The organism is Brucella sp. H1_1004, from assembly GCF_047308065.1.
Lineage (GTDB): Bacteria > Pseudomonadota > Alphaproteobacteria > Rhizobiales > Rhizobiaceae > Brucella > Brucella pseudogrignonensis_B.
In genome coordinates, this window is sequence record NZ_JAYKZA010000004.1 from 115,343 (window position 1) to 519,726 (window position 404,384).

Here is a 404,384-nt window from a genome sequence, read left to right on the forward strand (position 1 = left end):
TAATTTTTTGCGTAACGCCATTACGTGCCCGATCTTCGACAACACCAACAACGGAATAATTTGTTGGGAGAACGAACGCATCCTCCGGTGTAACCACCCGTTTGCCGTTACTGATGCTAGCAGTTCCCGTTGAAGTGCACGAAATTAGCAGCGGAGCCATTAAAAGCAGAAGGCTGATATGCCAATTATTCAAAACAACGAGCCCCATTTCTCATTCAGTACGGTGATATAATCGGCATTTCTTTATTTATTATTTAGTAATTTTTAATCTTTAAGTACAGAGGAAAAAATAGTACGTGGTGCAAATCTGGTGGGAAGTTTCTGATTCAGATTTTGAACCAAGAACCACAATTACGATTTCAGTGTTGAGATAAGGCTTCCTGCCAATTTTGGCCGCCATAAAATAAGCCAAGAACAATAACTTCTTGCGCAGTGACATTGAACGCGATCGTTATCCTGCGTTCAAAGCCAACGGTTCTCAGCCCTTCTCGTATATCGTTGTGCAAAGCGCCTCGTTCAGAAGCATATTCCAAGTCACGAATATAGTTCTCGAGCCTATCAATATATCCAAGTGCGGTATCAGGCGATGCTCTTTCGGCTATCCAATCATAAAGAGCCACCAGATCTGTTTCCGCCTCCGGAGATAAGACGACGGATCTGCGGATCACTTGCGACCTTTCACGCGTTCAGCATGCCGATTACGAACTGACGCAAAGGCAGAATCGACGGTTATCGCACGGGCTGGATCTGATTTCATCGCATCGTAAGATCCAGCAACTTCATTATGTAGCCAGCGTTCAATCACTTCATCACGCTCTCTTAATGCTCGGATGCCAGCACGAACAACCTCACTGACTGAGGCGTAATCCCCATTCCTGACTTTAGACTCGATGAAAGCTGCCTGCTCACTAGGCAGGCTAATCGTGCGTTTTTCGATGTTGGCCATTCTACTTTTCTTTATGATCACATCAAGCATGGTATGAATAATTCATACCATAACCTGAACCAGATGCAAAGAGCCTATCTAATAGATGCGAAAATCAAATAACTGTGATCCCGACCTTATGCCGACACAAGTATCTGCTATGAGCTCAGAATCTCCACACGGCACTCATTTTCAGAGTGCCAGTCAAGATTCTCCGTTCGGATCCAAAACTGTTGAACCCCAGTGCGAAATAGGTAGAAAATTCGCTTCGAAGTGACACTGCCGACGGCAAGATGCAATTAAGTAGCGCCTCCGACCGCAAAACTGAATCAAACTTAGGCTGAATTCAACACTCATTTATCGGATCGTGATCGCCGCCGCATATTAAAATCTGGTAGCCGTCTAAGGTATTAGTTGCTGGTAAAGCGTTAGCATCGAGAATTGGAAAGTATCGTCAAATTTGCACGACTTCGGACGAACCACCTTTTGCAGCACGGTCGTGAAACAGAAGTGGCTCGGGAAATCTGCACAGCTAGGATAAGTGGAAATTCTGCCTGACTTCGGCTTAGATGCCGGGAACAGGAGATACCATGACGAGACGACCACGCCGAAACCATAGCCCAGCTTTTAAGGCAAAAGTTGCGCTGGCTGCGATTAGAGGCGAGCAGACGCTAGTGGAATTATCCCAGCATTTTGACGTGCACGCGAACCAGATAAAGCAATGGCAAGATCAGCTTCTTGAGGGGGCCATTGGTGTTTTCGGCGACGAGACCAAGGCGGAATCAGCAGAGCCAACCGTCGACGTTAAAACGCTGCATGCCAAGATCGGTGAGCTAACTCTGGAGAACGATTTTTTAGCCGGAGCGCTCAGCAAGGCGGGATTGCTGGGCGGAAGGAAATGATCGACCGCGCTCACAAGCTTTCGGTCGCACGACAGGCAAAGCTCCTCGGGTTCAGCCGTAGCAGTGTCTACTATTCACCGCGCCCTGTATCGGATGGCGATCTGGCACTGATGCGCCGGATCGATGAATTGCATCTGGAATACCCATTCGCGGGAAGTCGGATGTTGCAGGGGCTTTTGAAAGGAGAAGGGCTTGAAGTTGGGCGGCTGCATGTCGCTACGCTGATGAAGAAGATGAGCATCGAGGCGATTTACCGTCGCCCAAACACCTCGAAGCCAGCGCCAGGGCATAAAATCTATCCCTATCTCCTGCGCAAGCTGGCGGTCACCAGACCCAATCAGGTGTGGGCAATGGACATAACGTATATTCCGATGGCACGTGGCTCTGTCTATCTGTGCGCTGTCGTCGACTGGTTCAGCCGCCGGGTTCTATCATGGCGACTGTCGATCACAATGGAGGCGGACTTCTGCATCGAAGCGGTTGAGGAAGCTCTGGTCAGCTATGGAAAGCCTGAAATATTCAACACGGATCAAGGATCACAGTTCACGTCCATCGACTTCACTAACTTGCTGAAAAAGGCAGAGATCGCCATCTCGATGGATGGCAAGGGTTCGTGGCGAGACAATGTCTTTGTCGAGCGGCTCTGGCGATCAATCAAATACGAAGAGGTTTATCTTCACGCCTACAAAACCGTGTCCGAGGCCCGAACTGGCATCGGCAGATATCTAAATTTCTACAACAGCCGACGGCTGGACTTGCCCTTATTTAGTGGAGGGGTTCTGTCACTAATTTACGGTTTATCATCTCGAACTGCATCGGTGATTTGTATCCGAGTGCAGAATGTCTGCGCACAGGATTATAGAAGCCGTCAATGTATTCGCCAATGGCTTTGATTGCATCCTTACGTGTGTAGAACACAGTGCGCCAGATCAGTTCCGACTTGATCGTTTTGAAGACGGTTTCCACCATTGCATTGTCATAGCAATTTCCTTTGCCGCTCATGGATGGAAGCATTTTGTGAGCTGTGAGGATTTTGCGATACTCATAACTGGCATACTGGCTTCCTCTGTCCGAGTGCTGGATCAGCCCCGGCTTTGGTTGACGGATTGCAATGGCTTTCTTCAAAGCACTGATCGCCAGATCCTTCTTCATCCTATCGCGTGCTTCCCAGCCGATGATGCGACGCGAATAAAGATCGACAACGATTGCCAGATATAGCCAGCCTTCTGCCGTCCATATGTAACTGATATCGACACCCCATTTTTGATTAGGCCCATCACAAGTGAAGTCCTGATCCAGAAGATTGGGAGCGACGGGCTCACCATGATTGCTGTCGGTCGTGCGTTTGAAGCGAGTTTTCTGCCGGGCTTTAAGGCCGTTTTCACGCATCAGTCGCGCCGTGCGGTGACGTCCTGCTCGAATACCTTCTTCGTTCAGTTCGACATGCATTCGAGGGCTGCCATAAGTTTCACGTGACAGCTCAAACTGATTACGAATATGCGCCAGGATGATCATATCGTCGAGCTGACGACGACTGGGCAAACGATGCTTCCATGCATAATAACCGCTGATACTGACGCCTGCGAAAGCGCACAGCCGTGACAGAGACATATGAGCCTTCTCCGTGTCGATGAACGCAAACTTCATCGACTTGTCTCCCGAGCGAAGAAGGCCGTCGCTTTTTTTAGTAGGTCACGTTCCTGTCGCAGGAGTTCATTTTCCTTACGAAGCCGGGCAAGTTCCTCGCTCATGTCCTCATGCGGACCAGAAAGCAGATCCTTCTCAGCAAAATTGCGACGCCAGCGGTCAAGTGTTGATTTGCCAATGCCAAGGTCGTCCGCAACCGATGAAATGCTTCGACCACTCGTCGTTAAAATACGAACGGCTTCCCGTTTGAAATCTTCTGTAAATTCGCGCTGCTTCAATTCTAAGTCTCCTGTCAGTTTTATCTAACAGAAGCCCTCCACTTTTGAAGGGGAAGTCCATGTCACGCTTACCCTGATCCGTTGAGAGAAACTCCATTCGAGGCTCCATGGAGAAACTCCGTTCTGTCCATTCGCTAACTCTCAATGACAGAACACAAAATCAAATAGAACGTGGGGTCAGAACACCGGTTACCGAAAACTTGCAAATAAGAATGAATTCGTAAGAGACATCGTGTAAAAAAAATCTGCGGTGGCAGGTTGGTATCTACTTTTTAATTCGATGCACACCGCTCTCCGGTCGTATTCTTAATTTCTATTTGAATGCTAGATAAGTTCTGAATCCGAACGGTTTCTTCGAGCGTTACTCAAATCAAGACGTACGCTTGACAATTAGTTGAGGAACAGATAGAGAACAAACGTATGAAGAAATCTCTAGTTCAACGCTTAGCTATTCTGTCAGACGCTGCAAAATATGATGCTTCTTGCGCGTCGAGCGGCACTGTAAAGCGGAACTCGGCTACGTCTGGTGGTCTCGGTTCGACGGAAGGTTCGGGCATTTGCCATGCTTATGCGCCAGATGGTCGTTGCATCTCGCTCCTCAAAATTTTAATGACAAATTTTTGCATTTACGACTGCGCTTATTGTATCAACAGGTCGTCTAGCAATGTCGAGCGTGCAAGGTTTACTGCCGAAGAAGTCGTCTGGTTGACGTTAGAATTTTATCGACGCAATTACATTGAAGGTTTGTTTCTTTCGTCAGGCATTATTCGTTCTTCTGATTACACCATGGAAGAAATGGTACGCATCGCGCGCGAGCTTCGCACGACGCATAATTTTCGAGGATATATCCATCTTAAATCCATTCCGGAGGCCTCACCACAACTCATTGATGAGGCTGGGCTATATGCGGACCGCTTGTCGATCAATATCGAATTGCCAACTGATGATGGTATAAGCAAATATGCGCCTGAAAAGCGGCCAGAAAACATTCGCAGATCAATGGGAAATCTGCGCATGAAAATTGAGGAAATGGCTGAACCGAGCCTACAAACTAAGCGGCAGCGTAGATTTGCGCCAGCAGGTCAAAGCACTCAAATGATTATTGGGGCTGATGCTGCTAACGATGCAACAATTCTTGGCACAAGCGCACGTCTCTATGGCAGTTATGGATTAAAGCGCGTGTACTATTCGGCATTCAGTCCAATTCCGGATTCATCAAAAAACTTGCCGCTTATTAAACCACCACTTATGCGAGAGCACCGTCTGTACCAAGCCGATTGGCTTTACCGGTTTTATGGATTTAACATCAGCGAGATTACTTCAGTATCATCCGATGGTATGCTTGATTTAGATATTGACCCTAAACTGGCTTGGGCGCTTGCCCACCGTCAAAGTTTTCCAGTCGATGTGAATCGTGCCGATCGGGAAGTGCTACTTCGTGTTCCAGGTTTCGGAACGAAAACGGTAAACTCTATCCTCTCATCACGCCGTTTCAAGCTCTTGCGACTTGAGGATATAGGTCGGTTCGGAATATCTCTGAAAAAAGTACAGGCTTTTATCTTGACCGAAGGTTGGTCTCCACATCGCCTGATCGATCGTGCAGATTTAAGATCGATGTTCATGCCGAAGCCGCAGCAGTTGTCAATGCTATGACAGAAACCTGTTTCCTTGAGGGGCGCGGAGATTTTTTCGAGTGGCGCAGTGCCGCGAGACAGTTTCTTCTAGCGAATGTTGAACCGAGAGATATCGACTGGCGACTTCAAGGGAAACGGGGAGACTTATTTGATCAGGATAACAAACCTCAAATTGAGGAAACGGATCAGCAGAGTGGCGCTGTTGTGATCAATGTTCCTGTGGCATTTTTCAGGTTAGCGGAAGCCGTGATTTGTCACTCACACCCTTCACGTTTCGGATTGTTGTACACAATTCTCTACCGCTTAAGGTCAGAGCAGCATTTATTGGATTTAAAATCAGATCCAGATGTTGCTGCTGCACATCGTATGCTAAAATCTGTTAGCCGTGACTATCACAAAATGACAGCTTTCGTTCGGTTTAAGGAGATGCCGCTTCCGACAGGGGTGGCAGCTCGGCGACGATTTGTGGCATGGTTCGAACCAGATCATTTCATTGTTAAGAAGGTTGCTCCGTTTTTCCAGCGTCGTTTCAATGATATGGATTGGATAATCACCACTCCGCAGGGATCGGCCTGTTGGGATGGTAGAGACCTTTGCTGTTCAACTGATCCAGCTAATAAGCCCGATATTCATGATGACACGGAGCAACTTTGGCGCACCTACTACTCATCCATTTTCAATCCTGCCCGGCTGAAGGTGAAGATGATGATGACGGAAATGCCGAAAAAATATTGGAAAAACCTTCCTGAGGCAGATCTCATTCCCGAGCTAATTGCAGGGGCGGAAGCTAGAGTGCTTGAGATGGGGCAAAAGCAGGCCACGCACCCTCTGCCGTTCCATGACCGCCTACAAAAAGCAGCTGCCGCCATTGCGACCGCGCCTACCGATCAGATCGATAGTATTGATACTCTTAGCAAGAGTGCGCGATATTGTGATCGGTGCGATCTTCATTGCCGTGCTACGCAAACGGTTTTTGGTGAAGGTCCAGCCACCGCTCGTGTCATGATTGTCGGAGAACAACCAAGTGATCAGGAAGATCTCGCAGGGCGACCGTTTATCGGACCTGCCGGACGTGTCTTGGATGAAGCCCTTACGAGAGCAGGGTTTAATCGGCGTGAACTATATCTCACCAATGCAGTTAAACATTTTAAGTATGAACCTCGTGGAAAGCGACGCATTCATCAAAGGCCAAATACTGGTGAAATTGAACAGTGCCGGTGGTGGCTGACACAGGAAATAAATATTGTGCAACCAAAAATAATCGTATCGATGGGGGCAACCGCTTTATTTTCTCTCACCGGCCAGAAAGGTCGGTTGGAGGATATACGAGGTCAGGCAATCATCATGGACGATACACGCACACTTTTTGTTACCGTGCATCCCTCGTATATTTTACGAATACCAGATGAAAAAAAGCGAAGAAACGAGCTAACACGTTTCTGCAAAGATATAAGTGACGTGAGCCTTCTACCGAGTTAACGGAGCGGTTATGAGACCTAACAATTAATTTACGGCTCATTGAATAAATTTCAATTTTATTGCTACAACTTGCCGTTGTATTTAATTATTGAGTGATGCTTTTTATATAAAATATTTCATCTTATGTGAATTCGTAATTTTGATACATTAATTATTCTAATATAGCAGTTATCACAAAATATTTTTGAATAACATCAAAGAATTTTAAAAATTTACTCATATATTTTCTCAAACTAGATATTGACTTGATATAATATGTTGATTGAGATTAATTCATTTTTCTAGTTCACGCTATAATATTATTTGTCATACAACATTATCAAACTTCGAAGAATAACGAAAAATACCATGCCTCAAACGCCAAAAAATTTATTTTGAATGTTAAAGTTGTTCATTCGTTCTATTGAATTTCTAACCTCCAGCATTTTTATGAGGACCACAATATCAAAAATGCCGCATATCAAGCAGCAAGCAATCACCTCAATAGAAATTATAGGTTTCCGCAATCTCGTTGCCGAGCCGGTTGTTACGCGCGATGAACTCCGTCAGAAATTCATGCAGACCAATATCGAAAATAGCACTGATGTCCTGATTTTGCAGTGTTGCGTAAATCTTGTCCGCTGTCTGATGACAGACATCGCTATCGCCATAATCCTTGGCCAGAAAATTCAGATGTCCATTGATGCTCTGATAGCAATGATTGAGCGAACGCGGCATACGTCCATTCAAAATAAGATAATCCGCAACATGCGCCGGGCGATAATCACCGTCATAAACCCAGCGATAGGATCTATGGGCAGAGACCGAGCGCAAAATCGACTCCCACTGATAATTATCGAGCGTGGTACCGACGTAGGAAACCGCAGGGAGAAGCACATAATATTTTACGTCGAGAATGCGGGCTGTATTGTCTGCACGTTCTATGAATGTGCCAAGCCCTGCAAAATCAAAGATTTCATTGCGCAGCATAGTGCCGTGGAATGCACCACGGATCAGTGCCGTTTCGCGCTTTATCTGATCAAGCAGTGGCGGCAGGTCAGCTTCTTTAAGTGGCTTGCACAATGATTTTTTAAGAACCATCCACGCTTCGTTGATGCTTTCCCATGCCTCGCGCGTGAGTGCAGTTCGCACCATACGCCCATTGGAGCGTGCAGTTTCCATGCAGGACATCACGCTGGATGGGTTATCCATATCGCGCAGAAGAAAGTCAGCTACATTCGCTGCATTATAAGCCTGATATTTGGCTGAAAATGTCTCGCTTGCGCCAGCCGAAACGATCACCGAGGACCATTCTTCCGGTGCATCCGATGTTTTGGTAAGCGCCATTCGCAATCCCGCATCCACCAGACGCGCCATGTTTTCGGCCCGCTCAATATAGCGAAACATCCAGTAAAGACCATTTGCCGTACGGCCAAGAAGCATAAATATTCCCCTTTTTACGCCCTGATCTTTTTGTCAGTTGCTGCGTGTGATGTAATTTTAATCGTCGAGCACCCAGGTATCCTTGGTGCCGCCGCCCTGACTGGAATTGACGACGAGCGAGCCTTCTTTAAGCGCTACACGCGTCAACCCACCCGGCGTGATCCGGATACGATCAGAGACCAGTACAAATGGTCTAAGATCAACATGGCGTGGCGCGAGACCGCTTTCGGTAAAGATCGGTGTGGTTGAAAGTGCCAGTGTCGGCTGCGCAATGTAATTACGCGGACGCGCTTTCAACTTTTCAGCAAAGGCATCACGCTCGGCTTTTGTAGCAGCAGGACCAACCAGCATGCCATAGCCGCCCGAACCGTGCACTTCCTTAACGACAAGATCGGCCAGATTGTCCAACACATAAGCAAGACTATCCGGTTCCGAGCAGCGCCACGTCGGCACATTTTCCAAAATCGCCTTACGACCTGTATAGAATTCGACGATTTCCGGCATATAGGAATAAATCGCCTTATCATCGGCGATACCTGTCCCGGGTGCATTCGCAATCGTGATATTACCGGCCCGATAAACATCCATGATACCCGGAACGCCAAGCGTAGAATCCGGCCTGAATGTCAGTGGGTCGAGATAATCATCGTCAACACGCCGATACAGAACATCAATCGTGCGATAGCCTTTCGTTGTGCGCATCGCCACACGACCATCGACAACACGCAGATCGCTACCCTCAACCAGTTCAACACCCATCTGATCGGCCAGAAACGCATGTTCAAAATAGGCAGAATTATAAATACCCGGTGTCAGAACAGCGACCGTTGGCACACCTTGCGTTCCGGGTGGTGCAACACTTGCCAGTGATTGGCGTAGCAGTTGCGGATAGTTCTCTACGGGGCGCACTTTAACATTCTGAAACAGCTCTGGAAAAAGCTGCATCATCGTTTCACGGTTCTCCAACATGTAAGAAACGCCGGACGGCGTGCGCGCATTGTCCTCAAGAACATAGAACTGGTTTTCAGCTGTGCGCACAATATCGACGCCGATAATATGCGTATAGACATTGCCCGGCGGACGAAAGCCGATCATCTCAGGCAGAAAAGCCTCGTTGTTGGTGATCAGCTCTTTCGGAATACGCCCTGCCCGCACAATCTCCTGACGATGATAAATATCATCGAGAAATGCGTTGAGCGCCATCACACGCTGCTCGATGCCTTGCGAAAGCTTGCGCCATTCCTGACCCGAAATAATACGCGGGATAATGTCAAACGGGATTAGCCGCTCAGCCGCATCTTCATCGCCATAAACTGCAAAGGTAATGCCGGTTTTGCGAAAGACACTCTCGGCATCCTGAGTTTTCTGCAGGAGTTTATGCTGATCCTGCTCGTCGAGCCATTGTTTGAGAAATTCATATGGTTGGCGGACACCCTTGCCCTGTTTAAGCATCTCATCAAATGGCATTAAAAGTCTTACTTTCAAATAAGAGCAGTACTGAAGTGATTGACGCCCAGGTCATGAGGGGATCGCCCAGCTGGTCCATATCGTGCGGACGTTAAACGCAAAGGACGAGTGTAGTTACTGATATTTGACTGCAGCCCTTTGTATTCTTCAGTCCAGACTTCGAACCTGTTGAGCTGGTGGGGTCCAAAAGTTGAAAATAGCGGAATATCGCTGGCGTCTCTGCCACGCGCTACGAGAATTCGACCGATCCTTGGCTGGTTATGTCGCGCATCAACCGTAAACCACTGTCCGTCGAGATAAACTTCGACCCACGCATTATAATCCATTGGCGACGGATCAGCAGGTACGCCAATATCCCCCATAAAACCGTTTGCATAACGCGCCGGGATGTTGAGCGCCCGACAAAATGTAATGGCTAGATGCGCGAAATCCCTGCACACACCAACCCGCTCATTATAAGCTTCAAGTGCGGTTCGGGTTGATCGAGCATATCCGTAAGAGAAATTCAAATGCGAATTAACGAAATCGCAAATCGCGCGAACCCTGTCAGCTCCCGAATTGTAATGCCCGAAACGGGTCCATGCGATTTGCGACATTCGATCCGTTTCACAGTATCTGCTACCAAGTAGATATGGGAGGCATTCACACGGCAACTTGGCCGGATCTCCCTGTTCTGCATTATTATTAAACACGTCAGGAAGGCCATCATTTTCAACAATTGCGTCATAAGTGAGAACCGTTTCACCAGGCGCTAAAGTGTGGCGATGCAATTCATTTCCGTGAACGTCTAAGTGACGCGTGCCAAAGCACTGCTGTGCATTTGACCAAACAATGTTGTTTTGTTGCTCGGGGTGAACGTTCAGATACGTGTATACAGCTGTTGGAGATGTCACTTCCACGGCAATTTCGTAACCCACTCGAATAAGCATCGTTATCTCCCTGGCAATTCAGTGGCTAAAACTGACGAATGGTCTTGCGGTTCCGCTCGGCTCCCAACAATTATAAGATTTTCAAAAATTTATTTCTAAGATGCGTCCTTATTGCCGTTGGCGCGTTATGGCAAAATCAATTGAGGGCCAGAAAATGCAGCTTTATCGATGCGACATAAGCGGGACGCCAATCTATTTCGAAAATACAACGAGTTTAGGAGCAGGCAATGCGCGCGTGGGCTTTGTCTCAGACACACTCACTCTTCATACTCTTAACCAGGTAGATGATCAGCTTTGGTCGGTTCCATCGCGCGAAGGAGAATTATGGCGTTTTTGTCAGAATGCCGAAGTTGACCGTAGTAACTGGCTTGTCAAAGCGGACGGTCCACAAACCTTAGCGGTGCCCGCTCGCTATAATAGAAAAATTCCTGACATCCAAACACCCAATGGTCTCGAGCGGTTTCGTAAAATCGGGGCGGCCCAACGCCATCTTTTTTACTCTATATTGCGATTTGGTTTACCATGCCCTGGCCGTGACATTGATCCCCAGGGCGGTCTGGTATTCGATTTCATGGAAGACACATTTGATGACCACGGCAATGTCGTCCCTGCAATGACCGGCCACGAGGATGGCTTAATCAGTCTGCGCGCCGCTGAAGCTGACGACGACGTGAGGGAAAGCGTTCGCGTAGCCATGGGCGAGCCATACAGAACGCTTTTAGGACATTTTCGCCACGAAATCGGTCATTTTTATTTCCAGCAACTTATTGATGGAAGCGAAATGATTACTGAAGCCCGAATATTATTCGGCGACGAACGTGAAGATTATGCAGCCGCCTTGAAGAGGAATTACGAGCAAGGGCCTCCAAAAGACTGGGATGAAAATTTCGTTTCCACATATGCGAGCTGTCACCCATCAGAGGATTTTGCAGAATGTTGGGCTCATTATTTTCATATCGTCGATACTTTGGAATCTGCGCATGCATTTGGTTTAACGATAGAACCTTTAAAGCATCGCGAGCTTGAAACTGAGGTCGCTTTTGATCCTTACAGGGCAAACAACGCGACCCAAATTGTCGAGGCTTGGGTGCCTATCAGTTTAGCTCTAAACACGTTTCAACGCTCCATGGGGCAAGCTGATATTTATCCTTTTGTGCTCCCCACGCCAGTTGTAGAAAAATTGGATTTTATTCATCGCACTATCAGGAATGCCCGTTTAGAGAACAATTCAAGCATTTAAGTACACCAAAAACGTTCTAGTCGACATCCACGGTTTGAAATAGCCTAACTTATGGATGCAACAATTTGAGCTTTCAGATCACGTCAGAAGGAACCAACTCTGTCGTATTACATTTATAGGTGCGAGCGAAATTGTGAGCTCAAAAATTGGAGAAATCATATGCGTCGACTAATTCTTGCAACCGTTGCAACAGCTGCCCTTGGATCATTTGCTTTCGCACAGACCGCCACTACTACTTCGACAGAAGTTTTTGTGACAGCCAAGCCAACCGACGTAATCTCCAGCAACATTTTAAATCTCGATATTGTCAACTCCAAGGATGAGAGCATTGGCAAAATCCAGGATCTAATCATGGCTGATGGATCTCTTACAGGCTATATCGTTTCTGTCGGCGGGTTCCTCGGAATCGGCGAAAAATATGTAATCGTCGCTCCTCAGTCGGTAGAAATTCTCTACTCAGAAAACGACAAGAAGTGGTCCGCTAAAATGGAAACTTCAAAGGAAGATCTGGAAAAAGCTCCAGAATTCAAATACGAAGGCCGTTGGGGCAAATAATATCAGAAACAATAAAAAGCGGCTTTTAGGCCGCTTTTTATTTTATTAAGAATTGTCGCGGTTCAGATATAAATTTAGCCGGAAAAGGCTCAGCGATACGTCGTACAAATCATAACGTATTTTGTCGGTAGTCATCGCTTAGCAAGATATAGGTACCGCGCCTAACGGTAGAGCAATCAATTGAAGCTATTCATGATACAAATTGGTGGCAGTTGCGGTGGGTCAAACGTCGAGTTGCATGACATACGCTTTTGTTTAGGTAACCAAATCGAAGATTGTTACGATGATTTGCGCGAGCAATGGTGGGGAAACCCAAAAGGCCTTCATCTCGATTGCTGGGGAGAGATACGCCAGGTTGACGGGCATAACGTAAATATTGTTCCCAAAAACAGAAGCAATCATATTAACAAATTGTTTTTTCTAAACCTTGGCGGTTACACCACCACACAGTTCGGTGAGCTTCATGAAAATCTGCTCTTAGTTATGCCTGACCTTAGTTCAGCTAAGAAAAGGGCCTTGGCAGAAGTAAAACACTGGGCGCAACCGCATCGGGATAAAGGTTTTGAGGTCGAAAATTCTATAAACTTGAGTAAATCCGTCCAAAGTAACGGTTATTCGATTGAACTTACCCCCTCTGAAAAGCAAGTTCCGTTTGAGTTTATATGCAAATATAAAAAAATTGGCTGATTTCGAACGCTTGCAGAAGTGAGTCGATAACGCTCTCCTTCATTTTGCGAGTGTGCGTTCGTAATTATTCTTTTATAGATTTGCTGAACCTAGCATATTTTTGCTCTATTCAATCAATATGTCGCCTCATAATTTAGAACAAAGCATGAATTTCAGCTAGCGAAACCTTCAATTTCTTTTATACTACGAGCTTCGAACGAAATTAGGGCTGATATGTCGACACGATCCGAAGACCGCCGCATCCATCGTGAAATCTACGATCTCAATGAGGGTTCAGATCCATTCGCTGCAGCGATGCGTTCAACACGTATGCCGATGCTGATTACAGATCCTCGCAAGCCGGATAATCCAATCATTTTTGTTAACGATGCGTTTCTGAAACTGACCGGTTACTCACGCGAAGAAACTATCGGTAAAAACTGTCGTTTTCTTCAAGGTCCAGGTACCAATACTGATGACATCAATCGGGTTCGCGATGCTATTCAATCACTCGAGCCAATAGAAATTGATCTCCTAAATTATCGAAAAGACGGCTCGGTCTTTTGGAACCGGCTTCTCGTTTCACCAGTATTCAGTAATGAAATATTGACATATTTTTTTGCATCTCAATTGGATGTGACCCGAGAACGAGCAACAGGGCTTTCTACGAATAGAGACCATGTTACAGATACTCTGCAGCAACGCATAGCAGATTTGACGGAAAGTGAAGAGCGACTTCAATGGTGTTGTCACGTTAACTGGACTGCAGTTGCCTGCCTGACGGTTTGGGCATAAATTTTGACGATGCAGCCATCAGATATCATCTTCAAGCGTCACCGTTTTCCGCCACAGATTATTGCTCATGCGGTGTGGCTTTATCTGCGGTTCAACCTTAGTCTGCGTGAAGTTGAGGAAATGCTGCTTGAGCGTGGTATCGACGTATCATACGAGACAGTTCGTCGTTGGATCGCCAAGTTCGGAGCCCAGATCACGCGCAACTTGCGGCGTCGTCAGGCGCGCCCTGGCGATATTTGGTATTTGGACGAAATGGTCGTCCAATGCTCTGGAAAGAAATTCTGGCTCTGGCGTGCGGTGGATCAAAACGGCATCGTTCTCGAACAAATCTTGCAGAAGCGGCGAGATAAAGGGGCAGCAAAGCGAATGCTCGTGGCGTTAATGAAGCGCTATGGCTTCGCTCCCAAACGGATCATCACTGATAAGCTCCGCTCGTACAGTGCAGCAAAAGCAGAAGTGGCACCCGGCCTTGAGCATTGGTCGCACAAGGGCCTCAATAATCGAGCCGAGAATAGCCATCTGCCGTTTAGGAAACGGGAGCGAACCATGCAAGGCCACCGATCACCGGGAGCGTTGCAACGGTTCGTTTCCATGCACTCAGCTACCCGCAATTGTTTCTCTGTTCCATCTCGTCGCCGAGCCGCACAAACAATTCGCTACCATCGCCTCGAAGCTTTCGATGCATGGAAAATTGCGGCCTGTGTCGCCTGAATATCTACGAACCCCTGGCCTTTCCGGCAAGAGAAACTTAACGTGACAACACCGCAATAAGAACACTCTTCATTGCATTACTCCTAAGGGTGTGTACGCTGTGAAAACTTTCTATTGGTTATTAGGTTCCATTGTTTGCTGGTGAATTCCGTGGGAAATTTTCAGCAAGAAAAGCCCCGTGTCGCTGCTAAGTTCACGGGTATATTTCTTAATTCGGCATGTTAGCCACAGCTTGTTTAAGTGCGCTTGCCATTGTTTCGCAGAGGTTCGCTTTTTCGATACCCTATGTGTTGAGTTTCGCCAGACTTTAAGCCAGATTTCTATTTAGGGCTGAACCACACAAAGATGGAGATCGACAAAGAATTCAACAGAATACCTGCGCTAGGTGTGATCAATATCGAACACAAAACCGGGTCAAATTCAGGCTAGATTCCACAGTTTGGGCGACGGTAAGTCGCCTTGATGCTTATCTTCTCCATCAGCGTAGCGACATGCATATGGCCAACTTCAAACATCCGAATTCCTGCTAATTGGTGCTCCAGATGCAATTCATCGATCCGCCGCATCAGTGCCAGCTCGCCAACAGATACAGGGCGTGATGAATAGTAGACACTGCTACGGCTGAATGCGAGTAGCTTCGCCTGTCGTGCCAACGAAAACTTTTGAGCGCGGTCAATCATTTTCTTCCGCCCAGCAATCCCGCCTTGCTGAGCGCTCCGGCCAAAAAGTCGTTCTCCAGCGTTAGCTTACCGATCTTCGCATGCAGCGTTTTAACCTCGACGGTTGGCTCTGCTAATTCTGCCTTTGTCTCGCCGGCTAAAACACCGATCGCCCCCTCGAGAAGCTGATCTTTCCATCGCTATATCTGGTTCGCGTGAATGGCAAACTGTCGAGATAACTCCATTACCGTTTGCTCGCCTCTGATCGCAGCGAGCTCAACTTTTGCGTTGAAAGCTGGGCTATGGTTTCGGGGTGGTCGTCTCGTGATGATATCTCCTGATCCCGGCATCTAAGCCGAACTCAGGTAGAGTTTCACTTATTCCAGCTGTGCAGATTTCCGGAGCCACCTCTAAACTGACTTACATATAATGTACAAAAGCTCACTAACAACAATTCCAAATTTTTTAAGCTCGTCAAAATATAAATCAAGAAACAATTAGATCTTTAATATGGCCTTTCAAAACAGCTGACTTTTTTTGATCGACCCACACCGGAATATCGAGGAACCTAAGCCAATCGCCCGCGTTTTGCTCAGCCTAGTCAGTGGCAACACCAGGGAGAGATGAAATGGCTACAACTGAAAAATCATCAACGAATAACAAATCTCAGAAAAAGGCCGTTGCAAAGACAGCGCGTGCGTCAGGAGCCAAGACCGCGAGCGCAAACGCTGAAACGAAGAAAAAGCGAGCCCATGCCGTAGCGACAAAAACAGCGGCTCAGAAAGCAAAGCGTTCATCGAATAAGGATGAAAAGAGCCTTTCCGATCTGTTTGAACACGCACTCGGTGATATCTATTACGCAGAGAAGAAAATCTACAAATCTTTGCCAAAGATGATCAAAGCCGCCGATCATCCTGCACTAGTCGATGCGTTGACTTCTCATCGTGAAGAGACTGCCACACACATCGAAAAACTTGAAACCATTTTTGAACTGCTAGGCAAGCGAGCCAAAGCAGAAAAATGTGATGCGATTGATGGAATCCTTGAAGAAAGCGAAGGCCTTCTCGAAGATTTTGGCTCCAGTGTTGCAGTTGACGCAGCGATTATTTTCAGCTGTCAGGCTGTAGAACATTATGAAATCACCCGCTATGGCTCGATGAGTTCGTTCGCTGAAGCTCTTGGTTTAGATGAAATCAAAACGCACATCGATGATATCTTATCTCAGGAGAAGGCTGCAGATAAGGCCTTGTCGGAACTTGCTACAGAATCTGTGAACGCAGCAGCGACAGAATATGACGAAGAATAATATGTGATTTCACAGAAATACTGGTCGGAGCTTATTTCGACCAGTATTCTTGTATGTTAATATAAGGTTTTAATATTTTAAAAGACTGCCCAATCATAATCTGAATATGACTTCTTTGCTTGCCGTTTTATGCTGCTACTTCGAAATTGTCATTAAGCTTCGCGGCTCGGTAAGCCATACGCCCACCTCTGGTTCGACTAGCATCATCAATTATCGACTGCCCAATGATCTCACCAAGGTCAGCAGCGCTCGTGATACCCTGAACAAACGGTTTTTTATGAAGCAAGTAAGAGACAGCTGGTAGGTATAATCCACGAATAGGTTTAATTCCTGCTACAAGCGGGCGGCACTGATTATCAATATCTATCCCTCCAGTACGCCTCTGATTTCCTTTAGATGTCTTTGTGCGAGCAGAAGACACAAGACCTTTGTTTTTGAGGCATGCAAACGGTATATTTTCGGCAGATAATGTCTTTTGACCAGTTGCATCGATAAACGTATTAAACACTAATTCTTCGCCACTAGATTTTACAACCGTTTCTCGCTTATTATTAGCAGTCAAAATTTCTGACTGGTCACCAAGGGCAACGATCCGCAATCTCTTTGCCTCATGCAGTGCCAACAGGCGTTCTATCGAGATGTGAGGTACTGTGGCATAATCGTCAGCGAAAATGCTTTTAAATGAGTGATTGAATCTGGCGTAGTCCTCGGTATTGAAATGGTTGACTGCCATCTCAATAATTTCATGTGTAATCAGAATTGCGTATCGCCAAGCTATGCTATGTTTCGCATCATAATTTCGCTTAGCTTCATCCAAGTTCAATTTAGCCCACACGAATGGGTCTATCTTATCCCTTACGCCATAGTATGCTGTCGCGAATGTATCGACGGTGAGTTCATCCAAATGTATCAGTTGAGCATATTTAGGATCAGCAATTGCAACTTCTCGTCGGAACAAGTCGAACACATCATCGAGCAAACGACTGCTGCCAAGTGAGATCCGCTCGGTTACCGCCTGCTTAGTACAGATTAATGGATTTTCATAAGGAATTGGAAAGTAAAAATCTGCCTCTGGCAGAAGACCTTTTCGAGACATCATTATAACTTCGAACTCAGCATGGTTGTCGCCAATTTCATACCGAAGTTGGCCGTCATGCATCCTGTTAAATTTTCCAAACTTTGTTGCAAGCGTCATTACCGCGTCGATTGCGCTTAACGATGTGCCCAATATGCCTATCTTTTCGCTGGAAATTGATTGTAGCGCAGTCGCAGGCCATGGACTGTCGAAATAACCAGGCGCGGGTTCTTGAGCCGTTGGAAAGCTGTGACCAGTGGCTGCGATGACATAATCGAAAAAATCAAACTGAGGAAGATCTCCGAATTTTATTAGGAATCCGCTTCTCTTTGGAACGATGTCTAAAACACGACAGGATTCTCGAACACGTATGTTGTGTCCTGATAGCATCCCTTCTGAAACGATTGTTTCAAACTGCTGACGTAAATAGTCACCGACAACAACCCGTGGGTAAAAAGCGCGGTCAAAAATCGCACATCGATCCAATTCAAGTTCCTTGAGATATTCGTCAGGCTGGTTTTTAAGCCATGAAACAAGCGTTTGGGGAAGATGAGGGATTTCGATGCTCGGTATATTGGACATCATTGCATCGTCGTTGATGCCACGCTGATACGGAGTTCCCTTACCAGCTACGTCCGAGGCTTCGAAAATTGTTATGTCAAATCGCTTATGGGAAGTAATAAGTTTTTGTAGAGCAAATATACAAGTTGGACCAGATCCAACTACAGCTACCCTTTTACGCATCTCGAGCTCCAGGAGCGCCAAATGCGCTTCGCACCTAATAAACGGATTGGCTCAACGTCTGTTCCATCTCAAAGCCAACGATCCAAAAGAATTATTTCCGTTGAGCAGCTACTCGAATTCACAAGTCTTGATGCAGAACAAAGAAGGAGCATAAATTAGAGGAGGCGTAGGAAGGAATAAAGAAAGGGCTGGCGGCTTCCAACCCTTAGACTTTTCGATTTCGAGCAGCTAATGGCTGGTCTTCAAGGTCGATGATTATCACTTTTAAGAAGCCGTATATGGTACACATACGGAACAAGAACTCATCATCACTCATGTGAGCAAAACCGCCACTTTTCGGCGTCTCGTTCTACTCCAGCTTCGCCCACTTTTTTAGTGAATGTAATGGCAGGTTTTCCGGAAGGTATCTTTGCGATTTATAATCAGACGTCCAGCTTTGCCTTCGACAGTTACAGGAGCATCGTAACATCCTATCTGGTAGTCATAATTCAAATATTGGACTTCATAAGCATTTTATATCAAAGCATGATCAGCAGGATGATACGGATGGATTTTGACGATCTAATCCAGTTTTAAAGAAATCACTTAATCAACCTGAAGATGGCAGATTTTCTTGGAGAAGCTACTCCAAGTGCACCAATTCGGCTCATTGAGAATATTCCTAACTGACAATCAATACCTAGGTCCTAGACGTGACATGTGGCCCATATCCTTTTGGGACAATAACTCAGAATGGCGAATAGCGGTGCAAAACTAGTATTTGTGGAATGAAACTCGTTACGCAGCTGGCTTACTAACTGAGAGTTTATATACTAACCCCTCGGGTTTGAAATCTAGAAGACTTTCGCCGCCGAAGTAGCTCGCTGCCACCCGCTTGATTAAGAGGGAACCAAAGCTTTGCCGCGTCGGAATTCTCACCGCGGGCCCGCCACTTTCTACCCATTGAAACTCGAACTGCCCACCGGTCAGATACCAACTGATAACCACTTTACCCGACTGATTAGACAGTGCACCATATTTAACAGCATTTGTTGCGAGTTCGTGGATCGAAAGCGAAAGGCCCAGAGCTTGTTGTGGATTGAGGCTGTAACGTTCACCCACAATTTCAACGCGCGCATCTGGACTTTGATGGGCACCAAGAGCTGCCTTTACAATTTCGCCAACATCTGCTTCGGTAAATTCGGTGGAAGTCAGGATATCCTGCGCACTCGCAAGCGCTTGAAGGCGGCTATTTATGATTTCCTTTGCTGTCTCGACCGATTCCGACAGGCGCAAAGTCTGCGCAACAATCACCTGAACGACTGCAAACGTATTTTTCATTCAATGCGCCAACTCGAAATTGAGCAACCGCAGTGTTTCTTCCGACGATTTACGTACCGTGATGTCCGAGGCAGAGCCCATCCAACTGTCAATTTCGCCGTTATGGTCGAAGAGCGGCACAGCCCGCGATAACGCCCAACGGTGTTGTCACGTTAAGTTTCTCTTGCCGGAAAGGCCAGGGGTTCGTAGATATTCAGGCGACACAGGCCGCAATTTTCCATGCATCGAAAGCTTCGAGGCGATGGTAACGAATTGTGTGTGCGGCTCGGCGACGAGATGGAACAGAGAAACAATTGCGGGTAGCTGAGTGCATGGAAACGAACCGTTGCAACGCTCCCGGTGATCGGTGGCCTTGCATGGTTCGCTCCCGTTTCCTAAACGGCAGATGGCTATTCTCGGCTCGATTATTGAGGCCCTTGTGCGACCAATGCTCAAGGCCGGGTGCCACTACTGCTTTTGCTGCACTGTACGAGCGGAGCTTATCAGTGATGATCCGTTTGGGAGCGAAGCCATAGCGCTTCATTAACGCCACGAGCATTCGCTTTGCTGCCCCTTTATCTCGCCGCTTCTGCAAGATTTGTTCGAGAACGATGCCGTTTTGATCCACCGCACGCCAGAGCCAGAATTTCTTTCCAGAGCATTGGACGACCACTTCGTCCAAATACCAAATATCGCCAGGGCGCGCCTGACGACGCCGCAAGTTGCGCGTGATCTGGGCTCCGAACTTGGCGATCCAACGACGAACTGTCTCGTATGATACGTCGATACCACGCTCAAGCAGCATTTCCTCAACTTCACGCAGACTAAGGTTGAACCGCAGATAAAGCCACACCGCATGAGCAATAATCTGTGGCGGAAAACGGTGACGCTTGAAGATGATATCTGATGGCTGCATCGTCAAAATTTATGCCCAAACCGTCAGGCAGGCAACTGCAGTCCAGTTAACGTGACAACACCCCTGGCCGAGATGCGAACAAAGCGCTGCCCACGCCGCACCAGACGATCGCGCAGCTCCTGCATTCCAGAAGCATTTTGTATTTATCAACGTCCTGATTTTGTTGGCAATCGTCTGCAATTCGGCAACTGGGAAGGCGACTTGATTATCTTTGATCGTGACCTTGGAGGAGCCAATGTCACGACACTTGTCAAACGCAAGAGCCGCTATTGCGTCATCATTAAAAACAACAGTCGGCGTTCAAAGCCTATCGTGAATAAAATCATTCAGGCCTTTGCAGCGCTGCAAATAGAAAACCTTAAAGCGCCGATCTGATCATTCTGATCGGCGCTTTAAGCTAGCGGAACTCTGCAAGACGCTCTGTTAAAGAAGCAAAGGTCTGGCCATCCAGATTAATGATTATGCCGCGGTGGCGTCTTCGAAAGCTGACGAAATTTTTCCGCATCACGAATGGTTGCACCATCCGCAAGTTGCGTGACGGTTTGCCGGTAAATCATCTGCCAGGGCGTCGCATCCGCCGGTGTCTTCGGAAGGCCGTCCGCCTTCCGGCGCGCAATCTCAACATCATCCACCAACATATCGCACCTGCCCTGATTGAAGTCGATGCGAATAATATCGCCATTTCGCACCCATGCCAAACCGCCGCTTGCTGCACTTTCCGGTGAAGCGTTGAGAATGGATGGACTATCAGCGGTACCAGATTGGCGACCGTCACCGATGGTCGGCAGACTGGTAATGCCGCGTTTTAGCAAGTGATCCGGAGGCTGCATATTGACCACTTCGGCAGAGCCCGGCCAGCCGAGTGGGCCAGCGCCCCGAATGACCAGAATGCAGCGCTCATCAATATTGAGCTCCGCATCGTTGATGCGCTGATGATAATCCTCAGAGCCATCAAAAACGATAGCACGACCATCAAAAACGCCCTCGCGGCCCGGCTCTGAGAGATAGCGCTCGCGAAATTCCGGTGAGATCACACTCGTTTTCATGATGGCAAAATCAAACATATTGCCCTTCATGACAAGGAAGCCCGCACGCCACTTGAGCGGCTGCGCATAGGGGTAGATCACATCGCGGTCCGATGTTTCCCGACCTACGATATTTTCAGCAATCGTTTTGCCGGTAACACTCGCACAGGCCCCATCAAGCTTTCCCGCCGAGAGCAGTTCCCACATGATTGCCGGAACACCGCCCGCCCGGTGGAATTTCTCACCCAGATATTCACCCGCTGGCTGGATATTCGCAAGTAGCGGGATGTCAAACCCCTCATCCTGCCAGTCTTCTGGCTTGAGTTCCACACCCGCATGTTTTGCCATCGCCATCAGATGTGGCTGCGCATTGGTTGAGCCGCCAATCGCCGAATTAACTTTGATCGCATTGATGAATGATGCGCGCGTGAGAATACTGGATGGACGGATGTCTTCCAGCACCAGTTCGACCGCGCGGCGGCCTGTGCGGTACGCCATCTGGCCGCGCTCACGATAGGCTGCCGGAATGGCAGCGCAACCTGTAAGCGACATGCCAAGCGCCTCTGCCATCGCATTCATCGTCGATGCCGTTCCCATCGTATTGCAGTGGCCGACCGATGGCGCAGAACTTAGCGCTGCTTCAAGAAATTCTTCTTTTGTAATTTCACCTGCGGCATATTTGCGGCGCGACTGCCATATCACCGTGCCGGAGCCTACGAGCTTGCCCTCATGCCAGCCATCAAGCATAGGTCCGCCCGAAAACACGATTGCCGGAATATCGACCGTTGAAGCGGCCATCAAAGCGGATGGGGTAGTCTTGTCGCAACCTGTTGTCAGCACAACGCCATCAAGCGGATATCCATAGAGCATTTCAACCAGCGTCATGTAGGCCAGATTGCGATCCAGCGCTGCCGTCGGGCGTTTGCAGTTTTCAAACAGCGGATGACTTGGAAACTCAATGACAATGCCGCCCGCGTCCCGGATACCGTCCCGAATACGCTTCGCAAGATCAAGATGATGTCGATTGCAGGGGTTGAGATCGCTGCCAGACTGAGCAATACCAATGATTGGCTTGCCCGAACGCAATTCTTCAGGCGTGGTGCCATAATTCATGAAGCGCTCAAGATAGAGCGCTGTCAGATCCAGATGATCGGGATTATCGAACCAATCCTGAGAGCGTAGCCGACGCGGCGTGTTTCGATCATCATTCATTGGTCTTCCTCCGGCTCACGGTTGTTGAGCCTCTCCAAATGCAGCAACAAGCCTGAGTGGTCCTTTTCCCCATGGCCAGATTCTACGAATGCGCGGAATTCATCACGAACTCCCTCGGTCAGTGGCAACTCAAGGGACAGAGTTTCAGCCATTGCTGCGACTGCATCCAGATCTTTCAATTGTAATCGTGAAGGTCCACCAGGCTCAAAACTACGCTCTACCATGCGTTTGCCATGCAATTCCAGAATGCGGCTTTCCGCAAAGCCACCGCGAATGGCATCGCGAAACTTGCCGCGATCCGCACCACCGGCTTCCACCAGCATCATGGCTTCAGCAACGGCACCGATGGTGATCGCAACAATCTGCTGGTTGGCTAGCTTGCATACCTGCCCCGCACCCGAAGGCCCGACATGCGTAACGCGGCCAAGAGCTGCAAACACATCCGCCAGTTCCTCAACAAGTGCCCCATCACCGCCAGCCATGAGTGCAAGAGTTCCTGCCTCTGCTCCGACAGTTCCGCCGGAAACAGGGCAATCAATATGCCGGATACCCATTGCATTCAAATGCTGCGCATGTTTCCGCGCAATCGGTGGAGCGATAGACGAAGTATCAATGACAACGGCACCCGTCTTAAGTGCGGCGGCAACGCCCCCATCAAACAGCACCGCGCCGACCGCTTTGCCATCGGAAAGCATTGTAAAAACCAAGTCGGCGTCTTTGACAGCTTCAACAGCGCTTGTGGCGACAATCGCACCATTTTGAGCCAAGGGCTTGGCCTTTGTGTTATCGCGATTCCACACAGAAACGCTATAACCAGCACCAAGCAGGCGTCGAACCATTGGCGCCCCCATAAGGCCTGTGCCAAGGAAAGCAATCTTGTGCGTCAAAGCGAACCTCCAAGCTCATCCTCAATATGAGCATGAATAATCTGGTCAAATGAGGTTTCTGCCTCAAACCCCAACGCGTGCGCGCGCTTGGCTTCAAAACCCGGCGCCCATCCCGCACACATCTTTATGATCATCTCATCGGGCTCGCGACGAATAAGCGCGACCGCTTTTTCACCGGCGATACGGCGTAATGCTTCGATCTGCTCTCCGACGGTGACGGAAAGGCCCGGCATAAACAAATTGCGGCGCGCTCCAACGCGCTGAAGATCCATCGTAGCCCCATGAATAAGAAAACCAACGGCAGAGCGCGGCGAGGCATGCCAATGACGAACGTCTTCGGATACGGGCAACACGGCTTCCTGCCCGATCAAGGGCTCACGCAAGATATTCGAGAAGAAGCCTGATGCGGCGGCGTTGGGCTTGCCCGGACGAATGCAAATCGTCGGCAAGCGGATACCAATACCATCGAAAAAGCCGCGCCGCGTATAATCGGATAACAGCAACTCGCAGATTGCCTTCTGCGTGCCATAACTGGTTAGTGGTGTCAGGTGGAACTCATCGGGAATAGGAAACGGCAGTGGCGCGCCGACAACTGCAATCGAAGACGTGAAAACAATGCGCGGAAAATAACCGTCTTCCATGTGCGCTTGGCGAACGGCATCAAACAGAAGACGCGTACCATCGAGATTGATCCGGTAGCCCTTATCAAAATCAAGCTCTGCTTCACCCGAAACAATGGCCGCCAGATGAAAAATGATGTCTGGGCGTGTTTTTATCAGCTTCTCAGCGGTGCCGGGTACAGAAAAATCGCCACTTTCAAGCCTGACCTTGCCTGTAAAACCTGCAGGTGATTCCGGCTTTACGGCATCGACCAGCGTCAGTGTTTGGATTGACTTGCCATCAAGGCCGCCATCTTTAACCAATCGCTGCGACAGCTTGCGACCGACCATACCTGCCGCGCCTATAATCATAATATGCATTATCTTCTCCTCCACGACAGATCTTATTCGATTCTGTGTGCTCCAACACCACAAGCCCGAAAAAGTATTTGTAAGGTTGTCTGATAACCTTATATCATGCGCTTGAAAACCAAAATAATGAATTTGCCCTCTGCATCATCGAACAAGGCAGGCAGGAGGCTGGAGGAATCATGCAACTGGAAATCAGACCCACAAGCGCCGCTGACATCGCATCAGATCATGTGCAGGCGCTGATCGCTCAATTGGGAGCAGACCTTGTTCTTTCCGGCGACGATATGGATCGCTTTTGCCGCGACTGGCACGATGATGTGATTAGCAGTGCTGTTGCGGTGCTGCGTCCGCGTTCGACACAAGATGTGTCCGCATGCGTAAAAGCGGTGAGCGCGCGTGGACTTTCCATTGTCCCGCAAGGCGGCAATACCGGTCTCGTGCTTGGAGCAATACCCGATTCCCCTGCAACGCAGGTTGTTCTAAGCCTTGAGCGCATGACAAACGTGCGCAGCATTGATGCCGATGATTTTTCGGCAGTCGTCGAGGCTGGCTGCATTCTGTCGGAATTCAAGGACAGGGTTGAAGCGGCTGGAATGTTCTTTCCACTTGCGCTGGGCGCACAGGGATCTTGTCGCATTGGCGGAAATGTGTCCACCAATGCAGGCGGCATTAATGTGCTGCGCTATGGCATGACGCGTGAACTCGTCCTCGGTCTGGAGGTTGTGCTACCGGATGGCTCCATCTTCGATGGCCTTTCAACGCTGCGCAAAGATAACCGCGGTATAGACCTGAAGCAGCTGTTCATCGGTGCCGAGGGCACTTTGGGCATCATTACAGCCGTTGCCGTCAAGCTTATGCCGCATCCTGAACAGGTCACGACCGCGCTGCTCGGACTGAATTCTCTTAATGATGCGATCGCGCTCTATCGCCGCGCACGATATGATTGTTGCGACTTGATCTCGGCATTCGAGTTCATGCCGCCTCTTGCCTTCACTCTGGCACGCGAAGCAATGCCGGATTTGGCCATGCCGATGGACGGAAATTACCCGGCCTATGTACTGGTGGAAATTTCCGGCTCCGGCCTGATAGATATTGAAGACCTCATGCAGCGTTTTCTTGAAAACGTCATGCAGGATGGTCTTGTTGTCGACGGGGTCATTGCAACTTCGCATGACCAATCCCGTAAACTTTGGTTGTTCCGCGAAGGAATGAATGAAGGCCAGGCCAAGCGTGGCCCGCATCTGCGGACAGACGTTTCTGTGCCATTGTCGCGCCTCGCCGATTTTGTCCGTGACGCAGAAGCTGCCGTTTATGCTTCTCTTCCAGAATGCATTTGCGTGTCTTACGGTCATGTTGGCGACGGCAATGTTCATCTCAATGTTCTGCCGCCTGTGATGCTTGATCGCAAAGAGACTGACACCTACATTTATGCAGCCAAAAACATCATCAATGATGTGCTCGAACGTTATGAAGGCTCAATCAGTGCAGAGCATGGGATTGGTCGCTTGAAGCGTCCAGATTTTGAAAAACGCTTGCCTGATATTCGCAGGCAGTTGCTGAGCAAGATCAAGACTGCAATTGATCCGGCTCACGTGATGAATCCGGGCTGTCAATTGAGCTTTCCTGTGAACTCTCAAACAAGCACCTGAAGAATATACACAGACGCGCTGCATGTGGGCGGAATTTGCGTACATAATATGTTGGAAATGTTTGCCTGCATGTGTTGCTGCGAAGCGCGGAGCGACGCTCAATCCCTATCGTTGTTTTTTGCGGGTCCGCTGATAATGCAGACAACCGTTTAAAATTAAGCTGCAACAGATGATCACTGAACACGTAATTTCAGTTCTGGACAGGGAAACAAACTCCAACTAAAACAGTTGGCACGGTTGTCAGACATCCTGACAATAAGGCAGCATCGGTGTTGGAGGCCGCTGTCTTATAAAATGAGCATAGCCTTGTTCCATGTGGAGGAGAAGGCCAGCAAGCGACCTGTTTGTCGCTAAATGTTGAGTCGTATGTTTCCCTTGGCCGGAGACAGGAAACAAATAATTGTAGCTTCCATTGGAGGGAGGCTATGGGGAGGAGGGTCGCTTGAATTCAAAGCATTCGCTGAGTGCACTCAGAGTTTCGCCTGCCAATGTGCAAAATGCAATTTTGTTCGACTGGGTCTCTGCACCGGATACAAAAGGCATGATGTCATGATCAAGAAGCTAACTGATCTGTTTTTCCGATTTCTGGCGCTGCTTATGATTTTGGCGCTGGCAAGCATGGCACTGATGGTTTTCATCAATGTTGTCTTTCGCTATGGCATGAATTCAGGCATTGCCATTTCCGATGAAATGTCCCGATACTTTTTTGTGTGGCTGACCTTTATTGGTGCCGTCGTTGCACACCGTGAAAACCTGCATATGGGCGTTGAGACGGTCGTACAACGCTTTGGGCGAACCGGTCGAATAGTTCTCATGAGCGTTTCCAATCTAGTTATCATGGGTGTTTCGGCAGTCCTCTTTTGGGGAACTTGGCAGCAGTTGCCTATCAACTCCTCCATGGTCGCGCCTGTGAGTGGTCTTTCCATGGGCTGGGTTTACGGCATCGGGTTGTTCACGGGCGCCGGCATTTTCCTGATTTCGCTTGAAAGACTGTTCCGCATTTTAACGGGCCGCATCACCGAAGACGAAATTTCTGCCTTCGCGGGTGAACATACTAGCATTGAAAAACTCTCGGAGCGTGCCTGATGACTCTTCTCGTATTCATTGGATCGCTCGTCGGCGCTATGGCCATCGGCGTACCGGTCGCTTTTGCACTTATGCTCTGTGGTGTCGCGCTGATGTGGCACATGGACATGTTCAATACGCAGATTATTGCCCAGAACATGATCGCAGGTGCTGATACATTCACACTGCTGGCGATCCCTTTCTTCATTCTCGCTGGTGAGTTGATGAACTCAGGCGGCCTATCCCGTCGGATCATTGATTTTGCAATTGCCTGCGTTGGTCATATTCGCGGTGGATTGGGCATCGTCGCCATTTTCGCGGCCATCATCATGGCGTCTATTTCCGGCTCTGCGGCGGCCGACACTGCAGCACTTGCTGCCATTCTCATTCCGATGATGGCCAAGGCGGGTTATAATGTTCCTCGCTCTGCCGGCCTTATTGCTGCAGGCGGCATTATTGCGCCGGTTATTCCACCTTCAATGGCCTTCATTGTCTTCGGTGTCGCCGCCAATGTCTCCATCACAAAACTTTTCATGGCAGGCATCTTCCCCGGTGTCTTGATGGGAATCTCTCTCATCATCACCTGGCTGTTGGTTGTCCGGAAGGACAAAGTCGAAACTCTTCCTCGCGTTTCAGGCAAAGAGCGCCTGAAAGCCAGTGGTCGCGCTGCATGGGCACTTGGCATGCCCGTCATCATTCTGGGTGGCATCCGGGCCGGAATTGTAACGCCCACTGAGGCGGCGGTTGTTGCAGCGATGTACGCCCTCTTCGTGGGCATGTTCATTTACCGCGAACTCAAGATAACCGATCTTGGTCACGTGTTTCTTCGAGCCGCGAAAACAACGTCTGTTGTTATGTTCCTTGTCTGCGCGGCTCTCGTGTCTGCATGGCTTATTACAGCAGCGAATATTCCGGCTGAGATCAGCAACTATATCGAACCACTGATCGACCGTCCGACTTTGTTGCTCTTCGTGATCATGCTTCTGGTTCTGGTTGTGGGTACAGCACTTGATCTGACACCCACGATCCTGATCTTAACGCCGGTTCTGATGCCGATTATCCAAAAAGCAGGTATTGACCCTGTTTATTTCGGCGTTCTCTTTATTATGAATACATCTATCGGCCTTCTCACACCACCGGTTGGTGTTGTGCTGAACGTCGTCTCCGGCGTTGGCCGCGTGCCGCTCGGTCGTGTCATAACAGGTGTTTTTCCGTTCTTGATTGCCGAGATTTGCGTATTGTTCCTTCTGGTTCTGTTCCCAAGTCTCGTTCTTGTTCCTGCCAGCTGGTTCTATTGAGTCACTGGTTTCTTCTACTTTCTATAACTCTGGGAGGATACTTATGAGAAAATTCCTAATCGCAACAACCGCACTGGTTTCTGCCGTTGCAACTTTTGCCATTGCACCAGCACAGGCTGAATTCAAGAGCCGCAACATCCGCGTCTCCAATGGCATCAATGCTGATCATCCAGTCGGCGACGGCATCAAGGCAATGCAGGCATGTCTTGATGAAAAATCGGATGGAAAGCTGAAGTTGACCGCATTCTGGGGTGGCGCTTTAGGCGGCGATCTTCAGGCAACGCAGGCTCTGCGTTCTGGCGTACAGGAAGCCGTTGTCACGTCCTCTTCGCCTTTGGTCGGCATTGTTCCAGCACTCGGCGTCTTCGATCTTCCGTTTCTGTTCGCCAACGCTGAAGAAGCCTATACCGTGATGGATGGTGAATTCGGCGATCTTCTGAATGAAAAGCTCGATGCGGCAGGTCTGGTTAATTTGGGTTATTGGGAGAACGGCTTCCGCAACCTGTCCAACTCAAAGCGCCCAGTCAACAAATGGGAAGATCTTGAAGGTATGAAAGTTCGCGTTATGCAGAACAATATCTTCCTCGATACATTCAAAAATTTTGGCGCCAATGCCACTCCAATGGCCTTTGGTGAAGTTTTCTCTGCGCTGGAAACAAAGGCTATTGACGCACAGGAAAATCCCTATGTGACAATCGACACCTCTAAATTTTATGAAGTGCAAGAATATGTTTCCGAAACAAAACACGCCTACACACCGTTCCTTTTCTTGTTCTCCAAGCCTATCTTCAATACCTATTCTCCTGAAGAACAGGCTGCTCTGAAGGAATGTGCCAGTGTTGGTCGCGATGTCGAACGCAGCGTGATTGCCGAACTCAACAAGAAGTCGCTGGCAAAAATCGAGGCGGCTGGCGTAAAATTCAACACGATCACGCCTGAAGAACATGCCCGCATCCTCGAAAAGTCTCAGGTGATCTACGAAAAGCATAAGGCTGACATCGGCCCAGATATCGTGGACCGCGTTCAGAGCATCCTCGCTGATCTGCGCAAGTAAACCTAAGCATCAATGCAAATATAAAACCCGCGGCGTTTGTTCACCGCGGGTTTTTCATTGAGAGGTTTTTGATAGATAAAGAATACGCTTTCAGGCTTCCCGCTTTACCCGTTGTTCGCGGAAGAAGATAAACAACCCTGAACCCACGATGAGCACTGCGCCAATCATCATGCTTGTTCTCGGAACATCTCCGAAAAACATCCAGCCAAACAGCACAGCCCATAACAAAAGCGTATATTGCAACGGAGCGACGGTTGCCGCATCGGATATTTTCAATGCGCGATTAACGAGCATATGCGCAGCCATAGCAACGATTCCCAAAAGCAGCATGAGTACAAGATCGGTAGACGTTTCCATCGGCCGCCAGTCAAATGGCGCAAAAATGAAGCCTGCGATCAGCGCACCTATTAATTGAAAGAAAACCAGCGTTTTGTCCGGTGTGGCGCGTAGGCTGCGGCCTGAGACCATCATGAAAGCAAAGGCAACCGTACCGACAATCGAAATAATCGCGGGCGTGGTAAACATGGCACTGGAAGGATTAAGCGCGATAATTACCCCCACGAAGCCTATACTAATGGCTGCCCAGCGACGCCAGCCAACTTTTTCGCCAAGCAGAAAAGGCGAAGCTGCTGCTACATAGATCGGTGCGGCCAACCAATATGTCATAACATCAGCCAGCGGCAGATACATCACAGCATAGTAGAACGCAAAGACCTCCAAGGTCGAAAAGAAAACACGTGCTGCTTGCAACAAAGGTTTTTCCGCTCTCACAATGGGTTGAAGCCCAGCCCGCCAAAGAAAGGGTGCCAAAATTATAAGCGCCGCAACACTACGAATGAGAATAACCTGACCAACGCTGTAACTGGCTACAAGCCATTTACCCATTGCATCGTTTAATGAAAACATCAGCATGCCGACAAGCATAATAGCCGGTCCGGCGATTGCTGACATGGCGCTACCGCCGTGGTGTGGTTGTGTGGTGGCAGACATGGAGCCTCCGATCATGACTGTAAGTTAAATTGTTCGACCTTATATCGAGGCTGTATCTGAAACCCGGCGACTTACCGTGAATGCTTTGTCAAGATCCGGGTTTAATGCCATACCAAGACCCGGGCCGGGCGGCACCGTAATCATGCCGTTCTTCACCTCCGGCAAAGCCGTGACAAGATCGCGATACCAGGTCCGATAAAAGGCACGGACACTCTCCTGCACCAGTGCGTTCGGCGCATTAAGCGATAGATGGGTCGAAGCACACAACACTACTGGACCAGTACAATCATGCGGCGCAACAGGAAGATGCCAGGCTTCGGCCATTGACGCTATTTTCCGGGCCTCAGACAATCCTCCACACCAGGAGATATCGAGCATAACAATTCCCGCGACACCCGTTTCGAGATAGTCACGAAAGCCCCATCGGGAGGCAAGTGTTTCAGATGCGGAAATGGGAGCGGGTGAGACTTCTGCATAGCGTTTGAGACTGGAGAGACTATCCATCTTGATCGGATCTTCATGCCAGAAAGTGCCATAAGGCGTCAGCGCTTTTGCGATCTGCATCGCGGGCAAAAGCTGCCACATGGAGTGGAACTCCACCATAATATCGATACGGTCACCAACGGCCTTGCGGATTTTTTCAAAAGGCTCAAGCGCTGCTATCATATCCGACGATGCTATATATTGACCGCGCGTTTTTTCCGCAGCTGCATCAAAGGGCCAGATTTTCATAGCCGTGATGCCCTCGTCAAGAAGAGAGTGGGCCAATTCATCTGCCCTGTGTAAAAAGCCATTCAGATCATCATAATCGCGACCGGTCGAAAGGCCATAATTAGCTGTGGTCTGGCCAGTTGCCTTCTTGATATATTCTGTGCCGGCACACGTGTTGTATGTTCGAATTTCGCGTCGCGAAAAACCACCCAGAAGCTGAGCTATAGGTTGGTGGGTTGCCTTGCCGAAAATGTCCCACAACGCAATGTCAAAAGCCGAGTTACCGCGTACTTCCGCGCCCGATGAACGAAAGCCGACATATCCCACAAGATCGGACGCCAAACGGTCGATTTCCAGAGGATCCTGTCCAATAACTCGGGGTACAACATACTCGTGAATGTAAGCTTCAACAGTTTTCGCACCGAAAAACGTTTCGCCAAGCCCCGTGATCCCCTCGTCTGTATGAACAAGAACCCAAAGCAGGTTCGCGCGTTCTGCCACGCGCACAGTTTCCAACGCCGTGATTTTCATAGATTCCTCCTAAACTCCCCCTTGAATACTCCTCATGAGCCTTTTGGATTACTCGCAACTTGACGAATGAAAGTAGCAAATTTGTTAGCGTTTCGAGATGCAGATTCTCAAAGGCATTGCCAAGTCGTTTCATTAAGGCTTCAAGTCGCTTGAGTCTGTGTTTTCAAGTGACTATTGTAGTAATGTACTCACGCTATAATGCAAATGAATCGGTGCGTGCATTACGGTTGGATATGGTGATGAGATTGTTGCGGCGAGGACGGAATATCATGTTGATATGATAGTAGTCCGAAAAGAACCGTTGCGCCTGACGCGATGATTTAAACCGCCTCATCATTTTTTTCCTGTTTTCAGCTTAGGCGATGTGAGTTATCAATTTTATTATTCAGGCCTTTATGAGCACGCTGTTCCGGCAACTGACGCTAGGTTTTGTATCGGATTGACGTAGCTGCGCAACTTGTGTGTCACAGCACCGCGTCGCTGACGGAACTATCTGATCAGTTTTGAAAAGAAATGCCTGGCGGCTGTGGGGTTCGGCGCGTTTCAGACAGAATATCAAGAACATGGCTGTCTGCATCAATTGCACGCTAGAGCCAGAATCTCTTTCCACCGATCATAGTGACGGCCTAATCCAAATACCATTCATCATTCGGCCTTGGTGGACGCTTGCGGATACAATAGGAAAAATGGCGGCAAAAGCGACTGATGGGTCGCCACCGGTCGACGATCTATCGCGAGATCAAGTGCAACAGCTTATGGACACTGAGATACCAAACTTGTCCGTCGTCGAATGATTTGAGATTATTTGTGTTTTTGAAGATTGGAGTTTCCGGCTCGGTTTGGGGTTTGATTTAAGCGGCTTTGGCCTGGTGGTTCAAGCGGCGTTTTCTGATGGTGTCTCGTTTGATCCTTTCGCGTTCGAGCAGGATGGTCTGTGCGCGTCCGAAGTAGACGTCGGCGGGAGTGAGATTGTCGAGGCTCTCATGGTAACGGCGATGATTGTAATGCTCGACGAAGGCTGCAATCTGGGCTTCGAGGTCCTCCTTGAAGAAGTAGTTTTCAAGCAGGATGCGGTTCTTCAGCGTCTGGTGCCAGCGTTCGATTTTCCCTTGCGTCTGCGGGTGGCCGGGAGCGCCGTGAACCTGGTCGATCTTGTATTTCTCCAGCCATTCGCCGAGATCGGAGGCGACGTAACACGAACCGTTGTCCGACAGCAGACGCGGCCGGTGCTCAACCTTGACCTTGTCACAGCCTGAGGCGGCCAATGCAAGATCGAGTGTATCGGTGACGTCATCCACCTTCATGCTGGTGCACAGCTTCCAGGCGATGATGTAACGGGAATAATCGTCGAGGATGGTCGATAGGTAAAACCATCCCCAGCCGATGACCTTCAGGTAGGTGAAGTCGGTTTGCCACATCTCGTTCGGCCTCGTGGTCTTGTCCTTGAACTCGTCATTGGCCTTGATGACAATATAGGCTGGCGACGTGATCAGGTCGTGAGCCTTGAGTAAGCGATAGACCGAAGCCTCTGATACAAAATAACTTTCCGTATCAGTGAACTTCACCGCCAGTTCACGCGGTGACAGGTCGGCATGATCGAGCGCCAGTGCGATGATGCGATCCCGGATATCGTCAGGGATACGATTCCACACCCGCGAAGCTGCGGACGTCCGCTCTTCCAGTCCTTCGACACCGTGGGCAAGGAACCGACTATACCATCGATAGAAGGTTGGCCTTGGAATGCCCAGCTTTTCCAGCGTCTGCCTGGCTGACAAATGCGACTGCTCCACAAGCCGGATGATCTCAAGCTTTTCGGTGGCGGGATATCTCATTCGTCGTCGCCCCCATCCCCGATCATGCTTTTTTTGAGCAGGCGGTTTTCCAGTGTGACGTCGGCTAATGCCTCCTTCAAGTCACGGCTTTCACGACGCAGTGCTTTAACCTCGTCACTGGTCGCCGAACGGACAGTATCGCCTGCAAGGCGCTTCTTGCCTGCATCGAGGAATTCTTTCGACCAGCTATAATAAAGGCTCTCGGCGATCCCCTCACGACGGCAGATCGCAGCAATACTGTCTTCCCCGCGCAGACCTTCCAAAACAATACGGATTTTATCCTCGGCCGAATAATGTTTACGCGTGGCACGACGGATATCTTTGATCGTCTTCTCCGCAGAAGACGTTTGGGGAACGGGTTTCTGTCTCATCTTTGCGTCCTTTGATAAAGCTATGATGAGCCGAAAATGGACTTGCCCTTATTTAGTGGAGGGGTTCTGTCACTAATTTACGGTTTATCATCTCGAACTGCATCGGTGATTTGTATCCGAGTGCAGAATGTCTGCGCACAGGATTATAGAAGCCGTCAATGTATTCGCCAATGGCTTTGATTGCATCCTTACGTGTGTAGAACACAGTGCGCCAGATCAGTTCCGACTTGATCGTTTTGAAGACGGTTTCCACCATTGCATTGTCATAGCAATTTCCTTTGCCGCTCATGGATGGAAGCATTTTGTGAGCTGTGAGGATTTTGCGATACTCATAACTGGCATACTGGCTTCCTCTGTCCGAGTGCTGGATCAGCCCCGGCTTTGGTTGACGGATTGCAATGGCTTTCTTCAAAGCACTGATCGCCAGATCCTTCTTCATCCTATCGCGTGCTTCCCAGCCGATGATGCGACGCGAATAAAGATCGACAACGATTGCCAGATATAGCCAGCCTTCTGCCGTCCATATGTAACTGATATCGACACCCCATTTTTGATTAGGCCCATCACAAGTGAAGTCCTGATCCAGAAGATTGGGAGCGACGGGCTCACCATGATTGCTGTCGGTCGTGCGTTTGAAGCGAGTTTTCTGCCGGGCTTTAAGGCCGTTTTCACGCATCAGTCGCGCCGTGCGGTGACGTCCTGCTCGAATACCTTCTTCGTTCAGTTCGACATGCATTCGAGGGCTGCCATAAGTTTCACGTGACAGCTCAAACTGATTACGAATATGCGCCAGGATGATCATATCGTCGAGCTGACGACGACTGGGCAAACGATGCTTCCATGCATAATAACCGCTGATACTGACGCCTGCGAAAGCGCACAGCCGTGACAGAGACATATGAGCCTTCTCCGTGTCGATGAACGCAAACTTCATCGACTTGTCTCCCGAGCGAAGAAGGCCGTCGCTTTTTTTAGTAGGTCACGTTCCTGTCGCAGGAGTTCATTTTCCTTACGAAGCCGGGCAAGTTCCTCGCTCATGTCCTCATGCGGACCAGAAAGCAGATCCTTCTCAGCAAAATTGCGACGCCAGCGGTCAAGTGTTGATTTGCCAATGCCAAGGTCGTCCGCAACCGATGAAATGCTTCGACCACTCGTCGTTAAAATACGAACGGCTTCCCGTTTGAAATCTTCTGTAAATTCGCGCTGCTTCAATTCTAAGTCTCCTGTCAGTTTTATCTAACAGAAGCCCTCCACTTTTGAAGGGGAAGTCCATCATTCAAGGTGCCATAAGTCTTGTAAGCCAGCTTCGCGTCACGAATGCACCGCTTTGATTGCAACTGGATGTCACCGAGTTCAAAAATGTCATAGGTCAATTCAGTATCTCCGAGACGTAATGAGTATGAGCAGTAGCGCCAATGCGGGTAACGTGGCGGCGACGAGAAGGTTTGTATGAAGATCGGTGCGGTCGACAATTTGTCCGCCAATGAACGATCCGGTTGCGATGGCTATATTGAAAACTGATACGAAAAGCGCAGTTGCAATCTCGATTGCAGAGGGTGCTACTTTCATCATCCATGTCTGTAAAGTTACGGACACTCCGCCATAGGTAAGCCCCCATAAGACAAGGATTCCGACGCCCGAAGCAGGTGTCCCACCCAGAACTGCAAACCCTAGAATTGCTATTAAAAGACCAATGATAATTGCGCAGAGCGTTGTTGCCAGTCTTTGAACGGCAAATGTGCCGGCCAGAAAATTTCCAGCAATTCCCGCTACCCCGTAGAGGAATAACAGCGAAGCGATCCATTCGGGCAACACCTTTGAGATTGCCTGCAATACTGGCCCGATGAACGTGTAGGCCATAAAATGTCCTGCGACGAGCAACAGTGTAAGTATAAGTCCAAGCTGAACGGGCAGGCACTTTAACGCACCAATGATCTGGCTAATTCCAATAGTCTGACTAATCGGTAAAGCAGGCAGGACGAACAGGCTGAGACCAAGTACGATTGCGCTGAACCCTGCCATTACACCGAATGCCCATCGCCAACCTGCGGCATCACCGATTAGCGCACCTACCGGCACCCCCATCACAGATGCGGCTGCGACCCCGCCGAAAATGATTGCGGTCGCAGTACCGATTGATTGCGTTGGCACCAATCTTGGTGCAAGCCCACCGGCTACCGCCCAAATGCCCCCTATACAAAAACCAACAGCAACGCGCGCTGCAAGGAGCAAGTAGAATGATGGAGCAATGGCTGAAGCAATATTGGCTGCCGTCAACAGAATAAGCAGGCCAGCAAGAATGTGTCGTCTATCGATGTCTCCCCCCATAATGATAACAAAAGGGGCAAAGAATGCCGCAAGGAATGCAGGAACCGAGATTATCAGTCCAGCGTTTCCTACCGATATTTCCAGTGTCCTTGCAATCGACGTCAAAAGTCCGACAGGCAGCATTTCTGTTGTCACAACTGTAAAGGTCGTGAGACCTAGAACACAGATGGATGCCCAACCTCTATGTCTTTTGGTATGTTTTGGATCTGTACTCTTTCGCATGGTGGCTACCCTCTATTGTAAGGCGACTTAACAGCGCCCCAAACCTGAGAGCAGCCTTTACTAGATCTTAGGAATTGATAAAGTCGCAGAATTCGGCAACAGATGGGACAAATTGGAAACAATGCTTGATCATTTCGGAGATGTGCTGGCTTTCGTTCGTGTTGCGGATACCGGAAGCTTCACTCAGGCTGCTGAAAAATTAGGTATCACGCGATCGGCGGTGGGAAAGAGCATCGCGAGGATTGAAACAAACCTTGCCACTCGCCTAATCCATCGCACAACACGGAGCGTAAGTCTGACCGAGGAAGGCAGACTGTTTTACGAGCATGCATTGCGCATTCTGTGCGAGGTTGATGATGCAGAGGCGACGCTAGCTGAGCGCAATCAGATTCCCAAGGGGCGGCTTCGCCTCGACATTCCAACAGCGTTCGGTCGGTTACACGTTCTCCCCATTCTTCAGCGATATCTTGCAGAGTGGCCGGAGCTTGAAGCGGATGTTACTTTCTCCGATGATTATTGCGATCTGGTCAGCGATGGAATTGATATTGCAGTTCGTATTGGTGGGCCGACTGATAGTGGGTTAATCCGACAGGTTCTGGCACCGCACCATTTTATCACCTGTGCAACGCCAGCCTATTTGAAACAACATGGAATTCCGCAAAACATAGCGGACCTTCAAAATCATAAAAAAATTGTGTTTACCTATGCAAATGCATCATTACCCTGGCGTTACCAGGTAGATGGAAATATCCGAGATATTGTGGTCCAAGGGAACTTGAAACTGAATAACACCGAGGCTATCCGCGATGCAGCCCTTGACAATCTAGGCATTGTTCAGTTGGGCGCATTCCTTGTCGGCGAAGACATCAAGCAGGGCCGCCTTGTACCTCTTCTACAGGAATTACGTCGCGAGGAAATGCCTATAACCGCTGTATATCCAACGCGCCGCCATGTTTCGCCAAAAGTCCGCAAATTTGTCGAGATGCTGCGCAAAGAATGGATCGTGTGTCCGCCTTGGGACTGAATTTCAGTCGCCAGAACAGAATGCCCTGCACAAGAGTTGCAACCCTCATCACGGTCATTAACTGCATGATATTTGGAATGGCCGCTTTAGAATGCGCGTGAATTGTAAAGCAATGTCCGCAATTGCGCGCATTGCTGCCCGGCAGCTACCGACCCCATTCCGGCCTTTAGAAGTGGTTCGGTTTGTCTGAACAGTTTCGGGCGTTTTGCTAAGTGGATTACCGCCTCGATTATGCTGCCACGATCATTGGTGTCAGCGCGTTGAAGTACACCTGATCCGGTGTCTGTCGGTCAAGCGATGAATGTGGCCGTCGGCTGTTGTAGAAATTTAGATATCTGCCGATGCCAGTTCGGGCCTCGGACACGGTTTTGTAGGCGTGAAGATAAACCTCTTCGTATTTGATTGATCGCCAGAGCCGCTCGACAAAGACATTGTCTCGCCACGAACCCTTGCCATCCATCGAGATGGCGATCTCTGCCTTTTTCAGCAAGTTAGTGAAGTCGATGGACGTGAACTGTGATCCTTGATCCGTGTTGAATATTTCAGGCTTTCCATAGCTGACCAGAGCTTCCTCAACCGCTTCGATGCAGAAGTCCGCCTCCATTGTGATCGACAGTCGCCATGATAGAACCCGGCGGCTGAACCAGTCGACGACAGCGCACAGATAGACAGAGCCACGTGCCATCGGAATATACGTTATGTCCATTGCCCACACCTGATTGGGTCTGGTGACCGCCAGCTTGCGCAGGAGATAGGGATAGATTTTATGCCCTGGCGCTGGCTTCGAGGTGTTTGGGCGACGGTAAATCGCCTCGATGCTCATCTTCTTCATCAGCGTAGCGACATGCAGCCGCCCAACTTCAAGCCCTTCTCCTTTCAAAAGCCCCTGCAACATCCGACTTCCCGCGAATGGGTATTCCAGATGCAATTCATCGATCCGGCGCATCAGTGCCAGATCGCCATCCGATACAGGGCGCGGTGAATAGTAGACACTGCTACGGCTGAACCCGAGGAGCTTTGCCTGTCGTGCGACCGAAAGCTTGTGAGCGCGGTCGATCATTTCCTTCCGCCCAGCAATCCCGCCTTGCTGAGCGCTCCGGCTAAAAAATCGTTCTCCAGAGTTAGCTCACCGATCTTGGCATGCAGCGTTTTAACGTCGACGGTTGGCTCTGCTGATTCCGCCTTGGTCTCGTCGCCGAAAACACCAATGGCCCCCTCAAGAAGCTGATCTTGCCATTGCTTTATCTGGTTCGCGTGCACGTCAAAATGCTGGGATAATTCCACTAGCGTCTGCTCGCCTCTAATCGCAGCCAGCGCAACTTTTGCCTTAAAAGCTGGGCTATGGTTTCGGCGTGGTCGTCTCGTCATGGTATCTCCTGTTCCCGGCATCTAAGCCGAAGTCAGGCAGAATTTCCACTTATCCTAGCTGTGCAGATTTCCCGAGCCACTTCTGTGTTTACACGACCGAATTGTCTGGCCCTATGGAAACCTTGGTTTTTGCGATGAACACAAAGACCGGTGCAACGCATGACCTCGCCGTACGCCAAGCAATCAACCACGCTGTCAACAAAGATAAGATGATTGATAAGGTGCTTTACGGCACGCAAAAGCGCGCAGATACGCTTTTCTCAACCAATGTGCCCTATGCAGATATTGGTCTTAAGCCCTATGAATATGATGTTGAAGGTGCCAAGCGCCTGCTAGATGAGGCTGGATGGAAAGCCAGCAGTGAGGGAGCTATTCGTGAGAGAGATGGCGAAGTACTAACCGTCGAACTCAATTTTATCGGTACTGACGCAACTGCAAAATCTATTGCCGAAGTCCTGCAGGCAGACCTTCGAGTAATCGGAATTGATGTAAAGCTTACTGGAGAAGAAGAAAGCAGTGTCTACGCTCGTCAGCGCGATGGAAGATTTGGTTTGATCTTCAATCGCACTTGGGGCGCGCCGTTTGATCCCCATGCATTCGTAAGCTCCATGCGTGTTCCTTCCCATGCTGATTATCAGGCTCAGCAAGGACTTACGGATAAGGCCGAAATCGACGCTAAAATCGGTCAGGTGTTCACGACAGACGACGAGGAAACCAGAAAGCAACTCTATAAGGACATTCTGACCCGTTTACATGAGGAGGCCGTTTATCTTCCGCTAACATTCGTCACAGCTATTGCTGTTGCAAAGCCTGAAGTTGGTCCAATTCCGTTTGGGGCAATGTCGAGTGAAGTGCCTTTTGAACAGCTCAAGCCAAAGGCAGATTAGGTGCCATGCCAGCTTTTATTCTCAGGCGAGTACTTCTTCTTATACCGATGTTGCTCGGTGCATCACTTTTCATATTCTTAACACTGAGACTGGGTCCAAGTGACCCAGCAATGGATTATCTCAGACTATCCAAAGTACCACCGACACCACAAGCACTGGAAAATGCCCGGCAAATGCTCGGGCTCGATCAACCGATATTTGTCTAGTATTTTGAATGGTTGTGGAATGCTCTTCGGTTAGATTTTGGCATATCTTATGCCACGCAACGACCCGTATTGCCCGACATTCTGCATTTCCTCCCAGCCACTTTGCAACTCGCCGGTGTGGCACTTCTTTTAACCATCGGTCTTTCTATTCCACTTGGAATGTGGGCTGCGCGTTATCGCGAGAAATGGCCAGATCAGTTCGTGAGGTTCATTGCATTTTTCGGTGTGTCGATGCCGAATTTCTGGCGGGGCTTCTTATTGGTACTGGTGTTCTCCGTTCACCTTGGCTGGCTGCCCCCCATGGGTAAAGGCGGCATTTCCCATATCATAATGCCGGTAATCGCAATCTCATTCATGTCTCTGGCAATCAACGCGCGGCTTTTGCGCGCCAGCATGCTTGAAGTTAGCGGACAGCGCCATGTGCGATATGCACGTTTACGCGGATTATCAGAAAGGCGTGTTGAACATTCACATATTCTGCGTAACGCCTGGCTCCCGATCATAACAGCAATTGGCATGCATATCGGCGAACTCATTGGTGGCGCACTCATCATTGAAAGCATCTTCGGATGGCCGGGCGTTGGACGATATGCGGTATCCGCAATCCTCAACAGAGATTATCCGGTTATTCAATGCTTCACGCTGCTCATGGTCGTGATTTTTGTTCTGTGTAATCTGATTGTCGACATCATCTATGCCATCGCAGATCCCCGGATCCGCCTATCAGCGGAGGGTGTACAATAATGATGCAAAATCAAGTCACCGCACAAAGCGTGTCAAAAACCTTAAGCCGCAATTTGCTTCTCTGGTTTTCATTTGCAGTCGTCAGCCTGCTTGTGATCGCAGCCATAGCAGGGCCTTGGATATCGCCTCACAACCCTGATTTTGTCGACATTGGCCGAAGACTGCAATCACCTGATGGCACATTCTGGCTGGGAACCGACCATCTGGGACGAGACATATTCTCTCGTTTGATTGCAGGTGCGCGTGTTTCGCTCGGAGCTGTCGCAATCACTTTGCTCATCATCTTAACACTCGGCATCAGCATTGGCGGTTTTTCGGGTTTTGTCGGTGGCCGCACTGATCAGATTATTATGCGCATTACCGACGTCTTTCTGACATTTCCCACGCTCGTTCTTGCGCTTTTCATGATTGGTATGCTCGGAACTGGCATCGTCAATGTAATCATAGCCATCGCCCTCTCACACTGGGCCTGGTACGCGCGCATTGTTCGTGGCATTGTTTTTTCACTTCGTCACCGGGAGTTCATACTGGCTGCACGGCTAAGCGGAGCCAGTCGACTTCGCGTCTTCATGAAACATTTGTTCCCCGCAACGATTGCGCAGTTGATGGTGCTTGCAACGTTGGACATCGGACACATGATGCTTCACGTCTCCGGCCTGTCTTTCCTTGGGCTGGGTGTTACGGCGCCAACGGCTGAGTGGGGCGTCATGATCAATGATGCACGACAGTTTGTCTGGACATCACCTATGCTTATTTTCTGGCCCGGCCTCATTTTGTTTTTTAGCGTGATGGCGTTCAATGTCTTGGGCGATGCCCTGAGAGACCGCCTCGATCCTAATCTGAGGGCAGAAACGTGTCATTAAATTCGCAGACTCTGGACATTCGTAATCTCTCCGTCGGATACGCGCACGAGAACCACATTCACCTCATTGTTGCTGATCTTTCGCTCACGATCAAACGAGGTAAAATACTCGCTCTTGTTGGTGCCAGTGGCTCGGGCAAGTCAATGACATGCTCCGCAGTCCTTGACGTTTTGCCGCCTGGGGTAAGAACGATTAATGCAGCAATCTGGCTTGACGGCAAACAGGTAAGCGCGAAAGAACTGCGCGGCAATCACGTTGCAAGCATCATGCAAAATCCGCGTAGTGCCTTTAATCCGGTACGTACGATGCGGCAGCATATTGCAGAAACGCTTTCAGCACTCGGTCGCAATAGTCGCAATGAAAAGGCCGAGATCAAAGAGGCCATGCTCGCCGTCGAGCTCGATGAGCCTGATCGGATACTTGATCTTAATCCATTCGAAATGAGTGGTGGCATGTTGCAGCGCATGATGATTGCAATCGCTTTGCTGAGTAAATCAGAATTTCTTTTTGCTGATGAACCAACGACCGACTTAGACTTGGTTGTTCAAATAAAAATTCTGGACCTTCTCGAAAAACTGGCCCGAGAAAAAGGCTTAGGCGTTCTGCTGATAACGCACGACATGGGCGTCGTTGCAAAAATAGCAGATCAGGTTGCAGTTATCGAAAATGGCATATTGGTTGAGCAAGAGCCGGTTGAACAGATCTTTAATGCGCCCAAAGACCCAGTCACGCGAATGCTGGTGTCTGCCCACTTATCGTTATACGGAATCGAGTTGGCTGTCTGATGCTTTTGCAAGCGAAAAATATCAGTAAATCATACCAGACGCATTCTCTGATGGGATTGAGCCCCGCGCGCCTCATTCTTGATGATGTATCGTTGAACATTCAAGAAGGTGAGACGATTGCCCTGTTGGGCCGCAGTGGCTGTGGCAAAAGCACACTTGCAAGGCAACTTTGCGGATTGGAACATCCTGAAACGGGAGAAGTACTTTACCAAGGCTCATCGACCCGAAAGCTAACGCGTGAGCAAACGCGCTTATTTCGCCGCGATGTACAGATGGTCTTTCAGGATTCACCCAGTGCCGTGGATCCGCGCATGACGGTCAAATCCATCATTGAAGAGCCGTTGAGGCACCTTACTGAACTCAATGGAGAGCAGAGGCTCACGCGCATCGTTGACCTTCTTGTCATGGTCGAGTTGCCAAAAGATCTGCTCAACAAGCTACCCTCTCAGATCAGTGGTGGTCAGTTACAACGCGTGTGCATTGCCCGAGCGCTTGCGGCAAATCCCAAGCTGATTATTCTTGATGAGGCGGTTTCAAACCTTGATACGCACTTGCAAGCGTCTGCGCTAAAACTGCTCATAAAATTGCAAGACAACCAGAAGGTTTCGTATCTCTTCGTCACGCACGATTTGAGGCTCGTTGAGCGGTTTGCAGACCGGATTCTTGTGAAGCAAGATGGTCGGTTCGTAGAAGAGCAGAATAATGGTGATATTGGGGGGCTTTCTCACCCCGCATCAGTCGAACTCAAAAACGCAATTCTGCCCGCCCTACCCCAGCGAAAACTGATAATGGAACCCGCTTAAGCGAGCTTGTGATGACTTGCGACATCCCGAAGAAACTACAAAAGACCAGGAAGTCGACTTAATGAGATCGTTGATCTCATTAAGTCGCTCGTAGATTCAGTCCAAGCCTATCTACGAGTTATTCGGCAACGCGATTAAATCTCGCATTTTTTGCAGAGCGACATCGTGGTCTTCCTGATACTTGATTATATCATGAAAGCGGCCTCCCTTTTCTAATAGAAATATGGAGGCCGTGTGGTCCATGGTATAATCACCGTCCTGAAGCGGTATTTTAGCAGCGTAAATTTTGTAACTCTTAATAGCGTCTTCAATGTTTGCTTCGGTGCCGCTTACGCCCATAATATGCTTGGAAACATTGCTAACATAGGTTCTCATAATCTCCGTTGTGTCACGCCTTGGGTCGACTGTGATGTAGTATACCTTCAACTTGTCCCGATCAGCCCCCAAATCATTCATTAAACCGTCGAGCTCATACAACGTTGTTGGGCAAACCTCCGGACAATGTGTAAAGCCGAAAAATACAGCAGCTGGGGTCGATCTTAAGTCCTGCTCTGTGAACGCGTCTCCATTCATCGTGACAAGTTTCAGAGGTCCGCCAAATGGCTCTCCTGCAGCTTGTTTGTCGATGTAATGATTGATCGATGCAGCAGCCACTATGACCACCATCAATAATCCAATTAAGATCGGAAGTAGTTTTTTGATCATGATTTTTAACCCGGAAGAAATAACAATATTCTGTCATTTCTGAAAACTTTGAAACTCACGGACGCTCCAACGCACTGATGGTTTCGTTTCAGCCTTGCAACGGCGGTTCGGATTTCAGTCCGTCCGAACGCCGCCGTGCGAATGTTAGAATGTCAGCTGATTAATCATTCAATGGGAAGAATGATCGCCCGAACTATGATCCGATTTGCTGTGATCATGTGCGTCACTCTTAGCACCGCCCATAGCGTTGACAGCATATTCCACGTCCACGGTGCCAGCTTTTTCGAAAGTCAGTGATCCCTTAAACTTATCACCTTCTTTGATGCCATGTTTGAGAGCCATGAACATGATGTGATACGAACCAGGCTTCAGCTCTGCCTTCCCATCTGCAGGAATTTCAAGACCATCGGGCAAAGGTCGCATGGTCATGACACCTTTATCATCGACCTTCATTTCATGTATTTCAGTTTTTCCCGCGATTTCGCCTGTGGCAGCGATTAGTCTATCTGCTTGCTTGCCGTGATTGTTGATCACGAGGTAACCGCCTGCGACCTGGGCTCCTTCAGGGGTTGCGCGTGACCAGGAATGAACGATCTCCAGTTCCCCTTTTTTGAACTCATGCGCAAATAAGGGCTGCGTGAAAACAAACAATGTCAGCAAAGCCAAGGAGGCAATACCAATTTTTTCTTCAATAGAACGGAAACGAAGTGCTGGGTGGGTTTGAAGAAAACGAGCGACCGGGTTTGAAAACGAACGTGACATATTGATAGCTCCGATTGAGCGCAGATCAAATTGAACTGCGCGTTCGATAATTAAGTTGAGCGATTAACTTATCTATCAGTTTGCGGAGGCGCTCGCGGACGACCGGGATCCCGTGTGGTTGGGTGGCTGAAGGAATGCGTTTGATAAAAGGAGACGGCTTCTTCATCAAAGCGAGCCGTAAGCGCAACAAACTGGCTAATATCTGGCGCAGGTAAAAGAGGCGAAACGCTGCTACATCCGAAAGTGCAACAATTTGGCAGTTTCGAATGACCAGGGTCTTTGCCATCCGACTCTGTCAACGAGCTCGTTATACATAAGGGATTGCCAAAAGCGTCCAATATTGGTTGGGAAGCAACGCCTGCACTCGCGTAAGCCGCGAAGAAAGACTGCAGGAAAAGTACGCAGGCAGCAATAAAAGCGACGTAAGCGCTTAGATGATGCTTCCTCCGTTTCATTGCCCCTCCAGAACGCTCAGCATAGGTTATTAGCCACTGAACTGCTACTTAGTCGAGCAAACACTAACGTGAGAAAATCGCAACAGCAAGCAGAACTCGCCTTCTTGTTTGTTGTGTCGCAGTGACATTATGTCGATACTGTGGCAGAGCGACGTGATGCGAGTATTAAGGCATTCATTACGGGACAATCAGATAGCGACAACATTTATCGCCATTATCTGCGCGTTCCTGATGCTCCAGGGCATGCTGTCCGGTTTTAGCCGGAGCGCAATGGCCGATACTGAATATGAAAATATATTCGGAGTTATTTGCTCTACCGATGGAGCGGGACACGCTTTCACGCAAGGCGATGATGGCCAGTCTCCGCAAAAAATGAATGATTGCCCCTGCGCCTCCTTATGCCGACTGGCATCTGGTACATTGCAGGCACTGCTCACGCCGGACTTCATTCCCGTCGTACAAAAGCCGCTGATGTCTTCGCGCGTTCGATATTCATTTAAAACAATTACTGCTGAGATATCGGAAAACTACCACTCCGAAGCGAGAGCTCCACCGTTTTATCCTGACGTTTAAATCACCTGGCGCGATGCGCCTCATGATGTTCAGGAGAATTCTATGTCTGAAGCTACTCTTCCAAGAGAAGGTGCTGCACGTTCTGCGTCTGCATCATATGATCTTTACCGAGCCGTTTGGCGTTGGCATTTTTACGCCGGCCTGCTCGTTCTGCCATTTATGGTCACGCTTGCAATCACAGGCGCTCTTTATCTTTTTCGCGACGAACTTGATGCAATCATTCACGCTGATCTCAAACGTGTTGAAATTCAGGAAAGCGTGTCAAAAGCAACGCCTGCGGCAATGGTGGAAGCGGCATTGAATGCCGTTCCGGGAACGGCGATCAAATTCACCGATCCAGCAACACCAGACAGTTCTGTCGAAGTTACAGTCAACACGCCCGAGAAAGGAAAGGTTGCCGTTTACGTCAATCCTTACACAGGAGCCGTTCTCGGCTCTCTTCCAGATCGCGGAACAGTGATGTGGACCATCCGATACTTGCACAGTCTCAAATATTTCGGCTCATACGCTCGCATGGCTATCGAAATTGCTGGCGGCTGGGCAATACTTCTGGTCGGCACCGGCATTTATCTTTGGTGGCCACGGCAGCAAAACGGCGGCGTCGTCAGCCTGCGCGGTACGCCATCAAAGCGGGTATTCTGGCGGGACACACATGCCGTGACCGGTCTGTTCGTCGGCTTTTTCATTGTTTTTCTGGCGATTACGGGCATGCCCTGGTCGGGTGTTTGGGGTGGCAAGGTCAACGAGTGGGCTAATGGCAACAATTTTGGGTACCCTGCGGGCGTTCGTGTTGCGGTGCCGATGTCCGACGAGCATCTTGACCATATAGCGAAAACAAGCTGGTCGCTTGAGCAGGCCAAAATACCGTTATCCCCTGAGAATAATCATGGAGCAACTTCGATCGGACTGAATCAAGCTGTTGAGGAGTTTGATAAACTTGGTCTTCACCACGGCTATGCGGTTAATATCCCTACGACGTCTACGGGTGTTTTTACGGGATCGGTCTACCCGGATGATTTATCGCAACAGCGCGTCGTTCATCTCGATCAATATTCAGGAAATGTGCTTATCGATATGAGCTATGCGGATTATGGTCCTTTGGGCAAAGCGCTCGAATGGGGCATCAATACCCATATGGGACAGCAATTTGGTTTGGCTAATCAGATCATTCTGGCAATTGCTTGTGCGGGGATTGTTCTTCTGGCGTTTTCAGCCGCCATCATGTGGTGGAAACGCCGCCCTGCAGGATCTCTGGGCGTGCCTCCCATGCCTAACGACAGACGCGTATTCAGGGGGCTTTTGCTGATCCTCATCATTGGTGGAATTATATTTCCATTGGTGGGTGCCTCTCTTGTCGTGATGCTCATTCTTGACTGGCTTTACACGCGAATGCGTGACCGGGCGCGTGAGAAACGCAAAGCGCGAGCCTGAATCCAGTCCACCACGAGTTCTCTGGCACGGCAGAAATCTATTCGAGAATGTACCCGTCAGATAATCACATTATCCACCTGCATTTCGAGCGTTTTAGATAGCGCTCTCTGAGGAACCACATCCATGCGACGGATTAAGTTTATACTCGCTGTATCATCAGCACTCACTACCCCTGTCTTTGCGCAAGAGCAAGCGGACACAATTCTAAAACCAATCATTATTGAGGCGACAGGCGGCGAAGGAATAACGGAAACGACCGCCGGTGACGTTCAGGGGTATCGTGCTCTCACCGCGGCATCTGCCACAAAGACAGCTACACCGATTGAGCGCATTCCACAGAACATTCAGGTCATTCCGAGAAAATTGCTCGATGACCAGAGCGCTAATTCTGTCAGCGAAGCGATCAAAAATGTTAGCAACGTTCAGCCGCAAGATACACGCAGTATCGGAAATGTTGAACAGGTGCCAATGCGTATTCGCGGCTTTGGCGCGGAGCGGTTGACGGATGGGTATCCGGGAAATCTATTCGGAGCCGGTGATCGGGACGGACTGGTCAACGTCGAACGCATCGAAGTTCTAAAGGGCCCTAATGCGATCCTTTATGGCGGCGGCGCAGGAGCGCCCGTGGGTGGCGTCGTTAACGTTATTTCCAAGCTGCCATCCAACACGGCCAGCTATGAAATTGGAGGCAGGATCGGTAGTTACGGTTATTGGAGCCCATATTTTGATGTTAATCAGCCATTGAACAAAAACGGTACTGCCCTGTTCCGTATGACGGGCGAATATACCGGAGCCGACAGCTTCATCGATGTCCTGGAGAGCAAACGTTACAGCCTCAATCCCACACTGACACTGACTAACAATGACACGACTTCACTGACAATCCAGGCATTCATGTCCAATCACAAGCAACAGGCATATCCGGGCGTACCCGTCTATGGAACAATCCTAGGAGATGTTCGCTTTGATGATCGCCTGTTTTTCGGAGATCCCGGCATTGAGCCAAGTCACGCGAAGCAACATGGCGTAACCGCGACATTTGACCATGAGTTCAGCGATGTCTGGTCCACCAACATAAAAGCCCGCTGGAGCAAGTCTGAGATTAATCAGCTGGCACAGGCGGCGCTAATGGATCCGACTGGTACTGGAGGCTTCCCGGCAATACCGCCGTCGACATTTGACGTCAATAATATGGAGCATTTTGACGAACAGCGGGAATTTAGCATTAACCCCACAGTCCAGGCGAAGTTCAGTGCAGGACCAACGGAGAATGTGCTGCTGTTTGGTGCCGACTATGCACGTACAACCGACAAAGGCTTCATGACGATGGGCCTCGTACCGGGTGTTGTCGATCTGGAGAACCCAATCTTCCCGAAATATACGCGGCCGGTAATCGGTGTCGATGGAATGGCGTTCTTTGACTTTGACGTCAACTATGTCACCAAAGGCGTTTATGGTCAGCTTCAATCCTCAATCTATGACCGTGTGCACGTTCTGTTAGGCGGCCGATTTGGTTCATTGGATGTCAGCTACGACGAATTGTCGAGCGGCACGCCGGTCAACTACAAAACCGCAAAGACGAAGTTTCTTCCAAGAGCCGGCGTTATGGTTGACGTACTCGACGGGCTTTCGGTCTATGCCAATTATAGTGAGGGGATGAAATGGGTACCATTCTCAACCTTCGTCAGCCAGCCAGAACCTGAGCTTTCCAAAAGTCTTGAATCTGGAATTAAGTTTAATGTGAATGACGCGCTGACAGGCACTTTGGCTGTCTTCCAGATTGATCGTGAGAACGTTCCTTACCAGATTTCTCCCGGCATTGGAGGAGTGTCAGAGCAAAGATCTCGTGGGTTTGAAGCGGATATTCTCTATCAGCACACCCAAAACTGGAGCGTTCTCGCGAGCTATGGTTATACGAATGCGAAGTTCGTTGATGCGACTAGCACTGTAGCAGCAGATACGCGCGTTCCGATGGTGCCGGAACACTCCGGTCGGATTTGGGTAAATTACGAGTTTGGTCCTGACTTCATGCCCGGTTGGAGCGCGGGTGCAGGCATCTATGCGGCCTCTGATCAGACAATTAATGCTCAATATGACTGGAAGACTGACGGGTATTTCACAATCGACGCTAAGATCGGATACGAGAACGAGAAAATGCGCGCCTCACTGTCTGTCCAAAACCTGAGCGGAGAAAAATACTTCACTCCATACACATGGTTTGGTGGTCAGGTTGCACCGGGCGCACCGCGCGCAGTTTACGCCCAACTCGGCTTTAAACTCTAGGAAGCACACCATGACTTTGACACGTCGACAGTTTGCAGCAGCAATGCTGGCCGCAGCCCCAGCAATCGTTTCAATATCATCGGTATCTGCACAGGAGCATGAAGCTACTTCCCACAGAGACAAGCAACCAGAACCAATTCCTCATGACATGTCGTCAATGCCTGATGGCTGGGTAAAGAACAATCAGATTGCAATTTTGATCTATCCAGCAATGACCGCTCTCGACATGGTCGCTCCACACTACGCCTTCGCATCCCTCATGGGTGCGAAGGTGCATCTTGTTGCCAAAACACGTGATCCGATTGTGTCAGACAATGGTTTGACAATCATGCCGACGGCAACGTTCGATGAATGTCCACAAGAACTCGATGTAATATGCATTCCCGGTGGATCATCGGGAACACTCGCTGCGATGAAAGACGACAAAACGCTGGACTTCGTCGCAGACCGAGGAGAAAAAGCAAAGTTTATAACGTCAGTCTGTACAGGCTCTCTGGTTCTTGGAGCCGCTGGCCTGCTGAAAGGTTATCGCGCAACTTCACACTGGGGCGCACGGGATCTGTTGAAAGAATTCGGAGCCGTACCAGTCGATAAGCGTGTCGTCATAGATCGCAACCGTTTAACGGGTGCACGCGTCACTGCTGGAATGGATCTCGGTCTGACAGTCGTTGCACAGCTTCGTGATGATTTATATGCTCAAGGCGTGCAGCTGATGGCCGAATATGCTCCAGAACCGCCCTATAATGCTGGTACGCCGGCCACCGCTCCTGAACCCGTCCATCAAATGATGGCAGACATGTTTGTTGGCTTCGTCAGTGAAACCTCTCAAGCAGCTAAAGAGATTGTCGCGCGACGGTTTTGATGAAGGTAAGTTGACCTTCATCAAACTCAGGTCAGTTTTCTACCACCGAAAAACTTGCCGCATCGAAAATCGTTGAGTTTCGCCTGATTAAAAGCCAAGTTTCCATTCTAATTCAATCCATACTAAGAAGGAAATACATAACAGATGCAGTAGGTTACCCTTAGTTGGTGTGATTAACGCCAAACCCAAAACGCAAAACTGGGTGAAAATCAGATGAATTCAATAGGCGTCCACAACCCGTGAATCATTTTGGCTATTTCGTGCTCACTTCCCGTGAGCATGATCTCTCTCTGATCTAATCTCGACGGTTGCGGTCATGCCTGCAGCCAACTCAACCCCAAACGGCACCTCATCTATTTTGATGCGCACCGGCATTCGCTGCGCAAGACGCACCCAAGAGAATGTGGCCGCGACACTAGGCAGGCCGAGGTGACCGGGCGCGTCGTTGCTATTTTCTATTCCTCGGCCAAGGCTTTCAACATGGCCCGATATCGGCTGATCAAACCCCATCAACATGATACTCGCCGGATCACCAACCCGAATTTGCTGGAATTTTGTCTCCTCGAAATAACCGGTGATCCAGAAGCTGGCGGCATCCAGGACGGCGACACTCGTCAGTCCTGCCGTCGCGTAATCGCCTGGCTGAAGCCTAAAGTTGGTGACATAGCCGTCGACCGGCGCGCGGACTGTTGAGCGGGCAAGGTTAAGTTTCGCCAGATCTAGCGCCACCAAAGCTGATTGATAGCCGGCGCTGGCGACTTTAGCCGCACCGCTTGATTGCTGAGCAGACTCTTGGGACACCACATCCTTAAGCTGGCTGTGCCGCAGCGCCGTTGCTTGACGAACGATCACATCCTGGCGCTTGGCTTCGACCTCAGCCTCAGCCAGCGCCACTGCCAACCTAAGCCGCTCGGGGTCGAGCTCGTATAAGATATCGCCCCGGCGCACGAATTGATTATCGATAACGGATACTGAGTTAACCGTGCCAGAGACTTCCGGCGCGATTTGTACGACATCGACGCCAACGCGTGCGTCGCGGGTCCAGGGTGTCCGCTCGTAGTGGTTCCACGCCTTCAGCGCGATAAAGGCGGAGACGGCGACGAGGCAAAGGGTCAGGGCATAGCGCCCAAGCAGGGATAGGACAGGTTTCAAGGCAGGAGTCCGATCGATGGCAGGTACTGCACGAGCAGACCGTAGATGATGACAAAGGTGACGAGTTCGACCAGCGGCCGACAAGCGAACCGGCGATTGAGACCCGAGGCGGTAAACAGGCGGAGCACTGACATGGTGGCGACCAGAGCGACGAACGCGATAACTACAAGGCCGGGGATCAGGACGCCTCCGATATTGAGATCAACGATCATCGGTCGTGATCCTCCTGTCTGCCTGAGAGCCAAGCGCGAACCGCATGTCGATGAGCAGATCGACAATCTGAAGGCGGTTCTTGAGCACGCCGCCGGCCGTCTTCTCGATCAGGGTCTCGATCCGCTTATCGAGGTCGAGGAGGTCGGCAGGCGTTGACGGCCTCCGGCCACTGAAGCGTGCGGCGATGACGAATAGAAGCTCGTTCAGTTCAACGCCGGCCTCGCCCTTGATCCGCGGAATTGTCTTGCGAAGCTGTCCGGCGACATGCCCGATGCGAAGATGGTGCAGCGTATCGTCGAGCACATCAGGATATGCTTTGCCGGTCAGCCGTAACCTAGGCAGCAACAAAGCTGTCCGATCAATCATCAGGCTTGTCCAGCGCGCTTCGTTGGGTGCAGCGCCAAGCGCGCGCCGGCCAACGTCCCGACGGCTCAATCTAAGCAAGCGGTTGATCGCTCCGTCGACCGGTACGGTCTGGAACAGGGACATGCTCACGGCCCCGAAGCCAACCGCGGCAAAGAGCGCGATCACACTGTTAAATGAGGCGGCGAAGTCACCTGTATAATAGGGGCCGAGAGGCGAGAGAATTGGAATCGTCAACGTGATGCCGAGTGCCATGAAGGTTGTTGGAAGACGTGCCTGGAGGGAGCCGGCGAAAAGGAAGGCCGGCGCAAGCACGGCGACAAGAACTCCGAAGTCGGTGACCTGGGGCAGGATGAATAAGCTGTAGATAAGGCTGATTACGACCCCGTAGATGGAGCCGGCGAGGTATTTGATGACAAAAGGCACAGGCGCATCAAAATTGCCGAACAGCGTGCAGCAGACGCCGAGAATGGAGACGGCCATTCCTCCCTCCGGCCAAGCCGACCAGATCCAGAAGGCGCAGCCGATGAGAATTCCGATGATTGCGCCGAGCGCGGTACGCCCCGCCATCCATGGATCGCGATGATAGACATAGCCTTTCGCTCGCTTCGGCCCATGAAGCGACGCCACCTCGCGCAGGTGCCCGGTCGCCGCGATGATCCGCCCGAGCTTGTCGCAGTCCTGTAGCAGACCGATCATCTCAGCCAAGTGTCCTGCGAGGTTAGCGGCAAGCCTGTCGCCGGGCGTCACAGCGACGGTGCCAAAACGCTTCTGGACTAACCGTGCGTGCGCGATGAGTTGGGCTGCGGCAGCCTCCCTGTTTTCCGTTCCGGCATCTGCGACCCAAGCACTGATTTCATCGACCAAGTCGATCAACTCACCTGGCGCATCGCAGTCGCCTAAGCGAAGGGCCTCAATCCGGTCTTCGATCTCGGTGGCGAGCCACAGCAAACGGGCAAGCCGGTCATGGATAAGTTGCAGTATCTGCCGTGGCGGCGTTGGCGCCGGGTCATAGGGTAGATGCGAGGCAAGAGCTTGGAGTGCTAACAGGTCCGCTGTGAGTTGGTGGCGGTCCCGACGGTTATCTCCCGGCGTTCCAGTGAGCGCATCACCCACCAGCCGACGGGCGTCCCACAGCGTGGTCGATAGCTTGCCGGTGAACTGGCCTGTCATGGGTTTCGGCAGGATGTAGCGATGGATGAGAACCGCGCAGAGAATTCCGATTGAGATTTCCTGGACACGCATCGACGCCGTTTCGAAAACCGCGCCTGGATCAAGCACAGTTGGGAAGCCGATCAGGCTGGCGGTATAGCCGGCAAGAACATAGGCATAAGCGCGTGGCGTGCGATCAAGTAGCGAGAAAAACAGGCACATGCCTATCCAGCCCGCTAGCACGACGCTGCACACCAACGGTTCGTTTACGAAGTTCGGAACGATCGCGACCGTTGCTATGGCACCCACCAGTGTCCCGACAAACCGGTAGACACCACGACTAAAAGACGCGCCGGCGGAAGTCTGCGAAACGATGTAGACAGTTACGATAGCCCAGAATGGTTTGGGAAGTCCTATCCGCAGCGAAATGTAGTAGGCCAGCATCGCTGCAGCGAAACTTTTCGCCGAAAACAGGATCGCATCGCGATCCGCTCTCAGGTTGGGCGTGCGCAGCAATGCCGTTCCAGATTGCAGCCTTGAAGCAATACGCTTGTTTGAGGGAATATTTGTGGACGGAGTGGTATTCATGCCGCCAGTTTTGACCGATTTACAATACGAAATAAATTCAGTATTATGACATAAAATATCTAAAAATGGCCATTTTGATGTCCGCCTTGCGATCTGCCGTTTCCGTATTCGATCCCGATCTTACCCTACTGCCCGCGGTCGCTTACAAGCTTGATTTCGCAGATCATCAGGCGGAAGTACCCCTGCACTTCCATCGCAAGGGTCAGTTGATTATTGCACTACACGGAGCCGTTACATGCACTGCGGGCAACGAAATCTGGATTGTGCCTCCCAATTGCGGAATCTGGATACCCGGTGGCGTACCGCATAGCGCTCGAGCGACGGCAAATGCGCAGCTCAACTATCTGTTCGTCGAGCCGGATGCGGCGAATTTGCCGGAGTTCAGTTGCACCTTGTCGGTGTCTCCCATGATCCGAGAGATGGTGGATCGGCTTGCTCGCGAGCGCGCTGACTATCTAGCCGATAGCCACGCCGCCCGGATGGCGCGGGTCATCCTCGATGAACTGGCACAGATGCCACGTGAGCGGTTCAACCTGCCAATCTCCAGCCATCCAAAAATTCGGGCGATGGCAGATGCTCTAACGATCAAGCCTTCAGATCGAAGCACATTAAGCGATTGGGCGACGAGGCTGGCAATGAGCGAACGGTCACTCGCGCGCCTTTTAATCCGCGAGACAGGGCTGACGTTCGGGCGCTGGCGGCAGCAACTCCACCTTGTCGTCGCGCTGCGCGAACTAGCGAGCGGAGAAGCAGTGCAGAATGTCGCCGCCGAACTGGGGTACGAATCTGTCAACGCGTTTATCACGATGTTCAAAAAGGCCTTGGGCAGCACGCCAGCGCAGTATTTTTCGCGCCGAGGCACACCACCACCTTCCCCTTAACGCTGAGAGTCTTCGACGATGATGTGGCAACATGCTCGCTTGGCTCGTGGCCACATTACGCGTGCGTGCGGCAGCCAGCACCGCTTACAGTTCAGATGACAAGCGACCTTCGCGTTGCGGCTCGCGGATAAATCGTTCAACGAGTTCATCCGTCCATTCCACATATTCGACGTGGAGGCCATCGGCATGTCGGGCATAGAGCATCCGCCCTGTAGGAACGTCGACGATTGGCTGGGTTATGGTTGCTCCGCACGCAAGCAGCTCGGCTTCAATTGCCTCGATATCACGCACTATAACAGGGCCATGGCTATCCCGAATTAGCGCGAGTGATTCCTCTGTTCCCGCGACGATGAACATATCCCCAACGCCAGCCAGATCCCATTCCCCGAAGCGGAATCGCACATGCGCTTTGCGACCGTGAAGCCGTTCAAGTGTGGCCAGCGTCGCATCGCAGTCCGCCGAAAACATCCGTGCATAGGTTTTGATGATCATGCCACACCTTATTTATTGATCACTACATATCTAAACTCGTTGACTTGTCGCGGTCAACGGTTATTTAGTGATCGATATGAAACAGGAAGCGAATAAAGGTGGCCGCCCTCGCAGCTTCGATCGTGACGGTGCAATTGCGACAGCAATGCGTCTCTTCTGGAGGCACGGTTACGAGGGAGTCTCGCTTGCCATGCTCACAGAAGCGATTGGTATAGCCCCTCCCAGTCTCTATGCCGCGTTCGGAAGCAAAACCGGGCTATATCGCGAGGTTCTGGATCGCTACTCGGCGATGACAGAATTCACGCTTTCCCGTAGTGGCGACGAAGCCCTGACCCTCGACGAAGCCCTTTCGCATCTGTTCGACCAGGCCATTGAGAGAGTGACGGGGGAGCAGGGCGAACGCGGATGCATGGTTTCAATCGGACTACTTTTCTGTCACCCAGGTCACGGCCAATTGGCTGACGAGCTTGCCAATCGCCGACAAGATTTGACTGCACGCCTTGGTCATGACCTTCGGCGTTGGCTGCCACAAGATCGTTGCGGCAAGGCTGCGCGCTTTCTTTGGGCTGTCCTGCAAGGCATTGCCGTTCAAGCCAAGGACGGAGCGACCGCCAAAGATCTTCGCGCCATCGCAGAGATCGGCCGGGCGGCAGTTACGGCCATGGTTATCGACTAGGTGCCGATCACAGCCTGACGCTTTCCGGCACCCTCGTAAATTCATCTTTACGGATTAGCAATTTGGTCTGATGTTCGCGAAAGGCTGCTTTTCGGTCTTCTGATGCGGGTGCCACTTCTGACCCGACTGGCGCACGCGACTTTTACAACGCGACGAAACCATCGCAATGATTGGTCGAAAGAAGAAGTTTCGGCAGAGTGCAATATTCCGATCTGTTTTTGCCGGGCGCTTTCACTCAGCCATCGCTCTTCGGCCGCTGCGTTATACTGCCGGCAAATGTTTGGCCCGGTACAGTAAGAAGTGGTTCGGTTTGTCTGAACAGTTTCGGGCGTTTTGCTAAGTGGATTACCGCCTCGATTATGCTGCCACGATCATTGGTGTCAGCGCGTTGAAGTACACCTGATCCGGTGTCTGTCGGTCAAGCGATGAATGTGGCCGTCGGCTGTTGTAGAAATTTAGATATCTGCCGATGCCAGTTCGGGCCTCGGACACGGTTTTGTAGGCGTGAAGATAAACCTCTTCGTATTTGATTGATCGCCAGAGCCGCTCGACAAAGACATTGTCTCGCCACGAACCCTTGCCATCCATCGAGATGGCGATCTCTGCCTTTTTCAGCAAGTTAGTGAAGTCGATGGACGTGAACTGTGATCCTTGATCCGTGTTGAATATTTCAGGCTTTCCATAGCTGACCAGAGCTTCCTCAACCGCTTCGATGCAGAAGTCCGCCTCCATTGTGATCGACAGTCGCCATGATAGAACCCGGCGGCTGAACCAGTCGACGACAGCGCACAGATAGACAGAGCCACGTGCCATCGGAATATACGTTATGTCCATTGCCCACACCTGATTGGGTCTGGTGACCGCCAGCTTGCGCAGGAGATAGGGATAGATTTTATGCCCTGGCGCTGGCTTCGAGGTGTTTGGGCGACGGTAAATCGCCTCGATGCTCATCTTCTTCATCAGCGTAGCGACATGCAGCCGCCCAACTTCAAGCCCTTCTCCTTTCAAAAGCCCCTGCAACATCCGACTTCCCGCGAATGGGTATTCCAGATGCAATTCATCGATCCGGCGCATCAGTGCCAGATCGCCATCCGATACAGGGCGCGGTGAATAGTAGACACTGCTACGGCTGAACCCGAGGAGCTTTGCCTGTCGTGCGACCGAAAGCTTGTGAGCGCGGTCGATCATTTCCTTCCGCCCAGCAATCCCGCCTTGCTGAGCGCTCCGGCTAAAAAATCGTTCTCCAGAGTTAGCTCACCGATCTTGGCATGCAGCGTTTTAACGTCGACGGTTGGCTCTGCTGATTCCGCCTTGGTCTCGTCGCCGAAAACACCAATGGCCCCCTCAAGAAGCTGATCTTGCCATTGCTTTATCTGGTTCGCGTGCACGTCAAAATGCTGGGATAATTCCACTAGCGTCTGCTCGCCTCTAATCGCAGCCAGCGCAACTTTTGCCTTAAAAGCTGGGCTATGGTTTCGGCGTGGTCGTCTCGTCATGGTATCTCCTGTTCCCGGCATCTAAGCCGAAGTCAGGCAGAATTTCCACTTATCCTAGCTGTGCAGATTTCCCGAGCCACTTCTGTATGGCGTTCAAGGATATGGCGTATAAGATCGGTTATACCTCTCAAGCTGTTTTCAGTCGCGCATTCCAACGTATCACCGGCCATCCACCATGGGCGAGCAGACAATTTTGATTGCCAGTCAGAAATGTGCGTGTTCCGCTCCCGACGGGATCGCCATTTGTTGTTCTGGTATTGCTGCGCCCCGATTGATTTTTGGAACGCAGGGCAAAACACCGCAGAACGGTGACGAAGCGCAAATATATATACGTGCAGTCCGCAGCCCTTTTCTGCCTAGGAATTGCATACAGATTCTGATTGAATGCGCATATAGTTGCCAGTCAAAGGAGCATGTCTTATGCCACAGCAGGAACCCGCCCGGACATTCAAACGCGCAACCAATCTTTCAATCGATAATGAGCTTCTTTCTGAAGCGCGCCGCTATAAGATAAATATTTCGCGTGCAGCCGAGAGTGGGATTGAGCAAGCGCTTGCTGCTGCAAAGTCAGCACTTTGGAAAGAAGATAATCGACCGGCGATCCAAAGTGCTAATGCTTACGTTGAAGCAAATGGCATACCCCTCGAACGTTATCGTCAATTCTAATGGCGAGATATGACGTTTATTCCAACCCGGGTGGCGGCTATGTGCTCGACGTACAGGCTGATTTACTGGATGAGCTTAAAACACGCATTGTCATCCCTATTATTAGTAAAGCACTGGCCCCCATTCCGGCGAAGCGGCTCAATCCAAGCTTTGAGATTGAAGGAGAGGAGCATGTCTTGGTTACAAAATTCATGTCGGCAATTCCGGTGTCAGCAATGAAGAACCCGGTCACGAACCTTTCTGCTTCGCATGACGAGATCGTATCCGCGCTCGATATGGCGTTTCACGGGTTTTGAACGCTACCATTCGATTAATCATCTGAATGAAAACACTGAGTTGGAGTCAAGATTCTCCGTTCGGATCCAAAACTGTTGAACCCCAGTGCGAAATAGGTAGAAAATTCGCTTCGAAGTGACACTGCCGACGGCAAGATGCAATTAAGTGGCGCCTCCGACCGCAAAACTGAATCAAACTTGGGCTGAATTCAACACTCATTTATCGGATCGTGATCGCCGCGCATATTAAAATCTGGTAGCCGTCTAAGGTATTAGTTGCTGGTAAAGCGTTAGCATCGAGAATTGGAAAGTATCGTCAAATTTGCACGACTTCGGACGAACAACCTTTTGCAGCACGGTCGTGAAACAATAAACCCCTCTCAATTCCCAGAAAATAATCTCAGGCACGATAATACGCCTCAGCGGTCCTCGATCTTCTTCACCCAGGTATCACTCCAACCCAGAGGACGCCCATTTTGCGCTCGCAACTCCAATCGGGCAACCGGAGTAGCTGTTTCGATATCCAGTAATGCAGATTTTGGGTCGTCGGGCAGATAGAGATAATCCTCGCTCCATTGGCGCAGTGCAACGATAACAAGGAAAAGACCGCGGCCTTTTTCAGTCAGCACATATTCCTTATAGGCCGAGCCATCCGAAGCTGGTGCAAATTCCAAAATGCCACGCTCAGTCAAGTCGCGCAGCCGCACTGACAATGTCCCCTTTGCAATACCGAGTCCGGTCTGAAACTCGCTAAAGCGCCGAACACCATCAAAGGCGTCACGGATGATCAGCAGCGACCACCAATCGCCAATGACATCCAAACTCCGTGCCACAGGGCACCCGGCATCCCACTGGCTGACCCGCTTAACCATGGCTTTCGCTCTCCATATTTTTGGTTCTGGTCTTAATTTAGAACTAGAATTTCATCGCGATAATTGGTCTTAACATGAGACTACATCAGGTCTCATGGACAGAAATAACATGCAACAAGAATCTAAAACGGGCATCGGGCTGTCGAAGCTCACAACCTTAGTTTTCGCTGCTGCCGCTGGCCTTAGCGTCGCAAATATTTACTATGCCCAACCATTGCTCGATGCGATGGCGCGTGATTTCGGAATTTCGCCGTTCTCGATTGGTCTCGTGATAACGTTGACGCAGCTTGGCTACGCGCTGGGGTTAATATTCCTTGTTCCGCTTGGAGATATAATCGATCGCCGCCGCCTTGTTATCGGCCAAGGCGTTTTGTCAGTGTTTGCACTGATTGGTGTTGCGAGTGCGCAGACCGAAGCGGTGCTGTTCGTCTGCCTTGCGACGATGGGACTGCTTGCAGTCGTAGTTCAAGTGCTGGTCGCTGCCGCCGCAACACTGGCAACGCCCGAAGAACGCGGCAAAACGGTCGGTATAGTCACAAGTGGTGTCGTTATCGGCATCCTCGCCGCACGATTTGTCGCCGGCATGCTCGCTGATTTTGGTGGCTGGCGAGCGGTTTATCTATCATCCGCCATTCTAACGGCAGGAATGGTCGGATTACTCATGCGAGTTCTGCCGCGCCAAGATTCACCGGCAGACACTGATAGTTACGCCGCAACACTGCGCTCCATTCCAGTACTGTTCCTACGTGATAGGATATTACTGGTTCGTGGCATTCTGGCGCTCCTTGTCTTCGCGACGTTCAGCACTTTCTGGACGGCATTAGTCCTGCCGCTTAGCACGGCACCATTCTCTTACTCACACACTCAGATCGGTCTGTTTGGACTGGTCGGTCTGGCAGGAGCAATCGCGGCTACAGGTGCTGGCAAATTCTCAGATAGTGGACACGAGCAACGGGTGACGAGTTTCTCACTCGCGTTATTGCTGGCATCATGGGGATTAATCGCTTTTCTGCCAACATCAATATCCGCATTATTGGTCGGAGTGGTTCTGCTTGACCTCGCAGTGCAGGCAGTCCACGTCACAAACCAGAGCATCATTTTTGGACGCCATCCCAATGCGCGCAGCCGTCTTGTTGGTGGCTATATGGTTTTCTATTCCATCGGAAGTGGCATCGGAGCCATCACCTCGACAATGGCATATGCCCAAGCCGAATGGCTCGGTGTGTCAATACTCGGAGCGGGATTTAGCTTCGTTGCCTTACTGGTATGGGGAACCACGCTTCACTTAGCGATCAAGGCGATAAAGTCAGAATGATATACGCCTGCCACTTTTGGCTCCCCATCCGTGGCGTCCTAGCGTAATCTTGAACTTCAATCTGAGATCGGATGGGGTCACGTTCGCCAGCGATGACGACCCCGCTCTCGTTACGCTTTTGTTTTTAAAGTCAGATACTCACTGCCTTTATGTATGCGTTAGCCTTCCGTCCTCCTTCACATTACGCAAATCCGTTGTCATCTGGAACCATGATTTTGGCCGGCTTTACAATCTTTCCTGTATCCAAATTCTGTGTTTTCGCATTGCGGTACGCGTTGATCTGAGAGAGTGAAACTAACGACCGCGTAAAAAGCTGACAATTAGATCTGACCCAGATGTTGAGACCAATCGTTCGACTTTTGACGAGAGCTAAGAATGCACGAACCGTCAAAAAGGTCCGTGCATCAGCTTGAGGGTATTTATTTTGGTGAGTGGAATTTACTTTTTACGGCATGGCATGTCAGTCCCTTCGGCATTGATCGCTGTGCCTTCAGCGGTTTCAATGCCGTAGAGGAGTTTCGAACGCGCTTCGATTGACGCAAGCAGTGCTTCACCAAGGTCTAATGCTCGTTCTGACTGACGCACGCTGTAATCCGTCAGATATCTGGAAGCGAGCTCCGGCTTTTCGGCCTTGTAAAGGATGTCAGCTGTCGCCTGAACTTCAGGAATGTCATCGATCTGTTTAGCTTCGAAGGCTTCAAGGGCTTGTGTAATTTCAGGCATGAATGTTTTAGGATTTGCGCACGCATGGTACATAATTCGCTTAAACAAACGTCCCGCAAACTGTGTCGCTTCCTGCGACTGATATTCAGCATTTAGGAAGGTGGAGCCTGCATCACGGAAAAGGTATCTGTGAATGCCATACTCAGGGATGACCTTATCGATCCCAATATGATAGGGCACAAACGGCGCGGTAACAGAACCTGTTGGTGCAACCCATAGCAGATTCAAACCTGAATGCGATGTATCACGCAGCTGAGCGACTTCACCGTAACCGGAACGCTCAGTTGATACACGCGGATCACGGACCAGTTTCATCATTTTTTTCAGTGTGACCGGCGCCATATCGTGGAGTTCTTTTTCCACGGTTTCAATTGTCCAGTGCTTTTGACCAGTTCGCATCGGGCGGTCTTGTTCGCTATAGACGGCATGAACATTAAACGGCTTATCGCCATCCCGTTTCCACCAACCCTGTTCGACAGCAAAATCATAGAAATTTGGTGATGCCATATAGTCTTCGTTGTCAGTTATGTCGGCTGGAATATCGCCAATATAGCCAGGATATGAAACGCGCACATCATCCGGGCCTAAGCGTTCAGCGACCCATAAGCCTTTGCCGCCTGCGAACTGAAGTACCACCCAACCTTCATTCTTATCGGCAATCAGGTGCGAGTTACCGCCGTAGGTCGTATAACCATGCTCATTGATCAGATCGCCGATAATCTCGACGGCTTCACGCGCGGTTTTAGCACGTTCCAAAGCAATACGGGCCAGATCGCTGTATTGTGGACCCGTTTGCGGGTTTGGTGTCATTTCAACCAGTTCGTCGCGTGAGTTCGACCAGATATCCCGTAACGCCACGCCGTGCTCGTTCAAACCGCCATTGGTCAGCGGTGCGGGAAAGCCTTCGAAATCGCTATAATTCATGTTTATGTATTTGAAAGTCTCAGGAACCTGAGGGATTTCAATGAGTTTGCCTGGCATATAGGCCTTGTCAGTTGCTCCTACCGATATTGTCGCACCTTCGGGATGCTTTTTAGCTGGCACAACAGTCAACCAATGCCCCGAAACTTCCTCACCTGTACCACCTATCAATACAGATCCGTCTTCAGTCAGATTTTTTCCAACATAAAAGCCATAGCTCGCAAATGCATTCGAGTATAATGACGATAATATCAATACATTCAAAGATATAATTTTACCAAATTTACCTGTTTTCATCATTTCAACTTTCATTTATCATTTCATTTTGCACATTGATTAAAAACGGTCAGACATTTATGTGCTCGTCACGAGATTATTTATATCGAAATAATTGTGATTATTAAATATTTAATCGACAAAGATCATATGTAACTTATTGAAGCGTTGTCTGGTCTGACTGAGGTGGCTTCTGATTCCGAGAGCAATTACGCGATTTGCCAGTTTTGATTTTTTGTCACTTTGTACAGGGCAGATGCGCACCGATACCCTCTCCGTCTTGTCAGTAGACCACTGCGTTTGCGCCGGAGAGTATGCCGGCCGCTGATCCCGCATACTGCACTAACCGTTTGGGCTTAACGACAATCCAGGTTCACGCGATGCAACTCGCCGTCGATCGACAGCGACGGGCAGGCATCGGCAAAATGCGCACGCTCGATCAGTCCTGTGCCAACCGGTGAATGAGCAAGCCGCTCATGAAGACGCGCCAGCGGCGATAGTTGGTATGCGGGGCAAATCCGGGTTTTTAAATCAGCTGGCCAATGGCGATGGCTATCGCGCTTACTCTGATCCATCGAGAGAAACACCGTTCTATCCATTCGTTAACTCTCAATGACAGAACACAAAATCAAACAAAATGTAGGGTCAGAACACCGGTTACATGCAGACCATATTTCAGCGTGCGGATCCGGCCTGTCAACAAATCAAGGATGTAGGCGAATGTTGAGCGGCCTCATCTCGCTCGTTCGATTTGCTTCAAGGCTGGTCACTCGAACATTTTGGCTATTACGGCTTGTTCAGCTTCCTTCCATCGACGCACGTCCTTGGTCACCTGCTCAATCTCTTTGTCACTGAGGTGGTGCGCACCGTCCTGGTCTATACGACATAAACTGAATGGCTTACCGACGGTGGGGGAAGAAAGGTCGAGCGCTTCCAAAACACGCAGGACGGCCGCGCAACCGAAGCGTATCGATCGATCGGTCAAATTGAAGTGAGACAGAAGCGAGCCGGCTTGCTGTGCCATGGCCGCACCGCTGCCGATCGCGTGGAATCCGATATCAGCGTAGTGCCCGATCATGCCAGAAGGCGTTATCTCAACAATCCACGGCTCACCTTTGCGCCACCCGGCAGCCATCACGTAGGCCGATGGGGAGCCGCCACCTTCTTCGCCCGGAACGTCCGAGATGAACGTGTCGTAGTGATGGTGCAGGATCGGGAGCACCTGCTCTTGCAACGCGCGGCCGATATCCGGGGCCTCCAGAATAGCCGCACTGTTTTCATTGAAGCACCGTTCGACGTCGACCAGCACTGATCGCGCGCCACTTCCGCCCCAAGCCGCTAGCTCGCCCAAAGGGTGCAGCTTCTCGGCCGGGTATGTCATGCCTCTCCCCTTGTCCGTAATCTGAGAGTCAGAGCCAAGCACGACTCCATCTTGGCAAACGGTAGCAAGGACGACGGTCATAATTTCAAACCTCTCGAGTCGTGTGTTTCGGAAAATCCGGCTGGATTTGCATTAGCCGCAGTTCGCCTTATGACGATGGCGCGATGCAGCCTGCAATTGTGCTTGATAGGAATAACCCATTTTTCCCTTCTCGATATAGCGTGTAGAGAGAACACGCGTGTAGTCGTATCGTTCCCACATTCGTAGTCTAAAGGTGCTGGCAACGTTCTAGCTTTCGAGTTCGGCCGTCATTTAAACGATTTTTGCGTCTTACTGTGATCCACAGAAATACGTTTATGATATTGAAATGGCAGCAAATTCCTCACGATGGACTGGGTCACCGAGGAACACAAAGGTGGTTCAATCCTTAGCGCAAATTAACAACGATGATGCAAAACTGCCCGATGATTTTATCGAATGTGCCAGAATAGCTGAGCTGGAGGCACTCCTTTCGACAGCATATTAGAAGTAAGCGCACCAGAGAAAGCTTCAGCTATAGCAGGCCGAATGTGAAATTCAGTTTCCGTTTCAAGCCACTTAATGAGACCATGTAGCACCACGCTCTATCTCAATCTTAAAAGATCTACCTTTTCCGGGTAGGAGACTTGGCTTGTACGTCAACTCTGGGAACCTCACGTCGTGATCGAACCTTATTTCTGTTTAGAGTTGGTTCAACTTTCGCGGCGAGCGGATAATCCTCACCTCTACGTGACTTCTTTCTTTTGCCACGTCTCCAGAACATGATGACGATTAAGAAAGCACCAAATAACAGAACCTTAAAGCTTGAGGAATCCGCATTCCCGTCAGTCGTGCCAACACCGGCTTCGGTTCCTGCGGAATTTCTATCGTCTGTTTGAGGTAAGATAGCCGAAGCGCTGGAACTTTGTGAAACGACTGAACCTGGGTTAACAATCGGAAAGAGCTTTTCCAGCGTTGCTTTGTCAATCGTACCCTTCTCTTCGAGCCCATTCTCGCGCTGATACTTCTTCAGCGCCAAGATGGATTTGCGACCCCAAACACCATCCGCAGAACCCGGATCGAACCCTCTGGAAGTAAGTTCACTTTGAACTTCTTTCGGCGTGCGGAACTGAGTAGCGACAGCGTGTGTGAGGTTTACCATATACACACAGATGAACACGACAGCAGTTATTTTGAAACGCAAATCACATACTCCCGTATCTTCCTGAAGACTTACTTTTAGGCATCTGAGTCAGCAAATAACTGTGTTGCGCCTCGGGCTTGGACGAGCAGCCCAGGGAACATCAAGGCTCGAATGCTAACGTGCTGAAATCTTTAATGCATCAAGGGTTTCAGGCGTAACCGTCCCAGTAACCTTCAATCCATAATCGGCTTGAAGACGCTGCAATCCTGCCTTGGATGTCGAACCGAGTACGCCATCAATCTGACCTGAATAGTAACCGTAAGCCAACATAGCCAGCTGAACCTGCTTAACAATTTCTCGAAACTTATCCGTGTTTCCAGGCAAAACCTTCAAAGGTGCTGGTGCTGTCGTCTCATTTCCTGATGGTGCTGTCGGATAAACCGGAGACGGCGCCGTTCTTACAGGTGGATTATATAGCGGTGCCGCATAACTGGGAGAAGGCCGGCTATAGGTTGGGGCACGGTATGAATACCCCCCACTTGATGACCTGTGACTGCTATGTGATCGGTGCGAACTATGACTTCGATGGCCCGCAAGAGTGAACTCATGATCCATTCGGAAAACATCAAAGAGCGACTTGGTCGGTGGCATATCCTCAATAGTAGGACGAACAGGCATTGCCGACGCTTCAGCTGGTAAAAACCCAGCGGCAATCAGAGATGGAATAGCGAATACTTTCTTTTTCATTATAGCCCCAATGCCCCGTAGCCATGGTTTTTAGGATGCCATTCAAAGAAACCACCACAGGCGTCCTGGAGAGAGCATCCAACACATTCATCAAGATAAGAGTTTTTCCAGTCGGATATCGTTGCCGGAGCCGAATTGCGGTAAGCTTCGGGCACTGTACAAAGTGGAAAATTATAAAGTTTCGCATCAAGGCCGCGGCTATGAACTGTATTCAGGGCCAAGGCAACATTTTCAAAGTGCCGGGAACTGTCAAAGAACAGAGAGTTCCAGTTCATGCGACCGTATCCGATATTTTCCATCTGCATGATGGCCCATGTTTCAATGAATGGCAGCATAACTGTGATGAACCGGGCGAGCTCAGCTAAACCTTCGACATTAGGCTGCATCAACACGGTTCGCAATTCTATTCTAAAGCCGGCGCGAGCCATAAGGCCGAGGTTTGGCAGCAACGCGTTGTATGCCCCGACTTTGCCAACAATCTTATCGTGAATGTTCTCATCGGCAGAGTATAGAGGCACGCCCCAAGTGATGCGGTCGAGGGCAAGCAATCGTAAGCCTGGCAGATCCTCATGTGCAAAATGTTGACCATTCGTCAGCACATGAAATTGAAGATCTGTCCGCTCTTTCATTACACGGCTCAAAAGCCCAAGCAATTGTTCCTTATAAAGAGTTGGTTCGCCACCAGAGAGCCCGATCGTTGCATTTTGAGGCGCTAAGAGTGCAGCCGCTTCAAAATAAGGAAACATATCGACATGATTTTCCTTTGGTGGCTGAGAGCACATCACACAAAGTTGGTCACAACGCTCCGTGATCAGAAAAGTGTTGTGAGGAGACCCGCGCCTGATGAGCCGTTCTGCGGTTCCCTTTTTTGGATTAACAAACAGAACATCCCCGTTAATGTCGTGAGGCAACACACCGTGTATGGTGATCCGGCGCTCTTGCCTTTCAAAAACTAAACCATCTTCGGACACTGAAATTAGCGATGCTTCAAACGCTTCCTCGACGCGGCGTTCTGATTGTGGACGCTCCGTCCAAACTCTCACAATGAAGGGTTCGCTTTCATCTGAGGACACCTTTAATCGAAGTGAAATCATGAGTGCACCTGCACCATGTCAGGGGTCCATGCCGGGATACCAAGCCACTGGCCGACTGAAAACTGAATCGCCTCATCATCGCTGTAAAGGTATTCAAAAGCCTTATCGAAAATGGCTGTGTGGCGCTTGCAAAACCAGGTTTCGTGTCGAGGAAGATCGATACGGCCATAGCGTGACAGATCATCAATGAGATCGGAACCGCAAAAGGGCTGGTAAGCGCAGTGAATGCAATCCGGATCAAAATTGTTCAGTGAGCTTCCATTTAAGAGCGCAATTTTCTCAACATCCAATCCCAATGAAAGACTCCCGATACTGAGATCCACTCTTCCCACTCGCGAAAGCATGCGCGCTTCATCGGTGGGATAAAGGTTGCCGTCGTAATCGATCACAAGGTAGTCCGCTGCAAAGAAATTAGGATTCCGTAAATCAACATGCTGATCTGCACCCATACGCAGAATACGCTTTAGTGACTGACTGAAATAGTATTCTTCGACGACAGCTTTTGTTTCAAAGTTCCGCGCTACGATCTGATCGATGAAGGCCGAATAAATATTGTTCCAGCGATCAATCGGACTTGATCCATGTTTGAGTTTTCGTGCAAAACCCTGAAAGTTTATCGGTCGAAGATAGATCGACCGAATTCCATAGCTTTCGAAGTTATCAATTAATGCGCCCAGATCTGGAGGATTGTTAACATCGATCGTTGGTAAAGCCGAAACCTTTCCTTCCGGGAAGCGACGAACCGCCTTTTCTAAGTTGTCGAAAAAGGCTTTCGTCGTTTTAGGGTTTTGGGTCCTTTGAAGTTCATGCGTCTTCCAGTCCCCATCCACAGAGGTACTTATGAACGTATCGTCATCGGCAAGAAAGGCCCATTCCCGTTCAGTTAAGTTTTGCAAGTTGGTGCAGACAACAAACTGTGAAGCTTCAAACTTCTGCCGGCAGAATGCCCTCACCTTTTCAAGAAGGTCCACACGAAGTAAGGGCTCGCCCCCTTGAAACTCTATCTTAATTGACTTTGTCTCGAGACTGCCGAGAAAATCGAGTGCGGCTGCAAGCGTCTCGTCGGACCAGTCAAAGCCGCGAGCCGTTTCAGGAGCCCGCGACACCTGACAATAGCTGCAAGCTAGATTGCATCTTAGCGTCGGAACGAGAATGACATAGCCAACACTTGCATTCACAGACTGACGTCGTGACCAACGGTAGGCAAACGATGTCCAGGACAGATCACCTTCTTCCTCAAATGAATGACCGTTTCTTCGAAGGAACGTGAAGTCTTGATCGTTCAGAGTTTCGTGTGCATATCTGTCTATAAATGCAGCATCCCCTTTGAAGAAGCCGCCCGCGTCGTCAGAGATAATAAAATCCTGGTTCACCGAACGGAACTTGAGGGGCCACACACTTGTCATTTTATCACCGCAGAAAGCAACGAGCGGCGCAAATCGAGCGTTTCACCGTATATACGTTCTCGATAAAGGTGATGGCAAACATCTGCCAAAACTTTTGATCTCTGCTCTGCGGACACACTCAAAACCTTGATCTTTGCGTCGTCAAAGCTGATGCTGAGATCGGGATACAGTCCTTGTATCCTTAAAGCAGCAGACGCTGCGTAAGGTATAAAAAGATCAGGAATTTCCACGACCAGAGATCGTGTGTCTTGATTAAATGAAGAAATCATAATTTAAGCCCCGCTCATATATTACTGAGGAGCGCAGCACAGACAACTATAATTTTGGCAAGGGCCGACGCCGAAAAATGATTTTTTTACCCACGCGACATAAATGCTTCAGTTTAATTACTCGGATAACGCGTGATTTATCTATAATAAGAATATGACCTTATTTTTTATCCACACACACATAATCTGGATGTTCGGCAACTCCAAAGCCCAAAATGCGGCTCGTTCACTTCCATTTATCTGACCAGCTACGCAGTTCCGACTTAGCCGTCTCTGGCCACTCCTTAACTATTGGAAAGACTTTGATTTTCTGGCCGTCATGTTTGAACGCCGCGTAGACCTTTTTGTCTGCATAAGAAAGAAAGATAATTGCTTCCTCAACAGTGCAGCTATGTGGCGTGCAGGCATGCCCGATGAAATCGCCGTTCTGGTACGATCCAGTTGCTACACCCGTCAAAATCGCTTGAAATTTGTCAAAATCAGATCCGAGCAATTGCTTAATCTGCCCGCTAATTTCGACGTTATTGAAAGCATCCCAAGGGTACTGAATTGATTGTTCGCGAAGAGCGTTCCAGCCGCTGTTATCGGTCGCCTTATAAGCAGTCGTTCCGGAACTTTTCATCCCCTCATCGGCAGTCCATTCCCACTTGTCCTAGCCTTTACCCGGAATGTTGGGAGATAGAAAGACGACCTTTCCTTGGTCGATCTCATATGAAACGCTGGCACATGAATCGATAGGACCATCCAGCCTTGGCTTTCCGTTCAATGGGAAGCTAATCACAAATGGACTTCCATCACAGGCATTACCACCCGCAGAACTGGAGCCAACGATAATTGGAACTCCTGCCACCGTCGTCACTTCATAAAAATGAATGATCGCGTTGCGGTGCATTTCGCGTCCGTCAACTTTCAATATCTTTTCATAATCCTGCTCGGTCAAACTGATCTCGTAACCGCTAATCTTTCCGATATCTATTGCATGGGCATCTGTGACTACGCCGGACAAAATCAGACATGTAATAACTAGAAATTTCAATATTACCCCCACGAAACCAGCTAGCTTAATTGAAGTATTTGCATCAAACAAAGCAAACAGGCAACTCCATAATCTTAGCTCAAATTCGTCGAACTGCACTAACTCGCAACGCATACCGGCAGTTCAGCTTGATCTATCTAATCTGAAATTCACGGCTAAGAACCCCAAATATACGAGCAATATTGGAAACTCTGCGCCAATTTGCTAGAATGATAGACAGCAGTTAACGCGAGGTTGGCCAGATGAAAAATTTAAAGTTGATTATTACTTCTGTAATAACTGTTACCTCGTTTCATTATTCGGCCATAGCGCAGTCCGCGATTGAACATCATGTCTGGCAGGATGCGAGAACATTTGCCCCTTACAGCAGAACCGCAGAAGCTATAACTGGAAAAATAAAGCTGTCTGGTAACCAGGAATTCGCCACGCCTGGCAGCAAGATGACCATTACCTTTGCAAATGGTAAAAAGGCTCAGCTTACTTCAGTCGGTGCATCCTATCGCAATTGGAGCGACACAAACGATAAAAAACTAACTGCTGAAATTTTCAAGATTGCCAAAGACCCCGGCAGGCTCCTCAACGGAAATACACTTTGTGGAGATAATGCAAAGTTTATTGTGTTCGCTGAAGACAGCTCCTTTGGAACTGCTCTTTTGAGCATGGCGGTTTTCTCATCAAAAACACCACCTAAAGACATCGCTAGTGCGGGAATTTGTGCAACATTCAACTATACAGTGAATTAAGATCACAGCCTCATAAGGAAGCCTGCCAATCTCCGGCTTAACTGACTGCCAATATCCTGGCGGCTAGATTCCTCTTCAAAAGCGAGATAGCTGTCTTTATTAAAAGATCCTGGAGGGGATATATGAACCTGTGGCCCGTTGAGTGCCAGTCAAGATTTCCAGGCGCGATCCTAACCAGAACCTATATGTCTCTAAGGTTCGCTCTTAAGAGAGTTCAACATCGATTGCCCTTTGTACTGCATAATGTCGCTGAATATCATGTCACAAAACATTTCCTTTTCAATCTCACCACCCAGCTGTGCTCCCATAAACAGCGGCCCCGAAGGCATAAATTAAAACTTAACAGCAAACCTTACGCTCCCTTCCTGTCCGAGGAAGTTGTCGCCGATCTGTGCATTGTACTCTCCGCGCAACTCGTAGCGTTCGTCGACGTAAAGCTGAAGGCCTACGCCGACATCAACCAAAAATTCCGGCGCTGCAGATGTCGAAACGAACGCGAAGCCATCGCCATTCTCACCGCCAAACAAGAAATTCTGGCTCATCTGTTCATCATGCAGATAGGTAAATCCAACGGTTCCATAAGGGCGCAGCCAGCCTTTGGAGACATCAATGCGCGTGCCCAACTCGACCGCAGGTGAGAGAGCGAACGTCCAGTCATTAAACGCGTCCGCCGCCAGACGAGCTCCATCGCCGTTCAGCTCATAGCCCGGCATATAGGTATGGATGATATCCACGTCGAGGTAAGGCCGAACATATGATTGATCGAATGCAAATTCATAGGCCACGCGTCCGCGTAGTGCCGCAGTCCACACGTCGCTGTCGACTTCGGCAAACCAAAGATCATTACCCATACTGAAAATGCGGTCAGTGGTGGTGCGGCCGTAGCCGAGATGGGCGGCACCGGCAAAGTACCAGGCACCCATCTGATGCTTCAGCGAGATTGCGATGTCGCCGCTGTCAGACTCCGTCTCCGTAAAGCCATCATCGGAATGCCCCTTGCTTGAGGTATAGGCACCGCTGGCACCCACAAACCAATTCGGCTTAAACTCCCACTGCGCGCCCATACGATAGCTGAAACTGTTCTGTGAATAGCCAAAGGTGCTTGTCGATTCTGACTGGTTCCAATGTGCGCTGGAGATCCTGGCCCAGGCACATTCGCTCTCATTGATCATAACGCCATCGTCGATGAAGGCCGGGCAGCTAAGGGCGCCCCTCAGTGAAGCACGGCTGCCCGTGGTACTCTGGACGATAGCCGCCTGCTGCTGGCCTTCCGGCGAGCCAGAGGCAAGAGCCGCTTCATATTCCTGTAGTGAGGATACGGAAGCCATGCCACCGAACACCCGTGAAGCATAAGTGGAACCGGTACCGGCGTTCCAAACGTCCTGCAGCGAATTCATGAAGCTGCGTTCCGTCGGTGTTAGCTCAATCCCGGAGGCTGCCGCTGCAAAATCAGCCGATGGCGTGACAGTGATGTTGCTGGTTGATGAGCGTGTCTGCCAGGAGATTGGCGACGCCGCGCTATAACTGAACTGCGCCGGATTGTGCTGAACAAGTTCTCCTGACATGAGTGTATAAGGTGTCGGCAGCACGCCGATGAAGTTAGGCTGGAAGGCCAAGCCATCAATCGTGGCGACGCCGTTCGCCTCTATCCAGTCGTTCTTCTGAACGCCCGGGCCGGAACTGTCGATATCCACGCGCGCCACACCGGCAAGCCAGGCATCACCGCCATTGATATTCAGCGTGCCGAGTTTGCCTAAGCCGCCGACATCAATCACACCAAAATTTTCAAACGAGCCTCCGCGACCAAGATTTACGATGCCATTGCCCGGCGCACTGATATAGGCCGCAGAACTCTCGTTCCTGAAGGTGTTTTTCTCCAGCGTTCCGCTGCTGGCAAGGTCAACATTGCCCATCAGCACGCCAGCATTCGTCAGGCTGTCACTGCCGACGGAGGTCTGGATTGCGTTACCCGACCCCGCGCTCACCAAAGCACCGGCCCGCAGATTGATGGTGGTCGTGCCACCACCCTCGACCCGGATCGCTGTACCGCTACCTGTGCCGCCTGTCAGGTTACCGGTATGGTCGATGATATTGGCACCAGACTGACGCTGGAAATCCTCGAAGCTCCCGCTGGCCGTCTGTCGACCGTTCTGGATGAAGATACCATGCGAACCCTCGCCGGTTGCGGCGATGTCGCCATGCGTAATAATGGAGACCGAACCGCCATGGCCGGTCATTCCCTCGCGGCGTTTCCCCTCATCCTTTTGTACGGGGATGGCCGTCGTCTGAAAAGCAGCACCGCCGCCGCCGCCAATAGTCTGCGCGTAAATACCGTGAGCGGCATTACCGGTGGTTGTGATGGAAAGATGCGATTTCGTGTCTGCCATCCCGACGATGATTGCGCCACCATTGCCACTGCTGCCCAGAACCTGGGTCGATGTGCGAGTTATCCAATAACCCGGTACCGAAACACCGCCCTCGGGAGTTGGGATGATCGTTGGCGGCACCCAAACCTGCTCCGTCTTTTCAATCGGGAGGGGATCGGCGAAATTCATGTTCACATTACCTGCGCCGGTATAACCACCGCCGCCGCCGATGGATTGCAGCATGACCGCAGTCGCACCATTGCCTGAGGTGGCAACAGACGCGTTTTTGTCAAAAGTGACCTTCACCTCGTCGCCATTTCCGCCGACGCCGCCCGTGCCGCCCAGACGCGCTTTGATTGCCAGCAGACCATCATTGCCCGCATCAGCACCAAACCCGCCGCCGCCGCCCACACTTTGAGCAAAGATGCCAAAGGAGCCGATGCCTTCCGTGACGATGGTGCCTGAATGGTTCACGAAAACCTTGCCGCCGCTGCCGCCCTCACCGCCAGTACCACCGAACGAGGCACCGATAGACGGGGTGGGCAAAATCGTCGACGATACGTCACCCGTTCCGCCAGCCTTAGCCCCGCTGGAATTATAAGCCAGCAGGTCTGCCAGTTTCTGAGCGTCGTTCTTTTCATTCTCGGTGGTAGTCTTGGAGGTCAGCACACTGGTGGTGGCAGCTTTCAGCATCTCCTCGGCCAGCTGCATCGCCTCTTTCATATCAGCGGAATCGGAAACGACGGCCGGATCGTCGGGATCGACGCGGCTGACAAACACCGTGCCACCGCCGCCGCCAACACTCTGGGCAATCAGCGCGTGCGCTTCCTTACCAGAGGTCAAGATCGTACCGGAATTATCGACCTTTACCGAGCCACCGTTGGAGCTTTTGCCACCGCTGCCGCCGACCTTGAGCTCACCGGTCAACGAAATGGAATTGGCGCTGGCAGCCACACCGCCATAGCCGCCACCGCCGCCGACACTCTGCGCGAACAGGCCAAACGAACCAGCACCAGCGGTTTGGATTCCGTTGGTGTTTGCGACCGTCACATTACCACCCTTGCCGCCGTCGCCCCCGCTGCCGCCGACAGAAATATTGGCGTTCAGCTTGTTGGTGCCGGTCGCAAGGCTCGCACCGGCACGCCCACCGCCGCCACCGACAGATTGAGCGAGAATCCCAATGCTGTTAGCTTCCTCGGTGAACACCAGACCCGAATTCGTTACCTCAACTGCATCACCCGCGCCACCAGCACCACCCTTGCCACCCAATGCTACCGTGAGGTCAAGCTCCGTTGGCTTCTCGGCCTCGCCATGAACCTTCTCATAGGCCTTTTTGATCTTGTCCTTATACGCCTCGACCAAAATCGTTTCTGTAATCAAGGAAACTGCGTTAAACGCCTCGCCGGAATCAGGGAAGATGAAGTTTCCGTCCTTGTCCACCTTCCAAAGCATCTTGCCATTGGCGTAGAACGACTTGGCGATCTTGAATAATGACTTCGCCTGTTTGATCCGGTCCGGACCTTTAGCGTCGCCCGGCTTGTCGTTTTTGCCATTGGCATTAGCGATGGCCGCCAGCGCGTTCTTCTTGTCCTCTTCACTTACTTTATCCCCGCTTGCCTTCGCGATATCGGCTTTCTTGTCGGCAGGATCGGGCTTCGACGTGGCCATCTTTGTCACATATGTCCGAAGATCGTTCACCTTCACGACTTCATCAACGAGCTGAAGGATGAAGGCACCAGTATCTTCTGTCAGCGTCGGTGCCGCCTTCACGGTACCAGCAAAGCCACCGCCTTCACCACCGCCGCCGCCAACACTTTGCGCAAATATGCCAACGGAGCCTGCTCCGGTGGTCCGGATGACCCCGCCAGACTGGTTTGTTACGGTAACGGCACCGCCATTGCCACCGCTTCGGTTCTTTAACGGGTGCGCCGGATCAATATGACCGGCATCACCTCCTGCCTCTAAAGTAATGTTAAACTTGCCTTTACCGGTTGCCATGTAGCCGCCGGCATCACCACCGCCGCCGCCCACGCTCTGGGCGTGGATACCCTTGGCGTTGTGGCCCTGCGTCAGGATAGTGCCGCTATTGTCGACGTCGACCCGACCGCCATGGCCGCCCTCTCCGCCAGCGCCGCCAATGGCAAAGTTTGTAGTCATCGCGCCGGCTGTGGGCAGCGCAGACACAAGGTTGTTGAGATGGTCGTTCCACGAGATGCCGGACGAAGCCTTTGCATCACCAGAGCCGCCATGACCGCCACCGCCACCGATGCTCATGGCGGAGATGCCGCGCGAGAATGCGCCCGATGTTTCGATCGCAGCATAGTTCTCAACCCGCACGCCCTTGGCGGGGTCGGTATAGCCATTACCGCCCCCCCCGCCTTTGCCGCCCACAGCAGCGACGAGTGTGACGTTCTCGAAAAATCCGACGACATCGGCTGCTGATTTTGCGACGCCACCATTGCCGCCGCCACCGCCAACGCTTAGCGCATCAATGCCGTCGGAACTCGACCCGGTTGTGATGATGTTGCCATAATTGCGCACGGTCACACTGCCGCCAGCGCCGCCTGTGCCCCCGGCACCGCCCACCGCGAAGGAAAGGCTGAACGCTGGCCATTCGGGTGGCGCAACGGCAAGTGCATAGCTTGTTGCATCCCCGGCAATGCCGCCGCCGCCGCCGACGCTGTTTGCAATAATGCCCGCAGACTGGATGCCAAAGGTCATGATGGCGGATTCGTTGTTGACTTCGACGTTGCCGCCGTTGCCGCCACCGCCGCCCTTACCGCCCACGGCAACCGTGAGCGCTGCGACCACACCGGCCGCTTTGGCCGTCGCACTGCCGCCCAAGCCGCCGCCGCCGCCCACGCTCATCGCAATAAGACCGGTGGAACCCGCGCCAATTGTCGTTATGGATGGCGCAACGCCCGGCCCACTTGCTGGTACCGCCAGCCGCAATGCGTCACCAAGTGCAGCTTCCTTGCCCCATGACGTGCGATAAGTATTGCTGAAGCCATCAACGAGAACGTTGCCACCCGCACCGCCACCGCCACCATCACCACCAAGTCCAATGCCGACAAAGGGCGAGGAGACGCTGGACATGCCACCGATGCCACCACCACCACCGATGCTCTGTGCCACCAGCCCGTAGGCTTTGAGGCCATCAGTCTCGATAGTCCCGAGTTGGGTCACATGAATATTTCCGCCCGCACCGCCACTGCCGCCTTCTCCACCACGACCTAAAAACCAGGCATCGCCTGCACCACCAGCGCCGCCGCCGCCCGAGCCGCCGCTGCCGGGCACGATGGCCCCGGCCTGAAAGGCAGCAATAGCGTTGCCGCCGCCGACGCTTTGCGCGCCGATACCGGTCGCACCTTCACCCTTGGTGGTAATCTTGCCGAAATTGCCGATAGTCACGTCGCCGCCAGCACCAGCCGCACCGCCCGGATTGCCATGAAACAAGCCGTCACCGCCGCGACCGCCGGTGCCACCGATAGACTGCGCCATCAGGCCAGTGCTGTATTTGCCATTGGTGGAAATCAAGCCCTGGTTAATGCCGAGCACCCAGCCACCGACGCCGCCGCTGCCACCATTGCCGCCCTCGTCACGGCGCTGACTACCGCCATTACCGCCAGCGCTTTGCAAGATCACACCAAGCGAACGATCGCCCACTGTGCTGATGGTGCCACTGTTATCGAACCAGACAGCGCCACCAGCCCCGCCATTCGTGGCATCGTAGTCACCGTAATAAAGCGTGGCGCTGCTACCCTCGCCGCCAATCGACTCGGCGATGATGCCCGGCGCACTTGCGCCCTTAGTGCCGATCGATCCCGACTTACCAATAATAACACTAGTGACACCACCATTGCCACCCGCTAAGACGCTGGGCGAACCGCCATAGCGTATGCCGCCAAACGCTGCGTCACCACCAAGCGAACGTGCCCAGATGCCTGAATACTGCCTGCCTTCCGTCTTGATGGAGGACTGTAGCCAGACATCCACCTGACCACCATCACCGCCTCGACCGGCCTGACTGGTCGCCCCTCCACCGCGCCCACCTTGAGAGTAGATAAGCATCATAGCGCCGCCGCCGTTCCACCAGGGACCCATGGCACCGGAGCGTGTATCAGAATACCACTTGCTGCCACGCGGAAGTTCGAAAAGCGGCTCCGCAGCGCGGGTTGGCTGATCGCCATAGCCGGCCAGAGCGCCACGTTGCACCACGCTGACGGGCCCACCATCACCGCCACGCGCTCCCGGTTCCCATGCAAAGGGTGCTGACGCGCCTACGCCGCCGACACCACCCATGGAGCCGAGCTGGACCGCAACACCGTGTTCAACGCGGGTCGTATAGTCGTTGATCAGCATAATGATGCCGCCGGTCAAACCCGGTGTAGCAGGCGTGTTGGCACTGAAGGTACGCGCTGTCGCGTCACTACCCTGCGCACCATAGAACTCACGGAAAAAGACGCTCTCCACAGTGGATGGAAGCGCTGTTGAGGCCGTACCGGCGGTGGCCTGTGCTGTCATAAAAGCGAGCGGAATGGCCAGCGCTGTCCGGCTGATGCCCGAAAGCAAATTCTCACGGGAGCAACGGAGCAAAGGCGCAGCAAGCTTGATGGAGACCATCTATCTAATCCAAACAAAGTAAGCACAATGATTGTAGATGGCACTAAATACAGTTTATACTGATCTGACGCAGCGTACCCGACAGACGTAATTTAAACCGCAGCTTACTTCCATCTTACGAGCGTCGAGACGAATATCGTTATTTTATGAACTTTTATAAATCGATTGCGGCCGCGTCAATAATCAATTACGATAAGCTTATAATCAACAGATTAACTTGATATGAAAAGTAAGTAACAAATCTTCTGCGACAAAGTTTTGATGGCTTGATGATGTATTTTGAGGGCAATGCGTCACATGTGTGGGGGCACAACAAGATCATATCTGGTCCGGCCATTCGTGTATCGTGATGATTTTCTCCCCTGTGGAATGAGATAAAGCAAGCGAGACACGCTCCAGTTCCTATTCACCAAACTATAAATTTCCAGTAAGTTGCATCGTACCTAACTGAGGCGCGCATGAATCTGACATCGACTTTTAACACCGTTATCTCTCGGCGCAACATTCTGCTGGGCGGGGCCACGTCGCTTGCCACTTTAGCGCTGCCGCGCCCACTAAGAGCACTGACAAATGAGGGTGCGCGCAGAATACTGGTGCTGGGTGCAGGTATGGCTGGGCTGACTGCCGCGCTGTCCCTGCTGCGACGTGGACACGACGTTACGGTCATCGAAGCACAGGACCGCATCGGTGGTCGGCTTCTTTCACTTCCTCTTGGCGATGGCATGTTCACCGAGGCGGGCGGCGGTCATTTCCGCTCCAACATGCCTTATGTGCTCAACTACATAAGGCAGTTTGACCTGCCGCTTCTCGCGCTCAATGATGGACTACCGCGCTATCTCGTTGATGGTCAGCCCGGCGACGCCGCGCATCTCGACGCCTGGCCTTGGAAGCTTGATCCCGAAGAGCGCAATGTCAGCGTATCAAGTACGCTCAACCGTTATCTCGAACGCGCCGGTTTTGACACCGACACCGCTCTTGATGCCCGCTGGCCGGATCCGGACGTCATGTCACAAATTGACAACATGACGCTGTCCGATCTCATTCGTGGCGTCGGCGCGTCCGATGGTTACTGCAAGCTGCTGAATGCGCATGCCGGGCCTTTTACAACCGGCTCGCACGCACTCGCCATGATACCGCGCGTCGCCTACCATTTTGGCGACAAAAACCTCTTCCGCATTCAGGGCGGCAATAACCGCCTGCCAATGGCGATGGCAAAAGCGATTGGCCTCGAACGTATTAAACTTGGTTCAGCCGTCGCCGAGATCGACCAGGAGGGCTCGAGTGTGCGCGTGACAACGCATAACGGCAAAGATTTCCATGGCGATGCGGTGATCTCAACAATCCCGTTCAGTGTGATCGGCGACGTCAAAGTGACGCCGGGTTGGTCAGCGGGTAAGACAAGGCTCTTTCGGGAGATGGAATGGGACAAAACGGTAAAGGTCATCGTCAAAACACGTACGCCGTCGTGGCTCTCAAAGGGTGTTTATGGCTGGCCCATGGCTGGCGGCGACCGTCCTTGGGAGCGCGTCATTGACATCACCGGCAATGAGCCTGGCGGCCATGGCAGCGTTTTCTTTTATCTTAATGGCCCGAATGCAGAGGCCGCTCTGAAGCAACCTAAATCAGAGCGCGCACGCTGGGTATTCGACCAGTTCCAAGCAGACATGCCCGATCTCATCGACGAGGCCCTGTCGATGGATTCCTTTGCATGGAGCGAACAGCCGTGGATTAAAGCCTCATTCGGCGGCCCGCCCATTGGCGGCGGCTGGATGATTGAGGAATGTGCCAAGCCTGAAGGTCGCATTCACTTAGCAGGCGATTTCACCACACTGAAGATGGGGTGGGTTGAAGGCGCAATTGAATCCGGCTTGCGCGCCGCGCGCCAGATTGACAGGAATGCTCGGCCAGAGGGCAGTCCCAACATACGGCAAGAGTTCCAATCCGCGAAGTGATTGAAACGTTTACGATATTCATATGAGACTAAGGCAAAGATAAGGTCGCGATCTTTTCTCCAAATATCGAGGTCGACTGCTATCTGTTCCTATCTTCAAGTATTGGGCCTGACAAACCTTTCTGCTTCACATGACGAGATCATATTCGCACTCGATATGGCGTTTCATGGGTTGTGAACGCTGTTCGGTTATTAATGTTATAGAAAAGTTTGATTACCAGTAAAGAACCTTCAAATAAAATGCACATTAGCAGGAGACCTGTAGGGCACTACCCGCTTGTAAACTAAGCCAATGTCATTTCGACGTGCCCTCCAACCAGGCGAGAATCTTCCAATTTCTGACTTCAGCCCAACTCATCAAATTATCATGACCTTACATGTTTACATAAACCGGTCCTTCGCCGCCTTGTGGCGGAACCCAGTTGATATTCTGGTTCGGGTCTTTGATATCGCAAGTTTTGCAATGCACGCAGTTCTGCGCATTGATCACAAAACGCACATCCTTGGCCTGCGGATCAGCCGCAGAATTGCCGTCTGCATCCACCCATTCATAAACCCCTGCCGGGCAATAGCGTGTCGATGGACCTGCAAAAACATCATGCTCTGATGACTGTTGCAGCTTCATATCGGCGACCTGCAAATGCACTGGCTCATTTTCGTCGTGATTGGTGTTAGACAAGAACACCGACGACAGACGATCAAAAGTCAGAACGCCATCTGGCTTCGGATAGTCGATCTTCTTGTGCTTGGCAGCAGGCTCAAGGCTCTGCGCATCGGTCTTACCATGCTTCAACGTACCAAAGAATGAGAAGCCAAACAGCTGGTTGGTCCACATATCAAGACCACCAAGCGCGACACCAACAACCGTCCCGAGCTTCGACCAGAGTGGCTTCACATTACGAACCTTCTTGAGATCCTTGCCGATTGCGCTGTTACGCCAGCTGTTTTCGATCTCAATGGGTTCATCATTGGCGCGACCAGCGGCCAATGCGTCTGCAATCTTGTCGGCAGCAAGAATGCCCGACAGAACCGCATTATGGCTGCCTTTAATACGCGGAACATTGACGAAGCCAGCCGAACAGCCGATCAGCGCCCCACCCGGGAATGACAGCTTCGGCACCGACTGGAAGCCACCTTCAGTAATTGCACGTGCGCCATAAGACAAGCGCTTGCCACCTTCAAATGTATCGCGGATAGCCGGATGCGTCTTAAAGCGCTGGAATTCCTCAAATGGTGACAGGTATGGATTTTTATAGTTGAGGTGCAGCACAAAGCCGACCGCAACCATATTGTCTTCAAGATGATAAAGGAACGAGCCACCGCCGGTTTTCATATCCAGCGGCCAGCCGAAAGAATGCTGCACCAGACCCGGCTTATGCTTGGATGGATCAACCTGCCAGAGTTCCTTGAGACCAATACCAAACTTGGCCGGCTCTCGGCCTTCATCAAGCTTGAACTTGGCAATCAGTTCCTTAGCAAGTGAGCCACGCGCGCCTTCGCCAATCAGAACATATTTGCCAAGCAGTGCCATGCCCCGCGTATAGTTCGGACCATGCGTGCCATCGCGCTCGACGCCCATATCGCCAGTCGCAACACCGATGACAGCACCTTCATCATTATAAAGCACTTCTGTCGCAGCAAAGCCCGGATAGATTTCTACGCCAAGCTCTTCGGCCTTTGTGCCAAGCCAGCGGCAGACATTCCCAAGCGAGACAATATAATTACCATGATTGTTCATCAGCGGTGGCATCGCGAAGTTTGGCAAACGCACCGAACCGGCAGGGCCGAGCAGCAGGAAGTGATCCGCCGTCACCGGCGTTTTGAAGGGATGCCCTTCTTCTTCGCGCCAACCCGGCAGAAGCTGGTCAATACCACTTGGATCAACAACAGCGCCCGAAAGAATATGCGCGCCGACTTCCCCGCCCTTTTCAAGAACAACGACCGAAAGTTCTGGATTGATTTGTTTGAAGCGAATAGCCGCAGCAAGGCCAGCAGGGCCTGCGCCGACAATCACAACATCAAATTCCATGCTCTCGCGTTCGGGAAGCTCGTTATTTGCGACCATTAAAGCGCTTTTTGCAGCTCCGGCAACACCGTAAAGAGATCACCGACGAGGCCGTAATCAGCCACCTGGAAGATCGGCGCTTCTTCGTCCTTGTTGATCGCAACGATCACGCGGCTGTCTTTCATTCCGGCCAGATGCTGGATTGCACCGGAAATACCAACTGCGATGTAAAGATCAGGCGCAACCACCTTGCCAGTCTGGCCAACCTGCCAGTCATTTGGCGCGTAACCCGCGTCGACTGCTGCACGGCTGGCACCAACTGCGGCACCGAGCTTGTCAGCAACCGGAAGGATAACTTCCTCGAACTTCTCAGACGAACCAAGCGCACGGCCACCCGAGATGATGATCTTGGCCGACGTCAGTTCCGGACGATCGGAATCCGACAGCGCATTCTCAACAAAGCTCGAAAGAGCAGGATCAGCAGCAGCGTTCACGCTTTCAACTGAAGCCGAACCGCCTTCACCCGTTGCCGAGAAAGAAGCCGTACGAACCGTGATGACCTTCTTGGCATCAGTCGACTGAACGGTCTGGATTGCATTGCCCGCATAGATCGGACGCTTGAAGGTGTCGGCGGACACAACTTCCATGATTTCCGACAGCTGCATCACATCAAGCAGCGCTGCCACGCGTGGCAGCACGTTCTTGGCGGACGTCGTTGCTGGTGCAATGATCGTGTCGTAATTGCTCGCTAAGTCAACGATGGCTGCCGCCAATGGCTCAGCCAGGCGGTTTTCCAGTGCATCACTTTCAGCAAGCAGAACCTTGCGAACGCCGGAAAGCTTAGCTGCGGCATCAGCAGCCGCTTTCGCGCCTTTGCCTGCAACCAGAATATCGACATCGCCGCCGATCTGGGCAGCAGCAGTCAGCGCCTTTGCAGTCTGATCGGAAAGGCTTGCATTGTCATGTTCGGCAATAAGAAGAATAGCCATAAGTTTGTCCCTTCAGATCTCTTACAATACGCCGTCGGCCTTAAGCTTCTCAACCAGCTCGGAAACCGAACCAACCTTCACGCCAGCCTTGCGGCCGCCCGGTTCTTCGGTCTTCAAAACCTTGAGACGCGGAGCAATGTCAGCGCCGAAATCAGCAGGCGACTTTTCATCAAGCGGCTTCTTCTTCGCCTTCATGATGTTTGGAAGCGATGCATAGCGCGGCTGGTTCAAACGCAGATCAACGGTGACAATCGCAGGCAGCTTCACATCAATGGTCTGAAGACCACCATCGACTTCGCGCGTGACCTTGGCAGAACCATCGCCCAGTTCAACTTTCGATGCAAAAGTTGCCTGGCTCCAGTTAAGCAATGCAGAAAGCATCTGGCCAGTCTGGTTGGCATCGTCGTCAATTGCCTGCTTGCCTAGGAACACGAGGTCTGGCTTTTCAGCTTCGACAACGCCCTTAAGCACCTTGGCAACGCCGAGCGGCTCCACGGTTTCGTCAGTCTTCACGAGGATTGCGCGGTCCGCACCCATGGCGAGCGCGGTGCGCAGTGTTTCCTGCGCCTGTGCCGGACCGACCGAAACCACGACGATTTCCGTGACCTTGCCAGCTTCCTTCAAACGGATCGCTTCTTCAACCGCGATCTCGTCAAAAGGGTTCATCGACATCTTAACGTTTGCAAGCTCAACGCCTGAACCATCACCCTTAACACGGATCTTTACGTTGTAATCTACAACCCGCTTTACTGCGACAAGGACTTTCATTTTATAATTACCTTAGATTTCACTTATCTCTATTTCGCTGCTGCTACAGCTTAGCCTAAATGCTTACCCAAGCGTCGCTCTGTAGCTGCAACCAGCCAACCGAATGGAATGGTAACAGCCAGATAAAATGCGCCTGCGAGCAGGAGGACATCAAGATAAAGATAAGTTGCAGCACCAATTCTGTAAGCACGAGCGAGTAATTCGGGCACAGAGATTGTAAACGCCAACGCACTTGCCTGGAAAATAAGGATAGCGAAGCCCATCAAAGCCGGAACTGCAAACAAGACTCCTTGCGGAACAACAACGAAGCGCATGATATCGCTCTGAGTCATCCCCAAAGCCTGTCCCGCCTCTATCTCTTTATTGGGCACGGCGTTAAGTCCGGCTCGCAAAATTTCGCTGGTATAGGCAGCAGTTGTTAAAGCCAATGCTAATGCAGCGGCAATAAAGGCTGAGGTATTTACGCCTACAGATGGCAGGCCATAATAAACCATTTGCAAGACGATAAGTGCAGGTGCACCACGGCCAATCTCAACAAGTGTCACTGCAAAATACCGTAAAGCGGGGGCTTTTGTCATGGACAACAAAGCAAGAGTGAGACCGAGCGGGAGACCGAGCAGCAATGCAAGGCCCGTTAAGCGTAAACTGACAAGAAGACCCGTAAAGAGCTGTGGAGCCCAGTCGATTATGTTCGTGAGTGTCTCTGACATTATGACAATCTCCCGCGCAATTTTTCATCCATCACACGCGAAAAAAGAGCGACTGGTACTGACAACAGGATATAGAGAATAGCAGCCAACAGAAATGGTGCGAAACCTCCGGACTGCGCCTGTGCTGCCTGCGATGTATACATCATTATATCGCGGACTCCGATTGTCGACGCGACAGTACTATCTTTGAGCAAACCAACGAAGAACGTCGCCATAGGTGGAATGGATACCCGTAATACCTGAGGGGCTGTGATGAATCGCAGAATATCTGTTTGCGGCATTCCAAGCGCAGTGGCTGCTTCAGACTGACCGGGGTGAAGCGCCATAAACCCACCTCGGTATATTTCTGCAAGGTAAGCAGCAGAAACGAGCCCCAGTCCGATAATGCCTGCCTGTAATGATGTAAGCCGGATTAATCCTGTTCCAAGCCCAAAGAAGATAATGAACAGCCACACAACTGGAGGAATACCACGTGCAACATCAATGAAACACCGCGCGAGGAACCGTGGAAGAAAGCGCTTTGATTTCCGCATTAATACGAGCGGCACACCGAGCACTGCACCGATCGCAAATCCCCCTGCCGTCAAAGCGAGTGTTGCAGGCACGCCTCTGAGAAGATTGAGTAAAAGGTCCATCATTAGTGGCGGTCCACTATAGCGCGGAAAAACTTCTGTGTGCGCGCAGATGCGGGATTGCGAATAACTTCTGCCGGAATGCCTTCCTCTAGTATCTGGCCGTCCGCCATAACAATGAGACGGTCGGCTACCTCGGCAGCAAAGGCAATCTCGTGAGTGACAACGATCATGGTCATGCCATCTTGAGCCAGCTCGCGCATCACGGCGAGGACTTCCAGACCAAGTTCAGGATCAAGTGCAGAGGTGGGCTCATCAAATAGCATCACATCCGGGTCGAGCGCTAAGGCACGGGCGATTGCAATTCGCTGCTGCTGACCTCCCGAAAGGCGGGCTGGATAGGAATCCGCTTTATCTGCCAGATGAACTCGTTCCAGAAGTTGCATCGTACGTTTGTCCGCCTCCTGGTGGCTACGACCCAGAACCCGCATTTGCGGAAGAGAAATGTTTCGGCGTACCGTCATATGGGGGAACAGATTAAATGACTGGAAAACCATTCCAGTCGATCGCCTCAGTCGCAGAAGCTGCGTATTCTCAAGCGCTTTATCCAGACTGAATGTAAATGATCCAACCTGCAACGAGCCTGAAACAGGCTGCTCCAGCATATTAATCGTTCGAAGAAATGTACTTTTCCCGGCGCCACTTGGCCCGACAATTGCTACAACCTCACCTTTTTTAATATCAAGCGTGACGTTCTTTACGGCGTGGCATTTACCGTATTGAACGTTGATGTCCTTGAGACGGACTATAAAATCTGTTTCTTGCATCTCTGTACCCGTGGTTGAGCAACGGTGTTTTAAGCTTGTAGCCTTCGAGAAGGCTCCCCTCTTGACTTGGCCGCTTATATGTCAGCAAATTCAGCCTGAAATGTTGCGTTCAGCCGATGGCTTGAGCTGCAACGCCTCTGGAAAAGACTGCGGCTCGCCTTTCAAAACCCAATCTGCTGCAAGCTGGCCGATAACTGGTGACAGCTGGATACCATAGCCGCCTGCACCCGCGGCAGTGATCAGGGTGGGTTCTGATGCATCGAGCGGTCCAACGAACGGCCGTTTGTCATACGTCATCGGATAAAGTCCGGCCCAGCCACGTCCCAGGCGCGCACCCGGAAGCTCCGGTACGCGTTCGAGCAAAAGTTCTGCCAGGTCAATCTTGGAGGCCTCTTCACACTGGTCGTTATAATGGTCAGGATTTTCCGGTTCCAGCGATGTAACTTTGTGCACTTCGGCTATAAGTTCGCTTGGCTTTTCGTGACGAAAATTCAGCCCCGTTCCCTCTCCATTCACGAGGTCCATGACCATTGGCATAGTGTAGGACAGCGGCACATCAAGCTGAATGGTGATCGCCTCATGCCGCTCAGGTTTGACATGCAATGTCTGGCCAAAAATTTCGGCGACCTGCGGCGCCCAAGCTCCGGCAGCATTTACAACTATATCGCACTCAACCACACCATTGCTGGTCTGCAATTGATAGCCAGATGATAGCCGATCTGCCTTTTCGAGCTCGCAGAACTGGCGCACAACACTGCCGGCTTCCTTTACTTTGTCGGCAAGCAACATGCAAAGTTCATGCGGATCGATAAAGCCGTCATCCGGCCCAAAAATGCCGCCGGCCAGACCTTCTGTGCTTATATGGGGAACAACCTCTCTAAGTTGATCTGCCTGATAAACACGGGATCGGAATCCAGCTTCCTGCTGCATGAGGACAGATTGAGCAAACAGGTCCATCTGTTCAGATGTGCGCGCGAGCCGAAGATAGCCAATGCGATTTATATTGAGACCAAAGGCTTCGAATTCACGAAACTGGCGCATTGAATGCTGACGCAGCTGTATCTCAAAAATATCTGTGAACTGAGTTCCAATAACCCCGACAGAACGTCCACTGGAACCGGATGCAACAGCATTCGCATCGAGAACAGTCACGCGTGCTCCCAGTTTAACAAGATTATATGCAGTGCACATACCGAGCGTACCGGCACCAATTACAACCACATGTGGCGACTGTGTCATTTCTTTTCCTGCTTGTCTGGGTATGAACTGGTTACGCAGCATGCCGCGCAATGACACTCGTTTTAGCGAATGCCTGCCTCGTCACCCGGTGAACAATCTGCATGAGCCTCACCGGGTGATTGAATTTTGGATATGCGAGCCTACTTGAGCCCTGCAATTTCCTTCAAAGTATCGTCTATCGCAGCCAGAATATTAAACGCGTCAGCTTCCGTCATAGGCGTCGACAATGCGAACAAGCCATAGCTTGCTGACAGTACGCCACGTTGCAAAAGCCCTTTATGCAATGCCTCGAGTTTCTTGCGCTGATCTGCAGAAGGGTAAACAGAGCGATAGTCTACAACGTCATTGCCGGTGAAGTGGATCTTGAAGAGAGATCCCAAACCTACGCAACGGCCCGGAATGCTGTACTTCTGGAGAGCATTGTTGATGCCTACGCGAAGCATCGCTCCAAGTTTATCGAGATGTGAGAACACTTCAGGTTTAAGACTCTGCATGGCTGCAAGTCCCGCACGCATAGTAACCGGGTTTGCTGTAAATGTGCCGCCATGCGGCAGTGCTGGCTTACCACGCGTCGGGTCAAACACCGCCATAACATCTGCGCGACCGCCTACTGCTCCAACTGGGTAGCCGCCGCCAATAATCTTTCCGAGTGCCGTCAGGTCTGGGGTTACCCCCCAAAGTCCCTGCGCACCAGAATATCCGAGACGGAACGAAATCACCTCATCAAAGATGACAAGAGCGCCATGTGCCCGTGCGGTTTCGGTTAAGGCCTGCAGATACTCGGAACGAGCTGGAATCAAGCCCGCCCGATTGGGCATAGGGTCAATCAGCACCGCAGCAATGGTCCCACCATCGGCTTTGAACACGGCTCTTAGTGCTTCTGCATCATTGAAAGGTACGGCGATTACATCGTCGAGAACCCCTTGCGGTGTCCCTTTTGCATAAGCAGTGGACGACGGCAAGTCACCCCAGTTAGACGGAGCGCTGTCGAGACTGACTTCAGCAAAGTCATAAGAGCCGTGATACGCACCCTCAATTTTAACAATTTTTGGACGCCCTGTGTAAGCACGAGCCGCCTTGATTGCCATCATAACACCTTCGGTGCCGGAATTGGCAAAGCGGATCTGCTCAACTGAAGGCAGACGTTCAACCAGAAGCTCAGCCAGTTCAATTTCGCTTAGTGTTGGTGCACCGAAAGCTGTTCCTAAAGGCAACTGTTCTGCGACATTGGCATTGGCTTCTGGCTGAGAATAGCCATGAATCATAGCTGTGAAGTTGTTGATGCAATCATAATATTCATTCCCATCCACATCCCACATACGGCATCCATCGCCGCGTTCAGCGTAGATAGGAAATGGATCTATGAAAACAGTCGTGCGAGTATTTCCACCCGGCATAACTTGTTTTGCGCGATTAAATAACTCACGGGATTTGGGGCAATCGTCTGGATAACGTGACATGAGTGATCTTCTCAATAAATCGCTTTATAATGCTTAGCGGGTCATGATTGTGTGGCTTTGTTCGCGCATGAACTGTGGCAGGAAGTAAGCGCCAAGACCGCCCTTTCCGCTGACACCAGTGCCTTTCCAACCACAGAATGGTTGCGCACCTGGCCAAGCGCCCGTCGTCGCACCACTGGCACGATTGGCATAAAGAACACCTGCTTCAGCATTGTTGAGGAAGTAATTGAGCTCCTTCTCATCTCTTGTGAAAATGCCAGCCGAAAGACCATAAGCGACGCTGTTGCCTTCGTTGATACCGCTTTCAAGAGAGCTGACACCGCGCACGACAACAAATGGCATAAACAATTCATCGCGCGTCAGGTTCGAAGGCCCATGCATCTCAACAATAGCTGGAGTGAAGTAGTTTTCAGGTTTGCCTTCAATCGGCTGCCCACCAAAATGAACAATCCCCTCAGATTGGGCCTGTGCAACAGAGGTTACGAAACGTTTTGTCGTCGCCTCACTGTAAAGTGGCCCCATGAAAGTATCACGCTTACGGGGGTCGCCAATGTTCAACTTTTCGGCAAAGGCAACACAACGAGCAATGAAATCATTCTTCACAGCATCATCAACGTAAACAACTGAACAAGCTGAACACTTCTGACCCTGTAACCCGAAAGCTGAGCGGACAACGCCTTGAGCTGCCCGATCCAGATCAGCATTCGTAGTCACATATGTTGGATTTTTACCGCCCATTTCAGCGATGACTGGCTTCATCCATGGCTGTGTAGCCATATGACGGAAAATACTCATGCCGGTGTTGTGAGATCCGGTGAATGCAACGCCATCGATGTCGGGATGCTGTGAAAGGCCCTGACCGACGTCTGCTCCACCGAGCACAATACTGAAAACACCCTCTGGCAATCCGGCCTTCCGCAGCGTCTCAGCGATCAGCAGGCCGGTCAATTGACATTCGGGTGAGGGCTTAAACACCACCGTATTACCCGTAATCAAAGCACCCGCGATCATTCCTATCGATAAGGCCAGCGGGAAGTTAAACGGTGCGATAACCGCAAACACACCGTATGGTTTGAGAACGCTTGTGGCAGTTTCAAACTCCACAAGCTGGTTCATGGATCGTACAAACCCGTCGTTATTCCGTAGTTCAGATGGGTAGTAATCGAGCATGTCGACCGCTTCTTCGGCCTCTCCGATTGCTTCCAGACGAGATTTGCCTACTTCATAAAGTGCCGCGAGCCCCAGACGATATTTTTCCTCTGCCAGCACGTCTCTCCAGCGTGCCGCGAAAGCAAGGCGCTCTTCAAGTGACGACACCCGCCAGGAAATAGCTGCCTGCTTAGATGCAGCGATAGCGGCTTCGATATCAGCAGAAGTAGACGACGGAAATGATCCAAGCGAAATAGACGGGTGAATTGGACTGTTAACCGAATGCAATGAGCCAGTACCGAATGGCGTCTCCCATTGTCTTCCAAGCTCATTTTCTTCGAAGCCTGGCAGCATTCCATCAAGGAAGTCATGTACCGGGGAAAAATCCACTCCAATGTTGGAGTACGTCACACGTGGCAAGGATTGGGTCATCTTATGTTCCGATTATTGGTATTGTTACCGAATATTGGATTTAGATTGCGATAAAAGTCAATAGTTCCGTTTAACGAAATTTATTTTAATTATCGGAGCTATCAATTTCTTCTATTCAAACAATGACTTGTCTGGTTGCCACTGGGTTTGAATCTGATTTGACACGATTTAGCAGTGCTTGACAAAGCTCGCCGATAGATCATAGTTCCATTTATAAAGATATATTCCGATAATCGGAACTTTATATTTGTGAGCACAGTCGTTTGAGCGATCAAAGATGATCGGCCTCAATCACGATTACTCATGAAGTTAGGCAACCAATAAATCGAAAAACCGGAGGGTAACATGAAAGCAAATAAGTTCACTCTATTGGGCGCACTTGTACTGACCACGATGACTGCCACTGTTGCGGGAGCGCAAGATTGCACACCAAAGCATTCCCTTGAACCAATCAAAGCTGGCGTTCTCAGCGTGGCCCTCACAAATACGCCACCCTATTCGGTCGATGAAAACGGAGTTTCCGGAATTGATGGCCAAATCCTTCAGAAATTCGCTAAAGACAATTGTCTGACGATAGAACACGAAATATTTAGCTACCCGGCCGCCGTCTCGGCTATTCAGTCAGGACGTGCCGATGTAGCAATAGGCGGCTTCTATCGGACTGCGGCTCGCGGCAAAGTGGTCGCGCTCAGTGATGCAGTTTACCTTGATCAGGTTGCGGTTGAATCCAAAGAAGGATTTGAAACAATTGATCAGCTCAAAGGCAAGCGCGTCGGAACGGTTGAGGGTTATTCCTGGGTAGGGGATCTGGAAAAGTTATACGACAATGTGAAAACATATCCATCATCCCTTAATCTGGCCCAGGATGTGCAGGCCGGTCGAATTGACGCCGGGATCGAAGGCTTTGGCGCAGCAGTCAACCTTAATAAAGATAATGGCGTCCAGGTTAAATTATATCAACCAGATCCACGCGTGGCCGCGACAACGTTGCCGACACAGACCGCCTTCCTGATGTCTCACAACAATCCTACATTTGTCGATGCTATGAATAAATCGCTTAAGAGCTATCGCGATGATGGTGTTATTGGTGAAGCACTGACAAGCTACGGACTTCCTACATCCGCCGCGGATGTAGGTGAGAATAAAGAATACTGACAGGCATTCTGGGCTGCGGATTCCGCAGCCCTTTCTCTCCTGCAAACTAAATCTTCTTTTCTTTCGAGCCAACGGCAGGACGCTTCTTATTGGATAATTGTGCTCTTGTTCTTATTCTTTTACATTTTGACACTTAACTCACTGATTGCCGAATGCGATTAATCGTTCGATAGTAGGATCCCATTCAACGATCTGAATGACCAGACAATTAACCTGACCTGCAGCTAATCGCCTTATGGAACCGAGGATAGAAGATTTAACTTATGAATGACGTTGTGAACAAAGATAGCCCGCTGGAGCGCTACATAGCAATTATGGAAACAGTTGCCCCTTTCACGGATGGTCTGACCGCTGCAGAGCTTGAAACAGCGCTCGACCTCCCTAAGACAACTGTCAATCGTTTGTTACACGCTCTGATTAGCAGCGGCATGATCAGTACGAACAATTCCCGGAACCGCACTTTCAAACTTGGAGATCGGCTACTCAAACTGCTTCACACGTCACCTGACACGAGTTGGGTCGTTACATTAGCACAGAAGCCTTTGCAGATTTTGGCGGAAAAAACGGGACAGTCTGCATTTATTTCAAAGCTCGATGGCAATGAAATTCGCTCCGTCACTTGTGTTGCTCCGGATACTCCCGTGCGAACATATGTAATGCCCGGAATGGCAATGCCTATTAATGCTACAGCTTCTGGCAAAGCTATTATGGCATTTCAATCGCCAGAACTGATCGATAAGATACTTTCTGAAAATCTTGTACAATTTACAGATCAGACCAAAACGCAAGCAGCTCCTTTGCTTGAAGAATACGAATTAATCCGTTTCCGCGGTTATTCCACAGATCTTGCCGAGCATGTGGCTGGACTGGGCACAATTGCAGTCCCCGTCATCTTGCAACGGGCCCCTATTATATACGCAGTAGGTGTGACGGGCCCTTACCGGGCTGTCATTGAAGAGAATTTTGAAGCGCATTGCGAAGCATTGAAAGACACGGCTCATCGGCTTTCAAAGCTAATGCAGATGCGAGGCGCTGATTTGTACGATCCGTCAAGCAATCAGGTGGCAGATTTAGATTAAGCTTCATACTCTCCAAGTTCAACCTGACCACGAAGTGGGATTTGGTCCTTGAGTCGATTCAAGTTGTCGACGAAAAGCTTTGCAACTGCAAGCGGCTCACTTGGAGCTGCAACGTGTCCAGTTACCGAAATTCCTGGCGTTGACCAAAGCGCTGATTTCGGTTGAAGAGGTTCTTGGCGAAAAACATCTAGAACTGCTTTTTCCAACCAGCCATTATTTATGGCGTTGATCAAATCAGATTCTTCAACAGCTGAGCCACGGCCAGCATTAATAAATATCGCAGTGCGACGAAAACACTGAAAGAGGCGCTCATTAAAAATATTACGTGTTTCGGGCGCATCTGGTAGGAGGTTAACGACATAGTCGGACTTTCCAACCAGTTCACTAATCTCATTCAAACATCCAATATAGTCAAACGAAGCATGTTCACGCGCCGTTCGTCCAACACCTAATAACTTTACGCCAAAAGGTCGGAAAAAATCTGCAACTGATACTCCGATATTACCGGTCCCCGCAATAAGCAGCGTTTTACCGCTAAGCGTGCCTGGCTGTGTATTATCCCAAATACCAGCACTTTGTGACTGGTAACGCCGTTCGTGCTGGCGCTCATGCGCAAGGATATATGACAACACATACTCCGCCATCGTCTGGCCAAATACATCGACCGCACGGCAGAAGATATAATCTTTCGGCAAATCCGGCACGAGCAAAGGCTCAAATCCTGCCCAACTCGACTGGACAAATTCGGGTTTGATACCGCATGACAGTAAGCCAGCAATTAGATCAGGCTGACCTATCCAGAAAGGACATTGGCCAGCTTCAGTCAATGCATGCTCGATACCGTTCGTGGAAACAATAACCGCATCAGGCAGAAGGCCTATGAGAGCGTCATGGTATATCTGACAATGGCTCTCTATAATGAGTATGTGCATTGTTTAACCATATAACAGCCGGAGTGGTATAGCAGCTAGAAGGCCATACCTTCATATGGTATGGCTATGCTGTGGCGAAATGTTTAGGCGCATGCCTACTCCCAAAACATCTTCACGCTTTTTAGAGTAGGCATAGCTGCCATTCATCATTGAGCGTAACCTGGCTCTTCCTCATCGAGGATACGCCGCATTTCAGAAAAATGTGCAAAAGGCATTTCCCGATAGTCGTCCCATTCCTGAGCAGTTTTTTCTGCCAACTCATCCGACATTATATTTAATGGCTGGTGGGTGGAGTAAGCAAGCACAAGCGTCTTACAAGATTTCTCGAGAAAGTAGAGCTCATCATAAGCTTCTGCCACGCTCGCCGCGGTGACGAGAATACCATGATTTCCCATTATCATCGACCTTTTATTTCCAAGTTTTCGGACCAGTCTCTGCCCTTCATCCTGATCATCAGCAATGCCGCCAAATTCAATATCAATAGCCGTTCGGTTAAAAAAGCGGGCTGTATTTTGATCAATTGGCTTAATCTCAGGATCGGCCAGACTGGCCAGGGCAGTGCTATATGTAGAATGGACGTGCAAAACGCATCGCGCATCAGGCCTTGCAGCATGAATACAGCCATGAATGGTCCAGGCGGACGGATCGGGAGCGTCGTCTCGTTCCATGGTTGAAGGATCGTTGGCATCAAGCAATAACAGGTCGGATGCTTTGATACGCGAAAAATGGCGCCAGCGTGGGTTCATTAGGAATCGTTTGCCATCATTGGAGACCGCAACACTGAAGTGATTTGCTACACTTTCATGCCAGTCATTTCTAACTGCGAGCCGAAAAACTGCGGCAAGTTCTTCGCGCAGTGTCTGTTCATCTTTTGAAGCCCAAGGGGTACTGACCACTGGATTTGACATATTAAAAGATATCCTCTTAAGCCGTTGTTACAGCTGTTTTATTTTGACAGAATATTCAAAATTGTATTCAGATATGCCTTGGCTTGGAAACGAAATCTGTGCATTATGATGATGACGAAAGGTCATGATAATGCATCAGAGAATTCCCAACTTCGAATTATTGGCGACATTTCTGGCGGTTCATTCTGACGGTAATTTCTCAATTTCTGCTCAGAGACTTAACATTACTCAATCGGCCGTTAGCCATCGCATAAAAAGGCTTGAGGACGAGCTTGGAATTGTGCTCTTCGAACGTTCCCCACACCACGTATTCGTCACAGAGGCAGGGGCCAGGCTAGCGAGCGAGATCGAGCCAGCCTTCAAAGCGCTGGAAACTACATTTGCTTGTTTCAATGCTCGCGGTGAGTGTTCGCTGGAGATTGAAGTGGAACCAGCGTTCAGCACCAAATGGCTCGCTCCCCGGCTCAAAAAATTTCTTAATAAAAACCCATCACTGAAATTACAGCTTAATTTGTCTGATAAGCGGCTTGAATTTTCGGGGCAAACGCAAATTGCTATTAAATGGGGTCACCCTGACAGTTGGCCAGAATATGACTGCGAACCATTAATGGGGCTCACATTTACACCGATGTGCTCTCCAGAATTTGCTCAAAAGAATCAGCTCTTCTCTCCAATCGATCTGCTTAGATGTGTTCTGATACATGACCGGGATTACGACAACTGGCTGGAATGGGCGCGCTTATATGACCTGCCTTTAGAGCATTTTAAATCCGGACATATCATCCGCGACACCCCATTGCTTGAGCAGACCGCAATCGAAAGTGACGGAGTTGCGCTTTACGCAATACAATTAGCCGAAGCTGCACTGCGGCGGGGTGATTTAACAGCGCCATTCCCCGAAGCGGCATTGATGAGCAATGCGCAATATATGCTTTTGAAGCATCCAACGCGGCGTCTAAGTGATGCTGGCAAATCGTTTGATAAATGGATCCGTCAGGTAACTAATGGAAGTGACTGAAATCAAGCGCGGCTCAAATCTTCCATACTAAAGATCATCGGACATTTCGCGTAATCATATGACTCTTTGCTCGTCATCTGCAAAAGCCAAGCAACAACGCTATCACTAGTAAAGCAAGCAGAAGTTTTCCGACATTTTGCTCAAAGAAACTAAATGAGAGGCTCTTTTTTGCTCGCGGAATGCGCAAGAGTTCCCTGATCTTCTCTGGATCATAGTGCAGCATGTAACACTCTTAATGGTAGTATCGTTTAATGGTATCATGCGAACCATAAACCGCTTGTTGCGTTGCCCAAGGCAGGCAACGCAACGTATGACTTAAACTCTCTCAAGAACGATAGCGATCCCTTGTCCGACACCCACACACATGGCCGATAAAGAATAACGCCCCTTTGTTTCCTGCAACTGAAGCGCAGCAGTGCCGGTTATACGTGCACCCGACATACCAAGTGGATGACCCAAAGCGATTGCCCCGCCATTTGGATTGACGCGAGCATCATCATCACGAATTCCAAGCTCCCGTAAAGTCGCAATGCCCTGACTGGCAAATGCCTCATTGAGCTCAATGACATCAAGCTGATCAGCGGTCAAATTGAGCGATGTCAGCAGCTTTTTTGCTGCTGGAGCTGGCCCGATACCCATGACTCTCGGCGCGACACCTGCAGTAGCACCACCGACGACACGTGCAATTGGCGTAAGCCCATATTTTTTGACTGCCGTCTTGGAAGCAATGATGAGTGCAGCCGCACCATCATTGACGCCGGATGCGTTGCCAGCCGTGACAGTCCCACCCGTTCGGAACGGAGCGCGAAGTCCAGCAAGCGTTTCGAGTGTTGTTTCCCGGGGATGTTCGTCCGCTTCAACAAGAACTGGAGCGGATTTACGTTGTGGTATAGAAACAGCCACGATCTCACGCGCCAACCGGCCATTCTTTTGCGCCACGGCTGCTTTACGCTGACTATTAAAGGCAAATGCATCCTGATCTTCGCGAGAGATATGGTAGTCCTCAGCGACATTCTCGCCCGTTTCGGGCATTGAATCGACGCCGTATTGCGCTTTCATCAATGGATTGACAAAACGCCAACCGATCGTCGTGTCGTAAACCTCATTATGCCGGGAGAAAGCGCTTTCGGCTTTTGGCATAACAAATGGTGCTCTGCTCATGCTTTCAACACCGCCGGCGATCATCAGGTCTGCCTCTCCCGATTTGATAGCACGTGCAGCCGTTATGACCGCGTCCATACCGGAGCCGCAAAGCCGGTTAATAGTCGTTCCAGATATTGAGACAGGAAGCCCCGCAAGCAGCAAGGACATCCGCGCTACATTTCGATTATCCTCACCGGCCTGATTAGCACAGCCGAAAATCACATCATCAACGGCTTCCCAATCAACCGACGGATTGCGCTTCATCAATTCCGCAAGTGGGACGGCCCCAAGGTCGTCGGCTCTGACACTGGAAAGAGCCCCACCATAACGACCAATCGGCGTGCGGATATAATCGCAGATAAATGCTTCACTCATGATCATATCTTTCAAAGTTGCGGTACGCTCAAATCGGAAACAGGTCCGTCAATATACAGTTGGGCGCCAGTAATGGATTGAAGTTGCTCGACACTCATGTTTGCAAGTTTTTCCCGAAGAACAAAACGGCCCTCCTCGATGTCGATGACAGCGTGGCTTGTGTAGACACGCGTAATGCACCCGACACCCGTTAGAGGAAATGAGCATTTATCAACCAGTTTGGGTTCACCTTTTTTTGTGAGATGCTCGGTGATAACCACAACCTGCTTAGCACCATGAACAAGATCCATCGCGCCACCGACAGCTGGCACGCCGGAAGAACCAACGCGCCAATTTGCCAGATCGCCGTTCTGCGCAACCTGATACGCGCCTAGAATAGCAACATCCAGATGACCGCCTCGAACCATCGCAAAACTGTCTGCATGATGGAAAAATGAGGCTCCGGGCTTTAATGTAACGGCTTTCTTTCCCGCATTGATCAGATCCCAGTCCTCAGTGCCGGGCAATGGCGCCTCACCAAAATCCAAGACACCATTTTCAGTATGAAATATGGCTTGCCTTCCGGACGGCTGATAGCGTGCAACCATCTCCGGAAAACCTATTCCGAGATTAACATAAGCACCATCAGCAATATCCTGTGCCGCACGCCATGCAATCTGAGCGTTCGACAGCTTTATATTTTCATGGGTGTCGATCATCATAATGCGGTGGCTCCCTCACGAATGAGTACTTCTTCCTGCTGCGGATCAGGAACCTCGACAACACCGTTCACAAATATCCCCGGTGTAATGATATGCTCAGGGTTCAGCTCACCAAGCGGGACAATTTTGGAAACCTGAACGATGGTAATAGTGGCAGCCATGCACATCAGCGGGTTGAAGTTTCTTGCTGCCATCCGATAGGTCAGATTACCGTGCTGGTCACCATAATGAGCTTTTACCAACGAAAAATCAGCTTTAAGCCAACGCTCCTGTACATAAGGGCGCCCATCGAACTCAGAGATAGTTTTCCCGGCTGAAAGTTCTGTGCCATAGGCCGTTGGTGTGTAGAAAGCAGGAATGCCAGCCCCGCCAGCGCGAATACGCTCTGCCAGCGTACCTTGCGGCACCAACTCAAGTTCGATTTCACCTGCGAGGAATTTGTCTGTAAAAGCCCTCGGGTCGGATGAGCGCGGGAATGAGCAGACCATTTTGCGCACCATCCCAGCATCAATCATTGCAGCGATACCAATGCGGCCATTACCAGCATTGTTATTGATGACGGTAAGATCCTTTGGTCCCTTTGCAATCAATGCATGGATCAATTCAATGGGTGCCCCAGATCCACCAAACCCTCCGATCATAACTGTTGCACCATCTTTAATGGCCGCCACAGCGTCTTCCAGGCTGTCCAGTCGCTTATCCATTTTTCTATCACTCCAGAATGAGAAAAACGTCATCTATTTCCTGAATGGATATGAGGAACAGAACTCGACTGCAAACATTTTGTGCGCTATAAGAACTTTGTTCGTTATTCGCACAAAACGAGGGGCAGCGCTTGACTATAAAGAATCGTGACCTGATGGCTGGTTTGGCTAAAGGCCTGAAAGTAATTGAGGCCTTTACCGCTGAGCGACCAAAATTAAGTATTGCAGAGGCCGCTGATGCCACACAATACGACAGGGCCACGACACGGCGCTGCCTGCTGACACTTGCTGAACTGGGATATTGTGCTTACGACGGTAAGTACTTCACGGTGACCCCCCGAATTCTTCGCTTGGGAACAGGCTGTCTCGCTGCGATGCCATTGCCTCGCATCGTACAGCCTTATCTTGATCAGCTTTCAGAGCAAATCCACCAAAGCACCTCAGTATCAATTCTTGATGGAAACGAAATTGTATACGTAGCGCGTGCAGCGCAGCAACGCGTTATGTCTGTCACTCTAATGCCAGGCTCCCGATTGCCAGCCTATTGTACGTCTATGGGGCGCGTGCTTCTGGCGGCATTACCTGAAGATCAGGTCAAAGATCTTTTCTTCGCAGAAGACCTAGTTGCTCGAACGCCGAATACAGAAACATCACCGGATCGCTTATTGGATAACCTCCAACAGATCCGTAAACATGGATATGCGGCTATTGATCAGGAAGTGGAAATGGGATTGAGATCGATTGCTGTGCCCTTAACTGACTTCCGTCAAAGAACTGTCGCGGCACTTAATATGGGTTTCGCGGCAACAACAGAATCTTTAGATTCAATGGTTCAGAAGTATCTACCTGCCTTAAAGGCTATCCAATCCGAAATATCCGGGACTTTAAGATAGCTACCTGGTGCAACACCGCCATAACTTATTATTGCTTGAAGGGTATCAATGGCTGCCCCCTGCGTTGGGAGATGTGCTGAGTGCCAGTCAGTATGGCTTCGATTCATATGATATAATGGTGATCTGAAGAGTTTTATTCAATTTTTGTAGGGAATCTATGTTACCCACTGGTAGGGAAACTGGTTTCCCTAGGTGACGTCGTTTAGCTACCACTTAAATAACGGTTACTGTGCAACTGGTATGATGGAATGATCGGAAACACATATATTCGGGTGGCCCTAGAAAATTACCTACCCCCTCTGTGAGGGTCTATTGCGCATCTCACCTCTAGCTGTCATTTCATCCAACAGCGGAGGTTCTAAAATGGAACAAAATAAAAGCGACGAAACAGTAGTTCAGTTTCCCAAGGAAGCAACGAAGCCAGTATCATCCACAGAACGAATATGGGGCAAGCAGGTCTTGCGTCATGGGTATACTGGCATCCCATCAATCCTCATACGCTCACAGGCTCGTCTGGGCCTCAACGCGTTACAGATGAATATTCTAATTCAGCTTTTGGATTATTTGATTGATCCTGGCCGTATGCCATTTCCTACCAAGAAGGATCTGGCAAAGCGCATTGGTGTAACGGACAAAACTATTCAACTGAATATGAGAAAGCTGGAGAACGCCAAGTTTCTTATTCGTGAGACACGCAAAACTGCGGCAGGTGATTGGAACAGCAACATCTACCATCTGGATGGTCTGATCGAAAAAGTGAGAATGCTTGAACCAGAATTTCAGCAGGCTAGAGAGGAAAAAATGAAAGCTTCGAAGAAAGCAGGAGCTCCAGTTTTTAAGCCTAAGCCCTTAAAATAATTTACCCCGGCCGCATGCCATATGACAGAGACGGTACCGGGGTTTACAGCGCTAATATACCCGGGGTGGGGAAAAATACAAGCAGGATTAATTGTCATGGATGAAAATGATATAGCTGCGTTGGAGGAAGCACTGTCATTGGAGCGCTTCAGTCGCTATCTGGCGTGGGCAAATGGTGATCGTGCACATGCGGTTGAGCTATACACTCTGAATAGCCGACTCTCTGCCTGCTTCCATATTTCACTACATATGCTCGAAGTTGTTTTACGAAACAGGATTCATGCCGTTGCTTCGCAATGGAGTATTGATAATTGGGAAAGCGAAGAAGAGGCTTTACCTTGGTATGACTGTTCTGATTTCCAGATAGGCGCGTGGCAATCTGAGCAGTTACAGAAAGCCAAGAACGATCTGTTAGATGATCACAAGCCGATTGAAGCTGGCCGAGTAGTAGCTGCGCTTACATTTTCATATTGGACAGCTTTTTTCGGAAAGGGCTACGAAGAACTATGGCAGCGCGTACTGCATCGAATTGGTAAGCGACCCAACGGCAAAGGATTGCGTCGCAAGGATTTTAGCTCACCACTGACGCCCTTACGTTTATTACGTAATCGCATCGCGCATCATGAGCCGATTTTGTCATGGAATCTTCCGAAACACCATTCGTCAATTATCGAATTGACAAACTGGCTGTCGCCCGCTGCATCGGAGTGGAGCGCAGAAAATTGCCTTTTTGCCGAAGTATTCCCAAATGAGGGGATAAAACTAGCAGAGATAAAGCAAAAGTAGTGAGAGTTACGTTGTAAAATTGCATTCGCTTGTGGACATCTCAGATTTCTTGCGTTCTAAAGACTACATGGCAGGAACAATTGAAATTCAGAATCTCCGTAACATTTCAAAGTTACGTTTTGATATTCCAAATAGAGGCGTCTGGCTACTCACCGCGTCCAATGGTGGGGGTAAGACGTCCTTACTTGCTTGTCTTAGGCGAATTGGTCACGGAAATGCTTTTCCAACCCATTTTCCTTCGTCATTAAAGACAGAACGGCTAGATAATCATGCCAGCGGTAGCGTGCGATACGAGATCAACGGCAGTGTTGTCGAATACGCTTATCGTGGACAGCGATGGACACCTCGACCGAGGACCAATTCACATCTTTTTGACCAGTTTGGTTATGATTCTGTTACTTACATCGGGGCAAATGCAGATAGAATTACTCCGCGGCCGGAAGACTTCGATCCGCGCCATGTCCGAACAGTAAATAAGCGTATAATTGATGCAGCAAATACAATATTTGAAACAAAGAAATTTAGCTCTCTAAGGACTATCAATTTAGCACGCGGTGTAGGTAACGATGCGTTCGTCCTCGCGCTTGCTACAACACCCATAACCTACCATTCAGAAAAACACTTCAGTCTTGGGGAGTTATGTGTACTTAAGCTGTTAAGGCTTATAAACGCTGTTAATAACAATAGTATGATCATAGTTGACGAGTTGGAAATGGCCCTACACCCGAGGGCTCAAGTCAGGTTGTTGAACTATTTAACCACAGAGGCTGAAACTAAATCTCTTACAGTTATTTTCTCTACGCATTCGGTTACACTGCTTAAATCGGCTGACAGACGTCGTATTATCTATCTTGAACGACAAGATGACGGAGAAATCCGTCCGATCTACGGTTGCTTCCCAACATACGCAATTGGCAATATCGCTTCTGATGAAGAGACCCTGCCCGACTTGATGCTTTACGTAGAAGATGTATTTGCCCGGGAAATTGTTACAGCTTTTTTCGAAAAATTTGCTAATGAAAAATTTGCTGATCCGACGATGAGGCCCACGGCTAAAATAGTTCCAGTCGGCGGCTTTCAGGAGGTTGTGGCCTTTATGGATCGCAACAAGTCTGTCCTTCCAACGCATGTAAAGCAGAAGGCAATTTTGGATCAGGATGTTTCTACGGAAACTCTGGTGGGATGGCGTGCCAACGAAAATCATTCACAGCTACTAAAGTTTAATCGTCAAGGCGCGGACTTACAGTACCTTCCATTTACGCCAGAAGTGGGTTTGCTGGAATACATAACAAATAACCAAAATGCCTTTGAACAAGCTTTGCGTGTAAGGTGCGCTGATAATCAACTCCGCATTGCACCGTTGATTGCCGCGTACAATCCAAATCTTGTAGGTCGTCCTTTGCGTGATTCAGCAAAAGTTGCAGTAGAACAACTGCTTCAATACGTTGAAAGGCAAACTCAACGTTCCAGTGACACTGTGCGGGAGCAAATAAGTGGGGTTTTTGCAAATTCTGCGTGGCCGCAGTACCGGGCTAATTTTTTTGCCTTATTCGGTCCGATGACAGCCTGATTTTTTGCGATGTGGCTCAAGAATAATATCTGGTACAGACATTCGGATTAAGGGGAATTAGGTGGCTTTGCCCCCTAGCCCTCACAAGCGCAAAAACAGGTCTCCCCGTACTTCCTCATATCGTGCGCCAAGTGGCTTCTCCATTCGTGCAGCAACACCAGGTGCGCTGCGCGCCCTTGGTGGCCCTTCGGGCGGGTGATCCCCTTCCTGTTTTTACGCTTGCCTCTCCTAACCCCCAATCTCACTTGCGATGCCGCAGGAGCAGAAGCAGAGCTTCTGCCCTACGGGGCAAAAGCAGAGAGCTTCGAGGTTCAGGAAAACCGGAGATCAAATATGTCTAAAAACGTTGACGCTGGAATTGTATCGATTGAGCTCGATAAGCTGGAACGCGATCCGAAGAACGTTCGTAGAACCTATTCTGCAGAAAGCATCGCAGCTCTTGCCGCAAACTTGCGCAGCGATGGATTTCAGCCGCTGCAAAATCTTGTCATCAGGAAAAGCACGAACAAAGGTAAATTCTTTGTGGTTGCTGGCGAGCGCCGCCGCTTGGCGCTTGTATCGCTGGCGGATGCCGGTGAAATAGCGGCAGATTTTGCGGTGTTGTGTAAAGAACGCCTTGAACAGGATGCGATTTCAATCAGCCTTGCAGAAAATGCTATGCGCGAAGAAATGCATCCGGCGGACCAGTTTGATGCCTTTCAAAGTCTGGTCAATGAAGGCATGCATATTTCCGATATTGCCGTGCGTTTCGCTGTCACGGAAGCAATCGTCAAACAGCGCCTTGCCCTTTCGCGGATTGCCGCTGAATTGCTGGCACTCTACCGCGCAGGTGAGTTGGAATATTCATCACTCAAAGTATTTACGATTTGCGATGACCATGAAAAGCAAATGGCCGTTTGGAATGATTTGAGTGAATGGAGCCGCAACAATCCTCACATTATCAATCGCGCTTTGACAGAAAATCTGATTGCCTTCTCCGATGCACGTTTTGACTTTTTTGGCGGTGTTGATGTGTATCTAAATGCCGGTGGCAGCTACAAACAAGACGTAACCGGCGTTATTGCCCCACGTTCTGTTTGATTTTGTGTTCTGTCATTGAGAGTTAGCGAATGGGCAGAACGCAGTTTTTCTCAACGGATCAGAATGAGCGTGACATCCATCAGTGGCCAGCTGATTTAAAAGCCCGGGTTGTTTCGAAAAGCTTGCGCTCTGGCGTGACAGCTGACCTGCACGCTTACTGCGATCGTAATTGCCATAAGCAGAGCCACATCGACCAACTATTGCCATGAAATTTTACCGGTTCGGCATGAGGGAGACACCGCTTACTTGCGTTTTTCAATACAATTCGCCGACCTAGTTTGAGATCATGAACCGTAAATTGGTCTCAGAAGCTTTGCGCTAAATCAGAGCAAGTCCAAAGGTCAGACGTCGGATCTCACCATCGTCCTGATTAATGAGTACCGTGCCCTGCGTCTTTCGCTTTTGAACGCTCACTCGGAGGCACATCTGTCCTTCAACCTTGCCAAGAAGTAAATTCTCCGTTTTTTCGACGACGTTTCGGATCAGCCGTCGGCGCTCTAGGTTGATCGAGTCATACTTGAAGATCTTGCAGAGAAACTCCTTCCTTTCTTTATGTAACTCTAATAACTTCACACCTTCATCGATCATTCTAAGACATCCAGCTGATCACTTCGTCTCGAAAAAAATCATACGACGGTTGTTTCAACAATACTGCCAGTCATGCCCAGGATAGTTTGTGGAAATCGGCGAACATAGTATGAACAGCGTTGTAATGGCGGCGCGATCAAAGCAAGCTCAGATTGAGATTCAATTGCAGGATATGATCGCAGGCATCCATGGCAGTCAGCGCAGGAACCGAACTCCGTCGCCCAGATAGATACGAAGATTTCGAAACCCGGTGCATGGCGCTCGGCAAGGTAATGATCAACTCGCCGAACGTGACCAAGAACGGCCGGCGAGGTCAGCCGCAGAAAGGCGTAGATGTTTGGGGGTATCGCGACGGCAGGATCAATCATATCGTCGGCGTGCAATGCAAATTGAAAGGTATTGGCCACATCCTGACCGAGGATGAGGTTCGAGACGAATGGAAGGCGGCCCTCACCTTCGACAAGAATTTGAAAGAGTTTTTTATCCTCACGACGGCCGAGAATGGACTTGCCCTTATTTAGTGGAGGGGTTCTGTCACTAATTTACGGTTTATCATCTCGAACTGCATCGGTGATTTGTATCCGAGTGCAGAATGTCTGCGCACAGGATTATAGAAGCCGTCAATGTATTCGCCAATGGCTTTGATTGCATCCTTACGTGTGTAGAACACAGTGCGCCAGATCAGTTCCGACTTGATCGTTTTGAAGACGGTTTCCACCATTGCATTGTCATAGCAATTTCCTTTGCCGCTCATGGATGGAAGCATTTTGTGAGCTGTGAGGATTTTGCGATACTCATAACTGGCATACTGGCTTCCTCTGTCCGAGTGCTGGATCAGCCCCGGCTTTGGTTGACGGATTGCAATGGCTTTCTTCAAAGCACTGATCGCCAGATCCTTCTTCATCCTATCGCGTGCTTCCCAGCCGATGATGCGACGCGAATAAAGATCGACAACGATTGCCAGATATAGCCAGCCTTCTGCCGTCCATATGTAACTGATATCGACACCCCATTTTTGATTAGGCCCATCACAAGTGAAGTCCTGATCCAGAAGATTGGGAGCGACGGGCTCACCATGATTGCTGTCGGTCGTGCGTTTGAAGCGAGTTTTCTGCCGGGCTTTAAGGCCGTTTTCACGCATCAGTCGCGCCGTGCGGTGACGTCCTGCTCGAATACCTTCTTCGTTCAGTTCGACATGCATTCGAGGGCTGCCATAAGTTTCACGTGACAGCTCAAACTGATTACGAATATGCGCCAGGATGATCATATCGTCGAGCTGACGACGACTGGGCAAACGATGCTTCCATGCATAATAACCGCTGATACTGACGCCTGCGAAAGCGCACAGCCGTGACAGAGACATATGAGCCTTCTCCGTGTCGATGAACGCAAACTTCATCGACTTGTCTCCCGAGCGAAGAAGGCCGTCGCTTTTTTTAGTAGGTCACGTTCCTGTCGCAGGAGTTCATTTTCCTTACGAAGCCGGGCAAGTTCCTCGCTCATGTCCTCATGCGGACCAGAAAGCAGATCCTTCTCAGCAAAATTGCGACGCCAGCGGTCAAGTGTTGATTTGCCAATGCCAAGGTCGTCCGCAACCGATGAAATGCTTCGACCACTCGTCGTTAAAATACGAACGGCTTCCCGTTTGAAATCTTCTGTAAATTCGCGCTGCTTCAATTCTAAGTCTCCTGTCAGTTTTATCTAACAGAAGCCCTCCACTTTTGAAGGGGAAGTCCATTGTGACATGGGCACTTTTCCGTATCCCCTCTGGTTCGTTAGAGAATGCTGATGGCATGGCGAAACCGATCAACATCAAAACCAGCCCGACGAGTCGTCCCAAATGCGTCATTGGCGTCCCATTTTTCAGGCGGAAAACTTAATCCAAAATCTCGATATTGCCAGGCTGGGGGCGTTTGGGGAGGAGCGGGTTCTAACCAAAGTATAGCGGCAATCTTAATGGCCACTTTCCCAACTCCTACACCGAGAAGTGGTCGGGCCGCACCCCACTCCTTTACGGACTTGCCGACATTATCTCTGAAGCGACTGCTTTTGGGTAGCACGGTATGCTACGTGAATGACTGCAATAAAGCGCTAAGCAGCCGTTGCAAGGTGGATAGCCGGTAGTCTGCTAGCCACACCATAGCCCACAAAAGCGAAGTTCCAGTGGGCGGCGACTTTACTGATGATCGCGAGCTTCATCCCTGAGATCGAGATGGCGTGAGTGCTGTACATCATTATGAACTCATCACCCTCCCCCGCACAATCTTGCTAACAGCGTACGACTGGCCGCCGGGAAAGAAAACCGAGTCAACGGCGGGGTTCGCCCGATTTACGAATCTCAAAAATCCGGCGGTCCTATTTCTTATCTTATCATAATTATTGATTTCTAATTCTTAAATTCAACTCAAATAGCCACTCAGTAGCGTTACTCTGACGTTAACCATGTTTATTTATAACCTCTGATAAGTATAGGTTATCGGAGGTTATTGATTTCAGGTCTCAAATCAGCGAAAGTCGTGCCCAATCCGCGTTGCTGAAGGCAAGTTTTCAGCCCAGTCAGGGAGTTTTGACCTGTGACCACTTCGCCCGTTTCCGCCGTCGAACGGCGCGCCGAAACACTCGACACCATTGCCGCCGTACTGCCAATGAACCGGCGCGACATGCTGGCCGGCATTTTGTCCGATGAAGATGTCAAGACGCTCCGGCATCTGGTCAATGAAGGCATGGGCGAAAACACCCTGCGCGCGCTGACTTCTGATCTGGCCTATCTCGAAGCCTGGTCGCTGGCTGCAACTGGCGGCCCCCTCCCCTTCCCCGCACCCGAAGCCTTGCTGCTCAAATTCGTCGCCCATCATCTCTGGCGGCCACAACAGCGTGAGATCGAACCCAATCACGGTATTCCAGCAGGCGTTGAAGAAAAATTGCGCCAGCAAGGTTTTCTGCGCGTATCCGGACCGCATGCACCCTCCACCGTACGCCGCCGTCTCGCCAACTGGTCAACACTGACACGATGGCGCGGGTTGGGGGGTGCGTTTTCCTCGCCAACCGTCAAGTCTGCCATCCGGCTTGCGGTCCGCGCCGTGAACCGGCTGCGCAGCCGCAAGAGTGGCAATGCGATGACCAGCGATATTCTGACCGAACTGCTGGGGACGTGTTCAGGAGGAGACGTGACCGACATTCGAGACAGGGCCATCCTTCCTTATGGGGGTCCTTGCCTCCGGTGGCCGTCGTCGGAGCGAAATAGCAAGTCTTCCTACAGAACAACTTGTCAAACAGGCGCCTGTCACCGCGAAAGACGGCTCCCCCTCCCCTCGCTAACGATGCATCTTGGCCGCACCAAGACACGTGGCGCTGATCACGCTGAAATCGTTTATCTGACCGGACGTCCTGTACACGCCCTCAGCCAATGGCTCGAAGCGGCCAAAATCGACAAAGGCAACGTGTTTCGAAAAGTCGATCGATGGGGCAATGTTTCGGCGCGCGCTGGAACCTCGTGCCATCAACCGGATCGTCAAGCAGCGCGCAAAAATGGCTGGGCTTAACCCAAAGGAGTTTTCTGTACATGGCCTGCGCTCCGGCTATCTCACCGAAGCCGCCAATCGCGGCATCGCTCCGTGCAACAAGCGTCCGACTATTACAACAATGCCAAACGGCGTAGCGGACTCGCATCGCGATTGCTTTGATGGTTTATTATTAAAGCAAGTTGCCAGTGACAACCTTGAAGAAATGCAAACACTTTCGCTGAGGCTCATATCTTTGCATCTATCATGGTGTTCAACTTCCAATCTTCCGAACTGCTTGTTTTCGATTGAACGAGCAATACTCATCTACTCATTCCGGCAGTCTCGGTGATTCTGTCGCAAATTTTTGAGTGGGTTATAAGCGGGCTTATCTCTGGACACAGTTATGCTGCGAGCTGCGCAAACATCTCGAAGGGCGAACGATTGTCGTTTGCGAATTGCTTCTCGCGGATCATGTGAGCGATTTCAATACCAGCTATTGTAGCAGACGCTGAATGAAAGGCTTTGAAGCCTAACGTGTGTTTGGTGATCCGCTTGATGAAACGATAATCCTGTTCAAGAATATTGTTCAGGCATTTGACGTATAGGATTTCAATCAGCTTGTCCGTACCTGTGATTTTCAGGATATTGTTTACAGCCTGCGCACCAGCCAAATTAGCCTCGCTTTTATCAATGACGATCTTGTGTGGAACACCATTGCTTTTACTGGCTTTCATAAAGAAACGTCGTACGGCGCCGACATTTCTCCGCTCTGACAGCAAGAAATCAAGGGGGTGGCCGCTTGATCAACAGCTCGATACAGATCGGTCTATTGCCCTTATCCCTTATATAGGTTTTATAAACACGCTCCGAGCCAAGTGTTGGGCGTTCGCGTCTTGTGCCTGAACAGCAATCTGCGTCGATTATCTACCGACCCATCGGTTCAATGTTGCATGCTCAATCTTTACGCCTCGTTCGGCGACTATTTCCTGAAGGTCGCGATACGAAACTGAATAACGAACATATAAAAACGGCATACAGGATGACACTTTTGGGGAAATGCGTTCCCTTGAAATCGGCCATGCTGGATGCCTCGCTTCGATCTGAAATCGGCACAATCCCTTGCACAGATCATCAAGCATGAAAAGTTTGCGACATAACCAATTCTTTTGCCGACGAATAAGTCATACATTGCAGTTTGCTGGAAAAATCTGCAACATCAACATCAGAGGCGAAGGCAAAGCGTTTTGAAACTGGGTCCCAGACAACGCTATAACTATATTTATCAGCGGGTGAAATCGGTATCGCCAGTCCGCCATCATCATCTGACAGGAAAATCTGACCGCGATGTGTGAATGCGATCAGTTTTCCGTTTGGTAAAAGTGCTGGATTTTGAATCCAGCACGCTGGCTCAACTGTAAAATCAGCTCGCGTCTGACTGGTTTCCGTCCCTGTCGGAGTGAAAGATAAGGGCAGAATTCCCATCCAGCGATTCAAGACATAGACTGCGTTAAAACCTCACGCGCAGATTGGCGTCAACGCCGTTTTGCGTCAGACCTGAGCCAAACTGTCCTTGATAGGAGACATTTAACAAAGCTGCTTCGCTTAGTTTAAAATCAAAACCACCCGCAACCAATGCTGTATCCTTGCCAATGCTGGCTCCTCCAACGATAAAACCATCGGAGCCAGCAAAGTTTGCAGCAGATGTCGGTTTATCATCGCCAAAGGCATGGCGCCATCCAATATCTGCCCTTGCTTTGACTGGAATAACCTTCTCGTTTAACGTTGCTGTCGCACGAAAGCCAAAGGTCGAGAGCGTAGTGCTCATCGAATTTTCTTGGACGTTCAGCCCTGCGCCTTGAGTGCTCGTTTCTGAGAACGAATCTGTCTTCAGGCGAACATAAGCAAGATTTGCATAGGGCTCAAAACTCGCCTTTTCCGTAAGCGGAAGCTTATAGCCCATCTCACCAAACACCTGAAAGCTTCCGGCATTGTAATCAGCCGACAGCTTGTCATCGAAGTCCGCAAAGGAAATTCCCCGGTTCATTTCAATATTATGCCACGTATAGGACAGGCCAGACCGGAATGCGACCATACCCTGCGCAACAGGCGTTTGCGTGCCCGCATAGGTACCAATTGTGTAATCATCGCTTTTCCCGGACGACATGCGTTCATTGAGACGGAAATTGGTCTGGCTGTAGCTTGCCAGTACACCGAGGCGCCAGTTATCAAAAAACTGCGCATCGATACCGGAAATGAAGCCGCCAATGCTGGATTTTGAGCGTGCGGCACTGCCATCACCAGACAGGTTCGTCCATCCACCAAATCCGTGTCCCCAAAATGTCGGTGCACCGCCATTTTCCGGAGATTGGCCGGTAGCAGCAGATGAGGCAAAAGCTTGTACAAGATTATTATAAACTGCCGAGCGGGTATAGGCGCTGTTATTGATAAGAGTGGACTGAATGGAAGTATAGGCTTCACCAGACAGTTGATCATAAGCCAGACGGGCATCTTGTTGCGTCAGGAACAGGATATGATCGTAGAGCGCGCCACCACTCCCCTGACTTTCCAATGCGACAGCTGTTGAGAACTGATTTTGGCTGTTTGCAACATCCGCAAATGCGACAGCCGACCGGCTTGTATCGAGGAAAACATTATTCGCATCATAGTCGAGTGCAAAATCAATAAAACGCGCGTCTTGAACATACGAACCAGCGATGTTGCCGTAAGTACCGCTAACGCCATCCGTTGCGCTCAGCAACACGGAACGCGAGTATGCCTGTGCGCCAGAAGAAAATCCTTGATGTACCAATTCGAGCGAGCTGCCATCCTCAAGATCAGCCGCACCATGGACGAAAATCTGATCGACACCAGCATCTTGCCCATTTCCTGCAACCAAACCAGCCAGATAGGTTGACCCGCTTTGCTGCGTGAATGTTCCATTAACGGTTAGTGTGCCAATGGAATTTTCAGGATTGAACGCACTGCCGGGCGCAACCCTACCACCATCAAGCAAAGTCAGTTCACCGACAGATCCAAGACCGGCAATCGTGCCTGCTTCAGAAACGTCCGTAGGTGACGTGATGCTGCCATTCACCTCAAGAACACCACCGACGATGTTCGTACCGCCTTGATAGCTGCTATTACCATCAAGAACCAGAATGCCTTCACCGCGCTTGGTCAAATTGCCTATGCCAGAGATCGAATTCGACCAGATTGAGGAATAGCCCTTCGTATCGACATCGAAAACGCCGGTATACCGAAAAGCCATAGGGCCATCGACAGCAGCACCGAGGTTCAGCAGCCCCTGACCGAACTTTGCCTCGTCCTCAAAGCCTTCTTTGGTGGCAGTTGTGAGGATTGTTTCAATCGTCTGACGGGCGTTCAGATAAGGAAATGCTGATCGCACAACGGCTGCGGCCCCGGCAACATGCGGCGATGCCATCGAGGTACCTTGTAAATATTGATATTGCTGGTAGTCATTGGGCGGATCACCAGCTGGCCAGGTTGAATAGATGCCATTTGGATCCCCTCTTTTTGTCATCGCCCCGCCGGGCGCGGCCAGACACCACTCTGCCGCCTCACCACATTCATTGCTGTATGGTGCCATTTTCCCATCTGGCCCAACGGAAACAACAGCAATAAGCGATCCTTTCAATTCGGAGAAATCCATATCATCGAAATCAGGGCCTGTGGGGTCGAGAAACGTATAAGTGGATGGATCTTCTATATTTAAGTCAGGGTTATCGTAGTCGATAAACCTGATTTTTCCGCTACGGATGAAATCGGGGGTGATCAGCGGAACCATACCATTGCCGCTCGGAATAGACGTAGCATAGCCCGGCTGATCCTGCCGACTATTACCAGCGGCAAAGACCATGACCACGTCTTTCTCAGCCGCATATTTCATAGCTTCATACGTTTGCTCAAGCTCACCGGGTTCAGACAGTATAAGCTGATAGTCCAGAACCTGATAGTTGGGGTTAGGCCGTTTATTAATGACCGGATTTGGGTAGGTATTGGGGCCATAGCTGCCGTTTAAAATCTGGGCACCATGGTCCGCAGCGTAAACAATAGCCTCGTCTGTAGCAGAAACATCGTTTCTTCTGCTCGCGACTTCAACGCCGCGCAGAGGCATAATCATTGCATCATAGGCAACACCTTGCATACCAAATCCATTGCGGCCAGCACCAATTGTCCCTGCAACATGCACACCATGGCCGTTCAGCGATCCGTCAGATTTACGCTCAGGGAAGATATTATCAGGGGCCTGATCGTTGCCGAAGTTGTACAAGAAAGGTGAAATACGACCAAAAAACTCAGGATGATTAACATCAAATCCGGTATCGACAACCGCGACGCTTATACCCTTGCCCGTAAAGCCTTTCTGATACGCTGGTAAGGCGTTGATCATATCAAGCCCCCAGTTAGCATAATATTCGGCATCAGCTAAATTTGAGGATACTTGAGGCGAATTCTGCGCCAAAGCGAAATTCGGCGTCATAAGCGCAGTTGATAACAGCAGAAATTTCAATCCATTCTTAAAAGAAAACATGCCCGCCCCACAAAACTCAACTAACCAATTGCACCCCTAAAAAGAGGCCCCTAAAATACAGTATTATAAAATTAAGAATATGTAATGCCTAAAATTCGTGATAACTGCATCAAAGAATAATAAGTAACGGGAATTATGGCTTGGGAATCCACATCGCATCTTTAAGTCGCGCCAAGCCGACTGATCGCGTCATCAGCGGTCGCCCTCATCTCCGTTCTTGACTATCTATCAGCTACGGAGTTTACGGCCGTAAACTTGAGATTGCCGACAAGCGTTAACCTTCCGTTAACTTAAAACTCCTTGCAGTATCGGGAGAATCGGAGCTAAATGCGGTTAATGCGTTTTTCCGCAACTAAAATCGCACTTTAGGGCCTTACTCTATGAATATCGCATTTGATGCCGACAAGCCACTCTCAGACTTCGATCAGCTCATCCTGAAGCAGGGATCAGCGTTGTCAGGTCGATTGGAAAAGCATCGCCAAGAGAATTTCCCCCCGGATGCGGTAAAGACGCTTCGCTCATTTCAACTTGCTGAGGCAGCAGAGTATATAGGTGTCAGCCAAGGGCATCTAAAAAACCTCTCGTTGAATGGCAAGGGGCCACAGCCCGCGGTCACCGCCACTGGTCGTCGGTCTTACACCGCAGAGCAGATGCTGGAAATGCGCCAGTATCTCGATGCCAATGGCCGTTCCGATTCACGTATGTATGTTCCTCACCGTAAAAATGACGAACATCTGCAAATTATTGGTGTCGTAAACTTTAAAGGTGGCTCAGGCAAGACAACAACTACAGCTCACCTTGCACAGCACTTAGCGTTAACAGGCCACCGTGTACTTGCCATTGATTTAGATCCCCAGGCTTCTTTGACGGCGCTTCATGGAATCCAACCAGAACTTGATAAGTTACCTTCGCTCTACGAAGCAATCCGCTATGATGACGATAGAAAACCACTCAGCGTACTTATCCGGAAAACGAATTTTCCCGGTCTCGATATCGTACCTGCCAATCTTGATCTGCAGGAATTCGAATACGATACACCGTTGATCCTGAGCGAGAAGGGCACCCGAGATATGGGGCGTACATTCTTCACTCGCCTCGACGCCGCTCTGTCTGAAGTCGAGGATCAATATGATGTGGTCGTTCTTGATTGCCCTCCGCAGCTGGGATATCTGACGCTTACTGCGTTGTCTTCGGCGACTGCCGTTTTAGTAACCGTGCACCCTCAGATGCTGGACGTTATGTCGATGTGTCAATTTCTACTCATGCTTGGCGAAATCTTGGACCCGATCAAACGCGGCGGCGGCAACATGTCTCTCGATTGGATGCGATATCTCATCACTCGATACGAGCCTGGTGATATCCCACAAAGTCAAATGGTACACTTCATGCGTTCATTGTTTGGTGGTTTTGTTTTGAAAAACGAGATGTTAAAATCCACTGCGATTTCAGACGCGGGCATCACGAAACAGACGCTATACGAAGTCGAGCGGTCGCAGTTCACGCGTTCGACATATGACCGCGCTGTAGAAAGCTTGCATGGTGTAAACGGTGAGGTTGTTAATCTCGTCCACAAAGCATGGGGGAGGGCAATCTAATGGCACGTAAAGGCATCATGTCCGGATTGCTAGATAACTTCTCAGCTGCAGAGTTTACGGCGGTAAACTCCGAACCCAAAACACCTGCCCCCACCCCAACAGTAGAGCCATCGGGTCGCCGTGGTGCTTTTGGAATGATGTCGCGTGCCGCCGATGAAATGGCATCTAAAGTCGCCGCTGCTGAAGAAATTGAAAAACAGCTTCAAAACGGCACGCACATCATTGAGCTAGATCCGAACGATTTGGAGACTTCGTTTGTCGTTGATCGCTTAGAAGATGATGACGATACAAGCCTTCAAGAACTTATTGCAGCAATGCATGAACGTGGTCAGGATACGCCTATATTAGTTCGTCCTAGTCCAACGGCTGCAGGCAAATACCAGATTGTTTTCGGTCATCGCAGAGCGAAAGCTGCAAAGGCTTTGAATATCACGGTCAAGGCCACTGTGAAACAACTCTCTGATCGAGACCATGCTATTGCACAAGGCCAGGAAAACACCGCTCGTGCTGATCTCAGTTTTATTGAACGTGCACTGTTTGCCAAAAAGCTCGCAGAGCAGTTCGACAACGAAACGGTAATGTCTGCACTAGGTGTCAATAAGACTGTTCTCTCAAAAATGCAGTCAGTGACCAACTATGTGCCATCTGATCTCATTTTAAAAATAGGACCATCTAAAGGTATTGGTCGAGATCGTTGGTATGATCTTTCAGTCGCATTCAAAGATGGAACTGCAACTAATGTTGACACGACGACACACCAAGACGAGTTCTACTCAGCGTCATCCGATGATCGTTTTTTGATGATTCTCAATTCCATCAAATCCCGCTCAAAGCGAGTAACTGAGCATAATACGGTTAAGGATAAAAAGCGACAACCAACAAAGTTCTGGAGAACCAAGGACGGTTCAGTTGCCTTTTCCATGGATCGCAAAACCAAAAAGGTCGATATCTCTCTGAAGAGCGATGATGCCGAAATTTTTGGTGAGTGGTTATCAACCCGTCTAGAAGGCCTTTATGAGGAATTCAGACTATCTGAACCCGATATTGGAGATTAATCCGCAAAAGAAAAAGCCCCCACAAACGTCAGTCTGCGAAGGCTATTTCGTTTTTCTGTAGCAAGATACGAATCGCATTTCTCGGAATAACTGTCAAGAGTCATTGTCGTCATTTTGGCGGGTGGATTTCTTTTGCCTTTTGAAAGGTGAAAGGGAATGCAAATTCTGCATACTGTAACGTCCACTTTGCGTGGGCGAATGAAGTTGTTTGTCCAAAATCCTGATCTGCAGAAGACGCGGGAAGGGGGGGGGAACAGATGGGTGATCTATAAGCAGCTCTGCGTGGCAAAGTCAGCCTTTGATCTAAATGATCGAAGTCTAGCAGTGCTCAGTTCGCTTTTGTCATTTCTCCCAGACGATAATTTGAATGAGAAAGCCGGTCTCGTTGTTTTTCCATCCAATCGTCAGCTTTCACTGCGTGCCCACGGCATGCCGGAATCAACATTGCGCCGCCATCTCGCTTCACTCGTCAAAGCAGGAATCATCGCACGCAAGGATAGCCCAACCCGCAAACGCTATGCGCATAAGGATAGGGAAGGGAGCGTTGAACTCGCTTTCGGCTTTTCCTTTGCCCCTTTGCTCAATCGTGCCTCAGAAATCGCCACCGTTGCGGATCGAATTATCAGCGATCAAAACGCTCTAAAACGGCTTCGCGATGAAGTGTCCGTCATAAGAAGAGATATTGCGTCGGCACTTGCAGACAATACCGATATTTCCGGGAAGCATAGTGATGACCTCCAAAAGCTATTCATCCGTTTCCGTGAAGTTGTGGATGGCATTCCGCGCCGCGCATCATTCGGTGAACTGAACATTATCAAGGCCAATCTTACAGCTATTGGCGATGAATTGGCTATCATATTAAAAAATATAGAAAATGTTCCTGAATTGAGCGGCAGCGTCGCTCAATCTGAGCGGCAGCATATTGAATCTCAATCAGAATCCCTATTTGAATCTTCAAATGTTAAAAATATTGATTTGAAAGGACCTTCTCCTGATAGCCCTATCTCTGTGAAACTTAAAATGAGCAATCGAGTACGGGTTTCTCCTTCCATTTCTCTCGATCAGATACTTCGAACATGCCCAGATATCCGCGAATATTGTGCAAACGGGATTGCTTCATGGCGCGATCTCCATGGTGCGTCACGAATAGTCTCTGAATTCCTTGGCATCAGCCGCTCAGCCTATGAGGAAGCCATAACCTCTATGGGGATAGAAATTACATCGAGCGCTATTGCTTGGATCCTTCAGAAACTAGCGACCATAAATTCGCCCGGAGGGTATTTACGGTCTTTGACCCAAAAGGCTAGAGAAGGGACCTTTTCAATCAGTCGGCTTCTGTTTTACGGAATGAATTCGAGTCATGCGTTAAACTCAGGTTGAGTGCGAAACATTTCGCGAAGACTGCTTGTAAAACCAGCTCGAGGCTGACCATGGGAATTGATTTTCCGGTTGGTCTAGGAGGGGTACCATGGGTCGGACGATAACTTGATTATCAAGGACGTGGCACCGTTACCTTAACTCTAGCGTAATATTACGTGACGATAACGGGTGATGACCAAACCTCGTTCTTCACTTATCACCGCCATCGTTATCCCGCTGAGATTATAGCAGAAGCCGTATGGTTGTATTTCTGCTTTCCGTTAAGCTTTCGTATGGTCGAAGACATGCTGGCCTATCGCGGGATCATCCTCACATATAAGGCAGTGTACGAATGGGCTGAGAAGTTCGGACAGACCTTTGCCAGTAATATCCGTCGCCGCAGACCGCGCCTTCGCGATAAATGGCAACTGGATGAGTGCGTGATATCCATCAAAGGTACGCATTACATTCTTTGGCGAGCGGTTGATCAGGATGGCTTTGTGTTGGATGTTCTGGTCCAGAAACGCCGCAATACCAAGGCCGCCAAGCTTTTCATGCGCAAGCTTGTCTCTGCTCAGGGCTATGCACTGCGGGTTATGGTCACCGATAAACTACGATCCTATGGCACTGCCAAACAAGCTATAGGCTTGAGCGTTTGCGACCACCGTCAGCATAAAGGTTTGAACAATCGGGCAGAAAATTCGCATCAACCAATCCGACGACGAAAGCGGGTTATGAGGTTATGAAGCGCTTTAAATCAGCGAAACATGTGCAACGCTTTACGTCGATACATGATCTGATCTACAACCTAAATTACTTCCTCTCGAAACCAATTCAATGTCGCTGACTATCGTGAGTTACGGCAAGCCGCCACAAACATGTGGCGCGAAATCGCTTGCTTGAAATAAGCATAACAGATGCGTCAAAGAATACTTTACGTCTGCACTCTCATTAAAGTAACAATGTCCGCGTAGCCTCGACGACAATTGCCAGCATCGAAGGGGTGCAAATAAACTGTAAGAACCGACGCGCACCTGCCAATCACTCACTGTTTGAGGAAATTTGGAACTTGCGGCATAAGTGACTATGAAGATAAGGTCAGAATTCACCTATTCAATAGTTTGCGACGCAGCCCGAGAGTTCAGCTTTTCTTCAAGAAGGCGTTTCAAACGAGCATTTTCTGCTTCCAGTTCTGCGAGTTCCTTATCGGTCACTGGTTCGTCTGCAGGTTTGAATTTTTGTTTTCCAGAACGATTTGACACTTGCTTTGAACCATCGGGAACTGCCGGACGACTAACTTCTGCCTGGTCTAGATCTTTGTAAAGCTCATGCGATTTCAAAACCGGATTGTCGGTTTTTCCCGCATCAAGAGAGGCGCGCGATCTGAGCTTTGCTTTTGATGGCTTTTTGCTAGCGGTCGTGCTGCTATCAGGTTTGCGAGCGGAATGTCTGAGGGTGCGTGCACCTTTACTGACAGCAGATTGTTCGTCGCTTGCGTTATCGTCAACGAGCCTCTCAGCTGTGTTGGTGTCTCGACCATTGCTTGGCTCAGGATTTGATTGTTGTGCTTCCTTTTGCAGTACCCTTGTCGGCAGTTCGGGAGCGGTTATCAACTCTGCGGGCTTATCGGATTTATCATCAGCTTTCTGAACAGTCGACGCTGGTGTCTCCGCACGGGACAGTTGTCGAGGCTGCGGTGGGCTGGATTCAACCGAGTTTTTAACCGGCGGTCTGTCGTCTTCCACTTCAGCATTTATCTCATGTTCTTTTAATCTAAACAGACGCTCAACAATACGGGCTCCCCAGAATTTCATCGTCAATAAACCTCCCTGTTCGCACGAGAAAATGCAAAATGCCTGCATCCCGATAATGACACTGCGCGTCATGGTAAACTGAACGAAAGCTCATGACCAGAATTTGGAGCTCACTTGTTTCTGTTTGCAAGATCAGAGCGTCCCGCTTTTATGGCCGGATCACGTTAAGCGACTTTATCTCTTCTGCGCCAATCGTTGCTCCGCCCGCGCGATCATCGCCGCCATGTTCTCGTTTTCTAAACGCAGTTTAGCAATCAATTCGCGTTTCAAAGAAGCGTTTTCTCTTTCCAGAAACGATAGTTCAGAGACAACATCCTCATCTCCGGCTGAATAGATGACGGCTCTCTGTTGCTTCTTCTGTACAACTCTCGCCCTGTCCTGCACAGGCCTGTCGTTCTTTTTGGGTGTGATATGTGGTGTAAGCTCTGATGGTGGAAACGGACCAGTATCAGGCACCCCTTTTTGAAGTTCTAAAGTTTCAACGACAGAGGCTTTTTTTTGAGCTTGATACTCATCTATATTTTTTGCCACCGCAGTCCCGCGCAATTTCTCCGCAACAGTGTACTTTGTTAAATTGAGACCGAGATCAGGGGCGGCCGTTTGTGTGTCGACCTTATCCGATGATTGTAGAATGGTAGCTTCCACTTCGCTAGAAATTGATTTTAAATCGAGACCTCCCCACAGGGATGAGTTCCCCTTTCGCGTGCGCTTATTCTTATATTCGACAACAACATTTCGGATTGGATTTTTCACTGTGTTTTACAATCCCTATTAAACACAACTGGAGTTATAGATTTCTTGAGGCCAAACTCAAACTCTGAATATTTATTTCAAATTTTGACATACTGTCCAATCATTATAAAATTCCGTTAAACGCTTGACTGTTAAGATAGAATTATATGATTTGAATGTTATTCGCATAATTATCATTCATCTGTATATTATACCACACAAAAACAACAGACAAATACAACCGGAGAAACACTAAATGGCTGATGAAACAATCGCAGATACGAATTCAACGGCAGCTGAAATCACATCTGCTGAGCCCGTTGATAGTAAACAGAAAACCCGCGCTACGCGGAAAAAGCAAACACCAAAAACAATAGACGCTTCTCAACCTGCGACAACCAAAGCAGCAGCTAAATCTGTAAAGAACCCTAAATCTGCAACACCGACCGCAAAACAACAAACTGAAGGCAAGCGTAAAAAATACACGCCGGCTCAGCGCTCGTCTATTCTTGCAACCATTGAAAAAACAATTAAAGATGGCAAAACCACCCTTAAAGCGGCATTGCAACAGGCCGATGTGAGCGAGCAGACCTATTACAATTGGAAGAACGCCGCCGGCAGGACTAAAATCATATCTTCAACAGTATCTTCAGGTGATGATCTCGCAAGCTTAGTCGCTCTTGAAGCAGAAAATATGAAGCTTCGTAAAGAGCTTGCTGAAAAGCTGCGCGCAGAAAACGCAGAACTGCGTAAACGTCTTGGGAAGGCTTAAAATAGCCATACCCAAAATCACTTTTCTATTCTGGCAAGTGACTTGCACAAAACAATCACTTGCCATCCCTCACCATACAACAAGCAGATGACTTGGCACGGTGTTGTCACGTTAACTGGACTGCAGTTGCCTGCCTGACGGTTTGGGCGTAAATTTTGACGATGCAGCCATCAGATATCATCTTCAAGCGTCACCGTTTTCCGCCACAGATTATTGCTCATGCGGTGTGGCTTTATCTGCGGTTCAACCTTAGTCTGCGTGAAGTTGAGGAAATGCTGCTTGAGCGTGGAATCGACGTTTCATGCGAAACAGTTCGTCGTTGGATCGCCAAGTTCGGACCTCAGATCGCACGCAACTTGCGGCGTCGTCAGGCGCGCCCTGGCGATATTTGGTATTTGGACGAAATGGTCGTCCAATGCTCTGGAAAGAAATTCTGGCTCTGGCGTGCGGTGGATCAAAACGGCATCGTTCTCGAACAAATCTTGCAGAAGCGGCGAGATAAAGGGGCAGCAAAGCGAATGCTCGTGGCGTTAATGAAGCGCTATGGCTTCGCTCCCAAACGGATCATCACTGATAAGCTCCGCTCGTACAGTGCAGCAAAAGCAGTAGTGGCACCCGGCCTTGAGCATTGGTCGCACAAGGGCCTCAATAATCGAGCCGAGAATAGCCATCTGCCGTTTAGGAAACGGGAGCGAACCATGCAAGGCCACCGATCACCGGGAGCGTTGCAACGGTTCGTTTCCATGCACTCAGCTACCCGCAATTGTTTCTCTGTTCCATCTCGTCGCCGAGCCGCACAAACAATTTGCTACCATCGCCTCGAAGCTTTCGATGCATGGAAAATTGCGGCCTGTGTCGCCTGAATATCTACGAACCCCTGGCCTTTCCGGCAAGAGAAACTTAACGTGACAACACCCTTCGAACTGTTGTTTGATTGAGAGTGCATCTGCAGCTGAAAAGATGCCTTGTTGTTTGCGCATCATGTGGATGAGTTCAATGCTATAGAGCGTGATGCTGGCTGCGGTTTCAGATTTGAAACCGAGCATTGAGCGTGTGCGTCGTTTGATACGACGGTGATCTTGCTCAATGTTATTGTTCATATATTTGCTGGAGCGAATGGCAATAAGTTTGCCATTTTGTCTGAGCCGGTTCTCTGTATCAGATTGCAATAAAGCTATTCTGTTGGTCTCGCTTCCATCGATGGTAATTCGCTCCGGCCTGCCGTGGCGGGCCAGAGCCTTACGCAGAAAGCGCTTGGCAGCAGTTAAATCACGATCTTTGCTGAAGTAGAACTCAACTGTATCTCCGTTGCTGTCGATGGCGCGATACAGATACAGCCACGCGCCTTTGACCTTGATATATGTCTCATCAAGGTTCCATTTACGTGTGACCTGACGCTTCTTTCGATTGAACCGTTCAAGCCGTTTTGGACTGAAACAGATGACCCAGCGATGCACCGTGGAATGATCCAGATCGATGCCACGCTCAGCCATCATTTCCTTCAAGTCACGCAGGCTCAAATTGTAAGCCAGATACCATCGAACACAGAGTAGAATGACTGACTTATCGAAATGGCGACCCTTGAACATCTAAAATACTCAGCTGATTAAAAGCTGAGATACTATCACCTCATCAATTGACGAAAAATTTGCAACAGAACCTATAATAATGCAGTACAAATTACAGTCGGTCGTGAATGCGAGACCGTACCGGTTTCTGCGTTTCCGCTTGCACACTTCGGTCGAAGCAGAAAGGCTAAAAGTATTATCTTCCCGCTTGTTTGCCCGCTTCATAAAGTTTGTAGAAAACCTGCACAATAACTCCACAGACTACTTATACTGTGTCACCTCACCTGTTACTAGCCAGCTTAGGGATGAGATTAGCGTTCGACCGCTCTTTTTAAAGAATGGTATTCCAAAGTTGACCAAAAGTTTTCATTTCAGGGAAATCGAAATGACTGTTGAAGCTTCGATAATTGTTTTTTCGCCTCTATACGTGGATCTAGTAGATGAAGATTTTTTCATTAGAGCAGAAGACATTGATGGTAGGTCCTGGATCCTGTTGGGTCCAATATCCGACAATGAGATTGCCGCTTCATTTCGCGCTGCTCAAAGTGCTTTGGAAGATGGCTGGGGCTATCTACTTACGTTAAGAAGTAAGCTTTCCAGACAGGAACGCTGACACTCTAAACCTACCATCGTTGTTTCAAATAATATTGGATCAATAAATTCTCTTTAATTAATGACATAGATTTTGTTCTCACAAATTTAACTCTTTCAATATTCATAAGACTTTTGAAGTATTTATAAAATATTTTTTGGCGCGTTGGGAATCCATTTAATACTAGGATAAAAAGAAATGTTAATACGAAATTTTTTCATAGTTTGTGGAGTGTTGTTTGCCTTCGCATGATTAATGTCATATTTAATCAACAATTTCCAGCAAACTCGTCCAGAATTTCACAACGCACTTTTTTATAACTACCCTTAATTAACTTCACCCGGTGATGGGCTTCATAGTTACGAACCCTTAAATTCTAAAAGCGATAAAGATCGGCTGCTTCAGTTATAAAATTAGACTCAAAATTACCGTCTCCATATAATCTGCACATTTTCTCGATCTTTCGTACACTGAAGGATGGGAAGTGCTGGCATACGATTTAATTTGGACGCCCCAATGCCAAAACGCTACCTCCACATTTTTGCCGTCGTTTTAGGCGGGTGTGTAGTAATTACAACGCTTGCGATGTTAATACATAGTAGGCCTGCTTCAGAAACTGAACTAGCTTTCTCTCAGGACAAAGTTAGCGCTGTAATTGCGAAAGTTCATCTGGAAACCGTAGTAATTACCGATGAGCTTCCGGGGCGAGTCGCGGCTTTTAAGAGAGTTGAAATCAGGCCCCAAGTGGGTGGGATAATTAGGAAGAAAGTTGTTGCAGCCGGATCCCGTGTCAATGCGGGCGAGATACTTTTCGAGATTGAACCCGCTTTATTTCTGGCGGACTTGGAAACTGCGCGAGCAGCATTGAGCCGTGCAGAGAGCGCTTTAGAGCATGCTCGGTCGGGCTTTCAGCGCGCTGAAGCTTTACTCGCGAGTAAAGCGGCAAGTCAAAAGAACTACGAGGATGCGCGAAACGATATGACGGTGGCCCAAGCCAATCTGGCCGAGGCTCGTGCTGTTTTTAACCGTCGTCAGCTTGATCTTGACTTCGCCACCATAAGATCGCCGATTGATGGCTACGTCGGACGAACCGTCGCGGACGAAGGCTCTCTCGCATCAATTTCGGGGCAGACCGAACTCGCAGTCGTTCAGCAGCTGGAACGTGTTTATGTGGATTTACGCCTGCCCGCAACAAAACTCGATGCGGTGCAATTTGCGGCAGAAGAGAAAATAGGCCAGATTGAGATACTACGTGCCGATGGCAAGCCTTATTCCTATTCTGCGAAGCTGGTACTTTCAGATGTTACGGTTGACGCCGTGACGGGCAACGCAACGATCCGAGTGCTCGTTGAGAATCCTGAATTGCAGCTTTTGCCTGGCATGTTTGTTCGTGCCCAAGTGCCCAGCGGATTGCTCTCCGATGTAATACTTGTTCCTGAATATGCTCTCGTTCGGACAGGAGGAGACGACGCCAGTCTTATGGTAGTTGATCCCGACGGGCGCGCAAAAAGGCGTAAAATAACGCTTGGAGAGGCCATCGGTCGCCGTGTGGTGGTCAAGTCAGGGCTTCAACCCGGTGAAACCATCGTAACTCGCGGTCAGGACCGTTTGCAGGATGGGATGCTCGTAAACGCCGATCACTCACCAAACGCGACGACTGTGAAAGACAAGATTTAAAGGCCAGATTACCATGCCACAATTCTTCATCAATCGCCCGGTGTTTGCCTGGGTGATTGCCATATTCATTGCATTGGCTGGTGTTGTTGCGATCCCACAACTGCCGGTTTCACGTTATCCTGTTATCGCACCGCCGAGTATCAGTATTTTCACAACATATACTGGAGCTTCTGTTCAAACGGTCAATGATAGTGTGGTTGCTCCTATCGAAAAGGAACTCTCAAGCGTCAAAAACGTTTTATATTATGAATCGACTGTCGACTCGACAGGTGCTGCGAATATCACGGTGACGTTCAAACCTGGAACGGACCCCGAACTCGCGCAAGTGGATGTTCAAAACAGGTTGAAAAATTCCGAGCCTCGTCTTCCAGAAGTCGTTCGCCGTAACGGAATAAATGTGGAAGCGTCAGAGTCGGGCTTCCTTATGGTCATTGCGCTCAAGTCACGCAGCGGTGAGACAGACGAGCTGAGCCTTGGTGACTACCTGACGCGTAACATCGCCGAGGAGCTCAAACGCGTTCCCGGCGTTGGACGTACCCAACAATTTGGTTCCGAACGTGCAATGCGTGTTTGGGTTAACCCGACGAAACTGGCTGCCTATAACCTGAGTATGTCCGACGTGACGAGCGCGATTGCCCGCGAAAATGCTCAAGTTTCGCCGGGCAGGGTTGGGGACGAACCGACCATTCCGGGGATCAAAGTTTCAACGCCACTGATTGTGCATGGACAGTTGAACTCACCCGAGGCGTTTGCAGAAATACCATTGAAAACCCACACAGATGGCGCGCGGCTGCTGTTGTCCGATGTTGCACGTGTGGAACTTGGCGCGCAGACTTTTGCCTTCAGCGTCAGCAGTAACAGCAAGCCTGCTGCTGCAGCGGCGATACAAATGTCGCCGGGTGCCAATGCCGTCAGCACTGCGGCGGCGATCGAAAAGCGGTTAGGTGAACTGCAGGCTACAATGCCGAGTGATCTCTCAGTCTCAATTTCCTACAATACCGCGCCCTTCGTGAAAGTGTCGATTTTGAAGGTGGTGCAGACTCTTGTAGAGGCGATGGTTCTGGTGTTCCTCGTGATACTGCTGTTTCTGCAGAAGTTGCGGTACACATTGATCCCAACAATTGTCGCGCCGATCGCGCTGCTTGGCACATTCGCGGTGATGCTGATTGCCGGTTACACGATCAATGTTTTGACCATGTTTGGCATGGTTTTGGCAATAGGTATCATTGTTGACGACGCCATTGTCGTCGTTGAAAACGTAGAACGGATCATGGCAAGGGAGGGGCTCTCGCCGAGGGAGGCTACTCGCAAAGCAATGCGCGAAATTTCGGGCGCTATCGTCGGGATCACATTGGTTTTGGTCGCCGTCTTTATCCCTATGGGATTGTCCGATGGTTCTGTAGGAGCAATCTACCGCCAATTCACAATGTCGATGGCAGTGTCGATCCTGTTCTCAGCCTTCCTCGCACTTACCCTTACACCTGCTTTGTGCGCTACTATCCTCAAACCTGTCGGCCCCCACGCAGAAGTCCGTTTCTTTTCGTGGTTTAATACCATGTTTGACCGTTTAAGTGCACGCTATACCGGCGCTATCGGCTGGATTTTACGGCGTGGTGTTCGGATATTGTTGGTTTACATTTTGCTCTTGGGAGTACTGGGCGTTGGTTACTCTCAACTGCCGACGTCGTTCGTGCCTGAAGAAGATCAGGGAAATTTCATGGCAATGTTCGAGCTGCCGGCTGGTGCCACAGCAGAGCGCACGCGGGAGATTATTGCAAAATATGAAAAACACACGGCATCGCGTGCTGATATTACGGAGAGCATCGTTATTCAAGGTTTCGGATTTTCCGGCTCTGGTCCGAATGCTGCTCAGGCGTTTACCAGTCTTAAGGATTGGAGTGATCGTAAGACAACGGTGAACGAAGAGATCGCGGCGGCGCAAGCGGCGATGGCGAATATTCCGGAGGGAACTGCGATGATAATGAAACCACCGGCAATTGAATCGCTGGGAACAACATCTGGTTTCTCCCTTCGCTTGGAGGATAGGGGTAATGCCGGGCCAACAGCACTGAAAGCGGCCGAGAGCGAGTTGATAAGGCTCGCCTCCAAGAGCAAATTGCTCACGGGCGTGATGACGGATGGGCTTCCAGATGGGCAGAGTATTGCGTTGAATATTGATCGCCAGAAGGCGCTGGCTCTTGGTGTTTCTTTTTCAACCGTGAGCGAGATGATTTCGACAGCAATCGGGTCAACTTATGTCAACGATTTTCCGAAAGACGGCCGCCTTCAACAGGTAGTCGTGCAAGCCGATGCACAGCATCGTATGCATATCGATGATGTGCTTCGTCTTGAAGTGCGCAATATTGATGGCGCAATGGTTCCCCTGTCGGAGTTTGTCCAGCCCGTCTGGCAAACGACGCCGCTTCAATTGGCGCGCTATAACGGCTACCCCGCTGCTCGTCTTTCAGGTTCAGCTGCGCCGGGCGTTTCGAGTGGAGTGGCAATGTCCGAGATGGAGCGATTGGCAAAACAGTTACCGTCAGAATTTGCAGTTGCGTGGACGGGGCAATCGCTACAGGAAAGACAATCCGCAACCCAGACGCCAATTCTTTTAGCCGCATCGATGCTCGTGGTATTTCTGGTCTTGGCCGCACTTTACGAAAGCTGGACAATCCCGCTGGCCGTTATGTTGGTTGTGCCGCTTGGCGTGCTCGGGGCTGTGCTTGCTGTGCTGGCGCGGGGCATGGAAAATGATGTGTTTTTCAAGGTCGGCGTCATTACGATAATCGGACTTTCTGCAAAGAACGCCATTTTGTTGATTGAATATGCTCGCCATCTGCGCAACGAGGGGCAAAGCCTCAACAGAGCAGTGCTTAAGGCATCACGATTGAGATTCCGGCCAATTCTGATGACTTCACTGGCCTTTATCTTGGGGGTCGTGCCACTCATGATCGCGCGCGGGGCCGGTTCTGAAATTCAGAATGCAATAGGAACAGGGGTTTTTGGAGGAATGTTATCCGCAACCGTCTTGGCTGTTTTCTTTGTACCCTTGTTATATGTAACAATCAGCCGACTAATCAGAGTAAGAAAATAACACCCGTCCGCCGAACCCAGTCGGTACCTTAAATAAACGCCCGTCGAAAACGTTTCAGAGATGGTATATAACCATGAACAATGCTTTAATTCTTATTGTTGAGGATGAGCCCGAAATTGCTGAAATCATCGAGACGTATCTGTCTCGCGAGGGGTTTCGCGTTGTCACGGCAGGTGACGGAACTGTCGGGTTAGGGCATCATCTTCGTCTTCGCCCTGATCTCGTGGTCCTCGATATTAAATTGCCAGGACAGGACGGCTATGAGGTTTTGGCTGCAATCCGCCGCCGCGGCAATACGCCAGTCATTATGGTGACCGCGTTGGCCGAAGACTTGGATAAGCTGCAAGCTTTACGTATCGGAGCCGATGACTACGTTGTTAAGCCTTTTAATCCGCTTGAGGTCGTAGCGCGTGTGAAAGCCGTCTTGCGAAGAAGTATGGGCGCGCCGACTGAACGTTTGTTGCGCGTGGGGCCGGTAACCGTGGACTTACAGGCGTATCGTGTCACGGTTGAAAGGGACACAGGTCCTCTCACGCTTGAGTTAACAAAGACAGAGTTCCGTATTCTATCCTATATGGCTGCAAGTCTGGGGAAGGTTTTTGAGCGCTCGGAGTTGGTTGATGCGTGTCTGCCCGAAGGTGAAGCGCTCGACCGGACTGTGGATAGCCATGTGAGCAATTTACGCCGCAAGTTAGCTGCCGCCGGAGCTGATGGATTGCTTACTGGAGTGCGCGGCGTTGGATACCGCTTGGACAATACAAATGGGTAAAAACTTAAACTCATTGATTGTGCGTGCGATGATAATGCTTACGCTGTTGGCGTTCGCTGTGGTTTACTTCGGGCTGACGGCTTACTTTTTTTTCATTTATGAATGGCTTTATCCCGATTTCACCAATGATGACGTGCTTCGGACGGGCGATATCATAACTCTGGGCCTTCTCTTAGGAGTGGGTATATCGACAGCTTCAGTGCTTGGATGGGTTCTTGCAAAGCGGATTGTCGACCCGTTGAAGTCGGTTGCGAATGCGGCGCGCAAGATTGCAAATGGTGATTTCTCTGCACGCGCCAGTTTACGACACGAAAACTTCGGCGAGGCAAGGGATTTGGTTAATGACTTCAACCAAATGGCGGAGCGATTGCAGCGTGCTGAGGCTGAGTTGCAATATTCCAATTCAGCGATCGCGCATGAGTTGCGGACACCGCTGACGATACTTCGCGGGCGCCTGCAAGGTCTGCTGGATGGAGCCTTTTCACCCAGTAGTGAATCCTATGCACGCCTTATCGGGCATGTTGACGACCTGTCGGCAATTGTCGAGGAATTGCGCACACTCGCACTTGGTAACGCTGGCAAACTTGACCTGCAGTGCACCCAATTTGACTTAGCGACAGAGGCTGAGAGCGTTCTTGCATCGCTGGAAGATCAGTTCGAAAAATCTGGGATAAAAACGGTGTCCGCGCTTGGCCAAGCAGTTACAGTCGCTGACCGTTGGCGTGTGCGGCAGGCTTTCATAGCCTTGCTTGAGAATTGTTGCCGTTACGCACCGCAAAGCACAGTGTCCGTCGAGACCGGCGTCGCAGGCGAATACGTTTTTTTCCGCTGTGGCGACACGGGGCCAGGCCTCTCCGAGGAAAGCCGATTACGGGCTTTCGAACGCTTCTGGCGCGCTGACGATTCAAGGGGACGGGGCAGGGGCGGATCCGGACTCGGCCTATCAATTGTGAAAGCGATTGCACAGGCACATGGAGGGGACGCCCGTATTCTCCCCCTTAAAAACTCCGGCTTTGGGATCGAAATCCGCATTCCGATCCGAGAAACCACGGCTTCGAATTGAGAGAACCAATGTCTCCAGCGCCTCAAAACCCAGACGATTATGATAGTCTTGCCGCGCAGCACGTCTCATTGCGGCGTGTGTTAGCACTCTTCAGGCCTTACCGGAAAAGGATCGCGACTGTTATTGTGCTGATGTTGATCGCATCGGCAACCGGATTGGCAGGGCCTTTTCTTTTGCGTGCGATTATCGATGACGCATTGCCCCGAAATGACCTTAAACTGTTGAGCTTGCTTGTGGCAGGTATGATCCTTGTCGCGCTCGTGTCAGCCATAATCGGCGCATGGCAGGTGGTTCTAAGTTCACGTATCGGACAGGCTGTACTGCATGACTTGAGGGTGAGATTATACGCCCATCTCCAGAATTGGACTTGCCCTTATTTAATGGAGAGGTTCTGTCACTAATTTACGGTTCATTTTCTCGAACTGGATCGGTGATTTATATCCTTGTGCAGAATGCCTGCGCACAGGATTTGAGACGCCGTCAATTTATTCGCCAATGGCGTTGATCGGTTATTTCTGGTCCCGTCCGTCACAAGTGAAGTCCTGATCCAGAAGATTGGGAGCGACGGGCTTACCATGATTGCTGTCGGTCGTGCGTTTGAAGCGTGTCTTCTGCCGGGCCTTATGACCATTTTCACGCATCAGCCGCGCCGTGCGGTGACGACTTGCTCGAATACCTTTTTCATTCTGGCCCACTGACAAAATAATGGAGAGATAAAGCTGTAAGGGTTATTGACTGGAAATCTAAATCTGCTCCGCGGCTCATAAATTTTAAACTGCTCTGAATTGGAGACAGTACTATTTTATTGAATATTTCTTGTTCTTTCACACTGATTATTCCATACTTTAATTTTGATATTTGAGGCACATTAATAAGCACGTATCCATTTGCAAAAGTCGTCTCATTCCAATCTCCACCTGCGTAAAATGTTTGGATTGATGGTCATCTTACCCAATTGATCAGAACGCAAATGTGCTTGATGCGAAGGTGCAGTGCCGCCATAATGTTTAAGCTGCAAAGATTAGCTCCATAGCGTATAGTCATTGACAAGCTGCAATTGTAAGGAACGAGCAGACCACAGGTCATAGCTGATCTTGATCATTCTCAAGTTTATGCGCCGAGTCTGATGATGTTGACGCGGCAGCCTTTCAAAACAATCGTTCGTTGACTGGGTTTTCTGCTCAAGCTTTTCGTTTGCGCGTGAGCATAGGTCCGTATTCGAGGACATAGAGACCAAATCCCAGCATCCATAGCAGTGCGGAACCCGCAAGAAATGTATGGAAGAAGTTTGGCATCATTTCAGCAAAAGGCCTGATAATGGCTGCGAGAATGACGCACAGATAGGCAATTTGTGTTGTTAGCGTTGCTGTCAGCGGTCTGCCTGTATGACCGCGTGTGGCACGCGTCATTACTGCAAGCATCATGCAGCCGATAACCCCAACCGTCATGACATGAAGCGCTGAAAAGGGGTTGAGCTTCCCAAGCGCCGCGCATGCAATGGCAATATAACCTGCTGGTACGAAAGCGTAGGCAACATGCAGCACAAGCAGAAGCTTTTCGCGCGCGACTGTCCAGCCGCGCCAGCGATAAAGACGGATTGTGTGAAGTATCGCCGTTATGATTGCGAGAACTGCAGTCAGCGTTGATTCAGGTATTGTGACCCATGAAAGAGAGGCTGCAACGCCCACCAAAATGCACAATCCGTCATAGCGGTTGAATGGAACTGGAAACAGCGTTGATCCGGTCTTGTTGAGCCAGTTTCGTGTGAAACTTGGAATAATGCGTCCGCCGATCAGCATGATTAACAACACATAGGCACTGACGCCGATACGGTTTGCCATTGCAACGTTACCACCGCTCAGAGCTAGATAGTGAAATGCGATGTTGGCGAACGTAACAACGCCCACAGCGATCAAAACTTTAAGGTTTTTCCATTGATGTCCGGCGATGATTTCGCGCGCGCAAATGAAAAGCAGCATTGGCAGAAACAGGCTTTCGATCCCAACAGCCAGATACAGGTTTGTGATTTCGGGATTGAGAAATACCAGACGACCGAGAAGCCATGCACCAAAAAGGATTGCAAGCGGCATGCCGGAAACTGGCAGCCTTCCAGTCCAGTTGGGAACCGCTGTTAGCAGAAAGCCTGCAAGAACAGCAGAAGAAAAGCCGAAGACCATTTCATGGGCGTGCCAGTTGAGTGCACCATAGGCACCACCGACAGACAGGCCAAGCGTCAGTGAAAATATCCAGAGCAGCATTGCCAGAACTGCCCAGATGGCCCCGCCCAGAAAAAATGGGCGGAAGCCATAACTAAAAATTGCCGGTCCGGTTTTTTTGAAACCGCGCGCTATCGCGCCGCGCCGTTCGGAGGGCTTAGCTGCGGGGGCAGCAAGCAGACCTTCCTGTATTGCCATAATATCCTCGTCACCTGACCGGTTTTCTGCAATTTAGAGCCGTCTGTTACTGAGCGCTGGCAATTGCCTTCTCTAGTCTTGCCTGCACAGGCTTTGGCTTCTTGGCTGCAACGATCCCTTCAAGATTTGCTGGATTGTCGCCAACAACGAGCAGTGCAACCATACCCATTGCATAATGCGGTGTGCATTTGACGAAATAAGCGCCGGGTTCTGTGACGGTCAGTACGTAATTTTCGTTGACTTTGCTTTTGAAAGCATCAACGCCTTCTGGGATCATTCCTTTGATCGACTCAACATTGTGCCCCTTATCAGTAGGGATGAATGTTATCGTGTCGCCGGGATTTGCCTTGATATAAGAAGGCTCGAAAACCATTGCGCCTTCTGCGCCCTTATTAAGCATGTGGACTTCGATATTTTCAGCCATGACGGGGGCCACCATCATTAGGCTGAGAGTTGCCGCGGCGAACGAAATTGCAAATTTACGCATCTGTTTGATCTCCATAGCTGGCTTGGACGACTTCACAACGATGCCCATTCGCCAGGCTGATGTAGATTTAGAACGGCTCGAGACTCATATCTTTGATTGAGATCAAATAGATTTAAATAGTGGAGAATAAGACTCACATATCGCTTTCAGCAATGTGCTTGAGGCGCCTCAGATCACGCACGATCAGGGATTTTCGGCCACCTTCGACCCAGCCTTTGCCCTGCCATTGGCTGATGATGCGCGAAACTGTGTGCAAAGTAGTTCCGGTCAATTCTGCAATGTCCTGCCGCGAGACGGGAAAATCGATGCGGATACCGCTATCTTCTTTTACACCCGCTTCATCAGCAAGCCGGATGATCGCATGAGCAACGCGCTGCTCGACTTCCTGTGTGGAAATTTCGCGAATACGCGAATGGGCAGCGTCGAGACGACTACCGATCATCTGCATGGTCTTCACGGCTAGCGTCGGGTGACGTGCCATAAATTCGGTCATTAGCTCCATCGGCCATGCAAGGACGCTGCTATCGACCAGTGCAAGAGGCGTGCCGGGATAATCCTTGCGTCCCAGCGCAAGCGCAAAGCCAAACAGATCGCCGGGATTGACCACCCGAACGATGAGTTGCTGTCCGTCAGCAGTGACCTGGGTTACTTTCAAACGACCATGCACCAGAATATAGAACAGCTTGGCCTGTTCGCCCTGCTGGAAAACCGTGCGGCCTTGCGGAACTGATCTGTGTGTGGCTTGCTCGAGCAGCTTATCGAAAGCTGGCGGTTCCATACCTGCAAAAACAGGAAGGGCACGCACCATATTTTTCAGCATTGTATCGGCAGCCATCTCTTACTCCAGGCACTTGGACTGCATCATGATCAACAATGCAACAAGCTGTTGGGAATTTAAGAGAGCGCTATCAGACCCGAGGTGTTAAATAAATAGTATTATGCGCCCTCTTGCATGTAGTTAGTTGCAAAAGGGCGCATTCATTCGATTAATATTTAGCTTTAAGGCCCACAAAGAACCCGCGTCCATCGCCGGGCAGAAACGCAGCCTGATCGGGCCGAGCCTGATCAACAATCAGCGTTGAGCTTGCATATTTTTCGTCAAAGACATTGGTGACTTCGCCGAAGAACAGAAGGTTATCGCTGATTTTCACCTCTGTACGCAGATCAACCACGGCATAGGGATCGGAATAGAGCGTGTTCATATTATCGACGGGCGTTTTTTCAGGCACCCATTGAACGGCACCCTGCAAAGTCCAGCGGTCGTTAACTTCGTAATTGAGCACCGTGTTGATGATCTGGCGAGGGGCACCGGCAAGTCGGTTGTCACCGCGAAGCGGATCATCATGGAAGCGGAAGTCCTGATAGGTATAGGCGACCCGACCGGAAATTCGATCAGTGATCTGTGCTGCCAATCCAAGCTCGATACCAAAATGTCGTGTATCGTCGGCATTGATCGCGCCCAGTGAGGCGCCTGTAACGTCGCGCAAGCTCAACAACTCATTGTTGACCCATGAATAATAACTCGTCACATCCCATGCAAACAGCCCCATTTCGGAGCGCCAGCCTGCTTCGATCGTTGTTGCGGTCTGTGCATCAAGATCGGGTGCGCGTAAAGCATCGGCTACCGCAAACGGTGCTCCGGGGTTTGGCCGTCCGGCACTGCTGTTGGGCGTACCATTGATGGTTGCCAGAAGATCGTCATGTGTTGGCGGTTCAAAGCTGCGGCTGACGGCGGCAAAGAATGTGTTGGTGTCATCAGGCTTGTAGCTCACGCCAAGGCTTGGGCTCCAGCCCTGATAATTGCGGTCGTAGCTGTTATTGTTTGTTGGAACTGCACCGTTGGGCAAACGTACCGTTGGATTGGCGGGATTGTAGGCAATGGTTGGCCGTGTTGAAAGGCTGTAAGTGTCGTCATTCTTGCGCGTTGCGTAGGCGTAGGACAGTGCTGGAAAGACGGTAATTGTATCGTTGAGCGGAACGTTGAAGCCAGCATGAAGCGAGAGTGTGCTGGCATCGAGATCGTTTTCACCAAACTGCGCGCCCTGTGTGCCGGATTGATTGATGTAATAATTGCGGTCTGTGGAACCGATGGAATATTGCGCAGTCGTTTCAAAAAGAGGCAGGGGCGCTGCATCGTCGTGTCTATATGCGTAACGGACAACACCGGTGAAATCGCCACCCTTGGTTTCGCGGATCCCCGCGGAAATCGGGAAGCGGAATGTGTCGTCCGTATAGGTGTAACCCATCGCGAAATCAAAAAGATGCGCGTCGAATTCGGCTGTGGTGCGTGAACCGATCAGGAGTTGTTTTGCATCGCGCCGTGGCCTGTCACGCAGAACATTTGGGCCGGCATTGATCGCGCCGCCCGGTATGACTGTCGGACCGGTGTGAACCTGACGTGGATCGGATTCGAGTTGGCTTTTGGTGAGAGGCCCGGACACATCAAAGCCAAGATCGGTATAGCCCCAGAAGAAGCGGGTCTTGATATTATCGTTCACCTCAAAGCCGACATTGCCGCCAACGCTCACGCGTTCGGATTGGTTATAATCACGAAAACCGTCGCGACGTGTGTAATCGGCCTGAAACAGCCCATCCATCGTGCCGGTCTGAAAGCCTGCTTTGCCGGAAACGCCGACCTGTCCAAATGAGCCGCCGCTGACGGTTCCCTGCATGCCCTGATATTGCGCGCCTGTGGGCGATACGAAATTGAGTGCGCCACCCAGTACAGTCGCGCCAAGCCGATTGGCCATATAGCCGCGATAGACTTCTATCGTTTCCGCAAGGCTGGGGTTTGCAAATCCGACCGCGTAAGATCCGTCTGCACGATTAAGCGGCAAACCGTCCTGAAGCATTAGAATGCCACGCTCGACCGGATTTTGTTGCAGGCCGGAACCACGGATCTGAATGCGCGGCTGGTCGTTGCCGCCAAAGAAGTTCTGCACAACCACACCCGGAACAGAACGCAATGCACGCGATACGGTCTCGTTTGCGGTCACGACCCGATCACTTTGTTCGACAAGTGCAACACCGCCCGGCATTGCATCGAAGCGCTTTTTCAAGGCTGCGTTATCGTCGGCACCGATGATGATCGGATCAAGCACAATTGATGATCCGGGTAATGCTGATTGCGCCAGAGCAAAGCCGCATGCACCGAACAGTATTAATCCGGTCGATGTCAGAAGTTGCAGCATACTCCGTTGGTGAAAGCCTCCTGGCTTTGAGGTGCTCTGTTCAATCCGCATGAATATTCCCCTGCAATTGCGAGCGCCCCGCGCTCCTAATGATAGGCGGCAAATAAACATGAGGGAATTTCTCTTCTTTGATCCAAATCAAAGAGGGGCGCCAACCACAGTTATAATGATGGGAAAAATCTGAACCCATTGGAGTGGACAATGAGTGAAACGCTAAGGGCTGTCATGACCGCGCCCTTGAACAGACGTGCTCTGCTGACCAGTCTTGCTGCCATTCCGACAGGCTTGCTGGTTTCACAGCTTATGGGCGGCTTCGGCGCAGCGCACGCCGATACACTGGAAGAGCTGGTGATCTATGGCCCACCGGCCGGGCCATCGATCATTCTGGCTGAGGCGCTGGCATCAGGCGAACTCAATGGCCTTGCTAACAAGACCAGTTTCAAAGTCTGGCGCAGCCCTGATGAAATGCGCGCAGGCCTCACTTCTGGCACAATGTCGGCGGTGGTTCTGCCGGTTCAGGTCGCGGCAAATCTCTATAATCGCGGGATGAAGCTCAAGCTTCTCAACACGATGACTGATGGTTTGATCTATATTGTTTCAGACGATGCAGCGCTCAACACTATTCCTGCGCTCAAGGGCAAACGGCTGGCTGTGCCATTCAGAAATGATATGCCTGACCTTGTTCTAAAGCGCTTGCTTGCTCATTACGGATTGTCACCGGAGACAGATGTTTCTCTTGAGAACACGTCGTCGCCGGTTGAGGCAATGCAGATGCTGCTGACAGGTAAGGTCGATGCAGTTCTAGCGCCTGAGCCCGCCGTTTCTGCTGCCACCATGCTTGGTAAAGCCGCAGGCAAAAATATCAGTCGCACCATCGACGTACAAAAGCTCTGGGGCGAGGTGACGGGGAAAGCACCAATTCTGCCGCAAGCAGGATTGGTGCTGACGGATAAGCTCCTGACAGAGCATCCCGACTTAGCGGATCGTTTGCAGAGTGCTCTGGAAGCGGCTGCGCAGCGCGTGAATGCTGAGCCTGCAAAGGCTGCGGGCATTGCAGCGCAATCGCTTGATTTCCCCGAACCGGTTCTCGCTGCATCCATCGCAACGTCGCGCCTTACGGCGACGCGCGCCAGCAAGGCGCGGCCTGCAATTGAAACGATGCTTGAAACCCTTGCATCGAATGATCCTGCTATCATCGCCGGTAAATTGCCGGATGACGGCTTCTACCTTTAATTGGAAATAGTATGACGAGCTGGGCTGACAGGGTAGGGAGGACAGGACGCTTTCTCTGGTCCGCATGGTCGGGCCTTGCAGCATTAATGTTGCTGGCAGCACTCTGGCAGGTCGGTCATGAGACCTATGGCGATTTTATCCTGCCATCACCTTTAGCAACGTTTCACGCTGCAATCGCATTGCTGGGCGATCATCATGCATGGGAACTCACCTTCCTCACGACACGTCGCGCGCTGAAAGGCTTTGCTTTCGCATCGGTTTTTGGTGCCAGTCTTGGTCTGGCTGCCGGTTATTTTCCGGCAGTTCTGCGGCTGGCAAAGCCGCTCGTCACCGTGTTGCTCGGGGTTCCGCCTATAGCGTGGATCGTGCTTGCCATGATCTGGTTTGGCTCAACGGACGGAACTGTTGCCATGACCATTCTCGTATCCTCATCGCCGCTCATTTTTGTTTCCGTTGCCGAAGGCATCATAACGCGTGATCGTAAGCTTGACGATATGGCGCGTGCCTTTGGTGCAAGCGGCTTAAAGCGGTTGACGACACTTAGTTTGCGCCATGTTTCGGCCTATCTGTTTCCTGCGCTCGCCGTATCCCTCGGCTCGGCCTTCAAGGTGGCGGTCATGGCAGAACTGCTCGCCAATGTCGGCGGCATTGGCGGTGAACTGGCGCGCAATCGTGCCAATCTCGATATTGCCGGTTCGCTTGCCTGGGTACTGATCGCTGTAACGGCGCTGATCGTGATTGAATACGGGTTGATCCATCCAGTTCGTGCCGAATTTGAACGCTGGCGTATTGCTGCGCAGCCATGGGGCGTCAAGCGTTGAGGTGGTTGTGATGACAGTGCTGGAACTTGATCGTATCGGACATGCATATTTCGGGCGCACCGTGCTCGATCATATCAGTCTCGATTTAGAAGCGGCTGAGATAGTCGCGCTGGTCGGACCGTCAGGCTGCGGTAAAAGTACGCTTATCCATATTGCGGCTGGTATTGTCGATCAGCGCTATGGGCGGATCAGACGCCACTATAGCCGGCACGGCATAATCTTTCAGGAGCCGCGCCTGCTGCCATGGGCAACGGCGAATGACAATATTGCCTATCCGCTGCGTATCGCAGGCATGAAGCGGCGTGATCGTGATGAGGCAGTGAAGCGTGCGGCAAACCGCGTGGCTTTTGAGCTTACTGATCTTGATAAATATCCGTCCGAACTATCGGGCGGGATGCAGCAGCGTGTCGCCATTGCCCGTGCGCTGGTCATTGAGCCGGATTTCCTGTTATGCGACGAGCCGTTTACCGCGCTCGATGTCGCACTCAAACGCCGAATGCAGGATATTATCATCGATGCGGGGCGGACGACCCGCTTTGCCGCGATATTCGTAACCCATGATCTCATGGAAGCAGCTCGTATTGCGCACCGGATTGTCGTGCTCAACAGCGATGGCAACGGTATTGCGGGCGAGCGTAGGCTACGGCTGTTGCCGGGCCAGCGTTCGGACGAAGACGTGTTTGCGACTGTGCAGGATTTTCTCAAACACGATCCGATTTTCCGTCATATTGACGATGTTGATGAGCGGAGGCGGCCATGACTGCCATCACAGAGCGGCCAGCACAGCCATTAATAGACATATTGACGGATGAAGGCTTCCGACTTTTTTTCCCGCTTGCAGCACTTTACGCAGCACTCTGGCCATTTCAATGGGTACTGTTTTTTGGCCTTGATCTGCCGCTTGTGCGTTCCACGCCGCCAGCGCTTTGGCATGCACATGAGATGATTTTCGGCGCCTTTGGCGCTGCACTCATGGGCTTTATTACCACGGTAGTTCCTGAATGGACCGACACGAAACGCTTGCAGGGCAGGCCGCTTCTCGTGCTCGCAGCCCTCTGGTTGACGGGGCGTTTGGTTGGTTTTCTGGGGGCTGACAGCCTTGGGCTTATTGGTGCATTATGCGACCTTGCATGGCTTGGCTTTCTTATTGCCTACATGCTCAAGCTCACCATTGTGCGGCGCACTGACCGGCTGCTGGCGTTCATCGGCTGGATCGTAGCGCTGACGTTTTGCGAGGCGCAGGTGCGATACGGTTTCCTTGTCGAGAATATTGAACTGGCAGGCCAGATGCTGCGCATCGCCGGACTGGTGTTTCTCGGGCTTCTTGGCATTGCGCTGGCACGCATTACGGTGCCGATTACCAATCTGGTGCTGGATCCAACGCGTAGCATTGCCCCCTTTCGCCCGCATCCCGGCAGACTTAATCTGGCACCGGGACTGATCGTGGTTGCAGTCGTGGTCGATCTGTTTGGCTTTTCACCTGAAACATGCGGCTATCTGCTGATTGCAGCGGGTGCTGCTTTTATCGACCGTGTGGGCGAAGCCTTTATCGGCAAAGAGGCCTTGCGTGCTGAAATCGTAGCACTTGCTGGTTCTTCCGCTTTGGCAGGTATTGGCTTGTTACTGAGTGGAGCTGCGAAGCTTGGCGCACCTGTTCCCGAACTTGCAGGCCTGCATGTGGCGCTGATGGGTGGTCTGGGGCTTGGTGTTCTTGCGGTCTTCTGTATCGCGGGTCTGCTGCATACGCATCAGACGCTTGGTCTGCCACGCGCGGCCAAGCTTGCGATTTTCCTTCTGACTGCAGCTGATTTTTTCCGTGTTTTGCCGGATATGAGCTTTATGCCGGAGTTGCCGGGTTCACCTTATGCGCCGACAGCAGTTTTATGGGGGGCTGCATTTCTGTTGTGGCTCAAGAGCTATTGGCCCGCAATACGCGTGTTGCAAAGCGGTGATAACCAGCTTGGCTGATAATCAATATCAGCCAAATACTTCGCGTTGTTCGGATTTGGCTGCGAGCAGCGCTTCAATCATCAGCTTTTCCGACAGAATGTGACGGCGAAGGCTCTCAAGAAATCCACGGATCATATACGACACTGTCTCAGGAGCGCGCGTGCTTTTGCCTTCTGCAATCGCTGTCAGAGTCTGTGCAAGTTCATCAGCCGCCAGCCGATCACAGCGGTGCTCGGCCTTCAGACGTTCGATGATAACGCCCGCAAAATGAGAATTAGCTTGCTGACTAAAATCAGGGAAAAGCACTTTTTCTTCCAGCGCATGGGTCTCGCCGACAAGCTGTGGAATGAAAGCCGCCAGCCTTAAATAATCTTGCGGTGAGCAATTGCTTTCCAGCTCTTCCGCTGTTTCTTCCAATTGCAGGCACAGATTAAGCAAATCGCCATGATGCGCTTCAAGATGACTCACATCGGACGCGTGGAGTTGAGAGGTTTTCTCCATGATCACTGGCCCAGAAAAAGAATGACGGCGATGACAATGGACGCTGCAACGGCTGAGAGTGTGCCAGCCCCCTGCAAAGCACCCATCCGGTAAAGCACCAGCGAAAAGCCTATGATGACGGGCGTTGCTATCAACAGCCCAAACTGTGCTTCTGTCATTGAAACATTCCTTTGTTTTGAAAACGCACAATGCATCCGCAGTGCCGATTTTTCTTTGCCAAAACGCAAAGAAGGCGTGTGCGCTGCGCGCTAGGCATGGCCATGCTTAGAATAGAAGAAGCGTCCTTTGCGGCAAAGATTTCAGATGATGTAGGGCAGGATAATTTCCTCCTTTGGATACTCGTCTGGAGTGAGCTCATCACTTTTGCAATTTTACTGATTGCGTTCATGGTGATGTCGATCATCAACATTGAAGGTGTTGCGCAATTGCGCTCACATCTCAGTCCCGGGCTGGCAGCGACCAATACGGTCGTTTTGCTGATGAGTGGCTGGCAGGCAGCGATTGCTGTTCGCAGGCGTCATGATACTGACAGGGTCCGGCGTCCGCTTTTATACGCCGCATGTTTCGGCGTTGTTTTCGTGGCTGTGAAGCTCGTCGAATATTCGCATGAAATTGGGTTCGCGGGTGATGAAGCCGCCGGTTCTTTCTTTGAACTTTATTTTCTGCTGACCGGCTTTCACCTCATGCATGTGTTGTTCGGTTCCGTCATTCTGGCGCTTGTCGCATGGCGACCGTCTCCATCCAATGTCCTGCTCATTACCACGCTCTGGCACGCGATTGATCTCGTCTGGCTGGTGATGTTCCCGGTTCTCTATCTTGCATGAGGCAATAAAGTGATAATCCACAAACACACTTCGCTTAACCGCACGATCATCATTTTGCTGGCACTTGCCCTGAGTGGCGCGCTGGTTGCGAGTTTCAGTCACGGTGTGCTTGCAGCGATCGTCGTTGTGCTGGTTCTTGCTTTTGCAAAAGGCTGGTTCGTCGTGCTTGATTTCATGGAAATGCGCGGTACCAGAGGCGCTTTGAAACCTGCTTTACTGGCTTGGCCAGCAATTCTGCTAATGCTTGCACTCGCGCGTTCTGTCGCAGTGCGGCTCTTCCTTTAAGCAACTGTTGTGGTCTTTGCCAAATCGCAAAGACGGCTTTTCACCTCCCGATAGAACAGTGCTGTCCCGCGATGCTGGAGAGGGGATTCACCAGCCAAACCATTGATGGGGATTAGAGCGCATCCCGAAAAGTGTGAAACGGTTTTCGGAAAAAGATGCGCGTTAAAATAAATATTCAGAGCGAAACGGCTCTGAATGCCGAGGCTATGCCTTAGGCCAATGAGAAAGGACGAAGGGGATGGCAGAACGCCTAACCAAGACCGGCGCCCGAAACGTCTTCTATGGCGGTTCCATTTTCTTTTTCGCGATCTTCGTGGGACTGACGGCGCACAGCCATTACTACATGAAAACAACATCCACGGATGAATCTACACTGACTGAAGGGGTCATACGGGGCAAGCACGTCTGGGAAAAGAATTCCTGCATCAATTGTCACACGCTGCTGGGTGAGGGCGCTTACTTCGCCCCTGAGCTTGGCAATGTCTGGAAACGCTATGGCGGGGAAGACGATCCTGAGGGCGCACGCGACACTATGAAAGCGTGGATGCAAGCGCAGCCGACCGGCATCGAGGGACGCCGCCAGATGCCGCAGTTCAACCTCACTGAGCAGGAACTCAACGATCTGGCTGATTTCCTTGAATGGACAAGCCGCATCAAGACGCAGAACTGGCCACCGAATGACGCAGGCTGAGGCGCGGATGAACGGAGTTTTATGATATGAAATATGAAAGCCAAAAGGTTGCGATGCTCTATTTTTATGGAGCACTCGCCTTGTTTGTTGCGCAGGTCGCGTTCGGCGTTGTCGCCGGTTTGATCTATGTGCTCCCTAACACGCTCTCCGAGCTTCTGCCGTTCAATATTGTGCGCATGATCCATACCAATGCGCTGATCGTCTGGCTGCTGATGGGGTTTATGGGTTCGACCTATTATCTTTTGCCGGAAGAAACAGAAACTGAGCTTTACAGCACAAAGCTTGCCGTCATCCAGTTCTGGATGTTCTTTGTGGCAGCCGGTGTCGCGGTTGTGGGTTATCTGTTTAAAATCCACGAGGGCCGTGAGTTTCTTGAACAGCCCTTTATCATCAAAGTTGGTATTCTTGTCGTCTGTCTGATGTTTATGTTCAACATCACTCTGACCGCCTTGAAAGGCCGCAAAACGACAGTCACCAATATTCTGCTGTTTGGTCTTTGGGGTCTGTCGCTGTTCTTCCTCTTCGCCTTCTATAATCCGGTCAATCTCGCCATCGACAAGCTTTACTGGTGGTATGTGATCCATCTTTGGGTTGAAGGCGTGTGGGAATTGATCATGGCTTCGATCCTCGCCTTCCTGATGATTAAGCTCAATGGTATCGACCGCGAAGTTGTTGAAAAGTGGCTCTATGTCATTGTCGGTTTGGCCCTGTTTTCCGGCATTCTTGGTACTGGCCACCACTATTACTGGATTGGCGCACCGGGCTATTGGCAGTGGATTGGTTCTTTGTTCTCGACGCTGGAAGTCGCCCCTTTCTTCACCATGGTAATCTTCACCTTCGTGATGACGTGGAAAGCCGGTCGCAAACATCCAAACCGTGCGGCACTTCTGTGGTCGATCGGTTGTTCGGTGATGGCATTCTTCGGTGCAGGCGTATGGGGCTTCATGCATACACTGTCCTCGGTCAACTATTACACGCACGGCACACAGCTCACCGCAGCACACGGCCACCTCGCTTTCTTCGGTGCCTATGTGATGCTCAACCTTGCAGTTATGGCCTATGCGATCCCGGAAATTCGTGGACGTGCGCCTTATAATCAGATGCTCTCGATGGTGAGCTTCTGGGCCATGTGTACAGCGATGTCGGTCATGACCTTTGCGCTCACATTTGCCGGCGTGGTGCAGACCCATCTGCAACGCGTGCTGGGCGAAAATTTCATGGTTGTGCAGGATCAACTCGCGATCTTCTACTGGATGCGTCTTGGTTCTGGCGTTGTCGTGGTGATTTCGGTCTTCATGTTCATCTGGGCCGTGTTGGTTCCGGGCAAGGAACGCCGCGAAAACGTAACTGGTTTCGTACAGCCTGCTGAATAATCAATGCTAAAAGCCCCGTCGTCCGGCGGGGCTTCTTCATTTAACAAATAGGAAGACGGCCATGACCAGCACAATTAATTCCGTTTTGAAAAGCGTTGAAACAATTGACGCTTCCATTCCCGCTTATAGCCCGTCTGGCAATGAATGCGCCTTGTTTGAAATGGCGTGGAAGCGAAAGCTGCCGCTGCTTTTAAAAGGCCCGACAGGTTGCGGCAAAACCCGTTTTGTCAGCCACATGGCGGCAAAGCTTGGCCTGCCACTTTCAACGGTTTCCTGCCATGACGATCTGGCGGCGGCCGATCTTACGGGACGTTATCTGCTGAAAGGCGGCGACACCCATTGGGTGGATGGACCATTGACACGGACAGTACGCGAGGGCGGCATTTGCTATCTCGATGAGATTGTCGAGGCACGCAAAGATGTTACTGTGGTTCTGCATCCGCTGACCGACGACCGCCGTGTTCTGCCGCTGGAACGCACCGGCGAACTGCTTGAAGCACCGGACCGCTTCATGCTCGTTGTTTCTTATAATCCCGGCTACCAGAACTTGCTCAAATCACTCAAGCCAAGCACGCGTCAGCGTTTTGTGGCCATTGAATTCGACTTCCTGCCGAAAGAGCAGGAAATTGCAGTGGTGAGCGAAGAAAGCGGCCTTGATGCGAAGTCCGTCGCGCCGCTTGTTGCTCTTGCCCATCGTCTGCGCGGTCTGAAAGGACATGATCTCGAAGAAGGCGTTTCAACGCGTCTGCTGGTTTATTGCGCTTCACTGATCGATGCGGGGATGTCACAACGAGAAGCAGCGCGTGCGGCCATGATCGAACCGCTCACCGACGAGCCGGATGTGAAGGCAGCTCTTCTGGAAATTGCTGATGCAATGCTGAAATAGGCGGGCATATTATGCTGGATTTTCTGGAGCTTGAGGAAACCGTTGGTCGGGCTTGGCATCGCCTTATCGGCAAAACCGGGTCATGGCCGCAATATCCTGATCAGGCGGTAAAGCTTGCTGATATTCGCCAAAGACTTGCGATTTGCTTCCGTGGTTTTGGCGGCGATATTGCTGTTCAGATTGCGCCTGCGCGGGCGCGAACTTCCGGGCATAGGCTAGGATTGCGACAGCGCATGGCTTTGGGTGAGGAGAAACTCAACCATCCTTTGCGTGATGAAGCAACGCTGATGTTGCCGCCTGAAATAGCGCTGTTTCCTGATCAAAGGCTCAATTACGATCTATATGTTTGGCTGGCAGGTTACATGGCGGTCATGCCGATGGATTTGACTGCAATACCAGATGATCCGTTACGCCGCGATCTGGCATCGCTTGATATAGCGACAGAGACGACGCTTAAAACCTGCATGTTATTTCCTGGATTACAGGATCGGTATGCGCGGCTTTGCGATGCCGTACTTGCCGCACGACCAAAGCGGCCGTTAAACCAGCTTGAACTGCTTGTTGAACAGCGCGTTCTGTCATTGCTAAAAGAAGGGGCAGGGCTGCCGGATTTCAGCTTTGCGGCGATTGTTCCGCATCGTGCACCAGCGGGCTATTTGCCGATCCTGCCAGTGCCGCTCTGGCCGGGTCTGATCCGACGTGACGAAACCGCATCACGTTCAGATGCAGACGAGCCCGTGCGCAATTCCAACGCGCAAGGTGTTGAGACAGGGCGGCAGATTGCACAGCGTGAAAAGCAGGATAGTCGTCAAACGGATCGAAGTCCTTTCATTCTCAATCGGTTTGAGAAAATTTTGGCGATGGCTGAAATGGTCAGCGTCGATAGGCCTTCGGATGACAGCGACGAGCAGAGTGCAAAATCCGCTGATGAACTTGATGATCTGACACTGGGCGAACGTAAGGGCAAACCCGCAGCGCGCTTTCGGTTTGATCTTGATCTGCCGCCGGAGGCGGTGGCTCATAGTTTGCTGGACGCAAAACTTACCTATCCTGAATGGGATTATCGCAAGGCAACCTATCTTCAGGATCATTGCAGTGTATTGGCAGCACCAGTGCAGGACCGCGATGAGGCACTCGAACTCGATGATGAGGCGCGAAGTCTAGTGCGAAAAGTGCGGCGTCAGTTTGAGATTTTGCGACCCGGTCGTGAGATGATGCGTGCGCAGCTCGACGGCAACGATCTTGATCTTGACGCGGTTGTCCGCTCGCGCTGTGATTTTGCGGCAGGCGGGCAGGGCAGCGAGCGCGTGCATCTGATGAGCCGTCCGCAGGCGAACGATCTGGCGGTGACTATTCTTGTAGATGTTTCGCTATCAACCGATGCATGGGTTGATAACCGGCGAGTGCTGGATGTGGAGAAAGAAGCGCTGCTCGTGCTGGCCAACGGCATTGCCGCTTGTGGCGACCGCTGTTCGATCCTGACATTTACTTCGCGTCGTCGCGCATGGGTGCGGGTTGAAACGGTGAAGGATTTCGATGAGCCATTTAGCAAGACGGTTGAACACCGGATTGCGGCGCTAAAACCCGGCTTCTATACGCGTATGGGTGCTGCGATGCGCCACGCAACTGCCAAGCTCAGCGAACAGCATAATCGTAAGAAGCTGTTGCTTTTGTTGACCGATGGCAAGCCCAACGATGTTGATCATTATGAGGGTCGCTTTGCTTTGGAGGATACACGGAGGGCGGTCAGTGAAGCGCGGACCCAAGGGATTAATGTCTTTGCCGTGACTGTGGATCGCGAAGCCAATGCTTATCTGCCCGCACTTTTTGGGCATGGCGGCTATTCTCTGATTGCAAAATTGTCCAAGCTTCCGGCAGCTCTTCCTGCAATTTACCGCATGCTTGCGGGCTAGAGTTCCAATAGTCTTATTTTTTATCTTGTTTGAGATGAAACAAATCGCCCCCGCATCATCCAGTTTAGAATTGGTTTCATGATGATGCGGGGCTGTCATCATCATCTTTCGATAGCCGACGGCCATGGATGACCCTGATGACAAGCGAACCTGTTTCCACGATCAATATTACCGATGTACGCACCATTCCGCCTATCTCTCGTCACGCGACCATTTTCGCGATGATTGATGATCTGGAGTCGGGCCAAACGTTGCAGATCGTCAACGATCATGATCCGGTTCCGCTGCGTTATCAGCTTGAAAACCGTGATCCGGGTGTCTTCTCGTGGGAATATAAGGAAAGCGGTCCGGTGTGGCGCGTAGAAATTGGTCGCCCAAAGAACCATTCCCATGATCATGCCGATGGCCAAGAATGCACTTGTGGTAACCATTAATCCCGCTTTTTGATGAAGGCCTGCCATGTTCGGTGCCGCGCTTTCCCGATGGACACTCTCATATGTCGCTGCCTCGCTGTTTTTCCTGAGTGTAGGAATGGCACTCATGGCGGGAGGTTTCGGCTATCCGTTTGATGATTTACGGGCACCGGAAACACTCATCGTGGTGCATATTATCGCGATTGGCTGGCTTTCATTGTTGATGTGCGGGGCATTGTTGCAGTTCGTGCCTGTGCTGGTCGCAAAGCCTTTGCAACTGAGCGGTGCGGAGCTTCCGGCATTGCTGTTTTTGCTGACCGGCCTTTGCGGACTAATCGCCAGCTTCGCGGTTCTCGCAGGCATTATCGATCTTCCGTTATGGCTGATGCCTCTCTCAGCGCTGTTTCTAATAGTAGGCTTTGCAATCATTATCATAATGCTTGGTAAGACAATCTGGATCGCAAGGCCTCTAACGCTGCCAGCACGTTTTGTCGTCGTCGGTCTTGTGTGCTTGCTGGTTGTGGTTGTTCTGGGAAGCCTCTTCACACTCATGTTGTCGAGCATGCTTGAGCAGATTTTTTTGATGGAAATCGTTTCGTCAGGCCTTTCGACCCATGTCATTTTGGGGCTTGGCGGTTGGATGACCTTTACAGCGATGGGTGTCAGTTATCGTCTTTTAAGCATGTTTATGCTTGCGCCGGAGCCTGCAAAACGGACGACGCAACTGGTCCTGGCAGCAGGTGTTGCCGCTCTTGCTTTACTGGCTTTCGTGACGGTTTTCACAACAGGGGGCTATGATCGAATTGATATTGCTCTCATGGTGGCGCTGGCACTGGGCGTTACCAGTATCGGACTCTACGTCCATGATGTGCATTCGATTTATGGCCAGAGAAAACGTAAAAATATTGAGTTGAATAGTGCTGCATCTGTTCCGGCCTTTGCCGCCATGTTGCTTTCGCTGCCCGTCGCAATTGCTCTGCCTTGGGTCGGCACCACGGATGGGGTTGTTGCAGCGCTGGTCTATCTTTTTACATTTGGCTGGCTAACCGGCCTAAGTTTGGCACAGCTATACAAGATCGTCCCGTTCCTGACATGGCTTGAATGCTATGGTCCGGTGATGGGGAAAATTCTGACGCCGCGCGTGCAGGACATTGTGGTTGAAAGCCGGGCAAAGCGGTGGTTCTGGGTGTATTATACAGGTGTTGCCATTGCCGTTGTCGCGCTCATCGCCGGGCAGACGCTCGCATTCAGGGTGGGTTGTGCGTTTAATCTTGTTGCAATTCTCGCTTTGTCATCTCATTTCATTCGCGCGCGGCGACTGATGGATGTGCCGGAAGCCGTGAAGCTTCCAAATGTTATTACGGTTCCACATCTGATTTACGCTGGCGGGCCAGTTTCGAGAGGGAGAAAATGACAGTGTCAGTCTACGAATTGATTCCACATGAGCTTGATGTGGGCCCACTCCTGAAAGCTGGCGTCGAGCCGTTTCAGGCAATTATGGGCGCTGTCGAAGGACTGGCTGCCGGACAAAGCCTTATTTTAATTGCTCCATTTAAGCCGGTACCTCTCTTTGCAGTCATGGAACGCAAGGGGTTCTCTGCCAAAGCGGAAGCAATTGGCGATGGCGATTGGCAGGTTTTGTTTGCACCCATTGGACAAGACACGCCAGTTGTGCAGATTTCCGATAATGCTGGTTCGCCTGATGACTGGCCGGAGCCTTCGCAATATCTTGATTGCTCGGATATGGATCCGCCACAGCCGATGGTCAGCATTCTTGCGGAAGTCGAGAATATGCAGACAGGCGAGGTGCTTTTTGCACTTTTGCATCGCGAGCCGTTGTTTCTGTTTCCTGAACTTGAAAAGCGCGGCCACCAATGGGTGGGGAATTTCGACGAAACAGGTCAGGCTTATCGCATTATGGTGCGCGTCGGAACAGCGTGAGGAACGATGATGCAAAGTGAACAACTCCACCGGCTGGAAGATGATGTACGCAATGCATTGCGCATTGTGATGGACCCTGAACTCGGCATTAATCTCGTTGATCTTGGCATGATCTATATGATCACTGCGCATGCGAATGGTGATGTGTCGGTAAAAATGACGACAACCACGCGTGGCTGTCCCGCAGCCGGATTTCTGACGCAAGCCGTACAGACTTGCGTTGAAGAAGTGGCGGGTGTTTCTCATGCAGACGTTGAACTGATCTATGAACCGGCATGGTCGCCAGATATGGCCATCCCCGAAGCACGCGCCCGTTTTGCGGTGCCAGATTTCTGATGCCTATCTCAGCGCCTAAATTCACAAAAGCAGCTCCTTTCAGGGCTGCTTTTATCGTTTTGGAGACGAAAGGAATTGTCAGTAAAGAACTGTTCTAGACTGGGTTAAGCATATCATGTGAACGTAATCAGGGTGCTTAATTGTTATTTTTTCTCTCCTTACTTGTTCTGGCGCAAATGGCGAAGTTAAATCATTATTTTTTATTTTAACCATATGATTTATAACGGTAATTATTATTAGAATAATCAACGGATGTTGATCATAAACAATGAGCCTCAGCGGTATCGGCCTATAACTATAGTGACAGAGCGAACAGAGCGCTCGGTCCTATCGGAAGGAGAGAATCGATGGGTGACCACATCAATATTAATCGTCGTACAATTTTGGCAGGAGCAGCTCTTGCAGGCGCACTGGCACCAGTTTTGGCGACAAGCTCAGCCTGGGCTACAGGAACCTTGAAAAAGGCAAGTGCCGCAGAAATTGCAGCGCTTCCACGCGAAAAGGTTGAGCTGGTTAAGCCTCCTTTCGTGCATGCGCATAGTCAGGTTGCAAACGGCGGTCCCAAGGTGGTTGAATTCACCATGGTGATCGAGGAAAAAAAGATGATCCTCGATGATGCCGGCACAGAAGTTCATGCGATGACATTCAACGGCACCGTGCCGGGGCCGCTTATGGTGGTGCATCAGGACGACTATGTTGAACTGACGCTCATCAATCCTGAAACAAATACACTGATGCACAATATTGATTTCCATGCGGCAACCGGCGCGTTGGGTGGTGGGGGGCTCACAGAGATCAACCCGGGTGAAAAGACGGTTCTGCGGTTTAAGGCAACCAAGCCTGGTGTGTTTGTTTACCACTGCGCACCTCCCGGAATGGTTCCATGGCATGTCACATCGGGCATGAATGGTGCAATCATGGTGCTGCCACGCGAAGGCCTGAACGATGGCAAGGGCAATCCACTGATTTATGACAAGGTCTATTATGTCGGTGAGCAGGATTTCTATGTTCCGCGCGACGAGGAGGGCAATTACAAGAAGTATGACGCGCCCGGCGATTCTTATGAAGATGTTGTCAAAGTCATGCGCACTCTTACACCAACCCATGTCGTCTTTAATGGCGGTGTAGGTGCACTGACAGGCGATAAGGCCATGACAGCTAAGGTTGGTGAAAAGGTTCTGATCGTCCATTCGCAGGCTAACCGCGATACGCGTCCGCACCTGATTGGTGGACATGGGGACTATGTCTGGGCAACCGGCAAGTTTAACACGCCACCGGATGTTGATCAGGAAACATGGTTTATCCCAGGTGGTGCAGCGGCAGCAGCCTTCTATACCTTCCAGCAACCGGGCATTTATGCCTATGTGAACCATAACCTGATCGAGGCTTTTGAATTGGGTGCTGCTGCTCACTTCAAAGTAACGGGTGAATGGAACGACGATCTGATGACGTCAATACTGGCACCATCGGGCATGTAAGCCTGACATGACAGCCAATAGTTCGGGGGACATGAGAGCACTGGAGGCTCGTCTCCCGGACGACTGATCCTGTAACTGATCGTGTGAACATCATGAAACAGAATGCAAAGAAAAAGCTGCGCGATCTTGGCGTCGCTGTTCCGGCTGTCCTTCTTGCTGTCGCTAGCGCGCTCTTCGTGGTCGATGCGGCGGGGCAGATCGGGGCTAAAGCTGAGGCATCCGAGATTAATCGCCCGCAAACCGTGACGGTTACTGCACGAAGCATGACCTATCGCGCGGATGGCGATTTTCAGAAGAACAATTATCCGACCGATGCACCGTTGACGACACGCAGGCTTGGCCGGGCATTCGAGATTATGAAATATCAGGTTACGGTTGCAGACTATGCCAAGTGCGTAAGCGATGGTGCATGTGTTGCAGCCGATACTCAGTCTAAAGCGGCAAATGCCGCGCAATCGACCCATCCGGTTGTTGGCATCAGCTATGATGATGCAGAGGCTTACGCGCGCTGGCTTTCGGACAGAACGGGCGAAGTGTGGCATTTGCCGACCGACGAGCAATGGGTTTTCGCTGCGGGGTCGCGTTTTGCCGATGATGCTCTAGGCGGTGATGACAATGGCAGTGTTAATCCAGCGCTGCGCTGGTTGCGCGATTATGAAAAGCAGAGCGAAAGCAAAAAGGATCGCGATCCGGCGGTCCGTCCGGTGGGCAGCTTCGGTGAAAACGAGCTTGGTATAGCCGATATTGGTGGCAATGTGTGGGAATGGACCACGACTTGTCACCGTCGTGTCAATCTTGATGCATATGGCAAGATAGCAAGCGAAAACGTGGTTTGCGGTGTCTATGTGGTGAATGGCAAGCATCGTGCAGCGATGAGTTCGTTTATCCGTAACCCAAAATCCGGGGGGTGCAGTGTTGGTTTGCCGCCTGATAATCTCGGATTTCGCCTTGTCCGCGACGGGCGCTGGTATGCCCCTGTGCTCAAGCGGTTAAGAGCCCTTTCGGTGTAACCTTAATTAATGAATCGCCACAAGTTTTTGCCCCTAAACGCATGCTTTTCCTGCTTAATTATGCTAAGTAGGAATAGGGATTCAGAGTAGGGGTATTCGAATGGCCACGATTGATCGCGGTCTTGTCAGGAAATTATCATTATTCGCCAAAATGGGGGACAATGAGCTGGATAAGCTTGTCTCCTATGCTTCGTCGCGACGTATTCCGCAGGGTGAATCCATTTTTGAACAAGGTGATGAAGCGGTAACGTTTTATCTGCTGCTCTATGGACGTCTCAAGGTTAATCAGGTCACTTCTGACGGGCAGCAGATTATCGTTCGCATGGTGCATCCGGGTGATCTTTTCGGCTTTGCCAAAGCTCTTCAGCGCAACGACTATCCCGGCACTGCCATGGCAGTCACAGAAAGCATTGTGCTCGGTTGGCCCACCGAACTGTGGGATTATTTCGTCGAGCAGAATCCCGGTCTTGCGATGAATGCAATTCAAACAATTGGCACGCGTCTTGAGGAAGCGCATACGCGCATCCGAGAAATGTCAACGGAAGAAGTCGAGCGCCGCGTCGCCCATGTTGTGTTGCGTCTGGCCCAGAAGGCTGGCAAGAAAGAAGACGGCGGTATTCGTATCGACTTCCCGATCACAAGGCAGGATATTGCCGAAATGACTGGAACTACGCTCCATACCGTATCGCGGATTTTGAGTGGATGGGAAACAAAAGGGTTTGTGCTTGGCGGGCGTCAGAAGCTGACGGTGATCGATGCGCAGGGCATCAGGAAACTTGCGGAAGGTGAAGTTTAAGCGCCTGAGTTTGATGCAAATTTTAAATGATAAAAGACCGTTCTTTTAAACGAAAGCACGGTCTTTTTGCTTTTAGAGTCTTAGCCATGCATGACTGATGCAGTCTTCTGACGACTGACATATGCTGCACCGATGCCACCATGCAAAAAGCCGTTGGAAAGCGGCGCCGCCGGATAAATCTGCTGCAATCTCGCCAGCGCTTCCTCAGTATCGATTCGACCATGCAGGGCATCTTCATGAATTCTTGCGATGGAAACCATGTCGCAATCCTGCGGCGATAGCCTGAAACGCTGAACGCCTGCCTGTACAAGATTGGGAATATCTTCAATAAGTGACTGGCAGGTGTGAGAGAGCGTCTGCACACCGTTGAGCGCCAGAAATGGCTGACTGTCGAGGGTTTTAACGGGCAATCCGTCTGGCTCTTCACCACAGACAAACTGGCAATTGTCTTTGATGTGGCCTTTGGAGCGGGCATGGGCGCAACGTGCCGAGATCGCCAGCGGAATGCGTCCAAAAGCGAACACCTCAAAGGCTATTTCCGGCGCACCTTTGATAATTTCACGAATGGAATTCAGAGGCAGTTCTGGCGGAAGGCAAATGGATGTTGCGCCACGCGCTGCCAGAACTTTTGCCGTTGCGGAATTATACACATTAACCAGTGGGCCGACGATATGCGGCTTGCCTGCGAGCAATCCAAGCGCTGAAAGATCATTGGCCTCAACCGGAAAGGGTGAATCCTCTGCCGTCTGGCACACATGTTTTGCTTCGCGTTCCAGCATGACCAGTGCGAGTGAGCCAAGGCTCACGCTCTTACCGGCATTTTGCAATCGCTCAATTACTTCTTCCATAAAGGGATCAATGAAATGAAAGCGCTTGGAGCAGACGATTTCACCGACCGTCACATGTTCAATCGGGGATTCATCAGCAATGCGAAAATAGAAATCTCGCCATTTTGGTCCGTCCCATAAAAAGAGAATAGGACCCAGGCTAAGGCTGGGCGTGGAGCGTTGAGCTGACATGATTATCTCCAGCGTTTCTCATAAGCGCCTGAGGTGGTCTGCTGACCTTCACTCAATGTACGCAATCGCGACAAAAGGGCGGCGCGTCGTTCCGGCCCTGCCGATAATGTCTGACGCAAAGTCGAAACAACTTCCGCAACATAGGCTTTACCGCGCTGACGGCCTTCGATTTTCAGGGCCGAAACGCCTGCAGCGCGCAACTCATCAATATGGTTCATGACATCAAGCGAAACCGGATCTTCAAAGGCGTAGCCTTCTTCGTCGCCAATATTAAAACGGCCTTTGCACAGCGTCGGATAGCCCGCAGCTTCTCCCGCCGGAAACCGGTTGATCGTGTAATCGCCCAGCTCCGATACAAGTTCAGAACCATCATTGCGGTAACGAACATGGCTTGCCGGAGAGCAGACGCCATTCATATTGGGTGACTTGCCGGTGGCATATGAGGAAAGCGAGCAGCGTCCCTCTGCCATCACGCAAAGGCCGCCAAAGACGAAGACCTCCATCTCGCAGGCGATTTTTTTGCCAAGTTTTGCAATGTCAGGAATGGTCAGAACACGCGGCAGTACAACGCGTTTTGCTTTGAAAGCATCGATCAGAAAACGCACTGCATCGGCATTGGACGCCGAAGCCTGCACCGAAACATGCAAGCGCTGCTGCGGATGTTTTTCGGCCGTGTAAGCCATCAGGCCGAAATCGGCTAGAATTACCGCATCCGCGCCAAGAGCTGCGGCGTCATCGACAGCGGAATACCAGATATGTTCGTCGCCCGCACGCATGAAGGTGTTGATCGCAACAAAGACCTGCGTACGGTGCGAATGTGCGAAGATTATCGCATCGCGCAGTTCATTGCGGCTGAAATTCAGTCCCGGAAAATTGCGCGCATTGGTTTCGTCACGAAATCCGCAATAGACCGCATCGGCACCTGCCTGAACAGCTTCACGCAATGCGGCCGGTGTACCTGCCGGGCAGATCAGTTCCATGTGCGTTCTCCCTGATCCGACCCTTTGACATGCAACGCCTTGTCGCGAACATAGCCCGCAATATTCTGAATGATTGGGGCAAACGGGCCTGCTGCTTTCCCAAGATCGGCGGGAAGATCGACATTGCAATCGTCCAGCGCATTGCGCAGAGCGAGAATCGCCTCCATGTCGCCGGTCACTGTGATGTCACGCGAGAAGAACAGCGCATCACCATCAAGCTTTCCTTCAAGCAATGCCAGTAGCATAACGAGCGGACCATCAATCGCTGCATCCGTTTCAACAGCCGCATCTTTGCGCATTACAGTGATTGCGGGCCGTGCAGGCTCGACCACGAATAGGAATGGCAGATCGGACGGACTGAAACCAAAGCGCTTATCGATATAGTCGCCAAGACGCTCAAACAAGCTTGGATGTGTGCGGATAACCTGAAGAAAGACGCTTGAAACAAGCGGGGTCAGCAGAAATAGCGGAACGAGCCGGGCAGGAGCAGCCACAGCTGGCGGAATCTTCATCATTACTCAGCTCCTGTTTAACATATCAGAGAATTATGCGATTCAGTGCCGTCGGAGTTTGATTAAGATCAAAGACGGGAAAACAATTCGGTACTCAAACATGAGGCATGAAAAATGCTTCTGTTTTGCCGCCGAACTATACCTGTTTGCAAAGCTTTATGCGTGAGCTTGAAAAGCGCGGCGATCTTGTGCGCATCACGCGCCCGGTTTCGTTGGTTCACGAAGTCACGGAAATCCATAAGCGTGTGCTTCACGCCGATGGTCCGGCATTGCTGTTTGAAAAGCCTGTCGATGCTGATGGTCATGTTCGGACAATCCCGCTGCTTGCCAATCTGTTTGGTGCTGAGCGACGGATTGCGTGGGGACTTGGGCGGGAAGTCGAAGAGCTGCCAGCGCTTGCCGAAATGCTTGCGGAATTGCGTGCGCCAAAGCCACCACGATCAGCCAAGGAAATCTGGAGCAAGCTTCCCATTGCGCGTGCAGCGCTTGCCATGCGTCCGCGCCGGATAAGCCGCGCACCCGTTCATGAAACGGTTCTATTAGGCGACGAAATTGATCTTGGCAAACTGCCGATTCAGTGGTGCTGGCCGGGTGAACCTGCGCCGCTTGTGACGTGGCCGCTGGTGATTACATGTGCGCCCGACGATCCGTCAGACGTGAATGTCGGAATCTACCGCATGCAGAAATTAGGATCAGACCGTCTGATCATGCGCTGGCTCGCCCATCGTGGCGGAGCGCGACATCACCGTATGTGGCAGCAGCGCGGGCTGGATATGCCTGTTGCCGTTGCAATCGGCGTTGATCCGGCCAGCATATTGGCCTCTGTCATGCCGCTGCCGGAGGGTATGAGCGAACTGGCCTTTTCAGGTCTCCTGTCGCGCCGCAGACCTGTTATCACTGACGGTCGCACGGTTCCGCTGAGTGTGCCTGCCAATGCAGAAATTATTCTCGAAGGCCATGTCTCGGCGTCATATACGGCACCTGAAGGACCTTATGGCGATCATACCGGCTATTATAATAGTGTCGAAGAATTCCCTGTCATGCAACTGAGCGCAATAACCATGCGCAAACGCCCCATTTATTTATCGACCTATACCGGGCGCCCGCCAGATGAGCCGTCGAAGCTTGGCGAAGTGATGAACCAACTTTTCGTGCCGGTTGTTCGCGCGCAGTTTCCTGAAATCTCTGATCTGTGGCTACCGCCTGCCGCATGCTCCTATCGCGCGATGGTGGTTTCCATCGACAAGCGCTATCCGGGACAAGCGCGGCGGGTGATGATGGGTCTTTGGTCGATGCTGCCGCAGTTCAGCTATACCAAGCTTATCATCGCAGTTGATCCAGACATTAACGTGCGCGAATGGGATGATGTGCTGTGGGCTTTATCGACACGCTTTGACGCAAGCCGTGATCTCGTCATGCTTGAGAGTACACCTGTCGATTATCTCGATTTTGCATCGCCGCGTTCTGGCCTTGGCGGCAAGCTGGGACTTGATGCCACTAATAAGATCGGGCCTGAAACGGATCGGGAATGGGGCGATGTGCTGACTATGAATGACAGCACAATTGCGCGCGTCGACGCGATCTGGGATGAACTTGGTCTTAGCGGAGTGCCACGCCAATGAAGCGGATTGTTATCGGTGTTTCCGGCGCATCAGGTTCTATCATTTCTCTCAAAATCCTAGAAAAGCTGGCAAAGCTAGAAGATGTAGAAGCGCATCTTGTTGTCTCGGAAGCTGCTGAGCGCACTTTGCGCTATGAACTGGGCCCCAATGGCTATTCGATGCTTCATCGGCTCGCAGACAAAACCTATTCGGTTGAAGATGTAGGGGCTACCATTGCAAGCGGCTCGGTGCCGACAGCGGGGATGATTGTTGCGCCGTGCTCAATGCGCACCCTTGCATCGATTGCGCATGGTTTCAGCGACAGTCTGCTGACGCGTGCTGCGGATGTGCATTTGAAAGAAAGGCGCAGATTGGTTTTGTTGACACGCGAAGCACCACTGCATCTCGTCCACTTGCGCAACATGTGTACGGTTACAGAAATGGGGGCAATCGTGATGCCCCCCGTTCCGGCTTTTTATCTGCATCCTCAAAGTGTGGAGGAAATTGCCGATCAGATTGCAGCGCGCGCAATTGATCTAGTCGGCGCAGTCACTTCTTTAGCGCAAAGCTGGAACCCAGATAATTTCGCGAGCGGATACGCCATTTCTGATTAGGTGGAGCTTTTGCCTCCGCGAGCATCAAACTCATCCATAGGATCATAAATAAGAGGCTTTTTTGTAGACTAGAAAACATGATCCATCAACAAGCATTTTGAAGCATTTTCAGCGTAAACGCGTCCAAATTTAAGCCGTTTTTCGTTCAATATAACGTTGCAACCGAACCAAGATTTTTTCTAGTTGTTCTGAAACAAAGAAGAAGACGCACGGATCGCTATTCATCGACATAAACGGGTGCCTTACCCCTAAGGGCAGCCAGCTAGGTTGAAATGAATATGTTGACTACGGGCGCTACAGCTTTCGATTATGTGATCCGGCAATCCCGTTGCTTTTGCCATTTGGCCCACAAGGTGTTTTCTAATCACGTTTGTTCAGTCTTGATTGCGCTGATTACGCTCAGTATTTTTGCATCTCCTTCATATTCCGCCGACTTGCAAAAGTATCTTCCGACGTTGGAAGTCACGCAGGTCTTCCCCGGAGCAGACAGTGTTGGCAAACCTGCTGGTGAACCACCGATTGCCCCTGTGACGAAGGGTGGCGAGCTGCTCGGCTACGTTTATCTCAATTCCGATTTCACCAGTTCGATCGGTTATTCCGGTAAGCCGATCCGCATCCTCGTTGGAATAGATACCAAAGGTGTCATTCGTGGTATCAAACTGGTGGACCACAAAGAGCCTATCGTCCTGATTGGTATTCCTGAAGCCAAAGTTGTCGCGGCACTTAATTCCCTTGTGAACAGCGATCTGGCTTCGGTTTCAGCAGGCAAGGCGAAACCGCCACAGGTCGAGATCGTCAGTGGTGCAACCGTCACGGTTCTTGTGATGGGTGACAGTATTGTGCGCTCGGCAGTGGGTCTTATTCGCAGCGGGCGACTGGGAAATACGCCCGTGTTTGCCGAGAGCGTTGACGCGCCGCGAACAGTTAATATGGAACTGCGCGCACCGCAGGATTGGCAAACGCTCATCGGTGATGGATCGGTTCGCAGCCTTAAACTCAATGTCGGCGAGGTCAGCCAAGCCTTTCGCGACGCTAATCAAGAACAGGCTGCAAACAACGCAGAGACTTCCAACCCTGACGATAACTTTATCGAACTTTATGCCGCTCCTGTTTCCGTGCCCGGCATCGGGATTAGCCTGCTCGGAAAAGACGGTTATGAACGGCTGGAAAAACAGCTTAAACCCGGTGAACAGGCCATTCTGGTTGCCGGTGACGGCGCCTATTCATTCAAGGGGTCAGGCTACGTACGCGGCGGAATTTTCGATCGCATAGAACTTTTGCAGGACGGACAAGGCGTTCGCTTCCGCGACAAAAATCATACGCGCCTTGGTGACATTGAAGCCGATGGCGCGCCGCAATTGCGCGAAATTGCGCTCTTTCGTGTGCCAGCGGGTTTCGCCTTCGATGTGACAAAGCCATGGGATTTGCAGCTTCTCGTTCAGCGCGGATTTGGTGCGCGTGACAAGGCTAATCTCAGCTATGATTTGGGCTATAGCCTGCCGGAACGCTATCTGCTCGCAAAGCCGGCTCCAGCACCCGTTCAGCCCGTATCCGCTTCTGAGGCACCGCGCCAACCGCAGCCGGTGGGAGAGGCGACGGCATCCGATATTTTTGGCAACAATAGCCCGCTTTGGGTAAAAATGTGGGAGGTGAACCGGGTCAATGTGGTGATTGCGGGGCTCGCAATCTTCATACTCGTCGCAATCTTCTTCTTCCAGAATAGTCTTGTCGCGCGTCCTCGCATTTTTGTCTGGGTCAGACGCAGCTATCTGCTTTTTATTCTGCTCTGGCTCGGATTGTACAATAATGCGCAATTGTCGGTGGTCAATGTTCTGACCTTTACCAATTCGCTGATTACCGGCTTTAACTGGGAATTTTTCCTCACCTCACCACTGATCTTTATTCTGTGGGCTTCGGTTGCTGCTGGACTTCTATTCTGGGGTCGCGGGCCGTTTTGTGGCTGGCTCTGCCCGTTCGGTGCCTTGCAGGAGCTGAGCAATAACCTTGCGCAATGGCTGAAAGTGCCTCAGGTTAAACTGCCATGGGGATTGCATGAGCGCCTGTGGCCCGTGAAGTACATCATATTTCTGGGGCTGTTCGGACTGTCACTTTACTCGGTGGCACTTGCAGAAGTCTTTGCTGAAGTAGAGCCGTTCAAAACCTCTATTATTCTCAAATTCTCGCGCGAATGGCCGTTTGTGATCTATGCACTGACGTTGCTTTCAGCAGGCGTTTTCATCGAGCGTTTCTACTGTCGCTACATGTGCCCACTGGGCGCAGCGCTTGCCATTCCGGGCCGTATCCGCATGTTTGAATGGCTCAAACGCTGGCCCGATTGCGGCTCGCCATGCCAGCGTTGCGCTAAAGAATGCCCTGTTGAAGCCATTCATCCTGAAGGCCAGATCAATGTGAATGAATGCATTTACTGCATGCATTGTCAGGAACTTTATCACGACGATCAACGCTGCCCGCACATGATTCAGGTTCGTGTGAAACGCGAAAAATTTGCCGCGCGCAATGCACCTCTTGCAGCAACTGCCGAACGCGGCGGGGGACCGGCCAAGCCCGTCATCTCAGTTAAAGGCAAACCGTTGGATGCCCAGCTTGGCACCGGTTCGCCGAACTAGTTTCTAAAGGAGAGAAAAATGACCGACGAAAACACACAATCAAGGTTTAGCAGACGACAACTACTGGGGACATCAGCATTTGTGGCAGCAGCCGGTGCAACTGGCATCGGTGGTGCGCTGCTTGCCGGAACAAGCACACCCGCACTTGCCGCCGGCAACGGTCATGCCGCCAAGGCTACCGTTTTGCCGGGCGAACTCGACGAATATTATGTTTTCTTCTCAAGTGGGCAGACAGGAGAAGTACGCATTGTCGGATTGCCTTCGATGCGCGAATTGATGCGTATTCCCGTCTTCAATCGCGACAGCGCGACAGGCTGGGGACAGACCAATGAAAGTCTGAAAATTCTCCGTGAAGGCATGTTGCCGGAAGACCGCGAATTCATGAAAGATCGCGGCGGTATTTTCCTGAACGGGGATCTTCACCATCCGCATTTGTCATTCACCGATGGCACATATGATGGTCGTTATCTCTTTGCCAATGATAAGGCCAACACGCGCGTTTGCCGCATTCGTCTGGATGTCATGAAATGCGACAAGATCATCCAGCTTCCTAACCAGCATACGGTTCATGGTTTGCGCGTGCAGAAATATCCGCGCACAGGCTACGTCTTCTGTAACGGTGAAGACCGCGTGCCAATTCCAAATGATGGTAGCAATCTCACAGATACAAAGCAGTATCATGCGATTTTCACGGCCGTCGATGGCGACACAATGAAGGTTGCCTGGCAGGTGATGGTCGATGGCAACCTCGATAATGTGGATTGCGACTATCAGGGCAAATACGCATTTGCGACCTGCTACAATTCAGAAGAAGGCGTCACACTTGCTGAAATGATGAGCAGCGAGCAAGACTGGCTTGTTGTCTTCGACCTCAAGCGCATTGAAGAAGCTGTCGCAAAAGGCGAGTTTAAGGAAATGAACGGTGTGCCGGTCGTCGATGGTCGTCACGGTTCGACTTTCACACGTTATATTCCTGTTCCGAATAGCCCTCATGGCATCAATACCGCTCCTGATGGCATTCATATTGTTGCCAATGGCAAGCTGTCGCCAACTGTGACCGTTTTTGACGTCAGAAAGTTCGATGACCTTTTTGCTGACAATATCCAGCCACGCGATGCCGTTGTTGCAGAACCGGAACTCGGACTTGGACCGTTGCACACGGCTTATGATGGCAAGGGTAATGCTTACACGACCCTCTTCATCGACAGTCAGATTTGCAAGTGGAACATCGAAGATGCAAAGCGTGCCTTTGCTGGTGAAAAGGTCGATCCAATCCGTCAGAAACTGGATGTGCAATACCAGCCCGGACACAATCACACATCAATGGGACAAACGAAGGATGCTGATGGCCAATGGCTGATTTCGCTCAATAAGTTCTCAAAGGATCGCTATCTTAACGTCGGCCCGCTCAAGCCTGAAAACGATCAGCTGATCGATATTTCAGGTGATAAGATGGAGATTGTTCATGATGGTCCAAGCTTTGCTGAACCGCATGACGCGACAATTGTTCACCGTTCCAAGATCAATCCGGTCAATTTCTGGAGCCGAGAAGATCCAATGTTCGCCGATGCGGTGAAACAGGCTGAAGCGGATGGCATCGACCTGATGGTGGATTCCGAAGTCATTCGCGATGGAAACAAGGTTCGCGTTTACATGACGTCGGCCGCCCCAGCCTTCGGTCTGACTGATTTCACGGTCAAGCAAGGTGATGAAGTGACCGTCTATGTGACCAACATTGATGAAATCGAGGACCTTACGCACGGCTTTGCGATCATCAATTACGGCGTCAATATGGAGGTTGGTCCGCAAGCGACCGCATCCGTTACCTTTACTGCCAATAAGGCGGGTGTGTGGTGGTATTACTGCTCCTGGTTCTGCCATGCCATGCATATGGAAATGAAGGGTCGTATGCTCGTGGAACCGAAAAAGAGCTGAATGAAATGATAATCCCCCGTCTGTATCTCTCATTCAGTTTTACCATCGTTCTGACAACGCTCTTTTGCAACGCTGCACTGGCGAAGCAAATCGATGTTGCTGAAGGCGAAAATGTACAGGCGGCCATTGAGAAGGCCGAGCCGGGCGATGTCGTCCGGCTTGCCACTGGCACACACAAGGGTTCGCTGGTCATTGACCGCGCAATAGAGCTTACCGGTGAACCGGGTGCTGTTGTAGACGGGCTGGGAACAGGCAATGTCATTCTCGTTGAAGCTCCTGATGCAATTGTGCGCGGGCTTGAAATACGCGGCTCAGGCGAAAACATGCCTGAACTCAATGCAGGCATTTTTGTCGCCCGAACCGCAACGGGTGCGTTGGTTGAAGACAACCGGCTGATTGAAAATCTATATGGAATATATTTGCACGGCGCCGTCGATTCCATCGCGCGAAACAATGAGGTTATCGGTCGGCGCAATGTGCGCATGACACAAACCGGCAGCGGGATTTCGATCTGGAATGCGCCGGGAGCCAAGGTCATCGGCAATACTATTCGCTATGGCCGTGATGGTATTTATACAAATGCCAGCAAAAATAACGTCTTTCAGAATAATCTCATGGAAAACGTGCGGTTTGCTGTTCACTACATGTATACCGACCGCAGTGAAGTGATTGGCAATATTTCGCGAAATAATTCGGTTGGCTTTGCGATCATGTACACCAATCGTCTCAAGGTGATGAATAACATCTCAGACGGTGATCGCGATCACGGATTGCTGCTCAATTATGCCAATAGTTCAGTAGTTTCCGGCAATCAGGTGATTGGACGCATGCAACCCATTGATCGCTGGCTCGATGCGGGTGTGCAAAAAGGCGAACACGGTCTTCCTACCGAAGAGCAGCAAGCAGCGACGCTAGGCGAAACCATGCGCCTCGGGCCAAAAAAATGCGTCTTTATTTATAATGCGAACAAGAACAAGTTCACCGACAACAGTTTTGAAAATTGCAGCATAGGCATTCACTTCACCGCTGGTTCTGAAGGCAATACCATGACTGGCAATGCCTTCATCAACAACCGCAATCAGGTCAAATATGTCGGCACACGTAACCTCGACTGGTCACATGAAGGGCGTGGCAATTACTGGAGTGACAATCCCGGTTTTGATCTTAACAGTGATGGCATAGCCGATAATCCTTACCGTCCGAATGATTTGATCGACCGGGTATTGTGGACCTCGCCGCAAGCCAAAATTCTGATCAACAGCCCTGCTGTGCAAACTATTCGCTGGGCACAGACCCAGTTTCCAGCACTTCTGCCGGGCGGTGTCGTGGACAGTCATCCTCTTATGAAACCTCCCTTTATCGAAGCCAATGGCTCGGCGGAAGGAAATCACAATGACTGAGACTGTTGTTCTCGATCAGGTTACCAAGTCTTATGGTGCTTTCAATGCGATAAGCGATGCCAGCTTTCAGCTTAATGCCGGAGAAAATATCGCGCTGGTTGGTCATAATGGCGCTGGCAAAACGACAATGATCAAACTGATGCTTGGTCTTATTCGTCCAACAAAAGGCAGTATTCGCGTTTTGGGTGAAGACCCGGCAGCAGGAGCTTTTGCTGCCAGGCTCAAGCTTGGTTATCTCCCTGAACATGTTTCTTTCAATATGGCGCTGACGGGTGCAGAGACCCTCAAATTTTATGCCCGGCTTAAAAACGTATCCAAAAGCCAGATTGCCGGATTGCTTGATCGCGTGGGTTTAGCCGATGCATCCCATCGGCGGGTTGGCACTTATTCCAAAGGAATGCGTCAACGGTTGGGACTGGCTCAGGCGCTTTTAGGCCAGCCATCCGTGCTGCTGCTTGATGAACCAACCACGGGACTTGACCCCGCATTACGCCAGAGTTTTTACGATATTCTCGAACATTTGCGACAGGAAGGCACCACAATCCTGATGTCATCACATGCGCTGACGGAACTCGAAAGCAAGGTTGGGCGTGTGATCATTGCCAATAAAGGAAAGATCATCGCCGATGGATCAATCGAAGCATTGCGTCGGATCTCTCAACTTCCTCTTCGTATTCGGGTGCAGTCTGAAGACGCACTGAAACTACCGGAAACATCCCGACAAATCGATCTGCAATGGCAGCAGCTTGATACCGGCGCTTTTGAAACTGAAGCACCCGGTGATGGCAAGATGGAGCTTATCCGGCATATCATCGCAAACAATGACAATCTGACTGAACTTGATGTGGTGCCGCCCACACTTGATGAGCTTTATGCGCATTTTCTGAATGTGGGTGATGCATTAACAAAGGAGGCGGCAGAATGAGTAATATCGCCATCATCGCATTCAAGGAAATTCAGGAAGGCTTACGCAATCGCTGGGTATTGGCGACCACGCTTTTGCTTGCAGCTCTTGCACTGAGCATGACGTTTCTTGGCAGCGCCCCCACCGGCAGTTCTGTTGGCGCAAGCCAAATGGACATTGTGATTGTCAGCCTGTCCAGCCTGACGATTTTTCTCATCCCGCTTATTGCATTGCTGATTTCACATGATGCGATCGTGGGTGAGATGGAGCGTGGAACGATGCTCCTTTTACTAAGCTATCCCTTGAGCCGTGCGCAGGTAGTTCTGGGCAAGTTCTTTGGGCAGCTTGCTATTCTCGCTTTCGCGACATTCTTTGGTTATGGCATTGCCGCTCTGGTGTTACTGGCCAGTGGACAGGCAGCGAGTGCTGAAAGCTGGCTTGCCTTCGCAACACTGATAGCATCATCGATACTGCTGGGTGCCGTTTTCATCGCCATTGGCTTTCTTGCTAGCGCACTCGTACGCGAGCGCAGCACCGCAGCCGGTATTGCCATTGGTGTCTGGCTTTTCTTTGTACTCATTTATGACGCCGCTTTGCTTGCACTTCTGGTGTTCGATCAGGGGCAAATGATCGGGACCGGTATTCTAAACACGCTGCTTCTGATCAATCCGGCTGACTCTTATCGTCTGCTAAACTTTGGAACAGGACAAGCCGGTGCGCTGACAGGCATGGGCGGCATGGCAGGAAATGCAACGCTTGGACCGGTCATTATGACTGTGACACTGGGTCTCTGGACTGTGCTGCCGCTCGCGTTTTCCATGCTGATTTTCTCCAGGAAAGAACTATGAAAAAGTCTTTGTTTCTTATTCCCGCTGCTTGTTTCATGTTTCTTGCTGGTTGTTCAGAACAGAAAACAACGGAAACTATTCCCCCTTTCGCGCTGACAGATTCCGCGATGGGCCGCTATTGTGGCATGAATGTCCTTGAGCATCCCGGTCCCAAGGGCCAGATCATTCTTTCTCCTGCAAATGAACCGATCTGGTTCTCGTCCGCGCGTGATACGATCGCCTTTACCATGTTACCTGAGGAGCCCAAGGGCATTGGTGCAATTTACGTTTCCGACATGGCGAAAGCTCCCAACTGGCAAGAACCCGGCGCGGAAAACTGGGTCGATGCGCATAAGGCATTTTTCGTCATTGAAAGTACGGCTGTCGGTGGAATGGGTGCGCAGGAAGCGGTTCCGTTTTCCACACAGGAGGCTGCGGACAAATTCGTTGCAGAAAAAGGCGGACGGATCGTAAGCTTCGCTGAAATGCCGGAAGCTTATGTGCTGGGTGATCAGACGGCCCAGAATGAAGCAACTGACACAGCTCATATGCACTGAAGGGAGCGAACTGTGACTATGACACGTCGCCTCGTTCTTGTTGGCGGGATCGCAGTTACAGCGCTTAACGCTGTGCCGCGTTTAGCTCTAGGGTCTATGTCTTTGGAGCCTGTGACGTGGCAAGGACAGGCATTGGGTGCACCAGCCAACATCATTCTCTATCACTCGGACCGCAACAAGGCGGAACGATTGATCCGCAGCAGTGTAAATGAGGCTGCACGCCTTGAGGATATTTTCAGCCTCTACCGACAAGACAGTGAGCTCTCACGCCTGAATCGCGCTGGTGCTTTGGCTTCTCCCTCGCAGGAGTTCGTGGAGTTACTTGGAATTTGCCGTGAATGCTGGCAACAAAGTGGAGGTCTTTTTGATCCAACAGTCCAACCGCTTTGGGATTGCTTGAGAAAACATTTTTCGCAACCAAAACCCAATCCTGCCGGGCCAACACATGATGATCGGGATAAAGCGTTGACAAAAGTTGGTTTTGACCATGTCCGGTTCGACAACAACCGGATTGCCTTTACAAAACCAACCATGGCTTTGACATTAAACGGAATTGCGCAGGGTTATATCACCGATAGGATTACAGCTTTGCTCAAAGCCGGTGGTGTTAAACATGCGTTGATCGATATGGGTGAATATCGCGTGATCGGTCATCAACCTGACGGGAAGCCATGGCAGATTACTATATCTCAACTGGAGGTAGGATCCAAGGCTGAAGCCTCGATTAGTATTGCAGACCAGGGGCTTGCGACATCGAGCTTTTCTGGCTTCCAGTTTGAAAATAGTGGAAAGTTCAACCATCTGCTCAATCCAAAAACCGGGTATTCAGCCTCACTATATCAGTATTTAACAGTGGTAAGCGACGATGCAGCCCGAGCCGATGCCTGGGCCACAGCGTTTAACCTCATGGAAAGGCCAGAAATCGAAGTCATTCTTCGCAATCTGCCCAATACGTGGGTTTTCGCGAGACGACGTAATGGCGAATATTGTACGTTGAATGTACCAAACGCTTCTTCGATAACATTTCTATAATTAGTCGGATAAACATCTGGATATTTTTCAACTAACCAGTTTAAGCTTTGCCAGAGCACTCTCAGTTTAGATTAAACCGCTGGACATGCTCTGGCTTCTTGTTTTTACGAAGAGATTCTAAACTTTACTCGAGCGCTGATGTCGATGCTTCGTCCCACTCCGGGAAATTCACAGTGAACTCCCCCTTCAAAAGTGGAGTGTCCGTTTGGTTCTGTTGCAAAATTCAAATTGAACGGATCATGGCTTAATTCTGGACACAGTTATGCAGCGAGTGCTTCGAACTGTTGTTTGATTGAGAGTGCATCTGCAGCTGAAAAGATGTCTTGTTGTTTGCGCATCATGTGGATGAGTTCAATGCCATAGAGCGTGATGCTGGCTGCGGTTTCAGATTTGAAACCGAGCATTGAGCGTGTGCGTCGTTTGATACGACGGTGATCTTGCTCAATGTTATTGTTCATATATTTGCTGGAGCGAATGGCAATGGGTTTGCCATTTTGTCTGAGCCGGTTCTCTGTATCAGATTGCAATAAAGCTATTCTGTTGGTCTCGCTTCCATCGATGGTAATTCGCTCCGGCCTGCCGTGGCGGGCCAGAGCCTTACGCAGAAAGCGCTTGGCAGCAGTTAAATCACGATCTTTGCTGAAGTAGAACTCAACTGTATCTCCGTTGCTGTCGATGGCGCGATACAGATACAGCCACGCGCCTTTGACCTTGATATATGTCTCATCAAGGTTCCATTTACGTGTGACCTGACGCTTCTTTCGATTGAACCGTTCAAGCCGTTTTGGACTGAAACAGATGACCCAGCGATGCACCGTGGAATGATCCAGATCGATGCCACGCTCAGCCATCATTTCCTTCAAGTCACGCAGGCTCAAATTGTAAGCCAGATACCATCGAACACAGAGTAGAATGACTGACTTATCGAAATGGCGACCCTTGAACATCTAAAATACTCAGCTGATTAAAAGCTGAGATACTATCACCTCATCAATTGACGAAAAATTTGCAACCGAACCACAATAATGCCCCGATAAGCCAGCATGTCCTCGACCATCCGAAAGCTTAGTGGAAAACGAAAATACAACCATACTGCTTCCGCAATGATCTCAGCGGGATAACGATGACGGCGATAAAGCGAGGCACGAGGTTTAGTCATCACACCACTATCACTGCCAGATAATTACGTTAGAGTTAAGGTAACAGTGCCGATCAGAGTACTGGGAGAAGCGTTTTCGAAAATATACAACTAGTTTTTATCAGTTTCGCTGACTTGTTATTTGAAAAAAATTAATCTAATCGGAGATAGTGATAAAAGGCATAATAAATTAGTATTATTTATTTTATTACTATAAATTAGATATATAAATACTATTGTAAAATAATTCATTCTGATATTCAGAATGATAATTATTTAATACGTTTATATATTATAGTATTCAAATTTATTATTACTATATTCTGATGCGTGACGATTGTGATTAAAGCACATAACTGGGCGTGCTATGAATTACCGAGGGGAAAGTTGATTATGATAGATTCGAAACATGTGTTCTGCGATCCTAGAAATGTGGTACGGGCTAAGAATGGACATGTCGATAAAGATGCAACTGATCTGCTTAAGAGTCTAAAGGCAGCTTTTGGGATGCCTTCAATCCCTTTCACGTCTAGCATAAGGCACTGTAGTTTGGGCGCGCTCGGCCTCGGTAGCGCAGTAATTATCAACGTCGGCTTAGGTATTTCTGCAAATGCAGAAACTACGCAACTACCAAATGGAGTTTCGTGTGCTAGACCCGAAACAGGTAGTGGTAGTTGGACATGCAAAATTTCTATGCCCAACGGCTTTGCTACAGTCACAGGCGTACCGACTGGATCATCCGCTATGGATGTCGATCTATCAGTGTTGAATTCTTGGATAGAAACTAACCTCGGCGACGGTGCGATAGCTTTGGGAAATACAGCGACTATCGCAAGCGGTGTAGGTTCCATAGCAATAGGGCAGAGTGCTGAAGCAGTAGGTGGGCGCACTATTGCTATCGGATATGATGCAGCAGCAAATGGAATGGAAAGTTTAGCTTTAGGGTCACTCGCTAATGCAAATGGTATGGGTGTAACCGCAGTGGGCCACGGTGCCGGTAATGATGCGGCGGGTGATGCCGGTGTTTATATTGGACTGACTGCCGGGAAAAATTCCAACGGTAAATCAAATTCTTATGTAGGAGATTCAACCGGCTTTTACTCGATTGGCAGTTACAATGCTTCAATTGGTGCGGGTGCAGGGGCACAAACCAGTGGCAGTCAAAACACGAGTTCAGGTTTCTACGCTGGGTCGTTGAGTATAGGAGACCGCAATGTTTCATCGGGCGCGATGGCGGGTTTTGGCATCGTCGGAGATAACAATGTTTCCCTCGGCGCTGGCGCAGCAACTGGCTACACGATCGATCCAGTAACTCGGATCGTTCTTGATCGAAATGGTGATTTAATAAATGACATTTCAAGTTTACAAATCGAACTTAGCAATATCGTTGCAATCGGGACAAAAACCTATGTTACGACAAACGGGGCTGTCGCACTGGGTGAACATGCGGAAGTGACAGCTGAGAACAGCATAGCCATCGGTTCTTACAGTCGCGCAGACGGGAGCGGATTATCTGGTTCAGCATTCAGTTCGACAGGGAATATTGACGATATTAAAGGAGTCACTCCCGTAGGAGAAGTATCCATTGGTTCAACCGGTAAGGGACGTCGTCTGACCAACGTAGCAGCTGGATCAGCAGATACTGATGCTGTTAATATTTCACAACTCAAAGTACTTGATGATCGAACGGTGAAATACGACGGCGGTGTTGGCGCGGTTAAGGACCGGGTCACGCTTGCCGGTGCAACTTCTACAAATGGCGGTCTGACTGATGGTACTATAATTGCGAATTTGGCACGGGGATCAATAAGCTCTCTCTCTACAGATGCTGTTAACGGAGCACAATTGTGGGGTATCGCCTCCAATATCGCACTTCATCTCGGTGGCTCCGCGTACGGGATAACAGTTAATAGTGATGGGACCTTAACGGCCCCATCTTATGTTATCTCAACTATCGGAGGATCCGGCGATGTTAGCAGTATTACGCATAATAACGTTGGCGATGCACTAAACGGGTTGAGCCAGAGTCTTATTAATGTGAACTCGAGATTTGATAGCGTGGAAAGTAATGGAAGCATTAAGTATTTTCACACGAATTCTTCAGCATCGGATAGCCAGGCGCTTGGTAATCAGAGTGTGGCGGTTGGCCCGCAAGCTATATCAGCAGCCGACAATAGCATTGCAATTGGAGATGGTGCGGAAACGTCACTTGGTGCTAATAGCGCCATCGCTTTGGGTGAAAGCGCTAAAGCAAATCACGCAAATAGCGTGGCATTGGGCTCTCATTCAAAGACACAGGAAGTCGCTGCAACAGCGGGGGTTACGATCAAGGGAAAGGACTATGCATTTGCTGGCGAAAGCCCTGTCGGCACCGTCAGCATTGGCGACAAAGATGCTGAACGAACAATTACAAATGTAGCAGCGGGTCGTATTTCGTCAACTTCAACTGATGCTATAAACGGATCGCAACTCAACGCAACCAATATGGCTATTGAGAATTTAAACAGTGAAATTTCTCAAGTTTCCGATGGGGCAGTGAAGTATGATAAAAAGCAAGATGGCAGTCTTAGTAACTCTGTAACTCTAATTGGAGGCGATCCGAATGCGCCTGTACTTATTTCGAATGTGGCAACTGGAGTTTCCAAGAATGATGCAGTCAACGTGGGGCAATTGCAGGCAAGTGTGCAAAACACGCTAAGCGAGTCAAAGTCTTATACCGACAATCAAGTTATTTACGCGATAGATACGTCCAAGAATTATACAGATCAGAGATCTGTTACCACTCTAAACGAAGCTAATAACTATACAGACTTCAAGTTCGGTCAACTCAACCAGGATATTGGTGACGTTCGGTCTGAAGCGAGACAAGCAGCAGCAATTGGGTTGGCAGCAGCATCCTTGCGGTATGATGATCGTCCAGGGAAGGCAAGCGTTGCCTTCGGTGGTGGCTTTTGGCGGAATGAGGGAGCAATTTCAATGGGTGCTGGATACACAAGTGAAGATAGTCGAGTTAGAAGTAATGTGTCTGCAACTACTTCGGGTGGAAACTGGGGTGTTGGGGCTGGGATCAGCTTTACAATAAACTGATCAAATGTTGAAATTGCTAAAATCGCATAAGCTGATTGTCGGAGTTATTTATTTCTTATCCGTCAATCAGCTCTTTGGGGCGCAAACAGTTGGAATTTCGTCGCACGGCAAATACAGAATAAAACCTTCCGAGGTGATCGTTCCCAATGATGTGCCGTTGGGAAAATACCGGCGCGTAATCCAGCCTTTCTCAAATTGGACATTAGTATGCGATGAAAACATAAATGCCAAGCAGAAGATATGCAATGTGACTCAAGTTATCGTTGATCAGAACGATGAGCTTGTCTTGACTATTTCACTCGCAGCCACAAAGGAGGGCGCACCGTTTTTCTTTGTGAGAACACCTTCAAATATTGATAAAAATAAGGGTTTTTCAGTATTATTACCTAGTATCAATAAAATATATCGATTTGAAATTGATGGATGTAATGATATTGTTTGTGTTGGTAAATTTCCAGTTTTTAGTGTTATTAATAGACATATATTAAATAAATCTATTATAGATATTTCTTATTACATGGGAGAAAAGAATGAATTATCCGTTAGGGTAATGCTTGATGGTTTATCTTCTGCTCTGAATTCTCTAGATTAGTTATATTTATAATAAATTGATCAGGCTGTGATTGTAAGCGCTGGGCTTGAAGCTTCCGTAATGACCCGATTGTTACTGAGGGAAATTTATGGGTTCGGTTGCAAATTTTTCGTCTCTTGATGAGGTTGATAGTATCTCAGCTTTTAATCAGCTGAGTATTTTAGATGTTCAAGGGTCGCCATTTCGATAAGTCAGTCATTCTACTCTGTGTTCGATGGTATCTGGCTTACAATTTGAGCCTGCGTGACTTGAAGGAAATGATGGCTGAGCGTGGCATCGATCTGGATCATTCCACGGTGCATCGCTGGGTCATCTGTTTCAGTCCAAAACGGCTTGAACGGTTCAATCGAAAGAAGCGTCAGGTCACACGTAAATGGAACCTTGATGAGACATATATCAAGGTCAAAGGCGCGTGGCTGTATCTGTATCGCGCCATCGACAGCAACGGAGATACAGTTGAGTTCTACTTCAGCAAAGATCGTGATTTAACTGCTGCCAAGCGCTTTCTGCGTAAGGCTCTGGCCCGCCACGGCAGGCCGGAGCGAATTACCATCGATGGAAGCGAGACCAACAGAATAGCTTTATTGCAATCTGATACAGAGAACCGGCTCAGACAAAATGGCAAACCCATTGCCATTCGCTCCAGCAAATATATGAACAATAACATTGAGCAAGATCACCGTCGTATCAAACGACGCACACGCTCAATGCTCGGTTTCAAATCTGAAACCGCAGCCAGCATCACGCTCTATGGCATTGAACTCATCCACATGATGCGCAAACAACAAGACATCTTTTCAGCTGCAGATGCACTCTCAATCAAACAACAGTTCGAAGCACTCGCTGCATAACTGTGTCCAGAATTAAGCCATGATCCGTTCAATTTGAATTTTTGCAACAGAACCCTCTAAAGTACTACAAATTCAATTCAATTCAATTTTATTTGCATTTTCTGCTGCATGTGCCGCCAATGCCAGCATGCCGACTATCATGGATCTAGCGATGTTCATCATTCCCGGCAGAACCAGTATTTTTTTTCCACCGGCTTCTAGGTTTATTAACAGGCCTGCTTCTTCAGCACATTTGAAAATTTTTTGTATGTGCGATCTAGAAAGAAGTAAATCGAGTGCAGCTCGAGAGAATGGATAAGAAATGATTTGTGGTTCATCGGAATATGGAAAATCAGTCTTTTTTAGAACTTTTAGCAGCAGTTCGAAGCCTCCATCTCGGCGCGAAAACAGGTGTGCTCCCTCCACATCGTCGACGAGACGGCAATCATTTATATAGAACTCAATTCCAAACTTGGCCATTTCTCCAATGAAACAGAGGTCGTTCTCGTGGATGAATTTGAAATGTTCAGGATAAATAATACTGATCGGCTCCCGATAGTATTTGAAAGAGTTTCTAACTAATCTAACGAATTTTTCTGTAGGCAATATAATTCGTGATCTTTTATCTTTTATATCTATCTTTCTATTTATTATACCTAGAAGATAACAAATATTTATTATCGTGTTCACACGAGTTCTGCTGGCAAGAGAGTATTTTATCGCAAATTCTTGAACCTGACTCACAGTAGGGTAAGAATTTCTGCCCCAAATCAAGCTTGTCAACTTCAACATGATGAGATAGCGAGCTTCATCTGACAATATCTTGGAAAAAAGTGGAGTTTCATTAAAAACTTCCAAGTATAATATAATGAACATATCAATAGCGCTGTTAACCCGGGTGTGACGGTTAATTTCATTTAATTTACGTGCAACCATCTGTGCCCCCACGTATCGTGACGTTCAATATTAGAGATTAACAATTTAATAATGTTGATAAAAACTGGATGAATGATCTTTTAGTCCTCGATATCAACTATAAATTGATTGATGTAGCCGGATGGGGTTTAGTTTGAAGGGCGACTTGCAAATGATAACAATGAGTTATCCAATGCAAGGAACCTGTCATGGACCGCACCTATTCGCATACTGATTTGGATGAACGCCGCAGAATAGCGCGCTGGCGCACTGCAAAGCTTTCCGTCGACGTTATTGCTGAGAAGCTTGGAAGGCACCGCTCGAGCATTTTTCGTGAACTCAAACGCAATCAGTTTACCGATGATGAGATCAAGGATTTAGACGGCTATTACTGTACGATTGCTGACCAGAAATGCCGCGAGCGTCGCTCGAAGCAACGCAAGCTCATCCGGTATGATGAGCTACGGCAGTCCGTCATCCAGCACATCAGCGATGGATGGCCACCGCAACAGATTGCCGGGAGAATGCGGCTGGAGCGGCATTCCATCTCTGTCAGTCATGAAACAATCTATCAGTTTGTGTATTCCACCGACGGTCGAAAAGAAGAGCTTTGGAAATAACTGCCGGAACGTCGCGCCAAACGACGCCCACGTCATGCCCGGCGTCATCATGGACGCCGCTTTCCCCCAGAACTGAGCATCTTACATCGCCCGGACGTGGTTGCCCGACGTAAGCAGTTTGGCCATTGGGAATGCGATCTTATTCAGTTTCGTAAGAAGTTCGGTAAGGCCAATGTGACGTCTCTGGTTGAGCGGGTGAGCCGCTTTACGGTTTTGTTGCGCAACAATGATCGTCAGTCTCGGCCGGTGATGGATGGGGTGATTAGGGTACTCCAACCCCTGCCCCAATTGGCCCGCAGATCGATTACGTTTGATCGTGGCACTCAGTTTACACAATGGTCCTATCTGCAGAATGGGATAGGGTCGCAAACCTGGTTCTGAGACCCCCAGCCTCCCTAGCAGAAAGGCACTGTTGAGAACACCAACAGACGCACAAGACGCTGGCTTCCCCGAGACCTTGATCCGCTCACCCTCAATGATCAAGACCTCGCATTTATCTGTCATCGCCTCAACAATACACCGCGCAAATGTTTAGGGTACAAAACACCTGCAGAAGTCTTTCAGCAGAAACTCTTCGCAAACAGACATCGTTTTGCGTAAACTCAAACCGAAAAGTCGCGCTTCAGCATGACCTCACAACGTGACAACACCCGATGCAGCGACTGGCGCCATTGTGCTATCTCGGCAACAAAATCAGCCATTGTTTAGCTTCCTGAAAAGTGGGCGCTGCAAGCTCTATGGAGTAAGAATTATGCTCACTTAGTCCGCAGCGCTTAGATGGTTTGTCCGGCTAAAGTGATTTCAGCCGGCGGGTGCGAAACGGCATACTGCCCGCACACGGTCCACTACAGTCTCTGTTTGCATCGCTGCCGAAAGTCGCTTGAAATCCGCCAAAACCGGAGCTGCGATATTTGCGTCGTCAATGAGCACAGGCATGCCATCGTTATCACAATGGGTTGCCCGGAATTCGATTTCGCAGATTTTGTTGTTGTCGATCGCGATGGAACACACCATCGACCATGGATCGATCTGCGAAAAGATATCCTTCTGCACCGGGGTGGCGTTGTCCCAGTCCTGCTGGGCGATGTGGTTGCCAAGGCTGTAGAGAATTGGCCTGCCCTGGTATGTCTCAACGCCAGCCGGGCTATGTGGATGGTTCCCGAGAACCATATCTGCACCAGCATCAATGATCGCATGCCCGAGTGGCTGCTGATATTCCGCTTTCGGGTTTCCACGTCCAAATCCCCAGTGGACACTGACGACAAGCACATCAACTTCCGCTCGTAGGCTTTTTATTTGGGCAACCAGTCCTTCAACAGTATCTGTATCGCGCCATCGATGGAAGCGAGACCAACAGAATAGCTATACTGCAATCTGATACAGAGAACCGGCTCAGACAAAATGGCAAACCCATTGCCATTCGCTCCAGCAAATATATGAACAATAACATTGAGCAAGATCACCGTCGTATCAAACGACGCACACGCTCCATGCTCGGTTTCAAATCTGAAACCGCAGCCAGCATCACGCTCTATGGCGTTGAACTCATCCACATGATGCGCAAACAACAAGGCATCTTTTCAGCTGCAGATGCACTCTCAATCAAACAACAGTTCGAAGCACTCGCTGCATAACTGTGTCCAGAATTAAGCCATGATCCGTTCAATTTGAATTTTTGCAACAGAACCATGGACTGTCATCGAACCGATGATGCCTGCACCGGGCCGTCTCGGACGCCTTCGCAAGACGGATTTGCGAGAGGTGGTAAATGCGCTGCTTTATATTGCTTCATCAGGTGGCGCATGGCGGCTCTTGCCCACGGACTTCCCACCATTTTCCACGGTGCAAAAGTATTTCTATCGATGGCGAGATGAAGGGATGCTGCGCACGATCAACAACGCGCTCGTGATGACAGCACGCGAGTTGACCGGAAAGCAGCCCAGCCCTACCGCTGGCGTGATCGATAGCCAGTCAATAAAAACCACGGAAAGTGGCGGAATACGGGGCTTTGACGCGGGAAAAAAGATCAACGGTCGCAAGCGTCATATTGTGGTTGATACCCTCGGCTTGATGGTTGGTCTGGTGATCCATTCTGCGAGTATTCAAGACAGAGATAGTGCACCTGATGTCTTGAAAACCATCCTCAAACGCTGGCCGTGGTTACGGCATATCTTTGCTGATGGTGGATACGCGGGACCCAAGCTCAAAGACAGGTTGGAAAAGGTCGGAAAATTTACGCTGGAAATCGTCAAACGATCCGATCACGCTGAGGGCTTCAAACTCTTACCACGCCGATGGGTGGTCGAGCGGACGTTTGCATGGCTGGGACGTTGCCGTAGATTGGCCAAAGATTTCGAAAAAACCGTCGCGTCTGCTGAAGCCTGGGTCTACATCGCAAACATCCGCCTGCTCACCCGGCGCATCGCAAGATGCCTGATATCGTTACATTCATTATGATTCAGGCTCTAAGGTCACAATGGAGTTTTTGCATAGCCTTTTGAGAGAATTGGTCCTGTCGGGCGTCCTGTCGGTGAACCACCCGCCGGCTCCAGTGTGAGTTCATAAAGCTGCTCACCACGCGGCAAGGGCAAATCTGGCCCCTTCAACTGAGCTGAATGCGCGCCTTCAAGCAACCCCATTGAGACAGGCCCCATCTCCTTTGACGGAAGCGTCCAAACCTGAATGGTTTTGCCCGATGGAATTTCGACATTGTTTAACAGGCGAACGCGGGCACTTTCATTGCCGAAATCTTCAACTATTGCTTGAACGCCTCCAGTATCATCCAGCAAAACAGCGATCACAACCGGCTCAATGGTTCGTGTAAGCGACCATCCGAGACCGACGGCAAGAAATATCGATGCGGCTGATGCCGAGAGTGCTGCTAGTCGCCATCCATTAACACCAGGCTTGTTATCGTTGGCATTTTTGACAGGTATTATTGCCGGGGCCGGGTTATCCGAAAGCTGATTTTGAACAGTTTCCCAGACGCGTTCATCGACGCACATCGGCGTAACGGATGTATCGAGTGCCAAAAAGCGCTCCCTACTATTAGCAACTGCGTGCTTCAGTTCGTCACTGCGGCTGATTTCGGTTTCGACCTGAAGTGCTTCGTCCGGGTTAAGCAGGCCAAGCACATACTCGTCAGCAAGCTCGGGAATATTATCGAATGATTTGATCATGTCATACATGCCCGCAATGCGTTGAGACCTCGTCTTACCCAGGATTTTGCGGTACCCAAAGGTATTTGTAATCGCCCAGCGATTTCACCATGCGTATAGCCTCCCACATAGGCCATGAGAATGCCATCTCGCTTGTCTTTATCGAGAGCGTTAAGACAATCCCTGAGCTGGCTCGTTTGATCAAGTTGATACCAGGCTGTCAAAATTTCTTTTGAATGTTCGGCTTCGCTTAAAGCGTCGACATCATCCACTGTCTGCTCACGTTTGCCGTCGCGCAATGCATTCAAAGCACGGTTACGAACAATTGCATAAATCCACCCCTTAGCAGAGCCTTGATCGGGCGCATATTGGTGTGAGTGGGTCCATATTCGAATGAGCGCTTCCTGCAAAACTTCTTCCGCCAGTTCGCGGCGACGAAGAATGCGGTGCGCAACAGCCAGCAATCGACCCGATTCCTGATCATAGATAGCACGGAGTCCTGACCGATCACGCCGCACGCAGGCAGCAATAGCCTTTGCCAGTTCATCCGGTTGCCCGCCCATTTCACACATCTCCTCATCCGTTCGACAGATTAGCCTTAATTCATATACGCAGGAAACAGGCAAACAGATGCAGTTGAAATTTTATTTTTCTCCACTGCATCCAAACCGGTGGTCCCACGTGTCTGATAATCAGAGGCGCTGAAATCGACGATACGAACGGCAGCTTCGAACAACGAAACAAAGGAGAGCAACGATGCGTATTATTCAGCTGGCACTGGCTACATCCACAATTCTTGGCGTTTCGATTATTCATGGCACAGCCGCACCTGCGCTTGGCCTTGTCGGTGACAAGACGCTGGTGATGTTTGACACAGGTGACGGCAAAGTCACAAAGACGATGGAAGTTGATGGCGTTGAAAATCTGGTTGGTATTGATTTTCGACCTGTCGATAAGACTGTTGTCGGCGTTACCGGGGATCATCGGATCGTCGCAATCAATCTCGATAGTGGAGCGACGACAGAAATCGCGAAAATGAATAAGATGTTGCCACTATCAGAAGGGCAGGCCGTCGTTGTTGATTTTAACCCGATGGCAGACCGGTTGCGTTTCATGACTGGCACGACAAATCATCGTGTGCATCCGGATACGGGTGAAGTCACGGTAGACGGCAAGCTGGCATATGAAAACGGTGATGCAGGTGAGGGCCCTGAAAGCAAAATTGTCGCCGCTGCTTACACCAACTCAATCGGTAAGCCCGAAAAGACCGCTATGTTTAATATCGATGCTGGCAATAAAACACTTGTGCAGCAAACGAAGCCAAATGACGGAACGCTGAAAACAATCGGCAGTCTTGAAATCGAGGGGAGCCCGGAGACTTACGCGTTCGATATTCATGGAATGGCGGAAGGCAAGAATACGGCCTATCTCGTTGCAGACAACACGGTTTACACGGTAAATCTTGAAACTGGCGCTGCCACCAAAATCGGCACCGTTGAGAAACTGGAAAGCAATATGCGCGATGTGGCTATTTTGCCAGCGTCATAATTTCCGGAATGGGGCCGGTTTCAAATCGGCCCTTTTTCTTTTTTTGCCTCATCGATAATCTGACGCTCCACTAGCCTGGCCACAAAACTCAAATCTATGTCTCGCCCCGCAAGCTTCTTAATGGCTGAGGCCACAAGGTCGCGTGCCACATAGTCAGATTTGTGCCCCATGCCTTTAATCACATAAAGTTCTGATCGTGCTATATCTTTGGCGAGTTGTCGGGCATGCACATCAGGCGATACAATATCATCGGTGTCACCCGTGATAATGATAGTTGGTGCAGCGATCCGTTTGTATTGTTCATAAGTAGTTTCAGCCCAGTCACATAATGCGCCGAGTTCTCGCGCATTATGTCGGAAAGCGCGGGGCCGCAACGCTTGCCATGCCTTTGTCCAGCAGGTGTAGCCGGGTGGATATTTATTCGGCGTGAAGACCGATTTCATTGCTGCTCTTAGACTTAATAGGCCAATTGTTGGCGCAACCAATAAACTGAACAAGGCTCCAATCATAGGAGCTTTTGCCAGATTATTATACCATGAGATGCCGCCAACCCACGGATAGACAGCTGGTGAGAGGAAAATCAAACCCGCTACGCGTTCGGGATGACGAACAGCCAATGCGGCGGCAACTGCTCCACCGTAAGAGTGTCCGATAATCGTTGCGCTTTCGATGCCGCGTAACTGCATGAGTTTGGCTATCGCATCGGCCTGAGCGTCGGGGCGAACATTATCGACGGGTCCATCTTCGGATCGCCCATGTCCGGGCCGATCTACAAAAAGCATCTGAATATCGTCAAAGCGCTTATTATGAAATGTGTAAAGAGGATCAAGAAGACTCGTACTCGCCCCATGAATGAATAGCGCAGTATTCTTCGCCGCTAAAGATTTCGAGGAGATAAGAATACTGTTTAGTCGAAAACCTCCCACATCAAAAGAAATTGCATTCTCCTGTATGTTCATCGCCATCCTCAAAACATGCGTAACCGGACTCATTTTAGTGTCTCCGGCCTGACAGGCTATCCGGTCGGAGCCGTTTATTCACATTGAAACCTGTTACATTTTGGGTAAAAGCACCTTATCAATAACGTGTATTACTCCGTTTGACTGTTTTACGTCTGCTATTGTTACGTGAGCAACAGTTCCGTTTTCATCGGTAAGCGTAATCTTTCCCATCGCCTCTTTGGCCTTTAGAAGGCAGCCGCCCACTGTTTTGATGTCGTGTGTTCCTTTGTCATCGGCTATCATTTTGGCGATATTCTTTGACATGGCGTCAGCGGCAACAACGTGACAGGTGAGGACCTTCGTTAACTTTTCTTTGTTTTCGGGCTTCAAAAGAGTATTGACTGTTGCTTCTGGTAAGGCAGCGAAAGCTTCATTGGTTGGCGCAAAAACTGTAAAGGGGCCTTTTCCTTTGAGCGTATCTACCAGACCCGCAGCTTTAACGGCAGCGACGAGCGTTGTATGATCCTTGGAATTCATTGCATTGTCGACAATGGTTTTGTTGTCATACATTGCGGCTCCGCCGACGTTCGGATTTTCAGCAAAAGCCGCGGTAGAGATCACGGAAAAAATAGCTGCGACGGTGAGTGCCTGTTTCGAAAAACGCATTATTTCATTCTCCTCCCTAAACCCGGATTTTTACCGGATCACCCACATATTTGAGGGCACATCAAATTACGAATCTGCCGGTGGATCAGATCAGTCTTCAGAATAATATTATTCAGTCGTGAATATAGCAGCTCAGGGAATATCCGTATTGGTTGAGAAATTTGAATAGAACGTGAGGCGGAATGACGTCCGCTTGCCCGTGTTAATAAGTTTTGGAATATGACAATGTGAAAGGGTCGCGTTCGCTGATCAATGAGAAGCCTTTTAATAACCGTATTGGGTTGGACACAGTCTTTGTTCCTGTATGGAGAAACGGGATTTATTTGTAGATATGATTGATTGAGAACGGACGGTAATTTCTGATTTCCGTTGTTGCCAATCATTATCGGGATCAGTTCTTGACTAGCAACCAGTGCAGTGCAAGACTTTTTGAGTAACTTGGGTTCGTTCTGTTCCAGCTTCCTGCGCACCTGAAAACCAAGAATATTCATAATATATTGTGGAACTTAGTACTATATTTCTCGGTATAGAAGCAAAAGAGTATAGATTTTTGAAGTGAATTCTCTTTTATATTTAGGTAAAGAATAACAAATTTCTAAAATTCTGGAATGTTTTCCTTAAATATCACTTGGACGCGTGGTGGATGATGATCGAAAGGTTGACCTTTGATACTGCTTATCAAAATCGCCAATGACTCGCGCGCTTCCACGCGCGGATTCTGGTCAATGACGGCATCCATCGTGCCATTCAACAGAAGTCGTTTGGTGCCTTCGGTCAGTTCATGCCCGATGAAAATAATGGAATCTGTTTTGCCTGAATCCATCAACGCCTGCCCGATACCCTGATTGCCTGCACCGAGATTATAGATACCTGCAAGGCCGGGGTGGCGTTTAAGCAAAGCTATGGTCTCTGAGTAAGCCTTTTCGCGGCTGTCTTCGATTTCGTTTAGTTCGACGATACTGAGACGCGGAAACTCCTCCGCGATAACACGGCGAAAGCCCATCTCACGCTCTTCATGGCCACGATAGGAAAGCGAACCGGCAAACAGCGCAATCTTGCCTTCTGTCGAGCGGCCAAGAAAACGACCGAGAACATAACCGCCGAGGCGCCCCGCGGCGCGGTTATCGATGCCAATATAACCGACGCGCGGTATATGCAGAATGTCAGACGCAATGGTGACGATATGTGCGCCGGATTGGGCCAGCGAGCGCATGGCTTCGCGCACCGTCGGGTGATCCAGTGCAATTACGCCAACGCCTTGCGCCTGTCCTTTGAGGCCTTCAAGCGCACGGGCGAGCGTGTTGGGATTGAAGCCTTCGACACTGTGAAGCCTTAACTCGATTTGAGGTTGTAGCGCGGCCTGTCTGGCAATTTCGTCACGCAGATTGGCTATAAAGGTGTTCGTGCCAGCCGGCAGAACGAAATCGAGTCTGATGCTGTCGGCAAACTGCGCGACCGGCGGAGTGCTGCCGGGCAGATAGCCAAGATTGCGAGCAGCTTCGAGGACGATTTCGCGTGTGCGCTCTTTCACGCCTTCGCGATTGTTTAGAACGCGATCAACCGTAGCGCTTGAGACGCCTGCTATTCTGGCAATATCGCTGACCGTGGAACGCAAATCAGACCCCTCATTAAAATGATGGGAAATGATGTATTTCGATTTGCGAAAGATGCAAGACCAGTTACTCATGAAAAGTGCGTTTTCCCTATCAAGCAGCCAGTCAGTCCGTCGTATCCATCAGTAAACATCATGAATTTATATATGAACCCTTCAATTACGGGGATTAACTTAGTATCTCATCGAAATCGACGTAAAATGATGTAAAATGATTTAATATGATGTTGACACTGTGGATTGAAGTCTTCATTAATCCTCAGCGCGCCAATGGAGGTTGGCTTCGTCCCTGGACGGTCCGGACTGTGATCGATGGATCTGTGTGGGGAAATTTAATGGGAGGACGCGATGAGCGAAGCACGGGGCTTTGTTCCTGATCCGCAGGTGCGGGCTCGGGATTTCAAAATAGGCTGTATTGGCGCAGGCATGATCATGGCCGAGTGCCATCTTGCTGCCTATAAGGAAGCGGGCTTTACGGTCGCGGCAATCGCCTCACGCACCAAGGCAAAGGCCGAAGAGGTCGCCGCGCGTTGGGGTATCGCTACAGTGCACGACACGCCAGAAGCGCTGATTGGCGACGAAGCTATCGAAATCATCGATATTGCTTATCCGCCGGATCAGCAGCCTGCAATCATTCGCAAAGCGCTTGCGCAGCCACATATCAAGGGCATTCTCGCCCAAAAGCCACTGGCTCTGAGGCTTGAAGAGGCCATTGCGCTTCGCGATGAAGCAGCGAAGGCTGGCAAAATCCTCTCGGTCAATCAGAACATGCGCTACGACCAGTCGATGCGCGTACTGAAGCAAATTCTCGACAAGGGTGAGCTTGGCGCGCCTGTCATGGCGACAATCGAGATGCGTGCCACCCCGCATTGGCAGGGGTTTCTGGAAGATTATGACCGCCTGACACTGTCTAACATGAGCGTGCATCATCTCGATGTGCTGCGCTTCCTGTTTGGTGAACCTGACACCATCACCACGCTGACGCGCACTGACCCCCGCACTCAGTTTGAACACAAGGACGGTATCACCGTTTCAACGCTGATGTTCCCGAGCGGTGTGATGGCTGTTTCGATGGAAGACGTCTGGTCCGGGCCGCGCGAGGAGGGCTTTGACAGCGATATTTACATCAAATGGCGGGTCGAGGGTACGGATGGTGTGGCACAGGGCACGATTGGCTGGCCGGATGGTTCGCCATCAACGCTGACTTATGCCTCCAAAAAGACGACAGACGGCAAATGGGTAAGCCCAAAATGGGAAACCATGTGGTTCCCGCACGCTTTTATCGGTGTGATGGAGCAGCTGCAATACGCCATTCAGTCTGGCGAGCCGCCAGCGCTTTCTGTGGCGGACAATGTGAAGACGGTCGCACTCATTGAGGCTGGCTACAAGTCGATCGATGAAGGCCGCACTGTCAAATTGTCCGAGATATCAATCAATTAAATGAGCACATCCCGAAAAGTGTGAAGCGATTTTCGGGAAAGATGTGCATTAACAAAAAATCTTGACGGGAGGGTTTCGATCATGATGCAGGTGGGTATTTTCAGCGGCTATTTCCCTTATTCGCTTGAGGAAACGGCCAAAAAAATCCGCGCACTCGACTTCAATACAGTCCAGCTGGATATGCATTTCAAGGATATCGATCTGAGTGCGGGACAGATCACTAAGGACAAATGCGTCAAAATTCGCGAGACATTCCGCGATCATAATCTGCCGATTTCATGCATTTCCGGTTATACGAATATCATTCATCCGGACAAGGTGGAGCGCGAGCGCCGCGTGGGTTATCTCAAAGAGATTATCCGCCACGCGCAATATCTCGGTACGCCTTATGTGATTTCGGAAACCGGTACTTACAACACTGAATCCGACTGGGTTCATCATCCGAAGAACAAGACCGAAGAGGGTTTTGAAGAGTGCCGCAAGGTCATCGCTGATTTGTCGCAATTTGCTTATGACCACGGTGCGGTGTTCCTGCTCGAAACCTATGTGAACAACGTCGTCGGTTCGGTCGAGGAAACGGTGAAAATGCTTGCGCAGGTCGATCATCCAGGCCTTGGCCTGCTGATGGACCCAACCAATTATTTTGAGACGCACAACATCGACCGGATGGATGAAATTCTCAACCAGGTTTTCGATACGTTGAGCGACAAGATCAAGATCGGTCATGCCAAGGACGTCAAGCGCTCAGGCGACGACAAGACGGAAAAGCATGCTGATATCGGTGATGCCGATGCCCTTGAAAGCCATACTTTCCGCGGCGTTGGTGAGATCGAACTGCCGGCTCCGGGGCTAGGTTCCTTGAACTATGACCTTTACCTGAAGCGCCTTGCACAAAAGCATCCGAATATTCCGATGATTATCGAACATCTCGATGAGGCCGATGTGCCACGTGCGAAGAAGTTCCTCGATGGAAAGCTGCGCGCGCAGGGACTTTAATACCACCTTGGGCGGGGTGGGGCGGCCGGTGTTATAAAGGTGCTATAAACAAGCGTTTAAACACTGGCCGCCTTTGACTGAACTAGCTGCGCGCCGCAGCATTTTAAGGTACCAGAATGGTGAAGCTTTATGGAGAGGTGAGGTCGCGTCGCGACATCGCCGCGAGCAGTGGCTCTTTTGCGCAATTTGCAGGCGTTCGCCTGATGGTGCTTGAAGACGGATTGGAACGCGGCATAAGAATGCTGGAGTTTCGTTCAGGCACCGGTTTGCGCTTTACCGTTCTGGTTGATCGCGCGCTTGATATTGCCGATTGCGACTATCGTGGCATGGCTATCGGTTGGCATTCTCCGTCCGGTTTCCGCCATCCGGGACTGCATGAATATGAGGGCGAGGGCGGGCTTGGCTGGATGCGTTCTTTCTCCGGCCTGATGGTGACATGCGGTCTGGACCATATCCTCTTCATGTATGATGAGGCGGCTGACCATTATAATTACAAGCCGCGTCGGACGATCAAGCACGCCATTCATGGCCGTGTTGGTACTATTCCTGCAAAGCTGACTGGCTATGGTGAGCGCTGGGAAGGCGACGAATGCACTCTCTGGTGCGAGGGTGTCGTCACACAGGGAACCGTGTTCGGTGAGCATCTCGAACTGACACGCCGCATCGAAATTAAAGCCGGTACGAACGATATCAAGCTGACAGATCGCGTGACCAATCGCGGTTTTTATCGCACGCCGCATATGTATTGTTATCATATTAATGTCGGGCACCCCGTTTTGGCCGAAGGCTCACGTTATTTGGCACCTGTCAGGGATGTGGTCTGGGCGGCTCATGCCGGAGAAGACTACAAAAAGCAGAGCGTCGGATATCGTACGCTGCCTGCGCCGCAGATGCAGTTTCATGAGCAGGTCTGGCAGCATGAAATGGGTGCGGATGCCAATGGTGAAGTGCCGGTTGCGCTGGTCAATGACAAGCTGGGCATCGGTTTTGAAGTCGTTACCCGCAAGGATCAGTTCCACTGCATGTATGAGTGGCAGAATCTGCAGGCCGGGCAATATGCGCTCGGTATCGAACCTGCGACCAATCACGTTCTGGGACATGGTGCTGCCCGCGACCGCGGCGAACTGATCTGGCTCGAACACGGCGAAGAGCGCCGTTATGATAGCACGTTCCGTATTCTTGGCGATGCGGCGAGCATCGCGGATACAGAAACACGTATTGCCGCAATTGCGAAGCAGCCAATTGAGGAATATCCGGTGCCATCGGGCAATCACGTTGCTATTAGAGGACGCTCATGACCGCACCATCGCCGTTTTCTGTGACAGGCAAAACCATTCTCTACACGGGTGCTGCCGGTGGCCTAGGTCTTGAAACTACGCTCAATTTTCTACGCGCTGGCGCACGGGTTGTGGCTATCGATCATGATCCGAAAAAAATTGAAGAGTTGAAAAGCAAGGCGGAGGTCGAGGGGCATAGCGGACTTTCGATCCATGCGCTCGATCTGTCGGATTTGCAGTCACTCCGCCCTGAATTGGAGGCGATTAGTCGTGAGGCCGGTGGTTTTGATGTCGTAATCAACAATGCTGCGATTTATCCGTCCAAGCCATTTGAAGACTATACACTTGAGGAAATGCAGAAAGTGCAGCACATCAATGTCGATGCGGGCATTGTCTGCGTTCAGGTGGCGCTGCCGCATATGCGTGAAAAGGGGTGGGGTCGTATTATCAATATCGCCAGCGTGACTGCCTATGGCGGCTGGTCGCTCCTTTCGCCTTATGTGCAATCAAAAGGGGCGCTCATTGGGCTTGCACGTGCCTGGGCACGCGAGTTCGGTACCTATGGCATTACCGTCAATGCAATTTCGCCGGGTGCTTTTCCAACAGATGCCGAGAAAATCCACCCCGACCCGGAGGGTTATACGAAATTCGTGCTTGAGCATCAGGCTGTTAAGCGTCGTGGATCGTCGCGGGATATTGCCTCGGCTTTGATGTTTCTTGCCTCTGATGAAGCAGGATTTATCTCCGGGCAGACCTTGAATGTCGATGGCGGATGGGTGATGCATTAAGGAATGAGTTTGCATTGGAGGAATGCGTGAGGAAGCTTTATCTGGCTGTTGGGTCGCTTAATCGCGAAGCCCCTTATTTTCAGGGTGCGCGTGGCGAGGGTCTTTCCATCTTCGCATTCGATACGACGACAGGAGATGCATCGTATACATGCGCAACATCTTCCGTCGACAATCCAACATTCCTGAGTGTCGCGCCGGATACCGGCGTGATTTATGCAAATTCCGAAGTATTTAGCTGGCACGAGGGAACGGTCAGTGCCTATCGTTTTGATGCTGAAAAGGGTGAACTTGTTTATCTCAACAAGCAAAGTGCCCAAGGCAGCATAACTGCGCATAATACCGTGACAGTGGATGGAAAGTTTGTGCTTGTCGCCAATTATGCGATGGGCTCGGGCGGGCCTGACCAGTCGCTTGTTGCGTTGCCAGTGTTGCCTGACGGCAGCCTCGGGCCGGTTTCACATAGCGTTCGTCACGAGGGCAAGCTTGGGCCTGTCGTCGACCGGCAGGAACGGAGCCACCCGCATTGCGTGGTTGAAACACCGGAAGGCGGCATGTTTCTGTCTGCGGACCTCGGCCTTGATGAAGTCATTGCCTATCGCCTTGATAATGATGGCAGTTTCAAGCGGGTGAGCAGTGTTGCGACGCCACCCGGTACTGGTCCTCGCCATATCGCACAGCATCCTAATAGCCGGTTTGTCTATGTCTCCAACGAACTGAATTCCACGGTTTCGCTCATTGAGCGCGAAGGCGATGAGATGCGCCTTGTTCAGACCTTGCCGACAGTGCCAGCGAATTTTGAGTCGCATGGCGCTGATATTCACCTCTCGCCCGATGGTCGTTTTCTTTACTGTTCCAATCGCGGTCATGACTCGATCACCACATTTCGTGTGGATCAGGAGAATGGCAGCCTGGTTGAGATCGGTCACAGCTTTACGGGTGGCGCAACACCGCGTAATTTTACGCTGACACCGGATGGCAACTGGCTTCTGGTCGCTAACCAGAATGGAGATTGCATTGCGATCTTCGCAATCGATAAGGAGACGGGAATTTTGACCGATACGGGCAAACGCATCGAAATAGGCACCCCCGTCTGTGTCAGGCCTTTCTATCTGTGAGCGTTGAAGCCTCAACACCGCGAAAGCAGCGCCGCAAAGGTTCTGGTGTGACCATGGCGGATGTGGCTGCGGCTGCAGGGGTTTCCATGCAGACCGTTTCGCGTGCGTTGCGTTTTCCAGATTCCGTGATGCCTGAAAAGCGGAAGCTTATTCAGGATGCAATCGAGAGGACGCATTACGTTCATAATCTCGCGGCCAGCCATCTTGCATCGCATAAAAGCAATACGGTTGCGGCGATTATACCCACATTGTCCGCATCTGTTTTTGCTGACACGATCCAGCATTTTTCCGATGTACTGCATCGGTCCGGTTATCAGATATTTTTAGGCAATACTGATTACCGAATGGAGCGCGAGGAAGAAATCATTCGTAGCCTCCTCGGGCGGCGACCGGATGGGGTTTTTCTGATCGGCACACACCATAGCAAGCGCAGTGTCGCATTGCTCAAACGTGCCGAAATTCCAGTCGTTGAGGGCTGGGATTTTACCGATAAACCGATTGACCGGCTGGTGGGATTTTCCAATACGGCGGCAATCACCGAGATGGTCAGTCATCTGATCAATACGGGTCGGCGCTATATTGTGTTTGCCGGTGTGGTTCGGAAAGGCGACAGCCGTGCTGCCGAACGCCGTGGCGCATTCAAAGCGGCAATGGAGCAAGAGTTTCCGGACGAGAAGCCACGCATCACGGTGGCAACTGAAATGCCGATTGCCATGGCTTCGGGTGTCGATCTTCTGCGACGGGCGCTGGCTCAATATCCCGAAGCCGATGCTGTTATGTTTTCAAGTGATATTCTAGCTTCCGGCGCGTTGCTTGAGACGCAGCGCATTGGTATCAAAGTGCCACAACGGCTCGCGATTACAGGCTTTGGCGACTTTGAACTTTCGCGTCATCTGCTGCCGCCATTGACGACGGTTGAAGTACCTTCGGCGGAAATCGGACGGAAGGCGGGTGAGCTTTTACTGGAAGCAATGCGTGGCGAAACATCGACAAACACAATTGTCGATGTCGGTTTCGAACTCAAGATCAGAGCCAGCGGCTAAATAACCATCTGATGCTCAAAGTCGGTTAGCACTTCGCAGCCATTTTCTGTAACATGCAGCATGAATTCGAGCCGCACGCCGCCAGTGTCAGGATCGAAGGCGGTGGGTTCTACCATCACAACCATGTCTTTGCGGAAACGCTCTGCTTCATAGCTGACAAGCCGTGGCCATTCATGGACAGATGTACCGATAGAATGTCCGGAGTGATGGGCATAGCCATAGCCATGTGCTGCGATATGGGCCTGCAATTTTTGATCCAGTTCACCGATGCCAAGGCCTGGGCGGATGATTTCGATTGCCAGATCAAGCGCCGATTTTACGGCCTTGAACTGTTTCTCAAACTCATTAGTTGTTTTGCCCAGCATTGCCGATGCGCAGCTGTCGCCCCAATAGCCTTTGACGCGCGGTGCGAGATCGCAGATGAGTGGGTCGCCGGTGGCAACGATACGGTTTGTTGGCCAGCCCATGAATGCTGATGTGCGGGTTTTGCCGGATATGAAATCGCCGGTAAGTGGCAGGCGTTCACCAGCTCTGCTTTCCATGGCGAGCCTGATGTCGGCAAATATTTCCAGCTCGCTGCGGCCCGCCTTGCTGTGCTCAATAAACGCGCGTTGCCCGGCGGAAGCGGTCAGCGCTGCCTCACGCAATAGCGCGATCTCATTTGCTGTTTTCACCATGCGCTGGCGCTTGAAAGCATCAATCGACACACGACGGCATGTGTCGATAAGTGGGAGCAAGGATAATGGGAAGCTGTTCTGCTCTATGGCAATTGCTCCTCTGATACCAAATTTGGTAAAGAGATCCTGTGCAGCATTGAGATAGTTCGTAAAAATGTCTGTCGGCTCTTTATATGAAAAACCTTCATATGTGAGAATGATCTGTGCCCAGCTTGGCGTTTCTGCTTCGAGATTGGTGACGACAAGTCCGCATTCGCCGTTTTTGCCAACCAGTGCGATGGCAGGTCCACCCGCAAAGGGTGATGGCCCCGCTTCAATGGAAACGACATGACCTGAAGTGTAGGCGATGCCATCGGGGCTGGTAAAAACGCCCCAATCGGCACCGGATGCTTTGATGGCATCAATGGTCCGTGCAAGCCGCTCGTCCAACGGGTTCTCCTTCAGATAAGATTGCGGATATGGCGATCACGGCCATAGGCTGCGACCAGAAGCAGGATGAGGACACCGAGTGACGACTGTACCATGGCATCCGAAAATCCCATACCGATGAGAAACGTGCGCAGTTCCATCAGCATGATAGCGCCAGCCACCGTTCCGACAAATCCGCCGCGCCCGCCGATCAGTGCGGTTCCGCCGATAACGACCGCAGAAACCGTTTGGAAAAGATAGGGCGTGCCCACTGTCGCACTTGATGAGCCGGTGAAGCCGAGCAGAAGAATGCCAGCAAGTGCAGCAAACATGGCGCTGAGGCCAAAAGTGATTGCCCAGATTGCAACCGGTCTGATCAGTGCCAGTTCGGCGGCTTTGATATTTGAACCCAGCGCATAAAGCTTGCGGCCATAAATCGTACGGCGCAACACAAAGACGGTGCCAAGGGTCAGCAAAATTGCAAACGGGATCAGCCAAGGGAATGGCAAAGGCCCGATGCTGCCACCCAATGACACGAAATCATTGATGAAAGCGGGTGCTGAACCTGTCGGCAAGCCGCGTGTCCAGATTTGTACGCCTGCTTGAACCATCGTTCCGACACCAAGCGTGACGATGAGTGGGTGGATGGAAAGCGCTGCCGATAATGCGCCGGAAAACGCACCGATCAGCCCGGCTGATGCCAGCACGATAATACCGGCCAAAAGCGGTGACATTCCATCGCCATAGAGGCTGGCGAAGACAACATTGGCAAAGCCGATCACAAACGGAATGGAAAGGTCGATGCCACCAAGGATCATCACCAGCGTCTGCCCGAGTGCTGCAATCGCAAGCAGTGCTGCCAGAACCAGCATGGCGCGAATGGAGAAAAGGCTGGCAAAGCCTGGAATGAGGGCTGCTCCCAAGAGGAACACCAACGCCACCCCGATGAAGGCGACCAGCGCGCGATTTGTAGCCAGTGCCTTAATCATGACTGCGCCACCTTGCGTCGGAAATAGAGTTTGAGTTTTTCGGAGTTGAGGCAGACAGCCAGAACAAGTACTGCGCCATAGACTGCCTGCAGCACGAAGGTCGAGACGTTGAAGGCCGTCAACATGCTTTGCAGCAGGAATATACATGCTGCACCCAGAAATGCTGCGGTTAATCCGCCAACGCCGCCGGCGAGGCTGACGCCGCCAAGGGCGACTGCAGCAATAGCAATCAGCGTATAGCCGGGACCGATGATCGGATCACCTGAGCCAATGAGGGCTGTGAGCGACAATGCTGCCAGTCCTGCGAATAATCCGGCCAGCACATAAGCGATGAAGCGCACGAGCGGAACATTGACACCAGCGGTGTAGGCGGCTCGATCCTCGCTGCCGACGGCCATAAGCGTCTCATAGAAAGGCAGGCGTTTGATACCGATCCATATCAGAACCGCAGCACCTACCGGCAGAATGGACCATGGACCCGCAAAAGATGACAGCCATGCAGGTACGGAACCCGATGGGGACGGCAGGATGGTGAGCGCCAGCCCGCCAAATATCAAGTAGGTGCCAAGCGTTGCAACAATTGGCTGAATACGGATGATCGCCGCCAGAAGGCCATTTAATGCGCCAGCTAGAATACCGAGTGCAATTGCTGCCGGGATAATGATGCAGGGCGAGGATATGCCGCCTTTTGTGATCAGCATCTGAACGAGAATGACATTGATCAAACCCACGAGCGGACCAACGGAAATGTCAATTGAGCCGCGTCCGGCAAGAAACGGTATGGTAACCGCGAGCGAAGTCAGCAGCAGCGGCGCTGCAAGTCCCAACACCGAGCCCCAGTTTGACGGTGCAAAGCGTACCGGGTTAAGCACAATATTGATGACAAGCAGAATGATGAACAGGATTGCGGCGAGCCGTGTTTCCTGACTGCCGCAGAAGATGCGCCGCAAGCCGCTTTTGTTGTCGGTTAAGATCATAGCTCCACCTCATCCTGCCCGAACATGGCTGCAAGGACGCCCGACATCGACATTTCGGATTTGCTGATAGTTTTTGAGCATTCAAAATCGCGGAACACTGAAACGCTGTCGCAGATTTGCAGGATTTCTTCGATTTCGCTCGACAGGATGACGAGCGCGATACCTTCTTCACGGGCGAGTTTACGGAAGGCTTCATAGAATTTCATGCGGGTGTTGAGATCAACGCCGCGTGTCGGATCGTTGAGCAGCATTACACGCGGTTTGAGCGCCAGAAGCCGTGCGAGCAGCACTTTTTGCTGATTGCCGCCGCTGAGTGCCGTGATCGGCGCGTCCATTGCCGGATAGCGGATCGACAGAAATTCGGTATAGCGCTGCAGCTCTTCCTCCTGTTTGCGGCGGTTGAGGATGCCACCCCATGAAAAACGCGGCATGGAAGGCATACCAAAATTATCGAGTACGGAAAGCACCGGGAAAATACCGGTCGCGCGTCGGTCACGCGGCAAATAAACCACGCCGCATCTGGCGGCATTGTGATGATTACTATAGGCACTCTGCTCGCCGGACCGGGTGACGATTTCGACCTTTGAATGACGAGGCTGATTGAAGCCTGCAAGCGCCAGCAGAAATTGCTCCTGGCCATGGCCCTCGAGACCTGCAAGTCCGGTTATCTCACCGGCGCGGATGGTGCCGGACAGCGCTTTGCGCCCCGGCGCAAGCACGAGATTTTCATAGGTAAGAATGATTTGATCATTCAACATGGAGATGAGCCTCCGGCGCCATCAGTTCCAGAAGGATCTGGCTGTTGATCTGCTGCCTGTCGAGCGTATCGACAACATGGCCGCTGCGTAGCACCGTGACCTCATCGGAAAGGCGTTTCACCTCTTCCAGCCGGTGCGAAATGAAGATCACAATATTGCCCGACGCAGCGTATTCTTCGATTGTTTCAAAGACGAGATCACGATCTGCATAGTCGAGCGCTGCTGTTGCTTCATCGAGAAGCAGGATCGAAGGACGGCTGATGAAGGCGCGTGCAATCACTACGAGCTGCTGTGCTGCTAGTGACAGGCTGCCAGCTGCTGCGTGCAAGTCGATCGGAAAGCGTGCAATTTTTGACAGAACTGCGTGCGCTGCCTTTTCGCGGACTGATTTGCTGACTTTACGGGTGATGAGCCCGTCAAACCCGAGAAAGATATTCTCGACCACCGAACGATGCGGAGCGATCAAAACTTCCTGAAAAACCGTAGCAAGGCCCAGTGCCTTCATATCTGCAGGCGATCTGGCCGAGACGGTTTTGTCGTTGAGAACGACACGCCCATGCGTGGGTGCGACCACGCCAGACAGTATTTTCAGCATCGTGCTCTTGCCCGATCCGTTCTCCCCCAGGATCGTATGAACGCCATGGCTGAAAGTCACATTGGCATTTGTGAGCGCAATTGTTTCGCCATAACGCTTTTCAAGGTTTTCGACCTGTAGTGACATGACCGGAGCGTGCGTGATGTTGGGCAGCCCCGCTTCGGCAAGCAGTCTGTGTATGCTGGATGTGCCCAGCGAGGGATGCTCAGAGTCTGGCATAATGAAATGACTTTCTGCATGCGATAAGCGAAGGTCATTGCCAATGGTTTGGGCCAATTGATCTGGACCAATTGACCTTGGCAATGACGTTATTCAGCGCGTCGTCCTGCAAACCTTACTTGGAGCAGGAAGCTGGAACTTTCGCGAAGTCATAAAGTGCGGTGGCGCTTCCGTTCGAGAAGTAGCCATTAAGCAGTTCTTCCGGGAATGGATCCTGCGGCGGTATCGGGAAGATGGCTGCGGAATCCGGCTTCATGCAGTCCTTGTACCAATTTGGAAGGTCGGCCTGCGTCACAAGTGGCATCGGAGCGATGATCGTATTGACGAGCGGCTTTTGGCCTTCAAGAACCCGTAATGCGACGCGGAAAGCGTTCTGCGCTGCAACATGCGGTGATACTTCACCGCCATAGAACTTGAACGTGTCCTGATTGGCATTCCAGTAGCCAAGTGCATCGCCAGAAATGGAAGCGGCGATCAAGGGAAGTGGACGACCTGCCTGCTGGAAGGCTTCCGCAATAAAGCGTGCTTCGCTGCCCGTCGACCAGACTGCATCAATCTGCTGCGGTGTGGTGGCAAGTGCCTGAAGCACTGCGGATTTCGTTGTCGTGCCGGTCCATTCGCCGCTCACTTTACGGGCAATCTTGAGATTGCCGGACTCTTCAACGGCTTTTTCAAGTCCGGCATTTTCCTGCTGTACAAGCGGATGACCGGAGATGCCCTCAACCTGAAGAACGGTGCCGCCATCTTTGAGCACCTCCGCAATGCCTTTGCCCATCTGGTAGCCCCAGAGGTTTTGGTTGTGCATGACATTGATGGCATTCGGCGTCGTTACAGAACCAGCGGACGTTATAACCGGAATGCCAGCCTTATAGGCATCGTCAATCACTGCATTGAGTGCGGTGGAAGAACCGGCAATAGTCGTGATGACATTGCAGCCCTGTTCAATGAAGGCGCGAATTTGCGAAATCTGCTGTGTGGCATCGCCATTGGAGTCTGAAACAACATATTCAGACACATCGCCTGCAGCGATAGCCCCATCCACAAGGCGCTTGAGTTCGTCATTGAAGGTTACACGCCACGGATTGCCCATATAGGACTCCGAATGGCACCAGCGCCACGGCTTGGCGGGCGCCTTGAAATCACCATAAGCAGAAGGGCCAACTTCAACCACATCGGTATAAAGTGCCTGAATTTCAGTTGGCAGGGTGCCGAGCAGTGCCGCGCGGTCCTGATTTTGCGCACTCGCGCTCAGCGGAGACGCCGACAAAATAGCGAGTGTGAGTGCCTTCAAACCTAGGCCTGAGCGAATTCTGGTCATGTGTTCTCCTCCAGCGTGAACCTCCCGTTCACTTGTAAAAACTTTATTCACATATGCGTCATCACGTCAATTGAAAAATGTTAGCGCTAAAACATCTTGTGGCACTATCGCATAAATCATGAAGATATGAATATAAAAATGTTAGCGCTCACTCTAGACAAGGCAAAAATATTGGATAGGTTCTGACGCAAATGGATTTGAGCAGGGAGTGGAGCTGCCATGGGTGTTTTATCAGGCTATCGTGTGCTGGATTGTTCGATTGCGATGGCGGGGCCATTTGCAGCGCAGCGTTTGGGTGATCTTGGTGCCGATGTGGTGAAGGTTGAGCCGACGACGGGCGAATGGCAGCGCCATGTGGCGGCGGGCGGTGCCGAAGGCAACCGCGTTAATGTCTCTTTCCTGTCGCTTAACCGTAACAAGCGGTCGCTCGCGGTCGATCTGAAATCACCAGACGGCAAACAGGTGCTTCTTGACCTTGTGAAAACCGCCGATGTGTTTTTGCAAAACTATCGTCCGGGCGTCGCAAAGCGTCTTGGCGTCGATTACGAGTCGCTTTCCAAGATCAATCCAAAGCTGATCTATGTTTCGATCTCTGGCTATGGCGAAGATGGTCCTTATGTCCATCGTCCGGGGCAGGATCTCGTTTTACAAGGTATGTCGGGCGCTATGCTTTCGGCAGGCCGTGAGGGCGAGCCGCCAACCGCCGCCGGGCAATATCTGGTGGATGCCATCACCGCTTATACTGCGTTTGAAGGCGCGCTTGCAGCACTTCTCCATCGTGAGCGTACGGGTGAGGGGCAGTTGGTGCAGGTCAATATGCTCGATGCGATCACCACCATTCAGATGCAGGAGCTTTCGGTTTTCACCGTCGGTGGCAAGCCGCAAACTCGTTCGGCAGAGCCACATGCTCATGTCTATATCCGGGCGCCTTACGGTGCTTTTGCAACCTCTGACGGCTTTATCATCGTCGCTTTTCCGAAGCTGAAAACGCTGGGTGAAGTGATTGGCGAAGACAGTTTCCTCATCATGAATGATGAGGTTGATACTTGGGCGCGTCGCGATGAAATCTTTGCCAAGACACGCGATAAGCTGAAAACGAAAACCTCTGCCGAATGGCTGGAGCTTCTTCGCGCAGCCGATATCTGGTGTGGCCCTGTCTATGGCTATGCCGATCTCGTGGACGACGAGCAGATCAAGCATAACGGCACCTTTGTCGAGTATGAGCATCCGACAGAGGGCAAGGTAAAAACGCCGGGCTTCCCGATCCGCTTTTCCAAGACGCCATCGACAGTGGACCGTGGGGCACCCGTAACCGGGCAGGATACGCGAGATGTGCTGGCCGAAGCCGGATATGCGGCAGACAAGATTGAAGCACTTGAGAAATCTGGCGCTATCGTGTCGGGGAATATCTGAAATGCAGGTGATTAAAGCTCTCACCTGGGATCATCCGCGCGGCTATAATGCATTGGCGGCGGCATCAAAATTGCCGGATGTTATTGCTGCCGGTCTGGACATCCATTGGGACAAGCAGCCGCTAGAAGGTTTTGAATCCCACCCGATAGCTGATCTCTGCGCCCGCTATGATCTCGTGGTTCTCGATCATCCGCATGTGGGCGAGGCCATATCTGGCGATTGTCTGCTTTCGCTTGAAGACGTGTTTGGCGCTGAAACGGTTGCTGAGCTTGCCAAGGCCAGTATCGGTCCGTCATTAACGAGCTATCGCTTTGCGGGTAAGCACTGGGCGTTGCCGCTTGATGCTGCAACGCAGGTTATGGCTCTTCGTCCTGATCTCTCAGACGGTGTGCCTGTCACTTGGGATGAGGTGCTTCGCCTGTCGCAGCAAAGCGGCAAAGTCGCGCTTTCGCTTGCTGGCCCACACGCCTGCCTGTCATTTCTGTCTATCGCGGCAGCTTTTGGCGAGCCTCCTGCCGAAAAAGACCCGAACATACTGGTTTCAGAAAATGTGGGGCAGCACGTCTATGATCTGATGGCAGAACTTGCGGCGCGAAGCCCGGCATCTGTTCGGCAAAGGAACCCCATCGGTATATTGGGCCATATGGCCGAGTATGACGATGTTGCATTGTGCCCGCTGGTCTATGGTTATGTGAATTATGCTGCACCGCAAAGTGGAAAGCCTGTCGCGTTTCATAATGCGCCACGCGCAGCCAATGGCGGTCTTCCGGGCTCGACATTGGGCGGCACGGGCATTGGTGTTTCGCGCCGTGCTCATATCACCTCCGCGCTCAAAACGCATCTCTTGTGGCTAATGAGCAGTGAAGCCCAATCTGGGTTCATTCCCGATCATGAAGGCCAGCCATCGCGACGCGACGCCTGGCATGATGAGCGGGTGAACCGGCGATGGGGCAATTTTTATCGTAACACCGCGGATACTTTGGAGCAGGCTTATGTGCGCCCACGCCATGATGGCTACATCGCCTTTCAGGGCATAGCTTCGGCGCTTTTGGGGGCGGCCTTTGATGAACGCCGCCCGGCATCGGCAGTGTTGAATGAGCTGCAAATTCTCTACGCCGCTTCGCGCGTACATGACGGTGAAAGGTAGTTTTCCATGACTGAAGACATCAACTTCGAAATCGACGGCGCAGTTGCCGTCATCACCTTGAACCGTCCGCAGAAACTCAATGCCGTGACGCCGGAAATGGCTGATGCCATCGTTGCAGCTGTGACCGAATGCAACGATAGCGACACGATCCGTTGCGTTATTCTGACGGGCGCTGGAGAACGTGCATTCTGTGCGGGCTCGGATATTCGCGAACTCGATACCTATGAGACACCTTGGCAGTTCCGCAATCGGCCGGATTACTGCGATGCATTTCGTGCGCTTCTCAAGCCGTCGATTGCAGCTGTCAATGGCTATGCCTTTGGTGGCGGGCTCGAAACTGCGATGTCCTGCGATATCCGTATTGCTTCTGATAACGCGCAATTCGCGGCACCCGAGATCAAGCTCGGCTGGATCGGTGGTGGAGGGATGGCTGCCCATCTGGCGCATTCCATAGGCGCATCCAACGCAGCACTGATGATTATGACAGGCGACCCGATTCCCGCCGAGAAGGCAGAGCGCTGGGGGCTGGTGAGTGAAGTCGTGCCGCTGGCTGATCTGCTCACGCGGGCGCGCGAAATTGCGAGTGTGATCGCATCGCGTGCACCGATTGCCGCCGAAACCGCGAAGCTCAACCTCAAAGCTTCTGTCTCGATGCCGCTTGAAAAAGCCATCGAATATGAGCGCGATCTGCAAACCATCTGCTTTGCAACTGCTGATGCGCAGGAGGGGCGAGCGGCGTTCAAGGAGAAAAGAGCGCCGGTTTTCAAGCGGCGCTAACAAAGGCCGGGGGGACTTTATATACGTCAAATCGAGGGAGAGGGATTTTGACAATCGAAACTATGAGCAAGCAGCAGGCGCTTGGCAGTACGATTTTTGCCAGCACCATCGGCACCGTCGTTGAATGGTATGACTTCATTCTTTACGCGATGGCTGCAGCGCTGATCCTCAATCATCTGTTCTTTCCGCAATTCGATCCAACTACCGGTATCATTGCGTCTTTTGCGACCTATACGGTCAGCTTCCTGGTGCGTCCGCTGGGCGGCATCGTCTTCGGCTGGATGGGCGACCGCATCGGTCCTAAACCGGGGCTTTGTCGCAAAATTTTTAGATCTGTCGCGTTATGTGTCGGTCATTACGGATGCTGTTGTGAGGTGCGCAGAATGTCGATCCGCGCGCCAGTGAACGATAACGCCATCAAAGCAGACATTATACCGGAAGCCAGCATCATAGCTCGTTGCGATCCAAAATCACACTCGATGCTGGCTCACCGGAAAAAGCACCCCTTCTCTGATGCTCTCGGCGCAGCGCCCATGGCTTATGACGGCACGATATTTATCGTTCATCCACACCCCGTCCGGCGATGAAAGACACGTGTTTCGTTACGTGCCAATTAACAACGTCGAGTTAAAATTTTGACAGAGATAATTAATTGTTCAATAAGATTCACTGTGCCAAGTTTAAGGGCTCCAAACGTAGCCTATACAGGAATATAATGAAGACTTTAGTATCTACTCTCGTATTATTCGCTTCATTGACATCTACGTGTCTTGCGGAGCGCAGACCTACGATTCTTGATCTCGCCGAGCAGGGTTATGAAATAAAGACCGCAACAGGAAATTATGTTTTCCTCCAAAATGAAGAAAAGATCTATATGTGTTCATTTCTTCAGGTAAGTGAATACAACGTTGCTTCAGGAGAGATCGATGCTATCAAGTTTGATTGTGCCGCGGTCAAATGAGAAAGACAGTTCCTGCAAGCCGGAAAGCCTCAGATTTTTCGTTGACGTTCGACTTTGAGGTGCTTGTTGAATGAAGATTCTGATATTGATGCTCGGGCTTATTCAGGTGGTGATCGGCTTAATTTTCATCGTTGAAGCGAATTCGGTTCAAAGGTTGACGCTGGGCACACTGTCCTTCGGGTTTGGCTCAATTTGTTGTGGTATCGCGGTTATTATAGGCCGTCTCGATGCGCTTCGCACAAGTTTCAAGCGTCCCCCCGAATAGCCTGGAATCAGCAACATTTCTGTCCGCAGAAGTATGTCGGTAGCGGCGTTTTGATCGAGTCCTCGAAAAGGGTCGGATTGATAACCTCTGCATAAGGTTCCGGCAGGGTTGCATATCGCGCGTGTGAGAGCGCTTTATAAAATTTTTTTGGACAAAATACACGTTAAAACACAAGTTTAGAGCGAGTATAGCATTTAATCAGAATGAAATGTGCTCTAAAGAAAAAAGGCAATCCTATGAATGACGATGATGCTATTCTGGCTTCAGTCTACACAAGATGGCACCAACTTACCGTGCCTTTTTCTCTCATAACAAGTGCCGCATGCTTCCTTTTTGTTACTTTAAATCGTGGACCAATTATCCTTGCGGGTGTTCTTGCACTGGTTGCATTGGTGGTGCCGCCGCTCATTGCATTCAAGGCCTTTCCGACGCGCAATCGGATCAAGGTCATGCCGGATGGTTTGCAATTTTCGCGTCGCGCACCCATTGCTTTTGCTGAACTCAGTGGCTGGGGTACTGACGATTTCCTGAAACTGGTCCGTCCAGGCTATCCGACATTGCTTGTAAGCCCGCTTGACGTGCCAGGCCGTGAGCGCCTGTTGCGCGAATTCAAGACGGCACTTGACGACTGGCAGCAAAGACATCCCGAGCGACGTGCGGCCGCCAAATCGCATTTTTATGGCACTGTGAGGGCTCGGCTGATTGGCATGCTTATTTGCATATTGGGCGCTGGTATTTCTATTATGGCGTTAAATATGCATTCCCCATCTATAGAACTCGCTTTGGTGGGTGGTTTGGGCGCTTTATTCGGATTGTGGATATTATCGCGTCGAAAAAAAGAGGCTGAAACCCAAGAGCGCGGTTGAAATAATAGCCGCCGACCCGATCCAAAAACGTCAATTTCCACACAAAAGTCATAAAATTGACACTGGAATCTTATTCTTGCCATCGGTTTGCCGTCGCTTTTTGCGGCTTGAAGGACAAAAATGCCAAAAAATACGAGCTTCAATGTCTTATCGTGAGCTAAATTTTCCGTTCTGATTTGACATTGTTCTCCAAGCGGGCGTTGTTGCATGGAATAGATTTTGAACGGAATCCGGTCTTTGATGCTCAACTATTTTGTTTCAACTTGAGACGGACGGATTTCGGGCGTGGTGTTTACAGCATGAGGTTATAGACACTGCATCCAAGTATAACTTCCGTCTTCTGATTGGCGACATTGCGTGATCTCAGCGTTGAACCGTTTATTGATTTATAATTGCCTATAGCGTTTTCTACTCTCGCTCGTTTCCCATACTTGTTAAGAGGTTCTGTCGCAAACTTTTCATGCCTGATGATCCGTGCAAGGGATTGTACCGATTTCAGTTCGAAGCGAGGCATTGATCATGGTCAATTTCAAGGGGACGCATTCCCCAAAAGTGTGATCATGTATGCCGTATTCTTTTACGTTCGTTACCCGGTTTCCTATCGTGATCTTCAAGAAATAATGGCTGAAAACGCGGCGTAGAGATTGACCATGCAACATTGAACCGATGGGTCGTTAAATACGCGCCGGAGATTGCGGCTCAGGCGCAAAGACGTAAACGCCCAACACTTGGTTCATGGCGGGTTGACGCGACATATGTAAAGGTCAAAGGGGAATGGATCTATCTGTATCGAGCTGTTGATCGAGACGGACAAACCCTTGACTTCATGCTGTCTGAGCGCCGAAATCTCCACGCTGCATGACGGTTCTTTAATCAAGCCATCGCAAGCAATGGTATTCCAAACGAGATTGTTATTGATAAAAGCGGGGCTAATTTGGCTGGTGCGCTGGCTATAAACAATATCATGAAAATTACGGGTGCGGATAGGCTGATTGAAATCCTGAAGGTCAAATACCTTAACAATATTCTCGAGCGGGATCATCGTTTCATCAAGCGGATCACAAAACACATGTTTGGCTTCAAAACGTTTCATTCAGCGTCTGCCACAACCGCTGGCATTGAAATCGCTCATATGATCCGCAAAAACCAATTCGCAAACGACAATTGTTCGCCATTCGAGGTATTTGCGGAACTCGCAGCATAATTGTGTCCAGATATAACGCCGTTCTTAACCTGCTGAAATTTTTGCGACAAAGCCCGGAGGCCGCGGTGGTTAAGGTTTTAGCGCTCTGTCCATTACGCTTCTATTATCAAAAGACCACGCAGGATCGTGTTGGTAATTGTTTTGGCCGCATTTGCGTAGTCGGCTTCAATAAGTTGATTGACATCAAGTGCATCACAGGCAAGAGCTTCAAACTGGACATAAAATTGGGTTGCCGACCAGAGCAGAATGAATAGATGTCGCGCATCGACTGGCACGATTTTGCCCGATGCAGCCCATGCATTAATGACGCGTGCCTTTTCGGCGGTGACTTTTCGCATATGTTCACGCGCATCTTTGGAGAGGTGTTCTGCACCTTGCAAAATTTCATTGGCAAACAAGCGCGTTTCTGCTGCATTTTCCCATGCATGATTAAGCTTGGCACGAACATAAGCTTCAATCGCTTCCGCCGGTTCACGGTCTGCTGAAATGTGCCTGAAGGCATCATCCCAGCTGTGAATCAGCCGGTCGATTGCTGCGTTGTAAATCTCTTCCTTCGACGAGAAATAGTAATAAACATTCCCTTTTGGCAGTCCCGAAGCTTTGGCAATTTCAACAATACGCGCACCATCAAGCCCCTTGCGAGAAAAAATCTCAACAGCGGCTGTCAGTATCCTGAGAACGTTTCGCGCTCTGATCGGCTCATCAGAAGTCACCTGATTTCCAGGCTCCATTTCCACCGATCTGCTATGTTCTGCCATTGGTTATCCCATTGTTTTCAAGTATTTTTCCAAGATTAATCATCCCGGTCAGACACGCGTGCGCATCCACTGGTCTACTCATACGACAGTAAGAGACCAAAGGAATCGAGTTACCAATAAAAAAGAAGTTGACAAGATGGTCAACTTCTTTTCATAAAAAGCTGACAAAACGGTCAGGTTCTTGGAACGGCCTGACCACCGCAACCTTGGGGAGGGTGCGAATGACTATGCGGTTAAAAACTGCGATGGAGGAATTTCTGTCGGATTGGCCCGCCGATCTGCCAGAGTCATGGCGCGCACTTCTCGGCAATGTTGCCCTCGATTTTGATGGCATTGCGCCAGAACTTGAGTTGGAAATCTGGGAGCCGATTTTTCCGGTTCGCCGTGGCAAACACTTTCCGGGAATGCCGGTCGGTGCGCATTATTTGCGCGCCTTTGATGATATTTCGCCTGATGATGTTCGCTGCGTCGTTCTCGGTCAGGACCCTTATCCTGAACCCGGATTTGCCACCGGACGAGCATTTGAAGCGGGCAATCTGGCTGTTTGGAGCGAACTCAACAAGATGTTCTCCAAAAGCATCCGCGCATACACGCAGCAGATCGTTGCCGCGCGCACCGGAGATTTATCTTATGCACGCAGTTTTGCCGACTGGCCGAAGACTTTGCATGCGATTGAAAGTGGCGCTGTTGAGCTGGAGCATCCTTCCGGCATTGCTGATCGCTGGGTGAGTGAGGGTGCCTTGCTTCTCAATGCGTCTCTTACGCTCACGCGCTTCCGGGTCGATGTGGATGCGCATCAGTCTCAGGGGCATCTCGTTCTCTGGCGCCCCCTGATTGTAGAAACGTTACGCGCGCTTGCTGCACGCGGAAAACCGGTAGTGTTTCTGGGCTTTGGTGATGCGGCTGCAGAGGCGCTTAAACTGGCAGGCATTGACGAAACCATCGGTGGCAACGTGCACTGCGTTCTGCGCGATCATCCCGCATTTGCGGAGCGTGTGCTTTCCCGACCTAATCCGTTCATTCTCTGCAACGATTTTCTAGAGGAGATGGGTGCTCAACCCATCGCTTGGTAACATGGCCGCAAAGAAAACATTCGATTACATCATCATCGGCGCGGGCTCGGCGGGCTGCGTGCTGGCCAACCGGCTTTCTGCTGATTCGGCCAATAGGGTCCTGTTGCTGGAAGCTGGCGGAAAAGACCTTAATCCGCTGTTCCGCCTTCCTATGTTGATGGGAAAGCTGTTTCATTCGGGCATTTACAACTGGCATTATCACACTGAGCCCGAACCGCACCTCAATGATCGCTCGCTCTATTGGCCGCGCGGTAAAGTGCTTGGGGGCACATCGACCATCAACGGCATGATTTATGTGCGTGGTAACCGTCATGATTATGATCGCTGGTCACAGATGGGCGCGACAGGCTGGTCCTATGATGAAGTGCTGCCCGCATTTCTTCGTTCCGAAACCCATGTGCAGCGCAAGGATGCCTTCCACAACACAAAAGGCGAACTGACTGTTTGCCGTGCGCGCGGCTGGAATAGTTTGCTGAATGTTTTCAACAAAGCAGGCGAACAGGCCGGTTATCCGCTCAATGATGATTTTAATGGTGAAGAGCAGGAGGGCTTTGGCCGCTACGACTTCACCATCACCAAGGGGAAGCGCTGCTCCACAGCCTATGCTTTCCTGCGCCCCGCTAAAAAGCGGTCAAACCTCACCATCATTACCCGCGCTCATACGCGACGTATTCTGATTGAAAATGGTCGTGCTGTTGGCGTTGAGTACAGCCGCAAGGGCAAAGTGGCCACGGTCCATGCTGACTGCGAGGTTATCCTGTCGGCGGGTGTGGTCAATTCTCCGCAAATCCTGATGCTGTCCGGTATTGGTGCAGCAAGTGAGCTCGCAGAACATGGCATCAAAGTCGTAAAAGACCTTCCCGGTGTTGGCAAAAACCTTCAGGATCATGTCGATTGCGTCATGGCCTATGAATGCCCCGAACCGGTTACGCTTTATTCCGATCTGCGCGCCGATAAACTCACATGGTCCGTTATTCAGGGTATGCTGTTTGGGGAAGGTATCACCACAACGTTCCCTTATGAGGCAGGCGCGTTTGTCAAATCACGTACCGATCTGGCAGCACCTGACATTCAGCTTCATTTCATGCCTGCGCTTGAAAAAACTGCAAATCTCCACTTTCCAAACCCGTTCAAAAAAGAGCGCGTTGAAGCCAATCATGGCTTCTCGCTGCGTGTTGGCCCGGTCAATCCAGAAAGCCGTGGCCAGATTAGTCTGCGTTCCGCTGACCCGATGGATCGCCCGCGCATCAATGCCAATTACCTGCAAACCGAGTTCGACATTCGCACCATGATCAATGCAATCCGCCTGACGCGCGATGTGATCAAGCAAAAAGCGTTCGATAAATATCGTGGTAAGGAATTAGCGCCGGGTCCGGCGGTTGAAAGCGATGCTGAGCTGACCAAATGGCTGCGCGCCAACGCGATGACCACCTTTCATCCCGTTGGCACTTGCAAGATGGGTAACGACCCAATGGCCGTGGTTGATGCACGGCTGAAAGTTCACGGCGTGCAAGGTCTGCGTGTGGCAGACGCGTCAATCATGCCAATCATTTCGAGTGGCAACACAAACGCTCCCGCCATCATGATCGGAGAGCGCGCTGCTGAATTCATTCTAGAGGAGGCATCTCTGTGATCGTCGAACATCGCACATATACTTTCAAACCCGGTACGGTCGATGGCTGGCTCAAGAAATATGAGACAGAAGGTTTGCCGATTCAGAAGCGGCATCTCAACACGTTTCTCGGCCTTTATGTCAGCGAGATCGGGCATCTGCATCGCACGGTTCTGATGTGGCGCTATGACAGTCTTGCAGATCGTGAAGCACGGCGCGCCGCCATGTATGCCGATCCTGAATGGCAAACATTTATCGCCAGCGTCTGGGCGCTTGATGCTATCCAGACGCAGGATGTGATGATTATGAATCCGGCTTCGTTTTCGCCGGGCACTTAAAAACAAAAGCCTAAGGGCGACGCCACAGTCGCCCCAATAATAACTCGGATACTTAACTTCCAGAGCAAGGAAATGGGAACATGACGAACAAAAAATCAAACGAAATCGATATTCTGCGTCAAGCAATCGATCGCAGAAGCTTCCTGAAGACATCTGCTGGATTGGCTGCCTTCAGTATAACCAGTGGTTTGATGACCGCTGCATCTTTTGCGGCAGGTGGCCTTGTCGCACTGGTACATACGCAAGCGGCAGGTGACGCCAGTGCTGTGGACTCGATGATCGCCAAACTCAAGCAGCTTTCCGAAGAACAGGGCTTTCAGTATCGTGCCGTTTACGCGCAGGACCCTGCTACCTACGAAACCATCTTCCGCACGCTGGGCGATGCCGGTGCTGCGGTGATCGTTTCAACATTCAATGAAGTTGCGGAGCCGTTCAAAGCGCTTGCGCCGTCTTATCCGAATACAAAATGGGTTCAGCTTTTTGCTGATCCGTTTGAACCGGCAATTCCGAATGTCGTCACGGTTTCCTATGACTATTATCTCGGTTGCTATCTGTCCGGCATTTTCGCAGCGCGTCTGAGCAAAACCGGCAAGCTCGGCTTTATTGGCGGCGTGTCTATTCCACCGATCAATGCCGACTATAATGCATTCAAGGCTGGCGCATTGTCTGTTCGGCCTGATGCATCGGTTGCCGTTGCTTTTGCAGGCTCATTTCAGGACCCGGCGAAGGGACAGGAAATTGCCACGCAGATGTATTCAAGCGGCATTGACTTCATCCAGACCGATGCAGCAGCAACTGACTTTGGCATCATCGCAGCCGCAAAAGAAGGTGAAGGTCGTCTGGTGAGTGTGCTTGATCCGGCGCAGTTCCCGCAAGGTCCGAAAAATGTCATCTCAATCGTCGGTCTCGATTTCGGTACTTCGCTATACAATGAAGTGAAGAAAGCCAATGGCAGTGATTTTGCCGGTGGTACACATGAGCACACAGGTCTTGGAACCGGTGTTATCGATTTCATCCTGTCGCCACTTTTCGCGCAGGAAGGCCCGGCTGATCTCGTTGCCAAAGCGAAGGAAGTTGAACCGGAAATTGCAGCCGCGCGCGCCGCAATTCTGGACGGATCACTGAAAGTTCCCTTCAATACAACGCTCTGACCGGATCTGCTGCAATGACCAAGGCCAGCCAGCCCATATTTGAATGCCGCGATGTGACCGTGCGATACGGTCAGATCGTTGCACTCTGCGATGTCGGAGCAGTCTTCGAGCGTGGAAAAATCCATGCCGTTGTCGGCCAGAATGGCGCAGGAAAAACCACTTTCGCCAGAGTTTTGGCTGGCCTTGTTCGCCCGGCATCGGGCGAACTCAGAATAGATGGTCGCCCAATTGTGGGCGGCAATGTCAAAGACGCCCGCAATATGGGTGTTGAACTGGTGCATCAGAGTTTTGCGCTGCCGCCGTCTTTCACTGTGGCGGAAGCGATGCAATTTGGCGCTCAAGGCGGTGGTCTGTTTTCCAAAGGCAAATTGGAGAGGCGCTGGCAGCCTCATCTTGATGCGCTTGATGTCAAAGTGAAAGCCAGTCAGCGCATTCGTGATCTGGCGGTGGAGACGCAACAAGGTGTTGAAATTGCAAGAGCGCTTGTTGCGGAAGCCAAACTTCTGATCCTTGATGAGCCGACAGCAGTTTTATCGCCCGAAGGTGCAGATAAGCTTTTTGAGCGGGTTCGCCGTCTAAAAGAGCGCGGTGTTACCGTCATCCTGATCCTGCATAAAATTCGGGAAGTGCTGGCAATCGCCGATACGGTTACGGTGCTGCGCGGCGGCAGGCTGGTTGATGGTCCGCTGCCATGTGACGAGATCGATGCTGACAAGCTTGCAGAGCTGATCATTGGTGCCAATGCGGCTAAAAATCTTAATGCCGACGACAAGGCAGCATTGACCGGCAGCATGATCGTTACCCATGCACATGAAAATGAGAATGTTGTTGCAGGAAAAACTACACCAATACTGCGTATGAATAAGATATCAACGCGCCCCGATCCGGAAGGACCGGCACTTGATCAGGTTGATCTCGAAATTCGTCCCGGTGAAATCATCGGCGTTGCGGGTGTTGAGGGCAACGGACAGCGCACACTTGTTCGCGCAATCGCTGCAATGGCCGATGTCGTTGAGGGCACGATTGCGTTAGATAACAAAGAGTTGACCGACGCGCCGCTTGCCGCACGACGGGCAGCCGGACTTCGTATCATTCCTTTTGAGCGCAATGTCGAAGGTTTGAGCCTGACAAGTTCGCTTTGGGAAAACTGGGCTGCGCGCAATCTTCTTCAGATGCCGCTTTTGTCGACCATCAACCCTTCTGCAATTCGTAAAGAATGTGATGCTGCCCTCAAACAATGGGACGTGCGCTATTCGGAAGTGGGACAGCGTGCAGGCTCACTGTCAGGTGGTAACGCACAAAAAGTGATCCTGTCCCGCGAAATGGACGAGGATGCGCGTCTTATTCTTGCTGCCCAGCCGACCCGTGGGCTGGATATTGGAGCCACCTCTTTTGTCTGGGATTCCATGCGCAAAGCTCGGGCTCGGGGATGCGGGCTGATGTTCATCTCATCTGACCTTGATGAAATCTTCGACATTTCAGATCGCGTGATTGTCATGCTGTCGGGGCGCATCGTCGCTGAATTCCGGCCACCCTATGACCTCGCCGCGGTTGGCGCCGCCATGACAGGAGTTCATCGATGATCGACCGGTTTGTTTCCGTTTTTCGTGCGCTGATCTTCATCCTGATTGGTCTCGCATTATGTGGCATCATTTTTCAGGCCGCAGGCTATTCGACGGGACTGATGTTCCAGTCGATTGCTGAAGGCGCATTTTTAAGACCCGGTGCACTGCAACAGGCTCTGCGCTGGGGCTTGCCGCTGTTCATTACGGCTGTGGGCGTCGCAGTTTCTTTTCGCGCTGGTTATTTTAACATTGGTGCGCAAGGGCAGTTCTACATGGGTGCCATTGCTGCTGCTTTCACGGCGGAATGGTTGAACGGTGCGCCTGCGCCGGTTGTTATAACGGCCTGCTTTCTTGCTGGCATGACCGGCGGCGCATTATGGGCCTTGTGGCCAGGACTGTTGCGGCTCAAATCGGGTGCGGATGAAGTCATCACGACGCTGATGGGCAATTTCATCGCGGGCCTGTTTCTGCTTTACGTTACAGCTGGCCCGCTCAAAGACCCGTCAGGAACCGGACAGCAGGCATCAAGCCGACCGCTTGCAGGCACCTATCGCATCAGTGACTCGCTTGGACTTTCTCCAACCATCATTGCAATTGCTGTAATCGTGGGGCTTGCGATGTGGTTTCTGGTCAACCGTACTGCTTTCGGCGTCCTGTCCGGGCTTGCTGGACGCAATCCGACAATGGTGCAATGGCAGGGCGCGCGTACGTGGCGCATCGGGCTGGCGAGTTTTCTGCTCAGCGGCGCACTTGCCGGTCTTGCTGGCACAATCGAGTTCATGGGGCCAAATGGCCGTATTACGGGCGGTTTCCTGCCAGGGCACGGCTTTACCGCAATTCTGATCGCACTGGTTGCCAATTTCTCCGTGGTCGGAACAGCCTTTGTTGCGCTGTTTTTCGGCGGGCTTGCCTCAGCAGCTTTGTATTTGCCGATCATGGCGGGTCTTCCGTCATCAGCCATCGACATTATCAATGCGGCAATCGCTCTCTTTATCACTGCAAAATCCAGTGTCGTTGACCGGATCGCAAAACTCGGAGGACGGATATGGAAGACTTCGTAATTGCTATTCTGCGCTCAGGTACACCGCTGATTTATGTCACGCTTGCGGGGGTGATCGCGCAGCGGACAGGTATCTGGCATCTCGGTCTTGAGGGCCTGATGATTGCCGGTGCTTGTGCCACCATTGTCGGCATTGTGCTCACACAATCGATCTGGTCAGCGCTTCTGATTGCAATTAGCGTCTGCATTGTTGGATCTGTCCTGTTCTGGTTTGTCGTTGAAAAACTCAAAGCCAACCAGATCATCGCGGGTCTTGGGCTGACGGGATTAGGCCTTGGCGGAACAGCACTTGCCGTTCAGTCGATCTTCGGCACACAGGCCGCAGTCAGCGCACCTTTTGGTCTGCCACGCATCGGCCCTGCCTTCGGCGCTTATGGCTCTCTTTCTATCCTCGTGCTTCTCATGCCGTTTGTCGTGTTTGCTATGTGGGTTGTCTTACGACGCACACGCTTTGGCTTGCGTCTGGCGGCAGCAGGCGAACACCCTTTTGCAGCGCGCAGCGTTGGCATTAATCCCGCCTTGATGCGTCTGGTGGCGCTGATGGTTGGGGGCGTTTTGTGCGCATTGGCCGGTGCAGAACTTGCAGCCGGAAGCCTTCAGATATTCACCCAGAATATGACTGCTGGTCGCGGCTTTATGGGCTTCGCTGCCGTTATCTTCGGCGCTGGTCACCCAATTGGCGCAAGTCTTGCGGCGGTGTTCTTTGCCGTGGTGGGGGCGCTTGGTATCAGGGCGCAGCTGGCTTTTGGCGATCGTGTTCCGCACGATTTGCTGCTTGCTCTGCCCTATATTGCAACGGTTATAGGTATCTGGATCAGTACGCAGATGCGGGGTGGCACCAAGGCTGCCAATGGCTTTGGCGAGTTGCGCGATCAGTAATTGTGGGAAGATCTGTTATGGCGATCATAAATCAGACGATTATCAGAAATGCTACAATTCTGACCATGTGCGCGCAGCATGGAAGTCGCCCAGTTAAAGGCGACATTCTGATTGAGAATAGTCGGATTTCAGCAATTGGCAACGATCTTGCCGCAAAGCCCGATGCCGTTGTTATTGACGGAAAGGACCGGCTCGTTATGCCGGGGCTTATCAATGCGCATACCCATTCAAGCGAGACATTCTTCCGTGGCCGATATGAAGGCATGCCGCTCGAAATCTGGCTGCTTTACGCCTATCCGCTATTGATGGGGCCGGCCATTGGCCAGCGACTGCTTTATCTGCGCAGTATGCTTCTGGCGATGGAATCTTTGCGCAATGGTGTCACCACCTTGTGCGATGATTTTTTCGACCCGCCTGCACATGATCTTTCACGGCTTTCAACGGTGTTCAAAGCCTATAAGGATGCCGGTATCCGTGCGAATGTATCGAGCGCTGCGATGAATATTCATACGCTGGGTGCACTGCCCTATGCGCGCGAAGTCATGCCGCAAGAATTGCAGGATGCGCTTGATTTCGGTCCGGCCATGTCGGCGGATGCCTATATGGATTATTGCCGCTCGGCTTTCTCATCCCTGCACGGCACGGCGGGCCGCATTAATTTCATGATTGCACCATCCGCACCGCAGCGCTGCACGCCGGAACTGCTTCAGGCATGTCATGAACTGGCTGTTAAAATGGGCGTGCCATTACACACGCATGTACTGGAAACCAAGACACAGGCCGTAACCGGCCCCGAACTCTACGGCAAAAGCCTGATCGGCTATATGCATGACCTGGGGGTTCTCTCACGCAATACCACGATTGCCCATTCTGTTTGGGTCAGCGAAGAAGACATTGAAAAGATGGGCGAAGCGCGTTGTTCTGTTGCGCATAATGCTATTTCCAACCAGAAGCTGGGTGCAGGCATTGCACCCGTTCGTCAATTAATGGATGCAGGTGTTGCGATTGGTTTGGGAACCGATGGTGTTTCCTCAAACGATACGGCGCGCATCTTTGATGTGATGCGGGTGGCAGGGCTGATCCACAGCGTATCCGGTCCCGATTACACGCAATGGATCAGGGCTGATGAAATATTGAACATGGCGACAATTGGCGGTGCGCATAGCGCGATGCTTGAAAACGTTACCGGATCGCTCGAAACTGGCAAGGCCGCTGATCTGCTGATCATAGACCTCACAACGCTGAGCTTTACCCCGCTCAACGATATAGCCAAGCACCTTGTCTATTCCGAGAATGGCTCGTCAATTGAGACGGTCATGGTTGCTGGCGAAATCGTTGTTGATAGGGGCACTATGCGCACAATTGATGAAGCCGCTATTCTGGCTGAAATCCGTGAACTTGTTCCCGCCCATCTTGCTGAACACGCGGAGTTAGAGCAACGAAATTCCGCGTTTTATTCAACAATGGCGGAGATTCACAGTCGTGCCACTGCAGCAGAAATCGCTATGAACCGCTATGTGGCAGTATAACTCTTCATGTTAACCTCAGAGCAGAATCAATGAGATAACAGAACCTTCAAGTTACGAGGAATCTTAAGACCTTATACACCCGCGCAGATTTCAGCCTGACTTGTCGGGACCTGCCCGACTTCAAAGTTATAGGCTCTCAAGCCATGTTCATCGAGTTTGATAACGCAGTAACATGGTAAGCCGCCGGTCCACCATGGATTAGACAAATCCAGTTCCGTTATAAACCGATGCGAACAGGCCTGATCTTTAATATAGGCTATGCCTTGCGCAGTCGTTCCGGCCAATGGCACATGAATATGCCCAAAGATGATATGTTTTACAGGCACTGTTACTTTAACCTGAGTGCAGACGCGTTTAGATAATAAACGTCATTATTAGGTGAATTTCAGGCACGCGATTTCACACCACATGTTGGTTGCGGCTTTGTGTAATTCACGATAATTGGCAGAACTCAATTTGTGGCGTGGAAAGTAATCCATGTTGTAAATCGGGTCGTGAATAGATGCGAATTTTTGTACATGTCGCGCTGATTTGAAACGCTTCAGGTATTGCCATTTGTGGAAAGCCGCTGAATTGCAAGTGTTTTCTTGGGCCTGTCGTAAATTTTCTTGATTAACGAGCTGTTCACCAAGCCTGGGGAAATTGCGCTCCCGATGTAACGGAGCATAAACATGATTCTGAATGCCATTACTGAGAAGCTGAAGCGCCAGTCGAAGGACGATTTCAAGGGGCGGAATTTCGAGGCATGGCTCATCGTGCAGGCAGTGACATGGTATCTGCGGTATCCGCTCAACTATAGAGATCTTGAGGAGATGTTCCGCGAGCGCGGCTTCGAGGTCGATCATAGTACAATCAACCGCTGGGTCCTCGCCTAAGCACCTGTCATCGAGAAGCGCCTACGCCAGTTTCGCCGACCGCACTTTGGCTCAGTCAGGATTGACGAGACCTACGTCAAGATCCGCGGCAAGTGGCGATACCTATACCGCGCCATCGACAAGCACGGAAATCCGATCGACTTTTTGCTTACCGCGAAGCGCGATCTCGCCGCCGCCAAGCGCTTCTTCCGTAAGATGCTCAAAGATGAGCCGCTGCTGTCGCCGGGCAAGGTCGGTACCGATGGCGCAAACACGTTTCCGTCAACGATCAAGGCGGCAGTTGATGCCGGGCTTTTGCATCCAGACCCGGTACACTATGTCACCAAGCATCTCCAGCAAGGCATAGAGAGTGACCACTTCCGCGTGAAGAAGAACATGGCCAAGATCGGCGGATTCCAGTCCTTCAAGACGGCGCGTCGGACGATCGCTGGGTTCGAAGCGACGTTGTGGCTGCGGAAAGGCTTCGACTTTTCCGGCGAGTGGACCGTCAACGATCAGAATGACCTGCTCGCGCGCCTCTTCGGACTTCAAAAGGTTAACAAAGCATGAAAATGCGACCGATCACGGGGTGGCTTTGACCTTCTCAACAATTTGCGACAAGCCCGCAGACACGCCAAAGATGGTTTAGGCCAGAATGGATATTGTGTCGCTGACAATGCTATGCAGGTTGCGGTTTGTTTGAATCTTTCAATCGCTGTTCAGATACTGTTTTGAGTGCGCTTAACAGCTGCCCTTCCTCGTAAGGTTTTGAGAGGATCAACGCCGATTTGTCATCGAGAACTTTATTGGGGTCCCCTGTTGTATAAATCACCTTTAATTCTGGAAGAAGGCTGCGCGCTTCTGCTGCCAGTTCGGGACCGGACGCGCCTGGTAGATTTATATCAGTGACCAAGACGTCGATGACCATCGTTTCCAGCGCAGTTTTTGCTTCTTCTGCACTTCCTGCGTCGACCACAATAAATTCTGCATCCTGCAAAATGTCAGCTGTATTCATACGAATAAGCGGTTCATCTTCCACAAGCAGAATTGTGAGACGGTCACGCGTGTCAGGCTTCTCCAACGTCTTGGCAGGTAGCGATGTATTTGGCTCCGCAGGGATATTTTGATATTGCTTTTTCTGGCTATTATTGGCGATCACATGGCGGAATTTTCGTGCCAGAGCATCACGCGTATAAGGCTTTGACAAAAGCTCGATACCGGCATCAAGTTTACCACCATGAACAATTGAATTCTCTGTGTAGCCAGACGTGAACAGAACTGCGATGTCCGGCAAACGTTCTTTAGCCTTACGAGCGAGTTCAGGGCTCTTCAGTTTTCCAGGCATGACAACATCTGTAAACAGAATGTCGATGGGTACGCCGCTATCAATAACAGTCAGCGCACTATCTGCATCTACAGCCTTGAGAACGCGATAACCCAGATCGGCCAGCAGGGCGATTACGGTTTCTCGAACCTCATCATCGTCTTCCACCACCAAAACCGTTTCTGTGCCACCAATGATCGGTCCGTTATCGGTAACGACCTCAATATCTTCCGCTTCATGCGCTCGGGGGAGATAAAGCTTTACTGTGGTACCGTGCGAGAGTTCAGAATAGATTTTAACATGGCCACCCGATTGCTTGACAAAGCCATAGACCATAGAGAGGCCAAGCCCTGAGCCTTTCCCTTCTGGTTTCGTAGAAAAGAAGGGATCAAATACTTTTTCGATAATCTCGAGTGACATGCCCGATCCTGTATCGCTGACAGCCAGCATGACATACTGGCCTGGGACGACCTCGTCATGAGCGCGCGCATAATTATCATCGAGGTGGGTGTTTGCCAGTTCGATCGTTAATTTACCGCGTCCATTCATAGCATCCCGCGCATTGATCGCAAGGTTCAGAAGCGCGTTTTCCATCTGGTTAGTGTCGATGAACGTATTCCAGAGACCACCACCAAAAACAGTTTCAACCTCAATAGCTTCCCCTATCGCGCGTCGGATCATGTCATCCATGCCCGCCACAAAGCGACTGATATTGACCACCTTCGGTTCGAGAGCTTGACGGCGGCCAAACGCCAGCAACTGGCTTGCAAGTTTAGAACCGCGCGCTACACCTGCAAGCGCATTTGTTATCCTCGCTTGAGCACGTTCGTTGCCTGCAACATCTTTTGAAAGCAGCTGGAGATTGCCAGAGACAACCTGTAGCAGATTGTTAAAGTCATGCGCTACGCCGCCGGTCAGCTTGCCGATGGTCTCAAGCTTTTGCGCTTGCGCCAGACGGGTCTCTGCTTGACGCCGCTCAGCGATCTCTGCAATCACACGGCTCTCAAGCTGTTCGTTGAGTTCACGCAACTGATTTTCAAATGCTTCACGCTGACGAACTTCACTCGCTAGGGCCTCAGCCTGTTGGCGAAGCGCTGCTTCTGCAGCACGCTGATGCGTGATGTCGGTATGAACACCCACCCATTCGCTGATGTCGCCCTCATCGTTCAGAATTGGAAGTGCGCGGATTGCGAAGCGGCGCCATTGTCCATCATGTCGTCTGACCCGATGTTCATGGATAAACATTGTTTTGTTTATGACTGCTTGTTTCCAGTCTTCAAGCGACGCTTCGGCATCGTCAGGATGAATAGCATCGATCCACCCATATCCCTGATATTCAGCCGGACTTTGACCCGTTAAAGCTGCCCAGCCTCGCTGATCATCTGACATCCTGCCATCTGCAGTGTTTGTCCAAAGCACACCATGAACCGCATCCATGGCCGTGCGAAATCGCGTATTACTTTCGAGCAACTGCGCTTCGCGTAGCGCGCGCTCACCGATATCAATACCAAGAATATGCACCCCGGGAATCGTACCGTCGCTCCTGACATCGGGCATATAGCGCAGCTCTACACGTCTAGCTTCGCCGTCTCTGTGTGAGAGAGTGGTTTCCACAATGATCGATTGGCCTGACAACGCTTTTTCTAAGTCGGGTTGCCGTTTAAGGTAAGCTTGTTGCCCAATGATTTCCGCAACCGGTTTGCCAATCATTTCATAAGGCGATGTACCAAACCAATCCTGATAAGCGGCATTGGCAAAGCGATAGGTATGATCCCTATCAACATAAGAAATGAGGATTGGGATCGCATCGCTGACGCGGCGAAGTTCTGTCTCACTTTCAAGCAGTTTCTTCTGCAACGCGGCCCGTTCACTGTTGTCGACAACCGTACACATCACGCCTTCGACATGCCCTTCAGAGGAGTAAACAGGCGTATAATAGAGATCAAAAATAAAATTCTCGGACTTCCCGTCGCGGATAAGACGCATCGGTTGGTCTTTGAAAGATTGCAATTCACCCTTCTGAGCCGCTTCAATCATGGATTTATTCCAATCCCACACTTCCGGCCAGACCAGAGAAACATCCTGACCCAGCGCGGCGGGATGCTTGTCGGCAGCGATAAGCATATAGGCATCGTTATAAATCATCACGTTGGAGGGCCCCCACATCAGGACCTTTGCAACGGGCGAGTTGACGATATTTGCGACCGTCGTGCGCAGTTCGACAGACCAGTTCTCGATGGCACCAAGCGGAGTGCTCGACCAGTCAATTCCGCGTATAACTGAACCGCAAGCACCACCACCGATTGGCCATTGTGAGAGTTCCAAAGAGGTTTGCATCTGATTTGTCATTAAAGTTTTCCATGGAACGGTCATGAATTGATGAGCGCGACAGCTGTGATGGATATAGTAAAGAGCATTAGACCAAAACTAATTTATAGACATTCGTGAAATTAGCTTTGGTGTGGCCTACGGCGATTTTGCGGCTCTCTTTCTAGAAATCGAGACAAAGGCTACGCCAATTCAGATACGCAAAAAAACTCACTGCATCAAGCAGTGAGTTTTTATAATTATGTGTCTCCAATCAGGCTTTATCGACCACATTTTTTACCGCGTCCTTTGCCTTGCCTTTGGCCTGCTGTGCATCGCCTTTGGCCTCCTGGGCAAGCCCCTTAGCCTGCATCTCTTTGTTATCAATTGCTTTGCCAATCGTTTGCTTGGCTTTTCCAGCGAGTTCGTTGGCCTTGCCTGAAACCTTGTCTGAGGTACTACCCATGCGAATTAGCTCCCTGTAGTATTTTGTTTAATTCCAACAAATTAACGATGATGGGCCGAATAGGTTCCAAGGTAATCATCAATTTTACCACCACAACGATCAGAACTCATATTTAATGAAATGCCAGATACCTTACGAACACGCTCGCTCTGTTGCTAGCTTTCTGATCGGTATTGGCAAGTTGTTTGAGCCTCTCGTTTGGGGTGTCAAAACGCGATAAAATTACCCACCCCCTTTCCCCGGTTGAAGGGGTTTCGTTTTCCGCGAGAAATTGTTGCCGACGCGGTCTGGACGTATAACCGATTTGCGTTAAGCACTGCCGATGTGGAAGATCTTCTCGCTGGCGTGGCGTGTTTGGCAGCCTGGAAACCGTTCGCGTCTGGATTAATCGCTTTGGTCGCCATTTTGCCCACTGTATCCGCAGCGGCCGATCAAAGCTAAACGAAAAGTGGCACTTTGATGATATTGTCATCATGATCGGCGGAAAGAATTTCTGGCTTTAGCGTGCAATTGATGCAAACGGCGATGTTCTTGAAATTCTGGTTCAAACGCGCCGCAACATCAAGGTTGCCAAGCGCTTTTTCTCCAGATTGGCGAGAGCCTGACTCATAATGAATATAGTTATATCAGGCTCTTGCGATGCGCCGGGTGAGCAGGCGGATGTTTGCGATGTAGACCCAGGCTTCAGCAGACGCGACAGTTTTTGGAAATCTTTGGCCAATCTACGGCAACGTCCCAGCCATGCAAACGTCCGCTCGACCACCCATCGGCGTGGTAAGAGTTTGAAGCCCTCAGCGTGATCGGATCGTTTGACGATTTCCAGCGTAAATTTTCCGACCTTTTCCAACCTGTCTTTGAGCTTGGGTCCCGCGTATCCACCATCAGCAAAGATATGCCGTAACCACGGCCAGCGTTTGAGGATGGTTTTCAAGACATCAGGTGCACTATCTCTGTCTTGAATGCCCGCAGAATGGATCACCAGACCAACCATCAAGCCGAGGGTATCAACCACAATATGACGCTTGCGACCGTTGATCTTTTTTCCCGCGTCAAAGCCCCGTATTCCGCCACTTTCCGTGGTTTTTACTGACTGGCTATCGATCACGCCAGCGGTAGGGCTGGGCTGCTTTCCGGTCAACTCGCGTGCTGTCATCACGAGCGCGTTGTTGATCGTGCGCAGCATCCCTTCATCTCGCCATCGATAGAAATACTTTTGCACCGGGAAAATGGTGGGAAGTCCGTGGGCAAAAGCCGCCATGCGCCACCTGATGAAGCAATATAAAGCAACGCATTTACCACCTCTCGCAAATCCGTCTTGCGAGGGCGTCCGAGACGGCCCGGTGCAGGCATCATCCGTTCGATGACAGTCCATTCCGCATCCGTTAAATCGCTTGCATAACGTGCGTTGCGTCGTCCATATTGTGGCCGAGCGGTTGCAGTCCAGGCCATCATGATCTCCATCGAATGTAAGCTATCCGATTGAATCATAACCTACTGAAATCGCTCAAACCTTTTTGGAACAGGCTCTTAAACTCGCATTGTTTTGCGGTATGCCTGCATCGGATTTCAACCAGTTAAATGAACAGAATTAGATGCTCTTTGATACTCGACTAAGGCTAAAGCGGTTTCCAATGATGTCTCGTGGCTGTACTAGGTGTGTTATATCAGCAATCTGACGGGTTTTACACATGCGCCTTCAGTCTCCATGGACTCCTCGTATTTCAGACAATGGCAATACCCCAGCAAACAGACTGCTGGAAGCTTTGGCAGAAGACATTCTCTCGGGGCAGTTGCTTGGCGGTGACAGACTTCCTGCCCATAGAGATTTAGCCTGGAAACTGAACATCGGAGTAGGCACAGTTACGAAAGCGTATGCGATGCTTGAGCGGCGCGGATTGGCGCGCAGTATTAAGGGCAGTGGTACATTCGTTGCTGTCTTTGAATCACGAAAGGGCCCTGCAATTGATTTCTCGGTTAATCGATTGCCCGTTATGTTAAGTGACAGATTGTTGGCTGGTACACTTTCTGCGATCTCCAGAAAAATAAATTCGGCCCACGTTAATCTTTATCCCCCACCAGCAGGCCATGATGAGCATCGACGTCTGCTGGCACGCTGGCTCGAAAGCCTGAGTATTGAGGCGGAAGCAAAGAGGATCATATTAGCTGGAAGCGGGCAGCAGGCACTATGGCTTGCTTTCGATATTCTGTGCGGCGGCAATGGTTTGATTGTCACAGAACGTCTCAGCTACTCGGGCGCTATTGCACTTGCGCGCTATCGTGGCCATCCAATGCGGAGCGTTAATATTGATGACCAGGGTATGGTGCCGGATGATCTCGATCGGGTGCTGTGCGAAGAAGAGAACAGCGGGCGTCGTCGCCTTGTTTATCTGACCCCCACGCTCCATAATCCTACGACGATTTCAATGGGAGCAAACCGACGAAAGGAAATTGTGGACGTCTGCAACAAGCGAAACGTCCCAATTGTTGAAGATGGTGTCTATACATTGGGTTCCTCTCCCAATCTTCCTCCACTCGTCACCCTGGCACCGGATCGCGTCTTTCATGTAACGAGCCTCTCCAAGTCACTCAGCCCAGGATTGCGACTGGGCGTCCTGGTGTTGCCTTCTGGCTGGGAGGAATATGCTGAGGAAGCCTTGCGTGCGCTGCCACTGTCTTCTTCGCCAGTAGACTATGCTCTTCTCGAAGAGTGGTTTACCAGCGGTGTTATGGAAACAGTGAGGGGTACCTTGCGTGCCGAGGCGCGGCAAAGGGCAAAACTGGCCCGGTCATTCTTCGATAACAGAACAATCATGACGGATGATTGTGCTTTTCATGCGTGGCTGCCAATGTCTCATACGGAAGCCGAAGCCTTCGAAAAGGCAGCGGCAACGCTTGGCGTTGTTGTTACAGAGCCGGACGCCGTGCGCGCTGATCGCAATGATAATGCGACGGGTATCCGGCTTTGTCTGGGAGGTCTCGGTATGGAAGACCTAACTACGGGTCTAACGTTACTCTCGCGGTTGAAAACAGGGGAACATTCTTAGAAATCGACGTTACTCTGTAATTACCAACGGCCCTTAAAGCGGTGTCACCATTTGAAACTGGAAGATACCATAACCTCCCTGCCATCTCCATAAAGACACTTTGCAAATTCGCAAACAGCGTATTCTTTGTTGAAAAGGTTTGTGGCATTCAAAGACAAGGTGATGTTTTCGGTCACTTCATAGCGAACCATTGCATCAACAAGCGTGTAGCCGGGTATTGGCTTATTTATGCCTGATGCTCTCGTCGATCCGGTGTATCGTACACCACCTCCAACGGTCAGTCCGTCAATGCCCAACTGAGTTACATCATAAGTCATCCAGATCGCAGCCTGATGATAGGGGGTGTTTTCACTGCGCTGGCCGAGTTCCAAAAGTTCTTCACTCTTGGTGATCCGGGCATCTGTGTACGAATATGAGCCCACCATGGTCAGATAATCAGTCAGCTCGGCTTTGGCCTCAAACTCAAATCCGCGCGCACGCCGCTGGCCGATCTGTGTGAGCTGATCTGCAAGTGTACGGGTGACAATATTGTTTTGATCAAGCTGATAGACGGCTGCGCTGAACAACATATTCGTGCCGGGTGGCTGATAACGAATGCCTGCCTCAATCTGTTCTCCCGTCATAGGTGAGAAATTCATGTCTTCGACATATTCAGACACCGAGATCGGGAAGAAGGATTGCGCATAACTGACATAGGGAGCCAGTCCATTCTCAGCTTCGTAAACCACCCCCGCGCGCCATGTTGTCTTTTCAGAGTTGCGGCTGATTGACAGGTTGTTCGCATGATAGCTGAAATCCTGATCAGCCCAGTCGTGTCTTACGCCAAGCAGTACGTTCCAGCGTTCATCAAAGGTGATTTTGTCTTGTAGATAAATACCGTGTTGTACCGTTGTTGTTTTCGCACCACGGTTACGAGCAGGGTCACGATTAACTGTGAAGCTCGCGCCATAGATTGGATTGTTCAGGTCGATTGATGGAGCAACTGCACGAAAATTATCTGAATCATACGATGTGTCGTAAAAGTCATAACCGACGAGCAATGAATGTGAGAGTGGACCTGTATCTACATCGAATGCAACATTCATATCATGTGTGAAGCCCTTCGCACGATCATGACGGTCGCTGTACTGGCGAGCCAGTATGCCTGTCTGAGCGACCTGATTAACAGCAGCGGCGCTCGTCTGGGCCATCATATAACGCCAGTCCAGATCGGATTCGTAATAGCGTGATTTTGCCGAGAACCGAACATCATTGTCGAAACGATGGGTAAATTCGTAACCCAGCGCACCCATATTAGTTTTCATCCGATCATAGTCCGGCTCGCCAATAAAAGTGTCGCGGCCGAGAATGAATGGGCCATTGCCGATGCCTTCCACAATTTCGTAGGGTAATGCAGCGGGGAAACGTGTGCTGGTCTTCTGGTAGAAACCAAGCACGGTCAGCGATGTGTCTTCATCAGGCTTCCATTCCAAGGCCGGGGCGATATAGATGCGGTCATTGTTCATGTAATCGACGTTGGTGTCGCTGTCGCGACCAAGAAAAGTCAAACGATATGACAATGTGTCGGTGATGGCATCGCTGAAATCTGCAGTAACCTGTTTACGATTATGAAGCCCGCCTTGGACTGAGACTTCACGCAGAGGCTCGGATGTCGGGCGTTTGCTTACGCCGTTCACAAAACCGCCCGGCGAAAGCTGGCCATAGAGAACAGAAGCCGCACCGCGCACAACATCGACGCGTTCAAGACCAAATGGCTCCTGCGTACCATCATAAGAGTTGTTCTGCAGCCTCATCCCGTCGCGTAGCATCCCACCAGTACCCGACTCGACGTCGAATCCACGAATTCTGAACCGGTCGGCGACGCGCGAGAATGGACCGGGCTGTGCCGTGAAACTTGGAGTATAAGCGAGCACGTCAGCAAGAGTTTGCGCTTCGCGATCTTTGATTTCAGTAGCTGAGACTACCGACACTGATTGTGGCGTAAGCAGGATAGGTGTATCCGTTTTCGTGCTGCTGCTGCTGACCTTAGCCACATATCCCTTAACAGGTTCGGTTGAGCTGACATTGTCCTGAACGACTATTGATTGTAGCTGAATTCCAGCATTCATTTCCTGTGCTGAAAGACTGCTGACCGCAAGCGCCATCATCGCGCAAGCGAGTGGAATGCTATATGGCAATGATGACACGTAAGGCAGGCTGCCGATATTCGATTTCAGATGGTTTACCGGCATGGAATTCCCCAATAGCGATGCATGAATTGCTGGAGGCTGGCAGGTCATCGCACAAACATGACAACCATAGTCAACAAAGATATGCTCTGGCTATCATGTGATTCACTTTGAAGAAATTAAAAAAGTGTCACAACACACTTATTGCAGCGCGCTCACTGTCGCGCGGATGATATGACGCGATTGGAAGAGCCTGTCTGAGCCGCTTCTTACAATTGCGCAAGGGGATGTTGGCTATGTTCGAAATGAAGCGAGTGAACGTTTATCGAGGCACTCAGCATATTCTCCATAACATTGATCTGAAAATTCTTCCGGGGTGTTTTACCGCTTTGATCGGGCCGAACGGCTCTGGCAAGTCAACGCTTCTGGGCAGTATGGCGAACACGGTCGCGATACAAAGCGGTCATGTTAAACTCGGATCTAAGCAGCTTGTTTCATATTCAAGACGCGAACTAGCCCGGCAAATGGCATTCTTGCCGCAACATGTGCATACGCCGACCGGAATGAGTGTGCGCGAATTACTGGCACAGGGACGATTTCCGTGGAGAAGCTGGCTCGGTGGCTGGTCAAGTGAAGACGAAGACGCTGTCTCGCGTGCCGTTGCACTTTGCGGCATTGAACAGCTCGTAGACAGACCATTGCAGAGCCTTTCAGGTGGGCAGTTGCAGCGTGCATGGATTGCAATGACTTTGGTTCAGGATACGCCCGTTATCTTGCTCGACGAACCTACGACATTTCTGGACGTTGCAAACCAGTTAAGCCTGCTCGACCTGCTGTCGGTCTTGCGCGATGCGGGGCGTACCGTGGTTGCAATCCTTCACGACCTCAATCAGGCGGCACGTTATGCAGATCAACTTGTCATGCTGAAAGACGGGCAGGTGGTTGCAGAAGGCGCGACGCAGCAGGTCTTCAATGTGCCTAACATCGATAATGTGTTTTCGGTGCGATCAAGAATGCTGGATGATCCGGAAACGGGAATTGCAATGTGCATTGCTTCTTCCTGGGCGTGAAGGGTGCATTCTTTGTCAGTTTATCTGCGTTCTTTTCAGTTCTTCGCCCTTTTTGTGCTTCTAATCGTGGCTGCGATCCTTCATTTGAAGCTCGGTGCGCGTCAGCTTGACTGGAGCGTGGTCTGGCAAGCACTTGTCGACTATGTTCCGGCAGATCCATTGCATAATATCGTGATGGAAATGCGAATGCCTCGTTTGATCAGTGCTGTCATCGTCGGTGCGGCTCTCGGTCTTGCAGGCGCATTAATGCAGGGGGTCAGTGAAAACCCGCTTGCAGATCCGGGGCTGATGGGGGTGAACAGTGGTGCTGCCTTCTTTGTCGTTTTCGGTTTGCTTGTGCTCCCTGGTAATACGCTTGCCATGATACCGCTTCTCGCATTTGCGGGAGCGATTGTTGCCGCAGCGATCGTTCTTCTGAACAGCGGATCAGATCCCAATCCGGTTCGCCTCGTTTTGTCCGGTGTGATGGTTGCGGCCCTGTTCAGTGCCCTGACCTCTATGGTTCTTTTACTTGACCAGCAGGGGCTTGAAACTTTGCGGCGCTGGCTTGTTGGTTCGCTTGCTTTTGACAGTTCAATGGCCCGCTGGCAGACTTTTCCATTTATCCTTCTCGCCGGATGCATTGCAGTCGCGAATATTCCCGCAATTAATCTCTACCGATTGGGATCGCAGTCGGCGGCGTTGATGGGGCTTAATGTATTGCGGATGCGGCTTTCATCACTTCTGGCGATCGTGCTTCTGGCCGGATCATCTGTTGCGATAGCGGGTCCTGTTGGCTTTGTTGGTCTTATAGCTCCGCATATCGGGCGCATTCTTTTCGGTAATGACTATCGATTTCTCGTCCCCGCAGCACCTCTAATTGGCGCACTGCTTATTGTTACTGGTGACATCGTATCACGCACGGCATTACGTCCATTGGAGATCAATACGGGTATTGTGACTGCCATCGTTGGCGGCCCTATTTTCATCGCTCTCGTTCTGGGGAGAGTGAAATAATGGCAGTGCAAAACCATGTCATCAATCACACCCGCAATCGGTTTTCTCATGGCCGGATTATTCTGATTGCTGCCACTGTGTTTCTTGGCGGAACCGCAATATTGGCAATAACGCTCGGCAGCTATCCTGTTGCACTTATTGAAATAATCAGGGCAATTACAGTGCCCCAAAGCACTGACAGTATTTTGCGTAGTATCGTGTTCGACACGCGTCTGCCACGCATATTGCTCGCCATTTTTTCTGGTATGGCGATGGCTCTTGCCGGAGTGATATTGCAGGTACTGACACGCAATTCACTGGCGGCACCCGGATTGGTGGGGGTTGAGGCAGGAGCTGGCATCACTGTTCTGACTGCGCTCATTCTCTGGCCATCTGCGCTGGCTGTTGAGCTTTATCCTCTTGCGGCTTTGCTTGGTGGGCTGCTGGTTGCATTATTTGTTATCGCTCTTGCCTGGAACAAAGGGGTCTCGCCCTTGCGTCTCATTCTGGTGGGTGTTGGTGTAACAGCAATACTCAGTGCATTAGCAGACCTGCTTATCACTTACGGTCGGATCGAACATGTTGAATCGGCTTTGCTCTGGCTTGCAGGTAGCCTGCACAGGGCAGGGTGGGAAAATGTGCGGGGGCAATTTTTGTGGCTGCTCTTTTCCGCTGTTCCCATATTGTTGTTTTCCCGCCAGTTTGACTTGTTTCAGCTTGGAAACGCGGTTGCAGCAAGCCGCGGCCTGAATGTTGCGCGCTTTCAGATCATTGCACTTTTGCTGAGCGTGATGCTCACCGCTTCTGCGGTTGCGAACGTTGGTACAATGAGTTTTATTGGCCTCTTAGCCCCTCATGCTGCAAGGCTTCTGGTAGGGGAAAGGCATAGATTGCTGTTGCCTCTGTCTGCATTGATTGGCGCAAGTATTGTGCTTGTCAGTGACACAATAGGCCGAACTGTTTTTGCTCCACTTCAGATTCCGGCAGGACTTGTGGTTGCAGTGATTGGCGCGCCGTACCTTCTTTATCTGCTGTCGCGAAAAGGAATGACCCGATGACCAGAATAGCGTCAGCTTTGTTTATTCTTATATGCAGTTTCGGCTTTGTGGTTAGTGCTCATGCAGAGGAAACAAGAACATTTACCAATCGTTTCGGCTCGGTTGAGGTGCCAGTTCACCCACGCTGTGTGGTGTCATTGCACGATTTTAGTCTGACAACGCAGTTGCTGGAATTAGGGGTTGTGCCTTGTGGTTCATCTGGCCGCAAGCGCTTGCTTGCGGATACAATTTATAGGGGTGCATCGCAGAGATACGATACGTCAGAAATCCAGTATATCGGAACACATCAGGCTCCTGATATTGAAACAATTGCGGCATTGAAGCCAGATCTGATCGTAGGGTTGTCTTATCACGCAGCGCTTCGCGATAAGCTTTCAGCAATTGCGCCCGTTGTGCTGCTGCCCTTACGTGAAGAAGGCATATTAACCTATTCAGAGCAATTGGCTGATCTGGTTGGTAAAGGTCATCGCTATGATGAATTGTATCGGGAGTATCAGGATATAGTCAGCGAATTCGGAAGGCGCGTAGAGAATCCCGCTTTAATCACAGTGACGCCGATGGAGATTTATCGCGACGGTTTTAGGATTATCGGGCGTGGTGGCATGGAACAGGTGATAAAGGATTTTGGCCTTGGCCACGTTCCCGCTTATGGGAATAGCGCAAGCGATATACCCTATAGCTTAGAACGCCTTTCCGACTTTGACAGTGATATCATCATCGACACTTACGAAGAAATGCTGGATGAAGAGGCGGAAATGCGCGCCTTCCGGTCGACTGTCCAGTGGCGCAATCTGTTTGCTGTTCGTAATCGTCAATTTCTGTATTTTAATCGCAGTCGCTACGGCGAGACGATGGAAGGCCTGATTGGTTCTGCAACTTTGCTTCTATCACACATCGGCGAGCGGGAGATTCTCCGGCAGAAGCCTTAACAGGTTGTCAGGTCAACGGCGAAATTGAAACTGCGCTCCAGCGTTCAACCTGATCCCTATTGCCGTCTGGCTCTAGCGTGCTGCAGCGTGTGTTGACGTCAAACTGAGCCAGCCTCAACTGGATGAGTAGCTGTCGAGATTGAGTTGAGGCAATAATCTCAGCTTCAATTTCATTTGCGTTTCCTGCTTTGCGCTCAAGAACAACTTCCTCCTGTGGCCCAATATCATTCCAGAATGAAAGCGCGGCGTGCTCGGCGACCTGTTCTAAGGCGTCGAGTTCCGGATTGCCTCTGTATGCAGGCAGGAATGGAACACCTTTGCTAAGGCAGGACAGGAAATCGGTAACGTCCTTTGGTTCGAGACGTCCATATCTGGCGCGGTGTGGCAAAACGAGCAGCGACGCGGCAAAGCGACATCCGCCGATATGCGTTGACTGTAGAACCCGGAAAACCGTCGGGTCGGCCTGATCACGCAGCGCTTTCCAGGTAGCAAAGCCATAACGTGCGCAGCAAGGGTCCTGCTTTCCATCTGTACAGCACAGGATGGTAATGCGCTTATCGCGCTCTCCGCAGAGTTTATCTCCTGAGGCCAGAGCCAGCAATTGCTGTGTCATAGTGTCAGGCGTGGCTGTGCGTAGAATAATGTTGTCGCATGAGAGAGCGATTTCATCCCCCTCCACGAGCGCCACATGGATACCAGCCTGATTAGCCGTTATCATTGCCTGAGAAAGTGCATGTGGCATGCCAAACGCATTCGTTCTTGGAACACGCCAGTGGCGTCGCGGCCAATGAAGGAGTGCGTAACGTGGGGCGGTCCCACCAGCTCCCAGCATAGGCTCACCCCGCTCCAGGCAGATGTCACGACAGAATTTGTGAGAACTCATTTTTAGCCAAGTTGAAAAACCCTCTCACGGCAAAGGGGCTTGTAATTCAGAACACACGATTTACCTATTTATACACGGTCATTGTGCTTTGTCGCAACGATGAACTAACAGTCTTTCGTAAAACGGCTGATACGAGATACAAATTTCTGACTGGCAATCAAATTAGCCTAACCTCGTATGTTCACGGATTTGTAACTTCGTCGAGTATGGCTCATCACTGTGAGTTAAGTGACTTTCATAGCCGATCCAGTGCGGCTCGGCTTTGAGCGGTCTGACCACCAATTGCCATCGATATTGCGCTGGAGATTCTAATTACTTCATGAATTATTTCATTTGTTGAGAGCTGTGGCTCAGGAAGGTTGCCGACCTTTGGAACAGTGAGTGCAGCAACTGCCACGCCTAAATGATTAAGTACAGGGCAGCTTATATCTGTGACGCCCGGCGCAATCCGACTCTCAGAAATTTCATATCCATCTTGCCCAATCGTTTTCAACTCAGCCAAAACGTCATCGCGATTGAGCTGAGGGTCATTTGTCATCATGCTCTCGAGCATTTGTTCTAGATGTTCAACATTTTGATGAGCAGCAATGGTTCGAGCAGAAGCAAAATGCCTGCTTATTGGGAAAGACGCACCGATCTTTACGCTCCACCCCATGAGGAGAGCATCGGGCTGAGCTTGCGCGACTACTATTAACCGATTTTGATGGTAGGTAACGAGATGGCAGGAACATCCTATTGTGGCTGCCAGACTTTCCATCTGAATCGTTGCAACCTCAATGAGGCGGCGAGTGGGCGGGTGTATGTGGGCCAGTTCGAAGAGTTTTAACGTTAGCCTATAGGCCCCATTGAGCTCATCCCGCGAAACGTATCCTCTAGCTTCTAGAGCATTGAGGACGCGAAATATTTCACTCGCCGATCGACCGACCCGGCTTGCAACTTCTTTTTGAAGCAAGCCGCCCTGTTCAGAGGCAAGAACCTCTAGGATATCGAGTCCTTTTTCCAAGGCGGGAACACGGTTGCCGGTATCTGTTTCAGTCATAGCTCTTGACGCTTTCGATTCCATATATAGAATAAACTCGACATATGTGAAATTTCACGCATTGTCGAGGCATCAGAGGAGTGGTGCTTATGGGAGAGAAACATGCATAAAATTTTAAGGGCGGCAATCACCGCCTCAGTGATGTCATTGTTGCCTGTTGTCGCGTCAGCTCAAACAGTCAATCTACGTGTTGCTCATGCACTAGCTCCGACTGAGCCAATCAATCAAGCAGTGGAAGCCTTTGCTAAGGCTGTTAACGAGCGTAGCGATGGCCGTCTAAACATTACGGTCTTTCCATCGGAACAGCTTGGTATCAATCGTGAGGTTTACGAACAGGTACGCCATGGTGCGCCGATCATTCAGGTAGCTGATCCGGGCTTCATGTCCGATTATGTGCCTGATTTTGGTGTCATGAACGGACCTTATTTGTTGAATGCTCCGGAAGATTTCCAGAAGATTCTGGATAGCGAGTGGTATGGCAAGTTGATTGAGCGCTCGGCCGAAGCCGGCTTCCGGCCACTATCGTTCAACTATTTCTTCGGCAATCGTCATATGCTGGGCAACAAGCCGTTTAAGAAGCCAGCTGACCTCGCAGGCGTGACGATGCGTATTTCTCCCAATCCACTTTGGATTGAAACTTTTGCCGCCTTAGGCGCGCGCGGTACACCTTTGCCATGGACAGAAGTTTACAGTGCTCTATCGCAAAATGTGGTCGAAGCCGTGGAAGCACCTTTGGGCTCTCTGGTTGGATCAAAACTACAAGAACAGCGTAAAACTCTATCTTTGACTGGCCACTTCACGGCTTTCCTGGGTCTGGTCATGAGTGAAAAAATATTCGACTCATTAGACCCAGAATTGCAGCAGATTTTGCAAGAAGAGTCCGTGAAAGCAGGAACGTTAATGACGGAGACGACGCTCACAAATGACCAAAAACTGCTAGAGCAGCTTAAGTCTCAAGGTGTCACTGTCGTCGAAGATATCGATGTTGCTTCATTTCGTGAAACAACTGCGAAGGTCTATGATGCTTTCCCAAAGTGGACGCCCGGTGTCTACACCGAAATCCGGACAATTCTGGATTAAGTCATAATCGCGTACGGGCTTTGAGCCTGTACGCTTCTTTTCTCACAACGAGTTTATCATGACCCATCAGTCCGACCCAAAAGCCGGACAGAGTAGGACTCTGTTCGCCGATCTGATGCTGGAAGAAGTTTTGGCAACAATAGCTCTTCTAATCGTCATTCTTTCTGTAACGTGGGGTGTTGTCACCCGGTATGTGACCGCAACGCCGGCCAGCTGGTCGGGTGAACTTGCCAGTATCATGTTCGCCTGGGCAGTATTTCTTGGTTCCGCCGCAGCCTTTCGACGCTCGGGGCACATTGCCATCGACAGTTTTCTGCATCTCGTTCCTGAACGTGCCGCCTATGCAATGCGTATTCTTGCGGCGTTGATCACTTTCCTCACGCTTTTCATTGTTACGTGCCTTGCCACCAACTTCACGCTTTCCACCATGGATACGCCGACGACCATTCTCCGTTGGCCGCAAGCTGTTGTCTACGCCGCAGCTGCAGTTGGCTTTGGTGCAATGACTATTCGCCACGTCACTGCGAGTTATGAAACGCTCTTCAAGAAGGCTGCAAAAGCATGATCATATGGCCAGTTTTCCTCATGTTGGTCCTGCTGCTGGTAAGTGTTCCAGTTGCAATAGCACTTATGGCGCCAAGCCTACTTTATTTCTATCTTGGCGGTGCACTCCCAATTGACCTGTTTGCGCAGCGTATTGTATCGAGTACGGAATCCTTTCCACTTCTTGCGCTCCCCTTCTTTGTTATTGCGGGAAGCATTATGAATGCAGCCGGTATCACACGCCGTCTATTGCATTTGGCGGATGCCTTTGTTGGGCACCTTACCGGCGGTCTGGCACAGATTGCAGTCATTCTAGCGACAATGATGGGCGGCCTTACGGCTTCCGCAAATGCAGATGCGGCAATGTTGTCGAAGATGCTTGGCCCAACGATGATTGCAAAAGGCTATCCGCGGGGCTTTGCAGCAGCGGTTGTTGCGTCATCGGCAATCATCGTGGCCATGATCCCTCCAGGCATCGGTCTGATAGTCTATGCTTTTATGGCAAATGTTTCAGTTGGTAAGTTGTTCCTGGCTGGTATCGTTCCGGGCTTACTGATCGCCATTTGTCTTATGATTACCGTGTTTCTTGTCTCCAAAGTGCGCGGCTTCAAACGCGGTCGCGAACGAATGATGACCGGCCGAGAACTCTGGGTGGCCTTCAAGGAAGCCGCATGGGCACTGACCGTACCAATCTTCATTGTGATCGGTCTGCGTTATGGTCTTTTCACGCCCACAGAAGCGGGTGCAATCGCCGTCCTTTATGCAATCTTCATCGGCGTGGTCTGCTATCGTGAACTACACTTAAATCAGATTCCGACCATTATTCGTGACTCTGTAATGACCATCTCCATTGTCATGCTGATCATCTGTGCAGCGTCTACATTTGGATATTACATGGTCTGGGAGAGAGTTCCGGGTCAGATTGCAACAGCTCTGATTGCTTTGACTGATAACCCGTTGTTGCTGCTTTTACTTATCAACGTGATGTTGCTGATTATCGGTATGTTTATTGAGGGAACAGCAGGGATTATTTTGCTAACTCCCATTTTAGTCCCTGTTGTTACAGCGTTGGGGATCGATCCCGTTCATTTCGGTATAATAATGGTCCTGAACTTAACAATGGGCGGCATCACACCACCAGTGGGCACGTTATCGTTTACAGCCTCGAGCACTCTTAACACTCCGATTACCGAGACGTTCCGGGAATCTGTTCCGTTCCTAATTTGCATGTTCATTGTCTTGGCACTGGTGACACTAATCCCCGCCATTTCCCTCTTCTTGCCGTCGCTAATGATTGGAGTCTGATCATGCATTCACCTTTCGAACAGGCATCGGTTGCAGCAGATGACATTGGCGAGTTGCCACTTTCCGGGCTTGTTGTTCTCGACCTTAGTCAGTTTCTCGCTGGCCCTTCTGCAGCCCTTCGATTAGCCGACCTCGGAGCAGAAGTTATAAAGGTTGAGAGGCCGGATGGCGGTGACTTGAGCCGCCGACTTTATGTCTCAAACCTTGAAGTCGATGGTGATAGCACGCTGTTTCACACCATCAATCGTAACAAACGTAGCTTCTCAGCAGATCTTAAAAACACAGCTGACGTAGAAAATGTGAAGACGCTCATTCGTCGTGCCGATGTGATGATCCAGAATTTTCGCCCAGGTGTTATAGAAAGGCTGGGATTGAGTTATGACGATGTACGAATAATCAATCCGCGTCTGATTTATGGATCGGTGACGGGGTATGGTGATCAGGGACCGTGGCGAAATAAACCCGGTCAGGACTTGCTGGTACAGTCCATGTCGGGACTAGCATGGATGACCGGTGATGGAGGACATCCCCCCGTCGCCACCGGCGTGGCGGTTGCCGATATGATGACGGGTGCGCATCTGGCACAGGGCATTCTGGCCGCACTTGTTCGACGCGGTGTGACAGGGCGAGGCGCTCGCGTCGATGTCAGCTTGATGGAATCCATCCTCGATTTGCAATTCGAGTTCTTCAGCACCTTCTTAAACGGTGATGGAAATGGGCCGGTGCGAAGCGGTATCGGAAGTGCCAGTGCTTATCTTAGCGCCCCATATGGCATTTACCCTACAAAGGATGGTTTCCTAGCCGTCGCTATGAACTCGCTTAGTAAACTTGCCGAACTTTTATCAATTCCGGAGCTGGCGACATTTGATCATCCCCAACGCATGTTTGATGACCGTGATGAAGCCAAGAAACTCATCTGGAATCGTCTTACTCAACGTTCGACGGCCGAATGGCTGGCTATATTGGAACCAGCCGACATCTGGTGCGCGCAGGTAATGGATTGGCCAACGCTTGTGCGGCACGAAGGGTTCAAAGCACTCGACATGTTGCAGGATGTCTTCACCAATACCGGCGCCAAGGTAAGCACGACACGATGCCCGATCCGCATTGATGGACGTGTTCTGCGATCCGCAAAAGGCGCGCCCAAAATCGGCGAAGACAACGAATATCTCAACGATAAATATCAAATGGAAGCGGCACGATGATCATCGAACGATACTTTGAAGACTATGCCATTGGCGAAACCAATGTAACGAGTGGACGAACGATCACCGAAGCCGATATCGTGCTGCATGCTGGTCAAACCGGAGATTTTTTTCCGCATCACATGGATGCCGCTTGGTGCGCTACACAGCCCTTCAAGCAGCGGATTGCCCACGGGACGCTTGTGTTTAGTGTCGGCATTGGTATGGCGGCAAGTGTTATCAATCCCCACTCTATGTCTTATGGTTACGACCGTCTGCGTTTCATCGTTCCGACGTTCATCGGGGATACCATCCGCGTTCGTTCTACCATTGTAGAAAAACGCGATCATAAGCGTCCGGAACAGGGGCTCGTGATTGAGCAGGTTGAAGTTCTCAAGCAAGATGACTCGCTCGCACTGATCTGCAACCACATTCATATTGTCACGAAAAAGGAGGTTTGAGATGATCAGACTTTCCGTTCTCAATTGGAATAACCGGCGCGCGACAGCACCGGTCGCAGCAGCCATTGCAGCTTATCACCGTGATCATCCCGATGTTGAAATCGAACAGGTCATCCGTCCTTTAAGCGATTTTGAGCATCAGGGTATCGAGGAGGTGGCCAAGATACATGACATCGTCATCTTTGATCATCCTTTTTGTGGCACCATTGCCGCGAGCGAATGTTTCCTGAGGCTTGACGACAAGCTGCCTGCGATGACTACTGCTTCAGCGAGTTCGTTCTATATTGGCCCAAGTCTTGAGACTTATCGGTTCGCCGGCAATGTGTGGGGCCTGCCAATCGACGGCGCTACCCAGCATGCTTTGGTGCGCAATGATCTTATGGCCAAACTGAATGCAAAACTTCCACAAACATTTGCCGATGTGCTGCAGGTGGGCAGACAGGCTCGAGATCAAGGGCTTTATCTGGGCACGCCTGTAGAAACCCCGCACGCTCTATTGAGCATTTTTGCCTACATGGCAAATTTGGGAAAGCCAGTTGAAGCGAGCAATGAAAAATTGCTGGCGATTCCGGAGGGAGGTTTCACGCAGGCTTACGATGCCGTGCGTGCGGTCCTTGATTTATCGCCGTCGGAAGCCTTGGGCTGGAACAGTATAGATCTCCATGAGCAGATGGTCGCACGTGATGATATCGTCTATGCACCACTGGTCTATGGGTATGCTACATATGGCGAGCCGGACAATGTGAATCGTCTGGGCTTTGCAGCTTTTGCCGGAATAGCTGTTCCCTATGATGCGGGCACAGCCATTGGCGGTACGGCTATGGGTATTTCGCGTCACAGCGTGCAGCAGGATGCAGCGTTGGCTTTTGCTAGCTATATGGCAAGCGATGTCGTTCAAGCAAATCTTGTTGCCGAACACCATGGCCAACCAGGTGGTCACTGCGGATGGACCGATGCGGATATGGATGCTCACTACAATGGCTTTTTCAGTTCCGTTATTTCAACGGTGGAAGGAGCGTGGATCAGGCCTCGATATGAAGGATATGTTGAATTCCAGCGGTTGGGCGGCGAAGCAATCGCAAGATCTTTAACAAGCGGAGAAGATGCGCTGATTGCCAGACGGCGTTTGCTTGAATTAGGAGGGCTTGAGCGTTGAATCTGATTCAATATTTAGACAAGAATGGCGAACGTGCGGTGGCCGTGGTTATTGAAGATGTTGCCCGTAAAGTGAACGGCTATACATCTGTTTATGCGATTGCCACGGCATCCGTGTCGGGCAAGGGTATAGCGACCGTCGTCAAGGAAGCCGGCCTGGGCGAAAACATTAATTACTCACAGTTGCTGGAGGACGGACGGCTGCTTTCGCCTATCGATCACCCCGATCCTGCACATCTCTATCTTACCGGTACTGGCCTTACCCACCTAGGTTCCGCATCAACCCGTGATGCAATGCATAAATCCGGGAATGAATCGGACGAAGCACTGACCGACTCGATGAAGATGTTTCGGATGGGAGTTGAACAGGGAAAGCCAGAAAATGGTGACAAGGGCGTACAGCCGGAATGGTTCTACAAAGGCAATGGATATTGCTTAGCGGCTCCTGGCTCGGAACTTCGGTCCCCATCCTTCGCGCTTGACGCGGGCGAGGAACCGGAGATTGCGGGTATTTATGTCATCGATGCGGATGGTAATCCTTGCCGTCTCGGTTTTGCACTGGCGAACGAGTTTTCCGATCACGTGACTGAGCGAATAAATTATCTTTATCTCGCACATTCGAAGTTACGCCCATGTTCCATTGGGCCCGAATTGAGGTTGGGTGCGCTTCCAACGCATGTGGAGGGAACATCACGCATTCTTCGCGATGGAAAGGTCTTGTGGGAGAAACCATTCTTTTCGGGCGAAGACAATATGAGCCATTCGATAGCCAATCTCGAATACCACCATTTCAAGTATAGTGTGTTTCGCCAGCCAGGTGATGTGCATGTTCACATGTTCGGAACCGCTACGCTTAGTGTTGCGGATGGGATTGTTACAAAATTTGGCGATGTTTTTGAGATTGAGGCCGGTGGATTCGGATTGCCATTACGAAATATAATTGGCGTTGAACCAGATTACTTCACACCAGTAATCGACATCGCATAGAAGCTAAGTCACCTGAGCGTTCAATTTGTGCGCTTATGCTAAGGCGCATTTGGCGATATACTGCGATGATAGGTTTCGGATGGAAGGCATCAGCGCAAATTTTGGAGTTCACGACTTCGGCACCGCGATTCACAAGATCTCGCTTACGTCCCAGGGTGCTAAACATTCGCTTATGAGTTTTGCAAACTCTAAATACTTGGCATGGCGTGGGGAAGATTGCCTCCACACCATGTGTATCTCGCGCGAAGGACCATCAAAAGAAAGCGGCCTTGCTATAACGAGTTTTTCACGTAAGACGTCTGATCTTACATATAGCGCGGGCAGCAAACTAATTCCCATTCTAGCGGCAACCATTTGCCGTAAGGTATCTAAAGTAGCACCTGCATAGTCGGTAACGAAAGATGCTCCGACCTCAGCACATAGACGATGCATTTGATCATAAACATCGCCTGAACGATCCATAGAGAGCAAAGTTTGGCCGTTTAAATCTGAAGAATTGATTGATGATTGGCAAGCCAGCGGATGATCATAGGGCATCACGATTTGGAATGGCTCGCGCATGAGCATCATTGAAGTGAGTTCTGCATACTGTGGCTTGGAAGGAATAAGCATGAGATCATGTGCCCCTTCCAACAGCTTGACGGGCAAATTCTCGATACGATCTTCCCAAACAGAGAGCCGCAGATCAGGATATTTCTTTCGAAGTTTCGGTACGGCTAGTGATAAAACGTAAGCACCCAGTGTCTGCACCACACCCATCTGGAGTGTTCCTGAAAGGTGTTCATTCTTGGTGCCGCGTGCGATTTCCCGAATATCTTCTGTCTGCGCAATTATCGCGCGCGCCCTTATAGCGATTTCCGTACCAATAGGCGTTAAAAATACGAAGGATCGACTACGCTCAACCAGTTGCACCTGCAATCGTTCTTCAAGTTCTTTAATCTGTGCGCTCAAAGTCGGTTGAGTCACATTGCAACGGGCGGCAGCTTTGCTGAAGCTTAGCGTGTCTGCAAGGGCAATGAAGTATCGAAGCTGATGCATTTTTGGCATAGAGATATGCTTATAGAGTTTACCTATAAGCTTCAATTAAAATAACAATTTTCATTATAAAATGATCCATGCTCAGTTGCGGCTACTGATGAAGCTTCATGGATTATGTATGAAACACGATGACGCCGCTCCGGCAGGCAGCCATTATGCTGGATACGTTGCTTCGGCATTGGCGTTAATTTTGACTGCTTATTTTCTTGGTTCGTTAAGCGCGGTCCAAGAGGGTGAGACCATACGATATAACTTGCAGTGGGTGCCCTCATTGGGTGTCGGCTTAAATTTTATGATTGACGGCCTTTCATTGATTTTTTCGGTATTAATTGCCGGGATTGGAACGTTGATATTTCTTTATGCCACTGGCTACATGGGCAATCATCGACACTTTATCCGCTTTATTTTATATCTGTTCACTTTTATGCTTTCGATGCTCGGCTTGGTCCTGGCAAGTGATCTCATAACGCTTTTCGTGTTCTGGGAGCTTACAAGCGTCACATCCTATTTGCTCATCGGCTTCAATCACAATGATGCGGCGGCACGCCGAAATGCGCTACAAGCGATGTTAATAACGGCGGCGGGTGGTTTGGCGCTGCTAGCTGGCTTCATACTGATAGGTAACGTCTCTGACAGTTATGATCTTGCTGTGATTTTGCAGGATGGCAATATTAAAGACAGTAGCCTTTACCACGGAATATTAATTCTAATTCTTATGGGTGCGTTCACAAAATCTGCACAGTTTCCATTTCATTTTTGGCTCCCCAATGCGATGTCTGCTCCGACGCCCGTTTCAGCCTATCTCCATTCAGCAACGATGGTGAATGCAGGGGTTTATCTGCTCGCAAGATTGCATCCCGCTCTGGGCGGTACCTCTGTCTGGACAGTTGCTTTGACCACTGCGGGAGCAATTACCGCGGTGCTGGCTTCGATACTGGCCTTTCGTCAGACGGATCTTAAGCAAGCATTGGCTTACACCACGCTTATGGCGCTTGGCGTCATAACATTGATGTTGGCCGGAAATTCCAGCTATGCGTTGACCGCTGCCGTGACATTCCTTGTCGTTCATTCTTTATATAAAGCTGCACTTTTCATGGTTGTAGGATCGATTGATCATGGAACTGGGACGCGGGACATCCGCAAGCTGACAGGGTTAGCAAGGGCGATGCCGTGGACTGCTACGGCAGGAGTTTTGGCTGCAGCCTCCATGGCAGGACTGCCGCCATTCCTTGGTTGGATAGGAAAAGAATTGTTATATGCAGGCTCCTTAACAATGGATGTCGCGCCTGTTGTGATCGTAAGCCTGGTGGCGTCGAACGCTTTAATTTTCGCAATTGCCGGCATCGTTGGGCTAAAGCCGTTCCTCAAGCAACCAAGTCAGATTCCGACGAAGTCGCATGAAGCAGGTCTGACCATGCTAGCTGGACCGCTCATACTAGCTTTGATGGGTTTAGTTGTTGGATTGTTTTCCCAAAGCCTTATCGGATCAATTGTAGAAGTCACAGTCACGGAAAGTCTCGCACGCGAAAAGGCAGCGGCGCTGACACTTTGGGCAGGATTTAATCTGCCGCTCGCCTTAAGTGTTATGACATTCTTGTTGGGGGCTGTCCTATACTTAAATTCTGACAAAATCAGGCCTTTTGTAGATAGACTTGCCGCCTGTTTCCCGGACTTCGACAGATTTTGGGATAAGTTTCTCGACGGTTTTCGGTCATTGGCTGCATTTCAAACGCGCCTTATTCAGCCCGGAGAATTGACGATTTATCTTCGCAATGTTTTCTTGGTTCTAGCGCTAGCTAGTCTTACAGCGTTGATGTTGAAGCGACCATCCATTTCCGTGGATCTATCAGCTCCACCTTTGATTTGGCTAATCGCATTATTTACGGCAGCTGGTGCATTAATGGCAGTTACAACGAAGTCTCGTATCGCTGCTATTTCTGGTATTGGTACGATGGGAGTAGGCGTCGCTCTCATTTTCATATTCTTCGGTGCACCAGATGTCGCAACGACCCAATTGATGGTCGAAGTGCTTGCGGCTGTCATGTTTGGCATTGCAGCATTGAGGCTACCGAGGATCGTTGAAAAACGAAGCTTTTCGAAGCGATTATTTCACGCCTGCATTGCATGTGTGATTGGCGGGACTTTTTCGCTCACGCTCCTCGCTATCTCGGCCAATCCGCTTGATCGGCATATTACCGCGTTCTTTGAACAAAACGCCCATGCACTCGCGCATGGTTTGAACATCGTGAACGTCATTCTTGTGGATTTTCGCGCACTCGATACCTTTGGCGAAATTACGGTCGTCTTGCTCGCAGCAATAGGTGCTTATTCGCTTTTGACGCGCCGGATGAAGAAGAGAAAAACATGAATTCGTTGATCCTTAGAACAGGCGCAAGATTGCTCACTGCCTTGTTTCTGCTGTTTTCGCTTTACGTTTTGCTAAGAGGCCACAACGCACCTGGTGGCGGCTTTATTGGTGGATTAATAGGCGCTGCTGGATTTACGCTTTATGCTTTTGCAACAGGTACTGCGCAAGCACGCTCAGCCCTCAAAGTTGATCCTCAATCTGTCGGTGCAATTGGGATGGTCGTTGCACTCATTGCGGGATTGTTTCCGGCGATATCTGGCGGTAGTCCGTTTACGGGGCTTTGGCTCACTATAGGCAATATACCAATCTCGACCGTTCTGTTATTTGACATTGGCGTATACCTGGCCGTTTTTGGAGCAATCCTCACACTTGTTTTCGGTCTCGAGGAGATGCGCTCATGAGCACTGTGCTCGCTCTTCTTGCAGGCTTCCTTCTAGCCGTTGCAGTATATCTGATGCTTTCCGGTAATTTACTGCGTTTTTTGTTCGGCCTTCTTCTTCTCTCTAACGGTGTCAATATCGCAATATTCTCATCCGGACGGCTCAACCTCGGCACACCACCTTTACTTCAACAATCTGGAGGCTTGCCAGACGTCACGATGGCAAATGCGCTCCCTCAGGCTCTTCTTTTAACCGCGATCGTCATTGGCTTCGGATTATTTGCCTTTGCCCTTGCTCTCACCATGAGAGCCTATCGCAGCTTTGGACATTTGGAAGTCGATGAAATGAGAGCCGCCGAGCCGAAGGAAACCCATCAATGAGCTGGGTTCTTTCTCTTCCAATCCTGATACCTATGGCATCAGCGGTTTTGACATTTCTTGTACGCAATAATCGTTGGGGCTCCTGGATCTCGATACTCGGCTCTTTATTGCTGCTTTTGAGTTCAATCGTCCTTTTGATAAATGTAATTGAGAAAGGCGTAATTTCAGCTCAGATGAGTAGCTGGAGCGCTCCTTTTGGAATAACTCTTGTTGCTGATCATCTCACCGCAGCAATGGTTCTGATTACTGGAATTATCGGTGTTGCAGTTTCTGTTTTTGCCAAAGCAGAAATTGGTCAGAAGTCGCAACGTTTGGGATATCACGCCCTTTATCAGACACTTCTCGCAGGTGTAGCCGGTGCTTTTCTGACTGGAGATTTATTCAATCTCTACGTCTGGTTCGAAGTGATGCTCATTTCCTCCTTTGGCCTTTTGGTTATTGGCGGGCGGAGAGAGGCCATTGATGGTGCGGTCAAATACGTAACGCTTAACCTAATCTCGACGGTTTTCTTCCTTGCAGGCGCGGGGCTGTTATATGGTGCAACAGGAACATTGAACATGGCTGATCTGCGTGGCGCTGTTGCGAGCGCTCCAGATCAAAACCTCATGTCAGTGATTGCGATATTATTTATGTTTGCCTTTGGCCTGAAAGCAGCCGTGTTTCCATTATTTTTCTGGCTACCCGCATCTTATCATACTCCTCACTATTCGGTATCGGCTATTTTTGCGGGTCTCTTAACCAAAGTTGGCGTTTATGCGTTAATTCGGATGTTCACGCTAATTTTTGTTGCTGACGTTGGCTTCACCCATACAATACTCTTATGGGTGGCTGTGCTAACCATGCTGTCAGGCGTGTTGGCGGCTGCAGCACAAAGTGATTTCCGTAAAATCTTGTCATTCCATATTGTGAGTCAAATCGGCTATATGGTCTTAGGGCTGGCGTTGATGACACCCTTGGCTCTTGCTGGATCCATTTTCTATCTGGTTCACCACATTATAGTAAAAGCAAACCTATTCCTGATTGCAGGTATCTCCGGCAAAATTACTGGAAGCTCCGATTTATACAAAATTGGAGGGTTGTATAAGTCGGCTCCATTGCTGGCATTCCTATTTTTGATACCAGCCTTCTCACTCGCCGGTTTTCCACCTTTATCGGGGTTCTGGGCGAAATATCTTCTTGTAAAAGCGTCATTGGATATTCAGTTCTGGCTCGTCGCAGCGATCGCCCTTTTAGTCGGATTACTCACAATATTCTCGATGACAAAAATATGGGCTGAGGCCTTTTGGAAGGATCATACACACGGAGTTGAGCCGTCACTGTCACAGTTGAACCCGCGACAGCGTTTTTACATGCTTACACCAGTGATTGTATTGGCGGCTATGACGGTTTTTATAGGGCTGCAGCCAGAACCTTTTCTCAGATTTGCGATGGTTGGTGCCAACCAGCTTCTAGATCCTCAAGCCTATGTAAACACTGTTCTAGGAGCTAGATCGCAATGATGATTTTTGCGTTGAATATTGTTTTATCAATCGTGTGGTCAGCGCTTTGGAATAGCTTTTCCGTAGCCATGCTAACATCAGGATTTTTAATTGGGTATTTAGTATTATGGTTGTGCCGAGGTCTGCTGAGCAATGCTGGGTATGTGGGTTATTTTCATGCACTGCCTCAAGCAATTAATTTAGCTATATACTTCATAAAAGAGTTGGTGCTCTCGTGTATCAATGTGGCTAGAGATGTTATTGCACTGCGCCCTAGATTAAATCCTGCTATTGTAAAAATGCCGTTGGATGCCAAAAGCGATTTGGAAATATTCTTGGTAGCAAATTTAATTTCGCTCACGCCGGGAACTCTAACTCTGGATGTAGCGCACGATAAAAGCTTCCTCCTAATTCACTCGATATATGCAGATGATCCAGATGCGCTTGTAGCGGAGCTGAAATCCGGCATGGAGTATCGTGTCAGAAAGGTTTTTCAGCCATGACAGCCTCAGACTTTATGAATTTATGTGTGAAAATCAGTATGTGGATGGTGGTTTTATCGCTGCTCATCGGGTTTGCACGCCTCCTAAAAGGCCCATCGCTCGCTGATCGGGTATTGTCTCTGGATATGCTTACTGCTTTGGTTATCGTCTTTAGCAGTCTTTATGCCATCCAAACGGAAGCCGCTGCTTATCTTGATATCGCTATTGCTTTGGCACTTGTCAGCTTCATATCGGTGGCAGCTTTAGCGCGATATGCGTCTCGTCAAACGAGGAGGAATAGCTCCGATGATTGAAATAATAGTGGCTGCTTTCGCGCTGACTGCGGGGGCTTTTTCTGTCATTGCTGCTGTGGGTATATGTAGATTTCCTGACGCACTTTCGCGAATGCACGCGGCTTCTAAAGTGGGAACATTTGCTGCGAGCTTAGCACTTATTGCGGCTGCAATTCACATTGGAACCGTCAGTGCGGCGATAAGATCTTTATTGGCGATCGTGTTCTTACTGCTTACGGCACCGATCGGTGCGCATCTGTTGGGACGTGCAGCAGCATGGCGTTCATATCGTTTAACATCCGAAGAAGGTGATAATTCAAAACGCAGAAGAAGTGATCTCGATTTAAAAGAGAGAAAATCATGAACCTCAAATACCCGATCGCGGCATTGGGAATAATGATTGGTCTGAATGCCTATCTCTCTGGTAGACCAGTTCCCGTGGAGCATTACACCAACAACCATGAACATAGAAAGATTATGCTTAGTAAATGCACTGAGGGGCAGGAAAGAGGAAAGAATTGTGATAATGCGCGTATGGCGGAATTTATTTTAAATAGCCATAAAGATGAATAACACAACGAATATAAAGAATATTTTTATTAAATATTGGCTCTTTAATATTGTTTGTTTGTCTTATTTTAGTGTTATTTACATTATAATTGATAACATGGATTATAGATAATTATAAATTTTCTAATAATATTGACAAAATTGTGTCCGGTCCTAGGTTGACATTTACCCCTTCGATATTCCAGTTCTGCGAGACAAGATGCCAGCCAAGTTTATTATCAATCCGCCTGTTTTTTTTGGTTCGATAATTATCATAGGATTATTTTTGGCAGTTGGTGTGATCGTTCCAGATCAAGCCGCTGCAATTTTTGCTGCTTTGCAAACAAATATTCTTTCAAATTTTGGTTGGTTCTACCTTTTGGTCGTAGGAATTTTTCTAGCCAGCGTTTTGCTGCTTAGTTTGGGCCGGTATGGGCGCCTCAAATTGGGGCCCGACGACTCCACTCCAGATTTTAGCTTTACGTCGTGGATCGCGATGCTTTTTGCGGCCGGTATGGGCATCGGATTGATGTATTATGCTGTTGGCGAGCCAATGTCCCATTTCATGGCCCCGCCAACAGCTGAACCGCGCTCAATTGAAGCAACGCGGCAAGCAATGGCTGTGACATTCTTTCATTGGGGGATTCACGCGTGGGCGATCTATGCGGTTGTGGGTCTGTCACTTGCGTATTTTGGCTATCGCTACAATCTGCCTCTAACGATCCGATCAGGCCTTTATCCTCTGTTGAAGGAACGGATTAACGGCCCTGTTGGTCACGCTGTTGATATTTTTGCCATAGTCGGAACAATGTTCGGTATCGCGACTTCTCTTGGACTTGGCGTCTCACAAATTAATGCCGGGCTAAATTATCTGACGGGCGTTCCCATTGGGTTAGAGGTTCAGCTTCCGCTGATATTGGTTATCACCGGCCTTGCGACCATATCCGTCGTCACAGGACTTGATAAAGGCGTTCGCATTTTGTCAGAAGTGAACCTTCTGATTGCAATTTTGCTTATGCTGTTTGTCCTCGTTGTGGGACCAACAGCACAGCTCTTTCGCGATTTTGTTCAGAATATCGGCCTTTATCTGGATTCTTTAGTACTGAGAACGTTCAATATATATGCCTACCAGCCCACACCATGGATTGATGACTGGACACTTTTCTATTGGGCGTGGTGGATTTCCTGGTCACCCTTCGTTGGAATGTTCATTGCACGTATTTCAAGGGGTCGTACCGTACGTGAATTTGTTACAGCTGTTTTGTTTATTCCAGCCGGTTTCACTTTCTTTTGGATGACGGTTTTTGGAAACTCTGCGATCTTGATTGACACAACTATCGCCAACGGAAAGTTGGGGGCCGAGATAGCTGCTGACGTGTCAGTTGGTCTGTTCCATTTCTTTGAATACCTTCCCTGGACGACATTGACGTCAACGCTTGCCGTCCTCCTGGTAGCGATTTTCTTCATTACATCTTCTGACTCTGGATCATTGGTTGTGGATTCTATTGCTGCCGGTGGCGAGACTGAAACGACCACCGCTCAACGGGTTTTCTGGTGCGCTCTTGAAGGTATCGTAGCTGCCAGTCTGCTTGTTGCCGGTGGATTGGGTGCCCTTCAATCGGTGACGATCGCAAGCGCGCTTCCGTTTGCCATTGTCATACTCGTTCTTGTTTGGTCACTTTTCAAAGGCATGCGAGCCGATCTTGCCCAGCAAGTCGCACATGCGGGAATTCCAAATGCGCCAACGGCACAACCAGCATCAGGTCTGACCTGGCAGCGCAGATTGGGGTTGATGCTGCATGCGCCTTCCAAGCGTGAAGTGGCGATGTTTATCGAAGGTCCGGCGATGAAAGCGCTTTCCGAAGTCGCGTCAGAACTCAACAATCGTGGCCGTGACACGGTTGTTGTATCGGAAGACAACGGTTCGATTGCGTTGCGCTCCTCCGCAGAGGGTGTTCGTGACTTCATTTACGGAATAATGCCAGCCTCACACCAGATTCCGGCTTTCTCGACGATGGCCGTGGGAAAACCGGAATTCCGATTTGAAGCCAGAACTTATTTTTCAAGCGGCGGTCGGGGCTATGATGTCATGGGCATGACGAAGGAGCAGTTGATCTCGGACGTACTGGTCCAGTTTGAGCGTTATCTGGCATTGGTTCACACACCAGAAACGCAATTGGTCCATAGCGCACCGGAGCATTCAGCCGACATGTAATCATCGGCCCACAAAATTTAGAATGCTAACATCAGAGATAGGAATAATGGAACAAAAAGCGACCGAAATCTTTGAAAACACTAATCAATTTTTGTTCCAGATATCAGATCTGCTTTTGCGCTATTCTTTATCGACACTCGGTGCAATTTTGATCTTATGCGCAGGATGGATATTAGCTGGAACACTTCAACGCTGGGCAGTCACTTCACTATCAAACATCCGTGGGCTTGATAAAACAATCTCAAAATTTTTTGGCGGAGTGATCCGCTATGGAATACTTGCTATTGTTCTTGTGATGGTTCTGGGCCAGTTCGGCGTCCAGACCGCCTCAATACTTGCGGCACTTGGAGCAATCGGTCTCGCCATTGGCCTCGCTTTGCAAGGAACTCTTCAGAATATTGCAGCTGGCATTATGCTTCTGGTTCTACGCCCATTTCGGGTTGGTGAGTTTATAAGTGCAGGCAGCGTGATGGGCACAGTTGAAGAGGTAGGACTGTTTACAACCGAGCTTAAATCTTACGACGGCATATATATTATGGCTCCAAATTCTACTCTTTGGAATACCTCGGTCACTAACTATAGCCGCCTCAAAGCGAGAATGCACGACTTCAAGGTCCGCATAGGATACGATGACAGCATCGATGATGCTTTCAAAATAATTGAGAACATTGTTTCGTCACAAGAGGGCGTTCTGGCAGATCCTAAACCAGCGTTTTTCGTCGATGAACTCGGCGATAGTGCAGTTACATTGTGCTATCGCTATTGGGTTGACAGCAACAATTATTGGGATGTGGTTCGCAACACGACCAGATCCGTGAAAACGTCTTTTGATGCAGCCGGAATAAAAATACCGTATCAGCAGGTTACCTATCATATGAAATCTCAAAATTAGATTTTCATGTATCATCCTATTAATGGCCATGCGCCGATTGGATTGTGCTCTAGTCGCCCCTTTGTGCCTCCCGTTTGATAAAAGCAGCCATGCCTTCGGTTTGAATTTCATTGACTATTTCCCGAAGCATGGTGCCGAAAATACCCTCCGTTAATTTTTCAGGGAGAACATCAGGGCAAACTGCTGCAACGGCTCGAATTATTTCCTCGGAAGTAGCTGTATTCCTTAAAGCTCGCTGAAGCTCAGTTACGCGCGGGTCATTTAACGTTTGTGGATTACCATCACTGTCTTTCTGAACAAGATAGGCAAGCCAGGCGGCCAGCGAAAATGCAAAAGGACGTATTGATCCGCGCGCTGCAATTGTCTCTAAAGCCGGAGTTGTTATGCGTTGAGGTAGCTTTTGCGTACCGTCCATTGCAATTTGCGTTGTTGAGTGCGCGATAGCCGGGTTGGAAAACCGCTCAGCCAGCGCAGAGGAATAGCTGTCGAGGTCAATTGACAGGCCCTTGACGGTTGCAGCAGCGGCTGCAAGATGACGCTTCACGAGGAGGGCATGATCAGGGTCGGACATAACGTCACGTACCAATGCTTTACCCGACAAGAGCCCACTATACGCAAGCATTGAATGCGCACCATTCAGCATCCGAAGCTTCATATTTTCATACGCAGTAACATCTTCGACAAACAGGACTCCGGCACATTCCCATTCCGGTCGTCCGGCGCAAAACTGATCTTCAATCACCCATTGTGAGAATGGTTCTGTTTCCACCGCAGCGTAATCTTCGCGTCCCGTAAGCTCGGCTGCAAGTTTTGCCGTTGCTGAACTTGATGCTGGCGTGATCCGATCCACCATTGAAGATGGAAAGCTCGCATTGTTTGCTATCCAACTGAACAGTTCTTCTCCATGGACTTCTTTCGCGAATGCAAGGACTGCCTTACGAAGTTTCTGACCATTATGAGATAGATTGTCACAACTTAGCACTGTAAAGGGTGGTAAGCCTTTTTCCATTCGTCGCTTGAGTGCCAAGACAATCAATCCGATCACCCCCTTAGGCGTCTGAGGATTTACGAGATCGAAAACGATTGCAGGGTGATTGTGATCCAGTTCACCATTGCTTGATATGCCGTAGCCTTTTTCTGTGACCGTCAGACTCACGATGCGGCAGGCGGGTGATGCCATGGCTTCCATTGCATCACAACTTACATTAGGTCCGGCCAATACCCGTTCCAGCGCGCCAATCACCCGCGCCTCTGTGGACGCGCTGCGCGTGATCAGCGTGTAATGCCCTTGTTGCGGGTTCAAGCTCTCGGCCACGGCAGTTCCTCGCAGTGAAACGCCAATGACGCGCCAGTCGCCACCTTTTTGTCCCAAGACCCTATCGGTATAATCGAGGAGATGGGCGCGCGCAAAATTGCCAAGTCCCAAATGAACAATCCCAGCTCCGTGGTTCTCCGGCGTATATGCCGGCCAGCGGGCTGACGCGCCTTCATTTGCCTGTGCCGAAAGTCTCGTCATTCAACAACCTTGACATTTTTATGCGACAGTGCGGTCATAATACCTCGCAATTCTGCTAACCCTTTCAACCGACCAATAGATGGGTAACCCGGCTGTGCTCTTCTGTTGAGATCATCCAGAATATCCTGACCGTGATCTGGCCGCATTGGTATTTGCCAATCTGCGCGACCCGCAAGCTTGCGTCGATTTTCTTCTGCAAGAATGGCTGCAATCATGGCAACCATATCGGTATTGCCTTCCAGATGAGCCGCCTCATGGAACGACCCGCCGAGATGGGTTTCTTCAAGGGCGACATTGCGCAGATGCAGAAAATGTACCCGCTCCCCCAGCCGTTTCATCATGCCCGGCAGATCATTGTCGGCGCGTGTGCCCAGCGATCCGGTGCAAAGGGTAATGCCATTGGCTGGAATATTTACGGCATCCATCACAGTCTTATAATCGGCTTCGGTAGACATGATACGCGGCAGGCCAAGCAGTGGGAACGGTGGATCATCCGGATGGCAGCATAGGCGCACACCGAGTTCTTCTGCCAGCGGGCTGACTTCAGCCAGAAAATCGATCAGATGCCCGCGCAAATGTTCAGGCGAAATATTGTCGTAATTCGCAAGATGATGCTTCACATCGTCCATCGACATACGTTCAGCGGCACCGGGCAAACCGAACACAACATTTCCCGAGAGTTCCAGACGTCGTGCCTCAGGCATGTCTGCATAACGCTTGCGTGCGGCCTCATGCACTTCTGGACTATAATCTTCCGATGCGCCGTCGCGTTGCAGAAGAAACAGATCAAAGGCTGCAAAATCGATCGCGTCGTAGCGCATGCAGGTGGCGCCATTTGGCAATCGATAAGCCAGATCGGTGCGCGTCCAGTCGAGGATAGGCATGAAATTATAGCAGATGACCTCTAAACCCGCATCGCGCAGGTTTCGCATTGAGGTCTTCCAATTTGCGATATGTGTTTTCCAGTCACCCGTCTGGCGTTTGATATCTTCGGAAACCGGAAGACTTTCAACGACCTCCCACCGCAGACCGGAGGCATCCCCATTCTTCATTTGAGAGATGTCGGCTTTTCGCTTTTCAATTTCTGCAGGCGACCAAACAGCGCCCGTCGCAACATGGTGAAGGGCTGTTACAACGCCTTCCACACCTGCCTGCAACATATCGTCAATGGATACCAGGTCCTTGGGGCCGAACCAGCGCCAGGTCTGTCTCATATTATCGTCTCTCTGTTTTCAGTGCCGTGCGGATGCAGCGGCAAAAGTAATTTGAACCTTGACCGATTGGGAACGGTCGGTAGCCGCATGAAATGCGGCAAGCGCTTCCGTTACAGGCAATGTGGCCGTGATAATCGGGCGTGGGTCGATTGCGTGCGATCCGATAAGCTGCACGGCGTCAGCGAATTCCGTATCGAAGCGCTGCGAACCGACAAACTGAATTTCCTTACCAACCATGACATTCAATGGCATGGTTGTTGGCCCAGCAACGCCCACTTGCACCATCGTGCCGAGCGGTCGCAAACACGAAATTGCATCGTTGATTGCTGGGGCTGCGGCGGAACACTCGAAGACGAGATCAACCTTGCCCTTATCCTCTTTCCAGCGGTCAAGTCCCGTTGGATTGGCTGCAATGTTGACTTTGTGGTCAGCGCCCATTTTTGCAGCAATCGCAAGTGTGGCGTCTTGAATATCCGTTACGATAATTTCGGAAGCACCCCGTTTTTTTGCCACCGCAACACAAAGCGCACCAATCGGGCCCGCTCCTGTCACCAGCACGACTTTGCCTAACAAGCTGCCGGCAATTGCCTCGCCCCGATTGGCTGCATGTAGACAGACAGCCAGCGGTTCTGAACAGGCGGCTGCACCGGGATCGATGTCATCAGGCACGGCAAAGCATTGATCCGCTTCAATTACGATCCTGTCGCGAAACATCCCTTGCTGATGTGGAACGTACATTGCAGAACCCTTAAACCGCATCGCAATGCAGTGGCGCGGAAGTCGGTGCTGGCAGAAACTGCAAGTACCGCAGGGCTGCGACGGGTTCAGGGCCACGAGCTGGCCACGCGTCAGGCCTGTCACTCCTTCTCCAAGCGCTTCGATGCGCCCTGATGCCTCATGCCCCAGAATGATCGGTTCGCGAACACGGATGGTTCCGATACCGCCTTCCAGCCAGTAATGCAGATCGGATCCACAAATTCCGCAAGCTTGTATTACGACCATAACCTGACCTGGCCCCGGTCTTTCGAGAGGCCTGTTCTCAATGCGCAAGTCATCCTGAGCATGAAGGCAAACGACACGTGTTAGCGATTGTTCTGGCATCATAACCTCAAGGCATCAAAGTGTTGGGCAACCAAGTCGCCAAAGGTGGGAAATAGCTAACCATCAGAAGAACGATAATATTGGTGATGATGTAGGGAATAATTGCCCTGATCACCGGTGATAGAGGAAGTCGTGCGATATTTGACGCCACGAAAAGGCAAACGCCGACAGGAGGTGTCGTTAGACCGATCATCAGATTCAGGACAGCAAAACACGCGAAGTGTATGGGATCTATACCGACGGCAATAGCGAGAGCCTGCAACGGCACGAACAGAATGATCAACGCGGCAATCGTTTCCATGAACATGCCAACAAACAAAAGCAGAAGATTGATCAGCAAGATGACGAGAAACTTGTTGTCCGTAACTGAGAGAACTGCATCGGCGAGTGCCTGTGGAATGCGCTCTGCGACTAGAATCCAACCAAATACATTTGCGGTTCCAACCAATACCAAAATTCCGGCAGAACTAATGGCACTGTCGATGATGATCTTGGGAATACGACTTACTGGCAATTCCCGATAGATGAAGAGGCCGACGAGGGCAGCGTACAGACAGGCGACTACGGCTGTTTCTGTTGGCGTTGTAACACCGATCAGCAGTCCGCCGACGATCAGTGCTGTCATTGCTATTGCCCAGATCGCTCCGGTGAACGACGTGAACAACTCACGGACACCCTTCCAGTTTTCACGTGGGAAATTCTTTTTCTTTGCGATGAAGTAGGTTGTTATCATCATCGCGAAGCCCATTAGCAGTCCTGGCATTGCACCAGCCAGAAACAGCTTTCCAACAGAGAGGCCAGAGAGGGAGCCGACAATAATCATGGGAACGCTTGGGGGGATCATCGGGCCAACTGTCGATGAAGCAGCCGTAACTGCGGCTGAGAAATCAGCTGGGTATCCGACTTTTTTCATCCCAGGGATCATCATGCCGCCAACAGATGCCACATCGGCGACCGCAGTTCCCGAAATGCCGCCAAAAAGCATAGAAGCTGCGATGTTTGCTTGTGCCAGTCCGCCGCGCATCCAACCAACCAGAGCATTGGCAAAGCGAATGATCCGCTCTGTGATGCCGCCGGAGTTCATCAGGTTGCCCGCCAGAATAAAGCCTGGAATGCAAAGCAGCACAAAACTGTCCATTCCAGCATACATTTTCTGAGGAATGACAACCAGTGGGATATCCGCGAAAAGAAGATACGCCATTGAAGACAAGCCCAACGTCACCGCTACAGGCAAGCCGATAGCTAGTCCAAAGACAAATGTGCCAAGAAGAAGGGTCAGGCCCATTAATTTTCCTCCGAATTGGGGATGGGTCGCCCATCATGGCGGCCTGTCAGCATCTCTATGATGCGCATGAGCGCCCAAATGGTTAGCGCTACGAAAAGGATAAGTTGAGATGCGTGGATGAAATCCATGCGCCAACCAAGAGAAGGCGCGGTTTGACGGCTGCCAATGGTGGTGTAGTCCCATGCGGCGGGCAAAAGAACGACGGCAAAAACCACAGTGAGTATTGCACTGACCAATCGTAGCAGCCATGGAATGCGCCCCGGCAGGCTTTCACATAACAGGTCAACATTGACCATATCGCCGCTACGTAGGGCTAGGCCGGCACCCAGTGCGCCGATGTACAGCAGGCAAAACCTCGTGAGCTCTTCCGTCCAGACTGGTGCCGTGCTTAAAAATGTGCGGGCATAAACCTGCAATAGGACTGAGCCCATAAGCACAAGAAATGTTGCGAGTATCAGAAGGCGACACACACCTTCCAATCCTTTAAATGTTTTTGTCATGGTGTCCTCGACAGGCTAGCTGCCGGACTTCATCCGGCAGCACCTTTATCTCAGTCGTTGAAGACCTTTTCGGCGAGCGGACGGATTTCCTGTGGCACTGACGCCAGAACTGCGTCCTTTGCCTTAGCCGCGAATGCTGCCTGATCGACCTCGACGAATTTTACACCGCGCGCTTCCAAATCAGTGACGAGTGCCTTTTCGTCGGCTACGAACAATTCTCGTTCATAAGTCTGTGTCGCTTTAGCCGCTTCCAGCAATGCCGCCTGATCCGCTTCTGACAATTTTCCCCAGCTGCGATCTGATATCGTGAGATAAATCCACGACCTAACGTGTTCAGTCTTATTGATGACTTTTTGAACTTCATAAAAACCACCTGACTTGAACAAAGCGAGCGGGTTTTCCTGTCCTTCAATCGTTCCGTTCTGAAGCGAGGTAAATACTTCCGAGAATGCCATAGGCGTTGGGTTTGCACCAAGTGACTGCCATGCGGCTACAAAAATTGGCACATTTGGCACGCGCACCTTGACACCCTTCAAGTCTTCCGGCTTCGTGATTTCACGATTAGCCGAAAGGTTGCGCGGCCCACGCGCGAAATAGGTCAGAGGACGAATACCCGCCTTTTCGATAATTTCGGTTTCAATCTGCTTGCCAATATCACCCGATGCAACCTTGTCCATATGTTCAAGCGACTTGTATCCATATGGTAAAGCGAGCAAAGCGGCTTTTGGCGCCCAGTTCTGTAAGCTTTCACCGGTAATAGTCATGTCAGCTGTGCCAAGCTGCATACCGTTGATGACGTCGATTTCCTTACCGAGTGATTCATTCGGATAGACTTCAACTGCCACGCGGCCTTCGGTACGAGATTTGACCTCGTCAGCGAATTTCAGCGCGGCTTTGTGCCAGATATTCTCTTCATTTGCGAGGTGTCCGAGCTTGAGAGTAACCTCTTGCGCAAGCGATGTGCCTCCCATCAATGCAAGCATCGCGCAGGTTGCTGCTATATGCTTAAATTTCTGAAACTTCATTCTTTCCTCCTCTGGAATGACGTCGTTGCTGCTTTAGCGCAGCGCTAAAGAAAATACTCGGGCCGCTCCTGTTCGATCACGGGGAGATCGACTAGAATTCCCTGCAGGTGTTGCCGCATGAATTGTTCAGCTCGGGAAGCATCTCCCAATTCAATGGCCTCAACTACTTCACGGTGCTGGGCAATCAGCCGGGCAACCGGAAAATGCATACTTGAAAGAAAGCGCACCCGATCCATCTGTGCCTTCATCTCAACCACCACGCGCCAGGCCTTGCCCTTGCCTGCGCCTTCAGCGAGTGTGCGATGGAATATTTCATCCGCATCCATGAAATCTCGCGCAGATCCCCCGATTATCTCCTCCTGACGAAGAAGTTGCGCGCGTAGTTCTTTCACAAGCGCGTCGTCAGGAGACAGGGCCAAAAGCTTTACGATGTCGGCTTCAACGGCCTCACGGACAAAGCGGGCATCCATAACCGCCTGAAGTGAGATTTTAGCGATAAACGTCCCGCGCTGCGGGCGGACTTCAAGCAAACCTTCATTTGCGAGCGTAATGAAAGCTTCGCGCACAGGTTGACGGCTCACCCCATACTGTTGAGCCACTTCCGCTTCCGAAATCCGCGTACCCGGCGACAAGGCATTATCAATGATTGCAGCCCTCAATGCGGCGTACAGCTGATCCACCACACTGACGTGCTTTGTTTGCAACATCTGACTATGCATGCGTTCGTACTCCTCAAAACCGGAAATATACCATACTACCATACTAGTCAACATGACGGCACGATTGTTTACGATGGCGCATATGACATGGAAGCCAATTTAGTGCATTAAGAATGACGTGCGTGAAGAGATGTGTTCCTGCCATCTCGAAACAAAATGTTTAGGCTCAGGACCTATTGATTTGAGAATGAAGAGCTGATTCAGTTTCTCTTGAGGAGACTGAACGATGAGCAATCTTTACTGGCTGAGCGAAGGGCAAATGTCACGCCTTCGGCCCTTTTTTCCCAAGAGCCATGGACGTCCACGCGTTGATGACAGGCGTGTCTTGAGTGGAATTATATTCATTCTTCGTAATGGGTTACGGTGGTGTGATGCCCCTCGAGAATACGGGCCCTCTAAAACGCTCTATAATCGTTGGAACCGTTGGTGTCACAAGGGGATATTTGCTCAAATACTTGAAGGCCTGTCTTCCAAGTCGTCGGTCGGAAAGACTGTCATGATAGATGCGACCTATTTGAAAGCGCACCGCACGGCCTCAAGCCTACGGCTAAAAAAGGGGATGGTGGACGGCTGATCGGCCGGACAAAAGGTGGCATGAATACCAAGTTGCACGCCGTCACCGACACGCAGGGTCGCCCTATCAGGTTACACGTCACGGCGGGACAAATCAGCGACTACACCGGAGCTGCAGCCTTAATTGAGACGTTACCGAAGGTCGACTGGCTTCTTGCTGATAGAGGCTATGATGCCGACTGGTTCAGAAAACGGTTAAAAGACAAAGAGATAAAGCCATGCATCCCGGGTCGCAAAAACCGTAAGAAGCCTATTAAGTATGACAAACGTCGATACAAGCGACGCAATCGTATCGAAATCATGTTTGGCAGACTGAAAGACTGGCGAAGAATTGCTACCCGTTATGATCGCTGCCCGATTGTGTTCCGTGCAGCAATAGATCTTGCAGCAGCCGTTATATTCTGGCTCGGAAAGCAATGAGTCCTGAGCCTACGGTTGGTCCTGATGGCATAACGTTGACGATCACCGGTGAACCTGGAGCGACAGCGACGATCTATAATGCTGATGGCAGCGTGCTTGCTACGGTTGATCTTGGTGAAACCGGTACTGCGACTTATACTGTTAATCCGAGCAACGGTCAGAATGTGACTGTGACGCAGGCCGATGCGGCTGGCAATGTGTCAGAAGCAACGCCTGTAACATTGCCCGATACGCTGGCACCTGATGCGCCATTGGTTGAGGTTTTGGTTGGCGAAGATGGTATTACGCTGACTATCTCGGGTGAACCGGGTGCAACGGCGACGATCACCGCAGCGGATGGTACGCCGCTTGGCACTGTTGTTCTGGATGAAGAGGGCGCAGGCTCGATCCTGCTTGACCCAAGCAACGGTCAGAGTGTGACTGTCACACAGACCGATGCGGCTGGCAATGTTTCAGATGCGGCAGTGGTTCCTGTTCCTGATACGCTGGCACCTGATGCTCCGACCGTCACTGTAGGCGAAGACGGTATTACGCTGACTATCTCGGGTGAACCGGGTGCGACGGCTACCCTTTACGACGCAGATGGCGAGGTTATCGATACTGTCGAACTTGGCGAGACAGGTGAAGCAACCTATGTACTTGAACAGACCAATGGTCAGGATGTTACCGTTACGCAAACTGATGAAGCTGGTAATATTTCCGAAGAAACTCCGGTTACGCTACCAGACTCATTAGCACCACCCGCTCCGACCGTCACTGTGGGCGAAGATGGTATTACGCTGACTATCTCGGGTGAACCGGGTGCAACGGCGACGATCACCGCAGCGGATGGTACGCCGCTTGGCACTGTTGTTCTGGATGATGAGGGCGCAGGCTCGATCCTGCTTGACCCAAGCAACGGTCAGAATGTGACTGTCACACAGACCGATGCGGCTGGCAATATTTCAGATGCGGCAGTGGTTCCTGTTCCTGATACGCTGGCACCTGATGCTCCGACCGTCACTGTAGGCGAAGACGGTATTACGCTGACTATCTCGGGTGAACCGGGTGCGACGGCTACCATTTACGACGCAGATGGCGAGGTTATCGATACTGTCGAACTTGGCGAGACAGGTGAAGCAACCTATGTACTTGAACAGACCAATGGTCAGGATGTTACCGTTACGCAAACTGATGAAGCTGGTAATATTTCCGAAGAAACTCCGGTTACGCTACCAGACTCATTAGCACCACCCGCTCCGACCGTCACTGTGGGCGAAGACGGTATTACGCTGACTATCTCGGGTGAACCGGGTGCAACGGCGACGATCACCGCAGCGGATGGTACGCCGCTTGGCACTGTTGTTCTGGATGATGAGGGCGCAGGCTCGATCCTGCTTGACCCAAGCAACGGTCAGAATGTGACTGTCACACAGACCGATGCGGCTGGCAATATTTCAGATGCGGCAGTGGTTCCTGTTCCTGATACGCTGGCACCTGATGCTCCGACCGTCACTGTAGGCGAAGACGGCATCACACTGACGATCACCGGTGAACCGGGTGCGACGGCTACCATTTACGACGCAGATGGCGAGGTTATCGATACTGTCGAACTTGGCGAGACAGGTGAAGCAACCTATGTACTTGAACAGACCAATGGTCAGGATGTTACCGTTACGCAAACTGATGAAGCTGGTAATATTTCCGAAGAAACTCCGGTTACGCTACCAGACTCATTAGCACCACCCGCTCCGACCGTCACTGTGGGCGAAGACGGTATTACGCTGACTATCTCGGGTGAACCGGGTGCGACGGCGACGATCACCGCAGCGGATGGTACGCCGCTTGGCACTGTTGTTCTGGATGAAGAGGGCGCAGGCTCGATCCTGCTTGACCCAAGCAACGGTCAGAGTGTGACTGTCACACAGACCGATGCGGCTGGCAATGTTTCAGATGCGGCAGTGGTTCCTGTTCCTGATACGCTGGCACCTGATGCTCCGACCGTCACTGTGGGCGAAGACGGTATTACGCTGACTATCTCGGGTGAACCGGGTGCGACGGCTACCATTTACGACGCAGATGGCGAGGTTATCGATACTGTCGAACTTGGCGAGACAGGTGAAGCAACCTATGTACTTGAACAGACCAATGGTCAGGATGTTACCGTTACGCAAACTGATGAAGCTGGTAATATTTCCGAAGAAACTCCGGTTACGCTACCAGACTCATTAGCACCACCCGCTCCGACCGTCACTGTGGGCGAAGACGGTATTACGCTGACTATCTCGGGTGAACCGGGTGCAACGGCGACGATCACCGCAGCGGATGGTACGCCGCTTGGCACTGTTGTTCTGGATGATGAGGGCGCAGGCTCGATCCTGCTTGACCCAAGCAACGGTCAGAATGTGACTGTCACACAGACCGATGCGGCTGGCAATATTTCAGATGCGGCAGTGGTTCCTGTTCCTGATACGCTGGCACCTGATGCTCCGACCGTCACTGTAGGCGAAGACGGTATTACGCTGACTATCTCGGGTGAACCGGGTGCGACGGCTACCATTTACGACGCAGATGGCGAGGTTATCGATACTGTCGAACTTGGCGAGACAGGTGAAGCAACCTATGTACTTGAACAGACCAATGGTCAGGATGTTACCGTTACGCAAACTGATGAAGCTGGTAATATTTCCGAAGAAACTCCGGTTACGCTACCAGACTCATTAGCACCACCCGCTCCGACCGTCACTGTGGGCGAAGACGGTATTACGCTGACTATCTCGGGTGAACCGGGTGCGACGGCGACGATCACCGCAGCGGATGGTACGCCGCTTGGCACTGTTGTTCTGGATGAAGAGGGCGCAGGCTCGATCCTGCTTGACCCAAGCAACGGTCAGAGTGTGACTGTCACACAGACCGATGCGGCTGGCAATGTTTCAGATGCGGCAGTGGTTCCTGTTCCTGATACGCTGGCACCTGATGCTCCGACCGTCACTGTGGGCGAAGACGGTATTACGCTGACTATCTCGGGTGAACCGGGTGCGACGGCTACCATTTACGACGCAGATGGCGAGGTTATCGATACTGTCGAACTTGGCGAGACAGGTGAAGCAACCTATGTACTTGAACAGACCAATGGTCAGGATGTTACCGTTACGCAAACTGATGAAGCTGGTAATATTTCCGAAGAAACTCCGGTTACGCTACCAGACTCATTAGCACCACCCGCTCCGACCGTCACTGTGGGCGAAGACGGAATTACGCTGACTATCTCGGGTGAACCAGGTGCAACGGCGACGATCTACAATGCTCAGGGCGGCATCATAGCTACGGTTCCGCTAGGGGCAGGTGGTTCTGCAACATATGAACTTGCGCAGAGCAATGGTCAGAATGTGTTGGTTACCCAGACTGATGGAGCGGGCAATCAGTCGGAAGAAAGTTCTGCGACAGTGCCGGATACTCTGGCGCCAGCTGCACCGACAGAATTGAGTGTCAGCCCTGACGGCAATACCATCAGTGGTAAGGGTGAGCCTGAAACCAAGGTTGTTATTCGCGATGCGGATGACAATATCGTGGGCGAGGGTAATGTCGGCAGCAACGGCAGTTTCCAGATCACACTCAACCCACCACAACGCGATGGTGGACAGCTCTCGGCAACACTTGAGGATGCGGCTGAAAACGTGTCTGAATCTGCCTCTGCAACTGCGCCATTGATTGATCCAGCCAGCACGGCTCCAATCGTGGACAATGTGACGGCAGAAGTGAACATTGTGCCGACTTCAACCAACGTCACCCATCCGAATGCAGCTTATGTTCTGCTGGTCGGGCTGCTTGGTGCAGATATTACAGTGTTGAGTGTTCCTTCTAGCAACTTCGTGGTTGCACAAGGTCATCAACAGAATCTGCAGTTCAACTATTCCCAGCTGTTGGGTGTGGACGTGGCTTCCAGTACAACAATTGTTGTCCAGAAGCTTATGCCAGACGGAACATGGTCATCCGTGGATGGCTCCGGCGATGCAACACTGCTCAACCTGACACTCCTCGGCAACAGTGCTCAAGCCAGTGCACTTCTGGGCGAGGGTACTTATCGCGCCTTTGCTGCTTCGCAAAGCCTGCTGAGCGTCGGATTGGTCGGCAATCTGCAGGTTTCGGGAACCGATCTCAATTATGTCGAGCCTTCAGGTGTTCAGGTTGAAGATGTCGAGGGTAACGTCCTTGCCAATGACGGAGCAGCTATCAGTGAAGGTCATCTCGTCACCAGCGTTACTGTCGAGGGGATACCACACGCTGTTGCGCCGGGTGCTGAAGGAACAACAATCGAAGGGCAATATGGCAATCTGGTAATCCATCAGGATGGTTCATACACCTACACACCGAATGGAAGTCTGGAGAGCATTGGTAAGGTCGATCAGTTCACCTACACCAAATATGATCCACTGACAGATACCAACACACAGGCCGAGCTGAACATCAGAATTGATAGTGATGGTCAGGGTCTGGTCTGGGATAACAATAATTTTGCAGAGGATGCGACATACGACTTCGCTGCGACCAACGACACTGATACCGCCGGGATAATCTGGTCCAATGTGGTGGATAATGCCTTTTTTGATCAGACGCAGCCCTTGGTAGCGCTTCTTGGTGGCGCTCAAACTAATAGTAATCAGTTCATTATCGGCGCCAACATGGATGCGACCGGAACTGTGACTGTCAATATGACAGTTGCTGCTGGTGCAAACGGTACTGTTGCCATTCAGCGACTTGAGAACGGCAACTGGGTCGATATGAATGTCGATAAAGATTACTCGATTTCTTTGGGACTGTTGGGACCAGCAAAAGTCATCGATATTGGAAGCCTCGATCTAGCCCCCGGGACTTATCGGGTTCATACTACATTGAGCGGCTTGGCGGGTGCTGTCAGTGTCGTTACTGACGTCAATGTCACTTATACCGATCAATATGTTAAGCAGAGCAATGAAGGTACGACAGGCAATCTGTTCGACAATGATGGCTCTCTGCCTGTCACTGCGAAATTGCAGGTTCAGGGTTCTGGTGGATTTGTAAATGTCACTGCCGAAGGAACCGTTGTCACTGGGACTTATGGTGACCTGACGATCTACAGTAACGGTTCTTATAAGTATCAGCCGCATGCAAACCTGAGCTATGCTGATCGCGAAGCATCGGAAAGCTTTACTTATAAGATCGTTCTGCCAAATGGTCATGAATCGACTGCACAACTTACAGTCGATCTTCAGGAGATGGGTCAGATATCACTTGCTCGTTTCGCAGAAGATACCGTGCATGATGATAGTGTCGCGAGGCTTGATCAGGAAAATGCGGCTGCTACGGCTGAACACAACGACGACACCAATACTCATACGGATAGTCAAACGGACGACAATCTGATGGCTGCTCATACTTTAATCGATGATGGAAGCAGTGACGCAGACGGGGCAGATCACAGCGACAGTGACGTCGTTCCGATTGGTGACCTTGGTGAAGTTGCAGAAGCAGGTTCCACTGGTGAACATGCTGCTGAAAACGGTCTGACGGAAGGCGTGTTCCTTGATGATGGTAGCGGTGATGTACCCCTGCCATTCGGGGAATATCAAACCTCGGATCAAGACAGTTTTGTTTTGGCTAACACGGCGAATGGCAGCAATGCTGACGTGGGTGACAACGCGGATGCATTTGATGATCCACTCAGTCATCTGGTCCCTGATCCGCTCACGCAAGAGGATGATCTTCACACGACACACGCGGTCTGATCCGCCGAGATTTCCTTTCGCCGCCGAGGCCACGGCGGCGAAGGTCAGATCATGAAATACCGGCCTGTGCCGGTCATAACGGATACTCGATGCGAAAATTCCAGGTTTTAAGACGTTTCGCGACAATATCGATGATTTCATGCCTTTTGGCTGCGTGCCAAATGTCTGCAAACAATCTCGCTTTGACAAATGACAACCTGTCTCAGTCAAAGAAGACTGAAGCCCTGCGGCCCCTATCAACTGCTGGTTCCGCCCCCGTACCAGCGGTTGATAGGAGTGCTGTGACGAGTGCTACGTCTCCCAAGTCGGCGGCCAGGCTCCCGGATGGTGGTTCCCTTACGATGGAAACCGCCGTCCGGCGGGCGCTGGGTTGGCACCCTGCTGTTGATGAAGCGTCTGGTAGGATTTTGGCCTCTGATGAACGCATACGTGCAGCACAGGCGGGTTATTATCCCAAGCTGCAAGCGGGTGTGAATTCAGGCTATCAAAGCAACAACACAAATGGATGGCGGCCGCAGTTTAACGTTGGTGCGTCGCAAATGCTTTATGATTTTGGCAAAGTATCGAGTGCGGTCGATACGGAACGTGCGGGCAAGGCCATCAACCATGCGCGTTTGCTTCTCACGGTCGATAATCTTGCACGTGATACCGCTAATGCGATTGTGGAGGTGCAGCGCTATCGTATGCTGTCGTCCTATGCACAGGCGCAGGTTGATGGCGTTAAGAAAATTGCAGGTCTCGTGAATGAGCGGACGGATAAGGGCGCTAGCACAATGTCTGACAAGGTACAGGCAGATGCGCGTGTTGAATCGGCACTCGCAACCCAGCTGCAATATCAATCGGAGCTGAGCCGCTGGCAGGTTGCATTGTCCGCAGTCATTGGTGGAGGGTCGCCTAATCCTGCATCATCGGTCCCGTCGTGGCTTGGAAATGCTTGCAGCATATCTGCACCCGATTGGGAGCAGGTGCCTGCGATGCTTGAGGCGCAAGCTGCACGTGAGGAAGCCAAAGCACAGCTTGCAGCAAGCCGCGCTGATGGCTTGCCGACGGTCTCGCTTGAAGCGACAACCGGATATGATCTCAATGCCTCACGCGATGATACGCGCAGCAACGATCGGCAACCCGAATATTCAGTCGGCGTGAATGTCTCTTCCAGCCTTTATAATGGTGGCCAAACAGCCGCACGCAAACGCGCTGCCTCTTATGCCTTACAGTCCGCTGAAGCAGCGATTAGCACGGCGCGTTTTGATGTTCAGCGAAATCTCATGGAGTCACGCAGCCAGATTGGCACGTTGAACCGGCTTATGGGCTCGCTTCAGTCACGTGCCGAAATGATGGTCAGAACCCGTGATCTTTATCGCGAACAATATGTTGAGCTTGGTACAAGAACGTTGCTTGATCTGCTAAATGCCGAGCAGGAACTACATGAAGCACGATTCCAGACTGCCAATACGGTTCATGACATCCGTCGTCTGGATATCAATTGCCTCTATAGTTCCGGCAAGACACGCCAAAGTTTTGGTCTTAATGCATCCATGTTGCGGGAAGGCGGAGCGACGCTATGATGCATGACGAAAACCCTCCCGGCTTTGATGGCATTGATCTGAATGAACCCGCTGAACGGTTGAAGAAGCCTGCGGGAAATTTGAGGTTTGATGCGGATGGGTGGCTTGAAGCCCTTGGGCGCGTCGCTCAGCATTATCGCATCCCTATATCTTTACAGGGCGCAAAGATTGCAGCCGCTGCAAGAATCAGTACGGACGAAAATGCGAAAATCAGTTCCATTGCGCGGCATGTCGGGCTTGGAATAAGGTTCGTCGATCCGGCGGCGATCACGCTTTCGACGTGGCATTTGCCGTTTGTGCTTAAGCTCAATGACGGGCAACTGGCTGTCGTAAACACCCTTTCGAAAGATCGGGAAGTCAGTGTCTGGATGATTGGCGAGCAAGGTCTGGAGCAGCCTTTCAAACTGGATGTCCTTCTGGCGGAGACAGAAAAGATCATCCTCGCGCGCCCATCGAAAACCGTCCCTGATGCGCGTGTCGATGCCTATATTAAGCCGTTTGAGGAGAACTGGCTGCGACGCATTCTGTTTCACGACATGGGTTCTTACGGCCACGTGCTGGTGGCATCGCTGATTGCCAATACGCTTGGCCTCGCGGGTATTCTTTTCTCCATGCAGGTTTATGACCGCGTCGTACCTGCGCAATCTTTCAATACGCTTTACGTTTTGTTTAGCGGTGTTTTGCTGGCAATTCTGTTTGATTTTCTTATGCGGCGTGCGCGCATGGGCATCATCGATGTTTTGGGCAAACAGACCGATTTGCAAATGTCGGATGTGGTTTTTGGTCATGCTCTTCGTGTTAAAAACCGCGCGAGACCAACATCGACCGGTTCGTTCATCGCTCAGCTTCGCGATACGGAGCAAGTGCGTGAATTGCTCACATCAACGACGGTTGCCGCCCTTGCTGATCTGCCGTTTTTCTTCATGTTTTTAGTCATTTACTGGTTTTTGGCCGGATGGATGGTTGCCATTCCGCTGGGAGCTTTGGTTGCGCTGATCATACCGGGACTTTTGTTACAACGTAGGTTGCGAATGTATGCCAATCAGGCCATGCGCGAAGCATCGCTGCGAAATGCTATGCTGGTGGAAACCGTGCAGGGGATCGAAGACGTAAAAGGTCTTCAGGCCGAAGATCACTTTCAGCAGCAATGGAACCATTTTAATGCCGTAACAGGCGAAGCACAGATCAGATTGCGTGCGCTCACGAATAGCCTCAGCGTCTGGACGCAGAATGTGCAGGCCGGTGTTTATGCTCTTACGGTCTTTGCGGGTGCGCCGCTGATTATTGCAGGCGATATGACGACGGGTGCTTTGGTTGGTGCATCTATTCTGGGCTCGCGCATGCTGGCTCCCATGGGGCAGCTTTCGCAAATTCTCGGTCGCCTGCAGCACGCACGTATAGCCAAGAAGGGTCTTGATCAGCTGATGCAGATGCCGGTTGATCACCCTGAGACTGAGACCCGAATTCATTGCCCAAAAATCAACGGTTCTTACCAGCTGAAAAGCGCACTGTTTCGGTATGGTGATGAGAGCTCTCCGCCAGTGTTGCTCGTTAAAGACCTTAAAGTCGAGCAGGGCGAATGTATCGCTGTTCTTGGTCGAAATGGTGCGGGTAAATCTACGCTTTTAATGGCCATGTCTGGATTGCTTGATGCATCTGACGGCGAGGTTTTGCTTGATGATTTATCTCTGCCACAGATCGATCCCGCAGATGTTCGGCGCGATGTCGGTTTGCTGACGCAAAACTCGCGGCTGTTTTTCGGATCGCTGCGCGAAAACATCACCATGGGCGCACCGGACGCATCGGATGCTGAAATCCAGCGTGTACTGGTTATGGTCGGTGCCGATAGTTTTGTGCGTAAGCTGCCAAAAGGTCTTGAACATCTGGTGCAGGAAGGTGGCGGCGGTCTTTCCGGCGGTCAGAAACAAGCAATTCTTCTGGCGCGTCTTCTTATCCGTGATCCCTCGGTAATTCTGCTCGATGAACCTACATCGACAATGGATGAGGCGACAGAACGCTATTTCATCCAGCAGTTTGCCAAGTGGAGTGCGGGACGCACGGTGATTATCGCAACCCACCGAATGCGTGTACTTGAATTGGTGCAGCGCCTCATTGTGATTGAGAACGGTCAGGTTGCTCTGGACGATAGCAAAGAGCGGGGTCTGCAAACCCTGCGTGGCATGAGCAAAGTGGAACCGACAAAGACGATATAACCCGGAGAGAATATATGGCGGCCGTGCGCGGAGACTTTGGTGCCTGGGTTAATGGAAGTGAGCAGGGGCAGCGACTTAAGAGGTCGAAGCGCTTGGTCCGGCTGGTCTTTGTCTTTTTCGCAGTTCTCATCGGTTGGTCGTATCTGGCTTTGCTGGACGAGGTTTCAACAGGAACGGGCAAGGTCGTGCCGACCTCTCAGGAGCAGGTTATTCAGTCGCTGGAAGGCGGTGTTGTTGCCAAGCTGATGGTTCGGCAGGACGATGTAGTTGAGCCCGGGCAGATACTCGCGCAGCTTGATCCCACGGTAACAGAGTCGAGTGTGCAGGAAAGTTCTGCAAAATATCGTGCTGCACTTGCAAGTTCGGCACGCCTTAACGCGGAAGTGAGCCAGACTGAACTGCAATTTTCACAGGAACTGGATGCATTTCCTGCGCTTGTTGCCTCGGAGACAAGACTGTTTGAAGCGCGCAAGCAAAGCTTGAAGGACGCGTTGCAATGGATCGCTGAATCAAAAAAGCTCGTGCAGGATGAACTCAATATCAGCCAGTCATTGAGCAAGATGGGCGCGGCCAGCAATGTTGAAGTGATCCGTCTGAAACGACAGTTGGTTGAGCTTCAGCTTAAAGAAACAGAGATTAAATCTGAATATATCGTCCAAGCGCGTGAAGAACTGGCAAAGGCCAATGCCGAAGTGGATTCGCTGTCATCTGTTATCCGCGGACGCTCCGATTCACTGGCACGTATGACGCTGCGTTCGCCTGTGCGTGGTATCGTCAAGAATATTGAAGTGGCAACTATTGGTGGTGTCGTTCCGCCCAATGGTAAACTCATGGTGATCGTGCCGCTTGATGAACAATTGCTGATTGAAACGCGGGTTCTGCCACGCGACATTGCCTATATTCACCCCGATCAACGCGCGACTGTGAAAATCACGGCCTATGATTATGCGATTTATGGAGCGCTTGAAGGTAAAGTTGTGAGCATTTCTGCGGATACTATTCAGGACGAAATCAAGCCCGAGGAATATTACTATCGTGTGTTCATCAAGACCGAAACAGATGCGCTAATTAACAAGAATGAACAGCGCTTCCCAATCGTTCCGGGCATGATTGCCACGGTAGATATTCATACTGGCGCCAAAACCGTATTCGACTATCTGATCAAGCCGCTTAATCGAGCCAGCGAGGCGTTGCGGGAGCGATAGTAATGCTTCTGCTCGTATGCTGGAAGCATAGAGAAGGTCACAAATTGGCTATGTTCTGAGATAACGGAAATAACTACATCATGGTTGGGAGGCTTACATGAGGAGTAGCTTCAGGGAGGGGAGGAATGAATATTCCCTCATGCCCAAGTTCGTCGACATTTAATGATCGTAGTGGAGTTGATGAAGTCGTTCTGCTTTCGAAAATGCGCGCGAAGACGTCACAAATCGCTAATCTAGATTCACTTAGTCCACTGCACTCGCGGTTTTCATAAAGAGCTTTAGCATTATTTGGAGATATTTCGTTAACTGCAGTAAATTCAGTAAGATAGGTTAATTTAATACTGATGAAATTAATTAATATTTTTGTTAAATAATATTGACATTTTGATAGTTCTGGCGAATATTATTATAAGATCTGGTCTAATATATTATTTTATTAGAGGGGTGGATAATTTCGTGCAAAAAAGCGCAATTTTATACAAAACTGGTCTTGGTGCTGTTTTGATATGCTCGTCTTTTTATCCCGCTACTGTTGATGCCCAAACCAATATCAATGGTAATCTTAGTGTTCAAATAACCATTCAAAATGAATGCTCGCTCGGTGCTATTGCGGGTGTAAATTTTGGAACTACGGGTTTGCTTGCTACAGAAAAAGCGCAGACGGGCCAAATTACTGTAACTTGTACGAAGGGTGCTGATTTTACGCTTACTTTGGATAAAGGTTTGGGAGCGGGTTCCACAGAAGCGCTGCGGCTTATGACGAAGTCGGGTGGTACTGACACAGTACAATATTCGCTTTATCGCGATGCGCAGCATACTCTACTCTGGGGAACGACGACGAACGGTTACTCCGGGTCGGGCACTGGGACATCACAACAGCTGAATGTTTATGGTCTTGTTCCGCCTCAGGATACCCCTTCGGCCGGTGTTTATCAGGATACAGTTCAAGTCACATTGACGTATTAACAGGCGTCGCGTCATGCTCAAGTTAACGCGTCGAGAGATTGTATTTCATAACGCATGTTTCAATCTTCGACGCTCTTTGCTTCGCATCAAAATGTATTGACGGATGTACATTATGAAATGGTTTATCCAAGCGTTCTTTGTAGTGCTGCTATCTTCTGTTGTGTGTGTCAAAGTTAGTTTTGCAGCTAATCTGCATGTCACCCCCGTCGGACTTAACTTAACAGCACCCGTTGGTGCGGGTCTCGTAACAATCCGTAATGATGGGAAAGCACCAATTACTGTTCAAATGCGCGTCTTTAAGTGGGACCAAAAAACCGGTGAAGACGTATATCTTCCCACCAAAGATGTTGTTGCAAGCCCACCAATGGTGAAATTGGCTCCGGGTGCACAGCAAGCAGTTAGGGTTGTGCGGACGACAAAGGGTATAAACGGGCAGGAGACCTACAGATTATTAGTAGATGAGCTTCCAACGGCTTCAAATGCTACGCAAAGTGGCGTTCGTTTTCTTGTCAGGCAGTCAATTCCGGTTTTCTTTAACGACACGTCTGTATCTGGTTCGAAAGTCAAATGGACCGCGTCATCTAATGGGCGGCAATTGATATTGTCAGCACAGAATAGTGGGGCGGACCGTCTCAAAGTTAGTCAGCTTCTTCTGAAAGATCATAACGGTAAAGCAGTTGCGCGCGTCGATGGCCTGGCTGGCTATGTTTTGGGTGGCCGCACAAAAAAATGGGCCTTCTCTATTCCTGCCGGCCTTGCCGTTCCGGGGCGTAAATTCACGTTGACAGCTGAAGATGACAAGGGACCAATCCGTGCCAGTGTCTCGATTAGTTCGGGTGGCTAGTTTCATTTGCTTGTTTACTTCATTCTGGGCGTGCCCTGCTAAGTCGGCGCCCCCGGAAATAACTCAAGGCGATGCTAGCGCCGAGACTTCAAGTCAGGATCTCTATCTTGAGGTTTATGTTAATGGTGCTTCCACCGAAATGGTAGCTGCCGTTCGCAAAGCACCGGATGGTCAGTTTTCTATGCCTGTCGATCAGTTGAACGGTGTTGGGCTTGAGGCTGGGAAGGGTGCCAAACAATCAGATAACTATGTCGCGCTGGATGATCTAAAAGACGTAACCTACCGGGTAGACGATGCTACTCAATCAATCTATTTTGATGCAACAGATGATGCGCGTGTTGCACGGAAAATTGGGGATACTTCGAAGAATACCGAAGCTTTAGAGCTTAAGCGCGATTTTGGTGGCCTTCTCAACTATTCAGTCTTTGGAAATTTCTCTGGTGATAATCGGTTTGGTTCGCCCGAATATCAGGGACTTTCTGCCTCGTTTGACGCGCGGATGTTCTCTGCATTTGGTCTTCTGGAAAGTGGCTTTATTGTCACGTCGGCCCCCAATGAGACCTACGCTTCGAGACGGTTGGCAACGAGTTGGAGTTATTCTGATCCTGAACGCTTAATGACATATTCAGCGGGTGATATCATTACCGGAGGCCTGTCATGGACACGTCCGGTCCGGCTTGGTGGCGTACAGATCCGAAGAAGTTTTAATCTCCGTCCAGACTTAGTGACTATGCCGATGCCGGAGTTGACTGGCAGTGCGGCAGTCCCATCAACGGTTGAAGTCTATGCAAACAATCTGCGCCGGTTCACAGGAGAAGTGGGTACAGGCCCATTTCAGGTGACGGGAGTCCCATTCGTCAGTGGCCCTGGCACTGTTCAGGTCATTGTTAAAGATCAATTTGGACGCGAAACTGTAAAAGAAATGCCTTTTTTTGTTTCGTCGCGCATGTTGGCAAAAGGGCTGGTCGACTTTAGTTTCGAGGGGGGCTTTGCGCGCCGTGATTTTGGGTTGAGAACCGATAATTATGATGATCGTTTTGTGGGTTCTGGCAGCTTACGTTATGGGCTTACGCAGCGCCTGACGCTTGAAGCCCATGCGGAGGGTGGTGCCGGACTGATTTCGGGAGGCGCAGCAGCGCTCTTTAATGTCGGCTCATTTGGTATCGTATCGGTGAATGCTGCTGCAAGTCATGCTGAGGGTGTTATCGGATATCGTGTGGGCGGTTCTTTGGAAGCGTCGTTTTATGACTGGCGATTCTTTGCCAGTACCCAAAGAACCATAGGCGACTACAATGATATTGCTTCTATTACATCGAGGATCAAGAACCTTTCCGAGTTGACGACCATTCAAAACCCTCGCTCTGTCGATCAGATAACGCTATCACCGCCGGTATTTCGAGACGGCTCTTCGCTTAATTTGAACTTTGCCCATCTCAAGGACTTTGATGGGCAAAGTTCAAGTATCTTGGGTCTATCGTATAGCCGTCCCTTTGTCGGTAAAAGCACGCTTTATGCGAATGGTTATATGGATGTTGCCCAATCTGGTTCATTTGGAATGTTTGTCGGCCTCTCGATGCCACTAGGCGGGGGCTCCGTCTCCTCTGGTGTAGAAACGACGGATCAAGGCACGCGGCTTCTCACGGATTACAGCTATCCACTTGGACCTGAACCGTGGAGTATTGGATGGCGGCTTCAGGACTCAGAAGGATACTTCAATGAAAGGCAGGCTGGTGTCACAGTGCGTACCCCTGTTGCACGTGTGGAGGCGACGGGTCGTCAATATGATTCCGGAAGCGGCGGTACCTTAGAAGTTTCTGGTGCTATCGCTTCCGCTGGCGGTGGCGTATTTCTGTCAGATCGAATTTATGATGCTTTCGCTGTCGTTGATGCCGGCGCACCAGATGTTCCTGTAACGGTTCACAACCGATCTGCGGGTAAGACAGGGCGAAATGGAAAGCTCCTTGTTCCTGATTTGCTGTCATTGCAAAAAAATCTTATTGAGATCGATCCAAGCAACCTTCCAGTTGATATTGATATCCCCGCGACACGAACGGAAGTGACACCAGCGGAAAAAGGAGGTGTTGTCGTTCGTTTTGGCATTAAGCCCGATAAAGCGACTGCACTGGTTACGTTTGTGCGCTCGGATGGATCGGCTATACCTGTTGGGGCAGAAGGTCGACTTGTGGGAGCAAATGAGCCATTTGTCGTTGGCTATGATGGGCAGAGTTACGTCCGCGGCTTAACTAACAGCAACAGTGTTGAAATTGAACTCCCGGACAGCGTTGACGGTAGTGCGACTTGTCGCGCAGACTTTCCGTTTCATGCAGTCAAAGGAAGCCAGGTCACTTTGGAGAACGTGGTATGTCGCTGAAAATTATCATGAAAATCTGTATGATTGCTTTGCTCGGGATTTCATTGTTGCCGTTCTTTACAAGCAGTTCGGAGGCATTGAGTTGCACAGCCACGATATCAAGTCCTATCAATTTTGGTACAGTTGATACATTGGGTAGTACTGCAACAAATACGCAGGGTTTGTTGACTGTGACGTGCTCTGTAACCGCGCTTGACCTCGGAAATTTACTTCTTGGTATAGCTATTTGCCCCGGTTTTGGTAATGGTTCAGGTGGTGCATCAACCGGTACGCGCTTAATGACTGGACTAGGTGGCGATCTTGAATACCAAATATACTCAGACGCCAATAGGCAGGTTCCTTGGGGGGGGTATACAGGCGGTCTTTTGTTCGGTGATGCGCCCTTATTTCGCATGACGGCACAAGTGGGCACTGTATCACAAAGCTGGCCAATTTATGCATCTGTGCCGGGGCAACAAAACCTCTCGCCGGGTCAGTATATTAGCACCTTCAGTGGAACTGCGGGCACTCAGATACGCTATGGTTCGTTGGGAAGTTTGCTCGGTTGTAGTTCGCTTGGTGCTACATTGTCTACGACTGCTAACTTTACCGTTCAAGCGACAGTTAGCCCGAAGTGCAATGTTCTTGCACCCGATAACATCAATTTTGGTACACGTGGACTGCTGAAAAATAATGTCGCTGCGCAAGGAACGGTTCGTCTCTCCTGCACACAAACTACGAATTATGCAGTCGCTTTAGAAACAGGTGGTATTTCACCAACCGAGCGACTTATGAAAAACGGAGCCAATAGTGTAATCTATGGACTGTACAAAGATAGCCAGCATCTTCAGCCATGGGGAGATGCGGCGGGACAAACCTACAGTTCTGCGGGCACGGGAACCATAACGTCAATTCCCGTTTACGGGCTGGTTTTGCCACAGGCAACACCACCTGCAGGTGTTTACACCGACACGGTTATTGTTCGGATAACCTACTAGGTGCCGCTGATAGTCTCCGCCTGATTGGCATCGTAGGGTAAAGATCGATTATGGTCTCCGTGGTCAGATGAAGTTTACATATCTTCATTTGCTTCATCGATTGCTTGACTGCAAATCTCTCACTCCACCCACGATTAAAGCACACATTAAAAAGTGTGAATTGGTTTCGGACAAAGATGGGTTATGTCGCAAATATTTCAGCCAGTTACGGCCTGCCTTATCCTTAGACGCAATTATGCTGCGAGCTCCGCAAAGGGTGTTGTCACGTTAACTGGACTGCAGTTGCCTGCCTGACGGTTTGGGCGTAAATTTTGACGATGCAGCCATCAGATATCATCTTCAAGCGTCACCGTTTTCCGCCACAGATTATTGCTCATGCGGTGTGGCTTTATCTGCGGTTCAACCTTAGTCTGCGTGAAGTTGAGGAAATGCTGCTTGAGCGTGGTATCGACGTTTCATGCGAAACAGTTCGTCGTTGGATCGCCAAGTTCGGACCTCAGATCGCACGCAACTTGCGGCGTCGTCAGGCGCGCCCTGGCGATATTTGGTATTTGGACGAAGTGGTCGTCCAATGCTCTGGAAAGAAATTCTGGCTCTGGCGTGCGGTGGATCAAAACGGCATCGTTCTCGAAGAAATCTTGCAGAAGCGGCGAGATAAAGGGGCAGCAAAGCGAATGCTCGTGGCGTTAATGAAGCGCTATGGCTTCGCTCCCAAACGGATCATCACTGATAAGCTCCGCTCGTACAGTGCAGCAAAAGCAGAAGTGGCACCCGGCCTTGAGCATTGGTCGCACAAGGGCCTCAATAATCGAGCCGAGAATAGCCATCTGCCGTTTAGGAAACGGGAGCGAACCATGCAAGGCCACCGATCACCGGGAGCGTTGCAACGGTTCGTTTCCATGCACTCAGCTACCCGCAATTGTTTCTCTGTTCCATCTCGTCGCCGAGCCGCACACACAATTCGTTACCATCGCCTCGAAGCTTTCGATGCATGGAAAATTGCGGCCTGTGTCGCCTGAATATCTACGAACCCCTGGCCTTTCCGGCAAGAGAAACTTAACGTGACAACACCCAAAGCGGTGATAGGTCCAGACAACGTAGGCAACAATTTAATGCGGATAACTAAACTCCTTCAACCGGGATAGGAGCTGAGTAATTTCATGCCATATCGATACCGGAAACGCCAGCCTCAAACAACTTGGCAATACCTGCCGGACATATGCCGGTCTATTCCGACAATGTGCCGGTTATCCCGACAGGATACTTGATGCCTGAAAATGGTTGACGTGCCAAGTTGCCGACAACAAATCTAACCCGGAAAACTGTTTATGACCGATCTCACTCATCCCGCGCCCCAGTTCTCGCCAATCGATGCTGAAAAGCTCGCCAAAGACGTATTCGGAGTCACGGGAAGCGCATCCGCGCTTGATAGCGAACGGGACTGCAATTATCGGCTGAAAACCGAGAGCGATGCAGGCTGGATCTTGAAAATCGTCAATGCCAGTGAACCAAAGGTCGAAAGCGAGTTTCAGACTGCGCTTTTCCGTCATCTCGCAAATGGTAACTCCAAACTGGCTGTACCTTATCTCAAACCAAGTCTTTCCGGTGAAATGCTTGCATCTGTCACGGCTGCCGATGGCGAAAACCATGCCGTGCGGCTGGTTGGCTGGCTTCCTGGCACTCCAATGGCGCAAGTCACGCGCACCTTTGAACTGATGCGCAATCTGGGCCGCTCGCTGGGTGAACTGGATCATGCGCTTCAAGGCTTCATTCATCCCGGTGCTGTCCGTGAACTTGACTGGGATCTGCGACATGCAGGACGCGCACGCACGCGCCTGCACTTTGTCGGTGACGCAGACAAAAGGGCATTGCTTGAGCGTTTTATCACTCGCTTTGAAACACTGGTTGCGCCTAAGCTTGCAGGTCTGCGCGCGCAGGTCATTCATAATGACGCGAATGACTGGAATATTCTGGTCGATAAGAACGACAATGAGAAGATCGCCGGACTGATCGATTTCGGCGATGCCGTTCATACGGTGCTGATTGCAGAAGTTGCGATTGCCTGTGCTTATGCAGCACTTGATACGGAAGATCCGATTGGTGCCGCCGCAGCTCTCGCATCAGGCTTCCATGAAAAATATCCGCTGAAAGAAGAAGAAGTCGATCTTCTGTTTGACCTCATCGCGATGCGGCTTGTCACCAGCGTTACATTCTCGGCATCACGCCGCGATCAGACAGAAGACAATCCCTATCTCGCTATCAGCGAAGCTCCGGCATGGAATTTGCTGGCAAAGATGGATGCGATGAATCCACGCTTTGCGACCGCTATTCTGCGTAAAGCCTGTAGTTTTGATGCGATTTCCGGCGCTGGCGCAATTCGCAAATGGATTTCCGACAACCACAAAAGCTTTGCGCCAATCGTGCAGCCCGCACCGGCTACCATGACCAAGGCAATTGTGCCTTATGGCGATGAAACGCACTTTATGACGGTCGCATCTGCTGAGCAGCGTGCAAAAGAAGCAACAGAGTGGTGGGATAATTTCTGCGCCGAAAACAATATCGAGCTCGGTATTGGGTCATGGGGCGAAAAGCGCACCGTTTATACGGATACGGCCTTTGAATCGCGCTTTATTGATGGTCTGCGTCGTATCCACCACCTCGGCGTTGACTTGTTTATGCCTGCTGGAACGCCGCTTTACACGCCACTTGATGCAACGGTTAAAAGCGTTGAAGTCGAACGCGAGCCGCTCGGCTATGGCGGTCTGGTTACGCTCTTGCACAGCCCGGCAGGTTGTCCGCCATTCGTGACCCTGTGGGGGCATATGGCGCAGGAGGCCTTGGGCCGTCTGAAGGCTGGGCAGAAGCTCAAAGCTGGTGATCTGGTTGGCTATATGGGTGATATTCATGAGAATGGTGGATGGACCCCGCATCTGCATTTAGGCATGACCACCGATCTCAATTTGACTGCGACTGAAGTTCTGGGTGTGGGCGAAACGGCCTATCTGGATGTCTGGGCTGATCTTTTCCCGGATGTCGCAGAACTGGCCGGTATTCCGCCCGAAACCTTCCATCAGGATGGTTACACACGCGCAGAGATTATCGAAAAGCGTAAGCAGATTTTGCTGCCAAACCTTTCAATCTCTTATTCTGAACCGATCAAATTCGTACGTGGTGAGGGCGCCTGGCTGATCGATAATACAGGCCGTGCCTATCTCGATTGCTTCAACAATGTTTGTCATATCGGCCATGCGCATCCTGAAGTGGTGGAAGCCATTGCGCGCCAGGCGGCGTTGCTCAACACCAACACCCGCTATCTGCACGATAATATTGTCAACTATGCTGAGCGTTTGACAGCCACATTGCCGGAAGGTCTGACGGTTGCCTCTTTTGCCTGTTCAGGCAGCGAAGCAAACAGTCTGGCGCTGCGTATGGCGCGCAACCATACCAATCGCAATGAAGCAATTGTTCTCGACTGGGCCTATCACGGCACCACACAGGAGTTGATTGATCTCAGTCCTTATAAATATAAGCGTAAGGCCGGTAAGGGCCGTCCTGCTCATGTTTATGAAGGCACAATTCCTGACAGCTATCACGCTCCGGAAGACTGGCCCGTCGAGGAACATGCAAAGCGCTTTGCAGCCAATATCGCGGAGCATATTGAATCCATGCGCAAAGAAGGATGTAGTCCGGCCTTCTTCCTAGCTGAATCCATTCCGAGTGTCGCTGGTCAGGTGTTCCTGCCTGAAGGCTACCTCAAGGAAGTTTATGCGATGGTTCGCGCTGCTGGTGGCGTCTGTATCGCGGATGAAGTGCAGGTCGGTTTTGGCCGCGTGGGCAGCCATTGGTGGGCATTTGAATTGCAGGATGTGGTGCCGGATATCGTCACCATGGGCAAGCCTATCGGTAATGGGCATCCAATGTCGGCAGTTGTCACCACGCGTGAGATCGCTGACAGCTTCAACAATGGCATGGAGTACTTCAACACATTTGGCGGTAATCCGGTTTCCTGTGCTGCTGGTCTCGCTGTTCTTGACGTGATCGAACGCGATAAGCTGCGCGAAAATGCGCTTAATGTCGGCAACTATCTGCTTGATGGTTTCCGGGCGATGCAGAAGCGCTTCGATATTATCGGTGATGTTCGCGGTAGCGGTCTGTTCCTCGGTATTGAGCTGGTAACAGATCGTAAAACCAAAGCGCCCGCAACTGCTTTGGCGCGTGCAATCAATGATGGCGCAAGAGCGCGCGGTATCTTGATGGGTACTGAAGGCCCGCATGATAACGTGCTGAAAATGCGCCCATCGATGGTGTTCAGTCGTGCCAATGCAGATCATCTCTTGAGCGTATTAAGCGATAGCTTTGCAGCCGCTCTGAAATAATAAATAGCTCACTCGCTATTTTGAAGGTCGCATCTTTTTATCCGTAAGGGATAAGGGTGCGACCTTTTTGTGTTTGAGTTTGGGTGCAAAAATTTAGCGGCAAGAGTGCCGACAATATGCCGGTCAATTCCGGCAATGTGTCGGGCTTGCAGACATATTGCTGGATGCTTGAAAACAAAGCCTGTGCCAAGCTCCGTAATGAAGGTTGATGGTGAACCATAGCCCTAAAACAAAAAGACAAATCCAGAGGAAACCAAAAATCATGAATTCCAGGATTAAGAGCCTGATTGCTGTCGCAGCTGTAGCAATTGCTGCAACGTTCTCGATTGCCCCGGTGCAGGCAGATGAACTTGCCAAGCTCAAAGACGCTGGCAAAATGCGCATTGCGATGAGCGGTCAATATCCTCCGTTCAGCTTCACCAATGAACAGAACGAAGTTGTTGGCTTTGACGTCGCAATTGGTTCTGCAATTGCCGACCGTCTGGGCGTAAAACCAGAAATCGTTACAACCCCTTTTGACGGTATTATTGCTGGTCTGCTGGCGAAGAAATATGATGCCGTTGTCGCCTCGATGACCATTACGCCAGAGCGCGAAAAGGCTGTTGATTTCGTCGGCCCATATTACCACGCTGGACGTACAGTCGTTGTCAAGGAAAGCTCGCCTGTTCAGAAACTCGAAGAGCTGAACGGCAAGACCGTTGGCGTGACGATGGGCGATGCTCATGAAAAATGGGCGAAAGCTCAGGGCGACCTGACAGTTCGCACCTATAAGGGTCTGCCAGAAATGCTGATCGACCTTGATGCAGGTCGTCTTGATGCGCTGGTTATGGACAGCATTCCGGTAATGATTGCCGTTAAGGAAACCGGCCAGAAGGTCCGCATTCTCGAAACTCCGAATATTGATGGCGCACGTGAAGCGCTCGGCATTGCTATTCGCAAGAACAATCCAGAACTGAAAGCCGCTATGCAGAAGGCATTGGACGATATGCTTGCTGACGGCACTTACGAAAAAATCTCGATGGAATGGATCGGTAGCGACATTCGCTAACAGGTTTTCCAGCCCGGCCCATTTTATCATAAACGGTAAAATGGGCCGGTTTATATGAGTTTTCGGAGTGGTTTTATGGATCTAGCGTTAATGCAGCGCGTCCTCCCGTTTTTTCTGGAGGCTGCGTGGGTCACGGTGCAGATTTCTGTACTCGCTCTTTTGCTGGGCTTTTTGATTGCCGGTCTTTTGGTGGCTGGTCGCCTGTCAAATAATATCGTTTTTCGTTCTTTGGCCGGTGCCTATGTCAGCATTTTTCGTGGCACCCCCTGCCTGGTTCAGTTGTTCGTCCTTTATTTTGGTGGACCACAGATCGGTCTGGAACTTGAGCCATACGCAGCTGGCGTCATTGGTCTCGGTTTGAACATTGCAGCCTACATGGCTGAATCCATTCGCGGTGCAATTTCAAGCGTTGATAAAGGGCAGACAGAAGCCGCCCGCTCTATAGGCTTTGATCGCGAACGCACGCTTCGGCTGATTGTTCTGCCGCAGGCGGCGCGCCTGATGATCCGTCCGCTGGGCGTCAATGCCGTAGCACTTGTTAAAGGTTCGGCTCTGGTTTCGACAATCTCGGTCGTGGAACTCACCTATACGGCGCAGCGCTTCATCAGCTCCACATATAAACCCTTTGAGATATTTGCGGTTACTGCCGTTCTCTACATGCTCATCGTCTACGTCGTCGTTATGATTGTCGATCTTCTCGACAAACGTTTTGCGCCACGTTGAGGGAGGATTAAATGCCAGCTCTCGACTTCACTATCGTTCCTCCCTATGCTGAGCTGCTTCTCGCCGGATTGTGGTGGACGCTTGTTCTCGCCGTGTCATCCAGCGTTCTCAGTTTTGTCTTTGGCATCTTTTTCGCGCTTGTCGTGCTATATGCACCGAAAATTCTGGCCTATCCGATCCGCTTCTTCATGTGGCTTTTCATGGGAACGCCGCTGCTGCTGCAGCTTTATCTTATCTATTACGGGCTTGTTCAGGTTGGCGTCGATATTCCAGCGCTCTTTGCCGGGATCATTGCTCTTAGCCTGCATTTTGCGGTTTATAATGCCGATGTGTTTCGGGCTGGTATTGTTACGGTTGATCCGGGGCAGACGGAGGGCGCTCGTTCAATTGGGCTTAGTCGTGGCCAGTCCCTGCGCTACATCATAATCCCGCAGGCCATCCGCAATACCATTCCGCCAATCGGCAACAATATGATCGTTTTGCTGAAAGACACATCACTTGTTTCGATTATCGGGATTGCGGAACTCGTGCACAGCGCGCAGATCGCGATCAGTGAGACATACAGCCCGTTTGAATTTTATCTGACTGCCGCCGTACTTTATTATGCTGCCAATCTCGTTATGGAAGCTGGCTTGCGGCGCATCGAAAGAAAAGTGGAGGTTACGCGATGAGCGCTCTGAACCCAATGGTGGAAGTTAAAGGTGCCCGCAAAGCCTATGGTGCACTTGAAGTGCTCAAGAATATCGATCTCTCCGTCTCACGCGGACAGATTATTGCGATTATTGGGCCAAGCGGCTCGGGTAAAAGCACGTTGTTGCGCTCCATCAACCATCTTGAAACGCTGAACGGTGGCGAAGTCTGGCTTGATGGCGTACAGGTCAATCAGCCGCTGACTGGCAAAGCTTTCGAAAAGCATATCAACTCTGTTCGTCAGCAGATGGGCATGGTATTTCAGCACTTTAATCTCTTTCCGCATATGACGGTGATGGAGAATATTACGCTGGGGCCAATAAAGCTCAAAGGCATGTCAAAAAGTCAGGCACGGGAACTGGCGTCGGATTTGCTGTCTAAAGTCGGACTATCAAGCAAAGCCGATGTCTATCCATCGCGTCTTTCGGGTGGGCAGAAACAGCGTGTCGCCATTGCGCGCGCATTGGCGATGCAGCCGAAAGTTATGCTTTTTGATGAGGCGACGTCCGCTCTTGATCCGGAGCTGGTCGACGAGGTCAATCTCGTCATGAAACAGCTTGCGGCTGAGCATATGACGATGTTGATCGTGACCCATGAAATGCGCTTTGCAGGAGAAGTGGCAGATAAGATTCTGTTCATGGATGGCGGCGTTGTGGTGGAAGAAGGCAAGCCGAAAGAATTGTTTACCAATCCTCAAAATGATCGCACTCGTAGCTTCCTACGTACGTATCTTGCACCGAATGGAATTTAACGCATAACCCGAAAAGCATGAAATTGTATAAAAGCGGCGAGCCAAAGGTCCGCCGCTAATTTTTATTTTTTATGAAATAAAATCGTAATATTAAGTATTATGAGTTTCGATTATTTTGTTAACTAATCAGAACTATTTGCATTATGTATTGCGTGAAGTCAGTAATATGGTCGCTGTCTTCACTATTGCATCTGGTCAGAAGCTAGGTCATGTTGACAAAGTGAGGTAGCCATATTTTGACGGCGCTATAGGGTTATGTCGCAAATTTTTCAGTAGGATAAGAACAAGCTTATCGCTGGACCTGATTATGCAGCGTTCTCCGCGAACAACACGAATGGCGAACAATTGTCGTTTGCGAATTGGTTCTTACGGACCATATGTGCTACTTCGATCCCAGCAATGTTAGCAGAAGCTGAATGAAGGGTTTTGAAGCCTAACATATTATGTTTGGTGATCGCTTGATGAAGCGATGATCCTGCTCGAGAATATTGTTAAGGTATTTGACATTCAGGATTTCAATCAGCCTATCCGCACCTGTGATTTTCATGATATTGTTTATAGCCAGCGCACCAGCCAAATTAGCCCCGCTTTTATCAATAACAATGTCGTTTGGAATACCATTGCTTGCGATGGCTTGCCTAAAGAACCGCCATGCAGCGTCGAGATTTCGGCGCTCAGACAGCATGAAGTCAAGGGTTTGTCCGTCTCGATCAACTGCTCGATACAGATACATCCATGTCCCTTCGACCTTAATATAGGTCTTATCAACACGCCATAAGCCAAGTGTTGGTCGTTTACATCTTTGCGCGCGAGCAGCAACCTGCGGCGAGAATTTAACCACCCACCGGTTTAATGTTGCATGGTCGATCTCTACGCGGGGTTCAGCCATTATTTCTTGAAGATCACGATAGGAAACCGGGTAACGAACGTAAAAGAATACGGCATACATGATCACACTTTTGGGGAATGCGTCCCCTTGAAATCGACCATGATTAATGCCTCGCTTCGATCTGAAATCGGTACAATCCCTTGCACGGATCATCAGATACGAAAAGTTTGCGACAGAACCGCGCTCAAAGTCCCTCTTGGCGATATTGCGCGACTGATGGGTAGCCACCGCTCGACGATCTATCGCGAGATCAAGTACAACAGCTTCCGGACACCGAGATTCCAGATTATAATGGCTATCATAGCGTTGTTGCCGACAACATCAGCAAGTACCGCAGAACACGGTTGCGCAAGATCAGACGGTACCTAGAGCTGCGCAAGTTTGTCACTTAACAATTGGAAGCAAATTGGTCGCCGGAACAGATCTGCGGGAGACTGGTTAGCCATGGCTTGAGCGCGATACGTCTATTCGCAGAAACGATCTGTCGCTTCATTTATTCAAAGGAAGAATACGCGCTGAAGCTGTATGAGCACCTGGCCGGGTGTTGTCACGTTAAGTTTCTCTTGCCGGAAAGGCCAGGGGTTCGTAGATATTCAGGCGACACAGGCCGCAATTTTCCATGCATCGAAAGCTTCGAGGCGATGGTAGCAAATTGTTTGTGCGGCTCGGCGACGAGATGGAACAGAGAAACAATTGCGGGTAGCTGAGTGCATGGAAACGAACCGTTGCAACGCTCCCGGTGATCGGTGGCCTTGCATGGTTCGCTCCCGTTTCCTAAACGGCAGATGGCTATTCTCGGCTCGATTATTGAGGCCCTTGTGCGACCAATGCTCAAGGCCGGGTGCCACTACTGCTTTTGCTGCACTGTACGAGCGGAGCTTATCAGTGATGATCCGTTTGGGAGCGAAGCCATAGCGCTTCATTAACGCCACGAGCATTCGCTTTGCTGCCCCTTTATCTCGCCGCTTCTGCAAGATTTGTTCGAGAACGATGCCGTTTTGATCCACCGCACGCCAGAGCCAGAATTTCTTTCCAGAGCATTGGACGACCACTTCGTCCAAATACCAAATATCGCCAGGGCGCGCCTGACGACGCCGCAAGTTGCGCGTGATCTGGGCTCCGAACTTGGCGATCCAACGACGAACTGTCTCGTATGATACGTCGATACCACGCTCAAGCAGCATTTCCTCAACTTCACGCAGACTAAGGTTGAACCGCAGATAAAGCCACACCGCATGAGCAATAATCTGTGGCGGAAAACGGTGACGCTTGAAGATGATATCTGATGGCTGCATCGTCAAAATTTATGCCCAAACCGTCAGGCAGGCAACTGCAGTCCAGTTAACGTGACAACACCCCTGCGCAAGCTGGCGGTCACCAGACCCAATCAGGTGTGGGCAATGGACATAACGTATATTCCGATGGCACGTGGCTCTGTCTATCTGTGCGCTGTCGTCGACTGGTTCAGCCGCCGGGTTCTGTCATGGCGACTGTCGATCACAATGGAGGCGGACTTCTGCATCGAAGCGGTTGAGGAAGCTCTGGTCAGCTATGGAAAGCCTGAAATATTCAACACGGATCAAGGATCACAGTTCACGTCCATCGACTTCACTAACTTGCTGAAAAAGGCAGAGATCGCCATCTCGATGGATGGCAAGGGTTCGTGGCGAGACAATGTCTTTGTCGAGCGGCTCTGGCGATCAATCAAATACGAAGAGGTTTATCTTCACGCCTACAAAACCGTGTCCGAGGCCCGCACTGGCATCGGCAGATATCTAAATTTCTACAACAGCCGACGGCCACATTCATCGCTTGACCGACAGACACCGGATCAGGTTTACTTCAACGCGCTGACACCAATGATCGTGGCAGCATAATCGAGGCGGTAATCCACTTAGCAAAACGCCCGAAACTGTTCAGACAAACCGAACCACTTCTGTTGTAAAATCCATTGATGTATTTGGAGAGAGCATCTGTCAGGTTATTGCCAAGTTGTTTGAACTTGGCAATACCGTTTGCAATTAATCCGAAGCGCGCTCAGCTGTGAAAGCCGTGAGTCTCGTAATGAGCAGCATGCCCACTGTCGCGCCAGCATCTTGAAGACCGATGGTCTTTTCTTGGAAAGCTGCGGCTTTACCGTGCTGGGCGATCATAGTTTTGGTTGCTTCAAGCGCTTTTTCGGCAGCTTTGGCGGCGGCGGCAAGCGCATCTGAAAGTGAGGCACCCGCTGCAGCTTGCGCTTCAAGCGTTATAGCGACTGGATCCAGCACATCTAGAAGTGTCTTATCGCCAACCTTTGCCTTGCCGCGCTCTGCAATACCATCACGATAAGCACGCCAGAATGCCGCAATCTCTGCGGTGCCCAATTCGTCGATACCGTCACAGGCCTTGCTTGCCCGCAGGAAGCCGGTTGCGGTCAGCGTTCCCATTGTCGAAGGCGCAACGCGTGCCATAGTGGTGCCAGCCGTGCGCAAAAGCTTCGAAATTCCCGCGGCTTCACCTTCTGCATGGACAGCTTCTGCGGCGCTCGCAAAAGCTTTGCTCATGGTGATGCCAAGATCGCTATCGCCAACCTTGCCGTCCAGCGCGATAAGGAATTCGCGCTGTTCTGCAAAAAGCTGCTTCCAGCTGTCGAAAAGGTTGATCAGATCAGATGCTGTAATGACGTTCATAATCTGACCTCAACCCGCAAAATGCTTGAAGAATGGGGTGTTTGCGGAAGCAGCAACCAGTGGCTCCAGTTCTTCATCAAGATGCAGCACGGAAACTGACGCGCCAGCCATTTCCATGGACGTTGCAAACTCGCCGATCCAGACATGTTTGACCTTGATACCACGCTCATCAAACAGCTGGGAAACCCGGCGGAACATGATGTAAAGCTCTTCAAGCGGCGTGCCGCCAAGACCATTGACCAGTACGGCCACTTCATCGCCCTTGGCATAGGCCTGCTCGGCGAAAATACGTTCCATCAGCTCATCAATGACTGCATCTGCGCTGGCAAGCTTCTTGCGGCTAATGCCCGGTTCGCCATGGATGCCCATGCCGATTTCCATTTCATCCTCGCCGATGGAGAAGGTGGCGTGACCGATTTCCGGCACAACGCAGCTCGAAAGTGCAACGCCCATGGTGCGGGTGCGCAAACGTGCCTTGTCGGCAAGACGTGTCACTTCATCAAGCGACAGACCGTTGGCTGCAGCTGCACCGGCTGCCTTGTAGACAAAGAAGATACCGGCGACGCCACGACGCTTGTGTTCTTCACCGACAATCGACGACGCCACATCATCATTGCCGACAACCTGCTTGACGGCGATGCCATCGAGATCGGCAAGTTCCGCAGCCATATCGAAATTGATGATGTCACCGCTATAGTTACCATAGATGTAGAGCACCCCAGCGCCCTGATCGATGGCCTTTGTGACCTGATACATCTGCTCCGAGCTTGGTGACTGGAAGACCCCGCCGACAGCTGCGCCATCGATCATGCCTTCACCGATATAGCCGAGGAACAGCGGCAGGTGGCCGGAGCCGCCGCCCGTCGCAATGCCGACCTTGCCGGATTTGATATTGGCTGTGACCATGCAACGTTTGTCATTATCGACAAAGGTAAGCTCGGGATGTGCCCGATAGATGCCTTCGAGCATCTCATCCACAAAATTGACGGGATCGTTCAGAAACTTCTTCATGATTGCCTCTTGAGAGTATCGGGTTATTTCTTGCGTTGACGGGTGACGAAGAAGGCAGCGGCCAGCAGGATGAAGCAGCCGACGACAAGCCGCTGCCATGTGCTGGGGATACCGACGAGCACCAGAACACTGTTGATGACGGTGATGAGCAGGACGCCGAGGATAGTGCCGAAGACAGTGCCGGTGCCGCCGGTGATGCGTGCACCACCGAGAACCACAGCGGCAATGACGGCGATTTCGGTGCCGACGAAGTCGAACGGGCTCGACTGGCGATTGGCGCAGACATGGATGATTCCTGCAAGGCCGGCCAGACCTCCTGCATAGCCGAACAGGAAGATATGGATGGTGCGCAGATTATAGCCGAGGCGGCTTGCGATCTGGCTGTTGCCACCCATCGCAAAAATCGCGCGGCCCATCAAAGTGCGGTTCAATATCCACCAGGTCAGGATTGCAGCCGCAGGCAGCACCAGAAAATAGAATGGCATGGTGATGGTTGCACCGGTTGCCGATTCAAACTGGAACAGCGGAAGGCGGCCGAAAGCACCCATTGTCGGCGGCAGCGACATAATCCAGACCGTGCCGACAAAAGCCAGCAGGAAGCCGCGGAAGAGATACTGCGTGCCGATGGTGACGATCAATGACGGCACATTGAGGTAATGCACCAGCAGACCGTTGAGAACACCAAGGAAAATACCGCCAGCAATCGCCATCAGAATGATGAAGATGATCGGCAGTTCCGGCATATAGGACTGCACCAGAAGCGTCAGCGAATAGACTGTCGTGGCGGCAATTGCCGTAAAGGAAACATCAATGCCGCCTGCGGCGAGAATGATGAAGACGCCAAGCGCAAACAGGCCCATCACCACACTGGCACGGCCAATATCGATCAGTGTCGAGGCTTGCAAGAATGCAGGGTTGATGATCGAGACAATCGTGCAGATTGCAACGAGCAAGAAGAAAGTGATCGATTCGGGGCGCCTGCGAATGAAGTCACCCACCTTGAAGGATTGGGCTTGAGCCAGGTCCTGTTGATATTGCGACGCACTCATTAGGCAACTTCCTTCTGCGACGACATCATGGCTTGATAGAGCTGATCTTCGGTGGCCTGTGCAGCATCCAGTTCTGCGACGATGCTCCCTGAGTTCATAACAAGAATGCGGTCGGCATTCTGCAGAAGCTCAGGCAGATCATCGCTGACGATGATGAGGCCCATGCCAGCTTCGGCCAACGCCTGAATTGCGCGGTAAATCGTATCTTTTGATCCCACATCGACGCCGACGGTCGGGCCGTGCAGCACCAGAAGTTTTGGCCCGATGCTGAGCCAGCGACCGATCAGCACGCGCTGCTGATTGCCGCCCGAAAGCGCACCAACAGGCAGGTCCAGATTGGTTGTGTTCAACCGCATCTCTTTCATCAGCGAGGCGGCGATGTTGCGGCCCTGTTTCTGGTCGACGATGCCAAGGCTGTTGCAGAGCTTTCTAAAGATCAGTGCGATCTCGTTTTGGAAGATCGACTTGTCGAGGAAAAGGCCTTCTGCAAGCCGGTCTTCCGGCACATAGCCTATGCCGCGCTCAATGGCTTCCGCAGGGCTTTTGACCTCGGTTACATTTCCTTCGAGGCGGATTGAACCGGAATGCGCAGGCACAACGCCGGTGATCGCCATCGCGAGCTCATTGCGACCGGAATCTGCAAGGCCGGTGATGCCGAGGATTTCGCCTTTTCGTAAGCGAAAACCTATGTCCTTGAAGCCCGATGCGGTAAGGCCGTCGAGTTTAAGCAGTTCGGCATCGCCTGGCTGTGCCGTGCGGTAGCGCTCGGCGTCGATTTCCCGGCCGATCATCAGCTCGGAAAGCTGCTTTTTCGTGTAGTTTTCAATTGGGCCCTGTGCCACGCACTGGCCATCGCGGAAGACAACCGCATTGCCGCCGATGCGATAGCATTCATCGAGTTTGTGGGTCACGAAAAGCACTGCGACGCGCTCAGCGCGCAAACGTTCAACAACTTCAATAAGATTGTCCACTTCGCGACGGGTCAGCGAGGTGGTTGGCTCATCCATGATGACCAGCTTGGCGCGTGTTGCAATGGCGCGAGAAATAGCAACCAGCTGGCGCATGGCAAGCGGCAGCTCGGAAACGGTTGTGTTCAGAAATGCTTTGTCGGTTGGCAGGCCAACCGTGCTCAATGCCCGTTCTGCAGTCTCGCGCAGCTGAGAAAGCTTGATGCTGCGGAACAGTCGGCCGTTGCCTTCAACGAGCTGCTCATTCAGCGCTACATTTTCAGCGACGGTCAAATTGGGAATAAGCGACAGATCCTGATAGACGGTCTCGATGCCGGCTGCCAGCGACTGGATCGGGTTCAGCGAGGCATATGTTTTGCCATCGAGAATGATCTCGCCTTCGCTTGGCGCATGTGCGCCGGACATGATCTTGATGACAGTGCTCTTGCCGCAGCCATTTTCACCCAGCAGATGATAGGCTTGACCAAGATCGATTGTCATGTCGATGCCGCGCAGCGCATGAACGCCGCCAAACCGCTTATGAATGTTGCGCAGTTCGAGGAAACGATCCGCGCTATTGGTCGTAGTGGACACGTTGAATTCCTTTGCCACTGTTTCCTCATTTGCAAATTGCAGACGGAAACAGCTTTAGGATCGATTGCTTTTAGTTTTAGCGTTGAGGCTCGCTACTCGGATGCGGCTTCAATTCAGCCGCATCCGAGTTTTGACGCTAATGCTCGAAGCTGAACGATGTCTTCGGGCAATAGTCGGTCAGCCTAATCAGGGAAGCCTAGAACAGGTGTTCCTTGTAAGTAGCCTTGTCAGCAATCACCATGCCGTTGCCGATCACGAGAAGGCCTTCACCGGCACCCTTTTTCACGCTGACGTTGTTATAGCCTTCAACGCCAAGATCGGTGCCTTCCTTAACTTCCTTCTTTTCAAGCAAAAGCTTAGCGACAGCATTCATCGCCATGCCAGCCTTCTGTGGATCCCAGAAGCCGATCGCGGTGATCGCACCGGATTCAAGCAGATCAGCTGAAGGATTTGGCAAGCCAGTGCCAACCAGGCAGACCTTGCCGCTCAGACCAGCTTCATCAATAGCGCGGCCAACGCCGAGAACGTCGTTACCGGCAGATGTCTGAAAGCCCTTCAGGTCAGGATGTTTGCGCAGAATTTCCTTGGCCTTTTCATAGGTGCCGTTGGCGTCGTCGAAGGATTCATTGTTCGGATCGACGAGCTGCATGTCAGTGTACTTCTTGGCGTTTTCTTCCGCTGCGCCAACCCACTGCATGTGTGTGCGGCTGCCGAGCGAACCAACGAAGGTTGTCCACTTGCCGCTCTTGCCCATGCATTCTGCCAGACGCTCATTGAGCGCTGTGCCGTAATCGGCATTATCGAAGGCTTCGACGTCGGCCATGGTGTTGACCTGGTTGTCGGCTTCATGGGTTACAACGACGATGCCGCGTTCCATGGCGCGCTTGAAGGTGCCTTCAAGAACAGCTGGGTCCATTGGAACAACTGCAAGTGCGTTTACGCCCTTGGCAACAAGATCCTGAACGATCTGGAGCTGCTGTGCGGCGTCAGCGGTTGCTGGACCGCTCTGCGTTGCAACCACATCAGGATTTGCCTTCTGATAGGCTTCAACGCCGGTGTTCATGCGGTCGAACCAAGGAATACCGCTGATCTTGACGACCGTTGCGATAACTGGCTTTTCCTGTGCGACGAGCGTGCCCGCGCTGCCCGCGACAATTGCTGCGCCAATGACAGTGCCGGCGAGCAGTTTTTTCGTTACTGATTTCATAATTTCCTCCACGCTAACATTCCCCCAATGTCTATGGTCGGGTGCCTGAGGGTTGAGCACCGATATTTCCCTTGTGGCGATTGCCGAGGGTAAAGAAGCTCGCAATGTCGTATTTGCCGACTGCGAGGAAGGCGAGCAGAAGCAAGCCCCATGCGAAGTCACGGACGAAGTTTGAGAGGCCGCCGAAGTTGAGCAGACTCGACATGAGCTGCAATGCAATTGCGCTCATCACGACACAGATGACGCGGCCATAGCCACCTTCCGGCTTAACACCGGCCATGACGGCAATCAGAATGGCAACCAGAAGGTAAGAACTGCCGTAATCAAACTTCACGTTGACGTTGCGCGCCGCAATGATGATGCCTGCAATAGCTGCTAGAAATCCGCTGGTTGCATAAGTGGCAATCAAGACGTCGTTTCGCGGGAAGCCGGCAAAAATAGCGGCTTTCGGGTTGGTTCCCATCAGCATCAGCCAATAGCCATAAGGCGTGAACCGCACCACAGCAGCAATCAGCAACGCAACTGCGATGAAGATCAGAAAGCTGATCGGAACGGCCAAGAACATGTCATTGCCGATGCGCGACAGCAGATCCGGGCTGCCAACCATGACGGCGCGACCACCAGACACGACAACCGCAAGCCCCGTAAACGCCATCTGCGTGCCGAGCGTGCAGAGGATTGGCGTAATATTGAATCGCGCAATGAGCACGCCATTGATGATACCGCCAGCAAGGCCGATTACTAGTGCGAGCCCGATGAACGCAAGGCTGAAACCAAGCTGGTTTTCAGCGCTGGAAATGAACATCGAAACGATCACGGCTGAAAGAACGCCGGAAAGGTTAGCCAGCGCGATACCCGACAGGTCAATCCCGCCATTGCCAGCACACATTGCCAGCATGACGCCGATTGCCAGAAGTCCGATTTCGGGAACCTGACCGGCCATCGACTGCAGATTGAAAAGAGATAGGAAAGATCCACCCGAAATATACGCGCCAAGCGCGAGCAATCCGAGATTGATGACAACTAGCATAGCAAGCTGATTGCTTGTCTTCTGCATGGTCTCCTCCTACCATGTTTAGTAAACAAAACTGTTATTCACTAAATGATTCAACAGAAGGCATCGTCATGTCAAGCCCGTTTTCATAGGATTTTGGTTGCTTAGCTCTATAAATTCGCCTAATCGTTTTAAATAACGGCGTTTATGTTTACTAAACGACACATCTTTTTTCGTATGATGCGCGGAGAGCATGAAGAAGAAAAAGTCTCATACTATCAGGGATATTGCTGAAAATGCGGGTGTTTCACCTGCTACTGTTTCGCTTGTGCTCAATGGCAAAGGCGAGATTTCAGGTGAGACGCGAGCGCGTGTCCTTGAGTCGGTTTCCAGACTGAATTATGTGCAACGCACTGCCAAAACGGGAACGAGCGCGGGTGAAACTATCCGCTTTCTGAAGATAGCTAAACACGGTGAAACCGTTAATCGCGATCATAGTGTCTTTGTTTCAGACTATATTGACGGCATGTCTTCGGAAGCCACTCGCCGTAACTATACGCTTGAGGTTGTGAGTTTTGAGGGCCAGCCGATCAGTGCGGTTGCTGAGTCGCTTGCAGGCGCTTCGATCCGTGGCGTGATTGCTTTGGGGACGGAGTTATCGGCAGCAGACATTCACATGATTCAGGGTCTCGGCCTGCCCACAGTGTTTATCGATACATTTTACGAGATCATTGAAGCGAATTTCGTTGATATGAACAATGAAGATGCTGTCTTCAAAGTTCTGTCTCGATTTAAACAACTTGGCCATTCACGCATTGGATTTGTCGCCAGTCATACCGAAACGACTAATTTCCGGCTTCGGCGCGATGCATTTTTCAAAAACATGCAGCGTTTGGAATTAGCAGTTCAGGAGCGCGATATCTTATCCGTTGAGTCCACATATGAAGGCGCTCACCGTGATACCTGCGCAATGCTACATTCGGGGCTTGATCTCGCAGAAGCTTATTTCTGCACGAATGACATCATTGCATACGGCTTTATTCGTGCGCTGAAAGCCAAAGGTATTCGTATTCCCGACGATGTCTCCGTTATTGGCTTTGATAATTTGCCGCAGAGCGCAACAATGGAGCCAGGGCTTACAACTGTTGAGGTTTCCAAGCGAAAGATTGGCAATCTTGCGGTGACGATCCTTGATGATTTGCTCAACACTTCCGATTCTCAACCACCGGTTAAAATTCTCGTCGGTGCTGATATTGTGACGAGGGCGAGCACCTCTAATCCATCAGCAGAAAAACAAAGAATGCCGGATAATATTACATTAACCTGACATTAGCCATATTATCGCAATGAATTGACGGCTGCTTCTTCATGAGTTACCCGTTTATCTGTAGCCTCCAAAAGCCCCGCTGTTGCTAAAGGTTTTGGATATTTCCTTGACCGCGAACGTCAAATGAGTAGTGAACCGCCCCGAGTTTTCCGGAGACACCAACTCGTGAGGTGTAGGGTCTATGACGAGCAAAACTACAAACAAGGTTTCTCCCGAAGTCCGCGCGTGCTGTTCGAATGATAACGGTGCCCCTTATGCTACTAGACCCTTGCTTTCTTTGGTTGACAAACACGATCCGACTTACAATCTCCACTACTTTCCCCGCAACCGGTGTTGTCACGTTAAGTTTCTCTTGCCGGAAAGGCCAGGGGTTCGTAGATATTCAGGCGACACAGGCCGCAATTTTCCATGCATCGAAAGCTTCGAGGCGATGGTAACGAATTGTGTGTGCGGCTCGGCGACGAGATGGAACAGAGAAACAATTGCGGGTAGCTGAGTGCATGGAAACGAACCGTTGCAACGCTCCCGGTGATCGGTGGCCTTGCATGGTTCGCTCCCGTTTCCTAAACGGCAGATGGCTATTCTCGGCTCGATTATTGAGGCCCTTGTGCGACCAATGCTCAAGGCCGGGTGCCACTACTGCTTTTGCTGCACTGTACGAGCGGAGCTTATCAGTGATGATCCGTTTGGGAGCGAAGCCATAGCGCTTCATTAACGCCACGAGCATTCGCTTTGCTGCCCCTTTATCTCGCCGCTTCTGCAAGATTTGTTCGAGAACGATGCCGTTTTGATCCACCGCACGCCAGAGCCAGAATTTCTTTCCAGAGCATTGGACGACCATTTCGTCCAAATACCAAATATCGCCAGGGCGCGCCTGACGACGCCGCAAGTTGCGTGCGATCTGAGGTCCGAACTTGGCGATCCAACGACGAACTGTTTCGCATGAAACGTCGATTCCACGCTCAAGCAGCATTTCCTCAACTTCACGCAGACTAAGGTTGAACCGCAGATAAAGCCACACCGCATGAGCAATAATCTGTGGCGGAAAACGGTGACGCTTGAAGATGATATCTGATGGCTGCATCGTCAAAATTTACGCCCAAACCGTCAGGCAGGCAACTGCAGTCCAGTTAACGTGACAACACCTTATTTAGTTCCATCAGATTAACGTTCTTCAAAATGGCCACCTCCGTTGAGGTGCGCGTGCGCGCTCGAACCAACTAGCCATCTGGAGAACGCCAAGATCATCAAACCGACGGCCAGCAATCTGCAGTCCGATTGGCACGCCCGCACTATCATAACCACAATTGACAGAAATTGCAGGTTGTTCGCTCATACTAAATAACAGCGTGAAGTTGATGTGCGATTGTGCACCCTCAACAGTATTGTTGTTTGGGTAGGTCCATTCTGCTGGGAAGCTGACATTGGGTGAAATTGGAGTCAGAACAAAATCGTAATGTGCTGTCGCTGCAACTGTCTTCGACCTGATCTCCAGCGTCATCAGGTAGTTACGGAAAACTTCTTCCCCAGTTTTCCCGAGGCCAGATTCCGCCCATTCACGCATGATTGGCAGGATTTTCTCATGCGTATGCTCTGGAAGAGCCTGCACATCCAAGCCGGATCGTGTGCGCCAGAAATGATCCAGACCACGAAGCATCTCAGGCGTCATCCAAGGCTTTAAAAGTTCAACATGCGCGCCAGCATTTTCGAAAAGTTTGGCGGCCGCTGTGACGGCAGCAGTGACTTGCGGATCGACAGCCATTCCGCAGCCCGGATCGAGAAGGAGGCCAATTTTTAGGCCGCGAACGCTTCGCTCCAGATTCAACCAATCAATGTCGGCTTCTGGGAGGCTCATATGATCGCGACTGTCCGGCTGAGACAGAATAGCCATTGCCATTGCAGCATCATGGACTCTTCGTGTCATCGGACCTGCTGCGCGGCCCATGAATGGTGGATCAATAGGCACACGTCCCAAGCTGGGCTTGTGACCAACCAGACCGCACCATGCAGCTGGTAGCCGAACGGAGCCACCTATATCCGTTCCGAGATGAATAGGGCCATAGCCCGCAGCACCTGCTGCGGCTGCACCTGCACTCGATCCGCCGGGGTTCTTTTCAAGGTTCCAAGGATTGCGGGCGAGTTTATGAAAGCTTGATGTGCCGGATGATGCCATCCCGAAATCTGGCATTGTTGTTCTTCCAAGAAAAACGGAGCCAGCCTCACGCAAACGAGCGGCAGGTGGTGAATCTGCTGTCTTCGGTGTCATGTCGCCGGAAGCTGTGCCCAGCGGCATCGGCACGCCCTTTGTCGCAATGTTTTCTTTGATTGTTACGGGAACGCCATCCAGCGATACGCCCTTCACCCGAATTGGTTCTCCTGCTTTCCAGCGTGCTTCGGATGCGCGCGCTGCATCAAGAGCGCCTTCTGCATCAACGAACCACATCGCATTCAATTGTGGGTCGTGTTGCTCAATATGTTCAATAACCGCTTTGGTAACATCAACAGGCGAGAAGGTTCCGGCTTCGTAGCCGTCGATCATTTCCTGAGCGCTGAGTGCGTTAAGTTTTGTCATGATTATGTTTGATCCAGTCTAAGGAAAAGTGAAATTCAGTTGAGCGGCGTCTCGATTGTCGTCGCGTCAAGCTCACGGAAGTGGGCAAAATCCCACTGCCTGCCGGGTGCGGCATCAATCAGGCTGCGCGTATAGGCGTGTTTGGGTTCTGAAAGCACATTGATCGCGGTGTCATACTCAACGATGCGACCATGCTGCATAACCAGAACATCGTCACAAATTTGCGCGGCGACACGCAGGTCGTGCGTGATGAAAAGGATGGAGATGCCGAGCTTTTCCTGCAATTCATCGAGCAGCTGAAGCACCTGTGCTTGAACAGAAACGTCAAGTGCAGAAACTGCCTCGTCGGCCACGAGAACATCCGGCTCCATGGCAACGGCTCGTGCGATGGCAATGCGCTGGCGTTGACCACCGGAGAACTGGTGCGGGTAACGATCAATAGCATCTTCTGGCAACCCAACAAGTTGCAGCAGTTCCGCAGCGCGTTTTGCTGCCGTGCTTTTATCAACGCCCATATTGACCGGGCCTTCAACAAGGCTTCGACCAATCGTCCAACGCGGATTCAGTGAGCGAAACGGGTCCTGAAAAATAATCTGGATATGCTTGCGATAGGGTTTCAACTGTCGCTGCGATAGCTTGGCTATGTTATAATCGGAAACCTTAATGTCGCCCGCCGTCGGATCGATAAGGCGCATTACACATCGGGCAACGGTCGATTTGCCCGAACCGCTTTCGCCCACGATGCCAAGTGTTCGACCGCGCTTGATTGTAAAGCTTACATCGCTTGCAGCGAATGTATGCTCGCCTTTAACGAAAACCTTGTGCGTACCATAAGCCTTTTGGAGATCATCGACCTGAAGGGCAAGGTCATCAGAAGCAGTCGCGCGTGGTGCGCGTGGTGTCAGGCTTGGTACAGATTGCAGCAGTTTTTTCGAGTAATCCTCCTGTGGGGAGCGCAGAAGTTTTTCTACCGGCGCATGTTCAACCACATTGCCACTTTTCATGACATGAACAGTGTCTGCAATTTCCGCCACCACGCCCATATCATGCGTAATAAACAGAACGGCTGTGCCATGCTTTTCCTGTAATTCCGCGATCAGACTGAGGATTTGCTTTTGCGTTGTAACATCCAGCGCGGTTGTCGGCTCATCAGCAATCAGCAATTGTGGTTCAAGCACAAGCGCCATAGCGATCATGATGCGCTGGCGTTGGCCACCAGAAAGCTGGTGCGGATAGGAGCGATAAACGCGATCAATATCGGGCAGATGCACCTGCTCCATGACATTGAGAACGCGTGCTTTTCGTTCGCTGGATGACAGGTTTAAATGCGTGCGTAGCACTTCTTCAATCTGTTCACCTACTCGCAAAACCGGATTGAGTGCGGTCATCGGCTCCTGAAAGATCATCGAGATTTTCCGAGCGCGAATGGCCCGCATTGCCTGTGGTCCGAGATCGAGAAGGTTTTTACCTTCCAGATTGATCTGGCCCCCAGCGGGTTCAAGCGCACCTTTTGGCAAAAGCCCCATGATCGAAAGCGATGTGACGGACTTGCCCGACCCGCTTTCTCCGACGAGACAGACTGTCTCGCCTTTTCTGATTTTCAGCGAAATACCATTCAGAACTGGTTTTGCATTGCTGTTGCCAGCAAGCCTGACTGTCATGTCAGATATTTCCAGCACCGTGGGTGCATCATCAAAATTATGGTTCTTGAAAATCATGATCAGCCCTCGCGTTTCTTGAGGCGTGGATCGAGCAGATCACGCGATGTATCGCCCAGAAGGTTGATGGAAAGAATGCACAGCGAGAGCAGCAATCCCGGCCAGAAGATCAGCGATGGCTTAAGCTGAAAATACAGTCTGCCTTCAGCCATGATGTTGCCCCAGGTCGGAGTTTCGGTCGAAATGCCCGCACCCAGGAACGACAGAATAGCTTCCGTCAGAATAGCCGATGCACAGACATAGGTGGCCTGAACAGTCAGCGGTGCGAGTGTGTTTGGCATCAAATGCTGCCAGATGATTTTTGGCATCGAAGACCCAAGCGAAAGGGCAGCTTCAATATAGGGTTCTTCGCGAGCCGAAAGGACGATTGAGCGTACCAGACGGACAACGCGCGGAATTTCTGGAATGGTGATCGCCGCCAGAACGGAGCCGATACTCGGCCCATTAAGCGCGATCAGCGCGATTGCCAGCAAGATGGACGGTATCGCCATCAAGCTATCCATGACACGCATAATGATGGCGTCCGCAACGCGGGAAAAGCCCGCAATCAGCCCGATGATTAGCCCTAGAAAGATGCTGAAAATTGCTGCACCAATTCCGATAAGCAGCGATACACGCCCACCCATCAGCACGCGTGACAAGAGATCACGACCATAGCCGTCCGTACCCAGCGCATAGGTTTCTGAAGGTGGCTTCAGACGCTGCAACGCATCCATTGTCATGGGATTATGCGGGACGATCCACGGCGAGATTACAGTCATTACGACGAGAACGATGAGCACTGCGGCAGCAATGATCGGGCCAATGCCAAGCCCGGTTGCCTTTGAGAAAGACAGAGCGCTCAGCAGCCATTGCAGGCGTGCTGCTGGTTGTAGAGTGGCTGTCATTAGTAGCGTATCCTTGGATCAAAGAGCGTGTAGGAAAGGTCTATCAGGAGATTGACGAACACGTAGAGCGCACTGGTAAGCAGGATCATTCCCTGAATAACCGGATAGTCGCGTGCGAGAACGGCATCCACGGTCAAACGACCAATGCCGGGTATATTAAAGACGCTTTCCGTTACAACGACGCCGCCAATCAGCAATGCAAAGCCTGTGCCTATAATGGTGAGGATAGGAACGGCGGCATTGCGCAATGCATGATGAAATAGAACGATTTTTTCGCGCACACCCTTGGCGCGTGCGGTGCGGATATAATCCTCTCCCAGCACTTCAAGCATGGATGCGCGGGTCATGCGTGCAATAAGCGCCACATAAATCACAGCCAGCGTGAAACAGGGGAGCGCTGCACGAGAAAGGAACTTGCCAAAGTTTTCTGTCGGAGCGGTATAGCCCTGCACCGGGAACCAGCGCAGGTCAATGGCGAAAAACTGAATGAATAGATAGCCGATGACGAAAACTGGTATCGAAAAGCCCAACACTGACAGCGTCATGACGCCGTAATCGATCCATGTGCGATGCCGCCATGCAGCCAGAATTCCAAGCGGAACGGCAATGGCAACGGACAAGAAGATCGTCATTAAAGCGATGTTCAAAGTCGGCCACATGCGTTGACCGATCATTGTTGTGACCGATGTGCCGGAAATAAGCGACGTGCCCAGATCACCCTGAAACAGATGGCCGACCCAAGTGAAAAACTGAACATGAAGCGGCAGGTTCAACCCCAGCGACTCCCTGATGCGATCAAGCTGCTCGGTCGTTGCTGAATCACCGGCAATGATCGCGGCGGGATCACCGGGTGTCAGACGCAGAAGGAGGAAAACAAAGATCGCAACGATTGCCATCACAGGGATGACGGCAAGAATGCGACCCAGGATAAAACCAAACATCGGGTTGTCCTTGTCGAAATTTCAGGCGAAAGAATGCGAGCCGGAGAAGTATGAACTTCCAGATCAAACGCATTCAGGTTTATGAGAGCAATATAGTTTGGGTTTGACGGCGCTGAACGTTGCGCCGTCAAATTGGATCTAAAGCAAGGCGAAAGCTATTCGACTTTTTTAACGTTCCAGAATACCTGCACTGGAGACATGACCATATCTTCCAGCACCTTGCGGCGGGCATGCGGCGAGAAGAACTGACCAAGCGGCACATAGCTCACATTATCCATCGCATGGATCTGGATTTTCTTGGCGATTTCTTTGCGTTGCTCGGGTGTCGTTGCATCAATGAATTCTTCGCGCAAACCTTCGATTTCATCATCCTTCGGCCAGCCAAACCAAGCCTGATCACCACGACCATTGAGCATAGGGCTGATCAATGGATTGTCGACTTCTGGCACGATCCAGTTCGTAAAGAACATGTTCCAGCCGCCTTCGCTTGGCTTGCCCTGATTGGCGCGGCGCGTGACAATTGACTGCCAATCCATTGGCAGCAAATCCACATTAAAACCTGCCGCACGCAGAGCCTGCGCTGCAACGATTGGCTGAGATGACGTTACACGCACATCTGTTGCCTGAAGAATAACAACAGGCGTGCCATCATAGCCCGACTCTGCGAGGAGCTTCTTAGCACCTTCGATATCGCCGCCATTGATCAGCGATTCGCCGCCGGTTTCATCACCCAAAGGTGTTCCGCAGCCAAAGATCGCCCCACAAACCTTGTAGTAGTCCGGGTTGCCGACGATGTTTGCGAGGAAATCCTTCTGGCTAAGCGCTTTCATCGCTGCTTGACGAACTTTCTTATTATCAAACGGCGGATGCTTGAAGTTCATTCGCGCAATGGCCTGATAGCCGAGATCATCACGAAGCTCGACAGCAACATCGTCACTGGTCTCAAGGATTGGCAGCAGGTCGACAGGCACCTGATCGATGAAATCGACTTCACCGGACATGATCGCATTAACGGCGGTCTGCGAGTCCGCCATTGTAAGCCAGTTGACCTCGTCAACATTGACCTTTTTGCCGCCTGCCATCCAGCTTGGTGGCTCGTCACGCGGCACGTAGTCTTCAAATTTCACATAGGTGGCACTAACGCCTGGCTGGAATTTTTCGGTAACAAATTTGAATGGACCGGAACCGATATATTCGGTGATTGCGGTATCAGCAGGTGTTGCAGCGATACGCGCAGGCATAATGAAAGGAGGCAGGGCGGACTGTTTTGCAATTGTATCGAGAAGCGGAGGGAATGGCTTGCTCAGCGTCCACACAATCGTTTTGTCATCTTTTGCTTCAAGGCTGTCTGTGAGCTTGAAAATTGTCTGGCCACCGGAATCGCGCTGTCCCCAACGCTTGAGCGAAGCAACTGCATCTGCAGCTGTAACTGGCGCGCCGTCGTGAAATTTCAGGCCGTCACGCAGCGTAAATGTATAAGTTTTGTTGTCATCGGAGACTGTCCAGCTTGCCATCTGTGGCTGTGGCTGAAATTTGTCATCAACGGCAACCAGAACGTCATAGATCATATAGGCGTGGTTGCGCGTAATGTGTGCGGTGGTAATTACCGGATCAAGGACGCGCAGTCCTTCCATGACGGCCGTGATGGTTTGCGCCTGAGCTGGCAGGCAAAATGCAGAGCCGGCGAGCAAAATGGCTGCCATGCCTGCAAAGGTTGACCGCAAGCGGCTCATGCCGCGATTTGCATAGCCTTTAGCTTTCAGCGACGGCTGAGAATTCTTTTCATAAAGCATTGCTTTTCCCATTTGCAGATGATGTTCCGTTGTTTTTTCTTGCAGCAATGATGCTGACCGGTGGCTTTGACATCCAACCTTTTCACTCGCTTCGAAGTTAGGACTTGTTCCGCGCATTCTTTCCTCCTCCAGATCACCAGCCAATCATTCCCGTGATTGACATAAGTATCGATTAGCGATACGGTAGTATTGTTATTGACGATAGCTGGCATTTTGCTAATGTGTCAAGGGGATTTAAAGGAGGGACTATGCGCGACGTTGAGAGAGTGGAATATGGTGTTCGTCCGGTGTCTGACGCGGATGAAAGTGACCCGCTTTTTGTCTCCGCAATTGCACGCGCGATGCAGGTTTTGTCAGCCTTTCATGGCACCAGTAAGCCTCTGACTCTTAACGAGATTGCCAAAATCTGCGGCATGGGTAAAAGTACCGTGCAACGCATTGTTCACACACTCCGCCAACAGGGATATATTGAACGCGATCCCAATGATCGGGGTTATGTTCCCGGCATTCGTATTCTCGATCACACGCTTGATTATTTGCGACTGAATTCAGTTATTGTCCGTGCACTTCCAGCGCTGCTTGAACTGCGACGTGATGCCAGCGAGCGCGTCGATCTCAGTGTCAGGGACGATCTTCGGTTGGTTTACGCGCTTCGTCTGCAAAGCAAGCGAGAGGCTTTTTTTGCAACGCTTATCGGCAATAGTGTGCCTCTTTATTGCACTTCGGGCGGGCGCGCAGTTATGGCGCAACTTCCGGATGATGAGGTAGACGAGATTATCCAGCGCTCCAAACGCCGCAAATTTACACCGCGTACCATTACTGAGCCCCAAGAAATCTGGGACAAAATTCATGAAGCGCGGGAAAACGGCTATGCGCTTGCTTCAGAGGAAGTTCTTCAAGGCGAAATCGCTATTGGTGCAGCGATACGCGGTCCCGAAGGGCGCCCAGTGGCAGCGATACACATAGGTGGTTCTTTGAGTGAGTGGAATAGAGACGATTTTGTAGGCTATTTTGCGCCACTTGTATTGGCCGCAGCGGGCAGTATAAATCGCTTCTAGCTGTTTGATCCCAGAGTTTGATGGTGTGATATTTTCCAACGAATGGAAGGAAGCACTATGGGCCAAATTCGCCACGGAAGCGGCACGACCACGCACGCAGTCCGAGCTGCAATACATCGATCTTAGGCTTCGGCCGCGCAACTGAGCCGGATCTAAGGGATCAATCCGAAAACAGCTGTTGATTGTCGCTGAGAATTGCCCCGGTGGGGGTGCGGACAAAAACTTGGACTATCATGGAGGTAGTTCATGTATTCCTACGAAGACCGGATGCGAGCCGTTACGCTTTATATCAAGCTGGGCAAGCGTGCGAAGGCCACTATTCGCCAGTTGGGCTATCCAAGCAAGAATGCTTTGAAGGGCTGGTGCCGGGAATATGAGCACCATCTTGAACTGCGTTTAGGATTTGCACCTCGAGCCCCAAAGTTTACACAGGCGCAGAAGGAAGCGGCTGTTGAGCACTACCGCACGCATGGTCGTTGTGTTTCTGCAACGATGCGTGCTTTGGGCTATCCCGGTCGTGCAACGTTGACAGCATGGGTTCGGGAGGCGTTCCCTGAAGCTCAAAAATCTACAGTTGGTAGGGCTGCTCCTCCACGATATCCGGCGACGTTGAAGAAGACTGGCGTCGTCGGACTTTATAATCGGCAAGAAAGTGCGCAGTCCCTTGCTGAAAAGCTCGGCGTATGCAGACCGACACTGTATAACTGGAAAAACCAGTTACTTGGTCCGGAGGCTCCTGCAATCATGAAACGTAAGAACAACTCGCCGCCAGTGCCAGAGCGAGAAGAATTAGAACGTCAGCTCGCAACACTGCAGCACGATATTCAGAAACTGCAGCTTGAGCACGACCTTTTGAAGAAAGCGAATGAAATTCTAAAAAAAGATCTGGGCGTCGATCTGCAACTCCTGAGTAATCGGGAGAAAACGCTGTTGGTTGACGCCCTAAAAGATCTTTATCAACTCTCCCATCTGCTTGCTCAGTTGCGACTGGCGCGCAGTTCATATTTTTATCATCGAGCCCGTATGAGGGTGACCGACAAGTACCTCACTATACGTCAGAACATCACCGAAATCTTCGAAGCCAACCGTCGATGCTATGGCTACCGCAGGCTGCAGGCGTCATTGGCCAAACAATGCGTTACAATCTCGGAGAAGGTTGTGCAGCGCTTGATGAAGCAGGAGAACCTGATCGTTGCCACGCCAAAGCGGCGTCGATACCGCTCTTATCTTGGAGAAATCAGTCCGGCACCCGAGAACCTTATTAATCGCGACTTCCAGGCCTCAGCCCCAAATGAGAAATGGCTGACCGATATCACGGAGTTCCATATCCCGGCTGGCAAAGTGTATCTCTCACCCATCATCGACTGTTTCGATGGTTTGGTTATCAGCTGGTCTATCGGAACGAGACCAGATGCGGAATTGGTCAATATGATGCTTGATGCCGCCATAGAAACTGTGACCGGCGCAGATAAGCGGCCAATAGTGCATTCTGATCGGGGTGCACACTATCGCTGGCCGGGTTGGCTATCGAGGATTAGTGATGCGAAGCTGGTGCGCTCAATGTCCCGCAAGGCGTGCTCCCCAGATAACGCCGCATGCGAAGGTTTCTTTGGCAGGCTAAAAACGGAGTTCTTTTATCCCAGCGATTGGAGGAACACCACACTCGAGCATTTTATCAATGAAGTTGATGGCTACATTCGGTGGTACAACGAGAAACGGATCAAGATATCGCTTGGCGCACGAAGCCCAATCGAATATCGAAACTGTCTTGGCATTGTGACGTAAAACCAGTCCAAGTTTTTATCCGCACCCCCGGTTTTTTCCACCGAGAATTGACCCGCCTTTTAATTAATGTTCGGGTTTTTATTCACGGTCAAGTTTCATGTATTCCTTTGCTCGTTTTGGTTCCTGAGCGGAACTGTTTTTGAACCTGAAGCTGTCATTTCCGGTTTCTAGGATGTGGCAGTGATGGGTGAGCCTGTCGAGCAATGCAGTCGTCATTTTGGCGTCGCCAAACACGCTTGCCCATTCACTGAAGCTGAGATTGGTGGTGATTATGACACTCGTGCGCTCGTAAAGTTTGCTGAGCAGGTGGAATAAAAGCGCGCCACCTGATGCACTGAATAGTAGATATCCGAGCTCATCAAGAATGACGAGATCGGAATAAATGAGCCGGTTGGCGATCTGTCCCGATTTCCCCTGGGCTTTTTCCTGCTCAAGTGCATTCACAAGCTCAACCGTTGAGAAGAACCGAACAGGTTTGTGGTGGTGTTCGATCGCTTGTACACCAATAGCGGTGGCGATATGAGTTTTACCCGTGCCGGGTCCACCAACCAGAACGATGTTGTTTGCATCATTGAGAAAATCACAGCGATGCAGCTGCTGGACCAATGCCTCGTTTATCTCACTGCTTGCGAAGTCAAAGCCGTTCAGGTCACGGTAGGCTGGAAAGCGTGCAGTTTTGAGCTGATAGGTAACTGATCTGACTTCACGCTCCGCCGTTTCCGCCTTAAGCAGCTGTGACAGAACTGGAATAGCTGCCTCGAAAGCTGGTGACCCTTGTTCGGTGAGTTCACGAACTGCTTGTGCCATGCCATGCATCTTCAATTGCCGTAGTATGATAACGATGGCACCACTTGCTGGATTATGACGCATGACGAGCCTCCGTCTTTCTCAAGGTGTCGTAGCGTTCGACATTGGACTTCCCCTTCAAAAGTGGAGGGCTTCTGTTAGATAAAACTGACAGGAGACTTAGAATTGAAGCAGCGCGAATTTACAGAAGATTTCAAACGGGAAGCCGTTCGTATTTTAACGACGAGTGGTCGAAGCATTTCATCGGTTGCGGACGACCTTGGCATTGGCAAATCAACACTTGACCGCTGGCGTCGCAATTTTGCTGAGAAGGATCTGCTTTCTGGTCCGCATGAGGACATGAGCGAGGAACTTGCCCGGCTTCGTAAGGAAAATGAACTCCTGCGACAGGAACGTGACCTACTAAAAAAAGCGACGGCCTTCTTCGCTCGGGAGACAAGTCGATGAAGTTTGCGTTCATCGACACGGAGAAGGCTCATATGTCTCTGTCACGGCTGTGCGCTTTCGCAGGCGTCAGTATCAGCGGTTATTATGCATGGAAGCATCGTTTGCCCAGTCGTCGTCAGCTCGACGATATGATCATCCTGGCGCATATTCGTAATCAGTTTGAGCTGTCACGTGAAACTTATGGCAGCCCTCGAATGCATGTCGAACTGAACGAAGAAGGTATTCGAGCAGGACGTCACCGCACGGCGCGACTGATGCGTGAAAACGGCCTTAAAGCCCGGCAGAAAACTCGCTTCAAACGCACGACCGACAGCAATCATGGTGAGCCCGTCGCTCCCAATCTTCTGGATCAGGACTTCACTTGTGATGGGCCTAATCAAAAATGGGGTGTCGATATCAGTTACATATGGACGGCAGAAGGCTGGCTATATCTGGCAATCGTTGTCGATCTTTATTCGCGTCGCATCATCGGCTGGGAAGCACGCGATAGGATGAAGAAGGATCTGGCGATCAGTGCTTTGAAGAAAGCCATTGCAATCCGTCAACCAAAGCCGGGGCTGATCCAGCACTCGGACAGAGGAAGCCAGTATGCCAGTTATGAGTATCGCAAAATCCTCACAGCTCACAAAATGCTTCCATCCATGAGCGGCAAAGGAAATTGCTATGACAATGCAATGGTGGAAACCGTCTTCAAAACGATCAAGTCGGAACTGATCTGGCGCACTGTGTTCTACACACGTAAGGATGCAATCAAAGCCATTGGCGAATACATTGACGGCTTCTATAATCCTGTGCGCAGACATTCTGCACTCGGATACAAATCACCGATGCAGTTCGAGATGATAAACCGTAAATTAGTGACAGAACCCCTCCACTAAATAAGGGCAAGTCCAACTTTAGGGTGTACCTCAAAGTGTCAGTCGAATGAGACGTTACCACCTGTCACAATAAAGTCAGTTTTGCCTACATGAGACTGATTTGCAAGGAAACTGCCTTATTGTGACAGTTTCCGTGTTTGTTTTTTCAGTTGGCCAAAATCGCAGCTTCGAGCCGACGGAGCCATTAAGGTCAAAGGGACATGGATGTATCTGTATCGGGCGGTTGATCGTGACGGCCAAATCCTTGACTTTATGCTCTCCGAGCGCCGAAATCTCGGCGCTGCACAACGTTTCTTCGGAAAAGCCATCGCAAGCAATGGTATTCCAAACAAGATTGTCATTGATAAAAGCGGGGCTAATTTGTCTGGTGCGCTGGTTATACACAATATCCTTGAATAGGCTCATCGCTTCATCAAGCGGATCAACAAACATATGCTAGGCTTCAAAACCTTTCATTCAGCTTCTGCTACCATTGCCGGGATCGAAGCAGCACACATGATCCGTAAGAACCAATTCGCAAATGACAATCGCTTGCCATTCACAGTGTTCGCGAAGATCGCTTCATAATCATGTCAAGAGATAAGGTCGCTTTTTAAGCTAATGAAAATTTGCGACATAACCCAATTACTCAGTTGGAAAATACAATTACTATTGCCTATTAATTTTTTTATTACTTTCAAGCAATAGAATCAATGGGATTGCTGCCAAGCTTGCATACATCATTAAGAGGAAGCAATCCGCATATGCGATGACCTCGGCCTGCACACTTACGAGCTGATTTATCGCGGCTCGCCCTTGGAGTGTAGAAAGATCAACAGCGTCACCGAGTTGTTGCACTGCACGTGAGTAAGGTGACACATGCTGTACCAATGTTGAATGTATAATCTGCTCATTGCGGACAAGTAGGAAACTCATCACTGATATTCCCACGCTGGAGCCAATATTGCGCACCAGATTAAAGAATGCAGTGCCTTGGGTGCGCAATGCATCGGGTAATGTTGCGAAGGCAACAGTAGACATTGGAACAAAGACGAATCCGATACCAAACCCTTGGATGATACCCGTTCGTATAAGTGTTGATTCAGAGACATTTTGATTGAATCCGCTCATTTCCCAGAGCGAATAAGCTGTCATAAGAAAGCCAGCTATCAACAATAGTCGAATGTCGATCCGACCAATTAGCTGCCCGACGAGGATCATTGCAATCATGGTACCAATGCCGCGCGGAGCAAGCACAATACCCGCGGTTAAGACAGGGTAGTCGAGAAGCTCCTGAAGATATGGGCTCAACATCGCAAGGGTGGCCAGCAAAACGGCACCAACGATGAATATGAGAAATTGTGAAACAACAAAGTTTTTGTCCGCAAATAATCGTCGATCAACGAAGCTTTCAGAGCCTGTTGTCGCGGTGTGCACGACGAAGAGGTACAAGCCAAGAATGAATAATCCAAACTCAAACGTAATTTCCACAGACTGGAACCAGTTAAGCTCCTGACCGCGATCCAGAAAGAGTTGCAGTGAGGCGATGGCAAGGCTCAGCGTTGCAAAGCCAAAAGCGTCTAGTCGTACATTTGGGTTTGGGGGGCGCTTCGGGAAGTATCCGACAGCGAGAAAAAGAGCCAATGCTCCTATCGGTACGTTGACGTAGAACACCCAACGCCAATCATAATATTGTGTGAGCCAGCCGCCGAGTGTGGGACCGAGTATAGGTCCAAGCATAACACCAAGGCCAAACATCGCCATGGCCTGGCCTTGGACACGGCGAGGATAGGTGTCAAGAAGTGTGGCCTGCGCAAGGGGAACGAGTGGCGCACCAAAGACCCCCTGTACAAGCCGGAACATGACTATTTCTGTCAGACTGGTCGCCGTACCACATAGCATCGACGCGCCAACAAAGCCAACGATGCTGATAATAAACAGCCGGCGGCGGCCAAACTTTTGCTCTAACCAGCCCGTCGCTGGCGTAGTTATAGCGGCTGCGACGATGTAAGACGTCAGCACCCAATTCACCTGCGTGCTCGTCGCTGAAAGTGCGCCCTGCATATAAGGCAGCGCAACGTTGGCGATAGTCGAGTCTAGCGCCTGCATAAGGGTCGCCACCATCACGCAAATCGTAATGGCTATACGGCGTGCGCCCGTAACCTCTTGCTTATCCTCTGCGGGCACTGTCATTATAAGTTCACAATACTGGCAAGGTCGTCAACCAATGTTTGCAACGTACGCCGGTAATTCGTTTGGATCGTAACGTTTGCGCTCGAGCCGACACGCAGAATAATGTCTTCCGGACGATTATGAATGGTAATGCGCACTGGAATGCGTTGAACAACTTTGACCCAGTTTCCGCTGGCATTTTGGGGCGGCAGCAATGAAAAGACCGAACCTGAAGCTGGTGAGATGCTGGCGACACGTCCTTTTAATTGAAGATCGGGATAATTATCGACGACGATATCAACAGCATCGCCTATCTTAACATGGGCGAGGTCTGTTTCTTTGATGTTGGCGTCAATCCAAGAGTCGGTGGAAACGAGAGTGAAAGCAGCCTGACCTGGCTGAAGGAAAGTGCCCACCTGGATATTATCGACCTGCGTGGCAATGCCTGAAAATGGCGCAACGACCGTTGTCTGCCGTAAATCCCATTCAGCTTTTTCCTGAATTGCCATAGCTTGCAAATAGTCAGATTGCTGTTCGATCGGAATTTCTGCAGAACCGCCAAGAAGGGCCAGAGTTGAACTTGCTGCATCTTGGGCAGCTATCCGTTGGTCCTGTGCGACTTGCAACTGACGGCGTGCAGCATCACTTGCCTGCGTCGTTCCGACACCATCTTTAAGAAGTTGCTGGGATCGATCGTATTCGCCTTGTGCATAGACCACATCCGCTTCGGCCTGCTTAACGGCTGCTAGGTTTTGTTGGTAAGTCAACGAGAGACCGGCCAATTTTTCTTTTGCCGCCTGCACCTGTGCTTTGGCTTGATCTAAGGCAAATCGATAAAGATCGGGATCGATTTGAAAAAGAGTTGAGTTGGCAAGCACAGGTTCGTTCTCACCTACCTCCACTTTCGTCACACGCCCAGAAACCTGCGGGACGATCGTGACATTCGGCGCTCCGACATAGCTGTCGTTTTCCGAAACCGTGCGTCCGCCGGTGAAATAGATTACAAGGGCAACAATGATAGCTACGATAGGACCCAGTATCAAAAGAGCAGATTTAAGCGCGCTACTTTTGGGCTGTTTGGTGGTGCTTACCTTGTCGACGTCATCCCCCAAGGGTTGAGTTTCGCTCACGTGATCCTCGCCTTTGCTAGTTGTGCACAGTTAGAGCACTTCAAAAATAGTAATGCCGTGTTCAAAGCGGATTTCGGCCAAAACCGATATATTAAGAGCCTTAGACTTTTTTACTTAAATATAATCGGACCAAGGTTTCTCTTAATCCGATAATTTTTCCTCTCTGCTTGAAGCTGAATGCAGCACATTATTTATAAAAAATAACACTTATTCAGCTTCGCATAAGCATTTTATATAACATTATAAACTTGACCGCACTACGCAAAGACACGCAATCGATGTCGGATAATTTCAAAGACGTTGTACTTTTAATTAATTCGAAAAGTGGCATCGAAACTATCCTTGGACTGCGGCCTGAATCTTAACTGGAATAGATTTATAAGCGGGTATCCAGCTCTGTTGATCGACATCATCCAAGCCGATAAGACAGTTTGCTTCTGGATAGTATGCAGCGATTGACCCACGCGATATCGCGTGAGCGACCAATGTCTGTTTTGGCAAAATGCGTTCACCCGCCACGACATCGACAACATCGCCGTTTGCAAACCCAAGTTTGTGCATGTCCTCTTCATTCATAAAGATGACATCTCGACGACCGGTAATCCCACGATAGCGATCATTCATCCCATAAACGGTAGTGTTGTACTGATCATGGCTTCGTATAGTCATGAGGGTAAGTTCAGTGTCATCACGTCCGTCATCTTCGTCGGTGGTTGCTTCGATAAGAAAATGGGCTTTTCCGTCTGCCGTCCCCCATTTGCGTTCAGAGGCACCAACGGGTAATCGGAACCCGCCCGGAATACGAATTCGCTTATTGAAGTCCTGAAAGTCAGGGAAAACTTCTTCAATCTTGTCACGAATGCGGTCATAGTCTGCGATCAGATAATCCCAGTTGACTTTGCTTTCTGGAAGCGTGGCTTTTGCAAGACCTGCGATAATAGCCGGTTCTGATTTCAATAGTTCGGAAGCCGGCTTAAGTTTTCCTCTCGAGGCATGCACCATCGCCATTGAATCTTCAACAGTGACGGACTGGAGCCCAGTATCCTGAATGTCACGTTCCGTTCGACCCAGACAGGGCAGGACTATGCTTTCCCGAGCAGTCAGCAAGCATGTACGGTTAAGTTTCGTACAGATTTGGACACTTAATTCCAATTGTTTGAATGCGGGAAAGCTCGCTTGTGGATCACTCATTGCAACCGCAAGATTGCCGCCAAGTCCTATAAATGCCTTTGATTGGTGATCTCGCATAGCAGCAACAGCTTTGACGGCATTGTGCCCGTGGGCGCGTGGGGCGCTTATGCCAAATGCTTTGTCTAAACGTGCCAGGAATGCTTCCGTTGGAATTTCCGTGATGCCGACGGTGCGATCCCCTTGAACATTAGAATGGCCGCGTAGCGGACAAATTCCAGCGCCTTCACGACCCATGTTGCCACGCAGTAAAAGCAAGTTCGTCAGCTGTTGCACCGCTTCTGTACCATGACGGTGTTGTGTGATACCCATACCGTAGCAAATAATCACGCTTTTGGCAGTCCAATAAGTTTCTGCTATTTGTTCTATAGCTTCGCGTTTCAAACCTGACCGAGAGATGATTTTCTTCCAGCTTGTGCCTTCAATATCGGCTTTCAAAGCTTCAAAACCAGAGGTGTGTTCTTTGATAAAGTCGCGATCCAGCAATCCCGGTTCAGAACGCTGTATTCGCGCTTGGTCCTCCTCGAAAATCGCCTTCATCACGCCCTTGATTGCAGCAACATCTCCTCCCACCTTGACCTGATGGTAAGACGAAGCGAGACGTGTCGAACTGACGGTGAGCATTTCAGATGGGGATTGTGGATTTTCAAATCGCTCAAGACCGCGCTCTCGCATTGGATTGAGCACGACAATTGGCTTGCCACGTAGCGACACGGAACGAAGCGTCCCAAGCATTCTCGGGTGATTGGTGCCTGGATTATGGCCTATACAGAAAACGGCATCCGTATGATCGAAATCGTCGAGTGTGACTGTACCTTTACCAACGCCAATCGACTTTGGTAGACCAACACTGGTGGCCTCATGGCACATATTGGAGCAGTCAGGAAAATTATTAGTTCCAAATTCACGTGCAAAAAGCTGAAATAAAAACGCTGCTTCATTGGAAGCACGCCCTGATGTGTAAAACTCTGCTTTATTTGCATCGCCGAGTGCTCGCAGTGCGGTACCGGCTTTTTGAAAAGCTTCTTCCCATGAGATAGGAACAAAATGGTCAGTCCCAGCATCATAACGCATCGGGGTTGTCAGCCGCCCTTGCGCTTCAAGCTGATGATCACTCCATTCCCACAATTCAGATACGGTGTATTGCTCAAAAAATTCTGGCTCGACCCGTTTTGGAGTTGCTTCCCATGTAACCGCTTTCGCCCCGTTTTCACAAAAATCAAAAGACGAGGTATGTTTAGGATCGGGCCAGGCGCAGCCGGGGCAATCGAACCCTTCCGGCTGGTTCATCTGTAACAATGCGCGTGTGTTGGTGCTTGCACCCATCTGATCTCGAATTGCTTCAGCAACGGCTTTTAGCGCTCCCCAGCCGCCCGCCGGTCCGTGATAATCTTTTACACCTTTTGTTTCATTGGTCATGATCTTATCCCTAACGGTTCAAAAGAGTTCAAGCTTGTTATGAGGAGCGTTGATGCTCCTCATATTTTTATGATGCAACCAATGCGTATGTGCGTAGCTATTTAACTACCCAATATCTTCGCAAGATAAACCCAAACTGGTGCGGCAATCACGAAACCTATGACACTTACAGCAAGCGAAGAGGTGCCCGTTCGGGTGTAGACTTGAAAACGACTGGAAATGATGATGCCCGAAAATGCCGGTGGAAGTGCTACACTGAGAACCAGCATCTGCAGAACAATTGGGCTAAGACCGCATGCCCAACCAGCAATAAGAAAGACGCCGGGCATTAAAATAAGCTTGAATGCAGTATTATAGGTAACTTCCCAATCGAGTTCGATCTTATAGGCTGCAAGTGTAAGGCCTGCTGCAAACACCGCAACACTGGAATTTGCCTGGGCCAGCAGTTTAAAAGTTGGATCAAACTCGTCTGGAACTTTTAGACCAATCAGAACAAGCACAACGGCTAAAACGGGCGCCCATACAACAGGCTCTTTAAAAGCAGAAATCAATGCGTTGCCTTTTGGCGCACCGTTGCTGGTCTTATCGCCACCACCACCCGCGTTGAGAAGATAGAGCCCAATTGGAATTGTAACAGCGTTAACGACAATAGCAACGATTGCAATCACCAGGCCTGTTTCAACACCTGTTCCATAGAGCGGATCAAGAATTGCATATCCTAGAAATCCGATTGTTGGCGATCCGGCAATCAACGCGCAAATTGCGGCTTCCGCTTTTGTGCGCTTGAAGAACCACTGCATGGTGAAGTAGGAAAGCATAAATAGTGCAACAAGGCCGACAAATGAGATAATGGTCAAAGTTGCATTTTCGACAAGCATCGCTCTGTCAGCGCGCACGATCGAAACAAACAGAGCTGCTGGTAGAGCAAAGTCTAAAACCAGCTTATTAAAGACTTGCGCCTGATCCTCGGCAAAGATGTTTTTCTTGCCACTCACATAACCCAGGATCATAACAACGAAAATCGGGATGAGGTCAGAGACCAGCATCTTCGACATAAATTCTTCCATGATTGCACCCCTTTACACAAGCCACTGCGTCTGATCATTCAATAGACGATCCGAAATGGTCCAGTGGCAAATGACGCCCATCAAAGTGTTTGAATATTACAAATGCAAAGATAGTGGAGCTCATTCGCATGGAACGAGCTCCTTAAATTTAAACGCGCGTCTCAGCCTTTGACGATCGTCTGATAGTTCTGCCGCAAAGAGCTCATCAGCGGGTCGCCAACGTCAAGATGCCCCTTCACCAGCTCCTGAGGTGTCAGTGCCAGCCAGTTGTTCAAAGACACGTCCTTGTATTCCCCGGTATGGAAGACATTGAGAACACGTACGGGTTCATCACCGATGTTTTCAATATAGTGAGCGAGCGTCTTTGGTACATAGCCGACATCACCCGCAACAAAATCAAACGTCCGCGCATTATTGACAGCATCGAAAACCGTCATACGAGCTTTACCGCTGATATAATATTGAATTTCATCGGCGTCAGGATGCCAATGAATTTCGCGCATACCACCTGGCTCCAAATCAATAAACAGAGCAGACAGGTTGGTCACTTCGAACGTCTTGTTATCCACGACTTGTGTAGCGCCGCCCGGGAACTGATTTTTTGGCATCTTTGATGCGCGGAAAACATATTTATCAGTAAAGTTAACCGCGCCCAGATCACGCCGCACATCCTCAATCGGTGCAGGAACCGGCTGGCGGAAAATATACTTCTCTTCAGAGGGTATACCATCGAATGCACTCTCCGGCACCCCGAAATTCTTTGCAAGCACTTCACGCGGCGTATGCGCAAAAAGTTCAGTCACCAACAATGTCTGGTTTTCCGAGAAATTACCGTCATTGAAAACGAGAACAAACTCGGTGCCTTCTTCAAGCCCCTGGATGGCATGAGGGAAGCCTGCTGGTGCGAGCCAAAGATCACCCGGGCCCAAATCTTCCACCAGTGTTTGACGCTTGTCATCGACCAGATAAAAACGCACTTTCCCTTGAAGAACATATGCCCATTCGGCTTCCTTATGCCAGTGCATTTCGCGCACAACACCGGCCGGGAGGCGCATATTGACAATAGCCAGCTCTTTTAAGCTGCCCATCTCGCGCTGCGTTACTTCACGTGCCCAACCGCCATCTTCTAGTCGGTTGTGCGCCATGGAGAACGGAAATTTCAAATTTGGAATGCCACCATGGTCTGTTTCTGGTGGAAGGAAAATGTCGGGATTTTGTGCTTCCACTTCCAGATTGCGCGGACCAACAACATCTGCACCTTGAGAACCTCTGATCGGCTGTAAAATGTCAGTCATATAATGCCCCTTTCAAGAAAAACCCAGGCTATGACATAGCCATTTCAAAACGGTATCAGGCATAAATAACTCATGCAACTTATAATATAAAAAAATTATTATTTAATAATAGTATCGTAGTTAATGTTGCTATAATTCCCTTTTTTTGAGACTGTAGATCCAATATTATTTCATTTGAATCATCAATTCATAAAATTTAGAATTTATACATGTAGAATCGGATAATAGCGACCTACCTTAGGAGGAGCGCGCAAATCATATTAATAGGCCAAGCTTTTTGAAAATTTAATTCTTTCTTCTATGCCTCTTATTGTTCGTAATTCTTCCAGTTTTTATCCCGAAGAAAGCGTTTTTGAACTACAAATGATAATGCATTTGGCTATCAAGAAATCCAATCTGTCTGAGCTTCTGGCACTTTCATTTTCTGTTCATCGAGATATTTCTCTAGGACCGATATAGCGATCCTCCCGGACCGCATGCATTCGTTGATGCCGTAGTCTTGAGCACTAAATCCATCAGCGTTATAGCGCCTAAAAGGGAGCTCCAAGGTGACTGCGGGAATGTTGAATCTCTTCATCAAATAAGGGGAACAGAATGCGCTGGGCATGGCCTTTATATGTTCACGCTCAGGAGTCTGCCGTTTGTAATAAGGATCTGCTTGGCACAATTGTCGTTCGAACAGATCAAGTTTCGCGATTATTTTTGCCGGCAGTGGCAGTTTGCGATCGACACTGGCGATAAAAACATATGGAATTTCTTCATCGCCATGAATGTCGAGGCAAAAATCGACACCGGACGTTTCCATAGCTTTGATGACGCAGTAAACCGCTGGCGTTTCGCTCAAGGTTGCGCGATCCCAAGATGCGTTAAGATTTTGACCGTTCATGTTTGTCCTGTAGTTTCCAATCCGGCTTCCATCGGGGTTCATGTTGGGAATGATATGAAAGCGCGCTTGAGCCAACAGATTAAGAGAAGCTTGGTTTTGTGGATTAAGGAGTAAACGGACAAAGCCCTCCATCCACCAGCTTGGCTGTGTTTCGCCTGGATGTTGCCGAGCCAGAATCCAGATGCGGGGTGCATTTACACTTTCGCATCCCACGGAAATAAGCTCAACCGTGTCTGTATCACTGCTCGCGCAGAGCGTTTCAACTTTTGTACGTGGATCGTGACGACAGAAATCGAGAATCTCGGAATGATGTGTATCTAAATATGGCGGGAAGTAAGCATAGTAGGTTGTTTTATCAGATGGCTTATGGGTAATAAGGAGGTTGCCGTCCTGATATTGGGTTTCACAGCGGCTCCAGTCTTTTTGATCATGTGAAGCAAAGGCTTGATAGTTGTTCCATCCCTTAGGAAACGAAGATTGATCGACATCCTCGATAGTTAATATACAAGGCAGAGTGCAATCACTCAGACCGAAATAGAAGCCCTGTGCGAACCGCGTTTGAGGATCTCTTCTCAAGCGAAGTCTGATTGGAGCGTCTACACGAGAATTGATGATCTCAATTGATCCGCCATAAAAATCGGATGTTATCTTCATCGTCTTTGGCTCCATATTGTTTAAACTTCGGACACTGAACAATTCATCACGCGTTCCGCTGAGTTGCTGCCTGGTCTTTGGGTGCATTCCTTTTTTGCAAGTGCCTTCGTAGGGTTCGCACGGAAATTCCCAGATCATCAGCGACGCCTGCCATTCCTCGCTTTTGATGGCGCAGCGCGTGAATTGCCGCACGGATCTGCGCGTCATTTATGGCAGTTGGCCGCCCAAGTTGCATGCCGCCGGTACGTGCTTCATCCAACCCTGCCTGTGTGCGCTCGCTGATGAGGTTGCGTTCAAATTCTGCGAGGGCACCCATCATATGGAACACTAAGCGTCCGCCGGATGATGCGGTATCGATGTTCTCCATCAGTGATTGGAAGTGAACATCTTTGCTGCATAACATATTGATGACTTCGATGAGCCCGTGCAGTGATCGCCCAAGACGGTCCAAACGCCAGACCACCAATGTATCACCGGGCTTGAGGGAGTTGAGCGCATCTGACAGACCATCCCGCTTGAATTCATGTCCGGATTGTCCGTGGTCCTTATAGATGGTGTCGCAGCCTGCCCCATTGAGTGCGCGAAGCTGCAAATCCATTTTTTGTTCACCCGAAGAGACCCGGGCATATCCAACTTTCATGCACGTTTGTCCCCGCTTTTTGGCTATGAATGCCCGTGTTTTTTCAATGCATGTTTTGGGCGTTGTTTGATCGACTTAATAAAGTTGGTGCCCCATTTCATTTATCTGTTGCTCAGAACCTTTGGTGAGTTGAGCACAAGGGTAGTTTTTAGTCAGATGCCTGTCTGTCCGACAATCCTCTCATTCCCCGTTTAAAGACTTTTTGGTTTTCTCGAGACCTCTTGACATGTGGTCTCGGATTTCTGAACGCATTGCGTTGAGATCATTTCCCAGACCGCAGGTCACATAAATATCGTGGCCGTCGCGCTTTGGGCCTTGCATGCCATGCGCCCGATGATGGGCAGCCCAATAAAGTTGCAACCGTCCGCGCACGCCCTCCCAAACGCGTTGAAGCAAACGGTGTCCGCACACCTCATAAACGAGGCTGTGCAGTTTTAACTCTGCTTCAATGCTTGCCACATCATCCTGATTATCAATGCATCGGGTGAGGAGATTGTTTCTGGATATAAGTTCGTCGCGAAACGCCTGATCGCGTCGATCCCAAGCCAGCTCGAAGGCAAAGATCTCGAGATTGACACGCATCGAATAGATCTCATGGATATCGCGTGTCGTTAAGCTGACCACGCGGGTACCAGTATAGGGAATACTTACAAGAAGCCCTTCATCGATGAGCTGGCGCATGGCCTCTCTAAGCGGTCCGCGACTAACGGCAAATTGTCGTGCGAGTTCTGTCTCAACGATTTGCGCACCCGGTTCGATAGCACCGCTGATGATGGCATTGCGTAGTTTCTCAACGATGTGATCGCGAAACGTCGCCTTTTGAATAATATCGAAGGTCTGGCTGGCTAATGCAGGCATTGGCGCGGTCTCGCTTACAGAAGATTGTTAACAATCAAACATAGCTCAACGCAGCTGTCAACAGCACCGGAGCGGGTGGAGGAATATTCAAATATAAAGGATAAATTCAATAAAGGGGATTACGAAAAGGTAAACTAAAGGAGTCGGTTCCATATCCAGTTTAAAGGCTCAAAAACAAGCATCGTTAATGTGCATTCACCCAATTTTTGCTGATCAGCCCAGATTGGATAGTCAGCTTAGGGTGCTCACATGTGATCCGTAGTGTTTACTTAGTGCTTATGGGGATGTTGTCACGTTAACTGGGCTGCAGTTGCTTGCCTGACGGGTTGGGCGTAAATTTTGGCGATGCAGACATCAGATATCAGCTTCAAGCGTCACCGTTTTCCGCCACAGATTATTGCTCATGCGGTGTGGCTTTATCTGCGGTTCAACCTTAGTCTGCGTGAAGTTGAGGAAATTCTGCTCGAACGTGGAATCGACGTGTTATACGAGATAGGTCGTCGTTGGATCGCCAAGTTCGGCCCCCGGATCGCACGCAACTTGCGACGGCGTCAGGCGCGCCCCGGCGATATTTGGACTTGCCCTTATTTAGTGGAGGGGTTCTGTCACTAATTTACGGTTTATCATCTCGAACTGCATCGGTGATTTGTATCCGAGTGCAGAATGTCTGCGCACAGGATTATAGAAGCCGTCAATGTATTCGCCAATGGCTTTGATTGCATCCTTACGTGTGTAGAACACAGTGCGCCAGATCAGTTCCGACTTGATCGTTTTGAAGACGGTTTCCACCATTGCATTGTCATAGCAATTTCCTTTGCCGCTCATGGATGGAAGCATTTTGTGAGCTGTGAGGATTTTGCGATACTCATAACTGGCATACTGGCTTCCTCTGTCCGAGTGCTGGATCAGCCCCGGCTTTGGTTGACGGATTGCAATGGCTTTCTTCAAAGCACTGATCGCCAGATCCTTCTTCATCCTATCGCGTGCTTCCCAGCCGATGATGCGACGCGAATAAAGATCGACAACGATTGCCAGATATAGCCAGCCTTCTGCCGTCCATATGTAACTGATATCGACACCCCATTTTTGATTAGGCCCATCACAAGTGAAGTCCTGATCCAGAAGATTGGGAGCGACGGGCTCACCATGATTGCTGTCGGTCGTGCGTTTGAAGCGAGTTTTCTGCCGGGCTTTAAGGCCGTTTTCACGCATCAGTCGCGCCGTGCGGTGACGTCCTGCTCGAATACCTTCTTCGTTCAGTTCGACATGCATTCGAGGGCTGCCATAAGTTTCACGTGACAGCTCAAACTGATTACGAATATGCGCCAGGATGATCATATCGTCGAGCTGACGACGACTGGGCAAACGATGCTTCCATGCATAATAACCGCTGATACTGACGCCTGCGAAAGCGCACAGCCGTGACAGAGACATATGAGCCTTCTCCGTGTCGATGAACGCAAACTTCATCGACTTGTCTCCCGAGCGAAGAAGGCCGTCGCTTTTTTTAGTAGGTCACGTTCCTGTCGCAGGAGTTCATTTTCCTTACGAAGCCGGGCAAGTTCCTCGCTCATGTCCTCATGCGGACCAGAAAGCAGATCCTTCTCAGCAAAATTGCGACGCCAGCGGTCAAGTGTTGATTTGCCAATGCCAAGGTCGTCCGCAACCGATGAAATGCTTCGACCACTCGTCGTTAAAATACGAACGGCTTCCCGTTTGAAATCTTCTGTAAATTCGCGCTGCTTCAATTCTAAGTCTCCTGTCAGTTTTATCTAACAGAAGCCCTCCACTTTTGAAGGGGAAGTCCAATTTGGTATTTGGACGAAGTGGCCGTTAAATGCGCTGGAGAGAGGTTCTAGCTCTGGCGTGCGGTGGATCAGAACGGCACCGTGCTCGAAGAAATCTTGCAGAAGCGGCGTGATAAAGGGGCGGCAAAGCGACTGCTCGTGGCGTTGATGAAGCGCTAGGCTCAGGACCTATTGATTTGAGAATGAAGAGCTGATTCAGTTTCTCTTGAGGAGACTGAACGATGAGCAATCTTTACTGGCTGAGCGAAGGGCAAATGTCACGCCTTCGGCCCTTTTTTCCCAAGAGCCATGGACGTCGACGCGTTGATGACAGGCGTGTCTTGAGTGGAATTATATTCCTTCTTCGTAATGGGTTACGGTGGTGTGATGCCCCTCGAGAATACGGGCCCTCTAAAACGCTCTATAATCGTTGGAACCGTTGGTGTCACAAGGGGATATTTGCTCAAATACTTGAAGGCCTGTCTTCCAAGTCGTCGGTCGGAAAGACTGTCATGATAGATGCGACCTATTTGAAAGCGCACCGCACGGCCTCAAGCCTACGGCTAAAAAAGGGGATGGTGGACGCCTGATCGGCCGGACAAAAGGTGGCATGAATACCAAGTTGCACGCCGTCACCGACACGCAGGGTCGCCCTATCAGGTTACACGTCACGGCGGGACAAATCAGCGACTACACCGGAGCTGCAGCCTTAATTGAGACGTTACCGAAGGTCGACTGGCTTCTTGCTGATAGAGGCTATGATGCCGACTGGTTCAGAAAACGGTTAAAAGACAAAGAGATAAAGCCATGCATCCCGGGTCGCAAAAACCGTAAGAAGCCTATTAAGTATGACAAACGTCGATACAAGCGACGCAATCGTATCGAAATCATGTTTGGCAGACTGAAAGACTGGCGAAGAATTGCTACCCGTTATGATCGCTGCCCGATTGTGTTCCGTGCAGCAATAGATCTTGCAGCAGCCGTTATATTCTGGCTCGGAAAGCAATGAGTCCTGAGCCTAGTGAAGTCGATGGACGTGAACTGTGATCCTTGATCCGTGTTGAATATTTCAGGCTTTCCATAGCTGACCAGAGCTTCCTCAACCGCTTCGATGCAGAAGTCCGCCTCCATTGTGATCGACAGTCGCCATGATAGAACCCGGCGGCTGAACCAGTCGACGACAGCGCACAGATAGACAGAGCCACGTGCCATCGGAATATACGTTATGTCCATTGCCCACACCTGATTGGGTCTGGTGACCGCCAGCTTGCGCAGGAGATAGGGATAGATTTTATGCCCTGGCGCTGGCTTCGAGGTGTTTGGGCGACGGTAAATCGCCTCGATGCTCATCTTCTTCATCAGCGTAGCGACATGCAGCCGCCCAACTTCAAGCCCTTCTCCTTTCAAAAGCCCCTGCAACATCCGACTTCCCGCGAATGGGTATTCCAGATGCAATTCATCGATCCGGCGCATCAGTGCCAGATCGCCATCCGATACAGGGCGCGGTGAATAGTAGACACTGCTACGGCTGAACCCGAGGAGCTTTGCCTGTCGTGCGACCGAAAGCTTGTGAGCGCGGTCGATCATTTCCTTCCGCCCAGCAATCCCGCCTTGCTGAGCGCTCCGGCTAAAAAATCGTTCTCCAGAGTTAGCTCACCGATCTTGGCATGCAGCGTTTTAACGTCGACGGTTGGCTCTGCTGATTCCGCCTTGGTCTCGTCGCCGAAAACACCAATGGCCCCCTCAAGAAGCTGATCTTGCCATTGCTTTATCTGGTTCGCGTGCACGTCAAAATGCTGGGATAATTCCACTAGCGTCTGCTCGCCTCTAATCGCAGCCAGCGCAACTTTTGCCTTAAAAGCTGGGCTATGGTTTCGGCGTGGTCGTCTCGTCATGGTATCTCCTGTTCCCGGCATCTAAGCCGAAGTCAGGCAGAATTTCCACTTATCCTAGCTGTGCAGATTTCCCGAGCCACTTCTGTCATCAGCTGGTCTATCGGAACGAGACCAGATGCTGAATTGGTCAACACGATGCTCGATGCTGCAATAGAAACTGTCACAGGTAGGGATGAGCGGCCAATATTACATTCTGATCGGGGTGCACACTATCGCTGGCCGGGTTGGCTATCGAGGATTAGTGATGCAAAGCTGGTGCGTTGAATGTCCCGCAAGGCTTGTTCCTCAGATAACGTTGCATGCGAAGGCTTCTTCGGCAGGCTGAAAACAGAGCTCTTCTACCCCAGCGATTGGAAGAACACCACACTCGAGCAGTTTATCAATGAAGTTGATGGCTACATTCGATGGTACAACGAGAAACGGATCAAGATATCGCTTGGCGCTCGAAGCCCAATCGAATATCGAAACAGTCTTGGCATTGTGACGTAAAACCAGTCCAAGTTTTTATCCGCACCCCCGAGTGGCCACTTTCGCGTGAAGAAGAACATGGCCAAGATCGGCGGATTCCAGTCCTTCAAGACGGCGCGTCGGACGATGGCCGGGTTCGAAGCGACGTTGTGGCTGCGGAAAGGCTTCGACTTTTCCGGCGAGTGGACCGTCAACGATCAGAATGACCTGCTCGCGCGCCTCTTCGGACTTCAAAAGGTTAACAAAGCATGAAAATGCGACCGATCACGGGGCGGCTTTGACCTTCTCAACAATTTGCGACAAGCCCAAATACAACATAGAAAATTTGATCGCGCAGAACTTCTAAACTGCCAAAAACATGTCAAAGTAATAACAACTTACTTGAGTTGGAGCGCGCGCGCCACCAACTCGTTTCTTCGCGATCGTGAAAATTACTTTCGTAATTCGGCTTCGATCTGATCGAGGGCCTGATCTTTGCCGATACCGGTCAGAAAGGGAAGGCCTTTGATGACTGGCTTGGTGACGGAAGCAGAAATTGGTGTGGTTGAAACAATAAAATCCACATTGTCAGCCAGGGATGCAACTTCTGTAGCCTTAGCCTGCTGGGCATTGAAGGTGAGCCCGCGCTTTTTCATTTCTTCGGTGACGGCGGCATTCACGGCCGTGGATGTCGCGACACCCGTTCCGCACGCGAAGAGAATTGTCTTTAGTCTAGCCATGGTTTCCTCCAAAGTGTTCCTACATGCCTTGCAATGCACGACAATCGCATTTGTGTTGTCTCGAGTTCCGCTTTGCAATTTATTGTTCGTTCAACGCAGTTTGAATATCTTCAAAAGAGCGCGCTGCCATCAGCCTCTCGAGTGCGTCCGGATCCTGAATTGTTGCCATGATCTGTTGCAAGGTCTCAATTTGCTTATCCTTGTCATTGATCGCAAGCAAAAAGACATACCCAACAGCAACGGCCTCGTCAGGATCTTCCATATTGGTAAATTCAACGGGTGACTTCAGTGTTGCAAAGGCAATACCCGCTTTGAGCACATGCTCAGGGTCCGTATGTGGAACAGCCACGTTTTTTTCGAGCTCAAGTGGCAACCCAGTCGGCATGGAGAGCTCACGACTTACCACTGCATCGGCGTAGCTTGGCTTTACATAGCCCAATTTTTCCAGTTTTCCCGCGAGAATCCGGATAATTTCCTCGTTTGTTGTTGCGTCGCTCTGAAGCTCGATCGCGTTTGGGTCTAGAAAATCAATCAGACCAGCAGCCATTTCATACTCCATTTGGAAAAGACCGCACGTCGAAACTGACGTGCGGCTTTGATTATAGTGCAGAATTGATTGCCAGTATCAGGCAATCTTTTCTTCAGCAGGTTCATCTTCTGCGCCAGCCGCACGTTCCCAAGCGAGTGTGTTGCGACGATAGAGAATGAACAGCAGGGCGATAACGGCGGCAATAACTGCCACGCCGACCGTGCCACCAAGCCAGCTGATTGTTTTGATGATAATATCAGGAACCCACAGGAACCCATCAACCACCGAAGTAATCTGCAAGGCATTTTCAGGCAGCTTGAAGCCGGATGATACTGCCGCACTTGTAAAGAGGGGAGCAAGCGCATTGGCAACATAGAAGCCAATAGCCAGTGTGATCGTTCCCACCACCACCATACGGAACACGTTTCCTTTCAGAAGTGGAGCGGTCATGGCGACAATGAACGGGATAACTGCAAGATCGGCAAACAGGATCACGCGGTTACCTGGCAGGATGACAGAGAGAATGATCGCAATCGGTACAAGAATGAGCGCCGATGAGATCGCTGCCGGATGGCCGATAAGGATTGCCGAATCGAGACCAACGAGCAGTTCGCGGTCACCTGTGCGTTTACGCACAAATTCCTGCGCTGCATCAGAGACCGGAAGTAGGCCTTCCATCAGGATTTTGACCATGCGTGGCAGAAGCAGCATCACAGCTGCCAGTGTCATGCCCGTACCAAGTACCTTGGCAAGTACCGTACCGAAGTCGCCCGCATTATAGAATGCGATAAGACCGAGCACGAGACCGATGATCAGCCCCATAACAACCGGTTCACCAAACACCCCAAAGCGACGTTCGATGGTTTCGGTGTTGATGTTGATCTTGTTGATGCCAGGAATGCGGTCCATGATCCAGTTGAGCACAATCGCGATTGGCAGGATTTGTGCGGAAGCCAGATGTGGTACGGAAACGCCGGGAATGCCGTAGAACTGCTGCACAGCGCGCGCCGACCAATCTGCAAACAGCAGAGACAGAGCGGCAACAAGCGCTGCAACAATAATACCGTAAGCGATATTATCGGTTGCGGCCACTACCAGCGAGCCAACGAAGGCAAAGTGCCAGAAGTTCCATACATCGACATTCAGTGTCCGCGTCCAGCGCATCAGAAGAAGGGCGATGTTAACCAGAATGCCGACTGGAATAACCCATAGACCCACGGACGAGCCAAAGGCGATTGCCGCAGCCGAAGGCCAGCCCACATCGACGATGTCTCGCTTAATGCCTGTGTTGGTGACGATTGCCTGAGCGACTTCACCGATAGAGGTGAACATCAAGCCCAGAACCAGATTAATACCGATGAAAGCGACACCGATAGTGATCGCTGCGCGGAAGGCTTTGCCTACTTTGGCGCCAAGAACCACCGCAATAATGAAGATGACGATAGGCAACAGAACCGTTGCCCCAAGCGTATCGACTGCCGTTTTTAGTCCGCTCAGAAACGCGTCCATTTATTTCTCCTCCCCCCGAAGCACTCCCAACGTGCATCGAGCTCACAGAACGCCATTGTTAGCTCTTACGTATCGACACTTCAAAATATGAGTCATGCGAAACGGCAGAACATTTGTATTCTATAGCAAACTAAAGTTGAATAACAAGATGGCATTTCAATGGGGTTGGCGCGAGATCAAAATGAACACTGGTATTGACTTAGAAACAAATGTTCATTAATCGATAGGGTATCAGAGGAGACTGCAAACGTATTGCAGAGACGTTCAGGAGGAAACGATGGCAACCAATGTGGCGTTGACAGGTTTGGCACGCGATATGCAGGCGCGGGCGGACAGCGGGCGACCGATCCGTATCGGGCTGATAGGCTCTGGCGAGATGGGCACTGACATTGTTACGCGTGTTGCGCATATGCCGGGCATTGAGGTCGGTGCTATCTCCGAGCTGCGTGTTCCTAACGCTCTTAAGGCTGTTGATATTGCGTTTCAGGAAGAAGGGCATGGCCGCGAGGTTTCGACCGCGTCTGATCTGACCGCCGCGATGGAAGCGCATAAGGTTGCTGTCACCGACAACGCAAATCTTATCCTTGAAAATGATCTTATCGATGTTGTGATTGATGCGACTGGCGTTCCGGCCGTTGGTGCCGAGATCGGCCTGCGTGCCATGGAACATGGCAAACATCTGGTCATGATGAATGTTGAAGCCGATGTGACCATCGGCGCTTATCTAAAAGCTGAAGCTGAGCGCCTTGGCGTCACCTATTCGCTGGGCGCAGGTGACGAGCCATCATCCTGTATGGAGCTGATCGAGTTTGTGACGGCGATGGGCCATCCGATTGTGGCCGCAGGCAAGGGTAAGAATAACCCGCTCAATATTGATGCTGTGCCTGATCAGTATATGGAAGAAGCTACCCGCCGTAACATGAACGTGCGTATGCTGGTGGAATTCGTCGATGGTTCAAAAACCATGGTCGAAATGGCTGCCATCGCTAATGCGACAGGTCTTGTGCCTGATAAAGCCGGTATGCACGGCCCAGCGGCGACGCTTGACCAACTTAATAAGACGCTGATCCCCGAGAAGGATGGCGGCGTACTGTCAAAGGTTGGTGTTGTTGATTATTCGATCGGAAAAGGCGTTGCGCCGGGCGTGTTTGTTGTCGCCGACATGTCGCATCCACGTATTTCAGAACGGATGGAAGACCTGAAGATGGGCAAGGGTCCATATTTCACATTCCATCGCCCTTATCACCTGACTTCACTCGAAGTGCCGCTCACCTGCGCCCGTGTTGTTCTTTATGGCAAGCCTGACATGGTTCCGCTTTCAAAGCCGGTCGCAGAAGTGGCTGCCGTTGCCAAGAAGGACATGCAGCCGGGTGAAAAGCTCGATGCGATTGGCGAATATTGCTACCGCGCATGGATCATGACTTCCGGTGAAGCAAGAAGCGCGCATGCTATCCCATGCGGGTTGTTGCAGGGTGGCAGCGTGACCAAGCTGATCAAAAAGGGCGAACTGATCACTTACGACAATGCGGCTGTAGCTCCTGGTTCCAAGATTGCCGAGCTGCGCGCGCGTCAGGACAAGCTCGTTTACGGAGCGTGAGGATAAAACATCATGGTTCAAGCCAAAAAAGTCGATCCGCAGGATACGGGCGACCGTCACAACTTGCCTTATGCCTTTCGCACTTATTCGCCAGAGCAGCTGAAAGAAGCCTTGCATAAAATGTATCTGATCCGTCGCTTTGAAGAAGGCGCGGAAGAAAGCTACACGCGTGGTCTCATTCACGGAACGATGCATCTTTCCATTGGTCAGGAAGCGAGTGCAATGGGATCGTGCCTGCCGCTCAATGATGATGATATGATCACCTCGACCCATCGTGGTCATGGTCATTGCATCGCCAAGGGTGCAGACGTGAAACGTATGTTTGCTGAGTTTTTTGGCAAGGAAACCGGCTATTGCAAAGGCCGTGGCGGCTCGATGCACATTGCTGACGTTTCCAAGGGAAATCTTGGCGCAAACGGCATTGTCGGCGGTGGTATTCCGATTGCGGTAGGTGCTGCACTTTCTGCCAAGAAGCAGAAAAACGGCAAGGTCGTCGTGTCGTTCTTTGGTGACGGTGCGAATAATGAGGGCGCTTTTCATGAAGCGCTCAATATGGCCTCTGTCTGGAAGCTACCAGTCGTTTTCATCTGTGAAAACAACGGCTACGGCATGTCTACATCGACTAAGCGCTCGACGGCAGTTGCCAATGTGGCTGATCGTGCGTCTGCTTACAACATGCCGGGCGTGATCGTAGACGGTAACAATCTGTCGGAAGTTGCAGAGGCCGTTAACGAAGCAAGTGAGCGTGCGCGGCGCGGTGATGGCCCGACGCTGATTGAAAACAAAACATACCGCATTCGTGGTCATTCCAAGAGCGATCGCAACCGCTATCGCACCAAGGAAGAAATTGAGCATTGGCAGAATGATCGCGATCCAATCGCGCATTTTGAGGCTGACTTGAAAGCCTATGGCTTCATCAATGACGCCGAGATCGAGGCAATTCGTGCTGAGGTGGAAAAGGAAATCGCTGATGCGATTGAATTCGCCAAGAACAGCCCAGCGCCTGATCTGACCAACCTTACCCGCGACGTTTACACGGACGATATTTGAACATGGACACGACAATCCGTGAGTTGAGCTATTCGCAAGCCATTCAGGAAGCAATGGCGATTGCCATGGAACGCGACGATCGCGTTTTCCTGATGGGTGAAGATATTGGCGTCTATGGCGGCGCATTTCAGGTGACAGGTGATCTGGTGCATCGCTTTGGTGAAGACCGGGTCATGGATACGCCGATTTCAGAACTGGGCGGCGCAGGTGTGGCGGTCGGTGCAGCTCTGACCGGCATGCGCCCGATTTTTGAGTTCCAGTTTTCTGACTTTGCAGCCCTTGCCATGGAGCAGATCGTCAATCAGGCAGCGAAAATTCGCTATATGCTTGGAGGTGCCGTTTCTGTGCCGCTGGTCATGCGCTTTCCGGCAGGGTCGGGAACGGGTGCTGCTGCACAGCACAGCCAGAGCCTCGAAGCATGGCTTGGCCATGTGCCGGGTCTCAAGGTTTTGCAGCCTTCGACGCCTTATGATGCCAAGGGCATGTTGCTTGCAGCCGTTGAAGACCCTGACCCCGTCATGATTTTCGAGCATAAGCTGCTCTACAAGACCAAAGGTCCTGTTCCTGAAGGCTTCTACACCGTGCCAATCGGCAAGGCAGAAGTGGTTCGTGAAGGCCGTGATCTGACGATTGTTGCAACGGCAATCATGGTGCACAAGGCCCTTGATGCCGCCGCTGAACTTGCCAAGGAAGGTATTGATGTTGAAGTGATCGACTTGCGCACTGTGCGTCCGATTGATCGTGAAACCATCATCAAAAGCGTCAAGAAAACGTCAAAGCTCCTTTGCGTTTATGAAGCGGTCAAAACGCTTGGTATCGGTGCTGAAATCTCTGCAATCGTCGCGGAAAGTGACGCGTTCGATTACCTGGATGCGCCGATTGTGCGTCTGGGCGGAGCTGAAACGCCAATTCCTTATAATCCTGATCTTGAACGCGCGACCGTTCCGCAGGTGCCTGATATCCTGAAAAGCGCTCGTGATCTGGCCAAAGGAGTGCGCTGACCATGGCTGTGGAAGTCATTCTCCCCAAGGTCGATATGGATATGGAGACGGGGCAGATTTCGCGTTGGTTTGCCAAGGATGGCGATACCGTCACGAAAGGCCAACTTCTCTTTGAAATTGAAACCGACAAGGCAGCGATGGAAGTCGATGCTCCAGCATCCGGTATCATTGCAGATATTACTGCTGAGGAAGGGGCTGTTGTCCCCGTCGGTCAAGCTGTCGCCTGGATTTATGCTGAGGGTGAAGAGCGTAACGGCAAGTCAACACCCGTCGTTGAAGAGCCCGTTGCTGCTGCACCCGTAGAAACCGTCATTGAGCCGGTAGCGTCAAAACAGGATGAACCAAAATCCTCCCAGGATTTTGAGCCGAGTTCAGCCAATGATGTGCGGGCAACACCGCTCGCACGTCGGCTTGCGCGTGAAGCTGGTATTGATCTCAAGTCCGTTCAAGGCTCAGGCCCGAAAGGTCGTGTGCAGAAAAAGGATGTTGAAGGCAATAGCAGCATTGCGAAGCCAGTAGCTGCTGCGGTTGCGGCTAAACCGCCAGTGAGAAACGCTGCTGAACCAATTGCTCCGGGACTGCTTAATGCAGTCTGGTTGCGTGAGGGTGATGCAGGCCGCTTGCCGATCGTTCTGATCCACGGTTATGCGGCGGATCTCAATTCGTGGCGTGGATTGTTTGCCGGTGCGTCGCTCGGTCATCCGATCCTTGCACTCGATCTTCCGGGACACGGCAATTCACCACGCGCCGTTCCTGCAAGCATTGACGACATTGCCGCAAGCGTTGAAGCAACGCTCGCATCACTGCATGTGTCAGCTTGCGTGCTCGTTGGGCATTCGCTTGGTGGTGCGGTCGCGACTGTTACAGCAGCCCGCGGTGTTGTCGATGTGCGCTCGCTGCTGTTGATTTCGTCAGGTGGTCTAGGCCCACAGGTCAATGGTGCATTTATAACGGGTCTTGTCGGCGCAAAAAGTGAAGCCAGCATCGTTCCCTGGCTTAAAGTGCTTGTTGCTAATGAAAGTCATCTGACAAAGCCGTTCATCAATGCAACCGTTGCTCAGGCTGCTGATACAGAACTGCGCGATACGCAAGAAGCTATTGGTGCGCGGTTTTTTGCTGATGGCACTCAGACCTTTGAAGTACGCTCAAGCATTGCTTCGCTTGCCATGCCTGTGCGGCTCATCTTTGGTTCAGAAGATCGGGTCATTCCCGCGTCCCATGCGCATGGTCTGCCGGGTAAAGTAGGTGTCCACATTTTCGCGCGCTGTGGACATATGCCACAAATCGAAGAGCGGGCTGCTGTTCTGCAAATCCTGAAAGAGTGCACAGCCGCCGCCAATTGATACCGGCCTAAAGCAATAAAAAGCGCATCGTTTTGCAACGATGCGCTTTTTGGTCTTAGTCGGATGTTGCTTTGTATTTCAACATCTGCGCGGCACTTTCTTCATCGGTGATGAGGACAGTTGGTTTGAGCAGTTCTACAGCACCCAGCAGGGCGGCGATCTTCTCTTTGCCACCTGATGTAAGAATACGTTGTGGCGTCTTCTGAAGGCTTTCAATTTTGGCTGACATGACACGGTCATGCACCGGATCATCAACGATTTTGCCGTTTATATCGTAAAAGTGAAACAGAACGTCTCCGACCGCACCATTGTCGATCAACGACAGTTTCTGCGCCTCGTCGATCAGCCCGACACGGTAAGATGTACTGCTTGCGGTTTGAATATCACCAACGCTGAGCAGGACCATGTCAAGTTGCTCCGCCATATCCAGCACGGTATTCAGCCCACAACGTTCGATAAGAGCGGTACGCGTTTCTTTGCTGTCGACCAGAGCAGGGGCGGGGATCAGATAGCCTTCCCCTTGAAAAATCTGCGCAAACTGCCAGGCAAATTCCGGTGGGTTGGACCGCCGTGGCTGCACAATACCACCTAGCAACGAGATAACTTTTAGGTCATTGAGCGGACGCGTACCGATATGTTGCAGGGTGTTGGAAAGGGTGCGTCCCCAGCCTACACCGATTGTCATGCCGTGCTGTACTCTCTCCGAAAGATAGGCGCCGGTCGCTGCACTGATCGGCGGGATAGGATCAATATCTGCTGAAGAGAGCGGCGCAACGATGGCGCGCTCAAGTCCAAAGGTCTTTTCAAGTTCGACTTCAAGCGCTGTCAGACTGGCCAGCTTGCCTTCGATGGTAATTTTCACTTCATTGCGAGCACGGGCATCAGCAAGAAGGCGAACGATTGTGACACGACCAACACCAAGTGCTTCCGCGATGTCATTCTGCGTCATCTGCTCGACGTAATACATCCATGCAGCGCGCGTTCTCAGCCGGCTTGTACGATTTTCCGCAGCCACACCTTCCGAGCCAATAATGAGGTCTGTTGCGTCAGCATTTTTCTTTGTCTGCTTGCCGGTTTTCTTCAAAACTATCCCTCAAATTAATAGCAAAATACAGTGTTATTGAAGCTGTTGTCTTCTTGTTAAACTATTGCTTTTCCATGTGAACGCAAACAATAATTCCTATGCATTGCCTATTCTGTTATCATGGCGGCCTCGGTGAGGAAAACGAATATGTTACGCATAATTTCAGAAGATATTGCAGTCAATTTGAAGGACCGTCTGCGTGAGGTCCGATATATGATCCGACGCAATCGTGATGAAGGTTTGCGTGCGGAACAGGCCTCATCGCGTCCCGGTGAAATTGTTTCTCCCGAACTGCTACTGGGCCATGCGGCCAGCGTGATGGACAAAGCTCTGACTACCGCCGAAACGATTTCGATATCGCTGATTTCATCCGATCCAAAGGTTCATAGTGGTGCGCCTCGTGTGAAGAGCATTGCGATTTACTTTGGTGGGTCGGCAGAGGGTGTGCGGGCTTTCCGCAAAGATATGTATTATCTCACCAAGGAGGTGCTGCGACGGCACCAGTTGCAGAATGTGCTGATTCAGGAAGCGGTCTTTGTCACAGTTCATGACAGGCTGGTACGGAACCACACTGCGTTGCTCAAAAACGCGTTTGCGGGAGAAGCTGGGGAGAACAGAATAGGCGCGACGGCAAAAGTCATTGCTACGATGTTTACGCAACTGCTGTTGGAGAGACCTGTGCGGTTTATTTCGATGGAGGGTAACTGCGATCCGCAGGCTTTGCGCCGGTTTGAAATATCCTGTTTTGCCGCCGTCAGTCTTGCCTGTGGTTTGATGACGTTGAAACCTGCCGATCTCGCGGGCACTGATCCTTTGGAAAGCGCTATTCTGGCATTGGACGTGCGGCAGGAGCGCCTCATGCAGGCAGCAGAAAAACGCGATCAATCGCAGCTCGAAGTCCTGTTTCAGACACTGCTTGCCCATCTTCCATAATAGAAAACCCGGATCATGATCCGGGTTTTAATGTTCGCATTGCGAACGCAGTCTAATTTGCGAACATGTCCGCGATCAGCTTTTTTGCACGCGGAATGGATGCCGGGCTCATGCTGAGTTCGGTCAATCCCATACGAATAAACGCGCCGATTAGTTCTGGCTTGCCTGCTGCTTCACCGCACATGCCAACCATGATGCCTGCATCGGTGCCGGCTTTAGCCGTCATCTCGATTGCAGCCATCACCGCTGGATGGCTGACATCGTTAAGCTTTGCAACGGTCGGATTGAGTCTGTCAGCGGCCATCACATATTGTGTCAGGTCGTTGGTGCCGATGGAGAAGAAAGCAGACTCTTTGGCAAGTTCTCTTGCAGCAAAAACCGCTGCCGGAGTTTCGATCATCACACCAAGATCGACTTCAGCATAGGCTTTGCCTTCATTCTTAAGTTCGGCGGCACATTCTGCGATCAGGCGTTTTGTCGCCCGAATTTCTTCGACATCCGAAATCATCGGCAACATCACTTTGAGATTGCCATTGACCGCTGCGCGCAACAGTGCCCGTAACTGCGGTTTGAACACATCCGGACGGTCCAGACACATGCGAATGCCACGCCAGCCGAGGAACGGGTTTTCCTCTTGAGGAAACTCAATCCCCGCAATCGGCTTGTCGCCACCAATATCGAGCGTGCGAACGATCACGGAGTTCGGTGCAAAAGCTTTCAGAAGTGCGGTATAGGTTTCGGTCTGCATATCCTCGGACGGTAGATGAATATGCTTCATGAAGAGAAGTTCGGTGCGAAACAGCCCAACACCCATGGCTCCAGATTCAAGTGCAATGTCGATTTCTTCTAGCGCTCCCATATTGGCCGCGACTTCGATAATCGTTCCATCCGCACGACGCGGCGTGATAGAGCGGTAGGCATTCAGCGCCTGCTTTTCCTGCAACGCTTTGGAAATGCGGGCTTCGATCTCGGTGCGGGTCGCCTCGTCTGGATCGGAGTGAACGATGCCAAAACTTCCATCTACTGCTACCGTTTTCGCGGTCTTGAGCTGTTGAACAGCACTGCCAAGACCCAGAACCGCAGGGATGCCGTGTGTACGTGCAATAATGGCGACATGCGATGTTGCGCCACCATGTCCGCAGACAACGCCTTTGATTTTCTTGAGTGGTGCACGCGCCAGATCCCACGCACCAATATCCTCGGCAATCAGAACGGAACCGTCTGGGAGTTCTTCCAGGTTGATGTCGTCTTTGCCAAGCAGAGCCAGACAAATCTGGCGGCTGACAGCGTACACATCATCCGCGCGTGCGTTCAGATATGGATCATCCAGGGCCGCAAATTGCCCGGCTACGGTTGAGGCGGCGGCAAGCATTGACGAAATCGCATCGAGACCACCACGAATAAGCCCGAGCGCCTCGTCAGTCAGGCTGTCATCGGCTGCAATGTCTTTCAAGGCCGCAATAATGCCACGGTCAGCATCGGCGAAATTACCGCTTGCAAGCGAGGTATCCATGCGATGCTGCACGGTTGCGATTGCCGATTTGAAATGTTCGATCTCCGCATCAATTTCCGATGCTGCGAGTTGTCTGCCCGAAGGCTTGATTTCTTCTGGAAAAAACGGAAATGCCGTGCCCAGTGAAATACCTTCGCTGGCTCCAACGCCCTTAATCTGACCGGCAGGCAGTTCGATCGAAAGCGCGGGTTGAGGCGCAGTCGAAGGTGTGGCTTCCGCTTTGGGTGCAGGGGCAGTGGTTTCTTCAATCCCTGCCTGCGGATTTTCCAGATAGCCGATCAGGGCCTCAATGGCCTCAATCGCATCCGCTCCATTGGCACGAACGGTCACTTCATCGAGCTCTTTTACACCAAGCAGCATCAGCTTGACGGAGCTTTTTGCACTGACGCTTTTTCCGGCTTTGGCGATTTCAATATCGCTTTCAAAGCCCTTGGCCAGTTTAACGAAGCGCGTGGCGGGGCGCGCATGCAGCCCTTCATGCACCCGGACGATTGTCGAGCGTTCCATGTCTATAGCCTCAAATCAACAGATGAAACAATTCCAGCGTCCGGGACTTTGATAATCATTCCAATAGTCTGTTTAGAACATAATTTTAGATGAGAGAGCAATCAGCCCTCAGCCGCCGATGGTGATAATCTGGCCTTCTTTCAGGGCCGCGACAAGGTCTTCGCCCGCTATTTCACTCGCGCAGATTTCTCCCGGGCGATCAGTTGAGGTCGCGCCTGTGAAAGAGATGACGACATGTCCGATCTCACGCACTTTTTGCCAGGCACTTTCGCCTACGGCTGTAATTTCTGCAGTGACCGAGCCAATGGCAATCTTAGCGCCAACAGCCGGAGCTGATGTTTCAGGCCCTTCTTCCACAACGTGAAGAACAGAAACTTCTGCCAGTTCAGGTGGTGAACCATCAGCAAACAGGATGAGAACGCCGCCTTCGGCGAGATCCGCAACTTCCGGGCCGATCGCGGAGATCCGCGTTTTCAGATGTATCGACATAGAGGCGGTCCTTTCTTGGTATAGTTATTCGATGCCCACGAACGCCGATCAGGCACATCGATACTGTAAATGTCTGGAAAATTGCCTGCCGCCGCATTTTGCTGCGGCAGGCTTAGAGTTTTAAAGTACTGCGATGCTGACAAGCCATGCGATCAGAACTGAAACAGGTCCCATGATCTGTCGGCTGATCAGGACTGCCGGAACACCGATTTCAATGGTCTTCGGCTTCGCTTCTCCAAGTGCGAGACCAACCGGCACGAAGTCACAACCCACCTGTGCGTTATAGGCAAACAGTGCTGGCAGGGCCATCGCGGGCGCAATTGTTCCGTTGGCGATTTGTGGGCCGATAATCGCGACACCAATAACCTGTGCAATGACGGCACCTGGTCCAAGAATTGGCGAGAGAAACGGCAGGCCACAGATTGCTGACAGAACAAGCAACCCAACAATGTTATTGGCAAGCGGTCCCAGCGGCTGCGCAAGAATGTCGCCGATACCTGTGTAGAGAATCAGGCCGATCAACATCGTTACGAATGCCATGAATGGCAAAACGTTACGGATAACCTGATCAATTGTGCGGCGACCGGCTTGGAAGAAGATGCCAACAACGCGGCCCATCACGCGACCTATGCCGCTGATAAGGCCGACAATGCCGCCTTCGCTCGGAAGGTCAAGCGGAGCAGGCGCTTCTTCTTCCTGTGCGGCTGCTGCAGCAGGTGTTGCTGGGGCCGAGCCATCTGCGGGAACGATATTCTCTGGCTTTACACCTGAAACATAAATGTCCTCGGTAATGAATTGTGCCAGAGGGCCGGATTGTCCAACCGGCGTAATGTTCACCGTTGGAATGCGTTTGCGTGGATAAACACCGCAGCGCGCTGTGCCTCCGCAATCGACAACCACAACGGCCATTTCGCTTTCGATTGGCGGTGAGCGGAAACCATCAACGGCCTCAGCTCCCGTCAGTTCGGCAATCTGACGTGCAAGCGGGTGAATGCCACCACCTGTGACGGAAACCACCTTGTTGCGCTGTTCGGTCGGCTGAATGACGAGTGGACCACCCCAGCCATTCGAGCCGCGGGAAATCTTAACTGCCTTATAGGTCTTTACCATGTCGTCCTCCCCAATACCCGCTTAAAGTTCGATGCCCTGACGCCGCGCCATAATGGCGGTGATGCGTTCTGTGAGCATACCCTTAAGGAGGATCACCAAGAGGCCAACAATGGCGTACCAAATGGCGACGCTGATGTGATAACCTGCCGGAACCGCGCCCTTCTTCTCCAGTTCGAGAAGTGCGACGAGCACACCGCCCCAGACAAAATATTCACCTGGATTGATATGCGGGAAGAGACCCAGTGGCGGATGAACATAGGACACAGCCGCGTCATAGAAGGCAGGCTTGTATTTCTCGTCCAGAAATGAACCGAAGGTATAAGCCATTGGGTTGGTCAGGAAGAACACAGCCAGCACGGGCAGAACCGTATAGCGGGTAAGCGCGATACGTCCCGCATTGCGTGCGATGCCGTGGACACGCTTTTCGCCGACCAGTTCAGTGACGGCGTAAAACGCGGTCATCAGCACGACGAGTGTCGGGATGATGCCGGTTACAAATCCGGCAAAAACTTCGCCGCCCTTCTGGAAGACGCCAATAAAGTGTTTGCCAATAGAGGCCAGCCAGCCAAGCTGTTCTTCCTGTGCGACGTTCTGCAAACGCTCCTTGAACTGGTCAACGGAGATTCCGGCTGTTCCGGTGTCTGCCGGTGCTGGTGTTGTCGCCTGTGCGAGTTGCAGCAGATCATTACCAGCGTGTTCGGCGGCATGTTTACCATGCAATGCCGCGTCTGATAACATGCTGCCAGCGACGTGTATTGTTTGCATTGTTGTGTCGGCGTGTTGCGCCAACATAGAAATTAACGACATAGCTCCTCCTCAATTGCCTGTTCAGACAAGCAATCCTAAGCTCCCACTGCCTTCAAACCTTCGAGTCCGAGACCATCGGACTGATCTCTTATGCGACCGATCTGCTCCATAGCCTGCGAAGCAGCAGCAGCTACTTCAGGTTTTCCTTCTCCGATTGCAGGATTGTCCTGTAATTCACTCAGGCGCATTCCTTCAAAGCCTTCACGGCGGATGAATTTAGCAAAGACGGTCCGTCCGCTCATTTCGAGAAAACGACGCACCACAAGGTTGCGGTCGACAACGATTAGCACGATGACCCCTTTTCCAAAGCGTCCGCGAATATGTCCTGCACCAACAAAGCCGTCTGAATATTTCGAAGTGATGCCCTTCATCACATCGGAATAGTGGCGCATCTGGAACCAGACGCCGAGCGCCTGAAAGCCCCACAGCAAAGCAAGCGCCAGCAAGGCCCATTGCCAGATAGCCATATCTGATCTCCTCCCACGAAGCACGAACGGGATATTTTTCTGTGTTCGTCTTTCATCAATTAGAGAACATTTGTCTTCTCGAATGTCAATATGTATAATTTTTGTGATAATTAGATGCGAATGAAGACTGACATTTCAATCGGTTTGGCATAATGTCATGTGCAAACGGGAGATCGCTCGCAGCATGGACTTGTTACTCAGAGAACAAATGACATCAATGCCGGATTTGCGCCATCGTTTGCGTCAGCTGCGTTGGTTCAGGGCGACATTTCGCAAGCATGCCAGTCTGTTGCATGAGCTTTATGGTGTTGAATACTATATCGATGAAAAGAAGCTCACTGAGGCGTTTCTGAATTGGGTCGAGCTGGTCGAGCAGAATAAGCGTTTTGCCCAGGTGGACCGCAAGGATTTCATCACATTCGCTGCAGGTCTTGTGTTGCGCGAGCTGATCCGCTTGTCGCCCGCGAAGGTCATTTCACAGCCGAAGCATCCCGAAGGCGATTCTGCACGCCTTTACGAGATCGTCAGCTTTTGGCCGGAAGGTTTCCTCTACACCAATTACTGTATCTGTGCGATTGCTGCCGTTCAGGAGCAAGAGTTCGGCACGGTGCCCAATATTGACCAGTGCGCCGATGAACTGCGGACATGGTGGTCTTACAAAGAAAACGTCTCGGAAATGCCAGGCTATGCAATTGCGTTTCTCGATAAGTTTCTTGGCAGTGAACCGAACTGGATCATGCCGGATTTGGCTTCGGCGCGTGCTGCGGTGAAACGCGCCCTTGGGAAAAGCAATCCGGTTACCAAGATACAGATGAAGTAGCCATTACCCATTCTTTCTGATGTCTTTGACCTTCTTCGATGCGCTGCTTGAATGTCTGCGTAAAGGATCGGCTCATCGCGTATCTATGATGGGCAAGACAGCGCCTAAGTGTTTCGCACGGGCTTGAATTTGAATTCTTCACCGCATTCTTATGTGTGGGTAAATCACCCAATCAAAATTCTTACATTTTTCGATAGGCAGTCGACAAATGTAAGAATTTTGATTAACGTGGATATCAAGCTCTGAAAGAAAGCGCCAATAAACGAAAATCGAAGGGCCAAAAAGCCGTAAATCCGGGCTTTTTAAGCATCAGGAACAAAAAGTGTTGACAAGCGACAGCATACGCTGACAAATGTCAGGGTAAGGTGGCATATATCATCCGGACTGAGAGTCTGAAGAATTGCCGGTTCATCGAAGGGGTGGGAGCCCCTGAATACTGGGAGGAGACGACGTGTCATCTTATAGCGTGGATAGGCAGACTGTTTTTCTGCTATTGATCAATTGCGCAGTCCTGGCTGCGGGCGCAGGCTTTGCGGGCGCCAATTTCATGGATAGCTATAATTTGCAGTCCATGGCCGCTCAGGTGCCAGAGCTTGGTCTGCTCGCGCTGGGTGTGATGCTCGCCATGATCTCGGGAAATGGTGGCATTGATCTTTCTGGTATAGCGCTTGCCAATCTCGCCGGAATTGTTGCTTTCCTGTTGACTAGAACTCTTATTCCGGTTGCCGATGCACCGCTTCTGTTTTCGTGGACTTTTGCCGGTCTGGCGCTGGCTGTCGGCCTTATTGGTGGTCTGGTCAATGGCATCATGATCGCCTATGCGCGGCTTACGCCGCTGATTGCGACCCTTGGTACGCAGCTGGTTTTCACAGGCATTGCCGTTTTTCTGACCAATGGGTCTGCGATTAGCCTGGGGTATATCGAGCCGCTGGATAATTTCGGCAACATGCCGGTGCTGAGCATTCCGATGTGCTTTGCGTTGTTTCTCGCTATTGCCGCTCTTTTGGCTTTTGTTCTCAAATACACACCATTCGGCGTCAAGCTGATGCTGATGGGCAGCAATTCGAAAGCTGCGCGTTATGGCGGCATCAACGAAAAGCGCATGCTGCTCTTGACCTACACGATCTGCGGCTTGCTGGCCTCCATCGCGGGGATCATCATTGCAGCGCGCAATTCGTCCGTGAAGTGGGATTACGGCGGCTCTTATGTTCTGATCGCTATTCTTATTGCAGTGCTTGGTGGCGTTAAGCCGGAGGGTGGTTATGGCAAAGTTCTTTGTGTGCTGCTGGCTGCGACTGCACTTCAAATTCTTTCAAGCCTGTTCAACTTCATGAACATTTCCAATTTCTTCCGCGATCTTGCATGGGGCGTGCTGCTTCTGGTGCTGCTGGCTTCTGCACGCGTGCATTTGGGCTACTGGTTGCGGTTACGAAGATAACCAATTCCCTGATGCCCGGCCGGAGGAATTTTGCGGGTCATCAGGAATGAAACTCAACAATAAACAGCATTATAATCGGAGGAGAAGCATGCGTATTATTTCCAAACTGGCTGCTTGCACAATGCTCGCAGGTGTTGCGATGGCGGGTGTCGCCGTTGCACAGGACAAGCCGACAATCGTGACCGTGGTAAAGGTCACGGGTGAAAACTGGTTCACACGTATGAATGAGGGCGTTGATGCCTTTGGCAAGGACAACCCAGACGTTAGCGCAAGCCAGGTCGGTCCGGCAAAGGCAGATGCTGCTCAGCAGGCGCGCATTCTGGAAGATCTCGTTGCAAAGAACGTCTCCGCAATCGCCGTAGTCCCGATGGATCCATCGGCGCTTGAAGGCGTGCTGCGTCGTGCCGCCCAGCGTGGCATCAAGGTCATCGCACACGAAGGTGACAGCCTGACGAATGTCGATGTCGACATCGAAGCTTTCGACAACAAAGCATTCGGGACGCGCATCAATGAAGCACTTGCGAATTGCATGGGCAAGTCTGGCAAATGGACCTCGTTCGTAGGTTCGCTGGGTAGTCTCACGCATAATCAGTGGGTTGATGCAGGCGCTGCAAACGCAAAGCAGTATCCAGATATGGAGCTGGTTGCTGAAAAGAACGAATCCTTCAACGATGCCAACAAAGCCTATGAAAAGGCGAAGGAAATCCTGCGTAAATACCCGGACATTAAGGGCTTCCAGGGCTCGTCGGCTATCGATGTGATTGGTATCGGCCGCGCTGTTGAAGAAGCTGGTTTGCAGGACAAGACCTGCGTTTATGGCCTTGGTCTGCCAAAGGATACCGGCCCCTATCTCGAAAGCGGTGCCGTCGATCAGATCTTCTTCTGGGATCCGAAAGACGCGGGCTATGTCATGAACAAGGTCGCAGATCTGGTTCTCAAGGGTGAGGAAATCAAGGACGGTATGGACCTTGGCGTTCCTGGCTATGAGAAGATGACGGTGATCAAGGGACCGGGCAAGGGCGTCATCATGCAGGGTCAGGCATGGGTGGACGTGGACAAGTCCAACTACAAGAACTTCCCGTTCTAAGAGCGAAGCTGCCTCTGCATACTATTCCGGGGCTGTAGCACCACAGCGGCCCCGGAACTGCGGTATCGCATCCAACCAGTTCGCGCCTTGAGGAAATGCACGGCGCAGAAGTGTCTGAGAGTTTCAGGAAATTTCCATGCACGCTACAGATTCAACACCTGCATCAACACCGCCATTTCTTGAGATCAGAAGCGTCAAGAAATCCTTTGGCGGCGTCAAAGCGCTCAAGGAAGTCAGCCTTGTTATCGAAGCGGGCCAAATCTATCACCTGATGGGTGAAAATGGCTGTGGCAAAAGCACATTGATCAAAATCCTTTCCGGCGCGCAGCCTGCCGATGAGGGGCAGATTTTTATCGACGGCGAACCAACAGGCGCCCGCGCAGGCGACATTGGTGCTATCGGCTCTTTACGAGCGGGTATTGAGACTGTCTATCAGGACCTTTCACTTCTGCCGAACCTTTCGGTAGCGGAAAATGTCGCTTTCACCGAGCAACTTGTCGAAGCGTCAGGTAAGCTCGCGCGCAGACTTGATGTCTCTGCACTCAATGAAACAGCGCGGCGTGCACTCGCGGAGGTGCATCTGCCAACTGATAATGCCTTTCTGAAACGCAGAACAGATACATTGCCCCTTGCCACCCGTCAGCTCATTGCAATCGCACGCGCAGTTGCTTCTGAGGCACGTCTGGTCATTATGGATGAACCGACGACCTCGCTGACGCGTCAGGAGGTTGTCAATCTCCTGCGGGTTGTCGAAAAGTTGCTTAGCAAAGGCGTCGCCGTTCTTTTCGTCACGCACAAGCTTGATGAGTGCAAGTCGCTCGGCGGTCGTGCAATCATCATGCGTGATGGACTGAAAGTCGCTGAACTTGATGTCGCAACACATACGAAGGCTGAGTTCAGCCATTGGATGACAGGTCGCGAAATCAGTGAAACCCGCTATCGCACCGACCCCAAACTCGGTAATGTGATGCTGGATGTCGAACATCTCGGTGACGGACAGAATTTTGAATCTGTTTCGCTTTCGCTCAGGAAGGGTGAAATTCTCGGCGTGACGGGTCTGCTCGATTCAGGTCGCAATGAACTGGCGCTGGCGCTGGCCGGTGTTGTGCCAGCTAGCTCTGGAAAAATCCGGTTGAATGGCAAGGAAATCGCGCCACAATCGGCAGCTGACGCGATCCGCTTTGGCATCGGCTATGTCCCGGAAGATCGGCTTACGGAAGGTCTGTTTCTGGAAAAGCCTATTCAGGACAATATAACGCTGCCGGTCCTTGATCGTTTGCGCAATGCGCTTGGCATGATCAGCGGCAGGCGTGCCAGAAAAGTTGCGGAAGACAGCGTCGCCGATCTTCAGATTGTTGCACCTGATGTCACCATTCCGGTTCAGTCGCTGTCCGGCGGCAATCAGCAACGTGTTCTGATCGGGCGCTGGTTGACCATCAATCCGCAGCTTTTGATCCTGCATGGTCCGACAGTTGGTGTCGATGTCGGTTCCAAGGACACCATCTTCCGCATCATCCAGCGGTTGGCTGACGATGGAATGGGCGTCATCATTATTAGCGACGATCTGCCGGAACTCTTGCAGAACTGCGACCGCATTCTCGTTATGCGACAAGGCCGTATCGTTGCCGCACACAATGCCGATGTACTGACTGAAGACGCGATCTATGCATCCATGGCCAGCATAACAAAGGAGATCGCGCAATGACCGACATTGTATCGGTGGAAAAGAGCAGCGCCAAACAGCGCGGCATGCTGCTCCGGCTTTGGGACTTGATGGGTGCCAGACCGGAACTGTTCACGCTTCTTTTGACAGTCATCACCTGTTTTATTGTTATCGCAGCCAATCCCGATTTTCTGCAGATGAGCAATCTGGTCGACATTTTGCGCGCATCCGTCGTACGCGGCTTGTTCGCCATGGGTGTGCTGGTCGTTCTCGCATCCGGTGGTATCGACGTCTCGTTTACGGCTATTGCCGCTTTTGTCATGTATGCGCTGACTATGTTGGTGACGAACCTGTTTCCAGACATGCCAATGGCGCTCATTCTTGTACTGGCTGCTCTCGGCGGTGCCTGCTTTGGTGCGCTCAACGGGTTTCTCGTGCAAAAGCTGCAAGCGCCTTCGCTGATCGTGACGATCGGCACGCAATATGTGATACGAAGTTTCCTTCTGACCTTCGTCGGCACTGCGCTCTTTATGAATATTCCTGCCGCGATGGACGCGTTCGGTAAGGCGTCGCTGTTCACGCATCGCGCATCGAACGGCGTCGTATCCGTTCTGCCTGCCACTGTGCTGGTTTTGGTGGTCGCAGCTTTTGTGACGTGGTTCATTCTTGAACGCACATTGATGGGGCGTGCTATTTTCGCGGTTGGTGGTAATCCATCCATCGCCGAGCGACTTGGAATCAACCTTTTCCGTGTCCGTATATTTGTCTTTGCCTATGCGGGTTTGCTGGCGGGTATTGCAGGCGTGGTTCACGTCTCCAGCAACCGTCTCGCAAATCCTTTCGATCTGGCGGGCATGGAGCTTGAAATCATCGCAGCGGTGGTGTTGGGCGGAGCGCGCATCACGGGTGGCTCAGGTTCAGTCATAGGGACATTGCTGGGCGTTCTATTGATAACGCTTGTCAGCAATGTCCTGATCTTTGTGGGCATTCCAAGCACTCTGCAGCTGGCAATTGTCGGGGCTTTCATCCTGCTCGCTGGAACGATCTTCGCTCTGCGCGAAAGGGCTTGACGCAAGCCTGATAAGCAAAGCCATCGATCAATGAAATACAATTGTGTTGGGTCATCCTGTGTTGTTTGCGCAGGCTGCCCCCAACTGAAATCTGGGAGGATATCATGTCTCACGATGTGTCTGTTATTGGACTCTATATTCTCGACGTATTGGGACGTCCTGTTGATGCCATTCCACCGGGTGGCAATGTCGAGTTTATCGATGAAATCCGGCTGACAGTGGCGGGGACCGCAGGTGGAACCGTGGTGGACCTAGCGAAGCTTGGTCTGAACTGTCTCGCTGTCGGGGCGGTGGGCGATGATGAGAAGGCTGATTTTGTACTGGCAACTCTGCAACGCTTTGGCGTAGACGTTGCGCAGATGCAGCGTCTGAAAGGTGTTCCGACATCTTCGACCATTCTCAATATCCGTCGCAACGGGGATCGCCCGGCGCTCCATGCGCGCGGCGCATCGGATCATTTTGAAGTTCTCGACAGTGCGCTTGATGCCGTTCTGGCGCCTCCGATTATCCATTTAGGCGGAACAGGACTGCTGGCAAAACTCGATGGTGAACCAAGCCGAAAATTGCTGGCCGAAGCCAAGGCTCGCGGGCGTATCACGACTTTTGATCTTTTAGGGGCGAATGACAGTACCCTTGATCTGATCTCTCCGCTCTTCCCGCATATTGATTACTTCATGCCCTCTATTGAAGAAGCCAAACAGATTTCGGGCGAGGCCGGTGTCGAAGGTGCGGGACGCTTCTTCATCGAACGCGGAGTGAAACACTGTGTCTTCACGCTTGGCGGTGATGGCGTATGCTTTATGGATTCAACCGGCGCTGTTCTGCGTCAGCCCGCATTCCAGATTGAAGTGGTTGATACGACAGGTTGCGGTGATGCGTTCGATGCGGGTTTTATCACGGCACTGCACCGCAAAATGGATGTGAAGACTGCATTGAATTTTGCACAGGCATCCGCAGCTCTGGTCGCGACCGGGCTTGGCTCTGATGCCGGTATCCGTTCTTTCGAGGATACGCTGAATTTCATGAATACTGCTGCTATCAAGCAGTAATGATAACTGCGGCTGACTGTTGGGTGCAGTCCGCCGCTTTCTGCTTTATTGCGCGAGCAAAAGTTCTGCTGCTTCAAAATCGGTAACGAGGTGGGTTGCATAGCCGCCGGTTAAAACCGCGCGGATCGCTTCGATCTTGCGCGAACCACCCGCCACACAAAGCCTGCGGGGAACCCTGTGCAACTCATCGAGTTCAATGCCGATGACACGTTTGTCGAGATCCCGAATGACCTGTTTGCCCTGACTGTCGAGGAAGCGGCAGATCAGGACTGCCACCGCGCCATCCTTGGCATAGGCATTGATCTCTTCATCGCTGGTGACATCAGCAATACGCATGGTGCTTTCTGATGATAGCCCACCGACACCAAAGACAATCATGTCTGACTGGGCAATGAGCTCAAACTGCCGTTGAAGCGCTGGTTCGCCCATTAGCGCGTCTCGCAATCCCGCACTGCTCAAAATCGCAGGAGCCAGCATGTTCACGCTGGTTGCTCCGATATTGCGGGCCATGATCGACGTGCAAAGCTCTGCCGCAAACTCACGCTTGCCCATCGATGAGCCTGTGACCTGAACGACGGTCAGTCCTTCGACAGGGCGCGGCAGCGAGATCGCGTCCGCGATTGCGAGAACTGTTCGCCCCCAGGATACGCAGATTGTGTCGCCGGGTTTGACCATGCGTTCAATAAGGCGTGCGCCGCCGGTTCCCAGTGCCTGTAGTCGCGCTTCAGCGGGGGCTGCTTTCTCGCTGGGAATGACGAGAACCTCATCCAGGCCATACAGGGTTGCGAGTTTTTGCGCGATCTCTGTGCGGGTCAGGATTTCCGAATTCATCAGAATCCGTACTACGCCACGCTGCCGGGCTTCCTGCAAATAATTAACAATGGTTGCGCGAGAAACGCCCATTTTCTTCGCAATATCGTTCTGCGTGAGCTGGTCTTCATAATAAAGCCAGGCAGCCCATACAATCGCGTCATCAAATTCAGCCGGGATGGCATGCGTAGACGGTTTCAGTTCGTCCGATGTCATACTGATTTCCTGATGTTAGCCCCTCATCTGGTTCGCACATAAACGAGTTTTAATCAACAAGCCAATGAAGGAAGTTGACTAATGTCAGTATATAGTGTCAATTGTATTTAGTGAGGATATGTCTTCATAAATAACTGTTTTGCCATGGAAAAACACACTTTCCGTGAGCGTTTTTCCATGTCTGCGGCTCTGGCGCCGCAGTGTGCCAATTGAGGAGTAGGCAAATGAAGTCGAATTGGTCGGATGCGGATTTCAGCGCAATGGTTGGTGCCTATGAGAAAGCAGGTATCAACCGCGATGTTGCTATCCGCACATATACCACGCGTTTGCTAGGTTCGGAGCCAAAGCTCGTTCTCCATGGGGGGGGCAACACTTCTGTCAAGACCATTCTTAACGACCATGATGGCACTCCGGTTGAAGTCCTTTGTGTGAAAGGAAGTGGTTGGGATATGGGCAAGATCGAGCCAGCTGGCTTGCCTGCTCTCAATCTTGAACGCTTGAAGGCGATGGTCAATTATGAGACGCTCAGCGACGATGATATGGTGATGCTGCAACGCCGACTGCTGCTTGATCCGTCATCACCCAATCCATCCGTCGAAGCGATCCTCCATGCCATTCTACCGTTCAAACATGTTGATCACACGCATGCCAATGCGATTGTCGCGCTGACCAATCAACCAAACGGGGAAACAATCATTCGGGAGCTCTTTCCGGAAATGATTATCGTGCCCTACGTTATGCCAGGTTTTGATCTGTCAAAAGCCTGTCAGAAAGCCTTTTCGGAACGCCCGGACGCGCCGGGCATGATCCTGCTTAAACATGGCATTTTCACATGGTCGGAAGATCCCCGCATCGCCTATGAAAATATGATCGAAGCGATTGATCGGGCAGAGAAGCGGATCGCTCAGGGCAATCCGCGGCCTTTCGGCAATGCATGCAAGAATGCGCATACGGAAAAGCTTGCTTCAATTTCGGATATTGCGCCGATCCTGCGCGGCGCAATCGCGCTTCCGGGCAGGGAAGAAGGGCGTCCCCGCCGTTTTATCATGGAGCATCGCACGAGCGATGACATCCTTGATTTTTGTGGCGCTCCCAATGTTGTCGATCTTGTTCGCCGGGGAAATGCAACGCCGGAGCACGTCATCCATATCAAGCGCTATGGTGTATCGCTGCCTGTTCCTTATGCGCATGATCTTGAGAACTGGGCGCAGATCGTTAAAGACAGCATTGCGTCTTATGTTTCTGAATATGAAGCGTATTTTGAGCGAAACAATGCACGTGTGGGCGGTGGGAAAACCATGCTCGACCCGATGCCGCGGGTTTTCTATATCGACGGTATCGGCTTGTTTGCCGCGGGTGCAACACAAAAAGCAGCCCGTATCGGTGCGGATGTGGCTGAGGCGACAATCGACGTCATTCGTGGCGCTGAAGGGATTGATCAGTTCGAAGCGCTGAGTGAAGAAGATCTCTTCGACATTGAATATTGGTCGCTGGAACAGGTTAAGCTCGCCAAACAGACCGAGAAACTACTGACCCGTCAGGTCGCAGTCGTAACCGGTGGGGCAGGTGGTCTTGGTCTTGCCATTGCGGAACGTCTACGGGAACAAGGTGCCGAAATCGCACTGATTGATATTGATGCCGAGCGTGCAGCAGCGGAAGCAGAGCGGCTGGGTGGAAAAGCCATCACTTGTGATTTAACCGATCCTCAGTCCGCTGAAAAAGCGGTCGCGGAGATTGTTGCTGCTTTTGGTGGTGTTGATATTCTTGTTTCGAATGCCGGTGCGGCTTTTCAGGGGGCACTGCTGTCCGTTGATGACGCTCTGTTCAAGTCGGCATTTGATCTCAATTTCTGGAGCCATCATTACATCGCCCGCGCAGTCGTCAATGTTATGCAGCGTCAGAAAACCGGCGGTGCCATTGTCTTCAATGTCAGCAAGCAGGCCGTCAATCCGGGACCAGATTTCGGTCCTTACGGGACTTCAAAGGCAGCACTCATGGCCCTGATGCGCCAATATTCGTTAGAACATGCGGCAGATGGAATTACCGTGAATGCCGTCAATCCTGATCGTATTCGCACGGGTTTGATGACCGATGAAATGGTTGAGGAGCGTGCAGAGGCTCGTGGAGTGACGCCGGAAGTCTATATGCGCGGTAATTTGCTCAAGCGTGAAGTTTCGGCGAATGATGTTGCGGATGCTTTTTTGCATCTCATTTCTGCACGAACGTCAACAGGCGCGGTTATCACCGTCGATGGTGGAAATGTTGCTGCGATGATGCGCTGAATAAAACGCTAGAGCGGATCCATTGAACGCGGAATCGCGTTGAGGATTCCCTTCGTCGCCGAATTCTGATTCCATCGCTCCGACTAGTGATTTGGTTGGAGGCAATATGCCCCGGGCTTTCAGTGGTGATCTGCGTAGCCGCGTTCTGGCTGCGTCAAGGGATGGCATGTCAGCGCGTTAAGCGGCAGCCCGATTTGGGATTGGGATTTGAACAGTCATCGCCTGGATACTCACGAGCACTTCATCTTCAGCATGACTGAAGAGGCGAAGGACATCACGCTCTACGAGATGGTCTGGCGATTGTATGAGGAGAGAGCCGTATCGATTGGCCGCAGTGCGCTTGACGTCTGGCTGCGCAAGCGCAGCTTTACCTACAAAAAACGTATGGCCCGCCCGGTTGCAAGAGGATTTTACGGTGTTCTGATTAGTCTGCGTCACCGTATACGGTCTCATGAGCAAGCTCATGGCCAAGATGGACATCCGCACGCTTAGAGACCCAATAAAGACTTCGGCAACAGGTGCCATTTTTTTGGCCGGGTTTTGCAAATGCCGTTCGACTGTCAGGGCATCTTCACGATCCTCCTGCAAACTTCGCTGGCTACGCGTTCCTTTTATGTAGCCGATCCTATTACACAGCCACTGGGTAGCTGCGTTCAAAGCCAGTTAGGAACCAGTCCGAGCCAGGCACCCAGATCGGGCGCTTCCTTGAAGCTGCTTGCATCTCCCACTGCAGCCGCCAGGGCCGTAGCATTGCGTTCCAGTTGAACAAATTCAGTATTCAAAGTTTCGATCTTCGTGTCGAGGTCCTTCCATTCCACGCGTAAATCGCCAACCAGCTGACGCATACGTGGAGATAATATTTCGTTGCTCTCTGCGAGCAGAGCAGCAATGCCGATCTCGAACTTTTGCCGTCCGACCGGGAAGATGATCCCACGTTCCAACAGAATTGCGCGAAGCTGATTGATCAGATTCCTTCGCTCTGCCACAAGGCGACTACGCACCCGATGCAGTGTCTGGATATCCAGTTGCTCCTGGCTCTTAAGATCGATGAAACGCATGGTCGGTCGAGATGCAGCTTCGGCAATCCCCTCAGCGTCCCGATCATCGTTTTTCTGGGCCTTGATGTACGGGCGAACATATTCTGGCGACATCAGCTGGACCTCGTGGCCTTGTGCCGCAAACAGCCGACCAAGATGATGAGCTCCACAACACGCTTCCATCGCTACAACGCAAGTCGGGAGTTTCGTTACGTAATCAATTAGGGTCTGACTGTTGAATTCAGCCTGAATTTGACCCAGTTGTGTGTTTAAGGCTGATCCGCCACAGCGCATGTATCTTTTTGAATCCCATGCCTATTTCCGTCCTCGTGTTGGTTAACCCGAAATGGAAACCTGGCTCAGAACCAGACGAAAACCAACATTGGGTTGAGGTTTACCTCGATGGTAAGTGGTTTACTGTTGATGCCCGTCATAACCAGCCAAGGATAGGGCGGGTTCTCGTGGCGCGTAGCAGAGACGCAAGTGACATTCCGCTATTTTCAACCTTTGGGCCACATCAGCTTAACAGGTTTGAAGTCTGGACCGAAGAATACAAAGGCCTCCATTCAAATATCAGCAATCGCACCCGCTCATTGCGTTTAACAACTGCGCGCTATGGACCAGCTGGGCGATCCCCGAATGATTTGGGCTTGAGTCAATTTAGTAATGCTCTTATTTGAAAATGTGACATTTATCCTCAACCGTTTCGTTGAATAGATTTTCCTGAGTTTTTGGTGCTAATAATCATTTTCTCCCTGCTTCTTCCTCTGGCAATTCATGGTCGGGCGTAATGGAAGGTTGGGTCCAGTTCTATTAATAATGCCTTCCCGGTCTCAACGCTGATTTCAGAGTGCTGGACTTCGAAAGTGAAAACTCCCTTGGAACCAATTTTAGCGATGATCGTTGTTAAAATGGAGTTACAACAACATAGTTTAGGGAGATAGTTAGAATGAGCAGTACCTCAGATAAGGTATCCGGCAGGGCTAATGAAATCGCTGGTAAAGCTAAGCAATCTATTGGCAAAGCCATTGATGACAAAGAGATGTAAGCCAAAGGTCTGGCTCAGGAAGCCAAGGGCGATGCACAGCAGGCCAAAGGTAAGGCCAAACATTCTTTAAAGAGTGTTATCGATAAAGCCTGATAGATTGCGCATTTTGTAAAAAGCCCATTGCTTTAAGCGGTGAGCTTTCTGCGTATCGTGGTGAGCCCGATATCTGGGTTGCCTTGCCGGTAGCGGCTGTTGTATTTATTAAAGCCTAACCATTATTTTCCGTAAATAGTCCTCTTTTCGTATGCTTTAACAATTTAAACGCCAGCACTGCGTATCAATTTGCATCATAGGAACACGAACGGGCAAGAGGTATAATGCAGCGCGGACTTGGACGTGGTGACCACTCTTTAGCTGCAGCGCAGGAACAATCCCGGCTGCCCGCACTTGCAGCTGTCGCCGCGGTCGTTGCTATTCTATATTTTGCTCAAGACGTTTTCCTGCCCTTAGCAATTGCTGTCCTTTTAACCTTCATGCTGGCGCCGATTGTCTCTTATTTCAGACGTATCGGTTTACCGCGTTTGCCTGCCATTATCACCAGCGTTACGGGCGGGTTTCTGATTATTGGATTGTTTGGTGCAATTCTGGCGTTTCAAGTGAATGAAGTTGGTCAGAACATTGCGACCTATCAATACAATATCATTGAGAAAATTCGTACGCTCAAGGAAACTGGTACTGATAATGGTCTGCTTAATCGCCTGAACAGCTTTGCGGAACGTATTGGCGCGGAGATCAGTCAAGACGAGAGAAAAACTGTCGATAAGGCCGTCTCAGGACAACCCGAGCGCAAGCCAATTCTCGTAGAAATATTTTCTCAGCGAAATCCAGTTCAAACGCTTGAAACAATCGTAGGGCCGCTTATTGGGCCGCTTGCCACTTTGGGGCTCGTTATTGTGGTGGTGGTCTTCATGCTTCTCGAGAGAGAAGAATTACGAGATCGCTTTATTCGTCTGGTGGGTCATGGGGATCTTCATCGGACCACCTCAGCTTTGCAGGAGGCGGGTACGCGGGTGGGGCGCTATCTGCTCACACAGCTAGTTGTAAATATCAGTTATGGCGTGCCGCTGGGCATTGGGCTTTGGATTTTAGGTGTACCGAACGCAATTTTATGGGGCATGCTGGCAATAGTCTTACGATTTGCGCCATATATTGGTCCTGTCATCGCGGCTATAATGCCAATCTTTCTGGCATTTGCCATAGCACCCGGATGGGATCTACTTTTATGGACCATCGCGCTTTTCGTTTTGATTGAACTCATCAGCAACAATGTAATTGAGCCGTGGCTCTATGGATCGCGAACTGGCCTCTCACCTTTAGCAATTATCGTTTCTGCAATTTTCTGGACATGGTTATGGGGTCCGATTGGATTGATACTCTCAACGCCACTGACCGTATGTTTGGTCGTTCTGGGGCGCTATGTTCCGCAGTTTCGCTTTCTTGAAATTCTTTTTGGCTCGGATCCGGTACTCACTCCTGAAGAGAGGCTATATCAACGACTTCTGGCTGGTGATCCTAATGAGGCCACCGACAACGCGCTTGAATTATTATCTGAACAATTCTTGGTGGAATATTATGGCAACGTAGCCATTCCAGCGCTGCTTATTGCACAACAGGATCGCATTCGCGGCGTTCTCAGTGACACACAGCTACGACAGATTTCCCAGAGTTCCAGAATGCTGGTCGCAAATCTCAAACAAATAGCCGATGAAGAAGAGGATAATGAAGAAACTGTCTCTGTTGATGCATTATCAGATACCGAAGATGGCGAAATGTTACAAATCCCCTCAGGTGAAAACAGATCCATAATTTGTCTCGGAGGACGCGGTCCTTTTGACGATGTTACGGCTGCAATGCTGGCGCAGGTTTTGTCGGTTCAGGCAGCGCAAACCAAGGTGATTGATCAGGAGCAAACTCAACCCAGTCAATTGCGCAAGGAAGACATTGCGGGTGCCACTGCGATTGTTCTTTGCGTGCTCGATTTAGAGTCTGCACGTCGCGCCAAGTTTTCTTTACGGCGGCTGAGACGTCTCAATCCGGGAGCCCGTATCGGACTGGCGTTATGGCAGACAACCACGAACGAGACGATATTTGATCGCAAGAAATTGCAGCACGATAGCCACGCTGACTTTCTGACATTCAATCTTCTTGAAGCTGCAATCGAGTGTCTTTCCGATGCCGCGCCAAAAGTATTTAAAAATCCACGACCAATAATCTTAAGGAAGCTCACCGGTAAACCGAAGGGGTAGGCTCTATTCATCAAGTTTAAAACTATCAAAATTAAAACCAGCGATTATTGAGAGTGCATCCCTTTCGATCAAATCGGCGCTTTAATCATTGAATTCAACTTCATACTGAGCGACGATATATCGATAGGTTTGCGGATAACTTCGATATGCCGGAAGCGTTCAGGAATTGATGATTGATCACTATAACCAGTCATGAAGATGAATGGAATTCCGCGTTCAGAAAGATGCTCTGCGAGAGTCTCTGATGTAACGGAGCCAAGATTGAAATCCAAAATCGCTATGTGCGGATTAAAAGTCGTAAGTGTAGCCACTGCCTCTTCAGCGTTACTGATAAGTCTTATGTCCTGCGCACCCATTTCCCGCAGTGTGTCTTCAACGTCCATTGCGATAAGACTCTGGTCTTCAACTACGAGAATGGAAGTGCCATTCAGTTGAGGTTTTTCTGATATGCATAATGAATCCTCCTTAGTCATTATGAGCTCTTCGGAACTAACGTATGCTGCTGGAATTTGAAATGTTGCGTAGAGCCCCTCGGGTTTGTGTTCGATATGAACCTTTCCTCGCAAGTCATATTCAAAGGAGCTTCTGATCAGCTTGGTTCCAAAGCCGGTGCTTGTCGGTTGCACAACCACAGGACCTTGGCTCTCCTGCCAGATAATCCTGCATTCCCCATTCGCTTCGAGATGCCAGCTGATATCCAGCCGGCCATTGCTCGTGGACAGTGCGCCGTATTTTGCAGCATTGGTCATCATCTCATGTACAACCAGTGATAGAACACTGTAGGCCCGCTGATCCAGACTGAGTGCCTTACCTTCAAGAGAAACTTTTTCCAAGCCGGCACTGTCGCGATAAAGATTTGCCTCGCTTTCAATCAGCGTCTTAATCAACCCACTTTTTGTAATGTCGAGAGAGTGATCATGTGCGGCTGCGAGTGCACGAAGGCGTCCCTCCAGTGTGCGTGCATAGTCTTCGACATTCTGTGCGCCCATGCCTGTTTGTCTGGCGATAGATTTGACCAGAGAAAGAATGTTTTTAACTCGGTGATTTAGCTCGGCATTGAGAATACGGCGGCGCTGTTCTGTCCGAATGCGCTCTTTTTCCGAGATTTCGCTCTGGCGAAGTATGACATCTCGCAAATAGGTGGCGATTGCGCGACCGACCGAAAGATCGACAGTTGTCCATGGAGTAGAGCGACCTTTTACTTCCTCGCGCCATGTTTCAAAACTACCGCGTGGTGTCAGACGCTCTCCGAATGGGGTATTCACGACAGTTTTTACGGGTTCGCCAGCCCACTCAATCAGGTGCGCTTCTTCATTGCGAAATAAAATTAGATACTCGCCAAAAGTAACCGAAAGCGGAATTGCCAGAATTCCCGCAACATTACCGGATTGCTCTGGCAGAAACGTCTTTACTTCAGAAGTAGACCATATGTCACCAGCTGCCTGTTCTCGGGCCTTTTTCAGAAGATGTAGTGTCGAGTCTTGATCCAGCGTATCTCCATGCTGAAACCACTTGTCATTCATCCATATCGCAGCACCGTGACTGGAAACAAGTTTCGCAAATTCTGGCAACTGTCCAATGAGGTCTTCACGCATCGAACTATTTACGCCAAGTCGAGAAACGATAGTATCCAACTGTGCTCGCGCATCGGCAGCAGCTTGCAGTGTTGCGCGGCGTTCGCAGGCGGCAATGTGAAGTGAAAAATACTGGCCGAATAATTCAGCACCTATACGCAGCGGCAGAGGTGTCACTTTCGGGGCGTCATGATGGCATGCGATCAATCCCCAGAGTTCTCCATCCACGATTACGGATATAGAAAGCGAAGCTGCGACACCCATATTGTTCAGGTACTGACAATGAATTGGCGAAACACTTCGCAACTGCGCAAACGACATATCAACTGGTTCTTCGCCTAAGCTCAGTGCAGGGGTCAACGCCACAGGACTAGATGTCGTATCGGAAATCATCCGAATGGTATTGTTAACGTAGAGTCTGCGCGCCTGAACCGGAATATCACTCGCCGGAAAATGCTGCCCCATAAAGCTCGTTAATGATGCCGATTTCGCCTCAGCAATAACACGCCCGGCTCCGTTATGAAGAAAGCGATAAACCATCACCCGATCATAACCGAGCATGGCACGCATGAGACGGGCGGCCGCTGTTGCCGCACGATCAACGCTTTCCTCGCGTCCGAGCCTATGAATGACTGACCGCGTCAGATCCAGCGCTTGTCTTGCTGTCTGGCCACGATCAGGGCAAGGTTCAAACTCGATAAAAGTCTTACCATTGTGTGAGTGAACGATTGCGTCGAACAACGTTGGTCGTCCAGGAAATCGCAATCCTATCAAGATTGAAGATAGACCTGGGTCTCTTGCTTTGGCGGCAGCATTGCGAAAATCATGCGCATTTTTCTCGCCGATGATCAAAGAAATTTCAGTGCCAGGGATCAAATCGCCACTGTAGCCCGTTAACGAAACGACATTTGAAGAGGCATACAGCAAGCGCTGGCTTATCGGATCAACAACAAGCATAGCACCATGTGTTTGTATTGAGCCCGGAATATGAATAGGTTCGCGGTCGCAATTTGTGAGGTTAACCGGCTCAGATAGGGACATTATGAACGGCACACTTTCTCACGAAGTCAAATCAAAAGAGTATTTGTTGAGGGTGTCAATGGTAGCAAGGGCGAGTTTATTTATTTGCAATGCACCACTACGTCTGCAGATTTACTTCTGTTCATTTGAGGAATCGGTGAAACCAAATTTCCAATCAGCTTCATTCGTTATGTCTAAAAGTAACATAGCAAACGTCAATCGTCTGTCCACTTATGGACAGTTCCAGAGCGAATAAAGGAAACGTTCTCAATGAGCATTCAATCGATGCAAGATTTCTCAGATAACCTGCTGTTGATGATGCTCAGCGAGGAGGACCGAAAAAAATTGCTCCCCCATACAATTACCTATGATCTCGAAGCACTTACTATTTTGCATAAAGCCGGCGACGATGTTGTAAATACATGGTTTCCTTGCGGACCCGCGATGGCCAGTTTTCAAAGATGGGTAGATGAGGACAATAGTGCTGTCGAAATCGCATTAATCGGCAGAGAAGGTGCAATAGGTGGCATCGTTTCAAATGGTAGCCTTCCAGCCTATGCAACAGCAATAGTCCGTAATGCCGGTCGTTTCTACAGGATTAAAACGTCTGCTCTTGAGCAGGTCAAAATGGAATCGATCACTTTACGCCACTGGTTTGCGCGATACTCAGATTGCCTGATGGCGCAAGTCTTTCAAACGGCAGCCTGCAACGCAACCCATACAATTACCCAGCGAACGGCAAAATGGCTGCTGTCTGCATCTGCAAGAACAAATTCAGATCATTTTGAACTCACCCATGATCAGTTATCCGAAATGCTTGGTGTAGGACGAACGTTTGTAACAAGGACGATAGGGCAACTCCGCGCAGAAGGGGTAATTTCAACAAAGCGCGGTGTTGTTACCATTGAGGATGAGGCCGCATTGCGTAAAAAGTCATGCAACTGCACTACAGCCATAGAAGATCATTATGATGCTGTGATGCATGGAATTTATTAGGGCCGTTTAAAGAGGTTTAAAACACTTCTCGAAAAAAATGTTCGTTAAGATAAGCGTTTGCGAGACACTGTTACCTTACCCTAAGCGTAAACATCGTTGGCGATAACGGGTGATGACCAAACCTCGTTCTTCACTTTATCACCGCCATCGTTATCCCGCTGAGATAATTGCAGAAGCCGTATGGTTGTATTTCCGCTTTCCGTTAAGCTTTCGCATGATTGAAGACATGCTGGCCTATCGCGGGATCATCCTCACATATAAGCCACTGTACGAATGGGCCGAGAAGTTCGGACAGACCTTTGCCAGTAATATCCAATGCCGCTGACCGCGCCTTGGCTATAAATGGCATCTGGATGAATGTGTAATATCCATCAAAGGTGAGCATTACATTCTTTGGCGAGCGGTTGATCAGGATGGCTTTGTGTTGGATGTTCTGGTCCAGAAACGCCACAATACCAAGGCCGCCAAGCTTTTCATGCGCAAGCTTGTCTCTGCTCAGGGCTGTGCACTGCGGGTTATGGTCACCGATAAACTACGATCCTATGGCACTGCCAAACAAGCTATAGGCTTGAGCGTTTGCGACCACCGTCAGCATAAAGGTTTGAACAATCGGGCAGAAAATTCGCATCAACCAATCCGACGACGAAAGCGGGTTATGAAGCGCTTTAAATCAGCGAAACATGTGCAAAGCTTTACGTCGATACATGATCCGATCTACAACCTCAATTATTCCCCCCGAAACCAATTCAATGTCGCTGACTATCGTGAGTTACGGCAAGCCGCCACAAACATGTGGCGCGAAATCGCTTGCTTGAAATAAGCATAACAAATGCGTCAAAGAATGACTCACGTCTGTACTCTGCTTAACGTAACAGTGCCTATTTCCATTATACGTCTTCGGCACCCGAGCGACTGATATGGCGTTTTAGTAGCGCTGCAGCGAATTCAAAATCCTTGTTTTCGATGGCTTCGAGAATGTTTAAATGATCTTCGCAAGCCTTGCGAATGCGCTCTTCGCCCAGGCGATCAAAGTCAGAATATTCCGTCATTCGGCGCAGATGGTTCTGCCAGCGAACCGATTGTGTTAAAAAGCGATTATTCGCCCAGGAAACAATAGTTTCGTGAAAATTTGCATTCGCGTTGAACCAGAGATCCCGTGTGAGGCTCTGGATCGGCAAGGCCGATATTTCATTTTGCTCGCGTTGCAGAACTGTGAGCTGGCTGAGATCAGGCGCGTAGTCGGGTTGCGAAAGCGCACCGCATTCGATCACCAAGCGGAAAGCGTAGCTTTCATTGACCGCGCGCTCATTATCGAGTGACTCGGCAAAGCGCCAGCCATGGCCCGGAAGACGCTCTGCGAGACCTTCGGTGGCAAAACGCATCAAAACCCGGCGCACCGCGCCGCGCGTTGCAGCCAGCTGATCGGCAAGTTCGGCTTCCGACACTTCGTCGCCAACAGCACCCGAGGCGCGCGCACTCATCAGACGCCGGTAGAGCTCTTCCGCCTCCGATGGCGGCAGCAGATTGTCGTTGAGTTCGTCCGGGTCTGGAATGCGATGCAGCTGATATCCGCGATTGGGCGTCTGGCTGACAATACCCTGCTGCACAAGAAGATTGAGCACCTGACGCACGGGCGACCGCGATACACGGAGCTCCTTTGCAATGGCAGCATCCGACAGCCGGTCGCCGATATTCCAGCGTGCAGCGGATATGAGCGAGACCATTTTATGCGCGACTTCCGCCTGAAGACTGCTCAGGCCGGATTCGCCTTCCGTTGATCTCTTAACGTCCATATTCACGCGCAGCGCCCCCTGAATGTGCGTTCTCCCATGAACCTATGCTCAAAGAATACGGGATATTTCGCAATAGGCTATTTCTTTCTCGTATAGCCTATCCCATTGGAATGACAGAATGACTCTCTATAGGAAGGGTATAAATCAAATTGTTCCATATTCCAATAAAAAACTGTTGACTCCGCAATGATTGAATGTGAATTGTATTAAGAAGATACAAAATACAAAATATGGATTGAGTATGTCAGTTACCCCATTTCCATTCATTACAATTTCGGGCGTACCGGAAGAGCGCGGGCGCCAGTATGGGGTGCTGGCGGCGGAACGCATCCGGCGCAGCGCGGGTCTTTATTCCGGCACGCTCGACGCGTTTGGTCTTTCGCCTGAGCGCAGGCAAGGTCTTATCGAAGAATTTGCCGGCCGGATCGAGGAATTCGACGCGTCTTATGTCGAGGAAATGCGCGGCATCGCCAAAGGTGCGGATGTGCCGTTTGAGCAGATCGTCATGATCAATGCACGCACGGAAGTCGTTGCGATGGCGCGTGCGGAAACGGGTTCGCCTGATCCCGAAGAGCAGGATGACGGCTGCACCGGTGCTCTCATCATGCCTGCGAAAAGTGCTTCTGGTAATCTGGTTCATGGCCAGAACTGGGACTGGCGTTCTGAATGTGTGGAAACCGGCATTGTGCTGCGTGTTCGCAACAATAACGGTCCCGATTTTGTGACGTTTGTCGAGGCTGGTGGGCTGGCGCGCAGCGGCTTCAATGAAGCGGGAATCTCGATCACGGCCAATTATCTCGAATGCGAGCGCGACTATAAGAAGCTTGGCGTTCCTTTGGGTCTTGTGCGCCGCAAGGTGCTTGAGCAGGAGCATTTTGCCAAAGCAATCAAGGCTGTGGCTTCGACACCAAAATCCTGCTCAAACAATATCATGATTGCGACGAGCGCCGGTTTCGGCATCGATTTTGAATGTGCGCCGGATGAGTCCTTCCCGATCCTGCCGGAGAATGATCTGATCGTTCATGCCAATCATTGGGTTAGTCCAATTGCGCTGACGAAGCTGCGCGACACCGGCATCCCTTTTGTACCTGAAAGCTTCTACCGGGACTGGCGCGTTCGACAGTCTCTTGAATCACATGGTGGAAAAATTGGCCGCAAGGAGCTGAAGGAGGCACTCTTCGATGACTTCCTGACACCCTATGCAGTCTGCCGCCCGCCGCGTCCCGGCAATCACGACAATATCACGGCCACAGTTGCGATGGTGGTGATGGAAGCAGCGCTTGGCATGATGGAAATCGCGCCGCTGCCTGCTTTGAACCGCCAGTTTGCGACTTACTGTCTGCAGGATTATATGCCGCTACCGTCCGATGCTGCGCCACGCGCAAAATCCCTCTTTATCGAAGGCTAAAGAAATGCTGCGCTTTGCGCTCTCCAGAATAGGCATGGCCATACCAACATTGCTGATCGTGGCAGTGGCTGTGTTTGTGATTGTCCGGTTGATACCGGGCGATCCTGCAGCCCTGATGCTGGGCGATTCTGCGGATGCTGCGACGCTGGCCACGCTGCGCGAGCAGCTAGGCCTCAATCACAGTATCTTCACCCAGTTCTTGATCTGGGGTGGCAATGTTTTACATGGCGATCTTGGCGTTTCGATTGCCAACCAGCAGCCGGTGCTTCCGTTGGTTCTGGAGCGTTTTTCGGTCAGTGCGCGTATTGTCTTGTCAGCAGTGGTGCTCTCTACGCTTGTCGCTGTTCCGCTTGGAATGATCGCAGCCTGGAAGCAGAACAGCCTGACCGATCTGACGCTTGTGACCTGTGCCACCTTGCTGCTTTCGGTTCCGACATTCTGGATGGGCTTGCTGCTGTTGCTGGCCTTTGGACTCAAGCTCGGCTGGTTGCCGATTGTCGGTTATGTCAGCTTTGGTGAGAACCCATGGAAAGCGTTTCTCTATCTGGTTTTGCCGATCACCACACTGTTTCTGCATGAAATCGGCGTCATTCTGCGGATGGCGCGCGCCTCGACGCTTGAAGTGCTGAATCTGGATTACATCACCCATGCCCGCGCCAAGGGACTGCCGGAAGCGACCGTGATGTGGCGTCATGCTTTCCGTAATGCGTTTGGCCCGACCTGGACATTGTTGGGGCTGATCCTTGGCAATCTGCTTGGCGGTATTGCAGTTGTGGAAACCGTTTTCACGATTCCCGGACTTGGCAGGCTTCTGGTTGATGCGATCTTTGCTCGCGATTATCCCGTCATTCAGGGCTGTTTGCTGTTCACAGCCTGCGTTTATGTGCTGGTCAATCTGATCGTGGACCTTCTCTATCCGTTCTTCGACCCGAAGGTTACGGCAAAATGAAAAATCTCTCTCTCAACGCGATTATTGGCGGAACCCTGACCGCAACGCTTCTCACGATAGCGGTGGTAGGTTCTTTCTGGACGCCTTACAACCCGCTGGCCCTCGACTTTGCTGCGCGTCTTGCGCCGCCAAGTGCTGCGCATTGGCTGGGTACGGATGAATTTGGGCGCGACCAGCTGAGCCGTCTTATGAGAGGCGCATCGGCCAGTGTTTCAATCAGCGTGTTCACAGTCTTTCTTGCTACCCTCGGTGGAGTGCTTATCGGGGCGATCAGCGGCTTCTTGCGTGGCTGGTTCGACCGGCTGTTGATGATGGTCAATGATGCTTTGCTGGCATTCCCCGGCATATTGATGGCGCTTGGTTTGTTGGCCGTCTTTGGTGCCAACAAGAACGGAATCATCTTGGCACTTGCTCTGGCCTATATGTCTTCCGTGATCCGCGTGGTCCGTGGCACGGTTTTGAGCCTGCGTGAACGGGAGTTCGTTGAGGCCTCCCGCGTCATGGGAAACTCGGAAATCTATACGATGGTGCGCCATATTCTGCCCAACTGTCTGGCGCCTGTTCTGGTCATGGCAACGTCCATGTGCGGCTGGGCAATTCTTGCAGAAAGCTCGCTCAGCTTTCTGGGTCTGGGTGTGCCGCCGCCAGCGCCGACTTGGGGCAATATGCTGGCGGGAAGCCGTAATTTTATTGAGCAGGCCGTTTGGCTTGGTATCTTCCCCGGCCTTGCAATTTCGCTGTCGCTGCTTGGTATTAATCTTCTTGGTGACGCGTTGCGCGACCGCCTCGACCCACGTATGAGGAAGCGCTCATGACTTCCGCGCCCCTGCTTGAAATCGACCATGTCAGCCTGCGCGTTGGCGACAGTGCGCTGGAGATCGTCAAGCGCGCATCCTTCTCCATAAAAGCTGGCGAAATTCTTGGCATCGTTGGTGAATCCGGCTCCGGCAAAACCATCCTCGCGAGGGCCATTATGGGGCTGGTTCCGGCGTCCATTAAAACAAGTCATGGTGCGATCCGCTTCAAGGGGCAGAACGTGTCAACGATGTCGCCGACCGCTTTGCGCGGGCTGCGTGGCGATGGCATTGCCATGATCTTTCAGGAGCCGATGACTTCGCTCACCCCGTCACTGACCATCGGGCGGCAGCTTGAAGAAGGGCTGGAACTGCACTTTCCAGCCGAGAAGGCACAACATGCCGACTGGATCAGAGCCATGTTGTTGCGTGTTGGTATTGCCGATCCTGATCGGGCGATTGAGGCGTTCCCACATGAGTTCTCAGGCGGAATGCGCCAGCGCATCATGATAGCCTGCGCGATGCTCATGAAGCCTGATCTGCTGATCGCGGACGAGCCGACCACTGCGCTTGATGCCGTTATCCAGCGCGAGGTTATGGAGTTGCTGGTCGATCTCACGCGGGAACGTGGCACGACCGTTTTGCTGATCAGCCACGATCTTCCAATGATTGCGCGCTATTCCAAACGTGTGGTTGTGATGCGTCATGGTGAAGTGGTTGAAACGGGTGATACCGCGGATGTTCTTGCAAAGCCCCGGCATGATTACACCCGCAAACTGCTTTCGACATTACCGGTTCGTGGGCCTGCACGCGTGGTTCCAAAGGCTGATCCGCTGATCAGCGTGCGCGATCTTGTTGTCGATTTTGAAGGCCGGGGTGGCTGGTTCAAGAAAGCGGGCGGCAAGCGAGCTCTGCATGGGGTTACGATTGATGTTCTGCCCAACGAGGTTGTTGCAGTGGTTGGCGGCTCGGGTTCGGGCAAGACCACAGCCGCGCGCGTGATGGCCGGACTAATCAAGCCGAGCGAAGGGAAGTTGCTGTTCAAGGGACAGCCTGTCGAGAGACGTTCATCCCATTATCAGGATTATCGTTATCACACGCAGATGGTGTTTCAGGACCCTTATTCATCACTCGATCCGCGTATGAAAGTGGGCGAGTTGGTCGGTGAGGCGCTGCGTTTCTCGAAAGAGCTTTCGTCAAGCCAGAAAGTGGATCGTGTTCGCGAAACACTGGAGGACGTTGGCCTCGGTGGAGACTATGCCAATCGCTATGCGCATGAAATGTCGGGCGGTCAGCGTCAGCGTGTGGCGATTGCGCGTGCGCTCGTTCGCCGTCCCGCTTTTGTCATTGCGGATGAAGCAGTCTCGGCGCTTGACGTAACGGTGCGTGCGCAGGTTCTCGATCTCTTCGCCAAGCTGCAGCAGAGCTATGGCTTCGGTTGCCTGTTCATTACTCATGATCTGGGCGTGGTTGAACAAATTGCCGATCGTGTGGTCGTGATGAATGACGGTCGCATTATAGAGCAGGGAACGCGCGACGATATTTTTGACGCGCCGCAAAACGACTATACCCGACGTCTTTTGTCAGCCATTCCAATGCTCGAACTGACGGGTGAGGGTGGCGTCAAACTCAAATGGCGCGGTGACAAAGCAAATACGAAATCCGGAGAGGAGGGCGGTCATGTCCATCACTGAGGAAAAGCCTGTCAGCAAGCGGCAGGGCCATGGCAAAAAACTCAGCTTCTACGATTTCGGCGCGACGACGTTTTTTGCAAGTCAGTTTGATCAGCGTTTCAGTTACTGCCTTTATGTCCCCGAGGACTATGATGAGGACGGTACCGAAACGCACGAATTAATCGTCATCATTCACGGGACGGGGCGGACGGCGGCACAATATCGCGATCACTTTGCAAGTTTTGCGCAAAAGAACCGCTGCATTGTTCTGGCGCCGCTGTTTCCTGCGGGCATCGTCGTGCAGGGCGATCTTGCCAACTACAAGCGCATCGAGTTTCACGGCATTCGCTTTGACCATATTCTGCTGTCGATGATCGACGAAGTGGCCGCCAAGTATCGCCTCAAAAGCAATCGCGCCATCATGTACGGCTTTTCGGGCGGCGGGCAGTTCTGCCAGCGCTTTTTCATGTTGCATCCTCACAGGCTCAAGGCCGTCTCTATCGGAGCACCGGGCGTCGTAACTCTGCTCAATGCCGATTATGACTGGTGGGTTGGCGTTCGCGATGTTGAAGCACGTTTTGGCTGCCGCATTGATCTTGAAGCAATGAAGGCTGTTACGGTTCATACAGTGATCGGTGAGGAAGATATCGCAACTTGGGAAATCGCCATCCCGCGTGAAAGCGCCTTCTGGATGGACGGCGCCGATCTGCAGGGCGATTGCCGGATCGACCGCATTGAAGCACTGGCCAAGTCTTTTGAGGCGCATGGCATCGCGGTTCGCAGGGACAGGGTGCCGGGCGTGGCCCATGAGCCTTTCAAAGTGCTGGAGCCGGTCGAAGCATTTTTCGCGGACGTGTTGAGGTCACAAAGCTGACCATAGCGCTAAATCAAAAACAAAAAGGGGAAACCAAAATGTTCAATCCAATTTCAATCCGCTCTGCACTCAGCATGGCGCTTCTTGGTCTCAGCGCCACATCCTTCCAAGCATATGCTGCAGACGATGAGACCTTGCGCGTCGCCATTCACTCTGATGTTGCGAGCATCAATCCGGGCGTCAATCGCGATGCCAATGCCGATATGGTTGTTGCCCATATTGCCGAAGGTCTGGTCGCTTATGGCGACGACCTCGCAATCAAGCCGATGCTGGCAGAGAGCTGGACCTCGAATGCCGATCATACGGTCTATGAATTCAAATTGCGCAAAGGCGTCAAGTTCCAGAATGGCAAAGACCTGACTGCCAAGGATGTCGTCTGGAATTTCGAGCGTTATCTCAAGCCGGATACAGCGTTTCAATGCGTCAATCGCTATAATGGCAAGGTAGACTCCGAATTGAAGTCCGTCGAGGCTGTTGATGACAGCACGGTGCGTTTTAGTTTTGCGACACCTGCGCCAAATTTCGTCATTACCATGGCTACCATCCAGTGCACGCCATGGATATTGAGTCCGGAATCCGTTGATGCAGATGGCAAATTTGTAAAGCCGATTGGCACCGGTCCCTATGCTTTTTCCAAATGGGAGCGTGGTCGTTATCTGGACCTGACCCGTTTCGATGATTACGCGGCTCTGCCCGGCGATGTCGACGGTCTGGTGGGGAACAAGAAAGGCCATGTAAAGACCATTCAGTTCATGACTGTTCCTGATTCAAGCACACGCACCAATGGCTTGCTTTCCGGTGAGATCGACTTCATCGATGAAGTGGAGCCAACAGGCGTCAAGGATCTGGAAGCGAAAGGCATGAAGGTCAATGTGCAGCAGACGCCAGCATGGATGGTGCTTCAGATACAATCTGCTTCCGATAAACTCAAAGATCCGCAGATACGTCAGGCGATTGCGCATGCGATTGACCTTGATCAGCTTGCGGCCGCCATCGGCGAGGGGATGTACACGCCTAATCCTTCGGTTATTGCACCAAACACCATCTATTCCGATAATCAGGCAGCCGCATGGCCGGCATACGATCCAGCCAAAGCGCAGGAGCTGTTGACGAAGGCGGGATATAAGGGTGAACCGATCGGCCTTTTGGTCGCCAACCGCCAGAACCGTGTACAGGTTGCTACAATTATTCAGGCATTCCTTGCAGCCTCCGGCATCAATGCACAGCTTGAGGTGCGTGATTGGGCGACACAACTCGACCAGTATCGCCGTGGCGCCTATGAACTTGCCGTTTTCGCTTATTCCGCCCGTCTTGATCCGCTTTTGTCTTTCCAGTCAATGATCGGTGACAAGAAGGCGGATGCCGCACGCCAGTGGGATGATGCCGAGGCGGAAGAGCTTCTCAAGCAGGTTTCAGTGACAAGCGATGTCGAAGAACGCAAGAAGCTTTTCAACGAGCTCAATACGCTGATGGCTGAACAGGTTCCAATCCTTGGTCTGGTCAATTTGCCGTCTATCACGGCGACGGGCCCGAAAGTGAATGATTACAAAGGCTGGGCAGGCGATACAGATCGCTTCTGGATGATCAGCAAGGAACAATAAAACGCTCCGCTTGGTGAGCTTAGCATTGGGATAACCCCATGACGTCTAAATCGTTTGACTACACCCGGGCCGATGCGGTCGGTTTGGGAGAGGCCATTCGCGCCAAAATTCTGTCGCCGCATGAGGCTGTTCATGAGGCATTTGCAGCCATTGATCGCTGCAATCCCGAGCTGAATGCTGTGATCCATGAGATGCGCGATCAAGCGGAAGAACAGCTTAAATCGCTGCCAGAAGGTCCGCTTAAGGGTGTTCCGGTTTTATTGAAGGATGATTGCCCTTCCTATTCCGGTGCAGCAATGTCCTTTGGATGTCGTGCGGCAGAGGGAAATATCTCGCAGCGCGATCATGAACTCGTCAAACGCTATAAATCCGCTGGTTTGGTGGTGATAGGCAAGACCAATCTGCCTGAGTTTTCCTGTAATATCGCAACGGAATCTTCGCTTCATGGTCCGGCACTTAATCCGTGGGATGTGACACGCAGCATTGGCGGTTCTTCCGGCGGTGCGGCAGCGGCCGTTGCCGCGCGTATGGTGCCTGTGGCTTATGGTAATGACGGAGCAGGCTCGATCCGTATCCCCGCATCTTGTGGCGGGCTTTTCGGGCTGCGTCCGTCGCGCGGGCGTGTCCCATGCGGTCCGGTCTCGACAGAAAACTGGGGCGGAATGGTCAGCCATCATGTTTTGACGCGTTCAGTTCGCGATTCCGCAATGATGCTTGATCTGACGGATGCTCTTGAACCGGGTTCGCTTTATGCGGCCCCGGCCAAGACGGACCTGTTCGTCAACAGTGTCAGAACGGCACCGCAAAAGCTTCGTATTGGAGTTTGGCAACAGTCTGATCTCAATCAAGCTCTCGACGAGAAGACAGTAGCAGCACTTGAGGCGACGATTGCGTTGTGCGAACGGCTCGGACATAATGTTGTTCGGGTAAAGCCAGATTTTGATGGTATTCAGCTTGCAGATGCCATACAAAAACTGATCGCTGTTTATACCGCAATTGAAGTGGCGGATGTTGCCGCGACAATGGCAAAGCCTGCCAATGACCTCTATTTTGAGCCTTCAAATCTGGGGTTGGCCTCTTATGGCAATAGCTTGACCGCCACAGACGTCATTCAGGCGCGTTTAACCGCCAACAGTACCGCGCGCAGTTTTGGTCGCCTGTTTGAAGAATGCGATGTGGTGTTAAGCCCGATCATGCCGGTTGGATCATTTCCGCTTGGGATGCTCGACGTGCGCTCACCCGACTGGAAGGGGTTTGCCCGGCAGTTTCTCGAACTGACAACCTTCACCCATCCGGTCAACGCTGCTGGGTTGCCTGCGATGAGTGTTCCCCTCCATGAAACGTCTGATGGTTTGCCGATCGGTAGCCAGTTCATTGCTCCTTATGGGGCCGAAAATTTGCTATTCGAACTTGCAGGTCAGTTGGAAGCCATGTGCCCATGGTCTGATCGACTGCCCGCTATTCACGCCTGAAATCAAGAGACAAGCGATGCTCTATACAAAGCCCTATTTCCAGCCGTCCGATACGACCGAGGTTTTCGATCTCGTTGATAGAACGGTGCTTGGTACTTTGATCACCAGCCATGAGGGAGGCGTTGCTATATCGCACCCCGTCTTCATGATGGATCGGACACGCGGCGAAAACGGCACGCTGGTCTCGCATGTTGCTGCATCCAACAATCACGTTGAATTTCTGCAACGCGGCCTGCCATCAATCGCAATCCTGATGGATGCTGGTCACTATGTATCATCGTCATGGTATCCGGGTTATCCAGAAAGGGACAGCGCGCCGACTTGGAGTTTTATGGTTGCTCATATTCACGGCGCGCCCAAAATCCTGTCGGAAGCAGCGACCGCCAAACATCTCCACGAGCTCGTCAAACATATGGAAAAGGGTCGTGATAAGCCTTGGCAGATGAAGGAACTCGGTCCCGGTGGTCTGGAGCGGCGTCTGCCCAATATCGTCGGCTACGAAATGCCGATTGAGAAGATGGAAATCAAGTTCAAGCTCGGGCAGGACGAACGGTCGGCAGATATGAGTGCTGCGATCAAAAAACTGCGTGAAGAGGGGCGGGAAGACGTTGCCGAAATGATGGCGCGTCATTGCAAGCTTTAGAAATTCAAATGGGGAATTGGGGTTGATGACGGGGCGGGGCGCTTTGTCCATATCAGGCACGTAATCCAGCATTCACAGTTATAGCAGGCAGCCGGTTTTAGCGAGTTCCGGCAGTCTGTTCTTAGCACGACGGAAAGTCTCTTTCCGCCGAAAAACTCTTATTGTCTAAAATCAAAGGGGACACCTACTCAAATGAAGAAAATTCTAGCTGCATCGGTCGCTGTTCTGGCAATGTCGCAAGTGGCATCGGCTGCCGATACCATTGTTGCACCCGAGCCTGAAGCTGTTGAATATGTTCGCGTTTGCGATGCCTATGGCAAGGGTTATTTCTATATTCCCGGAACCGAAACCTGCCTGCGTTTTGCTGGTTATGTGCGTTATGATGTTAGCGGTGGTGATTATGCTTATGCACGTGTTCCAAGCACCAAAAAAATGGATACGTACGGGCAGCTGACCCGTTTTACTTTCCGCACATTTACTGGGAGCGAAACTGAACTCGGCACCCTCAAGACAGTCACCGAAACGCGCTATCAGTGGTACAATGGCGCAGATTCTTCATCGTCCGGCTCTCTGCGTTTGGGCTTTATCGAACTTGGTGGTCTGCGCGTTGGTCTCGACCAGTCTGCATTCGTCACCTTCTCTGATTATCTCGGCAATGTGCTGAACGATGACGTCATTCTGGCCGGCGGGTATCGCACAAATCTCATCAGCTATACCTACAAAAACAAGGAAGGCTTCTCGGCCATTTTGTCGCTTGAACAAGGCGGTAATTCAGACGCCGACGTTGATGTTACCATCGATGATTATATGCCGCATGTCGTCGGAGGGCTGAAATATGCTCAATCATGGGGCAGTATTGCTGGCGTAGCTGCCTATGATGCGCGTAACGAAGAATGGGCTGCTAAGGTCAAGGTTGATCTCAAGCTGAATGACAAATTTTCTCTCTGGTCGCAGTTCGCCTATAAATCAAATGATGATCATTATAAAGCTAATGCCAATGGCGAAGTCTATCGTATTGTAGATAGTTTCTATGGTACATGGGGTGGCGATTGGGCTTTGTGGGGTGGACTTGCCTATCAGGCAACTAAGAAAGCCAAAATCAATTTACAAGTTGGCTATGATGCCAGCGAAACCCTGATGGCCACTGGCAATGTCAGTTATGCATTAGTACCCGGATTTAACATCACGCCTGAAGTTACCTATGTTCAGTGGAACAACAAGCGTATCGCTCTGGATGGACAGGATGCGCTTGGTTTGAAACTACGTTTCCAGCGCTCGTTCTGATCGTTAAATATAAGCATGAGGCTGTTCAATATTGAGCAGCCTCATGTTGGTTTTGCGCCGAAAAAATGTTTTAAGTATTGCGTTATTACCGCAATCTCTTTTTCCAGTGTTCCGAAGCAACTCCACTCATCTTATAATGAATAACATCAGGCCATGAAAACTGACCTGCTGTTTGAACAGGTCTAAAGATGATCGCGCGGAATGGTTTGCTCCCAGGTACGCTGTTTGACGTCTTTGCCGTTTTCCTTTGCGCTCAGAACGCCTGAAATATAGAAATTCTGATGATCCGAACGAAGGCTGGTCGTTGTTTCAATATCAATCATCCAGCCTTCGCGACCCATCTGATAGGCTTGTGTCAGAACATAAGACGCCGACAACGGATCATTGTCATTGATGCGTAGCTCACGCTTGAGGCTATGGCTCAACTGTGTGCCGAGATCGTCAAAGCGCAAAATGCCTTCGCCAAACAAACCGCCAATACCTTCTGTCACATAGAGCGTTTCGCCGGTGACGTGATCTTGCTCGGTCCAGCGGCGCACGCTGCCCGGATCAAGCTGGGTCATTGGTGTTGCCGGGCCATGCGCTGGCTTCTGGAAGACGACCTTTGCGTCATCGGCAGATGGCTGACGCACAGGCAGATCAAGAACCGACGAAGCGGTGTCGAGCGTCAGTGTTACGCGCTTAGGCGATGGCCAGACCATCGGCCAGTAGCCGGTCGCAACCGAAAGACGGATGCGATGGCCTTTCTTGAAGCTGTAACCCGTATCGTTGAGTTTGATTGCGATTTCATAGGTCTTACCCGGAACCAGCATTTCCGGCTTGTCATGGCCATTGACGTGGTTGAGGTTGAAAACCTGATAGCTGACGCGGGTGATACGGCCATCGGGCAGAATATCACTGAGACGCAGCGAAACCTGTGCAACCGGCTGATCGACAGTGAACTTCAGGCGAGCAACCGGCGCACCGAGAATTTCGAGGTCATCAGTCAGAACAGCGGTATCGAAGTTGAGCGAGCCGCCATCGTCAAGACGCTGGTCGGTTGGGTGTTCGCCAGGGCAACCGGTCGCCATCCATTCGCCGCCGGCCTTGCCGTGGCTGTTTGGTGACGAGATCGAGAGTACACCCTTAGCTGCATCAGCCTTGCCCAAACTGAAGTCAGCACCAAGTGCAAAAGGCTTCGGCGTGATTTCGGTCGATGGCCAGTTCTGTTCGCCAACCCAACGGCCATTGGTAAAGTCGCGCGAGCCGGTTGGGTCGATAGTGTCGCAGACATAAGCGCGCAGCTTCGGCTCATCCATGATGCCGGTCTCGATGCCTTTGAGCCACTGGTCCCACCAACGCACTGCTTCCTGCAAGAAGCCGATTGCAGGACCCGGCAGGCCGTCTTGTGGATAGACATGACCCCATGGGCCGATAATGCCGCGCGCTGGAACCTGAAGGTTTTCGAGCAGGCGTGGAACGGCATTGGTGTAGCTGTCGGCCCATGCGCCAATGGCGAGAACCGGGCACTGGATTGCAGACCAATCTTCGCAGATCGAGCCATGCTTCCAATATTCGTCGTAATGCTGATGTTCGAGCCAGAGGGCAGGGAAGAACGGCAGGCGCTCCAGACGTTCAATCCATGCGTCGCGCCAACCGTCACCCACGATTGCCGGATCAAGCGGACGCGACTGATAGGCGAGCATGATTGTGCCCCACCACAGATTATCATTGAGCAGAAGACCGCCCATATAATGAATGTCGTCTGTGAAGCGATTGTCGGTCGAATAGGCGGTGATGATCGCCTTTAATGCTGGCGGACGGCAAGCAGCAACCTGAAGGCCATTGAATCCACCCCAGCTTTTGCCCATCATGCCGACATTGCCGCTGCACCATGGCTGTTCGGCTATCCAGGCGATGACTTCAAGCGCATCATCCTGTTCTTGCTGAAGATATTCATCAGCCATATGCCCGTCGGATTCACCCGTACCACGCATGTCAACGCGAATTGCGGCATAGCCGTTCTGCGCGAAATAGCCGTGCATTGGCTCATCGCGGCCACGTGTGCCATCGCGTTTGCGATAAGGGATGTATTCGAGAACGGCCGGAACCGGATTTTGCTCGGCGCCTTCAGGCAGCCACAGGCGCGCGCCCAGGCGCGTGCCATCCTTGAGGGTGATCCACAGATGTTCAGTGACGTTTACGGTCATGATAGGGTCCACTTTATATTGGGTATTTCGATGCGGCATTAGCGCCGCCTCGATTGTTCAACGGACGGCGCGCGCTGTGAGGATGTCGTCAAGCCAATCACGGCGCAGTTCTGGAACGGACGTGATAAGCTGCTCTGTGTAAGGCTCGTAAGGTGGCTCAAAGATAGCCTTTGTGGTGCCGGTTTCGACCACCTTGCCCTTCTGCATCACCATAGTGCGGTCGGCCAGCCGACGAACGACGCCAAGGTCGTGGGTGATGAAGAGATAGGACACGTGCAATTCGTCCTGCAATTTGCGCAGGAGCCTGAGAATTTCTTCAGCGACCAGAGGATCAAGCGCTGAAGTCACTTCATCGCAGATGATAAGATCAGGTTTTGCTGCCAGTGCACGGGCAATACATACGCGCTGTTTTTGTCCGCCAGAAAGTGCACCGGGAAGGCGGTTTGCGAAGTCGGCGGGCAGGCCAATAAGTTCAAGCAGTCGCTTGACCTCGGCTTCACGCTGATCTTCGTTCATGCCGAAATAGAACTTCATCGGGCGACCGATGATTTCGCCGACCGTCTGGCGCGGATTGAGTGCCACGTCAGGAAGCTGATAAACCAGCTGAATGCGTCGCAGTTCTTCACGCGAGCGTTTTTTGTAGCTCTCAGCCAGTCTCTGCCCAGCAAGTGTGATGATACCGCTTGAATGCGGCGGCAGCCCGGCGATAATGCGCGCAAGCGTTGATTTGCCTGAGCCGGATTCACCCACAACCGCTAGTGTTTCGCCGCGACGGATATGGCAATTAACGTCGCTTAGAACGAGTTTCTTGCCGTAATAAGCAGTCGCATTTTTCACTTCGAGCAGGATTTCGCCTGTCTTATGATCGGCTTGTTCGCCCGAAATGCTGGCTTCCCGCTCAGACACCAGACGCTGGGTATATTCCTGCTTTGGCGCTTCGAGAATGTCTTTCGCGGAACCAAGCTCGACCATTTTGCCATGCCGCAGAACCATAATGCGGTCAGCGATCTGCGCCACGACTGCAAGGTCATGCGTGATGTAAAGAGCGGCAGTGTTATAACGCTGGATAAGGCTGCGCAGCAGTGCCAGCACTTCGATCTGTGTTGTCACGTCAAGCGCTGTGGTTGGCTCGTCCAGCACCAGAATATCCGGACGGCACGACATGGCCATAGCAACCATGGCACGCTGCAACTGACCACCGGAAACCTGATGCGGATAGCGATCACCGAAGGTGTCAGCATCTGGAAGCTGCAATGTATGCAGAAGTTCCAGCATCCATGCTTTAGCTTCGGCTTTGGTCATGAGACCGTGATAAAGTGGGCCCTCCATGATCTGATCGCCAATGCGGTGCGCCGGGTTAAATGACGCTGCTGCACTTTGGGCCACATAGGCGATGCGTGCGCCGCGTGTCTTTTCTCGCGTTTCGCGGGTGCCGTCCATCAGCGAAATATCGTCAACGACAATGGTGCCTTCAGCAATTTTGCAACCGCCACGACCATAGCCCATGGCTGCAAGACCAATCGTTGACTTGCCCGCACCGGACTCACCGATAAGACCGAGCACTTCGCCGCGTTTCAGCGTCACATCGACATGATCGACAAGTGTTGCGTCATTGGGTGCTTTGACGACGAGGTCTGAGATGGAAAGAACGATATCCTTGCTCATCGATCAGCTCCCTGCGTGGTCGTGCGTCCGGCCAGAAGCCAGTCAACGACGAGGTTGACGCCAACGGTAAGGATGGCGATTGCAGCCGCCGGGAATAGCGGTGCGTAGAGGCCGTAAAGAATTGCCTGCTGGTTGTCCTTCACCATGCCACCCCAATCCGCAAATGGCGGCTGGATGCCCAGGCCAAGGAACGACAGACCAGCAACGAACAAGAAGGTGAAACAGAAACGCAGACCGAATTCCGCAATCAGCGGAGGCAGTGTGTTTGGCAGGATTTCACGCCAGATCAGCCAGCCAAGACCCTCGCCGCGAAGACGGGCGGTTTCGGCATATTCGAGCACATTCACGCCTTGGGCCACGATGCGCGCCAAACGGAACACGCGGGTGGAATCGAGCAATGCGATGGTGATGATCAGAACCGGCAGCGATGAACCGAGCGCCTGAAGGATGACAAGCGCCGAAATGAGCACTGGAATGCACATGACGGTATCGACGATGCGCGACAGAACCGTGTCGATCCAGCCGCCGAAAATGGCAGCGAGAAATCCAAGTGGCACGCCAACGCTGAACGATAGGAGCGATGCAGCCAGCGAGACGCCGATTGACATCTGCGCACCAAAGAGCAGGCGCGAGAGCATATCACGACCGTTCTGATCAAGGCCGAACCAGAACTGTGCTGATGGCGGATCAAATGGCGCGCCGACGATTTCTTCCTGACCATAAGGCGCGATCAACGGGCCAAACAGGAACATCAAAAGGCACAGCGTGACGATGGCGAGACCAACCCACGCCGTCAAAGGAATAGATTTCTTCATTGTCTTCATCGTGGGTGCCTCAGGCGCGGATTGAGCGCGATGGCAGCGACATCGGCGATGATATTGAGAATGACATAGGCCGCGCCGAAGACGAGGGCCGCAGCCTGCACAAGCGGAAGGTCACGCTTGGAAACGGCATCAACCATGAAGCGGCCAAGGCCGTTATAGTTGAAGACGGCTTCGACAAGAACCACACCGGTGATAAGGTAAGCGATATTGAACGCCACCACATTGACGATTGGAGCTGCCGCATTTGGCAAAGCGTGCTTGGTCACGACGCGCTTGGTGCGAAGCCCCTTCAGATAGGCCGTTTCGACATAGGCCTGATCCATAACCGACAAAACGGCGGTACGTGTCATGCGCATCATCTGGGCAACTGTCACGAGAACGAGCGTTAGCGCGGGCAGGGCGGTTGCCTGCATCCATTCCAACACAGTCATGCCTTCATAGGTATCAGCGAGGCTTGGTAGCAGGTTGAAGCGGATCGACAAGAACAGGATCAGCAGCAGGCCGAGGAAATATTCAGGAAGCGAAACGAATGCGAGTGCGACGATATTGACAATACGGTCGAAAATACCGCCGCGTTTGACTGCCGTGATAAGGCCGAGAAGAATAGCGATTGGAACGCTGATCACAGCTGCAAAGGCTGCGAGTGCCATCGTATTCCAAAAGCGCGGCCAAAGCAGTTCAGCAACAGGTTGCTGGTTGGCAAGAGACGTGCCGAGGTCGCCCGTGACGAAACCCGCAAGCCACGAGAAATAGCGCGCTAGAAGCGGTTGATTGAGGCCCAGGCTTTCGCGCAGCGTCGCAAGTGCTTCCGGCGTTGCATTCTGGCCGAGGATGGCGGATGCCACATCACCCGGCAGGATCTGTGTGCCGGCAAAAATCAACGCCGACACGAGGAACAGCGTGAGGAGCCCGAGCCCCACACGCTTGAGAATTAGAACGAACATTTATGCTTCCAGCCAGACTTTTTCGGCGAGGCGAGCGCCCATCAGATTGAACATCGGATGCGTGGTTACGCCTTTGACTTTCTTGGACGTGGCGTCAAGATAATCGCCGAACATTGGAATGAGCGCACCACCCTCATCGCTGATCATGGTTTGCAGTTCAGCGTAGATTTCCTTGCGCTTGGCTTGATCCAGCATTGCACGGGCTTCAAGCAGCTTGGCGTCGAAGTTCGCATTTTTCCAATGGGTGTCGTTTTGCGAGGCCGTCGAGATATACGCCACAGAAAGCGCCAGATCAGCCGTTGGACGGCCACCGCGATAGGACATGCAGAATGGAGCCTTCATCCAGACATTGTCCCAATAGCCATCTGCAGGCTCACGCTTGATGTCGAGATCAATGCCGGATTTTGCTGCTGCTGTGCGGAAAATCGCGGCCGCATCGACAGCGCCGGTGAAAGCAGCATCGGAGGCTGCGAGCTGGATTTTAAGCGAATCCATGCCAGCTTGCTTGAGATGGAACTTTGCTTTTTCCGGATCGTATGCGCGCTGCGGCAGCTCTGCATTGAAGAATGGATCAGAGCTTGGGATCGGGTTGTCGTTTCCAATGCGTCCATAGCCGCGTAGAGCGGTTTTCAGCAACTGTTCACGATCAATGCCGTACTTGATCGCGAGGCGCACGTTGTTGTCGGTGTAAGGCGCTTGCGTACAATCCATAAGGAACGAGAAATGCTGCCCGCTTGCCGACTGAACGATGTTGAGGTTTGGATTGCGCTTCAACAAATCGACAGTTTTGAAGTCGAGCTGATTGATAGCGTGAACCTGACCGGACATCATGGCGTTGGTACGAGCGGAAACATCGTTGATGACGATGACTTCAACCGCATCAACCCATGCCGTATTTGGCTTCCAGTAGCTCTCGTTACGCGTGAAGCGCGAACGTACGCCCGGCTGGAAACGTTCAAAGACGAACGGACCTGTGCCAACCGGCTTATTGAAATCGGTCCAGTCTTTCGGAACCACGAGGAAGTGGTAGTCAGACAGGATGTAAGGCAAATCGGCATTGCCGCTTTCGAGCGTGATCTTGACCTTGTCGTCGCCTTCTTTTGCAACATCGGTGAAAGCGGCTGCGAGTGAACGTGCGCCTGATGTGGTTTCACCGCGATGCAGATTGATCGAGTAAATGATGTCATCGGCGTCGAGCGTCTTGCCGTTATGGAATGTCACACCCTGACGAACCTTGAAGGTCCATTCCTTGGCATCAGCTGATGGTTCCCAGCTTTCAAAGAGTTCTGGCACGGCTTTGTTGTTGGCGTCGATTTCGACAAGGCCGTTCATCAGCATGTAAGCCTGATTGACCGGAACCCAGTCTTTCAACAGCCGCGGATCGAAATTATCGGTGGTGGAACCGCCGCCAATGCCGAGTTTGAGAACTCCGCCCTTCTTTGGCGCGCCATCCGTGTCGGCAGCCATTGCAGAGTTGATCAAACCACTCATACCGCTGGCAGCAACAAGTCCAAAACCCGCTGCACCCGAAATGAAGGATCGGCGCGTTAGTTGAAACTGGCTCTTTTGCTCGGACATACGTTACCCCTTAGACTTTCAGCTTGTGATTAATTCATAGCTCAAGCGATTTTCAGGGTTGCGTACCTTAGACGCGTCAATGTTTTCAAGGGTTACATGAGCTTTTTCTGATATGATTTTTCTGCATACCCCCATGTAAAATGTGTGGCTTGGCATTTGCGCAGACACGGATAAAGGAGCGTTTCAAGGATGGTTTGCAGGCTGCGAATTCCACGGTTCTGGACGCATTTTCTGCATTAGATTTTTCATGATCGTGGAGATCAAAATGAGCTTGCCGGACATCATCGGCCTGTTGGGCGCAGTCTTTTATCTGTCGGCTTACGCCCTGATTCAGCTACGTATTTATACGGTAGACGACGCTATTATTACGCTGCTTAATATTCTAGGCGGGGTAGCTTTGATCTATTCACTATCATGGAATTTCAACCTTGGTTCCATTATTACTCAGGTTGCCTGGTTGCTCTTCACAATTATTGGCTATGCACGCTTTCGTATGCTGGCCCGTCGGCGTGCTACAACACCTGTGGAATAAAGCAGATCATCTTTATGTGATTGGCTCATTTCCATTGCTTGCGATGAGCCATTCAGACACTTCACGAACGATTCTACGCTGGTGACGGTCCGCTGGTCGCATCAGATAAAAATACGCATCTGAGCGCATCATGTGGTCGTGAACAGGCACAAGAGTACCTGCTGCAAGCTGTTCTTTGATAAGCCATGTCCAGCCCAGCGTGATACCGATGCCCTGAGTTGCGGCAGCGACGCAAAGCCCATAATCGCCAAGGCGCCACTCCAATGCCCCGGTGGGTGGTGACAATTTTGCATCTTGCCACCACTCCGGCCATCCCTGCCAATCGCGCATTGTATCTTCAATAGCCAGCAGGACGGGAGCTTCCAATTCCATGATATTGCCGCAACCGGGGGCTGAAACCGGCACGACCTCTTCACGTCCCAGAATTGTCAGGTTGACCCCGATAGGCCGTTCTTTTCGATAAAAAAGGGCGAGATCAAATTCATCCAGCCGCAAATGCGCTACGTCATCCGTGACCCGCAGCCTGATTTCGATACCCGGAATTTCGGTTTTCAACATGCCGACACGTGTCAGAAACCACTGATCGGCAATGCCGCGTGAACAGGCAATAGTAATCTGACGCGGACCTGTCCATGCCCGTAAACCGTCCGTTACGGCTGTTAGGTCTCCTAGCAGGCGGCTGACTTCAGAGGCATAGCTTTCGCCAATTGCCGTTAATTGTACGCCGATAGGCAGACGATTGAAGAGTTTTGAGCCGATAAAGGCTTCGAGTTTGCCAATTTGACGGCTGACCGCACTCTGTGTAAGGCCAAGTTCAAGGCCGGCACGCGAGAAGCTGCCAAGACGCGCTGCACTGTCAAACACCACAAGCGCATTGAGCGGCGGCATGGATTGACGACCGACTGCCAAGAAAATGCTCCATCCGATGAGAATGTCTACACCGCCACTTAGAAATAGCCGTGTCTCACTTGAATATGTCTGATATCCTAACTTGTTTCATGCACAATGCTTTTTCTTCAATTTCTTTAGCCATCAACCATTTTTGATGCGTTCTTCCATATATAGGACCACTCTGGAAACTCTGTACCACAATCAAAGGTGATTGATCGGCAGGCTGTTTGGGGCAGAGGTTGGAGGGTTATGTCGAAAATTTTCACTTCTGTTGCGTTATTCCCTGATCCGTTCGAAACATCAGGCGCGGTACAAAGAAATGGCCATCAATTTCAAAGGGGCGCATTTTCCCAAACGTGTCATCCTTTATGTTGTGTTCTTCTACCTTCGTTATCCCGTTTCCTATCGTGACCTTCAGGAAATAATGGCTGAACGCGGCGTTGTTGTTGATCATGCGACATTGAACCCATGGGTTGTTCGATACTCCCCACAGATTGCTGATCAGGCACAGAAGCGTAAGCGGCCAACGGTTGGCTCCTGGCGGGTCGACGAGACGTATATAAAGGTCAAAGGGAAATGGATCTATCTGTATAGAGCCGCAGATCGTGATGGCCAAACTCTTGACTTCATGCTCTCTGAGCACCGAAATCTCAGCGCAGCAAGGCGTTTCTTTAAGAAAGCCATCGCACGCAATGGTGTTCCGCACAAGGTCGCATTGATTAGAGCGGGGCGAACCTGGCTGGCGCACAAGCTGTAAATACGATCCTGAAAATCACGGGCACGGGCAAGATGATGGAAATCCTGCAGGTTAAATATCTCAACAACATCCTGAGCAGGATCATCGGTTCATTAAGCGGATCACCAAACACATGTTAGGCTTCAAAGCATTTCATTCAGCTGCAGCTACCATTGCCCGAATTGAAGTGGCGCATATGATCCGCAAAAACCAATTCGTGAATGGCAATCTCTCGCCATTCACAGTCTTTGCAGAGCTCGCAGCATAATTGCGTCCAGGGATAAGGCCGATCTGCAGGCGCTGAAATTTTTGCGACAGGGCCCTTCGTGCTGGATGTCCTTGTTCATAAACGTCGCGATGCCAACGCAGCCAAGCGTTTCATGTGCACGCTGCTCTGTACTCAGGGCTTCGCACAACGGATTATGGTCACTGATAGACTAAGATCATATGGCGCTTTCAGACGAGCAATAGGCCTTGGTGTTTGCGATCATCGCCAGCATAAAGGTTTGAAAAATCAGTTAGAGAATTCGCATCAGCCGATCCAACGACGAAAGCGGATCATGAAGCGCTTTAAATCAGCGCGACATTTACAAAAGTTCGCTTCCATTCACGATCGCATTTACAATCTGCATTACATCCGTCGCCACCGATTACCGTGAATTAAGACATGCCGCCACAAACATTTGGCGTGAAATGCCTCGCTTGAAATCCGCATAAAAGGGGAGTCAAAGAATGACTTACGTCTGTACGCCGTTTAACGTAACACTGCCATTTCGTGCATCCTAACTCTAACAACTTGGCAATACCGCCGGAGGGTATCCCGCTATGTCTGGGCCGTATGTGCAAAATTCAACTTCTTACACGTAGCCACTCCGGCTATTGGACCAATAGGCTTCGATAGGGATGGAAAATATATCAACCTGCGGCGTTGCTCCAGTAAAAGTCTTGCAATTTGATTTGATATTTCCCTAAATATGAGATTAATAGGCAAGTTTTATGGTTGGTTGTCGATAACCTGTCTTTCGCAAGGAATTTAACGGGAGACGTATGTTGAACGACATAGGGGGCCTAAATTCGAAGTAATAATCATTCGAATTTGCGTTGCGAAAATTGAGTGGGGTGCGATGGTTGCTCGCAATGAAATTGAGACTTTGTATGGTGATAAGCGGCCCAGTCTTCTGAAACGTGTAGCTCGACGCCTCGGATCACAATCCGTGGCCGCTGATATAGTTCAGGACGTATTCTTGCGACTGTGGGAGCGGGGTACTGGAAGTCTTGACAGCGATGTTGCTTATCTTAACCGTTCAGTCAGCAACGCGATTGTTGATCACGTGCGCGCGGAGCGCGTCCGTTCAGCTTATGCTGCCAATATTCTGCCTGAGCAGTGTTCAGCCCCAATAGCAACGCCTTATGATCTTGTCGAAATACGCGATGCTGTACGACAGCTGGATAATATCATCCGTGAAATGCCGGAGCGGACGCGACATATATTTCTGTTGAACAAGGTTCATGGCTGTAAATACTCGGAAATTGCAGAAGTACTTGGGATATCGCGCAGTGCGGTCGAAAAGCATATGGCCCGCGCCATGATCGCCTGTATCGGTTTTCAGGAGCGGTCTCTGTGAGGCTTATGAATGAATTGCTGCAATCCAGCGCCTTATTTTATATGGGTGCATGGCTGAAGACTGGAAACACTCTTCATGGTGATTGACAGACATTCATCGCCGGAGCGGGTCATGGAAAACATCCACCAGGAAGCGATTGCATGGTTTACCCGTATCAATGGCGAGCCGTCGTCTGCTGACCAGAAAAACTTTGAAGTTTGGTTGAATAAAAGCCCTCTTCATAATGAAGCTTATCGGCGGATTAGTTCGCGATGGGTTGATGCCGATCTGCCCAGCGCGATGATTGCCTCTGAAGATGCAGCTCAGCTAAGCGGCTATCTTGATGCTATCGAACAGGTGCGTAAGCGCCGTCGCGTGCGCAATGCCCTCGCGGGTGTTGCAGGTATACTTGTTGCAGCACTGGTCGGGTTTGATGTCTGGATAGAGAATCCACATTTTTTGCAAAATCTCTCAGCCGATTACGTAACAGCGCGCGCCGAACGTCAGACAATCACTCTGCCAGATGGCTCAACCGTCTTGCTGGATGCTGATAGTGCTATGTCCACCGACATGACGGCTGAAAAGCGCAGCGTAAAACTTTTGCGCGGTGCAGCCTATTTCGATGTCAAGTCGTCAGAAATACCGTTTGTGGTCGATGCCGGTCGTGGCGAAACGCGTGTGACCGGCACCGCGTTCTCAGTTGAGATCCTAGGAAAGGACGTGGCAGTCAATCTTGCCAGAGGGCACGTTATCGTGTCGTCTGAAGCGGATGGACAAAGCGCAAAACTGGAAGCCGGACAAGGCGTTGGCTATGATAATGTTGGCCTTGGTTCGGTTCATCCGATTGCCATTGATGAAGCAATGGCCTGGCAGAAAGGACGCCTCATATTTGATCAGGCGCGGCTCGGCGATATTCTGAATCAAATTGGTCGATACCGCTCTGGCCGGATCGTTGTCCTAGGCAATGGGCTTGCCGATCAACTGGTGAGTGGCAACTTGCCGCTTGAGGATTCAGACAGTGCTCTTGCATCCCTTCAAGCAACTGTAGGCTTCAGGATCAGCCATCTGACCGGTAAACTTGTGATCATTAGTCCGTAACTGATAATTATTTCCAATAAATACAATGACTTGTGTTTATTTGTAAAAAAGAGTCAAGTTTTAGTGTGTATCTGATTGCTCCCAAACGTGTAACTGATTGAGAGGGACGCAATATTGAAAGCATGGCTTCCTCTCCTGTTCAGGTAATGAGAGGGTTTGTTTTCATGAGAAATGGTAAGCGGGCGCGCGGTCGGATTGTTGCGCTGATGGCAACGACAATTCTTGCGATGGGTTGGACAGTCGCAAGCCCCGTTTTGCCCGCACTCGGACAAACGGCAACACAGCAGACGTATAATTTCAAAATATCTGCAAGGCCGGTGCGGCAGGCTCTCAATGATATTTCTAATATTACCGGGATTTCGGTCGTCTTTCAGGATGCATCAGCCGGTGGGATCAGCGGCTCGCCCGTGACAGGAACTATGACACGCGAAGCAGCCCTTGCAGCGCTGCTTAGAGATACCGGGCTGTCTTACCATTTCACCAATGGTAATACCGTCACTGTCACAGGACGTTCCGGCAGCTCGTCCGCTCAGGGAGCACCTGCTGATGCCAATGGATCATTGTTACTTGATACAATCACTGTCACGGGTGGACGAGGTGCGTCGCCTGCCGATGCCCCCTATGAAACGGCAGGTTCAGGAGCTTATATAAGTGCAGAGCAGATAGGCCGCGTACCACCTTCAAGCCCCGGCGACATGTTCCGCAATGCGCCAGGCGTGTTTTCCGCAGGCAATCGCACAGGCCAGTCGCTGAATGTGAATATACGGGGTTTGCAGGGTATGAACCGCGTTGCCACACTGGTTGATGGCGCCCAACAAAGTTCCTCGACCTATCGTGGATATAAAGGGATGAGCAGCCGAACCTTTGTTGATCCGGAATTCATCGGTGGTATCGAAGTCGAAAAGGGGCCTTCGGGTGGTCCTTTTGGCAGCGGCGCGATGGGCGGCGTGGTGAATATGCGCACACTTAATGCGGATGATATTCTGCTGGAAGGCAAATCCTATGGCATGAAGATCAAAGGTGGTTTTGGAGGCAACAGCATTGATCCGGGCCCTTATGTTGCACCACCCAACGAGATTAAACAGCGATTTGATGGCAATGACTGGCTGGATAGCGGCAATCGGGTGGGGAGTATTGCACTCGCGGCGAGAAATGAGGATTTCGAACTCACCGGCGCATTCGCCTATCGGCGCAACGGCAATTATTTTGCTGGCAAAAATGGTGAAAGGCTCGTCAAGCGGTTTGGGTTTCGCGGTGCTGAATACTGGGATCCGATGTCGGATTTAAAGCCTGGTGGCGAAGTCTACAATACGTCTCAGGACACCCGATCCGTGTTGCTGAAGGGCAAGTTCGACTTCGATTATGATCAGACAGTTGAGCTTGGATATATTCGTTACGACAGTACCTATGGCGAAGAATACGGGGATATGAATAACCCGTTTTCGCAATATAGCTGGGATCCGTATCAGGCGAATCTCAGTCATGTCACTTCAGACATGTACACTGCCAAATATACGTGGAACCCGAGTGACAATGATCTCATCGATTTTCACGCCAATCTCTGGCATACGAGAGTTGCCGACGAATGGGCCGCGATTGAAATCCTGACAGGCTCACCGAGCATTTCAAAAGTTGATACAACTGGCGGCGAGATCTGGAACACATCGCATTTTGATACACAGATTGGCATACTTGATGTGAAGTATGGCGCAACATATGCGTATGAGAAGATAAACCAGAACCCCGGCGCGCAGTTGAGTATTGAAGGTGATCGCTCAGTTGCTTCTATCTTTACAAATGCAGATTATAAGCCTGTTGATTGGTTAAAACTATCTGCCGGATTGCGCTATGAAGATTATCAGACCAATGATCGCAAGGAAGTAGACCCGACGGATGGGCTGCAAAGTAATATCTTCAATCCGCGTTTGGGCATTACGGTCGAGCCTCTAGATGGCCTGCAGCTGTTTGCCACTTATGCAAAAGGCTGGCGTCCGCCAAGCGTGCGCGAAACTGTCTTTGAGATGCCTGGACAAATTGAACCCAATCCCTATCTCAGACCTGAAAAATCCACCAACTATGAAGTTGGCCTCAATTATCTGAAGAATGACGCTCTGATCGCCAATGATAAGCTACGCTTCAAGGCGGCTTATTTTGACAATGACTATGACGATTATATTGTCAGAATTTACGGTAACCGTGCTGGCCTGCCATTCGCCTACCGAACATTCGCGAATATTGATGGGGCGAAATATAAGGGCTTCGAGCTGTCCCTTTCTTATGATGCGGGGCGGTTTTTCGCGGACGCAAATCTCAATCGCTATACTGATATCCAGTATTGCTTCGCAGCGAAGGTTGGGGAGAGCGCTTCGTGTGTCGAAGCAACGCCGCCCGATGACTATCTGAGCGTTTATGTGCCGCCTTCCTATAGCGGGTCGATCACGCTTGGCGCTCGTTTTCTTGATGAGAAGCTGACCACTGGTGGGCGTATATCATTCGCCGGAGAGCGCGCGATTAAGCGACACGGAACTGGGATTGAAAGCGACTGGCGTTCTTATCAAGTCTATGATGCCTTTGCATCTTACAAGGTGAGCGAGAGCCTAACACTCAACGCAAGCATCGATAATGTCTTCGATCTTTATTATCTTGATGCACTGACAGAGGCTTTGACACCTGCACCCGGACGTACTTTCCGTATGAGTGCGACTGCAAAATTTTAAATCCTCTTCACATCATTGGTTTAGAGCGCGTTTCAATCTGACTGAATTAGACCTACGCTCTAAATCAATGCTCTCTGTCACGCTTTGGTTCTATTGAAGTGGAACAGAAACAGAGCCTTGTTGCGCATGAGGTGCACCCCGAATTTGGACCACGGAGAACTAGAATTTTCCGGGTTTAAGGCTCAAAGCGGCAGGGATGCCGTTGAGCCATTCATAAGCGAAATCGGCACCTTATTGCCAATGGCGCTATGTGGCCGGAATTTGTTATAGTCTCTACGCCAATCCTCCATCTTAATGCGGGCGTCGTCAAGGCTCATGAACCAATAGGCGTTCAGGCACTCGGCTCTGAACTTGCCATTGAAGCTCTCGATGTAGCTGTTATCTGTCGGCTTGCCGGGTCGGGAGAAGTCGAGCCCCCTTATGGTAAGCCCATAAATCCAGGTCACGAGAGATAAATTCGCTGCCATTATCCACACGAATAACCGCAGGATAACCAATCTGACAACATATCCGTTCCAGGGTCTGCACCACATCCTCACCACGATAACTAAAGCGGGCATCAACTGCTGGCGAGAAGCGTGAGAATGTCTCAACCACCGTCAGGATGCGGATATTCCGTCCTGTCGCCAATTGATCATGGACAAAATCCATTGCCCAGACATGGTTGGAATGCGTCGCATCTGTGCGATCAGCGCGAAGCTTCGCCTTCACACGCCGTTTGGGAACCTTGTTCCGCAGCTGAAGTCCCATCTCCTTGTAAAGACGATAGATTCGCTTCGGATTAACGGGCCAGCCGTCACGCTTGAGAAGCACATGCACGCGCCGATACCCATAACGAACCCGTATCTGACAGATGTCCTTGATCCTGAGCTTCAGTTCAGCCTGCTCGCCGCGCTTTGACTTGTAGACATAAAGTGACCGGTCAATCTTGAGCACCGAACAGGCGCGTCTTACCGAGACTTTCCGATCCGACTTAATAGTGTCGACAAGCGCTCGCCTGCGTGCAGGCTTCAGAGCTAATGGGATGGTCCGCCTCGTCCTCCCACCCCACATAAGGGAGACGAACTCAAAAAAGGGAGGATCGTCATGAGCGTTCGTAACAAACCCCGAGAAGCAGCCGTATTCGGCGTCGACATTGGCAAGAACGTGTTCCACGTCGTCGGATTGGACCCTGCTGGTCATCCAATACAAAAGGCGACTTTCCGGCGTGACACTGTCCTGCAATTCTTCGAAAGAGCTACGCCGACAATCGTTGGAATGGAGGCATGCCCCGGTTCACAGTGGCTGGCGAGGAAGCTTCAAGGCTTTGGCCACACAGTTCGAATTGTTGCTGCAAAGTTTGTGAAGCCCTTCGTCAAATCCAACAAAAGTGACATCATTGATGCCGAAGCTATAGCCGAGGCCGTGACACGGCCAACAATGCGGTTTGTCGAGGTGCGTACGTCTGATCAGATCGATGTTCAGGCACTGCATAGAGTACGGGACCGCCTCGTGGCTCAGCGCACCCGGGTTATATGCCAGATGCGCGCCTTCTGCCTCGAATACGGCATTGCGATGCATCAGGGGGCGGGTAAGTTCAAGGCGAACATGCCAAGGGTCCTGGAGGATGAGGACAACGACCTGTCGGCACCAATGCGGCAGTTGCTTATGTCTCTCTTCGAAGACATTCGCTATCTTGAGCAAAGAATTGCTGAAGTGAGCCGTCAGATCGAAGCAGCGGCCGACGCGGACGATACCGCCCGTCGCCTCATGACTGTTCCCGGCATCGGGGCATTGACTGCTACTGGGCTATTGGCAGCAGCGGGAACGGGTCGCCAGTTCAAAAGGGCTCGCGACATGGCCGCCTGGTTGGGACTTGTTCCGCGAGAGCATTCAACTGGAGGGAAAACCACATTACTGGGTATCAGCAAGCGGGGCAGTTCATATCTGCGACGATTACTGATCCACGGCGCACGAACATGCCTTCTCCATCTTGATCGAACGAGAGACCGGCTCGGCGTGTGGCTGGACGGGCTTCAGGCCAGGATGCACAATAACAAGGCGGCGGTCGCTCTTGCTGCCAAAATTGCACGCGTCGCATGGGTGATTATGACCCGACCGGGCGCGATCTACAATCGTCAGGATCCGGCAAAAACCTGATCCAGCGACAGACTGCGAGGAGCGGGATAGTGATGACGAGACAGTTGATCAGCGCAGCGTAAGCTCTGGGCAAAAAAGCGGGCTTGGCGCCCGAACCAGTTATTCGAGAACGGTGCGCGCGGATCTCATCATGGCCTGACTGTAACAACAGTCCACTCGCGAGAGGCCGGATACATTTATGCAGACTGGAACCGTCAGGACCATCAAACCCCTTGCACGGACGAGGCGGACCATACATTTTTTGCCAAAACATCCTGAAGCATGGCCTTGTCCAGAGACAGATCAGCAACGATCCGCTTCAGCTTGGCATTCTCCTCCTCGAGTTGCCGCAACCGCTTCATCTCGGATGGCATCAGGCCCGCATATTTCTTGTGCCAGTTATAAAACGTGGCGTCTGAAATACCTGCCTTCCGACAAACCTCACCAATCGGCGTGCCATCCTCTGCTTGCTTCAAAACGAATGCTATCTGCGCCTCTGAAAACGTCGATGCCTTCATGGAACTCTCCTTCTCCCGGATAAGGGATCATAAGTGGAAAATTCCAGTTCTGAATGGCCTAATTTAACGGGAGCACGTCACCAGCGACGGCAGGATGCCGATCAAAAAATAACATTCTAGAACGCCAGATCAGAGTTTTGCCACTGGTTGGAAATCGTGTCTGTTCATTGATACAGTCAAAGGAACCAGAGTCAGCGCCATGATCTAAAGTCTCAAGCTGACATGCCGTGCTTGCGGCGTCGATACAGTCGCTTAACCCCGTCGCACGCTCAATGAGTTGCGGCAAGGGGATGTAGTCGTCGGCATAAGCGACCTGCTCACGTTCAAAATCTTCAAAAACTCAGCACTCTAATGAGCCACATGTCGCTCTCAAAGCAAAAGACTATAAAGCAGCCGACAACGTGCATGGAAAATCGGGCTTACCGTTAATGATTATAGTGTATTCATTGAGGCTGAATAAAACCTTGACAGTCCATATGTCGAGTAGAAAGGGCAGCTTCTGCGGCCCTCTCTGCTCAACGGAGACTTATGGTGTCGGTATTTCACCGGGTCTATAGTTTGGTAAACGACCTGCCGGCAGAATTGCAATGAGTGCAAGTCCTGCCATAATCAGGAAACCTATTTTAAGAGCCAATAGTCTAGACTCTGTATTAATTTTGAGTGCTTCGGCTTTTTGTTCAGGTGTTGCAGATGTGGTCGCAATCACACTGGCCAGCTGATCGTTACTGACGAAGGTGATGCTGTCCAGATTAACTTCTGATTGGATTTCAATCGGCAGTGTCGGGTTCTGGGCCAGTTGCCGCATAACGGCGCTGCTGAGTAGTCCAACGAGCAACGCACCGGCAACCGCAGTACCCACCGCTGCCGCAAGATTGTTCGTGGTTCCACGCAAAGAGCCGACATCTCCAGCCAGTTCCTTTGGTGATGAAGTAACCAGAACGTTGAAAAGGAGAGTCACGAGCGAGCCTTGTCCGATGCCAAAAAGAATAAGTCCAAACAGAACTGGTATTGAACTCCAATCATTGCGTACGACAAAGGCTAGCCAAATAAGCGCTACTGCACATAGCCCGAACCCGAATCTGCCAATTTGTCGAGGCGACAATATTCCATAAACGCGTACAATTAGCATGGCCGCGAAAAAGACTGTTAGGTTAAATGGAAGCATTGCAACAGCTGTTGCTAGCGGTGAGCGTCCCTGTACGATCTGGATATAAAGCGGGACCGAAAAATTAAGCGCAGCTTCTAGAGCGACGACTGCAAACATTGCGAAGACAGCTGCACGTTCCTGTGGTGAATCAAGAACTTGAAGTGGCAGCAGGGGAGTTTTATTATTAGCTTCCCGACGCCGAGTCCAAAGAAAGAAGCCTTGTCCCAATACAATGCCGAAAATGATCAGAACCGGTGCGGGGGAGAGGCCCAGAATATCAAAGGGTGCAGAGGTTCTTGCGATCAAGAGGCCCCATCCGTTTAGATTGTTAAATCCGAAACTGATAGAGATGATTGCTGCTGCTGCAAGCACAACGCCTATGCCATCAATTTTGACTTCAGGACGCCCTTGGTCAGGCTTTAGACGAAAGCTTAAGAAAAAAACGAGTGCAGATACCACAATCAGAATACCGAAAACCGGCCGCCAGCCAATATACGTTCCGAGCACGCCACCAATTAAAAACGCCAGAACGCCGGCACCTGCACGAGCTGAGCCCAATGCACCAAGCGCCGTGGCTTGCTGAGTGCCTTGGTAGTTTTCAGCAATCAGAGCAACAAGCGCAGGCACGATCACCGCGCCCGCTGCACCACAAAGCGCTTGCGCGGATATCATCGCTGTTGAATTGGGACTGAACGTCATCAGAATTTGTGCTGCACCGAAAACGATGACAGCAATTCGAAATACGTGCAATGCACCAAAGCGTTGTACGAGCTTGGCACCAAGCATGACGAAGCCTGCGACAATCATCGAATAAGCGACAATACCGGTAGCAATCACCGTAGGCGCTACGCCGAAGCTCTCGACCATCCCGCCAAGTGCTACGGGTAATGAGGCCACATTGAAAGACATGATCGCTTGACCGAAAGCGATCGCAATCATGGGGAGCCATGAATTGCGTTTTTCAGAATATGACGTATTTACTGAAGCTGTCATCGCAGATAATTCCCTCTCGCAATTTGACAGATTTATAGAGCTTTATGAAAACTCTTGAGTGTATTAATGATTATCTTGCAGGTGAGGACATGAGCAGATCAAGTCCAAGGCGCTGCGAAAGAAATTGCGCTGTTAATTGTCCCCTTACGCTATTTCCTGCTTCATCGAGTGGCGGAGCAAATGTACCTAACCCCCCCTTGCCAGGTGAAACGGTTACTATGCCGCCACCGATGCCGCTTTTACCGGGCAATCCAATTTCGTAAAGCCAGTCGCCTGACGTCTCATAAAGACCCGCAGTGAGCATAACGGCGAGTGCGTAATGACAAACATCGGGCTTCACGACCTTTTCACCTGTCAGTGGGTTAACTCCGCCATTTGCCAGCGTTGCCCCCATAACAGCGAGATCTTTCGCACTCACATTCAACGAACATTGTCGTGTATATAGCTCCACCGCTTCTACAGGATCGCTAAAGATGCGACCGGTGCTTTCGAGCATCCAAGCTATACTGCGGTTGCGGAAGTTCGTTTCTGATGCGGAATTATAAACCTCTTCGTTCATAGAAAGGTTGCGCCCAGCGAAACGGGACAAACCTTCATGTATAAAACGCCACTTTTCGTCTTCGTTTTTTCCAGGAACCAAGCTGGTTGTTGCGATAGCCCCTGCATTGACCATCGGGTTTGTACGCCCCTCCCGATCGCGTTCGATCCCAGCGAGTGAATTGAACGCATAGCCTGTTGCATTAACTCCGAGACGTTCTCGTGCACCCGTCGCACCAATGAGATCGCAGATGAGTGCAAAGATGAAAGGCTTTGAAACACTCATGATAGTGAATTCGTGATCAGCGTCGCCGACGGAGAAGACATGGCCATCAACACTAACAACACAGATACCGAAAAGTTTTGCTGGAACATTCGCGAGAGCAGGGTAAACTTGAGAGTTCTGACCGAGGTTAACACTGCTGAAACGCTCGTGTGCCTCGGCGATGAGTTTCGAAACGCGGTCAGCCGAAGGCAGACTTCCTGTTGAGATGAATGTTTTATCAGGGTCGACAAGAGGAGATAATAGTTCCATTTGATTCCCTTTTACGTCGGTCAAAAGATTTAGTAAGATGCCATCAGTTGGTTAGAATATAATCCTATTAGCTTACCACTTCTATCGTAAAAACTGGTGCCTAGATGTTTTTTAATTTAGCTGTTAACATATTAAACACGCATGAAATTAAGATTCTGTCACTCAAAACATGCTTGATAAATTGACAGTTATTTGGTGGCAATGGTGATATGAATGGATCTGCCCTATTACGTAGAAATCCGTATCCATGAACGCCGAAATAAGTGGACGAGAAGCAACGACTGCCGCTATTAACCTGCAAACTGGTCATATCCTATTAGCACGTGATAAATCCAAGCAGCCTACGCCTTTAGTGGTCGATATCGTATTTCGAGTGGGATATAAATTGAAACATGTTATCATGTTCGTATTCATCCTGCACTTAGCGTCAGGTTGTGCGGGCAATAGGGCCGTCACGGGGCTCGAATCGGCCACGCCTGAGAGTAAGTTTCCGCAAACCGTTGTTCCCCTACTGGTTACGACAGTCAGGGAGCCGACAGATGAAGCAAATATTGCTTATTCAGGCACACGATCGACCCGCTTAAATTTTTCAGAAGTTGATGTTCGCATCCCAGCAACGCATCGTCCAGGCAGTGTGGACACATCGTCGAGCAGACCCGAAGTGACCAGACATTTTACGGCTTTCAACTATAAGCCGTTGCAAGACAGTTCGGCATTTGTGGCGGAATTAAACCGGCGCATTGCAAACAGCTCTGTTGCAAAGAGCGAAGCTTTCATCTTTGTACATGGTTATAACAACAACTTTGCTGAAAGTCTTTTCCGTAACGCGCAAATTGTCCATGACTACCAGATTGGTGGTGTGCCTATCCATTTTTCCTGGGCTTCGGCTGCATCGTTTACCCGCTATCTTTATGACAGAGACAGCGCAATTATTGCTCGAAAAGGTTTGGCTCAAACCCTCGAATTGGTGACCAAAACCAAAGCGAACGGTATAGTTCTGGTCGGGCATTCAATGGGCGCCGTCGTTATCATGGAAGCACTGAGAACTCTGTCACTGGAAAAACGCGAGGATGTGCTAAAAAGCATCAAAGGGGTTATGCTTGCTGCTCCTGATCTGGATCCCGATCTTTTCCGAAGCCAGATTGAAGACATTAACCCTCTGCCACAACCTTTCACGATTGTTGTTTCCCGCCGGGATCGCGCGCTTGATATTTCGCGCCGTCTGGCCGGGGGTGAACCACGTATTGGCAGTGGCCATGATATAGCCTTCCTGCAAAAAAAGAATGTGCAGGTTCTTGATATTTCTCAGGTCGATAGCGGTGGTCACAGTGTGTTTGCAAGTTCTAGCACGCTAATAAAACTGCTTGGTTCAGGGCCATTATTACGCCGTCTCATTACAGACGAATATGCCGGTATGGATGCTGCGTTTATTGCCCTTGGACGGGGTACTTTAGAACAGGCTTCACTGGCTCTGCATCTGCCCGCGCGCGTTATCGATCGTATCTCAGAACGTTAACCATAGCGCTACAGCGCTACCACAGAATATTAAGCAGATTTGGCAAAATAAGTACTTAAAATCAGTTGGATAGAGAAAGTCGAATGCTCTGCTTCTAAGAGGTGCAAAATTTTGAGGGTTTGAGTAATTTACGGGTGGAAAGGATGTACATGTCGGAAGTCGTTGCGCTTCAATCTATTATGATTAATTTAAGTGTCGCGCTTTTGCTTGGCGCTGTCATCGGCTTAGAACGTCAATTAAAACAACGGCATTCCGGTCTTGCGACACATGCTCTTGTGGCACTTGGCGCTGCCGCTTATGCATCTCTTCCCAATGCTCTCGGTATCGAGAATGATCTTAGAGTCGGCGCCCAGGTCGTGACAGGAATCGGCTTCCTTGGGGCGGGACTTATCATCAAAGATGGCGCTAGTATCAAAGGATTGAGCACAGCTGCCACCGTATGGAGCACCGGTGCGGTCGGCGTTCTGACTGGTTATGGGCTATGGCTTCTCGCTTTTGAAACTACATTTTTTATTGTATGTCTGAACATTTCTCTGCCTAAAATCACGTTGCTGATAGACCGCTATTCCTTTGTCGCTCCAGAAACCGAACATTTTTATCTTGTGAAGTTTCGGTGTCCTGTCGAGAGCGAGACTTCTGTGCGAGCGTTGCTCGTTCAGGCAATTCATCAGCGAAAATTGCGCTTTCACTCAATCCGAAGTCATCGACTGGAGGGTAGTAATGATGTGGAGGTAGAAACGACGCTTTTTGCGGGTAAAGAAGGTGATCACATGGTCGAGGGTATTGTGACGCAATTGAGCTTGCGGTTGAATATTTTATCAATGAGCTGGGCAAAACTTGCGGACGAAAATCATCTGCCTCCACAATGATCTCCACGTTGCCTGATTTTTATATTTGAAAGGAATTGTGTTCTTGCTTGCCTTGAAAGGATTAATCCTTAAAGACTTATAAAGACATGTTTATGGATTCAGTGTTATGACAATGGATAGTTGCCACCAGTCGAAAATGAACCGCAAAAGCGCTGAACAGCGGAAGTGGGTCGGTTTTGTGGGGTTGGCTATCCTGCTTATATCCGGTGGGGTTCTCTGTTTATTATTGCCTGTCTACTCTGAATTTGCAGCCAGCACAATTTTTGGCGTGGTGCTGATGGGGATCGGCGTCGTCAAGATTATTCAATCACTTTGGGTAAAAAGCTGGACAGGGTTTGTCTGGCAGGAGTTGTCTGGTGCGGTCGAGCTGACGGGCGGTGTCATGATCTATCTCAATCCACTCAAAGGTGCCCTCGCGATTACGCTTTTGATAGCCATCGTATTATTCGTGCACGGATTTCTGCAAGTTGCTATGTCTATAAAAATCAGACCGGAAAAGGGATGGTGGTGGTTTACCCTTTCCGGATTTATTGCGCTTACAGCAAGTGCTATTCTTATTCTGAAATTACCGCTGACGAAGGGGCTGCCTTCAGGTTCAATTGCCGGAATAGCGCTTCTCATCGCAGGAATTTCTTATCTTGGAAGTGCATTCAGTACGCGAAATGCGTGAAACGGCAAGCATAGGGCACAGGCTGCCTGGTTTGTTGCCATGTCGTTTCCATGACCTATAAGCTCCAGTCCTGCTCTTCGCGTTCCTTTTCGGGGGTGTATTGTGAGCTTTAGCAGAGTTAAAAACATGATGAAGCTGATGAGGGAAGTGGCCGTGCGGACTTTAAACAACTCTGTTCGTGGATATGGGGGATGCGGAGACAGAGGGTTACTCTCACTGCGTGCGGTGATGTTTGCGTCTGTTGCTTTGCTAGCTGGCTGCTCGCAGGAAGCCAGCGAAGCGCCCCCGCAAATAAGGCCTGTTCAGGTAACCACTGTCGAGCGTGGTGCGGCTGGGCAAACATCAACATTTACCGGCCAAATACAGGCGCAGGATGAGGCGTCCATGGCGTTCCGCGTATCGGGTCGTATGATCGAACGCGCCGTTAATGTTGGCGACAGGGTCACAGCCGGTCAAGTGATCGCACGTTTGGACGCGCAAAATGCGATGAATACACTCCGCTCTGCTCGCGCGGCGCTGGCTGCGGCGGAAAGCCAGCTCGTAATGTCGAGAAATGCTTTTAACCGTCAAGATCAGTTGCTTCGCAATGGATTCACGACGCGTTCCAGTCACGATGCCGCGCGCTCTGCAATGGAGACGGCGTTGTCAGGTGTTGATAGTGCACAGGCGCAGGTGAAAATCGCCGAGGATAATCTTGGTTATACAAACCTGATTGCTGACGCTCCTGGCACTGTGACGGCGCGCGGTGCTGAACCCGGTGAAATTGTGCAGGCAGGACAAATGATCGTGCAACTCGCGCGCCAGGACGGGCGAGATGGCGTATTTGATGTACCTGCATCGGTACTTAGGGAAGCTGCGCCGGATTCTGTTATTACTGTCTCACTTGCGGATGATCCATCGATCAAAGCTACAGGGCGAGTGCGTGAAGTTGCGCCGCAGGCAGACCCCGTAACCCGTACGTTTCGTGTCCGGGTTGGCCTCGATAATGCACCGGATGCGATGCGCCTTGGCTCTACGATCAATGGGCAGGTTACCATTGAGAATTATTCCTTGATTGAAATTCCAGCCACTGCACTGACTGCGGTGAACAATGCACCAGCAGTATGGGTGTTGAATCCCGAAACGAATACGGTCGCCCTGCAGAATATCGAAATTGGCCGTTTTGGTAATGTCTCCGTCGGAGTAGCTTCTGGTTTGGGCGCTGGGGATATTGTCGTGACGGCCGGCGTACAGGCATTGTATCCGGGACAAAAGGTCCGTCTGCTCAACACGGCGGGGAAATAATGGGTTTCAATCTTTCAGCATGGGCTGTTCGCGAACGGCAACTTGTTATTTTTCTGATGATTGTTGTTTTGGGTGCAGGCTTGTTTGCCTATAGCCGTCTTGGACGCGCAGAAGATCCGTCCTTTGTTATCAAAACAATGGTTGTGCAGGCTGCGTGGCCGGGCGCCAACATGACGGATACATTGCAGCAGGTCACCGAGCGACTTGAACGAACGCTGCAAGAGACGCCGCACCTTGATAATGTTCGCAGTTTCACGCGTCCGGGCGTCGCAACCATATTCGTCAATCTTGATGGCAGCGCGAGTGCCAAGGAGGTTGAAAATACTTGGTATGTGGTGCGCAAGCGTGTCGCTGATATGCGTCACACGTTACCTCAAGGCGTCGTGGGTCCGGGCTTTAATGATGAGTTCGGTGACACGTTCGGCCTGATATATGGGTTCACAGCCGATGGTTTTACGCATCGTCAGTTGCGAGACTATGTCGAGAGCGCTCGTTCACAATTGCTTAAAGTGCCTGATGTCGCAAAAATCGAACTGCTTGGAGAGCAGGACGAACAGATATTCGTCGAGTTTTCGATGCGGGAGCTTGCAAATCTTGGCATAGATCGCTCGGCATTGATTGCAGCCCTGCGGGCTCAGAATGTTGTACAGCCGTCTGGCACTATTATGACTGGCGATGAGAATCTTATAATTGATGTTTCCGGTGGATTTGGAACGGAACAGGACATTGCAAATATCAACTTTGCCGTGAATGGCCGCATGATAAGGCTGGCAGATATCGCAACTGTTACACGCGGCTATTCTGATCCTCCGAAACCAATGTTTCGCGTAAACGGCGGGCCGGGAATTGGTATGGCGATCGCAATGCGTGAAGGTGGTGACATTCTCCGGCTTGGGCAGAATATCAATGCCGAGATGCAAAAAATCACCGCGAGTTTGCCGCATGGAATTGAGCCGCATTTGGTGGCGGATCAGTCGGTTACGGTACGTAGTGCCATAGGCGAATTTATGACGTCCCTTGGACAGGCCGTCGTCATTATTCTCATAGTCAGCTTTATCGCTCTTGGTGTTCGTGCTGGGCTCATGGTCGCTATCACGATCCCACTGACGCTTGCTGCCGTATTTGCCATTATGTTGCTGTTCAACATCGATATGCAACGCATTTCCCTTGGGGCATTAATCATCGCACTGGCACTGATGGTCGATGATGCTATGACCACTACCGATGCGACATTAGGTAGGCTGGCGATTGGAGAGCCAAAGGAAATTGCGGCCGTATACGCCTTCAGGACGTATGCTTTTGCGATGCTTGCAGGCACATTGGTAACGATCGCTGGATTTGTCCCAATTGGCTTTGCAGCGAGCTCTGCGGGTGAATACACATTCAGCCTTTTCGCTGTGGTTAGCATAGCGCTGGTGGTGTCCTGGTTTGTCGCTGTTGTCTTTGCGCCGCTTATCGGTCTCTACGTGCTCAAGACGCCAACAAACGCGCGGGCTGAACCCGGCCGTGTGATACGATCCTATCGGCATTTTCTATCGTTCGCACTCCAATGGAAGTGGATCACAATTGCGCTCACATTGGGCTTATTCGTTCTTTCTCTTCTGCTTTTGCCTGTTATCCCGCGCCAGTTCTTTCCGTCATCAGATAGGCCTGAGCTTCTTGTTGATCTCGAATTGCCACAAAACGCATCGATATACGCGACAGAACGTGCAATGCAGCGTCTGGACGTTATTTTAAAAGACGATCCCGATGTCGAACGATGGAGCGGATATGTCGGAAGGGGAGCAGTGCGTTTTTATCTTCCCTTGGATGCGAAGCTTCCCAATGACTTTTTTGGTCAAGCTGTTGTCGTTGCCAAAGATGTGGAAGCCCGTCTTCGGCTGCAGGATAAGCTGACAAAACTGCTTGAAGAGGACTTTCCAAATATCGTCAGCCGTGTCTCCCCACTTGAACTTGGACCGCCAGTTGGGTGGCCAATTCAATATCGTGTGCTTGGTCCAGATTTGAGCCAGATACGGGATATTGCTTATAAGCTGGCGGAGGTCATTGCGACCAATCCTTTGACCGAAACCGTCAATTACCAATGGGCGATGCCTTCACGCGAAATTCGTATTCAGATTGATCAGGACAAGGCGCGATTGCTCGGACTGTCAACCGAAACGATTGGCCGCGTTCTTAACACTGTCGTGTCGGGTGCGCCGGTTACGCAGGTTCGTGATGGTATCTATCTGGTCAATGTCGTTTTGCGCGCAACGGACGAGCAGCGCGTTTCGCTTGATACTTTGCGAACAGTTCAGGTGCCGGTGCGAGACGGACGAACCGTACCACTGAGCCAATTCGCACGTTTTGAATACGAACAGAGCTACCCGCTGGTATGGCGGCGAAACAGAACTCCAAGTTTGACCGTTCAGTCCGATATCATCGCAGGTGCATTGCCTGAAACCGTTGTTCAGCAGTTAGCGCCTGCCATCGCGGATTTGCAACAATCTCTGCCACAGGATTATCACATCGAAATTGGAGGAACTGTCGAGGAAAGCGCTGCGTCACTGGCTTCAGTGAAGGCGGTTGTCCCTGCCATGCTTCTGATAATGTTTGTCGTTCTCATGTTCCAGCTAAGGCGTTTTTCACTGACACTACTAGTCGTCAGTGTGGCCCCGCTCGGTCTGATCGGTGTGGTGCTTGCTTTGCTGGTGTCCGGCCGCCCGCTGGGGTTTGTTGCTATTCTAGGTGTGCTGGCTCTTGTTGGAATGATCATTAAAAATGCGGTGATCCTGATTGGGCAGATTGAGGCTGAGAGGAAAAACGGGAAGAGTATACAAGAGGCGGTTCTTGATGCGTCGTCCGCTCGCTTCACGCCAATCATGTTAACAGCCGTCTCGACTGTGCTGGGTATGATCCCAATTGCCCCTACGGTATTCTGGGGGCCCATGGCATTCGCGATTATGGGTGGATTGCTCGTTGCGACCCTTCTGACGCTGATCTTCCTGCCTGCACTTTATGTAACAATCAACCAGTATAAGCTGCCGGAGAAAAATTGAGATAGTTGATAGCTAGATGTTTGATTCCACGATTGTTGATTGTAGCTGAGAACTGGTGGAGTGGGGGTACGGACGGCACTGTTAAGTTAAGCAGAGTACAGACGTAAGTCATTCTGGTTCTGTCGCAAACTTCTCATATCTGATGATCCGTGCAAGGGATTGAGCCGATTTCAGATCGAAACGAGGAATGCGATCTCGGCCAGATGTTGGTGGCGGTCGGGCGGAGTTCTTGGTGGTCTGCTGAGGTGAGAAGGTTGCGGGTAAAGTAGTGGAGATTGTAAGTCGGATCGTGAATGGATGCGAAACGTTGCAAGTGTGGTTCCGATTTAAACCGCTTCATGACTCGCTCACGTCGCCGGATTGGCTGATGCGAATTCTCAGCCCGGTTGGCGGCAGCGTAAGAGCCCAGCTTATCCGTGATCATGACGCAGGGAGCAACCCGTTGGCCTAACAAGAATTTACGGATGAAGCTGCTTCGCAGCCTTAGTATTGCGGCGCTTCTGCACCAGAACTGCGAGCACAAAGCCATCCTGATCAACGGCACGCCACAGAAAATGCCGCTCGCCCTCGATAGTGATGACAACTTCATCCAGGTGCCACTTATCACTAAGGTGGGGCGTGCGGCTCGATGAGGTCGTCATGATGATCGGCGGAGAGAGGTTCTGGTTTTGGCGGGCAATTGACGCAGACGGCGATGTTCTTGATATTCTGGTTCAAACGCGCCGTAACACAAAGGCTGCCAATCGGTTTTTCTGCAGACTGGTGAAGCAATTCGGTCAACCACGTGTGGTCGTGACGGATTAGCTGCGCAGTTACATTAAGCCGATACAAAACCTTTCACCAGATACGGATCACCGAGCCCATAACGGCCTGAATAACGCCATCGACGTCTCGCATAGGCCAACCCGAAAACGCGAGAAGATATTTGGACGGTTCAAGTCAGCGCGGCATGCACAAAGGTTTCTTGCCGCTCACGATCAGATTAACCTGATTTTCCGTCCGCGTCGCCATTAACCCACAGCTCGTTCCTACCGTCATGCACGTAATGATGCATTTGCATTATGGCATGACTACACTACTGAAATGACCGCATGAGAACGAGCAAAACGGTTTCGTGCGGTCTCCATCAAACAAGTTGGCAACACCCGTGGAGCATTTTGGTCAGACAGGAACGATTGGTGATCATCATCGCCACTTCAGAATTGATCGAAACGCTATTGTGGCATTGATCGGCGAGTTGACTTACGGCCGGAGAACCACCATCGATCCTTTGGCTCTGTCGTTTTCTTGAAGATCGTAAGGAGCCTAAACTCTTTTGGGTTCCGAAATAGTTTGGGCTGCGTTTTGGATGAGTGGCCCAAAGCTTTCGCTAAATTTTTCAGGTGTCCATTCCTGTAAGCTCCCGGCCACATGAATAGCTCCGACCGGCGCGCCCTTCCAATCCACGATGGGCGCGCCAATAACAACCTCATGGCTGAGCAACTGCCTGCACAGCAGAGAGTGTCCCCGTTCGCGTGTGGCACGAACACAGTCCATCACACCTTCCAAATCCCGCACGGTATGCGGTGTAAATGGTGTCATGTCCGAGCGGCTGACAATATCGGCAATTGTGTCATCTGGCAGTCGCGAGAGAATTGCTACCCCGCCCGCCGTGCAATAGGTCGGAACTGCATTGCCAACTATAGTTGCACTAAAGACCTCATGTTTTGAGGGCATGCGCAACGCGTATATCACGCGAACATCGTCAAAAAGAGACAGATCAACGCGCTCGCTCACGCGGCGACGAAGCTCCAGCATGACTGGATTTGCACGCTGTAACATCGGGTTGAGACGCAAAAGATCATGGGTCATGTCGAGTACACGCAGCCCCGGCAAATAACCGCGATCGTCGGGGTCACGAGCGAGCATGTTCAGTGCAAGAAGCGTATGAATAATGCGCTGTGCGGCGCTTCTATCGATGCCCGCAGCAGTTGCAACCTGACTAAGAGACAATGGATGTCTCGCAGTTTGAAAAGCAGACATGACCGCAACCGTTCTTGCGACAGAGCGCAGAAATAGCGGGTCGTCCTGAAACGCTGCCGCTTCGTCCGGATCAAAAGTTGAAATGCCGCGCAAGTCCCGAAATGTGTTCATAAGAAAAAGCTTTAATCCAGATTCAATGATTGACAAGCGTCAAAGTTGGTCCCTATCATAAAAAATCAATATAGATGTATCGCTGACAGATACACGTAATAGCCCGAGGGGGCAAACCAGGAAGATGGGAGTACGCTCGTGTCAAAACGCGTGGCTGTAGCTGGCTTTTTGCATGAAACAAATACTTTTGCGGCCAGTCCTGCAACGTTAGAAGCGTTTATTCAGGGCGGCGGATATATCCCGCTTTCGCGTGGCGACGCGATTTTCAAAAATGCGCAGAATGTTAATCTTGGTATCGCCGGGGCGCTGAAATTTGCGCGGGAAGCGAGCTGGGAAGTCGTGCCGATCTTGTGGGCCGGCGCTATTCCTTCCGCACCCGTTACCAAAGATGCCTATGAGACAATCGTTTCCGAAATCGTTGCAGGGTTGAAAGACTGTGGTCCGCTTGATGGTATATTCATTGATCTGCATGGCGCCATGGTTGCTGAGCATATTGATGATGGCGAAGGCGAACTGCTTGAGCGCGTTCGTGCGGTGCGCCCAAGTGAACCGCTATCCGTAGCGCTCGATCTGCATGGCAATATCACAAGGCGCATGTTTGACTATGCCGATGTCATGGTTGGCTTCCGCACCTATCCGCATATTGATATGGCCGAAACAGGTTATCGTGCAGCAGAAGCATTACAGGCGCTGATGGACAAGCCTCACGGCTGGCATAAGGCAATGCGACAAGGTGATTATCTCATTCCGATTGCCTGGCAATGCACGGACGAACAGCCCGCCAAAGGCCTTTACGGCAGGACCATTGATCTGCCGGAAGGCGTTGAAACGGCTTCATTGTTTATGGGTTTCCCGGCGGCTGATTTTGCCGAATGTGGCCCATCGGTGTTTGCGTATGGCTGGGACAAACAAGCTGTTGAAGCCTATGCCGATCAGATACTGGAAGCATTGGCTGCGGCAGAACCTGCATTCGCAGGGACAGCATATTTGCCAGAAGAAGGCGTTGAGAAGGCGATAGAGCTTTCCCGCGATGCAAGCCGCCCAATCGTCATTGCTGATACGCAGGATAATCCCGGTGCCGGTGGTAGCTCCGACACGACTGGCATGTTACGTGCGCTTGTTGCAAGTGGTGCAAAGCGAGCCTCGATTGGCTGTATGCATGACGCGGAAGCAGCGAAGATTGCACATCTGGCAGGAGAAGGTGCCGAAGTCGAAATTGCACTCGGCGGGAAGTCGGGCATTGCAGGTGACGAGCCATATAAGGCTAAATTTACCGTCGAAAAGCTATCTGACGGTAAGGCGCATGCAACGGGCCCCTATTATGGTGGGACGTGGCTTGATATGGGGCCATCGGCCTGTCTGCGGCTCGGTGGAACTAGGGTTGTCGTGACCACAAATCTCGCACAGATGGCGGATCGTGCGCTTTATCGCATGGTCGGTATTGAGCCTGAACAGGAAGCCATTCTGGTCAATAAGAGTTCGGTTCATTTCCGCGCTGATTTTGCCCCAATTGCCGAAAAGCTTCTTGTATGCACCGCTCCAGGCGCAATGCCGCTTAGCCCTGCAAAACTATCATGGAAGAATTTGCGTTCCGGCATTCGGCTGGAGCCACTCGGAGAACCATTCAAATAAAACAATAATAACAACCTTCAGAGGAACCAAGTATATGACGTTTTTTAAACCACCACAGACTGGGACTATCCTCCGCAAGTTCAAGTACGGCATTGCAGCTTCGCTCATTGCATTGAGTGCCGGACATGCCGCAGCAGAAACAACACTCACTGCTGTTATGCACTCGGATCTGCGTATGCTCGATCCGGTGATCACCACTGCGCACATTACCCGCGATCATGCCTATATGATTTATGACGTGCTGATTGCCGTCGATGAAAACTTCAAGCCTCAACCACAAATGGCAGAGTGGACCGTCTCAGATGACGGCAAAACCTATACTTTCACATTACGCGATGGTCTCAAGTTCCATGATGGTGCGCCGGTAACGGCTGCGGACGTTGTCGCTTCGCTTGAACGCTGGGCTAAGCGCGATACCGGTGGCCAGCTGATCATGGACATCACAGATTCGCTCAAAGCAAACGACGATAAAACGATCGTCTGGACGCTGAGGGAGCCATTCGCACCGTTCCTCGATACGATTGCCAAGCAGTCCGCATTACCTCCATTCATTATGCCAGCGCGTATCGCGGCAACACCTGCCGACACAGCGATTACCGAACATATTGGTTCGGGGCCGTTCAAGTTCGTACCCGCCGAGTTCCAGCCGGGCGTCGGCGTGACGTACATAAAGAACGAAGATTACGTACCGCGCAGCGAACCAGCCAGCTGGATGGCGGGCGGCAAGGTTGTCAATGTCGATAAGGTTCGCTGGATCACTATGACGGATGCGCAAACCGCTGCAAATGCGCTGACAAGCGGAGAAATCGACTACATTGAACAGGTTCCAGTCGATCTGGTGCCGCTGTTTGACGGCGATGATACGGTTGTATTGGAACAGCGCGATCCGCTTGGCTATCAGACAATGGGCCGCCTCAATTTCAAGCATCCGCCTTTTGATAACCCGGAAATTCGTCGCGCAGCATTCCTTGCCATGTCGCAGGAACCGGTGCTGGCTGCTCTTATGGCCGATCCGAACTACTATAAGGTTTGCGGTGCGATTTTTGGTTGCGGCACGCCGAACGCTACAGATGTCGGCGCTGAAAGCCTTGTAGCAAAGGGTAATATCGAAGAAGCAAAAGAGCTTCTCAAAAAGGCTGGCTATGATGGTAAGCCGGTTGTCCTGATGCAGCCAACCGACGTTTCCAGTCTGTCACCACAGCCCGTCGTTGCAGCCCAACAATTGCGTGCAGCCGGTTTCACTGTCGATATGCAACCGATGGACTGGCAAACCCTTGTTGGCCGTCGCGCATCGAAAGATGAGCCTGCAAAGGGCGGCTGGAATATGTTCTTCACCAACTGGCAGATTCCAGAAATTGCAACACCGTTGAATTCTGTCATGCTGAACGGTCGTGGTGAGCAGGGCTGGTTTGGCTGGCCGGAAGACGAGAAGATTGAAGCGCTGAAAAAAGAATATATCGCGGCCAAGACGCCTGAAGAGCAGAAAGCTGCGGTAGAGAAGATACAGGCGCAGACACTCGAAAATGTTCTCTATATTCCGCTGGGTGAATATAACCCGCCGCAGGGCCGCAGAACTAATGTCGTTGATATGCTTGGTTCGCCTGTTCCGGTCTTCTGGAATGTGAAAAAGACCGAAGAGTAATCCGCCCGCAGCTATCGCGCTTCGTGCGATAGCTCCCAGTTCAACGTGGGTCCGGCACGCTGCCGGTCCCACCTCAAGCGGGACGCGCATATGGCTGTCTATCTGTTAAAACGTATCTTCGCACTCGTGCCGGTGTTGTTGCTGGTATCGGTGTTTGTATTCCTCCTCCTGAGACTGACGCCGGGTGATCCGGCTGCAATTCTGGCTGGCGATGCCGCCACCACCGAACAGCTTGAACGCATCCGCGAAGCAATGGGCCTTAATGAGCCAATACTCACCCAGTATTTCACCTGGATGGGGAATATTCTGCAGGGCGATCTTGGCGTGTCGCTGATTTCCGGCGTGCCAGTTCTCGACATGGTTTCGCAGCGTATCGGCCCCACAATTTCTATCGCTGTGCTGACCATTATCATCGCAGTGCTTGTCGCTATTCCAATGGGTGTGGTTGCTGCATGGCGCCACCGGTCATGGGCTGATTATCTCGTCATGAGCTTTTCGGTTCTTGGCTTTTCCGTTCCAGTCTTTCTTGTCGGCTATGTGCTGTTGTTGATTTTTTCGGTCAATCTTGGCTGGCTTCCGGTGCAGGGTTTCAAGCCGATTTCATCGGGCTTGGGTGGCTTTCTGGAGCGCGCAATTCTGCCAGCTCTTACACTCGCTTCGATATATATCGCGCTGATTGCCCGCATGACCCGTGCGGCAATGCTTGATGTGCTTGGCGAAGATTATATTCGCACCGCGCGTGCAAAAGGCGTGAATGATCGCCGACTGCTCTTCGTTCACGCGCTCAAAAACGCAGCTGTGCCGGTCGTGACCATCGTTGGCACCGGCTTTGCCCTGCTGATTTCCGGCGTGGTCGTGACCGAAAGCATTTTCAATATTCCGGGCATAGGGCGCCTGACGGTCGATGCAGTTCTCGCGCGCGATTATCCGGTTATTCAGGCGATGATCTTGCTGACAAGCGCGCTTTATGTGTTCGTCAATCTGCTGATCGACCTTTCCTATACACTGTTCGACCCAAGGATTCGTTATTGATGCGCTCAGAAAAAACATCAGCGGGTATGCATTGGATGCTCCGCATGTTCTCGCTGCCGCGCGTTGCACGCGTTGGTATCGGGCCGATGATTGCCGCCTTTCTTCTTGGCGCAATCCTTCTTCTCACCCTCATTTCACCGTGGATTGCTCCACACGATCCGCTCGCCATGAACCCCATGATGCGGCTTAAGCCTGCATCGGATGAATATCTGCTTGGAACTGACAATTATGGTCGCGATCTGTTTTCGCGCATGATCCTTGGCGGGCGCATTTCGCTGCTGATCGGGCTTCTGGCAGCCGCAGCTTCTATCGGGGTCGGCGTGATCATCGGTCTTATTGCCGGTTTCTTCCGTACGGCGGATGCTATCATCATGCGTATGATGGATGCTTTGATGGCGATGCCATCGATCCTGATCGCGATTGCTCTGGTCGCTCTCAACGGTCCATCGATTGGTTCTGTCATCATAGCGATCACCATTCCGGAGATTCCCCGCGTCGTGCGTCTGGTCCGCTCTGTCATTCTGACCGCGCGTGAGGAACCGTATGTTGAAGCAGCCTTAGCACTTGGTTCAAGCACACCGAAGATTCTGTTCCGGCATCTGCTGCCCAATACGATGGCACCGCTGATTGTGCAGGGCACTTATATTGTGGCATCCGCAATCCTTACCGAAGCAATCCTCTCGTTTCTCGGTGCCGGTATCAGCACAGAAATTCCGACCTGGGGCAACATCATGGCCGAGGGGCGCCTGTTTTTCCGCATCAAGCCATCAATCGTGCTTTGGCCGGGTCTGTTGCTGACACTCTGCGTTTTGTCGATCAATCTTTTGGGTGACGCAGCGCGCGATACACTCGACCCACGTCTGAAAAAGCGAGAGGGCTGATATGGAACTGCGAAATCGTGATTTCACAAATGAGCCTGTCGTTCTGGATGTCGAAAATCTTGTTGTGGCGCTTCCGGGCGGCACACCAGTTCTGCGTAGCGTAAGCTTTGACATTCGCAAGGGCGAAACCGTCTGTCTCGTGGGCGAATCCGGTTCAGGCAAGTCGGTAACGTCGCTCACCGCAATGGGGCTCTTGCCGAAAGATGCACTTCTGGTCAAAGAAGGTGCGATCAGGCTCGACGGCACCGATTTGCTCAAGCTGTCGGCAGCGGACATGAAAAAGATGCGTGCAACACGTATCTCCATGATCTTTCAGGAGCCAATGACGGCGCTTAATCCCGTTATGCGGGTGGGTGAGCAGATCACGGAAGTTCTGGATGTTCATACCAGCCTTTCGTCAGAGGCCAAGCGTGCCAAAGTCATCAACATCATGGAGCAGGTACATCTGCCCGATGTAGAGCGCATTTATCAAAGCTATCCGCACCAGCTTTCAGGTGGGCAGCGACAGCGTATTATGATCGCTATGGCGCTTATCCTTGAGCCGATGGTTCTGATTGCCGATGAGCCAACCACTGCATTGGATGTGACCACGCAAAAACAAATTCTGTCCCTTATTGCGGAGTTGCAGGAAAAGCATGGAACAGCTGTGTTGTTCATCACCCATGATATGGGTGTGGTTGCCGAAATTGCTGATCGTGTCTGTGTTATGCGCAGGGGTGAGATCGTCGAGCGCGGAACCATCCGTGATGTTTTAACCTCGCCACAACAGCAATATACCAAAGACCTGCTTGGCTCTGTGCCAAGCCTCATTCCGCGACTAGCGCGTGAGCCACAGGGCCATGAAGCGGTCATTCGCGTTCGTGACCTTGGCATGACTTATAAAGCTGGAGGATTGTTCAGTACAAAGCCCGGCGTCAAAGCGTCTTATGAGGTCAACTTCGAGCTTCAGCCTGGGAGAACACTTGGAATTGTCGGCGAATCCGGTTCCGGCAAAACCACTGTTGCTCGCTCGATCATGCGTCTGATCGAGCCGACAGAGGGCGAAATCGTCGTGGACGGGCGTGATATTGCGCATCTTGGAAAACGTGAAATGAAGCCTTTTCGCAAGAAGCTTCAGGTCGTGTTTCAGGACCCATTCCGCTCATTGAACCCGCGTTGGACAATTGAGCAAAGCTTGACGGAAGGCCCGGTCAATTATGGTGTTCCTTATGAAGAGGCAGTCGCTGAAGCCAAACGTCTCTTGAAGATCGTTTCGCTTCCGGAGGATTCGCTGAAGCGTTATCCGCATCAGTTTTCCGGTGGCCAGCGACAGCGTATAGCCATTGCGCGTGCGGTAGCCCTTCGACCGGACATTCTGGTGGCCGACGAGGCTGTCTCTGCCCTCGACGTTTCAGTGCAGGCACAGGTTCTCGAACTTCTCGCCGAATTGCAGCGCGATACCGGCATTGCGATCATTTTCATCACCCATGATCTGCGAGTGGCCGCGCAGATTTGCGATGAAGTCTTGGTGATGAAACGCGGACAGGTTGTTGAGCAGGGAAATGCTTCCGACGTGCTTGGCAAGCCTTCGCATGAATACACGCGTTCTTTAATAGAGGCGGCGCCCGGTCGCTTCTGGGATTTTGCGGCGGGACGCCCCGCTGCCTGACTATCTTCAGTGTTTCAATTAGGAATGAAATTATGCCCGTCATACCGTTTATTGAGGAGAAAGCCGGCGAGATGCGCGCGGTTTTCGAAGATCTGCATCGTCATCCGCAAATTGGCTTTGAGGAACAACATGCTTCAGGCGTTGTAGCGGAACTCTTAGAAAAATGGGGCTTTGACGAGGTGCATACGGGCATCGCCAAAACCGGTGTCGTTGGCATTCTGAAAGGCCGAAACCCTGGCAATCGTCGTGTGGGGCTGCGTGCAGATATGGATGCGCTGCCGATCGACGAGATTTCGGGCGTGTCTTACACGTCGCAAAATCCCGGCCGAATGCATGCCTGCGGGCATGACGGGCACACAACCATGCTGCTTGGTGCTGCACAATATCTTGCAGAAACACGCAATTTCGAAGGCACTGCCGTCTTTGTTTTCCAGCCGGCCGAGGAAGGTCTGGGTGGAGCACGCGGCATGATCGCCGAAGGACTGTTTGAGCGTTTCCCTTGCGACGAAATCTACGGAATGCACAACCAGCCTATGGGCACACTCGGCAAAGCACTTATCCGCAAGGGGGCGGCTATGGCTGGCGCAAGCTTCTTCGATATCAAACTGACAGGCAAGGGAAGCCATGCCGCCCAGCCGCATAATGCCCGCGATGTTCTGGTGATTGGTGCGGATATGGTTGGTCAGTTGCAGACCATTGTGTCGCGCAACATCCCGGCAACGGATGCCTGCGTTGTATCCTGCACGCAGTTTCATACTGGCAGCGCCTATAATATCGTGCCCGAAGTGGCAACGATCACTGGCACCATCCGCTATTTCGAGCAGCGCGTCTGCGATCTTGCAGAAAGCCGTATCCGTGAAATCTGTGCGGGTGTGGCTGCGGGTTACGGTATCACGGTTGATGTCGATCTTCGCAACGTCTTTGATGTCCTGCGCAACGACCATGAACTATCCGATGCTTATATGGCGGCAGCGCGCGATGTGCTGGGCGAAGACAATGTAAGCGATGATTGCCCAGCCTTCATGGGCAGCGAGGATTTTGCCGATATGCTCGCGCGTGTGCCGGGTGCTTACATCAACGTGATGCATGGCGGTAAAGCTGCGCTGCATAATCCTGCTTTTGTGCTTGAGCCTGAAACTCTGCCAATCGGCGCGTCGATCTATGCCCGGATCGTGGAAACCCGCCTGCCAGTAAACAAGGACTTTGCAGCATGAGCATGCATGAATTGCCATTTAACCTCGATGACATGATCGGGCGTCTGCGCCCCTGGATTGAAACGGAAAGCCCGACTTTCGATGCAAGCGCCGTGAACCGCATGGTCGAGGTTGCCGCCTATGATTTTGCCGCGGCAGGTGCCACAATTGAATTCATTCCGGGTCGCATGGGGTTCGGCGGCTCCCTGCGCGCTCGTTTCCCGCACAAGGATCAGGGCAAGCCGGGTATTCTGGTGTCAGGTCACCTTGATACCGTTCATCCGCTCGGTGTGATCAACATCAATCCCTATCGACGCGAGGACGGTAAACTTTACGGCCCCGGCATTCAGGATATGAAGGGTGGCAACTTCGTGGCGCTTGAAGCCATGCGTGAGATCGCACGAGGCGGGCTTGCAACAAAGCTTCCCGTTACATTCCTTCTGACGCCGGATGAAGAAGTCGGCACACCGTCGACCCGCGATCTGATAGAGCAGGAAGCGCTCAAGAACAAATATGTGCTGGTGCCGGAACCTGCACTGCGTGATGGCGGCGCGGTTGTGGGTCGTTATGCAATCGCGCGATACAATCTTGAGACTGTCGGCAAGCCAAGCCACGCCGGTTGGCTGCTCAAAGAAGGCCGCTCGGCAATCCGTCGTATGGCCGAAAAAATTATCGAGATCGAAGCGCTCACAACAGACGATTGCACTTTCTCTGTAGGTGTTATCCATGCGGGTCAATGGGTTAATTGTGTTTCTTCAAGTTGTAATGCTGAAGCGCTTAGCATGGCGAAGACCCAGAAAGACCTTGAAGACGGCGTTGCGCGGATCATGGCGCTTGGCGGAGATAAAGACGGGGTTGAATTGATCGTCACCCGCGGCGTTACCCGTCCTGTTTGGGAGCCGGGGCAGCCGCAGGATATGAAGCTTTTCAACTTTGCGAATAATATTGCAAAAGAGATCGGCTTTACCATGTCGGTGCAAAGTTCGGGTGGCGGCTCGGACGGTAATTTTACCGGAGCGCTTGGTGTCCCGACAATCGATTCCATTGGTGTGCGTGGTGAAGGTCTGCATACGCTGGGCGAGCATATTTTCGAAGACAGTCTGGTCGAACGTGCTCGCCTTCATGCGGGTCTGTTTCTCTCACTGGAATAACAGCCAGAGGTGCGGCCATGGCCGGTGCTACAAGATCAACAGCAACCCGCATTGCGGGTTTGCTGAGCGAAGTCACGATCAACGTGGATCAATGGGGCGTCGCCCATATCAGGGCGGAAAATCTGCATGATCTTTTTTTCGCGCAAGGTTTTAATGCCGCGCGCGATCGGCTTTGGCAGATCGACATAGCGCGCAAGCGCGGGCTTGGTCTGTTGGCGCGTGATTTTGGGCCCGGCTATCTTGAGCAGGACAGGGCCGCACGCCTGCTGCTTTATCGCGGAGACATGGCTCCTGAATGGAAAGCTTATGGTCCGGATTCTGAACAGATATGCACGGCTTTTGCTCAAGGCATCAATGCATATATCGATGCCTGTGAAGTAGGCGAAAGGGCGCTTCCACCGGAGTTCTCTCTCCTCGGTCACAAGCCTGATCGTTGGTGTGCTGAAGACGTTGTGCGCGTACGCACCCATTCGCTGACACGCAATGCATCATCCGAGCTTCTGCGCTCAAAAGTCATGGCAAAAGCGGGTGTGGAGCTAGGTGGTAAGCTCGATCAGTTGCGCAAGGAATTGTCGCATGGCGTGGTGCCAAAGCCGGTTGATGGCTTTGACCCCAACATCATGACTGACAGGGTTTTGCGTGACTTCCAGCTTGCAGTCAGTCCCGCCACCTTCTCCAAAGAACGCTTGGCTGCAACACTTGATGAAGCAGGTCTCTGGACGGTTTTTTCGGCATCCGGCGACATCGCACGCGCCTCTTTTGAAGAGGGGTCCAATAATTGGGCAATCGCAGCTGAAAAGACCACGACCGGGCGACCGATACTGGCACTCGATCCGCATCGGACCCATGGCTTACCATCCATCCGCTACGTCGTTCATCTGACCATGCCGGGCCTTGATGTGATCGGCGCAGGCGAGCCTATGGTTCCCGGAATTTCCATGGGGCATAACGGCACCGCAGCCTTTGGCCTCACAATCTTTGGAGCCGATCAGGAAGACATTTACGTCTACCAGACCGATGAAAACAACAACGACCAATATGCCTATCAAGGCAGTTGGGAGAAGTTCACGACGATTACTGAAAACATCCCTGTTAAAGGGCATCCGGATCAAACCGTCGAACTCAAATTCACGCGGCATGGTCCTGTACTCTATGAGGATATAGCGAACAACCGCGCCTTTGGTCTGCGCACAGTCTGGATGGATGCGGGCATGGCACCTTATATGGCCAGCCTGTCCGTCATGCGGGCGAAAAACTATGCTGACTATGCCAACGCACTGGATGGTTGGGGATGTCCGTCGGTTAATCACATCTATGCAGATACAACAAACACCATTGCATGGAAGCCTTCAGGCGCGACACCTATTCGTGAGAACTGGGACGGACTTTTACCTGTTCCCGGTGATGGGCGTTATGAGTGGAATGGTTATCTGGCTCCGCAGTCTGGCCCTGCTGAAGTTAATCCTCAACGCGGCTTTATCGCGACCGCCAACGCCATGAACGTCCCTGATGCGTGGACAGCTGCTAATCCGGCGATTGGTTATGAATGGCTGGATAGCAGTCGTCACGACACCTTGCATCAAGCACTCTCAAGCAAAGCGCCAATATCGCTTGAAGACTGTGTGCGCCTGCAAGCCTGCACTTTTTCGCCCATTGCCGCGCGGGCACTTGAAAGCCTCAAGGTGCTGTTCCAGCATAGTGATGACCCGGCTGTGTTACTTCTTCGCGATTGGGATGCGGACCTTTCGGCAAGATCTGCACCGGCAGCGCTTTTTGAAATCTGGTTGAACAAGTACCTTGGTCCACTTGTTGCAAAGGCCGAGGGTGCTGCCCCGGATGTTGCATCGCTGCTCATGCCATTTGATTCACCTAGCATTGTGTCATGGCTGGAAAAGGCGGAAACATCTCCCAGGCATATTGTGGCTATTCAACAAAGTCTCACCGATGCCTGGGCTGAATGCGCCTCTTTGATGGGGGCGGATGCTACGCAATGGGCATGGGGTACCATTCATAAGCTTGAACTCCGCCATCCCTTGCAGTCGTTGACAGACAGGGATTGGTCACTGAAGTCTATAGCGCTTGGTGGCAGCAGTTCGACGCTGAATTATGCAACCTATCGTTTGCACGACTTCTCGGTAGTCGCGGGGCCATCTGTTCGCATGATTATAGATGTCGGCGATTGGGATAATAGTCTCTTCGTCAACAACCCAGGTCAGTCTGGTGTGCCCGGATCGCACAACTACTCAAATATCCACGAGAATTGGCTCAATGCGAAGCCGGTTCCGCTTATTTATTCGGCACCGGCCATTGCAAGAGCGACGCAGAAAAAAATTACTCTAAAACCACTCTGAAATTTCGAAATAATCAACCATAACTGGCTTCATTAGGAACAATCGGCACGGGTTGTGTCGCAAATATTTAGTAGGTTAAGAACAAGCTTATCTCTGGACGTGATTATGCAGCGATCCCCGCGAACACTATGAATGGCGAGTGATTGTCATTTGCGAATTGGTTCTTACGGATCATGTGTGATACTTCGATCCCAGCAAGGTAGCAGAAGCTGAATGAAGGGTTTTGAAGCCTAACATATGTTTGTTGATCCGCTTGATGAAGCGATGATCCTATTCAAGGATATTGTTTACAGCCAGCGCACCAGACAAATTAGCCCCGCTTTTATCAAGGACAATCTTGTTGGGAATACCATTGCTTGCGATGGCTTTCCTGAAGAAACGCCGCGCAGCGCCGAGATTTCCGGCACCGTTAAATTATCTCTGGCGCAATATTATGTGATGATAGTAGAGCATGACCGAACCTCGTTCTTCACTTTATCACCGCGATCGTTATCCGCAGAGATTTTTGCAGAAGCCGTATGGTTGTATTCCGCTTTCCGTTAAGCTTTCGCATGGTTGAAGACATGCTGGCCTATCGCGGAATCTTCGTCACATATAAGGCAGTGTACGAATGGGCTGAGAAGTTCGGGCCAGCCTATGCCAATACCATCCGTCGTCGCTCGCCACGGCTTGGTGACAAATGGCATCTCGACGAATGTGTGATATCCATCAAGGGTCAACATCACATTCTTTGGTGAGCCGTTGATCAGGGTGGCTTCGTGCTGAATGTCCTTGTTCAGAAACGCCGCAATACCAAGACAGCCAAGCGTTTCATGCGCAAGCTGCTCCCTGCTCTGGGCTGTGCATCACGGATTATGGTCACTGATAGACCAAGATCATAGGACGCTTCTAGGCGAGCAATAAGCCTTGGTGTTTGCGATCATCGCCAGCATAAAGGTTTGAACAATCGGGCAGAGAATTCACATCAACCGATCCGACGACGAGAGCGTGGTATAAAGCGCTTTAAATCAGCGAAACATGTGCAAAGCTTTACGTCGATACATGATCCGATCTACAACCTAAATTATTTCCCCCGAAACCAATTCAACGCCACCGATCGCCTTGAGTTACGACAAGCCGCCACAAACATGTGGCGCGAAATCGCATGCCTGAAATCCACATAATATCAACATCATAGACAGAATGAAGACCGTGTTCAAGTTTAAGTAAAGGTGACGACGTAACAGTACCCTTTGATGGTTTTCGCTACGACGTGGCCAAGGGTGCGACAACTTCAATATTTGAGCTTCAGCTGGTTCGCCGCGGCTAAAATTACAAATGACGTGTTAAACTCGACAAATGTAAAATACATATATTGACATTTGTCGATCAGTCGATGATTTTTGTCATGCGTGGTCAAGGAGGATGCCGTGCAGACGCTATTGAAAGTTGAGAGCCTAAAAAAATCGTTTGGCGGTATTGCAGCACTTCGCGATGGCCAGCTGGAACTGCGTGCAGGCTCCGTCCATGCGTTGTGCGGCGGTAATGGCGCAGGCAAATCCACGTTCCTCTCCATTCTGATGGGTATCCAGCAGCGCGACGGCGGCAAGATCTGGCTGCGTGGTGAAGAGGTTCAGTATTCGACACCTGCGGAAGCGCTGAAATCCGGCATTGCGATTATCGAGCAGGAGCTGAGCCCTGTTCCGCATATGAGTGTCGCAGAAAATATCTATCTCGGTCGCGAGCCTTCAACGCGATTTGGCGGCATCGATTTCAAGAAGATGAACAGTGAAGCGCAGGCGCTTCTGGATCGTCTGGAGTTCGACATTCGCGCGACACAGGTGATGAGCCAGTTGTCCGTTGCGCAAATGCAGCTCGTGGAAATCGCCAAGGCATTCAGTCACAATGCTGATGTGATCTTCATGGATGAGCCGACATCGGCCATCGGTGAAAAAGAAGCGCAACATCTGTTTAAGGCAGTCGAGCGACTAAAGGCTGAGGGCAAAGGCATTGTCTATGTCTCGCATCGCCTGTCTGAAATTTTTCAGATTGCAGATTCCTATACAGTTTTCCGCGATGGTGGTTATGTCGGTTCGGGTGCGCTGAGCGATATTGATCGCCCGGAACTGATCCGTCTGATCGTTGGGCGCGAGCTTGGCGAAGAATTTATCAAAACCAATGAGCCGACCGCTCAGATTGGTTTTGAGGTTTCTGATCTCGCTCTGCCGGGTAAGATTGAAGACATCTCCTTCTCGGTTCGCAAAGGCGAAATCTTTGGTATTTACGGCCTGATGGGTTCGGGTCGTTCCGAGATTTTCAACTGCATTTTCGGTCTTGATAAGGCAAGCAAAGGCGAAATAAAGCTTGAGGGCCGCGCGCTTAAAGTGAGCAAGCCTGCTGATGCAATGGCTGAAGGTATTGCCTTTGTCACCGAAGATCGCAAGCTGACAGGGCTTAACCTCACAGATAGCGTGCGGGCCAATATCTGCCTTGCGAGCCTGCCGGAGATGAGGCCGTCATTTGCTATGCGCCAGCGCGAAGAAGCTGCGGCAAGTGCAAAAATGATTGCGCATTTTGGCATCAAGGCAGCACGCGATACGATGCCGGTTTCAGGTCTTTCGGGCGGAAACCAGCAGAAAGTTGTGCTCGGAAAATGGTTCCTGCGTAATCCGCGTTTGTTGCTGCTTGATGAGCCAACGCGTGGTGTGGATGTGGGCGCAAAACGCGAAATCTATCGCATCATCTGCGAATTCACTGCGTCAGGCGGAACGGTTGTTATGATTTCATCTGAAATCGACGAAGTTCTGGGCATGTCTGACCGCATCCTTGTGATGCGGCAGGGCAAATCGGCTGGCGTCTATGAAAGGGCCGACACTGATGCACAAAAGCTGGTGCATCTGTCTACCTAACAATGGATGTCGCTCTGCGCGCAAGATTGAGAATTAAGCCTGACATTGGCAGGCTGGGAGAGGCTAGAAAACGTGAGCAACAACGAAAACACACAATCGACCAGCTGGTTCGCTTCTGAAAAGCGCCGGTTGATCATTCAGGAATACGGCATCTTCCTCGCTTTCCTGCTTCTGGTCTTCATCCTGTCGGTGTCAAATCCATACTTCCTGACAACGGGCAATATCTCAAACGTGTTGCTGCAAACCTCAATCAACGGCGTTCTGGCCGTTGGCATGACGTTTGTTATTCTGACACGCGGCATTGATTTGTCTGTTGGCTCGGTTGCAGCTCTTACAGGCATTGTCGCAGCAAGTCTGGCCACAACCTCTGCAACGGCAGGTGTTGCGGGTGGCCCCTATCCGGCAATTGTTGCTATTGCTGCTGGTCTTGCGGTTGGTTGCGCCTGCGGCGGACTGGTTGGCTGGATCGTTTCGCGTTTCTCAGTTCCTGCATTCGTTGCAACGCTTGGTATGCTTTCGGCAGCACGCGGCATGACGCTTATCTATGGCGGCGGTAAGCCTGTACCTGCTCTGACACCCGATTTCCGCTGGATCGGTACCGAAAAAGTCTTCGGCATTCCAATGCCTGTGATCATTCTGGTCATCGTGTTTGCAGCTGCCTGGTGGGTGCTCTCGCGCAGCCGTTTTGGTCGTTACATTTATGCGGTTGGTGGCAATCCACATGCAGCAAAGACATCGGGCATCAATGTCACCCGCGTCCGCTTCTCTGTTTATGTCATCTCCGGTGCACTTTCAGGCCTCGCAGGCATGATGCTTGCAGCTCGTACTGGCTCAGCGCTGCCACAGGCCGGTATTGCTTACGAACTCGATGCAATTGCTGCGGTTGTTATCGGCGGCACCAGCCTTTCCGGTGGCGTAGGTCGTGTGACAGGAACGCTGATTGGTGCGCTCATCATTGGCGTGATGAACAACGGTCTCGATCTGATGGGTATCGAATCTTACTACCAGCAGGTTCTCAAAGGCGCGCTGATCGTCGGTGCAGTGATGCTCGATCAGAAGCGCAACCAGAGCGCCTGATTTCTAAAAACTACCAATTGCCAGTCACTTGGCGCAACGAACACCGCACATTTAGTCATGGCGGATATTGTGGAGGAGAATACCGATGAAGAAATTGCTTATTGCTTTGGCATCTGCCACGGCGCTGTTTGCAGGTGCTGCACATGCTCAGGATAAGCTGAAGATTGGCGCGGCGCCTTACGGCCTCAACGCTGAATTCATGCAGATCTGGTCTGAAGCTCTGAAAGAGCATCCAGCTGTGAAGAGCGGCGAAGTTTCGCTGACGGTTTTCGACGGTCGTTATGACGCGCTCGTTCAGCAGGAACAGTTTAACAACATGATCACGCAGAAGTTTGACGCAATCATCTTTGCACCCATCGATGTTGAAGCTGGTGCCACCGCCGTCCAGGCCGCGGTCGATGCAAATATTCCGGTTGTTGGTTCCAACACCCGTGTGAACTCCGATCTTCTGGCTGCGTATGTCGGTTCAGACGATGCAGTATCTGGATATATGGAAGCCAAGGCCGTTCTCGACAAGATTGGCTGCAAAGGTAATGTGGTCATTATCGAAGGCCCAATCGGTCAGTCGGCGCAGGTTTCGCGCCTAGAAGGGAACAAAAAGGCACTTGCTGAATGCCCGGACGTCAAAGTTCTTGAACAGCAGACCGCAAACTGGTCGCGCGCTGAAGCACAGACACTGATGGAAAACTGGCTGACTTCGCATAAGGGCGAAATCAACGGCGTCATCGGCCAGAACGACGAAATGGCACTCGGCGCGATTGAAGCAATCAAGTCGGCAGGCCTTAAGGTCGACGACTTTGCTATCGCTGGTATCGACGGTGTGACCGATGCGCTGAACGCTGTTAAGGCCGGCACCATGACATCGATCCTTCAGGACGCACGCGCTCAGGCGCAGGGTGCTATGGACCTCGCAATCTTCCATGCGAAGAAGGGCGATTACAAGCCACAGTCTGACATCTGGGCACAATATCCTGATATGCCATTCAACGACGGCAAGGACAAAGAATACAATGTTCCTTGGACGCCAGTAACAGCCGACAATGTCGACAAGTTGCTCGAAGCACGTAAGTAATATGACTTGCGGGATGAGCGGCCCCCGGCTCATCCCGCACCCCCAAAATTCCTGCTACCCTCAACCCCGAGGATCAAACAATGTCCGACCAATCTCCTCAAA

At 50.9% G+C, this 404,384-nt stretch carries 327 protein-coding genes and 40 pseudogenes (1 of these 367 cut by a window edge); 211 read left to right on the forward strand and 156 right to left on the reverse strand.

What is annotated here, in order from left to right; all coding sequences use genetic code 11:
- The 3 genes from bcsN to U2P60_RS19395 form a co-directional block, all read right to left on the reverse strand.
- Positions 1 to 208, reverse strand: partial view of a cellulose biosynthesis protein BcsN gene (gene bcsN / locus U2P60_RS19385; RefSeq protein WP_413573986.1) — the start only. It extends 863 nt beyond the left edge of the window; only the first 208 of its 1,071 coding nucleotides appear in the window; it begins with the start codon at positions 206 to 208; the stop codon falls past the left edge of the window.
- Between the two features lie 151 nt (positions 209 to 359).
- Positions 360 to 668: a type II toxin-antitoxin system RelE/ParE family toxin gene (locus tag U2P60_RS19390; protein ID WP_313830242.1), complete on the reverse strand. Its 309-nt coding sequence runs from the start codon at positions 666 to 668 to the stop codon at positions 360 to 362.
- Complete coding sequence (locus U2P60_RS19395) at positions 665 to 946, reverse strand: type II toxin-antitoxin system ParD family antitoxin (protein WP_413573987.1); 282 nt, start codon at positions 944 to 946, stop codon at positions 665 to 667. Before U2P60_RS19395 ends, U2P60_RS19390 begins: the two co-directional genes overlap by 4 nt.
- 569 nt (positions 947 to 1,515) lie before the next feature.
- Here U2P60_RS19395 and U2P60_RS19400 point away from each other — a divergent pair.
- Positions 1,516 to 2,576: pseudogene (locus U2P60_RS19400) on the forward strand (IS3 family transposase); the annotation flags it as partial.
- A 16-nt stretch (positions 2,577 to 2,592) separates the two neighbouring features.
- On the opposite strand, the gene U2P60_RS19405 reads toward U2P60_RS19400, so the two are convergent.
- A protein-coding gene (locus U2P60_RS19405; protein ID WP_413570911.1) for an IS3 family transposase occupies positions 2,593 to 3,752 on the reverse strand; the annotation gives its coding sequence in 2 pieces (ribosomal slippage) (positions 2,593 to 3,491 and positions 3,491 to 3,752; 1,161 coding nt in all).
- Positions 3,753 to 4,172: 420 nt separating this feature from the next.
- Here U2P60_RS19405 and U2P60_RS19410 point away from each other — a divergent pair.
- Complete coding sequence (locus U2P60_RS19410) at positions 4,173 to 5,405, forward strand: putative DNA modification/repair radical SAM protein (protein WP_413573988.1); 1,233 nt, start codon at positions 4,173 to 4,175, stop codon at positions 5,403 to 5,405.
- On the forward strand, positions 5,402 to 6,865 hold the full coding sequence (locus tag U2P60_RS19415; protein ID WP_413573990.1) for a UdgX family uracil-DNA binding protein: 1,464 nt from the start codon (positions 5,402 to 5,404) through the stop codon (positions 6,863 to 6,865). The genes U2P60_RS19410 and U2P60_RS19415 overlap by 4 nt, the downstream gene beginning before the upstream one ends.
- A 480-nt stretch (positions 6,866 to 7,345) precedes the next feature.
- Here U2P60_RS19415 and U2P60_RS19420 read toward each other — a convergent pair whose 3' ends face one another.
- From U2P60_RS19420 to U2P60_RS19430, 3 genes are read right to left on the reverse strand one after another with little or no spacing between them, the layout of a single operon-like run.
- Positions 7,346 to 8,287, reverse strand: a complete 942-nt coding sequence (locus tag U2P60_RS19420) for an alpha-E domain-containing protein (protein WP_413571649.1) — start codon at positions 8,285 to 8,287, stop codon at positions 7,346 to 7,348.
- Between the two features lie 57 nt (positions 8,288 to 8,344).
- Positions 8,345 to 9,754, reverse strand: a complete 1,410-nt coding sequence (locus tag U2P60_RS19425) for a circularly permuted type 2 ATP-grasp protein (protein ID WP_413573992.1) — start codon at positions 9,752 to 9,754, stop codon at positions 8,345 to 8,347.
- A gap of 14 nt (positions 9,755 to 9,768) precedes the next feature.
- The gene (locus U2P60_RS19430) at positions 9,769 to 10,683 is read right to left on the reverse strand and encodes a transglutaminase-like domain-containing protein (RefSeq protein WP_413573993.1); all 915 of its coding nucleotides are present in this window, start codon (positions 10,681 to 10,683) and stop codon (positions 9,769 to 9,771) included.
- A gap of 154 nt (positions 10,684 to 10,837) precedes the next feature.
- Here U2P60_RS19430 and U2P60_RS19435 point away from each other — a divergent pair, with 154 nt between their 5' ends.
- From U2P60_RS19435 to U2P60_RS19455, 5 genes are all read left to right on the forward strand, one after another.
- Complete coding sequence (locus tag U2P60_RS19435; RefSeq protein ID WP_413574346.1) at positions 10,838 to 11,923, forward strand: putative zinc-binding metallopeptidase; 1,086 nt, start codon at positions 10,838 to 10,840, stop codon at positions 11,921 to 11,923.
- A 159-nt stretch (positions 11,924 to 12,082) separates the two neighbouring features.
- Positions 12,083 to 12,478, forward strand: coding sequence for a PRC-barrel domain-containing protein (locus U2P60_RS19440; protein ID WP_413573995.1), 396 nt, complete (start codon positions 12,083 to 12,085; stop codon positions 12,476 to 12,478).
- A 192-nt stretch (positions 12,479 to 12,670) separates the two neighbouring features.
- On the forward strand, positions 12,671 to 13,165 hold the full coding sequence (locus U2P60_RS19445) for a DUF1543 domain-containing protein (protein ID WP_413573996.1): 495 nt from the start codon (positions 12,671 to 12,673) through the stop codon (positions 13,163 to 13,165).
- Positions 13,166 to 13,378: 213 nt separating this feature from the next.
- A complete protein-coding gene (locus U2P60_RS19450) occupies positions 13,379 to 13,939 on the forward strand; it encodes a PAS domain-containing protein (protein WP_413573997.1) in 561 nt (186 codons plus the stop codon).
- 9 nt (positions 13,940 to 13,948) lie between these two features.
- A complete protein-coding gene (locus U2P60_RS19455) occupies positions 13,949 to 14,650 on the forward strand; it encodes an IS6 family transposase (protein ID WP_413573999.1) in 702 nt (233 codons plus the stop codon).
- Positions 14,651 to 15,087: 437 nt separating this feature from the next.
- Here U2P60_RS19455 and U2P60_RS19460 read toward each other — a convergent pair.
- Positions 15,088 to 15,659, reverse strand: a pseudogene (locus U2P60_RS19460) (IS3 family transposase); the annotation flags it as partial.
- Between the two features lie 278 nt (positions 15,660 to 15,937).
- On the opposite strand from U2P60_RS19460, the gene U2P60_RS19465 reads away from it, so the two are divergent.
- Complete coding sequence (locus U2P60_RS19465; protein ID WP_413574000.1) at positions 15,938 to 16,615, forward strand: ferritin-like domain-containing protein; 678 nt, start codon at positions 15,938 to 15,940, stop codon at positions 16,613 to 16,615.
- 127 nt (positions 16,616 to 16,742) lie between these two features.
- Here U2P60_RS19465 and U2P60_RS19470 read toward each other — a convergent pair whose 3' ends face one another.
- The 3 genes from U2P60_RS19470 to U2P60_RS19480 all read right to left on the reverse strand — a co-directional run bounded on the left by U2P60_RS19470 (position 16,743) and on the right by U2P60_RS19480 (position 20,649).
- Positions 16,743 to 18,434 carry an FAD/NAD(P)-binding protein gene (locus U2P60_RS19470; RefSeq protein WP_413574002.1) on the reverse strand — a complete coding sequence of 564 codons (1,692 nt, stop codon included), beginning with the start codon at positions 18,432 to 18,434 and terminating at the stop codon, positions 16,743 to 16,745.
- A gap of 777 nt (positions 18,435 to 19,211) precedes the next feature.
- On the reverse strand, positions 19,212 to 19,754 hold the full coding sequence (locus U2P60_RS19475; protein ID WP_413574004.1) for a sensor histidine kinase: 543 nt from the start codon (positions 19,752 to 19,754) through the stop codon (positions 19,212 to 19,214).
- 193 nt (positions 19,755 to 19,947) lie between these two features.
- Complete coding sequence (locus U2P60_RS19480) at positions 19,948 to 20,649, reverse strand: IS6 family transposase (protein ID WP_413574006.1); 702 nt, start codon at positions 20,647 to 20,649, stop codon at positions 19,948 to 19,950.
- A gap of 201 nt (positions 20,650 to 20,850) precedes the next feature.
- Between U2P60_RS19480 and U2P60_RS19485 the strand changes: the two genes are divergently transcribed.
- On the forward strand, positions 20,851 to 21,024 hold the full coding sequence (locus tag U2P60_RS19485) for a hypothetical protein (protein ID WP_413574008.1): 174 nt from the start codon (positions 20,851 to 20,853) through the stop codon (positions 21,022 to 21,024).
- A gap of 77 nt (positions 21,025 to 21,101) precedes the next feature.
- Here the strand turns inward: U2P60_RS19485 and U2P60_RS19490 are convergent, their stop codons facing one another.
- The 3 genes from U2P60_RS19490 to denD are packed head-to-tail and all read right to left on the reverse strand — an operon-like array spanning position 21,102 to position 24,753.
- Positions 21,102 to 22,886 carry an IlvD/Edd family dehydratase gene (locus U2P60_RS19490; RefSeq protein WP_413574009.1) on the reverse strand — a complete coding sequence of 595 codons (1,785 nt, stop codon included), beginning with the start codon at positions 22,884 to 22,886 and terminating at the stop codon, positions 21,102 to 21,104.
- On the reverse strand, positions 22,883 to 23,773 hold the full coding sequence (locus U2P60_RS19495) for an NAD(P)-dependent oxidoreductase (protein WP_413574010.1): 891 nt from the start codon (positions 23,771 to 23,773) through the stop codon (positions 22,883 to 22,885). The genes U2P60_RS19490 and U2P60_RS19495 overlap by 4 nt, the downstream gene beginning before the upstream one ends.
- Positions 23,770 to 24,753, reverse strand: a complete 984-nt coding sequence (denD, locus tag U2P60_RS19500) for a D-erythronate dehydrogenase (protein ID WP_413574012.1) — start codon at positions 24,751 to 24,753, stop codon at positions 23,770 to 23,772. Before denD ends, U2P60_RS19495 begins: the two co-directional genes overlap by 4 nt.
- Before the next feature lie 170 nt (positions 24,754 to 24,923).
- Here denD and U2P60_RS19505 point away from each other — a divergent pair, with 170 nt between their 5' ends.
- From U2P60_RS19505 to U2P60_RS19520, 4 genes are all read left to right on the forward strand, one after another.
- Positions 24,924 to 26,393 (forward strand): FAD-binding oxidoreductase, encoded by a 1,470-nt coding sequence (locus U2P60_RS19505; RefSeq protein ID WP_413574013.1) that lies wholly within the window; start codon positions 24,924 to 24,926, stop codon positions 26,391 to 26,393.
- Between the two features lie 549 nt (positions 26,394 to 26,942).
- On the forward strand, positions 26,943 to 27,479 hold the full coding sequence (locus tag U2P60_RS19510) for a TRAP transporter small permease (RefSeq protein ID WP_413574015.1): 537 nt from the start codon (positions 26,943 to 26,945) through the stop codon (positions 27,477 to 27,479).
- Positions 27,479 to 28,756 (forward strand): TRAP transporter large permease, encoded by a 1,278-nt coding sequence (locus U2P60_RS19515; RefSeq protein ID WP_413574017.1) that lies wholly within the window; start codon positions 27,479 to 27,481, stop codon positions 28,754 to 28,756. Before U2P60_RS19510 ends, U2P60_RS19515 begins: the two co-directional genes overlap by 1 nt.
- A 43-nt stretch (positions 28,757 to 28,799) precedes the next feature.
- A complete protein-coding gene (locus U2P60_RS19520; protein WP_265985923.1) occupies positions 28,800 to 29,810 on the forward strand; it encodes a TRAP transporter substrate-binding protein in 1,011 nt (336 codons plus the stop codon).
- Between the two features lie 90 nt (positions 29,811 to 29,900).
- Here the strand turns inward: U2P60_RS19520 and U2P60_RS19525 are convergent, their stop codons facing one another.
- The 5 genes from U2P60_RS19525 to U2P60_RS19545 all read right to left on the reverse strand — a co-directional run bounded on the left by U2P60_RS19525 (position 29,901) and on the right by U2P60_RS19545 (position 36,795).
- Positions 29,901 to 30,800: a DMT family transporter gene (locus tag U2P60_RS19525; protein WP_413574019.1), complete on the reverse strand. Its 900-nt coding sequence runs from the start codon at positions 30,798 to 30,800 to the stop codon at positions 29,901 to 29,903.
- 39 nt (positions 30,801 to 30,839) lie between these two features.
- Complete coding sequence (locus tag U2P60_RS19530) at positions 30,840 to 32,042, reverse strand: mandelate racemase/muconate lactonizing enzyme family protein (RefSeq protein ID WP_413574021.1); 1,203 nt, start codon at positions 32,040 to 32,042, stop codon at positions 30,840 to 30,842.
- 851 nt (positions 32,043 to 32,893) lie between these two features.
- Positions 32,894 to 34,245 (reverse strand): IS3 family transposase gene (locus U2P60_RS19535; protein WP_413574022.1). Its coding sequence is split into 2 segments (ribosomal slippage): positions 32,894 to 33,909 and positions 33,909 to 34,245, totalling 1,353 coding nucleotides; the frame shifts between segments, so codons are not numbered across the junction.
- Between the two features lie 52 nt (positions 34,246 to 34,297).
- Positions 34,298 to 35,457, reverse strand: a protein-coding gene (locus tag U2P60_RS19540; RefSeq protein WP_413570911.1) for an IS3 family transposase whose coding sequence is annotated in 2 segments (ribosomal slippage) — positions 34,298 to 35,196 and positions 35,196 to 35,457 — 1,161 coding nt in all. Because the reading frame shifts where the segments join, the coding sequence is not laid out codon by codon here.
- Positions 35,458 to 35,619: 162 nt separating this feature from the next.
- Positions 35,620 to 36,795: an MFS transporter gene (locus U2P60_RS19545; RefSeq protein WP_413574023.1), complete on the reverse strand. Its 1,176-nt coding sequence runs from the start codon at positions 36,793 to 36,795 to the stop codon at positions 35,620 to 35,622.
- 121 nt (positions 36,796 to 36,916) lie between these two features.
- On the opposite strand from U2P60_RS19545, the gene U2P60_RS19550 reads away from it, so the two are divergent.
- Complete coding sequence (locus tag U2P60_RS19550) at positions 36,917 to 37,819, forward strand: LysR family transcriptional regulator (protein WP_413574024.1); 903 nt, start codon at positions 36,917 to 36,919, stop codon at positions 37,817 to 37,819.
- Between the two features lie 229 nt (positions 37,820 to 38,048).
- Here U2P60_RS19550 and U2P60_RS19555 read toward each other — a convergent pair.
- Positions 38,049 to 39,187 (reverse strand): IS3 family transposase gene (locus tag U2P60_RS19555; RefSeq protein ID WP_413571901.1). Its coding sequence is split into 2 segments (ribosomal slippage): positions 38,049 to 38,920 and positions 38,920 to 39,187, totalling 1,140 coding nucleotides; the frame shifts between segments, so codons are not numbered across the junction.
- Between the two features lie 86 nt (positions 39,188 to 39,273).
- On the opposite strand from U2P60_RS19555, the pseudogene U2P60_RS19560 reads away from it, so the two are divergent.
- The 5 genes and pseudogenes from U2P60_RS19560 to nikE form a co-directional block, all read left to right on the forward strand.
- A pseudogene (locus U2P60_RS19560) lies at positions 39,274 to 40,074 on the forward strand (ABC transporter substrate-binding protein); the annotation flags it as partial.
- A gap of 5 nt (positions 40,075 to 40,079) precedes the next feature.
- Positions 40,080 to 41,024: pseudogene (gene nikB / locus U2P60_RS19565) on the forward strand (nickel ABC transporter permease subunit NikB).
- Positions 41,024 to 41,887: a nickel ABC transporter permease subunit NikC gene (gene nikC / locus U2P60_RS19570; RefSeq protein WP_413574026.1), complete on the forward strand. Its 864-nt coding sequence runs from the start codon at positions 41,024 to 41,026 to the stop codon at positions 41,885 to 41,887. Before nikB ends, nikC begins: the two are co-directional and overlap by 1 nt.
- On the forward strand, positions 41,878 to 42,672 hold the full coding sequence (locus tag U2P60_RS19575; protein WP_413574027.1) for a nickel import ATP-binding protein NikD: 795 nt from the start codon (positions 41,878 to 41,880) through the stop codon (positions 42,670 to 42,672). Before nikC ends, U2P60_RS19575 begins: the two co-directional genes overlap by 10 nt.
- The gene (gene nikE / locus U2P60_RS19580) at positions 42,669 to 43,475 is read left to right on the forward strand and encodes a nickel import ATP-binding protein NikE (RefSeq protein WP_413574347.1); all 807 of its coding nucleotides are present in this window, start codon (positions 42,669 to 42,671) and stop codon (positions 43,473 to 43,475) included. The genes U2P60_RS19575 and nikE overlap by 4 nt, the downstream gene beginning before the upstream one ends.
- A 111-nt stretch (positions 43,476 to 43,586) precedes the next feature.
- Here the strand turns inward: nikE and U2P60_RS19585 are convergent, their stop codons facing one another.
- The 3 genes from U2P60_RS19585 to U2P60_RS19595 all read right to left on the reverse strand — a co-directional run bounded on the left by U2P60_RS19585 (position 43,587) and on the right by U2P60_RS19595 (position 45,397).
- Complete coding sequence (locus tag U2P60_RS19585) at positions 43,587 to 44,177, reverse strand: SCO family protein (RefSeq protein ID WP_413574348.1); 591 nt, start codon at positions 44,175 to 44,177, stop codon at positions 43,587 to 43,589.
- A gap of 171 nt (positions 44,178 to 44,348) precedes the next feature.
- Positions 44,349 to 44,942 carry a copper chaperone PCu(A)C gene (locus U2P60_RS19590; protein WP_413574029.1) on the reverse strand — a complete coding sequence of 198 codons (594 nt, stop codon included), beginning with the start codon at positions 44,940 to 44,942 and terminating at the stop codon, positions 44,349 to 44,351.
- Between the two features lie 68 nt (positions 44,943 to 45,010).
- Entirely contained in the window at positions 45,011 to 45,397 is a 387-nt protein-coding gene (locus tag U2P60_RS19595) for a DUF2946 family protein (protein WP_413574031.1), read from the reverse strand.
- Between the two features lie 129 nt (positions 45,398 to 45,526).
- Between U2P60_RS19595 and U2P60_RS19600 the strand changes: the two genes are divergently transcribed.
- From U2P60_RS19600 to U2P60_RS19615, 4 genes are all read left to right on the forward strand, one after another.
- On the forward strand, positions 45,527 to 45,970 hold the full coding sequence (locus tag U2P60_RS19600; protein WP_413574033.1) for a DUF2946 family protein: 444 nt from the start codon (positions 45,527 to 45,529) through the stop codon (positions 45,968 to 45,970).
- A gap of 42 nt (positions 45,971 to 46,012) precedes the next feature.
- Positions 46,013 to 47,401, forward strand: coding sequence for a PepSY-associated TM helix domain-containing protein (locus U2P60_RS19605; protein WP_413574034.1), 1,389 nt, complete (start codon positions 46,013 to 46,015; stop codon positions 47,399 to 47,401).
- Between the two features lie 123 nt (positions 47,402 to 47,524).
- The gene (locus U2P60_RS19610) at positions 47,525 to 49,684 is read left to right on the forward strand and encodes a TonB-dependent siderophore receptor (protein ID WP_413574036.1); all 2,160 of its coding nucleotides are present in this window, start codon (positions 47,525 to 47,527) and stop codon (positions 49,682 to 49,684) included.
- 10 nt (positions 49,685 to 49,694) lie between these two features.
- The gene (locus U2P60_RS19615; RefSeq protein WP_413574038.1) at positions 49,695 to 50,546 is read left to right on the forward strand and encodes a DJ-1/PfpI family protein; all 852 of its coding nucleotides are present in this window, start codon (positions 49,695 to 49,697) and stop codon (positions 50,544 to 50,546) included.
- Between the two features lie 264 nt (positions 50,547 to 50,810).
- Here U2P60_RS19615 and U2P60_RS19620 read toward each other — a convergent pair whose 3' ends face one another.
- From U2P60_RS19620 to U2P60_RS19630, 3 genes are read right to left on the reverse strand one after another with little or no spacing between them, the layout of a single operon-like run.
- Positions 50,811 to 51,698 carry an efflux RND transporter periplasmic adaptor subunit gene (locus U2P60_RS19620; RefSeq protein ID WP_413574040.1) on the reverse strand — a complete coding sequence of 296 codons (888 nt, stop codon included), beginning with the start codon at positions 51,696 to 51,698 and terminating at the stop codon, positions 50,811 to 50,813.
- Positions 51,695 to 51,910, reverse strand: a complete 216-nt coding sequence (locus U2P60_RS19625; protein ID WP_413574042.1) for a DUF1656 domain-containing protein — start codon at positions 51,908 to 51,910, stop codon at positions 51,695 to 51,697. Before U2P60_RS19625 ends, U2P60_RS19620 begins: the two co-directional genes overlap by 4 nt.
- Positions 51,900 to 54,014 (reverse strand): FUSC family protein, encoded by a 2,115-nt coding sequence (locus U2P60_RS19630; RefSeq protein WP_413574044.1) that lies wholly within the window; start codon positions 54,012 to 54,014, stop codon positions 51,900 to 51,902. The genes U2P60_RS19625 and U2P60_RS19630 overlap by 11 nt, the downstream gene beginning before the upstream one ends.
- 77 nt (positions 54,015 to 54,091) lie before the next feature.
- Between U2P60_RS19630 and U2P60_RS19635 the strand changes: the two genes are divergently transcribed.
- Positions 54,092 to 54,895 (forward strand): AraC family transcriptional regulator, encoded by an 804-nt coding sequence (locus tag U2P60_RS19635; protein WP_413574046.1) that lies wholly within the window; start codon positions 54,092 to 54,094, stop codon positions 54,893 to 54,895.
- A gap of 84 nt (positions 54,896 to 54,979) precedes the next feature.
- Here the strand turns inward: U2P60_RS19635 and U2P60_RS19640 are convergent, their stop codons facing one another.
- Positions 54,980 to 55,387, reverse strand: a complete 408-nt coding sequence (locus U2P60_RS19640; RefSeq protein WP_413574048.1) for a VOC family protein — start codon at positions 55,385 to 55,387, stop codon at positions 54,980 to 54,982.
- Between the two features lie 76 nt (positions 55,388 to 55,463).
- On the opposite strand from U2P60_RS19640, the gene U2P60_RS19645 reads away from it, so the two are divergent.
- Complete coding sequence (locus U2P60_RS19645) at positions 55,464 to 56,063, forward strand: TetR/AcrR family transcriptional regulator (protein WP_413574349.1); 600 nt, start codon at positions 55,464 to 55,466, stop codon at positions 56,061 to 56,063.
- Positions 56,064 to 56,420: 357 nt separating this feature from the next.
- On the opposite strand, the gene U2P60_RS19650 is transcribed toward U2P60_RS19645, so the two are convergent.
- Positions 56,421 to 57,559 (reverse strand): IS3 family transposase gene (locus U2P60_RS19650; RefSeq protein ID WP_413571901.1). Its coding sequence is split into 2 segments (ribosomal slippage): positions 56,421 to 57,292 and positions 57,292 to 57,559, totalling 1,140 coding nucleotides; the frame shifts between segments, so codons are not numbered across the junction.
- Between the two features lie 420 nt (positions 57,560 to 57,979).
- On the opposite strand from U2P60_RS19650, the gene U2P60_RS19655 reads away from it, so the two are divergent.
- Positions 57,980 to 58,225: a type II toxin-antitoxin system CcdA family antitoxin gene (locus U2P60_RS19655; RefSeq protein WP_413574050.1), complete on the forward strand. Its 246-nt coding sequence runs from the start codon at positions 57,980 to 57,982 to the stop codon at positions 58,223 to 58,225.
- A complete protein-coding gene (locus U2P60_RS19660; RefSeq protein WP_413574051.1) occupies positions 58,225 to 58,521 on the forward strand; it encodes a CcdB family protein in 297 nt (98 codons plus the stop codon). Before U2P60_RS19655 ends, U2P60_RS19660 begins: the two co-directional genes overlap by 1 nt.
- 398 nt (positions 58,522 to 58,919) lie before the next feature.
- Here the strand turns inward: U2P60_RS19660 and U2P60_RS19665 are convergent, their stop codons facing one another.
- Positions 58,920 to 59,372: a winged helix-turn-helix transcriptional regulator gene (locus U2P60_RS19665; RefSeq protein WP_413574052.1), complete on the reverse strand. Its 453-nt coding sequence runs from the start codon at positions 59,370 to 59,372 to the stop codon at positions 58,920 to 58,922.
- 109 nt (positions 59,373 to 59,481) lie between these two features.
- On the opposite strand from U2P60_RS19665, the gene U2P60_RS19670 reads away from it, so the two are divergent.
- Positions 59,482 to 60,687, forward strand: a complete 1,206-nt coding sequence (locus U2P60_RS19670; RefSeq protein WP_413574054.1) for an MFS transporter — start codon at positions 59,482 to 59,484, stop codon at positions 60,685 to 60,687.
- Between the two features lie 438 nt (positions 60,688 to 61,125).
- On the opposite strand, the gene U2P60_RS19675 is transcribed toward U2P60_RS19670, so the two are convergent.
- The 10 genes from U2P60_RS19675 to U2P60_RS19720 all read right to left on the reverse strand — a co-directional run bounded on the left by U2P60_RS19675 (position 61,126) and on the right by U2P60_RS19720 (position 69,801).
- On the reverse strand, positions 61,126 to 62,643 hold the full coding sequence (locus tag U2P60_RS19675) for a C69 family dipeptidase (protein ID WP_413574056.1): 1,518 nt from the start codon (positions 62,641 to 62,643) through the stop codon (positions 61,126 to 61,128).
- 320 nt (positions 62,644 to 62,963) lie between these two features.
- On the reverse strand, positions 62,964 to 63,182 hold the full coding sequence (locus U2P60_RS19680; RefSeq protein ID WP_413574057.1) for a hypothetical protein: 219 nt from the start codon (positions 63,180 to 63,182) through the stop codon (positions 62,964 to 62,966).
- 191 nt (positions 63,183 to 63,373) lie between these two features.
- Positions 63,374 to 63,988, reverse strand: coding sequence for a proteasome protein (locus U2P60_RS19685; protein ID WP_413574059.1), 615 nt, complete (start codon positions 63,986 to 63,988; stop codon positions 63,374 to 63,376).
- A gap of 643 nt (positions 63,989 to 64,631) precedes the next feature.
- Entirely contained in the window at positions 64,632 to 65,210 is a 579-nt protein-coding gene (locus U2P60_RS19690) for a peptidoglycan-binding domain-containing protein (RefSeq protein WP_413574060.1), read from the reverse strand.
- A 114-nt stretch (positions 65,211 to 65,324) separates the two neighbouring features.
- Complete coding sequence (hxsA, locus tag U2P60_RS19695) at positions 65,325 to 65,897, reverse strand: His-Xaa-Ser repeat protein HxsA (RefSeq protein WP_413574061.1); 573 nt, start codon at positions 65,895 to 65,897, stop codon at positions 65,325 to 65,327.
- Positions 65,897 to 66,991 (reverse strand): His-Xaa-Ser system radical SAM maturase HxsC, encoded by a 1,095-nt coding sequence (gene hxsC, locus U2P60_RS19700; RefSeq protein ID WP_413574063.1) that lies wholly within the window; start codon positions 66,989 to 66,991, stop codon positions 65,897 to 65,899. The genes hxsA and hxsC overlap by 1 nt, the downstream gene beginning before the upstream one ends.
- Positions 66,988 to 68,397, reverse strand: a complete 1,410-nt coding sequence (gene hxsB / locus U2P60_RS19705; protein ID WP_413574064.1) for a His-Xaa-Ser system radical SAM maturase HxsB — start codon at positions 68,395 to 68,397, stop codon at positions 66,988 to 66,990. Before hxsB ends, hxsC begins: the two co-directional genes overlap by 4 nt.
- Positions 68,394 to 68,666, reverse strand: a complete 273-nt coding sequence (locus U2P60_RS19710) for a hypothetical protein (RefSeq protein WP_413574065.1) — start codon at positions 68,664 to 68,666, stop codon at positions 68,394 to 68,396. Before U2P60_RS19710 ends, hxsB begins: the two co-directional genes overlap by 4 nt.
- 226 nt (positions 68,667 to 68,892) lie before the next feature.
- The gene (locus U2P60_RS19715; protein WP_413574066.1) at positions 68,893 to 69,288 is read right to left on the reverse strand and encodes a hypothetical protein; all 396 of its coding nucleotides are present in this window, start codon (positions 69,286 to 69,288) and stop codon (positions 68,893 to 68,895) included.
- A gap of 30 nt (positions 69,289 to 69,318) precedes the next feature.
- On the reverse strand, positions 69,319 to 69,801 hold the full coding sequence (locus U2P60_RS19720; RefSeq protein WP_413574067.1) for a hypothetical protein: 483 nt from the start codon (positions 69,799 to 69,801) through the stop codon (positions 69,319 to 69,321).
- A gap of 143 nt (positions 69,802 to 69,944) precedes the next feature.
- On the opposite strand from U2P60_RS19720, the gene U2P60_RS19725 reads away from it, so the two are divergent.
- Entirely contained in the window at positions 69,945 to 70,445 is a 501-nt protein-coding gene (locus tag U2P60_RS19725; RefSeq protein ID WP_413574068.1) for a hypothetical protein, read from the forward strand.
- A gap of 332 nt (positions 70,446 to 70,777) precedes the next feature.
- Here the strand turns inward: U2P60_RS19725 and U2P60_RS19730 are convergent, their stop codons facing one another.
- Entirely contained in the window at positions 70,778 to 77,434 is a 6,657-nt protein-coding gene (locus U2P60_RS19730; protein WP_413574069.1) for a hypothetical protein, read from the reverse strand.
- Positions 77,435 to 77,892: 458 nt separating this feature from the next.
- Here U2P60_RS19730 and U2P60_RS19735 point away from each other — a divergent pair, with 458 nt between their 5' ends.
- Positions 77,893 to 79,386 carry a flavin monoamine oxidase family protein gene (locus U2P60_RS19735; RefSeq protein WP_413574071.1) on the forward strand — a complete coding sequence of 498 codons (1,494 nt, stop codon included), beginning with the start codon at positions 77,893 to 77,895 and terminating at the stop codon, positions 79,384 to 79,386.
- Positions 79,387 to 79,758: 372 nt separating this feature from the next.
- Here the strand turns inward: U2P60_RS19735 and U2P60_RS19740 are convergent, their stop codons facing one another.
- The 9 genes from U2P60_RS19740 to U2P60_RS19780 form a co-directional block, all read right to left on the reverse strand.
- The gene (locus U2P60_RS19740) at positions 79,759 to 81,450 is read right to left on the reverse strand and encodes an electron transfer flavoprotein-ubiquinone oxidoreductase (RefSeq protein WP_413574072.1); all 1,692 of its coding nucleotides are present in this window, start codon (positions 81,448 to 81,450) and stop codon (positions 79,759 to 79,761) included.
- On the reverse strand, positions 81,450 to 82,379 hold the full coding sequence (locus U2P60_RS19745; protein ID WP_413574074.1) for an electron transfer flavoprotein subunit alpha/FixB family protein: 930 nt from the start codon (positions 82,377 to 82,379) through the stop codon (positions 81,450 to 81,452). The genes U2P60_RS19740 and U2P60_RS19745 overlap by 1 nt, the downstream gene beginning before the upstream one ends.
- A 21-nt stretch (positions 82,380 to 82,400) precedes the next feature.
- The gene (locus U2P60_RS19750; protein WP_413574076.1) at positions 82,401 to 83,147 is read right to left on the reverse strand and encodes an electron transfer flavoprotein subunit beta/FixA family protein; all 747 of its coding nucleotides are present in this window, start codon (positions 83,145 to 83,147) and stop codon (positions 82,401 to 82,403) included.
- A gap of 50 nt (positions 83,148 to 83,197) precedes the next feature.
- Entirely contained in the window at positions 83,198 to 83,857 is a 660-nt protein-coding gene (locus U2P60_RS19755) for an amino acid ABC transporter permease (protein ID WP_413574078.1), read from the reverse strand.
- On the reverse strand, positions 83,857 to 84,495 hold the full coding sequence (locus U2P60_RS19760; RefSeq protein WP_413574081.1) for an amino acid ABC transporter permease: 639 nt from the start codon (positions 84,493 to 84,495) through the stop codon (positions 83,857 to 83,859). Before U2P60_RS19760 ends, U2P60_RS19755 begins: the two co-directional genes overlap by 1 nt.
- Positions 84,495 to 85,256, reverse strand: coding sequence for an amino acid ABC transporter ATP-binding protein (locus U2P60_RS19765; RefSeq protein ID WP_413574083.1), 762 nt, complete (start codon positions 85,254 to 85,256; stop codon positions 84,495 to 84,497). The genes U2P60_RS19760 and U2P60_RS19765 overlap by 1 nt, the downstream gene beginning before the upstream one ends.
- 90 nt (positions 85,257 to 85,346) lie before the next feature.
- Positions 85,347 to 86,495 carry an NAD(P)/FAD-dependent oxidoreductase gene (locus tag U2P60_RS19770; protein ID WP_413574084.1) on the reverse strand — a complete coding sequence of 383 codons (1,149 nt, stop codon included), beginning with the start codon at positions 86,493 to 86,495 and terminating at the stop codon, positions 85,347 to 85,349.
- Between the two features lie 140 nt (positions 86,496 to 86,635).
- Complete coding sequence (locus tag U2P60_RS19775) at positions 86,636 to 87,955, reverse strand: aspartate aminotransferase family protein (RefSeq protein ID WP_413574085.1); 1,320 nt, start codon at positions 87,953 to 87,955, stop codon at positions 86,636 to 86,638.
- A gap of 33 nt (positions 87,956 to 87,988) precedes the next feature.
- A complete protein-coding gene (locus U2P60_RS19780; RefSeq protein ID WP_413574086.1) occupies positions 87,989 to 89,536 on the reverse strand; it encodes an aldehyde dehydrogenase family protein in 1,548 nt (515 codons plus the stop codon).
- A gap of 345 nt (positions 89,537 to 89,881) precedes the next feature.
- Here U2P60_RS19780 and U2P60_RS19785 point away from each other — a divergent pair, with 345 nt between their 5' ends.
- Both U2P60_RS19785 and U2P60_RS19790 read left to right on the forward strand, forming a co-directional pair.
- Entirely contained in the window at positions 89,882 to 90,691 is an 810-nt protein-coding gene (locus tag U2P60_RS19785) for a substrate-binding periplasmic protein (protein ID WP_413574087.1), read from the forward strand.
- A gap of 263 nt (positions 90,692 to 90,954) precedes the next feature.
- Positions 90,955 to 91,770, forward strand: coding sequence for an IclR family transcriptional regulator (locus U2P60_RS19790; protein ID WP_413574088.1), 816 nt, complete (start codon positions 90,955 to 90,957; stop codon positions 91,768 to 91,770).
- On the opposite strand, the gene U2P60_RS19795 is transcribed toward U2P60_RS19790, so the two are convergent.
- Together U2P60_RS19795 and U2P60_RS19800 are read right to left on the reverse strand one after the other, a co-directional pair.
- The gene (locus U2P60_RS19795) at positions 91,767 to 92,597 is read right to left on the reverse strand and encodes a D-2-hydroxyacid dehydrogenase (protein ID WP_413574090.1); all 831 of its coding nucleotides are present in this window, start codon (positions 92,595 to 92,597) and stop codon (positions 91,767 to 91,769) included. The genes U2P60_RS19790 and U2P60_RS19795 overlap by 4 nt on opposite strands.
- A gap of 251 nt (positions 92,598 to 92,848) precedes the next feature.
- Positions 92,849 to 93,610: a class II aldolase and adducin N-terminal domain-containing protein gene (locus tag U2P60_RS19800; RefSeq protein WP_413574092.1), complete on the reverse strand. Its 762-nt coding sequence runs from the start codon at positions 93,608 to 93,610 to the stop codon at positions 92,849 to 92,851.
- A 130-nt stretch (positions 93,611 to 93,740) separates the two neighbouring features.
- Here U2P60_RS19800 and U2P60_RS19805 point away from each other — a divergent pair, with 130 nt between their 5' ends.
- Positions 93,741 to 94,628, forward strand: a complete 888-nt coding sequence (locus tag U2P60_RS19805; RefSeq protein ID WP_413574093.1) for a LysR family transcriptional regulator — start codon at positions 93,741 to 93,743, stop codon at positions 94,626 to 94,628.
- A gap of 315 nt (positions 94,629 to 94,943) precedes the next feature.
- Here U2P60_RS19805 and pcaF read toward each other — a convergent pair whose 3' ends face one another.
- Genes pcaF through U2P60_RS19820 form a run of 3 tightly spaced genes read right to left on the reverse strand, consistent with a single transcriptional unit; the run spans position 94,944 to position 97,551 of the window.
- On the reverse strand, positions 94,944 to 96,146 hold the full coding sequence (gene pcaF, locus U2P60_RS19810) for a 3-oxoadipyl-CoA thiolase (protein ID WP_413574095.1): 1,203 nt from the start codon (positions 96,144 to 96,146) through the stop codon (positions 94,944 to 94,946).
- Positions 96,147 to 96,157: 11 nt separating this feature from the next.
- The gene (locus U2P60_RS19815) at positions 96,158 to 96,847 is read right to left on the reverse strand and encodes a 3-oxoacid CoA-transferase subunit B (protein WP_413574097.1); all 690 of its coding nucleotides are present in this window, start codon (positions 96,845 to 96,847) and stop codon (positions 96,158 to 96,160) included.
- Complete coding sequence (locus U2P60_RS19820; RefSeq protein WP_413574099.1) at positions 96,844 to 97,551, reverse strand: 3-oxoacid CoA-transferase subunit A; 708 nt, start codon at positions 97,549 to 97,551, stop codon at positions 96,844 to 96,846. Before U2P60_RS19820 ends, U2P60_RS19815 begins: the two co-directional genes overlap by 4 nt.
- A 131-nt stretch (positions 97,552 to 97,682) precedes the next feature.
- On the opposite strand from U2P60_RS19820, the gene U2P60_RS19825 reads away from it, so the two are divergent.
- The 5 genes from U2P60_RS19825 to U2P60_RS19845 all read left to right on the forward strand — a co-directional run bounded on the left by U2P60_RS19825 (position 97,683) and on the right by U2P60_RS19845 (position 102,738).
- Positions 97,683 to 98,444 carry an IclR family transcriptional regulator C-terminal domain-containing protein gene (locus tag U2P60_RS19825; protein ID WP_413574101.1) on the forward strand — a complete coding sequence of 254 codons (762 nt, stop codon included), beginning with the start codon at positions 97,683 to 97,685 and terminating at the stop codon, positions 98,442 to 98,444.
- A 363-nt stretch (positions 98,445 to 98,807) separates the two neighbouring features.
- Positions 98,808 to 99,302, forward strand: a complete 495-nt coding sequence (locus U2P60_RS19830; protein ID WP_413574102.1) for a helix-turn-helix domain-containing protein — start codon at positions 98,808 to 98,810, stop codon at positions 99,300 to 99,302.
- A gap of 96 nt (positions 99,303 to 99,398) precedes the next feature.
- On the forward strand, positions 99,399 to 100,088 hold the full coding sequence (locus tag U2P60_RS19835; RefSeq protein WP_413574104.1) for a hypothetical protein: 690 nt from the start codon (positions 99,399 to 99,401) through the stop codon (positions 100,086 to 100,088).
- A gap of 67 nt (positions 100,089 to 100,155) precedes the next feature.
- The gene (locus U2P60_RS19840) at positions 100,156 to 101,658 is read left to right on the forward strand and encodes an AAA family ATPase (protein ID WP_413574105.1); all 1,503 of its coding nucleotides are present in this window, start codon (positions 100,156 to 100,158) and stop codon (positions 101,656 to 101,658) included.
- A 333-nt stretch (positions 101,659 to 101,991) separates the two neighbouring features.
- Positions 101,992 to 102,738 (forward strand): ParB/RepB/Spo0J family partition protein, encoded by a 747-nt coding sequence (locus U2P60_RS19845; protein ID WP_413574107.1) that lies wholly within the window; start codon positions 101,992 to 101,994, stop codon positions 102,736 to 102,738.
- A 318-nt stretch (positions 102,739 to 103,056) separates the two neighbouring features.
- Here the strand turns inward: U2P60_RS19845 and U2P60_RS19850 are convergent, their stop codons facing one another.
- Complete coding sequence (locus U2P60_RS19850) at positions 103,057 to 103,326, reverse strand: hypothetical protein (RefSeq protein ID WP_413574109.1); 270 nt, start codon at positions 103,324 to 103,326, stop codon at positions 103,057 to 103,059.
- A 188-nt stretch (positions 103,327 to 103,514) separates the two neighbouring features.
- Here U2P60_RS19850 and U2P60_RS19855 point away from each other — a divergent pair, with 188 nt between their 5' ends.
- Positions 103,515 to 103,847 (forward strand): hypothetical protein, encoded by a 333-nt coding sequence (locus U2P60_RS19855; protein ID WP_413574111.1) that lies wholly within the window; start codon positions 103,515 to 103,517, stop codon positions 103,845 to 103,847.
- Here U2P60_RS19855 and U2P60_RS19860 read toward each other — a convergent pair.
- The 3 genes from U2P60_RS19860 to U2P60_RS19870 all read right to left on the reverse strand — a co-directional run bounded on the left by U2P60_RS19860 (position 103,844) and on the right by U2P60_RS19870 (position 105,561).
- Positions 103,844 to 105,003, reverse strand: a protein-coding gene (locus U2P60_RS19860) for an IS3 family transposase (RefSeq protein ID WP_413570911.1) whose coding sequence is annotated in 2 segments (ribosomal slippage) — positions 103,844 to 104,742 and positions 104,742 to 105,003 — 1,161 coding nt in all. Because the reading frame shifts where the segments join, the coding sequence is not laid out codon by codon here. The two genes, U2P60_RS19855 and U2P60_RS19860, sit on opposite strands and share 4 nt — an antisense overlap.
- 98 nt (positions 105,004 to 105,101) lie before the next feature.
- A complete protein-coding gene (locus tag U2P60_RS19865) occupies positions 105,102 to 105,290 on the reverse strand; it encodes a hypothetical protein (protein ID WP_413574113.1) in 189 nt (62 codons plus the stop codon).
- A gap of 127 nt (positions 105,291 to 105,417) precedes the next feature.
- Entirely contained in the window at positions 105,418 to 105,561 is a 144-nt protein-coding gene (locus tag U2P60_RS19870) for a hypothetical protein (protein WP_413574115.1), read from the reverse strand.
- 410 nt (positions 105,562 to 105,971) lie between these two features.
- Here U2P60_RS19870 and U2P60_RS19875 point away from each other — a divergent pair.
- A pseudogene (locus U2P60_RS19875) lies at positions 105,972 to 107,009 on the forward strand (tyrosine-type recombinase/integrase).
- A gap of 221 nt (positions 107,010 to 107,230) precedes the next feature.
- Here the strand turns inward: U2P60_RS19875 and U2P60_RS19880 are convergent.
- The 3 genes and pseudogenes from U2P60_RS19880 to U2P60_RS19890 form a co-directional block, all read right to left on the reverse strand.
- Positions 107,231 to 107,909, reverse strand: a pseudogene (locus tag U2P60_RS19880) (IS6 family transposase).
- Positions 107,910 to 107,960: 51 nt separating this feature from the next.
- Entirely contained in the window at positions 107,961 to 108,323 is a 363-nt protein-coding gene (locus U2P60_RS19885) for a hypothetical protein (protein ID WP_413574116.1), read from the reverse strand.
- Between the two features lie 13 nt (positions 108,324 to 108,336).
- Positions 108,337 to 111,240 carry an autotransporter domain-containing protein gene (locus U2P60_RS19890; RefSeq protein ID WP_413574118.1) on the reverse strand — a complete coding sequence of 968 codons (2,904 nt, stop codon included), beginning with the start codon at positions 111,238 to 111,240 and terminating at the stop codon, positions 108,337 to 108,339.
- Positions 111,241 to 111,761: 521 nt separating this feature from the next.
- Between U2P60_RS19890 and repA the strand changes: the two genes are divergently transcribed.
- The 4 genes and pseudogenes from repA (at position 111,762) to U2P60_RS19910 (ending at position 116,298) form a co-directional block, all read left to right on the forward strand.
- The gene (gene repA, locus U2P60_RS19895; protein ID WP_313830438.1) at positions 111,762 to 112,976 is read left to right on the forward strand and encodes a plasmid partitioning protein RepA; all 1,215 of its coding nucleotides are present in this window, start codon (positions 111,762 to 111,764) and stop codon (positions 112,974 to 112,976) included.
- Positions 112,976 to 114,031 carry a plasmid partitioning protein RepB gene (gene repB, locus U2P60_RS19900; protein WP_413574120.1) on the forward strand — a complete coding sequence of 352 codons (1,056 nt, stop codon included), beginning with the start codon at positions 112,976 to 112,978 and terminating at the stop codon, positions 114,029 to 114,031. Before repA ends, repB begins: the two co-directional genes overlap by 1 nt.
- A gap of 156 nt (positions 114,032 to 114,187) precedes the next feature.
- Complete coding sequence (gene repC, locus U2P60_RS19905) at positions 114,188 to 115,411, forward strand: plasmid replication protein RepC (RefSeq protein WP_413574122.1); 1,224 nt, start codon at positions 114,188 to 114,190, stop codon at positions 115,409 to 115,411.
- A 161-nt stretch (positions 115,412 to 115,572) separates the two neighbouring features.
- A pseudogene (locus tag U2P60_RS19910) lies at positions 115,573 to 116,298 on the forward strand (IS6 family transposase).
- Positions 116,299 to 116,499: 201 nt separating this feature from the next.
- On the opposite strand, the gene U2P60_RS19915 reads toward U2P60_RS19910, so the two are convergent.
- On the reverse strand, positions 116,500 to 117,210 hold the full coding sequence (locus U2P60_RS19915; protein ID WP_413574123.1) for a hypothetical protein: 711 nt from the start codon (positions 117,208 to 117,210) through the stop codon (positions 116,500 to 116,502).
- Positions 117,211 to 117,378: 168 nt separating this feature from the next.
- Positions 117,379 to 117,957 (reverse strand): hypothetical protein, encoded by a 579-nt coding sequence (locus U2P60_RS19920; protein WP_413574125.1) that lies wholly within the window; start codon positions 117,955 to 117,957, stop codon positions 117,379 to 117,381.
- A 235-nt stretch (positions 117,958 to 118,192) separates the two neighbouring features.
- Here U2P60_RS19920 and U2P60_RS19925 point away from each other — a divergent pair, with 235 nt between their 5' ends.
- Both U2P60_RS19925 and U2P60_RS19930 read left to right on the forward strand, forming a co-directional pair.
- Positions 118,193 to 118,708 carry a transposase gene (locus tag U2P60_RS19925; protein WP_413574127.1) on the forward strand — a complete coding sequence of 172 codons (516 nt, stop codon included), beginning with the start codon at positions 118,193 to 118,195 and terminating at the stop codon, positions 118,706 to 118,708.
- Between the two features lie 161 nt (positions 118,709 to 118,869).
- Entirely contained in the window at positions 118,870 to 119,571 is a 702-nt protein-coding gene (locus U2P60_RS19930) for an IS6 family transposase (RefSeq protein WP_413574129.1), read from the forward strand.
- Between the two features lie 54 nt (positions 119,572 to 119,625).
- On the opposite strand, the pseudogene U2P60_RS19935 reads toward U2P60_RS19930, so the two are convergent.
- Positions 119,626 to 120,297 (reverse strand): annotated as a pseudogene (locus tag U2P60_RS19935) (IS6 family transposase); the annotation flags it as partial.
- Between the two features lie 364 nt (positions 120,298 to 120,661).
- Between U2P60_RS19935 and U2P60_RS19940 the strand changes: the two are divergent.
- From U2P60_RS19940 to U2P60_RS19965, 6 genes are all read left to right on the forward strand, one after another.
- Positions 120,662 to 120,889: a hypothetical protein gene (locus U2P60_RS19940; protein ID WP_413574131.1), complete on the forward strand. Its 228-nt coding sequence runs from the start codon at positions 120,662 to 120,664 to the stop codon at positions 120,887 to 120,889.
- Positions 120,890 to 121,453: 564 nt separating this feature from the next.
- Positions 121,454 to 122,545, forward strand: coding sequence for an efflux RND transporter periplasmic adaptor subunit (locus U2P60_RS19945; RefSeq protein ID WP_413574350.1), 1,092 nt, complete (start codon positions 121,454 to 121,456; stop codon positions 122,543 to 122,545).
- 13 nt (positions 122,546 to 122,558) lie between these two features.
- On the forward strand, positions 122,559 to 125,639 hold the full coding sequence (locus U2P60_RS19950; RefSeq protein ID WP_413574132.1) for a multidrug efflux RND transporter permease subunit: 3,081 nt from the start codon (positions 122,559 to 122,561) through the stop codon (positions 125,637 to 125,639).
- A 73-nt stretch (positions 125,640 to 125,712) separates the two neighbouring features.
- On the forward strand, positions 125,713 to 126,408 hold the full coding sequence (locus U2P60_RS19955) for a response regulator (protein WP_413574133.1): 696 nt from the start codon (positions 125,713 to 125,715) through the stop codon (positions 126,406 to 126,408).
- Complete coding sequence (locus U2P60_RS19960; RefSeq protein ID WP_413574135.1) at positions 126,350 to 127,471, forward strand: ATP-binding protein; 1,122 nt, start codon at positions 126,350 to 126,352, stop codon at positions 127,469 to 127,471. The genes U2P60_RS19955 and U2P60_RS19960 overlap by 59 nt, the downstream gene beginning before the upstream one ends.
- Positions 127,472 to 127,479: 8 nt before the next feature.
- Positions 127,480 to 127,872 (forward strand): ABC transporter transmembrane domain-containing protein, encoded by a 393-nt coding sequence (locus tag U2P60_RS19965; RefSeq protein ID WP_413574137.1) that lies wholly within the window; start codon positions 127,480 to 127,482, stop codon positions 127,870 to 127,872.
- Positions 127,873 to 127,983: 111 nt separating this feature from the next.
- On the opposite strand, the pseudogene U2P60_RS19970 reads toward U2P60_RS19965, so the two are convergent.
- The 5 genes and pseudogenes from U2P60_RS19970 to U2P60_RS19990 form a co-directional block, all read right to left on the reverse strand.
- Positions 127,984 to 128,154, reverse strand: a pseudogene (locus U2P60_RS19970) (IS3 family transposase); the annotation flags it as partial.
- Positions 128,155 to 128,652: 498 nt separating this feature from the next.
- On the reverse strand, positions 128,653 to 129,885 hold the full coding sequence (locus U2P60_RS19975; RefSeq protein ID WP_413574139.1) for an NnrS family protein: 1,233 nt from the start codon (positions 129,883 to 129,885) through the stop codon (positions 128,653 to 128,655).
- Between the two features lie 46 nt (positions 129,886 to 129,931).
- A complete protein-coding gene (locus U2P60_RS19980) occupies positions 129,932 to 130,372 on the reverse strand; it encodes a pseudoazurin (RefSeq protein WP_024899698.1) in 441 nt (146 codons plus the stop codon).
- A 133-nt stretch (positions 130,373 to 130,505) separates the two neighbouring features.
- Positions 130,506 to 131,207: a Crp/Fnr family transcriptional regulator gene (locus U2P60_RS19985; protein WP_273729150.1), complete on the reverse strand. Its 702-nt coding sequence runs from the start codon at positions 131,205 to 131,207 to the stop codon at positions 130,506 to 130,508.
- 151 nt (positions 131,208 to 131,358) lie between these two features.
- Positions 131,359 to 133,563 (reverse strand): TonB-dependent receptor family protein, encoded by a 2,205-nt coding sequence (locus U2P60_RS19990; protein ID WP_413574142.1) that lies wholly within the window; start codon positions 133,561 to 133,563, stop codon positions 131,359 to 131,361.
- A 201-nt stretch (positions 133,564 to 133,764) separates the two neighbouring features.
- Here U2P60_RS19990 and U2P60_RS19995 point away from each other — a divergent pair, with 201 nt between their 5' ends.
- From U2P60_RS19995 to U2P60_RS20010, 4 genes are read left to right on the forward strand one after another with little or no spacing between them, the layout of a single operon-like run.
- Positions 133,765 to 134,796 carry an ABC transporter substrate-binding protein gene (locus U2P60_RS19995; protein ID WP_413574144.1) on the forward strand — a complete coding sequence of 344 codons (1,032 nt, stop codon included), beginning with the start codon at positions 133,765 to 133,767 and terminating at the stop codon, positions 134,794 to 134,796.
- An 11-nt stretch (positions 134,797 to 134,807) separates the two neighbouring features.
- Complete coding sequence (locus tag U2P60_RS20000; protein WP_313830163.1) at positions 134,808 to 135,617, forward strand: ABC transporter permease; 810 nt, start codon at positions 134,808 to 134,810, stop codon at positions 135,615 to 135,617.
- A 10-nt stretch (positions 135,618 to 135,627) separates the two neighbouring features.
- Positions 135,628 to 136,377: an ABC transporter ATP-binding protein gene (locus U2P60_RS20005; protein WP_413574145.1), complete on the forward strand. Its 750-nt coding sequence runs from the start codon at positions 135,628 to 135,630 to the stop codon at positions 136,375 to 136,377.
- Positions 136,374 to 137,585, forward strand: coding sequence for an NnrS family protein (locus U2P60_RS20010; RefSeq protein ID WP_413574146.1), 1,212 nt, complete (start codon positions 136,374 to 136,376; stop codon positions 137,583 to 137,585). The genes U2P60_RS20005 and U2P60_RS20010 overlap by 4 nt, the downstream gene beginning before the upstream one ends.
- 9 nt (positions 137,586 to 137,594) lie before the next feature.
- On the opposite strand, the gene U2P60_RS20015 is transcribed toward U2P60_RS20010, so the two are convergent.
- On the reverse strand, positions 137,595 to 138,068 hold the full coding sequence (locus U2P60_RS20015) for a hemerythrin domain-containing protein (protein ID WP_273729145.1): 474 nt from the start codon (positions 138,066 to 138,068) through the stop codon (positions 137,595 to 137,597).
- Between the two features lie 2 nt (positions 138,069 to 138,070).
- Positions 138,071 to 138,226 carry a hypothetical protein gene (locus U2P60_RS20020; RefSeq protein ID WP_250040501.1) on the reverse strand — a complete coding sequence of 52 codons (156 nt, stop codon included), beginning with the start codon at positions 138,224 to 138,226 and terminating at the stop codon, positions 138,071 to 138,073.
- A 102-nt stretch (positions 138,227 to 138,328) separates the two neighbouring features.
- Here U2P60_RS20020 and U2P60_RS20025 point away from each other — a divergent pair, with 102 nt between their 5' ends.
- The 13 genes from U2P60_RS20025 to U2P60_RS20085 all read left to right on the forward strand — a co-directional run bounded on the left by U2P60_RS20025 (position 138,329) and on the right by U2P60_RS20085 (position 150,014).
- Positions 138,329 to 138,892, forward strand: coding sequence for a cytochrome c oxidase subunit 3 (locus tag U2P60_RS20025; protein ID WP_313830168.1), 564 nt, complete (start codon positions 138,329 to 138,331; stop codon positions 138,890 to 138,892).
- A 9-nt stretch (positions 138,893 to 138,901) separates the two neighbouring features.
- A complete protein-coding gene (locus U2P60_RS20030; protein ID WP_413574148.1) occupies positions 138,902 to 139,177 on the forward strand; it encodes a cytochrome C oxidase subunit IV family protein in 276 nt (91 codons plus the stop codon).
- A gap of 238 nt (positions 139,178 to 139,415) precedes the next feature.
- Positions 139,416 to 139,868 carry a c-type cytochrome gene (locus U2P60_RS20035; RefSeq protein ID WP_273729140.1) on the forward strand — a complete coding sequence of 151 codons (453 nt, stop codon included), beginning with the start codon at positions 139,416 to 139,418 and terminating at the stop codon, positions 139,866 to 139,868.
- Positions 139,869 to 139,894: 26 nt separating this feature from the next.
- Positions 139,895 to 141,241 (forward strand): cbb3-type cytochrome c oxidase subunit I, encoded by a 1,347-nt coding sequence (locus U2P60_RS20040; RefSeq protein WP_250040509.1) that lies wholly within the window; start codon positions 139,895 to 139,897, stop codon positions 141,239 to 141,241.
- A 73-nt stretch (positions 141,242 to 141,314) separates the two neighbouring features.
- Complete coding sequence (locus tag U2P60_RS20045) at positions 141,315 to 142,127, forward strand: CbbQ/NirQ/NorQ/GpvN family protein (protein WP_413574351.1); 813 nt, start codon at positions 141,315 to 141,317, stop codon at positions 142,125 to 142,127.
- A gap of 11 nt (positions 142,128 to 142,138) precedes the next feature.
- Positions 142,139 to 144,040, forward strand: a complete 1,902-nt coding sequence (locus U2P60_RS20050; protein ID WP_413574151.1) for a nitric oxide reductase activation protein NorD — start codon at positions 142,139 to 142,141, stop codon at positions 144,038 to 144,040.
- A 137-nt stretch (positions 144,041 to 144,177) separates the two neighbouring features.
- Positions 144,178 to 144,474 (forward strand): DUF2249 domain-containing protein, encoded by a 297-nt coding sequence (locus U2P60_RS20055; protein WP_413574152.1) that lies wholly within the window; start codon positions 144,178 to 144,180, stop codon positions 144,472 to 144,474.
- A 25-nt stretch (positions 144,475 to 144,499) separates the two neighbouring features.
- Positions 144,500 to 145,867: a hypothetical protein gene (locus U2P60_RS20060; protein WP_413574153.1), complete on the forward strand. Its 1,368-nt coding sequence runs from the start codon at positions 144,500 to 144,502 to the stop codon at positions 145,865 to 145,867.
- Between the two features lie 2 nt (positions 145,868 to 145,869).
- Entirely contained in the window at positions 145,870 to 146,394 is a 525-nt protein-coding gene (locus U2P60_RS20065) for a DUF2249 domain-containing protein (protein ID WP_413574352.1), read from the forward strand.
- A 9-nt stretch (positions 146,395 to 146,403) separates the two neighbouring features.
- A complete protein-coding gene (locus U2P60_RS20070) occupies positions 146,404 to 146,730 on the forward strand; it encodes a metal-sulfur cluster assembly factor (protein WP_313830667.1) in 327 nt (108 codons plus the stop codon).
- 347 nt (positions 146,731 to 147,077) lie between these two features.
- Positions 147,078 to 148,208 carry a copper-containing nitrite reductase gene (nirK, locus tag U2P60_RS20075; protein WP_413574155.1) on the forward strand — a complete coding sequence of 377 codons (1,131 nt, stop codon included), beginning with the start codon at positions 147,078 to 147,080 and terminating at the stop codon, positions 148,206 to 148,208.
- An 89-nt stretch (positions 148,209 to 148,297) separates the two neighbouring features.
- Complete coding sequence (locus U2P60_RS20080; protein WP_413574353.1) at positions 148,298 to 149,218, forward strand: SUMF1/EgtB/PvdO family nonheme iron enzyme; 921 nt, start codon at positions 148,298 to 148,300, stop codon at positions 149,216 to 149,218.
- 100 nt (positions 149,219 to 149,318) lie between these two features.
- The gene (locus U2P60_RS20085; protein WP_273729275.1) at positions 149,319 to 150,014 is read left to right on the forward strand and encodes a Crp/Fnr family transcriptional regulator; all 696 of its coding nucleotides are present in this window, start codon (positions 149,319 to 149,321) and stop codon (positions 150,012 to 150,014) included.
- An 80-nt stretch (positions 150,015 to 150,094) separates the two neighbouring features.
- On the opposite strand, the gene ubiV is transcribed toward U2P60_RS20085, so the two are convergent.
- Genes ubiV through ubiT form a run of 3 tightly spaced genes read right to left on the reverse strand, consistent with a single transcriptional unit; the run spans position 150,095 to position 152,528 of the window.
- Positions 150,095 to 151,033, reverse strand: coding sequence for a ubiquinone anaerobic biosynthesis protein UbiV (ubiV, locus tag U2P60_RS20090; RefSeq protein ID WP_413574157.1), 939 nt, complete (start codon positions 151,031 to 151,033; stop codon positions 150,095 to 150,097).
- A gap of 2 nt (positions 151,034 to 151,035) precedes the next feature.
- Positions 151,036 to 152,013: a ubiquinone anaerobic biosynthesis protein UbiU gene (gene ubiU, locus U2P60_RS20095; protein ID WP_313830176.1), complete on the reverse strand. Its 978-nt coding sequence runs from the start codon at positions 152,011 to 152,013 to the stop codon at positions 151,036 to 151,038.
- Complete coding sequence (gene ubiT / locus U2P60_RS20100) at positions 152,004 to 152,528, reverse strand: ubiquinone anaerobic biosynthesis accessory factor UbiT (protein ID WP_413574159.1); 525 nt, start codon at positions 152,526 to 152,528, stop codon at positions 152,004 to 152,006. Before ubiT ends, ubiU begins: the two co-directional genes overlap by 10 nt.
- Positions 152,529 to 152,632: 104 nt before the next feature.
- Between ubiT and U2P60_RS20105 the strand changes: the two genes are divergently transcribed.
- The 9 genes from U2P60_RS20105 to U2P60_RS20145 all read left to right on the forward strand — a co-directional run bounded on the left by U2P60_RS20105 (position 152,633) and on the right by U2P60_RS20145 (position 164,022).
- Entirely contained in the window at positions 152,633 to 154,147 is a 1,515-nt protein-coding gene (locus tag U2P60_RS20105) for a UbiD family decarboxylase (RefSeq protein WP_413574161.1), read from the forward strand.
- Positions 154,144 to 154,740, forward strand: a complete 597-nt coding sequence (locus U2P60_RS20110; RefSeq protein ID WP_413574162.1) for a UbiX family flavin prenyltransferase — start codon at positions 154,144 to 154,146, stop codon at positions 154,738 to 154,740. The genes U2P60_RS20105 and U2P60_RS20110 overlap by 4 nt, the downstream gene beginning before the upstream one ends.
- Positions 154,741 to 155,120: 380 nt before the next feature.
- Entirely contained in the window at positions 155,121 to 157,367 is a 2,247-nt protein-coding gene (locus U2P60_RS20115) for a 4Fe-4S binding protein (RefSeq protein ID WP_413574354.1), read from the forward strand.
- A gap of 18 nt (positions 157,368 to 157,385) precedes the next feature.
- Positions 157,386 to 159,302: a TAT-dependent nitrous-oxide reductase gene (nosZ, locus tag U2P60_RS20120; protein WP_413574164.1), complete on the forward strand. Its 1,917-nt coding sequence runs from the start codon at positions 157,386 to 157,388 to the stop codon at positions 159,300 to 159,302.
- A 5-nt stretch (positions 159,303 to 159,307) separates the two neighbouring features.
- Complete coding sequence (locus U2P60_RS20125) at positions 159,308 to 160,702, forward strand: nitrous oxide reductase family maturation protein NosD (protein WP_413574165.1); 1,395 nt, start codon at positions 159,308 to 159,310, stop codon at positions 160,700 to 160,702.
- Positions 160,671 to 161,627, forward strand: coding sequence for an ABC transporter ATP-binding protein (locus U2P60_RS20130; RefSeq protein ID WP_413574167.1), 957 nt, complete (start codon positions 160,671 to 160,673; stop codon positions 161,625 to 161,627). Before U2P60_RS20125 ends, U2P60_RS20130 begins: the two co-directional genes overlap by 32 nt.
- Positions 161,624 to 162,454 (forward strand): ABC transporter permease subunit, encoded by an 831-nt coding sequence (locus U2P60_RS20135; RefSeq protein ID WP_413574169.1) that lies wholly within the window; start codon positions 161,624 to 161,626, stop codon positions 162,452 to 162,454. The genes U2P60_RS20130 and U2P60_RS20135 overlap by 4 nt, the downstream gene beginning before the upstream one ends.
- Positions 162,451 to 162,990, forward strand: a complete 540-nt coding sequence (locus U2P60_RS20140) for a nitrous oxide reductase accessory protein NosL (RefSeq protein ID WP_273729257.1) — start codon at positions 162,451 to 162,453, stop codon at positions 162,988 to 162,990. The genes U2P60_RS20135 and U2P60_RS20140 overlap by 4 nt, the downstream gene beginning before the upstream one ends.
- A gap of 12 nt (positions 162,991 to 163,002) precedes the next feature.
- Positions 163,003 to 164,022 carry an FAD:protein FMN transferase gene (locus U2P60_RS20145; RefSeq protein ID WP_413574171.1) on the forward strand — a complete coding sequence of 340 codons (1,020 nt, stop codon included), beginning with the start codon at positions 163,003 to 163,005 and terminating at the stop codon, positions 164,020 to 164,022.
- Positions 164,023 to 164,282: 260 nt separating this feature from the next.
- Here the strand turns inward: U2P60_RS20145 and U2P60_RS20150 are convergent, their stop codons facing one another.
- Together U2P60_RS20150 and U2P60_RS20155 are read right to left on the reverse strand one after the other, a co-directional pair.
- On the reverse strand, positions 164,283 to 164,969 hold the full coding sequence (locus U2P60_RS20150) for an IS6 family transposase (RefSeq protein ID WP_413574173.1): 687 nt from the start codon (positions 164,967 to 164,969) through the stop codon (positions 164,283 to 164,285).
- 71 nt (positions 164,970 to 165,040) lie between these two features.
- Positions 165,041 to 165,181, reverse strand: a pseudogene (locus U2P60_RS20155) (IS6 family transposase); the annotation flags it as partial.
- 372 nt (positions 165,182 to 165,553) lie between these two features.
- Here U2P60_RS20155 and U2P60_RS20160 point away from each other — a divergent pair.
- The 3 genes from U2P60_RS20160 to U2P60_RS20170 all read left to right on the forward strand — a co-directional run bounded on the left by U2P60_RS20160 (position 165,554) and on the right by U2P60_RS20170 (position 169,690).
- Positions 165,554 to 168,247: a YadA-like family protein gene (locus U2P60_RS20160; protein WP_413574174.1), complete on the forward strand. Its 2,694-nt coding sequence runs from the start codon at positions 165,554 to 165,556 to the stop codon at positions 168,245 to 168,247.
- 4 nt (positions 168,248 to 168,251) lie between these two features.
- Positions 168,252 to 168,839, forward strand: coding sequence for an invasion associated locus B family protein (locus U2P60_RS20165; RefSeq protein ID WP_413574175.1), 588 nt, complete (start codon positions 168,252 to 168,254; stop codon positions 168,837 to 168,839).
- A 164-nt stretch (positions 168,840 to 169,003) separates the two neighbouring features.
- A complete protein-coding gene (locus tag U2P60_RS20170; RefSeq protein WP_413574173.1) occupies positions 169,004 to 169,690 on the forward strand; it encodes an IS6 family transposase in 687 nt (228 codons plus the stop codon).
- A 72-nt stretch (positions 169,691 to 169,762) separates the two neighbouring features.
- Here the strand turns inward: U2P60_RS20170 and U2P60_RS20175 are convergent, their stop codons facing one another.
- Positions 169,763 to 170,605 carry a hypothetical protein gene (locus U2P60_RS20175; RefSeq protein WP_413574176.1) on the reverse strand — a complete coding sequence of 281 codons (843 nt, stop codon included), beginning with the start codon at positions 170,603 to 170,605 and terminating at the stop codon, positions 169,763 to 169,765.
- Positions 170,606 to 170,793: 188 nt separating this feature from the next.
- On the opposite strand from U2P60_RS20175, the pseudogene U2P60_RS20180 reads away from it, so the two are divergent.
- Positions 170,794 to 171,804, forward strand: a pseudogene (locus U2P60_RS20180) (IS30 family transposase).
- A 201-nt stretch (positions 171,805 to 172,005) separates the two neighbouring features.
- On the opposite strand, the pseudogene U2P60_RS20185 reads toward U2P60_RS20180, so the two are convergent.
- Positions 172,006 to 172,515: pseudogene (locus U2P60_RS20185) on the reverse strand (CapA family protein); the annotation flags it as partial.
- A gap of 23 nt (positions 172,516 to 172,538) precedes the next feature.
- On the opposite strand from U2P60_RS20185, the pseudogene U2P60_RS20190 reads away from it, so the two are divergent.
- Both U2P60_RS20190 and U2P60_RS20195 read left to right on the forward strand, forming a co-directional pair.
- Positions 172,539 to 172,838, forward strand: a pseudogene (locus tag U2P60_RS20190) (DDE-type integrase/transposase/recombinase); the annotation flags it as partial.
- 55 nt (positions 172,839 to 172,893) lie between these two features.
- Positions 172,894 to 173,661, forward strand: a pseudogene (locus U2P60_RS20195) (IS5 family transposase); the annotation flags it as partial.
- 14 nt (positions 173,662 to 173,675) lie between these two features.
- Here U2P60_RS20195 and U2P60_RS20200 read toward each other — a convergent pair.
- Both U2P60_RS20200 and U2P60_RS20205 read right to left on the reverse strand, forming a co-directional pair.
- Positions 173,676 to 174,392 (reverse strand): anti-sigma factor domain-containing protein, encoded by a 717-nt coding sequence (locus tag U2P60_RS20200; RefSeq protein ID WP_413574177.1) that lies wholly within the window; start codon positions 174,390 to 174,392, stop codon positions 173,676 to 173,678.
- Positions 174,380 to 174,925, reverse strand: coding sequence for a sigma-70 family RNA polymerase sigma factor (locus U2P60_RS20205; protein WP_313830194.1), 546 nt, complete (start codon positions 174,923 to 174,925; stop codon positions 174,380 to 174,382). Before U2P60_RS20205 ends, U2P60_RS20200 begins: the two co-directional genes overlap by 13 nt.
- Positions 174,926 to 175,118: 193 nt before the next feature.
- Between U2P60_RS20205 and U2P60_RS20210 the strand changes: the two genes are divergently transcribed.
- A complete protein-coding gene (locus U2P60_RS20210; RefSeq protein WP_413574179.1) occupies positions 175,119 to 175,910 on the forward strand; it encodes a DUF4394 domain-containing protein in 792 nt (263 codons plus the stop codon).
- A gap of 20 nt (positions 175,911 to 175,930) precedes the next feature.
- Here the strand turns inward: U2P60_RS20210 and U2P60_RS20215 are convergent, their stop codons facing one another.
- From U2P60_RS20215 to U2P60_RS20225, 3 genes are all read right to left on the reverse strand, one after another.
- Positions 175,931 to 176,902: an alpha/beta fold hydrolase gene (locus tag U2P60_RS20215; protein WP_413574181.1), complete on the reverse strand. Its 972-nt coding sequence runs from the start codon at positions 176,900 to 176,902 to the stop codon at positions 175,931 to 175,933.
- Between the two features lie 60 nt (positions 176,903 to 176,962).
- A complete protein-coding gene (locus tag U2P60_RS20220; RefSeq protein ID WP_413574183.1) occupies positions 176,963 to 177,517 on the reverse strand; it encodes a fasciclin domain-containing protein in 555 nt (184 codons plus the stop codon).
- Positions 177,518 to 178,112: 595 nt separating this feature from the next.
- A complete protein-coding gene (locus U2P60_RS20225; protein WP_413574185.1) occupies positions 178,113 to 179,132 on the reverse strand; it encodes a LacI family DNA-binding transcriptional regulator in 1,020 nt (339 codons plus the stop codon).
- 345 nt (positions 179,133 to 179,477) lie between these two features.
- Here U2P60_RS20225 and U2P60_RS20230 point away from each other — a divergent pair, with 345 nt between their 5' ends.
- From U2P60_RS20230 to U2P60_RS20255, 6 genes are all read left to right on the forward strand, one after another.
- Positions 179,478 to 180,569 carry a Gfo/Idh/MocA family protein gene (locus U2P60_RS20230; RefSeq protein WP_413574187.1) on the forward strand — a complete coding sequence of 364 codons (1,092 nt, stop codon included), beginning with the start codon at positions 179,478 to 179,480 and terminating at the stop codon, positions 180,567 to 180,569.
- Positions 180,570 to 180,650: 81 nt separating this feature from the next.
- Positions 180,651 to 181,565: a sugar phosphate isomerase/epimerase family protein gene (locus U2P60_RS20235; protein ID WP_413574189.1), complete on the forward strand. Its 915-nt coding sequence runs from the start codon at positions 180,651 to 180,653 to the stop codon at positions 181,563 to 181,565.
- Between the two features lie 116 nt (positions 181,566 to 181,681).
- Positions 181,682 to 182,863 (forward strand): aldose 1-epimerase family protein, encoded by a 1,182-nt coding sequence (locus U2P60_RS20240; RefSeq protein ID WP_413574190.1) that lies wholly within the window; start codon positions 181,682 to 181,684, stop codon positions 182,861 to 182,863.
- Complete coding sequence (locus tag U2P60_RS20245) at positions 182,860 to 183,630, forward strand: SDR family NAD(P)-dependent oxidoreductase (protein ID WP_313830202.1); 771 nt, start codon at positions 182,860 to 182,862, stop codon at positions 183,628 to 183,630. The genes U2P60_RS20240 and U2P60_RS20245 overlap by 4 nt, the downstream gene beginning before the upstream one ends.
- Before the next feature lie 26 nt (positions 183,631 to 183,656).
- Positions 183,657 to 184,745, forward strand: a complete 1,089-nt coding sequence (locus tag U2P60_RS20250) for a lactonase family protein (protein ID WP_413574192.1) — start codon at positions 183,657 to 183,659, stop codon at positions 184,743 to 184,745.
- A complete protein-coding gene (locus U2P60_RS20255; protein WP_413574194.1) occupies positions 184,742 to 185,788 on the forward strand; it encodes a LacI family DNA-binding transcriptional regulator in 1,047 nt (348 codons plus the stop codon). Before U2P60_RS20250 ends, U2P60_RS20255 begins: the two co-directional genes overlap by 4 nt.
- Here U2P60_RS20255 and U2P60_RS20260 read toward each other — a convergent pair.
- From U2P60_RS20260 to U2P60_RS20285, 6 genes are all read right to left on the reverse strand, one after another.
- Positions 185,785 to 186,894 (reverse strand): M24 family metallopeptidase, encoded by a 1,110-nt coding sequence (locus tag U2P60_RS20260; RefSeq protein WP_413574195.1) that lies wholly within the window; start codon positions 186,892 to 186,894, stop codon positions 185,785 to 185,787. The two genes, U2P60_RS20255 and U2P60_RS20260, sit on opposite strands and share 4 nt — an antisense overlap.
- A gap of 11 nt (positions 186,895 to 186,905) precedes the next feature.
- Positions 186,906 to 187,862: an ABC transporter permease gene (locus U2P60_RS20265; RefSeq protein ID WP_413574196.1), complete on the reverse strand. Its 957-nt coding sequence runs from the start codon at positions 187,860 to 187,862 to the stop codon at positions 186,906 to 186,908.
- On the reverse strand, positions 187,859 to 188,839 hold the full coding sequence (locus tag U2P60_RS20270) for an ABC transporter permease (protein ID WP_413574197.1): 981 nt from the start codon (positions 188,837 to 188,839) through the stop codon (positions 187,859 to 187,861). Before U2P60_RS20270 ends, U2P60_RS20265 begins: the two co-directional genes overlap by 4 nt.
- The gene (locus U2P60_RS20275) at positions 188,836 to 189,597 is read right to left on the reverse strand and encodes an ATP-binding cassette domain-containing protein (protein ID WP_413574198.1); all 762 of its coding nucleotides are present in this window, start codon (positions 189,595 to 189,597) and stop codon (positions 188,836 to 188,838) included. Before U2P60_RS20275 ends, U2P60_RS20270 begins: the two co-directional genes overlap by 4 nt.
- Positions 189,587 to 190,411, reverse strand: a complete 825-nt coding sequence (locus tag U2P60_RS20280; RefSeq protein ID WP_413574199.1) for an ATP-binding cassette domain-containing protein — start codon at positions 190,409 to 190,411, stop codon at positions 189,587 to 189,589. Before U2P60_RS20280 ends, U2P60_RS20275 begins: the two co-directional genes overlap by 11 nt.
- A 115-nt stretch (positions 190,412 to 190,526) precedes the next feature.
- Positions 190,527 to 191,729: a substrate-binding domain-containing protein gene (locus U2P60_RS20285; protein WP_413574200.1), complete on the reverse strand. Its 1,203-nt coding sequence runs from the start codon at positions 191,727 to 191,729 to the stop codon at positions 190,527 to 190,529.
- A gap of 219 nt (positions 191,730 to 191,948) precedes the next feature.
- Here U2P60_RS20285 and U2P60_RS20290 point away from each other — a divergent pair, with 219 nt between their 5' ends.
- From U2P60_RS20290 to U2P60_RS20315, 6 genes are all read left to right on the forward strand, one after another.
- Positions 191,949 to 193,142 (forward strand): CaiB/BaiF CoA-transferase family protein, encoded by a 1,194-nt coding sequence (locus U2P60_RS20290; protein ID WP_313830215.1) that lies wholly within the window; start codon positions 191,949 to 191,951, stop codon positions 193,140 to 193,142.
- Position 193,143: 1 nt separating this feature from the next.
- Entirely contained in the window at positions 193,144 to 194,289 is a 1,146-nt protein-coding gene (locus tag U2P60_RS20295) for a carbohydrate ABC transporter substrate-binding protein (RefSeq protein WP_313830216.1), read from the forward strand.
- A gap of 6 nt (positions 194,290 to 194,295) precedes the next feature.
- Positions 194,296 to 195,066: an enoyl-CoA hydratase/isomerase family protein gene (locus U2P60_RS20300; RefSeq protein WP_313830218.1), complete on the forward strand. Its 771-nt coding sequence runs from the start codon at positions 194,296 to 194,298 to the stop codon at positions 195,064 to 195,066.
- Between the two features lie 47 nt (positions 195,067 to 195,113).
- A complete protein-coding gene (locus U2P60_RS20305) occupies positions 195,114 to 195,653 on the forward strand; it encodes a hypothetical protein (RefSeq protein WP_413574201.1) in 540 nt (179 codons plus the stop codon).
- A gap of 444 nt (positions 195,654 to 196,097) precedes the next feature.
- Positions 196,098 to 196,292: a hypothetical protein gene (locus tag U2P60_RS20310; RefSeq protein WP_413574202.1), complete on the forward strand. Its 195-nt coding sequence runs from the start codon at positions 196,098 to 196,100 to the stop codon at positions 196,290 to 196,292.
- Between the two features lie 236 nt (positions 196,293 to 196,528).
- A complete protein-coding gene (locus U2P60_RS20315; protein WP_413574203.1) occupies positions 196,529 to 197,158 on the forward strand; it encodes a hypothetical protein in 630 nt (209 codons plus the stop codon).
- 292 nt (positions 197,159 to 197,450) lie between these two features.
- On the opposite strand, the pseudogene U2P60_RS20320 reads toward U2P60_RS20315, so the two are convergent.
- Positions 197,451 to 197,597, reverse strand: a pseudogene (locus tag U2P60_RS20320) (IS5/IS1182 family transposase); the annotation flags it as partial.
- Between the two features lie 121 nt (positions 197,598 to 197,718).
- Here U2P60_RS20320 and U2P60_RS20325 point away from each other — a divergent pair.
- Positions 197,719 to 198,362 (forward strand): annotated as a pseudogene (locus U2P60_RS20325) (IS6 family transposase).
- Positions 198,363 to 198,454: 92 nt separating this feature from the next.
- Here the strand turns inward: U2P60_RS20325 and U2P60_RS20330 are convergent.
- The gene (locus U2P60_RS20330) at positions 198,455 to 199,120 is read right to left on the reverse strand and encodes a TetR/AcrR family transcriptional regulator (RefSeq protein WP_413574204.1); all 666 of its coding nucleotides are present in this window, start codon (positions 199,118 to 199,120) and stop codon (positions 198,455 to 198,457) included.
- 221 nt (positions 199,121 to 199,341) lie between these two features.
- Between U2P60_RS20330 and U2P60_RS20335 the strand changes: the two genes are divergently transcribed.
- The 9 genes and pseudogenes from U2P60_RS20335 to U2P60_RS20375 all read left to right on the forward strand — a co-directional run bounded on the left by U2P60_RS20335 (position 199,342) and on the right by U2P60_RS20375 (position 209,751).
- Positions 199,342 to 200,193: a uracil-DNA glycosylase gene (locus U2P60_RS20335; RefSeq protein WP_413574205.1), complete on the forward strand. Its 852-nt coding sequence runs from the start codon at positions 199,342 to 199,344 to the stop codon at positions 200,191 to 200,193.
- 1 nt (position 200,194) lies between these two features.
- Complete coding sequence (locus U2P60_RS20340; RefSeq protein WP_413574355.1) at positions 200,195 to 201,826, forward strand: GMC family oxidoreductase; 1,632 nt, start codon at positions 200,195 to 200,197, stop codon at positions 201,824 to 201,826.
- Complete coding sequence (locus U2P60_RS20345; RefSeq protein WP_413574206.1) at positions 201,823 to 202,143, forward strand: NIPSNAP family protein; 321 nt, start codon at positions 201,823 to 201,825, stop codon at positions 202,141 to 202,143. Before U2P60_RS20340 ends, U2P60_RS20345 begins: the two co-directional genes overlap by 4 nt.
- 125 nt (positions 202,144 to 202,268) lie before the next feature.
- Positions 202,269 to 203,294: a BMP family ABC transporter substrate-binding protein gene (locus tag U2P60_RS20350; protein ID WP_413574356.1), complete on the forward strand. Its 1,026-nt coding sequence runs from the start codon at positions 202,269 to 202,271 to the stop codon at positions 203,292 to 203,294.
- A 14-nt stretch (positions 203,295 to 203,308) separates the two neighbouring features.
- Complete coding sequence (locus U2P60_RS20355; RefSeq protein WP_413574207.1) at positions 203,309 to 204,877, forward strand: ABC transporter ATP-binding protein; 1,569 nt, start codon at positions 203,309 to 203,311, stop codon at positions 204,875 to 204,877.
- Positions 204,874 to 205,920, forward strand: coding sequence for an ABC transporter permease (locus tag U2P60_RS20360; RefSeq protein ID WP_413574208.1), 1,047 nt, complete (start codon positions 204,874 to 204,876; stop codon positions 205,918 to 205,920). The genes U2P60_RS20355 and U2P60_RS20360 overlap by 4 nt, the downstream gene beginning before the upstream one ends.
- A complete protein-coding gene (locus U2P60_RS20365; protein ID WP_413574209.1) occupies positions 205,905 to 206,798 on the forward strand; it encodes an ABC transporter permease in 894 nt (297 codons plus the stop codon). The genes U2P60_RS20360 and U2P60_RS20365 overlap by 16 nt, the downstream gene beginning before the upstream one ends.
- A gap of 26 nt (positions 206,799 to 206,824) precedes the next feature.
- Positions 206,825 to 208,327 carry an amidohydrolase family protein gene (locus U2P60_RS20370; RefSeq protein ID WP_413574357.1) on the forward strand — a complete coding sequence of 501 codons (1,503 nt, stop codon included), beginning with the start codon at positions 206,825 to 206,827 and terminating at the stop codon, positions 208,325 to 208,327.
- A 671-nt stretch (positions 208,328 to 208,998) separates the two neighbouring features.
- Positions 208,999 to 209,751, forward strand: a pseudogene (locus U2P60_RS20375) (IS6 family transposase).
- 109 nt (positions 209,752 to 209,860) lie between these two features.
- On the opposite strand, the gene U2P60_RS20380 reads toward U2P60_RS20375, so the two are convergent.
- Positions 209,861 to 212,854, reverse strand: coding sequence for a PAS domain-containing protein (locus tag U2P60_RS20380; protein ID WP_413574210.1), 2,994 nt, complete (start codon positions 212,852 to 212,854; stop codon positions 209,861 to 209,863).
- A gap of 232 nt (positions 212,855 to 213,086) precedes the next feature.
- On the reverse strand, positions 213,087 to 213,278 hold the full coding sequence (locus U2P60_RS20385; RefSeq protein WP_413574211.1) for a CsbD family protein: 192 nt from the start codon (positions 213,276 to 213,278) through the stop codon (positions 213,087 to 213,089).
- 216 nt (positions 213,279 to 213,494) lie between these two features.
- On the opposite strand from U2P60_RS20385, the pseudogene U2P60_RS20390 reads away from it, so the two are divergent.
- Positions 213,495 to 213,871 (forward strand): annotated as a pseudogene (locus U2P60_RS20390) (IS6 family transposase); the annotation flags it as partial.
- A gap of 33 nt (positions 213,872 to 213,904) precedes the next feature.
- Here the strand turns inward: U2P60_RS20390 and U2P60_RS20395 are convergent.
- Positions 213,905 to 214,727, reverse strand: a pseudogene (locus U2P60_RS20395) (IS5 family transposase).
- Positions 214,728 to 214,966: 239 nt separating this feature from the next.
- Between U2P60_RS20395 and U2P60_RS20400 the strand changes: the two are divergent.
- Positions 214,967 to 216,322: a PLP-dependent aminotransferase family protein gene (locus tag U2P60_RS20400; protein WP_413574212.1), complete on the forward strand. Its 1,356-nt coding sequence runs from the start codon at positions 214,967 to 214,969 to the stop codon at positions 216,320 to 216,322.
- A 44-nt stretch (positions 216,323 to 216,366) separates the two neighbouring features.
- Here the strand turns inward: U2P60_RS20400 and U2P60_RS20405 are convergent, their stop codons facing one another.
- Positions 216,367 to 218,553 (reverse strand): TonB-dependent siderophore receptor, encoded by a 2,187-nt coding sequence (locus U2P60_RS20405; protein ID WP_413574213.1) that lies wholly within the window; start codon positions 218,551 to 218,553, stop codon positions 216,367 to 216,369.
- A gap of 233 nt (positions 218,554 to 218,786) precedes the next feature.
- On the opposite strand from U2P60_RS20405, the gene U2P60_RS20410 reads away from it, so the two are divergent.
- From U2P60_RS20410 to U2P60_RS20425, 4 genes are read left to right on the forward strand one after another with little or no spacing between them, the layout of a single operon-like run.
- Positions 218,787 to 219,560, forward strand: coding sequence for an ABC transporter ATP-binding protein (locus U2P60_RS20410; protein WP_413574214.1), 774 nt, complete (start codon positions 218,787 to 218,789; stop codon positions 219,558 to 219,560).
- A 3-nt stretch (positions 219,561 to 219,563) separates the two neighbouring features.
- Complete coding sequence (locus tag U2P60_RS20415; RefSeq protein WP_413574215.1) at positions 219,564 to 220,556, forward strand: FecCD family ABC transporter permease; 993 nt, start codon at positions 219,564 to 219,566, stop codon at positions 220,554 to 220,556.
- The gene (locus tag U2P60_RS20420) at positions 220,556 to 221,593 is read left to right on the forward strand and encodes a FecCD family ABC transporter permease (RefSeq protein WP_413574216.1); all 1,038 of its coding nucleotides are present in this window, start codon (positions 220,556 to 220,558) and stop codon (positions 221,591 to 221,593) included. Before U2P60_RS20415 ends, U2P60_RS20420 begins: the two co-directional genes overlap by 1 nt.
- Positions 221,590 to 222,522, forward strand: coding sequence for an ABC transporter substrate-binding protein (locus U2P60_RS20425; protein WP_413574217.1), 933 nt, complete (start codon positions 221,590 to 221,592; stop codon positions 222,520 to 222,522). The genes U2P60_RS20420 and U2P60_RS20425 overlap by 4 nt, the downstream gene beginning before the upstream one ends.
- A 7-nt stretch (positions 222,523 to 222,529) precedes the next feature.
- Here the strand turns inward: U2P60_RS20425 and U2P60_RS20430 are convergent, their stop codons facing one another.
- Together U2P60_RS20430 and U2P60_RS20435 are read right to left on the reverse strand one after the other, a co-directional pair.
- Positions 222,530 to 223,264, reverse strand: a complete 735-nt coding sequence (locus U2P60_RS20430; RefSeq protein ID WP_413574218.1) for a sucrase ferredoxin — start codon at positions 223,262 to 223,264, stop codon at positions 222,530 to 222,532.
- A gap of 376 nt (positions 223,265 to 223,640) precedes the next feature.
- A complete protein-coding gene (locus tag U2P60_RS20435) occupies positions 223,641 to 224,444 on the reverse strand; it encodes an IclR family transcriptional regulator (protein ID WP_413574219.1) in 804 nt (267 codons plus the stop codon).
- A gap of 102 nt (positions 224,445 to 224,546) precedes the next feature.
- Between U2P60_RS20435 and U2P60_RS20440 the strand changes: the two genes are divergently transcribed.
- The 7 genes from U2P60_RS20440 to araD1 are packed head-to-tail and all read left to right on the forward strand — an operon-like array spanning position 224,547 to position 231,159.
- Positions 224,547 to 225,524 (forward strand): C4-dicarboxylate TRAP transporter substrate-binding protein, encoded by a 978-nt coding sequence (locus tag U2P60_RS20440; protein ID WP_413574220.1) that lies wholly within the window; start codon positions 224,547 to 224,549, stop codon positions 225,522 to 225,524.
- Between the two features lie 58 nt (positions 225,525 to 225,582).
- Positions 225,583 to 226,089, forward strand: coding sequence for a TRAP transporter small permease (locus tag U2P60_RS20445; RefSeq protein WP_413574222.1), 507 nt, complete (start codon positions 225,583 to 225,585; stop codon positions 226,087 to 226,089).
- A gap of 20 nt (positions 226,090 to 226,109) precedes the next feature.
- On the forward strand, positions 226,110 to 227,372 hold the full coding sequence (locus U2P60_RS20450) for a TRAP transporter large permease (protein WP_413574223.1): 1,263 nt from the start codon (positions 226,110 to 226,112) through the stop codon (positions 227,370 to 227,372).
- A gap of 2 nt (positions 227,373 to 227,374) precedes the next feature.
- The gene (locus U2P60_RS20455) at positions 227,375 to 228,577 is read left to right on the forward strand and encodes a CaiB/BaiF CoA transferase family protein (RefSeq protein ID WP_413574224.1); all 1,203 of its coding nucleotides are present in this window, start codon (positions 227,375 to 227,377) and stop codon (positions 228,575 to 228,577) included.
- A complete protein-coding gene (locus U2P60_RS20460) occupies positions 228,574 to 229,017 on the forward strand; it encodes a MaoC/PaaZ C-terminal domain-containing protein (protein WP_413574225.1) in 444 nt (147 codons plus the stop codon). The genes U2P60_RS20455 and U2P60_RS20460 overlap by 4 nt, the downstream gene beginning before the upstream one ends.
- A 1-nt stretch (position 229,018) precedes the next feature.
- The gene (locus U2P60_RS20465; protein WP_413574226.1) at positions 229,019 to 230,173 is read left to right on the forward strand and encodes an ABC transporter substrate-binding protein; all 1,155 of its coding nucleotides are present in this window, start codon (positions 229,019 to 229,021) and stop codon (positions 230,171 to 230,173) included.
- Entirely contained in the window at positions 230,170 to 231,159 is a 990-nt protein-coding gene (araD1, locus tag U2P60_RS20470; RefSeq protein WP_413574227.1) for an AraD1 family protein, read from the forward strand. Before U2P60_RS20465 ends, araD1 begins: the two co-directional genes overlap by 4 nt.
- A gap of 129 nt (positions 231,160 to 231,288) precedes the next feature.
- Here the strand turns inward: araD1 and U2P60_RS20475 are convergent, their stop codons facing one another.
- A complete protein-coding gene (locus tag U2P60_RS20475; RefSeq protein ID WP_413574228.1) occupies positions 231,289 to 232,206 on the reverse strand; it encodes a hydrogen peroxide-inducible genes activator in 918 nt (305 codons plus the stop codon).
- A gap of 109 nt (positions 232,207 to 232,315) precedes the next feature.
- Here U2P60_RS20475 and mbhE point away from each other — a divergent pair, with 109 nt between their 5' ends.
- The 10 genes from mbhE to U2P60_RS20525 all read left to right on the forward strand — a co-directional run bounded on the left by mbhE (position 232,316) and on the right by U2P60_RS20525 (position 241,234).
- A complete protein-coding gene (gene mbhE, locus U2P60_RS20480) occupies positions 232,316 to 234,565 on the forward strand; it encodes a hydrogen gas-evolving membrane-bound hydrogenase subunit E (protein ID WP_413574229.1) in 2,250 nt (749 codons plus the stop codon).
- Positions 234,562 to 234,966: a Na+/H+ antiporter subunit B gene (locus U2P60_RS20485; protein WP_413574230.1), complete on the forward strand. Its 405-nt coding sequence runs from the start codon at positions 234,562 to 234,564 to the stop codon at positions 234,964 to 234,966. The genes mbhE and U2P60_RS20485 overlap by 4 nt, the downstream gene beginning before the upstream one ends.
- A complete protein-coding gene (locus tag U2P60_RS20490) occupies positions 234,963 to 235,325 on the forward strand; it encodes a Na+/H+ antiporter subunit C (RefSeq protein WP_413574231.1) in 363 nt (120 codons plus the stop codon). The genes U2P60_RS20485 and U2P60_RS20490 overlap by 4 nt, the downstream gene beginning before the upstream one ends.
- Entirely contained in the window at positions 235,322 to 236,824 is a 1,503-nt protein-coding gene (locus U2P60_RS20495; RefSeq protein WP_413574232.1) for a Na+/H+ antiporter subunit D, read from the forward strand. The genes U2P60_RS20490 and U2P60_RS20495 overlap by 4 nt, the downstream gene beginning before the upstream one ends.
- The gene (locus U2P60_RS20500; RefSeq protein WP_413574233.1) at positions 236,821 to 237,306 is read left to right on the forward strand and encodes a Na+/H+ antiporter subunit E; all 486 of its coding nucleotides are present in this window, start codon (positions 236,821 to 236,823) and stop codon (positions 237,304 to 237,306) included. Before U2P60_RS20495 ends, U2P60_RS20500 begins: the two co-directional genes overlap by 4 nt.
- Positions 237,303 to 237,599 carry a monovalent cation/H+ antiporter complex subunit F gene (locus tag U2P60_RS20505; RefSeq protein WP_413574234.1) on the forward strand — a complete coding sequence of 99 codons (297 nt, stop codon included), beginning with the start codon at positions 237,303 to 237,305 and terminating at the stop codon, positions 237,597 to 237,599. Before U2P60_RS20500 ends, U2P60_RS20505 begins: the two co-directional genes overlap by 4 nt.
- A complete protein-coding gene (gene mnhG / locus U2P60_RS20510) occupies positions 237,592 to 237,942 on the forward strand; it encodes a monovalent cation/H(+) antiporter subunit G (RefSeq protein WP_413574235.1) in 351 nt (116 codons plus the stop codon). Before U2P60_RS20505 ends, mnhG begins: the two co-directional genes overlap by 8 nt.
- Complete coding sequence (locus tag U2P60_RS20515; RefSeq protein WP_413574236.1) at positions 237,939 to 238,151, forward strand: hypothetical protein; 213 nt, start codon at positions 237,939 to 237,941, stop codon at positions 238,149 to 238,151. Before mnhG ends, U2P60_RS20515 begins: the two co-directional genes overlap by 4 nt.
- A 196-nt stretch (positions 238,152 to 238,347) precedes the next feature.
- Positions 238,348 to 240,342: a BCCT family transporter gene (locus tag U2P60_RS20520; RefSeq protein WP_413574237.1), complete on the forward strand. Its 1,995-nt coding sequence runs from the start codon at positions 238,348 to 238,350 to the stop codon at positions 240,340 to 240,342.
- A 46-nt stretch (positions 240,343 to 240,388) separates the two neighbouring features.
- Entirely contained in the window at positions 240,389 to 241,234 is an 846-nt protein-coding gene (locus tag U2P60_RS20525; RefSeq protein ID WP_413574238.1) for a mechanosensitive ion channel family protein, read from the forward strand.
- A 49-nt stretch (positions 241,235 to 241,283) separates the two neighbouring features.
- Here the strand turns inward: U2P60_RS20525 and U2P60_RS20530 are convergent, their stop codons facing one another.
- From U2P60_RS20530 to U2P60_RS20560, 7 genes are read right to left on the reverse strand one after another with little or no spacing between them, the layout of a single operon-like run.
- Complete coding sequence (locus U2P60_RS20530) at positions 241,284 to 242,750, reverse strand: mannitol dehydrogenase family protein (RefSeq protein WP_413574239.1); 1,467 nt, start codon at positions 242,748 to 242,750, stop codon at positions 241,284 to 241,286.
- Positions 242,747 to 243,964 carry a mannonate dehydratase gene (gene uxuA, locus U2P60_RS20535; protein ID WP_413574240.1) on the reverse strand — a complete coding sequence of 406 codons (1,218 nt, stop codon included), beginning with the start codon at positions 243,962 to 243,964 and terminating at the stop codon, positions 242,747 to 242,749. Before uxuA ends, U2P60_RS20530 begins: the two co-directional genes overlap by 4 nt.
- 18 nt (positions 243,965 to 243,982) lie before the next feature.
- On the reverse strand, positions 243,983 to 245,065 hold the full coding sequence (locus U2P60_RS20540; protein WP_413574241.1) for an L-idonate 5-dehydrogenase: 1,083 nt from the start codon (positions 245,063 to 245,065) through the stop codon (positions 243,983 to 243,985).
- Between the two features lie 7 nt (positions 245,066 to 245,072).
- Positions 245,073 to 246,350 (reverse strand): TRAP transporter large permease, encoded by a 1,278-nt coding sequence (locus tag U2P60_RS20545; protein WP_413574242.1) that lies wholly within the window; start codon positions 246,348 to 246,350, stop codon positions 245,073 to 245,075.
- Complete coding sequence (locus tag U2P60_RS20550; RefSeq protein WP_413574243.1) at positions 246,350 to 246,850, reverse strand: TRAP transporter small permease; 501 nt, start codon at positions 246,848 to 246,850, stop codon at positions 246,350 to 246,352. Before U2P60_RS20550 ends, U2P60_RS20545 begins: the two co-directional genes overlap by 1 nt.
- Positions 246,851 to 246,900: 50 nt before the next feature.
- Positions 246,901 to 247,875: a TRAP transporter substrate-binding protein gene (locus U2P60_RS20555; RefSeq protein ID WP_413574244.1), complete on the reverse strand. Its 975-nt coding sequence runs from the start codon at positions 247,873 to 247,875 to the stop codon at positions 246,901 to 246,903.
- 44 nt (positions 247,876 to 247,919) lie between these two features.
- Entirely contained in the window at positions 247,920 to 248,594 is a 675-nt protein-coding gene (locus tag U2P60_RS20560) for a GntR family transcriptional regulator (RefSeq protein WP_413574245.1), read from the reverse strand.
- Between the two features lie 226 nt (positions 248,595 to 248,820).
- On the opposite strand from U2P60_RS20560, the gene U2P60_RS20565 reads away from it, so the two are divergent.
- From U2P60_RS20565 to U2P60_RS20640, 16 genes are all read left to right on the forward strand, one after another.
- A protein-coding gene (locus U2P60_RS20565) for an IS5 family transposase (protein ID WP_279678372.1) occupies positions 248,821 to 249,587 on the forward strand; the annotation gives its coding sequence in 2 pieces (ribosomal slippage) (positions 248,821 to 249,138 and positions 249,141 to 249,587; 765 coding nt in all).
- Positions 249,584 to 255,331, forward strand: coding sequence for a BapA/Bap/LapF family large adhesin (locus U2P60_RS20570; protein ID WP_413574246.1), 5,748 nt, complete (start codon positions 249,584 to 249,586; stop codon positions 255,329 to 255,331). Before U2P60_RS20565 ends, U2P60_RS20570 begins: the two co-directional genes overlap by 4 nt.
- A 341-nt stretch (positions 255,332 to 255,672) precedes the next feature.
- The gene (locus tag U2P60_RS20575) at positions 255,673 to 256,896 is read left to right on the forward strand and encodes a TolC family outer membrane protein (RefSeq protein WP_413574247.1); all 1,224 of its coding nucleotides are present in this window, start codon (positions 255,673 to 255,675) and stop codon (positions 256,894 to 256,896) included.
- Positions 256,893 to 259,109 carry a type I secretion system permease/ATPase gene (locus U2P60_RS20580; protein ID WP_413574248.1) on the forward strand — a complete coding sequence of 739 codons (2,217 nt, stop codon included), beginning with the start codon at positions 256,893 to 256,895 and terminating at the stop codon, positions 259,107 to 259,109. The genes U2P60_RS20575 and U2P60_RS20580 overlap by 4 nt, the downstream gene beginning before the upstream one ends.
- Positions 259,110 to 259,123: 14 nt before the next feature.
- Complete coding sequence (locus tag U2P60_RS20585) at positions 259,124 to 260,314, forward strand: HlyD family efflux transporter periplasmic adaptor subunit (RefSeq protein WP_413574249.1); 1,191 nt, start codon at positions 259,124 to 259,126, stop codon at positions 260,312 to 260,314.
- Between the two features lie 456 nt (positions 260,315 to 260,770).
- Entirely contained in the window at positions 260,771 to 261,280 is a 510-nt protein-coding gene (locus tag U2P60_RS20590) for a spore coat U domain-containing protein (RefSeq protein ID WP_413574250.1), read from the forward strand.
- A 112-nt stretch (positions 261,281 to 261,392) separates the two neighbouring features.
- Positions 261,393 to 262,124 carry a molecular chaperone gene (locus U2P60_RS20595; RefSeq protein ID WP_413574251.1) on the forward strand — a complete coding sequence of 244 codons (732 nt, stop codon included), beginning with the start codon at positions 261,393 to 261,395 and terminating at the stop codon, positions 262,122 to 262,124.
- Positions 262,125 to 262,134: 10 nt separating this feature from the next.
- On the forward strand, positions 262,135 to 264,495 hold the full coding sequence (locus U2P60_RS20600; protein ID WP_413574252.1) for a fimbria/pilus outer membrane usher protein: 2,361 nt from the start codon (positions 262,135 to 262,137) through the stop codon (positions 264,493 to 264,495).
- Positions 264,486 to 265,472 carry a spore coat protein U domain-containing protein gene (locus tag U2P60_RS20605; protein WP_413574253.1) on the forward strand — a complete coding sequence of 329 codons (987 nt, stop codon included), beginning with the start codon at positions 264,486 to 264,488 and terminating at the stop codon, positions 265,470 to 265,472. The genes U2P60_RS20600 and U2P60_RS20605 overlap by 10 nt, the downstream gene beginning before the upstream one ends.
- 317 nt (positions 265,473 to 265,789) lie before the next feature.
- Positions 265,790 to 266,491 carry an IS6 family transposase gene (locus U2P60_RS20610; protein WP_413574254.1) on the forward strand — a complete coding sequence of 234 codons (702 nt, stop codon included), beginning with the start codon at positions 265,790 to 265,792 and terminating at the stop codon, positions 266,489 to 266,491.
- A 309-nt stretch (positions 266,492 to 266,800) separates the two neighbouring features.
- The gene (locus U2P60_RS20615) at positions 266,801 to 269,848 is read left to right on the forward strand and encodes an aminotransferase class III-fold pyridoxal phosphate-dependent enzyme (protein WP_413574255.1); all 3,048 of its coding nucleotides are present in this window, start codon (positions 266,801 to 266,803) and stop codon (positions 269,846 to 269,848) included.
- Positions 269,849 to 269,931: 83 nt separating this feature from the next.
- A complete protein-coding gene (locus U2P60_RS20620) occupies positions 269,932 to 270,057 on the forward strand; it encodes a hypothetical protein (protein WP_413574256.1) in 126 nt (41 codons plus the stop codon).
- A gap of 53 nt (positions 270,058 to 270,110) precedes the next feature.
- Positions 270,111 to 270,896, forward strand: a complete 786-nt coding sequence (locus U2P60_RS20625) for an ABC transporter substrate-binding protein (RefSeq protein ID WP_413574257.1) — start codon at positions 270,111 to 270,113, stop codon at positions 270,894 to 270,896.
- Between the two features lie 75 nt (positions 270,897 to 270,971).
- On the forward strand, positions 270,972 to 271,619 hold the full coding sequence (locus U2P60_RS20630; RefSeq protein WP_413574258.1) for an amino acid ABC transporter permease: 648 nt from the start codon (positions 270,972 to 270,974) through the stop codon (positions 271,617 to 271,619).
- Between the two features lie 11 nt (positions 271,620 to 271,630).
- Positions 271,631 to 272,290: an amino acid ABC transporter permease gene (locus tag U2P60_RS20635; protein ID WP_413574259.1), complete on the forward strand. Its 660-nt coding sequence runs from the start codon at positions 271,631 to 271,633 to the stop codon at positions 272,288 to 272,290.
- Positions 272,287 to 273,060: an amino acid ABC transporter ATP-binding protein gene (locus U2P60_RS20640; protein WP_413574260.1), complete on the forward strand. Its 774-nt coding sequence runs from the start codon at positions 272,287 to 272,289 to the stop codon at positions 273,058 to 273,060. The genes U2P60_RS20635 and U2P60_RS20640 overlap by 4 nt, the downstream gene beginning before the upstream one ends.
- A 305-nt stretch (positions 273,061 to 273,365) precedes the next feature.
- Here the strand turns inward: U2P60_RS20640 and U2P60_RS20645 are convergent.
- A pseudogene (locus U2P60_RS20645) lies at positions 273,366 to 274,050 on the reverse strand (IS6 family transposase).
- 25 nt (positions 274,051 to 274,075) lie between these two features.
- On the opposite strand from U2P60_RS20645, the pseudogene U2P60_RS20650 reads away from it, so the two are divergent.
- Positions 274,076 to 274,485 (forward strand): annotated as a pseudogene (locus U2P60_RS20650) (IS30 family transposase); the annotation flags it as partial.
- A gap of 57 nt (positions 274,486 to 274,542) precedes the next feature.
- Here U2P60_RS20650 and U2P60_RS20655 read toward each other — a convergent pair.
- Complete coding sequence (locus U2P60_RS20655; protein WP_413574261.1) at positions 274,543 to 275,244, reverse strand: IS6 family transposase; 702 nt, start codon at positions 275,242 to 275,244, stop codon at positions 274,543 to 274,545.
- Between U2P60_RS20655 and U2P60_RS20660 the strand changes: the two genes are divergently transcribed.
- Positions 275,239 to 275,826 carry an IS3 family transposase gene (locus tag U2P60_RS20660; protein ID WP_413574358.1) on the forward strand — a complete coding sequence of 196 codons (588 nt, stop codon included), beginning with the start codon at positions 275,239 to 275,241 and terminating at the stop codon, positions 275,824 to 275,826. The genes U2P60_RS20655 and U2P60_RS20660 overlap by 6 nt on opposite strands.
- A 144-nt stretch (positions 275,827 to 275,970) precedes the next feature.
- Here U2P60_RS20660 and U2P60_RS20665 read toward each other — a convergent pair whose 3' ends face one another.
- From U2P60_RS20665 to U2P60_RS20690, 6 genes are all read right to left on the reverse strand, one after another.
- On the reverse strand, positions 275,971 to 276,621 hold the full coding sequence (locus U2P60_RS20665) for a dihydroxyacetone kinase family protein (protein ID WP_413574262.1): 651 nt from the start codon (positions 276,619 to 276,621) through the stop codon (positions 275,971 to 275,973).
- Positions 276,622 to 276,630: 9 nt separating this feature from the next.
- Positions 276,631 to 277,632: a dihydroxyacetone kinase subunit DhaK gene (locus tag U2P60_RS20670; RefSeq protein WP_413574263.1), complete on the reverse strand. Its 1,002-nt coding sequence runs from the start codon at positions 277,630 to 277,632 to the stop codon at positions 276,631 to 276,633.
- 23 nt (positions 277,633 to 277,655) lie between these two features.
- Complete coding sequence (locus U2P60_RS20675; RefSeq protein ID WP_413574264.1) at positions 277,656 to 278,681, reverse strand: ABC transporter permease; 1,026 nt, start codon at positions 278,679 to 278,681, stop codon at positions 277,656 to 277,658.
- The gene (locus tag U2P60_RS20680) at positions 278,681 to 280,222 is read right to left on the reverse strand and encodes a sugar ABC transporter ATP-binding protein (RefSeq protein WP_413574265.1); all 1,542 of its coding nucleotides are present in this window, start codon (positions 280,220 to 280,222) and stop codon (positions 278,681 to 278,683) included. Before U2P60_RS20680 ends, U2P60_RS20675 begins: the two co-directional genes overlap by 1 nt.
- Positions 280,223 to 280,418: 196 nt before the next feature.
- On the reverse strand, positions 280,419 to 281,429 hold the full coding sequence (locus U2P60_RS20685; protein ID WP_413574266.1) for a substrate-binding domain-containing protein: 1,011 nt from the start codon (positions 281,427 to 281,429) through the stop codon (positions 280,419 to 280,421).
- Positions 281,430 to 281,460: 31 nt separating this feature from the next.
- Positions 281,461 to 282,486: an ABC transporter permease gene (locus tag U2P60_RS20690; RefSeq protein WP_413574267.1), complete on the reverse strand. Its 1,026-nt coding sequence runs from the start codon at positions 282,484 to 282,486 to the stop codon at positions 281,461 to 281,463.
- A 190-nt stretch (positions 282,487 to 282,676) separates the two neighbouring features.
- Here U2P60_RS20690 and U2P60_RS20695 point away from each other — a divergent pair, with 190 nt between their 5' ends.
- Entirely contained in the window at positions 282,677 to 283,750 is a 1,074-nt protein-coding gene (locus U2P60_RS20695) for a LacI family DNA-binding transcriptional regulator (protein WP_413574268.1), read from the forward strand.
- Positions 283,751 to 284,132: 382 nt separating this feature from the next.
- Here the strand turns inward: U2P60_RS20695 and U2P60_RS20700 are convergent, their stop codons facing one another.
- The 6 genes from U2P60_RS20700 to U2P60_RS20725 form a co-directional block, all read right to left on the reverse strand.
- Complete coding sequence (locus tag U2P60_RS20700; protein ID WP_413574269.1) at positions 284,133 to 284,834, reverse strand: IS6 family transposase; 702 nt, start codon at positions 284,832 to 284,834, stop codon at positions 284,133 to 284,135.
- A 90-nt stretch (positions 284,835 to 284,924) separates the two neighbouring features.
- Positions 284,925 to 286,322 carry an amidase gene (locus U2P60_RS20705; RefSeq protein WP_413574270.1) on the reverse strand — a complete coding sequence of 466 codons (1,398 nt, stop codon included), beginning with the start codon at positions 286,320 to 286,322 and terminating at the stop codon, positions 284,925 to 284,927.
- 35 nt (positions 286,323 to 286,357) lie between these two features.
- Complete coding sequence (locus U2P60_RS20710) at positions 286,358 to 288,040, reverse strand: ABC transporter ATP-binding protein (RefSeq protein ID WP_413574271.1); 1,683 nt, start codon at positions 288,038 to 288,040, stop codon at positions 286,358 to 286,360.
- 2 nt (positions 288,041 to 288,042) lie between these two features.
- Positions 288,043 to 288,927, reverse strand: a complete 885-nt coding sequence (locus U2P60_RS20715) for an ABC transporter permease (protein ID WP_413574272.1) — start codon at positions 288,925 to 288,927, stop codon at positions 288,043 to 288,045.
- Positions 288,927 to 289,868 (reverse strand): ABC transporter permease, encoded by a 942-nt coding sequence (locus tag U2P60_RS20720; protein WP_413574273.1) that lies wholly within the window; start codon positions 289,866 to 289,868, stop codon positions 288,927 to 288,929. Before U2P60_RS20720 ends, U2P60_RS20715 begins: the two co-directional genes overlap by 1 nt.
- A 155-nt stretch (positions 289,869 to 290,023) precedes the next feature.
- A complete protein-coding gene (locus U2P60_RS20725) occupies positions 290,024 to 291,661 on the reverse strand; it encodes an ABC transporter substrate-binding protein (protein WP_413574274.1) in 1,638 nt (545 codons plus the stop codon).
- A gap of 248 nt (positions 291,662 to 291,909) precedes the next feature.
- On the opposite strand from U2P60_RS20725, the gene U2P60_RS20730 reads away from it, so the two are divergent.
- Both U2P60_RS20730 and U2P60_RS20735 read left to right on the forward strand, forming a co-directional pair.
- On the forward strand, positions 291,910 to 292,719 hold the full coding sequence (locus tag U2P60_RS20730) for an IclR family transcriptional regulator (RefSeq protein WP_413574275.1): 810 nt from the start codon (positions 291,910 to 291,912) through the stop codon (positions 292,717 to 292,719).
- A 246-nt stretch (positions 292,720 to 292,965) separates the two neighbouring features.
- On the forward strand, positions 292,966 to 294,504 hold the full coding sequence (locus U2P60_RS20735; protein WP_413570913.1) for an IS3 family transposase: 1,539 nt from the start codon (positions 292,966 to 292,968) through the stop codon (positions 294,502 to 294,504).
- A 78-nt stretch (positions 294,505 to 294,582) separates the two neighbouring features.
- On the opposite strand, the gene istB is transcribed toward U2P60_RS20735, so the two are convergent.
- Positions 294,583 to 295,374, reverse strand: coding sequence for an IS21-like element helper ATPase IstB (istB, locus tag U2P60_RS20740; protein WP_413574276.1), 792 nt, complete (start codon positions 295,372 to 295,374; stop codon positions 294,583 to 294,585).
- A gap of 102 nt (positions 295,375 to 295,476) precedes the next feature.
- Here istB and U2P60_RS20745 point away from each other — a divergent pair.
- Together U2P60_RS20745 and U2P60_RS20750 are read left to right on the forward strand one after the other, a co-directional pair.
- A protein-coding gene (locus U2P60_RS20745; protein WP_413570911.1) for an IS3 family transposase occupies positions 295,477 to 296,636 on the forward strand; the annotation gives its coding sequence in 2 pieces (ribosomal slippage) (positions 295,477 to 295,738 and positions 295,738 to 296,636; 1,161 coding nt in all).
- 183 nt (positions 296,637 to 296,819) lie between these two features.
- Positions 296,820 to 297,203: pseudogene (locus tag U2P60_RS20750) on the forward strand (IS6 family transposase); the annotation flags it as partial.
- Between the two features lie 81 nt (positions 297,204 to 297,284).
- Here the strand turns inward: U2P60_RS20750 and U2P60_RS20755 are convergent.
- The 8 genes from U2P60_RS20755 to U2P60_RS20790 form a co-directional block, all read right to left on the reverse strand.
- On the reverse strand, positions 297,285 to 298,808 hold the full coding sequence (locus tag U2P60_RS20755; RefSeq protein ID WP_413574277.1) for a DHA2 family efflux MFS transporter permease subunit: 1,524 nt from the start codon (positions 298,806 to 298,808) through the stop codon (positions 297,285 to 297,287).
- Positions 298,808 to 299,917, reverse strand: coding sequence for an HlyD family secretion protein (locus U2P60_RS20760; protein WP_413574278.1), 1,110 nt, complete (start codon positions 299,915 to 299,917; stop codon positions 298,808 to 298,810). Before U2P60_RS20760 ends, U2P60_RS20755 begins: the two co-directional genes overlap by 1 nt.
- 336 nt (positions 299,918 to 300,253) lie before the next feature.
- Positions 300,254 to 302,524: an FdhF/YdeP family oxidoreductase gene (locus U2P60_RS20765; RefSeq protein WP_413574279.1), complete on the reverse strand. Its 2,271-nt coding sequence runs from the start codon at positions 302,522 to 302,524 to the stop codon at positions 300,254 to 300,256.
- 101 nt (positions 302,525 to 302,625) lie between these two features.
- Positions 302,626 to 303,591 (reverse strand): transporter YfdV, encoded by a 966-nt coding sequence (gene yfdV, locus U2P60_RS20770; RefSeq protein WP_413574280.1) that lies wholly within the window; start codon positions 303,589 to 303,591, stop codon positions 302,626 to 302,628.
- Positions 303,592 to 303,752: 161 nt separating this feature from the next.
- Positions 303,753 to 304,886: a cupin domain-containing protein gene (locus tag U2P60_RS20775; RefSeq protein ID WP_413574281.1), complete on the reverse strand. Its 1,134-nt coding sequence runs from the start codon at positions 304,884 to 304,886 to the stop codon at positions 303,753 to 303,755.
- Positions 304,887 to 305,268: 382 nt separating this feature from the next.
- Positions 305,269 to 306,426, reverse strand: coding sequence for a M14-type cytosolic carboxypeptidase (locus U2P60_RS20780; protein WP_413574282.1), 1,158 nt, complete (start codon positions 306,424 to 306,426; stop codon positions 305,269 to 305,271).
- Between the two features lie 46 nt (positions 306,427 to 306,472).
- Positions 306,473 to 307,066, reverse strand: coding sequence for a recombinase family protein (locus U2P60_RS20785; RefSeq protein WP_413574283.1), 594 nt, complete (start codon positions 307,064 to 307,066; stop codon positions 306,473 to 306,475).
- A 180-nt stretch (positions 307,067 to 307,246) separates the two neighbouring features.
- Complete coding sequence (locus tag U2P60_RS20790) at positions 307,247 to 307,924, reverse strand: GntR family transcriptional regulator (RefSeq protein WP_413574284.1); 678 nt, start codon at positions 307,922 to 307,924, stop codon at positions 307,247 to 307,249.
- 345 nt (positions 307,925 to 308,269) lie between these two features.
- Here U2P60_RS20790 and U2P60_RS20795 point away from each other — a divergent pair.
- Positions 308,270 to 308,500 (forward strand): annotated as a pseudogene (locus tag U2P60_RS20795) (IS6 family transposase); the annotation flags it as partial.
- Positions 308,501 to 308,512: 12 nt separating this feature from the next.
- Here U2P60_RS20795 and U2P60_RS20800 read toward each other — a convergent pair.
- Positions 308,513 to 309,672, reverse strand: a protein-coding gene (locus U2P60_RS20800; protein WP_413570911.1) for an IS3 family transposase whose coding sequence is annotated in 2 segments (ribosomal slippage) — positions 308,513 to 309,411 and positions 309,411 to 309,672 — 1,161 coding nt in all. Because the reading frame shifts where the segments join, the coding sequence is not laid out codon by codon here.
- 48 nt (positions 309,673 to 309,720) lie between these two features.
- Between U2P60_RS20800 and U2P60_RS20805 the strand changes: the two are divergent.
- A pseudogene (locus tag U2P60_RS20805) lies at positions 309,721 to 309,888 on the forward strand (DDE-type integrase/transposase/recombinase); the annotation flags it as partial.
- A 65-nt stretch (positions 309,889 to 309,953) separates the two neighbouring features.
- Positions 309,954 to 310,720, forward strand: a protein-coding gene (locus U2P60_RS20810; RefSeq protein WP_413574285.1) for an IS5 family transposase whose coding sequence is annotated in 2 segments (ribosomal slippage) — positions 309,954 to 310,271 and positions 310,274 to 310,720 — 765 coding nt in all. Because the reading frame shifts where the segments join, the coding sequence is not laid out codon by codon here.
- A gap of 11 nt (positions 310,721 to 310,731) precedes the next feature.
- Here U2P60_RS20810 and U2P60_RS20815 read toward each other — a convergent pair.
- A pseudogene (locus U2P60_RS20815) lies at positions 310,732 to 311,606 on the reverse strand (IS3 family transposase); the annotation flags it as partial.
- 84 nt (positions 311,607 to 311,690) lie between these two features.
- Between U2P60_RS20815 and U2P60_RS20820 the strand changes: the two are divergent.
- Positions 311,691 to 312,095 (forward strand): annotated as a pseudogene (locus tag U2P60_RS20820) (transposase); the annotation flags it as partial.
- 30 nt (positions 312,096 to 312,125) lie between these two features.
- A pseudogene (locus tag U2P60_RS20825) lies at positions 312,126 to 312,326 on the forward strand (DDE-type integrase/transposase/recombinase); the annotation flags it as partial.
- Positions 312,327 to 312,505: 179 nt separating this feature from the next.
- Here the strand turns inward: U2P60_RS20825 and U2P60_RS20830 are convergent.
- The 3 genes from U2P60_RS20830 to U2P60_RS20840 form a co-directional block, all read right to left on the reverse strand.
- Positions 312,506 to 312,793 (reverse strand): PTS sugar transporter subunit IIB, encoded by a 288-nt coding sequence (locus U2P60_RS20830; RefSeq protein WP_313830101.1) that lies wholly within the window; start codon positions 312,791 to 312,793, stop codon positions 312,506 to 312,508.
- Between the two features lie 79 nt (positions 312,794 to 312,872).
- Positions 312,873 to 313,340, reverse strand: coding sequence for a PTS sugar transporter subunit IIA (locus tag U2P60_RS20835; RefSeq protein WP_413574286.1), 468 nt, complete (start codon positions 313,338 to 313,340; stop codon positions 312,873 to 312,875).
- Positions 313,341 to 313,418: 78 nt separating this feature from the next.
- Positions 313,419 to 314,831, reverse strand: a complete 1,413-nt coding sequence (locus tag U2P60_RS20840) for a PTS galactitol transporter subunit IIC (protein ID WP_310014590.1) — start codon at positions 314,829 to 314,831, stop codon at positions 313,419 to 313,421.
- Positions 314,832 to 315,108: 277 nt separating this feature from the next.
- On the opposite strand from U2P60_RS20840, the gene U2P60_RS20845 reads away from it, so the two are divergent.
- Genes U2P60_RS20845 through U2P60_RS20860 form a run of 4 tightly spaced genes read left to right on the forward strand, consistent with a single transcriptional unit; the run spans position 315,109 to position 319,822 of the window.
- Complete coding sequence (locus U2P60_RS20845) at positions 315,109 to 316,428, forward strand: NAD(P)H-dependent oxidoreductase (RefSeq protein ID WP_413574287.1); 1,320 nt, start codon at positions 315,109 to 315,111, stop codon at positions 316,426 to 316,428.
- A 12-nt stretch (positions 316,429 to 316,440) separates the two neighbouring features.
- The gene (locus tag U2P60_RS20850) at positions 316,441 to 317,478 is read left to right on the forward strand and encodes a thiamine pyrophosphate-dependent dehydrogenase E1 component subunit alpha (RefSeq protein ID WP_413574288.1); all 1,038 of its coding nucleotides are present in this window, start codon (positions 316,441 to 316,443) and stop codon (positions 317,476 to 317,478) included.
- 2 nt (positions 317,479 to 317,480) lie between these two features.
- The gene (locus U2P60_RS20855) at positions 317,481 to 318,479 is read left to right on the forward strand and encodes an alpha-ketoacid dehydrogenase subunit beta (protein ID WP_012093444.1); all 999 of its coding nucleotides are present in this window, start codon (positions 317,481 to 317,483) and stop codon (positions 318,477 to 318,479) included.
- Positions 318,480 to 318,481: 2 nt separating this feature from the next.
- On the forward strand, positions 318,482 to 319,822 hold the full coding sequence (locus U2P60_RS20860; RefSeq protein ID WP_413574289.1) for an acetoin dehydrogenase dihydrolipoyllysine-residue acetyltransferase subunit: 1,341 nt from the start codon (positions 318,482 to 318,484) through the stop codon (positions 319,820 to 319,822).
- A 55-nt stretch (positions 319,823 to 319,877) separates the two neighbouring features.
- Here the strand turns inward: U2P60_RS20860 and U2P60_RS20865 are convergent, their stop codons facing one another.
- Entirely contained in the window at positions 319,878 to 320,906 is a 1,029-nt protein-coding gene (locus U2P60_RS20865) for a sugar-binding transcriptional regulator (protein ID WP_413574290.1), read from the reverse strand.
- Positions 320,907 to 321,053: 147 nt separating this feature from the next.
- Between U2P60_RS20865 and U2P60_RS20870 the strand changes: the two genes are divergently transcribed.
- The gene (locus U2P60_RS20870; RefSeq protein ID WP_413574291.1) at positions 321,054 to 321,839 is read left to right on the forward strand and encodes a hypothetical protein; all 786 of its coding nucleotides are present in this window, start codon (positions 321,054 to 321,056) and stop codon (positions 321,837 to 321,839) included.
- Between the two features lie 52 nt (positions 321,840 to 321,891).
- On the opposite strand, the gene ptsP is transcribed toward U2P60_RS20870, so the two are convergent.
- From ptsP to U2P60_RS20895, 5 genes are all read right to left on the reverse strand, one after another.
- Positions 321,892 to 323,859: a phosphoenolpyruvate--protein phosphotransferase gene (ptsP, locus tag U2P60_RS20875; protein ID WP_413574292.1), complete on the reverse strand. Its 1,968-nt coding sequence runs from the start codon at positions 323,857 to 323,859 to the stop codon at positions 321,892 to 321,894.
- 108 nt (positions 323,860 to 323,967) lie between these two features.
- Positions 323,968 to 324,348, reverse strand: a complete 381-nt coding sequence (locus U2P60_RS20880; protein WP_313830113.1) for a PTS glucitol/sorbitol transporter subunit IIA — start codon at positions 324,346 to 324,348, stop codon at positions 323,968 to 323,970.
- 120 nt (positions 324,349 to 324,468) lie between these two features.
- Positions 324,469 to 325,458, reverse strand: coding sequence for a PTS glucitol/sorbitol transporter subunit IIB (locus tag U2P60_RS20885; RefSeq protein WP_313830114.1), 990 nt, complete (start codon positions 325,456 to 325,458; stop codon positions 324,469 to 324,471).
- Between the two features lie 21 nt (positions 325,459 to 325,479).
- A complete protein-coding gene (locus U2P60_RS20890) occupies positions 325,480 to 326,265 on the reverse strand; it encodes a PTS glucitol/sorbitol transporter subunit IIC (protein WP_413574293.1) in 786 nt (261 codons plus the stop codon).
- 35 nt (positions 326,266 to 326,300) lie between these two features.
- A complete protein-coding gene (locus U2P60_RS20895) occupies positions 326,301 to 326,732 on the reverse strand; it encodes a transcriptional regulator GutM (RefSeq protein WP_413574294.1) in 432 nt (143 codons plus the stop codon).
- Between the two features lie 184 nt (positions 326,733 to 326,916).
- On the opposite strand from U2P60_RS20895, the gene U2P60_RS20900 reads away from it, so the two are divergent.
- The 6 genes from U2P60_RS20900 to U2P60_RS20925 all read left to right on the forward strand — a co-directional run bounded on the left by U2P60_RS20900 (position 326,917) and on the right by U2P60_RS20925 (position 333,859).
- Positions 326,917 to 327,552: a hypothetical protein gene (locus U2P60_RS20900; protein WP_413574295.1), complete on the forward strand. Its 636-nt coding sequence runs from the start codon at positions 326,917 to 326,919 to the stop codon at positions 327,550 to 327,552.
- 451 nt (positions 327,553 to 328,003) lie between these two features.
- Entirely contained in the window at positions 328,004 to 328,990 is a 987-nt protein-coding gene (locus U2P60_RS20905) for an ABC transporter permease (RefSeq protein WP_413574296.1), read from the forward strand.
- A gap of 88 nt (positions 328,991 to 329,078) precedes the next feature.
- Positions 329,079 to 330,077 carry an autoinducer 2 ABC transporter substrate-binding protein gene (locus tag U2P60_RS20910; protein WP_413574297.1) on the forward strand — a complete coding sequence of 333 codons (999 nt, stop codon included), beginning with the start codon at positions 329,079 to 329,081 and terminating at the stop codon, positions 330,075 to 330,077.
- Between the two features lie 136 nt (positions 330,078 to 330,213).
- Complete coding sequence (locus U2P60_RS20915; RefSeq protein ID WP_413574298.1) at positions 330,214 to 331,782, forward strand: sugar ABC transporter ATP-binding protein; 1,569 nt, start codon at positions 330,214 to 330,216, stop codon at positions 331,780 to 331,782.
- 44 nt (positions 331,783 to 331,826) lie between these two features.
- Positions 331,827 to 332,810 carry an ABC transporter permease gene (locus U2P60_RS20920; protein WP_413574359.1) on the forward strand — a complete coding sequence of 328 codons (984 nt, stop codon included), beginning with the start codon at positions 331,827 to 331,829 and terminating at the stop codon, positions 332,808 to 332,810.
- A gap of 104 nt (positions 332,811 to 332,914) precedes the next feature.
- Positions 332,915 to 333,859, forward strand: a complete 945-nt coding sequence (locus tag U2P60_RS20925) for a carbohydrate kinase family protein (RefSeq protein WP_413574299.1) — start codon at positions 332,915 to 332,917, stop codon at positions 333,857 to 333,859.
- Positions 333,860 to 333,904: 45 nt separating this feature from the next.
- On the opposite strand, the gene U2P60_RS20930 is transcribed toward U2P60_RS20925, so the two are convergent.
- Positions 333,905 to 334,885 (reverse strand): sugar-binding transcriptional regulator, encoded by a 981-nt coding sequence (locus U2P60_RS20930; protein WP_413574300.1) that lies wholly within the window; start codon positions 334,883 to 334,885, stop codon positions 333,905 to 333,907.
- 224 nt (positions 334,886 to 335,109) lie between these two features.
- On the opposite strand from U2P60_RS20930, the gene U2P60_RS20935 reads away from it, so the two are divergent.
- Both U2P60_RS20935 and U2P60_RS20940 read left to right on the forward strand, forming a co-directional pair.
- On the forward strand, positions 335,110 to 337,167 hold the full coding sequence (locus U2P60_RS20935) for a bifunctional aldolase/short-chain dehydrogenase (RefSeq protein ID WP_413574301.1): 2,058 nt from the start codon (positions 335,110 to 335,112) through the stop codon (positions 337,165 to 337,167).
- A 216-nt stretch (positions 337,168 to 337,383) separates the two neighbouring features.
- Positions 337,384 to 337,557: pseudogene (locus U2P60_RS20940) on the forward strand (IS630 family transposase); the annotation flags it as partial.
- A gap of 275 nt (positions 337,558 to 337,832) precedes the next feature.
- On the opposite strand, the pseudogene U2P60_RS20945 reads toward U2P60_RS20940, so the two are convergent.
- Positions 337,833 to 338,432, reverse strand: a pseudogene (locus tag U2P60_RS20945) (IS110 family transposase); the annotation flags it as partial.
- A gap of 155 nt (positions 338,433 to 338,587) precedes the next feature.
- Between U2P60_RS20945 and U2P60_RS20950 the strand changes: the two are divergent.
- The 3 genes and pseudogenes from U2P60_RS20950 to U2P60_RS20960 form a co-directional block, all read left to right on the forward strand.
- Positions 338,588 to 338,884 (forward strand): annotated as a pseudogene (locus U2P60_RS20950) (transglutaminase family protein); the annotation flags it as partial.
- A 269-nt stretch (positions 338,885 to 339,153) separates the two neighbouring features.
- Positions 339,154 to 339,345: pseudogene (locus U2P60_RS20955) on the forward strand (CsbD family protein).
- 224 nt (positions 339,346 to 339,569) lie between these two features.
- Complete coding sequence (locus U2P60_RS20960; RefSeq protein ID WP_413574302.1) at positions 339,570 to 341,498, forward strand: AI-2E family transporter; 1,929 nt, start codon at positions 339,570 to 339,572, stop codon at positions 341,496 to 341,498.
- A gap of 68 nt (positions 341,499 to 341,566) precedes the next feature.
- On the opposite strand, the gene U2P60_RS20965 is transcribed toward U2P60_RS20960, so the two are convergent.
- Positions 341,567 to 344,113 carry an HWE histidine kinase domain-containing protein gene (locus tag U2P60_RS20965; RefSeq protein WP_413574360.1) on the reverse strand — a complete coding sequence of 849 codons (2,547 nt, stop codon included), beginning with the start codon at positions 344,111 to 344,113 and terminating at the stop codon, positions 341,567 to 341,569.
- Between the two features lie 249 nt (positions 344,114 to 344,362).
- On the opposite strand from U2P60_RS20965, the gene U2P60_RS20970 reads away from it, so the two are divergent.
- Complete coding sequence (locus U2P60_RS20970) at positions 344,363 to 345,088, forward strand: Crp/Fnr family transcriptional regulator (RefSeq protein ID WP_313830127.1); 726 nt, start codon at positions 344,363 to 344,365, stop codon at positions 345,086 to 345,088.
- 112 nt (positions 345,089 to 345,200) lie between these two features.
- A pseudogene (locus U2P60_RS20975) lies at positions 345,201 to 345,908 on the forward strand (IS6 family transposase).
- Between the two features lie 67 nt (positions 345,909 to 345,975).
- On the opposite strand, the gene U2P60_RS20980 reads toward U2P60_RS20975, so the two are convergent.
- A complete protein-coding gene (locus U2P60_RS20980) occupies positions 345,976 to 346,881 on the reverse strand; it encodes a GntR family transcriptional regulator (RefSeq protein WP_413574361.1) in 906 nt (301 codons plus the stop codon).
- 241 nt (positions 346,882 to 347,122) lie between these two features.
- Between U2P60_RS20980 and U2P60_RS20985 the strand changes: the two genes are divergently transcribed.
- The 9 genes from U2P60_RS20985 (at position 347,123) to U2P60_RS21025 (ending at position 357,579) form a co-directional block, all read left to right on the forward strand.
- Positions 347,123 to 348,289 carry a C45 family autoproteolytic acyltransferase/hydolase gene (locus tag U2P60_RS20985; RefSeq protein WP_413574303.1) on the forward strand — a complete coding sequence of 389 codons (1,167 nt, stop codon included), beginning with the start codon at positions 347,123 to 347,125 and terminating at the stop codon, positions 348,287 to 348,289.
- Positions 348,290 to 348,293: 4 nt separating this feature from the next.
- Positions 348,294 to 349,238 (forward strand): ABC transporter permease, encoded by a 945-nt coding sequence (locus tag U2P60_RS20990; RefSeq protein WP_413574304.1) that lies wholly within the window; start codon positions 348,294 to 348,296, stop codon positions 349,236 to 349,238.
- Complete coding sequence (locus U2P60_RS20995) at positions 349,235 to 350,053, forward strand: ABC transporter permease (RefSeq protein WP_007878271.1); 819 nt, start codon at positions 349,235 to 349,237, stop codon at positions 350,051 to 350,053. The genes U2P60_RS20990 and U2P60_RS20995 overlap by 4 nt, the downstream gene beginning before the upstream one ends.
- Entirely contained in the window at positions 350,050 to 351,726 is a 1,677-nt protein-coding gene (locus U2P60_RS21000) for an ABC transporter ATP-binding protein (protein WP_413574305.1), read from the forward strand. The genes U2P60_RS20995 and U2P60_RS21000 overlap by 4 nt, the downstream gene beginning before the upstream one ends.
- Positions 351,713 to 352,579 (forward strand): alpha/beta hydrolase, encoded by an 867-nt coding sequence (locus tag U2P60_RS21005; protein WP_413574306.1) that lies wholly within the window; start codon positions 351,713 to 351,715, stop codon positions 352,577 to 352,579. The genes U2P60_RS21000 and U2P60_RS21005 overlap by 14 nt, the downstream gene beginning before the upstream one ends.
- Before the next feature lie 38 nt (positions 352,580 to 352,617).
- On the forward strand, positions 352,618 to 354,180 hold the full coding sequence (locus U2P60_RS21010; RefSeq protein ID WP_413574307.1) for an ABC transporter substrate-binding protein: 1,563 nt from the start codon (positions 352,618 to 352,620) through the stop codon (positions 354,178 to 354,180).
- A 38-nt stretch (positions 354,181 to 354,218) separates the two neighbouring features.
- Positions 354,219 to 355,652 carry an amidase gene (locus U2P60_RS21015; protein WP_413574308.1) on the forward strand — a complete coding sequence of 478 codons (1,434 nt, stop codon included), beginning with the start codon at positions 354,219 to 354,221 and terminating at the stop codon, positions 355,650 to 355,652.
- A gap of 16 nt (positions 355,653 to 355,668) precedes the next feature.
- A complete protein-coding gene (locus tag U2P60_RS21020; protein WP_413574309.1) occupies positions 355,669 to 356,295 on the forward strand; it encodes an FMN-binding negative transcriptional regulator in 627 nt (208 codons plus the stop codon).
- Between the two features lie 192 nt (positions 356,296 to 356,487).
- Complete coding sequence (locus U2P60_RS21025; protein WP_413574310.1) at positions 356,488 to 357,579, forward strand: porin; 1,092 nt, start codon at positions 356,488 to 356,490, stop codon at positions 357,577 to 357,579.
- Positions 357,580 to 357,761: 182 nt separating this feature from the next.
- Here U2P60_RS21025 and U2P60_RS21030 read toward each other — a convergent pair whose 3' ends face one another.
- From U2P60_RS21030 to U2P60_RS21050, 5 genes are read right to left on the reverse strand one after another with little or no spacing between them, the layout of a single operon-like run.
- Complete coding sequence (locus U2P60_RS21030) at positions 357,762 to 359,768, reverse strand: CocE/NonD family hydrolase (protein ID WP_413574311.1); 2,007 nt, start codon at positions 359,766 to 359,768, stop codon at positions 357,762 to 357,764.
- Between the two features lie 57 nt (positions 359,769 to 359,825).
- The gene (locus U2P60_RS21035; RefSeq protein ID WP_413574312.1) at positions 359,826 to 361,433 is read right to left on the reverse strand and encodes an ABC transporter ATP-binding protein; all 1,608 of its coding nucleotides are present in this window, start codon (positions 361,431 to 361,433) and stop codon (positions 359,826 to 359,828) included.
- A complete protein-coding gene (locus U2P60_RS21040) occupies positions 361,430 to 362,257 on the reverse strand; it encodes an ABC transporter permease (RefSeq protein ID WP_413574313.1) in 828 nt (275 codons plus the stop codon). Before U2P60_RS21040 ends, U2P60_RS21035 begins: the two co-directional genes overlap by 4 nt.
- Entirely contained in the window at positions 362,254 to 363,201 is a 948-nt protein-coding gene (locus tag U2P60_RS21045) for an ABC transporter permease (RefSeq protein ID WP_413574314.1), read from the reverse strand. Before U2P60_RS21045 ends, U2P60_RS21040 begins: the two co-directional genes overlap by 4 nt.
- Complete coding sequence (locus tag U2P60_RS21050; RefSeq protein ID WP_413574315.1) at positions 363,202 to 364,779, reverse strand: ABC transporter substrate-binding protein; 1,578 nt, start codon at positions 364,777 to 364,779, stop codon at positions 363,202 to 363,204.
- Positions 364,780 to 365,044: 265 nt separating this feature from the next.
- Between U2P60_RS21050 and U2P60_RS21055 the strand changes: the two genes are divergently transcribed.
- On the forward strand, positions 365,045 to 365,311 hold the full coding sequence (locus tag U2P60_RS21055; RefSeq protein ID WP_413574316.1) for a CBU_0592 family membrane protein: 267 nt from the start codon (positions 365,045 to 365,047) through the stop codon (positions 365,309 to 365,311).
- A gap of 12 nt (positions 365,312 to 365,323) precedes the next feature.
- On the opposite strand, the gene U2P60_RS21060 is transcribed toward U2P60_RS21055, so the two are convergent.
- Positions 365,324 to 366,220 (reverse strand): LysR substrate-binding domain-containing protein, encoded by an 897-nt coding sequence (locus tag U2P60_RS21060; RefSeq protein WP_413574317.1) that lies wholly within the window; start codon positions 366,218 to 366,220, stop codon positions 365,324 to 365,326.
- Between the two features lie 301 nt (positions 366,221 to 366,521).
- Between U2P60_RS21060 and U2P60_RS21065 the strand changes: the two are divergent.
- The 5 genes and pseudogenes from U2P60_RS21065 to U2P60_RS21085 form a co-directional block, all read left to right on the forward strand.
- A pseudogene (locus U2P60_RS21065) lies at positions 366,522 to 367,206 on the forward strand (DDE-type integrase/transposase/recombinase); the annotation flags it as partial.
- Between the two features lie 55 nt (positions 367,207 to 367,261).
- A pseudogene (locus U2P60_RS21070) lies at positions 367,262 to 367,655 on the forward strand (DDE-type integrase/transposase/recombinase); the annotation flags it as partial.
- 407 nt (positions 367,656 to 368,062) lie between these two features.
- The gene (locus tag U2P60_RS21075) at positions 368,063 to 368,563 is read left to right on the forward strand and encodes an RNA polymerase sigma factor (RefSeq protein ID WP_413574318.1); all 501 of its coding nucleotides are present in this window, start codon (positions 368,063 to 368,065) and stop codon (positions 368,561 to 368,563) included.
- Between the two features lie 111 nt (positions 368,564 to 368,674).
- Entirely contained in the window at positions 368,675 to 369,640 is a 966-nt protein-coding gene (locus tag U2P60_RS21080; RefSeq protein ID WP_413574319.1) for a FecR family protein, read from the forward strand.
- A gap of 164 nt (positions 369,641 to 369,804) precedes the next feature.
- Positions 369,805 to 372,357 (forward strand): TonB-dependent receptor domain-containing protein, encoded by a 2,553-nt coding sequence (locus tag U2P60_RS21085; RefSeq protein ID WP_413574320.1) that lies wholly within the window; start codon positions 369,805 to 369,807, stop codon positions 372,355 to 372,357.
- A 182-nt stretch (positions 372,358 to 372,539) separates the two neighbouring features.
- Here U2P60_RS21085 and U2P60_RS21090 read toward each other — a convergent pair.
- Positions 372,540 to 373,374 (reverse strand): annotated as a pseudogene (locus tag U2P60_RS21090) (IS3 family transposase); the annotation flags it as partial.
- Between the two features lie 69 nt (positions 373,375 to 373,443).
- Here U2P60_RS21090 and U2P60_RS21095 point away from each other — a divergent pair.
- A complete protein-coding gene (locus U2P60_RS21095) occupies positions 373,444 to 374,496 on the forward strand; it encodes an IS110 family transposase (protein WP_413574321.1) in 1,053 nt (350 codons plus the stop codon).
- Positions 374,497 to 374,735: 239 nt separating this feature from the next.
- On the opposite strand, the pseudogene U2P60_RS21100 reads toward U2P60_RS21095, so the two are convergent.
- The 3 genes and pseudogenes from U2P60_RS21100 to glsA form a co-directional block, all read right to left on the reverse strand.
- Positions 374,736 to 374,993 (reverse strand): annotated as a pseudogene (locus tag U2P60_RS21100) (transposase); the annotation flags it as partial.
- A gap of 526 nt (positions 374,994 to 375,519) precedes the next feature.
- Positions 375,520 to 377,133, reverse strand: coding sequence for an MFS transporter (locus U2P60_RS21105; protein ID WP_413574322.1), 1,614 nt, complete (start codon positions 377,131 to 377,133; stop codon positions 375,520 to 375,522).
- Positions 377,134 to 377,203: 70 nt separating this feature from the next.
- Positions 377,204 to 378,205 (reverse strand): glutaminase A, encoded by a 1,002-nt coding sequence (gene glsA, locus U2P60_RS21110; protein WP_413574323.1) that lies wholly within the window; start codon positions 378,203 to 378,205, stop codon positions 377,204 to 377,206.
- 247 nt (positions 378,206 to 378,452) lie between these two features.
- Between glsA and U2P60_RS21115 the strand changes: the two genes are divergently transcribed.
- The 5 genes from U2P60_RS21115 (at position 378,453) to U2P60_RS21135 (ending at position 385,582) form a co-directional block, all read left to right on the forward strand.
- A complete protein-coding gene (locus U2P60_RS21115; protein ID WP_413574324.1) occupies positions 378,453 to 379,721 on the forward strand; it encodes an alpha/beta hydrolase in 1,269 nt (422 codons plus the stop codon).
- Positions 379,722 to 379,870: 149 nt separating this feature from the next.
- Complete coding sequence (locus U2P60_RS21120) at positions 379,871 to 380,590, forward strand: MgtC/SapB family protein (RefSeq protein WP_413574325.1); 720 nt, start codon at positions 379,871 to 379,873, stop codon at positions 380,588 to 380,590.
- Between the two features lie 136 nt (positions 380,591 to 380,726).
- Positions 380,727 to 381,260 (forward strand): HdeD family acid-resistance protein, encoded by a 534-nt coding sequence (locus U2P60_RS21125; protein ID WP_413574326.1) that lies wholly within the window; start codon positions 380,727 to 380,729, stop codon positions 381,258 to 381,260.
- A gap of 126 nt (positions 381,261 to 381,386) precedes the next feature.
- Entirely contained in the window at positions 381,387 to 382,544 is a 1,158-nt protein-coding gene (locus U2P60_RS21130) for an efflux RND transporter periplasmic adaptor subunit (RefSeq protein WP_413574327.1), read from the forward strand.
- Positions 382,544 to 385,582 carry an efflux RND transporter permease subunit gene (locus U2P60_RS21135; protein ID WP_413574328.1) on the forward strand — a complete coding sequence of 1,013 codons (3,039 nt, stop codon included), beginning with the start codon at positions 382,544 to 382,546 and terminating at the stop codon, positions 385,580 to 385,582. The genes U2P60_RS21130 and U2P60_RS21135 overlap by 1 nt, the downstream gene beginning before the upstream one ends.
- A gap of 133 nt (positions 385,583 to 385,715) precedes the next feature.
- Here the strand turns inward: U2P60_RS21135 and U2P60_RS21140 are convergent.
- A pseudogene (locus U2P60_RS21140) lies at positions 385,716 to 386,205 on the reverse strand (IS6 family transposase); the annotation flags it as partial.
- Position 386,206: 1 nt separating this feature from the next.
- On the opposite strand from U2P60_RS21140, the pseudogene U2P60_RS21145 reads away from it, so the two are divergent.
- Positions 386,207 to 386,677 (forward strand): annotated as a pseudogene (locus U2P60_RS21145) (IS6 family transposase); the annotation flags it as partial.
- 210 nt (positions 386,678 to 386,887) lie between these two features.
- Here U2P60_RS21145 and U2P60_RS21150 read toward each other — a convergent pair.
- Positions 386,888 to 387,715: an IclR family transcriptional regulator gene (locus U2P60_RS21150; RefSeq protein WP_413574329.1), complete on the reverse strand. Its 828-nt coding sequence runs from the start codon at positions 387,713 to 387,715 to the stop codon at positions 386,888 to 386,890.
- 138 nt (positions 387,716 to 387,853) lie between these two features.
- Here U2P60_RS21150 and U2P60_RS21155 point away from each other — a divergent pair, with 138 nt between their 5' ends.
- The 8 genes from U2P60_RS21155 (at position 387,854) to U2P60_RS21190 (ending at position 399,245) form a co-directional block, all read left to right on the forward strand.
- The gene (locus tag U2P60_RS21155; RefSeq protein WP_413574330.1) at positions 387,854 to 389,347 is read left to right on the forward strand and encodes a M81 family metallopeptidase; all 1,494 of its coding nucleotides are present in this window, start codon (positions 387,854 to 387,856) and stop codon (positions 389,345 to 389,347) included.
- 34 nt (positions 389,348 to 389,381) lie between these two features.
- The gene (locus U2P60_RS21160; RefSeq protein ID WP_413574331.1) at positions 389,382 to 390,989 is read left to right on the forward strand and encodes an ABC transporter substrate-binding protein; all 1,608 of its coding nucleotides are present in this window, start codon (positions 389,382 to 389,384) and stop codon (positions 390,987 to 390,989) included.
- Positions 390,990 to 391,079: 90 nt separating this feature from the next.
- Positions 391,080 to 392,021: an ABC transporter permease gene (locus U2P60_RS21165; protein ID WP_413574332.1), complete on the forward strand. Its 942-nt coding sequence runs from the start codon at positions 391,080 to 391,082 to the stop codon at positions 392,019 to 392,021.
- On the forward strand, positions 392,021 to 392,902 hold the full coding sequence (locus U2P60_RS21170) for an ABC transporter permease (RefSeq protein ID WP_413574333.1): 882 nt from the start codon (positions 392,021 to 392,023) through the stop codon (positions 392,900 to 392,902). Before U2P60_RS21165 ends, U2P60_RS21170 begins: the two co-directional genes overlap by 1 nt.
- 1 nt (position 392,903) lies before the next feature.
- Entirely contained in the window at positions 392,904 to 394,550 is a 1,647-nt protein-coding gene (locus U2P60_RS21175; protein ID WP_413574334.1) for an ABC transporter ATP-binding protein, read from the forward strand.
- Between the two features lie 32 nt (positions 394,551 to 394,582).
- Positions 394,583 to 395,764, forward strand: a complete 1,182-nt coding sequence (locus U2P60_RS21180) for a M20 aminoacylase family protein (RefSeq protein WP_413574335.1) — start codon at positions 394,583 to 394,585, stop codon at positions 395,762 to 395,764.
- Complete coding sequence (locus U2P60_RS21185) at positions 395,761 to 396,894, forward strand: M20/M25/M40 family metallo-hydrolase (RefSeq protein ID WP_413574336.1); 1,134 nt, start codon at positions 395,761 to 395,763, stop codon at positions 396,892 to 396,894. Before U2P60_RS21180 ends, U2P60_RS21185 begins: the two co-directional genes overlap by 4 nt.
- 17 nt (positions 396,895 to 396,911) lie before the next feature.
- Positions 396,912 to 399,245, forward strand: a complete 2,334-nt coding sequence (locus U2P60_RS21190; RefSeq protein ID WP_413574337.1) for a penicillin acylase family protein — start codon at positions 396,912 to 396,914, stop codon at positions 399,243 to 399,245.
- 103 nt (positions 399,246 to 399,348) lie between these two features.
- Here U2P60_RS21190 and U2P60_RS21195 read toward each other — a convergent pair.
- Positions 399,349 to 399,644, reverse strand: a pseudogene (locus U2P60_RS21195) (DDE-type integrase/transposase/recombinase); the annotation flags it as partial.
- 52 nt (positions 399,645 to 399,696) lie between these two features.
- Here U2P60_RS21195 and U2P60_RS21200 point away from each other — a divergent pair.
- The 4 genes and pseudogenes from U2P60_RS21200 to U2P60_RS21215 all read left to right on the forward strand — a co-directional run bounded on the left by U2P60_RS21200 (position 399,697) and on the right by U2P60_RS21215 (position 404,282).
- Positions 399,697 to 400,408 (forward strand): annotated as a pseudogene (locus tag U2P60_RS21200) (IS6 family transposase).
- A 246-nt stretch (positions 400,409 to 400,654) separates the two neighbouring features.
- The gene (locus tag U2P60_RS21205) at positions 400,655 to 402,133 is read left to right on the forward strand and encodes a sugar ABC transporter ATP-binding protein (protein WP_413574338.1); all 1,479 of its coding nucleotides are present in this window, start codon (positions 400,655 to 400,657) and stop codon (positions 402,131 to 402,133) included.
- 72 nt (positions 402,134 to 402,205) lie between these two features.
- On the forward strand, positions 402,206 to 403,210 hold the full coding sequence (locus U2P60_RS21210) for an ABC transporter permease (RefSeq protein ID WP_413574339.1): 1,005 nt from the start codon (positions 402,206 to 402,208) through the stop codon (positions 403,208 to 403,210).
- A gap of 85 nt (positions 403,211 to 403,295) precedes the next feature.
- The gene (locus tag U2P60_RS21215) at positions 403,296 to 404,282 is read left to right on the forward strand and encodes a substrate-binding domain-containing protein (protein ID WP_413574340.1); all 987 of its coding nucleotides are present in this window, start codon (positions 403,296 to 403,298) and stop codon (positions 404,280 to 404,282) included.
- Positions 404,283 to 404,384 lie beyond the last annotated feature (102 nt).

Bases quoted from the DNA above. Each gene is read 5' to 3' on its own strand.
- U2P60_RS19395 (WP_413573987.1), bottom strand. From the start codon at position 946: ATGGCCAACATCGAAAAACGCACGATTAGCCTGCCTAGTGAGCAGGCA.
- U2P60_RS19410 (WP_413573988.1), top strand. From the start codon at position 4,173: ATGAAGAAATCTCTAGTTCAACGCTTAGCTATTCTGTCAGACGCTGCA.
- U2P60_RS19415 (WP_413573990.1), top strand. From the start codon at position 5,402: ATGACAGAAACCTGTTTCCTTGAGGGGCGCGGAGATTTTTTCGAGTGG.
- U2P60_RS19420 (WP_413571649.1), bottom strand. From the start codon at position 8,287: ATGCTTCTTGGCCGTACGGCAAATGGTCTTTACTGGATGTTTCGCTAT.
- U2P60_RS19425 (WP_413573992.1), bottom strand. From the start codon at position 9,754: ATGCCATTTGATGAGATGCTTAAACAGGGCAAGGGTGTCCGCCAACCA.
- U2P60_RS19430 (WP_413573993.1), bottom strand. From the start codon at position 10,683: ATGCTTATTCGAGTGGGTTACGAAATTGCCGTGGAAGTGACATCTCCA.
- U2P60_RS19435 (WP_413574346.1), top strand. From the start codon at position 10,838: ATGCAGCTTTATCGATGCGACATAAGCGGGACGCCAATCTATTTCGAA.
- U2P60_RS19440 (WP_413573995.1), top strand. From the start codon at position 12,083: ATGCGTCGACTAATTCTTGCAACCGTTGCAACAGCTGCCCTTGGATCA.
- U2P60_RS19445 (WP_413573996.1), top strand. From the start codon at position 12,671: ATGATACAAATTGGTGGCAGTTGCGGTGGGTCAAACGTCGAGTTGCAT.
- U2P60_RS19450 (WP_413573997.1), top strand. From the start codon at position 13,379: ATGTCGACACGATCCGAAGACCGCCGCATCCATCGTGAAATCTACGAT.
- U2P60_RS19455 (WP_413573999.1), top strand. From the start codon at position 13,949: ATGCAGCCATCAGATATCATCTTCAAGCGTCACCGTTTTCCGCCACAG.
- U2P60_RS19465 (WP_413574000.1), top strand. From the start codon at position 15,938: ATGGCTACAACTGAAAAATCATCAACGAATAACAAATCTCAGAAAAAG.
- U2P60_RS19470 (WP_413574002.1), bottom strand. From the start codon at position 18,434: ATGCGTAAAAGGGTAGCTGTAGTTGGATCTGGTCCAACTTGTATATTT.
- U2P60_RS19475 (WP_413574004.1), bottom strand. From the start codon at position 19,754: ATGAAAAATACGTTTGCAGTCGTTCAGGTGATTGTTGCGCAGACTTTG.
- U2P60_RS19480 (WP_413574006.1), bottom strand. From the start codon at position 20,649: ATGCAGCCATCAGATATCATCTTCAAGCGTCACCGTTTTCCGCCACAG.
- U2P60_RS19490 (WP_413574009.1), bottom strand. From the start codon at position 22,886: ATGAATGATGATCGAAACACGCCGCGTCGGCTACGCTCTCAGGATTGG.
- denD (WP_413574012.1), bottom strand. From the start codon at position 24,753: ATGCATATTATGATTATAGGCGCGGCAGGTATGGTCGGTCGCAAGCTG.
- U2P60_RS19505 (WP_413574013.1), top strand. From the start codon at position 24,924: ATGCAACTGGAAATCAGACCCACAAGCGCCGCTGACATCGCATCAGAT.
- U2P60_RS19510 (WP_413574015.1), top strand. From the start codon at position 26,943: ATGATCAAGAAGCTAACTGATCTGTTTTTCCGATTTCTGGCGCTGCTT.
- U2P60_RS19515 (WP_413574017.1), top strand. From the start codon at position 27,479: ATGACTCTTCTCGTATTCATTGGATCGCTCGTCGGCGCTATGGCCATC.
- U2P60_RS19520 (WP_265985923.1), top strand. From the start codon at position 28,800: ATGAGAAAATTCCTAATCGCAACAACCGCACTGGTTTCTGCCGTTGCA.
- U2P60_RS19525 (WP_413574019.1), bottom strand. From the start codon at position 30,800: ATGTCTGCCACCACACAACCACACCACGGCGGTAGCGCCATGTCAGCA.
- U2P60_RS19530 (WP_413574021.1), bottom strand. From the start codon at position 32,042: ATGAAAATCACGGCGTTGGAAACTGTGCGCGTGGCAGAACGCGCGAAC.
- U2P60_RS19545 (WP_413574023.1), bottom strand. From the start codon at position 36,795: ATGCGAAAGAGTACAGATCCAAAACATACCAAAAGACATAGAGGTTGG.
- U2P60_RS19550 (WP_413574024.1), top strand. From the start codon at position 36,917: ATGCTTGATCATTTCGGAGATGTGCTGGCTTTCGTTCGTGTTGCGGAT.
- nikC (WP_413574026.1), top strand. From the start codon at position 41,024: ATGATGCAAAATCAAGTCACCGCACAAAGCGTGTCAAAAACCTTAAGC.
- U2P60_RS19590 (WP_413574029.1), bottom strand. From the start codon at position 44,942: ATGTCACGTTCGTTTTCAAACCCGGTCGCTCGTTTTCTTCAAACCCAC.
- U2P60_RS19595 (WP_413574031.1), bottom strand. From the start codon at position 45,397: ATGAAACGGAGGAAGCATCATCTAAGCGCTTACGTCGCTTTTATTGCT.
- U2P60_RS19600 (WP_413574033.1), top strand. From the start codon at position 45,527: ATGTCGATACTGTGGCAGAGCGACGTGATGCGAGTATTAAGGCATTCA.
- U2P60_RS19605 (WP_413574034.1), top strand. From the start codon at position 46,013: ATGTCTGAAGCTACTCTTCCAAGAGAAGGTGCTGCACGTTCTGCGTCT.
- U2P60_RS19610 (WP_413574036.1), top strand. From the start codon at position 47,525: ATGCGACGGATTAAGTTTATACTCGCTGTATCATCAGCACTCACTACC.
- U2P60_RS19615 (WP_413574038.1), top strand. From the start codon at position 49,695: ATGACTTTGACACGTCGACAGTTTGCAGCAGCAATGCTGGCCGCAGCC.
- U2P60_RS19625 (WP_413574042.1), bottom strand. From the start codon at position 51,910: ATGATCGTTGATCTCAATATCGGAGGCGTCCTGATCCCCGGCCTTGTA.
- U2P60_RS19630 (WP_413574044.1), bottom strand. From the start codon at position 54,014: ATGAATACCACTCCGTCCACAAATATTCCCTCAAACAAGCGTATTGCT.
- U2P60_RS19635 (WP_413574046.1), top strand. From the start codon at position 54,092: ATGTCCGCCTTGCGATCTGCCGTTTCCGTATTCGATCCCGATCTTACC.
- U2P60_RS19640 (WP_413574048.1), bottom strand. From the start codon at position 55,387: ATGATCATCAAAACCTATGCACGGATGTTTTCGGCGGACTGCGATGCG.
- U2P60_RS19645 (WP_413574349.1), top strand. From the start codon at position 55,464: ATGAAACAGGAAGCGAATAAAGGTGGCCGCCCTCGCAGCTTCGATCGT.
- U2P60_RS19655 (WP_413574050.1), top strand. From the start codon at position 57,980: ATGCCACAGCAGGAACCCGCCCGGACATTCAAACGCGCAACCAATCTT.
- U2P60_RS19660 (WP_413574051.1), top strand. From the start codon at position 58,225: ATGGCGAGATATGACGTTTATTCCAACCCGGGTGGCGGCTATGTGCTC.
- U2P60_RS19665 (WP_413574052.1), bottom strand. From the start codon at position 59,372: ATGGTTAAGCGGGTCAGCCAGTGGGATGCCGGGTGCCCTGTGGCACGG.
- U2P60_RS19670 (WP_413574054.1), top strand. From the start codon at position 59,482: ATGCAACAAGAATCTAAAACGGGCATCGGGCTGTCGAAGCTCACAACC.
- U2P60_RS19675 (WP_413574056.1), bottom strand. From the start codon at position 62,643: ATGAAAGTTGAAATGATGAAAACAGGTAAATTTGGTAAAATTATATCT.
- U2P60_RS19680 (WP_413574057.1), bottom strand. From the start codon at position 63,182: ATGGATCAGAGTAAGCGCGATAGCCATCGCCATTGGCCAGCTGATTTA.
- U2P60_RS19685 (WP_413574059.1), bottom strand. From the start codon at position 63,988: ATGACATACCCGGCCGAGAAGCTGCACCCTTTGGGCGAGCTAGCGGCT.
- hxsA (WP_413574061.1), bottom strand. From the start codon at position 65,897: ATGAAAAAGAAAGTATTCGCTATTCCATCTCTGATTGCCGCTGGGTTT.
- hxsC (WP_413574063.1), bottom strand. From the start codon at position 66,991: ATGATTTCACTTCGATTAAAGGTGTCCTCAGATGAAAGCGAACCCTTC.
- hxsB (WP_413574064.1), bottom strand. From the start codon at position 68,397: ATGACAAGTGTGTGGCCCCTCAAGTTCCGTTCGGTGAACCAGGATTTT.
- U2P60_RS19710 (WP_413574065.1), bottom strand. From the start codon at position 68,666: ATGATTTCTTCATTTAATCAAGACACACGATCTCTGGTCGTGGAAATT.
- U2P60_RS19715 (WP_413574066.1), bottom strand. From the start codon at position 69,288: ATGAAAAGTTCCGGAACGACTGCTTATAAGGCGACCGATAACAGCGGC.
- U2P60_RS19725 (WP_413574068.1), top strand. From the start codon at position 69,945: ATGAAAAATTTAAAGTTGATTATTACTTCTGTAATAACTGTTACCTCG.
- U2P60_RS19730 (WP_413574069.1), bottom strand. From the start codon at position 77,434: ATGGTCTCCATCAAGCTTGCTGCGCCTTTGCTCCGTTGCTCCCGTGAG.
- U2P60_RS19735 (WP_413574071.1), top strand. From the start codon at position 77,893: ATGAATCTGACATCGACTTTTAACACCGTTATCTCTCGGCGCAACATT.
- U2P60_RS19740 (WP_413574072.1), bottom strand. From the start codon at position 81,450: ATGGTCGCAAATAACGAGCTTCCCGAACGCGAGAGCATGGAATTTGAT.
- U2P60_RS19745 (WP_413574074.1), bottom strand. From the start codon at position 82,379: ATGGCTATTCTTCTTATTGCCGAACATGACAATGCAAGCCTTTCCGAT.
- U2P60_RS19750 (WP_413574076.1), bottom strand. From the start codon at position 83,147: ATGAAAGTCCTTGTCGCAGTAAAGCGGGTTGTAGATTACAACGTAAAG.
- U2P60_RS19755 (WP_413574078.1), bottom strand. From the start codon at position 83,857: ATGTCAGAGACACTCACGAACATAATCGACTGGGCTCCACAGCTCTTT.
- U2P60_RS19760 (WP_413574081.1), bottom strand. From the start codon at position 84,495: ATGATGGACCTTTTACTCAATCTTCTCAGAGGCGTGCCTGCAACACTC.
- U2P60_RS19765 (WP_413574083.1), bottom strand. From the start codon at position 85,256: ATGCAAGAAACAGATTTTATAGTCCGTCTCAAGGACATCAACGTTCAA.
- U2P60_RS19770 (WP_413574084.1), bottom strand. From the start codon at position 86,495: ATGACACAGTCGCCACATGTGGTTGTAATTGGTGCCGGTACGCTCGGT.
- U2P60_RS19775 (WP_413574085.1), bottom strand. From the start codon at position 87,955: ATGTCACGTTATCCAGACGATTGCCCCAAATCCCGTGAGTTATTTAAT.
- U2P60_RS19780 (WP_413574086.1), bottom strand. From the start codon at position 89,536: ATGACCCAATCCTTGCCACGTGTGACGTACTCCAACATTGGAGTGGAT.
- U2P60_RS19785 (WP_413574087.1), top strand. From the start codon at position 89,882: ATGAAAGCAAATAAGTTCACTCTATTGGGCGCACTTGTACTGACCACG.
- U2P60_RS19790 (WP_413574088.1), top strand. From the start codon at position 90,955: ATGAATGACGTTGTGAACAAAGATAGCCCGCTGGAGCGCTACATAGCA.
- U2P60_RS19800 (WP_413574092.1), bottom strand. From the start codon at position 93,610: ATGTCAAATCCAGTGGTCAGTACCCCTTGGGCTTCAAAAGATGAACAG.
- U2P60_RS19805 (WP_413574093.1), top strand. From the start codon at position 93,741: ATGCATCAGAGAATTCCCAACTTCGAATTATTGGCGACATTTCTGGCG.
- pcaF (WP_413574095.1), bottom strand. From the start codon at position 96,146: ATGAGTGAAGCATTTATCTGCGATTATATCCGCACGCCGATTGGTCGT.
- U2P60_RS19815 (WP_413574097.1), bottom strand. From the start codon at position 96,847: ATGATGATCGACACCCATGAAAATATAAAGCTGTCGAACGCTCAGATT.
- U2P60_RS19820 (WP_413574099.1), bottom strand. From the start codon at position 97,551: ATGGATAAGCGACTGGACAGCCTGGAAGACGCTGTGGCGGCCATTAAA.
- U2P60_RS19830 (WP_413574102.1), top strand. From the start codon at position 98,808: ATGGAACAAAATAAAAGCGACGAAACAGTAGTTCAGTTTCCCAAGGAA.
- U2P60_RS19835 (WP_413574104.1), top strand. From the start codon at position 99,399: ATGGATGAAAATGATATAGCTGCGTTGGAGGAAGCACTGTCATTGGAG.
- U2P60_RS19840 (WP_413574105.1), top strand. From the start codon at position 100,156: ATGGCAGGAACAATTGAAATTCAGAATCTCCGTAACATTTCAAAGTTA.
- U2P60_RS19845 (WP_413574107.1), top strand. From the start codon at position 101,992: ATGTCTAAAAACGTTGACGCTGGAATTGTATCGATTGAGCTCGATAAG.
- U2P60_RS19850 (WP_413574109.1), bottom strand. From the start codon at position 103,326: ATGATCGATGAAGGTGTGAAGTTATTAGAGTTACATAAAGAAAGGAAG.
- U2P60_RS19855 (WP_413574111.1), top strand. From the start codon at position 103,515: ATGGCAGTCAGCGCAGGAACCGAACTCCGTCGCCCAGATAGATACGAA.
- U2P60_RS19870 (WP_413574115.1), bottom strand. From the start codon at position 105,561: ATGATGTACAGCACTCACGCCATCTCGATCTCAGGGATGAAGCTCGCG.
- U2P60_RS19890 (WP_413574118.1), bottom strand. From the start codon at position 111,240: ATGATCAACGCCTTACCAGCGTATCAGAAAGGCTTTACGGGCAAGGGT.
- repA (WP_313830438.1), top strand. From the start codon at position 111,762: ATGAATATCGCATTTGATGCCGACAAGCCACTCTCAGACTTCGATCAG.
- repB (WP_413574120.1), top strand. From the start codon at position 112,976: ATGGCACGTAAAGGCATCATGTCCGGATTGCTAGATAACTTCTCAGCT.
- repC (WP_413574122.1), top strand. From the start codon at position 114,188: ATGCAAATTCTGCATACTGTAACGTCCACTTTGCGTGGGCGAATGAAG.
- U2P60_RS19925 (WP_413574127.1), top strand. From the start codon at position 118,193: ATGGCTGATGAAACAATCGCAGATACGAATTCAACGGCAGCTGAAATC.
- U2P60_RS19930 (WP_413574129.1), top strand. From the start codon at position 118,870: ATGCAGCCATCAGATATCATCTTCAAGCGTCACCGTTTTCCGCCACAG.
- U2P60_RS19940 (WP_413574131.1), top strand. From the start codon at position 120,662: ATGACTGTTGAAGCTTCGATAATTGTTTTTTCGCCTCTATACGTGGAT.
- U2P60_RS19945 (WP_413574350.1), top strand. From the start codon at position 121,454: ATGTTAATACATAGTAGGCCTGCTTCAGAAACTGAACTAGCTTTCTCT.
- U2P60_RS19950 (WP_413574132.1), top strand. From the start codon at position 122,559: ATGCCACAATTCTTCATCAATCGCCCGGTGTTTGCCTGGGTGATTGCC.
- U2P60_RS19955 (WP_413574133.1), top strand. From the start codon at position 125,713: ATGAACAATGCTTTAATTCTTATTGTTGAGGATGAGCCCGAAATTGCT.
- U2P60_RS19960 (WP_413574135.1), top strand. From the start codon at position 126,350: ATGGATTGCTTACTGGAGTGCGCGGCGTTGGATACCGCTTGGACAATA.
- U2P60_RS19965 (WP_413574137.1), top strand. From the start codon at position 127,480: ATGTCTCCAGCGCCTCAAAACCCAGACGATTATGATAGTCTTGCCGCG.
- U2P60_RS19975 (WP_413574139.1), bottom strand. From the start codon at position 129,885: ATGGCAATACAGGAAGGTCTGCTTGCTGCCCCCGCAGCTAAGCCCTCC.
- U2P60_RS19980 (WP_024899698.1), bottom strand. From the start codon at position 130,372: ATGCGTAAATTTGCAATTTCGTTCGCCGCGGCAACTCTCAGCCTAATG.
- U2P60_RS19985 (WP_273729150.1), bottom strand. From the start codon at position 131,207: ATGGCTGCCGATACAATGCTGAAAAATATGGTGCGTGCCCTTCCTGTT.
- U2P60_RS19990 (WP_413574142.1), bottom strand. From the start codon at position 133,563: ATGCTGCAACTTCTGACATCGACCGGATTAATACTGTTCGGTGCATGC.
- U2P60_RS19995 (WP_413574144.1), top strand. From the start codon at position 133,765: ATGAGTGAAACGCTAAGGGCTGTCATGACCGCGCCCTTGAACAGACGT.
- U2P60_RS20000 (WP_313830163.1), top strand. From the start codon at position 134,808: ATGACGAGCTGGGCTGACAGGGTAGGGAGGACAGGACGCTTTCTCTGG.
- U2P60_RS20005 (WP_413574145.1), top strand. From the start codon at position 135,628: ATGACAGTGCTGGAACTTGATCGTATCGGACATGCATATTTCGGGCGC.
- U2P60_RS20010 (WP_413574146.1), top strand. From the start codon at position 136,374: ATGACTGCCATCACAGAGCGGCCAGCACAGCCATTAATAGACATATTG.
- U2P60_RS20015 (WP_273729145.1), bottom strand. From the start codon at position 138,068: ATGGAGAAAACCTCTCAACTCCACGCGTCCGATGTGAGTCATCTTGAA.
- U2P60_RS20020 (WP_250040501.1), bottom strand. From the start codon at position 138,226: ATGACAGAAGCACAGTTTGGGCTGTTGATAGCAACGCCCGTCATCATA.
- U2P60_RS20025 (WP_313830168.1), top strand. From the start codon at position 138,329: ATGCTTAGAATAGAAGAAGCGTCCTTTGCGGCAAAGATTTCAGATGAT.
- U2P60_RS20035 (WP_273729140.1), top strand. From the start codon at position 139,416: ATGGCAGAACGCCTAACCAAGACCGGCGCCCGAAACGTCTTCTATGGC.
- U2P60_RS20040 (WP_250040509.1), top strand. From the start codon at position 139,895: ATGAAATATGAAAGCCAAAAGGTTGCGATGCTCTATTTTTATGGAGCA.
- U2P60_RS20050 (WP_413574151.1), top strand. From the start codon at position 142,139: ATGCTGGATTTTCTGGAGCTTGAGGAAACCGTTGGTCGGGCTTGGCAT.
- U2P60_RS20055 (WP_413574152.1), top strand. From the start codon at position 144,178: ATGACAAGCGAACCTGTTTCCACGATCAATATTACCGATGTACGCACC.
- U2P60_RS20060 (WP_413574153.1), top strand. From the start codon at position 144,500: ATGTTCGGTGCCGCGCTTTCCCGATGGACACTCTCATATGTCGCTGCC.
- U2P60_RS20070 (WP_313830667.1), top strand. From the start codon at position 146,404: ATGCAAAGTGAACAACTCCACCGGCTGGAAGATGATGTACGCAATGCA.
- nirK (WP_413574155.1), top strand. From the start codon at position 147,078: ATGGGTGACCACATCAATATTAATCGTCGTACAATTTTGGCAGGAGCA.
- U2P60_RS20085 (WP_273729275.1), top strand. From the start codon at position 149,319: ATGGCCACGATTGATCGCGGTCTTGTCAGGAAATTATCATTATTCGCC.
- ubiV (WP_413574157.1), bottom strand. From the start codon at position 151,033: ATGTCAGCTCAACGCTCCACGCCCAGCCTTAGCCTGGGTCCTATTCTC.
- ubiU (WP_313830176.1), bottom strand. From the start codon at position 152,013: ATGGAACTGATCTGCCCGGCAGGTACACCGGCCGCATTGCGTGAAGCT.
- ubiT (WP_413574159.1), bottom strand. From the start codon at position 152,528: ATGATGAAGATTCCGCCAGCTGTGGCTGCTCCTGCCCGGCTCGTTCCG.
- U2P60_RS20105 (WP_413574161.1), top strand. From the start codon at position 152,633: ATGAAAAATGCTTCTGTTTTGCCGCCGAACTATACCTGTTTGCAAAGC.
- U2P60_RS20110 (WP_413574162.1), top strand. From the start codon at position 154,144: ATGAAGCGGATTGTTATCGGTGTTTCCGGCGCATCAGGTTCTATCATT.
- nosZ (WP_413574164.1), top strand. From the start codon at position 157,386: ATGACCGACGAAAACACACAATCAAGGTTTAGCAGACGACAACTACTG.
- U2P60_RS20125 (WP_413574165.1), top strand. From the start codon at position 159,308: ATGATAATCCCCCGTCTGTATCTCTCATTCAGTTTTACCATCGTTCTG.
- U2P60_RS20130 (WP_413574167.1), top strand. From the start codon at position 160,671: ATGGCTCGGCGGAAGGAAATCACAATGACTGAGACTGTTGTTCTCGAT.
- U2P60_RS20135 (WP_413574169.1), top strand. From the start codon at position 161,624: ATGAGTAATATCGCCATCATCGCATTCAAGGAAATTCAGGAAGGCTTA.
- U2P60_RS20140 (WP_273729257.1), top strand. From the start codon at position 162,451: ATGAAAAAGTCTTTGTTTCTTATTCCCGCTGCTTGTTTCATGTTTCTT.
- U2P60_RS20150 (WP_413574173.1), bottom strand. From the start codon at position 164,969: ATGTTCAAGGGTCGCCATTTCGATAAGTCAGTCATTCTACTCTGTGTT.
- U2P60_RS20160 (WP_413574174.1), top strand. From the start codon at position 165,554: ATGATAGATTCGAAACATGTGTTCTGCGATCCTAGAAATGTGGTACGG.
- U2P60_RS20165 (WP_413574175.1), top strand. From the start codon at position 168,252: ATGTTGAAATTGCTAAAATCGCATAAGCTGATTGTCGGAGTTATTTAT.
- U2P60_RS20170 (WP_413574173.1), top strand. From the start codon at position 169,004: ATGTTCAAGGGTCGCCATTTCGATAAGTCAGTCATTCTACTCTGTGTT.
- U2P60_RS20175 (WP_413574176.1), bottom strand. From the start codon at position 170,605: ATGGTTGCACGTAAATTAAATGAAATTAACCGTCACACCCGGGTTAAC.
- U2P60_RS20200 (WP_413574177.1), bottom strand. From the start codon at position 174,392: ATGTATGACATGATCAAATCATTCGATAATATTCCCGAGCTTGCTGAC.
- U2P60_RS20205 (WP_313830194.1), bottom strand. From the start codon at position 174,925: ATGGGCGGGCAACCGGATGAACTGGCAAAGGCTATTGCTGCCTGCGTG.
- U2P60_RS20210 (WP_413574179.1), top strand. From the start codon at position 175,119: ATGCGTATTATTCAGCTGGCACTGGCTACATCCACAATTCTTGGCGTT.
- U2P60_RS20215 (WP_413574181.1), bottom strand. From the start codon at position 176,902: ATGAGTCCGGTTACGCATGTTTTGAGGATGGCGATGAACATACAGGAG.
- U2P60_RS20220 (WP_413574183.1), bottom strand. From the start codon at position 177,517: ATGCGTTTTTCGAAACAGGCACTCACCGTCGCAGCTATTTTTTCCGTG.
- U2P60_RS20230 (WP_413574187.1), top strand. From the start codon at position 179,478: ATGAGCGAAGCACGGGGCTTTGTTCCTGATCCGCAGGTGCGGGCTCGG.
- U2P60_RS20235 (WP_413574189.1), top strand. From the start codon at position 180,651: ATGATGCAGGTGGGTATTTTCAGCGGCTATTTCCCTTATTCGCTTGAG.
- U2P60_RS20240 (WP_413574190.1), top strand. From the start codon at position 181,682: ATGGTGAAGCTTTATGGAGAGGTGAGGTCGCGTCGCGACATCGCCGCG.
- U2P60_RS20245 (WP_313830202.1), top strand. From the start codon at position 182,860: ATGACCGCACCATCGCCGTTTTCTGTGACAGGCAAAACCATTCTCTAC.
- U2P60_RS20265 (WP_413574196.1), bottom strand. From the start codon at position 187,862: ATGATTAAGGCACTGGCTACAAATCGCGCGCTGGTCGCCTTCATCGGG.
- U2P60_RS20270 (WP_413574197.1), bottom strand. From the start codon at position 188,839: ATGATCTTAACCGACAACAAAAGCGGCTTGCGGCGCATCTTCTGCGGC.
- U2P60_RS20275 (WP_413574198.1), bottom strand. From the start codon at position 189,597: ATGTTGAATGATCAAATCATTCTTACCTATGAAAATCTCGTGCTTGCG.
- U2P60_RS20280 (WP_413574199.1), bottom strand. From the start codon at position 190,411: ATGCCAGACTCTGAGCATCCCTCGCTGGGCACATCCAGCATACACAGA.
- U2P60_RS20285 (WP_413574200.1), bottom strand. From the start codon at position 191,729: ATGACCAGAATTCGCTCAGGCCTAGGTTTGAAGGCACTCACACTCGCT.
- U2P60_RS20290 (WP_313830215.1), top strand. From the start codon at position 191,949: ATGGGTGTTTTATCAGGCTATCGTGTGCTGGATTGTTCGATTGCGATG.
- U2P60_RS20295 (WP_313830216.1), top strand. From the start codon at position 193,144: ATGCAGGTGATTAAAGCTCTCACCTGGGATCATCCGCGCGGCTATAAT.
- U2P60_RS20300 (WP_313830218.1), top strand. From the start codon at position 194,296: ATGACTGAAGACATCAACTTCGAAATCGACGGCGCAGTTGCCGTCATC.
- U2P60_RS20310 (WP_413574202.1), top strand. From the start codon at position 196,098: ATGAAGATTCTGATATTGATGCTCGGGCTTATTCAGGTGGTGATCGGC.
- U2P60_RS20315 (WP_413574203.1), top strand. From the start codon at position 196,529: ATGAATGACGATGATGCTATTCTGGCTTCAGTCTACACAAGATGGCAC.
- U2P60_RS20330 (WP_413574204.1), bottom strand. From the start codon at position 199,120: ATGGCAGAACATAGCAGATCGGTGGAAATGGAGCCTGGAAATCAGGTG.
- U2P60_RS20335 (WP_413574205.1), top strand. From the start codon at position 199,342: ATGACTATGCGGTTAAAAACTGCGATGGAGGAATTTCTGTCGGATTGG.
- U2P60_RS20340 (WP_413574355.1), top strand. From the start codon at position 200,195: ATGGCCGCAAAGAAAACATTCGATTACATCATCATCGGCGCGGGCTCG.
- U2P60_RS20355 (WP_413574207.1), top strand. From the start codon at position 203,309: ATGACCAAGGCCAGCCAGCCCATATTTGAATGCCGCGATGTGACCGTG.
- U2P60_RS20360 (WP_413574208.1), top strand. From the start codon at position 204,874: ATGATCGACCGGTTTGTTTCCGTTTTTCGTGCGCTGATCTTCATCCTG.
- U2P60_RS20365 (WP_413574209.1), top strand. From the start codon at position 205,905: ATGGAAGACTTCGTAATTGCTATTCTGCGCTCAGGTACACCGCTGATT.
- U2P60_RS20380 (WP_413574210.1), bottom strand. From the start codon at position 212,854: ATGACAAATCAGATGCAAACCTCTTTGGAACTCTCACAATGGCCAATC.
- U2P60_RS20385 (WP_413574211.1), bottom strand. From the start codon at position 213,278: ATGGGTAGTACCTCAGACAAGGTTTCAGGCAAGGCCAACGAACTCGCT.
- U2P60_RS20400 (WP_413574212.1), top strand. From the start codon at position 214,967: ATGCGCCTTCAGTCTCCATGGACTCCTCGTATTTCAGACAATGGCAAT.
- U2P60_RS20405 (WP_413574213.1), bottom strand. From the start codon at position 218,553: ATGCCGGTAAACCATCTGAAATCGAATATCGGCAGCCTGCCTTACGTG.
- U2P60_RS20410 (WP_413574214.1), top strand. From the start codon at position 218,787: ATGTTCGAAATGAAGCGAGTGAACGTTTATCGAGGCACTCAGCATATT.
- U2P60_RS20420 (WP_413574216.1), top strand. From the start codon at position 220,556: ATGGCAGTGCAAAACCATGTCATCAATCACACCCGCAATCGGTTTTCT.
- U2P60_RS20425 (WP_413574217.1), top strand. From the start codon at position 221,590: ATGACCAGAATAGCGTCAGCTTTGTTTATTCTTATATGCAGTTTCGGC.
- U2P60_RS20430 (WP_413574218.1), bottom strand. From the start codon at position 223,264: ATGCCACATGCACTTTCTCAGGCAATGATAACGGCTAATCAGGCTGGT.
- U2P60_RS20435 (WP_413574219.1), bottom strand. From the start codon at position 224,444: ATGACTGAAACAGATACCGGCAACCGTGTTCCCGCCTTGGAAAAAGGA.
- U2P60_RS20440 (WP_413574220.1), top strand. From the start codon at position 224,547: ATGCATAAAATTTTAAGGGCGGCAATCACCGCCTCAGTGATGTCATTG.
- U2P60_RS20445 (WP_413574222.1), top strand. From the start codon at position 225,583: ATGACCCATCAGTCCGACCCAAAAGCCGGACAGAGTAGGACTCTGTTC.
- U2P60_RS20450 (WP_413574223.1), top strand. From the start codon at position 226,110: ATGTTGGTCCTGCTGCTGGTAAGTGTTCCAGTTGCAATAGCACTTATG.
- U2P60_RS20455 (WP_413574224.1), top strand. From the start codon at position 227,375: ATGCATTCACCTTTCGAACAGGCATCGGTTGCAGCAGATGACATTGGC.
- U2P60_RS20460 (WP_413574225.1), top strand. From the start codon at position 228,574: ATGATCATCGAACGATACTTTGAAGACTATGCCATTGGCGAAACCAAT.
- U2P60_RS20465 (WP_413574226.1), top strand. From the start codon at position 229,019: ATGATCAGACTTTCCGTTCTCAATTGGAATAACCGGCGCGCGACAGCA.
- U2P60_RS20475 (WP_413574228.1), bottom strand. From the start codon at position 232,206: ATGCCAAAAATGCATCAGCTTCGATACTTCATTGCCCTTGCAGACACG.
- mbhE (WP_413574229.1), top strand. From the start codon at position 232,316: ATGAAACACGATGACGCCGCTCCGGCAGGCAGCCATTATGCTGGATAC.
- U2P60_RS20485 (WP_413574230.1), top strand. From the start codon at position 234,562: ATGAATTCGTTGATCCTTAGAACAGGCGCAAGATTGCTCACTGCCTTG.
- U2P60_RS20490 (WP_413574231.1), top strand. From the start codon at position 234,963: ATGAGCACTGTGCTCGCTCTTCTTGCAGGCTTCCTTCTAGCCGTTGCA.
- U2P60_RS20495 (WP_413574232.1), top strand. From the start codon at position 235,322: ATGAGCTGGGTTCTTTCTCTTCCAATCCTGATACCTATGGCATCAGCG.
- U2P60_RS20500 (WP_413574233.1), top strand. From the start codon at position 236,821: ATGATGATTTTTGCGTTGAATATTGTTTTATCAATCGTGTGGTCAGCG.
- U2P60_RS20505 (WP_413574234.1), top strand. From the start codon at position 237,303: ATGACAGCCTCAGACTTTATGAATTTATGTGTGAAAATCAGTATGTGG.
- mnhG (WP_413574235.1), top strand. From the start codon at position 237,592: ATGATTGAAATAATAGTGGCTGCTTTCGCGCTGACTGCGGGGGCTTTT.
- U2P60_RS20515 (WP_413574236.1), top strand. From the start codon at position 237,939: ATGAACCTCAAATACCCGATCGCGGCATTGGGAATAATGATTGGTCTG.
- U2P60_RS20520 (WP_413574237.1), top strand. From the start codon at position 238,348: ATGCCAGCCAAGTTTATTATCAATCCGCCTGTTTTTTTTGGTTCGATA.
- U2P60_RS20525 (WP_413574238.1), top strand. From the start codon at position 240,389: ATGGAACAAAAAGCGACCGAAATCTTTGAAAACACTAATCAATTTTTG.
- U2P60_RS20530 (WP_413574239.1), bottom strand. From the start codon at position 242,750: ATGACGAGACTTTCGGCACAGGCAAATGAAGGCGCGTCAGCCCGCTGG.
- uxuA (WP_413574240.1), bottom strand. From the start codon at position 243,964: ATGAGACAGACCTGGCGCTGGTTCGGCCCCAAGGACCTGGTATCCATT.
- U2P60_RS20540 (WP_413574241.1), bottom strand. From the start codon at position 245,065: ATGCCAGAACAATCGCTAACACGTGTCGTTTGCCTTCATGCTCAGGAT.
- U2P60_RS20545 (WP_413574242.1), bottom strand. From the start codon at position 246,350: ATGGGCCTGACCCTTCTTCTTGGCACATTTGTCTTTGGACTAGCTATC.
- U2P60_RS20550 (WP_413574243.1), bottom strand. From the start codon at position 246,850: ATGACAAAAACATTTAAAGGATTGGAAGGTGTGTGTCGCCTTCTGATA.
- U2P60_RS20555 (WP_413574244.1), bottom strand. From the start codon at position 247,875: ATGAAGTTTCAGAAATTTAAGCATATAGCAGCAACCTGCGCGATGCTT.
- U2P60_RS20560 (WP_413574245.1), bottom strand. From the start codon at position 248,594: ATGCATAGTCAGATGTTGCAAACAAAGCACGTCAGTGTGGTGGATCAG.
- U2P60_RS20570 (WP_413574246.1), top strand. From the start codon at position 249,584: ATGAGTCCTGAGCCTACGGTTGGTCCTGATGGCATAACGTTGACGATC.
- U2P60_RS20575 (WP_413574247.1), top strand. From the start codon at position 255,673: ATGGAAACCGCCGTCCGGCGGGCGCTGGGTTGGCACCCTGCTGTTGAT.
- U2P60_RS20580 (WP_413574248.1), top strand. From the start codon at position 256,893: ATGATGCATGACGAAAACCCTCCCGGCTTTGATGGCATTGATCTGAAT.
- U2P60_RS20585 (WP_413574249.1), top strand. From the start codon at position 259,124: ATGGCGGCCGTGCGCGGAGACTTTGGTGCCTGGGTTAATGGAAGTGAG.
- U2P60_RS20595 (WP_413574251.1), top strand. From the start codon at position 261,393: ATGAAATGGTTTATCCAAGCGTTCTTTGTAGTGCTGCTATCTTCTGTT.
- U2P60_RS20605 (WP_413574253.1), top strand. From the start codon at position 264,486: ATGTCGCTGAAAATTATCATGAAAATCTGTATGATTGCTTTGCTCGGG.
- U2P60_RS20610 (WP_413574254.1), top strand. From the start codon at position 265,790: ATGCAGCCATCAGATATCATCTTCAAGCGTCACCGTTTTCCGCCACAG.
- U2P60_RS20615 (WP_413574255.1), top strand. From the start codon at position 266,801: ATGACCGATCTCACTCATCCCGCGCCCCAGTTCTCGCCAATCGATGCT.
- U2P60_RS20625 (WP_413574257.1), top strand. From the start codon at position 270,111: ATGAATTCCAGGATTAAGAGCCTGATTGCTGTCGCAGCTGTAGCAATT.
- U2P60_RS20630 (WP_413574258.1), top strand. From the start codon at position 270,972: ATGGATCTAGCGTTAATGCAGCGCGTCCTCCCGTTTTTTCTGGAGGCT.
- U2P60_RS20635 (WP_413574259.1), top strand. From the start codon at position 271,631: ATGCCAGCTCTCGACTTCACTATCGTTCCTCCCTATGCTGAGCTGCTT.
- U2P60_RS20640 (WP_413574260.1), top strand. From the start codon at position 272,287: ATGAGCGCTCTGAACCCAATGGTGGAAGTTAAAGGTGCCCGCAAAGCC.
- U2P60_RS20655 (WP_413574261.1), bottom strand. From the start codon at position 275,244: ATGCAGCCATCAGATATCATCTTCAAGCGTCACCGTTTTCCGCCACAG.
- U2P60_RS20665 (WP_413574262.1), bottom strand. From the start codon at position 276,621: ATGAACGTCATTACAGCATCTGATCTGATCAACCTTTTCGACAGCTGG.
- U2P60_RS20670 (WP_413574263.1), bottom strand. From the start codon at position 277,632: ATGAAGAAGTTTCTGAACGATCCCGTCAATTTTGTGGATGAGATGCTC.
- U2P60_RS20675 (WP_413574264.1), bottom strand. From the start codon at position 278,681: ATGAGTGCGTCGCAATATCAACAGGACCTGGCTCAAGCCCAATCCTTC.
- U2P60_RS20685 (WP_413574266.1), bottom strand. From the start codon at position 281,429: ATGAAATCAGTAACGAAAAAACTGCTCGCCGGCACTGTCATTGGCGCA.
- U2P60_RS20690 (WP_413574267.1), bottom strand. From the start codon at position 282,486: ATGCAGAAGACAAGCAATCAGCTTGCTATGCTAGTTGTCATCAATCTC.
- U2P60_RS20695 (WP_413574268.1), top strand. From the start codon at position 282,677: ATGAAGAAGAAAAAGTCTCATACTATCAGGGATATTGCTGAAAATGCG.
- U2P60_RS20700 (WP_413574269.1), bottom strand. From the start codon at position 284,834: ATGCAGCCATCAGATATCATCTTCAAGCGTCACCGTTTTCCGCCACAG.
- U2P60_RS20705 (WP_413574270.1), bottom strand. From the start codon at position 286,322: ATGACAAAACTTAACGCACTCAGCGCTCAGGAAATGATCGACGGCTAC.
- U2P60_RS20710 (WP_413574271.1), bottom strand. From the start codon at position 288,040: ATGATTTTCAAGAACCATAATTTTGATGATGCACCCACGGTGCTGGAA.
- U2P60_RS20715 (WP_413574272.1), bottom strand. From the start codon at position 288,927: ATGACAGCCACTCTACAACCAGCAGCACGCCTGCAATGGCTGCTGAGC.
- U2P60_RS20720 (WP_413574273.1), bottom strand. From the start codon at position 289,868: ATGTTTGGTTTTATCCTGGGTCGCATTCTTGCCGTCATCCCTGTGATG.
- U2P60_RS20725 (WP_413574274.1), bottom strand. From the start codon at position 291,661: ATGCTTTATGAAAAGAATTCTCAGCCGTCGCTGAAAGCTAAAGGCTAT.
- U2P60_RS20730 (WP_413574275.1), top strand. From the start codon at position 291,910: ATGCGCGACGTTGAGAGAGTGGAATATGGTGTTCGTCCGGTGTCTGAC.
- U2P60_RS20735 (WP_413570913.1), top strand. From the start codon at position 292,966: ATGTATTCCTACGAAGACCGGATGCGAGCCGTTACGCTTTATATCAAG.
- istB (WP_413574276.1), bottom strand. From the start codon at position 295,374: ATGCGTCATAATCCAGCAAGTGGTGCCATCGTTATCATACTACGGCAA.
- U2P60_RS20755 (WP_413574277.1), bottom strand. From the start codon at position 298,808: ATGACAGTGCCCGCAGAGGATAAGCAAGAGGTTACGGGCGCACGCCGT.
- U2P60_RS20765 (WP_413574279.1), bottom strand. From the start codon at position 302,524: ATGACCAATGAAACAAAAGGTGTAAAAGATTATCACGGACCGGCGGGC.
- yfdV (WP_413574280.1), bottom strand. From the start codon at position 303,591: ATGGAAGAATTTATGTCGAAGATGCTGGTCTCTGACCTCATCCCGATT.
- U2P60_RS20775 (WP_413574281.1), bottom strand. From the start codon at position 304,886: ATGACTGACATTTTACAGCCGATCAGAGGTTCTCAAGGTGCAGATGTT.
- U2P60_RS20780 (WP_413574282.1), bottom strand. From the start codon at position 306,426: ATGAAGATAACATCCGATTTTTATGGCGGATCAATTGAGATCATCAAT.
- U2P60_RS20785 (WP_413574283.1), bottom strand. From the start codon at position 307,066: ATGAAAGTTGGATATGCCCGGGTCTCTTCGGGTGAACAAAAAATGGAT.
- U2P60_RS20790 (WP_413574284.1), bottom strand. From the start codon at position 307,924: ATGCCTGCATTAGCCAGCCAGACCTTCGATATTATTCAAAAGGCGACG.
- U2P60_RS20830 (WP_313830101.1), bottom strand. From the start codon at position 312,793: ATGGCTAGACTAAAGACAATTCTCTTCGCGTGCGGAACGGGTGTCGCG.
- U2P60_RS20835 (WP_413574286.1), bottom strand. From the start codon at position 313,340: ATGGCTGCTGGTCTGATTGATTTTCTAGACCCAAACGCGATCGAGCTT.
- U2P60_RS20840 (WP_310014590.1), bottom strand. From the start codon at position 314,831: ATGGACGCGTTTCTGAGCGGACTAAAAACGGCAGTCGATACGCTTGGG.
- U2P60_RS20845 (WP_413574287.1), top strand. From the start codon at position 315,109: ATGGCAACCAATGTGGCGTTGACAGGTTTGGCACGCGATATGCAGGCG.
- U2P60_RS20850 (WP_413574288.1), top strand. From the start codon at position 316,441: ATGGTTCAAGCCAAAAAAGTCGATCCGCAGGATACGGGCGACCGTCAC.
- U2P60_RS20855 (WP_012093444.1), top strand. From the start codon at position 317,481: ATGGACACGACAATCCGTGAGTTGAGCTATTCGCAAGCCATTCAGGAA.
- U2P60_RS20860 (WP_413574289.1), top strand. From the start codon at position 318,482: ATGGCTGTGGAAGTCATTCTCCCCAAGGTCGATATGGATATGGAGACG.
- U2P60_RS20870 (WP_413574291.1), top strand. From the start codon at position 321,054: ATGTTACGCATAATTTCAGAAGATATTGCAGTCAATTTGAAGGACCGT.
- ptsP (WP_413574292.1), bottom strand. From the start codon at position 323,859: ATGGAACGCTCGACAATCGTCCGGGTGCATGAAGGGCTGCATGCGCGC.
- U2P60_RS20880 (WP_313830113.1), bottom strand. From the start codon at position 324,348: ATGTCGATACATCTGAAAACGCGGATCTCCGCGATCGGCCCGGAAGTT.
- U2P60_RS20885 (WP_313830114.1), bottom strand. From the start codon at position 325,458: ATGGTAAAGACCTATAAGGCAGTTAAGATTTCCCGCGGCTCGAATGGC.
- U2P60_RS20890 (WP_413574293.1), bottom strand. From the start codon at position 326,265: ATGTCGTTAATTTCTATGTTGGCGCAACACGCCGACACAACAATGCAA.
- U2P60_RS20895 (WP_413574294.1), bottom strand. From the start codon at position 326,732: ATGGCTATCTGGCAATGGGCCTTGCTGGCGCTTGCTTTGCTGTGGGGC.
- U2P60_RS20900 (WP_413574295.1), top strand. From the start codon at position 326,917: ATGGACTTGTTACTCAGAGAACAAATGACATCAATGCCGGATTTGCGC.
- U2P60_RS20910 (WP_413574297.1), top strand. From the start codon at position 329,079: ATGCGTATTATTTCCAAACTGGCTGCTTGCACAATGCTCGCAGGTGTT.
- U2P60_RS20915 (WP_413574298.1), top strand. From the start codon at position 330,214: ATGCACGCTACAGATTCAACACCTGCATCAACACCGCCATTTCTTGAG.
- U2P60_RS20920 (WP_413574359.1), top strand. From the start codon at position 331,827: ATGCTGCTCCGGCTTTGGGACTTGATGGGTGCCAGACCGGAACTGTTC.
- U2P60_RS20925 (WP_413574299.1), top strand. From the start codon at position 332,915: ATGTCTCACGATGTGTCTGTTATTGGACTCTATATTCTCGACGTATTG.
- U2P60_RS20930 (WP_413574300.1), bottom strand. From the start codon at position 334,885: ATGACATCGGACGAACTGAAACCGTCTACGCATGCCATCCCGGCTGAA.
- U2P60_RS20935 (WP_413574301.1), top strand. From the start codon at position 335,110: ATGAAGTCGAATTGGTCGGATGCGGATTTCAGCGCAATGGTTGGTGCC.
- U2P60_RS20960 (WP_413574302.1), top strand. From the start codon at position 339,570: ATGCAGCGCGGACTTGGACGTGGTGACCACTCTTTAGCTGCAGCGCAG.
- U2P60_RS20965 (WP_413574360.1), bottom strand. From the start codon at position 344,113: ATGTCCCTATCTGAGCCGGTTAACCTCACAAATTGCGACCGCGAACCT.
- U2P60_RS20970 (WP_313830127.1), top strand. From the start codon at position 344,363: ATGAGCATTCAATCGATGCAAGATTTCTCAGATAACCTGCTGTTGATG.
- U2P60_RS20980 (WP_413574361.1), bottom strand. From the start codon at position 346,881: ATGGACGTTAAGAGATCAACGGAAGGCGAATCCGGCCTGAGCAGTCTT.
- U2P60_RS20985 (WP_413574303.1), top strand. From the start codon at position 347,123: ATGTCAGTTACCCCATTTCCATTCATTACAATTTCGGGCGTACCGGAA.
- U2P60_RS20990 (WP_413574304.1), top strand. From the start codon at position 348,294: ATGCTGCGCTTTGCGCTCTCCAGAATAGGCATGGCCATACCAACATTG.
- U2P60_RS20995 (WP_007878271.1), top strand. From the start codon at position 349,235: ATGAAAAATCTCTCTCTCAACGCGATTATTGGCGGAACCCTGACCGCA.
- U2P60_RS21000 (WP_413574305.1), top strand. From the start codon at position 350,050: ATGACTTCCGCGCCCCTGCTTGAAATCGACCATGTCAGCCTGCGCGTT.
- U2P60_RS21005 (WP_413574306.1), top strand. From the start codon at position 351,713: ATGTCCATCACTGAGGAAAAGCCTGTCAGCAAGCGGCAGGGCCATGGC.
- U2P60_RS21010 (WP_413574307.1), top strand. From the start codon at position 352,618: ATGTTCAATCCAATTTCAATCCGCTCTGCACTCAGCATGGCGCTTCTT.
- U2P60_RS21015 (WP_413574308.1), top strand. From the start codon at position 354,219: ATGACGTCTAAATCGTTTGACTACACCCGGGCCGATGCGGTCGGTTTG.
- U2P60_RS21020 (WP_413574309.1), top strand. From the start codon at position 355,669: ATGCTCTATACAAAGCCCTATTTCCAGCCGTCCGATACGACCGAGGTT.
- U2P60_RS21025 (WP_413574310.1), top strand. From the start codon at position 356,488: ATGAAGAAAATTCTAGCTGCATCGGTCGCTGTTCTGGCAATGTCGCAA.
- U2P60_RS21030 (WP_413574311.1), bottom strand. From the start codon at position 359,768: ATGACCGTAAACGTCACTGAACATCTGTGGATCACCCTCAAGGATGGC.
- U2P60_RS21035 (WP_413574312.1), bottom strand. From the start codon at position 361,433: ATGAGCAAGGATATCGTTCTTTCCATCTCAGACCTCGTCGTCAAAGCA.
- U2P60_RS21040 (WP_413574313.1), bottom strand. From the start codon at position 362,257: ATGAAGACAATGAAGAAATCTATTCCTTTGACGGCGTGGGTTGGTCTC.
- U2P60_RS21045 (WP_413574314.1), bottom strand. From the start codon at position 363,201: ATGTTCGTTCTAATTCTCAAGCGTGTGGGGCTCGGGCTCCTCACGCTG.
- U2P60_RS21050 (WP_413574315.1), bottom strand. From the start codon at position 364,779: ATGTCCGAGCAAAAGAGCCAGTTTCAACTAACGCGCCGATCCTTCATT.
- U2P60_RS21055 (WP_413574316.1), top strand. From the start codon at position 365,045: ATGAGCTTGCCGGACATCATCGGCCTGTTGGGCGCAGTCTTTTATCTG.
- U2P60_RS21075 (WP_413574318.1), top strand. From the start codon at position 368,063: ATGGTTGCTCGCAATGAAATTGAGACTTTGTATGGTGATAAGCGGCCC.
- U2P60_RS21080 (WP_413574319.1), top strand. From the start codon at position 368,675: ATGGAAAACATCCACCAGGAAGCGATTGCATGGTTTACCCGTATCAAT.
- U2P60_RS21085 (WP_413574320.1), top strand. From the start codon at position 369,805: ATGAGAAATGGTAAGCGGGCGCGCGGTCGGATTGTTGCGCTGATGGCA.
- U2P60_RS21095 (WP_413574321.1), top strand. From the start codon at position 373,444: ATGAGCGTTCGTAACAAACCCCGAGAAGCAGCCGTATTCGGCGTCGAC.
- U2P60_RS21105 (WP_413574322.1), bottom strand. From the start codon at position 377,133: ATGACAGCTTCAGTAAATACGTCATATTCTGAAAAACGCAATTCATGG.
- glsA (WP_413574323.1), bottom strand. From the start codon at position 378,205: ATGGAACTATTATCTCCTCTTGTCGACCCTGATAAAACATTCATCTCA.
- U2P60_RS21115 (WP_413574324.1), top strand. From the start codon at position 378,453: ATGAACGCCGAAATAAGTGGACGAGAAGCAACGACTGCCGCTATTAAC.
- U2P60_RS21120 (WP_413574325.1), top strand. From the start codon at position 379,871: ATGTCGGAAGTCGTTGCGCTTCAATCTATTATGATTAATTTAAGTGTC.
- U2P60_RS21125 (WP_413574326.1), top strand. From the start codon at position 380,727: ATGAACCGCAAAAGCGCTGAACAGCGGAAGTGGGTCGGTTTTGTGGGG.
- U2P60_RS21130 (WP_413574327.1), top strand. From the start codon at position 381,387: ATGATGAAGCTGATGAGGGAAGTGGCCGTGCGGACTTTAAACAACTCT.
- U2P60_RS21135 (WP_413574328.1), top strand. From the start codon at position 382,544: ATGGGTTTCAATCTTTCAGCATGGGCTGTTCGCGAACGGCAACTTGTT.
- U2P60_RS21150 (WP_413574329.1), bottom strand. From the start codon at position 387,715: ATGAACACATTTCGGGACTTGCGCGGCATTTCAACTTTTGATCCGGAC.
- U2P60_RS21160 (WP_413574331.1), top strand. From the start codon at position 389,382: ATGACGTTTTTTAAACCACCACAGACTGGGACTATCCTCCGCAAGTTC.
- U2P60_RS21165 (WP_413574332.1), top strand. From the start codon at position 391,080: ATGGCTGTCTATCTGTTAAAACGTATCTTCGCACTCGTGCCGGTGTTG.
- U2P60_RS21170 (WP_413574333.1), top strand. From the start codon at position 392,021: ATGCGCTCAGAAAAAACATCAGCGGGTATGCATTGGATGCTCCGCATG.
- U2P60_RS21175 (WP_413574334.1), top strand. From the start codon at position 392,904: ATGGAACTGCGAAATCGTGATTTCACAAATGAGCCTGTCGTTCTGGAT.
- U2P60_RS21180 (WP_413574335.1), top strand. From the start codon at position 394,583: ATGCCCGTCATACCGTTTATTGAGGAGAAAGCCGGCGAGATGCGCGCG.
- U2P60_RS21185 (WP_413574336.1), top strand. From the start codon at position 395,761: ATGAGCATGCATGAATTGCCATTTAACCTCGATGACATGATCGGGCGT.
- U2P60_RS21190 (WP_413574337.1), top strand. From the start codon at position 396,912: ATGGCCGGTGCTACAAGATCAACAGCAACCCGCATTGCGGGTTTGCTG.
- U2P60_RS21215 (WP_413574340.1), top strand. From the start codon at position 403,296: ATGAAGAAATTGCTTATTGCTTTGGCATCTGCCACGGCGCTGTTTGCA.